Source organism: Erythrobacter sp. SG61-1L, from assembly GCF_001305965.1.
Taxonomy (GTDB): domain Bacteria; phylum Pseudomonadota; class Alphaproteobacteria; order Sphingomonadales; family Sphingomonadaceae; genus Andeanibacterium.
The window spans coordinates 1918915-2256663 of record NZ_JXQC01000003.1; the positions used below are offsets into that span (position 1 = coordinate 1918915).

At 62.8% G+C, this 337749-nt stretch carries 288 protein-coding genes, 2 tRNA genes, 7 pseudogenes, 1 riboswitch and 1 other annotated feature (1 of these 299 only partly in view); of the genes and pseudogenes, 132 read left to right on the forward strand and 165 right to left on the reverse strand.

Features of this window, described 5'->3' with window-relative positions:
- The 6 genes from SZ64_RS09665 to SZ64_RS09690 form a co-directional block, all read right to left on the reverse strand.
- Positions 1–247 carry the 5' end (the start) of an alginate export family protein gene (locus tag SZ64_RS09665; RefSeq protein ID WP_054530633.1) on the reverse strand. Its footprint begins 971 nt before the window's first position, so the window shows 247 of its 1218 coding nt (coding positions 1–247); it begins with the start codon at positions 245–247; its stop codon lies beyond the left edge, outside the window.
- A 148-nt stretch (positions 248–395) separates the two neighbouring features.
- A complete protein-coding gene (locus tag SZ64_RS09670) occupies positions 396–2081 on the reverse strand; it encodes a nitrate ABC transporter ATP-binding protein (protein ID WP_054530634.1) in 1686 nt (561 codons plus the stop codon).
- 14 nt (positions 2082–2095) lie between these two features.
- Positions 2096–3163 (reverse strand): ABC transporter permease, encoded by a 1068-nt coding sequence (locus tag SZ64_RS09675; protein ID WP_082384512.1) that lies wholly within the window; start codon positions 3161–3163, stop codon positions 2096–2098.
- Positions 3164–3203: 40 nt separating this feature from the next.
- The gene (locus tag SZ64_RS09680) at positions 3204–4631 is read right to left on the reverse strand and encodes a CmpA/NrtA family ABC transporter substrate-binding protein (RefSeq protein ID WP_054530635.1); all 1428 of its coding nucleotides are present in this window, start codon (positions 4629–4631) and stop codon (positions 3204–3206) included.
- Between the two features lie 218 nt (positions 4632–4849).
- On the reverse strand, positions 4850–6058 hold the full coding sequence (locus SZ64_RS09685; protein ID WP_054530636.1) for an ABC transporter substrate-binding protein: 1209 nt from the start codon (positions 6056–6058) through the stop codon (positions 4850–4852).
- A 19-nt stretch (positions 6059–6077) separates the two neighbouring features.
- The gene (locus SZ64_RS09690; protein ID WP_054530637.1) at positions 6078–6653 is read right to left on the reverse strand and encodes an ANTAR domain-containing protein; all 576 of its coding nucleotides are present in this window, start codon (positions 6651–6653) and stop codon (positions 6078–6080) included.
- Between the two features lie 138 nt (positions 6654–6791).
- Here SZ64_RS09690 and SZ64_RS09695 point away from each other — a divergent pair, with 138 nt between their 5' ends.
- From SZ64_RS09695 to SZ64_RS09720, 6 genes are all read left to right on the forward strand, one after another.
- On the forward strand, positions 6792–8537 hold the full coding sequence (locus SZ64_RS09695) for an SLC13 family permease (RefSeq protein WP_054530638.1): 1746 nt from the start codon (positions 6792–6794) through the stop codon (positions 8535–8537).
- Between the two features lie 72 nt (positions 8538–8609).
- A complete protein-coding gene (locus SZ64_RS09700) occupies positions 8610–9068 on the forward strand; it encodes an Rrf2 family transcriptional regulator (RefSeq protein WP_054530639.1) in 459 nt (152 codons plus the stop codon).
- Between the two features lie 109 nt (positions 9069–9177).
- On the forward strand, positions 9178–9369 hold the full coding sequence (locus SZ64_RS09705; RefSeq protein ID WP_054530640.1) for a YezD family protein: 192 nt from the start codon (positions 9178–9180) through the stop codon (positions 9367–9369).
- Positions 9370–9478: 109 nt separating this feature from the next.
- Positions 9479–11944 carry a TonB-dependent receptor gene (locus SZ64_RS09710; protein ID WP_054530641.1) on the forward strand — a complete coding sequence of 822 codons (2466 nt, stop codon included), beginning with the start codon at positions 9479–9481 and terminating at the stop codon, positions 11942–11944.
- A gap of 32 nt (positions 11945–11976) precedes the next feature.
- On the forward strand, positions 11977–12756 hold the full coding sequence (locus SZ64_RS09715) for a sulfite exporter TauE/SafE family protein (protein WP_054530642.1): 780 nt from the start codon (positions 11977–11979) through the stop codon (positions 12754–12756).
- A gap of 42 nt (positions 12757–12798) precedes the next feature.
- Positions 12799–13602 carry a lipid II flippase Amj family protein gene (locus tag SZ64_RS09720; protein WP_054530643.1) on the forward strand — a complete coding sequence of 268 codons (804 nt, stop codon included), beginning with the start codon at positions 12799–12801 and terminating at the stop codon, positions 13600–13602.
- Positions 13603–13614: 12 nt separating this feature from the next.
- On the opposite strand, the gene SZ64_RS09725 is transcribed toward SZ64_RS09720, so the two are convergent.
- Positions 13615–14193, reverse strand: coding sequence for a cytochrome c (locus SZ64_RS09725; RefSeq protein WP_054530644.1), 579 nt, complete (start codon positions 14191–14193; stop codon positions 13615–13617).
- Positions 14194–14530: 337 nt separating this feature from the next.
- On the opposite strand from SZ64_RS09725, the gene SZ64_RS09730 reads away from it, so the two are divergent.
- Both SZ64_RS09730 and SZ64_RS09735 read left to right on the forward strand, forming a co-directional pair.
- Positions 14531–16477 carry a TonB-dependent receptor gene (locus SZ64_RS09730; protein ID WP_162225101.1) on the forward strand — a complete coding sequence of 649 codons (1947 nt, stop codon included), beginning with the start codon at positions 14531–14533 and terminating at the stop codon, positions 16475–16477.
- 16 nt (positions 16478–16493) lie between these two features.
- Positions 16494–17705: a PepSY-associated TM helix domain-containing protein gene (locus SZ64_RS09735; RefSeq protein WP_054530646.1), complete on the forward strand. Its 1212-nt coding sequence runs from the start codon at positions 16494–16496 to the stop codon at positions 17703–17705.
- Between the two features lie 268 nt (positions 17706–17973).
- Here the strand turns inward: SZ64_RS09735 and SZ64_RS09740 are convergent, their stop codons facing one another.
- Positions 17974–18423, reverse strand: coding sequence for an Lrp/AsnC family transcriptional regulator (locus SZ64_RS09740; RefSeq protein WP_054530647.1), 450 nt, complete (start codon positions 18421–18423; stop codon positions 17974–17976).
- Positions 18420–20333, reverse strand: a complete 1914-nt coding sequence (locus tag SZ64_RS09745; RefSeq protein ID WP_241773017.1) for an isoaspartyl peptidase/L-asparaginase — start codon at positions 20331–20333, stop codon at positions 18420–18422. The genes SZ64_RS09740 and SZ64_RS09745 overlap by 4 nt, the downstream gene beginning before the upstream one ends.
- 215 nt (positions 20334–20548) lie before the next feature.
- Between SZ64_RS09745 and SZ64_RS09750 the strand changes: the two genes are divergently transcribed.
- A complete protein-coding gene (locus tag SZ64_RS09750) occupies positions 20549–23344 on the forward strand; it encodes a TonB-dependent receptor (RefSeq protein WP_054532183.1) in 2796 nt (931 codons plus the stop codon).
- Here the strand turns inward: SZ64_RS09750 and SZ64_RS09755 are convergent.
- Entirely contained in the window at positions 23341–24333 is a 993-nt protein-coding gene (locus SZ64_RS09755) for a lysylphosphatidylglycerol synthase transmembrane domain-containing protein (protein WP_054530649.1), read from the reverse strand. The two genes, SZ64_RS09750 and SZ64_RS09755, sit on opposite strands and share 4 nt — an antisense overlap.
- A gap of 2 nt (positions 24334–24335) precedes the next feature.
- Entirely contained in the window at positions 24336–26825 is a 2490-nt protein-coding gene (mgtA, locus tag SZ64_RS09760; protein ID WP_054530650.1) for a magnesium-translocating P-type ATPase, read from the reverse strand.
- Between the two features lie 172 nt (positions 26826–26997).
- Between mgtA and SZ64_RS09765 the strand changes: the two genes are divergently transcribed.
- From SZ64_RS09765 to SZ64_RS09785, 5 genes are all read left to right on the forward strand, one after another.
- Positions 26998–28128 carry an FAD-dependent oxidoreductase gene (locus tag SZ64_RS09765; RefSeq protein ID WP_162225102.1) on the forward strand — a complete coding sequence of 377 codons (1131 nt, stop codon included), beginning with the start codon at positions 26998–27000 and terminating at the stop codon, positions 28126–28128.
- A gap of 102 nt (positions 28129–28230) precedes the next feature.
- Positions 28231–28701, forward strand: a complete 471-nt coding sequence (locus tag SZ64_RS09770; RefSeq protein WP_199797072.1) for a heme-binding protein — start codon at positions 28231–28233, stop codon at positions 28699–28701.
- The gene (locus SZ64_RS09775) at positions 28698–30143 is read left to right on the forward strand and encodes an aldehyde dehydrogenase family protein (protein ID WP_054530652.1); all 1446 of its coding nucleotides are present in this window, start codon (positions 28698–28700) and stop codon (positions 30141–30143) included. Before SZ64_RS09770 ends, SZ64_RS09775 begins: the two co-directional genes overlap by 4 nt.
- 67 nt (positions 30144–30210) lie before the next feature.
- Entirely contained in the window at positions 30211–30969 is a 759-nt protein-coding gene (locus tag SZ64_RS09780; RefSeq protein ID WP_054530653.1) for a sulfite exporter TauE/SafE family protein, read from the forward strand.
- A gap of 15 nt (positions 30970–30984) precedes the next feature.
- Positions 30985–31752: an SDR family oxidoreductase gene (locus SZ64_RS09785; protein ID WP_054530654.1), complete on the forward strand. Its 768-nt coding sequence runs from the start codon at positions 30985–30987 to the stop codon at positions 31750–31752.
- A gap of 184 nt (positions 31753–31936) precedes the next feature.
- Here SZ64_RS09785 and SZ64_RS09790 read toward each other — a convergent pair whose 3' ends face one another.
- From SZ64_RS09790 to SZ64_RS09815, 6 genes are all read right to left on the reverse strand, one after another.
- Positions 31937–33448 (reverse strand): gamma-glutamyltransferase, encoded by a 1512-nt coding sequence (locus tag SZ64_RS09790; protein ID WP_054530655.1) that lies wholly within the window; start codon positions 33446–33448, stop codon positions 31937–31939.
- A 22-nt stretch (positions 33449–33470) separates the two neighbouring features.
- Positions 33471–34883 carry a hypothetical protein gene (locus SZ64_RS09795; protein ID WP_054530656.1) on the reverse strand — a complete coding sequence of 471 codons (1413 nt, stop codon included), beginning with the start codon at positions 34881–34883 and terminating at the stop codon, positions 33471–33473.
- Positions 34884–35050: 167 nt separating this feature from the next.
- Positions 35051–36628 carry an FAD-dependent oxidoreductase gene (locus SZ64_RS09800; RefSeq protein ID WP_082384515.1) on the reverse strand — a complete coding sequence of 526 codons (1578 nt, stop codon included), beginning with the start codon at positions 36626–36628 and terminating at the stop codon, positions 35051–35053.
- A 38-nt stretch (positions 36629–36666) separates the two neighbouring features.
- On the reverse strand, positions 36667–37020 hold the full coding sequence (locus SZ64_RS09805; RefSeq protein ID WP_054530657.1) for a Rieske 2Fe-2S domain-containing protein: 354 nt from the start codon (positions 37018–37020) through the stop codon (positions 36667–36669).
- 71 nt (positions 37021–37091) lie between these two features.
- Complete coding sequence (locus tag SZ64_RS09810) at positions 37092–37832, reverse strand: iron-containing redox enzyme family protein (protein WP_054530658.1); 741 nt, start codon at positions 37830–37832, stop codon at positions 37092–37094.
- A gap of 65 nt (positions 37833–37897) precedes the next feature.
- Positions 37898–38719, reverse strand: a complete 822-nt coding sequence (locus tag SZ64_RS09815) for an aspartate dehydrogenase domain-containing protein (RefSeq protein WP_054530659.1) — start codon at positions 38717–38719, stop codon at positions 37898–37900.
- 125 nt (positions 38720–38844) lie between these two features.
- Between SZ64_RS09815 and SZ64_RS09820 the strand changes: the two genes are divergently transcribed.
- On the forward strand, positions 38845–39660 hold the full coding sequence (locus SZ64_RS09820; protein ID WP_054530660.1) for an alpha/beta hydrolase: 816 nt from the start codon (positions 38845–38847) through the stop codon (positions 39658–39660).
- Between the two features lie 9 nt (positions 39661–39669).
- Here SZ64_RS09820 and SZ64_RS09825 read toward each other — a convergent pair whose 3' ends face one another.
- Together SZ64_RS09825 and SZ64_RS09830 are read right to left on the reverse strand one after the other, a co-directional pair.
- Positions 39670–40665 carry a bile acid:sodium symporter family protein gene (locus SZ64_RS09825; RefSeq protein WP_054530661.1) on the reverse strand — a complete coding sequence of 332 codons (996 nt, stop codon included), beginning with the start codon at positions 40663–40665 and terminating at the stop codon, positions 39670–39672.
- A gap of 105 nt (positions 40666–40770) precedes the next feature.
- Entirely contained in the window at positions 40771–43338 is a 2568-nt protein-coding gene (locus SZ64_RS09830) for a TonB-dependent receptor (RefSeq protein ID WP_162225103.1), read from the reverse strand.
- 454 nt (positions 43339–43792) lie between these two features.
- Between SZ64_RS09830 and SZ64_RS09835 the strand changes: the two genes are divergently transcribed.
- Positions 43793–44563, forward strand: coding sequence for a GntR family transcriptional regulator (locus SZ64_RS09835; RefSeq protein WP_082384518.1), 771 nt, complete (start codon positions 43793–43795; stop codon positions 44561–44563).
- A 60-nt stretch (positions 44564–44623) separates the two neighbouring features.
- Here the strand turns inward: SZ64_RS09835 and SZ64_RS09840 are convergent, their stop codons facing one another.
- From SZ64_RS09840 to SZ64_RS09850, 3 genes are all read right to left on the reverse strand, one after another.
- Positions 44624–46069 carry a hypothetical protein gene (locus tag SZ64_RS09840; protein WP_054530664.1) on the reverse strand — a complete coding sequence of 482 codons (1446 nt, stop codon included), beginning with the start codon at positions 46067–46069 and terminating at the stop codon, positions 44624–44626.
- 123 nt (positions 46070–46192) lie between these two features.
- Positions 46193–46747, reverse strand: a complete 555-nt coding sequence (locus tag SZ64_RS09845) for a MarR family transcriptional regulator (RefSeq protein ID WP_054530665.1) — start codon at positions 46745–46747, stop codon at positions 46193–46195.
- 2 nt (positions 46748–46749) lie between these two features.
- Positions 46750–47982 (reverse strand): flavin-dependent oxidoreductase, encoded by a 1233-nt coding sequence (locus tag SZ64_RS09850; RefSeq protein ID WP_082384519.1) that lies wholly within the window; start codon positions 47980–47982, stop codon positions 46750–46752.
- A gap of 184 nt (positions 47983–48166) precedes the next feature.
- Here SZ64_RS09850 and SZ64_RS09855 point away from each other — a divergent pair, with 184 nt between their 5' ends.
- A complete protein-coding gene (locus SZ64_RS09855) occupies positions 48167–48775 on the forward strand; it encodes a nuclear transport factor 2 family protein (RefSeq protein WP_241773099.1) in 609 nt (202 codons plus the stop codon).
- A 10-nt stretch (positions 48776–48785) separates the two neighbouring features.
- On the opposite strand, the gene SZ64_RS09860 is transcribed toward SZ64_RS09855, so the two are convergent.
- From SZ64_RS09860 to SZ64_RS09875, 4 genes are all read right to left on the reverse strand, one after another.
- Positions 48786–49580 (reverse strand): hypothetical protein, encoded by a 795-nt coding sequence (locus tag SZ64_RS09860; RefSeq protein ID WP_054530668.1) that lies wholly within the window; start codon positions 49578–49580, stop codon positions 48786–48788.
- Positions 49581–49669: 89 nt separating this feature from the next.
- Positions 49670–51733, reverse strand: a complete 2064-nt coding sequence (locus SZ64_RS09865; RefSeq protein WP_054530669.1) for a PQQ-dependent dehydrogenase, methanol/ethanol family — start codon at positions 51731–51733, stop codon at positions 49670–49672.
- A complete protein-coding gene (locus SZ64_RS18925; protein WP_054530670.1) occupies positions 51730–53052 on the reverse strand; it encodes an MFS transporter in 1323 nt (440 codons plus the stop codon). Before SZ64_RS18925 ends, SZ64_RS09865 begins: the two co-directional genes overlap by 4 nt.
- Positions 53053–53164: 112 nt before the next feature.
- Entirely contained in the window at positions 53165–54091 is a 927-nt protein-coding gene (locus SZ64_RS09875) for a helix-turn-helix domain-containing protein (protein WP_054530671.1), read from the reverse strand.
- A gap of 132 nt (positions 54092–54223) precedes the next feature.
- On the opposite strand from SZ64_RS09875, the gene SZ64_RS09880 reads away from it, so the two are divergent.
- From SZ64_RS09880 to SZ64_RS09905, 6 genes are all read left to right on the forward strand, one after another.
- The gene (locus SZ64_RS09880) at positions 54224–54682 is read left to right on the forward strand and encodes a nuclear transport factor 2 family protein (protein WP_054530672.1); all 459 of its coding nucleotides are present in this window, start codon (positions 54224–54226) and stop codon (positions 54680–54682) included.
- 97 nt (positions 54683–54779) lie between these two features.
- A complete protein-coding gene (locus tag SZ64_RS09885) occupies positions 54780–56246 on the forward strand; it encodes an aldehyde dehydrogenase family protein (RefSeq protein WP_054530673.1) in 1467 nt (488 codons plus the stop codon).
- A 12-nt stretch (positions 56247–56258) separates the two neighbouring features.
- A complete protein-coding gene (locus SZ64_RS09890; protein ID WP_054530674.1) occupies positions 56259–56687 on the forward strand; it encodes a DUF3237 family protein in 429 nt (142 codons plus the stop codon).
- Positions 56687–57136: a DUF3237 domain-containing protein gene (locus tag SZ64_RS09895; protein ID WP_054530675.1), complete on the forward strand. Its 450-nt coding sequence runs from the start codon at positions 56687–56689 to the stop codon at positions 57134–57136. Before SZ64_RS09890 ends, SZ64_RS09895 begins: the two co-directional genes overlap by 1 nt.
- A 4-nt stretch (positions 57137–57140) precedes the next feature.
- Positions 57141–58742 carry a GMC family oxidoreductase N-terminal domain-containing protein gene (locus SZ64_RS09900; RefSeq protein WP_054530676.1) on the forward strand — a complete coding sequence of 534 codons (1602 nt, stop codon included), beginning with the start codon at positions 57141–57143 and terminating at the stop codon, positions 58740–58742.
- A 24-nt stretch (positions 58743–58766) separates the two neighbouring features.
- Complete coding sequence (locus SZ64_RS09905) at positions 58767–59765, forward strand: SDR family NAD(P)-dependent oxidoreductase (RefSeq protein ID WP_054530677.1); 999 nt, start codon at positions 58767–58769, stop codon at positions 59763–59765.
- Here SZ64_RS09905 and SZ64_RS09910 read toward each other — a convergent pair.
- A complete protein-coding gene (locus SZ64_RS09910) occupies positions 59762–60652 on the reverse strand; it encodes a LysR substrate-binding domain-containing protein (protein WP_054530678.1) in 891 nt (296 codons plus the stop codon). The genes SZ64_RS09905 and SZ64_RS09910 overlap by 4 nt on opposite strands.
- A 125-nt stretch (positions 60653–60777) precedes the next feature.
- Between SZ64_RS09910 and phnX the strand changes: the two genes are divergently transcribed.
- From phnX to SZ64_RS09935, 5 genes are all read left to right on the forward strand, one after another.
- A complete protein-coding gene (phnX, locus tag SZ64_RS09915) occupies positions 60778–61605 on the forward strand; it encodes a phosphonoacetaldehyde hydrolase (RefSeq protein WP_054530679.1) in 828 nt (275 codons plus the stop codon).
- Positions 61602–62783: an iron-containing alcohol dehydrogenase gene (locus tag SZ64_RS09920; RefSeq protein WP_082384520.1), complete on the forward strand. Its 1182-nt coding sequence runs from the start codon at positions 61602–61604 to the stop codon at positions 62781–62783. The genes phnX and SZ64_RS09920 overlap by 4 nt, the downstream gene beginning before the upstream one ends.
- Entirely contained in the window at positions 62774–64402 is a 1629-nt protein-coding gene (locus SZ64_RS09925; RefSeq protein WP_054530680.1) for an alkaline phosphatase D family protein, read from the forward strand. The genes SZ64_RS09920 and SZ64_RS09925 overlap by 10 nt, the downstream gene beginning before the upstream one ends.
- Before the next feature lie 47 nt (positions 64403–64449).
- Positions 64450–67224 (forward strand): TonB-dependent receptor, encoded by a 2775-nt coding sequence (locus SZ64_RS09930; protein ID WP_054530681.1) that lies wholly within the window; start codon positions 64450–64452, stop codon positions 67222–67224.
- Positions 67225–67326: 102 nt separating this feature from the next.
- Positions 67327–68487: an alkaline phosphatase family protein gene (locus SZ64_RS09935; protein WP_054530682.1), complete on the forward strand. Its 1161-nt coding sequence runs from the start codon at positions 67327–67329 to the stop codon at positions 68485–68487.
- A gap of 13 nt (positions 68488–68500) precedes the next feature.
- On the opposite strand, the gene SZ64_RS09940 is transcribed toward SZ64_RS09935, so the two are convergent.
- Together SZ64_RS09940 and SZ64_RS09945 are read right to left on the reverse strand one after the other, a co-directional pair.
- Positions 68501–70603, reverse strand: a complete 2103-nt coding sequence (locus SZ64_RS09940) for a hypothetical protein (RefSeq protein ID WP_054530683.1) — start codon at positions 70601–70603, stop codon at positions 68501–68503.
- 34 nt (positions 70604–70637) lie between these two features.
- The gene (locus SZ64_RS09945) at positions 70638–71054 is read right to left on the reverse strand and encodes a hypothetical protein (protein WP_054530684.1); all 417 of its coding nucleotides are present in this window, start codon (positions 71052–71054) and stop codon (positions 70638–70640) included.
- A gap of 160 nt (positions 71055–71214) precedes the next feature.
- Here SZ64_RS09945 and SZ64_RS09950 point away from each other — a divergent pair, with 160 nt between their 5' ends.
- From SZ64_RS09950 to SZ64_RS09960, 3 genes are all read left to right on the forward strand, one after another.
- Positions 71215–72078, forward strand: a complete 864-nt coding sequence (locus SZ64_RS09950; RefSeq protein ID WP_054530685.1) for a PAN domain-containing protein — start codon at positions 71215–71217, stop codon at positions 72076–72078.
- 42 nt (positions 72079–72120) lie between these two features.
- Entirely contained in the window at positions 72121–72549 is a 429-nt protein-coding gene (locus SZ64_RS09955) for a hypothetical protein (RefSeq protein ID WP_054530686.1), read from the forward strand.
- A gap of 191 nt (positions 72550–72740) precedes the next feature.
- On the forward strand, positions 72741–74453 hold the full coding sequence (locus tag SZ64_RS09960; protein WP_054530687.1) for an alpha/beta hydrolase: 1713 nt from the start codon (positions 72741–72743) through the stop codon (positions 74451–74453).
- Between the two features lie 13 nt (positions 74454–74466).
- On the opposite strand, the gene SZ64_RS09965 is transcribed toward SZ64_RS09960, so the two are convergent.
- The 6 genes from SZ64_RS09965 to SZ64_RS18270 all read right to left on the reverse strand — a co-directional run bounded on the left by SZ64_RS09965 (position 74467) and on the right by SZ64_RS18270 (position 82078).
- Positions 74467–74664: a hypothetical protein gene (locus tag SZ64_RS09965; protein ID WP_156313601.1), complete on the reverse strand. Its 198-nt coding sequence runs from the start codon at positions 74662–74664 to the stop codon at positions 74467–74469.
- Between the two features lie 69 nt (positions 74665–74733).
- Positions 74734–75828: a glycosyltransferase family 2 protein gene (locus SZ64_RS09970; protein WP_054530689.1), complete on the reverse strand. Its 1095-nt coding sequence runs from the start codon at positions 75826–75828 to the stop codon at positions 74734–74736.
- Between the two features lie 22 nt (positions 75829–75850).
- Complete coding sequence (locus SZ64_RS09975) at positions 75851–76918, reverse strand: glycosyltransferase (RefSeq protein WP_054530690.1); 1068 nt, start codon at positions 76916–76918, stop codon at positions 75851–75853.
- A gap of 178 nt (positions 76919–77096) precedes the next feature.
- The gene (locus SZ64_RS18805) at positions 77097–79232 is read right to left on the reverse strand and encodes a hypothetical protein (RefSeq protein ID WP_193391518.1); all 2136 of its coding nucleotides are present in this window, start codon (positions 79230–79232) and stop codon (positions 77097–77099) included.
- A gap of 435 nt (positions 79233–79667) precedes the next feature.
- Positions 79668–81095, reverse strand: a complete 1428-nt coding sequence (locus SZ64_RS09985) for a sigma-54 dependent transcriptional regulator (RefSeq protein WP_054530691.1) — start codon at positions 81093–81095, stop codon at positions 79668–79670.
- Positions 81092–82078 (reverse strand): heme NO-binding domain-containing protein, encoded by a 987-nt coding sequence (locus SZ64_RS18270; RefSeq protein ID WP_241773018.1) that lies wholly within the window; start codon positions 82076–82078, stop codon positions 81092–81094. The genes SZ64_RS09985 and SZ64_RS18270 overlap by 4 nt, the downstream gene beginning before the upstream one ends.
- Here SZ64_RS18270 and SZ64_RS09995 point away from each other — a divergent pair.
- Genes SZ64_RS09995 through SZ64_RS10005 form a run of 3 tightly spaced genes read left to right on the forward strand, consistent with a single transcriptional unit; the run spans position 82077 to position 85776 of the window.
- A complete protein-coding gene (locus SZ64_RS09995; RefSeq protein WP_241773019.1) occupies positions 82077–83129 on the forward strand; it encodes a polysaccharide biosynthesis/export family protein in 1053 nt (350 codons plus the stop codon). The two genes, SZ64_RS18270 and SZ64_RS09995, sit on opposite strands and share 2 nt — an antisense overlap.
- Entirely contained in the window at positions 83129–84547 is a 1419-nt protein-coding gene (locus SZ64_RS10000; protein WP_054530693.1) for a hypothetical protein, read from the forward strand. Before SZ64_RS09995 ends, SZ64_RS10000 begins: the two co-directional genes overlap by 1 nt.
- The gene (locus SZ64_RS10005) at positions 84502–85776 is read left to right on the forward strand and encodes a capsular biosynthesis protein (RefSeq protein ID WP_054530694.1); all 1275 of its coding nucleotides are present in this window, start codon (positions 84502–84504) and stop codon (positions 85774–85776) included. Before SZ64_RS10000 ends, SZ64_RS10005 begins: the two co-directional genes overlap by 46 nt.
- A gap of 419 nt (positions 85777–86195) precedes the next feature.
- On the opposite strand, the gene SZ64_RS10010 is transcribed toward SZ64_RS10005, so the two are convergent.
- Genes SZ64_RS10010 through SZ64_RS10025 form a run of 4 tightly spaced genes read right to left on the reverse strand, consistent with a single transcriptional unit; the run spans position 86196 to position 90416 of the window.
- Entirely contained in the window at positions 86196–87203 is a 1008-nt protein-coding gene (locus SZ64_RS10010; protein ID WP_054530695.1) for a glycosyltransferase family 4 protein, read from the reverse strand.
- On the reverse strand, positions 87203–88189 hold the full coding sequence (locus tag SZ64_RS10015; protein ID WP_054530696.1) for a glycosyltransferase: 987 nt from the start codon (positions 88187–88189) through the stop codon (positions 87203–87205). Before SZ64_RS10015 ends, SZ64_RS10010 begins: the two co-directional genes overlap by 1 nt.
- 26 nt (positions 88190–88215) lie before the next feature.
- The gene (locus tag SZ64_RS10020) at positions 88216–89145 is read right to left on the reverse strand and encodes a glycosyltransferase (RefSeq protein WP_054530697.1); all 930 of its coding nucleotides are present in this window, start codon (positions 89143–89145) and stop codon (positions 88216–88218) included.
- On the reverse strand, positions 89142–90416 hold the full coding sequence (locus SZ64_RS10025) for an oligosaccharide flippase family protein (protein ID WP_054530698.1): 1275 nt from the start codon (positions 90414–90416) through the stop codon (positions 89142–89144). The genes SZ64_RS10020 and SZ64_RS10025 overlap by 4 nt, the downstream gene beginning before the upstream one ends.
- Positions 90417–90713: 297 nt before the next feature.
- Here SZ64_RS10025 and SZ64_RS10030 point away from each other — a divergent pair, with 297 nt between their 5' ends.
- Positions 90714–92090 carry a WecB/TagA/CpsF family glycosyltransferase gene (locus tag SZ64_RS10030; RefSeq protein ID WP_054530699.1) on the forward strand — a complete coding sequence of 459 codons (1377 nt, stop codon included), beginning with the start codon at positions 90714–90716 and terminating at the stop codon, positions 92088–92090.
- On the opposite strand, the gene SZ64_RS10035 is transcribed toward SZ64_RS10030, so the two are convergent.
- The 6 genes from SZ64_RS10035 to SZ64_RS10060 all read right to left on the reverse strand — a co-directional run bounded on the left by SZ64_RS10035 (position 92084) and on the right by SZ64_RS10060 (position 102426).
- Positions 92084–94177, reverse strand: a complete 2094-nt coding sequence (locus SZ64_RS10035; protein ID WP_054530700.1) for a response regulator — start codon at positions 94175–94177, stop codon at positions 92084–92086. The two genes, SZ64_RS10030 and SZ64_RS10035, sit on opposite strands and share 7 nt — an antisense overlap.
- Positions 94174–97302: a HAMP domain-containing histidine kinase gene (locus SZ64_RS10040; protein WP_054530701.1), complete on the reverse strand. Its 3129-nt coding sequence runs from the start codon at positions 97300–97302 to the stop codon at positions 94174–94176. The genes SZ64_RS10035 and SZ64_RS10040 overlap by 4 nt, the downstream gene beginning before the upstream one ends.
- A gap of 250 nt (positions 97303–97552) precedes the next feature.
- Complete coding sequence (locus SZ64_RS10045) at positions 97553–98026, reverse strand: hypothetical protein (RefSeq protein WP_054530702.1); 474 nt, start codon at positions 98024–98026, stop codon at positions 97553–97555.
- A 52-nt stretch (positions 98027–98078) separates the two neighbouring features.
- Positions 98079–98858: a hypothetical protein gene (locus tag SZ64_RS10050; protein ID WP_054530703.1), complete on the reverse strand. Its 780-nt coding sequence runs from the start codon at positions 98856–98858 to the stop codon at positions 98079–98081.
- Between the two features lie 471 nt (positions 98859–99329).
- Complete coding sequence (locus tag SZ64_RS10055) at positions 99330–99977, reverse strand: response regulator transcription factor (protein WP_054530704.1); 648 nt, start codon at positions 99975–99977, stop codon at positions 99330–99332.
- Complete coding sequence (locus SZ64_RS10060; RefSeq protein WP_162225105.1) at positions 99967–102426, reverse strand: histidine kinase; 2460 nt, start codon at positions 102424–102426, stop codon at positions 99967–99969. The genes SZ64_RS10055 and SZ64_RS10060 overlap by 11 nt, the downstream gene beginning before the upstream one ends.
- Before the next feature lie 208 nt (positions 102427–102634).
- On the opposite strand from SZ64_RS10060, the gene SZ64_RS10065 reads away from it, so the two are divergent.
- The 5 genes from SZ64_RS10065 to SZ64_RS10085 all read left to right on the forward strand — a co-directional run bounded on the left by SZ64_RS10065 (position 102635) and on the right by SZ64_RS10085 (position 108856).
- Positions 102635–104884 carry a TonB-dependent hemoglobin/transferrin/lactoferrin family receptor gene (locus SZ64_RS10065; protein ID WP_241773020.1) on the forward strand — a complete coding sequence of 750 codons (2250 nt, stop codon included), beginning with the start codon at positions 102635–102637 and terminating at the stop codon, positions 104882–104884.
- A 22-nt stretch (positions 104885–104906) separates the two neighbouring features.
- Positions 104907–105893: a DUF6607 family protein gene (locus SZ64_RS10070; protein WP_054530706.1), complete on the forward strand. Its 987-nt coding sequence runs from the start codon at positions 104907–104909 to the stop codon at positions 105891–105893.
- Positions 105894–106139: 246 nt separating this feature from the next.
- Positions 106140–106592, forward strand: coding sequence for a hypothetical protein (locus tag SZ64_RS10075; protein ID WP_241773021.1), 453 nt, complete (start codon positions 106140–106142; stop codon positions 106590–106592).
- A 129-nt stretch (positions 106593–106721) separates the two neighbouring features.
- The gene (locus SZ64_RS10080; protein ID WP_193391519.1) at positions 106722–107048 is read left to right on the forward strand and encodes a UrcA family protein; all 327 of its coding nucleotides are present in this window, start codon (positions 106722–106724) and stop codon (positions 107046–107048) included.
- A gap of 242 nt (positions 107049–107290) precedes the next feature.
- The gene (locus SZ64_RS10085; protein ID WP_054530709.1) at positions 107291–108856 is read left to right on the forward strand and encodes a tetratricopeptide repeat-containing sulfotransferase family protein; all 1566 of its coding nucleotides are present in this window, start codon (positions 107291–107293) and stop codon (positions 108854–108856) included.
- A 64-nt stretch (positions 108857–108920) separates the two neighbouring features.
- On the opposite strand, the gene SZ64_RS10090 is transcribed toward SZ64_RS10085, so the two are convergent.
- From SZ64_RS10090 to SZ64_RS10110, 5 genes are all read right to left on the reverse strand, one after another.
- Positions 108921–111341, reverse strand: coding sequence for a TonB-dependent receptor (locus tag SZ64_RS10090; protein ID WP_054530710.1), 2421 nt, complete (start codon positions 111339–111341; stop codon positions 108921–108923).
- Between the two features lie 198 nt (positions 111342–111539).
- Positions 111540–112508 carry a sterol desaturase family protein gene (locus SZ64_RS10095; RefSeq protein WP_082384526.1) on the reverse strand — a complete coding sequence of 323 codons (969 nt, stop codon included), beginning with the start codon at positions 112506–112508 and terminating at the stop codon, positions 111540–111542.
- A gap of 484 nt (positions 112509–112992) precedes the next feature.
- Positions 112993–113931 (reverse strand): YncE family protein, encoded by a 939-nt coding sequence (locus SZ64_RS10100; protein ID WP_156313603.1) that lies wholly within the window; start codon positions 113929–113931, stop codon positions 112993–112995.
- 25 nt (positions 113932–113956) lie between these two features.
- Positions 113957–114967, reverse strand: a complete 1011-nt coding sequence (locus tag SZ64_RS10105; protein WP_054530711.1) for an MBL fold metallo-hydrolase — start codon at positions 114965–114967, stop codon at positions 113957–113959.
- A 26-nt stretch (positions 114968–114993) separates the two neighbouring features.
- Positions 114994–116082, reverse strand: a complete 1089-nt coding sequence (locus tag SZ64_RS10110; protein WP_054530712.1) for an MBL fold metallo-hydrolase — start codon at positions 116080–116082, stop codon at positions 114994–114996.
- A gap of 207 nt (positions 116083–116289) precedes the next feature.
- Here SZ64_RS10110 and SZ64_RS10115 point away from each other — a divergent pair, with 207 nt between their 5' ends.
- The 7 genes from SZ64_RS10115 to uca are packed head-to-tail and all read left to right on the forward strand — an operon-like array spanning position 116290 to position 124574.
- Positions 116290–117375: a putative urea ABC transporter substrate-binding protein gene (locus SZ64_RS10115; protein WP_054530713.1), complete on the forward strand. Its 1086-nt coding sequence runs from the start codon at positions 116290–116292 to the stop codon at positions 117373–117375.
- 28 nt (positions 117376–117403) lie between these two features.
- Positions 117404–118219, forward strand: a complete 816-nt coding sequence (locus tag SZ64_RS10120; RefSeq protein ID WP_054530714.1) for an ABC transporter permease subunit — start codon at positions 117404–117406, stop codon at positions 118217–118219.
- Positions 118216–119004: an ABC transporter ATP-binding protein gene (locus tag SZ64_RS10125; protein ID WP_054530715.1), complete on the forward strand. Its 789-nt coding sequence runs from the start codon at positions 118216–118218 to the stop codon at positions 119002–119004. Before SZ64_RS10120 ends, SZ64_RS10125 begins: the two co-directional genes overlap by 4 nt.
- A gap of 12 nt (positions 119005–119016) precedes the next feature.
- Complete coding sequence (locus SZ64_RS10130; RefSeq protein WP_054530716.1) at positions 119017–119514, forward strand: CopG family ribbon-helix-helix protein; 498 nt, start codon at positions 119017–119019, stop codon at positions 119512–119514.
- A complete protein-coding gene (locus SZ64_RS10135) occupies positions 119511–120335 on the forward strand; it encodes an urea amidolyase associated protein UAAP1 (RefSeq protein ID WP_054530717.1) in 825 nt (274 codons plus the stop codon). Before SZ64_RS10130 ends, SZ64_RS10135 begins: the two co-directional genes overlap by 4 nt.
- A gap of 19 nt (positions 120336–120354) precedes the next feature.
- A complete protein-coding gene (locus SZ64_RS10140) occupies positions 120355–120990 on the forward strand; it encodes an urea amidolyase associated protein UAAP2 (protein ID WP_054530718.1) in 636 nt (211 codons plus the stop codon).
- On the forward strand, positions 120987–124574 hold the full coding sequence (uca, locus tag SZ64_RS10145; RefSeq protein ID WP_054530719.1) for an urea carboxylase: 3588 nt from the start codon (positions 120987–120989) through the stop codon (positions 124572–124574). The genes SZ64_RS10140 and uca overlap by 4 nt, the downstream gene beginning before the upstream one ends.
- Positions 124575–124592: 18 nt before the next feature.
- On the opposite strand, the gene fabI is transcribed toward uca, so the two are convergent.
- The 7 genes from fabI to SZ64_RS10180 all read right to left on the reverse strand — a co-directional run bounded on the left by fabI (position 124593) and on the right by SZ64_RS10180 (position 137982).
- Positions 124593–125366: an enoyl-ACP reductase FabI gene (gene fabI, locus SZ64_RS10150; RefSeq protein ID WP_054530720.1), complete on the reverse strand. Its 774-nt coding sequence runs from the start codon at positions 125364–125366 to the stop codon at positions 124593–124595.
- Positions 125363–126565, reverse strand: a complete 1203-nt coding sequence (locus SZ64_RS10155) for an acetate/propionate family kinase (RefSeq protein ID WP_054530721.1) — start codon at positions 126563–126565, stop codon at positions 125363–125365. The genes fabI and SZ64_RS10155 overlap by 4 nt, the downstream gene beginning before the upstream one ends.
- Positions 126562–127971, reverse strand: a complete 1410-nt coding sequence (locus SZ64_RS10160) for a bifunctional enoyl-CoA hydratase/phosphate acetyltransferase (protein ID WP_054530722.1) — start codon at positions 127969–127971, stop codon at positions 126562–126564. Before SZ64_RS10160 ends, SZ64_RS10155 begins: the two co-directional genes overlap by 4 nt.
- Before the next feature lie 3 nt (positions 127972–127974).
- Entirely contained in the window at positions 127975–129738 is a 1764-nt protein-coding gene (locus SZ64_RS10165; RefSeq protein ID WP_193391520.1) for an alpha/beta fold hydrolase, read from the reverse strand.
- Positions 129739–129869: 131 nt separating this feature from the next.
- Positions 129870–131045 carry a Ca2+-dependent phosphoinositide-specific phospholipase C gene (locus SZ64_RS10170; protein WP_082384527.1) on the reverse strand — a complete coding sequence of 392 codons (1176 nt, stop codon included), beginning with the start codon at positions 131043–131045 and terminating at the stop codon, positions 129870–129872.
- A gap of 58 nt (positions 131046–131103) precedes the next feature.
- The gene (locus SZ64_RS10175; RefSeq protein WP_054530724.1) at positions 131104–135363 is read right to left on the reverse strand and encodes an autotransporter domain-containing protein; all 4260 of its coding nucleotides are present in this window, start codon (positions 135361–135363) and stop codon (positions 131104–131106) included.
- Between the two features lie 72 nt (positions 135364–135435).
- Entirely contained in the window at positions 135436–137982 is a 2547-nt protein-coding gene (locus tag SZ64_RS10180) for a TonB-dependent receptor (RefSeq protein ID WP_054530725.1), read from the reverse strand.
- Between the two features lie 339 nt (positions 137983–138321).
- Between SZ64_RS10180 and SZ64_RS10185 the strand changes: the two genes are divergently transcribed.
- Entirely contained in the window at positions 138322–139491 is a 1170-nt protein-coding gene (locus SZ64_RS10185) for an ROK family transcriptional regulator (protein ID WP_054530726.1), read from the forward strand.
- Between the two features lie 142 nt (positions 139492–139633).
- Here SZ64_RS10185 and SZ64_RS10190 read toward each other — a convergent pair whose 3' ends face one another.
- The 6 genes from SZ64_RS10190 to SZ64_RS10215 all read right to left on the reverse strand — a co-directional run bounded on the left by SZ64_RS10190 (position 139634) and on the right by SZ64_RS10215 (position 149006).
- Positions 139634–142645, reverse strand: a complete 3012-nt coding sequence (locus SZ64_RS10190) for a TonB-dependent receptor (RefSeq protein ID WP_054530727.1) — start codon at positions 142643–142645, stop codon at positions 139634–139636.
- 94 nt (positions 142646–142739) lie between these two features.
- The gene (locus SZ64_RS10195) at positions 142740–143717 is read right to left on the reverse strand and encodes a FecR domain-containing protein (RefSeq protein ID WP_054530728.1); all 978 of its coding nucleotides are present in this window, start codon (positions 143715–143717) and stop codon (positions 142740–142742) included.
- Entirely contained in the window at positions 143714–144220 is a 507-nt protein-coding gene (locus tag SZ64_RS10200) for a sigma-70 family RNA polymerase sigma factor (RefSeq protein WP_054530729.1), read from the reverse strand. Before SZ64_RS10200 ends, SZ64_RS10195 begins: the two co-directional genes overlap by 4 nt.
- A 103-nt stretch (positions 144221–144323) precedes the next feature.
- Positions 144324–145202 (reverse strand): glycerophosphodiester phosphodiesterase family protein, encoded by an 879-nt coding sequence (locus tag SZ64_RS10205; RefSeq protein ID WP_054530730.1) that lies wholly within the window; start codon positions 145200–145202, stop codon positions 144324–144326.
- A gap of 106 nt (positions 145203–145308) precedes the next feature.
- The gene (locus tag SZ64_RS10210) at positions 145309–148026 is read right to left on the reverse strand and encodes a TonB-dependent receptor (protein ID WP_082384529.1); all 2718 of its coding nucleotides are present in this window, start codon (positions 148024–148026) and stop codon (positions 145309–145311) included.
- A gap of 50 nt (positions 148027–148076) precedes the next feature.
- Positions 148077–149006 (reverse strand): glycerophosphodiester phosphodiesterase family protein, encoded by a 930-nt coding sequence (locus tag SZ64_RS10215; RefSeq protein WP_054530732.1) that lies wholly within the window; start codon positions 149004–149006, stop codon positions 148077–148079.
- 366 nt (positions 149007–149372) lie between these two features.
- On the opposite strand from SZ64_RS10215, the gene SZ64_RS10220 reads away from it, so the two are divergent.
- The 4 genes from SZ64_RS10220 (at position 149373) to SZ64_RS10235 (ending at position 156052) form a co-directional block, all read left to right on the forward strand.
- Entirely contained in the window at positions 149373–149951 is a 579-nt protein-coding gene (locus tag SZ64_RS10220) for an RNA polymerase sigma factor (protein WP_162225107.1), read from the forward strand.
- Positions 149952–149965: 14 nt separating this feature from the next.
- Positions 149966–150964, forward strand: coding sequence for a FecR domain-containing protein (locus SZ64_RS10225; RefSeq protein ID WP_054530734.1), 999 nt, complete (start codon positions 149966–149968; stop codon positions 150962–150964).
- 166 nt (positions 150965–151130) lie between these two features.
- On the forward strand, positions 151131–154424 hold the full coding sequence (locus SZ64_RS10230; RefSeq protein ID WP_206742905.1) for a TonB-dependent receptor: 3294 nt from the start codon (positions 151131–151133) through the stop codon (positions 154422–154424).
- A gap of 50 nt (positions 154425–154474) precedes the next feature.
- A complete protein-coding gene (locus SZ64_RS10235) occupies positions 154475–156052 on the forward strand; it encodes an alkaline phosphatase D family protein (RefSeq protein WP_054530736.1) in 1578 nt (525 codons plus the stop codon).
- 57 nt (positions 156053–156109) lie between these two features.
- Here the strand turns inward: SZ64_RS10235 and SZ64_RS10240 are convergent, their stop codons facing one another.
- The 8 genes from SZ64_RS10240 to SZ64_RS10275 form a co-directional block, all read right to left on the reverse strand.
- A complete protein-coding gene (locus tag SZ64_RS10240) occupies positions 156110–158689 on the reverse strand; it encodes a G8 domain-containing protein (RefSeq protein ID WP_206742906.1) in 2580 nt (859 codons plus the stop codon).
- Positions 158690–158887: 198 nt separating this feature from the next.
- The gene (locus SZ64_RS18930; protein ID WP_054530738.1) at positions 158888–159844 is read right to left on the reverse strand and encodes a FecR domain-containing protein; all 957 of its coding nucleotides are present in this window, start codon (positions 159842–159844) and stop codon (positions 158888–158890) included.
- Entirely contained in the window at positions 159841–160458 is a 618-nt protein-coding gene (locus SZ64_RS10250; protein ID WP_054530739.1) for a sigma-70 family RNA polymerase sigma factor, read from the reverse strand. Before SZ64_RS10250 ends, SZ64_RS18930 begins: the two co-directional genes overlap by 4 nt.
- Positions 160459–160481: 23 nt before the next feature.
- The gene (locus SZ64_RS10255; protein WP_241773022.1) at positions 160482–161096 is read right to left on the reverse strand and encodes a class I SAM-dependent methyltransferase; all 615 of its coding nucleotides are present in this window, start codon (positions 161094–161096) and stop codon (positions 160482–160484) included.
- Between the two features lie 10 nt (positions 161097–161106).
- Positions 161107–161754, reverse strand: coding sequence for a tetratricopeptide repeat protein (locus SZ64_RS10260; RefSeq protein WP_156313606.1), 648 nt, complete (start codon positions 161752–161754; stop codon positions 161107–161109).
- A 22-nt stretch (positions 161755–161776) separates the two neighbouring features.
- A complete protein-coding gene (locus tag SZ64_RS10265; RefSeq protein WP_054530740.1) occupies positions 161777–162532 on the reverse strand; it encodes an SDR family NAD(P)-dependent oxidoreductase in 756 nt (251 codons plus the stop codon).
- Positions 162519–164579, reverse strand: coding sequence for an AMP-binding protein (locus SZ64_RS10270; protein ID WP_054530741.1), 2061 nt, complete (start codon positions 164577–164579; stop codon positions 162519–162521). Before SZ64_RS10270 ends, SZ64_RS10265 begins: the two co-directional genes overlap by 14 nt.
- Complete coding sequence (locus SZ64_RS10275) at positions 164576–165124, reverse strand: thermostable hemolysin (RefSeq protein ID WP_054530742.1); 549 nt, start codon at positions 165122–165124, stop codon at positions 164576–164578. The genes SZ64_RS10270 and SZ64_RS10275 overlap by 4 nt, the downstream gene beginning before the upstream one ends.
- A gap of 150 nt (positions 165125–165274) precedes the next feature.
- Positions 165275–165330, forward strand: a sequence feature (sul1 is cis-regulatory element that is thought to sense ions involved in sulfur or methionine metabolism; They are found in Alphaproteobacteria).
- A gap of 61 nt (positions 165331–165391) precedes the next feature.
- Here SZ64_RS10275 and SZ64_RS10280 point away from each other — a divergent pair.
- The 3 genes from SZ64_RS10280 (at position 165392) to SZ64_RS10295 (ending at position 170125) form a co-directional block, all read left to right on the forward strand.
- Positions 165392–166888 carry a SulP family inorganic anion transporter gene (locus tag SZ64_RS10280; protein ID WP_054530743.1) on the forward strand — a complete coding sequence of 499 codons (1497 nt, stop codon included), beginning with the start codon at positions 165392–165394 and terminating at the stop codon, positions 166886–166888.
- A gap of 254 nt (positions 166889–167142) precedes the next feature.
- Positions 167143–168549 (forward strand): carboxylesterase family protein, encoded by a 1407-nt coding sequence (locus SZ64_RS10285; RefSeq protein WP_241773100.1) that lies wholly within the window; start codon positions 167143–167145, stop codon positions 168547–168549.
- Between the two features lie 214 nt (positions 168550–168763).
- The gene (locus SZ64_RS10295) at positions 168764–170125 is read left to right on the forward strand and encodes a sugar MFS transporter (RefSeq protein WP_082384534.1); all 1362 of its coding nucleotides are present in this window, start codon (positions 168764–168766) and stop codon (positions 170123–170125) included.
- A gap of 54 nt (positions 170126–170179) precedes the next feature.
- Here SZ64_RS10295 and SZ64_RS10300 read toward each other — a convergent pair whose 3' ends face one another.
- The 4 genes from SZ64_RS10300 to SZ64_RS10315 all read right to left on the reverse strand — a co-directional run bounded on the left by SZ64_RS10300 (position 170180) and on the right by SZ64_RS10315 (position 172644).
- The gene (locus tag SZ64_RS10300; protein WP_206742907.1) at positions 170180–170458 is read right to left on the reverse strand and encodes a hypothetical protein; all 279 of its coding nucleotides are present in this window, start codon (positions 170456–170458) and stop codon (positions 170180–170182) included.
- 56 nt (positions 170459–170514) lie between these two features.
- Entirely contained in the window at positions 170515–171216 is a 702-nt protein-coding gene (locus SZ64_RS10305) for an IS6 family transposase (RefSeq protein ID WP_054530747.1), read from the reverse strand.
- 213 nt (positions 171217–171429) lie between these two features.
- The gene (locus tag SZ64_RS10310; RefSeq protein WP_054530748.1) at positions 171430–171849 is read right to left on the reverse strand and encodes an Imm39 family immunity protein; all 420 of its coding nucleotides are present in this window, start codon (positions 171847–171849) and stop codon (positions 171430–171432) included.
- Positions 171850–171936: 87 nt separating this feature from the next.
- Positions 171937–172644, reverse strand: a complete 708-nt coding sequence (locus tag SZ64_RS10315; protein ID WP_054529076.1) for an IS6 family transposase — start codon at positions 172642–172644, stop codon at positions 171937–171939.
- A 338-nt stretch (positions 172645–172982) separates the two neighbouring features.
- Between SZ64_RS10315 and SZ64_RS10320 the strand changes: the two genes are divergently transcribed.
- Positions 172983–173315: a type II toxin-antitoxin system PrlF family antitoxin gene (locus tag SZ64_RS10320; protein WP_054530749.1), complete on the forward strand. Its 333-nt coding sequence runs from the start codon at positions 172983–172985 to the stop codon at positions 173313–173315.
- 5 nt (positions 173316–173320) lie between these two features.
- On the forward strand, positions 173321–173809 hold the full coding sequence (locus SZ64_RS10325) for a type II toxin-antitoxin system YhaV family toxin (RefSeq protein WP_199797089.1): 489 nt from the start codon (positions 173321–173323) through the stop codon (positions 173807–173809).
- A 114-nt stretch (positions 173810–173923) separates the two neighbouring features.
- Here SZ64_RS10325 and SZ64_RS18275 read toward each other — a convergent pair whose 3' ends face one another.
- The gene (locus tag SZ64_RS18275; protein ID WP_082384535.1) at positions 173924–174190 is read right to left on the reverse strand and encodes a type II toxin-antitoxin system prevent-host-death family antitoxin; all 267 of its coding nucleotides are present in this window, start codon (positions 174188–174190) and stop codon (positions 173924–173926) included.
- 57 nt (positions 174191–174247) lie between these two features.
- The gene (locus SZ64_RS18810; protein WP_054530751.1) at positions 174248–174454 is read right to left on the reverse strand and encodes a hypothetical protein; all 207 of its coding nucleotides are present in this window, start codon (positions 174452–174454) and stop codon (positions 174248–174250) included.
- Between the two features lie 337 nt (positions 174455–174791).
- Here SZ64_RS18810 and SZ64_RS18815 point away from each other — a divergent pair, with 337 nt between their 5' ends.
- From SZ64_RS18815 to SZ64_RS10345, 4 genes are all read left to right on the forward strand, one after another.
- Positions 174792–174935 carry a hypothetical protein gene (locus SZ64_RS18815; RefSeq protein ID WP_156313608.1) on the forward strand — a complete coding sequence of 48 codons (144 nt, stop codon included), beginning with the start codon at positions 174792–174794 and terminating at the stop codon, positions 174933–174935.
- Positions 174932–176479, forward strand: a complete 1548-nt coding sequence (locus SZ64_RS10335; protein WP_054530752.1) for a recombinase family protein — start codon at positions 174932–174934, stop codon at positions 176477–176479. Before SZ64_RS18815 ends, SZ64_RS10335 begins: the two co-directional genes overlap by 4 nt.
- A 248-nt stretch (positions 176480–176727) precedes the next feature.
- The gene (locus SZ64_RS10340; RefSeq protein WP_054530753.1) at positions 176728–177636 is read left to right on the forward strand and encodes a site-specific integrase; all 909 of its coding nucleotides are present in this window, start codon (positions 176728–176730) and stop codon (positions 177634–177636) included.
- A 4-nt stretch (positions 177637–177640) separates the two neighbouring features.
- The gene (locus SZ64_RS10345) at positions 177641–178834 is read left to right on the forward strand and encodes an IS91 family transposase (protein WP_054530754.1); all 1194 of its coding nucleotides are present in this window, start codon (positions 177641–177643) and stop codon (positions 178832–178834) included.
- Positions 178835–179199: 365 nt separating this feature from the next.
- Here SZ64_RS10345 and SZ64_RS10350 read toward each other — a convergent pair whose 3' ends face one another.
- The 6 genes from SZ64_RS10350 to SZ64_RS10380 form a co-directional block, all read right to left on the reverse strand.
- Positions 179200–180150: a hypothetical protein gene (locus tag SZ64_RS10350; RefSeq protein WP_054530755.1), complete on the reverse strand. Its 951-nt coding sequence runs from the start codon at positions 180148–180150 to the stop codon at positions 179200–179202.
- A 1-nt stretch (position 180151) separates the two neighbouring features.
- The gene (locus SZ64_RS10355) at positions 180152–181807 is read right to left on the reverse strand and encodes a hypothetical protein (protein WP_054530756.1); all 1656 of its coding nucleotides are present in this window, start codon (positions 181805–181807) and stop codon (positions 180152–180154) included.
- A gap of 71 nt (positions 181808–181878) precedes the next feature.
- The gene (locus SZ64_RS10360) at positions 181879–182595 is read right to left on the reverse strand and encodes an IS6 family transposase (RefSeq protein WP_054530757.1); all 717 of its coding nucleotides are present in this window, start codon (positions 182593–182595) and stop codon (positions 181879–181881) included.
- Positions 182596–182702: 107 nt separating this feature from the next.
- Positions 182703–187544 carry an autotransporter domain-containing protein gene (locus tag SZ64_RS10365; protein WP_054530758.1) on the reverse strand — a complete coding sequence of 1614 codons (4842 nt, stop codon included), beginning with the start codon at positions 187542–187544 and terminating at the stop codon, positions 182703–182705.
- Between the two features lie 286 nt (positions 187545–187830).
- Entirely contained in the window at positions 187831–188937 is a 1107-nt protein-coding gene (locus SZ64_RS18600; protein ID WP_156313609.1) for a LuxR C-terminal-related transcriptional regulator, read from the reverse strand.
- Between the two features lie 98 nt (positions 188938–189035).
- Complete coding sequence (locus SZ64_RS10380; RefSeq protein ID WP_054530761.1) at positions 189036–189374, reverse strand: hypothetical protein; 339 nt, start codon at positions 189372–189374, stop codon at positions 189036–189038.
- 351 nt (positions 189375–189725) lie between these two features.
- Between SZ64_RS10380 and SZ64_RS10385 the strand changes: the two genes are divergently transcribed.
- From SZ64_RS10385 to SZ64_RS10395, 3 genes and pseudogenes are all read left to right on the forward strand, one after another.
- Entirely contained in the window at positions 189726–190433 is a 708-nt protein-coding gene (locus SZ64_RS10385; RefSeq protein WP_054530762.1) for a hypothetical protein, read from the forward strand.
- Positions 190434–190729: 296 nt separating this feature from the next.
- Positions 190730–190990, forward strand: a pseudogene (locus tag SZ64_RS10390) (transposase); the annotation flags it as partial.
- Positions 190991–191446: 456 nt separating this feature from the next.
- The gene (locus tag SZ64_RS10395) at positions 191447–194218 is read left to right on the forward strand and encodes a G8 domain-containing protein (RefSeq protein WP_082384536.1); all 2772 of its coding nucleotides are present in this window, start codon (positions 191447–191449) and stop codon (positions 194216–194218) included.
- A gap of 276 nt (positions 194219–194494) precedes the next feature.
- On the opposite strand, the gene SZ64_RS10400 is transcribed toward SZ64_RS10395, so the two are convergent.
- Both SZ64_RS10400 and SZ64_RS19075 read right to left on the reverse strand, forming a co-directional pair.
- On the reverse strand, positions 194495–194821 hold the full coding sequence (locus tag SZ64_RS10400) for a type II toxin-antitoxin system RelE/ParE family toxin (RefSeq protein ID WP_054530764.1): 327 nt from the start codon (positions 194819–194821) through the stop codon (positions 194495–194497).
- Entirely contained in the window at positions 194818–195243 is a 426-nt protein-coding gene (locus tag SZ64_RS19075; protein WP_347230275.1) for a type II toxin-antitoxin system ParD family antitoxin, read from the reverse strand. Before SZ64_RS19075 ends, SZ64_RS10400 begins: the two co-directional genes overlap by 4 nt.
- Here SZ64_RS19075 and SZ64_RS18935 point away from each other — a divergent pair.
- Positions 195187–195324, forward strand: a pseudogene (locus tag SZ64_RS18935) (integrase); the annotation flags it as partial. The gene SZ64_RS19075 and the pseudogene SZ64_RS18935 overlap by 57 nt on opposite strands.
- 135 nt (positions 195325–195459) lie before the next feature.
- On the opposite strand, the gene SZ64_RS10410 reads toward SZ64_RS18935, so the two are convergent.
- The 5 genes from SZ64_RS10410 to SZ64_RS10430 form a co-directional block, all read right to left on the reverse strand.
- Positions 195460–195948, reverse strand: a complete 489-nt coding sequence (locus SZ64_RS10410) for a hypothetical protein (RefSeq protein WP_206742908.1) — start codon at positions 195946–195948, stop codon at positions 195460–195462.
- 369 nt (positions 195949–196317) lie between these two features.
- Entirely contained in the window at positions 196318–197232 is a 915-nt protein-coding gene (locus SZ64_RS10415; RefSeq protein ID WP_156313610.1) for a hypothetical protein, read from the reverse strand.
- Positions 197229–198194: a hypothetical protein gene (locus tag SZ64_RS10420; RefSeq protein WP_156313611.1), complete on the reverse strand. Its 966-nt coding sequence runs from the start codon at positions 198192–198194 to the stop codon at positions 197229–197231. Before SZ64_RS10420 ends, SZ64_RS10415 begins: the two co-directional genes overlap by 4 nt.
- 38 nt (positions 198195–198232) lie before the next feature.
- Positions 198233–199207 carry a hypothetical protein gene (locus SZ64_RS10425; RefSeq protein WP_156313612.1) on the reverse strand — a complete coding sequence of 325 codons (975 nt, stop codon included), beginning with the start codon at positions 199205–199207 and terminating at the stop codon, positions 198233–198235.
- A gap of 20 nt (positions 199208–199227) precedes the next feature.
- Positions 199228–202272: a TonB-dependent receptor gene (locus SZ64_RS10430; RefSeq protein WP_054530770.1), complete on the reverse strand. Its 3045-nt coding sequence runs from the start codon at positions 202270–202272 to the stop codon at positions 199228–199230.
- Between the two features lie 329 nt (positions 202273–202601).
- Here SZ64_RS10430 and SZ64_RS10435 point away from each other — a divergent pair, with 329 nt between their 5' ends.
- Complete coding sequence (locus SZ64_RS10435; RefSeq protein WP_054530771.1) at positions 202602–204110, forward strand: HAMP domain-containing sensor histidine kinase; 1509 nt, start codon at positions 202602–202604, stop codon at positions 204108–204110.
- Positions 204088–204780, forward strand: a complete 693-nt coding sequence (locus SZ64_RS10440) for a response regulator transcription factor (protein WP_054530772.1) — start codon at positions 204088–204090, stop codon at positions 204778–204780. Before SZ64_RS10435 ends, SZ64_RS10440 begins: the two co-directional genes overlap by 23 nt.
- A 429-nt stretch (positions 204781–205209) precedes the next feature.
- On the opposite strand, the gene SZ64_RS10445 is transcribed toward SZ64_RS10440, so the two are convergent.
- The 3 genes from SZ64_RS10445 to SZ64_RS10455 all read right to left on the reverse strand — a co-directional run bounded on the left by SZ64_RS10445 (position 205210) and on the right by SZ64_RS10455 (position 206890).
- Complete coding sequence (locus tag SZ64_RS10445; RefSeq protein WP_054532193.1) at positions 205210–205470, reverse strand: hypothetical protein; 261 nt, start codon at positions 205468–205470, stop codon at positions 205210–205212.
- 131 nt (positions 205471–205601) lie between these two features.
- Positions 205602–206690 (reverse strand): FAD-dependent monooxygenase, encoded by a 1089-nt coding sequence (locus SZ64_RS10450; protein ID WP_054530773.1) that lies wholly within the window; start codon positions 206688–206690, stop codon positions 205602–205604.
- The gene (locus tag SZ64_RS10455; RefSeq protein ID WP_082384738.1) at positions 206690–206890 is read right to left on the reverse strand and encodes a hypothetical protein; all 201 of its coding nucleotides are present in this window, start codon (positions 206888–206890) and stop codon (positions 206690–206692) included. The genes SZ64_RS10450 and SZ64_RS10455 overlap by 1 nt, the downstream gene beginning before the upstream one ends.
- A gap of 287 nt (positions 206891–207177) precedes the next feature.
- On the opposite strand from SZ64_RS10455, the pseudogene SZ64_RS10460 reads away from it, so the two are divergent.
- Positions 207178–207652: pseudogene (locus SZ64_RS10460) on the forward strand (transposase); the annotation flags it as partial.
- Here SZ64_RS10460 and SZ64_RS18280 read toward each other — a convergent pair.
- From SZ64_RS18280 to SZ64_RS10485, 5 genes and pseudogenes are all read right to left on the reverse strand, one after another.
- A pseudogene (locus SZ64_RS18280) lies at positions 207641–208043 on the reverse strand (transposase); the annotation flags it as partial. The pseudogenes SZ64_RS10460 and SZ64_RS18280 sit on opposite strands and share 12 nt — an antisense overlap.
- A gap of 169 nt (positions 208044–208212) precedes the next feature.
- Positions 208213–210006, reverse strand: a complete 1794-nt coding sequence (locus SZ64_RS10470) for a ShlB/FhaC/HecB family hemolysin secretion/activation protein (RefSeq protein ID WP_162225109.1) — start codon at positions 210004–210006, stop codon at positions 208213–208215.
- A 35-nt stretch (positions 210007–210041) separates the two neighbouring features.
- Positions 210042–215165, reverse strand: coding sequence for an MBG domain-containing protein (locus tag SZ64_RS10475; RefSeq protein WP_206742909.1), 5124 nt, complete (start codon positions 215163–215165; stop codon positions 210042–210044).
- 369 nt (positions 215166–215534) lie between these two features.
- Positions 215535–216233, reverse strand: coding sequence for a LytTR family DNA-binding domain-containing protein (locus SZ64_RS10480; RefSeq protein WP_054530776.1), 699 nt, complete (start codon positions 216231–216233; stop codon positions 215535–215537).
- On the reverse strand, positions 216221–217339 hold the full coding sequence (locus tag SZ64_RS10485; protein WP_054530777.1) for a histidine kinase: 1119 nt from the start codon (positions 217337–217339) through the stop codon (positions 216221–216223). Before SZ64_RS10485 ends, SZ64_RS10480 begins: the two co-directional genes overlap by 13 nt.
- A gap of 173 nt (positions 217340–217512) precedes the next feature.
- Here SZ64_RS10485 and trxC point away from each other — a divergent pair.
- A pseudogene (trxC, locus tag SZ64_RS10490) lies at positions 217513–217956 on the forward strand (thioredoxin TrxC).
- Positions 217957–217962: 6 nt separating this feature from the next.
- Here the strand turns inward: trxC and queF are convergent.
- Both queF and SZ64_RS10500 read right to left on the reverse strand, forming a co-directional pair.
- Positions 217963–218343 (reverse strand): annotated as a pseudogene (gene queF, locus SZ64_RS10495) (preQ(1) synthase); the annotation flags it as partial.
- A 197-nt stretch (positions 218344–218540) separates the two neighbouring features.
- Positions 218541–219065 (reverse strand): hypothetical protein, encoded by a 525-nt coding sequence (locus SZ64_RS10500; protein ID WP_156313614.1) that lies wholly within the window; start codon positions 219063–219065, stop codon positions 218541–218543.
- Between the two features lie 107 nt (positions 219066–219172).
- Between SZ64_RS10500 and SZ64_RS10505 the strand changes: the two genes are divergently transcribed.
- Positions 219173–219349 carry a helix-turn-helix transcriptional regulator gene (locus tag SZ64_RS10505; protein ID WP_241773023.1) on the forward strand — a complete coding sequence of 59 codons (177 nt, stop codon included), beginning with the start codon at positions 219173–219175 and terminating at the stop codon, positions 219347–219349.
- Here the strand turns inward: SZ64_RS10505 and SZ64_RS10510 are convergent.
- The 5 genes from SZ64_RS10510 to SZ64_RS10535 form a co-directional block, all read right to left on the reverse strand.
- Positions 219346–219693: a hypothetical protein gene (locus tag SZ64_RS10510; protein ID WP_054530780.1), complete on the reverse strand. Its 348-nt coding sequence runs from the start codon at positions 219691–219693 to the stop codon at positions 219346–219348. The two genes, SZ64_RS10505 and SZ64_RS10510, sit on opposite strands and share 4 nt — an antisense overlap.
- Positions 219690–221156 carry an ADP-ribosylglycohydrolase family protein gene (locus tag SZ64_RS10515; protein ID WP_054530781.1) on the reverse strand — a complete coding sequence of 489 codons (1467 nt, stop codon included), beginning with the start codon at positions 221154–221156 and terminating at the stop codon, positions 219690–219692. Before SZ64_RS10515 ends, SZ64_RS10510 begins: the two co-directional genes overlap by 4 nt.
- Positions 221157–221510: 354 nt before the next feature.
- Positions 221511–221906 (reverse strand): hypothetical protein, encoded by a 396-nt coding sequence (locus SZ64_RS10525; protein WP_054530783.1) that lies wholly within the window; start codon positions 221904–221906, stop codon positions 221511–221513.
- A 197-nt stretch (positions 221907–222103) separates the two neighbouring features.
- The gene (locus SZ64_RS10530; protein WP_054530784.1) at positions 222104–222982 is read right to left on the reverse strand and encodes a hypothetical protein; all 879 of its coding nucleotides are present in this window, start codon (positions 222980–222982) and stop codon (positions 222104–222106) included.
- 521 nt (positions 222983–223503) lie between these two features.
- Positions 223504–224871 carry an ADP-ribosylglycohydrolase family protein gene (locus SZ64_RS10535; protein ID WP_082384542.1) on the reverse strand — a complete coding sequence of 456 codons (1368 nt, stop codon included), beginning with the start codon at positions 224869–224871 and terminating at the stop codon, positions 223504–223506.
- A gap of 237 nt (positions 224872–225108) precedes the next feature.
- On the opposite strand from SZ64_RS10535, the gene SZ64_RS10540 reads away from it, so the two are divergent.
- Positions 225109–225579 carry a DUF2924 domain-containing protein gene (locus SZ64_RS10540; protein ID WP_082384543.1) on the forward strand — a complete coding sequence of 157 codons (471 nt, stop codon included), beginning with the start codon at positions 225109–225111 and terminating at the stop codon, positions 225577–225579.
- Complete coding sequence (locus SZ64_RS10545; RefSeq protein WP_199797073.1) at positions 225576–227177, forward strand: recombinase family protein; 1602 nt, start codon at positions 225576–225578, stop codon at positions 227175–227177. Before SZ64_RS10540 ends, SZ64_RS10545 begins: the two co-directional genes overlap by 4 nt.
- Positions 227178–227605: 428 nt before the next feature.
- Here the strand turns inward: SZ64_RS10545 and SZ64_RS10550 are convergent.
- Positions 227606–227696: transfer RNA gene (locus SZ64_RS10550), tRNA-Ser, on the reverse strand.
- Positions 227697–227784: 88 nt separating this feature from the next.
- On the opposite strand from SZ64_RS10550, the gene SZ64_RS10555 reads away from it, so the two are divergent.
- The 3 genes from SZ64_RS10555 (at position 227785) to SZ64_RS18610 (ending at position 229755) form a co-directional block, all read left to right on the forward strand.
- Positions 227785–228186 carry a metallopeptidase family protein gene (locus SZ64_RS10555; RefSeq protein ID WP_054530788.1) on the forward strand — a complete coding sequence of 134 codons (402 nt, stop codon included), beginning with the start codon at positions 227785–227787 and terminating at the stop codon, positions 228184–228186.
- 125 nt (positions 228187–228311) lie between these two features.
- The gene (locus tag SZ64_RS10560) at positions 228312–229331 is read left to right on the forward strand and encodes a peptidylprolyl isomerase (RefSeq protein WP_054530789.1); all 1020 of its coding nucleotides are present in this window, start codon (positions 228312–228314) and stop codon (positions 229329–229331) included.
- 106 nt (positions 229332–229437) lie between these two features.
- On the forward strand, positions 229438–229755 hold the full coding sequence (locus tag SZ64_RS18610; RefSeq protein ID WP_156313616.1) for a DUF1905 domain-containing protein: 318 nt from the start codon (positions 229438–229440) through the stop codon (positions 229753–229755).
- 321 nt (positions 229756–230076) lie between these two features.
- On the opposite strand, the gene SZ64_RS10570 is transcribed toward SZ64_RS18610, so the two are convergent.
- On the reverse strand, positions 230077–232161 hold the full coding sequence (locus SZ64_RS10570) for a bifunctional (p)ppGpp synthetase/guanosine-3',5'-bis(diphosphate) 3'-pyrophosphohydrolase (protein WP_054530791.1): 2085 nt from the start codon (positions 232159–232161) through the stop codon (positions 230077–230079).
- A gap of 83 nt (positions 232162–232244) precedes the next feature.
- Entirely contained in the window at positions 232245–234164 is a 1920-nt protein-coding gene (locus tag SZ64_RS10575; RefSeq protein WP_054530792.1) for a M1 family metallopeptidase, read from the reverse strand.
- A 130-nt stretch (positions 234165–234294) separates the two neighbouring features.
- On the opposite strand from SZ64_RS10575, the gene SZ64_RS10580 reads away from it, so the two are divergent.
- A complete protein-coding gene (locus SZ64_RS10580) occupies positions 234295–235434 on the forward strand; it encodes an aminotransferase (RefSeq protein WP_054530793.1) in 1140 nt (379 codons plus the stop codon).
- A 135-nt stretch (positions 235435–235569) separates the two neighbouring features.
- Positions 235570–236577 carry a hypothetical protein gene (locus SZ64_RS10585; protein ID WP_156313617.1) on the forward strand — a complete coding sequence of 336 codons (1008 nt, stop codon included), beginning with the start codon at positions 235570–235572 and terminating at the stop codon, positions 236575–236577.
- 99 nt (positions 236578–236676) lie between these two features.
- Here the strand turns inward: SZ64_RS10585 and SZ64_RS10590 are convergent, their stop codons facing one another.
- Positions 236677–237105 carry a heme-binding protein gene (locus tag SZ64_RS10590; RefSeq protein WP_054532196.1) on the reverse strand — a complete coding sequence of 143 codons (429 nt, stop codon included), beginning with the start codon at positions 237103–237105 and terminating at the stop codon, positions 236677–236679.
- Positions 237106–237110: 5 nt separating this feature from the next.
- Positions 237111–237968, reverse strand: coding sequence for an oxygen-dependent coproporphyrinogen oxidase (hemF, locus tag SZ64_RS10595; protein ID WP_054530795.1), 858 nt, complete (start codon positions 237966–237968; stop codon positions 237111–237113).
- Positions 237969–238116: 148 nt separating this feature from the next.
- Between hemF and pdeM the strand changes: the two genes are divergently transcribed.
- The 3 genes from pdeM to SZ64_RS10610 all read left to right on the forward strand — a co-directional run bounded on the left by pdeM (position 238117) and on the right by SZ64_RS10610 (position 241064).
- Positions 238117–238821 carry a ligase-associated DNA damage response endonuclease PdeM gene (pdeM, locus tag SZ64_RS10600; RefSeq protein ID WP_054530796.1) on the forward strand — a complete coding sequence of 235 codons (705 nt, stop codon included), beginning with the start codon at positions 238117–238119 and terminating at the stop codon, positions 238819–238821.
- Positions 238822–238939: 118 nt separating this feature from the next.
- The gene (gene infC, locus SZ64_RS10605; RefSeq protein WP_054530797.1) at positions 238940–239461 is read left to right on the forward strand and encodes a translation initiation factor IF-3; all 522 of its coding nucleotides are present in this window, start codon (positions 238940–238942) and stop codon (positions 239459–239461) included.
- A gap of 190 nt (positions 239462–239651) precedes the next feature.
- Positions 239652–241064: a DASS family sodium-coupled anion symporter gene (locus SZ64_RS10610; RefSeq protein ID WP_241773024.1), complete on the forward strand. Its 1413-nt coding sequence runs from the start codon at positions 239652–239654 to the stop codon at positions 241062–241064.
- Between the two features lie 21 nt (positions 241065–241085).
- On the opposite strand, the gene SZ64_RS10615 is transcribed toward SZ64_RS10610, so the two are convergent.
- Positions 241086–241619 (reverse strand): J domain-containing protein, encoded by a 534-nt coding sequence (locus SZ64_RS10615; protein WP_054530799.1) that lies wholly within the window; start codon positions 241617–241619, stop codon positions 241086–241088.
- A gap of 145 nt (positions 241620–241764) precedes the next feature.
- On the opposite strand from SZ64_RS10615, the gene SZ64_RS10620 reads away from it, so the two are divergent.
- Positions 241765–241980: a hypothetical protein gene (locus SZ64_RS10620; RefSeq protein ID WP_054530800.1), complete on the forward strand. Its 216-nt coding sequence runs from the start codon at positions 241765–241767 to the stop codon at positions 241978–241980.
- Here SZ64_RS10620 and pal read toward each other — a convergent pair.
- The 13 genes from pal to hisB form a co-directional block, all read right to left on the reverse strand.
- On the reverse strand, positions 241977–242498 hold the full coding sequence (gene pal / locus SZ64_RS10625; protein ID WP_054530801.1) for a peptidoglycan-associated lipoprotein Pal: 522 nt from the start codon (positions 242496–242498) through the stop codon (positions 241977–241979). The genes SZ64_RS10620 and pal overlap by 4 nt on opposite strands.
- A gap of 63 nt (positions 242499–242561) precedes the next feature.
- Positions 242562–243950 (reverse strand): Tol-Pal system beta propeller repeat protein TolB, encoded by a 1389-nt coding sequence (gene tolB, locus SZ64_RS10630; protein ID WP_054530802.1) that lies wholly within the window; start codon positions 243948–243950, stop codon positions 242562–242564.
- The gene (locus tag SZ64_RS18615; RefSeq protein WP_054530803.1) at positions 243950–244825 is read right to left on the reverse strand and encodes a hypothetical protein; all 876 of its coding nucleotides are present in this window, start codon (positions 244823–244825) and stop codon (positions 243950–243952) included. Before SZ64_RS18615 ends, tolB begins: the two co-directional genes overlap by 1 nt.
- Before the next feature lie 9 nt (positions 244826–244834).
- Positions 244835–245290: a biopolymer transporter ExbD gene (locus SZ64_RS10640; protein ID WP_054530804.1), complete on the reverse strand. Its 456-nt coding sequence runs from the start codon at positions 245288–245290 to the stop codon at positions 244835–244837.
- Complete coding sequence (gene tolQ, locus SZ64_RS10645; protein WP_054530805.1) at positions 245290–245991, reverse strand: protein TolQ; 702 nt, start codon at positions 245989–245991, stop codon at positions 245290–245292. The genes SZ64_RS10640 and tolQ overlap by 1 nt, the downstream gene beginning before the upstream one ends.
- Positions 245988–246458, reverse strand: a complete 471-nt coding sequence (locus SZ64_RS10650; RefSeq protein WP_054530806.1) for a YbgC/FadM family acyl-CoA thioesterase — start codon at positions 246456–246458, stop codon at positions 245988–245990. The genes tolQ and SZ64_RS10650 overlap by 4 nt, the downstream gene beginning before the upstream one ends.
- Before the next feature lie 88 nt (positions 246459–246546).
- Positions 246547–246924: a histidine triad nucleotide-binding protein gene (locus tag SZ64_RS10655; RefSeq protein ID WP_054532197.1), complete on the reverse strand. Its 378-nt coding sequence runs from the start codon at positions 246922–246924 to the stop codon at positions 246547–246549.
- Positions 246924–247238 (reverse strand): phosphoribosyl-ATP diphosphatase, encoded by a 315-nt coding sequence (locus SZ64_RS10660; RefSeq protein ID WP_054530807.1) that lies wholly within the window; start codon positions 247236–247238, stop codon positions 246924–246926. The genes SZ64_RS10655 and SZ64_RS10660 overlap by 1 nt, the downstream gene beginning before the upstream one ends.
- Before the next feature lie 63 nt (positions 247239–247301).
- Positions 247302–247499 carry a hypothetical protein gene (locus SZ64_RS10665; RefSeq protein ID WP_054530808.1) on the reverse strand — a complete coding sequence of 66 codons (198 nt, stop codon included), beginning with the start codon at positions 247497–247499 and terminating at the stop codon, positions 247302–247304.
- Between the two features lie 258 nt (positions 247500–247757).
- A complete protein-coding gene (gene hisF / locus SZ64_RS10670; protein ID WP_054530809.1) occupies positions 247758–248516 on the reverse strand; it encodes an imidazole glycerol phosphate synthase subunit HisF in 759 nt (252 codons plus the stop codon).
- Between the two features lie 115 nt (positions 248517–248631).
- On the reverse strand, positions 248632–249357 hold the full coding sequence (gene hisA, locus SZ64_RS10675; RefSeq protein WP_054532198.1) for a 1-(5-phosphoribosyl)-5-[(5-phosphoribosylamino)methylideneamino]imidazole-4-carboxamide isomerase: 726 nt from the start codon (positions 249355–249357) through the stop codon (positions 248632–248634).
- The gene (gene hisH / locus SZ64_RS10680; protein ID WP_054532199.1) at positions 249354–249983 is read right to left on the reverse strand and encodes an imidazole glycerol phosphate synthase subunit HisH; all 630 of its coding nucleotides are present in this window, start codon (positions 249981–249983) and stop codon (positions 249354–249356) included. The genes hisA and hisH overlap by 4 nt, the downstream gene beginning before the upstream one ends.
- On the reverse strand, positions 249976–250569 hold the full coding sequence (hisB, locus tag SZ64_RS10685; RefSeq protein ID WP_054530810.1) for an imidazoleglycerol-phosphate dehydratase HisB: 594 nt from the start codon (positions 250567–250569) through the stop codon (positions 249976–249978). The genes hisH and hisB overlap by 8 nt, the downstream gene beginning before the upstream one ends.
- Before the next feature lie 95 nt (positions 250570–250664).
- On the opposite strand from hisB, the gene SZ64_RS10690 reads away from it, so the two are divergent.
- From SZ64_RS10690 to gmk, 3 genes are read left to right on the forward strand one after another with little or no spacing between them, the layout of a single operon-like run.
- On the forward strand, positions 250665–251165 hold the full coding sequence (locus tag SZ64_RS10690) for a ClpXP protease specificity-enhancing factor SspB (RefSeq protein ID WP_054530811.1): 501 nt from the start codon (positions 250665–250667) through the stop codon (positions 251163–251165).
- 34 nt (positions 251166–251199) lie between these two features.
- Complete coding sequence (locus SZ64_RS10695; RefSeq protein WP_054530812.1) at positions 251200–251547, forward strand: hypothetical protein; 348 nt, start codon at positions 251200–251202, stop codon at positions 251545–251547.
- 60 nt (positions 251548–251607) lie between these two features.
- Positions 251608–252249, forward strand: coding sequence for a guanylate kinase (gene gmk, locus SZ64_RS10700; RefSeq protein WP_054530813.1), 642 nt, complete (start codon positions 251608–251610; stop codon positions 252247–252249).
- 1049 nt (positions 252250–253298) lie between these two features.
- Here gmk and SZ64_RS10705 read toward each other — a convergent pair.
- Positions 253299–255740: a S8 family peptidase gene (locus SZ64_RS10705; RefSeq protein WP_054530814.1), complete on the reverse strand. Its 2442-nt coding sequence runs from the start codon at positions 255738–255740 to the stop codon at positions 253299–253301.
- 264 nt (positions 255741–256004) lie between these two features.
- Here SZ64_RS10705 and dapD point away from each other — a divergent pair, with 264 nt between their 5' ends.
- The 3 genes from dapD to SZ64_RS10715 all read left to right on the forward strand — a co-directional run bounded on the left by dapD (position 256005) and on the right by SZ64_RS10715 (position 257632).
- Positions 256005–256844 (forward strand): 2,3,4,5-tetrahydropyridine-2,6-dicarboxylate N-succinyltransferase, encoded by an 840-nt coding sequence (dapD, locus tag SZ64_RS10710; protein ID WP_054530815.1) that lies wholly within the window; start codon positions 256005–256007, stop codon positions 256842–256844.
- Positions 256845–256948: 104 nt separating this feature from the next.
- A complete protein-coding gene (locus tag SZ64_RS18820; RefSeq protein ID WP_193391521.1) occupies positions 256949–257104 on the forward strand; it encodes a hypothetical protein in 156 nt (51 codons plus the stop codon).
- A gap of 90 nt (positions 257105–257194) precedes the next feature.
- Positions 257195–257632 (forward strand): ion channel, encoded by a 438-nt coding sequence (locus SZ64_RS10715; RefSeq protein ID WP_054530816.1) that lies wholly within the window; start codon positions 257195–257197, stop codon positions 257630–257632.
- Positions 257633–257642: 10 nt separating this feature from the next.
- Here the strand turns inward: SZ64_RS10715 and SZ64_RS10720 are convergent, their stop codons facing one another.
- Positions 257643–258911: a dipeptidase gene (locus tag SZ64_RS10720; RefSeq protein ID WP_054530817.1), complete on the reverse strand. Its 1269-nt coding sequence runs from the start codon at positions 258909–258911 to the stop codon at positions 257643–257645.
- Between the two features lie 103 nt (positions 258912–259014).
- Here SZ64_RS10720 and SZ64_RS10725 point away from each other — a divergent pair, with 103 nt between their 5' ends.
- Positions 259015–259455, forward strand: coding sequence for a cupin domain-containing protein (locus SZ64_RS10725; RefSeq protein ID WP_054530818.1), 441 nt, complete (start codon positions 259015–259017; stop codon positions 259453–259455).
- A 19-nt stretch (positions 259456–259474) separates the two neighbouring features.
- On the opposite strand, the gene SZ64_RS10730 is transcribed toward SZ64_RS10725, so the two are convergent.
- The 6 genes from SZ64_RS10730 to SZ64_RS10755 all read right to left on the reverse strand — a co-directional run bounded on the left by SZ64_RS10730 (position 259475) and on the right by SZ64_RS10755 (position 266069).
- Entirely contained in the window at positions 259475–259690 is a 216-nt protein-coding gene (locus SZ64_RS10730; protein ID WP_054530819.1) for a helix-turn-helix transcriptional regulator, read from the reverse strand.
- A gap of 3 nt (positions 259691–259693) precedes the next feature.
- The gene (locus tag SZ64_RS10735; protein ID WP_156313619.1) at positions 259694–260110 is read right to left on the reverse strand and encodes a hypothetical protein; all 417 of its coding nucleotides are present in this window, start codon (positions 260108–260110) and stop codon (positions 259694–259696) included.
- A 337-nt stretch (positions 260111–260447) separates the two neighbouring features.
- Positions 260448–261713 carry a gallate dioxygenase gene (locus tag SZ64_RS10740; protein ID WP_054530821.1) on the reverse strand — a complete coding sequence of 422 codons (1266 nt, stop codon included), beginning with the start codon at positions 261711–261713 and terminating at the stop codon, positions 260448–260450.
- A 171-nt stretch (positions 261714–261884) separates the two neighbouring features.
- A complete protein-coding gene (locus SZ64_RS10745) occupies positions 261885–263171 on the reverse strand; it encodes a sulfotransferase (protein ID WP_054530822.1) in 1287 nt (428 codons plus the stop codon).
- A 908-nt stretch (positions 263172–264079) separates the two neighbouring features.
- Positions 264080–265342, reverse strand: coding sequence for a gallate dioxygenase (locus SZ64_RS10750; RefSeq protein WP_054530823.1), 1263 nt, complete (start codon positions 265340–265342; stop codon positions 264080–264082).
- A gap of 145 nt (positions 265343–265487) precedes the next feature.
- Positions 265488–266069 carry a YbhB/YbcL family Raf kinase inhibitor-like protein gene (locus SZ64_RS10755; protein ID WP_054530824.1) on the reverse strand — a complete coding sequence of 194 codons (582 nt, stop codon included), beginning with the start codon at positions 266067–266069 and terminating at the stop codon, positions 265488–265490.
- A gap of 140 nt (positions 266070–266209) precedes the next feature.
- Here SZ64_RS10755 and SZ64_RS10760 point away from each other — a divergent pair, with 140 nt between their 5' ends.
- The gene (locus SZ64_RS10760; RefSeq protein ID WP_054530825.1) at positions 266210–266602 is read left to right on the forward strand and encodes a hypothetical protein; all 393 of its coding nucleotides are present in this window, start codon (positions 266210–266212) and stop codon (positions 266600–266602) included.
- Between the two features lie 69 nt (positions 266603–266671).
- Positions 266672–267190: a cupin domain-containing protein gene (locus tag SZ64_RS10765; protein ID WP_162225111.1), complete on the forward strand. Its 519-nt coding sequence runs from the start codon at positions 266672–266674 to the stop codon at positions 267188–267190.
- Between the two features lie 31 nt (positions 267191–267221).
- Here SZ64_RS10765 and SZ64_RS10770 read toward each other — a convergent pair whose 3' ends face one another.
- Positions 267222–268010, reverse strand: a complete 789-nt coding sequence (locus SZ64_RS10770; protein ID WP_054530827.1) for a class III extradiol ring-cleavage dioxygenase — start codon at positions 268008–268010, stop codon at positions 267222–267224.
- 100 nt (positions 268011–268110) lie between these two features.
- A complete protein-coding gene (locus SZ64_RS10775; protein WP_054530828.1) occupies positions 268111–268512 on the reverse strand; it encodes a hypothetical protein in 402 nt (133 codons plus the stop codon).
- Between the two features lie 149 nt (positions 268513–268661).
- On the opposite strand from SZ64_RS10775, the gene SZ64_RS10780 reads away from it, so the two are divergent.
- A complete protein-coding gene (locus tag SZ64_RS10780) occupies positions 268662–268970 on the forward strand; it encodes an alkylphosphonate utilization protein (protein ID WP_054530829.1) in 309 nt (102 codons plus the stop codon).
- A gap of 118 nt (positions 268971–269088) precedes the next feature.
- Positions 269089–269328 carry a DUF2061 domain-containing protein gene (locus SZ64_RS10785; RefSeq protein WP_054530830.1) on the forward strand — a complete coding sequence of 80 codons (240 nt, stop codon included), beginning with the start codon at positions 269089–269091 and terminating at the stop codon, positions 269326–269328.
- A 2-nt stretch (positions 269329–269330) separates the two neighbouring features.
- Here SZ64_RS10785 and SZ64_RS10790 read toward each other — a convergent pair whose 3' ends face one another.
- From SZ64_RS10790 to thiC, 11 genes are all read right to left on the reverse strand, one after another.
- Positions 269331–269762 (reverse strand): hypothetical protein, encoded by a 432-nt coding sequence (locus tag SZ64_RS10790; protein ID WP_082384548.1) that lies wholly within the window; start codon positions 269760–269762, stop codon positions 269331–269333.
- Positions 269759–270403, reverse strand: coding sequence for a DUF3365 domain-containing protein (locus SZ64_RS10795; protein WP_082384549.1), 645 nt, complete (start codon positions 270401–270403; stop codon positions 269759–269761). The genes SZ64_RS10790 and SZ64_RS10795 overlap by 4 nt, the downstream gene beginning before the upstream one ends.
- Positions 270404–270454: 51 nt before the next feature.
- The gene (locus SZ64_RS10800) at positions 270455–270994 is read right to left on the reverse strand and encodes a hypothetical protein (RefSeq protein WP_054530833.1); all 540 of its coding nucleotides are present in this window, start codon (positions 270992–270994) and stop codon (positions 270455–270457) included.
- A gap of 184 nt (positions 270995–271178) precedes the next feature.
- Positions 271179–272081 carry a hypothetical protein gene (locus SZ64_RS18295; RefSeq protein ID WP_162225112.1) on the reverse strand — a complete coding sequence of 301 codons (903 nt, stop codon included), beginning with the start codon at positions 272079–272081 and terminating at the stop codon, positions 271179–271181.
- Positions 272023–272430 carry a hypothetical protein gene (locus SZ64_RS18755; RefSeq protein ID WP_162225113.1) on the reverse strand — a complete coding sequence of 136 codons (408 nt, stop codon included), beginning with the start codon at positions 272428–272430 and terminating at the stop codon, positions 272023–272025. The genes SZ64_RS18295 and SZ64_RS18755 overlap by 59 nt, the downstream gene beginning before the upstream one ends.
- 250 nt (positions 272431–272680) lie before the next feature.
- The gene (locus tag SZ64_RS10805; RefSeq protein WP_054530834.1) at positions 272681–273055 is read right to left on the reverse strand and encodes a hypothetical protein; all 375 of its coding nucleotides are present in this window, start codon (positions 273053–273055) and stop codon (positions 272681–272683) included.
- Positions 273056–273136: 81 nt separating this feature from the next.
- Positions 273137–273547 (reverse strand): hypothetical protein, encoded by a 411-nt coding sequence (locus tag SZ64_RS10810; RefSeq protein WP_156313620.1) that lies wholly within the window; start codon positions 273545–273547, stop codon positions 273137–273139.
- A 46-nt stretch (positions 273548–273593) separates the two neighbouring features.
- On the reverse strand, positions 273594–273974 hold the full coding sequence (locus tag SZ64_RS10815; protein WP_054530836.1) for a hypothetical protein: 381 nt from the start codon (positions 273972–273974) through the stop codon (positions 273594–273596).
- Positions 273975–273987: 13 nt separating this feature from the next.
- Complete coding sequence (locus SZ64_RS10820; RefSeq protein WP_054530837.1) at positions 273988–274368, reverse strand: hypothetical protein; 381 nt, start codon at positions 274366–274368, stop codon at positions 273988–273990.
- Positions 274369–274512: 144 nt separating this feature from the next.
- On the reverse strand, positions 274513–274890 hold the full coding sequence (locus tag SZ64_RS10825; protein WP_054530838.1) for a hypothetical protein: 378 nt from the start codon (positions 274888–274890) through the stop codon (positions 274513–274515).
- A gap of 84 nt (positions 274891–274974) precedes the next feature.
- Positions 274975–276834 carry a phosphomethylpyrimidine synthase ThiC gene (gene thiC / locus SZ64_RS10830; RefSeq protein WP_054530839.1) on the reverse strand — a complete coding sequence of 620 codons (1860 nt, stop codon included), beginning with the start codon at positions 276832–276834 and terminating at the stop codon, positions 274975–274977.
- A 48-nt stretch (positions 276835–276882) separates the two neighbouring features.
- Positions 276883–277009, reverse strand: a riboswitch (TPP riboswitch).
- Between the two features lie 157 nt (positions 277010–277166).
- Between thiC and SZ64_RS10835 the strand changes: the two genes are divergently transcribed.
- The 3 genes from SZ64_RS10835 (at position 277167) to SZ64_RS10845 (ending at position 279785) form a co-directional block, all read left to right on the forward strand.
- The gene (locus tag SZ64_RS10835) at positions 277167–278216 is read left to right on the forward strand and encodes a sterol desaturase family protein (protein WP_054530840.1); all 1050 of its coding nucleotides are present in this window, start codon (positions 277167–277169) and stop codon (positions 278214–278216) included.
- Positions 278213–279319, forward strand: coding sequence for an acyltransferase (locus SZ64_RS10840; RefSeq protein ID WP_054530841.1), 1107 nt, complete (start codon positions 278213–278215; stop codon positions 279317–279319). The genes SZ64_RS10835 and SZ64_RS10840 overlap by 4 nt, the downstream gene beginning before the upstream one ends.
- Before the next feature lie 82 nt (positions 279320–279401).
- Entirely contained in the window at positions 279402–279785 is a 384-nt protein-coding gene (locus SZ64_RS10845; RefSeq protein ID WP_054530842.1) for a DUF6152 family protein, read from the forward strand.
- Between the two features lie 176 nt (positions 279786–279961).
- On the opposite strand, the gene SZ64_RS18625 is transcribed toward SZ64_RS10845, so the two are convergent.
- The 3 genes from SZ64_RS18625 to SZ64_RS10855 all read right to left on the reverse strand — a co-directional run bounded on the left by SZ64_RS18625 (position 279962) and on the right by SZ64_RS10855 (position 281788).
- Positions 279962–280525 carry a hypothetical protein gene (locus tag SZ64_RS18625; protein WP_156313621.1) on the reverse strand — a complete coding sequence of 188 codons (564 nt, stop codon included), beginning with the start codon at positions 280523–280525 and terminating at the stop codon, positions 279962–279964.
- A 174-nt stretch (positions 280526–280699) separates the two neighbouring features.
- Positions 280700–281101: a hypothetical protein gene (locus SZ64_RS10850; RefSeq protein ID WP_054530843.1), complete on the reverse strand. Its 402-nt coding sequence runs from the start codon at positions 281099–281101 to the stop codon at positions 280700–280702.
- A 99-nt stretch (positions 281102–281200) separates the two neighbouring features.
- Positions 281201–281788, reverse strand: a complete 588-nt coding sequence (locus SZ64_RS10855; RefSeq protein WP_054532200.1) for a DUF2585 domain-containing protein — start codon at positions 281786–281788, stop codon at positions 281201–281203.
- A gap of 80 nt (positions 281789–281868) precedes the next feature.
- On the opposite strand from SZ64_RS10855, the gene SZ64_RS10860 reads away from it, so the two are divergent.
- The 7 genes from SZ64_RS10860 to SZ64_RS10890 all read left to right on the forward strand — a co-directional run bounded on the left by SZ64_RS10860 (position 281869) and on the right by SZ64_RS10890 (position 289132).
- Entirely contained in the window at positions 281869–282639 is a 771-nt protein-coding gene (locus SZ64_RS10860; protein WP_054530844.1) for a hypothetical protein, read from the forward strand.
- A gap of 56 nt (positions 282640–282695) precedes the next feature.
- Positions 282696–283898 (forward strand): lycopene beta-cyclase CrtY, encoded by a 1203-nt coding sequence (gene crtY / locus SZ64_RS10865; RefSeq protein ID WP_054530845.1) that lies wholly within the window; start codon positions 282696–282698, stop codon positions 283896–283898.
- Positions 283895–285403, forward strand: a complete 1509-nt coding sequence (locus SZ64_RS10870; protein WP_054530846.1) for a phytoene desaturase — start codon at positions 283895–283897, stop codon at positions 285401–285403. Before crtY ends, SZ64_RS10870 begins: the two co-directional genes overlap by 4 nt.
- Complete coding sequence (locus SZ64_RS10875) at positions 285400–285816, forward strand: hypothetical protein (RefSeq protein WP_054530847.1); 417 nt, start codon at positions 285400–285402, stop codon at positions 285814–285816. Before SZ64_RS10870 ends, SZ64_RS10875 begins: the two co-directional genes overlap by 4 nt.
- Positions 285816–286397, forward strand: coding sequence for a TIGR00730 family Rossman fold protein (locus tag SZ64_RS10880; protein WP_054532201.1), 582 nt, complete (start codon positions 285816–285818; stop codon positions 286395–286397). The genes SZ64_RS10875 and SZ64_RS10880 overlap by 1 nt, the downstream gene beginning before the upstream one ends.
- Before the next feature lie 93 nt (positions 286398–286490).
- Positions 286491–287444: a phytoene/squalene synthase family protein gene (locus tag SZ64_RS10885; protein ID WP_054530848.1), complete on the forward strand. Its 954-nt coding sequence runs from the start codon at positions 286491–286493 to the stop codon at positions 287442–287444.
- 68 nt (positions 287445–287512) lie between these two features.
- A complete protein-coding gene (locus tag SZ64_RS10890) occupies positions 287513–289132 on the forward strand; it encodes an MFS transporter (protein ID WP_054530849.1) in 1620 nt (539 codons plus the stop codon).
- A gap of 120 nt (positions 289133–289252) precedes the next feature.
- Here the strand turns inward: SZ64_RS10890 and SZ64_RS10895 are convergent, their stop codons facing one another.
- Both SZ64_RS10895 and SZ64_RS10900 read right to left on the reverse strand, forming a co-directional pair.
- Positions 289253–290740 (reverse strand): glycerol-3-phosphate dehydrogenase, encoded by a 1488-nt coding sequence (locus tag SZ64_RS10895; RefSeq protein WP_054530850.1) that lies wholly within the window; start codon positions 290738–290740, stop codon positions 289253–289255.
- A 13-nt stretch (positions 290741–290753) separates the two neighbouring features.
- Positions 290754–292013 (reverse strand): multidrug effflux MFS transporter, encoded by a 1260-nt coding sequence (locus SZ64_RS10900; protein WP_054530851.1) that lies wholly within the window; start codon positions 292011–292013, stop codon positions 290754–290756.
- A gap of 141 nt (positions 292014–292154) precedes the next feature.
- On the opposite strand from SZ64_RS10900, the gene dinB reads away from it, so the two are divergent.
- Entirely contained in the window at positions 292155–293270 is a 1116-nt protein-coding gene (dinB, locus tag SZ64_RS10905; protein WP_054530852.1) for a DNA polymerase IV, read from the forward strand.
- A 144-nt stretch (positions 293271–293414) separates the two neighbouring features.
- Here the strand turns inward: dinB and SZ64_RS10910 are convergent, their stop codons facing one another.
- From SZ64_RS10910 to SZ64_RS10920, 3 genes are all read right to left on the reverse strand, one after another.
- The gene (locus SZ64_RS10910) at positions 293415–293882 is read right to left on the reverse strand and encodes an NUDIX domain-containing protein (protein ID WP_054530853.1); all 468 of its coding nucleotides are present in this window, start codon (positions 293880–293882) and stop codon (positions 293415–293417) included.
- Complete coding sequence (locus SZ64_RS10915; RefSeq protein ID WP_054530854.1) at positions 293870–294490, reverse strand: 6-phosphogluconolactonase; 621 nt, start codon at positions 294488–294490, stop codon at positions 293870–293872. The genes SZ64_RS10910 and SZ64_RS10915 overlap by 13 nt, the downstream gene beginning before the upstream one ends.
- A gap of 211 nt (positions 294491–294701) precedes the next feature.
- Positions 294702–295262: a hypothetical protein gene (locus SZ64_RS10920; RefSeq protein WP_054530855.1), complete on the reverse strand. Its 561-nt coding sequence runs from the start codon at positions 295260–295262 to the stop codon at positions 294702–294704.
- A 73-nt stretch (positions 295263–295335) separates the two neighbouring features.
- Between SZ64_RS10920 and SZ64_RS10925 the strand changes: the two genes are divergently transcribed.
- The 5 genes from SZ64_RS10925 (at position 295336) to SZ64_RS10945 (ending at position 300252) form a co-directional block, all read left to right on the forward strand.
- Positions 295336–295692 carry a hypothetical protein gene (locus SZ64_RS10925; RefSeq protein WP_054530856.1) on the forward strand — a complete coding sequence of 119 codons (357 nt, stop codon included), beginning with the start codon at positions 295336–295338 and terminating at the stop codon, positions 295690–295692.
- 59 nt (positions 295693–295751) lie between these two features.
- Positions 295752–296054 carry a hypothetical protein gene (locus SZ64_RS10930; protein WP_054530857.1) on the forward strand — a complete coding sequence of 101 codons (303 nt, stop codon included), beginning with the start codon at positions 295752–295754 and terminating at the stop codon, positions 296052–296054.
- 172 nt (positions 296055–296226) lie between these two features.
- Positions 296227–298131 (forward strand): potassium transporter Kup, encoded by a 1905-nt coding sequence (locus tag SZ64_RS10935; protein ID WP_054530858.1) that lies wholly within the window; start codon positions 296227–296229, stop codon positions 298129–298131.
- A 7-nt stretch (positions 298132–298138) separates the two neighbouring features.
- The gene (locus SZ64_RS10940; protein WP_054530859.1) at positions 298139–299572 is read left to right on the forward strand and encodes an ATP-binding protein; all 1434 of its coding nucleotides are present in this window, start codon (positions 298139–298141) and stop codon (positions 299570–299572) included.
- A complete protein-coding gene (locus SZ64_RS10945) occupies positions 299569–300252 on the forward strand; it encodes a response regulator transcription factor (RefSeq protein ID WP_054530860.1) in 684 nt (227 codons plus the stop codon). The genes SZ64_RS10940 and SZ64_RS10945 overlap by 4 nt, the downstream gene beginning before the upstream one ends.
- Before the next feature lie 2 nt (positions 300253–300254).
- Here SZ64_RS10945 and SZ64_RS10950 read toward each other — a convergent pair whose 3' ends face one another.
- Positions 300255–300902, reverse strand: coding sequence for a TetR/AcrR family transcriptional regulator (locus SZ64_RS10950; RefSeq protein WP_054530861.1), 648 nt, complete (start codon positions 300900–300902; stop codon positions 300255–300257).
- Between the two features lie 99 nt (positions 300903–301001).
- Between SZ64_RS10950 and SZ64_RS10955 the strand changes: the two genes are divergently transcribed.
- Positions 301002–303998: a DUF2339 domain-containing protein gene (locus tag SZ64_RS10955; protein WP_054530862.1), complete on the forward strand. Its 2997-nt coding sequence runs from the start codon at positions 301002–301004 to the stop codon at positions 303996–303998.
- A gap of 55 nt (positions 303999–304053) precedes the next feature.
- Here SZ64_RS10955 and SZ64_RS10960 read toward each other — a convergent pair.
- From SZ64_RS10960 to SZ64_RS10990, 7 genes are all read right to left on the reverse strand, one after another.
- Positions 304054–304127, reverse strand: a tRNA-Gly gene (locus SZ64_RS10960).
- Between the two features lie 145 nt (positions 304128–304272).
- The gene (locus SZ64_RS10965; RefSeq protein WP_054530863.1) at positions 304273–305958 is read right to left on the reverse strand and encodes an alkaline phosphatase D family protein; all 1686 of its coding nucleotides are present in this window, start codon (positions 305956–305958) and stop codon (positions 304273–304275) included.
- Positions 305959–306114: 156 nt separating this feature from the next.
- Positions 306115–308442 carry a TonB-dependent receptor gene (locus tag SZ64_RS10970; protein WP_054530864.1) on the reverse strand — a complete coding sequence of 776 codons (2328 nt, stop codon included), beginning with the start codon at positions 308440–308442 and terminating at the stop codon, positions 306115–306117.
- Between the two features lie 181 nt (positions 308443–308623).
- Positions 308624–309256 (reverse strand): SCO family protein, encoded by a 633-nt coding sequence (locus SZ64_RS10975; protein WP_054530865.1) that lies wholly within the window; start codon positions 309254–309256, stop codon positions 308624–308626.
- Entirely contained in the window at positions 309246–309806 is a 561-nt protein-coding gene (locus SZ64_RS10980) for a copper chaperone PCu(A)C (protein WP_156313623.1), read from the reverse strand. Before SZ64_RS10980 ends, SZ64_RS10975 begins: the two co-directional genes overlap by 11 nt.
- Positions 309807–309938: 132 nt before the next feature.
- A complete protein-coding gene (locus tag SZ64_RS10985; protein ID WP_054530866.1) occupies positions 309939–310355 on the reverse strand; it encodes a hypothetical protein in 417 nt (138 codons plus the stop codon).
- 58 nt (positions 310356–310413) lie between these two features.
- On the reverse strand, positions 310414–310656 hold the full coding sequence (locus tag SZ64_RS10990) for a twin-arginine translocase TatA/TatE family subunit (RefSeq protein WP_054532203.1): 243 nt from the start codon (positions 310654–310656) through the stop codon (positions 310414–310416).
- 123 nt (positions 310657–310779) lie between these two features.
- On the opposite strand from SZ64_RS10990, the gene mce reads away from it, so the two are divergent.
- The 6 genes from mce to SZ64_RS11020 all read left to right on the forward strand — a co-directional run bounded on the left by mce (position 310780) and on the right by SZ64_RS11020 (position 317039).
- Positions 310780–311193 (forward strand): methylmalonyl-CoA epimerase, encoded by a 414-nt coding sequence (gene mce, locus SZ64_RS10995; protein WP_054530867.1) that lies wholly within the window; start codon positions 310780–310782, stop codon positions 311191–311193.
- A gap of 111 nt (positions 311194–311304) precedes the next feature.
- Entirely contained in the window at positions 311305–313608 is a 2304-nt protein-coding gene (gene scpA / locus SZ64_RS11000) for a methylmalonyl-CoA mutase (protein ID WP_054530868.1), read from the forward strand.
- 8 nt (positions 313609–313616) lie between these two features.
- Complete coding sequence (locus SZ64_RS11005) at positions 313617–314015, forward strand: hypothetical protein (RefSeq protein ID WP_156313624.1); 399 nt, start codon at positions 313617–313619, stop codon at positions 314013–314015.
- Between the two features lie 2 nt (positions 314016–314017).
- Positions 314018–314206: a hypothetical protein gene (locus SZ64_RS11010; RefSeq protein ID WP_054530870.1), complete on the forward strand. Its 189-nt coding sequence runs from the start codon at positions 314018–314020 to the stop codon at positions 314204–314206.
- Positions 314203–315060, forward strand: a complete 858-nt coding sequence (locus SZ64_RS11015) for an alpha/beta hydrolase-fold protein (RefSeq protein ID WP_054530871.1) — start codon at positions 314203–314205, stop codon at positions 315058–315060. The genes SZ64_RS11010 and SZ64_RS11015 overlap by 4 nt, the downstream gene beginning before the upstream one ends.
- On the forward strand, positions 315042–317039 hold the full coding sequence (locus tag SZ64_RS11020) for an acetyl/propionyl/methylcrotonyl-CoA carboxylase subunit alpha (RefSeq protein ID WP_054530872.1): 1998 nt from the start codon (positions 315042–315044) through the stop codon (positions 317037–317039). Before SZ64_RS11015 ends, SZ64_RS11020 begins: the two co-directional genes overlap by 19 nt.
- Before the next feature lie 30 nt (positions 317040–317069).
- On the opposite strand, the gene SZ64_RS11025 is transcribed toward SZ64_RS11020, so the two are convergent.
- Both SZ64_RS11025 and SZ64_RS11030 read right to left on the reverse strand, forming a co-directional pair.
- A complete protein-coding gene (locus SZ64_RS11025) occupies positions 317070–318830 on the reverse strand; it encodes a transferrin-binding protein-like solute binding protein (RefSeq protein ID WP_054530873.1) in 1761 nt (586 codons plus the stop codon).
- Positions 318831–318980: 150 nt separating this feature from the next.
- Positions 318981–319931 carry a TauD/TfdA family dioxygenase gene (locus SZ64_RS11030; protein WP_054530874.1) on the reverse strand — a complete coding sequence of 317 codons (951 nt, stop codon included), beginning with the start codon at positions 319929–319931 and terminating at the stop codon, positions 318981–318983.
- Between the two features lie 185 nt (positions 319932–320116).
- On the opposite strand from SZ64_RS11030, the gene SZ64_RS11035 reads away from it, so the two are divergent.
- From SZ64_RS11035 to SZ64_RS11115, 17 genes are all read left to right on the forward strand, one after another.
- The gene (locus SZ64_RS11035; RefSeq protein ID WP_054532204.1) at positions 320117–320500 is read left to right on the forward strand and encodes a Rid family hydrolase; all 384 of its coding nucleotides are present in this window, start codon (positions 320117–320119) and stop codon (positions 320498–320500) included.
- Positions 320501–320585: 85 nt separating this feature from the next.
- Positions 320586–321062 (forward strand): hypothetical protein, encoded by a 477-nt coding sequence (locus SZ64_RS18300; RefSeq protein ID WP_082384552.1) that lies wholly within the window; start codon positions 320586–320588, stop codon positions 321060–321062.
- Positions 321063–321075: 13 nt separating this feature from the next.
- Complete coding sequence (locus SZ64_RS11045; protein WP_054530875.1) at positions 321076–321384, forward strand: I78 family peptidase inhibitor; 309 nt, start codon at positions 321076–321078, stop codon at positions 321382–321384.
- A 22-nt stretch (positions 321385–321406) separates the two neighbouring features.
- On the forward strand, positions 321407–322456 hold the full coding sequence (locus tag SZ64_RS11050; protein ID WP_054530876.1) for an enoyl-CoA hydratase/isomerase family protein: 1050 nt from the start codon (positions 321407–321409) through the stop codon (positions 322454–322456).
- Positions 322457–322469: 13 nt separating this feature from the next.
- A complete protein-coding gene (locus SZ64_RS11055) occupies positions 322470–323246 on the forward strand; it encodes an enoyl-CoA hydratase (protein WP_054530877.1) in 777 nt (258 codons plus the stop codon).
- Between the two features lie 66 nt (positions 323247–323312).
- Positions 323313–324275 (forward strand): sulfate adenylyltransferase subunit CysD, encoded by a 963-nt coding sequence (gene cysD / locus SZ64_RS11060; RefSeq protein ID WP_277813752.1) that lies wholly within the window; start codon positions 323313–323315, stop codon positions 324273–324275.
- The gene (gene cysN / locus SZ64_RS11065) at positions 324275–326212 is read left to right on the forward strand and encodes a sulfate adenylyltransferase subunit CysN (RefSeq protein ID WP_054530879.1); all 1938 of its coding nucleotides are present in this window, start codon (positions 324275–324277) and stop codon (positions 326210–326212) included. Before cysD ends, cysN begins: the two co-directional genes overlap by 1 nt.
- 27 nt (positions 326213–326239) lie before the next feature.
- The gene (locus tag SZ64_RS11070) at positions 326240–326488 is read left to right on the forward strand and encodes a DUF2061 domain-containing protein (RefSeq protein ID WP_054530880.1); all 249 of its coding nucleotides are present in this window, start codon (positions 326240–326242) and stop codon (positions 326486–326488) included.
- Between the two features lie 10 nt (positions 326489–326498).
- Complete coding sequence (locus SZ64_RS11075; RefSeq protein ID WP_054530881.1) at positions 326499–327245, forward strand: 3'(2'),5'-bisphosphate nucleotidase CysQ; 747 nt, start codon at positions 326499–326501, stop codon at positions 327243–327245.
- A gap of 84 nt (positions 327246–327329) precedes the next feature.
- Positions 327330–328172, forward strand: coding sequence for a beta-etherase (locus SZ64_RS11080; RefSeq protein WP_054530882.1), 843 nt, complete (start codon positions 327330–327332; stop codon positions 328170–328172).
- A gap of 28 nt (positions 328173–328200) precedes the next feature.
- Positions 328201–329178 (forward strand): AraC family transcriptional regulator, encoded by a 978-nt coding sequence (locus SZ64_RS11085; RefSeq protein ID WP_054530883.1) that lies wholly within the window; start codon positions 328201–328203, stop codon positions 329176–329178.
- Between the two features lie 302 nt (positions 329179–329480).
- Positions 329481–330506, forward strand: coding sequence for a helix-turn-helix domain-containing protein (locus SZ64_RS11090; protein ID WP_162225114.1), 1026 nt, complete (start codon positions 329481–329483; stop codon positions 330504–330506).
- Positions 330507–330682: 176 nt separating this feature from the next.
- Positions 330683–332524, forward strand: a complete 1842-nt coding sequence (locus tag SZ64_RS11095) for a PEP-utilizing enzyme (RefSeq protein WP_054532206.1) — start codon at positions 330683–330685, stop codon at positions 332522–332524.
- Positions 332525–332528: 4 nt separating this feature from the next.
- On the forward strand, positions 332529–333578 hold the full coding sequence (locus SZ64_RS11100) for a PEP/pyruvate-binding domain-containing protein (RefSeq protein WP_054530885.1): 1050 nt from the start codon (positions 332529–332531) through the stop codon (positions 333576–333578).
- On the forward strand, positions 333575–334057 hold the full coding sequence (gene accB, locus SZ64_RS11105) for an acetyl-CoA carboxylase biotin carboxyl carrier protein (protein WP_054530886.1): 483 nt from the start codon (positions 333575–333577) through the stop codon (positions 334055–334057). Before SZ64_RS11100 ends, accB begins: the two co-directional genes overlap by 4 nt.
- 4 nt (positions 334058–334061) lie before the next feature.
- Positions 334062–335522, forward strand: a complete 1461-nt coding sequence (locus SZ64_RS11110) for a biotin carboxyl carrier protein (protein ID WP_054530887.1) — start codon at positions 334062–334064, stop codon at positions 335520–335522.
- A 14-nt stretch (positions 335523–335536) separates the two neighbouring features.
- Complete coding sequence (locus SZ64_RS11115; RefSeq protein WP_054530888.1) at positions 335537–336385, forward strand: HAD hydrolase-like protein; 849 nt, start codon at positions 335537–335539, stop codon at positions 336383–336385.
- Between the two features lie 431 nt (positions 336386–336816).
- On the opposite strand, the gene SZ64_RS11120 is transcribed toward SZ64_RS11115, so the two are convergent.
- On the reverse strand, positions 336817–337464 hold the full coding sequence (locus SZ64_RS11120; protein WP_054530889.1) for a class I SAM-dependent methyltransferase: 648 nt from the start codon (positions 337462–337464) through the stop codon (positions 336817–336819).
- A 122-nt stretch (positions 337465–337586) separates the two neighbouring features.
- Positions 337587–337749: pseudogene (locus SZ64_RS18940) on the reverse strand (flagellar motor protein MotB); the annotation flags it as partial.

The following is a 337749-nucleotide window of genomic DNA, read 5'->3' on the forward strand; positions in this document are numbered from 1 at the left end:
CACCTTCCGCCAGAAGGGAAAAGCCTGCCGCCTTGAGTTCCGCGCCGAGCCGCAGGCGGATTGTCACTGCATCCGCATCATTTGCGACCCCATCCTGTGCGACATGTTCGTAACGCAGATTGGCATCGAGGATCGGATCGAGCGTGACGCCGTCGCCCAGCGCGATCGGATCGCCTGGTGCCGCCCAGGCGGGCGTGGCAATTGCTGCGGTGGAAATTGCGGCGAGCAAAAGGAACTTGAAGCGCATCTATACCTCCCTGTGCGGCCCGTAAGGCCTGCTTGAGAGGCGAGCGCCGTTGCCCGCCGGTGTTCGGGCGGCCCACCCATGGCCGCCCCGATTTCCCTACGCCGGGAAGCAAGCGCCCTTGCCGCCTCCCCTCTCTCCCGATGGCGCGTCAGGCCGCCTTTGCGGCAGGCCCGTGATCATATTCGGACAGGAAATGAAGCACTTCCTGCCGGTATTGATAGAACTTCGGATCTTCCAGCAGCGCCTTGCGGTCGCGCGGGCGCGGCAGATCGACCTTCAGCACCTTGCCGATGGTGGCATTGGGGCCATTGGTCATCATCACTACGCGGTCGGCCAGCAGGATCGCCTCGTCCACATCGTGGGTCACCATGATCGCGGTCACCTTGGTGCGGTTCCACACTTCCACCAGCACGTCCTGCAAATCCCACCGGGTCAGGCTGTCGAGCATGCCGAAAGGCTCGTCGAGCAGCAGCAGGCGCGGGCTGAGGGCAAAGGCACGTGCAATGCCCACGCGCTGGCGCATGCCATTGGACATTTCGGCGGCGAGTTTCTCCTTCGCATCGCCCAGCCCCACGCGGTCGAGATAGTAATCGACGATGTCCCGCCGCTCACCCTTGGACGCGTGGGGATAGACCCGTTCCACCCCCAGCGCGACATTCTGCCGCGCGGTGAGCCAGGGCATCAGGCTGGGCGCCTGAAACACCACAGCCTTGTCCGGCCCGGCAATGTCGATCTCGCGATTGTCGAGCACGATGCCCCCGCCGCTGATCGCATTGAGGCCCGCCGCCATGGTCAGCACGGTGGACTTGCCGCAGCCCGAATGGCCGATCAGCGAAACGAACTCGCCCTTGTCCATCAGCAGGTCGAAATCCTCCACCACGGTCAGCGGGCCAGTGGGCGTGGGATAGACCTTCCGTAGCTTGAAGAATTCGAGATAGCGGTTCTCCACCGCGCTCTGCGCCGCCTCGCGATAGGCTTGTGGCGGCGGAGCAAGGTCCAGCGGAGTGACGTTGGGCAGCGGGACGCTGCTATCCCCACCGCTTGCCGGACCGGAATTCAACACTCCGAGATAATCGACGATCTGCTTGCGCAAGTGCTGGAAGGCGGCATCCTCGTTCATCGCCTCCCGGTCGCGCGGGCGCGGGATGCTGACGGTAAAGGTCTGGCCGATCCGCGCCGCAGGTGCGGGGGTGAGCACCGCGACGCGGTCGGCCAGTAGCAGGGCCTCGTCGACATCGTTGGTCACGAGGATGATGGTGCGCTTTTCTTCCTTGCGGATGCGTTCGATCTCATCCTGCAATTTAGCGCGTGTGAGCGCGTCCAGAGCGGAGAGCGGCTCGTCCAGCAGGAGGATTTCCGGCTCCATCGCCAGCGCTCGCGCCACGGCCACGCGCTGGCGCATCCCGCCGGAAAGCTGGGCTGGCTTGCGCTGCACGGCGTGGGCGAGGCCGACCAGTTCGACCTTCTGCTTCACCAGAGCGGCGCGCTCGGCTTTGCTTCTATCTTTATGGACCGCGTCCACCGCCAGCGCGACATTGGCCTCCACAGTCAGCCAAGGGAACAGGGAATAGGACTGGAACACAAGGCCCCTGTCCTTATCCGGCCCCTTAATCGGCTTCCCGCGCAGCAGGATTTCGCCCGCATCCGGCTCTACCAGCCCGGCAATGGCGGAGATCAGCGTGGTCTTGCCTGCCCCGGAAAAGCCCAGGATCGCGACGAATTCCCCTTCGGCGACATCGAGATCGACACCCGCCAGAACTTCGGTGACTGCGCCGGACTTGCCGGTGTAGCTCTTGGCAAGGCCCCGGAGGGACAGGATCGGCTGGTCGGTCATGCTTACCCTCCCTGTCAGGCTGCGTGGCTGCGATTGGCGAGCGACTGGAGACCCATCATCGCCCGGTCGAGCGCGAAGCCGATGAAGCCGATTACGATCACCGCAAACATGATCCGGGCAAGGCTCTGCGAACTGCCGTTCTGGAACTCGTCCCATACGAACTTGCCGAGGCCGGGGTTCTGCGCGAGCATTTCCGCCGCGATCAGCACCATCCAGCCCACACCCAGCGAAAGGCGCATGCCGGTGAAGATATAGGGCAGCGCGCTGGGCAAAACGAGGCGGGTCAGCTTGGCGAACCAGCCCAGCCGCAGCACGCGCCCCACATTCAGCAAATCCTTGTCGATGCTGGCCGTGCCGATGGCAGTGTTGATCAACGTCGGCCAGAGCGAGCACAACATCACCACCAATGCCGAGATCACGAAGGCCTTGGGCAGCGCCGGATCGGGGCTGGTGATCATGGCCGAAATCACCATGGTGACGATCGGCAGCCAGGCCAGCGGGCTGACCGGCTTCATGATCTGCACCAGCGGATTGATCGCCGCATTGACTCGCTTCGACAGGCCGCAGACGAGGCCGATGGGCACCGCCGCCAATGTCGCAAGGACAAAGCCCAGCGCCACCGTCTCAAGCGAGGTCAGCACCTGATCGGGGAAGGTCGGCGGCCCGGCGTAATCGAAATCCTGCACTGCGCCCGGATTGCCCGCCGCTACGGCTGCTGCATTGGCCGCATCCTGCCGGGCGTAGAAATCAGCCTCGGCAGTGCGCGCCGCGCTCCATTCCTCATAGAGGGCAACGCCCTGCCCGGCCACTTCCACCGGCCCCGGCAATGATCCGAGCGAAGTCTGGACCTGCGGCGCCAGCCCGGCCCACAGGCCAAGGAACGCAGCAATACCGATCAGCGGCCAGATCAGATCCCGTGACCAGCTTCCCAGCTTGCCCAGAACCGGCCCGGCACGGCTGGCTGCTTCGTGCCTTGTGGCAGGCGGCGTTGGCGCAGTTGCGGCTGAGGCCACTGGCTGCGTGGCGGGGCTTGTCGGTTCCATCGGTTCAGCCTCATCCGGTTCGGCATAAAGGGTAGCCATATCGTACTCCTTCAATCCTGTGTCGCCAGCGTGCCCAGTGTCAGCGGACACCGGCGGCGGTCACCTTCTGGCCCTGCTTCAGGCCGATGCTGAACTTGGCGAGGTAAGCATTGGGCTGGCGGCCATCGTAAGTGATGCCATCGATGAAGCCGCTCTGCGGATCGCGGAACCCATCCGTCTTCGGCACGCTGCCCGCCGGAATAGTGCCCTTTTCAACCAGCGAGTTGGCCGCCGCGAGATAGAGGTCCGGGCGATAGACGGCCTTGGCAGTGTCGAAATACCACTGATCGGCCCTGTCCTGATCGATCTGGCCCCAGCGGCGCATCTGGGTGAGATACCAGATGGCATCGGAATAGAACGGGTAGCCCGCGAACTTGTCGAAGAAGATATTGAAGCCCGGCGCCGGGCGAGTATCGCCTGGTTCGAAAGTGAACTGGCCGGTCATGCTGGCCGCAATCACCTTGGCATCGGCGCCGACATAATTGGGCTGGGACAGGATCTTGACCGCTTCTGCCCGGTTCGCCCCACCATCGGCATCCAGCCATTGCTGGGCCTTGATGATCGCGCGCAGCAGGGCGGCGGTAGTGGCGGGATATTTATCCGCGAAATCCTTGCGCAGACCGAAGACCTTTTCGGGATTGTCGTGCCAGATCTGATCGTCCGTGATCACCGGCACGCCGATCTTCTTCTGCACGGCAGCCTGGTTCCACGGCTCACCCACGCAATAGCCTTCGATGGTCCCGGCCTCCAGCGTGGCGGGCATCTGCGGCGGGGGCGTGACGGAAAGCTTCACATCCGCTCCCACCGTGCCGCCAACATCGCCCGGCGTGTAGAAACCGGGATTGAGCCCGCCTGCCGCCAGCCAATAGCGCAATTCGTAATTGTGAGTGCTGACCGGAAAGACCATGCCCATGGTGAAGGGCTTGCCCTGCTTCTTGAAGCCATCAACCACCGGCTTGAGCGCAGCCGCGGAAATCGGATGGGCCACCTTGCCGTCCGGCCACTTGGGCAGGCCGGGCTTGATCTGGTTCCACACCTTGTTGGACAGGGTGATGGCATTGCCGTTGAGATCAAGGCTGAGCGGAGCGATCAGATCAGCTTTGGTGCCATAGCCGATGGTTGCGGCAATCGGCTGGCCCGCCAGCATATGGGCGCCGTCCAGTTGCCCGCCAATCACGCCGTCCAGCAAAACCTTCCAGTTGGCCTGCGGCTCCAGCGAGACGTTCAGCCCCTCTTCGGTGAAGAAGCCCTTTTCCTTGGCAATGGCCAGCGGGGCCATATCGGTCAGCTTGATGAAGCCCAGTTTCAGGCTGGGCTTTTCAACCGCGCCGTTCGCCGCAGGTGCGGCACCCACATCTGCGCCGCTCTTGCTGCCGCCACTGGACCCGCACCCGGCCAGTGCCGCGCTGGCCAGCAGGGCCACGATCACGCTGCGGCGATTGAACTTGCTTCCTTCGAACCCGGCCATTCGCACCACCCGTCGCTATGCGAACAACGCAAAAAAGCCGCCACGATTCAGCTCCGGAACGGGAGCGGATCGGGCGGCGACGTTGCCACGCAATGTTGAATTTCGTCCGGCCTTGAGTGGACCATCCCCCATCGGATGACCGTCCGGACAAGCGAATGACTAACCGATTCGCCCGAGCGGCGTAAAGCGATTTTTGCGATGCAGCATGAAATTGCCGATCAGGGCAGCCGGGCCAGGTAGCCGGGGATGTCGTCGGGATCGAAGATGCCGCCATCGAAAAAACTGTTCTGTGTCAGCACCATGGCGCCCTGCTGAGCGGTCACGGAAGTGGGGCCGCGCAGGCTGCCTTCTACCTTGGAACTGGCCCCCGGAAGAACGTCGCCCGTGCCCATCAGTGCACTGCGATAGACGTCCGGACGGAACACCCGCGCCGCCGCTTCGGCATCCTTCGGCGAATAATCGAGTCCATCCCAGCGGACCATTTGCGAATAGAGCCAGCCCGCCTGGCTGACCCAGGGGAAGTTCGCCGCCTCGCGATACTGGAACATGAAATCGGAATAATGGACGGGCGCCCCGCCCTTCTTCAGCACCAGCCGATCCGAGATGGAACGCATGATCAGCCCGGCATCGCCGTCCAGATATTCGGGCCGGGCCAGAATTGCCGCATTGGCTTCCAGATTTTCCGGCTCCACGAAGTGCTGGCCCGCCTTGCGCATGGCGCGGATCAGCGCCTCGATGGCCGGACGCCGATCTTCCAGCACCGGCTGCCGAAGGGCCAGCACCTTTTCCACGCCGCGCCGCCAGATCTGGGCAGTGGCCAGCACAATCGTGCCCACGCCGCGTTCCACGCAGACGCTGTTCCATGGCTCGCCCACACAGGCGCCGTGCACTTCTCCGCTGGCCAGTGCATCGGCCATGAAGGGCGGCGGGATGGTGACGATCTCCACATCCCGGTCTGGCCGGATTCCGCAGGCGGCAAGCCAGTAACGCAGCATGTAACTGTGGCTGGAATAACGGTGGACCACGCCGAAGCGCAGCTTCTCCCCCTCTTCCGCGAACTGGCGCACTTCCTGCGCCAGCAAGGCGCCCATAACGCGCGGATCGCCGAGGGCGCTGCCCGGGGAAAGCCGCGTGGCCAGCTCGTTGGACAGGGTCACGGCATTGCCGTTGAGGCCCAGCACAAAGGGGGCAGAAAGCGGCTGAGGCGGGCGATTACGGCCCAGAGTGGTGGCAATCGCCAGCGGTGCCAGCATATGGGCGGCATCGCTGTGGCCATAGAGCAGCCGGTCCAGCACAGTGGCCCAAGACACATCGCGCACGAAGTCGAGCGCCAGCCCTTCCTCTTCGGCAAAGCCATGCTCACGCGCCAGGATCGGCAGGCACGCATCGACGAGCGGCAGGAAGCCGATGGTCAGCTTTTCGCTCATTGCTCGTCCTCCATCCCGGTCATTTCCCCATCAGCTCATGCGCGGTGACCACCGCTTCGGCGATATCCACGATGCGGCGGCTCGATTGCATCGCCTTACGGCGCAGTTCGGCATAGGCCTCCGGCTCGCTGATGCCCTTGCCGTCCATCAGGATGCGCTTGGCCCGGTCGACCGTCTCGCGTTCGGCCAGCTTGCCCTTGGCCTCGGCAAGGTCTGCCTGCAGCCGGGCAAAGGCGGCAAAGCGCTTGACCGCCAGATCGACCACGGACCGGATACGGTTGGCATGCAGCCCATCCACGACATAGGCGGAAACGCCCGCATCGATGGAGGCGCCGATAGCCTGGTCGTCCGCCTCGTCCACGAACATCGCGATAGGCCGGGCCAGCGCACGGCTGACTGCGAAATATTCCTCCAGCACGTCGCGCGAAGGGTTGCCGAGGTCGATCAGCACGATGTCGGGCGCGATTTCCTCGATCCGGGCAAGAAGGCCCTTGCGCTCGCCAAGCACGTAGATTTCGCAGCCGTCGAGCTGGGACAGCCCTTCCTCGATGACCGAGGCGCGCGCAGTGCGCTCGTCGACGATGGCAATCCTCATTGCCCCCGATATTGCAGCGCACAATTGCGCTGGCAAGACGGGTCGCCGAAAAAGGCATTCCCCCACCCCGCCAACACTTGCCCATGACGCGATGCGATTTCGCCGCTAGACAGGCGGCATATTTCATCGGGGAACAGCATGAATCTCGCGCAGTTGGCGATTGTCGGCATTCTGCTGCTGATGCTGGCTGCCTATGCCACGGAGCGCATCCGGATAGAGCTGGTGGCGATGGCCGGCCTCGCTGCAGGCTTCGCTTTCGGCGTGGTGCCCGCACGCGAGATATTCAGCGGTTTCGCGACGCCTGCCGTCATCACCGTGATCGAAGTGCTGCTGATCGTCTCTGCCCTGTCGTCCAGCCGGGCGGTGGACGATTTCGCGCGCAAGATCCTCGCCCGCACGGTCAACCCCGTGGCGGTGCTGGCGATCCTGTGCGGCACGGGGGCCTTCGTTTCGATCTTCATGAACAATATCGGCGCATTGGCGCTGATGTTCCCGGTGACGCTTTCCGTCTGCGCGCGGCTGAACATCGCGCCGGGGCGGATGCTCATGCCGCTGTCTTTCGCCACTCTCCTGGGCGGCACCTGTTCGCTCACCGGCACACCAGCCAATCTGATCGTCAATCAATGGGTAGTGCAGGAAACCGGGCACGGCATGGGCTATTTCGGGCTGGCACTGCTGGGCGGCCCGGTGGCATTGGCCGGGCTTGTGTGGCTGCTGATCGCCGCGCCGCGTTATTTCCGTAACCTCGAACCGGCCGCCGCGCCGTTCGATTCCGGGCCGACCGATTTTCTGGGTGAATTCGCGGTTCCCGCAGGATCGGCCCTTTCCGGAATGGCACTGCCCGATGCGGAGGTCAGCCATGATCTGACGATCCATGGTGTGGTCCGCAACGGCGCCCATGTCTTTGCCCGGCGCGCGGACATCGTCCTTGCCGCGGGTGACATACTGTTGGCCGAAGGCAGCATGGCGACGTTCGACTGGCTGACAGGAGAAGGTACACTCACCCCGGCGGGTGGCGATGCAACCGTCGGGCAGGAAGACCGGGTGGAAGCCCTCGTCATGCCCGAAAGCCTCACAGTGGGATCGCGGCTGGGCGAAGTGCTGGCCTTTGCCGAACACGGCGTGCGGGTGACTGCCCTCGCCAGCCGCCGCCACCGGGTGGAAGGGCGCTTTGCCGAGCTGCAGATCGGCATGGGCGACGTAGTGGTGCTCAACGGTCGGCGCGATGCGATCCGCGAGGCGCTGGCCGATTGTGCCCTGCTGCCGCTTTCAGGGCGCCGTCCCGTCTCGCCACGGAGCAACGCGGCCACCAGCGTGGCAATCTTCGCTGCGGGGATATTGGCGACGGCCTTCAATCTTGTCCCGGCGGAGATCGCCTTCGGTGCAGTGGTGCTGGCGCTCGCCGCGCTCGGCAGCCTGAACCTGCGATCCGCCCTGCAGGACATCAACTGGTCCAGTGTCATCCTGCTGGCCTGCATGATCCCACTGGGGCTGGCGGTTGAGGATACAGGCGCCGCGGCCGTGATCGCCAATGCCATTGCCGAGCATCTGCCGGCGTTTTCCCCCCTGGTGGTGGCAGCAACGATCCTGCTGCTTTCCGTCGTCATCACGCCCTTCATCGACAACGTCTCCACCGCCATCGTCCTCAGCCCCATCGCGGCGGGGCTGGCGGCGCGCACGGGCGTTCCGGTGGAGCCGCTGCTGATGGCCGTGGCAGTGGGCGCCTCGCTGGACTTCCTCACCCCCTTCGGCCACCACAATAACACGGTGGTAATGGGCGCGGCCGGATACCGCTTCCGGGACTTCGTTCGATTCGGTGCGCCACTGCTGGCAGTCTGCCTGCTCGCCGCGATTCCCGTCCTGGGCTGGCTGCTGCAAGGCTGAAGGGTTGATAGAATTCGTATTGCGGCCTAAATACCGACTAATCCGCTAGGGAAAGCAGCAAGGGCAGTTTCGATGATTTCCAACAAGGCCAAATATGCCTTCCGCGCCCTGCTCGCCATTGCGGCGGAACCTGAAGGGTCTGCCCTCACCAGTGCGGAGATCGCGCGGACCCATTCCATCCCCCACAAGTTCCTGGAACAGATCCTGCTGGACTTGAAGAAGGCCGGCATTCTGGACAGCCGCCGCGGCAAAAGTGGCGGATATGTGATGCTTCGGCCGGCAGATACTATCAGTTTCGGGGAAGTCCTGCGCCTGTTCGAAGGGCCGCTGGCGCCCCTGCCCTGCCTGTCGCGCAATGCCTATCGCCGCTGTGAGGATTGCGTGAGCGAGGCCGCCTGCGAGATCAGGCGAGAGTTCGGCCGGGCCTATGACGCAAGCCGCCAGGTGCTGGACGCACGCACGATTGCCGATGCCCTGCGCAACAGCCCCTATGGCTTCGAACCGGGCCACGAAGTGCGGCAAGCAGGATGAGGCGATAAAATCGGCCTTGCTAATCCCTACTAATTAGATAGACATTATGGGGCAACGCGGGATGGCGAGTGCGCAAGGCACTCGCCCCCCAACTGAACGGAGCCCTGACATGACTTCGAATGCCAGCATCCAGCCTGATGCCGATCCGGCATCCGACGCCCAGTCTCTGCTGGAAGAAAGCCTTGCCGGCGTCCGCGAGGCACTGGCCCGCCTGCGCTTCGGCAGTGTGGCGATCACTGTCCATGAAGGCCGCGTCGTGCAGATCGACGTGACGGAAAAACGCAGGCTCGTGCGGAGCTGAAGCCCGCAAGCCTGCGCCTTTCCGGCTGAAACCCGACACCCAAAATCAAACCAATAAGCACGGCCAACCGGACCGCCGGAGGCATCGTGGATCCAACAGGAGGAAACACATGATCTCTCGCGCAATTTCCCGTGCCGGCCTGCTCGCTGGCGCCGCCGCCGGTGCGCTGATCGCCCTTCCCGCCCATGCGGAAACGGCCGATCTCCCCGCCGCGGCCTCCACTGCTGCTGACAGTGTCGAGCAGGATGGCGGCTATCCCGAAAACGTGATCATCATCACGGCCCGCCGCCGCGCGGAGGCCGCACAGGATGTGCCGATCGCAATCGCCACTCTGGACGGGCGCACAATCAACGAAACCGGCGCCTTCAACATTCAGAAGCTGCAGCAGCTTGCCCCCACGCTGCAGGTCTATTCCTCCAACCCGCGCAACACTTCGGTGAACATCCGCGGCATCGGCGTGCCCTTTGGCCTGACCAATGACGGGTTCGAGCAGGGCGTGGGCATCTATGTGGACGACGTCTATTATTCCCGCCCCGCATCCGCCGTGTTCGACTTCCTCGACGTGTCTCAGGTGGAAGTGCTGCGCGGCCCGCAGGGCACGCTTTACGGCAAGAACACCACGGCAGGCGCAATCAACATCCGCACCAACCAGCCGACCTTCGATTTCGAAGGCAATGCAGAAGTCACTCTGGGCGATCTCAATCTGAAGCAGGCCAAGGTGGCCGTTTCCGGCCCACTGTCGGACAATATCGCGGCTCGCATCGCCGTGTCTTCCACCAGCCGCCGGGGCACGATCTACAACGTAACCTCGGGCGACTGGATCAATTCGCAGGACAATCTGGGCGTGCGCGGCCAATTGCTGTTCCGCCCGACCGATACACTCGACATCACCCTGTCAGGCGATTTCAGTTCGCAGGACCCGGATTGCTGCGGCACCGTCTATGTCGGCTATGGCCCCACCCAACGGGCAACGAACCGCCAGTTTCCGGCTCTGGCCGCTGGCGTCGGTTACGTCCCGGCCAGCACGAACCCGTTCGATCGCCTGACCGACCTCGATGCCAGCCTGAATGCGGGCAACAAGACCGGCGGTGCCTCACTGCGCCTGTCCTGGGACATTGACGACCACAACAGCTTCAGCTCGATCACCTCGTGGCGTTTCTGGGACTGGAAGCCCGAGAATGACCGCGACTACACCGGCCTGGCAATCGTCAGCAAATCGCAGAATCCCTCGCAGCAGGATCAATATTCGCAGGAATTCCGCTTCAACCACTCTAGCGACGATGTGAACATCGTGCTCGGCGCCTTCGCCTTCCACCAGCGGATCGACACACAGGGCACCGAACAGCAAGGCGCCGATGCGAGCTACTGGAACCTGACCGGCGGGCAATACGATGCGCTGGCCAGCGACCCCAGCGTGCTGGAAGGACTGACGGCCTACAACACACAATGGCTCAAGGCGACCAGCCTCGCCCTGTTCGGCCAGCTTGACTGGAAGGTAACCGACCGCCTGACCATCCAGCCCGGCCTGCGCCTGAATTACGACAAGAAGGAAGGCCATTACGAACGCGAGGTGTATGACGGCCAGGGCAATCTGCTGCCCGCCACGGGCGGCACAACCAAGCAGCGGGCCCAGCGAAGCATCTATGCCCCGCTGTTCTACGAGCCGAGCTTCAGCGACTGGAACTTCAGCTACGATCTGACGCTGAGCTACGAACTGGCGAATGACGTGCTGGCCTATGCCACCTACGCCAAGACCTTCAAGACGGGCGGCATCAACCAGAACGGCGTGCCCGTGGATGCCAGCAACAACCCGATCGAGGCGGCCTATACGATCAAGCCGGAATCGGTGAACCACTGGGAAGCGGGCATCAAATCGCAGTTCTGGGATCGCAAGATCACGCTGAACCTCGCCGCGTTCCGTACTTCGATCGACGATTTCCAGGCCAATGTCAGCAATGGCCAGTTCGGCGTGCTGCGCGGCTATCTGGCCAATGCTGAAAAGGTCCGGACGCAGGGTGTCGAACTGGATTTCAACGTCCGGCCCAGCGCCCGCTTCAACGCCTATGTCAACGGCGCCTATACCGATGCGACCTATGTGAAATTCACCGATGCGCCGTGCCCGCCCGAACTGGCCGGTGCCGGCAGCGGCGGTGCGCCTTACAACACTACCCCGGGTGTGCCGGGCGGGAACAGCCAGCCCAATTGCGACGTTTCCGGGCAAGTGCTGCCGGGCGTTTCCAAATGGGCGTTCTCCTATGGTGCGGATGCCAATCTGCCGGCCAGGCTGTTGGGCAAGGAAGGCGAGGTCTATCTTGGCGTTGACGGAAGCTACCGTTCGGAATTCTCGTCCAACCCGTCTCCCTCCATCTACACCTGGATCGATGGCTACGCGCTCACCAATTTCCGCCTCGGCTTCCGCACGGACAGCGGGCTGAACATCTACGGCTGGGTGCGCAACGCCTTTGACGTGAACTATTTCGAACAGCTCAATTTCGGGCCGAGCAATACCGGCCTGATCGCCGGCAGCCTCGGCGATCCGCGCACTTGGGGCGGCACGATCAGGATCGAATTCTGATCGTGCCCGCCTGAAACAGAGAGGACGACCTCATGTTTGATTTCTCGGCGATCGGCCTGACCGACATCCTGCCCTTCATTGCGGTAGGCTTCGTCGCCCAGCTTGTGGACGGAGCGCTGGGCATGGCCTTCGGCGTGCTGACCCAAACGATGCTGGTGGCCGTGCTGGGCGTTCCGCCCGCCACGGCATCGGCCAGCGTCCATCTGGTGGAAGTCTTCACAACCGGGGCATCGGGCGCCAGCCATATCTTGCATCGCAATGTCGACTGGAAGCTGTTCTGGCGGCTGGTGCCCGCAGGGATCGTGGGCGGCGTATCGGGGGCCTATCTGCTCTCCAGCATCGATGCCAGCGCGGCCAAGCCCTTCGTCATGGCCTATCTCACGATTGTCGGCTTCTACCTGCTGTACAAGGCCGTGCGCCACGATCCCGATCCGCATTTCAAGGACCCGAAGGCTACGGCGCCCCTCGCGCTGACCGGCGGGTTCCTCGATGCGGCGGGCGGCGGCGGCTGGGGGCCGGTGGTCACGTCCAACCTGCTGGTGCAGGGCAGCGATCCGCGCAAGACGGTGGGCACGGTCAATTCGGCGGAGTTCCTGCTTACGCTGACCATCTCGATCACTTTCCTCGGCACGCTGGGATTTTCGGCCTTTACCCATGCGGTGATCGGCCTGATCATCGGCGGCGTGGCAGCAGCACCCTTCGGGGCGATCTTCGCCAAAAGGCTCAATCCCCGGTTCCTGCTTGCTGCCGTATCGGTCGTGCTGATCGCCACAAGTCTGTTCAGCATCATCAAGGCCTGGCCGATCTTTTAAGGCTGGCTTCAAGGATCGGACAAAGGCGTGGGGGAAGCGGGAATGGACGTTCAGCTCATCGCGATCTGCGTGCTGACCGGGGTAATCAACCTCATCGGTGCGCTGGCCTATGCAGCCCGCATTGCCGGCGTGCGCACGCGGCGGATCGCGATGAGCTTCGCGCTGTTCAACATCCTGATCCTTGTCTCGCGCCTGTCCAATGGCCTGCTCGGCCCGCTGGTCGCCAAGCGGATCGAAACCGCCATCGCGGGCGGCGGCGACAAGGGGCTTGCGGGCGACTTCCACCTGATGCTCGCCTCTGCCAGCGTGGCAGTGTTGCTGGGCATATTGCTGGTGCCCAGCGCGCAGCGGGCCTTTTCCGCTGCCATAGTCCATCTGCAGAAATCCCGTTCAGTCGGCCGCCTGCTACTCAACAGCGCCTCGCCATCGGGCCTCAGGGTCATGTGGCATTCGCTCGCCCTGCCCCGCACGGCCAATATCCGCCTGTTTTCCAAGCCTCAGGAACTGGGCTGGGGCATCGTGATTGCCAATTGCCTGGCGCAGGCCATTCTGGCGGTGGGTGTCTTCGCCTCGATCTATGCGGGCTATCTGAATCCGGAATATCGGGTCACTGCATCGCAGCTTTCATCCGTGATCAATGGCTTCGCCACGATCCTGCTCTTCGCATTCATTGACCCGCACCTGTCCGTCATCACCGACGATGCGGCGGAAGGCCGGGTGAGCGATGCCGTGTTCCGCCGCGTGATCGTTTGGATTTCCGCCAGCCGCCTGGCCGGGACAGTGCTGGCACAAGCGCTGTTCCTGCCCGCTGCCCATGCGGTGGCGTGGATTTCCAACTACGTCTGACAGGGCCGGAGTTTATTTCGGCAGCAGGCCCATCTGCTCGATGATGGCCTTCTGCTCCGGATACCAGAACTCCAGATGGCAGGCCTCGCACACGCCATCCATTTCGTTGATCAGCTTGCCAGCGGCAACGGCATCATGCGCCTTGGCCGCCGCTGCCAGATCGGTCGAATGACTGGCCAGCGATTCCGCCAGTGCCCGGAACACATCGGCGTCCCGGTCCATATGGGCCTGGATCTGGTCAGGCGTCGGCGCGCCTTCTGTGCCTTCATCCGCGATCTTCACGCCCGGACGAGTGACCTTAAGCGGGTCGAGTTTGGAAAGGTCCGTTGCATGGCCCGCCATCCGGGCGGAAGCTTCCGCCAGCGCAGTCCAGGTCTTGTCATCCATCAGCGCTGGATCGATCGAGGCCTGATCGTCGATCGCGGCATTGCCGATCTCCCAGATGGCGTCCGCATCGGGGTCGATCCGCTCGATCATCATTTCGTGGACGGTCTTGTCGAGAGCCCCCGATTCTTCAGCGGCCGGCTCCTGGCTGGAACAGCCGGCAGCGAAAGTGACCAGCACAAGCAGGCTGGCAAGGCGCAATTTCATGGGCATTCCTCATCTCTCCGGGCGTCTGTTGGCCCAAGGGCCAAGCTGCTGGACGAATGACAGGCCCGGCGGAAGTAATTTACCGTTACGGCGACGTAACATCGCCCTGACGAGGCAGTCTTTGCCCCCGAATATTCCAGACAAAGTCAATCTTAAGGTGAGGCCCCAAAAGTCCAACATGACGCGTATCCGAGATACAAATGGCGCAATTCCTTATGTAACGGGCAATGCGCAGTTACATTACCGTAATTAACTTGTTGCCCCTCCCCCGCGGCCTAACTGCGTCAATGTCAATCCGGCCGGGAACAGGCCGGACCATCCGAACATGGGGGAAATCATGAGAAATACCATACGCGGCCGCACGGCCATGCTGGCTCCGCTTGGCCTGATCGCGCTGCTGTTCCCCGCAACGGCCCACAGCCAGACGGCAGGTGTCGCCGGTGAGGAAGGCGAGACGGAAGAAGCCACAATCGTCGTCACCGCCAACCGGGCGCCCATGCGGCTGGATCAGGTGGGCCAGAGCATGACCGTGCTGGACATCAAGGCCATCGAGGCCAGTCAGGCCGTGGGCGTCACCGAACTGCTGTCACAGACGCCCGGCGTCCAGTTCAGCCGTAATGGCGGGCCGGGCAAATCCACCAGCCTCTATGTACGCGGCGCCGAAACCGGCCAGACCGTGGTGCTGTTCGACGGCGTTCGCCTGCACGATCCGTCCACCACCGATGGCGGCGCCACTCTGGCAGACGTGATGGTGGGCGACATCGGCCGTATCGAAGTGCTGCGCGGCGCGCAGTCCACCCTGTGGGGCAGCCAGGCAATCGGCGGGGTAATCAACATCATCAGCCGCGAACCGAAAAAGCCGTTCGAGGCCGACTTTCAGGCAGAAGCGGGAGAACTGGACACCTACCTCGCCCGCGCGGGGCTGGGCGGCAAGGATGGCGGCCTGACATGGCGCGTGGGCGGCAGCTTCGTGTCATCAGGCGGCGTTTCGGCCTATGCCAAGGGCGCCGAGCCTGACGGTTATGAAAACACCACGCTGCACGGGCGGATCAAATACGCCATCGCCGATGCTGTGGAGGTGGACCTGCGCAGCGTCTACACATTCGGTCGCAATGAATATGACAATTTCAACGCCGATGCCCCAGTCCATGGCGAGAACGGCACCTGGCTGAATTACGGCGCCTTCAGCTTCGACCTGCTGGGCCGCCTGCACAACCGCTTCGCCTTTGCGCGCACGGACATCACCCGCACCAATTATGACCGTTCGGAAGCGCGCAAGCCTCAGCCCATCACCTTCGACGCTGCGGGCAAGACCGACCGTTTCGAATATCAGGGTACGCTGGACATCACGAAGGGCTGGTCCGCCGTCTTCGGGATCGAACATGCGGAAAACGATATGCGGACCGCATCGCCCACTGTCGCAAAGCCCAACCCGGTACCGATCAGCGCGCAGGACAGCACCACGGGCATTTACGGCCAGGTTCAGGGCGAAGTAGCCAAGGGGCTGACCCTGACCGGCGGAATCCGGCAGGAAGACCATAGCACGTTCGGCGGCAGCACCGTGGGCAGCGCATCGGTCGCATGGTCTCTCAATGGCGGCGACACAGTTCTGCGCGCCAGTTGGGCACAGGGGTTCAAGGCGCCAAGTCTCTATCAGCTCTACAGTCAGTACGGGAATACCGGCCTGGCGCCTGAAAAGGCCGAAAGCTGGGACATCGGCGCGGAACAGCGCATTGGGAAGTTCTCTCTTTCCGCCGTCTATTTCCATCGCGATACGGAAAATCTGGTCCAGTATTCCTATTGCTCGGCCAACCCGGCGGAACCGCTGTGCGGCGATGGCCGGTCCGGCTATTACGCCAATGTCGGCAATGTCCGGGCAAAGGGCGTGGAACTGGGCGCCAGCGTCAATTTCGGCCCGCTGACAGCCTCGGCCAATTTCACTTATCTCGATGCGGTCAACACCACGCCGGGCGATGCCAATCTGGGCAAGAAGCTGGCGCGCCGCCCGCGCGAGAACTTCAACGCCACTGTCAGCTATACATGGCCGTTCAGGCTGGTCACTTCCGCATCCGTCCGCATAGCGGGCGATAGCTTCAACGATGCGGCGAACAGCCAGTTGCTGAAGAGCTACACACTGGTGGACCTGCGCCTGTCCTACCCAATCGACGACCGGATCGAACTCTATGCCCGCACGGAGAACGCCTTCGACGAGAAATACGAGACGATTACCGATTACAGCACCATGCCGCGCGCTGCCTATGGCGGCGTAAGGCTGAAGTTCTGAGCGGCGGGCAGCCAGGATGCGTGCGATCCTCCTGATCGTCCATCGCTGGGCAGGTCTCACTATCGCGCTGGCGCTGGTGCTGACCGGCCTGACCGGTGCGATCCTGCCGTTCCAGCGCGAACTGGGATACCGGATCGCGGCCGATGTCTGGCAAGTGGCCCCGCCGCATCCCGGCGCGCAGCCGCTTTCCGGCATCGAACTGATGCACAGGGTGGAACAACAGACCGGCGGCACGGTCAGCTACATCAAGCTGGAGCCGACACCCGGCCTTGCCCTGGCAGTATTCGTCAGCGCACCGCAGGGCCACCCTCCGCTTCCCTATGATGAAGTGTTCGTCGATCCCTACACCGGCGCCATCCGGGCAAGCGTGCATCTGGCAGATCTGGATGACGGCGCCGTCAACATCATGCCGTTTCTGGTCCGCTTCCATTACACGCTGGCTGCAGGGCCATGGGGCCGGTTCATTCTTGGCATTGCAGCGCTGATCTGGGTGCCAGTGTGCCTTGCCGGGCTGGTTCTGAGCCTGCCCCGCGGACGGTTGGCGGGCGGCGTTGCGGGGCGGCTGCACGCCTGGGCGCCAGCCTGGAAGATACGGCGCGGGCAAGGCGCACGCATCCTGACCTATGACCTCCACCGTGCTTCCGGCCTGTGGATCTGGCCCGTCATGCTGGTCTTCGCCTGGTCCGCCGTCGCCTTCAATCTCGACGATGTCCATGAACCCGTGCAGCGTTTCTTCGGCGCACGCGGCCTCTACAATCCGCCAGAGAACTCTGCCCCTGCTCAGGGGGAGAGGCTAAGCCCGCAGGAAGCGGCGGAGGTTGGCGCGCGACTGATGGCGCAGGAAGCTGTCCGGCAGGGTTTTGCCATTCGCGGGCCGGAAGCGATCAGCTTCAACAGCCATGCCCATGCGGTCGGCTATTATGCGCGCACCAGCCTCGATGGGCCGACAGAGCGCGGATCGACCGCGGTGTGGTTTGACGAAGTATCCGGCAGACAGATCGGCTTTCGCCATCCCTTCGGCACGACTCCCGCCGATGCATTCGACAAGGCGACCCGGCTGCTCCACACGGCGGACCTGTTCGGCTGGCCTTACCGAATCTTCGTAAGCCTGATCGGCCTGCTGACTGCCGCTTCGTCTATCGCCGGGCTGCTTGTCTGGCTCAGGCGTTCGCGCCGTGGTTCCGGGGGGCGCAGCGCAGCGCCGGAATCCAGGCAAACCACCGTGTAACGCGGTGTTACGCGGCGCAATTACGGTAATTAACTTGGATTAGTGGCGGCAGCCGTCAATCTGGCCAAGTGACGCCAAGGGCTTGGGCCTGCCGCCATTTAGCAGCAACCCCGGTTCTTTGCGTCACCTTTTACTCTCCCGGCCCTACACCCAGCGGGGCCGCACTTAAGGGGGACGCGGCTATGGTCACTCTTGTTGCGTCCCCTATTTTTCCCTTTTTGTCCAGTGCAACAAGGCTGACGCCAAAGGTTCGCCCGCACCTGTTGCACTAACGCTCCAGCTTGGTCGCCAGAATCACCGATGTGGTGGTGCGTTCCACGCCTTCGAACAGTCCGATCTCGTCGATCAGATCGTTGAGCTGAGCCGTATCGTCTGCTTCCAGCATGGCGATGACATCATATTCTCCGCTGATCGCGAACACGGCCTGCACCAGCGGGATTTCCGCCAGCGCCTGCTCCACCTCGCGGTGGCAGCGCGGCAATGTCTTGATCATCATATGAGCGCGCACACGGCTGCCCGAAAAGGCCGGGCCGAGCCGGACGGTGTAGCCGTCCACAACCCCCTCTTCCTCGAGCCGGGCGAGGCGCGAGTAGAGCAGCCCGCGCGATATATCGAGATCCTTGGCAAGCTGGGCAATCGGCCGCCGCGCATCGACCCGAAGCAGGGCGAGCAAGCGCTCGTCCGTTTCGTCGAGGCGCGGCGGCGATGCGCCGTTCATTTGGCCCAGCCTTCATCGGCGTAGATGGCAGTCTGCGCGGCTTCGGCCGAAGAAACCTTGCCGCGATACATGCCCAGATCGTTGATCGCGAAAGCGGCGGTGCCATCCGCCCCCATGGCGATCAGGCCGCCGTCGCCGCCAATTGCGCCGACTGCCATGATCGTGGCCTGCGCAGCCTGAGTGACACTTTCGCTATGCCATGCCACCCGGTCGCACACCTGCCTCGCCGCGCTTTCACGGATGAAATACTCGCCCGTGCCTGTGGCGGAGACGGCGCATTCCCCATTCTTGGCATAGGTGCCCGCCCCGATAATCGGGGAATCGCCCACCCGGCCCCAGCGTTTGCCCGTGGTTCCACCGGTAGAGGTCGCTGCAGCCAGATTGCCATTGAGGTCCAACGCCACTGCGCCAACCGTTCCATACATATGGGTCGGGTCGATTCCGGCCTGCTCGCGCTTGCGCCAGGCCTCGATCTGCTGCCAGCGCTCTTCCGTGCGGAACCATGAGGGATCGACCTGTTCCAGACCCTGTTCCTGCGAGAACTTGTCCGCACCTGCCCCGGTCAGCATCACATGGCGGCTCTTGTCCATCACTGCCCGGGCGAGCGCAATGGGGTGACGCGTGCGGGTAATCCCGGCCACGGCGCCCGCCTTCTGCGTCTTGCCGTCCATAATCGCGGCATCCAGTTCGTTCTTGCCTTCGGCCGTGAACACCGCGCCGCGACCGGCATTGAACAGGGGATCGTCTTCCAGCACCTGCACGGCGGCCTGCACGGCATCAAGCGAACTGCCGCCCTTTTCCAGCACTCCGCTGCCTGCCGCCAGCGCAGCGTTGAGCGCGGCGCGATAGGCCGCGTCTTTTTCAGGCGTCAGGTCGCCGCGCTCCAGCACGCCTGCCCCGCCATGGATTGCCAGAGACCACATCGGCACAATCCCGAACTCGCCCTTGCTGGCGAAATAATCGCGCACGAAAAGCGGATTGTCGACCGTGCGCTCAGGCAAATGCAGCACCGAATTAGGCCCGATGCCCAGAACGCGGATACGCGGCGCTTCCAGCGGCCCGCCGGGCGTCAGTCCCTTGAGCGAGGAGCCAACGACCAGCCAGGCAATGCCCTGCGGGTCCGTGGCGTAAATCCGCGCGGAACCGTCCGCGTCCAGCGCCAGAGCCGCGCTCTCATCCACACCAAGGCCATACATCGGAGCCACATCGGCACCCTCACCCGCCTGCGCCTTGGCGAGGAAGGCGAACAGGCGGCCCAGACGGTTGCGCTCCTTGAAATGCGTGTCGGTCACGACCCGGTCGAGCAGCTTCAGATGGAGGAAGTCGCTCTCCATCGTCACGGCAGGCCCGAAAGGATCGGCCAGTGCTTCCGGGCTGGCAATGCTGCCCCCATCCATCGCGCCGTAAAGCTTCTCGCCCAGCATGGCTAGGCCGGCGCTGGTGCCGGCGATCGGCTTGCCCGCCGCGACATGCGCGTCAAGCAACCGGGCCACTTCCGTGCCCTTCCAGAACCGAACGTAATTCGACTGATCACCGCCCGCGATGAAGATGCCGTCAGCCTTGCGCAGCGCTGCCAGCACCTTCGGGTCCGACGACGCATCGCGGCTGGAGAACACGAAGGTTTCGGCCGAGGTCACCCCGCCGACATCCTCGTAAAATTCATCGCCAATTTCACCCGCATAGGATGCGCGCAGGATCACGATATGCCCGCCGCCAGCCTTGGCGACAAACCAGCGCATGGCATCATTGTTGCGGTCGCCCCCGCCCATCAGCAGCAGGCCGCCGGATACCTTGCCGGGGGTTGGCGCAGCCAGATCGCCGACCGCATAGCGTTCGTACCCCTTGCCCTTCGCCAGCGCGGGCGAACCGCCCGTCAAAGCAAGGGCAAGCGCCGAGACAATCAGCGCCATCAACTTGTGCAACCGCATACAGCCTCCAAACCGGACGCCCGAAATCCCGCAGGATGTGGGCAATATGTTACAGTCTGACGCGCATTATGCGCAATTTGTCGGAAAAGATCGACATATTGATTGAAATTTCATCGTCCCTCTGTTGAATCCGTAGCGTCAGGGGCGGAATGGAGGGGCCGAACCAGACACCCAAGGGGAACTTAATGGGGTATCCAATGTCCGACCTTCGCAAAATCTCCCTCAAATCCGCGCTTTTTCTCGGCAGTTGCCTGGCCTTCGCCGCAACTCCCGCGATGGCGCAGGATGAAGAATCAACCGACAGCGCCGAAATCCTGGTGATTGGCTCGCGCATTCCGCGCGCCGTGCAGGAAGGTCCGGCTCCTGTCACCACGATCGACGCCGACGCTATCCGCGACAATGGCTATACCAGCGTGCCGGACATTCTGCGCGCCGTGACCCAGAACGGCGGCGAGACGCAGAGCCAGCAGAGCTTCAGCGGCGCCAGCTTCACGCCCGGTGCCCAACAGGTGGACTTGCGTGGCCTTGGCCCCAATCACACGCTGGTGCTGGTGAACGGCCGCCGTATCGCGGACTTCCCGCTACCCTATCAGGGCCGCAGCAACTTCACCGATATTTCCAACCTTCCCGTAGGCCTGATCGATCAGGTCGAAGTGCTGAGCGGCAGCGCGTCGGCCATCTACGGTTCCGACGCGATCGCGGGCGTCATCAACTTCAAGCTGAAGAAGGAAGTGGACGGCACCACGCTGGATTACCGCGTGGGCATGACCGAACATGGCGGCGGCGAATCCCACCGGGCGACCATCACCACCGGCTGGTCGAACGACCGGTTCCACATCATCGCGGGCGGCGAATATCTGCTGCAGCTTCCGCTGTGGGCCTATGACCGTTCGATCCAGGACAGCACGGCAGACAACCCCACTCTGTCCTACGACCTCTCTCGCCGGACCTTCCTCCGCTACGACCCGGACTATGATGAATATGTCGATCCGGGCAAGGCGACCTGCGACTCCCTGTCCTATCTGAACGGCGGCTCTACCTATTACGCCCAGCGCGCCCGTTACGGTGCCTACGATCCGGATCTGGACGATTACGGCCCCGGCTATTTCTGCGGCAGTTCCGCCTCCATCGGCTATGGCACGATCATCTCGCGGCGCGAGGGCTTCAATGGCTTCGCTTCGATGGGCGTCGAGTTTTCGGACAATGAGGAACTGTTCCTCGACCTCCAATATGGCGTCAGCAATGTTGCCCTGATGCCCGACGTGCTCAACTGGTCCTACCAGGCGGCCTCAGGCAGCAGCGACACAACCTTCTACAACAGCTTCGACGACCGGCTGGACGACTGGTCGCGCCAGTTCACGCCCGAAGAATCCGGCGGGTTCGGCAATGTGATGACCCGCAACCGGCAGGAGACCTTCTCCTTCACGCCGGGCATTCGCGGCCAGTTCGGCAAGAGCTGGAATTACGAGCTGTCGTTCAATCACAGCCAGTATCGTTCGCGCGTGAAGTTCCCGCAGATCATCGCCGCCAAGGCGAACGAACTGTTCCTGGGCGAACAGCAGGGCGTCGATCCGGATTACGGCTACCCGGTGTTCAACGCCGATCCCGCGCGACTCTACACCCCGCTGACCGAGGCGGAATATAATTCCATCGCGGTCTACAGTGTCTACAATCCGCGTAGCTGGACGGACAATCTGCAGGCCACGATCAGCAATGGCGAGCTGTTCGAACTGCCCGCTGGCCCGGTGGGCTTTGCCGCTGTGGCCGAATATGGCGGCCAGGGTTACGAACTGAACCCCGATCCGCTGGCCCTGACCGATTACTATTACGGCCTGAAGGACAGCGATGGCCACGGCACTCGCACTCACTGGGCCGTTGGCGGCGAATTGCGCGTTCCCGTGACCAGCTTCATCGAGTTGTCTGGCGCGGGCCGTTACGATTCCTTCGGCTTTGCCGACAGCACGATCGACAAGTTCACCTATAATGCCGGGCTGGAAGTGCGCCCGCACTCCTCGCTGCTTCTGCGTGCTGCCTATGGCACAGGCTTCCGCGCGCCCGATCTGCATTATGTCTTCACGGGTCCGGGCAACACGCACCCTTCGGCGACCGATTACTACCTGTGCCGCACGGAGGAGCCGGACGAGGATCTGGGCGATTGCAGCTATTCGGATGAAGGCATCGTTGCGCAGCGCAACGGCAACAAGGATCTGAAGCCGGAAAAGAGCCGTTCGTTCAACGCCGGCTTCGTCTTCGCCCCGTCCCGCAACTTCGACGTGTCAGTCGATTATTTCTGGGTCTCGCTGGCCGATCAGGTTCAGGATCTCAGCATCGACACCCTGCTGCGCGACGAGGCAGATTGCCGTATCGGTGAAACCATGGGCGGCAGCGCGGTGGATATCAATTCGCCCACATGCCAGGACGCCATCGCCCGCGTGCAGCGCTTTGGCGGCGGGGTGAACCAGGGACGGCTCGATGCCGTAGCCGTCAATCCGGTCAACATCGCGCGCGAGAAGACCGACGGCTTCGACGTCACCGTGCGCGGCAGCCTGCCGACCAGCTTCGGCACGTTCAGCCTCACCCTGTCGCACACCCACGTGCTGAACCACACCTTCCAGCAATATCCGGGCGATACGCCCATCGACAAGCTGGCCTATGACAGCGGCTATTACATGCCGCGCGACAAGAGCACCGCCAGCCTGAGCTGGGCGCTGGAAGGCTTCAAGGCCACGGTGGAAGGCAAGCGGCTGGGCAAGCTGCCCAATTATGACGAGGACGCCTATATCCCGGCGAGCTACCTCTACAATGCCACCATCCAGTATGACGTCACTGACCATCTGCGGGCATCGTTCACGGTCAAGAACCTGCTCGACAGCAATCCGGTGAAAGACCCGACCTATGCCAGCTATCCCTATTACGACATCAGCTGGTTCGACGGCGTGGGCCGCAGCGCCTTCCTGCAGTTGACCTACAAGATCGGCGGGGAAGCGCTCTAAGCCCCGCCTGCCTTATCCCCGCCCGCCCGCTTCACGCGGTGCGGGCGGGTGATGCGGTGCATCTGGATGAAGCCGGGCACCAGTGGAAACCACAAGGTCAGGAAGCGTAGCAGCAGCGTGGCAGAAAGTGCGGCCTCAATCGGCACGCCAAGCAGGTGCAGCGTGCTGGTGGAAGTCGCCTCGAAAGTGCCCAGCCCCAGCGGGATCGGCCCCAGCGTCACCACGATGGAAGCCAGCGTGAAGGCGATGAAGGCAGTGGAGATGCCCACATCTTGCCCCAAGCCGCGCAGGCAGGCGAAAAGTGTCGCGATGTCAGCGGCGAAGACCAGCGCGTTGAACGCCGTCACCCGCAGCAGCAATGCCCTGTCCGCCACCAGTGAGGCAGGTGCCTCGGCCATGGTTTGCAACAGTTGGGCAATCGGATGGATACGCTCAATAGCAGGCGGTAGAGGCTTACTGCCCCGGCGCCGCAGCCACAGTGCCAGTGCCGGAATGGCCAGCGCCACCAGAATGAAGGTCGTCACCACCCCTGCCATCAGGGCCGTGGCCTGGCCATGCAGCCACAGCAGGAACAGGCATGCCAGCGCCAACAGCAGATAGGCCGCGTAATAGGCCCGGATGGAGATCAGCAGCACCGCCATTGCCGTGCCACGCGTCGCCCCGGCTGCCGTCAGTTGATCGACCAGCAGCACATTGCCGCCCATCCCCGCCGTAGGCAGGGCCTGATCCGCAAACAGCTTGGAAAAGGCGATGCGGATGAGCGGCTTCAGCGCAAACTGCCTGCCATCGCCCGCCCGAAGCACTTCGCGCCAGCCAAGGGCGAGGCTGACATAGGTCGATAGCTGCAACAGCACCGCGGCCAGCAGCCAGCTGGGCTGGGATTGGCGCAGAAGGGTGAGGTAGTTCTCAAGCTCTCCCATATGCAGGACAATGCCCAGCAGTGCGGCCACAACGATTGCACCGATCACCCAGCGTCGCCAACCCTGCACTATCAGTTGCCCTGCAAGTGGTGGTGCCGCTTGGCCAGTTCAGTCACCAGCGCATAGAGCAGCACCAGCGCCAGCATTGTCGCGAGCAGGGCGGGCGGCAGCGGCACGAAGGCGAACAGCGCTGCAATTGGCCCGCTGTAGGGCAAGGCCACTGCCAGTGCCGCGACGAACACGCTGCTCCACAGCAGCAGCCGCGCCGGGGTGCTTTGCCAGAAGGGCCGTTTGGTGCGCAGGACGAACAGGGCCATCAACTCAGTCAGCAGCGAGACGACGAACCAGCTGGTGCGGAAATGGGCTTCGTCGGCATGGAAGACCAGCCGCAGCAGCGCGAACGTCGCCAGATCGAAGGCAGTGCTGATCAGGCCGAACAGGATCATGAAATTGCGGATGCGGGCGATGTCCCAGCGCTGGGCCGAGGCAAGCCGTTCCTTGTCGACTGCATCCCCGGCAATGGCAATGGCTGGCAGGTCCGACAGGAAATTGTTGAGCAGTATCTGCACCGGAAGCAGCGGCAGGAACGGCAGCAGCACGGTGGCGAGGGCCATGCTGACCATGTTTCCGAAATTGGCGCTTGTGGTGATCGCGATATATTTCAGCGTGTTGGCAAAGGTCCGCCGGCCATCCTCCACGCCGCGCCGGATAGCGTTGAGATCCGGGCGCAGCAGCACGATGTCGGCGCTTTCCCGCGCGACATCCACTGCGCTGTCGACCGAGATGCCGACATCTGCCGCGCGCAGGGCGGGCGCGTCATTGATCCCATCCCCCATATAGCCCACGGCATGGCCCGCGCGCTGGAAGGCACGGACAATGCGTTCCTTCTGCTGCGGCTCCACTTCGGCGAAGACGGAAACCCCGGCGATATGCGCCGCCAGTTCCTCGTCATCCAGCCGGGCGATCTCGTCCCCTGTCAGCACCGCGCCGTCCGGCAGGCCGATAATCCGGGCCATGTGGCCGCTGACATAGCGATTATCGCCGCTGACGATCCGCACCGCGATCCCGCGCCGCTGCAGGCTGGCAACCGTGCGTTCGATGCCGCGCTTGGGCGGATCGTAGAACAGCAGGAAGCCTTCGAGACAGGCTGAGCCTTCCGCCCCGGTCGACAGGGCCAGCGTGCGAAAGCCGTCCTCCCCCTTGGCCCGCAGGAAGGCTTCCACCTGATCCCGCGCGGCAGTGTCGAGCGGCACAGTCGCACCGCCCGCACGCAGAGTAGTGCAGCCTTCCAGCACTTCCTTCACTGCGCCCTTGCTGATCCACAAAGGGTCCAGCCCGGTGTCGGGCCGGGCCAGCACGCTGAAGCGCCTGCGGGCGAAGTCATAGGGCCGTTCGTCCAGCTTCTCGAACCCCGAAAGGTCGAGGCTGGCGGCAGAGGCCGCGCCAAGGATCGCATCGTCCAGCGCACTGGCCATGGCCGTCTGCAGCCGCGCGTTGACGCCCGCGAGGCGCAGCACTTCGCCCGAAGGATCGCCCTGCGGATCGACCGCCGCGCTCAGCGCGATGGCGCCCTTGGTCAGAGTGCCAGTCTTGTCCGTGCACAGCACGTCCATGCCGCCCAGATTTTCGATCGCCTCCAGCCGCCGCACCAGCACGCCATGGCGCGTCATCCGCTTCGCACCCGCCGAAAGGGTCACGCTGACGATGGCCGGCAGCAATTGAGGCGAGATCGCTACGGCAAGCGCCACGGCAAACAGCAGCGACGTGACGATGTCCCGCCCGAGCAGCAGGCTGGCCACGAGAACGAGGCTGACCACCACCACCATCACCCGCATCAGCATGGCCCCGAACCCGGCGAGCCCGCGCGCGAATTCGGTCTTCTCCTCAGCCTTTTCCAGCGTGTGTTCGATGGCGCCGAACTGCGTTTCGCGCCCGGCCTTCACCACCAGCATCCGGGCGGTGCCGCTGCGCACCGAAGTGCCCTGAAACAATGCGCCCAGCCGCTGGGATGCCGGCGCATCGGCAGCAGAGGCACCCGGTGCCTTTTCCACCGGAAAAGCCTCCCCGGTCAGCACCGCCTCGTCCACCAGCAGCCCGTCGCTGGCCAGGATCGCGCCGTCGCCCGGAACCAGATCGCCCGCTTTCAGCAACACGACATCGCCGGGCACGATCTCGTCCAGCGGCACAGACAGTTCCGTTCCCCCGCGCAGCACGCGCACCTGCCGCACCAGGCGGGATCGCAACTCGGCAATCGCGCGCGATGCGCCATATTCCTGCGTGAAGCCCAGCACCCCGCTACCCGCGACGATCACGAGAATGATCACTGCATCCACCCATTCACGCAGCACCAGCGAAAGCAGGGCGCCGACGATCAGGATCAGGCCGAGCGGCGTGGTGAACTGGCTGACGAACAGGCGCAGGGCCGGATGGCGCGGCCCCGGCAAGGCCCGATGCTCTGCCCGGCGAAGCGCTTCTTCGGGTGGAAGCCCGCCCTGCCCGCTGCCCAGCCGCGCCGCCAGCACGGCGGCATCGTCCGCCCACCAGGTTTCCGCATTCGGCATAGTGAAACACCTCCGCCGCGAGCACGGACATACCGCGCAGGCAGGAATAGCCCGCTTTGTGCCTGGAGAACAGCGGAGCTGCTAAACACCTGCCAGAATGGACAATTCAGGCTGGACGGCCGGGCATTTTGAATTGCATACAGAATGCAATCAAATTGCAGATGGACCGCCGATGACGCCTGACAGCTTCGATTTCCTTGTCATCGGCGCGGGCATCGGCGGGCTTTCGGCGGCTGCCGAACTCAGCAGGCATGGCCGCGTGATGCTGATCGAGAAGGAAAGCGCGCCCTGCTATCACAGCAGTGGCCGTTCCGCGGCGATGTTCGCGCGCCATTATGGCAGCGCTGCGATCAGGGCACTGACCGACGCGAGTGAGGCCTTGCTGAATAAGGCGGCGCGGCACGGGTTCTACGAAGCCCTCGCGCCGGAAGCGCGCGGCATTTTGTTCGTGGCCCCGGCTGGATACGATGGTCCGGCCGATGCCAATGAAGGGCAGGTGCGCATCACTGCCGCACAGGTGGCAGAACTGGTGCCGCTGCTGCCTGCCGAAAAGGTGGATCACGGCCTATGGGATGCCGCATCCTGCGACATGGATGTCCACGCGATGCATTTGGGCCTTGCCCGCATCCTGCGCAGCCATGGAGGAGAAATCCGTACCGGGGCGGAACTGACGCAGGCCAGCCGGGGCGCCGATGGCTGGCACGTAGTGGCCGGAGGGAAGAGCCTGCGCGCCGCCGCCATCGTCAATGCCGCAGGCGGCTGGGCAGACGAGGTCGCCACACTGTGCGGCGCGGCCCCACTGGGCATCGAACCGCGCCGCCGCAGCGCCGTGCTGATCGATCCGCCTGAAAGTGCCGCCGCGATCAGACCGGTCCAAGCCTGGCCGATGGTGTTCGACATGGACCAGACGGTCTATTTCAAGCCGGAAGGCGGCAAACTGATGCTGTCGCCCATGGATGCGACGCCGGTTACGCCACATGATTGCTGGGCCGAAGAACTGGACATCGCCATTGCGGTCGACCGGTTCGAGAGGCTGACCGGCCTTGCCGTCCAGCGAGTAAGCCACAGCTGGGCGGGACTGCGCAGCTTCCTGCCGGACAATGAACCCGCCATCGGTCCCGATCCGGTCATACCCGCCTTCTACTGGCTGGCAGGTCAGGGCGGCTCCGGCATCAAGATCGCCGCGGCCGCCGCCGCGCTGCTGGCGGCCCACGCCACGGAAAGCCCCCTGCCCGACGGGCTTGGCGCGGAACTGGCGCGCTTCCTTTCGCCCGCGCGGCTTACCGCAAAAGCAGCGGACTGAACGGGCAAAGCACATACAATCCGCCTTGCGGCCTTGACACGGCATAATGATGTATACAGTATGCTGATGTTTCGTTCAGTGCCCTTTCAACAGGATATTCCAGTGATCACAAAGAACGTGTTGAGCTTGGCGGAAGCCGAGTTGCTGCTCGATGCCGCGCAGAAGAAATCCGAGGAATTCGGCGGCATTCACGTCATCTGCATTGCCGACGATGCCGGCTATCCCATTGCCCTGCGCCGGCTTGATCGCGGCAAGGTGACCAGCGTGCAGATCGCGGAGAACAAGGCCTTCACAGCCGCCGCGCATCGCCGCGTGACGCATACTTTCACCAACACGTTCCCCGGCGAGGAAGCCTGGGGCATCTTCACTCAGCATGGCGGCCGGATCACTGTGTTCGTGGGCGGCTATCCCATCTTCGTCGACGGCAAGGTCGTGGGCGGCATTGGCGTTTCGGGCGGTAATGGCGAACAGGACATCGCCGTGTGCGAAGCGGCTATCGAATCCTTCAAGCTGCATATGGAACAGACTGGCGGCGGCGTGGTGACCATCCCCGAGGCGGCCAAGAAAGCATGAGCGTCTACAAGAACTTCATCGGCGGCGCATGGCGCGATGCCGCCAGCGGCCAGACCTTCGAACGGCGCAATCCCGCCGATGGCAGCCTTGTCGGCACTTTCCCGCTATCCGGCGCGGCCGATGCGGCCGATGCGCTGAGCGGGCTGGAAGTCGGCTGGAAAAGCTGGGCCAAGACGCCCATGGAACGGCGCGTGGAAGTGCTGATCAAGGCGGCCGAGATCATCAGTGCCAAGGCAGACGTGCTGGGCGCGGACCTCACGCGCGAAGAGGGCAAGACCCTCTCCGCATCGGTGATGGAATGGAAGCGTGCGGCGGCCAATCTGCGGCTCTATGCGGGCGAGGCCCTGCGGCAGAGCGGCCAGACCTTCCCCGCCGACGGCGCGCTGGTCTATTCGGTGCGCGAGCCGGTGGGCATCGTGCTGGCGATCACGCCGTGGAACTTCCCCATCTCCCTGCCGTCCCGCAAGATCGGCCCGGCGCTGGCCGTGGGCAATGGCGTGTTGTTCAAGCCTTCCGAAGTCACTCCGCTGACCGGGCAGAATTTTGTGGAAGTGCTGCTGGAAGCAGGCGTGCCGGAAGGGGCCATCGCGCTCGTGCAGGGGCGCGGGCCTGATCTCGGCTCGGCGCTGGTGGAGGCGGAGGCCGTCAAGGCGATCACCTTTACCGGCTCTTACGCCACCGGCAGCGCAATCCATCGCATGGCTGGCCCCGGCAAGCGGCTGCAGCTCGAAATGGGGGGCAAGAACCCCACAATCGTGATGCCCGATGCCGATCCGGCCAAGGCCGCCTCCATCCTGATGCAGGGTGCATTCAACCTTACTGGGCAAGCCTGCACTGCCACCAGCCGCGCGATTATCGTGGGCGAGATCTACGAAGCCGTGGTCGAAAAACTGCTGGAACTGGTGGCCAAGGCCGTGCCCGGCAATGGCATGGACCCGGCGACCACCATGGGGCCTTCGGGCTGCAAGGCGCAGTATGACCGGGTGCGCGAGATGATCGGCGTGGGCGTGGCGGAAGGCCTGCAACTGCTGGCCGGCACGGCGGACCTGCCCGAGCTGGACGAGCAGACCGGCGGCTTCTTCGTGGCGCCGACCATTTTCGGCGACGTTCCGGCCACTTCGCGCCTAGCTAAAGAGGAAATCTTCGGCCCCGTCCTCGCCCTGCATCGCGCGGCGAGTTACGAGGAAGCGATCGAACTGGCCAATGCGGTGGAATACGGCCTTGCCGCCGCCATCGTCACCAAAGACACCGGCACGATCCTGTCCTTCGCGAAGGACATCGAAGCCGGGATCGTCAAGGTGAACAGCGCCACCGGCGGTGTCGCCAGCACGGCGCCCTTCGGCGGCATCAAGCATTCGAGCAACCAGACCTACAAGGAACAGGCCGGCCACGGCGTCATGGATTTCTACACCATGACCCGCACCATCTATCTCAGCAGCTGAGCCGAACCATCGCGCGATCCGCCATTCCGGCGGGTCGCGTTTCCTTCCAGGGGGCAAAGGAGACGGCATGGCCGCCACGATCATTCAATGGGCTGACCTTTCGCTGCCGATGTTCGTGCTGGCCGGCCTCGCCATTCTGGCCGGTTCCTTCATTCAGGGATTGAGCGGCCTCGGGCTGGGGCTGGTGGCCGCGCCTGTGCTGATCATCATCGACCCCCGGATCGGGCCGGGTCCGCTGCTGGCCATTGCCGTGCTGCTTTCCGCCGTGATGATGAAGCGCGAATTCGGCGCCATCGACCGGGAAGGGCTGGCCATCTCGCTGGTCGGCCGCGTGGCGGGATCGATCCTGGCAGGCTTCATCTTCGCGTGGCTGACCGTGGAAGCCTACGAACTGTTGTTCGGCGTATTCATCCTGACCGCCGTGGTCCTCTCCATCCTCGGCCTGCGGGTGGAACGCACGCCCTGGCACCTGCTTTCGGCCGGGTTCACATCCGGCATCATGGGCACGCTCACCGGATCGGGATCGCCCACCATCGCCCTGATCTACCAGCGCGCCGACGGGCCGACCGTCCGGGCGACGCTTTCCGCCTTCTTCCTCGCCAGTTCGATCATTTCGCTCGCCGTGCTGATGTTCGCAGGCAAGATGGGCACCCAGCAATGGACGCTGACCGTGCTGTTCCTGCCGGTGATGTTCGTGGGCTTCGCCCTGTCGAACCTGATGGTGAAGCGGCTTTCCAACGACAAGGTGCGCTGGTTCGTACTGGGGCTGGCGGGATCGTCCTCCGTCCTGCTGATCGCGCGCGGCGTGCTCGGCATCATCGACTGAGCGGGAGCTAAAGGCATGACCGAACAACGCACCCTGCTCGTTACTGGCGCATCCAGCGGCATCGGGGCGGCCTGCGCAAGGCGGCTGGCCGCTCCGGGCGTCCGGCTGATGCTCCACGCCAGCGGCAGGGACGAACACAAGCGAGCCGCGCTCGAAGCACTCGCCGCCGAACTGGCCGAAGGCGGCGCTCAGACCGCCACCTGCTTCCTCGACCTTGCCGAGCCCGGCGCGGGGACCGCCCTTGCCTCCGCCACTCTCGCACATTTCGGCGAGTTGGACGGCATCGTCAGCAATGCAGGCTTTGCCGACCGGACACCCTTCCTCAACGTTCCGCGTGAGCGACTGGACAGTTCCTTCTCGGTGATGACCGGCCTGTTCTTCGATCTGGCCCGCGCAGCCGCCCCGGCCCTTGCCGCATCGGGCAGCGGGCGCATCGTGGCGATCAGTTCCTTCGTCGCCCACCGCTTCGCGCCCGACGGGCTGTTCGCCGTGACTGCCGCCGCCAAGGCGGGGCTGGAGGCGCTGGCGCGCTCGCTCGCCGTGGAACTCGGCCCGCAAGGCGTCACCGTGAACTGCGTCGCGCCCGGATATACGCGCAAGGAGGCCAGCGGCCACCGCGCAATCCCGGAAGCAATGCTGGCCGAAATGGCCTCCCGCGCGCCCACTGGCCGGATCGCGGAGCCGGACGACATCGCGGCTGCGGTTGCCTTCCTGATGGGGCCGGATGCCCGGCAGATCACGGGACAGACCCTGTTCGTCGACGGCGGGCTTTGCCTGACCTGAACACCGGACCTACGCTCCCACCCCGCTCGTCCTGAGCCTGTGGAAGGACACGCTCCAACATCCGATCTGGGTGGCTTCCCCAGGAACAAACCTTTCACGCGTCCTTCGACAGGCTCAGGACGAGCGGGTGTGGTGATTGGGTGCAGAGGGTGGGAAGAAGAGGGATTACCTCCCCCACCCAAAGCTACAACGCCAGCGCCATCCCCACCGTGCGCGGGTCTGCCGCAAGCAGGCCTGCACCGTCAGCCGCCACGCAGGCGATCTGCATCGCCGGTCGGGTGGCCCAGCGCGGGACTTCGTAGACTGAAGGAGCCGCCTCGCGGAAGGCGAACACGGTTTCCGCATCGAAGCCTTCCTCGATCACTACGCCATCGTCGGACGGGCGCCATTCCCAGCGCGGGGCGACGATCAGCTTGCCCGGATCGGTTTCGCCGGCAGCGATCCGCGCCAGCGTCTGCGCGTTCCACGGCATCTGGTTCGCCCCGCCCGGTGTTGCGCCCATCAGGCGCATGCCGTCGCCGGTCTCCACTGCCCAGGCGTGCAGGGTGGTGACCGGGCGCTTCCCCGCTTCAGGGAAGTTCGCATGGCCGACCGTGCTGCTGAAGCCGCGCCCGGCGCGATTTGCCAGGATCATATCAAATTCCGGCACGATCAATCCGCTGCCGAAACGGGGATAGCTGTTGGAATGGATCAGGGTTACGATCGTGCCCGCATCGTCCACCGCCGTGACCATGGACGTACCGGAAATGCCCGAAAGGTCTCGCCTGCGGCGATTGATCGCCTCCACTACCTCGCGATAGACGCGCGGCTGGCTCGCGGCGGCCACCGGGTCCAGCCCCGCAACGGCATCGGCCAGCGAACCGCCGTGGGTTGGCAAAGGCGTGACGTGCAGCGCCATGCCCGCCAGAGACGCTGCGGTGGCCGGAAGCCATTCCGCCTGTGCCGTCAGCAGATCTTCCTTGGTCAGCACCCCACCGGCACGCGCAACGCGAGCGGCCACGGCATCCCCAACCGGCCCGGCATAGAAATCGGGGCCGCGCGCTACCAATTCTTCCAACATGGCCGCCATGCCGGGCAGGCGCACCGGCGTGCCAGGAGTGAGGACATCGCCATCGTAGCCATAAGGATAATAGACGGTGCCTTCCGGGTTCATCGCCGCGACCAAGGCGCGGGATTCATCGCACAGCACCGAACAGATGCGTGACCAGGCAAAGCCCCGCGCAGCCAGCCCGATTGCCGGTTCCGCGAGCCGCGCAAGCGGCAATCTGCCCTTGGCCACCAGCGCCAGATAACCCATCGGCGCGGCCGGAACGCCGATGGAGGTCGGCCCCGTTTCCGTCATGCCACCCGCAGCCGCCACCTCGCCCAGCCCCGCAGGTGCGCCGCCAATGGCCAACAGAGCCTCAGGCGCAGGCGCGCCCTTGTCCCATGCCAGGGCGATCAGATCCCCGCCCAGTCCGCATTTGGGGGGCAGCAGCACGGTTTCGGCAAGGCCCATCGCCGCCGCCGCGTCATAGGCATTTCCGCCCGCGCGCAGGATTTCCGCCCCGATCAGCGCAGCGGTGGGTGCAGCAGCAGCAACCATGCCCCAGCGTCCACGGGCGGTCATCTGTTCGGCCATCACCGGCTCGGCCCCGATGGCCCGCCACCGCGCCGCACCGGACAAGGCGCTCGATCCGTCCCCTCCCTGGCTCATCGCAATCTTTCCTTTCCGCCGCTCAGGCGCCGTGGCGCAGCAGGAGCACCATCGCCGCCACCGCACCTGCTGCCAGTCCGGCGATCACCGGCCAGCGATTGGCGCTCGCCAGTTCCTCGCGGTCCAGCCAGACCTCGCTCGCCACGGTGCGCACGCCCGACCATGAAAGCAGCACACCCGCGCCCACCCAGATTGTGGCGACCTGCGCCAGGCTGGCCAGAACCGCGCCCTGATAGACATTCCCATCCGACAGCATGACCGCGATGGTCCCTGCCAGCGGCAGCCCCTGAAACGCGATCCCGTCCCGCCCGGAAATCGCACCGACGATCACCATCGCCACTGGCAGCAGCACGCACCACAGCGGCCCAGACAAGGCGAAATGCTCGCCCAGAGCGTAAACGAAGCCCGGCGTGCCCGGACCAAGGATCGCCTCTGCCGAAGTCCCCTCACCAATCATGAAGAAACCCAGCACCGGCACCACCGGCGCGAAGATGCGGATCACCAGGAAGAAGCCCTCGGACATCATGTCAACGATGCTGTCCAGCGCATGGGTGCCGTGCTGCACCACGCAGGTGATGATCAGCAGCACCACCGCCATGCCGCCCATCAGGGCAACTGCCATGCCGTTATCCGCCGTCTGCGATGGCCGCAGGATCGAAAGAACCGCCGTGGCACCCAGCAGCGCCGGAACCACGATGGCCAGGCCTATCTGGCGGCGCGTGGGCGGGGCCACATCAGCCGCCTGCCCTGCCCCTTCCGGCACCGCCGCAAGATCCACTTCACGCGGGCGCAGTTTTGCCCATGCGAGGCTGACCCCAAGCGCGACGAGGCCGATGACGATGGAAATCAGCAGCGACATAGGCAGGATGGCGCTGGGTGCCAGCCCGCCCGGCGCGCCGGTGATGCGCGCGGCGGCCTGAATCAACGGATCGGCGGAGAGCGCCATGCCGTGCCCGGCCATGCTCATCGCCATGCCGGTCGCCAGTGGAGAAAGCCCGGCGCGCACCGCCAGCGGGGCAAGCAGTGCGCCGATCATCAGCACAGTGGGCGTGGGCCAGAAGAACAACGAGAAGAGGTAAGTCGCAAGCGCGATCATGATGAAGGCGGTGCGCGGCCCGCGCATGAATTTGGCGAAGGGCATCAGCATCACCCGGTCGATGCCTTCCTCGCGCAGGACGTGCAGCAGCGCGCCCATGAAGCCGACCAGCAGGATCGTGTCGAACAGCCGGGTGCCGCCCACAATGGCCGCACGGAACATGGCCTGTGCGGCGAAGATCGCCTGATCCACCGGTTCCTGCCCGGCGTTGGGCGAAAGCAGGGCCAGTGCGATAATGCCCAGCATCGCAAGGATGATGACCCCGCGCCGCACCGCCATGGCGAACAGCATCGATAAGGTGACTGCGAAAAATACCCAGTGTGCCGCCGTAAGGCCCATGCCCGATCTTCCCATTTGCGAACGGCACACCTGGCTTCTTTACCCGAGCCATTGGCGAGCCGCCGCTCCTCCCGTTGAAAATCCCTGCCTGCCGGTCTCTCCTTGACGGTCCTGGCCTCACTTCCACGGACTGCCCGCTGTGAAGCGGCGCGGCCCGGCGGTGAGGCTCAATCCATCTTGATATATATCTGCCCGCCTTCTTCCTTGACCGGAAAAGTGCGCACGGGCCGCGTTGCGGGCGGATTGATCGGCACGCCGGTTTCCAGATCGAAGATCGAGCCGTGGCAGAGGCAGGTGATGCCCTTGCCCTCCACCTTGCCGGAAGCGAGGTGGCAGGCCAGATGCGTGCACAGATTGTGGATCGCATAAATCTGCCCGCCCGACCGGGCGATGGCCACTTCGATACCGTCCAGCGCGAAACGCCGGGCCATGCCCTCGGTCACCTGACCGCTGCGGGCGACGCGCTTGAAGGACTCGTCTTCGGAAGAAGCCTCAGCGACATCGCCGCTCTCTTCTTCGTCTTCTTCCTCCGGCGCGCCCATGACGAGTTCGGCCAGATCGAGATCGTCATCCGCCAGCAGGGCCGGATCGACCACGCGCTTTTCCGCGATCAGGGTCTTGGAGTGCATGACATCGCCGCCGCGATCGAAGCCGAACACGCCCACGACCACGCCATCCTTCAGATAGAAGGCGCTGAAATCATTGTCCTCCACATCGCCGCGTAGAACGATAGTGTCGTAATCGGCGGAAGAACCGGCGAATTGCAGGTTGAAATCATACTGGTCCGACCAGAACCACGGCACATCGTTAAACTCGGCCCGGCCGCCCAGCATGTTGGTGGCGATCACCAGAGCCTGCCGCGTGGCATTGTCGAAATGTTCGATCCGCATGCGGCGGCCGAACAGCATGTGCTGGTGATTTGCGACGTCACCCGCGGCAAAGACATTATGTGCCGAAGTGCGGCCATATTCGTCCACGCGGATGCCGTTGCCGACTGTGATTTCGGAAGCGCGGGCGATCTGGTCGTTCGGCGTCGTGCCGATGCCGACCACCACCAGCGATCCTTCGATTTCCTCGCCTCCCTGCGTGCGCACGACAACGCCTTCGCCGCGATCCTCGATGCCTTCCACGGCCACGCCGCAGCGGATCGTCACGCCTTCGCTTTCATGCAGGGCTGAGACATAGCCGCCGACCTCGTCGCCCAGCACGCGGGCGAGCGGCATGGAACCGGCCTCCAGCACAGTCACCTCCGCACCGGCCTTGCGGGCAGTCGCCGCGATCTCCAGACCGATGAAGCCCCCGCCGACTACGATCAGGTGAGCGCCGGGCTTCAATGCGGCCTTGATCGCCTGCGCATCGGCCGCAGTCTTCAGATAGAACACGCGATCCGACGTGACGCCTTCCAGCTTGCGCGGAGAAACGCCCGTGGCGATCAGCACGGCCTCTGCATCCAGCTTCGTCCCGTCCGACAGGGTGACCTGCCGTGTTTCCACATCGATATGGGTCGCAGCCGTGCCAAGCTTCAGCTCGACGCCGTTCTCACCATACCAGTCCGGCTCGACGGACCAGATATCCTCGATGTCCGCCTCTCCGGCGAGAAAATCCTTGGAAAGCGGCGGGCGCTGATAGGGGGCGAGTTCCTCGTCCCCAACGATCACGATATTGCCGTCGAAGCCCTGGCGCCGCAGCGCCCGTGCGACCGATGCCGAGGCATGACCGCCACCGATAAGTACAAATTGCCGCATTGGGCCTGTTCACCCCTTACCTTGCGCCAGTGGCGCAATTACCCGACCTGAACGGCACAGCCTTCAGGGTTACTGTCGATGATGCGGGGGACCGGGAATATCTCCACCGTCCCATCGACCACGCGTGTATCGTAAACCGGCTGGCAGCGGCTCCATTGCTGCTCCCACCCGGTCTTGAGATCGAAGGCCCATTGATGGCCCGGGCAGATCATCTTGCCCTGGAAGATCAGGCCCTTGGACAGCCGCTTGTGCTTGTGAACGCACAGATCAGCCATGGCGTAGACTTCGCCTTCGAACAGGCAGACGAGCACATCCTCGCCATTCACCTGCACGACCAGCTTCTTCTTGCGCTGCAATTGATCCAGCGGCGCGGCGGCCACCCAGTCAGACATGGAATTTCCGCTTCCTGTGGGGAGGCCGGATGGAGGGGCAAGCCCCTCCATCGCGACCTTCCGGGCCTCGATCAGGCGGCAATCGCCTCGGGCGCCGCATTGGCGGCTTCGAGGTCGGGCTTCACGTAATAGTCGTAGAGCGACTTGGTGTAGGACACGCGCATATCGGCAGCGTCGCGGATTGCTTCGAGGCATTCCTGCTGCAGTTCAGGCGTGTTGGCGTATTTCAGCACGATTTCATAACCGCGCGCGCCGTGCACCTCGTCAGAGGAGATGTGCAGTTCGAAGAACTCGGCCTCGTCTTCGGTGAAGCCATACTTCTCAATCAGCACCGGATATTGGCGGCGGTAGATTTCAGGAACCTGCGATTCCAGGCCCACGATCAGCGCAGCCGAAGCGACCACCCAGTTCTTGCGCATGGCAACGGCATAGCACCAGCCCTGGAAGCCGCGCGTCACCGGGTTCATGTTGGCCGGATCGGTCATGCGTTCTTCAGTGGTGCCGCAGGCGAGCGCAAAGCGCAGCAGCAGGTCGGTGTGGCGGATATCGGCCAGTTCTTCCTCATACATGTTCTGCAGCAGGAAGTCCTTGGCATCCATCGCCGTTTCCGGGGCGTTGGCATAGATGTAGCCCAGATAGTCCGCGAAGGGGCCGACATACTGATAGTGGTTTTCGGCCCAGCGGCAGAAATGCTCGCGCTTCAGCTCGCCATTGGTCCAGGCAAGACTGAAGGATGCGTCCTTCGCTGCGCGGCCTTCCATTGCCTTCTTGATCGCAACCTTGAACTCTTCCGGGGACATCAATTCGGCCATTTCTCAATCCTCCAATTTCGCTTGAGATAAGTTGTATACAGTATGCATATGAGAGTCAATGCCGCCTAGCTGCCAATCCGGTTTCTGCTGGCAAGCGAGGCCAGCATGGAAATGGCGCTAAGCGGAGTAAGCGAGCCGGTGCGCGGATTGTCTGGCATCTTCTGGCTTTCGACCTTGATCTGCAGCTTCGCGGCGGGGGAGTTCACGTGGATCTCCTGATAGAGGCTGGTCACATGCGGATCGGCCCACATCTGAACCTGCGTTCCTTCCGGCCCGAGAGTCGCGAGGCTAAGCGTGGCCGCGACATTGGCATTGGCGGGGAAGGCACGCGCGGCCTCTGCCGCATTGCCCTCGAAGATCAGCATGGCTTCGCTCAGGCTCGACAGATCATAGCCCTGCGCCACCACATGCGGCGCGTCGGCCAGGCTTTCAGGCGGCTTGCGCGAGATCAGCGTCACGGAATCGAACCCGGCGCGCGCCAGTGCCCGCAACCCGTCGAAGCCGACGATCCCGCCGGAAGGAACCATGATCCGCGCGCCCGTTTCTTCCGCACGGCGGAACAGTTCGGGCCGGGCGAGCAGCGCACCGGAATTCATCGTGATGAAGATCTTGCCCGCCTCGATCGCGGGCGGTGCAATCTCGTCCATGGCGGCGGCCACGGCGGCATCGAACACAACGTCCACTGAAGCCACCAATTCGTTGACCGGAAGGATCGGCGCAGGACGAGTGAGGCGCGCCAGCGCAGGCGCGGCCTTGGCAGGATCGCGAACGGTCAGGCCGGCAAGTTCCAGCCCCTCCAGCGCATCCGGACCATCCAGTGCCGCGACGACCATCTGGCCGATCACGCCAAAGCCCACGATACCCACTTTCAGGGGGCCTACCTGCATTACCACTTCACCCTGTATACAATCGACATTACACATGCTCGCATAGTGCGATTTGTGTGGAATGCAAATGGCCAGATTGCTCCGAGTGACGTTACGTCGCAGCGGATCGGCAAGAAGGGGTAGGAATGGAGTTTCTCGACACGGGAACGGCCCGGCTGGCCTATCGGACAGATGGCCCGAAGGACGCCCCCGCCTTGCTCTGCATCCATGGTTCGTGGGACGATCACCATAGCTGGAACGGCGTGGCCGAGCGACTGCCCGAACTGCGTACCATCCGCTATGACCGGCGCGGCCACAGCCTCAGTTCGGCCCCGCCAGGGCAAGGCCGGTTGAGCGAGGATGTGGACGATGCACTTGCCCTGCTCGACGCGCTGGGGATCGGCAGTGCCCATGTGATCGGCCATTCCTATGGCGCCAATGTCGCCATCGTTCTGGCCGCCCGCGCACCGGAGCGGATTGGCACGCTGTTCCTGCACGAGCCGCCAGTCTTCGGACTGCTTGGAGGCGGCAACGAGGCCGACCTTGCACTGCGCGCCGAGGCAATGGCCACGATGAAGCGCGCGGCGGAACTGCTGGAAGCGGGCAAGACTTTCGCCGGTGCCCATCTGTTCATCGAACACGTCGCATTCGGTCCGGGAAGCTGGGAGCATCTGTTCGATGCGGAAGCCCGCGCCACGATCCTTGCCAATGCGCATACATGGCTGGACCAGTCGCGCGACCCGGAACGGCTGGCCGTGGACGTGACAGCCCTCGCCCATTTCACCGGCCCTGTCGTGATGACGACCGGCCGCGACAGCCTGCCCGCCTATCCGGCGACCGTGCTCCATATCGCCGCCGCCCTTCCCGCCATGGCCGTGCATGAAGTGGGCGGCGGGCATGGGGCGCATATTTCTCATCCTGCCGATATTGCTGCGGTAATCCGGGCATCGCTGGGCGAATGAGGCCATGTGTCAGGCCGCCCCTTCGGCGGCACTCGCCCGCAGGGCAGCGCCTTCCTGCGCATAGGATCGCGCGATGAAGGCGCACAGGATCAGCTGGATCTGGTGGAAGATCATCAGCGGCAGGATCAGGAAGCCCACCTGAGCGGCGGGGAACAGGGCCGCCGCCATCGGAACCCCGCTGGCGAGGCTCTTCTTCGAGCCGCAGAAGACCAGCACGATCTCGTCCTCGCGCGCGAACCACAGCCGCCCGGCCCAGCGCGTGACACCCAGGACGACAAGCAGCAGCAGCGATCCGGTGATGAAGATCGCGACAAGGTCCGCAATCGAAATACGTGACCACAGCCCTTCGACCACGGCCGCGCTGAAGGCGGTGTAGACCACCAGCAGGATCGAACCGCGATCGAGACGGCCCAGCAGGCTCTTGTGCCGGTCAACAAAAGTGCCGGTCAACGGACGGGAGAAATGGCCCACTGCGAAAGGCAACAGCAGGGTAGTCGCCACCGAGCCTATTGCATCCAGTGTGCCGCCATGCGCCTCCCCCGCACCAGGGATCATCAGGCCTGCCAACAGCGGCGTAAGGAACACGCCGGCGATATTGGACAGCGAGGCGCTGCACACAGCCGCAGCGATATTGCCGCCCGCGATGCTGGTGAAGGCGATGGAAGACTGGACAGTCGAAGGCAGGACAGACAGGAACAGGAACCCGCCCTTCAGATCATTGTCCAGCAGACTGTCGGGCAAGGCCGCTATGCCAAGGCCCAGCAGGGGAAACAGGATGAAGGTGCTCGCCCCGACGGCGAGATGGAGGCGCCATGCGCCGAGGCCGCCCAGCACAGCCTCGCGCGTCAGCTTGGCACCGTGCATGAAGAACAGCAGCGTGATCGCCGCCTTGGTCGCCCAGGAAAAGCCGGTGGCGACCGTGCCCTGACAGGGCAGGAAAGTGGCCAGCCCCACACAAGCGAGGAGGAGCAGGGTGAATGTGTCTGGCCGGATCTTCTTGAGCATTACGCAGCTTCCGTTCGCATCCGGGGCCATCCGATCTTCGGCGTGCCCAGCTGCGAAAAAGAGGCTGGCCCGCACCGAGGTGCAGGCCAGCCACAGTTGGGTGGATCAGAAGCTCTGCTTGAGCTGGATGTAGTAGGTTCCGCCATTCACGCCCATCGGCGAGGTGGTGGGATACTTGGAACCCAGGATGTAGCGCCAGGGATTGAGGTCCGGACGGTTGTCCAGAATATCCGTCGCGCCGATTGCCAGCTCGGTATTCTCGAAGATCTTGTAGGCGAACTCGGCATCGAAAGTGATTTCCGATCCGGCGTCGATCCGAAGACCGCCCGAGTTCACGTGCATTTCGGTATATTCACCATAGTAATTGGCCCGCACGAATGCACGCCAGTCGCCAGCATCGTGGCTGAAGGTGGCATTGCCGCGCCAGCGGGGCAGGTTCTTTTCGAGCTGGATCACGCGCGTGGCGCTCAGCAGTTCGCCCGGATCGGTCGGATCGTAGGAGGTCACGTCCGTCTGGGTGTAGTTGGCGGCAAGGCTGAAGCTGGTATTCGCCCCGTCGTAGAGGTCGATCGGCATCGTCGCCACGACATCCACACCCTGAGTGGTGGAGGAGAAGTCGTTGGTGAAGAAGCGGAACGTGCCCAGATTCTGCGCGAAGGCATAGCCTTCGGCTGCCAGAATATCGCGCTGATCGTCGGTCAGGCTGTAGCTGGCCGAAGTGGTCAGACGGTTCTTCATCTTGATGTTGAAATAGTCGATCGTGAGGTTCAGCCAGGGCTGTTCGAACACGATGCCCGCGCTGAAGCTCTTCGACGTTTCCGGCTTCAGGGCCACACCGCCCACGGCCGCCGCAACCGGACTGCCCGCAGGAATGATCCCGGTCAGCAGCAGATCGCCATCGGTCGTCAGTTCGGTGGTGAGGCCGCTATAGTTTTGCTGACCCGGGCTGGGCGCATGGAAGCCCGTCGCATAGGTCGAGCGGACGCCCAGCGACGGGGTCAGGTGATACAGGCCTGAAACCTTGTAGGTCACCTTGTCCCCGAAGTCGGAGAAATGCTCGAACCGGCCCGCAGCGCCCAGAACCAGTTCGTCGGTGACGTTGGTTTCAAGGTCGAGATAGGCCGAGATATTGCTGCGCGAGAAGGTGCCGGCAATGTCGGGCGTATAGCCCGGATAGGCGTCTTCACCGATCAGGAAGCCTTGCGTCGCCAGAATGCCCGCTTCGTAGCTTTCCGGGTCGCCCGCAACCACAGTGAAGGACTCACGGTGGAACTGGCCACCGAAGGCCACGTTCAACGGCGAGGCCAGGCCGATTTCCCACGGATAGGCGAAGTCGGCATTGACGATGAATTCTTCCTGGATGCGCTTGCCGTTATTCTCGAACGAAGTCGGCGAATAGGAACCCAGGCTGGGGTTGATCGAGTTCTGCACGAAGATGTGCATCTGGTGACGGCCAGCACCCACGCTCAGGTCATAGCTCAGATCATCCACGATCTCGCCGCGCATGCCCAGCGTGCCGTAGAGATCCTTCACCTTGTTGCCGAAATAGGGCGAATAGCCACCGGGGTAATATTCCAGAGCGGAGAAGCAGTTCGGATCGGCGAAGACTTCGGCCAGACGGTCAGCCGCATCGGTATCGCCCACGCCGATGGGATCGGGGATCAGGCCGGTATCGAAATCTATACCGCCGGGGCAGGTAATGCCGTCATCCGGCGTCATATCGCCGATCAGGTAATTGCTGCCACTGGTGAACACCGCTTCGCGGTCGGTCGGGTTGCGATAGAAGAAGTCGACGAACACGGTCTTCTCGGCATAGCCGCCGAAGCCGTAAAACTCGCCTCCCAGCCCATTCTCGACCCCGAAATTGACGAAGGTCTTGATGTTGTCCTGCACCTTGGGCGTGCCGAAGCGTGTGGCCGGATCGGGCACGCCGAGGAAGCCCGCTTCCTGCAGAGCCGCCGCATCGCTGCGCTGCACGGCGCGGGTAGTCATCGCCGCGTCGCTATATTCACCGCTGAAGCGAACAAAGCCGTTTTCACCGAGCTTGGTGCCATAGGTCGCAGCGGCAACATAGGTATCGCCATCGCCTTCATAGGTGCTGGAGAAACGCAGATCGACGCGGCCGCCTTCATCGGAATCGTCCATGATGAAGTTGATCACGCCCGCCACGGCATCGGCGCCATACTGGGCCGCTGCACCATCGCGCAGGACCTGCACCTGCTTGAGCGCGATCGAGGGGATGGAAGACATGTCCGGCCCCTGAGAACCGTCGGAGATACCGCCGGAGAAGGTCGGAATATCCGAAGCGCGGTGATGGCGCTTGCCGTTGACCAGCACCAGCGTGTGGTCCGGCGCAAGGCCCCGCAGCGAGACCGGGCGGATACCCGCCGAGGTGCCGCTGATCGCGTTGTCGTTCACATTGAGCGACGGGACTGCGACGCGCAGCATATTGCTCATGTCCGGGCTGCTTTCGCGCTGCAGATCCTCGGAGGAAACGATATCGACCGGAGCCGGCACGTCCAATGCCGAACGCGCTTCGCGGCGCGAGCCGGTAACGACGATGGCGGCACCCTCATCCGCTTCGGCGGCTGGGGCAGATACCTCTTCTGCATGGGCGATTTCCGCCTGCGCAGAGGCAAGCAGCATGCTGAGCATCAGGGCGCGAGTGGACACAGCCTGGAGTTTCACACGGCGACCCGAAAGGAAACCGCAATTATTGAAGGACCTCATTATTCCCCCCATCGCGAGAGCACGCGCCGGTACGGCGCGTCAGTTGACACACTTTGCTTCGACGAACCGTTTTGAACGGCTTTACGACTGCCGTTCCTCCCTGCACTGCTACGGGTGTTTTGTATGTCGTATACAGTGTGCAAAGCACAGTATACCTTGCAATCGGGGTGTCAATAGCGATTTCGCAAGCGCGAAATGAGGTAGCTTCCCAGACCTCAAAGGCGCATTTTAACATATATTTTTCATATGTTTGCTGCACACAGCGGCATACGATCCCGCTCACGCCAGGAGCCGGCACAAGCGCCGAACGAAGGCACCATATCGGAGGAGAGAATCGCCTACCTTGTCGATTGTGCGCAGAAGACAGTGGAGTTTCGGGCGATCTTGATCTAACGCAATGAAACCATTGGCTGGGGCCTTCACCCAGCATCAGACCGAAGAACTGCAGATGGACGATCAAGCGGTGGGACAGGAACAGCACAGCGAGTGGGGCCAGATCGGCCGTAGCCGTCAGTCGCTCAACAATGTGGTTGCCGATGCGCTTCGCGAAGCGATCCTGACCGGACAGTTCAAGCCGGGCGACCGCCTGCCAGAACCGCAGCTTGCCGAAATGTTCGGCGTATCGCGCAATCCCATCCGGGAGGCACTGCAGGTTCTGTCCAATGAAGGGCTGGTGGATATTAGTCCGCGCAAGGGCGCGCGCGTTCCGCTGATGTCCTTTAACGAGTTGGCCGAAACCATCGATCTGCGCGCGGAACTGGAAGGCATCAGTGCCCGCTATGCCGCTCGTCACTGCCACGACAAGGCCCGCGAAGCGCTGACCAAGCTGCTTGAAGATGGCAATGCCGCCGCCGCGCGCGACGATTTGGAAGAACTGCAGATCGTGAACGATCGCTTCCATGCCGAACTCGGCCAAGCTGCCGGTAATCGCTATCTGGCGGACTTCATGCGTTCCCTGCGTGACCGGACCTACTGGCTTTTCTCCACCCAGTCCGCCGTGCGCGCCAAGCATTCCTGGCAGGAACACGCCAGCATCCTTTCGGCAGTGATCGACGGGGATCAGAACAAGGCATCGCGCCTCGCCATGGGCCATGTGCGCGAAGTGGGCGCGGCGCTGATGGCCAACCTTCCCGAAGGCACTTATCGCGAGGAAGACAAGGCAGCCTGACCCGGCTGCCCTGCCCTCGCGGGGGCACTGCCTGAACAAGCGCGTTTCTCTGTTCGCCTCCTAAAAGGCCACTAGCAGGGCTATACCCACCAGCGCGGATGCGATCAGCCCGGCGATGACCGGAACGAAATTGCGCCGCGCCAGCTCGTCCGGCCTCACATTGGCCAGCGCCGCCACGATGCACACGCCCGACCATGGGGCGAGCGTGCCGCCACCTACCCAGATGCTGCCGATCTGCCCGAGGCTGGCGAGCAATGCCGTGCTGTCGGTCGAGGTAGCGCCTGTAAGCGCTGCAGCCACGCTGCCGGTCAGCGGCAGGCCGGAGAAGCCGAAACCGTCAATCCCCGACAGGATGCCCACGATCATTACGCCCACTGGCAGCAGCGGATTGTCAGGGCCGAGATAGCGGCCGACCGACTGCCCGAAATCGAGCATATAGCCCGGCGTGCCCGGCCCAAGGACGCGTTCCGCATGGGCAGGATCGCCCAGCAGGAAAAACGCCACGATCGGCAGGACCGGCCCGAATACCTTGATCGCGAAAGTGAAGCCCTCGGTGATGTGGTGGATCACGCTTTCCATCGCGCGATGCCCGTCATGCGCGATGCAGGCCATGATCAGCACACAAATCGCCGCCCCGCCGAGCAGGGCAGTTGCCTCCCCACCATAGATCGCCTTTTCCGGCAGGGCGATTGCCCGGTAGATAATCAGTACGCCCACGCCGAACAGCAGAAGCGGGGTAAGAATGGCCAACGGCAGGCCGAAGCGCCCGTGCGGCGGCAGTTCGGCGGCAATCTCCTCTCCGCCTTCACCCGGCTCGCCGGAGATAGAACCCCCTGCCGCAGCCATACCGCCACCTGCCAGTGCCTGAGGCTTCAGGCGCATGTCACGACGCAGGAAGATCACTGTCAGTATCATCGCGACCACGCCCGTCACGGTCGAGAAGATCACGGTGTAATAGAGGATTGGCGCAGCATCGATCCCTGCCGAGCGTGCGGAGATGCGCGTAGCGGCCTGGATCACCGGGTCAGAGGAAAGCGCGATCCCATGGGCCGCGATATTGATGGCTGCCGCCGCGCCCAGCGCAGGCAGGCCCGCGCGCAAAGCCACGGGGATCAGCACCGTTCCCACCAGCGCGGTGGCTGGCGAAGGCCAGAAGAAGATCGAACAGACGTAGGCCGTGATCGCCAGCACGAAGAAGGCGGACCATGGCCCCACGATCAGCTTGCGCATCGGCGCGATCATGAGTTCGTCCGCGCCTTCGGCCGCCATGGATTTGAGCATGGCCAGCATGATCGCCACCAGCAGCATGATGTCGAACAGGTCGCTGCCCGCCAGCAGCATCGCCCGGAACAGGCTCTGCAATGCAAAGACACCGTGAGCGATCACCCCGCTGCCTGCATTGGGCGACATGGCGGCGAGCACCAGAATGCCCAGCATCGCCGCGATGACTACGCTGCGGCGGAAAACAATGGTGAGCAGGATCGTGACCAGGATTGCAAGGAACATCCAGTGCGACGGGGTAAACAGCACACGCAATCTCCAGTTCCGGCCAAAGGCCGTCCATGTTGGTTCTTGGCATATCGTCCACCCGGCGGCGTCTCTTGCGGACACACGCTCGTTTCGCTCGGATCAAGGTCTGCGGGAGATTTTCAGGCTCGCGCGACCGAATTTGTTATTGGCTTCAAGAAGTTTGACGAGCGTCGCCACGAAGGCATCCCGCTCATCGGGTTCGAGACACTCCAGCAGGCGTTCCTGCGCACGGAGCATCCCGGGATAAAGTTGACGCAGGACGGCCTCACCCTGCGCTGTCAGACAAGAAATCACCGCACGGCGATCTTTCTCGCTGCGGCGCCGTTCCACCAGTCCGGCATCGCTGAGCCGCCGCAGCACGTCCGCCACATTGGTACGGTCGATCCCGAGGCTGTTTGCGATGGCAATCTGATCGGCATCGGGCGTGGTCGAAAGGATCGTCATCAGCCCATATTGCACCGGCGTGATGTCGGACCCGACCAGTTCTTCGAAGAACAGGGCGTAGTGCAACTGGTGCAGACGCCGGATCAGATAGCCCGGCCTTTGCCAGAGCGGCAGCTGCTGCATCAGTTCACGCAATTCGAGACTTTCCTTGCTGGCCTTGCGCTCGCCTGTGGCAGGCTTGCAGGCCGATTTTCCGCGTGGGCCAGCCATGCTCAGACGCCCTGCCCGCGTTCATGGCCGGAAATGGCGCGATAGCTGCTGCTGATGGCGGCCAGTTCTTCCGGCGAAACGATGTCCTCGATCCGCTCAAAGGGTCGGTCGCCGCTGCGTTCATAGACCAGCTTCAGGATGGCGTCGGGTGGCCTTGTGCGATTGGTGCGTACGACATTGGCCGTCGCTTCCAGCCGGGAGTTCTCATAGGCAGCAAAGGCATCCGCCACCCCTCCATGGGCAGCCATGGCATCGGCCAGCGCCCGCGCATCGAGGATCGCCTGCCCCGCGCCGTTCGATCCGCGCGGATACATCGGATGGGCAGCATCGCCCAGCAGAGTGACGGGGCCGAAACTCCAGCGGGGCAGCGGCTCTCTGTCGACCATCGGATATTCGAGAATCCGGTCGCTCGCCCGGATCAGCGCCGGCACGTCGAGGAAATCGAAATGCCAATCCTCAAAGGCACCAATAAAATCCTCAAGCCTTCCGCGCCGGTTCCAATCCTGCCTTGCGTGGTCGGGGGTCTCGATTTCGGCCACCCAGTTGATCAACTGGTTCCCGTCCGCGTCAATGGCGTCGCGGATGGGATAGATCACCATCTTGCCATGGCTGAGCCAGCCCGCGCGAATATAGGAGCGGCCATCGAGAAAGGGCTTCCAGCGCGCCACGCCGCGCCACATGTTCACGCCGGAATAGATTGGACCGCCTTCGCCCGGATAGAGCTGCGCGCGCACGGCGGAATGGATGCCATCCGCGCCGATCACTGCATCGGCCCTGACCGGCGGCAAGGCACGCCCGGCCGGGTCGGTAAAGTGGACCAGCGCGGCATCGCCTTTCTGTTCCACCTTCACGCAGCGATGGCCTGTCATCACCGTGCGAGTGCCGGTGCGGGCGACCAGCGCGGAAAGCAGGAGCGTCTGCAAATCGCCGCGATGTATCTGAATCTGCGGCGCATCGAAGCCTGCCGCCGTACCCAGTGCCTCGCAATAGGCGACATTGCCGAAGCGGTTGAAGAACCAGGAATGGGTTGCGCTGATCCCGCTCCGCTCCAGCGCCGGGCCAAGCCCCAGTGCGCAAAGTTCGCGGCTGGCATGGGGCAGGATGCTGACCCCCACGCCAAGCGGCCTCAATTCGGCAGCCGCTTCATAGACCTGTGCGTGAATGCCCTTTTCGGCCAGCATCAGGGCAAGCGTCAGACCGCCAATGCCTCCCCCGATGATGACAAAATTTCGCATACTGTATACCTCTTGTGCCGGCAACATAAGTGCGAAAGCGGGCGCGTCAAACGAAAAGATGTATGCTGACGGAAGTGCCTCGCGCGGCCTTCGGTGAGCTGCGCACCAAGGCAAGCGGGGGCGCTGCGGGGCACGTAGAATGCGTGCCGACAGACGGATGGCGGGAGGATGTTCAGTGGACGAAATGCAGGCTTTGCGGGAAGAACTCCGCCTCCTGAGGAACGATCTCGACGCGCTGGCCGCAAAGTCCCGCAAGGCGGACGACTATGTCGAGATATGCAATCTGCAGGCTGCCTATGGCTATTATGTAGACAAGGGCCGGTGGGACGATGCGGCGGACCTGTTTGCGCAAGACGCGACGCTCGAACTGGCAGGGCGCGGAGTTTATGTCGGGCGCGAAAGGGTGCGGGCCTATCTTCATCATCTGCCACCCTACGGCCGGGGCGTGCTCTACAATCACATGCAGTTGCAGCCGGTAATCCATATCGACAGCGAGGCAGGAACGGCCAAAGGCCGCTGGCGCAGCTTCATGATGGTGGGCGCACTGGGTGCCGAAGCCCGCTGGGGCGAGGCGACTTATGAAAACCAATACCGGCGCGTGGACGGCCAGTGGCGCATCGCCCTGCTGCATGGCTACATGAACATCTACACCGAATATGAGCAAGGCTGGCACAAGGGCGGCGTGAAACTGCTGCGCTCCATCGACGGCCTTCGGCCTGACCGGGCACCGACCATGGAATATGAAGCCTATCCCGAACCGGTGATCGCGCCCTATCATTACGACAAGGTCTGAGCGAAGCCCGTTACCCTAATCGCCGCGCTTCCGCCTTTTGCGGCACCAGCACGATCAGCAATACGATGGCGGCGATCAGCACTGCCGATGCCAAGGGGCGGCTGAACTCCAGACCGCCCTTGGCAATCGGCTTGTCCAGGAAATCGCCAACGGTTGCCCCAAGCGGGCGGGTCAGGATGAAGGCCGCCCAGAACAGTGCCACGTGGCTGACCGTGCTACGCCAATAAAGCAGCGCCACGATTGCAAGCGCAGAACCGAATATTGCGGAAGCGCCGAGATAGCCCAATGGGCCATCGGCCAGCCAGTCGCCCAGCGCGGTCCCCAATGTCTGTGAAAAGGTGATTGTCAGCCAGTAATAGATTTCGGCCTTCGGTTCATGAACGCTCTGGACCGAAATGGTCCCCAGTGCCCTGTGCCAGACGAACAGACATGCCAGCACCAGCGCGAGCAGCAGCAACGAACCGCCGGGATACCCGATCCCCAGCGATCGGGTGGCAAAATCCGCCATGGTCGTGCCCGCCGTGGTCGATGCGATGATCGTGGACCAGTAGAGGAAAGGATGAAACCGGCGCGCCCGGATCTGGATGGCAACCAGAATGGCGAGCGAGGTCAGGAAAATCGCTGAGCCAACCAGATATCCGTTAATGCCGCCCTGCCCGGCCTGCGCGGTCGTTTCGCCCAGCCAACTCATGCTGACGGCATCGCCGGCGGTCTCGCCAAGGGTGGTCGCCAATATCTTGATGACCCAGAAGCCCAGCGTGATCGCCGGGACTTTGCTCAGGCCGTAACGCTCAAACGAATCCATGATGGACCTCGCACACGGTTGGTGGCCCGCAGAAACGCCTCAACCCGTTAATGAGCGTTGAATGCCTGGGTCGCGCCGGAAACCGCCCGCTACTTCCCTACGCCCACTGGCCCGAAATCCTCGTAGCTCCGCTTTGCGAGATAGGTCCGGATCGCTTCTGCGTCAGCGCGGGTCAGCTTGCCCTTGAAGCCGGGCATGCCGTTCTGCGCCAGCGCGCCGTCCAGCAGGATGGAATAGAAGGCATCGTCCATCACCAAGGGCGCAAGGCGCAGGTCCGGATAGGCCCCCGCGCTCACCGCACCGCTGCCATGACAGCGCAGGCAGAAGCGGCCGAACAGCCCATCCCCTTTCGCAACGGCCACCAGGTCCTTCGGCATGGCCTGCACGATTGGATCGCGCGAAACCTGCGGCGGCAGGAAGGGCGGCAGCTTGGCCTTGCCGTCCAGAGCGAACACCAGCAGCCGGTTCGGCCCGATGGACTTGCCCGCTTGCAGCGCCATCACGCCGCCCGTCAGCGGCCATCCGCCGCCCCACCCGGCCATCACGGCGACATATTGGGTGCCGCCCAGTGTGTAGGTTATCGGCGGCGCGAGAATGCCGGTCTGCGCATCGAAGCTCCACAGCTTGCGGCCGGTCTCGTCGTCATAGGCGGCCATCTGTCGTGCTGTATTGCCAGCAAAGACCAGCCCGCCGCCCGTGGCCAGCACACCGCCATTGAACGGCGCCGCCTGATCCACCTTCCAGCGCGCCTGTTGCTTCACCGGGTCCCACGCGATCAGATAGCCCTTCATCCCGGCATAGAGTGCCTCGCGGTCCGCCTCGCTCATCGTGCCGCCGCCGCTCATCGCTACGCCGGAAGTATAGACACCCGGAATCTGTCGTTCGGCATCGTTGGGCGCGAAAGGCATGCCCACGTCCTGCGCGGGAATATAGACCAGCCCGGTTCGCGGGCTGAATGCCGTGGGCGGCCAGTTATGCCCGCCGCCGGAGCTGGGAAACTGGAAGTGTGCCTTGCCTGTGCGGTAATAGCGCGCATCGGGCAGTTCGACCGGGCGCCCGGTCTTCGGGTCCAGCGCACTGGCCCAGTTCACCTTCACGAATGGCTTGCCGGACAGGAACTCCCCCGTTTGCCGGTCCAGCACATAGAAGAACCCGTTCTTCGGTGCCTGCATCAGCACTTTGCGCGGTTTCCCGTCGATCTCCAGATCGGCCAGCACGATGTTCTGCGTGGCAGTGTAATCCCATGTGTCGGCGGGAGTTTCCTGAAAATGCCAGGCATATTCGCCCGTATCGGCATGCAGGGCCACGATGGAGGAGAGGAAGAGATTGTCCCCCTTCCCGTCGGAACGCATGCCGTGGTTCCACGGCGAGCCATTGCCCGTGCCGATATAGACGAGGTTCAGTTCAGGATCGTATTCGATGGCGTCCCACACCGTGCCGCCACCGCCATATTTCCACCACTCGCCATTCCATGTCGGCCGGGCGATTTCCATCGCACTGTCGGATGCAGCATTGTCGGCCACGCCGGGCTTGCCCGGCACGGTGAAGAACCGCCACCGCAACTTGCCGCTGGCCATGTCATATGCCCCGACCGATCCACGCGCGCCAAATTCCGCGCCGCCATTGCCGATCAGCACCATATCCTTCACCACCCGTGGCGCTCCGGTGATGGTATAGTTTTTCGCCAGCGGATCAGCTGGGTCGATCGTCTGGGTTTCCCACACAGGCCTCCCGCTCTGCGCATCGAGCGCGATCAGCCTGCCATCCAGTGCGCCGAGAAACACCTTCCCGCCCGCCACCGCGACTCCGCGCGAAACAGGCCCGCAGCAGGAGCGGGCGGAAGCCTCCCGCACTTGCGGATCGTAACTCCACAACAAGGAGCCATCGCGCGCGTCGAGCGCCTGCACGACGTCATAGGCACTGACGAGAAATATCTTCCCATCTACCACGATGGGAGTCGCCTCCTGCCCACGATCCGTTTCAAGGTCGTGGAACCAAGCAAGGCCCAGGCGGGAGACGCTCTCCCGATTGATCTGCTCCAACGGAGAAAAACGCTGCGCTTCATCCGTGCGGCCATGCATTGGCCAGTCCGCATCGCTGCTGCCGCAGGCTGTCAGCAGGCACGCGACCGCAAGGGCAACGATCCCCCTCACGCCGCCGCTTCGGCCCGATGGCGTGCCCGCGCCGCGAAAAAAAGCGCAATGCCGCCCAGCGCGAAGAACATTGCGAATATGCCGATGGCCATCTGCAACCCGCCTGCAGAAGCCGCCGCGCAGGCCGATCCCGGAACCTGCCCTGCCGCACCCGCACATTGGGCGGCAAAGTCCCCGCCGTAGATCATGGAAGATGCCGTATCGCTGACCGTGCCGACCAGCGGCGGCCCGGCACCCTGCCCCACCAGATGGACGATCAGCAGGAACAGGGCCGAGCCCGTGGCGCGGCTCCATGAATCGAGATTGCCATGCAGGGTTGCGATGGCCGGGCCCATGGCGGTGTAGAAGAAGAACGAACCTGCCAGCATCACCGGGATGGCAATAGCAAGCTGCCCGCTGACCAGCCCGATCACGAACAGCGGCGCACCGATTACCGATCCTAGCGCCGGAAATCCCAGCAACCAGCGCTGATCGCGCCGGGCGAAATGCTCGCTGGCGAAACCACCTAGCAGCGTGCCGACCAGAGAGGCGAAGCCCGAAATGATGCCGAACACCAGCCCGGCCTGTGCCGCATCCAGCCCATAGCTGCGCGAGAAGAAGGCGGGCAGGAAAGTGTTCACCCCGAAACTGCCCAGGCTGATGCAGGTCACACCCATCAACAGGAAGCGGATTGTGGAACTGCCCATCATGGCAGTGAGCACCTGCCACGCACTTGGCTTGCCGCCCGCCTCAATCGCGGGAGCCACCGTTACGCGCGCCGGTTCCTTCAGGAACAGTATGCACAGCAGCGAGATCGCGCCGCCCGCCACGCCGAAGAACAGGAAGGTGGAACGCCAACTGTAATTCTCGGCAATCGCGCCGCCCAGGAACGAACCCAGCAGCGAGGCGACCGGAACACCGAGCATAAAGATGGAAATCGCCGAAGCCCGCTTTTCCGGTGGGTACATGTCGGAAATCATCGAATGGGGCGGGGCTTCCGTGGCGGCACTGCCCACTGCCATGCCCAGCCGCGCGCCCAGCAATTGCGTGAAGCTGGCGCTGGCCGCCATCAACGCGGTAAAAACGGAGCCGAGCAACAGAAAGCCCGCCGTCACCGAAGACCGCCGCGCATATTCCGCCAGCCGAGCGATTGGCACGCTGGCCAGAGTATTGACCAGAGCAAAGGCTGTACCGCCCAGCAGGCCGATCTCCAGATCGCTGACAAGGAACTCCGCCTTGATCTTCTCCGCCACAAGCGCGACCACGACGCGGTCGATGAAGCCAAAGGCGTTGAGCGAGGCAAGCAGCAACAGGGCCACTGCACGGTCACGTTGCGTCACTGCATTCCCCCAAGGAACAGGCCGGCTCTGGCGGCGGGCGTTTTCCGGTCCTTAGCGGGGCAATGTCACGCGAACGTGCCTGCAAGCGCAGGAGTGCGCGTGACAGCGAAAATCAGTGAAGCACCGCCAGCGCCCGGCACTCGCGGGGAGTGCGTCCGAAACGGGCCTTGAACGCGCGACTGAAATGCTGGGAATCGCTGAAGCCCCAATAATGGGCGATTTCGGTGATCGAGCGGGTGGCGAAGGCCGGATCGGTCAATTCGCTGCGACAGCGGTCCAGCCGGCGGTTCCAGATAATCCGCGCGACGGTATTCGCCTCGCCCTCGAACAATTTGTGCAGGGTCCGGCTGGAACAGCCCAATGCATGCGCAATCAGCGGCACTCCCAATGCAGGATCGGCCAGATTGCGCTCGATAAAATCCAGCGCCGCAGCCCGGCGCCGCTCCTTCATGTCGGGCGGCAAGGCGCTGTCGCCAGCCCTCAGAGCCAGTTCCAGCAATTGCACCACCTGCCCGCCAATCGCCTCGCTCTCATACCGGGTGAGGTCCGCCCCGGTCATCACTGCCGCCGAGGCCGTAGCGTGCAGCACCTGCACCGCGCCCGAGCGATAGGAACGGGGCGTGCCCCACCACTGGAAGCCCGGACGCGGGGCCGCCAACGTCTCGCAAGGCAGGGTAATTGTCAGCTGGCGTGAATGGCCGGGCGCTTCGAATTCGTAAGGCAAATCCTTGCGCAGGGCGCACCACTGGCCCGGGCTTATCTCGATTTCCCGCCCGTGCTGGCGCAACCGGGCAGAGCCTTCTTCCTGAAAGAAGAATTTCAGCGCCGCCTCTTCCGCTTCCCGGTCGATCCGGGGAGACTGGCCGATGCGATGACGGCCCAGAGAGGCCTGGCACAGGCGCACCGCTCCGAAATCGCTGCCCCGGATGGAAGCCTCTCGATCGTCGTCGATCTCCACCCGGTCCGCACCGGTGAAGGCCAGCCATTGCCGGCTACGTTCGAGGCGGCTGCCCGCCCTGGTGGAAAAGACCTTAAGCATTGAACGCTCTCCGCCCGGTCCGGCGGGTCTTGCCTGCCCGCTTGTGTTTATGACCGTTTCGGCAGAACTAAATGGCGGGGGCAAAGCTGTCCAGAAGCGGCAGCGGGTCCGAAGCGAGAGGAGACACAGATAATGGCACCCATCCAGGTGGAAGATGAACTGGCGATCAGGCACCTCTACGCCCGCTATAGCTGGGCGCTGGATACCGGCGACACGGACGGATATTGCGATCTCTTCACCGAAGATGCGGAGGCCACCGAGGAAACCTCCTCCGGCGAGTTGGAAATGCGCAAGGGGCGCGACGAGATTCGCAAGCTGGTGCTGAAGTTCCATGACCGGCCGGACTTTCCCGGACATCAGCACCAGATGGGCCAGTTCCTGTTCGAACCCGATCCGCAGGGGCGGCCGGATCGCTGGGTGGTGCGCAGCTATGCCTGGGCAACGATCAATCGTCCGCCCGAACACCCCATCCTGCATTGGTGCGGCCATGTGCGGGACGAAGTGGTGAAAGTGGATGGCCAATGGAAAATCGCCGCCAAGGACATCATGGGCTGGGCTGGCAAGGTGCTGGAACGCTTCGAGACCCGCTGAGACCCTGAAGCAGGATTGCGCTTTCAGTCCCGAACCAACGCAGACAGGCAAGTCGGTGCGGTGCGGTGCTGCTAGCCGGATCGTGAAAGGATTCACGATGAGCCAACCCGGCCTGCCCGTTCTGCCGCCTGCCCGCCACCACATAGGGGGCATCTGGGCGCAGCCCTCGGGTGGTGAAACAATCGCGGTGGAGGACCCTTCCACCGGGCAGATTGTGGGCGATGTGGCGGCGGGCAGCGCGGCGGATATTGATGCCGCCGTTTCAGCCGCTCATCACGCAATGTACGGGGCCGGCCGGGCCCGCTGGGCACCCGCCCAGCGACAGGCTGCGCTGCTTGCTCTGGCCGATGCCGTGGAGGCCCGGGCAGAGGAATTCGCCCGGCTGGAATCGCTCGATGCGGGCAAGCCGATCTTCAACGCCCGGATCGTCGATGTTCCCGGCGCGATTGCGGCCCTGCGCTATTTCGCTGGCTGGGCCACCAAGCTGACCGGCGAGACGATGGAGCTTTCCACGCCCGGCAACTGGCACGGCCATGCCCGGCGGGAACCGGTGGGCGTGGTGGGGCAGATCGTGCCCTGGAACTATCCGCTGATGGGTGCTGCCTGCAAGATCGGCCCAGCCCTCGCCGCCGGATGCGCTGTAGTGCTGAAACCTGCTGAGCAGACTTCCCTGTCCACCTTGCGTCTGGCCGAGTTGGCCAGCGAATGCGGCATTCCTGCCGGCTATTTCAACGTGGTGACCGGGCTTGGAGCAGAGGCTGGTGCGGCGCTGGTCGAACATCCCGATGTCGCCAAGATTTCCTTCACCGGCTCCACCCTCACTGGCCGCCGGATCGCGGAAAGCTGCGGGCGGCAGATCAAGCGCTGCACGGTGGAACTGGGCGGCAAATCGCCTGTGATCGTTCTGCCCGATGCCGATCTTGAGAGTGCCGCGCGCGGGATCGCCACCAGCATCTTCTTCAATACCGGCCAGACCTGCTCCGCGGGATCGCGCCTGCTCGTCCACGCCAGTGTGGTTGCCGATCTGGTGGAGAGGATCGCGGCAATCGGCGCCAGCATGACAATCGGCGCGTCCGGCGATGCCGATACCCGCCTCGGCCCGCTGATTTCAGCCGCTCAGCACAGCCGCGTATCCGGCTTTGTGGAAAGCGCGCAGGCGCAAGGCGCCCATCTGGCGGCGGGCGGCGCTCTGAGTGGCAAGGGCCATTTCTTCCGCCCCACCATCCTGACCGACGTCACCGCCCAAATGGCCGCAGTGGAGGAGGAAATCTTCGGCCCGGTTCTGTGCGTCGCGCCGTTCGAGACGAGTGACCTCGACGAGATCGCTGCTCTCGCCAATGACAGTGCCTATGGCCTTGCCGCCTATGTCTGGACCCGCGACATTACCGATGCGCTCGGCCTGATCGACCGGCTGCGGGCAGGCACGGTGCGGATCAACTCCGGCGGCGGGAATGACTTTTCCATGCCCGTAGGCGGCGTGAAGCAATCGGGCTTCGGGCGCGAGAACGGCCGCGCCGGGGTGGAAGCCTATACGGAGCTGAAATCCGTGACGATGGCTTACTGAGGAGGCTTGCCGATGCCGCAGGAAACAGCAGCCCCCACGCCCGCACTTGTCCCGGCATTCACGCTCGATGTCGAATTCGGTCCCGTGCTGAATGTCGGGCAATTGCCCATCGGCGGTGCACGAAGCCATTGGCCGGTCAGCGGCGGAAGGCTGCATGGCGAAGGGCTGGATGCTCGCTTGGCCGGTGGCAGCGAGACCCGCTTCGCCCGCGCTGACGGTATCACCGTGGTGGAGGCGAGCTATTACATTGAGGCAGAGGGTGCCTGTGCCCGTGCATTCGGCACCGGATACCTCACAACGCATGGCGACTTCACAGGCACCCGCCTGACACTGCTGTTCGAGGCCGAGGCCGACAGCCCCCTAGCCCGCCTTGCCGGGGCGGCCTATGTCGCCGAACGCGCTTCCGGCGGCACCACCCTCGCCATTCACAGGATCGCCTAATGCGGCTGGAACTTGCCCTGGAAATGCAGCTCACGCTTGGCCCGCGCATGCATATCCATATGGACGGCTATACGCGCGGTGCGGTGCTGATCGAAGCAGGCACCTTCCATGGCCCCGGCATCTCCGGGCGGATCGTGCCGGGCAGCGGCGGCGATTTCCCGCTGGTGCAGGAAGACGGGAACGGCCGCTTCGAATCCCAATATCTGCTTGAAACCGATGACGGCGCCTTCATCCTCAAGCGCAGCACCGGAATCCGCCATGCCCCGCCAGAGGTGGTCGCAAAGCTTCTGGCGCGCGAGGATGTCGATCCTGCAAGCTATTACATGCGGATGACCCCGCGCTTCGAGGCGCCCGCCGGGCCGTATGAATGGCTCAATCGCACGATCTTCGTCGGCGTGGGCCAGCGCAACCCCAACGGTTCCCTGTTCCACTTCTGGAAGGTGGTCTGAACCGATGGAGCAGTTCGACTATATCGTCGTCGGGGCAGGCTCTGCCGGATGCGTGATCGCCAATCGCCTGAGTGAAGACCCGTCCTGCCGGGTGCTGCTGCTGGAGGCGGGCGGCAGCGACCGTCGGATGGATGTGCAAATCCCTCTGGCCGTCTCGAAGCTCTGGCCCAATCCAGACCTGACCTGGGGCTTCTTCTCCGAGGAGGAACCCGAACTGGGTGGACGACGTCTGCCCGTGGCACGCGGGCGGATGCTGGGCGGCACTTCCTCGCTCAACGGGATGATGGCCATTCGCGGCCACCGGCGCGACTACGATGGCTGGCGCGATGCGGGCCTGCCCGGCTGGGGCTGGGACGATGTGCTGCCTTACTTCCGCAAGCTGGAAAGCCACTGGCGCGGCGACACGCCGTTTCACGGCGGTAGCGGCCCACTATGCGTGCAGCCTCACCCGGCGCCCAGCCCGCTGATGGCCAATGCGGTGGAAGCCGCACGTGCGATGGGTTTTCCCATCACAATGGATTTCAACGGCGAGCGAACCGATGGTTTCGGCATGCCCGATTTCACCATCCGCGACGGGCGCCGCCACAGTGCCGCCGATGCCTATCTGCGCCCCGCCCTGTCCCGCCCCAATCTGGAAGTGCGTACCCATGCGCTGGCGACGCGGGTACTGTTCGACGGGAGGCGGGCAACCGGGCTGGCGTGGCTTCAGGATGGCGAGGAAAAGCAGGCCCATGCCGCCCGCGAAGTGATCCTGTGCGGCGGGGCGATCAATTCGCCGCAATTGCTGCTGCTTTCCGGCATCGGCCCGGCAGGCGATCTTGCCGCAATGGGCATTCCCGCTCTGTGCGACAGCCCAGATGTCGGCGCCAATCTGATGGACCATCCCGGCGCGGGAATGGAGTTCGACCTTGCCCCGTCCCTTGCCTTCGAGAAGCAGTTGCGGCTGGATCGGCTGATGCTGTCCGGCCTGCGCTGGCTGTTGCGCAAGGACAGCCCGTTCGGCGCGCCGCCGCTGGCAATCTCCGCCAATGTCGCGACCGGGACAGACCCGAATCACGTAGACCTGCATATCCTGCTGATCCCGCTGGCGATGGAATCGCGCGTATGGTTCCCCGGTGTCGCCCGGCCGTTCGGCCCGCGCATGGGGGCAATGTGGTCGCTCAACTATCCTGCCAGCCGGGGCTGGCTGAAACTGGCCACGCCCGATCCGCGCGCCCATCCGCGCATCCGATTCAATCTGCTCTCGGCCGAAGAAGACCGGACTGAGATGGTGCGCGGATATCGCACCTTGCGCAGCCTGCTGGCCCAGCCCGCATTGGCAAACGTGACCGGCGACATCAGGCGGCCCGAAAACTCTCCGGAAAGCGACGCGGAAATACTCGAATATGTTCGCGCAACTGCTGCCACTGCCTACCATCCGTCAGGCACCTGCCGCATGGGCGGTGATGAGCGTGCCGTTCTGGACGACCAGCTACGCGTGAAGGGCGTGGACGGCCTGCGCGTGGTGGATGCATCCATCTTCCCGCGCCTGCCCGGTGGGAACACCAACCTGCCAGTCATCATGGTAGCTGAGCGCGCCGCCGACTTCATCAAGGCGAGCCGATAGAGCAACGAGAGAGGAAGCGGCGTCATGACTATGCTCGAAGGCAAAGTCGCCATTGTGACCGGTGCCGGGCGCGGGATAGGCCGCTGCCACGCGCTCGCCCTTGCCCGTGAAGGCGCGGCAATACTCGTGAACGATGCCGGGACGGCAATCACCGGCGGCGGAAGCGATCAGGCACCCGCCACTCAGGTCGCGGCGGAGATCGTTAATATGGGCGGGCAGGCCTCCGCCGATACGAGCGACGTCGGCAGTTGGGAAGGCCCAAAGGATCTGGTCGAACGCGCCGTGACGGAGTTCGGGCGACTGGACATTGTCGTCAATAATGCCGGGATCACCTGTTATGATTCCATCGCCAGCGAAACAGGGGAGAACTGGCAGCGGGTGATGGACGTCAACCTCACTGGCACTGCGGCTCTGCTCCACTGGACGGCTCGTCATTGGGAAAGCCGGGGGCCAGAACTGGGCCGCGCCGTGATCAACACCTCTTCCCCTGCGGGCACCAACCCACCGCCGGGTGCGATTTCCTATGTCGTGTCCAAGGCCGGGGTCGCAGCCCTAACAATGGCTGCCGCTACTGAGCTGTGCCATTTGGGCGTGCGGGTCAACGCGCTGGCGCCCATGGCCCGATCCCGGATGAGCGAGGCAATCCCGATCCTCGACGAGATCATGAAAGTGCCGGAAACCGGGCTGGACCGGATGGCTCCGGACAATGTCTCGCGCCTGATGCTCTACCTTTCTTCGCCCGATTGCCGTTTCACCGGGCGCGTCTTCGGTGTGGATGGAGACCGGATTTATCTGTTTCAAGGCATGAGTGCTGAAACCGTCATCGACAATGGCGGTCTGGCCTGGACAAAGCAGGCATTGGCCGCAGCGCTGGAAACAGTGCCGCAACGCGATGCCTCATGGATGATCGCGCCCGACCTTCACACACAGGCAGGTGCGCCACCGCAGAATGTCCTCGATGCCTTTGGCCGCGTCGCGCGCGGGGAGCCAGTGGAAGTGTGGAAGCCGATCGACCGGCGTTAGGCAATTGCCCTGCCGCTCGGCTGGTCAGCAAGTTCCGCCACCGCCCCAAGGAACGACTGGACCAACCTGCTGCTCTCCCGCTCCTTTAGCCAGAAGATGTGAGTGCTGGTCATCACCGGATCGCCCGTTATCCGGATGGGGTGCAAATTCGGACCGGGCACGAATTCCGCCTCTGACACGGCACCGATACCCAAGCCCAGCCCCACCGCCTCGCGGATCGCTTCGCGGCTGCCGATCTCCATCGCGATACGCGGCTGGATATTTGCCGCCGCAATCGCCGTCTCGAGCGCCTTGCGCGTGGTGGAGCCTGCCTCTCGCATGATCAGCGGCCTGCCGTGCAACTCGCCCAAGTCGATCTGATCGCGCCCGGCAAGCGGATGGTCGGCGCTAACGAACAGGATCACCGGGTGGGAGTTGAACGGCATGCTCGCATAGCGCTCGTCCTCGGCAAAGCTGGCGAGGATGCCGACATCGCATTGATAATCGCCCAGGCTCTTCAGCACGGTTTCGGAATTGCCGACTGTCAGCGATATCCTGATCCCCGGAAACGCGCGGTTATAGGCCGCGATCATTTCAGTAACGTGGAACGGGCCGACCGCACCGATCCGCAGAGTGCCGCTGCGCAGGGCGCCATTGTCCTGCAGCAGCAGTTCCGCCTCGGTCTCCAGCGCCCTGATCTGGCGTGCAAGCGGCAACAACGCTTCCCCGATGGAAGAGACCATGATGCGATGCCCACGCCGGTGAAACAGTTCCACGCCGAACTCGCGCTCCAGCGCCTGAACCTGCGAAGTCACTGTCGCCTGACTGAGCGAGAGGGCCCGTGCCGCCGCCGTGAAGCCGCCATGGCGGGCAACGGCGATGAAGCTGCGAAGCTGCGAGAGGTTCATTGCTCCATCAATCCATAGATCATTTCATGTATTTAAGTTTATAAACTCGATTTTTTCGATAGCAAGGGAGTCACATAAGCCGCGTAGCGGGCACGGGATCGAAACCGTGACTCGAAGGCCGTCCTTTGTCCCTGCCCGTTTCCCTATCTTCCTCCCGGCTGCAGGCCGTGCTGTTCGATCTGGCAGGCACGCTGATCGACTTTGGCAGCATGGCACCCGTGCGTGCCTTCGGCCGGGCATTCGATGCATTTGGCATCAGTCTGAGCGATGCCCAGATCCGCCGCCCGATGGGCAGTGCCAAGCGCGACCATATCGAACTGATCCTGGCCGAACCTGATGTGCGGTCCTGCTGGTCCAGCCGCTTCGGTGCGGAACCCGGCCCCACCGAAATCGACAGGCTCTACGCCGAATTTCTGGAGGCGGATGCCCGGCTGGCCACAGAACATTGCGATCCTGTTCCGGGCGCGGGCGATCTGATCGCCAGCCTGCGCGCACGCGGCATAGCAACGGGCGCAACCACAGGATACCCGCGCGAAATCCTTGACCGGATTGCCCCCCTCATCGCGGAGCGAGGCATTGCCCTTGGCGCGATGGTCTCGGCCAGCGACGTTTCCAATGGGCGCCCCGCCCCTGACATGTGCCTGCGCGGAATGGGCGTGCTCGGGATCGGCGACCCTGCCGTTTGCCTCGTCGTGGACGACACGCTGGCAGGGATAGAGGCAGGACGCGCGGCCGGTATGTGGACCGTCGGTGTTGCTGCCAGCGGCAATGAGATGGGTCTCACGCTGGCCGGCTGGGAAGCGCTGCCAGCAGCGGAGCGCCGGACGCGCCTGAGCGCGATCCAGGAACGGATGCACGGCGCTGGCGCGCATTACGTGATCGCCTCTGTCGCCGATCTGGAAGAACCCATCGCGGCCATCGAAGCTGCCCTCGCGATGGGGGAACGGCCATGACCACGGACCCGAGCAATCCCGTCCGTGTCCTGTTCGGCAGCGCCGCGGTCGACCGGATCGGCGAGCTTGCCGCCGGACGGCCCTATGCACTCTTGACCTATGCCGAGCCACCCTTTGCGGAACTCGCCGCGCGTGTTGCCCGGCTGGCAGGCCCGCCGGCCCTGCTGCTGGACCGGATCGCCCCCAATCCCACCCCAGATACGATGCGCGAACTGTGCGACCGGGCAAAGCAGAGAGGGGGCCGGATTGACCTGTGCATCGCCCTTGGCGGCGGCTCTGTGATCGACGCCGCCAAGGTCTTCGCGTTGGGCCATGGCGACGCGGACGCCATTCTGGAAGCCGTTGAAGGCAGATCGCTGCCGGAACGGCGTGCCTTGCCGATCATCGCCATTCCGACCACGGCCGGGACCGGCAGCGAACTGACCTGCTGGGCAACCCTGTGGGACATGGCAGGCGGGCGCAAGCTGTCGCTCGAACGGCCGGACCTCTATCCGGAAGCCGCGATCCTCGATCCGCAACTGATGACGGGGCTGGGCCGTGAACAGACCCGCGCCAGCGCCCTCGACGCCCTGTCACATGCACTGGAAAGCCTGTGGAACCGCAATGCGGACGACGTCTCGCGCGGCTTCGCCGTAGAAGGTGCACGCCTCATTCTCGCGGGCCTGCCCGGCGCGCTGGCCGAACCCGCCGACTTGGACCTGCGCAGCAAGCTGGCCGAAGGGGCGTTGAAAGCCGGCTTCGCCTTTGCCCGCACCAAGACGGCGCTGGCCCACAGCCTTTCCTACGCCGTTACGATCAAACAGGGCGTGACCCACGGCATTGCCTGTTCCTTCAGCCTTCCTGCCGTGATGCGGTCTGCACTGGGTGTATCACGGACATGCGACGAGGCGCTGGAGGCGATTTTCGATTGTCCGGCAGGTGACGCACCCGAAGCGCTCGAACACTTCCTGCATCAGGTCGGCATCGGCACCCATCCCGCCGATTACAGCATTGCCCCGGCCGATTGGGATCGCATCGTTGCCGATGCTTTCGACGGCCCGCGCGGGCGCAATTTCATCGGCAGCCCCGAGCACTTTCCAGATCTATTCGCTCCCGCCCTCACGCCCCCAGCCCACCCTGCAGNCGCCCTCACGCCCCCAGCCCACCCTGCAGCCCCCGAGGTGAGATCATGTCCCTGAGGATCAATCGCCGTCTCTTCATCGAAGCCGCCCTGATCGGGGCAGGCATCGCAGCACTGCCGGGCTTTGCCCGCGCCTGGCCCATGGCAGGTTTCACCCATAGCGTGGCAAGCGGCGAACCTGCCGCCGACAGCGTGACCTTGTGGACCCGCTATGTCGCGCCGGACGCGGGCATTGCGCGCCTGAAGCTGGAGCTGGCCGAAGACGAGGCATTCCGCTCGATCGTGGCGACGGGCGAGACGCTGGCCGGTCCTGAGACCGACTATTGCGCTCATATCCGCCCAACCGGGCTGAAGGCTGGCCGATATTATTATTACCGTTTCACCGCACCGGGTGGACAGGCATCGCCCGTGGGACGCACGAAGACCCTGCCGGAAGGCCCGCTCGACCGCTGCCGGATCGCGGTGATGAGCTGCTCCAACATCACCTCCGGCTGGTTCACGGCCTATGCCCACGCCGCCGCGCGCGACGATATCGATCTGGTCGTCCATCTGGGTGACTACATTTATGAATCGCCCACTACCCGGTCCGACGCGCTGGCCGAACTGGCCATCAAGCGCGATGTCCGCCCGCTGGGCGAGTTGGAAACGCTGGTCGATTATCGCCTGCGCTATGCCAGCTATCGCAACGATCCCGACCTGCAGGAACTGCACCGCCGCCATCCAATGGTGGTGATGTGGGATGATCACGAAACTGCCAATAACAGCTGGACCGGCGGAGCAGAAAACCACGCCGATAACGAAGGCATCTGGGCCTTGCGTGCGGCGGCAGGCGTGCGCGCCTTCCGGGAATGGATTCCGGCCAGCGGCGATTATGCTGCCTACCAACTGGGCGATCTGGCCACCATGTATCGGCTGGAAACCCGGCTGCTAGCCCGCACGCAGCAACTCGATCCCGAGCCGCTTCTGCGCGCTACCACCAATGTCGAACAGGCAGTGGCCGATTTCGTTCGTGGACCGTTGACAGACCCGGCGCGGCAATTGCTTGGCCCCACGCAGCTGCAATGGCTGGCTGACGGGATGAAGGCTTCGGCTTCGGCCGGAACGAAATGGCAGGTGCTGGCCCAGCAAGTCATCATGGCGCCGCACGTCATGCCCCAGATCAATTCCGGCTGGCTGGCGCCCGACCTCACTCTCGACGCCAAGACGAACGCGGAAATCGAGCTGTCGAACCGCGCAAGCCGCGCGGGGATGCCAATGGGAATGGATCGCTGGAGCGGCTATCCGGCGGAGCGCACCCGCGTGCTGCAGGCCGCTATTGCCGCAGGCGCCAACCTGGTGACCCTGGCCGGCGACAGCCACAATGCCTGGGCCAGCGACCTGTTGCTGGACGGGCAGCACGCCAGTGTGGAGCTCTGCGTCCAGTCGGTTTCCTCCAACGGCCTCGAACGACGCTTCGGCGGGAATGCGGATGCAATCGCGGGCGATTTTCTGGCCACCAATCCCGACCTGAAATGGTGCGACACCAGCCGCCGCGGCTACATGGTGACAGAATTCACACCCACTGCCGTCACCTGCGACTGGCTGTTCCTCCCTTCCCGCACTGAAAATTCCACCCGCCTGCTCGGTACGCACCGGCTCGCGTCGGAGCTGCACAGCCACCGTCTGTCGGCTGCCTGAACCCACTCCCACCACCCCTTCTGCAAGACCTCTCCCGGAGACCACTCATGTCCTCTCACAAGACCTCGCATCGCCTGTTGCTTGCCAAGGCGGCCATTCTGGCCACCGCTGCTTCCATCCCCGGAATCGCCCTCGCCGGTGACCTTCAGGGTACCGTCACCAATCCCGGCCTGTCGCGCCCCGTCAGCGGCGCCCGTGTGAGCGTTGATGGAATCGCCCAGCCCGTCTGGACCACCGAGGATGGCCGCTATCGCCTGGCAGACATCCCTGCGGGCGAGCATGTGCTGCATGTCGAGCTGCCGGGCTACACGCCCTTCACGGCCACCGTCTCGGTGCCGGAAACCGGCGCAGTGACACGCGATGTCGAAATCGGCCTCGCGGATGAAAGCGGGCAGGACATCGTCGTGCGCGGCGCCCGCGCCTCGCGCCTGTTGGCGACGGAGCGCAAGCGCTCGATGGATACGATCGCAGATGTCGTCTCGGCCGACACGATCGGCCAACTGCCCGATTACAATACGGCGCAGGCCCTGCAGCGCCTGCCCGGCGTTTCGGTCCAGACCGACCAGGGTGAACCCCGCTATGTCGTGGTGCGCGGCGTCGATCCCAACCTCAATCAGGTGACCGTCGACGGCAATCTGGTGGGCATTCCGGAAGCCGAAGGCCGCCGCGTTGCGCTGGACACCATCCCCTCGGACCTTGTCGCCGCCATCGAAGTGGTGAAGGCCGTGACACCCGATTATGACGGCAATGCCGTGGGCGGCAGCATCAACATCGTGACCCCCACTGCCTTTGACCGGACCGAGGACTTCCTGTTCGTTTCCGCCAAGACCACCTATGCCGAGCAAGCCGACAAGTTCGGCTATGGTGGCAGCGCCACTTATGGCGCGAAGTTCGGCGCGGATGATCAGTTCGGCATCGTGCTGGGTGGCAGCTATTTCAAGCGCTTCATTCACAGCCAGCTGGCCGGGCCGCGCGGTTGGACCGACTTCGGCACCGAAACCGCGCCGACGTCCTTCGTGATGTATGACTATCGCATCATGCGCGAACGGATCGGCGCGATCGCCAATCTGGACTGGCGCCCGAATGAAGATACCCGCTTCTACCTGCGCACGATCTACAACGAATATACCGACGAGGAAGAACGCGATCAGTTCAACTGGGATCTGGCCCGCGGCACCCGCACCTTCCCGGCCGAAGATCAGGTCAGCTGGTCCAAGGGCCGCGCCACCCGCGAGTTCCGCCAGAACAACCAGACGCAGAAGCTCTACAACATCTCGCCGGGCACCGAACTGACCTTCGGCAACGTTCAACTGGACCTGAACTACACCTATGCCCGCGCTCAGGAACACACACCGGTGCGTGACGATATTGAATTCCGTTCCACCGACACACTGTCCAGCACGCTGGACCTGACCACGCCCAGCCCGACATTCGTCAGCTACAATCCCGCCGCGCTGGACCCGGCGGCCTATCCGTTGCGCCGCATCCGCATGCGCAGCGAGGAAATCGACGAGGATCTGCACGCCTTCCGCGCCGATCTGCGCTTCGACATTCCGGACATGGACGGCAGCTTCATCAAGTTCGGCGGCAAGTTCACCGACCGCAAGAAGCACCGCGACAACCGCCAGACGCTCCAGACGCCGACCACCCCGGTGACCTTCGCCGATACCGGCACCTTCACCGACACGATCCCGTTCTTCGACGGCGTCTACGAATTCGGGCCGGGCATGGATTATCAAGGCGTGCTGGATTACTTCGCCTCACGTCCCGGCTCGCTCACGCTCGATGAAGGCGCGACCTACATCAACGATCACAGCCTGGATTACGACATCCACGAGAAGATCTATTCCGGTTACGGCATGGCCAACCTCCAGTTCGGCGATCTGACCGTGATCGGCGGCGTGCGCGTGGAAAAGACCGAGGGCGATTACAGCGCCTTCGCGATCCGCGACAGCGACGGCGACGGCACGCTGGAGCCTTCGGACATTCTGCCTATCGATCTGGGCACCGATTATACCGATGTCCTGCCCAGCCTGCACCTGAAGTATCGCATCCGCCCGGATCTGATCGCGCGCGCCGCATGGACCAACACGATCGGGCGCCCGAATTACGACGCGCAGGTGCCGACTTTCGAGGAAGAGGACGGCTCCGGTGCTGCCGGCAATCCGGACCTGCAGCCCTATCGCGCGATGGGCCTGGACTTCTCGCTCGAATATTATCCGGATGCGGACACGCTGTTCTCCTTCGCGGCCTTCTACAAGAAGATCGAGAACCCGATCTTCACCCGCACGATCCACGACACCAGCTTTGCCGGTATTCCGCTGATCTCGCTCTCCCAGCCGCAGAATGCCGCTTCGGGCGAGCTGTTCGGGCTGGAAGCCGCAGTGCAGAAGCGCTTCACCTTCCTGCCCCAGCCACTGGACGGCTTCGGCATTTCCGCCAACGCCACCTATGTAGATTCGAGCGTGGAAGTGCCGGGTCGCGAGAGCGAAGACCTGCCGTTCTTCCGCCAGTCCAAATGGCTGTTCAACGCCGCCCTGTTCTATGAAAAGGGCCCGTTCGAAGCTCGCGTGGCCGTCACCTATCGTGACCATTACCTTGAAGGGATCGGCGCGACGGCGGCGGGCGACACCTATGTGGACGGCCGCACCGTGCTGGATGCCCGCGTGGCCTATCGCGTGTCGGACAGCATCGAGATCTTCGCCTCCGGCGCCAATCTGAACAACGCCTCGGCGATCATCTATCAGGCAACGCCCAGCCAGTTGGTGACCAACGAAGCCTACTCCTTCACGGCTGACTTCGGGATCAACGTGAAGTTCTGACCTGCGTCAGCAGGCGGAGCGAGCCGCCCGGTCATGGCCGCGTCACATGTCCCTCACATGTGCGGCCATGGCCGGGCGACCGTTTCAGACACAGGATTTGCCATGACTTCACTCTTCCGTCCGGGCAGCCTTGCCCGTGGCTTTGCCCTGAGCACCGCCGCACTGCTTGCCGCCCCCGCTTCAGCAGGGACCATGAGCGAGCATGAGGACAAGGGCGAACGCCTGATCCTCGTCACAGTGGACGGCGTCCGTTGGCAAGACCTGTTCCGCGGGGCCGATCCCGAACTGGCCGGGGACAAGGCATTCACGAAGAAGCAGGACGAAATCCGCCAGCGCTTCATCGATCCGGCGGACCGCCCGCGCGCGCTTGCGCCGTTCCTGCACAGCTTTGCCGAACGCGGCGGGGTTTTGATCGGCGACCGCGATCACGGATCATGCATGAAGGTGGCCAACAAATATTGGTTCTCCTACCCCGGCTATAGCGAGATGCTGACCGGCAAGGCCGGATGGGCGAACAGCAACTCCCCGGTCGACAATCCCGACGTTACCGCGCTGGAATGGCTCAACCACCAGCCCGGCTTTGCGGGCAAGGTCCGCGCCTTTGCGACGTGGAACGTGTTTCCCGCCATCCTCAACGCGAAGCGCAGCGGTATCCCGATCAATGCGGGTTTCATGCCTTTGCAGGGCAGCGGTGCGGACATTGCAGCGCTCAACAGGGTTCAGGACGAACTGCCTCGTCCGTGGAGGGACGATGAACGCTATGACGCGCTGACGCACGCCTTTGCGCTTCATTCCTTCAAGGCCGATAGGCCGCGCATCCTCTATGTCGCTTATGGCGAACCCGATGCCCACGCCCATGGCGGCACATACGACGAATATCTGATTTCGACCGAGCGAGTGGACCGCTTCGCTCGCGAATTGTGGGATGCGGCACAGGCCGATCCGAAATGGGCCGGCAAGACCACGCTGATCGTGACGACCGATCACGGGCGGGCAGAACCCGGCCCGGCAGGCGACGGCTGGCGCCACCACGGCAGCGGGCTGGACGAGGCTGGCGTCGAACACCCCGAAAGCCGCAGGCTCGGATCGGATCAGACCTGGGCCGCGATCCTCGGCCCGGCCCCGGTCGCCGCAACGAAGCCCGCCGATGGCTGCGCCACCGCAGGCCAGATCGCCGCCACCATCGTGCGATCCCTCGGCTTCGACTGGCACAGCTTCGATCCGGAAGCCGCCCCACCGCTGGTTGGTCTGCCCACCGAATAGCCGACCGACAGCGTCAGATAGGAACCCGCACGACGTCATCCGTATATTCGATGGTCACCAGGCCGTCGTCTGTGTCCATGGCAACGGGATCGCCATCCTTGTTGTAGTAATAGCGATTTCCGCCTGCTTCGCCTTCGAAGGTCAGGATGATGCACTTCGCCGCGGAAACCCGGCCCGGACATGCGCCGGTAGTCTCCGTTCCCAGGCCCTTCACCTTCTTTGCCGTGCTGCGCATCTGCTTCATCATCTCGATGATGGCCAGCGGCGCGCGGTGATGATCGGTGGCGGTCTGCTGCTGGTTCGGCACCCACTGGAACAGCAAGGGCGATACAACGCCGGTCTGCAGCACCGCACCGATCGGAACACGCACCCAGCGCCCCTCTTCCTCGTCAAAGCCGACATAGCCGTTCCGGTCAGAATAGCTGGGATGTTCATTATTGCCCGGCTCGTTGCGGGTGGCGTCGGCTTGCGCATCGTAAACCAGCCGCTGGCCATCCGAATAGGAAATGACGATGCTGCAAGCCTTGGGCCGCACATCGAACTTCGCGAAGGGCACCCAGACGTCCTGCTGGGCGCGTGCGCCCTTCCAGGCCCTGACAGACAGCGTTTCCGGACCGGCAGAGCCAGGCGCCGTATAGACACCATCCGCGATGGAGCCGCGCTGCGCCTTTAATTCCAATTGTGGCATCGTGCCCAGCGCGTTGGTCGCGATTTCCATCCCGACGGGAGCCGACCGGCCAATGCTGATGCAACCCGGCCCGACCAACAGCAGTTTGCGACTGATCAGGTTGACTCTCGCCCGGGCCGGCTCAGTCCCTTCAGGGGCAGTCCCATCGACGTTGGTCATACGGGCAAAGAACTTCACTTCCCTGCCCTCGGGCACGATCAGCCGCGTGAAAGGCTTGCGGTCCACCCACTCGGCTTCTGCCACCAAACCGACGCGTTCCGGCGAGGACTGAGCATCTGCCAGCATCTCGAACCAGACCAGTTCCTTGCCCGGCAGGGCCGCGTCCTCACCGGGTTTCAGAATGTCAGGCTTCAGGCGCACACGAAACGGAACCGCCGCCAGCCCCTGCATCCCGAGCGGGCCGGACTTCACTTCACTGGCCACATCCGCGCTGTTTGCATCGAAAGTCGGAGGATTGAAGGAAGGCGACCCGGTCGGCCAGTATCGATCTTCCGCCACCACCTGCGCGATGACGCGGCCGTAATCTTCCCGCAGACTGGAACCCTGGGCGCGAAGCTGCCCCTCCAGCCATGCGATCGATTCCTCATAGCCTTCCTTGGGCAGCACTTCGGTGGATTTGTGAAGGTCGAACAGGAAGCGGATCGGGTCCCTGCTGTCATGGAGCTGCGCCAGCAGCATCCAGAACTCGCCGCGGTCATATCCGCCATCTTCCGTCCGGTTCAACGGCCGCGCATAGCTGGTCGCGCGCTGCTTCCCCGCACTGCCGAAGCGATGGCGCTGATAGAGGTATCCCGCCGCGTCGGCGGTTCCCTCGCTGATCCATGCAACGGATTTGTCGTTCTGGCTGCGGCTGTGAAAATAATAGCTGCGCGAAAAGGGTGATCCTGCCTGATAGGCATGGAACATCTCATGCGCGCTGAACTGCAACAAGGCGCCCCAATCCGTGTGGAGCGGTGCAACCGCGCCTTCCCCGGCATTGAGGCCGTAAGCGGCTGCCACCTCGCGCTGGGTAAAGGTTATCCGCCCCTGATCGCGCGAATATCCACCCACGGTGTCCTGCATTTCGGCCTTGGTCGACTTCTCGTAATCGACATAGACGACCTCGAGCTTGCCTGTGACCTTATCGGGTTTGAACAGGGGCGGGTTCGGCCAGGAACGATAGGTTTCCATCCACTGCCGGATGCGTTCCATCTCTTCGAGCTGCGGCGGAACAACCCGCGCGATTTCGGCGCACTTCGCAGCCGGGGTGGATGTTCCGATATCGACGCAGCGGCCGACCCAATGTTCGGACAGTATATCCCCCGGCAAGGATGTAGGAGCCTTGGCCTGATCTGCCCCGCTGTTCTGGGCGAAGATGGCAGGCCCTGCCAGTCCAGTGGCCACGATTACGGCCAGGGCTGAGCACAGTCGCGCGGACGCGGCTCTCATAGCGGTCTCCCTCAAATCCGGATTTGCGCGATTGTTACGCGCTGGGCGCCCGGGCGTAGCAATCCTCGCCAAAGGTTTTGCTCTCTTCGGTATCGCCTGCCAGCGTTCGATCCTTGATCACCTGCGCGCGCAAGTCCTTCAGTTCCGCCTCGCCAATGCCGGCGGCCTTGGCCCGCTCGTCAATCAGACCGTGCCAGTAGCTCACCGAGGGACTGAAACGGCGCGGCGGCGCGGACGACGAAGAGGTGATCTGCGTCGCCATCATACCGGACAGAGCGAGGTGGCAGTTGATCGCCTCCACTACATCGTCACGGGTCGCGGAGGCGACAGTCGGCGTTGCCTCTTCAGTGTTCTGGGCAGAATTTTCCGATGGGGCATCACCCCCTTGCGAGCCTGCTTCGCCGCAAGCCGCAAGCAGTGTCAGCGCCCCAAGTGTAAGCCAGTGTTTCATGTCCGATGCTCCCTTCGGTTTCCGCCCTGCCCCACCCGCTTCGCGCCGTCATACGCCAGATGGGGTATGACGGGGCCGCGTCACTCCCATAGGCAGCGCTCATATGTGCGATCTTGTGCCGCCGCGCCGACCGGCGTGGCGAACTGAAGTCGGGGAACCCATGAACACTATCAAACCGCGCCTTGTTGCAGCCTTCGCTTCGCTGGCAATAGTCGCCGGTGCCGGCCTCGCCGTGAGCGGACAGGCCAAGTCGCCGGAAGAAACGATCACCCTCTATAATGGCGAAGGTCTGACGGGTGTGCCGGTCACCATCAGCAAGGATGAGGCCAACCTGCAGGGCGTGGAAGCCAGTGAAGGGTTCGACGGGACCGCGAACGATTATGCCTATTCCCTGAAGGCAGTCGGCCGGTGGCAGGTCTGTATGGATGCGGGCTACACGACGGATTGCATGGAAGTTGACGGAGACGTCTCCAATCTTGGCGAACGTGGCGGCTCGATCAGCTCGGTCCGCTATGTCGGCCCGTCAAATGCCGTGGCCACCGCCAGCGATGAACCGAAGACCAAGGGCAAGAACAAGCAGACCAAACCTGCCAAGCCCGCAAAGACTGAAACGAGCGTTGCAGCCGCGCCCGCCGCGCCGGAATGGCAGCCGATGTTCAATACCGACCTCTACGGATCGGACTATCACTCGATCAATTACAGCCGTCCCGGCAGCAATTGGCAGATGTGTAAAGCTTCTTGCGATGGCGACCGCCAGTGCCGCGCATGGACCTATGTCCAGCCGGGCCGCACGGAGTTCGGGGAATGCTTCCTGAAGAATGAAGTGCCTGAAATGTCTGAATCCGACTGCTGCGTTTCCGGTGTGAAGGGCGCCCCTTCCTCCACCGCAATGCGCGGCGGCGAATTCGGCAACGGAGCCGTGCGGCGCATCGGCGAACGTTCAGCCAATGCTCTTGAGGACGAAGTGGGCCGCGCAGCCGAAAACGCGGTTCGCCGCGGCGTCGGCGGGCTGTTCGACAATTAGGCCTGCATTCCCATTCACCCACCCGGTTCGAGGATAGTACCCATGAAGAAGATCGCCCTCCTGTGTTCCCCCCTGCTGCTTGCTGCCTGCGGTGGAGGATCGGAAGAAAGCTCAACCGGCGCGCCCGACGCGACTTCCTCCGTTGCAGTGGCTGCAGAAAGCGTGCAGCCCACGATCACCACCCGCGAAGGCGCGGAACAGGCGTACAAATGCCGTGGGCTGACTTCCGCTGCGGCCGCAGCCAAGATCGCGCTTCCAGCCGACCAGGTACCCGCCGAACTCTCCGCGCTTTCCACCGGCGTTTCCAGCTATTGGAACAAGCAACTCGGAGCCATTGCCCCGGGCGTGCTGTCCGTCGACGAGGAAGCCAGCCTCATGGCATCCTCAACCCGCGTCCTGGCCACCCGTCAGGCTCTGGAAGAGGAAAAGGACGCCATCCTCGAGTGCATCGCGGCCATGCCAAAGGCCTGATCCAGCCATCGCGCCACCTGCTCTGAAGGAGCCTGCCACAGCTTAATTCCCTTGGCCGGAGCTAATCCGGCAGCCCCTGCCAGCACCGAACCTGCCCATAAGGCCACCGGGTCTTGCGTGGGCGCGGTCTTATGCGCACAATCGGCGCAGAGCGGAACGTGCTGTAGACGCTGGGCTTTCTTGGGGAATCGATGTCCGATCTGGGGCAAAAGCCGGCTGAGAACGTGGATTTCGACCTTATCGCGACATCCTACCGTTCGTTGACGGAGCCGGCTGCATTCGACGAAATGATTGCGGCGTGGAACCGCAAGCTGGCGGCTGTGGAAGACGAGGCCGACTGGAATGAGCAGCGATTGGGGCAAGACCTGTTCGGCCACCTCTCCCGCCTCGGATCGCTGGCCGAGAATACCGCCGCCGTCGCGGAAGACCCCATCCGCCAGACCGTGGAAGCCACGGAAGTCGCCACCATGGTGCAAACTCCAGAGGGGCGCGTGGTGGCGATCAACGATGCGGGCATGGCTCTGTTCGGGCCTCTGGCAGGATCGATCGACCCGCTCGACTGGCTCGATGCCACATCTACCGCCGATCTTGCGGCCCTGCGCCGCTCTGCCGCGGAGAACGGCAACCGCCAGCGTGCCATCCTGCGCCATGCCGAGATGGACGGATCGACTGACCAGCTGGTCGAGGCGCAGGTGCTGAAAGTGCCCGGTTCCGATACCGGCTTCGTCACCATCCGTTCACTCGCCCTGCCATGGTCGCCCGGCGTCGGCGAAGCCCTGGCAGAAGCCTTTGCCCTGACCGAGGCTGAGCTGGATGTGCTGCGCCTGTTCTATCTCTCGCGCGATCTCGACGATGTTTCGCTGGCCCGCGGCGTCTCCATCAAGACCGTTCGGACCCAGTTCAAGACCATCCTGATGAAGACGCAGGCGCGCAGCCAGACCAATCTGCTCCACTTGGTTGCCATGCTCTGTGCGCGTGTCGCAGCCGATCGGAGCGGGACGGAAATGGGCTGGAGCGATCCTTTCGGTTCGGAACAGATATTCACCCGTCCGGGCGGCAAGAAGCTGGCCTACAGCACCATCGGCCCGGCCCATGCCCGGCCGGTGCTGTGGGTGCATGGCCCCGGCTTCAACGGCATCCCACCGCAAAGCCTGATCGACAGGATCATCACCGCCGGTGGCCGCCTGATCCTGCCCTGCCGCCCTGCCTATGGAAACAGCGAGCGCGATCATGCGCAGGGCATAGAAGAGGATCAGGCATCCGCTCTGGCAGAACTGGCCGAGGAACTGGGTCTGCAAGCCTGCCTGGCCGTGGGCACTACCTGCAGCGCGCAGGCCCTCCATCTCGCGCGGGACAAAGTCCCCCACCGGATAGGCACTGTTGTGGCCATCAGCTTCAGCTGGAAAGCCAGCAGCGAGGAAGTCCGACGTCTGCCAGCAGTCCACCGCACGGTCTACAGCCTTGCCCAACGTGCCCCGTCTATCCTGCGATCGATCTGTTCGGTTGCCCTGCGGATCATCCGCCGTGTCGGGCCTGACTGGTACGTGCAGCGCGCCCACAGCTATTCGCAGGCCAACCGTGCCTGCCTGCGCAATCCGGAAACCCAGGCCCTGCTGCGCAGCGATTGCCGCATGATGCTGGCACAGGGGACAGAAGGCTTCATTTCCGACCTGCTGCTGGCCTATGCTGATACGTCCGGTGCCTTGACGCGCTCAACCTCGCCCACTGTCTGGCTGATGGGAGAGTTGGACCAGCACCTGCACCTTGAGGAGGCCCGGCTGTTCTGCACGCGTTATCCGGGGATTTCACTGAAAGTCCTGCCCGGATGCAGCGAACTGATGGTCTATCAACGTCCCGAACTGGTTGCGGACGCTATCGTCGAGGCTTTGTGCATGCGGGCCTGAACGCCTGGCGCTTTTATTCGGGATCTGCCCCGACAGGCTCTTCCGGCCGTTCGGATCGCTTTCCCCTCCTGGCGGAAAGCACCAGCGCCAGAATGAGCGCCGCGATAACCGCCAGTGCAACGGCTGCGTAATGCCAATCGCTCCACACCCCCAGCCCCGCTAGCTGCTCGATGAACACGCGCTGGCCAAGCACGAAGATCATAATCTGCAAGATTATGAAATACTTGGCGAATTTCCTGAACTTTTCCAACGCAGGCCTTTCATCATGCGATTGGGGCAGTCAATGCGGCTCGAATTGCGGTTCCTTCCGGTCTTCGAGAAAATCTTCCATGAATTTGAGGTTGTTGCGCAGCCGCTCGTCCTCCGGGGCATAAGCCAGCGCGGCGCGTGCATGCCTGGTCGCCACCTCGTGCAGGCCGATGTTCCATGCCCCCAGGGCCGCCAGATCGTCAGGCGTAGCGCCATAGCAGCGCGGATCGCGCACATGGCGATCCGGCGGGGGCGAGAGTGAAAGGCCTTTCACGGCCGCAGCGTAACAGTTGGGCCAGTCCTCCAGCTTGTAATAGGCTTCGGCCAGCGCGATCCACGGTTCGCGGACAGTGGGCAGTTCGGCAACCGCCTTGTGATACCAGGGCAGCGGATCGCGCCCCAGCCCATCCAGACACTTGCCGATGAAGATCATGCTGGCCACGCGTTCCGAGGTGAAATGGCCATTCATGTCCAGATAGCGCTGGAACTCGGCAATCGCCTCTTCATAGCGGCGATTGTAGAAATATTCGCGCGCCAGATAATGGGCCATGCGCGGCTCGTGCGGCTCGGCCTTCACGGCGCGCTCCAGCATGCCGAGATAGGCACCCCGGCTCTTTTCCAGATCCGGATAGTGGTCCACCTGCAGCCCTTCGACCACGACGAACTTGTCCTCCACCCCGTCGGGATAGAGCGCCTCGTGGCAAATATGGCGCCAGAAATAACCGTTGCGGGAATGGATACGGGCATTGAGGAACTGCACACCCGGCGAACCGTCCGCCTGATGGCTGTAAACCAGCAAATACTGCCCGCGCGTAGTGCCTTCCACCCAGGCCGCTTCCAGCTTCTCTCGCCAGCCTCCCGACAGCACTTCGTCAATATCGAGCGCGAAGCAGACGTCGGCATCTTCGGGCACCAGTGCCAGCGCTGCGTTGCGCGCATGATCGAACCGCCAGGGCTGCACCTTGATCTGGTGAACCTGCGCACCGCGCGCGCGGAACATATCCTGCGTCCCGTCGGTAGAGCCGGTATCGGCGATGACGACATAGTCCGCCCCTGCACAGGCATCCATGAACCGGTCCACGAATTTGGCTTCGTTCAGGCAGATACCGTAGATCGCTATCTTCATGGTCTTCCGTTCGCCGCTATCTCTACGCAGAGAGTGAGGGGGACTTTTCCCTGTAGAAGGCAAGGTTGCTCGCCAGCCGGTCATCGTCGGGCGACATTTCGCAGGCCTGCATGCCCAGGCTCACCGCCTCATCATAAAGGCCAATGTGATAGGCGCCCAGTGCCGCCGTATCGTAAAGCCGATGGCCCCAGACTTCGGGGCGGTCGATATAGGTGTTGGTGCGCCGGGCTACCGCCAGGCCAGACTTGGCCGCGAAATAGCAGGTATTCCAATCCTTCAGATCATAGGCGAAAGCCGCGAGATCGGCCCATGGCTCACGTGACCATGCCGCTTCGCCCACCGCGCGGATATACCATTGCCGCGCATCCTCGTCCTTACCCTGCACGTGATACGCCTTGCCCAGCAGACGCATGGCCCAGCAGCGTTCGAGAACCCAGGTTTCCGGCATGGCCAGATATTCCTGCAGCGCTTCGACTGCTTCGTCCCACTGTGCGTGATACGTGAATTCGCGCGCCAGATAGAAGGCCGTGCGCGTACAGGCAGGGTCTTCCGCCCGGGCGAGGCGCAGCAGATCGAGATACTGCCCGCGCGGCTTTGTCGGATCGGGCAGATGAGTAATCAGCGTCATGTCGGAGACGCAGAATACCTCCTGCATGCGCCGGTCCGGCTCCAGCACTTCGTGGCATGGGTGCCGCCAGTGATAGCCTTGCCGTTTGTGAACCTTGTTCGCCTGATAGCGAACGCCCAGGCTCCAATCGAATTGATAGCGCATGCGCGTGGCATCGGCGGTCCAGGTCTTCTCGATTTCGTCCCGCCAGCCCGGCATCATGACCTCATCGAGATCGAGCGCGATGCAGATGTCCGCATCCGCCGGAACCAATGCCAGCGCCGCGTTGCGCGCATGGTCGAACCGCCAGGGGGCGATGCATATTCGATAGACGCTGGCGCCCTGTTCCTCCGCGAGCCTGACGGTATCGTCATCGCTGCCCGTGTCGGCGATCACGATATAATCGGCATCTGCCGCAGATTGGCAGAAGCGCTCTACGAAGCCCTCTTCATTCTTCGAAATTGCGTAGACGGCAATCTTCATCGGACCACGCTGCTACTGATGTTTTCGCCGGTCAGGTTCATGCGCGATGCAGGCAAATGTCAAATCGCCCTCCAGCACCGTCCCCGGAATTCGCGATTGTCCCCGACCCAAAGCGATAAACGTTACTGGCGGCCGATCCGAGAACCAGCCGCCAGCAACTAACACACTATGTCCGACGTCACGGGCCTACCGGACCAGTGGGACCAGTCGGGCCGGTATCACCAGTCGGACCTGTCGGGCCGGTATCACCGGTCGGACCAGTCGGCCCGGTCTCGCCCGTCGGGCCGGTGGGACCAGTGTCACCCGTCGGGCCCGTCACCCCGGTATCACCAGTCGGGCCAGTCGGGCCCGTCACGCCGGTGTCGCCAGTCGGGCCGGTCGGACCCGTCACCCCGGTGTCACCAGTCGGACCGGTCGGACCTGTCACGCCGGTGTCGCCAGTCGGACCGGTCGGACCCGTCACCCCGGTGTCACCAGTCGGACCGGTCGGACCTGTCACGCCGGTGTCGCCAGTCGGACCGGTCGGGCCCGTCATGCCGGTGTCGCCAGTCGGACCGGTCGGGCCCGTCATGCCGGTATCACCAGTCGAGCCGGTCGGACCCGTCATGCCGGTATCGCCAGTCGGGCCAGTCGGACCCGTCATGCCAGTATCGCCAGTCGGACCGGTCGGACCCGTCACCCCGGTGTCGCCAGTCGGGCCGGTCGGACCCGTCACGCCGGTGTCACCAGTCGGGCCAGTCGGACCTGTCATGCCAGTATCGCCAGTCGGGCCAGTCGGGCCAGTCGGACCTGTCATGCCAGTATCGCCAGTCGGGCCGGTCGGGCCGGTCGGGCCGGTCGGACCTGTCACGCCGGTATCACCAGTCGGGCCGGTCGGACCTGTGTCGCCAGTTGCACCCGTGGGTCCGGTCGCGCCAGTCGGGCCTGTTGCGCCCGTATCACCAGTCGCGCCCGTCGGGCCCGTTGCGCCCGTATCACCGGTTGCGCCGGTCGGGCCAGTGTCACCCGTAGGACCGACCGGGCCAGTCGCGCCCGTATCGCCGGTTGCACCAGTCGGACCCGTGTCGCCGGTCGGGCCGGTGGGACCGGTCGCGCCCGTCGGGCCAGTTGCGCCGGTGTCGCCGGTTGCACCGGTCGGACCCGTATCGCCCGTGGCACCAGTGGGGCCAGTATCGCCAGTGGGTCCGGTCGGTCCGGTATCTCCGGTCGGGCCGGTATCCCCCGTAGGACCGGTATCGCCCGTGGGACCAGTATCCCCCGTAGGACCGGTATCGCCCGTGGGACCAGTATCCCCCGTAGGACCGGTATCGCCCGTGGGACCGGTATCGCCGGTCGCGCCAGTTTCCCCGGTCGGGCCAGTCGGGCCGACGATGCCGGTAAGGTCGTGCTTGGCCTTCTCGACTGCCAGAACCGCCTGGTCGAACGCCAGATAGGTCGGGCGCCCATCTTGCCGGTTGCGGTCGATCAGCGACTTGTTGCCACCGCCGAAGTTCACGCGGATACCGGCCATTGCCGACTGCGCCCAATCGGCATTGTAAAGGCCATCGACGAACAGGGTGACGGCCGCGCTGTTCGAGCTGCTGACCTGATATTCCAGCCCGCCGGCCAGATAATGATCGCCGCCGGAATAGCGGTGACCGGCCGAGATGCGGAAATTGTCAGAGGGATAGAACGCCAGGTCGACAATGTCGAAGGGACGCGTATCGATCGTGCCGGTTTCGACACCGGCAAGCGCTTCAAGGCTGAAGCGGTTCAGATAGACTTCGCCGCCCACGCCGATACGTGCGAGCGAATAGCTGGCCGAGGCGCCACCCTCATCAAGGCCGTTGAATGCGTTGGCCACCGAATAGCTGCCATAAAGGCCGATCGCGCCGACCTTGGGATCGCGCACATAGAACTGGCTGCCGATGCCGCCGAACAGAGCATCGTCGGTAACGGCCGTGCCCGCATCGATCTGCACGCGCATCGTATCGCCGACCGGCACCGCGATGGAGCCGACGAGCGAGCCTGCGCCCGAACCCTTGCCGAAAACGCCGCCGCTTACGCTCAACTGGCCGGTAATGCCGGGCTTGGCCGGCAGCACATCGACCGGCACTGGCGTTGCCGCCGCCTGGCCCGCCGGAACGGACGAAGCGGAAGCGCCGCTGCTTGCCAGCGTGGTGCCAGAAGGCGGCGCACCGGGAACCGAAGCGGTGCTGGGAGGAACCTGGCCGGCCTTTACCGACGCGATCTCCGCACGCATTTCCTGATTTTCGGCTTCAAGCTCTTCGATCTTGGCCTTCAACTCGCGAAGGACCGCCGCCACATCGTCCATGCTCTGAACATCCTGAGCAGACGCCTGTGCGGCATATGTGAAGAGCGACCCGCTGCAGAACAATGCAGCGACAAACCGTGATCGTTTCAAACCAAAAGCCCCCGTTTGAATTTGGTGTCTGAATATATGATAATTATGCGATATTTTGTAATATAATTACAGAAACTTCTTGTTTATGTTTTCTTTGGAACACAAAGTGCCATGATCTGCGCAGCAAAACCTAAATTTGCGTTTAGCCTGAACCAGATTTCCCCCACACCGCGGCCAGCATACTGACAGCGGTATAAGCAGCAGAAGTATAGAAACTCTTGTCGCGCGCAAGGGGAAAAATCATTTCAGGATAAGGCACTAGGGACGACTCTTGCCATCCGCAGCCTTTGCGTCCTCCTGACATGGAGCACGGTCTGCCCGGGTCTGACGTTCAAAGACAGGCGGTCAGGCCATGCCGGCCTGCCAGCGCTCCAGCTTGCGATAGATCGTGGATGGGCTGATCTGGAGATCGCGCGCCGCTTCGGTGACGTTGCCGCCACGGGCTGCAATGCTCGCTTCGATCACGATCCGCTCCACCTGTGACAGGCTCATCCCCTTGGCCGCAGAAGCAAGATCGACCGGGGGCGCTTCGTCGGGGTTCGCCTGTTCAACAACAGTCCCCAACGGCCGCAGCGCCTCGGCTTCCACTGCCACCTTCGGGGTTTCGCGCACCATCGGCGTTGCCTGGGTCTGGATGTCCAGCAGCGGGCCATCGCCCACTACCACGGCGCGGCGCACGCAATTCTGCAATTCGCGCACATTGCCGGGCCAGTTGTGGCGGCGCAAAGTCGCCAGGCCTTCCGGGGAAATGCCCTCAAGGTTGCGCCCTTCATCGGCGCCGAAACGCTCCATGAAGGCCTCTGCGATCAGCACCACATCCTCGCCGCGCTCGCGCAGGGGCGGCATTTCCAGGGGAATGACGTTGAGGCGATAGAACAGGTCTTCACGGAACCGGCCTTCGGCCACTTCGCGCATCGGATTGCGATTGGTCGCGCAGACGATCCGCACATCCACTGGCTCCGGCTTGCTGGAACCCACCTTCTGGATCATGCCTGACTGGAGAAAGCGCAGCAGCTTCACCTGCAGCTTCAGTTCCATCTCGCAGATTTCATCGAGGAACAATGTACCGCCATGGGCCTCGCGCGCAGCGCCGGCGCGATGCTCGATGGCGCCGGTGAACGCGCCCTTCACATGGCCGAACAGTTCCGATTCCAGCAGGTTCTCCGGGATCGCCCCGCAATTGATCGCCACAAACGGCCCGCGAGCGCGCCGCCCTGCGCGGTGGATCGCCTCTGCCGCAACTTCCTTGCCGGTTCCGCTTTCCCCGGTGATGAACACGGTGGCGTTGGAATCCGCGATATTCTCGATTTCGCGATAGACAGCCTGCATCACCGGCGAACGGCCAATGAAGCCCTGAAACCGGTCTCGCCTCGTCGCGCTTCGGGCGACTTTCACCTCGCGGGCAAGCTTGCCGCGCTCGGCCGCGTTGCGCACGGTGGTGACCAGCCTCTCGCCGGAAACGGGCTTTACCAGAAAGTCATAGGCACCCAGCCGCATGGCCGAAACTGCGCGAGAGAGCGAACCGTCGGCCGTGATCACGATCACGCTGGTCTCGCCAAGGCTGGCGCTATGGGCCTCGAGCAGATCCAGCCCGTTTCCGTCCGGAAGCTGCAAGTCCAACAGGATCGCATCAAAGCCAGCGCGAAACTGGATATCCGCCTCCGCCAGAGTGGAGGCCACCTGCACTTCGAAGCCAGCCTCGCTCAGCTGAGCGGCATAGCTCAACGCCAGCGAGGCCACATCCTCGACAATAAGAACGCGGGCGCCGCTCATCCTTCAAGCCTGAAGCGGACGCGGAACGTATCGTTGGTATCCTCGCGCAGGATCTGCCGCTTGTCGCCGAAATATTCGAGGCATCCTGCCAACAGGCCATGCGCGATATCGCCGAATGGCCGGTGCGATGCATATTCTACGGACATGGCCCCGCGATCCCACTTCGCACGTATGGTGGGCGGCTTTGCCCCGGGATGCATTACCTGCACATCGCGATGAATATGGTCGTCCACGTCAGTCAGCAAATCGTCCGCATTGTCATAGAGGACCATGATGGCACGGTGCTTGGCAATGAAATTGTGAAACAGGAACCTGCCAAAATCGCGTGACAGCGTGATCGGATCGAAACCCGAAATCGCAGCCGCAACTGCCAGCAGTTCGATTGCTTCGTCGGATGGATACTGCCCTTCCGCAGTATAGGCACCGCCGCTAGCAAGTTCCGCTTCGTCAATTACCGTCTCGACAAACACTGGACCGCCCGTCTCCTCAAGAAAAGACAGAAGGCTTCTAATAATTGCACCCTTCATTTTCGGTGTGTTCCGTTCTGCAAATTTGTTCTGCAGGACGAACAGCAAAAACCGTGCCGATCTGAATCGGCGGAATCCGGGTGCAAAAACCTTCGCAATCCTCGCATAACGCGAAATTCTTTGCATTTTGCGAATGGAGTTCTCGCGAAATGCGAGAAATGGCCATCCATCTCCTCGCAAAATGCAGAATCCGCTTATTTTGCGAATTGGCACGCCTCTTGAAACGATCCCGGCGAACTGCGGCGCGGATGCGCCTGATGGAGGCAGGATCGTGAAGTATCGCAAACAGATTGCCGCGCTCGCCATGATGACCCTGGCCAGCGCCTGCGCTGCCGGGCCAGCCCCGGCGAACCTTTCAGGCGCGAACTGGGCGCCCGGGCAATTTGCCGGGAAGGACCATCCCCAGGGCGACTGGGTTGCCCGGACGCCTGCGCCCGCTCTTTCTGCAAACTGCATGGTCCAGCAGCCGGGCGAGATCGCCGGGCTGCGCCCTGCCGTCTGGTCCGAAATGGAAGACAGCGCCGCGCCGCTCGCTCCGGGCGACCGGCTGAGGATCGACCTGCTGGGCGATGCGGACGGCCTGTCGGGCATCTATGTAATCGGCAGCGACGGCCGCCTTTCCGTAGCGGGCATCCCGCCGGTCGACGCCTCGGGCCAGTCCGAAACCGGACTGGCCGCCCTGCTGCGCGAACGGCTGGTGGCGGCTCAGATCGTACGCCCGCTGCGCAATGCGGTGACGGTGTCACTGGTGGAATCCGGCGGGATCGCAGCCGCAGTATCCGGCGCGGTGTTCCAGCCCGGCGCGGTGCGCGTGGGCGAAAGGTCCGCCGAAACCCGTGTCGGCCTCAAGGAAGGCATGGTGCGCGGCGATGACAATGCTTCGCGCACGGTGGGCGCGGCCATCCGCAATGCCGGCGGCGTGCGGCCGGATGCGGATGTGGCCCATGTCTATCTGTTGCGCGGCGGGGCCTATCTGGCGCTGGATCTGTCCGGCCTGGCTTCCGGCGCTGGCACATCCGACGTCATGCTGACTTCCGGCGACCGGATCGTAGTGCCCAGCCGCAATTGCTTTGACGAAACGCTGGTTCGCCCCGGCCCGCTGACCGCGCCCGGCATCCGCGTCTACATGTCGAACCTGACGCGCGGTGCCAACAACAATGCCGGTGCAGCCATTGGCAAGGAAAGCACGTCCCTGCCCTATGGCACGCGCTTGCTGCAGGCGCTGGTTTCCATGAATTGCGTGGGCGGCAGCTACATGACGTCCGACCGGCGCGCGGTCCTGATCTCCCGCAATCCGCTGAACGGCCAGAGCATCGTGGTGGAACGCGATGTCGAAAAGCTGATCCGCATGGCCAGCCGTGACGATGCGAACCCCTATCTCATGCCTGGCGACGCAATTGCCTGTTACGACAGCCGCTGGACCAATCTCAGCGAGGCGCTGGGCATGGTCTCCAATCTGGTGAACACGGCAACGCCGGCGATCATCGTCTCGCAGGTCGGCAAGTGATGAACGCGCACGCCGAAGTCCTTCCACCCCCGCGGAGGCTGGTGCGCCTGTGGCACGTGGCGCGCGACGGGCTGCCCTCCGTGGGCCGCTATCGCCGCTACATCACGGCCATGTCGATCCCCCTCGGGGCGATCTGGCTGGTGACCATTGCCTATCTCGCTTTGGCGCCCAACCGCTACGACAGCCGGATGTCGCTGATCCTGCCGGGCTCTGGACAGGGCAGCACGCTGAACCTTGAATCCATCGGGCAGGCCAGCGGCAATGCCAGCTCGCCCTTTTCAAGTTCCACTCTCAGCCCAACGGAGAATTACAAGCGGCTGCTGCTTTCCGATCCGGTCCTGCGCGCGGCAGCCCAGCGGGCGGGCGAGGACGAAGCGGCATTCCCCCAGCCTTCGATCAAGCTGATCGACCAGACCAACCTGATCGAAGTCACCATGCCCGCCGGAACGCCTCAACTCGCCCAGAAGCGCATGGGCGCGCTGCGCGCTGCCTTTCTGGAAGCTCTGGACAATCTGCGTCAGGACGAAGCCCGTGCGCGGGAGGAAAGCGATGCCGAACATATCGCAGATCTCCAGCGCAAAGTGGAAGGGGCGCAGCGGGCCTTGCTCGACTTTCAGGGCAAGACGGGCCTTGTCTCGCTCGATCAGTTTGCCAGCCGCATTTCGGCGCTGGACGATCTGCGTTCCAAGGAACGGGATCGGCGGGTGCAGCTTTCCGAAAATAGCGCGAGTGAAGCATCTCTGGCCCGCTCGCTTGGCGTCTCGCTGCCGCAGGCGCGGCAGGCGATGGTGCTGAAGGCCGATCCGGTGTTTCAGGAATTGCTGACCCGCTATGCCCGTTCCACAGGGGACGAAACGCAGCAGGGCGCCACTCTGGGCACCGCCCATGGAAAGATGGAGCAATTGACCGCCGAAGGTGACGATCTGCGCGAGGCCATGGCCAGGCGCGGATCGACCCTGACCGGCCTGCCCACCGCCAAGGTGATCGCCTTTGCCGACCTGTCTGTTTCCGAAGGCCGCGCCCGGCTGATGGAATCCTATGTCCTGCGCGACAGCGACCGGAACGGCAGCGCTGCCGCGCTGGCCGAAATCCGCCGCCAGATCGGGCAGGAACAGGGCACTTCGCGCACGCTGGTGAAAGACGCATCGAAGCTGGCCGATCTGGTGCGCGACGTGCGCGTGACAGAGGCTGTGTTCAGCTCCGCCCTCGCCCGGCTGGACACCAACAAGGCCGATCCCTTCGCGTCCTATCCGCTGGTCCAGACGCTTGAGGCGCCTTCCCTGCCGCGAGCCAAGGCCGCTCCGTCGCCGCTGATCGCCCTTGCCGGGGCCATGGCGGCATCCATCCTCATCATCTTCGGGTTCCTGCTGCTGTGGCTGCGCCAACCGATCATCCGCAAACTGCTGCCGAACGCCTGATCGCCACCACCATCCAGTGGACCTGGGTGCTGTGGCTGATCGGCGGGCTATATCCGGCAGGCCCGGCGCTGGGCTGGATACTGGCGCTGATGGCCTGCGGCCGGATCTACATTGCGCCCGGCCTGCCGGAGGACCGGCGCCCCGGCCCGCTGCCCGCCACGATCTGGCTGTGGCTGGCGGGCATGGGCGCCATGTTGCTGGTGCTGTGGATCGGCCATTCCAATTTCAGCCTGGGCACCGGCCAGACGATCAAGTCCTCAGTCGGCTGGGCCAAGGGCTGGGCCTTGCTGGCGCTGTTTCCCTTCGCCGGGGCAGTGCTGCGCCCTCGGCCGCAGGTAATCTATCGCGCAATCAGCAAGCTGGGGCTGCAATCGCTGATCCTGCTGCCGCTGTTCCTTGTCGCGCCCTATGTCGGCCTGCCGGGCACGCTGTGGGTATCCCCACTGAAGATCGTCGGCGGCTCCGGCCCGGAATATTTCGCCGCCATCCTCTATACGCTGGAGCCAGGCGTGGGCACGCCGCGCTGGCAGTTCTTTGCCCCATGGTCCCCCGCCGCCGGGATGGTAGCCGTGATCTATGTGCTGCTGGCCGCGCGCGATTCCAGCCTGACCTGGCGCATGACAGGCATTGCTGCCGGGCTTGCGCTGGCCATCTTTTCCCAATCCCGCCTTGCCCTTGTGGCCGTGCTGGCGATCCCGCCCTTCGTGATCTTTGCCGCGCGCATCAACCGGCCTTCCAGCTGGATGGCGGCGGCCCCCATCGCCCTGTTCGCCGGCTTCTTCGGCCCGGCGATCAATGCCTTCATCGGCCAGATGGTCAGCGATTTTGCCGCAGCCCGCGCCGATTCCAGCCGGGTGCGCGCCACCCTTGGCCGCATCGCCCTGGATCGCTGGCAGACAGAGGCGCCGATCTTCGGCCATGGCGTGGTGGAGAACGGCCCGCATCTGGTGGAATATATGCCCATCGGCAGCCACCACACCTGGTACGGCCTGCTGTTCGTGAAGGGGCTTGCTGGCGCCGCCGCACTGGCCGCGCCGCTGTTCGCCAGCTTTGCCGTGCTGTTCTGGCGTGCCCGCCAGAGCCAGCTGCAACGCACCGGCCTGGGCATGGTCTGCGTGCTGATCCTCTATAGCTTCGGCGAGAATCTGGAGGCGCTGGCCTATCTCATCTGGCCAGCGCTGGTGATCCTGGGCTGTGCATTGGGCGAGAAGCTGTCCAAGGCCGATTGAGCCTTCCGCCGGTTCGCCCGCTTCAGCGTCGCCTGCGTCCCCTCAACATCCCTGAAACATGGCATCCTGATCAGCCCCATTGGCGCGCTTACCCCATGGCGCGCACCCTTCCTCAGGGCGGTTCGCTCGCCTGGCATGGCAAGATCATGCCTTCGGATCGGCACAGGTCGCATTACGGACCGGGAGACGAGGGATCGAGGATGGAAGTTGGTGGGCAAGGCCGGACTGTCCGAAGCGCCAAGGCCTCCGCAACCTATCCCTGACCAATGCCCTTCAGCGCAGTGACATGCCGCCTTTCAGGCGGAAACTGCGGGCGCCACACTGACGGTGGCCGGCATTCCCCGTCCAGAGAAAAGACAAAAAAAGACCGGCCGGGCAAAGGGGGCTGCCCGGCCGGTCCCTCGGTTCGCTGGTGGCGGTCAGGCCCGGCTGAGGGAGACCCGGGTGAAGAGATCCCGCCAGGCGAACCGTACCTGGTTACCGATCATGCGTGCTGCCGCACGGCCGCTCAGGGCCATTTGCGTCAGCGGCATCATGCGGAAGCGGCGAATGGCCGCTTCGATTGCGTCTGCGGTGTCCAGCCTGACGCACAGGCCCGCACCGCCCACCTGTTCGGGCAGGCCATCAATATCCGCGACCAGAATCGGGCGGGCGGCAAGCCGCGCCTCTGTCGCCACCTGGCCATAGGCTTCCCACAGGGAAGGCATGACGATGGCGTCGCACTGGGCCATGAAGCCGGCCAGATCCTTCACTTCACCATGGAAGCGGATATTGGCCGCATCGCCGGCAATGACGCGCAATTCGTCTTCCTGCGTGCCGTAACCGCCCACCAGCAATTCGATCTCGCCCGGGCAGAAGCGCTTGCACGCCTCGATCAGCGGGCCGAAATTCTTCACCGTGGCCAGCCGCCCATAACAGCCCAGCCGCAAGGGCTGGCCGCGGCGGGGGGCGACAGGGTCGATCTTCAGCAATTCATCCTTGCAGGACCATGGATAGATCGTGCGGCAGCGTGTTGTATCCAGCCCGGCCGCCTGACGCAGCCAGCGCGCCTGCGCCCGCGACACACACACGATTTCATCCACCGCGCGCGCGGAAAGCGCCAGCCGCAACATGGCCCGGAACCGCGCCTTGCGAGGCACACGGCGCCGTTCATAGGCCGCCGTATAGGTATGTTCGACATGCACCAGATGCGCATGGGGATTGCGCAGGCGCAGCGTGCGGAAGAACGGCAGATTGTTCCATGCAGGCGGGAAATGGGTGACGATCACATCCGCATCCGGCAGGTGCGGCGCAAGGCGCCAGCGCGGATCGATGGGCAGCACCATGCTGTTCACCAGTTCCGCGATAACCGGATCGTCGAACACGCGCAGGCCGTTGGTCACCCCGCCCATTCCGAAATCGTCGAGCAGATGGAAAACGCGCAGCATCACGCAGCCTCCTTCAGATAGACCCGCGCCAGTTCGCGGAAGCGTTCCGCGCCCAGGAGATTGCCCGCCACCACCGCGCCAAGCGTGGTCATGGTCTTGATCGGTTCGGCCACAACGATGTGGGGGCCGGTGCGCAGCGCCTTGGCCATCAGCGAGCTGGCGAATTGGGTATCGCCAAGCTGGATCGCGCGGCGCGCAAGATAACGCAGCTGATAGGCGCGGGCCGATGTGCCATATTGCGCGGCAAATTCCGGCGCATAGGCAGTGACTTTGCGCAGCATCGCTTCCCAGCTGAGATATTGCTGCACGATATTGGCCGAAAGCGCGCCGGACACGATCCGGTAATCGGTCAGCAGGCCTTCGATCCCTTCGAATGCCACCCGATGGCGCACGGCAAGGCGGGTCCAGAATTCGATGTCTTCCGACTGGCGGAAGCTTTCATCGAACCAGCAGATGCGATCCGGTTCGCCCGGTTCTGAAAAGGCCGCGCGATCGATGTCGCGCCGGCGCAGAACCGCTGCACTGCCATTGCCAACCGGATTGCGCTGCAGGATCAGGCCAGGCGTGATGCCGGTCAGTTGCGGGCGCATCGCCACGGACAGGGCATTGCCGAACCGGTCGATCAGGCGCGACCCGGCATAGCTGACGCCGATGGCCCGGTTCGCTTCCAGATGGATGAAGTGCAGGCGCAGCTTGTCCGGGTGGAAACAGTCGTCGGAATCCAGCAGGGCAATATAATCCCCGCGCGCTGCGGCGATGCCGGTATTGCGCGCGCCTGCAAGGCCCCGATTGGGCTGGGACAACACGCGGATGCGGGGATCGTGGAAGCTGCGGACGATTTCCATCGAACCGTCGCTGCCGCCATCGTCCACCACGATCAGTTCGAAATCGGTGAAGCTCTGACGCAAGACCGAGCGGATCGCATCGGCCACGTAAAGCTCGACATTATAGACCGGCATGACGACCGAGATGCGGGGATTGGCCATGATGATACTCCTCTGGGTTCTGGCCGTCAGGCAAACAGGCGCTGGCGCACGGTGCGCGGGATGAAGGGGCTGAAAGCAGCACCGGCCAGCGTCAGGGCGCCGCGCCGGAAATCTTCGAGGAAGGCATGGGCATCGGCCCGCAGGCCGCGCAGCGCAAAGCCAAGTGCGTCGCCCGCAGGGCCGCCGATGCGCAGGGCGCGCCGGGCGAGATAACGGCAATAGAGCGCCTCTGCCCCGGAAAGATCTGCAATCTGGCGATAGCGGTCCGCCAGCTTGCCCCAGCCGGCCAGCATGGCGCCCAGATCGGAAGAAAGGCCGCCCTCGCTCATGCGATAATCCACCAGCGTCTCTTCAATGCCGGCAATCCGGTGTCCGTCGGCAATCAGCCGGGCGAGCAGTTCCTGATCTTCGGCATGGTTGATGCTCTCGTCGAACCCGCCCGAAGCCAGAAAAACCGCTCGCGACACGACAAGATTGGACGTGGTGCAGGACGGGTTCTCGCCCAGCACCTGTTCCAGTGCCAGAATGCCGGAAGGAACCGTGGAATAGGTGCGCGCCGGGCCCATGCCGCGTCCAGCCGATGGGCGGAACGCGATGCGGGCGAAACTGCCTGCAAGGTCACGCTGGAGATCGTGCAGCCAGCGGTGGCACAGCAGCTTGTTGGCCCGCCACTGATCATCGGCGTCCATGAACGCGATGTAGCGCCCATGGGCCAGCGCGACGCCCAGATTGCGTGCGCTCGACACGCCGCCGTTATCGCGGCTGACCACGCGAATGCGATCGTCACGATCTGCATAATAGAGCATGCAGTGCAGCGTTTCGTCGCTTGAACCGTCATCGATCAGCAGCAGCTCGAAATCATCGCAATGCTGCTCGAGGACACTTTTGATCGCCTCGCCAACGGTGGTTGCCGCGTTGAAGGCGGGCAGGACGACACTGAAATAGGGCACGTTCATGACAGCTCTCCCTTGAGCGTAGTGGTGTTGGGCGTGGAAAAGGCGAAGCGCAGCGCGGGCAGGCACAGGGCCAGCGCAAGGCCCGCCGCATATCCGATGCAGGCCAGCGCGATGGAGTGGCCGGCCCCCAGTGCCAGGCCGCCGAGGCCCAGCACGGTGGCCATCGCGGCCATGCGGGTTTCACGCAGCGGTTCTCCGTCGGCGCGGTATTTCGCGCCCAGGATCGCGCCGCACATCAGCGGGACGGCGGCCAGGCACAGCAGCGAAAGGAACGGGGCTGCCGACACCCATTTCGGACCGAACAGGATCGGAACGTAGATGGGCGCCAGCAGCCCCTGACAGGCGACGAGCAGGACCAAGGGGGGCAGTCCCAGCAGGAACGCCTGACGCAGTTGCGCCGCACGTTCCTGTTCGCCACCTGCCCGGCACAGGCTGGGAAACAGCACAGTGCCGAAGGCGGTGATCAGCGATTGCGAAATGCCGAGCCCGGCATTGAACGCGAAATAATAGAGACCCAGCGCATCGAGGCCGAGCATGGCACCGACGATCAGCTTGTCAGCCTGCAGCCGCGCGGCGGCCAGCAGTTCGGACGCAAGGACGGCAGGGCCATAGACCGCGAAGACGCGCCAATGGGCATAGCCAGCTGCCGGGCGCGGCGCCCAGGGGCGGGCACGGCGGGCAAGGATCGTCCAGACGGGCGCGGTCAGCAGCTTGGGAAGAACAATGGCCCATGCGCTCGGCCAGATCAGCACGAGGGCGACGGTCAGCACATGATCGGTCATCGTCTGGGTCGCGCCGATGCGGGCAGTGGCCCCCATCCGACCTTCGCGCATCAGCAGGAAGATCTGCACCAGCCCCGGGGGCATCATCAGATATACGCCGGACAGCACGGCCAGCATGGCGGCCGCTTCCCGCTCGCCGGTGATCAGGGCCAGGGCGGCGGCGGCAGCGATCTGGATCAGCGCAACCGATCCGCAGACCAGCCAGAAGACGCGGCGGGCAGTGTTGCACACCCGGTCCAGCTCGTCCGCACGTGCGGCGACGATGCGCTGGCCGATCCCGGCATTGGCGAGGACACGGATCAGTTCGAACAGGCTGAGCGCCGCTGCAGCAGTCCCCAGCATGGCCGGATCGGTGCGGCGGGCGATCACCAGAATGGCGACGATACGCACCACGCGCGTCACCGCCTCGGCCGATGCATAGGCAGCAAAGCCGCCGATCATCGGCCTCAGGGCGGGCGGTATCCGCAATGTGAATGGCGCAAGGCGCATGGTGGACTCCTCAGTTGCGATCCACCCTTCTCAAGAGCCGTGCCATTTTCCGTAATTTATTGAATTTACGTGATATTCTAAAATCCGTCCCGCTAGGCGCGCGGCCCATTTCGCTCTTTGCAACAGCCGGCCTTGCAGAATGCGAGCGGATTCCTTGCATTTTGCGAATTTTGCAGGACGCCAAAATCTCATTTAGCGAATGGAAATCGTCAACCTTCTGAATTAATTATATAATTCTAAAAACGGCACGATCGTTGCTGCTGCTCCGCTGTCCCGCACAGCAGAGGAGAGCCACTAATGAACCCGTTTGCTATCAGCCGCGCCCATCGGATCGATCCGCTGTTCGGCCTGCCGCTGGTCAATGGCAGCCGCGCCGCCATGGCTGCCGAGATCGCCGCATGTGCACAGATCGGCGCTAACTGCGTCATCAATTTCGTGAACGCGCATTGCGTGAACACCCTGCGCTCGGATCGGTCCTATTCTGCCGCGCTGGAAGCAAGCGACCTGCTGCTGCCCGATGGCAGCGGCATGCGCATCGCCGCGAAGATGGCCGGTGTGCCGATGGGCGAGAACCTGAACGGAACGGACCTGTTTCCCGAGATCTGCGCCCAGCTGGCGCGCACAGGCGATACGATCTTCCTGCTGGGCGGCCTTCCGGGCGTTGCCCGCGATGCCGCCGATGCCATGTGCCGCCGCTTCCCCGGCCTGCGCTTTGCCGGGACGATGGACGGCTATTTCACCCCGCAAGAGGAAGACGCCGTGATCGCCCGCATCAACGCATCGGGCGCGCGCATTCTGATGGTGGGCTTCGGCGTGCCGCTGCAGGAAAAGTGGATCGAACGCAATCGTTCGCGCCTGACCGTTCCGGTGCTGATGGGCGTGGGCGGTTTGTTCGATTACTATTCCGGCCGCATTGCCCGCGCCCCCGCCCCGATCCGCGCGATCGGCTGCGAATGGGCATGGCGCCTGGCGATGGAACCGCGCCGCCTTGCCAATCGCTACCTGCTGGGCAATGCGGCCTTTCTGGCCCACGCCGCCCTGAATGCGGCAAGGCAGCGTGGCTTCAACGAGGTGGCATCGCTTGCCGCCAAGCGCGCACTCGATCTGGCGGTGACCGCCATCGCCATGATCGTGCTGGCGCCGATTTTCCTGGCCACCGCATTGGCCATCAAGCTCGACGATGGCGGGCCGGTGTTCTTCCGTCAGGTCCGTATCGGCAAGGGCGGGCGCAATTTCTCCATGCTCAAGTTCCGTTCGATGCGGGTCGATGCTGAAGCGAGGCGGGCCGCCCTGCTCGCGCAGTCGGAGCGCGACACAACCTGCTTCAAGATGAAGCACGACCCGCGCATCACCCGCATCGGACGGTTCCTGCGTCGCTTCTCGCTGGACGAGTTGCCGCAGCTCATCAACGTCCTGACCGGCGAGATGTCGCTTGTCGGCCCGCGCCCCGCCCTGCCTTCGGAAGTCGAAACCTATGGCGCAGCTGCCTGGCCGCGCCTGCGGGGCAAGCCAGGCATCACCTGCATCTGGCAAGTCAGTGGGCGTGCCGACATTGCCTTTGCCCGGCAGGTGGCGATGGACCGCGCCTATTTCGCCCGGCGCACGCTGGCGACGGATATTGCCCTTCTGGCCCGCACTGTGCCGGCCGTGGTCAGCGGGCGCGGCGCCTATTGATCCTCGATCAGCCTGGCAAACAGATCGCCGCTGCCCTCAAGGGTGGCGGCAATCGCTTCTTCTAACGCGGGCAATGTCTTGGATGCAGAGGAAAGCGGCCTTTCCCGCAAATCGCCCAGCCGCTCCAGAATGGCCACTGCACCGATATTGACGGCCACCCCCTTCAGGCTGTGCGCAGCCCGCCTCACGCCCTCCTCGTCCCCCGCCTTCACGGCCTGACTGATGGCCGTGCCGTAAGTGGCGATATCAGAATAGACAGCGTTGAGCAGCGGCCTGCGATAGGCCTCCGGCAGGGCAAGGAACGCCTTACGGAACGCCACCACGTCTATCAGCGCCGAAGCCGCCGTGCCGGAATTCCCGGCCGCGAACGACGTCAGCAAGGCCGCGCGCAGGGCCTCGCGCCGCACCGGCTTGGTCAGGCAGGCAGACATGCCGGCGGCCAGCATCCGTTCCCGCTCTTCCTGCAGGCCATGCGCGGTAATCCCGATGATCGGCGTGCGTGAGACCGGCCCTTCCAGGCTGCGGATCGCCCGCGTCGCTTCCTCGCCGCCCATGACCGGCATCATCACATCCATCAGGATGGCATCGAAACCACCATGGCGCGCGGCATCCAGCGCCTGCGCCCCATTTTCCGCCGTTTCGGTGATACAGCCCATCGCTTCGAGCTGCTGGAGCATGACGTAGCGATTGGTGGCCGTATCCTCCACCACCAGGATCGAAGGCGCCTCGCCTGCAGCGGTACGCAAAACGGTTCTGCGTTCCCGGCTTTCAGGTGGCAGATCGCATTCGCGCAACGGGATTTCGACAACCAGTTCGTCCGGATGTTCCGACGGCACGAAGCAGCGGCCACCCATGGCCAGCACCAGCCTGCCCGCCACGCGAATACCCGGCTGGCGTATCCTGGCGGGATCGCCTGCAGCAAGCTCGTCCGCCCAGCCATCCGCGCCCGTCGCGGTGATGGACAGCGCAAGCCCGTCCGCCCAGTCCGCCCGCAAGACCACGCCGCCTGCCCCGACAGAAAACGCCTCGTCCACCAGCATCTGGAGGATTTCGCGCAGGCCATGCGCATCGCCCAGCACCGCTGCGGGCATGTTCGGGGCGATCTCCACCGACAGGCCCTTGGCGGCGGATGGATGGTTCACCTTCCAGAAATCGTGCAACCGGCCCAGCTGCGCGGCAAGGTCCAGCGGCATGGAGGCAATCACGCGCGGGGGCGATGTGCCTTCCGCTTCCTCCGTCAACGCCTCGATCAGGGCCACCAGTTGCCCGCTGGCATAGGATGCCATTCGCACCTGCTGTGCGGCCTCCTCTGGCAAATCCTGTTCCTCCAGCAGGCCCACTATCCCGCTGAGCGCATCCAGCGGCGTGCGCAACTGGTGGCTGATTGCCGAAAGAAAGCGGGTGCGGGCGGAAAGGGCACGCTCTGCCTCCAGCTTTGCCGCTTCCAATTGCCGCGTCAGACTGTCGAGTTCCCGCACGCGCCGTTCAGCGCGCAGGCGCAGCGCCTTCATTTCACGGGCCGTCCGCCGGGCCTCGGTAACGTCCCTGACGCTGCCGTAGAGGGTGAAGGACATGCCGTCCGGCTCGATCTCTCGCCGGACGGACCAGTGGAGCCAGCGCAGCTGTCCATCCGGCCGCACCAGGCGATGTTCCATCTCATGATCGGTGTTCGACGGATCGGAGGCGAGATAGGCCTCCCATGTGTCGAACACACGCTGCAGGTCGAGCGGATGGATCAGATGCGCGGCGTCTTCAGGGGAAACCTTGCCCCGTCCTTCCAACCCGAGAATGGCAGCCAGTTCTTCCGATGAACTGAAATTGGCGCCGTTTTCCGAATGGAACGTGGCAATGCGCGCGGTGCGCTGCGCGGTGAGCAGCTTGCGGCTTTCCACGTCCAGCCGCCGGGCAAGGTTCTTTTCCTTGCTGCGCAGATCGCGGTTGGACTGATCGAGCTCGATCATCCGCGCCAGCAATTGCGCCTCTGCATCGTGCAGGGCCTTTTCAGTCCGCTCCAACCGGCGGGTCAGTATCTCCGCCCTTTGATCCAGCGGCAAATCGTTGAGCGCGGTGGAAGGGAGTTCCTTCATTGCTGGACTGCCTGCCGCAAAGCGTCGAGTTCGATGGGTTTGAAGATCATGCGAATCCCCGCTTCGGCAAGGCGCTGGCGCAGCGCCGTTTTTTCCTGCGAGACAAGCGCCAGAAGCTGGCCGGGGGCAATGCCTTCCCAATCCTGCGGGTCGGTCTCGTCCGCATCGAACACCACCAACGCCTCATCCCCCGCACTGTTGCACAGATTGCCGCTGCCCTTGGTGGAATAGCCAAGTTCCGCCACCAGCGCTTCAGCCATGACGCGGGCACTGGCGCTGGAAGATACGACCAGCGCATCCTTGCCCTTGCCCGGCCGGCGCAGATCGGCGCCCTGCGCCATGCCCTGCGGCAGGCGCAGGGTGAAGCGGCTGCCCTTGCCTTCTGTACTCTCCACTTCGACCGTGCCGCCCATCGCTTGTGCCAGGCGGCGGGAAATCGCCAGCCCCAGCCCGGTCCCGCCAAAGCGGCGTTCAGTCGATGCCTCTGCCTGCTCGAAGGACTGGAATATCTGCGATAATCTGTCCTGCGGAATACCAATGCCCGTATCTTCCACTTCCACGATCAGCTCCAGCATATCCGGCACGTTCAGCGGCCGACAACTGCAGTGCAGGCTCACACCGCCGTTGCTGGTGAACTTGATGGAATTGGAAAGGAAATTGGCGACGATCTGCTGAATACGCGCCGGATCGCCCACCAGCCGACGGCCGCAATCGTCCGACATGGTCAGCCCGATCCCCTTGCGGCGGGCCAGCGGGCGGAACAGTTCCGTAACCCGCAGCATCAGATCCTGCGTATCGAACTCGATCTTCTCGACCACGAAAGACCCGCTCTCGATCTTCGCGTCCTGCAGCACATCGTCCAGCACGCGCATCAGGGCATCGGCCGAATCCTCGATCAACTTGAGCGCCAGCGCCCGTTTGGAAGCGGATTGTTCGCGCTTCATCTGGTCCAGCAGGCCCAGAATGCCGGTCATCGGGGTTCGGATTTCGTGGCTGACAGTGGCCAGAAGATCGCGCCGCATATCGGCTGCTGCCTGCGCCGCATCGCGTGCAGCGACCAGCCGGGCCTCCGCTACGGTCCTTTCGGTAATGTCGCGCGCAATGCCGAACAGCCCGCGCGGCACGCCGCCCATGCCTGCCGACAGCGGGCTGGCCTTGACGAAAGCTGTACGGCGGCGGCCTTGCTTGTCGATCAGATCGAAAGTGGTTTCGAAAGGTTCCAGCTGCATGCGCGCCCGCTGAAGCACTTCCAGCACCCGGCGGCGGTCTTCCGGCGCAATCAGCTTGCCGACATCGCGGAAGCCGATCTCCGTGCCATGGGGATAGCCGTATAGGTCGCAGACCCATTTCGACAGACGCACGGTCAGCCGCTGCGTGTCCACCAGGAAGTGACCCAACTGCGCCGTGCTCTCCGCCAGTTCAAGGAAGCTGACACTTTCCTCGATCTGCATCATCCGCTCGCGTTCCCCGGTAACGTCGCGAATAATGTAGGCAAAGCCGAGCGCTTCGCCGTCAATGCCGATCAGGGCATCCGCACTGTCATTTGCCCAGAACTCACTGCCATCGCTGCGATAACGCACCGCATCTTCAGAAATCCGTCCGTCGCGCGCGGCGCGCACGAGGAATTCCATATATCGCCATTCGCCCTTGCCGCCCGGCCCGAACACCCCGGCCAGGCCTTCGGGCCGGGCATCCGGATTCCAGCCCAAAAGGCGATGCGCGCCCTGATTGGCACGGATGATCCGCCCGTCCTTGTCCAGCAGAACGATGCCGTAATCGGATACAGCATCCACCAGCGTGTCGAAGGACCGCGACAGATTAGCCCGTTCCCAGTCGATGCGCTGTTCCATCTCGTGAAAGGCAAGGCCCAGCCGCTCGATTTCGTCCACCGGAGGTTCGGGCGGCACCTCCCCTTCCTTGCGATTGGCCAACGCGGCGATCGCGTCGGCCCGCACGGCCATGGCGGCAACGGGACGGGCAATCTGGCGATTGATGAACCACAGCGCCACCGCGATGAATACGAGCGCCCCGATAGTCCCCGCCAGCAGCAATGGCAGGGCCAGCCCGAATGCGGCCGAACGGACCCGCTCGCCGGGGATCAGCGAGATCACGACCCAGTTCGGCTGCCCCAGTCTGGCCATGGAAACATAGGCATCCAGTTCGGGCGAATAGGCCTCGAAATCGTTCCGCCTCTCCTTCTGCACGAAGTGCCAGAGCGCCTGCAGGCGGGGTTCCTTTGTAGAGTCCAGATCAAGAAAGCGCTCGGTCTCCCGGCTCGACTGGACAGTATAGTCCGGGTGCCGGATCAGCTTGCCGTCATCTGCAATGATGATGTTCTGCACGCCGGGAACATCGGTCTGCAAATCCTTCAGCAGGCTGTCGAGCGGTATGCTGCTGCCCCAGGCCCCGAGGTGGCGGCCCCCGGTGCGCATGGCCGTCATACAGCCAGTGGTCCACATATAGCCGCCCTGATCGTACAGGATCTGGGTCAGGCTGGTACAGCGCATCCGGCCGGAAGGATTAACTTTGGGTGAGGTGATGGTGGCGAATTCGCGATCCTGAAAGTTCAGGTTTGCCGGGGCACTGGTGCGATAGAATTTCAGCTGATCCTCGCGCCGAGGCGCATACATCACCAGATCGTTGGTGGTGGTATAGAAATACAGGCTCTCGATCGTCGGCCCGAGTCCCTCTGTCATGCTGCGCAAGGTGTCATAGGCGGCAAGGATCGTCTTTCGGCGATCCTCCGGGACATTCTCGCCTGAAACGAACGCGCCGATACCGCGGGCCGGAATGCCCTGCTGTGCTTTGCCGGTCCACAGGAACTCCGCCCCGCGCCTGCTGCCATCGCCCTTCTTCGGGAACAGCCGATCAAATCTGGCGGGGGAACCGATTTCATCCTCAAGCGCCAGCCGCATCAACTCGCGGGCGCGCGCCTCTGTCTTGCGGATTTCGGTGATGCGGCGTTCCACCTCGGTCTCGGCCTCGACGCGCGCCGTGCGCAGCAGGTCCACCGAACGGATGACTTCCCGGTCGCGCGCCGCATCATAGGCCATCCACGTCAGCAGCCCGAACGCCAGCAGCGCGAGCGGCACGATGAGCAGAATGGCTTTCTGCGAAAGGCGCATCCATTTCCCCTGCCAACCGATTGTCCGGCCCGCCGGAAAGAACGGAGCCGTCATGATGGGCCAGCTTAATGAATAAACTTAAATCCGGCTTCTTTCCATATTGTCCAATTCAAATTGGAACGGCCCAATGCCTACCGGCCAATTGTTAATAAAGCCCGGCTCTGACCGGCCGTTTCAGCAGCGGCAAACCCTTAGGCAGCGCCACCGCGCGCTCGTGCCGAAAGGTATCATTCACTCGAAGAATGGTAGATTATTGCGGCTGGGGGAATGCCCCCACCCTGAAATCGCGGCCTACCCAGCAGCCGCAGTCGTCGCGGAACGAGAGCGCGCCGGCCGGCACAAGATCGCCTTCCGTCCCACGGCGATAAGATCCAGTGGCCTTTTCTCCCGGACGGCCAACTTCCACCACCACTTCGCTGATTCCGTCGAGGAAAGGCCGGGCACCCGCGCGCCGGATAGAAAAGCTCGGCCCGCCCCATTCGACTCGCTCGCACGGCCCGTCGAATTGACCTTTGGGAGTCGCCAGCACGCAATGCCTTACCTGATGCACTGTCTCGCCGCCTTCATCCGCGACAAATGCGCTGCCACCTTCAGCGCTGATGGGTGTGGTCGGCAGCGCAGTGCCGCTTTGGGATGCGTCATCCCCGCCCGCCTCGCCGCAGGCGGCAAGCGAGAGGGCGGCGGCAAGGACCGTCGCGGCAGCATTGGATCTCCTGTTTCCCAAGCCTGGCTCCCCAACTGCACCTTGGCGCCCTTACCCTCGGGCGCCATGCCGATTACCGAACCTGACCCCAGCCGCCGCCATCCTCGCCCCATGCGACAAGAGTGAACGAGCCGGGATCGATGTCCTGCCTGCCGGGGCTGAGGCGGAAGAACCACGAATGATGTTGGAATTCCCGCCAAAAAGCGGGCGTCTTCCTGTCAAAACCATATTGGCCGCATGCCCCGCCGGACGGGGTGCCGGGCCAGACATCGACCAATTGCGCATCTGCTGGCCAGCCAGCAACATCCGCCCTGCGTGTAACGCAGCGCGTAGCCTGTAGCGGATCGCGAATCTCCGACCGTACGAGCGCGAGCATCCCGGCGCCGGGCGCACTGTCCTGGGAGGCAGCGATTTCCACGGCAACGCGGCCTTTGGAATTGCCTAGCGCCGATGTTTCGTAAGTCAATCTTGCCGGCTCTGTATCGCCATGCTGGGCCGCCCAGACGAGCTTCGTGGCATCGCCCTTGCATTGCAACGCCCGGTAAAGCAGCACAGCGCCGCCCGCCATGGCCGTTTCCTGCATCACCCAGTCGCAGCCCTTTGGCTTGGCTGGCTCGCCGCCGGCAGTATATTTCAAATAGCCAGAAGCCCGCGAAGTGCACATGCCCGTTATCGGCAGTCGCTCACCGTTGTCGGGGCAAGGCTTGCCGGAGACCGCTTCTGCCAATGCGGCGGGCGTTTCGTCACGCGCCTCGCCCTTCGTGCAGGCGGAAAGAAACAGAAGGCCAGCAAGCGCTGGAGCGCAGGCGGCAAATCGCAGCAGGTTGCCGCGCTCTCCGCGAGACAGGCCCATCAGGGAATTGAGAGGGTGCCGTGCAGGCTTCTGCCCAGAGGCAGCTAGCGACCCCTCTGGCCCGTCGACATCGCAATGCCCGAACCGGAGGGGACCGTTAAAGGCATTGCCGTTCGACAATGCATTGGGTTGCCCGCCGCAAGTCACCCTATTGGCCAAGGCCACGGAATTGTCCGCCACCTCCAACGGCTGCCCCTGCACCGTTGAAGGTGGCGTCACCGGCCGGCGCGTGCCCCTCTCGCGCCAATCGGATCACGCAAATCGCTTCCATCGTCGCACGGAGGCGTTACGCGCCGCCGTTGCGGCGAGCCGGAATGTCGTCAAGGAATTCCCATTGAGTTTCATGCGCTTGTCCTCATGAAACGAAGGGCGACCACAGTCCCGCTCGTGGCAAAGAAGATAGGCTCGCAGCCACCGGACGGAACTGGCCACCCGGCCAGTCACCCCTATACAGATGTACAGGTCAGTCGTTCAGAAGTCGGTGTCGTCCACCAGCCGGTTACGGGCGGCCAAAGCCGCCGCCTCAGCGCGATTGGATACACCCAGCTTCAACAGGATCGCACTGACGTGATAGCGGGCCGTGGGCAGCGATATGCCCAGATAGGTGGCGATCTCGCCATTGGTGCAGCCTTTGGTCAGCAAGGCCAGCACGCGGCGCTGTTGGCCGCTCAGCGTCACTTCGTCCGGCGCGGGGGAAGCCGGCGCGGGCATTGCCGCATCATTGCCGGGTTCGAAAACGCTCTCCCCTGCATGGACTCTGCGGATCGCATCGGCCAGTTCCTCGGCCGAAACCGTCTTGGGCAAGAAACCGCTGACACCGGCGGACTTCATCTGGGCCACCGTCTCGCCATCTGCAAAGGTGCTTAGGCCGATCACGCGCACATCAGGGTGATAACGGCGGATGGATTCCGTGGCCCCTGCCCCGCCCATGCCCTGCATCCGCACATCCATCAGCACGATATGCGGCCGGTGGAGCTGGCAGAGGAACAGCGCTTCCTCCCCGCTCTCCGCCTGCCCCACCACGGCAAAGCCGTCCATCGCGCCAATCACCTGGGACAGGCCAGCGCGCACCACCATGTGATCGTCAACCAGAAGGATGCGGATCGGGTCAGCCGTCATTGTGTTCCATCCACACCAAAGTCACGGTCGTTCCCCTGCCCGGCGCGCTGTCCACCTCAAGCGAGGCCTCGATGCGCTCCGCGCGTTCCCGCATAATCTTCAGGCCGAGATGGTCCCCAACTACGCCATCCGGGTCGAAACCGCATCCATCGTCACCAATGACGAGCAGGGCCTGCCCCGGCAAGCATTCAAACGTCACCCGTACTTCCTGAGCCCCGGAATGGCGGGCAATATTGTTCAACCCCTCTTGCGCAACGCGATGGAATGTCGTGCTCACTTCCGGCGGAAGCGCTCCTCCGCCATTCACCTCCACATGCATTGCGATGCCGTGGGCTACCGCGAATTCGCGAGCCAGCGCCTCTATCCGCTCTCCCGGTGGTAACTGCTGCTCTACTGACCCGCTGCGCAATTCGGCCAGCAATTCCCGCATTTCCGCCAAGGCATTGCGGTTGAGCTGGGCCAGGCGCGCCACGGCCTGAGCGCCCTGTTCCGGATCGCGGCGCCACTGTTCGGGCACCGTATCGGCCAGCAGGGCGGCGGAGAACAGAGTTTGACTGACGGAATCGTGCAGGTCTGCGGAAAGGCGGGCGCGTTCTTCCAACTGGGCATTGCGCGCGGCAATATCCGTTACCTCTTCCACCCGCTCGGCCACCATCGCCTCCAGTCCATTGACCATGTCGTGCTGCGAACGAGCCATGGCGTTGAAGGATTCGGTGAGATAGCCAATCTCGTCATTGAAGCTGACCCGCACCTGCGTGCCCAACTCGCCATCCCGGAAGCGCCTGATCCCGCGCAGCAGCCGGTCGAGCGGGCGGACAAGAAAGCCGCGATAGAGCATCGGCATTCCCACCATGGCCAAAAGCACTGCCCCAATCAGGAATGGCACGATCGGCCTGTAGAGCCGGTCGAGATGAGTCAGAAAATCGTGGTAATAGTCGCGGATTATCGGCGCGGAGGGTGCCGTGCCCAGCGATGTGCCATAACCAGGCGAGATACCCATCAGCCAAGGCGCGGCAAGCGGTTCGAACGGCATGAAGCGCGGCTGGGCCGGCATGGTCAGATAGGCGAAGTCCACCCGGCCATTGGCGTGCAGCACCGCCTGAAAGCCATAGCAGCGATCTTGCAACGGCGCGCAATGGTCTCGCCGCGTCACCACGACGCGCCGGGGATGAACGCGTACCTGCACCGTGGTTCCGCTTTCCGGGATGGCTACCAGCAGCGGATAGATTGCGGGCTGCGCACCATATCTGAAGACTAAGTCCGTCGGGCGCGGCGGGTGTTCGAAGCCGATGGTGCCGTCGCCCGCCACGTGGATCTTACGGTGGGTGCGGCCAAAAAAGCTGAAATCGAATGGCAGCGGAACCTCCGCGCCGTTCCGGTCGATGATCCTGCCCGCGACGGGTTCCGGAGCCAGCGGCACTTCGCCCACGGCATAAGTGCCATCCGCCATGGGCGAAAAGCGCACTTCCTGGCCGGCAACCACCATTCCCGGCGCCCTGAATTGCGAGAAATAGCCCGGCCCCACGATCCACGAGGCACCGTTCACCGTGGCCAGCAGCAGAACGACGCTGATCGTGGTCAGCTTGAACAGGAAAGACGAGCGCTCAGGCAGATAACCGAGATAGACCAGCGTGAAGCCGGTAAGCTGGGCCAGCACCGACCAGCAGATCAGAATGTCGGTGGAATAGGGGCCTAGCAGCCCTTCGTTCTGCAGGACCAATCCCGTCGTATGGACGATCGGAAGCAGGGCGAACACCACGAAACCGCGCGCTGCCTTTGCTTCGCGATTGGCTGGCGGGCTGGCAACCATCTGCCACAATGCCTTGAGATTGCCCACAAGGCCGGATGGGGGCTGCGGCAAAAGCGCACTCTGTGCGTGCAGAAACTGCCGCACGAACAGCAGCCCCAGCCACAGCGTGCTGGCATTGAGCCAGTTGGCTGCCCAATCCGGCCGCATCCAAGGATCGCCAGCAATCAACCCTATATCCGTACGCACCGCCACTGCCGCTTCGGCGATTAGCGCCACGCCCATGAGCGCACCGATCACCATGCTCTCGCGCTCGGTGCCCGGCAGGCGGCGGGGGAAACGATAGGCGAACTGGATAAAGGCCGCCGCCGCGCTGCCCCCCATGAAGGATATCCACGGAGAAGCCTGCAAGGCGAAGGACGATGGCGAAAGCCAGGGCATCGCATAGGCCAGCCAACCTCCGCCCGCCATGGCGTGGTACAGGGCGGTCAGCAGACCGGGAACCAGAAAGCCGATGGTGAGGCAGAACAACAGGGTGGGCACAAAGTCCCGCCCTTGCCGGCGTTCCGTATAGGCCCGTTTGCCCAGATATGCGGACAGCATGAGCGCAAGCAGAAGCAGCGACAAATAGCTGATCGCGCCGGGATTCCAGAGCAGGCCCGCGCCAACGGCCGTGTCTTCTGGCGCCAAGGGTTGAATCATCGCATGCCCCCGCGCCTCCATGCGCAGGCTTAGTGCTTGTGATCAAGGCGTTCCTCTTGCCCTCTCTACCATGACACCCAGTCGCCCCGAGGCTTCGGACTGCGTCAGGCAAGCAATCGTGCCAGCCCGTGGCCGATCCTTGACGGATTGCCTCACTCGCCTTAATCGCTACTGCGACTCATTCGCATTTGCAATTCAGGAGGAAATTTTGGCAACAGGGACCAGCGCAACCGGGGCAATCGGGGCTGCCCGGAACAGCGCGCTCAGGGCGGAACGACTTGGCGCAACCGCCGTTGCTTTGCTCTGCACCACGGCAATTGCCGCACCAGCATTCGCGCAGGACAACGACGGGCTCTATTGGGCAGAACGCCGCAAGGCGATCACCGTCACTGCCACGCGCCTGCCCACCGATGCGGTGAATGTACCCGCCACGGTTTCCGTCATCACCGCGGAAGACATTGCCGACCAGTTGGCGACCGACATCAAGGATCTGGTCCGCTTTGAGCCGGGCGTATCGGTCCAGCGCCAGCCCGCCCGCTTCGGTGCCGCGCTCGGCTCCACCGGTCGCGCGGGCAATGCTGGCTTCACCATTCGCGGAATCGGCGGCAACCGCACGTTGATCATGGTCGATGGAGTGCGCGTGCCCGATGGCTTCAGCTTCGGCGCGCAGGATGTAGGCCGGGGCGACTATGTCGATCTGGGGCTGGTCAAACAGGTGGAAATCCTGCGCGGCCCGGCCTCCGCCCTCTATGGATCGGATGGGCTCTCCGGCGCCGTCGCCTTCACTCTCAGCGAGCCGCAGGATTTCCTCGACAAGGGCGCCAAGATCGGCGGCCTTGCGCGCGCTTCTTACAGCTCCGCGGACAATGAGTTCACTGAAACCGCCATTGTCGCGGGCGGCAGCGAGCGGCTTTCCGCCATGGTCGCCTATACCCGCCGGGACTTCGAAGAACTGGACAACAAGGGCACGAATGACGTGACCGGCTCTGCCCGGACCACGCCCAACCCACAGGAAGGCCATGCCAATTCCGTGCTCGGCCGGATCGTGTTCAAGCCCGGTGGCGGCCACAAGCTGCGGCTGACCGGCGAATATACCGGCACCTACCTGTTCACAGACGTCCAGTCGGGCCTCAGCGGCACCGTACTGGACCTCAAGGGCACCGACACGGGCAACCGCGCCCGCATAGCCGCCGACTGGACCTGGGAAGGCGAAGGCGCGATCGATTATGCTCAGCTCGGCCTCTACTGGCAGGATGCGGAAGACCGGCAATTCACGGCGGAGGACCGCAACCCTGCTGTCGATCGCACGCGCCTCAACACCTTCGAAAACCGCGTCTATGGTGCATCGGCTGAATTGCGCAGCAGCTTTGCAACGGGCGGGCTGGATCACCGGATCGTGTTCGGCGGCGATGTTAGCTTCACGCGGCAGGAAGGATTGCGTGACGGCACCGTGCCGCCCGCTGGCGAAACCTTCCCCACCCGTGCCTTCCCGGCCAGTGATTTCATGCTGGGTGGGCTGTTCGTGGGGGACGAGATTTCCATCGCTGACGGCGTGCTGACGCTGTTCCCCGCGCTGCGCTTCGATGCCTACAAGCTGGACGCAACCGACGATCCGCTGCTGCCGGGCTTCGTGGGCGCGGACCAGTCCGATTCCCACCTTTCCCCTCGCATCGGCGCGGTGGTGAAGCTGTCCGACAATATCCGCCTGTTCGGCAATTACGCCACCGGCTTCAAGGCCCCCGAGCCGGGCCAGATGAACCAGTTCTTCGAGAATCTGGCCTATGGCTACACATCGGAACCCAATCCCGATCTCGGCCCGGAAAAGTCGAAGAGCTTCGAAGGCGGCATCCGCGTGACGGCAGGCGAACTCAGCCTGTCCGCCACGGCCTTCCATGCCGATTACACGGACTTCATCGCGCAGGAAGTGGTCGGCGGTTCCTTCACCCCGCAGGACCCGGCGATCTACCAGTTCATCAATATCGGCAAGGTCAAGGTCGAAGGGCTTGAGGGCAAGGCTGAATATCGCGCGCAGAACGGCATCACCGCCCGCTTCGCCATCGCCTATGCCAAGGGTGACGAGATTCTGGACGGCGGCGGCAAGGCGCCGCTGGCCTCGATCGATCCGCTCAATCTCGTGCTCGGCCTGGGCTATCGCGATCCCGGCGGAGCCTTCGGCGGCGAAGTGGTGCTGACCCACAATTCCCGCAAGGAACTGGATCGCACCACCGGCACCTGTTCCGGCGACTGCTTCCGCCCCGACGCCTCGACCATCATCGACGCCACGGCCTTCGTGAGGCTGGTCGAAAGGCTGACGCTGCGCGCGGGCATCTTCAACATCACTGACGAGAAATACGCGCTGTGGAGCGACGTGCGCGGCCTGGCCGCCACCTCCACCGTGACCGATGCCTATACCCGCCCCGGCCGCAACGCCAGCGCCTCGCTCAGCTTCCGCTTCTGAACTTCGACAGGGACATTCATCCATGAAACCGATCAAGAAACTGCTGGGCGCCGGGCTTGCCGCGCTTGCCCTTGCCGCCGGCACACCGGCACTTGCCCATGGCCCTCTGCCCGAAGGCACCCCGGCCGAGGAACGCGCCGCCTATGAAGCCGACCGGGCCGACATCCTGGCCATGGCGGGCGATTTCCGCGTGCGTTTCGACATGCAGGAATCCACCCGCTGGCGCAGCGATTACGAGCCGATCCCGGCCAAGGTTTCGGGCGGGTATGAAAGCGTGCGGGTGATCGAGGATAGCGGCACCAGGATCGTGCTGCAGCACCTGCTGGTGGTGGACATCGAAGGCAAGAGCCATGTGATCAAGCACTGGCGGCAGGATTGGGAATATGCGCCCGAAAAGATCCTCGCCTATTCCGGCCCGGATAGCTGGAGCTGGGAGGAAGTGCCCGAAAAGATGCGCCATGGCCGCTGGTCGCAAACCGTCTGGCAGGTGGATGACAGCCCGCGCTATTCCGGCTGGGGCCAGTTCGAAACGCAGGGCGGCGTGCGCCGCTGGCGCTCCAGCTGGACCTGGCGTCCCCTCGCCCGGCGCGATGCTGTGCGCCACCCGGTCTATGACCGCTATCTGGCGATCAACCGCCACCAGCTGACGCCCGACGGGTGGATTCACTGGCAGGACAACACCAAGATGGGCCTGATCGGCGGCAAGCTGGAGCCGGTGGTGCAGGAATATGTCCTCAACACCTATACCCGCTTCAACGGCTATGACGTGAAAGCCGCCGACGATTACTGGGCTGCCACCAAAGGCTATTGGACAGCCGTGCGCGGCATCTGGGACGAGATCGCAGAGAAGAAGGGCGGCATCCACGTGAAGGAGGAAGCCGAAACCGGCACCGTCATTTCCGGCCGCCTGCTGGAACTGGCCGACGAGGTTCTCAACGGCCAGACGAAGGAATCCGCCGCAATTGCAGAAGCCCGCAAGCTGATCGACGGGAATACCGGGGGCAAATGATCCCCGTCGTTCGGCAAGGGCAGGTGCCCGCCCCCGTCATGCAAGGGAATGGGGGCGGGCACTGTTGCCTTGGCCGAAGCAACGCCGTTTCCGACGTGTCGCCCGGTACGTGCAACTGCCGTCCGATATTACGCTTGACGCGCTAGGTAACATCAATAGTCTCTGCTCAGGTCTTTCAGAACCAGATCACTGGGAGAGTGTCAGCAGTCATCGGACGGTTATCCGCCCGATGGAAGGAGACTCTCTATGGTCCGGTCGTCCGGCTTCGACGCATTCTCCCAACAAACCAAACGATTGGCTCCGATTGGGGGCCGAGGCAGCTTCAGGCATTCCATTGCCCTTGCCGGGGCAATGTTCGCCGCAAATCTGGCGACGCCGGCAATGGCGGCTTCTGAAACATCAACAAGGCTGGTCAATTGTGGCGAGCAAAGCTGCCTGATGGTTTCCGGACATCGTGACGATCCGAGCGCAATCATCACCATCAACGGCCAGCCAGTATCAGTCGAGGGTGAGCGTGGCTGGCGGGTACGCGTCCCGGTCGACACAGTGCGCGCATGGTCTGCGCCGAATGCACGGACGATCGAAGTCACGCTGCTTGATCCAGGTACCCTGCAGGAGACTTCAGCCAGTGTCGATCTGCCGATTGGCCTGCTGGGCAACCTGACCGATCTTGCGGTTCTGGAGGTCAGGGCCCGCTAAACCCAATCTTGTGCGCACATGTGCAAAAAATGGCGAAATTCCGCCAATCCTTGCCTGCGCACGCCTATAGGCCTATGGCGATTCTCAGCCGTCAAAGAGCGGCGATGACCAGAATCGCAGGAGATGACGATGAAGAAAGGCCTTTTGGCCCTGGCCGTGTTCGCCATGGCCGGCTCGGCTTCGGCCGCCACCAATGACCCGTTTGTTCAGGACAAGGCGACGCTTCGCCTTGACGGGCTTGATCTGTCGACCGTCGATGGGCAGCAGCGCCTTGCTATCCGTATGGATCAGGCCGCCCGTGCAGTTTGCGGCGACGACAATCTGGCAACCGTGCACCTGACGCTCGGCGCATCCGCACGCGAATGCCGCAACACCGTGATTGCGGACATCCGCAGTCAGATCGAAGCCCGCATGGCTGCAAAAGCCTCGCAGACCCGCTTCGCTTCCAGCCGCTGAGCGCCATTGTCCAATGTTCCCTGGCCCGTTTTTCGGGCTGGGGGCGGACATCCCGATACTCCTGCAATGTCGCGCTGCGGAACAGGCGATAATACCTTTGCCAAGGCAGGTAACACTTCATAAGCTGCGCTGATGGACCTTATCGCCAGCCGGTTTCCCACTGAAACTCCTGCGCCTTCCCGGTTTTCCGCCAAAGCGCCGCTGCTCGCGGCAAGGCCCTGGGCTAGTCTGGCGGACATGCCGTGACGTTGGAGGCGCAAGCAAGGGCGGCGCTCAGACGTGGCGACCTGCCTGCTGCGGCCTCTGCTGCCAAGGCCCTCGCCCAGTCCGAACCCGGCAACCCTTCAGGCTTCTTCCTGATGGGAATCGTTGCTGCAAATGCAGGACAGATCGCCAAGGCAGTTCCGCTGATCGAAGCTGCCGTTGCACGCGGGCCGACTGCCGAGCATCTGGCCCAGCTCGCGCGGATGCTCATCCTCCTGCGGCGCGATGGCGAGGCAGGGAATGCTGCGCGCAAAGCGCTGGCACTGGGACCCGCCGACGCTTTGACATTCGACACCATCGGCTGCGTGCTGGCCCGGCTCGGCGAGCATGAGGCCTCGCTGGTGCCCTTTGCCGCTGCCGTGAAGGCGGAGCCGGAGAATCTCGAATTTCGCTACAACCTTGCTGCCGCCAGCGGCTTCACCGGCAGGGTCGAAGATGCGCGCGATCATTACGAGACAATCCTGGCCGCCGATCCGGTCAACGCGCGCGCGCATTACGCGCTGGCTATCCTTTCCCGCCAGACCAGTCGGGCAAACCATGTCCCCCGGCTCGAAGCCGCATTGAAGGCAGCACAGCGCCCCGATGACGCGCTGCGTATCCGCTATGCGCTGGCCAAGGAAATGGAGGACATCGGCGATCCCGCTGCCTTCCGCCACCTTTCCGCCGCCAATGCCGAGCACAAGCGCACGATCCGGTACGAATTTGCGCAAGATGCGGCGATCTTCGATGCCATCGAGGCTTTGTTTGCCGGCGGGACAAGCGCCCTCGCTTCCGGCACAGGCGATCCCGATCCGGCGCCCATCTTCGTCGTGGGGATGCCTCGCACCGGCACGACGCTGGTAGACCGTATCCTGTCCTCCCATCCGGATGTCGTTTCGGCCGGAGAACTTCAGGACATGCCGCTGGCCGTGAAGCAGTTAGCGGGAACGCCTTCGCGCGTGGTGATCGACCCCGAGACCGTCGCGGCGAGCGCCAATGTTAATCCCGCGGCCATTGGCGAAGCCTATCTGGCGCGGGCTGCGCATCACCGCCCCGCCGGACCGCCGCGCTTCACAGACAAGCTGCCCGCCAATTTCCTCTATATCGGCCACATAGCCCATGCCCTGCCGAATGCCCGGATCGTGTGCCTGCGCCGCAATCCGATGGATACGGTGTGGAGCAACTACAAGAACCTCTTCGCCAGCCAGTCGGCCTATTACGCCTATTCCTATGACCTGATGGACACAGCCCGCTATTTCGCGCGCTTCGATCGACTGATGGCGCTGTGGGATCGGCTTTTCCCCGGCAGGGTACTGCAGCTGTCCTATGAAGGGCTGGTGGCCGATCAGGAAGGGCAGACCCGCCGCCTGCTCGACCATTGCGGGCTTGAATGGAACGAAGCCTGCCTGTCATTCCACGAAAACAGCGCCGCCGTGGCCACACCCAGTGCGGCGCAGGTCCGCCGGCCGCTCAATGCCGACGCAGTCGGCAAATGGCGTGTCCATGAGCAGGCTTTGCAGCCAGTGGCCAAGTGGCTCGAAGCGCAGGGCATCGCTTTGGCGTGATGCCCGGACAAGCAAACGGGGCGCCAGCCGTTTCCGGCAAGCGCCCCGCCCGCTGTTCGTCACATCAGAACTTGTAACGTGCTTCGAGGCCGAAGGTCCGCGGGCTGATCACCGTCTGACGGTAATAGCGCACGGCCACACCATCGTTGACGCCAATCCGGGACCTGTCGTTGTCGACCGACGTTACGGCATATTTGTCGAAGATATTGTTCGCAAACAGGCCGATGGAGTATGTGTCGGTTTCATAGGTCAGCGATGCGCGATGCAGCACATAGCTGGGGATTTTGTCGCCATAGGCGCGATCCCAGCCAAGGCGGGAAATAACGTCCCCGCGATAGGTCGCGGTCCAGTTGGCAATCAGATCGCCGTTCGCGAGGGGCTTGGTGTAAGTTGCCCCAAGGCTGCCCGAATTCTTGGCCGAGCCGGGCAGTCGATCCCCAGAGAGAGCATCGAGCTGATCAAACCGGTTTGAATAATCGCCCGGGGTTTCTCGAATGGTGAGAATGCCCGGTACGTCCTCGGTCAGCTTGGCATCGGTGTAGGAATAGGTGCCCTGGATCGACAATTCGGGAACCGGCCGCAGCTGGAACGAAGTTTCGAAGCCCTTCGACCTTGCCGTACCACCATTCACGGTAATGCCGGTGGCGCCGTTCAGAGTAGCCGATGCAACCTGCAGGCCGCTCCAATCGATGTGGAACACGTCGAAGTTGAAGGTCAGTTTGCGGTCGAACAATTGCGTGCGGAACCCGATTTCGACGTTCTTCGTAGTGTCCGGCCCGTATTGCAGTTCGTTCGGCAGGGCGCAGATGTTCTGGCCCGGGGGCAGCGGATCGTCACACGGTGCAACAGTGTTCGGGCCGCCGATACGATAGCCTTTGCTGTAAGTGGCGTAGAGCATCAGGTCCGGAGTGAAATTGTAGGAAGTGTTGAATTTCCACACCCAGCCATCCTGCGATGCACTGCCGCCACGCACTGTCTTGTCATAGGGACTGAGCGGCTGGCCGAGCAAAGGCAGCGTCTGCGCACCGGCAATGTCCGACGTATATTTGAAATAGCGGGCGCCAGCCGTGACCTGCCATTCGGGCGTGATCTTGAACGAGCCTTCACCGAAGATCGCCTTCTCGGTCACTTTCGACGTGGTGTAGGATACGTATTCAAGCGCGTTGGGGTTACTATCGGTGTCTACCCAAGGGTGGCCCGGCACATGCTCCGCATAATCGCGCTGCGACTTCTGCTCGTTGTAGAAACCACCGATCACCCAGTTGAACGGGCCGCCATGGCGCGAGACGAGGCGGACTTCCTGATTGACCTGCTTGTAGTGGTTCTCGCTCTCGTTCCAGCCGGAGAAGGCGGGGAACAGTTCGTAATCATAGTCCAGATCGAGCAGCAGGTCGGTAACGTCGCCCTGCGTCTTGGTGCGGACATCGGTGTAGGCCGTGGTCGAAACAATATCGAAGATATCGGCGATGTTGGCATTGATTTCCATGCTGGCCAGATGCGCATTGCGCTCCACCGGCTCGATATAGCGGGCGGCATTCTCATATTTGCCGGTGCCAAGCACGCCAGCGCTGTTGGACTGCGAACCGTCGGTCTTGGTCTGCTGATAAGCGTAAGTGAAGATCACCTTCAGGTCTTCACTGGTCTGGAACAGCAGCTGATTGCGCGTGCTGAAGGTCTTCTCGAAATTGAGATCCTTGAGCGTGTACAAATTCGCGGCATAGCCTGCGTCCGAAACGCTGTCCGGGCCATCGGGCTGCGGCAGCGAAACGCCCGGCTCCTGAATCAGCATCGAATAGTCGATGAAGCCCGGATCGTAATAATATCCGGTGGACGACCGGAAAGCGATGTGATCGGTCACGATGGGCAGGTTGATCACGCCATCGATCTGGTAGCCCAGATGGCCACTGTGATCCTTGCCATAGAAACGACCGTGGACCTCGCCTTCGACGTCGGTCACGTTCGGGCGGTTGGGGATATAGCGGATGGCGCCGGCCAGCGTGCCCAGGCCATACAGCGTGCCTTGCGGGCCAAGCAGGGTTTCGACCCGCTCCAGATCCAGCAGCTTGAAATCGTAATAGAGCGGAACTTCGCCGAGATAGACGCCCAGCGCATTGTCGGTGTTTGAACCGTATGCATCCGTATCCGAAGCGCGCAGGCCGCGCAGCACGATGGTGCCGGTGGAACGCGGCCCGGTGTCGGTGATGGTCATGCCCGGCGTGAAATCGGCCAGATCGCGCACGTCGTCGATCCGCTGGCGTTCGATTTCCTCGGAACTCACGGCCGAAATATTGATCGGCGTTTCCATGATCGTCGTGCTGCGGCGGGTGCCGGTCACGATGATCGCATCTTCATAAGTGGTGGCGGTCGAATCCGCTTCCGTCGCGGTCTCCACCATTTCCTCAGCCGATGCCTGGCTGGCGAATGCCACACCGGTGAACATCGTGGCGGAGAGAAGTCCCAATCGCAATTTTGCGCAATACGTCATGTCAGTCCCCCTGATTGGGTTAAAACTTCCCCGTGCCCTGGCGCGCACCAGAACCGGATTAGTCTTTTGATTTGAGGATCTTGCGCTGTCCCGGTCGCCACTTTCTGGCCTATTGACCGGCTTGCTGGCTGCTCGGCTTATTTATGAAACCTGCCGAGTCCCGCGATCCGAATGTTACCCCTGCGATCCGCCTAAACCTCAGCCTGGCGTGGTGGCCGACTTGCTCCGTCTCGTCTTGTAGCCGTCAATCATCGGCTGAAACGGAAACATGAACTGTTCGTAGATCGAAAGCCGCTTGCGATCGTCCTGGCCGACGATGGCGGATTCACCTTCGCGATAGGTGCCGAACATGCGGTCGAAGACGATGATCGAATTGCCGTAATTGCAGCGCGTATCTTCATAGCTGAGCGCCGTGTGATGCAGGCTGTGGTTCCGGATAGTCGTGAAGAAGAAGGAATAGGCAAGCGGAGGATCGGCGCGGACATTTGCGTGCGCGAAGCCGGAAATCACCCCGCCCATATTGATGGCGCAGAAGATGGCCGCCTCGTTGAAATCGAGCAGTGCGATCACGCTGAGGCTGATCAGGAACAGCTCGATCGGATTGCCCACGAAACCTTTCATCGCATTGAGTTGGGTAACGTGATGATGCGGCGCATGAGTAAGCCAGAGCGGATACCAATTATGCATCCAGCGATGCATCCAGTATTGGCCGAACTCGATCAGCGAGATCACGATCAGGGCCTGCACCAGAAAGGGCAGTTCCTTCATCCACGGGGTGGAAATGCCGAGCGCTTCCTTGATCGAGAGCAGCGGCTCTTCTGCCAGATTGCTGGAAACCCAGGAAATCGCAGTATAGCCCAGCACAACGTAGAATACGTCGGTCAGAAATTCGCGCTTGTTCAGGCGCCAGCCTTCATGCCGTTCGAAGAACCATTCAAGGCCCTGAATCCATGCGATAATCGCCACGCCGGTGATGACGAGAGTCCACGGATATTCGACGACCGATTTCGGTGCGAGCCCCCAGAACAGAATGACAGCAGCGAGCGTGAGCGGCGGTATCAGGTTGACAAGGGTGGCCGAAATCCCGCCGCGACCCGGATCGCCCGCGCCTTCAGGGGCGAACTGATCTGCTGGCTGAGGAGCACTGGTGACCGGCGGCTGGCCCATAGAAAATCTCCATATCAAGCCGGTACCCGGCTCAATCTTGCAGATCCTCTCCCCCATGTCCCTGATGCCGCTCTTTAGGCGACAAGGGACACGGTACAGATATTACCTAATGCGTCAAGAGTATTAATCTGACGGGAATTTTCGCGCCTGCCAAACGAAAAAAATCCCTGAAAACCGCTATTTTTCCGAAATTTGGTAACAATGGAAATTATGAAGTAATACCACAACTGTTATGCGGATATGCCGCGGAACGGCACCTCGTGCGCGGCTGGTAAAACCCGATTGTCATCGCCGATTCGTGCAATTGGAGCCAGCACGGCTGTTCCTTGGCCCGAGGTTGAGTCGAGGTCAGGTCATCAGCGAAACTGGCCCGGCCGAACCCACCATGAGCAATAGGCAAACGCCAACGATCCCGGATCTCGCCGGGATGAGGGATCAGCTCATACTGAAATGGGCGGACGACCTGAATTGCCGCCCGCGAGAGTCAGTCTTCGGATTTCGGCGTGTCGGCTTCGGCCCACCAGGACAGCGTGTGCTCGTCATGGGCCGTGGTCCAGATACCCTGCGGTGTGTAGCGCAACGCACCGCTGCCCGCAGGCTTCCCGACCCGGGCGGCCACTTCCATCGTCAGTGGGTCGATCACGGCGAACACCTGATCGTCGGTCGTGCGCAGCCACACCTTGCCGCCGCCAGTGTCAATATCGCCCCACTTGAGATTGTCGCCAACCTTGATCCGCCCGGCGACTTCCACCGTATCGGGATCGACCCGCACAAGCGTGCCGTCGGCCTGTTCCTGTACCCACACACCGCCTTCACCAGCGGCAAGGAAGCCGGGCATCTTGCCCAGCGTGATCGTGTGGGTGACGGAGTTGGTGGCAGGATCGATGCGCTGCAGGGTCTGGCCCATGCCGCTCACCACCCACAATGCGTCAAAGCCGAAGGCGAGATAAGACGCGCCGACCGTTACCGGAATCGTGGCCACCACGGCATTGGTTTCCGGGTCGATCCGCGAAACCTTCCCTGCCTTCTGGTCAGGCGCCCAGATCGAACCGGCGCCTGCCACTACGTTCAACTCGCCGCTCGGGCCGATGCCCGCCGGGATCGTCGCCACAACCGTGGCGGCCACAGGGTCTATGCGGTAGACTTCGCCGCCATCGCAATTGCCCAGCCACAGCGATCCGAAAGCGATGCTCATCGCGCCGCAGGGCTTGGGCACATCCACGGAAGCGCGCTTGCCCTCGGTCGACCATTGCTCGACCCGCCCGGCGTTGGTCGCCCACACCGTGTCCCCGTCCACCGCCAGAAAGTCGGCAAAGCCGGGCACACTGATCTGCTTTTCGGACAGTTCCGACGCATGGGCGGGCAAAGCGGCTGAGAACGCAACCGACGCCAGTGCCAGACCGATGGATTTCTTCATGCGCATGCTGCTCTCCTGGTCCGCTTGCGGCTCAGCTGTACCGATAGGGGTTCTTGTCGATCGTGGTCGTTCCCCGCGTCTGGTTGCAGAGGAAGACCGTGCCGGTGAAATAAATGCCCGGCTCCGTGATCGTCTTGGCGTATTCGAAAGCCTCCCGCAGCTGCGCCACGGTCATTTCCACCGGCGCCTCGTCGGGCTGCCAGGTCATGCCATAGGCATAATCTTCGTTCGCATTGCTGATCTCCACGTGGCAGCCCATCACGTGAGTGACCGGATGGGTGTCGCAGAAATCGATCAACCGCTTCATGCTGTCGAACCATGGCTCCCAGAAGCTGATGTAGCAGCGGCCGCGGTAGAACATGTCGCCGGTGAACAGGATCTGGGTGTAAGTGTCGTAATAGCAGAATTCCGACACCACATGGCCCGGCGATCCCCAGATCAGGATGTCTCGCCCACCCAGATCCAGCGTCACCTTTTCTTCCGGGAAATTGGTCATGCCCCAGAAGCCGACCATCTCGTCATGGGTCAGGCCCATATAGCGGGTGTTGGGCCGGTCAGCGAACTGGTTGACCGCAGCATAGTGATCCGCATGCAGATGGCTGAAAGCCACAAGCAATTCCAGGCTGGCCGGGTCGCGATCGTTGCGGCGGCACCATTCCTCGATGCACTGGTCCACGATCCCGCGCAAATCCCAGTCGTTGCGCAACTGCACGAAGCCTTCGTCCAGCAGCAGCACGCGATCATTGCCGAAATAGAGCGGAGCGAAGGGTGCTTCGTAACTATACGCCTTATTCTGGCGCAGGATCGCCGTGTGCGGGTTGTACCAGTGGACCTGAACCGGCGGATCGGTGTTGTCCATGCAGGAGGACGAACCGCAGATCCACTTCTTCGGGAAGTCGCCCGGCGCGGGAAGGTTGCTCTTGAAGTCGACCGGCGCCCCCCTCGTAGCCGCAGATGCGACATCGGCCAGTGCGGTAAGGCCCGCGCCGGAAAGCGGCACAGCGGCCAGAGCATTGTAGGTAAGGAAAGTGCGGCGATCCATGGCAGCTCTCGTCGTTCGAAGGGGCGTCAGAAGGGGCGCGGCGCGTTGATATTGGGCACGCCCTCGGGCCAGACCTGTGTGCGCTGATCGGGGCTGACCCCGTTGAACAGCACGAAGTCCGGCCGGATCAACATCATGTCCTTGCCCTTGACCTCGCGGGCGTAAGTCACAGCCTCGTCAATCAGTGACGGCTCCATTTCCAGCAGACGCTCGTAAGGCTTGTAAGTGGCGAACCGCGCGTAATACTTGCCAGGCACGAACATCATCTCGATGTGGCCACCGAGGATCCATTTGACCGGCTTTGAAGCGGCATAGGCCTGCAGCCGTTCGAGCGAAGCGACGAAATCCCCATCATTGCTGATGTTGATCTTGCCCGGAAACAGCAGATCGCCAGTGAACAGGAAATCGCAATAGGGATCGTAGAAGGTCACCCCATCCTTATGCGCACCGGGCGTGGGGATCACTTCGATCACCCTGTCACCCAGATCGATCGCCCCAATGCCCGAAGGCCAGCTGCCGGCCAGCCCGTAGAAGCCCTTCATCGCGGCGAGCGGCCGGGGAACGATGGTGGTGTCCGGCCTTCCGGCAAACTGCACCAACCCCTGATTTTGCGCAATGTCCTCGCCCGATGTCAGTGCGACAGTGAGCGGCACATGCTTCCGCCCGCGTGCCTGGCTCCAGCGGGTAACGATCGCGTCCACCGTCTGGCGCAGCGGATAGTGATCGGCATTCGCGGTCGCTCCGCTGTCGATCAGCAGCGCGCCCTTGTTGCCGAACAGAAGATATGTGAACGGGGCCTCCCAGTGCACGCAGACATTCTGCCGCAGCACGTAGGTGTCCTCATTATATTGCACCACCTGCACGCGAGGATCGCGGTTCTTGGCGGCAATGTTGGAACCGTAGGTCCAGCGGAAAGCCAGATTGCCGGGGGCCGGCCCATCGCATGTGTAATCGTGCACCACCGCTTCCGTGGGGTGCAGCGGCACCGCGCTGTCGGTATTACGGGCACCGGCCGGATTGTAGCCGAGTGCCGGATTTCCGTTGGGATAAGCACGAGCAGTGGCCGATTGCGGATTGCCGGACAGTGCTGGGTTATATGTCGGGCTCTGAGGCATCGAAATCTCTCGAAACGGCCGCGAATGCAGCCTTGAACGATTGCCTTCGATGCACGCCCTCCCAGACGCCGCGGCTGTCCGGTCAGACTGGTTCCGGCCCGCGAGGCAGTCATCATATGGATATTACAAACTATATCAATGGTAATAATTGCCGATGGACAACGCCTCGCTTTGGCGCAATGCTGCACGTGCGAAAGGAGTCGAATCATGCTCAATGGAATCCGCGCCGCGGGAAGAACTGCTCTAATAGCTTGCGCCCTGCTGGTTGCGTCGTGTTCGCCTTCGGCGACCGAAGCGCCTGAGCCGAAGACTGACTTCAATATTGGCTGGTCGATCTATGCCGGCTGGATGCCCTGGCCCTACGCCCAGCAGGCCGGCATCGTGAAGAAATGGGCCGACAAATACGGCCTCAAGATCAATTTCGTGCAGGTGAACGACTACGTCGAGTCCGTGAACCAGTACACCGCCGGCAAGCTTGACGGTGTGACCGTTGCCAACATGGACGCACTGACCATCCCCGCTGCAGGCGGCAAGGATACCAGCGCGATCATCGTCGGCGACTATTCCAACGGCAATGACGGGATCCTGCTCAAGGGCGCAGACAGCCTGGCCGCGATCAAGGACCGCAAGGTTAACCTCGTGGAGCTTTCGGTTTCCCACTACCTGCTGGCGCGCGGGCTTGAATCGATCAACCTGCCGCTGACCGCAGTGAAGACCGTGAACACCTCCGATGCCGACATCGCGGGCGCCTTCACTTCGCCGGACGTCACCGCCGCAGTCGCCTGGAACCCGCAGCTTTCGGCAATGAAGGCTACTCCGGGGGCCAAGCTGGTGTTCAGCTCGGCAGACATTCCGGGCGAAATCTTGGACCTGCTGGTGGTCGACACCGCGACGCTGAAGGCCAACCCCGATCTCGGCAAGGCCCTTGCCGGCATCTGGTACGAAACGATGGCGCTGATGGAGAAGCAGGATGCCGAAGGCAAGGCAGCCCGCGCGGCCATGGCGAAGCTTGCCGGGGCCACCCCGGAAGAGTTCGACAGCCAGCTGTCCACCACCTATCTCTATGCCGATCCAAAGGCGGCCGTTGCGGCCACTTCCTCTCCCGCTCTCATCACCACGATGACCCGCGTGCGCGACTTCAGCTTCAATAACGGCCTGTTCGGCCAAGGTGCGAAGTCCGCCGATGCCATCGGCATGTCGTTCCCCGGTGACAAGACTCTCGGCGACAAGAACAACATCACCCTGCGCTTCGATGCGACCTTCATGCAGATGGCCGCGGATGGTAAGCTGTAAGGGGCAGGCTTAGAAGAAAAACAGACCTATGCGTTGGGTGAACCGCCGGATCCGGCGCGGTAACAGTATCATTCTGGGTGCGATCCCGATCGCGCTTCTGGTATTGCTCTATCTCGTGATCGCGGCGGGCCGCCATGCGGCCAACCCGAGTGACAAGATCCTGCCCCTGCCCGGGGCGATGGCCGAGGCGATGGCAGCCCTGCTGTTCCAGCCCGACCAGCTCTCCGGGCGGTTGCTGTTCTGGGCCGATACACTCGCCAGCCTCGAACGGCTGGGCCTCGGCCTGGGCATATCAACGCTCTCGGCCTTGCTGGTGGGGCTGGTTCTGGGAGTTCTCCCGCCGGTCCGCGCCACCTTCGGGCCACTGGTGACGGGGATCGCCGTCGTCCCGCCGATCGCCCTGCTGCCGATCCTGTTTATCGCCTTCGGCCTTGGGGAGACCTCCAAAGTGGCCCTGATCGTCATCGGTATCGCACCGTTCATGATCCGCGACGTCGCAGCCCATGTCGCCTCGCTGCCAAGGGAACAGATCGCCAAGGCGCAGACCTTGGGTGCAAGCAGCTGGCAGCTGATGCTGCGCGTTGCCCTCCCGCAAGCCATGCCGCGCCTGATTCAGGCGGTGCGCCTGTCGCTCGGGCCGGCCTGGGTGTTCCTGATCTCCGCCGAAGCGATCGCATCCGACATCGGGCTGGGCTATCGTATCTTCCTCGTGCGCCGCTACCTCTCGATGGACATCATCCTGCCCTACGTCGCATGGATCGCGTTGCTGGCGGTGCTCATGGACTTCCTGCTGGCGTGGACCAGCCGCAAGCTCTACCCTTGGGCACATGGAGCAGGCCATTGAGCGCGCTCCTCAGCCTCCGCAACGTCTGGGTCGAATATGGCGACAAGGTCGTCCTCGAAGACGTGTCGCTCGACATCGCGGCAGGCTCCTTCGTCTCGATCATCGGCCCATCGGGTGCGGGCAAGAGCAGCCTGTTACGGGTAATCCTGGGACAGGAAGTTCCGACGCGCGGCTCAATCATGCTCGACGGCGTGCCCCTGCCCCCGGAATGCGGGCCGGATCGCGGCGTCGTGTTCCAACGCTATTCCGTGTTCCCGCACCTCTCCGTGCTGGAAAACACGCTGTTCGGCCTCGAATGCGCGCAGGCGCCCTTCACAGGCCGACTGTTCGGCGCAAGGCGCCGTGCCGCCATTGGCGAGGCGGAAGAGATGCTTAAGGCCGTTGGCCTTGGCGACAGCCTGCACCTCTATCCGGCCGAGATGTCGGGCGGGATGCAGCAACGCCTCGCCATCGCGCAGGCCTTGGTGAAGCGCCCCAGAATTCTGCTGCTGGACGAACCCTTCGGCGCGCTGGACCCTGGCATCAGGGCCGACATGCACGCGCTGATCACCCGGTTGTGGAGCGATTATTCGCTGACCGTCATCATGGTGACGCACGACATCAAGGAAGCCTTCTCCCTCGGCACCCGCGTGCTGACGCTGGATAAGCGCCGCCATGATCCCCATGCCCCGCATCGCTTCGGGGCAACGGCGGTCTATGACCTGCCGCTGACGAAACCGGCGCCGTTGTGCCCGGTGGAGGACGAAGTGATTAGTATTACGATTGACATAATTGATAATAATTGAGAGGATTGCAGGATGAGCTCCGACCCAACCAGTCTCGCCCGACTCAGCATGAGTCTCCCGGCAGAACTGTCTCGCCAACTGGACATGATGGTTGAGGAGCGCGGCCTCCCTTCCCGCTCCCAGATGATCGCCGAACTGATCCGCCACGCCCTGGCAGAGCATGAGGCACTGACCCGGCCGGAGAACATGCTCGCGGGCACGGTCACGCTGGTCTATCGCGGCAATCGCGGGCGTGTGCGGCAGCAGTTGGCGGAGACGCAGGTCGACTATCTGAAGGAAGTGATTTCCTCCCAGCATGTCTTCCTTGAAGACGACCAGTCGCTGGAAGTGTTGCTGGTGCAAGGCCCGGCCATCCGGCTCAAGGCGCTGTGCGATGCGCTGCGCAGCATTCGCGGCGTACATCAGCTGCAACTCGTCACCACTACTGCCCTGCTTCCGCCGCTGCATGAGCTGGACGAGCTGGAAGACGATTCCGCCGAAAGCCTGCCCGAAAAGGAAGCCGCCGCATGACAGCAATCCTCGCCGATCCCATGGCCGCGCGCGATCATGCCCGCGCGATGGCCGGTACCGTGGTGGAAGCGATGCCGGTCTTGCCGCCGGTCGCCGCCGACCTTCCCGCGCATGTTTCGGCCGAAGACCTTCTGTGGGAAGAAACGATTGCTGCGGGCGGTTATGCCACCCGCAAGCTGGCGCGCGGATCGCGCCTGCGCCTGATCGACCTTGAGGGCGATGCCTGCGCATCCCTGCTGATCTACAATGCCGAAATGCCCAGCGAACGGCTCAACGTGGCCGATACGGTGAAGGTGCAATGGAACGCCTATCTCGGCGCCGGCAAGCTGCTGCTGTCCGACATGGGGCGCGTGCTGATGAGTATTCTGGAGGATGAAGCGGGCACGCATGATGCCTTCTGCGGAACCTCCAACGCGGCGACCAACGAAGCGAAATATGGCGAAGGCCGCAATAGCGGCGCCTTCCCCAACGGGCGCGACCGCCTGCTGCTGGGCTCGGCCAAGCACGGGCTGCAGCGGCGCGACGTCCACCCCTGCGTGAACCTGTTCAAGGGCACGAAGATCGAGCAGGACGGAACCATCACTCCGCTGGTCGGCCCCTTTGAGGCCGGGCGCAGCATGGTCCTGCGCGCGGAAATGGACGTGATCGTAGTCATCGCCAATTGCCCGCATGTGCTCGATCCGCGCGACCAGTGGGTCGTCACACCCCTGCGGGCTACCGCCTGGCGCGGCGCTGTGACGCCCGAGACCGACCCTATTCGCAATTCAACGCCGGAAGGGCTGCGGGCCTTCCAGAACGTCGAAGACTATTTCCGCCGCTAAGAAGGACGCCAAGGCCGCAATGACCACCGATCCGGACCACTCAGGCCTATCCGGCACTGTCGTTCACGATGAAATCGTTCCAGCGCGGGCGCCGTGGCTGCACCATGTCGCCGCCGGGCAGACATTGCGGATCGTCGATCTGGAAGGCAATCAGGCGGTCGATTTCCTGCTTTATTCCGCTGCCGACGATGCCGAACGCTACAGCGCGCAGGATACTGTGGCGGCGCAGGGCAATCTGTTCCTGAAGTCAGGCACCGTGCTGCGTTCCAACGAAGGGCGCGCGATGATGACCATCGTGGGCACATCGGTCGAATATCACGACACGATCGGCGGCGCCTGTTCCTGTGAATCCAATACGCTGCGCTATGGCCATCACACCAAGGCCCAGCATGCCTGCGTCGAGAACTTTCTCGAAGCCAACCTGCTGGAAGGCCGGGGCAAGCGCGACATGGTTTCGAACATCAATTTCTTCATGAACGTGCCGGTGGAGGAAGACGGCGCGTTGGGTATCGTCGACGGGATTTCCGCGCCCGGCCTCACGGTCGATCTGCGCGCGGACATGAATGTGATCGTCGTCGTGTCCAACTGTCCGCAGATCAACAACCCTTGCAACGCCTTCAACCCCACGCCGGTTCGGATGATCGTCACCGCATGAGCTTCGATACAGTACTGGTTGCGAACCGGGGGGCAATCGCCACCCGGATCATCCGCACGCTGCGCCGCATGGGCCTGCGCTCTGTCGCGGTCTATTCCGAGGCGGACGCTGGCTCGCTGCACGTCTCGCAGGCGGACGTCGCTGTCTGCATCGGTCCCGCCCCGGCTGCGGAAAGCTATCTGGACATCGCCGCCATCCTCAAGGCCGCGAAGGATACCGGGGCAGGCGCGATCCATCCCGGCTATGGCTTCCTGGCCGAGAACACTGAATTTGCAGAGGCCTGCACGGCCGCCGGCATCGCCTTCATTGGCCCAACGCCGGAAAATATCCGCACCTTTGGACTGAAACACAGCGCTCGGGCGCTGGCGGCCGAGCATGGCGTGCCGCTGGCGCCCGGAACCGGTCTCCTCACTGACGAGGAAGAGGCGGCGGCAGCCGCGCGGGAGATCGGTTTCCCCGTCATCCTGAAGGCCACGGCGGGTGGCGGCGGCATCGGTATGCGCATCTGCGAGGATGAAGCCGCGGTACGTCAGGGTTTTGCCGCCGTTGCCCGGCTCGGCGAAGGCAATTTCGGCGATGCGGGCGTATTCCTCGAACGCTATATCGGCCGCGCCCGTCACATCGAGGTCCAGATCTTCGGTGATGGCACCGGCCGGATCATGCCATTGGGCGAGCGGGATTGTTCATTGCAGCGCCGCAACCAGAAGGTGGTGGAAGAAGCACCCGCGCCCCTGCTCTCCGCCGCCAAGCGCGCCGAACTGATCGATGCCGCCGTCCGCCTCGGCGAAGCCGCACGCTACCGCTCCGCCGGGACAGTCGAATTCCTGTTCGACGCAGACCGCCAGGAGTTCTTCTTCCTCGAAATGAACACCCGCCTTCAGGTCGAACATGGCGTGACGGAAGAGGTGATGGGTATCGATCTGGTCGAATGGATGATCCGCGGCGCAGCCGGGGATTACGCCTTCCTTGATGCGGAACCACCGGTGCCGCAGGGCCATTCCGTGCAGGTGCGCCTCTATGCGGAAGACCCCGCGCTGGATTACCGCCCCACTATCGGCACTCTGACGGCCGTCAGCTTCCCGGAGGGCATTCGCGCCGAAACCTGGTGCATGGCCGGCGGCACGGTCAGCGCATGGTACGATCCGATGCTGGCCAAGCTGATCGTCCACGCACCCACGCGTGAAGGCGCGATCTCCGCAATGCAGGCCGCATTGGACGAAAGCCGGATCGACGGCATCGAAACCAATCTGCGCTGGCTGCGCGATGTGGTCCGCAGCGAGAAATTCGCCAGTGGCGAAGTATCGACCCGGCTGCTGGAGATGGTCAGCTACAACCCGCGCAGCATCCGCGTGGTCAGCGGTGGCACGGCCACCACCGTGCAGGACTGGCCGGGCCGACAGGGCCTATGGGCCATCGGCGTGCCGCCGTCAGGCCCGATGGACGATCGCTCGTTCCGGATCGGGAACAGAGTACTCGGCAACCCCGAAGGCACTGCAGGGCTTGAGGTAACCGCCAGCGGCCCCACGCTGGTCTTCAACTCGCCCGCGCAGATCTGCGTCACCGGTGCCGATTTCGGTGCCACACTGGACGACCAGCCGATCGAGCGAGGCACCGCCATTGATGTTGCGGCAGGCCAGACCCTGGCTCTGGGCCGGGCGGCAGGTGGCGGCATGCGCGGCTATATCCTGTTTGCCGGGGGGCTGGACATCCCACCTTACCTCGACAGCCGCAGCACCTTTGCGCTGGGCCAGTTCGGCGGCCACGCGGCACGCAGGCTGCTGGCCGGCGATACACTGCACCTGGGCACCTCCGATACCGGCGCACCCGTCGCCCCCAGCCCCACGCCCAATTTCGGCGAAACCTGGACCCTGCGCGTCCTTTACGGGCCGCATGGCGCGCCTGATTTCTTCACCGAAGACGATATTAGCGCGATCCTGGCGGCCGAATGGCAGGTGCATTACAACAGCAACCGCACCGGCGTTCGCCTGGTCGGCCCCAAGCCCGAATGGGCGCGCAAGGATGGTGGCGAAGCGGGCCTGCATCCCTCCAACATCCATGACAATCCCTACGCCATCGGCGCGGTGGATTTCACCGGCGACATGCCGATCATCCTCGGGCCGGACGGTCCCTCGCTCGGCGGGTTCGTGTGCCCGTTCACGGTAATCGCCGCGGATCGCTGGAAGATCGGGCAGCTCTCCCCGGATGACCGGCTTCGCTTCGTACCAGTGACTGCCGCCGATGCTGCCATGGCCGATCAGGCTCCGCTGGAACTCCCTTCAGCGCCGGAACCTGCGCGCGACATTGCGGATCTTTCGCCGATCCTTGCAGACATTCCGGCACAGGGCGCTCGTCCCCGCACGGTCTATCGCCAGCAGGGCGACCGGAACATTCTGGTCGAATACGGCCCCATCGTGCTGGACATAGAACTGCGCATCCGCGTCCACGCGTTGATGACCGAGCTGGAGGAACTGGCGCTGCCGGGCGTGATCGATATCGTGCCGGGCATCCGTTCCCTCCAGCTTCATTTCGACGGGGACGTGCTTGATCAGCGCGGTGCCCTTGCCGTGCTGATGGCGGCCGAGGAATCGCTGGGCGATCTGGAGGATTTCTCCGCACCTTCCCGCATCGTCCACCTGCCGCTCAGCTGGCGCGACCCGGCGACGCTGGAAACCATCGAAAAATACATGGGCGCGGTGCGCGACGATGCACCGTGGTGCCCGGACAATATCGAGTTCATCCGCCGCATCAACGGTCTGCCCGATGCAGATGCGGTTGAGAACCTGATCTTCGATGCCAGCTATCTCGTCCTCGGTCTGGGCGATGTCTATCTCGGCGCGCCGGTGGCCACCCCGGTCGACCCGCGCCACCGGCTGGTGACGACCAAATACAACCCCGCCCGCACCTGGACGCCGCCCAACGTAGTGGGCATCGGCGGGGCCTATATGTGCATCTACGGCATGGAAGGGCCCGGCGGTTATCAGCTGTTCGGCCGCACCATTCAGGTGTGGAACACGCACCGCCAGACCGATGCTTTCGTTGACGGCAAGCCCTGGCTGCTACGCTTCTTCGACCAGATCCGCTTCTTCAAGGTAAGCGCGGAAGAACTGGCCGAATGGAGGCAGGATTTTCCCAATGGCCGCCGTTCGATCACGGTCGAGGAATCCGAATTCCGCCTTGCCGATTACCGCGCCTTCCTTGCGGAGAATGCCGAGGCCATCGCAACCTTTGAAGCACAGCGTCAGGCCGCCTTCGACGAGGAGCGCGCCGAATGGCAGCGTTCCGGCGAGTTCGACCGGGTGACCGATCTGGAAGAAGGCGGCGATGCCGGTTCGGCCGAAGCAGTGGCCATCGAAGTCCCGGAAGGCGCCGATCTGATCGAGGCCCCCTTCGGCGGCAGCGTGTGGAAACTGATGGTGGCCCCAGGCGACACTGTGGAAGCGGGCGAGATTATTGCCGTGATCGAGGCAATGAAGATGGAATGCCCCTTCGAAAGCCCGGCCAGCGGCACCGTTGCGGCACTCTACATGCAGGAACGGCAGTCATTGCAGCCCGGCACGCCCATGCTGGCGCTCAAACGCCATTAAGCCTGTTCGCCTGCCCTGTCAGGCGAACAGATGCTGTCCGCTATCCACCGGGATGATTGTCCCGGTGATATGGCGGGCCGCATCGCTGGCGAGGAACGCCGCGAGGGCGCCGACATCGGCCACATCGACCAGTTCCGGCTCTGCCGCCTGTTCCCGCGCGCGTTCGAGCAGTTCGTCAAACCGGTCGATCCCGCTGGCCGCCCGCGTGCGGATCGGCCCGGGTGAAATGGCATGGGCGCGGATGCCCTTGGGGCCAAGCTCGGCGGCGATATAGCGCGTTGCGCTTTCCAGCGCGGCCTTGACCGGGCCCATCAGGTTGTAGTGCTCCACGACCCGTTCAGAGCCATAGAAGGTCACGCAAAGCAGGCAGCCGCCATCCGACATAAGCGGTTCGGCCAGCCGCGCCATCCGCAGGAAGCTGTGGCACGATACATCCATCGCCACTGCGAACCCCTCAGGGGAGCTATCCACCACCCGGCCATGCAGATCGTCACGCGGGGCGAAAGCAATCGAATGGAGCACGAAGTCCAGCCCGCCCCACTCCTGCGCCGCCCGCTCGAACAGGGCCTCCAACTCGCCATCCTCGCGCACGTCGCAGGGCTGGAGCCATTCGGCACCTATCGCGTCGGCCGTCGGCTGAACGAATGGCAGCGCCTTCTCGTTAAGATAGGTCGCTGCAAGCCGGGCGCCGCATTGGCGGAACGCTGCCGCGCAACCCGCCGCGATGCTGTGTTCATTGGCGATGCCGACGACAAGCCCACGCTTTCCGGTGAGGTCTACGAGTGGCTTCATGCTGTTCCCTCCGTGCCAATGCCGAGCGTGGACAATGCCTGCATGGCAATCATCCGCTCCTCATCGGTTGGTATGACGAAGACTTTCACCGCGCTTGCGGCACTGCTGATGATTGGCGCATTGGCCTCGTTGGCAGCCTGATCGAGAGCAACCCCGGCCCAGGCAAGGCCCGCACAGATGCGCGCCCGCATATCTGCATCGTTTTCACCGATGCCGGCTGTGAAGACCAACCCGTCAAGCCCACCGAGGCTGGACATCAGCCCGCCAGCTTCGCGCACGGCGCGCCAGGCGAACAGGGCGATTGCTTCTTCCGCTTCGGGCCTGCCGCTCTGCCTGAGTACCCGCATGTCGCTGGAGATGCCCGAAACGCCGAGCAGGCCCGACTGCTGATAGAGCATGGCCTCCGTTTCCGCCGCGCTCATGCCCTTGCGCTCGATCAGATGGAGCACAGCCCCCGGATCGAGCGAGCCGGAACGCGTACCCATCACCAGCCCGTCCAGCGCAGTGAATCCCATGGTCGTATCCACGCTGGCACCGCCGGCCATCGCGCACATCGAAGCCCCATTGCCCAGATGCGCCGCGATCACCCGGCCGTCAGCCAGCGCTGGATCGATCTGGCGTAGGCGCCGGGAGACGTAATCGTATGACAGGCCGTGGAAGCCATAACGCCTGATCCCCTCATCATGCAGCGCGCGCGGCAGGGCTAGGCGCGTCGCGAGTGGCGGCATGGCATGATGGAAGGCCGTGTCGAAACAGGCGATCTGGGGCACCTGCGGCAGCAGATCGGTCATGGCCCGGATCGCTGCAAGGTTGTGCGGCTGATGCAGCGGCGCAAGCGGGCAAAGCGCGTCGAGCCGTGCCAGCACGCCATCGTCCACCCGGACCGGCCCGACGAATTCTGTGCCCCCATGGACGACCCGGTGCCCGACGGCGAGCAATTCGCGCCCATCCAGATGGTTGCCCAGCCAGCCGATCAGTTCACCCAGCAAATCCTCATGCGTCAGCCCTTCGCCATCGGGCCAGCGGCGCTCCACGACATGTTCGCCATTGTCGTCCTTCGCGGCGAGATGGGGCGCCGTGCCGATGCCTTCGATCTTGCCGCCAGCCACATGCAGCGGCTCACCCCCGCCATCCACCACGAACAGCGCGAACTTGATGCTGGAAGAGCCTGCATTGAGGCTGAGCAGTGCCCGGGTCATGGCAGGCCGGGTGCCGCCTTGGTTGCCGCGCGGGCCAGCAGGACGGCCACCGCACAGGAAGCAAGCCGCGTCCGCAAAGTATCTGCCCTACTGGTGAGGATGATCGGCACCCTTGCGCCCAGCACCACCCCGGCAGCGTCGGCCCCGCCGAGGAAGGTAAGCTGCTTTGCCAGCATATTGCCCGCCTCAAGGTTGGGCACGACGAGGATTTCCGCCTTGCCTGCCACGTCGGAGACGATGCCCTTCTCCACTGCAGCGGCCGTGTCGATCGCATTGTCCAGTGCCAGCGGCCCGTCAAGCAGACCGCCCACGATCTGGCCGCGATCCGCCATCTTGCACAGCGCCGCAGCATCGAGAGTGGAGGGGATGTCGGCATTGACCGTTTCCACGGCGGATAGGATCGCAACCTTGGGCTGAGGCATTCCCAAAACATGGGCAAGGTCTATCGCATTGCGCACGATGTCGGCCTTTTCCGCGAGGCTGGGCGCGATATTGATCGCCGCGTCGGTGATGATCAGCAGATCCTGCCTGCCCGGCACGCTCATGATATAGGCGTGGCTGATGCGTCGTTCGGTGCGCAGGCCCGTGTCGCGGCGTACCACCGCACCCATCAGTTCATCCGTGTGGAGGGAGCCTTTCATCAGCAGCTTGGCACTGCCGCAGCGGATCAGTTCGACCGCGCGATCCGCTGCCGCATGACTGTGCGGAGCATCCTCTATGCGGAAAGCCGAAATATCCCGCCCGGCTTCGCTGGCCGCCTGCGTGATCCGCGCGGCGGGGCCGACCAGGATCGGCTCGATCAGCCCTTCCCCCGCAGCCTCGACCGCCGCGTCGATTGCTGCCGGCGAACAGGGATGGACAATTGCGGTCGCGACCGGCCCCTGCCCGCTCGCCGTTTCAAGCAGGCGGCGATAATGATCGTGACTGGCCAGCCTGACATCGGGCAGTTCCACTCGCCGCCGCCGGACCTTCTCGGTGGGCGCGATGATCTCGGCCGCACCGGAAATCACTTCCTCGCCATCCTGGTTGGTGCAGCTGCAATCGAACAGGATGATCTTCTTGTCCGGGCGCTTTTCCGAAACCGTGACGCTGGCTGTGATCGTGTCGCCCAGCCCGACCGGGCGGCGAAAGCGCAGCGACTGGCTGAGATAGATCGCCCCCGGCCCCGGCAGTTCCGTGCCCAGAACCGCAGAAATCAAGCCGCCGCCCCACAGGCCGTGGGCGATGACCCGGTGGAACATGTCGGTCGCGGCATAGTCCGGATCGAGATGGGCCGGGTTCACATCGCCCGAAACCAGCGCGAAAAGCTGGATATCGTGTTCGGTCAGAACACGCGAAATGCTCGCGCTGTCGCCAACCGCGATCTCGTCGAATGTCCGGTTTTCGACATAGTCCTTATCCGTCATGGTTCAGCGTTCCAGCACATAGGTTCCCGGCGCGGGGCACAGGGGCGCAAAGCCCTTGTCCGGCGCGCCCATCGGCGGCGGCGGCACGGGGTCGCCCGAATGTTCGCGCAGCCAGCTTTCCCACGCCGCCCACCATGAACCGTCATGCGCCGTTGCGCCCAGCAGCCAGTCATCGGGGTCGATGGCGGGATTGCCCGCCGGGCGGGTCGCCTGCCGGAAATGGCGGTTATTATGGCCCGGTTCGGAAACGATACCGGCATTGTGGCCGCCGCTGGCCAGGATGAAGGTGACTTCGCCTTCCGTCAGCATGTGAATCTTGTGAACCGACTTCCACGGCGCAACGTGATCGCGTTCCGTCCCCACGGCAAAGATCGGCTGGCGCAGGGCTGAAAGGGTGATGGTGTGCCCATCCACCCGGAAATGGCCGCGCGCCAGTTCATTTTCCAGATACATGCGGCGCAGATATTCGCTGTGCATCGCATAGGGCATGCGCGTACCGTCCGCATTCCAGGCCATCAGATCGTTGATCGGCTCGCGCTCCCCCATCAAATAGGTGCCGAGCAGGCGCGACCAGATGAGATCGTTGGAGCGAAGCATCTGGAACGCGCCGCCCATACGGCTGCTATCGAGATAGCCCGCGCTCCACATTGCGCCTTCCAGCAGGTTGAGCTGGCTGTCGTCGATGAACAGGCCCAGCTCGCCCGGCTCGCTGAAATCGGTCTGCGCGGCAAACAAGGTGATGGTCTTCAGCCGGTTGTCGCCATTATGCGCCAGTTCCGCCGCGGCGACCGACAGCAGCGTGCCGCCAAGGCAATAGCCCGCCGCATGGACCTGTTCGGCCCCGGTAATCGCGGTTACGGCATCCAACGCGGCCAGCGGCCCCATGCGCAGGTAATCCTCAAAATCGCGATCGCGATCCTCCACGCCGGGATTGTGCCAGCTGAGCATGAATACGGTGTAGCCCTGCCCGGTCAGCCAGCGGACCAGCGAATTATGGGCCGACAGGTCCAGAATGTAATATTTCATGATCCAGGCCGGCACGATCAGTACGGGTTCCGGCCGGACGAGATCGGTGGTGGGCTCGTACTGGATCAGTTCCACCAGATCGTTGCGATACACCACCTTGCCCGGCGTGGCGGCCACGCGTTCGCCCACGGGGAAATCCTCGGTGCCTGCCGGTGGCTCGCCGCGAATGTAGCGTTCCACATCCTCGGCAAAGTGACTGAACCCGTCACGCAGGCATTGCCCGCCCGTTTCCATCACCCGGCGTTGCAGCACCGGATTGGTGGCGATGAAATTGGTCGGCGCGGCCATGTCCAACAGCTGGCGGGAGACGAAGGAAACCACTTCCTCATGGTGAGGCGACACGCCGGGCACATCCGTGGTTGCCGCGTGCCACCATTGCTGGCCCAGCAGGAACGCCTGCGAGATCAGATCGAAAGGCGGCTGTTTCCACGCAGGATCGTCAAACCTGCGATCCTGCGGCAGGGGATGGATCGCCGGCTCCACATCGCCGTCACCTGCCTTGCGCATGGCATAATCGGCCAGCCGCATCACCTTGCGCCCGGCCTTGGCGGAAATCTGCAATTGCTTGCCCGGTGAAACGGACAGGTGAAGCATCCAGTCAAAATAGGACTGGATGAGCGTGGAAGGGGACAACGCATTGGTAGCGAAAGCCACCGTGCTCATCGCCAGATGGTCGAGCGTATGGGCAATCCCGTCAATCGGATCGGGTGCCTCTGTGTCCTGCTTCAGCTGGATCGCCATCGTTCCTCGGCTTTGCTGCAACTGCAATGCTACGCTGCAACATGCAAAGCAATTATGAAAACGGTATTGCCGGGGCAGTAAGGGATGGCCGGTTCGGAAACTGGCGATGAAATGTCCAGATCGACAATGGCCTACCGGCCGCCAGCACATTCGCGCGGCGCATATTGCCGGTTGCAACCGACATAGCGGCCATCGATCGAGACGGAATAGCTGCCATAACGCGGATCGGGCACCGGGAAGTCAGTAGAAACCAGTTGGGCACCGCTCAGCAGCGCCCGGTCCCTCTGCGTATAGTCCCCGGCCCGCGCGGCATCGGTGTGCTTGTCGGCGCGGGTATAGACCAGAAAGCCTTCGCGCACGCGGCGACCTATATCGCTCGCCTTCGGATTGTCGCGGCGCAGCCAGCCGGTGAATGGATCACGCGGATCAAGGCTGGGGAAGAGGACCATCTCGTGCCCGGCCGATGTCGCGAATGCGATATAGTCCCGCTGCTTGGCATCCTCGTCCAGCAGCAGGAACACGATCTTCCCCCTCATCCGGGAAAGGGCAGGCCATCCGCCCTTGCGCACCGCTTCGTTGAGCGATGCATATGTGCCCTGAACATCTCGCGGCGTCACGATCCTGCCAGCCGGAATGGCGGCAGAAATCTCGGCATGGAGCCTTTCCCAGCTTCCGGCTGTGAACGGCGCATCGGGCGCCGGTTCATAGGCATTCGCGATAGGCGGTTTGCTCGATTCCTTGGTTTCGAACTGGATGAAGATCGGGAAGTGGCCCGGATGCGCGTCTGACCAGGCGTTGACGATCCCAAGGCAGGCCGCCAGCGTCAGGCAATGGCTGCGCACATCCGTATCCGCGGCATGGAACACCTTCATGCCGGGGCGTTCCAGCACATGGCCGGGATCGAAATCCATCCGGACGCCCTGACTGCGCAGATATTCATAGGCGCCCGGCCGGGCGAAGCGCCCTCCCTCCGGGTCATCATGCAGGTCCAGCTCGAACAGCCGGATGCCGAGATCGAGCTGCCTTTCAAGCGGCAGATGCGTGAAGGACAGGGCCGGAATGAGCTTGCGCGCAGGCCATTCCTCGCTCTCGCGATAGTCCGTCTCAAGCATCAGGTCGAACACTTCGGATGGCGGTTCGATATGATAGGAATTATGCGTCCCCACCATCTGGAAGGCCGAAAGGCTCAGGCTTTCCCGCGGATCGCCGGCGGGGCCTTCCTCGGCCGAAGCCGGGCAGGCAAGCATCGCGGCGAGGCAGGCAATGGCCAGCATCCGCCGGAGGGGAGTGCCGTTGATCCTCTGCATCGCCTGCCTCACGCGAATAGCCTGCCCGTTCGATCCATCTTACCCGGCGCCTCCCCGCTCAGAAACGATAGTCGAACGTCAGCCGCCCGCCCACGCTATCGAAGTCCGCCCCGGAACCGTAAGTGGCATCGCCGCGCAGGGACCATGCCTTGCCGCTCAGGCCAAGGCCCAGCGTGGCTTCCACAAGATCGTCCGGCAAGGTCACGGAACCAAGCGCAAGGCGCTGGCTGTCGCCCCCGGCAAAATGCGCGCTGGCCTGATAGCGGGTATCGCTGAAATTATGGACGAAGCGGATGCCGGCGCTGGGAAGCAGGGTCAGGTCGCCCAGATCCACCGGCTTGCCCAGTTCGAGGCCCACTTCGGCAAGCGGCACGTCCAGCTTCTGCACATCGACCACCAGCGCAAGCGGGTTGCCACCGCTTTCGGCAAAGGCATCGCGCTTCATCGCAAGGTAATCGAAAGAGGTGGTCGCGGTGAGTTGTACTACCTCCAGCGGTGCGCGCCAGATTCCGCCGAGGTGGAAAGCGAAGGTCGAACTGTCGAAGTCAAAGCTGACTGCGTCGTCCAGCACACCCCCAGCCAGAGGGCGTGATCCGTCGTAGGACGCTGCCGAATAGGATGCCGCGCCCGTCAGGGCGAAATCCCCGGCACGCAGGATGGCATAAGCGCCCAGCGTGTATTGGGTGCCGTCCATGGCGCCCGAATTCGCATCGAACCGGGTTTCCGTATCGCCGATCGCGCCAAACAGGCCCAGGCGGAGATTTGCGGAAACGGCAGTATCGATCCCGGAAACGCTGTTGAGCGAGTTGGTGTCAAAGGCGGACACTGAACCGTCTGAACCGTAATCCGCATCCGAACCGGCAATGCTGGTCCACAGGCGGACGCCCTCGACGTCGAAGTTCGTCAGCGTACCGGTCAGGGCGCCCATGGTGGCGCGATATTGCCCGATATTCGCCACGACTGGCGCGCTGGCGTAGATTTCCGGCGACAGGCCGCGAAGAACGGCGTCGAGATTGGACCGGTCGGTCGCATCCGAAACCTCGGTCAGCACGGCCAACAGGGTCTCGTCAGCCCCTGCCAACTGGCCGAAGATATATTCGCCGACAGCCGCAGCAGGCGCATGCAGGGTGGGATCGCGCAGCAGTTGATCCACTCGCACCGACACGCTGTCACCGCTCACGATCACGTCGGAAACCCGAGTGAAAGGCACGCTCGCATCGAACAGCAGGTCCAGCCCCGCCTCGTCCGAAATTCCGCCTGTCGAATGCAGGATAGTGATCGTCCGGCTGTCGCTGACGATCCCGTCGATCTGGACGGTACCGCCATCGAGCGTGGTGACGCCGCCGACTTCAAGCGACACGATGTCGGCATCAGTCAGGTCGATGGCCAGGAGCGAGCCTGCATTCAGCGACAGATCGCCCGCGATTGACATGGTGTGACCGGCATCGACCGCGATCAGGCCGTCATTGACGACCGAGCCGACCACTTCGCCTGCACCCGCCAGTTCACCCGCCGCGCCGACCGTCACGACGGAACGAGCAGCCGGATTATTGAAATCATTGGGAAGAACCCGCGTACCGGTCGACAGGTAGAGAGTGCCGCCTTCGATAGTGATCGTGCCGAAAGTGAGATCGTCGGTCGTCGTCAGGACGCCCGAACGCTGCTCCAGCTCTTCGAAGGCGTAGACCTGCGCAGCTTCGATAGTGCTCGCGCCGGATTGGTAGACAAATGTGTCATGGCCGCTGCCGCCATAGATCAATCCGTCGATGTCATTCAGCGAACCACCCGACATGGTGAAGGTGTCGTTCCCCGCACCCAGATCGATCATCTCTCCGGTGAAGGAACCACCCGCCATATGGGTAAAGCTGTCATCGCCCGCATAAAGCTCGACATTGCCGATTAGCGCCCCGGCATTCGTCACCCGTTCGACTGTCGGATTATCGGTGCTGTAGGCTATGATCGAGCCTTCGGCGCCCGCGATCTCGCCGCCCGCCAGATTGGCGATGTAGGAGGGGCTGGAGCCATTTCCGTCGGAGATGAAAATTGCGGCGTCGCTGGCGGATACGATCCGGCCTTCATTGGTGAGCGAGGACACGCCTTCACCCAGGAAGATCGCCGCCGCATTGCCAGAACCGGTGGCGGAAATGAGGCCTTTGTTTACGACCGAACCGCCCTGCCCCAGGGTCAGCGCAAAAGTTCCTTCGGCCGTAGACTGGACGATGCCCGTCCCGCCGACTGTTATCGTCGCGCCCTGCCCGGCGCTGACCGCATCGGAATAGACGCCGTTGGTCTGCACGTGGCCATCGATTGTGATCGTGGCACTATCCAGTGCCTGAATACCTTCCGATCCCTGCCCCATGGTCGAGATCGAGCCGCCCTGTGCAATGGTGACCCTGGCAATTTCATTGAGCTGCACGCCCTCTGAATCATTGCCCCGTGTCACCACTGTACCGCCAATTGTGACCGTAGAGCCATCGGCTGCCTGCACGCCTTCGGAGCCTGCTCCCTTGGTTTCGACATTGCTCCCTACCGCCACTGTGATCCGGGCGTTGTCGCTTGCCTGAATGCCTTCGGAATCTTCTCCGTCAGTCAGGATCGCGCCTTCATGGCGGATGGTAGCATCATCGCCCGCCATCAGTGCTTCCGCCCCCGCACCAGTGGTTGAGAGCGTACCCCGGTTCACCAAATGGCCACCCGCATCGACCAGAGTGATTGCCTCGTCATCCACGGCGGTCACGTCCGCATTATTGGTGATTGTGCCGACACTATAGAGCGCTAGCGGGGCGTTCAGGCTCCCGTCGAGGATCGTCACGTCCGTTTCAGCGCCGTTTGCCTCGACAGTGTAGAATTCGAAATTGGTCGTCTGCGACAGGTCCAGCGAACCGTCGGCATAGAAGCGCGCATCGACACGGTCGAAGCCTTCGCCGCCGTCGATTGTGCCCATGATCAGCCCGGTGTTCGCATCCTCGACATAGAACTGGTCATTGCCCAGGCCGAGAGAGACGCTCCCCGTTACCGAGCCGGCACCGTAAAGCGCGAACTTGTCCTTGCCTGCGCCCAGGCTGACGTCGCCGGTCAGCGAGCCATAGTTCAGCACGGTCTCTTCCGTGGCGTCGATTTCGGCCGTGCCAGCAACCGCAATGGAGCCGCTCACCCCGGTAATACTGCCGCCCGCCAGATTGGTGATGACCGACGAAGTGCCCGGCTCATCATCGTCGATCAGCACGCCGTATGCCTGTGCCGAAGTGATCGAGCCGGAGTTCGTCAGCGTGGCCTGCCCTTCATCGAACAGCACGCCGTCGGCGCCCAAGCCCGTCGCTTCGATGGAACCGGCATTCTCAAGCGTCGAGCGGCGTCCGAGGACCAGCGCACGCGCGCCATCGCCACTGGTCACAATCGAGCCGGTTGCGCCGACGGTGACAGTGGAATCGTCGTCAATGTCGATAGCATGGGCATTGGCGCCCGACGTCTGGAGAAGGCCGTCCACCGTAATCTGGGCATCGTCGGCATCGATGATGGCCGAGGAACCCGCACCGGTAGTGACAATCGAGGCCCCGTCCTCCACTACCGTGACCGACACGCCGTCATCGAGATTATACACCCCGATGGCGCCTGCGCCCGAGGTCGTGATGGCTGCGCCGTCTTTCAGCGTGACCGTGGACCCCGCGCCGACATTGATCGCGTGGGAACTGGCCCCGACCGTGTCGATGGAACCGCTGTAAGTGACGATCGCGTTGGTGCCGAGTTCGATCCCTTCCGCCGTATTGCCCTGGGTCGAGATCGAGCCGGAACCGGTGACGATCGAAGCATCACCAAGCAACTGGATCGCCTCGCGGGAATTTCCGGTCGTGGAGATCGAGCCATTATTCTCGACCGAGTTGTTCTGCTCGGCCGAATAGATCGCCTCACTATTGGCAACCGCGATCTCGCCAGTGTTATGGATCGTGTTGGTGTTACCGATATAGACGAGCTTGGTGATCTTGCCGTTATTGGTGACATCGTTCCCGTTATCGACGACGATGTCGGCAATCGTTCCGTTATTGACGATGAAGTTGTTGTCATCGAGCGCGATCTGGCCGTTGACCGTGCCCGCTTGCTCGACTGTCACCGTTATGGCGTCGTTGAAATTGGAATATCCATCCGCGTCGGTGCCGGAGCAGACGACTTGCGAGGGCGTTCCAACGTCGGCCGCGCATTGTGCATGCGCCGGATCGCTTGCCCCGAGGCCCAACAGCACAAGCGCGGAGGAAGAGAGCAATACCGGACGCAAGGCACGGCCAGCATTTCCAAACGTAACGTCAACCTTCGATGCAAACATCGCCGAAATTCCCTCATGTAGGATGTGTGGTCCGGCAGGCGGCGCGGCATCGGGCCGCGCCGCCACGCCCGGTCAGAATTTGAACTTGAGTCCGAGCCAGTAGGACGGGCCGGAAACCACCGCCCGGCGCAGCAGATCGCTGCTCAGGCCGGTCCGGACTTCCTGGTTTTCGCCAGTGATGTTCTGGGCACCCAGATTGAGCTGGAAATTATCCAGCACATCGAGCCAGACGGAGGCATCGAGCCTGTCGATGCTGTCGAGGAAGACGTCGTTCAGCCCTGGATTACCCGCGTCGGACGGGTTCGTCTGGAACTCGCCGGTAAAGGCCCTGCCCTGCCAGTTATAGGCAATGCTGGCGCCAACCGGCCCTGCCTGATAGCTCGCCATCGCATTGAACAACTGCTCAGGCTGATTGCGCAGGCCCTGGATCGTCCGGGGCGTGCCGTCGTCCAGCACTGCGTTCAATTCGGCATCGATATAGGTGTAATTCGCGCTCAGCCGCAGGCCTTCCAGCACGGGGTGAATGAAGCTGAAATCCTCTTTGAAGGCCGAGATTTCCACCCCGAACAGCTTTGCCGAACCATTGTCGGAGAAAGTGGTCGTGCGGATCTGTGACTGACCCAACGGGTCGAGCGGATTGGGCGCGCTGGCAGTCTGCGAAAACTGCTCGTTGTCGATTTCCTTATAGAAGGCGCCAACTGCGATCAGCCCTTCCCCTCCATCGAAGTAATATTCCGCACTGGCATCGAGATTGGTGGCCAGGCGGGGTTTCAGCCTGGGATTGCCGCTGACGATTGTCTGCGAGAGGCCGTCATTGATGATCCGTGTGCCGAAAGCGAATGCCTCGAAGTCAGGGCGGCCGATCGTCTGCGTCAGCGACAGGCGCAGCTTCCAGTCCTGCGCAAGATCGAAGGCCGCATGCACGCTGGGCAGGAAGCTGGTGTAGGAAGTGTGGAATGTGTTGGGAGCGGCGACGCCATCCACGATAGTGTAATTGTCGACATCGACATCCGTCTTCACCGCCCTGACACCGCCGACAATCTGATAGCCTGCGCCATTGTAGACCGCCATGGCGAAGCCGGCATAGGCATCTTCAGTCAGGCTGTAATCGGCCCCGAGGTTCAGTGCCTCGTCCCGAACCACGACGGCATTCGTGTCAAAAAAGGCCTTGTAGGCAGTGCGGTCGATCCCAAGCGCGGGATCGGCAAAGTCGACTGTTGCAACGTCGGGCCGGTTATCGGCGAAAGTATACGTCACCCCGTCAAGCGAGCGTTCCGTTGTTACCGTGTCCAGCGTGCGGTCGAGGCGATTAAACGATCCGCCCATGCGAAAGCCGAAGCCTTCGGCACCGGCATAGGCGTTGCTCTCGAACTCGGCGCGCAACGCGTAAACATCGTCATCCATGTCGACCAGTTCTTCATAGGTCGAGTCGCCATTGACGTAGAGCGCAGGGTCATTCGAAACGGCCGGATCGACCGTGAAGACCGGGTAGTCGCCGCGAATGTCGATTGAGCGCGGACGGCGCAAATCCGTCATCTGCTCGAACTTGTTGGAGATGAAGAACTCTTCGCGCAGGGCCACATCGGTCCACGATGCGCGCAGCCTGATCACGTCATTACCGCCGCCCAGCCGATAATCGAGGCCGCCGGAAAGCATCAGCGTATCGATGTCGCGGTTGTTGTCGGAAAACTGGAACGCCTCGCTCCCGCGCGAACCGACGGCATAGCCGTCTTCCGCTTCGACCACGCGGTCCGGCCGGGTATCCACGAAGTAGCGCTTACGGTCCGACTGCTGCTTGTCCTCAACCCCGAAATAATTCAGCCCGACAAAGGCATAAAGATCGTCCACAGCCCGCGTTTCGAGCTTGCCGAAGGCGGCATTGCGACGGTTGGTGGTATAGATACGCTCAAGCCGGGCCGTGCCGCGTGCGGGGATTTCAAAGCGGTTGCCTTCCCCGTCCTCGTAGGTCTGCAGGCCATCGGCCAGATTGAAATAATCTTCGTTCGAAGCCCGCTGCTGGACGTCGAGGCCAAGCACGGCACCAAAGTTGCGCCCCGGGCCGAAAGTGAACTTCCCGACAGCGTCGGCGCGGCCGGAAAAGGTGCTGTCATCGGCGCCCTGATCTCGGTCGAACACTCCGTATTGCACCTTGCCCTTCAAGAAAGTGCCCTTGCCGCCATCGAAGGCGCGCAGGGTGCGCACCGCGATGTGGCCGCCGATGGAGTTTTCATCGATGTCCGGTGTGGTCGCCTTGATGACGTCCACCTGGTTGATCAGAGAGGCGGGGATGATGTCGAGTTGGCTGCCGCGATTGTTCTCGCTGGAATTGAACAGCTTGTTTCCGTCGATCGAAACGGAATTGTACCGCGCATCGAGGCCGCGCAGCGACAGGAAGCGCGGCTGGCCCTGAAAGGAGGTGCCGAACACGCCCGGGATACGGGCGGCAGCTTCGGCCAGAGTGAAATCGGGCGTAAGGTCGATCTGCGCCGCCGTGAGCGAATCCACCACGCCGGTGCTTTCCTGCTTCACATCCGTGGTCGCCGCAGTGAGCGACTTGTTGCCGGTCACGACGATGGCCTCGTGGGTGCCATCCTCGCCCTGCGGCGCTTCCTGAGCCATAGCTGCCGATGCCCAGCCCGACGATGCGGTAGCGATAGCGACGATGGCACAAGCCGCACGGCCCCATTTCGCCCTGCTCCGACGCGACCGAGTTTTCGAGTTCCAGCCCATGTTGGCTCCTTCAGCAAAGTGTTTACCGGCCGGATGGCCGCTCTCGCTGGAGGCGCCCCGTGGATGTGCAGCGCGCGATTCGCCCGCGAAATCCCTCGTCGCCTCCCTGGCGTTGACCGGGCTTTACGGGCCTCGTGCGTCATTTAAATTACATTGAGAAATATATTATCCCTGCATTCGGGGAGACGCACCGCTTGAGAAGCACGCGGCCGCCCGATAGACAGGGCCATGATGGAGCTTTCCGCAAACGAACGACGCGTGCTGGATATGGTCTGGCGACGCGGGCCGATCGCCCGTAGCCGGCTGGCCGTGCTGACCGACCTGACGCCCGCTTCGGTGACCCGTATCGTGCAGGCCCTGTTCGACCGTCGGCTGATCGTGGAAACCGTGGACAGGAGCGGCGCCCGCGGCCAGCCGAGCCGCCCGATCACCGTGCGCCCGGAAGGCGCCCATGCGGTCGGCGTCTATTTCTCGCATCGCAGCGTCGAAATCGGCCTGTGCAATCTGGCCGGTGCGCAATTGCAGGCCGCCACGCTAGCCGCGGATCAGGCCACGCCGGAAAACGTGGCACGGCTCATCCGGGACTTCATTGCAGGCCTTGAAGCGACGGAGTTCGACCGGGCTTCGCTATGCGGCGTCGGAATTGCCCTGCCCGGCGATTTCATTCGCGGGGCAGATCAGATCAACCCGCATGCCTTCTTCCCCGACCTGCGCTCGCCCGGCTCGGTCCGCCGCCTTGCCGAAGGCATCGGCCTGCCGGTCTTCGTTGAAAACGACGCTGCCAGCGCGGCATTGGGCGAGCGCCTTCTCGGGGCAGGACAGGGCATCGATGATTTCCTGTTCGTCCATCTGGGCCACGGTATCGGCGGCGCTCTGGTGCTGGGTGGCAGCCTCTATCGCGGAGTCTATGGCAATGCCGGAATGATCGGTATCCAGTTCCCGAACGATCGCCCCCGCCCCTCCGGCCAGGATCTGTTCGCGAACCTGGCGCAGGCCGGGATCGAAATTGCGGACTTCCCCGAACTTGAGAAGCTGACAGTGAATGACTGTCCACCGCTCAAAGCCTGGATACGCCGAGCTGGCGCGCAGTTGCGTCAGGAACTGGCGCTTACCGCCCGCGTGCTCGATCCGGCTGCGATCGTCATCGGTGGGCGGCTGCCGCTGGCGATGCTCAACGCGCTTGTGTCCGAGATCGACACACCGGAATTCTGCAATGAAGGGGTAGGCCTGCCCCGCCCGCGCGTGCTTGCTTCTCAACTGGGCATCCGGGCGGGCATGATCGGCGCCGCATCGCTGCCATTCGTGCGCCTGCTCATGGGGCGCGGCTCACCTCATGACGACCGCGATCTGCCCGGCCTGGCCCTCGATTACCCGACGCCGGCTTCGCCAGAAACCTGAGCGAGCAAGGCGCCGATGGGGCGCCCTGCCTGCAATACCGCGCCTCAATCGCGACACCAATTTAATTTCAATTACGTAACATATTTTGACGGAAATCGCGCAGCGGGCGTCGCCTTCACGAACCATGCCTTTGAACGCCGCCTCAGTCCTTCACCGGCTCACCGCCGGAACCACCAAGGCTGAAATTCACGCTCAAGCGCACAGTGCGCGGCACGGAATAGCTGTCTTTCAGCCATGTACGATGTTCCCCGGTCACACTCACCAGCCGCTCTTCGGTGATATTGGCGATGTCCAGCACCACGCTGATGCCCGAGCGGAAGCGATAGCGCGCCTGAAGATCGAACTGGCGGCGCGGCGCCCAGTAAATATCCTGCCATGCATCGTCGGGCGTGACGCTGCGCAACGCCTGCCCCGTCCAGTTCAGCGCACCGCGCAGTTCGAACCCGTCCTGATTGTAGAAGATCGACAGATTACGGATTTCCGATGGCTGCCCCACCAGTCTGTTCATGTCGCGGGTGTCCCCACTGGACAGAGGCACGGTCATCCCGCCGCGCAACACGGTCCAGTTCCCGTTGAAGCCGACACCGGCAAGAAAGGGAGTAATCGACCCCAGCGAGCCGATTGTAGCGCTGAGTTCCAGCCCTGAAATATGGGCGCCGCTGGCATTGACGGGCTGCGTCACCTGAGCGTTGCGATAATATATTCCGTCCAGCAGGTAACCGCTGGTCACAGAATCGAAGATCTCGCTTCCGATCTGCTTGTGAAACAAGGCTGCCGAGAGCAGACCATCAAATTCGGCTGGCGGGGTCCATTCCAGCGACAGGTCGATATTATCCGAAATGCGGGGGCGAATGGCCGGATTTCCCAGGCTGACGTTCACGCCCAGACTGTCCGGGTTTCCCTCATCCGCACCGGTCGAGAATTCCACTGACTGGTTCGGCGCATAGGCTTCGAAACCCGGGCGGCCGAACGTGCGGCTGTAGGCGGCACGCAGACGCAAATCCCCTGTCGCCAGATAATTGGCCAGCACAGATGGCAGGACGCGCAGATAGTTGGATTGCGTTCGGACAGGCGCCCAGATGTCTGCCGTCTTCATATTGGCCCGAGTAACCGTGGCCGTCTGTTCCGCCCGGGCGCCAACCAGCACTTCCCATGGCCCATCGGCATAACGCAGCATGCCGTATCCGGCCAGAATGCTCTCAGTATGGGCAAAATTGTCCTGCAACCGGGCATCCGTCTCATCTTCTGCAAAGATGCTGCCTCGATTTGCGTCGAACATGCGCCATGCTGCCACCGGGTCGATCACGATCAGGTTCAGACCCGACTGATTGTAGCGCAGCGGCGCTTCGCTGATGGAGGCGATATCGGCCAGCGTCAGCCCCTGGTCGAGCGAGCGATATTCCTCACTGTAATAGGTATAGGCATAGCGCGTGCGCTTCCACGCCAACCCGGCAGCAAAGCCTGCGCCCCAATCGCCTTTTTCAGCATTGTGGCGCCAGTCACCCTTCATCGTGCCGACACTGGAAGTAGCTCTGCGCCAGCGGTGCCGCCAATAGGAGGGGCGGTAAAGCGAAAGATCCCGGTAATTGTCGGCATTCAGGTTGAAGCTGTGGTGGAAGCCGGAAGTATCATAGGAGAAGCCGAATTCCGGGGTGCCCGGCGCCTTGCCATTTTCATCCTGCCCGGCTGTAAACTTGACCATGTCATAGGCTTCATTCAAGCCGGATGTGGATAGTCCGGCGCGGATGCTCACCCGGTCGCGCAGGGATGGATTGAAGTCCGCCGCCAATTGCATGACAGCCACATCGCTGCGAGTTGCCCCCTCGCGATAACCCGCCTGTACCGTGCCGGTTTCATAGCGACCCGAAACCGGCGTCTGGTCTAGAACATCGGCATCTCCTGCACCGATGATGATCTCGTTGCGCGCATATCCGTCGTCAAAGCGGAACAGGCCGGCCAATGCGGACAGACGTGTATTGCTGTCCGGTTCAGCCTCCAGCGCAGCCATCACACTCCACCGCTGGCGCGAACTTTCGTTGTACCAGAACTTGTCCTGACGCGGCACGGCAATGCCATTGGACATGTCGCGGCTGTCCACCTTGTGCCCGTCATCGTCATAATAGGCGAAGAAATTGCCGTCACTTGTCCCGTGAACATAGCTGTTATTGTCCAGCCGCCCGAAGCTGGCGGACAGGACGACGCCCAGATTCCGATCCGGCCCGAATGTCAGGCCTGCCGTTACGGAACCGTGGCCGCCTAGTGGCAGTTGCGAGCGTATTTCTCCGTTCTGGCTGACCCCGGCCAGCCCGGCCTCACCCTGTAGAAACGCCTCGCGATTGCCGGACAGTGAACTGCGCGTCTGCATGTCGATCGCGCTGCCGATAGCGTTTGGGTCCAGATCCGGGGTGAAAGTCTTCACCACGGCCAGCCCGGCTACGGCCGAAGCAGGCAGCACGTCCATGCGGCCGCCTCGGCTCGCGCTGTTCGATACAGCGTCGGGCACACCGGTGGTGGCCATAGGCATGCCATTCATGGTGACGTTGTTGTAAGCCTGTGTCAGCCCGCGCACGACCGGTGCAATGGGCACGTCCCGCGGGTGTTCGTTATCCGCGATCGCCACCAGCGAAACGCCCGGCACGCGGCGCAACGCATCCACAATCGTTGTATCCGGCAGGCGGCGAATGTCGTCGCTCGAGACGGCATCGACGATGTTTACGGCATTTTTCTTGGCCGCGATGGCCAACCGGTCGGCAATACGTTGCCCGGTCACCACGATCGGCTGCACAGGCGGCGGGGCGCGACCTACTGGCGCAGGTTCGGGCCTTGGTGCTGGTGCCTTGGCGGCGCCCCGAGACTGGGCGCGCGGGACCTCCATAATCAAGATTACACCGCCCCTCTGCCGCGCGATCAGGTCCGTGCCACGCAGAAGCTGCTCCAGCGCCTTCGGCAGCGGCATCTTGCCATGCAATCCAGCGGTGCGCTTGCCCCTCAGCAGCCGTGGGTCCGCGATGACTTGCAGGCCGCTGGCCTTGGAGAACTTGTTGATCGCCGCAGGCAATGGCCCCGCGGGAATGGAATAGGACACTTCGCGGGCGCTGACCGGAACCGCAGCCATCAGCACCGCCAGGGCAAGGGTTGGGCGAAGGGGGTTCATGCTGGCTCAGCAGTGCAGGCCTGCGGGCGGGCACTTCCGGGGGCGGAAGTGGCAATGCGGATACGGGGACTCACGCATTGCCGGGGCCTGTCTGTCACTGTGTCTCGATCAGATAGGATTGCGGCGTTTCGCGCACTGAGAAGCCATAGATCACGCCGAGGCTTTCCAGAACCACGCCCGGTTCCGACAGGCGGAAACGCCCGGCCACGCGCTTTGCCAGCAATGAACGATCCTGCACGACGATGGTCTTGCCGGTCCAGCGTTCCAACCGGGGGACGAGACGTTCCAGCGGCATGTCCGCCACTTCCAGCCAGCCACCACGCCAAGCCGGATCGCCCTGCACATCGAACCGTTCCGGCTCGGTCGGCCTGCCTTTGACCAGTGCGGAACGATGCGCAGCCGGCACAAGCACACCGGATGCATCGCCGCCTTGCCCCGCGAAGCGCACTAGGCCGCGAGTGACCTCCAGATCCACCTGTTCGCCGTTCAGCGCCAGATCGAAGCGGGTGCCCAGCACGGTAACGCGGCCATCCCCGGCAGCTACCGTGAATGGCCTTTCCTTGTCATGGCGAACCTCGAACAGGGCCTCGCCTTCTTGCAGCTTCACATAACGCCGCTCGCCCGCGATGGTGACCTGGATCGAACTGGCGCCGTTCAACACGACAATGGAACCGTCCGCCAGAGTTACTTCGCGCACCTGCCCCGGACCGGTTTCATAGGTTTGCGCCGGAGCAAGCGCGAAGCGCAACGGCTGCCAGGAAAAGGCGAGCACGGCCGCCAGCGATGCTGCCACGGCGCCAAAGGCCACTGCGCGCCGGCCGAGATGGCTCCGCTGCTCTGCCCGGTCCGCCTGAAACAGAGGTTCATTATCCTGATCCGTGCCGCGCGACTGCAACGCGGCAGTCACAGCATCGTCCATGCAGCTTGCCCACATGGCGTCGAATAATTCGCGCCGTCCCTGCCCGCCTGCAAGCCATTCGGAAAAGGCAGTCGCATCCACCGGGCCGCCCATGTGACGGGCGACCCAGAGGGCGGCTTCCTCTTCCTCGTATTCGTCGATGCTGGCGTTCATTCCGAAACCACACGATCTTCCAGCGCGGACATGCCCCGGTGCAGGACCAGAACCGCCCTCGCCACGTGGGCGTCCACTGCCGCCGGACTGATCGACAAGGCTGCCCCCACTTCCTTTGCCGACATGCCATGCAGGCGCCGCATGATAAATACTTCGCGGCGCATGGGCGGCATCTGGTCCAGTATTTCAGAAACCTGTTCCATGCGCTCCTTGTCGATCAGAACCGCTTCCTGCGAAGGTTCCTCTCCGGGAAAATCCCGGCCTTCCGGCAAGGCCTCTTCCGGCTTGCGCTTCTGTAAGCGCGCCCGGTCGACAATCAGGTTGCTGGCGATACGGCGCAGCAGCCCGCCGACGTTGCCGACGCCCCCCTGCCGGTACTGGGCAAGGCGCAGGAAGCTGTCCTGAACAATATCCTCGCTCGCCGAATGGTCGCCCAGTTTCTGGTAGGCCAGGCGATAGATGTCACCGCGAAACAGGCGATATGCCGATTCATCGAATTTCACGGTGCGGCCTCCCTACGCGAGCAGGGCGCGGATATTTTTCCTTAGTGACAGCTTCATTGCGCAAAGGCCAAAAAACGCAGGATTTCCGGCAGCGAGCATGATTTTAGCGTTTTTCGTCACCCCCTTCGCCGCATGCGGACAGGCGGGCACGCAACAGGCGGGGCTGATCGGTCTGGATTACTGATGCGCCCTGACCAAGCAGCGACTTCAGGCGCGGACAAGCCGTCGCGCCGGAGCCCAGATCCTTGTCCAGATCACCCAGGCTGTTGGCCCATATCCGGGCAGGCATGTCGGCAATCGCGGCCTTCATGGCGGGTGTCAGCGTCTCTTCATCGCCATGCACGATCGCAACCGGGGCCAGCGCGCGGTTCTTTTCCGCCATCGGCACATCCTTCTGCAGACGCGTCATGACCGGAAGCGCCGGTGACAGGGCACGCGCATTGCGCAGCACGTCACTGTCACTGTCGAACATCATCACCTGGTCGGCCATTCCCAGCCCGTCCACTACGGCCAGCACCGGGGCAAAGCGATCCGTCTTCATGTCCAGATCCACCAGCACCCGCCCGCATGTATGCATCAGCATTTCCAGCAGGGTCGGCGGCGGCGTGTCGCCCCCTTTCAGGCGCAGGGCGCGCAGCTGGGCGAAAGTCATGTCCTCACCCTTGCCGCTGCCATCGGTGGTGCGGTCCACCGTGCCGTCATGCATGATGAAGGGCACGCCATCGCGCGAGACGCGCACGTCGATCTCCACGAAATCGGCGCCTGCCGCCACTGCCTCGTCGACTGCGGCCAGCGAGTTTTCGGGAGAACGCAGATGCCCGCCGCGATGCGAGGCAATCATCACCCTGCCAGTGGGATCGTGCCAGGCTTCCTGCAAGGCAGCGATTTGCGGCGTCTCACCGCAGAAGGGCGCGGCCAGAGACGGCGACGCGACCGAGAACAGCGCCAGCAGAACGGCGGATTTCAAAAGGTTCCTGAACATGATCTTCTCTTGTCGGCTTGGCTGAGGCGTCAGCCGGTTGGTGCAAGAAAGGGCGGACGAGTGATCGCCCGCCCTTCCCCGGTTCAGCGGGATTCCCGGATGCGGCTCAGAACTGCCCGCTGACGCCCAGCCAGAGGACGCGGCCCTTCTCGCTGCGTTCGGCCACCAGACGTCCGGTGGGCATTTCGCGGAAATATTCGATTTCCGACTTGGTCAGGTTCTGGCCTTCCGCGATCAGGGTGAAGTTGTCCGCCACCTTGTAACGGATCTGCGCCGAGAACTCGCCGCGATGCTTGCTGAAGATGTCGAACACTTCGGCATTCTCGTTGATCGACTTCAGGTAGTCGCCCACATAATTGTAGGCCACAGAGGCGCCGAAACGGCTGGTTTCGTAAGACAGCGTCGCATTGGCCAGGAATTCCGGCTGGCCTTCCAGCCCGTTCACGTTGCGCAGCGATTCATCGGCTTGCACAACCGTCTGACTACCGTCGATAAAGGTCGCGTTTGCCGAGAGGACGAAATTGCTCAGGAAGCCCGAAGCAATATCCTTGAAGTCCTGACGGGCAGAAAGCTCCACGCCTTTCAGCTTCGCATTCTGGGAATTCATCGGCGTAGTCACGCGGGCATTATAAACTTCGCCATCATATTCATACCCTTCAAGCAGGACGTTCTGCATGAAGATCAGATCCTTGATGTCCTTGTAGAAGGCCGCGACCGAAAGCAGGCTGCCGCGCCCGGCATACCATTCCAGCGAGACGTCGAAATTGTTCGACGTGCGCGGCTTCAGGTCCGGGTTGCCGCGAGTGATGCTGATGACATTGTCTTCGCTGTCCTCGGGCAGGCCGATGCTCTCGCCGATGGCGTAATAGTTGAAGTTGGGGCGGCCGATCGTCTTGCTGTAACCGGCGCGCAGGATCACGCCATTGTCGAAGTCATAGCTGGCGATGACCGAAGGCAGCAGATAGTCATAGGTCGCGCGGCGGCGGGTCTGCACATATTGGGCCGCATCGTTGGGTTCGGCCGGCAGGTTCTCGTCCTGAACCCAGAGGTCGATATTGTTGACCGTGGAGTCAAAGCGCAGGCCAGCGCGCAGGTTGAAATTGTCAGTGCGGAAATTCGCTTCGGCATAGGCGGCGAAGATCTGCTCGTTCAGCTGATAGTCGCTGCTGATCTCCGTATCGCTGTCATCGGTATTGCTGGGCATGCCCTGCTCGGCCCACGCGGCGCGATAGGCCTCATCGTCGATGAACAGGAAATCGACATCCGGGTCCGTCGTGCCAAGCCGCGTGGAGCGCACGAAATTGGCCATGTTCACCGTCTCGTCGCTCACCAGAACACCGGCGATGCGGCCTTCGTCGTAGTTCTGATCGGTGTTGGAATAGCTGACGCCGACATTGAAGCCGAAGCCGTGCGCATCCCCGTCAACATTGTAGGCCAGATTGGCGGAACCGTAGCTCAGGTTCTGCGCGGCACGCTGGGTGATGTGCTGGATATAGCTCTGCACATAGTTGGACGCATCGTTCACGAAAGTGGGGTCGTAGAAATCCAGCGTCGGGAAGCCGGCGCTCAGATCGTAGGTGAAGCCGCTTTGCACCAGATTGTTCAGCGTATTGAACTTGGATCGGTCACGAATGGTGTTGAGCCGTGCGCGCGAATGGCTGCCGCGCAGTTGAAGCGCCAGCTTGTCACTCAGTTCCTGATCCAGCAGCGCGGAAACAACGAAGGTCTCTCGCTTCTGCGGCTGATGGGAATATCCCAGCGAAGTGCGGCCCTTGGCCCATTCGCCATAGGTTTCCGTCTGGTTGGCCGGAGCCGTGCTGGTCGTGGCCGTCGCCAGATACTCGTTCCGGATCTCGTCCTCTTCCTGGTAGAAATAGCCGGAATAGACGGCAGCATACGTCGCCGGAGACGGATTATATTCCAGCTTCATCACGCCCGAGGCGCGCGTTACCGTGTCGTCATAGACGAAGATCTGGTTGCGCGATGCGGCGGAATAGCCGTTGGTGTCCTTGATGTCGTTATAATCGACCTGCGAGTTCGAACCGTTTTTGTAGATGAGATAGCTGGTGTCGACAGCGCCGGGTTTCTGGTCGTAATTGCTGGAATAATAGCGAGCGAAGGAACCGGACATGACCATGCCCCAATCCTTGTTCGCGCCGAACACCGTGCTGAACGTCGCGTCCGCGCGCACGTTCTGCCCCTGATCGAGGTCGGCCGCGCCAGCCGTGGAATTATCGCCCAGCGATGCACGCACCGCCAGCGAGGTCTTGTTCGTGTCGAATGCGCTGGCAGTGATCAGGTCGAGCTGGCCGCTGAGCGCATGGGGGTCCAGATTGGCGGTGATCGTCTTGATCGCATCCACGCGGCTGACGAAGGACGGCGGCAGCAGCTCAATGCGCGCACCGCGGCTGTCGGACGAAGTGGTGGCCAGCGGCAGGCCGTCAATAGTCACCTGATTGTAGCTCGAGCCAATGCCGCGGATCATGACGCTTTCGGCCAGATCGGGCGAGCGGTCATCGGCGGTGGCAAAATCGGGCACCAGTGCGAGGCCCGGAATGCGCTGTGCGACCTGGGCGATGGTCAGATCGGGCAGCAGGCCGGCCTGATCCTGCGCGATGGAGTCTGTGATGCCGATGGCATCACGCTTGGCTTCGATCGCCGCAGCGTTGGACGTACGATAGCCCGACACGATGATGGCCTCGCCATGATCGGCCGCAGCCTCTTCTGTTTCCGTTTCGGCCTGGGCCATGGCTGTGCCGTGTCCAAGGCAAGTCACCATCGCGGTGGTGGCAATCGCGCAATACAGACGGGAGATGCGTTTCATGGGTACAGTAATCCTGTTGCTTGGAGGTCAGTAGGGGGAAAAGCGGGGGTTCAGGGCGCTGCGGGTGTGCAGCGGAAACTCGTCGCCCCGGTATGGGCGAGGTAGGATTTGAGCTGAATCGGATAATCCGTCTGGATGGCGTCCACGCCGTGGGCGATCAGTTCGCCCCACACGCCATCCGGGTCGGCCTGCGCGTCTTCGTCGTCATAGGCGCGCCCGGCCAGGCTGTTCACCCAATAGCGAGCGCAGCGAGCCTGAATGATCGGCGTCAAGGTGGGCGTAAAGGCCCGGCCCTTCACGTCGATTTCATAGCTGACCGGGTGGATTGGATCGTAGGTCGCCACAATGCCAGCGGCGTCGCCTGCAAGTGTCGGCTCGCGCAGAATGGGCTGGAAACGAACCTGCGAAACCCACGGTGCCAGACGCCTGATGTCTTCCAGCGGCGCTTCCGCCTTGAACAGCACTTGATCGCGATCACCCGCACGGTCGATCAGGCCAAGCACTTCTTCGGTCACGGCAATCTTCGCATCGACATTGATCAGGATGCGCCCCTTGGCCACGCGCAGCGCATCCTCGAACCGGGGAATCCTGCGGTCGGTGAGCGCCGAGCCGCGCCCTTGCCCTTCACGCAGGCGCAGCTTGGCAAGATCGGCCCAGTCCATGTCCTCGACCCGGCCGGTACCGTCGGTCATCCGGTCGACCGTGGCATCGTGCATCAACACCAGCTGGCCATCGCGGGTTGCCCGAACGTCGATTTCGACCATGTCGATCCCGGCGGCGATACAGGCCTCGATCGCGTCCAGACTGTTTTCGGAAGCCTCACGCCAGCAGGTACGGTGCGCAACGACCATGACAGCCCCGTCAGGCCCGGCAAGGCGGCGCTCCAGCTCCGCCTCCCGCCCGCCATCAGCATCAAGTTCTCTGGCAATACCCGATGCAGGAAGGAAACCGATCGCGAGAGCAAAAATCGCGCCCATCATTATCGACATGAATTTCGAGTTACATTCAAAAGACTTTATGTCTTTTTTATTACAGCCTCGATCCTGAGACGAAAACGGCCTGAACATTCTCGAATATTTCACGACGTTTCCCTCAATCTCGAGCCGCTATCCTTGCGGCCTCGACGCAATGACGCAGTGCAACAGGAAATCTGACAGGGCGCGTCGAAAAAGATTTTCCGGAGTGCCGGCCGGGCCTCACTCAACGCTTCCTGGCCATCCGCGCACTGTCACAAAGCGGCATAAATTCGCCCCTAGGGCGCAGCCACTGAGTTTAATGGACAGCTTCCGCGCAGCCTGATCGCCGGATGTTTTCCGCACTGGCGAAGCGTGATGGCGATAGTTGGAGTGCCTTGGAAAAGCGGTGTTTTGGGGGCATCAAGCACCAGACCCGCAAATTCCGACAGCGCTGGAGACAGCGGTGAGCTCGATGCTCTCTATCGCGAACTTGCGCCGAATTTGATCCGCTACATCGCCCGCCGCTTCGGTTCCGGACCGCCGGAGCCAGAAGAAGTCTGCCAGACGGCATTCGCAAAGCTGGCTGCGGTCAGTTCTGGCACCGGCGTGGAAGACCCGCGCCGTTATCTCTACACAATCGCATGCAACGTCGTGATCGACCACCGGCGAAGCCAGATTCGACGCGATGAAGCGATGCGCGAGCTTGTGCAATCGCCGGAATATCAGCCTGTCAGCCCCTGCCCCGAACAGATGCTCTATGAGCGGCAGCGTTTCGCCATATTCGAACAGGCGCTTCTGGCCATGCCTGCCACGCGGCGGCGTATCTTCCTGCTGGTGCGCGTAGAAGGCCTTTCCCCTCGAGAAGTCGCCGCGCAGTTTTGTATGACCGAGAGCGCCGTGTATAAGCACGTCCAACGCGCATTAGAGGATTGCGCGAAGGCTTTCGCGAAAGCGGAGCGCAAAGGGTGACTGGCGACCGGCACATGCACAGGCAGGCTGAGGACGGAACCGCAACGGATGTTGCCGGTGCGCACCGGCATGCCGCCGTGCATCCAGCCGATATGCTGCTGAGCGGCACTGGCGACAGCCAGGAATTGCTCAATCGCGTCTGGCAGGATGCCGCAAGCCTCGGGCGCCATCCCCGCTACCGGGAATTGCTGGGCCAGCCGACCCTGCGCGAACGATTGGTCGCCCTCGCCGCCCGGCTGGGCAATCTCAGCGATGGAACCCGCCTGCCGCGCGGCGTGCCTCAGTTTGCCATGGCCTGCATGATGGCGATTGCGGTGTTCGGCGGCGCATGGATGCTACGCCCCGCCACGCCGGATTTTGAAACCCGCGTGGCGGAAATCCGCGACATTCCGTTGAAGGACGGCAGCCTTGTCACGCTGGGCGGCCATTCCGCCCTGGATGTGGACTTCTCCCACGGCGAACGCACGGTTCAGCTCACCCGTGGCGAGGCGTTCTTCTCCGTTTCCCCCGACAAGAACCGCCCTTTCGTGGTTCTGGTTGGCGGCCAGCGCATCCGCGTCGTCGGCACCAAGTTCAACGTCAATTTCGATGGTGACCATGTGGCAGTGTCGGTGAAGGAAGGGGTTGTGCAGGTCGCGCCCGATCCTGTTGGGAGCAAGCCATCTGCCGGGAGTGTCGTTACGCTGGTCGCCGGTCAGAAGCTGCGCGCGGGCGGCACCGCTCGCTCTCTGCCTGAACAGCTTGGCGGTAGCGAACCCGGCGCATGGCGCAGCGGCCATCTCGACTATCACGACACTTCGCTGGGCGAGATTATCGCCGATGCGCGGCGATATTACCCGCACCCCATCACGATTACCTCAGCCTCCCTTGCCGGCGAGCGTCTGACCACGTCCTTCAGCACATCTCAGGTCGATCAGATGCTGGACACCCTGCCCGGCATCCTGCCCGTTTCCGTCGAGCGGATGCCTGATGGCTCGGTCACCCTGCGGCAGAAAAGCGCACTCCCAAACTAGCCGCACAGGCCGCCGGGAAGCGCATTTCCAACATTTTACGCGGCCCCTGAAATTTCTTTGTCCAATTTCGCGTGTCCGGACGTCCTTGAGCCGGAAACACGACGGGGTCTGCGCAATGTGCGCCTGCCCCGCTCGTGCACGGTTCAAGGGACTTGGGGTAATGTTCGTGAAAAAGTTCGCAATCGCTCTGCTCAGCATGACATCTGTGCCGGCCCTGATGCTGGCCGGCAGTCCGGCCAATGCAAAGGAACAACCCGCCACGCGGGATTTCAACATTCCCGCCCAGCCGCTGGCATCGGCACTGCTGGACTTCTCGCGCGTGGCCGGTGTGGCCGTGTCCGCCCGATCGGAACTGACGCAAAACCGCAATTCGCCCGGAGTGTCCGGCAAGCACACGGCGGAAAAGGCGTTGCAGCTGCTGCTTACGGGAACGGGCCTGACCTATCGCACGACGCCCGGCGGCGGATACAGCATCGTTACCAATCCGGGGCCACGCAGCCAGGCCGAGACCGGTACGCTCTCCGGCAAGGTGCTTGACCCGGTGACCGGGGAATACAAGCGCAACGCCATCATTCGTGTCACCACCTCCACGGGCGAAAAGCGGAGCACCAGCACGGGTGAAGGCGGCCAGTACCGCCTGCTCGACGTTCCGGCGGGCGAGACGGAAATCACCGTCGCCTTCACCGGCTATCCCGACAAATTCGTCACGGTCGACACCCCTGCCGGCAAGGCGCTGGAAGTCGACTTCGTCCTTGCCGCGGGCGGGGAAGAACTGGCTGCCAACGAAATCGTCGTTACCGGCGTTCGCGAAGGCGATGCCAAGGCGATCATGAGCCAGCGCAATTCGATGGACATCACCAACAGCCTCTCATCCGAATCCTTCGGTGAGGTTTCAGAAGGCAATATCGGCGAATTCCTGAAGTTCATGCCGGGCGTCATCACCCAGAACCAGGGTGCGGCGGATGACAGCGTGCGCTATGTCGGCCTTCGCGGCCTGCCGCCAGAATATACGTCGGTGACGGTCAACGGCATCGCCATTGCCGGGGCGGACGCCAATTCAGGGTCGAGCACTTCGCGCTCCTTCAGTTTCGAACAGGCATCGCTGAGCAGCATCGATTCAATCGAAATTTCCAAGACCGTCAGCGCCGATGTCGATGCGAATGCACCCGCGGGGACCATCAACCTACGCACCAAGCGCGCGTTTGACCGCAAGGGGCGCCGCATCGTCGTCTCGCTGAACGCGACAACCCAGTCGGATCTGTGGGACAGCAAACAGGCAGGTCCGGGCGAGGACCGCGGCAATGGCCGGTTCCGCCCCGGCGGGTCCATCGAATATTCCGACGTCATGCTAGACGGGCGGCTGGGCATTGTTGCCAGCGCCAGCCTGTCGCGCGTTCACACGGAGCTGGAAACGATCCAGCATGGCTGGAACTACACAGCCACGGCCAAAAGCCCCGATCCGATCGCGTCCGCCACGATGACCAACCGCGTGACCGCTCAGGAAGTTTCCCGCATCTCGAGCAACCTGACGCTGGACTTCAAGGCTACCGATGAGCTGACCCTGTCGCTGATGGGCATCTACAATCGGTCCTATAACCTGTCCGAACAGCGGGCCTATGTCCTGACCAGCGGCGCCCGCAGCCGGGGTCTGGAGGGAGAGCCGGCCTTCGATTACACCACCTTGCTGGCGGCGGGCACTGCTTCCCTGCGTGCAGACGCCAACACCATCGCCAAGGTCGGCACCGGGGTTACCGTTACGCCCAGCTTCGAATATCGCGGCAATTACGTCACGCTGGACGGCAACTTCTTTTACACCAATTCGAACAGCAGCTATGACCCGATGGGCAAGGAACACGCCGTGTTCACCACTACGTCCCCCACGGCTTCCGGCAATTATTCCGCACAGCGCAGCGAGGATTATCTGGCCACGGACTGGACCATCCAGCAGGTGAGCGGCGCGGACTGGAGCGATCCTGCAAGCTATTCCGCATCCTCCATCGTCATCAACGCGGAAGATGGCCGCTCCTCGAAGGTCGAACGGACCGGTGGCGCGCTCAATCTGGCCTATGACGTGCCGGGCAGTTCCTTCCCCATCATGCTCAAGGCGGGCGGCAAGGTTCAGATGGCGACCTATCTCTATGAGAACCGCCGCGAAGCGAGCCGCTATACCTATACCGGCCCGCTCAGCACGACAGAGTTCCTGATTGCCAATCAGAGCTACATCCCGCTGAACTTCAACGAATCTGGCCTAAGCCTCCTCTCCAGCTCCGGTTCCTCGGCATTCTACATGCCGAGCAACTATCTGATCGGGCAATATTTCCTGGATCACCCGGATGAGTTTACCCCGGTGATGACGGCCACCAATTATTACAACGCCAATATCGGCAACAGCCGCCATTTCGACGAAGACACTTACGCCGCCTATGCGATGGCAACAGCGCAACCGCTCGAATGGCTGGCAGTCCGCGCAGGCCTGCGCTGGGAACAGACGCGCACGGCCGCACTGGAACCCGATCCGCTTTCTGCGGCAGAGGTGATCGAAGCCGGCTACGCCGTATCTTCCACGACCGGCCAGGCGACCACCATCGAAGGCCTGCAATACCAGTATGAATCGCGCCCCCGCGTCCCGCGCAAGGGCAATTACGATTACTTCTTCCCCAGCGCCTCGGCCAAGATTTCCTTCACTGACAGTCTGGACCTGCAGCTGGGCTACAGCCGCACGATCCGCCGGCCTGAAGTGGACGTTCTGGCGGGCGTCTGGTCAGTCAACGAGACAACCCAGACCGTCACCGTGCCCAACCCCGGTCTGACACCGGAACTCTCGGACAATTACTCGGTACGGCTGGTGAAGTATTTCGAACCGGTGGGCCTGATCGGGATCAACTATTTCCGCAATGAGCTGAAGGGTGCGTTCCAAACGCAGGAATTCACCGCGCAGGAATTCGGCTATACCGGCACCGAATATGCCGATTACACCTTCCGCACCACGGCCACTGTGGGCGAAGGCACGATCAGCATTCAGGGCGTGGAACTGGAGCTGAACTATTCGCTGGAGCGCCTGCTGCCCAAGCCCTTCAAGGGGCTGACGCTGCGCGGCTCCTACACTTACACGCACCCTAACCAACCGATTTCGCTGACCCCGGAAAACATGTTCACCATGGCGCTGGCCTACAAGAGCGGACCGGTGCGGCTCTATCTCAACACCGTGTGGACGGATGACCGGCCCGCGACCATCTCCACCGGCACTTATGACAAGGCGCGCTGGGACGTGAACCTTTCCGGCAATTACCGCTTCCGCCGCGGGCTGGAAGGCTTCTTCTCGGTAAGGAATCTGCTCAACCGGGCAACCTACCGCCTTGCGCCGGGGGTCACCAACGATGCCGGTTCGGTTCCCGATCACGTCGCGAACTACAACAATGCGGGGGTCAGCGGGACGATTGGCGTTCGCGCCACCTTCTGACCGGCAGCACGCCTTCCACACTTCCCTACATTCCTGGCAGGCAATCCAGAATGGTGTTCAACCGGCGTAATTTCCTTGTCTCGGCAAGCGGGCTGATGCTGCTTTCCGGCCTTGGCACTCACACCCGGCTATGGGCCGCGCCCAGTTTCGATGCCTATCCCTTCAGCCTTGGCGTCGCTTCGGGCGACCCTTGGCCAGACGGCTTCGTGATCTGGACGCGGCTGGCGCCCCATCCCCTGCAACCGGATGGCGGGATGCCTCCGCTGGCGGTGGCGGTGCGCTGGGAAGTGGCGGAAGACGAAGCCTTCCTGACCATCGTGCGGAACGGAGAGGAGATCGCGCATCCCGAACTGGCTCACAGCGTCCATGTCGAGGTGGGCGGCCTCCAGCCCGCCCGCCACTACTGGTATCGCTTCCACATTGCGGGCGCCGAAGCCAGCCCCGTCGGGCGGGTACGCACTGCCCCGGCGGCTGGGTCTTCCCCCGAACGCTTGCGACTGGGGCTGGCCGGATGCCAGGCCTATCCTCAAGGCTGGTACGATGCCTGGCGGCACCTGAGCGAGGAACCCGATCTCGACGCCATCTTCCACTATGGCGACTATATCTACGAATATGGGCCTGAAAGCAGCTTCACGATCCGGGACCGCGAAGGGCGCAAGGTCAACCGGCGGCATGCCGACAACGAGATATATTCGCTGACGGATTATCGCCGGCGCTACGCCCAGTACAAAAGCGATCCGGACCTGCAGGCTGCCCATCACGCCACTGCCTTCATCATGTCCTTCGACGATCACGAGGTGGACAATAACTGGGTATCCACCTTCGACCAGGATGGCAGCCCCGAACAGGCGGTAATGGCCCGGCGGATCGTTGCCATGCAGGCATGGTACGAACATATGCCGGTGCGGCTCGCACAGGCGCCCCGGATTGGCGGGCTGACCATGTTCCGCAGGCTGGATTTCGGGCGCCTGGTCAGGATGCATGTCCTGGACACGCGCAGCTATCGCAGCCAGCAATTGTGCGAAAAACCAGGCGCACGCGCCTGCCGCAAGCAGGACGATCCCACATCGACGGTATTGGGCGATGCGCAAGAGGCATGGTTGGGCGCTGGCCTGCGTAACGATGCCGTCTGGAACCTGATCGCACAGCAGGTGCGGATGATGCCGATCATCCGGCGCGACACCGATGGCATCCGCATGACCGATCCGCCTGACAGCTGGAGCGGCTATCCGGCGGCCCGTGCGCGACTGGTTCAAGCCATTCGCGACAATGGGCTTACCAATGTTGTCGTGGCCAGCGGGGATTCCCACGTCCACAATGTCGGCTATCTGCCCCTGCGCCCCGGCGAACTGGACGGGCCGGCGGCCGCAACCGAGTTTCTGGGGACTTCGATCAGTTCCGGTGGGGATGGCGCCGCCGACAGCGAGACGCGGCGCTTCATCCTGCAGGATAATCCGCATTTCGCGCTCTACAACCAGCAGCGCGGTTATCAGTTGTTCGACATCACGGCCCGGGAATGGCGCACCGACCTCAAGGTGCTGGACAAGGTCCAGCAGCCGGGCGGAACGCTGACCAAGCTGGCCAGCTTTTGTGTCCTCCCAGACCAGGCCAGGCTCCACCCCGCCTAGATGATCGCACTGCGCGAATGAGAAAACCCCCAGCTCTCGCCGGGGGTTCTCGTTACATCAGCCGCCGTGGCCTTCCTTACCAACCTCGATAGTTGCCTGTGCGGTGATATTGCCGATCTTCTCGATGACCGGGCCTTTGCCGCTGGCATCTTCGACCACAAGTTTCACCCACAGCGTGTCGCCGTCCTGAAAATAGGCCGTGCTGTTCGCTGCGCGCAGTGCGGCAAGGCTGGTTTCCTGCGTGCCGCCTGCCGACGAGGCGAAGCCGGGCAGTTCGAAGATCACGAAGGAACCCTTATCCATTTCCCGGAGGGAGAGGGAAAGCGTATCTCTTGCCGTTTCGACCCTCAGTTCAGCACCGCTGCCGACAGTAGTTTCGCCATTATATTCGAACCGCCGACCTTTGCGTTGGAGGATGATCGGATCGGCAATTGGGCCGGTTTCGAATCCGTTGAAATTGCCGGCGATGCTGAAGCGGCCGATGTCTCCGCGGCAAATTGCCGCATTCCAGATCGCCTTGATTTGGCAGCTGTCTTCGTCGGCTGCGATACCGTTATCGATGACGATATAGGCACCGGGCGTTCCGCTGATCGAACCGTCAAGGTCACGGAAAGCGGCACTGCGGTATGCAGCGCTGCGGCCGTAATCGGATGCCCAGCGGCGCTGAATCTGCGGGAAACTGACCGGGTTGGCATTGACGAACTTCAAGCCCTTCACCCAGTTTTCAGTGCTCATGCCGAAGCTGGTGAACAGCAGGTAGGAAAGCGCACCGGCCTGACGCTGGGCGTTGGGCACGAAGTTTACGAAAGTGGTGTTCTCCACCTCATGGTAGAAATCGTAATATTCATAGCCACGGATCGGGAAATCCGCCGCGGCTGCCGGTAGGCTGCGGCCATAGGCCAGCTCCTCGGGCGTTGTAGGATTGCCGATATTGTCGCTCTCACCCACGAACAGCGAGTCCACCACGCGTGAGGTATAAGGCGCGATGCCGGGGGCGCCAGATGCATGAGTGAAGCCGATGGCGTTATCGGCCAGCTTCAAATTGGTGTAGAGGTGGTACTCACCGCGGCCCCAGATCGCGCCATTGCGGTTCTTGTAGCCGGTGAAATTGTCGAATTGCGACACGACCAGCCCGCTATTCGTATCGGCGGGGTTGGCGTAGCTGATGAGATTGGGACCGGCGATCCCGAAGGTGCCATCGGGGCCGGGGCCGCGATCCAGCATCAGACCGTCGAAATTGGAATGAGCGGTGTTTCCGCTGAATTCCCGAAACTTTGTCCGTCCGGGCCAGGTGTTCTTGCTGATCTCCGTGCCTTCGAACTGACCGGTTGGATGCTGCGGGAAGGCCATCCAGAAACCGATCTGGTCTGACCCTGCCGCCACATTGTCGCGGTAGATATTGTCTGGGTTGGTGATCCAGAAAGTGGAAACGGTATTGTCCGAAGGGATCAGGATATTCTTGGATTTCTGGCCTGCCGTCGTCTGATGAGCCAGAGTAAGGTTGGTCGGCTCGCAGGGCAGGGTCGGATGGCACTTGGTCTGGATACCCAGATTGTGCACGAACTGGTTACCGGTTTCGATCCCGTCTTCCATGAAGAAGCAGTGACCCACCGTGTTGAAGGTCACGTTGTTTTCCACCTTCAAATTGTTCGTGCCGTGAACCGTGACGCAACGGCTGAACGTGTCGTGGATGGCGGAGTTGCGGATATACTGCCCCTCGCCTTCGCCGATAAGGTGCCAGTGGATCGGATAACGGGCCAGATGGAGGTGCTGCCCCATGTGATTCAGTTCGATGCCGGAAACAAACATCTTGGACCCGGCCATCGCCATGATGTGGCCGCCGAAATAGGATTTTTCCGAGTCATCCGAAGCCTGAATGCGGATGTTGCGCGTCAGTAGGCCGACTTCGCCCCGTTCATCCACGCCGAACGTGATTTCACCGAAATGCATATATTCGAGCGGCTTATCGAGCGTCAGCGAATTGCCCGCGATGGCCTTGATGTGGCGCCGTTCGGCCTGCCGGGGATTGAAGTCGGTCGATGCGAGGACAATCTCGTCCCCGATGCGCCAGCCGCTGGCGTCGAGCACGTCAATCTTGCTGGCGCCGGCCTTTGCCGTCCTGGACAGCTTGGTCCAGCTGTTTTCCCGGTCGCCATGAAGGTTCAGCGTGCCGCCCAGAAGCATGATCCCGCGATCGCCCATCGTGTTGATGTCTTCGTTGGGAACATTGTCGGTCAGCGTGATCGTGGCCTTGTGGGTGTGCGGGCGGGCTTCCGTGCCGATCTCCAGTTCGCCTCGCGGCATGTAGATCCACTCGGTCTGAAGCTCGAGGTCGCGGTCGTCGGAGAAGCGAAGCTTGCCGTTCACGGTCAGGCTGCGCAGGGCGGGCGGACTGACATCCATCAGAACGTCCATATCGCGCGCAATCGTGACGGCATCGCCCTTGCCCGGCACCTTTCCATCGGGCCAGGTCGCAGGATCGGACCAGCGCAGCGACCGGACGGTCACGGGCGATGTGTCCACCTCCATCGCATCGTGGGAATGCATACCCTGAGCGGAAGCGCCGGAACCAGTGCCGAGCAGGAGTGACGCAGGAAGTAGCAAGGAAAGCAGGAGCAGACGAGACTGCTTGAACATGATGATCATCCCCTCAGCCGGGGCCTGGGCCCCTCTTTTTGTATTTGACAAAAAGTGTGCAACGGATGGGCTGATTTGCCAAGGTTTTTCTCGGCAGCGGGTGAGATTATCCGCGAACCTCTAACCCATGCATCTGATTATAAAGGATTTATCTTCATGACAAACCGGCGTTGATGCCCAGAACAGCAACGTCTCTTATCAGCGATTGCGAACCTCCAGCCGATAGCCTTTGCCGCTGCGACCGAGTTCGAGATCCATTAGCTGAGAAAGGTCGCGCAGGGCCGTTTCTCCGTCCTGAATCACCAGGGTGCCCGTGAAGCGCCGGTTGCGGGCATTGTCTGCCACCGACACCCTGACCCCCGCATAACGACTGAGATCGGCCGCGACGAGCGGCAGCGGTGCGGCGTCGAAGGACAATCTGCCCTCGCGCCACTCGCCCGCCTTTCCTGCCTGCACCGAGGCGACTTCCGCAGTGCCACCAGCCGGGTCAAACGTCACACCATGGCCTGCAGCCAGACTCAGCGGCTTGCCCAGCGCATCTGAGGAAACCCGAACCCGGCCTTCAGCAACCTGCACCCGCACTTGTCCTGCAGCTGACTGCACATCGAACTGCGTGCCGATATCGCTGATTTCCAGCTGCCCGGCCGTAATTGCCAACTGGCGCGAGGGATCGTGACGGATGTCAAACCATGCGCCGCCATCCAGCGCGATGCGTTGCTGATCACGGCCCTCAATCTTCAGACTGCTATGCGGCGCCAATTCGATCTGCGATCCGTCATCCAGGGCGATCCGGCGCGCCTCCATACCGGTGGCGTAAGTCTGGACATTGCCGGGCCCAATCTGCCAGACCGCCATGGCTGCCACGAGCGTGGCTGCAATGGCACCCCCAGCCCAACGCATCGCGAAAGAGCGCCTGCCCACGTAAGGCTGCGGCTGTTCACCCACCCAATCGTCATTCGCTACGCCGATGGGCTCCAAGGCTTCTGGATGATCTGCAATCAGCGTATCGGCCAGCGCCATTTCATCGAAAGCAGCGCGATGGCGCGAGTCTGCCTCCAGCCATCGCGTGAAGGCATCCCAGTCCATTTCATCGCCAAGACTGGCCAAATGCCAGGCCGCCGCCTGTTCGATGATTTCCTGTTCAGTGTCGTTCATGTCACTTGCCCCGCTGGCGGAACCTGTCCGCCGGGCGTCCCCGCATTTCCAGACGCCGCCGCGCCATACAATCCACAGTCCGCCAGCGAATTTCGCAGATGTTTCATCGCCAGCGCCAGGTGCTTTTCCACTCCGCTGCGGCTGATGCCGAGAATTTGCGCGATTTCCCCCTGCGACTTGCCCTCGAAACGGTAGAGCCGCAATGCCTCGCGCGCAGCGGGCGGCAAGCTGGCGACGGCCTTGCGCACAAGCTCAACCTCCTGCCGGCGAGACGCAGCCTCCTCCGCATTCGGGGCCGGATCGGGGCGGTCTTCCGGCACTGTGTCAGCCCCGGCTTCTTCCGCGATCCACTTGCGGTCGCGCACCATCGCCCGGCGGCGCATCTTGAGCGCATCGAGCACGATATTGTTCGCCATGCGGAAAAGATAGGCGCGCCCGTCGCCTATCGGGCCACTGGGCTGGCGCGACGCCTTGATCCACAATTCCTGCAGGTAATCTTCCGCCTCGGCGTGATCCCCGCAGCGCGCGGCCAGAAAACGCAGCAATTCGCCGCGATGCTGAACCAGCACCTGCGCAAGGCCGTCTTCCTGCGCCGCACCGTCATCGGGAAACATAGAGTGCCCCGGCCCGAATGGCTTCATCGCACCGCCCTAACCAGCAGGCCTCTGATCGAACGGGTTACGGGTACTTCCTGCACCCAAATTCGCTCCGGTACAAATCCGCCCGCGACAAGGGCCGAAGCGAGTTCCTGCCTGTCGAAAAGACGGTGTTTTCCGGCCTGTGCAAACCGCCAGCCGGACATGGTTTGCCGATGGGTGACATAGGCCACCAGCCGCCCGCCCGGCCTGAGCGCGCGATAGATCGCAGCAGCCATGCGGCCCTGCCAGTCCGTGAAATAGAGAACGTTGAGAAGCAAGGCACCGTCGAAAGAGGCCGGGGCAAGCGCGGCCCGCTCGACGGTGCCGGGAATCAGCAGCGCCCTGCCCCGGAGACGGCGCGTGGCCGCTTCCAGCATGGTCACGGATGGGTCGATCCCCACAGCGCGAACATCGGCACGGCGCAGCAGCCCGACCAGCGCCGCCCCCGTGCCGCACCCCGCATCGAGAATTCGCTCCCCATCCTGCGGCGCGAGCAGATCAAGAGCTAGCCGTGTGGGCACGCGGTTGGCGATGTCCATCGCTCCGCCCAGCAGAAGTCCGACCATTCCCTGCGGCAGCGAAAGCTGGGCCGCCAACCCTTCCGAAAATCCCACCAGCGGCGGCTCACTTCGCCTTTGCGAGCAAGGCCTGTACTTCGCGGCGGCGGCCCGCGTCCCATGCCGGTCGCGCGGCATCGTGCGACGCCTTCAAGGCCTTCTGCAGGTAAGAACGGGCACCGGCCTTGTCGCCCTGATCGAGCAGGTAATCGCCGTAGAAATAATTGGCATCGAGCCCGTTCGGATCGAGCGCCAGCGCTTCCTTGAGCAATTGCCGCGCACGGTCCTTGTCTCCGAACCCGATGGGCGATCCGGGCACCTTGTAATAGAGCACGCCAAGGCTCATTGCCGCGCCACCATGGGCGGCCTTGGGATCGATGGCATAGGCCTTGGCCAGAATGTCCTGCGCCTTCTTCGCCAGCCTCAGCTTGTGGAAGATATTGGCGCGATTGGCCTGCTCGCTGGTAACTATGCCCTGCCACAGCAGCGGCTCCGCCTTGCCAGGATAGCGCGCGACGAGCGAGGCAGCATCCTTCGCCAATTTGTCCAATGCCTTGGTCTGCGTGCTGGAACCGCGCATTTCATAGGTGATATGCGCCCAATTATCGTTCACGGCCTTCACATCTTCCGTCATGCCGGCAAAGGCCGCGCCGGGCATGGCAAGGGCCAGCGTGGCAGCCAGTACGGCCACCATTGTGGAGCGAGTGATCTTCATGCGGAAATTCCTTCTGCAATGGTCATGAAAATTCGGCGCGGGCGCGCCTGATCTGCGAATTGAGGCCGCTGTCCACCAGCCCCGGTGCAATGGCGTTCAGCGTGGCATAGAGCCGCTCCATCGCCCCGATGTTAAGAGTGGCACGGCGGGAGAGGATCGCCGTAGCGATCCTCTGCGCGACCCATCCGGGCTCATCGGCCTTCATGCCGGTGATCTGGAGAAAGCGGGTAACATCGCCATTGTTGAACGGCGTGCGCACCGCGCGCGGATTGATATGGGTTACGGCAATTCCGCTATCCTGCAATTCGCGGCGTAAGCTCTGGCTCAGCGCGGCAAGGCCCGCCTTGCTGGCGGAATAGGCGGCGAACCATGGATAGGGGATCGAACCGAGGACGGACCCGACATTCACGATCTGCCCACTGCCACGGCGGCGCATCGGCCCTGCAACTGCCCCGCACAGGACGGAGGGAACCAGCAGGTTCACACGGTAACACAGTGCCAGCGCATCGGCGGGCTGGCTCTCATGCAGGCCGAAGCGCATCACGCCCGCAATGTTCACCAGTATGTCGGGCGTGTGCTCCGACAGGCGCAGCGCGAGGGAATGGACCGCATCGTCCTGCGCCAGATCGGCAACGATGATCTCATCGCAGGCCGGGCAATCCGCCCGGTCTACCCCGACGACATATGCACCAGCATCTCGCAGCAGGCGCGCCACCGGCGCACCGATCCCGCCCGCTGCCCCGGTAACAAACGCCACGCGGCCTTCAAGCGGCTTCACGCGCCGGCTCCAGCTCGATCGAGGCGAAAACGCCGCCGAACAGGGCGAACATGTCCTTGGCCATCCGCACCACCGCATCCCTGTCAGCAGGATCGGTGAAGGAATTCACCAAGCGGGCGAAGAAGGCCATGTGCTGCTGATCAAGCGCGCCGTGCGATGTCAGGTAAGTAAATGCCTTTGGCGGCAGGCCGAGTGTATCTGCAACCGCGCTCGCTCCACGTTGGGCCAGTGCCACGCTAACGCTTTCCAGCACATAGACCATGCCGAACAACGCGACCGGGTTGCCGTACCTTATCTGGTGGTAGGCATGGTCCACCATGGCCGCCGTGGCGGGATCGGGCGCGCTGTGACGGACGGCCTCGGCATCGCCGCCTGCATGCGCGATGTCCGAAAGGATCCATTCCTCATGGCCTTCTTCCTCAGCGATATATTCATTGAGCGCGGTGATCAGTTCAGGGCGATGGCACAGCCGATCATGCGCGGCCCACATCAGTGGAACAGTGTGCTTCACATGGTGATAGGCCTGCGCAAGATAATCGAGGTAGGCCTGAAGGGGGATCGTGCCGTTGAGTCCTGCCTGCAATTGCGGAATGGAGAGGAATGCCAGCCTCTCTCGCACTGTGGCAGCCTCCAGTTCGACGAAGAAATCCGGCTGGCTGCTGCAATAGGTCGCGCTGATCGCCGCACGACGCAGGCGGCCATTGCCCGTCAACTGGCCATTGCCCGGCGTGAAATGCGCGGCCTCGCGCCATTTCGCGATCCGCGCATAGTCGGGAAGCGTGTTGTTCACTGCGTCGACCGCTGCAGCAAGGTCCACATGGGGAGCTGCAGGCACCAGCAAAGCTTCGGGCGCCGGAAGCCCGTCACCATAAACCATCGCCTGCGCGATCTCCGGGCGGGCGACCAAACTTGCCTCGATCCATTCGGGTGAGATGTTCCGGCCGAAACCGGTCACGATGAGGCTGGACTTGCGGCCTTCGATCCACAGGCGGCCCTGCGCGTCGATCCTGCCCAGATCGCCAGTGGCCAGTGGCCTAGGCTCGCGCGGCTCACCTAACGTGCCAAGGCATAGCGGCCCGTCCAGCAGGACTTCTCCATCATCCGCTATATGCACCTGCATATGGCCCAATGGCCTGCCCACGGAACCCTCTGCACCCTCGCCGTGACCTTCCAGCGCCACAACCGACGCGCACTCGGTCAGGCCATAGCCCTGCCGCACTGGCAGGCCGAGGGCACGCGCGCGGCGTAAAAGATCGAGCGACGTATGCGCCCCGCCAACGGCGACCAGCGTCAGCCTTTCAAGCTTCCGACCGCTGCTCTCCATCGCCGTGACCAATCCGGCAAGATATTCGGGAACCAGAATTAGGGAGGTGATTTCATGGCGGTCGATCGCATCGAGCATTGCCACGAAGTCGGGTCGGAAGGGTTTGCCGAGGCCGATCTCGGCCTGAGGCGGGCAAACATAGGTTCCGCCTGCCAGCAGCGTGGCGAAGAAGCCCGCCACGGTTTCCAGCAAGATACCGGGCGGTAATAGCGCCAGGTGCCGTCCGGCATGGCCAGTGCCGACTGCGTCCACCACTGCCGATGCGACAGAGAGAAGGTGCTCCGCCGATAGGCACACGCCTTTGGGATTACCTGTGGACCCTGAGGTGAATGTTATCCGCGCCGTCCCAAGGGGCGACAATGGGAACGACGCGGACTCGCCGTGCGCGGAATTCTCGTTGGGAACTCGATCGGAGATCATCCGCGCACCGCAAGTTGTAATGGCATGTCTGGCCTGTTCAGCGGTGAAGAACAGGGGAAGCGAAAGGACGGGAATGCCGGCTTCAAGCAGCGCCAGTTCAGTGATTGCCTGTTGTGTGCCGTAATCCAGTTGCAGGGCAACTGGCGTGTCGGTGCCGTGCATTTCCCGCAATATCGCAGCTGTCTCCCCAACCAGATCGGTGAGCGCGGCGTAAGTGACGGGCGAACCGTTACCCGGGTCCAGCGCGATGCGCCCCGGATCGGCGGCCCCATGGGCGGCGATAGCGCGATAAAGGCTGGTCATGCTGCCTCCCTGCGGTTGCGGCGGTCAAGGAAGGCGGAAATTGCATCCTGTCCGTCGCGGATCATCCCGGCGCAAACCCAGGGATCGGTTTCGTAATAACGGCCCCATTCGGCGGCAGCCGGGCCAAGGGCACCAGGCCTTGCAGATGCGAGTTCGACAATGGGAACCCCGATGCGGGCGAATATCTGGCGCAAAGGGGCTGTCAGCGTGGCGACCGCGATTTCCCCACCGCTCGCCAGATCGTTGGCGGCGACACCCCACAACTCGATCATCGCAATGGCATTGGACGCAGCGAAATTACCGATCTCAACGATTTCGGCGCGGGTCACTTTTACACCCATGGCAACCGCCAGACAGGCTTCCACCGGCCGGTCGAGATAGGCTTCCAGGAACAGCCTTCCTTCATCCGCCCTGCGATATCCGAGGACGGCGGTGGGGCTTTGCTGTCCGTGGGACAGATACTGGCGAAAGGACGGAGCCGGGCAGGCTCCAAAGGCGTCCTGAAATTTGCGGCTGATGAAAGACGTGTCGGCAGTGGGAGGCATCTGCTGTTTCCTCGCGTTCGGGGCAAGGACGACACCACCTGTGGCCCTCCACAGTTGGCAGGCGCAAAATTCCGGGTGGGCCGGGTAGATGCTCCCCTTCTGGGACCGGGTTGAACGGATCGGCTGATGCCGCTATCGGCCCGGCAACCACATGGACCCGGTGCAATCCCGGGTGGCTATTCCGGCCGCCTATCCGCCGGACAACATCATGCACGATCATCCGTTCAAAGCGCGCCCGGGCGTGCTCCGTGCTTTTGTGGAATTGCAATGACAGACCGTTTCGAACGCTATCGCCGCGAGTGGTTCTCCGGTGGGACAGGCCTGCGGGCCGACATTCTTGCCGGCATCGTGGTGGCACTGGCCCTGATCCCCGAAGCAATCGGATTTTCCATCATCGCCGGCGTCGATCCGCGCGTCGGCCTTTACGCCTCCGTGGCCATCGCCATCGTCATTTCGCTGATCGGCGGCCGCCCGGGCATGATCTCCGCTGCCACGGCATCCGTTGCCGTCGTGGTGATACCGCTGGTGCGCGATCACGGCGTTGAATATCTCTTCGGCGCCACAATCCTGATGGGCATAATCCAGGCTGTCGCCGGGCTGCTGCGGCTGGACCTTCTTATGCAGTTCGTGTCGCGATCGGTCATTACCGGCTTCGTCAACGCGCTGGCGATCCTCATCTTCATGGCCCAGTTGCCGCAACTTACCGGCGTAGGTTGGGAAACCTATGCGATGATCGCGGCCGGTCTGGCCATCATCTATCTGTTCCCCAGGCTGACCGCTGCCGTGCCGTCCCCGCTGGTGGCCATTCTCGTACTGACGGCGGTCAGCATCGGGTTTGGCTTGCCGGTCAACACCGTTAGCGACATGGGCAAGCTGCCCGAGGGCCTGCCCAGCCTAGCCCTGCCCGACATTCCCCTGACGTGGGAAACCTTGCGCATCATCGCACCCTATTCGCTGACCATGGCGGCAGTCGGCTTGCTGGAATCGCTGCTCACGGCACAGATTGTCGATGACATGACGCATACCGACAGCGACAAGCGCAGCGAATGCGTGGGCCAGGGCGGCGCCAACATCGTTGCGGCACTGTTCGGAGGCATGGGTGGCTGCGCGATGATTGGCCAATCGGTCATCAATGTAACCTCGGGCGGGCGCAGCCGACTTTCCACCTTCGTGGCGGGGGCATTCCTGCTGTTTCTCCTCGCCGTGCTCGGACCATGGGTCGGCCGCGTGCCGATGCCTGCTTTGGTGGCGGTGATGATCATGGTCTCCATCGGCACCTTCTCGTGGAACTCGATCCCGAACCTGCGGCGCCATCCGCCAACGTCCTCGATTGTCATGCTGGTTACAGTCGCGGTCGTCGTGACCACGCATGACCTTTCGCTCGGCGTGCTGGCAGGCGTGCTGCTTTCCGGCATCTTCTTTGCGGCGAAGGTTCAGCAGATGTTCGCGGTGGAGCGGGAAATTTCCGCCGATGGGCGGCAGGCCACCTATCGCGTGCGCGGCGAGATATTCTTCGCCTCGGTAGGCCGGTTCTCGAAGGCCTTCCATGCAGAAGACACCGCGGAAGCCGTCACCATCGACGTATCCCGCGCGCATTTCTGGGACATTTCGGCAGTCGGGGCGCTCGACAAGATCGTTGCCCGCCTGCGCCGCGATTCACGCACTGTCGAAGTAATCGGATATAACGAGGCAAGCGCCGACATCGTCGACCGCTTCGCCCTGCACGACAAGACAGGGTTCGAGCTGGGCGCGGTGCCGCATTGACCTTCCGGGCAGCGGCATCTCGCTGCTGCCCGGAAGGTCAAAGGCCTCCACACCGTCCCATTCGGCAAATTTGCCGGCAAGGATTGCGCAAGCGACGCGTTTGGGACTAACTCGCCGTAAGACAACGCTGTCCCAGCGGGTCATATATACGAACAGAGCAAGAGAAGAGAGGCACCGCGATGCAGACCTCTCTCCGAACGGAACCGAGAGAGGCTGCCATGAAGAGAATTCTCCCCTTTCTGATCGTGACAGCAATGGCTTGCGCGGCGGCGCCCGCGCAGGCAGGCGACGTGACTACCGTTGCAATCGAAACAGGTAGCCTGAAGGGCACATCCGAGGATGGCGTGCTGAGTTGGAAGGGCATTCCTTTCGCCGCGCCCCCCATAGGCGATCTGCGCTGGCGCGCGCCGCAACCGGCTGCCCAATGGGAGGGAACGCGCGATGCGAATGCCTATGGCAATGACTGCATGCAGGTACCCTTCCCCAGCGATGCCGCGCCGCTCGGCACACCGCCCGCGGAAGATTGCCTCTATGCCAACGTCTGGCGCCCTTCGGAAGTTAAGGGCAAGCTGCCGGTTATCTTCTGGATTTATGGCGGCGGCTTCGTGAATGGCGGCGCCTCTCCGCCGACCTATTCGGGTGCCGAACTGGCCAAGCAGGGCGTGCTGTTCATCAGCGCCAATTACCGCGTGGGTCGTTTCGGCACCTTCGCCCATCCAGCCCTCACTTCCGCGAATGAGGATGGCGGGTTGCTGGGCAATTATGGTTACATGGATCAACTGACCGCGCTGAAATGGGTCCAGCGCAATATTGCGGCTTTTGGCGGCGATCCTGACAATATCACGATCGTTGGCGAAAGCGCGGGCGGCATGTCGGTACACACTCTGCTGACTTCGCCCATGGCCAAAGGCCTGTTCGAGCGGGCGGTAGTGATGTCCGGCGGCGATGGCGGCGGGATGGGCGGCGCCACGCTGGCATCGACAGAGGAAGTCGGCGTCAACTTCGCGCAGAAGAACGGCATCGCCGCTGACGATCCCCAGACCCTCGCCAAACTGCGGGCATTGAGCGCAGAGCAGGTGACCGACGGGTTGAGCATGATGGCGCTGATCGCGGCGACCGGACCGCGCACCTTCGCCAGCCCGTTTCCCGACGGCAAGCTGGCCGTAAATGCGAGTGCTGCCTATCGCTCCGGCGATTTCGCGCATGTACCGGTGATGATCGGAGCGACCAGCGCAGACATTGGCGGGAAGACCGGCTCCATGGTAGCAGGCGCGCGCGATCTGAGCGCGACAATCGCTGCCAATGGCGTGCCGGTCTACTCCTATCGCTTCTCTTACGTCGCGGAAAATCCGCCGCCAGCCCCGGCCGGTTTCCCGCCGCAGGAAGGCGCCGGCCACGCTACTGACATTCCGTTCTTCTTCGATACGCAGGCGATCAAATACGAGGATCGGGCCACCGCCCGCGACAACGCCATGGGCAAGGCGATCAGCGCCTATCTGGTGAACTTCGCCAAGACCGGCGACCCGAACGGACCGGGCCTTCCCGCTTGGCCGAAATATGACCGGGCGAAAGACGAGATCATGGACTTCGCGACCAACGGCAGGCCTGTACCGGGCAGAGACCCGTGGGGCGCCGAACTGAACGCGGCAGCGAAACAATAATCGCGATCCCGCAACGTCGTGATGAAAAGCCAGACGCTGGCCGGTCCTGCGCCGCTTGTCTCGCCTGATCGGACGGCTGCCCGATTGCCGGGCCAGCTCTGGATGGATGCCGCCTGCGCTCCCGCCACCTTTGGAATATCAATCGGCGCGGATGCAGGCACAATGATGTTCGACGGCAGCGCGCGACTCGCCGCACAATCCTTGAGGCCCTGACATGGTACAGACCGGTTCTCCAAACACTCGTGTTTCCACCCCGTACACAGGCAGCCAAACCGGCGCAGCTGCGGCCTTCGCGGTCATCACCTGCCTGTTCTTCGCCTGGGGCTTCATCACCGCTCTCAACGATCCGCTCGTCGCCGCGGTGAAAGGCATCTTCACGCTGTCGCGCGTGGAGGCCCAGCTTGTCGCCTTCGCCTTCTTCATTGCCTACGGGCTAATGTCCTTCCCGGCAGCAGGGCTGATCGCGCGCCTGCGCCCGATGGCGGCCATCCTCTGCGCCCTAGGGATGATGGTGGTGGGCTGCGCGACCATGCTGGTGGCAGCCAATCTGGCCATCTTCCCGCTGGTTCTGCTCGGCCTATTCGTACTCGCCAGCGGGATCACCGTGCTGCAGGTGGCGGCCAATCCGCTGGTCGCAGCGCTGGGCGACCCCAGCCGCAGCCATTTCCGCCTTACTCTTAGCCAGACCTTCAATTCCTTCGGCACGTTCCTTGCGCCGATCCTTGGTGCGCATCTGTTCCTCAAGGGGCTGGAAGTGCAGGAAGGCGCTGCCGTAACCGAAGAGGTGCGCGCAAGGGCACTGGGGGGGATCGACACTGCCTATGTCTGGCTACTTGGCATGATCCTGGCGCTGGGCCTGTTCCTGTGGCTCAACCGCAAAGTCGTGAACGGCGCGCTGCCCCCCTATGAGGCTGCACCGCGCAAGAGCGTGATCGCACTGGCAAAGGAAGCACTCTCCTCGCCCTGGGCGCTGGGCGGTGCACTTGCCATCTTCCTCTATGTTGGCGCGGAAGTGTCCATCGGCACGCAGATGACAGCGTTCCTCAACGATCCGGGCATCTGGGGCCGCTCAGATGCGGCCTTTTCCGTGCCGTTTCTGGGGTGGGTGATGGGCAGCGACGGTGTGCCTGGTGTTTCCGTGGAGGAAGCGGGCAAGGCCGTGGCATTCTATTGGGGCGGAGCAATGGTCGGCCGCGCCATCGGCTCCGTCCTGCTGGCGAGATTTTCCGCACCGAAGCTACTCGCCGGATTTGCCGCGATTGCCGCGCTGCTGTGCCTCTACATCGCTGGCGTCGGCGGGGTTGGTGCGGGCTTCGTTGCCCTTGCAATCGGCCTGTTCAACTCGATCATGTTCCCGGTGATATTCACGATCACTCTCGAACGATCCGGCGCGAGCGAGGAGGCCACATCCGGCCTGCTCTGCACGGCCATCATCGGTGGAGCGTTCGTGCCGCTGCTGGTGGGCAAGATCTCCGAACTCACATCCTACCATGCGGCGCTGGTCGTGCCTGCGGCCTGCTATGTGCTGATTTGCCTGTTCGCCTTGCGCGCCCGCAAGGCAATGGTCGGAAAGTGACGAGGATCGGCAGCCCCGGCAAACTGGCGAACGTCATCTGGCAATCGAATGAAGTCACAACTCATATTTGCGCAGCAGGGGCATGCCAATCCGATTGGCTACGGCCTGGAGCAATTCAAACGGCGCCCGGCGGGACAGGGATAGATGACGCAGATAATAGGCCGTGAATTCCATCTCGGCCGTTGCCCCCCGGTTGCGCTTGAACCCCGTAGCACCAGATGACATGTTGAACAGCAATCGGCGATCCAGCGCGTAGCGCGTTCCGGCATGGAAGGAGAGCCGATAGAGCCCGCGTTCCTGCGGAAGGTCAGTGTTGTAACCCAGCAAGGGCATCGTGGGGACTGTCAACTTAACTTCCATCGGCCGTGTTGATGCGCGAGCCCGATTTTTCATGCGGTTGCAGTGGACGCCGCATCCCACTCGGCGAAGGCGGCAGCCCGGAAGGTTCGCATTGTCTTTCGCGAGATGAGATGGCGCTGGATGGCGAAGATGTTGTAGATTGCCGAGTGGGTTGAAACGAAGCGCTGGGCCTGACCTTGGGACTTGAAGCGCTGCATCTTTCGTTCCCGTCGCCGAACGGGCAGGTGACTGTTCTCGGCCCGATTGTTCTCCTGCAATCGACCTCGGAAGTGTCGATCGAGACAGCCGAGTTCACGCATGGCGGCGCGATATGATCGCAACCCGTCGGTCACGATCTTCTCGGGTTTGAAGCCCTGCTTCTTTAGCAGTTTTCTCAGCAATTTCAGCGCTGCGACTTTGTTCCGGCGCTTTTGAACGAGAACGTCGAGGACCTCGCCCTCCTTATCAACGGCCCGCCACATGAACATGCGTTTACCGCCGATCCGCACGACCATCTCATTGAGATGCCACACGCAGTCCGCCCGTCCTCGGCATCTGCGAATGTTCGCTGCGATTGCCGGCCCGAACTTGTTGGCCCAGCAGCGCACGGTCTCATAGGTAACGTCGATCCCACGCTCGGCGAGAAGGTCTTCGACGTCGCGCAAGCTCATGGTGAACCGGAAATAGAGCCACACGGCGTGGCAGATAATCTCGGGCGGAAAGCGATGACGCTTGAAAGAGAGGGGCTTCATAGCCCTCTGTTTAGACTGGAAAATCCGCGAAGTGGAGACGAGTTGCCGTTAGACTGACAGCACCCCTCCGTGAGCTTCTCGCTAACGCCGCAAAGATCTTTCACCGCATTCTGAACCATGCATCCTTCGTTGCTCAGAAGGATGGGGTATCAGCGTTCTGACCTCAATCCATTTATGAGTTCATGGCCTAACAGAGACCAAGACTTGGTACCATTATCTTGCTTCCGTTAATTGAGCCTCCATCTCGGCAAACAGCACTCTTATACGTTCAGCACTAAGTCCATATTTTTCGGCTACATGGAGCAGCGCCAGAAGCGTTGCCTTACGATATATCTTGGTAGCTTTGTCGAGCGACGCATCCACGAACTGAATGGTGTCGACCTCAATTGCCAATGGTAATTCACCATCTTTCTGATCGATTTTTTGATAGTGCGGCGTGATCTCGTTTACCAAACCTTGCCGTATAATTAACCCAATCCACTTGAACGGTGCGCCCTCCAGATAGGACGATTGGATAATTTCGCGCTCAAGATCATCCCGAGCTTTTCCTAATGCCAACGCGGTTAGCCGTGCAGGTAGCTTCACCTGGGTTAAGGCTACACCTCCCAATACGAGTTTACGATTGTGGGCCATATTTAATCTCTATCTATCCAAGGGGTGCTGTCAGTCGGATGGCAACTTGTCTCCGAACGGCGCAGCTACGGCGAGACCATCGTTACGTCAGGCCAAAAGCGACTGCCACTCGGCCAGGGCGGCCGAGCGACGGATCTTGTAGGTTTGACGATCGACGAGGTGGCGTTCCGAGTTGAAATGGTTGTGCAATGAGGCTTGGACCGAAGCGAATTTCTGTAGCGATTTCATTCGTCGAAACCTCAGCATTGCCCGCTCTCGTCTTCGGAACGGCAAATGTGAATTCTCAGCCCGATTGTTCAACCACCTCCCAATCTCGCGACGATCGAGATTGCCCAGGTCGCGCATCGCAGCAGGGTAGGATCGAAGCCCGTCAGTCACAATCTTCTTGGGCTTGCCGTGGCGCTTCAGCGCCTTCTTCATGAACGCCGAAGCCGCGGATTTGTCCCGTTTCTTCGTCACAAAGGATTCCAGGACCTCACCTTCATGATCAACGGCGCGCCAGAGGTAAACCATCTCGCCATTCAACTTGACGTACATTTCATCAAGATGCCACCGCCAGTGCCGGAAGCCACGCATGTGGCTCACGCGCTGCCTGCGGATCTCGGCAGCGAACATCGGCCCGAACCGGTTCCACCAAAGCCGCACCGTCTCATGACAAAGATCATATCCATGCGAGAAGAGCAGATCCTCGACGTTCCGCAATGACAGCGGATATCGCTCGTAGAGCATCACCACCATCCGGATGATCTCGGGCGATGAATGAAAATATCTGAACGGATTGGCGGCTTTGCTCATCTGCCGCGGCTAGCACTCAGTCGCCGCTCGAGCCATCCCTTTGACAGCACCCAATTGCGCCGTTCATGCGCCACATGGCGCAGGGTCAAGAATGTGATGAAAGATCAGTGGCGGGCTATGCGAGACCCGGATGAGAACTATGTCTACTCCATAGCCCTCTATAGCCCTCCTAAATAGGGCTGTCTGCTTCCCCCTTAAGATCGGATGTTCAAATGCCGATGGCCACTTGCCAAAAACAGACATCGCGTGAGCCTATCCCGATAGCCGTCAGGCATACCTCTCTTGACAAAGTAAGGAAATTTCCTTACATATGCCGAGGATCAGAATTGGAGTCAATCATGGGCGCGCTGCTGAAAGAAGAAAGCACGATCACCGCCAAGGGCCAGACGACCGTTCCCAAGAGCGTCCGGCAGGCTTTGGGCGTGGACTACGGCGGGCGCATCGCCTTCTTTGTGGACGATCAGCGCCGGGTCTATGTCGAGAAGGCGACGGAAGAGGCAAGCGATCCGGTCGTGGAGCGCTTCCTCGAATTTCTGGCGCAGGACATGAGCAGGAACCCCGGCACATCCGTCGCTGCGCTGCCCGCCAGCCTGCGCGATCGTGCGGCCGCGCTTGTCGGGAACATGGACGTTGACCTCGATGCTGAGATTGACGGGGATGTCGCGCTCTAGCCATGATGACGATCAATGGCTGGACCATTCTCGCGCATCCCCTTTTTCTCGATCAGTTGGAAAAGCTGACTGACGCCGTTGAGGCGTTGAAGGCCAAGAAGCCCGACGAATACCAGAGGAACGCGAGCACGAAGCTCTTGGCCGCGTTGCACAAGCTGGTGTTCCAGACAATCCCCGCCGACCCGACCGCAACCATCTATCGGCAAGGCTCGACGCTCGGCGAGGCGCACAAGCACTGGTTCCGGGCGAAGTTCGGCAATGGCCGCTTCCGTCTGTTCTTCCGCTATGACTCGACCGCGAAAGTCATCATCTTCGCCTGGGTGAATGATGAAACGACTTTGCGGACCTATGGCGCCAAGTCCGACGCCTACAAGGTTTTCAAAGGGATGCTGGAGGACGGCAATCCGCCTGACGATTGGGCCGCGCTTTGTAAGGCGGCGTCCGATCAGGCCGCAGTTGACCGGCTGGAAAAAGCCTCTCCCTCGAATCCGTGACGAATGCTGTTGAACGTTACAGGATAGGGCGTTGCCCTCCGGGCCGGGCTTTCGGCTGCGTCGGAAGCGCGCCAAGGCGCGATTCTGCCATTCGGCTTCGCGGCAGCAGCAGGATCATATCCTACATGGCAAGCCGGTCTCGTCCTCATAGAGAAAATCCTGGCTGCGGGCGGCAGATACACCCGCCGTCGCCTTCGCTGCACCGGATGTTCGAAGCGCTTCGAGAAGAACCCGACGATCTTTGACGGATGGAACAGTCTGAACCGGCGCAAGCCGCACGGCGGCATGACCATGGCGGGTCAGCACCACGTCCTCGCCAGCTTCGGCACGGCGCACCAGTTCTGCCAGTTGGGCTCTTGCTTTCGTAATAGATACCCTCATGGAGCTTCCTTTCGGATGATCCAATAGACCATCTTCATGCGGCACGCAGCGTCCGTATCAATCGCGAATGTGTCGCCGCTTCGCTTCGGCAAGGATACCTGCATCCATCCGCGCGATCGACTTCGGCTTTCCCCTGTAGGGCAGCGCACCGAAGACATCTTCCGGCCGCGTTGCCGCAAAGGTCGGCGCGAATTTCTCCACGGCGTCGTCTGCCGCATCACCGACCGTCAATATCACGCCGGGCCTCTGTTCTGATTTGCTCATCAGCTATCCTTCGCGATCCGAGCCGAGCATAGATAGCCCAACGCGGGCGATGCTCAAAGGCTGCTGCGGGAGAGCCGGTGAGCATCGGCTAAAGTCCATGCATCCGCCGGGAGAAAGCGGGTTCGGTACATACTTGCCTTCGGGCAGGGACCGGCAGCTTGCGAAAACCCGTCAATAACACGGTAAATCAGTATATTAGTCGAATCCTGGTATTTCCATTGCCGGCTGCTCCGGCGATACGCTGCGGATGTCAAAACCTCCGCGTAAGTCCCGATCCACCCCATCCACAACCCCCAACCCCGCAGTCGCCGGTTCCAGGCGCCGTCCGAAGCACGACGTGTCCACCTGGATCGTCACGGACAACTGGCCTGATGAGGTGCCGATCACCGAAGCAGAGATCGAGGTGTTCGAGCGCTACTTCGGCGATGTCTTCGATGAGATGTTCGGTCCCATCGATCCGATCGCCCGGCCAAAGCCATGACCGCCGCAGGCACCGGTGCGGTGATGCGGGTCGCGCTTTACTTGCGCGTCTCCACGACGCGTCAGGCACAACATGACGTCTCCATCCCCGATCAGCGTCAGCAAGGCGAAGCCTGGTGCGCCGCGCATGGGTATGAGCTTGTCGATACCTTCGTCGACGCCGGCGTTTCCGCCACCAGCGATCGCCGACCCGAGTTCCAGCGCCTCATCGAGGCAGCCAGCGGACGGCCTGCGCCGTTCGACATCATCCTCGTCCATTCCTTCAGTCGCTTCTTCCGCGACCATCTCGAGCTGGAGTTCCATATCCGCAGGCTGGCCCGAAATGGCGTGAAGCTGGTATCGATCACCCAGGCTGTGGGCGACGATCCAATGCATGTCATGATGCGCCGGGTGATGACCCTGTTCGACGAGTATCAATCGCGGGAGAACGGCAAGCATACGCTACGGGCCATGAAGGAGAACGCCCGTCAAGGCTTCTGGAACGGAGCGCTGCCGCCAATCGGCTACCGCATCGTCGAAGCCGAAAAGCGCGGCGCCAAGGTCAAGAAGACATTGGCCATCGACCCCATGCATGCCGACACGGTGCGCTTGATCTATCGGCTGGCACTTTCGGGCGATGGAACCACCGGGCCGATGGGCGTCAAGGCGATCGTCGGCTATCTCAACGACCGGCGGATATTCACCCGCGACGGAGGACGCTGGGGCGTCGGCCCGATCCACGCGATACTGACCCGAACGACCTATGTGGGCCAGCACCGGTTCAACAGACGCGGCAAGGACAACACGCGCAAAGCGGATGATGAGGTCATCACCGTCGCCGTGCCGCCGCTGATCGACCAGGCGACGTTCGATGCCGTTCAGGCACTGTTGCGCGACCGCAACTCGAAGACACTCGTGCCGCATCTCATCAGCAGCCCGAATATGCTGACCGGCCTGCTGCACTGCGCGCAATGCGGCGGCCTCATGACAATGCGCACCGGCAAGGCGGGGCGTTATCGCTATTATGCCTGCCAGAAGACGGCGCGCACGGACACCGCCCGATGCACCGGCATCGCGATCCCGATCGATGCGCTCGACACGCTGGTCGCGAGGCACATGATGGGACGGATGCTGGATCGGAGGCGCGTCGAGGGCATTCTGACGATGATCTTCGAACGCCGACAGGCGCTGATGGCGCGGGACGGAGCTGACCGACTCGACGAACTGAACCGACGTGCCGAGGAAGCGAAGCTTCGCCTACAACGGTTGCACAAAGCGATTGAAATCGGCGCGCTCGACCTCGAAGACGCATCGTTGCAAGAGCGCTTGGTCTATCTTCGGGCATTACGAGCTCGAGCGGCGGAGGAAATCGCGAGCATTCAGGCCGAACTCTACCGAGCGGGCGCTGTGACGATCTCAGCATCGATGCTGAGCGCGGTCATCAAGAAGGCAGGCCAGCGCCTGCTGGAGCGAGGAGACGGCTTTCGCCGCGGATATGCATCTGCCTTCTCCGCAAGGATCGTTGCCGAGGCAGGCAAGGTCCGGATTACGTGCACGCAGTCATGACGGTCTCGCGCTTCATCGCAGCAACGGAGGTTCTACGCTGAAATCCAGTTTCCGGCTGGCAGTGCCATCTGAAAAAAGAGGCCCGCTTGAACGATCAGAGGGTCCGCAATGTCGGACGAGTACGAACCCGCTGGCGCGGGATTGGTGCGGGACCTGATGTTGTAAGAGCCGGGCTTACAACGCGCTTCGGTTGAGACTCGTGATGGAGAGGCAGACGCTTTCGGCTCCTTCAACCGAGGAGTCGATCGATGACCTGCACTACCATACCCACCCCTTCAACGCCGCTGCGTGACCGGATGATCGAGGACATGAAGCTGCATCGCCTGTGCCGGACGACGCAGCGTAACTATCTGCGCGATGTCTCGCGGTTTGCGACCTGGCTGGGCCGGCCACCGGATACGGCAAGCGATGAGGATTTGCGCCGCTACCAGATCGAGCAGTCGGAGATGGGGTTCGGCGCCCCGGCCATGAACACCGCGGTATCGGCGCTGCGGTTCTTCTACATCCGAACGCTTGATCGTCCTGACCTGACCCGCAAGCTCCACCGGGTGAAGCATCCTCGCGGGTTGCCGACCGTTCTCAGCCGGGACGAAGTGAGCAGGATGCTGAATGCCACGACGAGCATCAAGCACCAGGCGATCCTGTCCGTCGCGTATGGAGCCGGCCTGCGTGCAGGAGAAGTGTCCCGCCTCAGGGTCCGGGATATCGACAGCGAACGCATGTTACTCCGCGTCGAGTGCGGCAAAGGTGGCCGGCATCGCAATGCCATGCTCGCCCATGACTTGCTCGTGCTTCTGCGGGAATGGTGGAAGATCGGGCGCAAGGAGGGCGTCATGCATCCCGACGGGTGGCTGTTCCCCGGCCAGCATTACCTCAAACCCATCAGCACCCGGCAGGTGCACCGCATTGCTGCCGAAGCTGCCCATGCTGCTGGGATCACCAAGCGGGTTGGCCCGCATACATTGCGCCACAGCTTCGCCACCCACCTGCTCGAAGACGGTGTTGATGTTCGCATCATCCAGGTGCTGCTGGGGCATTCGCAGCTGCAGACCACGACCCTGTACACCCGGGTGGCAACGCGCACGGTGAAGGCCGTGGTCAGTCCGCTCGACCGCCTGGGCATGTTCCCGGACTCGCCAGAGACGCCGCCCGGCTGAGCCGGTGCGCACCTCGCTCGAGGTCGCCGACATCTTCCGCAGTTCCGGGCCAGCGTATCGCGCAGCCCATGCTGGGCATCTGAGCCTCGGCCAGCTCAAGGTCATGACGGCGATCGAGAACTGCCGCACCGCTGCACTGGGCGGCCACGTCGAGGCCTGCGACGACTGCGGGCACTGGCGGATCGCCTATAACTCGTGCCGCAACCGGCATTGTCCCAAGTGCCAGGGCGCCGCCGCGCGCACCTGGCTGGCGGCGCGCGAGGCGGACCTCTTGCCGGTGGGGTACTTCCACGTGGTGTTCACGCTGCCCGCCCAGATTGCGGACATCGCGTGGCAGAACAAGGCGGTGGTCTACGACCTGCTGTTCCGCACGGCTTCGGAGACGATGCTGACCATCGCCGCCGATCCCAAACACCTCGGGGCCCGGATCGGCATCACCGCTGTGCTGCACACCTGGGGATCGGCGCTCACTCACCATCCGCATGTGCACATGATCGTGCCCGGGGGCGGCGTCGCGCCCGGCTGCATGCGGTGGATATCCTCAAGCCCAGCCTTCCTGCTGCCGGTGCGTGTGCTGGGCGCCTTGTTCCGGCGCTTGTTCCTGAGCCGACTGCTGGCGCTGTTCGACGCTGGAAAGCTCGGGTTCTTCGGCTCCATGGCTCACCTTGCGACACGCAAGGCCTTCCTCCGCTACCTGTCCCCAGTGCGCAAGATGCGCTGGGTGGTCTATGCCAAGCCGCCCTTTGCCGGACCGCAGGCGGTGCTGGCATATCTCTCGCGTTACACCCACCGCGTCGCCATCTCGAACCGGCGCCTCCTGGCCTTCAACGAGGCAGGCGTCACCTTCCGCTACAAGGACTATCGTCGCGGCGGGGCCGAGCGCCAGCAGGTCATGACACTGGCCACGGACGAGTTCATCCGCCGCTTCCTGATCCACGTCCTGCCGCGCGGCTTCCACCGCATCCGGCACTATGGCCTGCTCTCCAGTTCGGCCCGCAAGGATCGCCTGGAACTCGCCCGCAGGCTGCTGGGTGTTGCCGCGCCCGTGGTTGAGCCGGACCCCGAGGACTCACCCGATCACAGACCGCCGTGTCCGTGTTGCGGCGGTCACATGACCATCATCGAGACCTTCGTCCGCTGGTGCCAGCCCCGCGCCCCACCGATATCCGACGCGCTCATCCGGGAGAATGTGCCATGATCCGGCATGGCCTGCCCAGCTCAACGGCCGCGCCTACCGCGTCCTGGCCAGCAAGCGGACTTGCGCCCTGGTTACGATCCGGGCTGTCAGCGGCCTACCGGTCGGCGAAACCAGGGCTCGTGAGTGACGTTATCGTGCTTGAGACCTGTGTGCTGACGACCACATCGAGCATGCCGGCACACTTGCCCCAGTCCATCCCAAAGCCCTTTTACCCATAGCGCAACGCATGGGTTCCGCGGGTCGTACCTGTCCGGGTTTAGTACGCCTGACGGCGCCCGAAACCCTTCGACTATCCGAACAGTCCGCTTTCAGACGACCAAAGCTGGTAAGCTGCCATTCGATCAGCTGATATCGGAGACGTATGGTCAAAGATGGATCGGATAAATCCAAGATCGTCCGACCCCTGTAGAGGTCTCTTTGTCGTAGCTAGGGCGCAGCGGATAGATGATTGAAGTCGCCGTCCCACGCATCCTCTTGAGGTAGTGAAGTCCGAAACCCACGGCTTGCGGCTTCGTAGCGAGCGGCGAAAAATAGATGTTGGTGACGCGCCGACGTGTCTCGGCAACCCGCACGGCGGATGCCAGCGAGGCCGCCACGACGAACGGATCGTTGGCGCTGCAATACTGGACTTCGTCGCCGACCCGAGACCGCTCGCTGCTCACCCGGTCGAGCCTCAATATACTTTCATGGTACATATCGGCGCTCAAGGACGGGAAGCTGTGGAGTTCGACGACTCGAGCGTTTTCTTTCGCTTGGATTGCGTGCGAAATCAGATGGTGATCATATCCGATGCCGATCACCAGCAGATCGCCGCTGGTGTCTGGATCGTGCGCGCCAACGAAGCCTTCCACTGACACGACTCGGACATCCTCCCCAATGGAAAAACGCGTCTCTGCCCGACGCGAATATTGCGCGGGCTCGGTGTAAAGGAGGTCAAACTGCGTGACGCCGATGTCCTGAAGATGGGCCATCAGGAAGAGGATGTGGGGCCGCATCAAACCAGTGATGTCGATACAGAGCCGTTGGTCGGTGGTTGGGTCGAAACGACTTCCGGCGAGGCCAGCCTTCATCACCTGTGCTTCCGAGCCGCGCGGCAGCACGACCGGGCTTTCGAGTTTCGCGAGATCGGCGGGACCGTACCCATATTCCGGTATAACCCACCAGCTTCGACGCGCGGCAGGAACCTCTGGGAAGACGGTCTGAACGCGCTTACTGTCATTAAAGGCCGAAATGAACAGGTCCCAGCTGTGACCAAGCGCGGCGAACTCCGACAACTCGATTTTTGCGTCGAGCAGCGCTTCGATGTCGTGCTGCACGTCAGATCAGCCGTGGATTCGCTGGCAAGTCCGAGCCCGACGGAGAGATAAGGCGGGTCAACCGCTTCTTCATCAGGGTCGGGAGTTCGGCGCGGTGATCAGGATCGAGCATCGCATTGGCAAGGTCATGTTGCAGTTCGATGGTTCCGCGACGGTGTTCGGAAACCTCCCATCGCGGCGCCAGCATCGGCCCGAGTTGATACAACGCATCAATCCGTTTGTTATTCTTGTTCCTACGCCCTTCCTGCAACTTGACCAGATATGACCAGTTTTCTGCGACACTAAGGGTCCGCCGGCTATTCTCGCTGAGCGCTTCGAGGGGAACGCTGAAAGCGCACAGCGCGCATTCGGATGGCGAATGGCTGAGGCGGATGGTTCGGAAGAGCACCGCGATACTCTCGACGGCGTCCCGCACTTGGAGGCCGCCGCTCGGCGGCTGAGCATCCTCCCAAAACCATGACGCACCATCGCGCACGCCATCGGACTGAGATTTGATTGAGATCACGCCGCTTATGAAAGGTTCCTCGCCCGCGAAACGGCTGCGTCTGAAGATATGCTTTAAGTTTACAAGCAGGTTGCGCGTGATGCCCTGTGAAAGCTCGACCATCGTATCAAAGCCCGCATAAGGCAGGCGGCGCGCATAATCGTGGAACAGCTGAGCAAGGATGTCCGACGAGAAATAAGAAATGAGGTTTGCAAGATTGCTGCCGGCCTCCCGGTCACCTTGATCTAAAGCGCGCGCCTGGCTTCCGACCTCAAATGCGAGCGACACGGCATCGTCGGAATTGGCGGGCCATAGTTTGCGATATTGGAAGGTGGCCGCCTTCTCCAAGAAGCGGTGTTTTGGCACTTGGAGCGCATCAATGATAGCGGTGACCGTAGGCTCGTCCAATTCAAGATTGGACTTGAGATCTGTCGCCAGCTTCCGGTGATAGGGTGCGAGCTGATTCTCTTTAGGCTTGGGAAGGTGGCGATCGACTGATCGCCAATAATCGCGGTTATCCAGCTCTTCGAAATAAGGATCGATCGTAGTCTGCGCAGCTGCGGCGTAACCCACCCGCTCGAGTCGCTTCGCGACTAGGCTGCGGACAAGCCCGTCATACTGCTCGGGCTGCTCGCGAAGGAGCTCGTCCAAAACAACTCGCTCATACTCCGCACCGCGACGGATCGGCTCACCCGAGCCAGTCGTCTCGAAGGTCTTCATTCCGTATAATCGGCCTCCAACGCGGATTGTCGCGCTGCCACGCCGATACCGGATCAAAGAATTCAGGAACCGCTGTTGATCAGCGGTGAGGTTTTCAACTTCATCGATCAAGTAAACGAACAGTACGTCGTGTAAGTCATGGGCATGGCGAGATACGAGATCGGGTATCCCAAACGCCAGCCGTCCGGCGGAGAAGGTAATATCAAAAAGCGGACGTTCGCCGCGAAGGCGGCTGTTATTGACGACGCTGTCGATATTCTTCCTAGTACGCGTAAAATGCTCGAGAAGTTCATCCAGATTTGATGGGGCCACAGTCGGCTCTACATCGAACAATTCGACAACCGCGCTGACGAATTTTGGTTCCTCGAAGACCAGCGATTGCGATCGAGCGCAATCGCGAATTGTAGCCAGCAGCGCTGTCGCGAGCCAAAGCTCGAAATAGTGCGCGAACACGAGGCTCGGTGCTGTCAGTCTAACCGCAACTCGTCTCCGATCGGCGCAGCTCGATCTTTGAGCGCGTATGCCTAGCCCATGAGGTTCTGCCACTCAGCCAGTGCGGCTGAGCGGCGGATCTTGTAGGACTGTCGATCGAGGAGGTGACGTTCTGAATTAAAATGATTGTGAACCGAGGCATGGACCGAGGCGAACTTCTGAAGAGATTTCATCCGCCGGAATCTCAGCATCGCCCGCTCCCGTCTTCGAAGGGGAAGGTGACTATTTTCAACCCGATTGTTCAACCAGCGCCCCATTTCTCGCCGATCCAGGTTACCCAGTTCGCGCATGGCCACCGGATATGAGCGGAGCCCGTCGGTGACGATTGTTTCGGCCCGGCCATGCCGCTTCAGTGCCTTCTTCATGAACGCCAAAGCCGCAGTTTTGTCCCGTTTCTTGGTGACGAAGGACTCCAGTATCTCACCTTCATGATTGACTGCACGCCACAGGTAATGCTGCTCACCGTTGATCTTCACGTACATCTCGTCAAGGTGCCAGCGCCAGTGGGTAAAGCTGCGCATCCGGCTTGCCCGCTGCCGACGAATATCTGCCGCAAACAGGGGGCCGAACCTGTTCCACCAAAACCGCACCGTCTCGTGGCAAACGTCGATCCCGCGCTCGAAGAGCAGATCCTCGACATTCCTGAGCGAGAGCGGAAACCGGACGTACATCAGCACTACGAGACGGATCACTTCGGGCGAGGAGTTGAAATATCGGAACGGGCTGGCTGGCTTTCTAGCTCTGGGCATGACCGTGCCCTACCCCAATCGTCCTACTTTTCAATCAGGTGCGTTTGGTCTGACAGTGCCCCTTCGGGGTTTGGTGCGACTTGCAAAAGTTCACCTGACAATCCCAATTAGAAGGCCACCCTACCGGTGATCCGTAAGCCATGAGTGGTACGATCCAATGCCAGCGTACCGCTATAAGCAACCCCTATCCACAGATTGCCGGACGTGTAACCGAAACCAGCTTCGATCTCCGCAGAATCTTCTGGGACCGAGGCGCCCAGCAGGGCGAAATTGCCTCCACCGGTTGCGAAGGCGGCCGCGAAGGGCTTTTCACTTCCGTCAGAGGCATGGTTCCATGCCGCCGAGGCAAAGGGCTGGAAGCCCGGCTTGTTCGCGTTCAACCGTGCCTTCGCGCCAAGGCTGAAGAAGGTGATCTCCTGATCGGTCTTCGCCAAAGACAGGGCGGCATTGCCGCCGGTTTCCGCAAAGGCATCGCTGCTGGTGCGGACATGGGCCAACCTGCCGAAGGGGGTGAGCGCGACATTGCCTACCATTACATCGTAGGCCACTTCGCCGAAGACCTGCACCGTATTGGCATTGCGGCTAGAAGCCAGCGTCTGTGCCAGCGGGGCAAATTCAATCTCGCGCACAGTGTCGATATCATGCCAAGCATAGGAGAGGCCGAGCATGCCGTGGAAGCCGGAGCCGGTGCCATAGGCGATCTGCCCGGCAAGGTAGGTGCTGTCGGCTTCCGCTTCATCGGCATGACCGTCCAGCCGGAACTGGCTGTTGCCGAGACCGACCGAGACGGCTGCGGCAAAGCCGTTATTCGCATAGCCGATACCGGTCACCACCCCTGAATGGTCATTATCCATGGCCAGACGCCCGGCGCTCTCGCCGAAATCTCCCCAGCCACCGAAAGCCGCGCCCCAGGCGAACATTCCGGTCTTCTCCGGCGACGTCAGGCTGAGCAAGGCATTGCGCAGATGCCTGCTGTCATCGTTCAGCCCGCTGACAGTGCTGGCCAGAATTTCGCCGGACATGTCGCCGAAGGCGGTTTGAGCGCCCGCTGCGTTCTGCACAAGGACCGCTTCAAACAGGGGATCGTCAATTCCGCGGGACTGGATCGCCGCCGCGACGCTGGCCTGATTGCCGCCAATCGCCACATCCGCAAAATCGATGTCACTGCGATAGAGCGACAGGGTCACCGTATCGCTTGTGTAGCGCAGCAGGGGGTCGAGGAAGGCGAGATCGGTGGTTACCGTGCCGAAGGTCCCTTCCACGCCTTCGCCGCCGGTCAGGATCACATAATCGGTGCGGGGGCTGTAGCGGCCTTCGGCCGCCATCACAGCCACGGCAGCCTCGCCGTCAATCGTGACGTGGCCTGTCGCATCGACGCGGTCAGCCTGCCCTGCGGCATTGACTTCAACTTCATAGAGCGAACCGGCCGCGAAGCTCAGACCGCCATTGACGGTCAGGTGGCCGATCGAATTGCCGGGGGCCAGCGCCCCGCCGGAATTGATGGAAGCGGAACCAACTGATCCGTTGCCGCCCAGCGCGCCGCCGTCATTGACCGTGACGTCGGAGACAATTGAGCCATTCACGGCAAGCTTGCCGCCATCGACCGTGGTCGGGCCGGTATAGTCGCTATCGCCCGACAGGTTCAGTGTGCCGTCGCCCGTCTTGGCGAAACCGCCGCTGCCGGAAATCGAACCGGCGAACTCGCTGTTGTCGTCCTGATCGACGGTGAGCTGGTTCGATCCGAGCGCCACCTGCGCACCGGCTTCGCCGGACAGGCCGCCAATGGTCTGATCCTTCCCGGTAATGTCGAGCGAGCCGCCATCACCCAGGTTGAAGCTGGTTTCGGGATCGATCGTTCCGCCGATCCGCACCGCGCCGCTGAAGATGTTGGTGATGCCTTCGAAGGCATAATCGCCCATGAAGGTGAGGGTGCCATCCCCCAGCTTGTCGAGCGTGCCAGTGCCCGAAAAGGCGCCGAGAAAGTCATAATCGTCGGAACGGTCGAACACGAAGCGCCCGTCATTCACGATATCGCCCGAGAAGCTGCCTTCCGTGCCGCCGGTGCCGAGCTGGAAGTAACCGTCGCCCGCCGTCACCACATCGCTGGACAGGCTACCGCTCAGGATCAGGCCTCCATTGGAGATGATCGTTTCGCCGGTATGGGCAATGGTGTCGGTATCTACCGTGAAGACAGCCTCGCCGATCAGTTGCAAATTGCCTGTGCCGCTGATCGACAGTTCGTCGAGTTCGGAAAGGACATCGTCAGCGCTGAAATTCAACACCAGCAGGCCATTGGTGACGACAGTGGTAGTCAGGATCGGGGAGGTCGTTTCATTGGCTTCAGGCACTTCATTGACCTGCAGGGCCGCGCCTTGGCCAATGGTGACGGCACCAAATTCGCCGACCGAGTTGAGCGTGGACCAATAACCAGCGGTAACCTGCAGTTCTTCGAAACCTGCCGCTGCCGTAAGCTGCTGTGTGCTGGTCTGCGTTGCGGAGCTGCCCTCCAGGATCAGGCTGTCTTCACCGCCGCCAGCGTCCACCAGGCCTGTGATCGCGCTGCCGGTCTTGAGCGTGACCACATCGTCGGCCGCGCCAAGCTGGATGGCCACGCCGTCCCCGCCGGCAAGGATGCCCGAATTGGTGATGGAGCTTTGAATGTCGCTGACGATGGCAGCGCCCCCGCTGCTTTCGATCATGCCGCTATTGACGAAGATCGCCGCCAGACCCGGCGTTTGCGCCGCATCGCTCTCAATTACAGCGCCCGCTGCCTCACCGCTGATCCGGCCCGCATTTTCGATGCTGCCGCCACCGGACAGAATAATGCCGTAGCGATTGCCTTCAATCGTGCCTGCCTGATTGTTGACAACGCTCGCGGAGAAATCCGCGCTATCCTGGCCTTCATAAGCGAACATGGAAATGCCGTCCGCCAATGCGCTGGTCTGGCCTTCGATCCGGCCACTATTGGTCACGATGCCGCCGCCGATCAGGCGGACGCCGTCATCATTGTCGCCAATGATCGTGCCGGAATTGCCAACATTCGTACCGATAGCCAACCCGCTGTAATCACCGCTGTAAGGGTCCATATAGGGCGCGGTGGTGATACCGAACCGTTGGCCCGTGATGGTGCCGCTGTTGGTGACTGTCGCGGCCCCGCCTGTGATCGTGATGCCCGCATCGGGGTAGAAGAAATCGTCCGTATTGCTGCCATCGCCGCGGATCGTTCCGGCGTTTACGATGGCGGCCGTCCCGTCGTCGATGCGGATGCCGGATGCTGCGCCGGTAATCGTTCCGCCTGTCTGATTTTCGACCGAGGTGTGCCCGTCAGCCATGTAGCTGGAGTTTACACCGTCACCGCTTTCGCTGGTGATCGTGCCGCCATTGGTCAGCACCGCATTGGCAAGGCCGTCAAAGGCGACACCATAATAGCCGGTGCTTTCAATCGTCCCGCTGTTGCTTACGGAACCTTCGACATCGTCAAGCTCGAGCGAGTTCTGAACCACGACACCAACCGTCCCACCAGTAATCTCGCCGGCATTCTCCACGGAACCGCCGGCAATCAGATTGATGCCGAACCGGTTACCGGAAATGGTGCCCGCTGCGGAATTGGTGACGCTTGCGGAGAATGCCTCCGTATCCTGTTGCGGCAGCATCGCGACGTAGACGCCATCGACCGTCCCCCTGATCGAACCGCTGTTGGACACCGAACCCCCGCCTTGCAGGCGCACGCCGGTGCCGTTCAGTGCCTCGATGGTTCCGCTATTGGTCACCGCCACATTCATGGCGCTGTTGACGTATTCGTTGGGCGAAACCTGCAGGGCCGCCGTCGTGATCGCATTGGTTCCACCGCGGATTGTTCCGCTGTTGTCGATCACCGCATTGGCGCTGGAGATGTTGATGCCGACCTGGGTCTGGCTCTGGATAAGGCCGGAATTGTTGACAGTCAGCGTGCTGGTATTGGCCACGATGGCATTCCCGCTGGCGAGAATTTCCCCTTCTTCGCCATTGTTGATCGTAAGCGTGCCATTGGTTTGACTGCCCACGATGCCCATCACCGATCCGCTGATCGTTCCGTCATTCTGGATGGTGACCGTTTCGAGCGCACCGCCGACGACAACGCCGAGCATTCCCTGAACGGTTCCGTCATTGGTCAAGGTCGCATTGCGGCCTTCCTGCTCTGGGGTTGCGCCCAGCTGGACTGCGGTGGGAACCAGCGCACCGGGCACCATGGGGTTGTATTGTCCATAGGCGCTGATCGTGCCGTGATTCTCGACAGTGCCGCCACCGGTCAGGATTGCGCCGAAAGTCTCCCCAGTGATCAAGCCGCCGTTGTTATTGACGATCGATCCCACACCCTCCGCGTCTTCGGCAATCGCGTCGGAGAATTCCGAAATGGAAACACCGACGCCGTTGACGCCGCTCCCAAACTGGCCGTTGGCCCCTCGGATCGTACCGCTGTTGGTGACGCTGCCCCCACCCACCAGTGATACGCCCGAACCTGCCTCGCCGCTGACCGCGCCGCTGTTGACGACAACAGTATTTGCCGCGCGGGCTTCAGGCGGCAACTCATCGTCATTTTCGTCTTCGCTGTAGAAGTGCGAAGTGATGATGCCGTTGGCCGCGCCGCTGATCTCTCCGCTATTGGTGATGCTGGATCCGGCCTGAGCAATGACTATACCGCCGCTGGGGCGGCTGCCCATTTCGAGTGAGCCAGTGCCTTCGCCCCGGACCGTCCCGGCATTGTCGACGACAACCGCGCCATTGTCAGCATAGATGCCGATATCGGTGCCGGAGATTTCTTCGTCCTCGGCAACGGTCACTTCCAGAATGTCGGGCTGATCGTTGTGAATGCCGAAGGATTCCGCCTGCGCGGGTGACGCCAGTTGCAGGGCGGCAAGCCCGGCAATTGCGCTGGTGGTGAGCAGAAGCGACTTGGAAATGGAAGACATGATCTCAAAGGCCCCGTTTAATTGTCGATGCGCAGGTCGAACATGCCAGGGTACGTACAGTCCCGGTCCGGCTCCATTCGCAGCGCTGATCGCGATCCAAGGAGGTGGGGGAGCCTCCAGCCATTCGGGGTCGCATCGAAAGACTGGAGGCAGGATTTACCGCCTTCCGGCCATGCGCGTTGCCATCAGGCAGCTGTGCACGTCAGGAAGCCGGGCGTTCCTTGCACCCTCGGCCACAGAACTAATTGGGCTGTCGTAATCCCGTCATCCCCCGCATGGGGGATGATCAGGCAAATATCGGGGCTAGCAGGCGGATCAGCGCGGCCTCGTTATCGATGCCGCATTTCTGATAGATCTGCTTGATCTGGCCACGCAGCGTTTCCGCCGTAACTTGCCGTTCTTCGGCGATTTGCGCTCGGCCCTTGCCTTCGAACAGGCGCAGGGCGATGTCCGCTTCTGCCGGGCTCAGGCGATAGATTACCGACAGGAATTGCGTTACCCCCGCGCGATCGCGCCGGGGGGAATTGGCAATCAGAATGATATGGGGCAGTTGGCCCAGCGACCATTCCCTCTCCGGCAAGCGGAACCCTTCGATCATTAACGGCGGCTGCCCGGCGCCGGAGGCAAGCTGGGTGCGCATATGCGCACGGCCGCCATCCATGATGAGCTCGTCAATCAGACGGCGAAGCGAGCAAGGCTTCCCAGCGGCATCGATGGTCTTGCCAATTTTCCTGACGCTGCCCGACAACAGCAGCGCCTCGGCGGCAGAGGTGTAGGCCAGCAGCTGGCCGCGCGCGTCAAGGATGAACGCGTTGATGGCGATGGCGTCAAACGCGCCGGCCAACAATTGCGCCTGCTGGCCTTCCAGCTTTTCCTGCAGCCGCGCCGCGCGCTGTGCCGCTGCTGCAGCCTGTTTGAACACAAGCCGCTGGTCAGGGGTGGTTCTGCCATCGCGACGGCTGCGCAGAGTTGCCAGACCTATTACACCAAAATCATCGATTACTAAGTTTGCTTGGCATCCGAATGGAATATCCACTTCCTCACACCATTGGACATAATCGTGCGATGCAAGAGAACATATTGCCTCATCATAGTGCTTCTCATGTAGGAGCTCATCATAGCAGCCACGAGAAATGTAATAGTTCGATGCAGAAACGCGGAAATTGAATTCCTCTTTATACCAACCTTGCTTGGCAAAAAAATCAGCCAATCCATCATCAAAATTGGTGAAGATGTTGAACAGAACCCCCCTCGCTCTGCCGACACCAATTAGTTGGCCTGACCTCGAACCTGTATAGCTCGCCATTGCGTCCAGTCCTGCATACCACTTTTCTGGCTGCAACGCGGCCTGCATGAACAGGTCATTCCAATCAGGTTGGTCTTTGCGCCCCATTAGGTCTTCATCCGATCGAACGCCAATGTGGCTGACGATCCCAGAGCCCGTCAATCGCTAACCGCTTGAAGGGTGGCACAAAAGTAAACTGAGTCCGGTCAGCGTTTTTTCTTTGCCGTAGTTGCGGTGAAATCCGGATCCTTGTTCGCCACCCAATCGACAAATTTGCGCACGGCGGGATTTGCCAGCAAAGCCTCTACATCCAGCCCATGGCGCTGCAGTTCGGAATTGGTGAAATTGGCGATCAGCGTTTGCTGGCAAATCGGATGCATAGGCACGACATCGCGCCCACCCCGGCTCTTGGGGACGGGATGATGCCAGACAATGGTCTTGCCCGTGGGCCGGCCACAGAGCCAGCAAGGCACAACCGCCTCCGGAGCCTCTTCCTCACGGTGCGATTCTCCATAGGGATCATGCTTGGAATATTTGCGGGCCATGCGTCTGCCTGAATTGCCTGAACTTGCGCTCTCAACCCTATAGTGGCTGCGGCCGGCATTTCCGCACTATTATCTTAAACCCGGATGTCCGGGAGATCGCCAGATGCCCTCGCATATGCGCCTGCACCAGCGTCTCGCGTCTCTCTCCATGGCACAGCTTGGCCGGTGCAGTGGCCACTTCACCTCACCGGTCACTGCTCGCGCTATGAGGCATCGGATGCTCTCTCAGCGAGGCCCTTCCAGCTTTGCTCTGGACAGGTCGTGACAAAATAATGGGTATCGGCCGAATCACAGTGATCGGCTGATCGCCAGCCCAGTGCGGTGATCTTCTCCGTTTGAAGGCATCCGATTATGGACCTTGATAGCCCCACCAACTCCGCCCCTACCACTGCATGCAATATCACTGCCAGGCCGGGTTATGAGCTCTGCGACATTGCAGAGGGCAACGCTTACCTGGTCAGCGACCACTGCGCCTTCGCGCAACTGGCAATTACCGAGATTGGCAATGCCGAGTTCCCGCTCGACCAGCGCCAGCAGGCTCTCGATACGCTGTGCACCTCGACCCATTGCGCGCTCGTACTGAGCGGGGCCCTCGCAAGCGATCCTGATTATGCTGGAGACGCCTTCGCCGGGATCGCGGAGATCTTCACCAAAATCGATAGCCTTGTGACCAATATGCTGGAAAGCAGCGTGCTGAACGCCTTCGGGTCTGACGAAGAGCTCGAGGAGCATATCGGCCCGGCTCGCGAACTCACCGACAATCTCGATCTTTCGGCACAGGCAATCGAGCTGGCGTGCGAGATCGCATTCGCCTGTCAGCGTCAGGGGCGCGATGTCGTGCCCATGGTGCTTGCCATGCGGTGGCTTGCCATTCTCCTTGCAGGAATTGGTGGCAATTCCGTGGTCAGGTTGAAGTGTGAGAGGTTTACTCCGGGCGAACAGCGCGCCGAGATGATGATCTCGCTCAAGTCGGCCCAGGTCGGGGCGCAGATCTATCAGGCCCTTCAGCGTATCAACGCCTCGTGGGAGAATGGTACCGAAGCGCCCTGCCGCACCTGATTGCACCGGCAGATCCCGGCAAGCAGGATCACAAGATTGAAAAGACGGGCCCCTTCACATCTGAAGGGGTCCGTTTTTCTATATGAGAAGCCAAGACACATGATCGCGTGTCGGTACAGATAAAACGATGGCTTCGCGGTCTGCGAGAGTCGTCTTGAAGCAGCGTGAATGAATGCAAAGGACGCCGTCCAATCGCATGACCTCCATCCTCGCGGTGACCCTGTCCCGTAAAATGCCTCCAGTGAGAATAAGAGAAATCTGGCCAAATCGAAGCTGACAAGAGCCGGAAGTTTTGCATGAAGAAGTCGACGTTCACGGGCGAACAGATCGCACTTGTGCTGCGGCAGGCCGAGGTGGGAACGCCGGTTGCCGAGGTTTGCCGGAAGATGGGCGTATCGGAGGCGACCTACTACCACTGGAAGCAGGTTTATGGTGGGCTTGGTCCATCGGAGCTGCCCAAGATGCGCCAGCTTGAGGAAGAAAATCAGAAGCTCAAGCGGCTCGTGGCGGATCTGTCGCTGGATAAGGCCATGCTCCAGGAAGTTCTGGCAAAAAAGTGTAGCGCCTGGTCGGCTCCGCGAGATCGTCCATTGGGTGCAGGATTGTTATCGGGTGGCCTAATGAACAAAGAGCAGGTTTCAGGGATCCGATCTGAGTTGCTGAACAGCCGCTATGTCGGCGCAGTTGGACTAACGAAGTGTGACGTCGCCCCCGCAACAATGTCCCCAAATTCTCTTCAAAAAGTCCCGGTCAATCCTTAGAACAACTGTCGGATTTTCACCTCCGCACGGTAGATTCCAATACACCTCAGCGTTCGCCATCGCGGCTCGCCAGCTTTGCCAGGCTGGATTCCTCTCCGGCGGAAGCCTGACCGTCAGGTGCACCATCTCGACCATAGAGAACTCCGTTTTCACTCATTATTCCCTATCTCCAAGCCCACGATTGCGTACCCAGCCTAAGAGAGGTCTTGGCAAAGCGAGCCATCCAAGGCACGCTTATTGCCAAAATCAAAAATGGCGGACATGAGGTTCCGCTTGGGAGGGAAGTATTTCATGATTACGCACTCTCGCCTGCACATAGTCTCGTGGCTTTTGTCGGTATCAGCCCTGCTTGGCGCGGGTTCGACCGCCGCCGCGCAGGATCATGCCCATGCCGACATTCCGGCAGAGGCGCCTGCTTCGATGCGGTCGCTCAGCTGGTCCGATCCCTCCGCCTGGCCGGATGGCAAGGTTCCGGGCGAAGGCGATGTGGTGACCATTACCCGCGACATGGACGTGCTGCTCGACGTCAGCCCGCCAGCGCTGCGCAGCATCACGGTGCAAGGCAAGCTAACCTTCGCCGACGAGCGCGATCTCGACCTGGTCACCGACTGGATCTTCGTCTCTGGCGGGGAGGTGCAGATCGGCACAGAGGACCGCCCGTTCCAACACAACGCCAAGATCACGCTGACCGACGCCGTACCGGGTGAGGACGTCAACACGATGGGCGACCGCGGTATCATCTTGCTGCGCGGTACGCTCAACATGCACGGCAACCGCGATCACACCTGGACCAAGCTGTCGAGCACGGCAGAGGCCGGCGCCACCAGCATCGAGGTACTCGACGCCTCCGAATGGCGCACGGGCGACGAGATCGTGCTCGCCTCGACCGACTTCAATCCGCGTCAGGCGGAGCGCCGGACGATCACTCGCGTGAGTGGCAACAAGATCAGCTTCGCCGAGCCGCTGGTATATATGCACTACGGCGAGATCACTTTCGGCGTCGATGAGCGCGGCGAAGTCGCTTTGCTGACGCGCAACATCAAGGTGCAGGCCTCCGAGGATGCAGCAGAAAGCTACATCGGCGGCCACATAATGGCGATGGCCGGCTCGAAGCTCTATGTCGACGGCGTGGAACTCAACCGGATGGGCCAGCACCTCACGCTCGCCCGATACCCGATCCACTTCCACATCCTGGGCGAAGGCGCAGGCATGTATGTCCGCAACACGGCGATCCACGACACCTACAACCGCTGCGTCACGGTGCACGGGACGGACAATCTGAAGATCGAGAACAATGTGACCTACAACACAGTGGGCCACTGCTTCTTCATGGAAGACGGGATCGAGAAGGGAAACCAGTTCGTCAGGAACCTGGCCATCCAGACCAAGTGTCATCCGACATTGGACTGCGTGCCCATGAATCTCGCCGCCAACGGAGAGAAGGTCTCCCATTACGAGAGTTTTGCGGCCGAAAGGCAAGCCAGCTTCCACAGTGGAAACACTCTTCTGCCTTCGGACAATACGGTGGCATCCTATTGGATCACCAACCCGGACAACAGCTATATAAACAATGTGGCGGCCGGTTCCGATCAGATCGGCTTCTGGCTGTCAATCCCGGAACACCCCAATGGTGCCTTCCAGGGTACGGAAGTCAGCCTCAATACCTGGCCGCGCCGTACGCCGCTGCGCGAATTCAGGGGCAACACAGCCCATTCCAACTTCGACGGGTTTCTGATCGACCGGCACATCGACCAAGACAACACCTTTGGGCTGGCCTCCATTCCGTTGCTACCTTTGACCGATCCCACCGATCTGGAGAGCGACGTGATGGAGACGCACTTCGAGAACCTGACCGCCTACAAGAACCGCAATGGCGGTCTGTGGGGCCGGGGAGACCTTTACGCGTACAGCAACATGAAACTTGCTGACAATGCCATCGGCATGACGCAGGCCGCCGGCGATATCGGGAGCCTGCCTTTCAGTTCACGTCTGGTTAACTCGCTGGTCGTGGGCGAGACCGACAATATCGGCAATCCCGCGACGCCGGAGGAGATCGCCTATGGCCGCAGTCTGCCCAAGCCCTCCATCCCGGACTTCCCCATCCGCGGCTACGAATATTACGATTACCGCGACGATGTGGTGAACACGACCTTCGTGAACTTCCAGGACAACGACCAGCGAAAGACAGGAGCGCTGTCCTTCCTGCTGTTCACCAGTGCGGGGCTTAGTACCGGAAGCACCATCAGCGGTGCTGAGTTCGTCAATGCCAAGCCGGTCTATTTTCCGAAGTACGATTCCCGGTTTGATAACGACAACCGCGGCGGCGACGCTTATCGGACCCTGTCCTTCCGCGACCTGGACGGTTCGGTGACCGGCATCCCCAATTCCCAGATCCTGCTGCACGACGGCGAAAATGACAGCGTCGCCACCGACGACAGCTGCGAGATTCATCCCAGCTGGAACGCTTCCGTGTGCACAGGCGATATCGGACGCTTGAATCTCTCGGACAGCAGGGGCGAGCTTCCAGGCGCAGTCGATCTAGAATCCCGCACCGCCCGGTTCGCCCTGCTCGCTTCGCTGGGCCCTAATGCCCCGGACACGCCCCTTGTCCGGGCCCAGCGTGCAGCCCTGTTCTCCCCCCGTCCTCCGCAGGCGCCCATCGCGCTCGTTCGCAACGGCAAGGAATTCAAGATCGCGGGCGACCAGAGCACCGTGCGTGCCGGCTCCGAGATCCAGGTAAAAACCGAAAGGCCGGAAGTCACTCTCAGTCTGGCCGAAATGGACGAGGGTTCATGGGTCGTGTTTGAATTGCCGGGTTTCACCAGTGCAAATTCAGGAACGGAACAGGGCAGCATGGACGCATTGCGCAATGCCAACGAGACTTCCTATTTCAGGGGTGGAGACTCCCTCTGGGTCAAGCTGGTGGCCAGTGCTCCGATCCTGCCAGTCATTCGTCCAACGGATCTGCAAGCTAGAATAGCGGTCAGCAGGGAAGGCCGCGGCGGCTCACGCCCACACAAATAATGCGACGGCGGACTGCTGGAACTGGTACTGCTCTCGCGAGGAAATTGCTTCACCGCGAGCGCAGCATACCGCGCATCATCCTTCAATGCGCAAGCCCCTCTCAGGAGGGCTCCATCGCGATCGCAAGCGAGGACGATCTCTGCCTAGCTCTTGATCGGCTCACGCAGGGCGTAACATAGGAAGGGCCTAACAGTTGGTCTGACAATGCAAAGCAACTCTGATGACCAGTTTCAACGGAGCAATCTGAGCCAGCGAAAGGCCGACTTGTTGGCGGCTTCAATCATCTACATCGGTCAACCAAGCTGGCATGTCCAGCCTGGCATGAAGCACGCGCCAGACATCCACATGGGTCTCGAATTCAAGGTAGAAAACGAGCCAAGGGAACCTTTTCAACCCTATGGTCCTCAACCCTGGCAGGTTCAGATCATGCGCCCACCGCGTGGATCCTGCCGCGGGCATTTCACCGATAAAGGTATAGGCTTGCTCAAGTGCATCAATGAAGTCGGCTGCCACATCCGCGCCGGCTTCGTCCGCGTAATACTCGACCGCGAGATCGACGTCCGCATGCGCTCTGGCGCGCGGTATAACCGGTTTTGCAGTCACGCTCTCGTGCGTTGCGTCACTCGGTCACGGAGGCCTTGGAAATATCCAGCATCGACCGGCGCGGTGGCTACAGAACTGGCGCCTTCCAGGAGCATTTCGCGAAGGCGCTGCATGTCCTGATCCTTGCGGATCAGCTCCCGCACATACTCGCTGCTTGTGCCATAACCACGCATATTGATCTGCTGGTCCACAAACGCCTTGAGGGCATCCGGAAGCGAGATGTTCATCGTGGCCATGGGCCGTGATATAGTGAGTTTGGCAAAATTTGGCAAGCTGTCGCCCTGCTTAATAGCGGGATATGGTGCCATTCCGATATCTTCTGACAGCCAATTCTGGCCATCGGAGTACAACCATGGGAAATTCAGACCTCGATCTACAAAGCCACAGGTAATATTCGCGCTGTGCAAATCCTGCTCGGTCATACCAACATCGAAAACACCATCAGATATCTCAGCGTAGATGTCGATGATGCTTTGACGCTGTCCGAACGGACTGAAATTTGAGAATTCCGGCTTCCTGAGATCTCCGGGTAGCCGGTTCACCATATGGACGACAGGCAAGGATCAACGAGTGCTTCCAGGCCCGAGAACGGTAACAATGTCGGCGGAATCTGCCTCCGCGACCCGACACCAAAATTCTCAAGGCCTGCGAGCCGCTTGGGCAAAGTCCAGACTGATCCGCTGCCCTGACAGCCCTAGCCTGCGCACATCTGGCAGTCTGGACGCTTCATAAGATCGCAATGCCGCAACCGGGTCGGTCCGTAATGCCGCACCATCAAGAAACCGGGCCAGGGCCATTGCGTCTTCAGCGGCGGTCAGGGGGAAGCCGAGCAGCAGGTAGGGACCTGCCTCCAGAAACTCGAGGTGCGGCGGAAAGCGAACGGAGAGCGCTGATTCTTCCGCAAAGCCCACCCAGGCGAGATAATGTGCGAAAGCGGCATCGGGGCGTTCGGGGCACATTTGCCGCCGAACGACGCTCTGATAGCCATCCGCGCCGACCATCACTGACCCTTCGAACCGCCGATTGTCGGAAGTCAGCGCCCAGACATGCCCCTCATCCTGACCAACCAGTTCAACACGGGCATTCTGCAGAATCTGGATTCCAGCTTCTTCAGCCGCGATCCGCAATCCGCCAATTTACGCCGCGAGATGTGCCGAATGTTCTGACGACGGACAAGTGAAGGTAAGTGGCGGTGCTGCCAGGCTAACCGAGACTCGTCTCCACTGGCGAGATTTTTCAAGCAGAGGGCTGTGACCGAGGAAGAGCACGCCGTGCCCACCGCCGCGGCATGAATTTTCAGGTCAGCACTTCTATGCGATCTGAAAAATTTGGCAGACAACACCGCTATTTCACACTCATCCTGCGTGCGGAGGCCGCAACGGTGAGCCCAGGTAAATCCTCCAACAAAAAGAAGTCCCCCGGAGCAGGGTAAGCTCCGGGGGAGGGAGGGTGAGAAGGTGCCGTAAAGCGACCTCCTCTGGTGAGTTCGTGGCCGGCTACCAGCCGGAAGCCATGCCGTAAGGAACGGTGTTCAGAACCGCCTCAACCTCGCGGATCTTCCCCCCCGTCACCTTGAACAATTCGAAGATCTGGAATGTATAGGGCCGGTCGAACGGTGCAGGGACCTGCATGGTGGTGCCGTCGCTCAGGGGCACCGACTTGACCGTGCCATTATGGTCAAAGAACAGCATGGCCATGACGACGCCGGTCTGCTCGTCGACTAGATAGCGGCGGTCACGCAGGCCCGTGATGAACTTGGAAAAGCCCGTGGCGAACTGTTCCTTGCAGTTCATCTGGGGAATGCCCTCGGCAATGCCGTCCGTGGAGGTCGTCTGCATGCCGTTCTCAATCCGCAGGCAGGCATCGTCAAAGGGCGTCAATGTGTCGGTCATCCGCTCGAGGCCCACGAAATAGCTATCCGCCACTTCGAGCATCCGCGCACGCGGGATCTTCTCGCTTTCCTTGAGCTTTTCGAGGAAGCCGGGGCGGACCTTCACTGCCTCCTGCTTACCCATACCGTTCGGATCCTTGCGCGAGACGACTGCCTCGATCTCGGAAATGACCTGTCCGTCGAGCCTGATGCGGGCAGCGAGCAGAGCCGGCTGGCCGCTCTCGATAACCTGCGCGAACAGGCCCACTTCCTGGCGTCTCACATCCGGCACCACGATCCGGTATTCACCCAGCCTGTCGGCAGTCTGCCACAGGCCGTCATGCAGAGTGAGTGCCTGGCCATTTTCAGTGTAGCGAACATCCGCCGCGACGGTGAGCGATGCAGGCGCGCGGCTGGCCACTGCCTGGAGATATTCCGCAGCCACGCCGTTCAGGCATTCCCGGTCGCACATGCTCTGGGCAGCGGCGGGCATCGCAACAAAGGCGAGCATCCCGCCCGCAAAGGCAAGGAGTGCTCTCATGGCCGGTTGTCTCCCGGAAAGGCATCGGACGTGCGATAGGGAAGCTCCACCATCACCGCTTCGATCTGCTTGATCTGGCCGTCCTCGATCTTGAACAATTCGGAGACCTGAACGTCGAAAGGCCGCTTGGCAGCAGCGATCATGGGGCGAACGCTGCCATCCGCGCCGCGCACTTCGGTCAGCGTGCCGTCATGGCGGAAGCGGAAGACGCCGAAGACGAGCCCCCGCTCCGGATCGACGATGTGATAGCGGCGCGGCGAAATATCGGTGATGTAGTTGAAGACGCCTGCCTCGATCTGGTCGTGGCACCCCATCGGCTGCGTCGGGCCATTGGCACCGGGAACGGCCAGCTGAGGATTGTTGGTCGTCTGCACGCCATTCTCCACGCGATTGCATTTCGCGTGGAAGGGCGCGACATCGCCATCACCCTGCTCGATTGCTTCGAAATAGGTGTCGGTGATCGCAATCAGCTGTTCGCGCGTCATCCGCTTTGCAGGCGGCACCACAGAGAGGAAGTCCGGGTTCACCTGCGTCTGACCGGCATTGAGGAAACCGTCATTGCGGACCACCAGAATTTCGCTGTCCGCGATCTGCGAGCCCGCGATCTTCAGTCGGGCCATGGCGAGGACAGGTTCGCCCTGCTCTTCCAGATTGAAGAACGCAGCCACTTCGCCGGTCTGCGGATCGGCAAGGACATGGCGATAACCCTTCAGGCCGGAAATCGTCGCCCACAGCCCGTCGCCGGGTTTGACCAGCATCTCGTTCTGGGTGTTGCGGGCATCGACAGCGAAGGAAATCCTGCCCGGCTGCCTTGCCGCCAATGCGTCGAGAAAGCGGTTCATCTGGCCGGAAAGGCAAGACCGATCGCAGCCCGGCTGCGGCTGGGCGGGTTGGGTTTGAGCCGCAGCCGGGCTGGCCATCGCAGCAGCGACGGCAATGCCGGCCATCAAAAATCGTTTCATTTCAAATCTCCCGGAATTTCATGAAGGCCTGACCAAGCTCATTCGGCTGGCCAGTTGGGAGGCATGCCGTAGGGAACCGAGGTCATCAGCGCCTCGATCCGCCGGATCTTTCCATTCTCAATCTTGAACGCCTCGCCCATGCCCCAGCTATAGGGCCGGTCCACATTGGTCTTGATCGTCCGCCCGTCTGTCAGCGTCACTTCCGGTATCGTGCCTGAGTGATCGAAGAACACGAAAGTGAAGACAGTGCCGGTCTCGGTATCGATCAGCGGAAAGCGCCGGTCGCGAATGCGGTCCACGAATTGGTAATAGCCGAGTTCGAACTGCGCCTTGCAGCCCAGTTGCATATATTCATAGGCAAAGGGCGGGTCCTTGGCATTGGGGTCCAGCCCTGGCAGCGCGATCCGCTCGGTCTGGTTAGTGGTGCGAAAGCCGTTCTCCACCCGCTCGCAATCGTCGGCGAAGGGATAGAAGCCCCTGCCGTCATTGCGTTCCAGCCCCGTGAAATAGGCATTGGCCGTATCGCGCAGCGCCTTGCGGTCCATACGCTCCGCTTCGGGCACGCTGGCCGCCCAGACCGGCTCCGCGCGGCCCATCGCATCCAGTCGATCGGGCGCATCGCTCGCCGCGCCCAATTCGGACCGGGCGACGATAGTCTCGATCTCCGACACTTTGCCGTTTTCCACCTTAAGGCGCGCAGTGAGCACGGCCTTGCCCCGCCCTTCCCGGATCGTGACGAAGGAGGCGACCTGGCCGGTCTGCGGGTCGACAAAATCGTGCCGATAAGTGCCCAGCCCGCCGATCGTCCCCCATAACCCGTCGCCCACGGACAGGACCTGCCCGTTTTCCGTGAACCGCACGTCGGCGGCCAGACGGGCCTTTGCCGGATCGCGGGCCACCATCGCGTCGAGATAGCCGGTCATGAAGCCCTTGAGGCAAGCGTGGTCACAGGCCGCACCTCCCTCGTCCGCCATGGCCGGGACCGAGGCTCCGGCCATGAGCAGGGCCCCCATTGCGATTGTCCCGAGCCTCATCAGAACTTCACTTTGGCGGCAACGAAGTAACGACGGCCCAGCGGGTCGTAAGTCCCCGAGTCCGTATTGCCCGGCAGACCGCCGAACGTCGCTTCCGGCTCTACGTTGAACAAATTGTTCACGCCGGCGTTCAGCGACAAATTGTCGGTCACATCGACGCTGCCGAACAGGTCGAAGCGGCTATATGCATTCACGCCGGGCCCGCCGAACACATCAGCCATGCCGTCCACATAGTACCAGCGCAGGCCCAGCGACTTGCCTTCCTGCGACCAGGTCAGCGTGGTGTTGGCCTTGATGTCCGGGTGGGCACCGTTATTGCCCGTCGCGCCATAGCCGATCGTACCGTCATAGGGCACGAAGGCGCTGCCCGGCGCACTCTGCACCTTGAAATCGATCAGGTAGGACAGCACGGTGTTGAGGCTGAGATCGCCCGCATTGCCGAGGCCGAACTTCATGTTCAACGCAAAGTCGATACCGCTGGTGCGGATGCCCCCCAGGTTGAAATACGGCGTGCGCACCTGATCCGGCGCGCCCGAGGACGAGTTGCGCAGGATTTGCCGGCAGTTCTCGTTGGCAGGATCGAACGCGGGATTGTCGCCCGTCACATTGAAGCAGCGCGCGAACACGATATCGCCCGAAGTGGTGCTGATCGCATCGTTGAGCGAGATGTTGTAATAGTCGATCGAGGCCGAGAAATTGTCGACGACATTGCCGATGGAGCCCGGAGTGAACACAAGACCTGCCGTATAGGTGTCAGCCTTTTCGGGCACCAGATTGACGTTGCCGCCTTGGATCGCCTGCACACCGGCAAAGGTCGATTTATAAGTGTCGATGATGGAATTCGGCACGCCTTGGGCAAGACACAGGCTGCGGATTGCGGCACCGTTGGAGCCACCACGCAGCGCGCTGTCGAAATTGCAGGGGTCTTCCGCACCCAGCAGAGCGGGTGCCGGAACGTCGGGATTGAACAGTTCCGTCACGTTCGGCGCGCGGATCGCTCGCTGGTAGCCGCCGCGCAGTCGGAAGGAGTCCGACAACGCCATGTCGAGATCCGCCTTGTAGGTGTGGACCCCGCCCGAATAGGCATAATCCGAATAGCGCCATGCCAGCGAGAGATCGAGCGACTGGATCAGGCCTGCATCCTTCAGCAGCGGTATCGCAGCCTCGGCGAAGACTTCGGTCGCTTCGGTGTTGCCCGAGACCGGCAGGCTCAGGAAGCTGCCCACCTGGTCGGTCGCGGCGGGATCGGGCTTGTAATCATAGGTGTTGCGCCGCCAGGCGCCACCCACCAGCAGGGAAACCGGCCCCGCAGGCAGATCGAACAATTCACCCTGCAAGGTACCTTCGACCACGTCCTGCTTGAGGACGGTCAGATTGCTGGGATGAATCTGGAGGAAATCCAGACAGCTCTGGTCGATCGCCCCATTGCCGAAGATGTTCAGCCCGTTGGGACAGGGAGTGGAACCGTCCCCGGCCTTGTAGGAACGTCCGCCATCATTGACCGCGCTGGCATAAGCAGGGTTGGGGAGCAGTGCATTGCTGCCATTGCCGCTGGGAATGTAGGGCGCGACATAATTGCCTTCACCATCCGAGCGCGACGTCAGTAGCGCCTGAATCCGCGAGAAGCTGGCCCCGCCCGATTCCTGCGTGGTACGAATTTCGGTCTTGCCGTGCGATCCGTAGATGTCCCAGTGCCAGCGGGAATCCCCGAACTCCCCGCGCAGACCGGCGACGATCTGGTAGACGGAGTTGTTGTAGGTGGTCACCGAAGTGCCGGTGGCCAGCCACAGCTTGCGCATTGAGAACGGTGCGTCCGGATCGGGCCGCGACGCCAGGATCGTCGCCAGATCGTCCGGTATGAACGCATTGTCCACCGGCACCACCGCCGTAGTTCCCTGTGTCTGCAGGCCGGCGCCGTAATTGGTGGTCGACTTGTAGTCGGTATACATCGCCTGGACATAGGCGGTCACATTGTCCGTAATGTCGTACTCGGCCTTGCCGAACGCCGAATAACGGTCGGTCGGAGAAGTCAGCAGCTGGAGCGTGCCGAGATTATAGGCAATCGCGTTGCTAAAGGGCGACAGGACATAGGCATCGTTCAGCGGCCCGCCGTAATTGGCTGCGCCGAACTGGGAATAGAGGCTGCCATCCGCGTTAAAGCTCAGGACATTGCTCGCGGCCACGGTTCCCGCCGCGACACCGTAATTCGAGAACACCGAGTTAAGTACCGACTGATCCGGCAGATTACCTGCATCGGGGACGAAATTGCCTTCCGGCAGCAGGTCCGATCCCCAGGGCGGCGCGCCCAGCGCAAAGGCGCGGCGATAGAAATCGCGATTGTTGAAATAGGCTGCCCCTCGATGGAGATATCCTACTCCGAAGACCACGTTGCCGCGGCCATCGGCAAAGTTGGAGCCGAACAGCGCATCGGCGACATATTCCTCGCCATCGCCCTTTTCCGTGACGTTGTATTGGCCACTTACTTCCAGACCTTCGAAATCGTCGCGCAGCTTGAGGTTCACCACGCCTGCGATCGCGTCCGAGCCATAAACAGCCGAGGCACCACCAGTGATGATCTCCACCGATTCCACCAGCGCGGCGGGAATCGTGTTGAGATCGACAACCAGCTGCGACGTGGAGGGCTGGAGGCGCCGACCGTCGGCAAGCACCAGTGTGCGGTTCGCACCCAGGCCGCGCAGATCCACCGTGGCACGGCCTGTGGGCTGGCCGCTACCGGTCAACTCGTTCGCGCCCGGAGTAAGCTGCGGCAATTGCTGCAGCTTGACGCCCACCGTCCCACCGGCCTGCGCATCGAGGAATTCGTCGCCGACCGTCACGATCGGACTGGTGGCGCTCAGGTCCCGGCGAAGCAGACGCGAGCCGGTGACGATGATGTCGCTGGTTTCGCCGGCTTCGCCCGAGGCTTGCGGATCGGCATCTTGCGCCGCCGCACTGCCTGCCCATCCGCCGACACCCGTCAGCACCAGCACCAGGATGCTGGCCCTCGCCGCGAGGCGGCCACGCGCACCTTTCCAGTCACGCATTCCATATCTCCCTGTTTCAGCCCGTTGTTTGTCAGGCTTTGTTGATCCAAGCTTATGCGCAGGAGACGATGAAAGGCGCCAAACGGACGAATTAACCAGCGATGAGAGGCAGATTAAGTTTTCATTACAGCTCTCGCGAACGTGAGGGAGATGGGAGAACGGGATTCGGGAAATCCGGCCTCAGCGAGGCACAACCAGCCCCATGGAGAGCTCGAATTCACTGGACCAGAACCCTCCGAAACCGCCTGACTGCCACGGTCGCCGGGACGCTTCTTGTCATCCTCGCACTGCTCGCTGTCGCGTGGGAGGCCGCCAACAGTGCCGGCCAGGTGGTAGAAGAGGCCGCCCGCATCCACCAGCGCACCCAAGCCTACTCCAGACTGCAGGTCGCCGCCGACGAACTCCAGCGGGCTGCCTATGCGGCAGTGCGCGTTCAGGGCCCGACCCAGGAAAAAATCCTGAGTTCCGCCCGCAGCGAATATGACGCCGCACTGGCGGGGGTGCTCAGGCTGCCGGTCCAGAACGAGCGCGAGAATGCCCTGCGCGACAAGGTGGGCCACCAGGGCAATGCGGTCAGGGCGCTCTTCTCCTCCGCCGGACAGGTCGTGAGCGCGGTTGACCGGTCGTGGCAGGATGCCGGCTCCAACGCTGCCTTGCAGGAAGTGGATCGGCTGTCCGCACCCTATTTTGTGCTGGTGAACACGATCACTGAGGAAATCCGCCTGGGCGATCGCGAATTGCGCGCAGCGACCGACCGGGCCGGAGCCTTGCGAACGAGCCTCGCCCTGGTTGGCGTGATCGGCTTCTTCCTCAGCGCGATGTTCGCCGGGCTTTCTCTCATGCTCGTGCTCACGCGCCTTTCCCCCGGCCTCAAGGCATTGGAGGATGGGGTGCGCAGCGTCGGGCAGGAAGGTGCACAGCCTGAGAAGATCGCGATGCACGGCCATGACGAGCTGGCCAGGCTTGCCGGAGCGTTCAACGTCATGACCGACCGCCTGCAAGCCCAGCAGGCGGAATTGAGGAACATCTCCAGCGGGTTGGAAAGGGCCGTAAGCGAGCGAACCGCCGAACTCGCCCGCGTCCACCACGAACTGGAAGATCAGGACCGCAAACGGCGCGAATTCATCGCCGAGATCAGCCATGAACTACGCACGCCGATCGCGATCATCAGGGGCGAGACACAGGTGGCGCAGCGGGCCCTGTGCAATAGCGGCCATGTCCCGCCCGCCGCACTCGAACGGATACTTGCCCAGACCCGTCATCTGGGCCGACTGGTCAACGATCTGTTCCTGCTGGCCAAGGCAGAAGCCGGGGGGCTGGAACTGCATCGGGAAAGGCTGGACCTCGGGCAGCTTGCCGCCGAAGTCGCCACCGATTTCGACCCGATCATTGCCGCCAAGAACGGCACTTGCCGGCAATCGCTGGCTCCGGGCGTGGTGGTCGATGCGGATCGCGACAGGTTGCGCCAGATTGTCGCCGCCCTGCTCGACAACGCCTTGCGCCATACGCAACCAGGCGTGAGCATCGAATTGACCCTCGACCTCGATAATGAAGGCAAGGCGATCCTCGCCGTGCGGGACGATGGCCCCGGAGTGGACGAGGAAACGCTCGCCCGCCTGTTCTCCCGCTTCCAGCGCGGGCGCGGCAATAGCGACGGATCGGGTCTGGGCCTGTCCATCGTGAAGGCACTGGCGGAAGCTCATGGAGGAAAGGCCGTGCTGCGTTCACAATTTGGCCAAGGGTTCGAGGCCACGATTACTCTTCAATCAGTGCGCGACCTGCCCGCGCGCCTGCCCGGTTCGGAAAGTGTCGAGAATGTACAATCTGCTGGTCGTTGACGATGCCGAACGCGTGCGGGACTTCATCCGCGAAGGCCTGATTGCGGAGAATTATTTGGTCGAGACTGCCGCCAATGGCGAACAGGCGCTCGCCCTGGCACAGGAAACCGATTTCGATCTCATCATCCTCGATCTGATGATGCCAGTCATGGATGGCCAGACTGCCTGCCGCTTGCTGCGCGAACGGGGCGACCAGACGCCGATCATGATGCTTACCGCCCGCGACGGGATAGGTGACAAGGTGCAAAGCCTGCGCGGTGGTGCGGACGATTATCTGGTCAAGCCTTTCGACTTCGACGAGCTTCTCGCACGGGTGGAAGCTCTCGTCCGGCGCTATCGCGGTCTGAATGAGGAAGCCGATGCACGGCTTTCGCTGGGCGACCTGCTGATCGACCGGGAATCCCATACCGTCCATCTGGCCGGCAAGGAGATCGAGCTTACCGCCAAGGAGTTCCAGATCGTGCAACTCTTCGCGGAAAATGCCGGCAAGCTGCTCAGCCGCTCACGCATACTCAACAAGATCTGGGGTTATGACGCAGACCCCATGACCAACGTCGTGGACGTCTATATCAGCCGCATCCGCGACAAATTCGGCTGGGACGCTGAAAACGGACCCATCAGAACGCTGCGAGGCGTCGGCTACCGCTTCACGCTTAGCCACAGCCAGTGAAACCTTAGCCCTGAAACGGCGCTGTCATCCTGAAATTTGACCAAGTTCAGCCAATCCCGGAATTGAACCGGCGCCAACAGCAAGACGGACAGTGCCTTTCTGCTGGCCCAAGGAGATTAAGGCGCCGTACCCCTGAGAACACCGTCGAGCCGCTTCCTCGATGTCCGGCTCGCCTCAAACATCGGCCTGGCGATGGTGACCTTCCTCTCGCTGCTCCCGCAGGGCATCCGGCAAAACTATGCCAGCATCAAGCATAGCTACGCCTATGCACGTTCGGCGGAGTTCATCCATCGGGGAACATGAAGACTTCGAGCCAATCGCCGCAGAGCTAAAGAACGGCGGCGGCGCTATGCCGCCCGCGGACGACCCTAGGACAGGTTCCGACGACCTGATCAGGCACCGTCAACGACGGTTTTGTTGGCGAGCGCGTCAGTCGAGGGTTTCGACAAGCTCCGCGATTTCGAAGGCGAAGCTCTTCCATCCACGCGTCCGAGCAGCTTCTTCGGCTGGCACACGTTTGCGGCGAGCCTCGGCAAGCGAACGAGTATGTCCCCAAAACACTTCTGTCTTACCGTTTTCGAGCTCGGCCACAATTCGCCAGTAGTGGGTGAAGCGGTCAGACGTCGGCCCGATGGTCTTCACATAGCCGTCAGGCATAGTCGCAGTGAGATACCGGCGCCTTTTCTTCATTGGCGTCCCATTCTCCGAACTCTCTTTCAACGCAAGACGGGTGATTACCTCTCCAACCTGGATGTACCGCAGCAAGCGGACAGACGAAAAGCGGCGGGAAACGACAACATCGCGGCCGAATTTCAAGGCATTCAAGGCCTGCGAGCCGCTTGGACAAAGTCCTGACTGATCCGCTGCCCTGACAGCCCCAGCCTGCGCACATCTGGCAGTCTGGAAACTTCATAAGATCGCAATGCCGCAACCGGGTCGGTCCGTAATGCCGCACCATCAAGAAACCGGGCCAGGGCCATTGCGTCTTCAGCGGCGGTCGCAAAGCCATTCCCTGTCATGGGGGTGCAGACATGGGCCGCATCGCCGACCAGACACATCCGTCCGGAAGCAAGGCGATCAGGCACATATTCCACGACCGGCGTCCCCAGCACGGCCTTGCGCGCGATGCATTCCAGGATCGCCTCGCGCCAGGGAGAGGGCCAGTGACACAGGGCCAGGAGCGCCAGTTCCTCGAACAAGGCATCCGGCATATTGGCCGGGCGAAGCGAATGCCGCACAAGTGTGCCTTCGACAGCGCCGGTCTCCCGCAGAATGTCGTTGTGACCGGCGTCATACCAGCCCCAGCCAATTCGCCGGCGCCCACGCTCGACACCGCCGTCAGCGGCGGTCAGGGGGAAGCCGAGCAGCAGGTAGGGACCTGCCTCCAGAAACTCGAGGTGCGGCGGAAAGCGAACGGAGAGCGCTGATTCTTCCGCAAAGCCCACCCAGGCGAGATAATGTGCGAAAACGGCATCGGGGCGTTCGGGGCACATTTGCCGCCGAACGACGCTCTGATAGCCATCCGCGCCGACCATCACTGACCCTTCGAACCGCCGATTGTCGGAAGTCAGCGCCCAGACATGCCCGTCATCCTGACCGACCAGTTCAACCCGGGCATTCTGCAGAATCTGGATTCCAGCTTCTTCAGCCGCGATCCGCAATCCGCGATAGACGGACTGCCATGCCTGAATGCCGGTAGCTAGAGTGGCTGCCGCGTGACGCCGCCCGGTCAATTGCTCGAGCAGTCCATGACCGACCTGCAAAGCTGCTCCCGTCCGGTCGGTATCGTTCGAGCGCTCGAGCAGCGTGACTGACAGTCCGTGCCGGGACAGCGCGAGCCCAGCCATGAGGCCGGCCAGCGAACCGCCTACGATGAGTATGTCACTGGCCTGGCCGTGAACGGAGAACATCAGCTTTTAAGCGTGACCCAGACTTCAACAGGCGCGATGAACTTCCCGGGTGCAGGCTTGCCGACGTGTACGCGATCAGCTGTTACCAGCTCACCTGTGGCGAGATTGAAACTGATCCATGGCTTCGGCATCCGGCCGAAGGTCATTTTCTGGATCGGCTGGCCAGTGGCCGAATTCATGATCGTTGCGATAACACTCATGCGCGAGCCGATAGCCATCGGAAGAGGGATCGGTCCAGTACGATCATAATCGTTCACACGGAACGAGTGGGCAACCAGTCGCCCTTCGCCGCCTGGTCGACTGCTCGATTGCGGCGGCGTCAATTCACCCGATAGACCGACAGCCGCACCGTTGGCCCGACCTTTCCACCGGTCGCAAGAAATAGCGCGCGGTTGACCCAGTTGTCCGCCGTCAGCGCCAATGGCACAGATTTGAGGTTGTGGTTTAAGGAGGATCTGGGCTTCGTCGCAGTGACGAAGGAACGAAGATGAAGCCCAGATCCTCCAATGCAAAATCGCCGACGAAGGCCCCTGCAGAGCAGGTGGTGAAGGACATACTGCGCCAGACCCGTCGCCACTTCTCGGCCGAGGACAAGATCCGCATCGTGTTGGAAGGCCTGCGAGGCGAGGACAGCATTGCCGAGCTGTGCCGCAAGGAAGGCATCGCACAGAGCCTGTATTACACCTGGTCGAAAGAGTTCATGGAAGCGGGCAAGCGGCGCCTGGCGGGCGACACCGCCCGCGCTGCGACCACAGGCGAAGTGCAGGACCTGCGCCGCTAAGCCCGTGCCCTCAAGGAATGTGTGGCCGATCTGACGCTGGAAAACCGCCTGCTGAAAAAAGCATGATCGCGGATGGGGGCGACGAAGAATGAGGTATCCCGCATCCGAGAAGCTCGAGATCATCCGGATCGTTGAGCAGTCGCACCTGCCCGCCAAGCGCACGCTGGACCAGCTCGGTATCGTCATCCCGCTGCGACCGGTAGCGCATGCTCTTCCGGTCAGCGCCTATGACACGACACGCCCGCCGCTCGCTCATCCCCAGGAAGGCCCGGAGACGCGCGACCGCCTCTCGCTTGGCAGCGGGCGTCACCAATTTTTGCGAGAAGATCCTTCAGGCCGGCGTTGTCCGGCATAGCTTCCGCCAGCAGCCGCTTGAGCTTGGCGTTCTCGTCCTCGAGCGCCCGCAACCGCTTTGCGTCCGAAACCTCGAGCCCGCCATACTTGGCCTTCCAGTTGTAGATCGTCGCTTCCGACACACCATGCCGCCGAGGCAGGTCAGCGGTCTTCACACCCGCCTCGGCTTCCTTCAACACGCCAATGATCTGCTCTTCCGAAAACCTCGTTCGCTTCATCTGTCCGTCCTTCCAATGGGCCGGACTCTAATCAGGCTTGGAGGAAAATCAGGGGGGCACGTCACAATCAGCCACCGGGAACGAACGGACATGAGAGTGCCGGCCGATATCCGGGAACAGTACCGCCTTAGCTTGAGGAGCTACGGTCATCCGAGAATGGCGATTGAGCTCAATAAGAAAGGAACAGCCGGGCCTGTACGGTCCAGTCTCCCGCCCGGGTTTCGCGCGCGGAAGACAGGGCGTGCCCGGCAGCGAGGCTGGCCTGGACATGGCTGCCATGCCGATAGTCCAGCCCGGCGCCTATCCCGGCGAGACTGCTCTTCTCGGCCTCGACATGGCCAAGCAGGCCATCATAGCCGTAATTGTAACCAAACCCGAGATCGAGAAAACCGTAGGGAGACAGATCATCCTTGAAGCCACCCGCCATATTCCTGCCGAACAGAGAGAAACTGGGCAGGCATACCTCGTTGCGCCAGTAAAAACCCCGATCCACACTGGCATCTTCCAACACATAGCCGCGCGTGGCGGACATGCCCCCAATTGCCAGTTGACTGGTATCGGGCAAGGTGCGGGTGCCCAGCAATCCGCTGAACTGCGTCACATAGGCAAGGCCGCCCGGCAGGCGCGTCAACCGCCCAAGGTCAAGCGTGGCATAGGCGTAATTGGCTCGATCCACACGCCCCGAGCTATAGGCATTCCAGTTCGCCGCGCTATTGCCGCCCAGAACGCCGCCGGGATTTCCCACCACCCGCGCCAGCACCGTAGTGCGCCCATGCGCATCGGCACGGTTCATCGCCCAGCCGAACACAAGCTCGAACTGGTCGGCATTGGCCCCGCCGATATCGGTGCCGTCAAAATAGCTCCTGCGCGAAACGTGGCGGCCGACTGCACCGATCATCAGATCGCCCAGATAAGTGCCCGGTAGAATATTTGAGAGCGCAGTCCGATAGATTACCGGAATTTCCAGAACCTCATTCGTGAAGGCAAAAGTCGCCGGATCGCCATTCTGCCGCGTTGCCACATAGTTGGGCGCAATCTCAAGGCTCTGGCGCGCAGCCAGCGGCATCACTAGGCGTGCAGCCTGGCTGAAATAGCGGGGTGAAGACGCTCCGCTAGCGATGCTTCCGGGAGCCGACCAGAAATCGTCGCTGCCGGTTGCCTGATAAGAAAGAAAGCTGTTGCCAAGGCTCGGCATCCCCGCCCCAAAGCCCGCGAAATAACGCTGGCGGCCGGTTGCGCCCGTGCCGGTATTAGACCAACCGGCGAAGATTTCCCAAGGTTTGCGCGGCGCCACTTCCAGCGTCAGCGCCGTCTCCCCGGCCTGATCGCCGGGCGAGAACACACCCTGCACGGAACGGTAGGGATAGCGGTTGAGCCAATCGAGATCTTCCTCCAGTAGATCGGCCCTAATCCGCCCGCCATCCGCGGTGCGAACCTGGGAGAGCACACCGTCCTCGCTGCCGGCTTTCGCGCCATTGGTGGTTACCTTGCCATAGCGGAATTCACTGACCTGCAATTGCACCACGCCGCTCGTCACTTCCTGCACCGGCAACGTGATGGCCACGAAAGGATAGCCCGCCTCGCGATAGACCCGGGCAATTGCCGCCTGCATGTCACCGATCAACTTCGCGCTGAGAGGCTGGCCGATATAATTGGAAAGCGGGCCGGCCACGCGTTCTGCCGACATGGCACCGATGGCACTAATGGTCACACCGGTGGGAGGGCTTGCCTCCACCTGTTCCTTGGGCCCGATCAGGCGAATGCCGCTGACAGTGACGCCCAGCGGCGTTGCATCCCTGCTCGCACCAAGCTGTTCCGGCGCCAGCACTACACCGCCATCACCCTGGGCTGGCGGCGGCAGATTGCGTTCGATCACCTGCGCCTGTGCGGAGGAAGCCAGAAACGCAGCACTGGTACTGGCGCAGAGCAAGAGCGCAACCGTCAGCCGAGGAACCCGCGTCAAAGACAGCACAGCGGATTTAGGGAAAACAGGCATGGTCATGGCTCAACTGAAACCCTGATCGATCCGCCGCGAGGCAGGTTGTCTGGATGGGGACGGAATGCGCAGGCACTCCAAAATTGGGCGGTGCAGCCGCCGCGAAACACAATGTTCCCCGGCGTGGCCAAGTCATCGGGAAGCAGGAGTTTCAACGTGCGCGAAGCATGGCGGGCGATCACCCACTCATCCCGCAACCTGCTCTCCAGAAATGGCCCCGCCACCGGATCGGGAACTTCTGGAGTGGCGCGCGGCAGAACGGCAAAGGCGCCGTCGACATAGGAGAAGACGTAGTTCCCGCTAGCCGCACCGGAGAGCACACCTCCTGAGGCGCTGGTGGTATAGCCCGTGCCGACATCCGAAGCGGAGGTGGCATCCGTCGATGTCAGGACGCCAGAGAGCAGCGCATCGGTCTGGCCGTTCTTCCACCCCGAAACCGAATAGCCAATGCCCGGTACCGCATCGCCATAGACCATGCTCGCATCGCCAGCCGTCACAATCAGCGTCGCAGGCGTGACGCTCAAGGCGCCGTCGACATAGGAGAAGACGTAGTTCCCGCTAGCCGCACCGGAGAGCACACCTCCTGAGGCGCTGGTGGTATAGCCCGTGCCGACATCCGAAGCGGAGGTGGCATCCGTCGATGTCAGGACGCCAGAGAGCAGCGTATCGGTCTGGCCGTTCTTCCACCCCGAAACCGAATAGCCAATGCCCGGTACCGCATCGCCATAGACCATGCTCGCATCGCCAGCCGTCACAATCAGCGTCGCAGGCGTGACCTTCACATTCGCGCCAGCATAAGTGATCGCATAATTGGAGGAGGCCGCCAGTGTGCCTTTAGTGATGGCATAATCGCCGACATCGGAAGACGAGTTCACGCTGCTGGCGAGCGTGCCAGAGAGTGTGTCGTTGCCGTAAAGCTGGCCGCTGGTCAGCGTGTATGTCAGGTCAGGAGTGGCGTCGCCATAGGTCATCGACTTGGCATCCGCAGTTATCGTCAAGGATGCGGGATCGATGGTGAGCGTCCCGGCGTTCAAGCTGATGTCATAGCCGAGCTGACCGGAATAGAGGCCCGACAGGACGAGGTCAGCGCCTGAATAGCTGCCGGCATTCGCGCCAGAAGCAATGTAGGTCGCCGTACCCAGGATCAGCGTCGGATCGTGGCCTGCCGGATCGTAGACCAACGTGCCGACATCGCTGGAGGTCGTGGTTGCGTCATAGGATTTCGTGCCGTCGCCGCCGGTAATGGTGAGGCCGGTCATGAAGCCGCGCAGCAATGGGGCGGTGTTGCCTTCATATATGCGCCAGAGCGACGATGTTCCCCCTTCGTCGTCTATGCTCCAGCCGGCCTCGGTGAAGGGATCGAGATTCATCATCTCGGATGTTGTCAGCCCGGTGGCGTTGCCGGCCGTGCCGGCGCCGATCCCGGAGGTTTTTCCGCTGGTGGTCTTGTTCCAGAAATTGGCCTTTACCGCACCGCCGACGAGGTCGGAATTGCTGCCGATCAGACCGCCTGCCGAGGAAGTGCCGTTGACCTTGCCGGAGGCGTAATTGTTTGCCACCCCGCCGGTCGCGCCGGAATTGATGTAATTCGTGCCGATCAGACCGCCGAGACTGGACGAGCCCGTTACCGATCCGGTCGCGTAATTGTTGGTGACGGAAGTGGCATAGGTCGAATTCAGAGAATTCGTGCCGATCAGTCCGCCCACACTGGACGAGCCGTTAACAGCTCCGGTAGCAAAGGATTGGGAGACATCGCCATAGCTATTGTTGCCGACGAGCCCCCCTACGCTGGCAGAACCGGTGACGGCCCCAGTGGCATAGCTGAGCGTGATCGTACCTCCATTGGCATTGGTGCCGACAAGGCCGCCAATACCGCCGATCACGGCGCCGCCGCCGGTCACCCTACCCGTGGCATGGGAACCGCTGATCGTCCCGGCATTGATCCCGGCGAGACCGCCCACGGCGAAGCTGGCGCTGGTGGATACGGCACCCGTGGCGTAGCTGTCCGTGATGCTGGCGGCTGTCGCATTGCTGCCCACCAGACCGCCCACATCGGCACCGCTCGCAGTGATCATCCCGGTGGCGTAGGATGATTTGATCGCGCTCGATTGGTTGGAACCGATCAGCCCGCCGGCAAAGGCGTAGACCAGCCCGGCACCGGTGATGGCCGCAGTCACATCTCCAGTATTATAGACGTTGCTGATCGTCCCGCCCATGGTACTGCCCGCAAGCCCACCGACATAGGAAAGCCCCCGGATCTCACCACCGACCAGCCCCAGATCGCGGATATTGGCGCCGTTGGTAAAGCCAAACAGGCCGACATAGCTGGTGGAGGCACGATTGATGGTAAGGCCGGTGATCGTATGCCCCTGCCCATCCAGCGTTCCGGTGAAGCGAGTGGTGGTGTTACCCAGCGGGACAAAGCCGGAAGCGCCCCAGATGCCGCTATACGAGCCGTTGCCATTTGCGGTGAAGGCGCCAGTCAGGTCCAAATCGGTGCCCAACCGATAAGTTCCGCCAAGATCCATCGAAATCAGTTGCAAGGCCGCATCGGTGGCGATCACACTGGAATGTTCGTTCCGCAGCATCGGGCGCGTGTCGCCATCGATCATCACCCAGGTCCCGGTGAAGTCGAAGCCGGTATAGCTCGCCTGCGAACGGGAAACTCCGCTGATATCGACTGCCGATCCGTCTATCCCGCTATTCGCATCGGCGCTGCCGATTGCGGCGGCTATGCCGGAACTGGCCGCATCCCAATAAGCGTTGGTCAGACTGATAGCGGCAGAAATGGGGCTGGAACTGGCCACTATGCCGATCAGCCCGCCCGTGGCCGATGTGCCGGTCACGCTCCCGCTGGCATAGACATTGGTCAGGCTGATCGGGCTCGCATCGTCAATACTCCCGATCAACCCGCCCGCTTGTGCTGAACTGGATACCGAACCGGTGGCGTAGGAATTGGAAATGGCGCCTTCGTAATAGGCCCGCCCCACCAGCCCGCCTGCCTCCTCATGCGTAGCCGTTACGCTGGCAGAGGAGGAGGAACCGGTTATCGTGCTGTAGCCCAGCCAGCCTGAAATGCCGCCGACTTCCCCATATGCGTTGATGCTGCCAGTTACATGAATATTGCTGAGGGTGGATTCCCACGCGCTGCCCACCAATGCCCCGACGCGCTGCGCATCGGGTACGTGGATAGCGACATTGGCCAGCGTAAGGTCACGCACCTGCGCGGATTCGAGGGAGCCGAACAGGCCGATAAAGCCGGTTGTATCGGACTGGTCGATGGTCAGCCGATCAATGAAATGCCCCAGCCCTGCAAAAGTGCCGCTGAAAGTTTCGATGGGCACGAAGCCAGTGCCGTCGTTCCAGCCTGCGGTAGCCGATGCATCGATGTCTCCTGCCAGCGCATAATAGCCGGAGCTGCCGATGTTCTGAAGCTGGGTGGCATCGTGTATCAATGTATAAGCCTGTCCGTCGATCGACAGGTTGGCCGAGGCGCCGGACAGGCTGATGCGGGCGCCGTCCGTCAGGCTGTAACCCTTGCCGGAACCATGAGTGATAACCAGCCCGGCTCCTGCCCCTGTGGCGGTAATGTCGCGCGCGATGATCACATCGCCGGCTGCCGCCAGAGTAAGAGTGCTGTTCGCACTCCAGGAAATCGGCGTAGCTACGGTGATGTTTCCAGCCTGGCTGCCGGCGCTGCCAGTCGTGACAATCACATTGGCGGTGGCCAGCGCGTTGGTCAGCGTGTTGACGTTCAACACGCTGTTATTGCCGGTCGCAGCAAAACCGGAGACATTGCTGCTGGAACCACTGGAAATCGTGAGATTGTAAGGATCTAGCAGCAGCGTGCCGAAGCTGCCACCGTCGCTGCGCAGATCGGCACTGCCCGTATAATCGAGTACCTGCTTGCCAGAAACTTCCGCAAAGCCTCCCCTCGCCCCCGCGCCCGAACCGGTGGCGGAGATCGAGCCTGCGAAGCGGGTTCCCTCGTCCGACCAGACCACCGCCGTGCCGCCCGACCCGCTGGAGCCATCGGCCAAAAGCCGCGCCCCGGCAGCGACATTGACGGTGGTGGCGGCGCGGACCGCATTGTCGAGGAAATTCGCCGATGCGTCCTGACCACCCTGATAGTCGCCACCGACGAGAATGAGGCCGCCCATAGCGCCGGATGCGTTAAGAGTGGCGCCCGCCTCGAGAGCTATGGCATCGCCTTCAATCACGATCGTGCCGCCCGTATCGCTGGTGCGCGAGGCGTCCAGCAGGCCCGCCACTTTCGCTTCGCCGCCGCTTGCCGTCAGGAAAATGCGCCCGCCACGGCTGGCTATACCGGTGGCCTTGATCAAACCCTGCGTATTGCCGGCCAGCGCATAGATATTGCCGCCATTGGCTCGCAATTCGACATCGGCGGCAAGGATCGCGCCACTGGCCTTTGCCTCGGTATCCGCGCCGCCGGCCTTCACCACAAATTTGCCGTCGGAAAGCGCGGCATCGCGGACCAGTACTTCATAGCCTGCCGCCAGAGCAGCGGTCCCGGCCCGCGCCTCGATAGTGCCGGAATTCTCCACCTTACGGGCGATCAGGGCGACATCGCCACCCAACGCGCCAATCCGGCCCCGATTGATCACCGCAGCCTCGCTCCGGCCGGTAAAGAGCAAATCGCCGCCAGCCATGAAACCCGAATCCGCAAGGTCTTGCGTGGAAGCAATGAAGCTGCCGCCTGTCACCACCCGCCCGGTAGAACCGATGGTGACGCCGTTCGGATTGACCAGATAGATGCTGCCCGTCGCGCTGAGCGAGCCGTCGATCGAAGAGGGGGAAAAACCGGTTACGCGGTTGAGCGTCGCGCCTGTGCCATTCTCGAAACTGACCGAACCGCCTTGTCCGATGGAGAAGGAGTTCCAGTTGATGATTGCATTGGCCGAACTCTGGTGAATGCTCAGTGCGTTATGGCCGGAAGAGATGGTCGCTGCCCCCGCAATAACGCTGCCTGCCTGCGGCAAGGTCACTTGCGATTGGGCAAGCGCCGGGGTGCAAGGCAGGGCGACCAGCGCCGTGCAAGTGAGCAATATTCGGGCGCGGCGAGAGAATGTACTACCTGGGCGCTGGGCAAGCGGGTTCGCTCTCATAATGGCGAGCATGTTCGACACCTTCAAGGACGCTTGGAAAGGGAGGTTCGGAATAAACACGAGCGATAGAGCGGGCAGTCGGGCGCACCACCACAGCCTCGCATCAGGAATAGGTGTCCAGACGATGCCCTCCGCCACGCGCAGAGGCGGACATTTACGGAAATCCGAGCAAATCTATGAAGGGTTCACTCATCTGGTTTCATTGAAACATTGCCAATCGGTCCAGAAAACCGCCGAAAACTGGAGATTTCCTATTGCCCACAGGGGTTAGGGAATTGGTTACATTTCCGTCAACGCGCAGTCGATGAAGCTGCCAAAGGGCTCGATGAATCCGCGCGCGCACCTAATAATATTCAAGCGATCGAACAATCAGGCCTGTTGGTCCCTGAAACGCCGCAAAGCCGTGCGGCCGAGCATGACGGCGTGGCCTTGCTCCCCGAGAATCAGGCGGGCGCGGCCACCTTGCAAGGTCTCAACCCGCCTCACCTGATCCATGTTGACGATCAGCGAGCGGCTGAGGCGGCGGAAGGAAGGGGCCGAAAGTTCTGCCTCGAACTGGCCAAGCAGACGGCAGACCAGAAGGTCCTTGCCATCCAACAGGGCGATACGAGTGAAATCTCCCTCCGCCGTCAGGGCAAGCAAGCGATCATGGGGGATGTGGAAGTGCTGGCCGGGCAAATGGATGCGAAGACGCGGCTCAGGAGCAGCCTGCAGGCTCCGCCTTTCGCGCAGACGCTGCAGCGCCAATGAAAGGCGCTGGGGTTCGACCGGCTTCACTAGAAAATCCGCCGCCGCCACATCGAAAGCATCCACGGCATAGCGACTATAGGCCGTGACGAAGATGACTTCTGGCTGGGAAGCTTCTGCTCCGAGCATCTCCAGCCCCTTTCCGTCGCCCAATTCGACATCCAGAAAAATCAGATCGGGCTTCAATTCCGGAAGGCGCAACCGGGCTTCGGCCAAACTGCCCGCCTCCCCGGCGATATCCATGTCCTCATGGGCGCCAAGCAGACGGCGCAGGCTACGCCGTGCCGGGGGCTCGTCATCCACCAACATCACGCGAAACATGGCGCACCCTGCAAAATCATGCGTGCGACCACGCGATCTTCTTCTTGAGTAATCGAAAAATGGTGGCGGCCCGGATAATGCAGCTCCAGCCGGCGCCTGATATTGATCAGCCCCAGCCCGCCCAACATTTCCTGTCCGGGCGCGTATTTCCCCGGATTGCTAACCAAGACTTCCAGAACCCCGTTGCGCAGTTGCGCGCCAACATGGATACGCAGCGGCGCGCCAGTCGTCGGACGCAGGCCATGTTTAACGGCATTTTCGAGCAGCCCTTGCAGGATGAGATGCGGCACCGGAAAATCCGCGGCCTCGGGGTCAAGGTCCACTCCACAGGTCAGCGCGGCATCGAAGCGTAGTTCCTGGATGCGCAGATAGGCCCTTGTAGCCTCGATTTCGCTGGCAAGTGCGCAGGCCGACCTGTCGCGGTGATCAAGGCAATAGCGCATATAGGCGGAAATACCGTGCACCATTTCCAGCGCCACATCGGGGCGTTCGGGAATTTCGGCGGTCAGCGTATTGAGTGCGTTGAAGAGGAAATGCGGATCGAGTTGCACTTTCAATTGCTGCAATTCCGCGCGGGTCGCCGCTGACTGCGCTTCGCTGCGATGCAATTGCTCGGTGCGCGCGGCAACATCAGCCGTCAGCCAGAAATAGCCCAGCGCCCAGCCCATGAAGATAGCCATGTAGTAAAGCAGCGGCACGATCCTGCCGCCATAGGCTTGCTGGAATTCCCCCGTTGAGAAAGAAAGCCCCCGCAGCCCCTCCGCCGCCAGCATCTCCACTGCGCCGCCACCGATCGAGGCAAGCACCACCAGCAGCACAACGCCCATGGCGGGGAAATGAGGTCGCGGCCTGCGCCGGAGGACTTCATGCGCCAGAGTTGTCAGCGCAAACCCGATGGCGTCGAGCGCCAGCGTCACCACCAGCGCATCGGTGAAATTTCCGAAAAACAACGTGCGGGTTGAAACGCCCAGAAGGGAAATGAACACCCATACCGCAAGGTTAGCCAACCAGAACGGAACAGCATGAGCCGGCCGCATGGCAGGCAGATCACCGCCCAGCGGCTCTGCAGGAAGAAAGTCGTGCGCTTCTGCAATCGCGTGATTCATGGCGGCGTGCCCCTCCAGACGCAATCCTCTTACGACATGGTGGGGATTATCGGCCAGTCTTTGCGGCATTCTCGCGCTTCCGACGCGGCGCCAAGGATGAAACTACGCGCTCTGCCATTCCTTCTCTTTCCATCCGGAACGCGCTTCCTCTCTTCGGACAAAGAGGTGATCCCATGTCCGATGCGATGATTATTGCCTGTCCCAATTGCAGCGCGCTCAACCGGGTTCCGTGTGAGAAACTGGGTGCGGGCGGCAAATGCGGGAAGTGCCCCGGCGCGCTGTTCACGAGCACGCTGGTAACGCTGACCGCCGCGAATTTCGATGCCCATGCTGCGCGCAGCGATATTCCCCTGCTGGTGGATTTCTGGGCGAGCTGGTGCGGCCCGTGCCGCCAGATGGTGCCTGCCTTCCATACGGCGGCGGACCAGCTGGAACCGGCAATGTGACTGGGCAAGCTGGATACGGAGGCGGAGCAGGCATTGGCGGCCGGTTATGGCATTCAGTCCATCCCGACGATGGTCCTGATCCGCAAGGGGCGCGAAATCGTCCGACAATCGGGGGCCATGCCCGCCAGCGCCATCGTCAACTGGGCGCGGCAGGCGGCGGCTTCAGCCTAGGTTGGCCTAGCCCCGCCCGCGATAGGATGCCACACCCTGATCGGGCACCCACAGCCCTTCAGGTGCCGCGCCGGTCTGCCAGAAGACGTCGATGAGAATGCCGCCGCGCGGATACCAATAGCCGCCGATGCGCAGCGACACCGGCTTCATCTCTTCCACCAGCCGCTGGCCTATGCCCACGGTCACATCTTCGTGAAAACCGGCATGGTTGCGGAAGGAGCCGAGGAACAGCTTGAGGCTCTTCGATTCGACGATGGTTTCCCCCGGTGCATAATCGATCACCAGATGCGCGAAATCGGGCCGGCCGGTCACAGGACAGAGGGACGTGAATTCCGGCGCGGCGAAACGGATCATGTAGAGCGATCCCACGCGCGGGTTGGGCACATGTCGGCGCAATCACTCACCTGTCTGCTCGCCACAACATTCAAGCCCTCCACGTCGAGAATTCTAGCATCTGAAGCCGGTCGATCAGTCAGGCTGAACCGATGGCAGCTTTCAGGGATCCCAGGCATGGCTTCGAACGACCGCTATGTCGGCGGCTGCAGTCAGGTTGCGGGCCTCCTCAACGGTTCTGGCATTTCAGCTCACTGCGAAACGCCAGAACCGCGATCAAACGGATCGTATTGGGGATCCTTGCAGTCAATTCCCCGCATCCAGACCGCAATCCTTGCACCACCTTGAAAATTGACAATCATTCCATCCGGGAATGCTTCGTGGCTTTCCACGCGACGACCCAAGTCGTCTTCGATAGCACGCAAGAGTTGGCCTGTACTTTTCGCGAACAAGACATAGCAGCGACCTTCCGGTGCGTAATACGCCTCGTGTGCAAGGTTCGCGGAGGTATCAAAGATCGTGCTGCCTGACACTACGTCTGGAACGTTAGGGACTGCCTCGTCTATTATCGGCTCTTCTATGATAGGCAGTTCCGCTTCGACTGGCTCGGATTGGTCTGTGTAGACGTCATCTGAGGCGCCTGCGTCGCTGATGTTCCGCAATTGTGCGATCATCACGAGCAACACCAGGATAAGAACCCCACATAATCCGAGTGCGAAGCACAGCAGCGTTTTTACTCGACGCAACTGCGTTGCGTTGTCCGGTTCGTCCATCATCACCCCCAACAAGTCCACGTTCAAATGTAGAGTATACTCCGTGGATGTAAAGTCGCTGCCCCTGCCACATGATCGCCATGCGGCTCCGGGAGATCTTTGCTCAGAATTTGCGCCGGTTAAGGACCGAGCGAGGGCTTTCGCAGGAGGCACTGGCTGACCTCGCCGGGATCGACCGCACCTATGTCAGTTCTCTCGAGCGCAAACGTTACTCCCCCTCGCTCGACATGGTCGAGAAGCTGGCACAGGTGCTCAAGGTCGATCCGCATGAGCTGCTGCTGACCTAGCTCAAGAGCCGTTCGAGATCGGCCAGGATAGCGCCTGCCATGCCATGGGAATCCTCATGGCGCAGCGCCTCTTGGTAGACGTGCCGCAACTTGACCAGCAAGGCAGGAAGATCGGGCGCGGGAGCAGCGGCCAGTACGTGCAGGGCATCGTAGCGGGAACCACACAGCTCGTTGCCCTCATCTTCGAGGGCGCTGAGCTGCGGCGTTAGCCCAAGGCCCTGCGCCTGTGCCGCGCGCACGGCAGGATCGAGGATAGCGGCAAGGAACTGCTCATGGCGCAGGCGAGCCGCTTCAAACGCCGCCAGCGCCTGCTCCCATGCAGTAACAGGGGTAGCAGTACTCATTCGATACTCGCCTCGAACAGACGGGTCGCTGCAGCCTCGAGCCTGTCGCGCCATGCAAGCCGGTCGAGCCAGTCGGGCGGAATGGCTCCCACTCCATGGAGCGCACCTGCCAGCTGGCCGGTGATGGCAGCGGTGGTATCTGCATCCTCGCCCAGATTGGCGGCCGTGAGCACGGCTTCCGCATAAGTGCCCGAACGGGAGATGCTCCAGAGCGAGGCTTCGAGGGAATGGGCGACATAGCCGCTCGCACGGATTGTATCGCGATGCTTGCCCCGCCACGATCCGGCAAGGATAGACGCAATATTGCCGGCAAGATCGTCACTTCTGGCCTGCAGCACCTCGCTGGCAGGCTTTCCTGCAATGGCATCGGCGAGAAGCTCAGCATAGGCGACACAGGCATCGACGGCTTCGACCGCGCCATGAGTAGTGCGGCTCTGGCGTGCTGCTGCATCGCGCAGGGCTGCCCGGTCATTCCAGTAGCGGATCGCGACAGGGGCAAGGCGCATCAGGCTGCCATTGCCTGCACTGAGCGGATCGGTTGAACCCGATTGGGGATTACCACTCGCCTTGAAGCGCGCGAGGGCCTGCCGCACGGTGATCCCGATATCGAAGCAGCTGCCGGTCGGGGAATACTCGCCCAGCTCATGCCAGCGGACCAAGCGCTGCATCAGATCGGCCTCATCGAGGCCGCCGCAATCAGCAAGGCTCTCTGCCAGAGCAAGGGCCATGGAGGTATCATCGGTCCAGACCCCGGGCTCCAGCCCGAAAGGACCGCCACCTACCATGTCCATCAGCCGGGGATAGCTGTCCCGGGGATGGAACTCGAGCGTGGTTCCCAGTGCGTCGCCGACAGCAAGACCGAGCATTGCGCCCATGGCACGGGTCCGGATGGCATCCAGCGAAGTGTCCGGAGCAGCCAGAGGAACATCCTCAAGGGAAAGCACGTAATCCGTCTGACCCTGCGTCTCGATGGCCCCGGGGCGGACCTGACGGACTTGGCCTACTGCCTCGGCCGGGTTCCAGCCCAGTTCGACCAGCAGCCGCGAGGCAATGGTCCCGGCCCGGCCGAGCCCGCCCATGCAGTGGACCAGCACATTGGCGCCTGATCGCAGGCGCTGACGCAGAGCGGGCCCGGCGCTCTTCCATGCATCCTCAAAGGCTGCATCGGGGATGGAGCGGTCTGCAATCGGCAGGTGATACCAGTCCATATGGCGGGCCAGCACTTCTGAACCCAGCTGCGGCACCTGGAGCTGAGCCAGCTCATGCTCTTCGACCAGCGTGACCACCACGCTGGCATTCCATGCGCAGATGGCATCGAGATCCATGCCAAGATCGCGGTTCCATGAACCGGTCATGGCGCCTTGCTGGACCTTGCCCGGGCAGAAGGTCAGGCCGACAAGGCCATGCTCTTCTGCAGGCTCGATGGCGGCGATCTGGAGCGGATGGCTTGTGCTGGTTCTCATCGTCCAGTCTGTCCGCATACTAATCGCAGGCAGTCAACGACTGTCTGGAAAGGCTGAAGATTATTCCGGTCTTATGCCCTGCATCTCCTCTTCCAGTGCTTCAAGCACCTCCCGGATCTGCCTGAGCAGCGCTCGCGCCCTGCGGTCCCGCTCGCGTGCCGCGCCTGTGTAGAGCCCATGCTTGAGCGCGTTGCGGTTGCCTTTGGGGGCGCCGGCCTTGCCCCCATGGCTGCGACATAGCCCGCGGCCCGTGATCGCAGGCGCGCGACAGCGTTCGCCGTTGCGCTTGATCCGCTGGCATCGCCGCGCTCGCTGCATCGGACCTACATTGCGGACATGATCGCTAGCCATGGCTCAGCCTTCGCGCAGACGGCAGGAAGTGCCGACGAGCTGGTTGGTCGAGCCAACCAGCTTGCAACCGGTATTGATCACCCGCTCTCGCCCCGGAGCATCAGCCGACACTTCCAGCGCGGTCCTCAGGTACTCGCAGGCAAGCGGGTGCGTCAGGGCAATAAGCTTCTCGAGCAGTCGCAGATGGCGGAACTTGATCTCATCAAAGTTGGGCGCCCCCTCCTCTTCATCGGCATCTTCCTCTTGCCTGTCCGACTTGCGCCGGGGCGGGTCCTCTTCCCATTCCTCGTCGCGGGTATCGCACTGCATCTCGGCAAGGGGCGGCAGGCCGCCGGGGGCATCATGCATTTGCGATCTGATTGCACTCTCGTCGGTCAGATCCACTTCATTCTGGGTCATCGGGACTCTCCTCTTTTTGGAACCCGACCCTTTCAGTGTTGTCACGACCTGTTTTGCGCCAAAGAAATCTGCTCGCTGCAGGCCAAAAATCAGCCGTCAGACTAAAATCAAAAATCAATCCATGAACCGTAGCCCGCCCGTTGCACGGTTTGCGACGCATCGCCTTCCGCGTTTGCTCGCCGGAGCGCCGGCGCAAATCACCTGGAATCTTTAGCAGCTTCGGCGAGGTTCCGCTGAATCCGTTCTTGCCAAGAATTCGCGGTTTCTCCCTGCATCGGCGGATAGGTGCTTGCCCAGCGAGTGAAGGTCGGAATCAGATCGTCGAGGCTCACCCCAGGCTCAATCATAGTAAGCAAGAGTATGACACGCTCGATCCATTGTGAGGGCGTCTCGTCCGCGCGGATGGCTGATGAGGAAGCCGTGGCTTCCAGCGAGGCCTGAAGCTGTGCGATGCGCGCCTTTGAACGAGCTTCGAAGGCATCATAGGTCTCGCCAACCTTCGGCTTGGCGTAAAACGCCATTGAGAGGAGGGCATCTTGCAGAAACTCGAAGTCTTTCCCGGTAGCTCTACTGAAGCTCCTGGCGATGCGCTCCGCCCACGACGTCAGGGTATCGCCTTCGTTGAAGCGCTCACCTGCTACTTCTTTGATCGGATCCCAATCAGGATTCCAGTCAGGCCAGTTCTTGATCCAGTCAGCCATGGATTGGCCAACCCTGGGCGGACAGTGCTTCGCATAGGCATCCCACAGGCGGCGCCCGCCAGGGTCCATGTTCGGCCGGCACCGTTCAGTCCAGGCCTCCACAGTCTCGCCGGGACGACGTGCGCTCTCGTCTGGCCCTGATCGCGCTTGCGGGTCTGCAAATACCTCATCCTCAATGAGCTTCCTGCGCTGGTACTCAAGCAACCCGCCGAACAAGAAGACAGGAAGGCCTAGGAGAAAGGCGAGGCCGATAATCAAACCTGCGCCGTCAGCACTGCTCGTGAGGATCTGCCAACCAATGAATGCTGAGAGGAGCCAACCCAGGAAGAAAAGCAAGAGGCGTTTGCCCGCTCCCGAACTGGTCCGGTCGAGCAATTCGGCACATTTTGCGCAAACGGTGCGTGTTCCCGAATAGACCCCGAATGAAGCTCCGCCATGCCGAGTGGCGTAAATACGGGTAGAACTTCCGGTCTGGACCGATCGCCTGAAGCCCTGGCCGGAAGTAATATAGGCACCGCATAGATAGCACTCGGGCATTCCATATCCCCTTGAAGTCGAACGGCACGCCTTCGTGTAGAGTATACTCCGTATATGTAAAGTCGGCGCCGCTTCCACTAGCTGGCGGTGTGGCTACGTGCGATTTTCGCACAAAACCTGAAGCTCCTGAGGGCAGGGAAAGGCCTGCCACAGGAGGCGCGAAGCTACCTTACCGAGATAGCTCCAACCTATGTTTCTGCTCACGAGCACGAGCGATATTCGCCCTCGCTCGACACGATCTAGAAGCTCGTCAGGGTGCCCGTAGTTACTCCGCCGCGCTACTCTGTTGCTTTAGCCGATCGGCCTTTCGAACAGCGATGATAGCGCCGACATAACCATCACGGTCTTGGCAGCAGGATTCACTGGCTCGTGGTCATTGACGTCAGACTCTGCTCGATCAGCCGGGCGGCCATCTCAGCGATGCGCTCGCGCCATGCGAGACAGGCGAGCCAGTCGCCCGGAATGGCCGACGCGCCGTAAATGGCACCGGCCAATTGGCCGGCAACCGCAGCAGTTGCACTCGCCTGCTCGCCCAGATTGGCGGCACAAAGCACGGCCTCTTCAAAACTCGACGACCGCTCCACACACCACAGCGCTGCTTCAAGCGTGTGGAGGAAGTGGTTGGTGCCTAATAGCTGGCCCCGGGATCTGTCCTTCCACGAGCCCTCCATGACAAATTCGACCGACGGCAGATTGTGCAGATAGCGCCTGCGCAAGACCTTATGGCGCTCCATGCCGCCGATGGCATCGGCCAGGATATGCGCAAACGCTTCGCATGCTTCAGCCGCCTCTGGCGCACCGTGAGTCGTTCGGCTCTGCCGCGCCGCGACGTCGCTCAGAGCTACAGGGTCGTTCCAGTAGCGGATCGCCACCGGCGCAAGGCGGACCAGGCTGCCATTATCCACGAACTCGGAATGGGTCAGCCCTGCAAGTGGATCTTCTGTCTGGCGATACCTCGCGAGTGCTTCCTGCATAGTCTCGCCGATACCAATCGCACTTCCAGTGCAGGAGTAGACCCCTTCCTCCTGCCACTCGACAAAACGCTCCATGAGATCGATCTCATCGAGACAGCGCCTGAAGGTCAGGCTGTCCATGAGCGCCAGGGCCATGGCGGTATTGCCGGTCCATTCGCCGGGACTGAGGCCAAGAGGGCCACCGCCCAGCATACCGGTAAGCACGCGATAGCTGTCACGGGCGCGGCCAGTGAGCGTAGTTCCCAGTGCATCTCCGACCGCAAGACCGAGCATTGCCCCTCGTGCGCGAGTGTGGATTATCTCATGCGTGCGATACCGCGCAGGCGAACGGCGAACGGCATGGCCAAGCTTCGCGGCATCGTCGCTTTCGGCGGCGCGATCTTCAGACGAGGAGCTGTGCGATGCGGTGAGCTCGACCTGCGTCTGCTGCGGGATCTTCAGCAGTCCCCGCCTCACTCCCATCAACTCATCGACATAACAGACTGCGGCATCGTCCCGCTCCATCTTTCTGATGACCTTGTCGAGCTTCTTGATCTGGGCGTTGATCTGCTTCTCGCGCGCAAGCGCAGCCTTCGCATAATCACCGAACTGGCGGCCAAAGGACTTGTCCTTCGAGCCGAGACCACCGTGAACATGACAACGCTTCTTGCCTTTCACTGCAGGCGAGCGGCAAGCGTCTCCACCTAGCGTTATTGCCTCGCAGCGGAGCGCACCATGCATGCCGTGGACATTGCGTTTGTGGTTTGAAGCCATGCCGCTAAGAGTCCTGTCACGACCTGTTCGCCGCAAGTGCCTTTTGGAGCCCTGCGACTGGTCGCAAGCCGCCTGTGCGCTGCCATCTCGGTCGGACCAACCACTATCGCCTGCCGTGATTTTTCCGCTGTCGACGCAGAATATACTGGATATTGGTCTGTTGTGACGCTTGTGTCGCCTCAAGCCCGCCTCGCGCGGGCCTCCTTGGTAGGGCCATCCAACCGGGGAGACTTCTTGATGCAATACACACCAGCATCCCGCGAGCTGCAGCGGTCTGCGTCATCGCCAATCCAAAACCGCGGCGCCCGACTTGTCGAGACGCTCGCTGCCATCGAGATTATGGACCTCGATCAGCTGCGGGCATTGTGGGCACAGCATTTCGGAACGCCCCCATCGCTGCGCTCGGTTGACCTGATGCGGCTTGTCCTGGGCTGGCGACTACAGGCACGGACCTATGGTGGGATCGATGCCTCAATGAGACGCAAGTTGAAGCGCAAGACAATGATCGAAGCAGGCAACATCGACCTTGCTGTGGGAACAACACTTACCCGCGAATGGCAGGGCAAGACCTACGAGATCGAAGTCCTCGAAGGAGGGTTCGACTGGGAAGGCGAGACCTATCCCAGCCTCAGCGCCGTTGCATCTGCAATCACAGGAACGCGCTGGAACGGACCGAGGTTCTTCGGCCTGCGCGGCGGCAAGCCATGAATATGAAGCGCAAGGTGTTCCGCTGCGCGCTCTATACTCGCAAATCGAGCGATGAAGGCCTCGATCAGGAATTCAACAGCCTCGATGCGCAACGCGAAGCAAGCGAAGCTTATGTAGCAAGCCAGACACATGAAGGCTGGCGCATGATTCCCACGCGCTACGACGACGGCGGCTATTCAGGCGGGAGTATGGATCGCCCCGCTCTCCAACACCTCCTCTCCGACATTGCGGCGGGCAAGGTCGATGTCGTGGTGGTCTACAAGATAGACCGCCTCACCCGCTCGCTCGCCGACTTCGCGCGCATGGTCGAGCTGTTTGACAAGCACGAGGTCAGCTTTGTCAGCGTGACCCAGAGCTTCAACACCACGAGCAGCATGGGCCGCCTCACCTTGAACGTCCTGCTGTCTTTCGCCCAGTTCGAGCGCGAAGTGACCGGCGAGCGCATTCGCGACAAGATCGCCGCCTCCAAGGCCAAGGGCATGTGGATGGGCGGCATTCTTCCGCTGGGCTATGACCTGCCTAAAGACAAGTCACGTATCTTGGCCCTGAACGAGGAAGAGGCCGAAACGGTACGCCTGATCTTTCGTCAATATCTCAAGCTCGGCTCGGTGCACGCGCTCGAAGGCTGGCTCGATGCAAGGGGCATCCGCTCAAAACGCTGGATCTCTGCCTCTGGCAGCATCGTAGGGGGAATCCCGTTCAGCCGCGGCGCGCTCTATCACCTCCTGAGGAACGAGACCTATCTTGGCCTCATTCGCCACAAGGGCAAACTGCACTCGGCAGAACACCCCCCGATCCTCGACAAGGCGCTGTTCAACAAAGTCCAGCGCGCGCTCGATACGGGACGCAGGCGTCATGCCGAGCGACGGACGCCCGAAGAGCGTGCTCCGCTGGCTGGGCGGATATTCGATTGCCTGGGTGAGCCCATGTCGCCCACCATCTCGCGCGGCAAGCAGGGCAGGTATTACCGCTACTATGTCTCAAGCTCGCTGCAGAAGGGCAGGAGTGCACCTGCGGCACACGATCATGGCGAGCGCGTGATCCGGCGCATCTCCGCCGACGCGCTCGAAAGCCAGCTGGCGCTCCTCTTCGCCAGGCTGCTACCGAAGCACGCCAGTGATGCGCTCGACCTGCCCAGCCGGATCGAGGTGCATGGGGACGCGATCCATCTCACTCTCCTCAAATCCAGATGCACCGGGATCCAGGGTCGGCTTACCGCCGACGAGCGGATCGAGGCGGACCTTACCGATCCATCTTCGGTGCGGCTCATAGCCGCGATCCGCATCCGCAATCGCCGCGGGCGCACCGAGATCCGTTCCAGTACCATCCGGACAACCAGGCGCGATCCAGTCCTTATCGGGGCTCTCCAGCGCGCCCACTCGATGATCGATCTTGATACCCGCCATCTTCCGGTCTGCCGCAACTCGCCCGGCACCCAATATGGCCGCCGCCTCATCCGCCTCGCGTTCCTCGCGCCCGACCTCCAGCAGGCAATCCTCGAAGGGACGCAGCCTGCCGACCTCACGCTCGATCACCTCATCGCCACGCCGGTCCCAATCGACTGGGCCGCGCAGCGCCTGCTCTTCGAGCATGTGTGAGAGCAGCGTCGGGAGACAATCTCCCAGTGCTGAGGCCCACAAATTATCCGGACATAGGTGATTTATCCATATAATACACCTCTGGTTGACACTCAAATTGAGAGGGGTTTTTTGTCAACCTGCTGGATGCGAAGGGCACTGAAGAAATGGCCCAATCATGCGGCATTGCGAGTGGGGCACTGTAGACCCTGTCAACCTCGTGACAACCACGCGTCAACCTCAAGCCGCAGGCTCGCTGTCCCTCCGCAAACTGGCCAAACCGTAGTTCTCCGCTGACACCGAAATGCGCGCGCATCACGTGGAGGGGGTGCCTCTCAGCTTTGGGAAGAGCCGGCCGATCTCCACCACGGATTGATCAACGCTCTCCCGCAGGTTTGCGCGCCTGGCGCAAAACCGTGGGAGTATGGGGGATTCCGGGGTCGGGTATTTGGCGGAGCGGGAGGGATTCGAACCCTCGATACGCTTTTGACGTATACTCACTTTCCAGGCGAGCGCCTTCGACCACTCGGCCACCGCTCCGCATGCCTGACGGAAGGCGGGCCGATAGCGCGGGTCGCGCGGTTGGGCAAGCTTGCAGATGGGCACCTTGGCGTTAAATCGACATTCCATGGAAAGACGCTTCGGATTTGCCCCCTCCGCCGAGGAGATGGAGGCCCTTGCCCGCGCCGCGCTGGAACGGCTTCCGGCGCAGTTTCGCGTGCATCTGGGCGATATCGTGCTGCGGGTGGAGGACTTTGCCGATGCCGAGACGCTGGCTGCGCTGGGCATCGAAGACCCGTTCGAACTGACCGGAATTTACGAGGGCCTGCCCCTTGGCGAGAAGAGCATCGGCCATTCCGGCACCATGCCAGACCGGATTCGCCTGTTCCGCAGCCCGATCCTGGACGAATGGATCGCGCGCGGGGACGAGACGCTGGAACATCTGGTGGCCCATGTGGTGATTCACGAGGTGGGGCACCATTTCGGCCTGTCGGACGAGGCAATGCATGCGCTGGAGGAAATGGTTTAGCCCTCCGCTTGTGCTGAGCCTGTCAAAGCACAGTCTTTGCCTCAGGGGTAAGCTGCCCTTGCACAAGCTCAGGGCGGACGGATATTGGCTTTCGGATATCGCGTGACAATGGCACTCTGTGCCCCATGAAACGCCTTGCCCCGCTCGCACTGCTTGCCCTCGCCCTGCCCGCGTCGGCCGAGGAGGCCGTGACGCCCACTTCCATCGTGGCGGCGGCGCCAGCGGCGGACTGGATTGCGATCGATCCTGCTGACCTGATGGTGATGGAGCTTGCATCCGATCGCGACGGGAATGCCCGGCGGGTGGTGATCCAGCTGATGCCCGCGCCGTTCAGCCAGGGCTGGGTCGGCAATATCCGCAAGCTGGCGGCGGCGCATTGGTGGGACGGGACGAGCGTCTACCGGGTGCAGGACAATTACGTCGTCCAGTGGGGCGATGTGACGGAGGAGAAAGCCCTGCCGGATGGGCTGAAGGTAGTGCCAGAGAGTGAGTATGTGCAGCCCTTTGGCTCGGTGGAAACCACTTATCGTATAGAGGATGAGGAACCCGTCAGCTCCGAGCATTACCTGCGGCTCAAGCCGGGCACCGATGCGGAACGGGTTGTAGTGACCTCGATCGGGACCGATGTCTACGCCACCGGGACGCTCTTCCTTGACGGCTGGCCGCTGGGACTTGAACCTCACCAGCAGGCCGAGGATATTAGCTGGCCGGATTTGGGGCTCTCGGTCTGGCCCGTCCATTGCTACGGCATGGTCGGCGTCGCGCGCGATCTCGAAAGCACCGGAACCGGCAGCGATCTCTATGTCGTGATCGGCCATGCCCCGCGCCAGCTGGACCGGAACATCGCGCTGGTGGGCAGGGTGATCGAGGGGATCGAGCATCTTTCCAGCCTGCCGCGCGGGCATGGCGAGTTGGGCTTCTATGCTGACGATGAGGCGGACAAGCGGGTGCCGATCCTGTCGGTGCGGATCGGGGCGGAAGTGCGCGATCTGCCGCGGTTCGAATATCTCTCGACCGACAGCGGAAGCTTCGCCGACTATGCCAATTCCCGCGCCAACCGGCAGGACGATTTCTACAAGGTCCCAGCGGGCGGCGCCGATATCTGCAATGTGCCGGTGCCCATCCGGCGGGTGGTGGCGCAATGATCTCCTGTTCGTCATTGCGAGCGAAGCGAAGCAATCCAGTGCAGTTGCGCGCTGGGCCGTGGATTGCTTCGCGGCATTGCCGCTCGCAATGACGAAGGGACGAACCATGAGCGAGATCGTCCGCTTCGCAGCGCCGCTGCTCCACTGGGAATTGGGCGACTTTGCCGGGCTGGGCTATGTCAGCATCACTGGCGAGGCCGAGGAGGCAATCCGGGGGCATGAACTGATGCGGCGGCTGGAGCTGGGCAAGAGGCGCGGCTTCGGGTCGGTGAAAGTGAATGTCAGCCTTGGTGACAGCCGCTGGTCCACCTCTGTCTTCCCGCAGAAGGAAGGCGGCTGGTTCCTGCCGGTCAAGAAGGCGATTCAGCGCGCCGAAGGGCTGGAGGAAGGGGACCTGCTCGAGATCGAGCTGGAGCTGCTTTAGCGCAGCCTGTTCGTGATGAGCGGCCATCGTTCGTCATTGCGAGCAACAAAGCCGCGCGGCAATCCATGGCGGCTGCACGTCGGGTCTGGATTGCGTCGCCGCTGCGCTCCTCGCAATGACGAGATGAAGTGCATAGCGGCGGGGTGGACAACCCGCCTGTCCCACTCACCCACACCCGCTCATCCTGAGCTTGTCGAAGGACATGCGCGGGCCTTCGATCCAGGCGCAGTCAAGGTGGCCTCAAGAGGCAGCCGTTCCGCGTGTCCTTCGACAGGCTCAGGATGGGCGGAGGAAAGTGGTTTGGGGGAGGTGTTGCTCCCCCTAGATACGGCTGGCTTCCGCCAGCGCGTCGCTGGCGCGCAAGGCACTGAGGATGCGGGTCAGGTGGGCCAGATCTTGCACTTCGAGGTCCACTTCGTAAGTGTGGAACGGATCGTCGCGCTGGGAGAGGACGAGGTTCATCACATTGGCGTGGTTCTTGGCGAAGATGCCCGCCACTTCGGCCAGAGTACCGGGGCGGTTGTAGAGCACCACGCGCACGCGGCCGGTGGCGCCTTGGGAGCGTTCGCCCCATGAGAGGTCCACCCAGTCCGCATCCACGCCGCTGGCCAGTTCGAGGCAGTCGATCGTGTGGACTTCCACCACTTCGCCCGGATGGCGCAGGCCCACGATGCGGTCGCCCGGCACGGGGTGGCAGCATTCGGCCATCTTGAAGCCCACGCCCGGTGTCAGGCCGCGGATGGAGATCGCGCGTTCCTGCTTTTCCGGCTCGGGCATGTCGGCGGTGCTGCCGGGCACCAGCGCTTCCATCACTTCGCGATCTTTGATCTTGGCCGCGCCGATGGCGTACATCAGCTCGTCCTCGTCCTCCAGGCCCAGCCGGTCCACCGCGGCGCGGATCGCCTTCTTGCCGATCTTGGCGGGCAGACGGTCGGCAATATGGTCGAACAATTTGTGGCCGATGGAGGCGATTTCCGCGCGTTCCTTGGCGCGCACGGCGCGGCGGATGGAAGCGCGGGCCTTGCCGGTGACGACGAAGCCCAGCCAGGAAAGCTGCGGTTCGGAATGGCTGCCCTTGATGATCTCCACCACGTCGCCATTATGCAGTTCCGTCCGTAGCGGCATGTGGCGGCCGTTGATCTTGGCACCCACTGCCTGCGCGCCCAGATCGGTATGGACGGCAAAGGCGAAGTCCACCGGCGTTGCCCCCTTGGGCAGCTGGAACAGCGCGCCCTTGGGCGTGAAGGCGAAGATGCGGTCCTGATAGATCGCCAGCTTCGTGTTTTCGAGCAATTCGTCGGCATCGTGGCTGGCATCCACGATCTCGATCAGGTCGCGCAGCCAGCCCACCTGCCCGTCAGGCCGGGCGCCGCCCTGCTTGTAGGCCCAGTGGGCGGCCAGGCCGAATTCGTTGAGCCGGTGCATCTCGCGCGTGCGGACCTGCACTTCCATGCGCATGGAATTTTCGTAGATCAGCGAGGTATGCAGCGAACGATAGCCGTTCGACTTCGGCGTGGAGATGTAATCCTTGTAGCGGCCGGGGATGAACTGCCAGGTGGTGTGCAGCACGCCCAATGCGCGATAGCAGTCTTCCACGCTTTCGGTCAGCACGCGGAAGGCCATGATGTCGGTGATCTGTTCAAAGCTCACATGGCGTTCGGCCATCTTCTTCCAGATCGAATAAGGGTGCTTCTCGCGCCCCCATACTTCCACTTTCAGTCCGGCTTCGGCCAGTGCCTGCTTGATGGCCAGCGCGATGTCATCGACCTGCCCGCCTTCCTGGCTGCGGATCTGCGCCAGCCGCCCGGTGATGGTGGCATAGGCTTCCGGCTCCAGCTGTTCGAAGGCGAGCAACTGCATCTCGCGCATATATTCATACATGCCCACCCGCTCTGCCAGCGGGGCATAGATATCCATCGTCTCGCGCGCGATGCGCATGCGCTTTTCGGGCGATTTGATGAAATGCAGCGTGCGCATATTGTGCAGCCGGTCCGCCAGCTTCACCAGCAGCACGCGCAGATCCTCGCTCATCGCGAGGAGGAATTTGCGCAGGTTTTCCGCCGCCCGCTCGTCCTCGGGCATCTGCTCGATCTTGGAGAGCTTGGTGACGCCGTCCACCAGCCGGGCGACGTCGGGGCCGAAATTCTTCTCGATATCCTCGATCGTGGCGAGCGTATCTTCCACCGTATCGTGGAGCAGCGCGGTGATGATCGTTTCCTGATCGAGCTTCAGGTCGGTCATCAAACCGGCGACTTCTACCGGATGGGAGAAATAGGGGTCCCCACTGGCGCGCTTCTGCGAGCCGTGTTTCTGCACGGTATAGACATAGGCGCGGTTAAGCAGCGCCTCATCGGCATCCGGGGCGTAATCCTTAACCCGCTCAACAAGTTCGTACTGACGCAGCATTGTGCTTCCCAAATGGGGGCAAGACCCCCCACATTGCAACGGGAAAGCGCTCGAGTGGGAAAGCTATTCCAATGCGGCGGGCGTCAGGCGGGCTTCCCGACCACTGCGTCCACCGCGCCCTGCGTCACCGCGTGATAGCCCGAACGGGTCTTGGCATAGATGCGCTTGGCAATCGGCTGGCCCCAGCTGCCCTGCTTCATCAGCGCGGCAAAGAGCGGTTTGACGAACTTGGTCCGGCCCACGCTGGAGAGGAATTTCTCCGCCGCCGGCACTGCCGGATCGTAACGGTTGTTCAGTGCCAGTTCGAGCCAGGCGAACAGGATTTCCTTATTGCCGGACTTCGAAAGCCCCAGCGAGGAATCCAGCGCGGCCAGCTTTGCCGCGTCCAGCTTGGCCGGAACCTTGGACAGGAAACGCAGCCGTTCCGCCGTGGTCCAGCTGCCCCATGCCTTGGCATCGGGCGTGCCGCTGGTGCGATAGGCTTCGGCGGCCTTGTCCACATCGGCAAAGGCGGATGCCGGCGGGCGCAGGACGTTGGAGGGCAGGCCGGGCTTGTAGACCCAGTCATCCAGCATCAGCTTCTTTTCCATCTCGGCATCGCCGTTCACCAGATGGGCGCGCATATCGTCCAGCAGCATGGCGGAAGTGGCGGGCTGGAAGGCGTGCTTGTCAAACCAGTTGCGCAACCAGGCGTCGAACTTCTCGCGCCCCACGATGCCCTCCACCGTGCGCATGAAAGTGGCGCCCTTGTCATAGATGATGCCGGAATTGCCGCCATCGGGCACGCCCAGTTCCGGCGAGAGGTGCAGCGCGGTGATCGGCGCATTCATGCCTTCTTCGGCCAGCGCCTTTTCCATTTCGGCATAGCTCAGCGCGGCTTCCTGCTGAGCGCGCTTCGTGCCGTAGAGTTCCTCCACGATGCGGTTTTCGAAATAGGAAGTGATCCCCTCGTTCAGCCAGCTGTCGGACCAGTTGGCATTGGTGACCAGATTGCCCGACCAGCTATGCGCCAGTTCATGCGCCACCAGCCCCGTCAGGCTGCGGTCGCCCGCGATGAAAGTGGGCGTCAGGAAGGTCATGGTGGGGTTTTCCATGCCGCCATAGGGGAAGCTGGGCGGCAGCACGATCATCTCGTAGCGGCCCCAGCGATAGGGGCCGTATAGCTTCTCCGCCGCTTCCACCATCTTCTCCGTATCGGAAAGCTCCGCCGCGGCGGCATCCAGCATGGACGGTTCGGTCCATACGCCGGTGCGGGGGCCGAGTTCGCGATAGGCCAGATCGCCCGCCGCGATGGCAATCAGGTAAGGCGCCACCGGCTTGTCCATGCGGAAGCGGAAGGCGCGGCGATTATCGCCCACATCCTCCGGCTCACCCACGCGCAGGGCGGACATCACCACGGTCAGCGGCTTGGGCGCAGTGATCCGCGCTTCCCAGCTCTGGCGGATGCCCGGGCTGTCCTGCGTGGGAATCCAGCTGCGGTTGAGCGTGGCCTGCCCCTGGCTGAGGAGATAGGGCTGCTTGCCGCCCGCCGTCTGTTCCGGCGCCAGCCATTGCAGCGCCTCCGCATCGGGCGCGGCGGAATAGCCGATGGTGATCTTGCGCGCCTTGCCGATCGTGACGGTGACCGGCTCGCCCTTGCCTTCCACCTTCTCGCCCACGGTGAAGGGCAGGTCCGCCCCGCTCTCATCGGTGATCTTTGCGATCTTCAGCCCGTTGCTGTCGAGTACGATGGTATCGGCATCGGGCTTGGCCAGAATGTCCAGCGTGGCGGTGCCGCTCACTGTCTTCGCCGCGAAGTCCAGCGCAAGGTCCAGCGCCACATGCGTCACCCGCGCCACTTCGGGCTGGGCGAAAGTTGCCGGGTCCACTGCATCCTCGCTGGTGAGGATGGGGGAAACGATCGCTTCCTCTGCCGGCTTGTCCGCCCCGCCCGAACAGGCGGCGGCAAACAGCGAAAGGGGCAGCGAGAGAGACAGCAGGAACGGCTTGAGCGCGGCGCGCATCGGATTCTCCGGGCAGGGATCGGGGGAACTGGTTTCGTTTAACACCAATTCCACGATTAAGGGTCACTCGTCAAATCCGCTCCGCTCTGGCCGCTTGCGGGCTGCCGCAACGCGCTCCACAAGGCAGGCGATGAGCAACGCGGCTTCCACCACCATCTTCGAACGCATGTCGGCCCTCGCGCGGGAAACCGGCGCGATCAATCTCGGCCAGGGCTTCCCGGACAAGGAACATGCGCCCGAACTGCTGGAAGCCGCCCGGCGCGCGCTGGTGGAGAAATCGAACCAGTACCCGCCCATGCGCGGGCTGGCCGAACTGCGCCGCGCGGTTTGCGATTATTATTTGCGCGAACAGGGGCTGGAAGTCGCGGAAGAGGAAGTGGTGGTCACTTCCGGCGCGACCGAGGCGCTGGCCGCCAGCATCCTCGCCCTGATCCAGCCGGGGGACGAGGCGATCCTGCTGCAGCCCTGTTATGACGCCTATCTGCCGCTGATCGAGCGGGCGGGCGGCACGGCAAGGCTGCTCAATCTGGTGCCGCCGCACTGGACGATCCCGATGGAGGAACTGGAAGAGGCCATCACGGATCGCACGAAGCTGATCATCCTTAACACGCCCAACAACCCCACCGGCACGATCACGCCGCGCGCGGAGCTGGAGCGGCTCGGCACGATCTGCGAAACGCACGATCTGGCGCTGCTGTGCGACGAAGTGTGGGAAGGCATGATCTTCGACCGTACGCCGCATGTCTCCCCCCTCGCCATCCCGGCGCTGCGTAACCGGGCGATCAAGATCGGATCGGCAGGCAAGATCTTCTCCCTCACCGGCTGGAAGATCGGCTGGGCCGTGGCCGCGCCGGCGCTGGCCAATGCCATTGCCGCGCAGCACCAGTTCCTCACCTTCACCACCGCCACGCCGCTGCAATGGGCCGTGGCCGAAGGGCTGGCCCTGCCCCACCAATGGCACGAAGCCCATCGCGCCCAATATGGCGCCAGCCGCCGCCGTCTGGTGGAAGGGCTGGAGGCGGCGGGCTATGCGGTGCTGCCTTCCAGCGGCACATGGTTCGTCACCATAGACCTCGCCGCATCGGGCCTGCCCGCCGATGACGAGCAGATGGCCGAACGCCTGATCCGCGAGGCAGGCGTGGTGACCATCCCCGTCTCCGCCTTCTACCACGACACCAAGGAAAAAGGCTTCCTGCGCTTCTGCTTCGCCAAACAGGACGCGACATTGGACGAGGCGCTGGAACGGCTCACCCGGTTCCGCGCAGGCTGAGCGAAATGGCCAGCATCCATCGCAAGGCCGTCGTCCTGATCCGTCTGAAAACGGACCAACGCGTAAGTACCATCACGTGCTCTCAGACGGTGGAGTTTAGCCTGGCCTAAAGGTTTGGAACTTAGGTTCAGGGGCATGGATAAACCGGCACCTCAGCTCCGCTTCGCATGGAAGCCCATGCTCGTTCAGAGCCAGATCGTGGGCATTCTCGTCCTGGCGCAGTTCCAGTTGCATATGTGGTCAGATATGAAGCCGGCGCCCACTACGCCTGACAAGGCGATCCTGTACTTCCTGCTGTTCGCCGGGCTGAATTTCACAGTGATGTTCGCGGGTGACCGGCTTGCTCGTAAGGTCGGCTGGTGGACACGCGGCGTATATATGGGGCTTGGCGCGACAGCCGCCAGCGTGGCCCATGCCGTGGCGCTCGCACCGGCGGCTTACGTCCTGGCGTTCCGCGAGGGGACATTGTTTGCCCTTTTGCTCGTGCCGATCCTCATCGGGGCAGCAACGGCTTTCCTGATGCATAAGAGCCTGGGATATGCCGCAGAAGGAGATGACCCCCACGCCCTGTTTCAGAAAGTGAACGGAGCCACTGATTCAGGCGCAGTTTATGACATCGGTTCGGCCGAATATTATGACGGCCCCTTGCAGATACGCACTTCCGCGACTGCCGCCCTCATCGCCGCCTTTACCGGTTCCGCGCTATACGTGTTCATCACGCTGATAAGCCTGACAGACGGCGTGCTCCCGGCAGGCGCCCTTCCCCCTCTGTTCACGCAGAGCCCGATCCTCGCCGCGCTGTTCGGCATCTGCGGCACTGCGGCGCCGTTCTATGTCTTTATCCGCCGTTCACATGCCTTTCTGCAGAAGCGCGGAAAGGACAGCCTCAAGTCCTATGCCCTTGCCGGAATCTTTGTCCCGCTCGGTTTCGCACTCGCTCTGCTAGCTCTGATGGGCCCCTTCGGCATAATCCTCGTGCTGCCGTGGATATTGCCCTCGGTCGCGGCGATGGCCACGTACCATCGCCTCGCCGGCTTCGAGCCGCTCGACCTGCCGGGAGACATCGAGGTTCGCGATCCCCGCGCCATGCTGCCCGCCGACCACATACGACGCCGCGTCAGACGGGTTGTCCGGGCAGATTGATCGGGAACTGTGGCAGCAGGGGCTGCGCAATGCGCAGAAGACCATTGGGCAGAGACTTTAACGTCTCCACCCATTAAGGCCGCCAGCTCCGCAATTCGCTCAGTTCTTCGCCTTCAGCCCTACCGCCGCAAGGCCCGCCAGCGCGCAGGCCTCGTCATTGTCGGACGTATCGCCGGTAATGCCGATGGCGCCCACGACCACGCCGTCCGCATCGCAGGCGATCACGCCGCCCGCTGCCGGGACCATGCCGCCTTCGCCCATCGTATCGACCGAGGCGATGAAGTGCGGGCGTTCCAGCGCCATATCGCCGATGGTGCGGCTCGATACGCCCAACGCCAGCGCGCCTGCCGCCTTGCCGGTTGCCAGCTTCACCCGCATGTTCGATGCCCCGTCCTGACGCTGGCAGGCGATCATGTGCCCGCCCGCATCCAGCACCACCACGGTCAGCGGCTTGAGCGCCAGTTCGGTGCCCTTGGTAAGAGCGGCTTCGATCATGGCATTGGCCTGGGCCAGGTCGATACGGTGCATGCAGGTCAGCTCCACTTCACTTCGGGGGGAAGGCTCATCAGAATGGCGTCGATATTGCCGCCGGTCCGCAGGCCGAACAATGTGCCCCGGTCATAGACCAGGTTGAATTCCACATAGCGGCCCCGCCATTCGAGCTGGGCCTGCTTTTCCGCCTCGCTGAATTCCATGCCCATGCGCTTGCGCACGATTCTGGGGAACACATCGAGGAACGCCTCGCCCACGTCGCGGGTGAAGGCGAAATTGCGTTCCCATTCGGCCAGATCCGCGCATTCGAGGTGATCGTAGAAAATCCCGCCCACGCCGCGCGCCACATTGCGATGGGGAATGAAGAAATAGTCATCCGCCCACTTCTTGAACTTCTCGTAATAGGTCGGGTTATGGCCCGCGCAGGCCGCGCGGAAGGCGGCGTGGAAGGCTTCGGTATCTTCCTCGTAGGGGATCGGCGGGTTGAGGTCCGCCCCTCCGCCGAACCACGCCTTGCTGGTGGTGAGGAAGCGGGTGTTCATGTGCACGGCCGGGACATGCGGATTGGCCATATGGGCCACAAGGCTGATGCCCGTGGCGGTGAAGCCGGGATCGTCCTCGCTCGCGCCATTGATCGTCTGGGCGAAGCCGGGGGCGAAATTGCCGGAGACGGTGGAGACGTTGACGCCCACCTTCTCGAACACCTTGCCCTTCATCTGACCGCGCACGCCGCCGCCGCCTTCGGTGCCGTCAGAGGTCTCGCGGTCCCACGGCGTATATTCGAAACTGGCATCGCTGCCCGCCTCGCGCTCGATCGCCTCGAAGGCGGCGCAAATGCGGTCGCGCAGGCTTTCGAACCATTCGCGGGATTGGGCGGTCTGAGGGGTCCAGTCGGTCATAACAAAATCCGTTCGTCCTGAGCCTGTCGAAGGACCGCTTTTCTCTCCGGCCAAAGAAAGACCACCCTTCGACAAGCTCAGGGCCGGCGGTTCACTTGCAGGCAAACGCCCCCTTGCCAAACCCGCCGCCCCACGGCAAGGCACTGCCATGGTTCCTCTTTCGTTCCAGCCCAGTGCATTCTCTGGCGAGGAATTCGTGCTGGTCGATGGGCGCGCGCTTTACTGGCCGCGCGAACAGGCTCTGCTGGTGGCCGATCTGCATCTGGAAAAGGCCAGCTTCTATGCAAGCCACGGCCAGATGCTGCCCCCCTATGACAGCCGCGAAACGCTCGGTCGCCTCGCACAGGCGATCCGCGCCACCGGCGCCCGCCGGGTCTTCACCCTGGGGGACAATTTCCATGACGATGGCGGCGCCCTTCGGCTGGAACCCCATGCGGCGGGCATGCTGGATGCACTGACCCGCGCGGTGGACTGGGTGTGGATCACCGGGAATCACGATTCGCAGCTTCAGGGCAAGGATGGCGGCACTCTGGCGGAGGAACTGGAAGTGTCCGGCATCATCTTGCGCCATCAGGCCCTGCCCGGAGAGGTGCGGGCGGAACTTTCCGGCCATTTCCACCCCAAGTTCAAACTCACCGCGCGCGGCCGTTCGATCAGCCGCCCTTGCGCCGTGGTGGGATCGTCCCCATCTGGGGCTGGACGGATGATACTGCCCGCTTTCGGCGCGTTGACGGGGGGTATGGACGCCGCCGATCCTGCGATCCTTGAGGCCATGCAGCCCGCGAGCAGAGTGGATGCACTGGTGCCCACGAAGGAGCGCTTGCTGCAATTCCCGCTCTGGCGCGCAGGATAGCTCCGAATTCCGCACCAGCCCCCTTTCGCTGGCGGAAGAATCCCATTAAGACGCGCGCTTCGAAAACCTAGACGAAACGATTACAGGAGACCGCACAATAGCACGTCCTCCCCGGCGAATGCTGACGCCCCCCGTGAAAAGCGGGCCGCGCTTCGACAATTTCATCCAGTCCGACAAAGTTCGCGTCATTGACGAGAACGGTGAGAATCTGGGTGTGATGTATACGAGCGAGGCAATCGAACAGGCAGCCGATGTCGGCCTGAACCTGGTCGAGGTGTCGCCCAATGCGGATCCGCCAGTCTGCAAGTTCCTCGATGTGGGCAAGTACCGCTACGAGGCGCAGAAGAAGGCGAATGCTGCGCGCAAGACGCAGAAGACGCAGGAAATCAAAGAAATCAAGATGCGCCCCAACATCGACACGCATGATTATGACGTGAAGATGCGCAACGTGAACAAGTTCCTGCTGGAAGGCGACAAGGTGAAGATCACCCTGCGCTTCCGTGGCCGTGAAATGAGCCACCAGGAACTGGGCATGAACCTGCTCAAGCGGGTGCAGGAAGATGTGGTGGAGATCGCCAAGATCGAAGCCTATCCCCGGCTTGAAGGCCGCCAGATGCTGATGGTGCTGGCGCCGAAATAAGCGCCCGCCATTCCGGCAAACACGCAAGGGCGTGCCGCAAGGCGCGCCTTTTTGCGTTTCGGGGATAGTGCGGGCCGAACGAGGCAACGCCGCCCTGCCCGAACGCCAGACTTCTTGCCATGGCCCGTGCCGAAGCTAGTGTCGGTGCACGGAGAGGCGGAGGGGGCAGAAATTGGCGGAAAACCGTATCTTGTCGGCGAAACATATCGGTCTTCTGGCCGGGATCGCCGGTTTCCTGCTTACCCTGATTCTGCCTGCCCCCGCCGGCATGTCCGCGCAGGCGTGGACCGTTGCCGGCCTTACCGTGTGGATGGCGGCATGGTGGATGACGGAGGCGGTGCCGCTTACCGCCACTGCGCTGCTGCCCTTCGTCGTCCTGCCCTTTGCCGGCGTGATGAACGCCAACCAGACCGCGTCAGCCTATTATTCGCCGATCCTGTTCCTGATTCTGGGCGGGGCATTCCTTGCGCTGGCGATCGAGCGCACGCGGCTACACCGGCGGCTGGCGCTGGCCATCCTTGCGCGGGTCAGTTCACGCGGCGGCAGTACGCAATTGCTGCTGGCCTTCATGATTTCCGCCGCCGTTCTGTCCATGGTGATTTCCAACACCTCCACCGCGCTCATCATGATGCCTATGGCGCTGGCCGTGCTGGATGGCGGCGGCGCGGAAGCTGACGACCGCGAGGGGCTCTCGGGCGCCCTGCCCATGGGCATTGCCTTTGCCGCCTCCATCGGCGGGCTGGGCACCATCGTGGGCAGCCCCACCAATGCGATTGCCGTGGGCCTGCTGGAAAAATCCATCGGGCTGGACATCAGCTTTGCCGCGTGGAGCCTTTACGGCATGCCCATCGTGCTGCTGGGCATCCCGCTGGCTGCCTTCATCATCGCCCGCGTGCAGAAAACGGCGCAGCATCCGTTCGACATTGCCGCCGCCCGCGCCGCGATAGCCTGCCCGCCAGAATGGTCGCAGCCGGAAAAGCGGCTCGTGCCGGTCATTGCCCTCGCCTTCCTCGCATGGATGGCCCAGCCTTGGCTGGAAACCCTGCTGCCCAAGGGATCGCTGACCGATGGGACCATCGGCGTGATCGCGGGCCTCAGCCTGTTCCTCATCCCCGACGGCACCGGCCGCCCGCTGCTGGTGTGGAGCGAGGCGGATCGCGCGCCCTGGGGCGTCATCATGATGTTCGGCGGCGGGCTGGCGCTGGCCGCCGGAATGACCGAATCCGGCCTTGCCGACTGGCTGGGCCAGTCCCTGCTGCCGCTTTCCAGCGTGCCGCTGCTGGTAGTGGCATTGGCGGTGGTGGCCATGGTGATCGTCATCACCGAATTTGCCAGCAATGTCGCCACGGCCAGCGGGATCATCCCCGTGGTGGCCAGCCTGATCGTCGCGCTGGGCGCAGATCCGGTGCTGCTGGCCGTTCCCGCCGCCATGGCCGCCAGTTGGGGCTTCATGCTGCCTGCGGGAACAGGCCCCAATGCCATCGCCTGGGCGACAGGCCGCATCCGCCTGCCCCGCATGGTGGGCGCGGGCATTGCGCTCGACGTGGCGGGCGCCGCCATGATCGTGCTGGTAGTGTGGGGCGTGGCCGCGCTGGCAGGCTGACGCGCGGGCCGGAAAGGCCGTTCAGCCCTTCCAGGTCCGCCGTTCTTCCGCCTGGCGCAGCACTTCGTAGGCCACCTGGAACGACTGGAAGGCTTTCGCGGCCTCCTCGTCGCCCGGGCGGACATCGGGATGCACTTCCTTGGCCCTTGCGCGCCATGCCTTCTTCACGGCCTCGAAATCGGCATCCGCTTCAAGGCCCAGCACTTCCAGCGCGCGCATCTCGTCGCTGCTGCGGCTGCCGTCGCCGGAGCCGGCCCAGCCATAGTGCGATGCCTCGGCATAGCCCGAATTGGCGCGCTGCTCGCTCTTGGCGCGGGCCTGTGCCTCTTCCTCGTCCAGCCCTTCGAAATAATTCCACTTGGAATTGTATTCGGCGGCATGCTGCTGGCAGAAATACCAGCGATCCGGGCTGTTGGGCGATTTGGGCGCCGGGCAATTGCCTGGCTCGTTGCAGCCGTGCCGGTCGCACAGGCGCACAGTCGTCGCCTCGCGCGAGCTGCCATAGCCGCGCCAGCGGGGAAAGCCCCAGTCGAGCGTTCGTTTCGCGCGGCTCATAAAGAGAAATCCTTGACCATCCGCCAGACATAGGCGCTCGCCCCCGCCCCTGCAAAGGGATCAAGCGCGACACTTTGAGACAATTGCTGCGTTGCAAAAAGAATTCGGGGAACTAACCGGGGATCGGAGGAGTTACCCCAGCACCGTGAGCAAGCAACTCGCCCTTTCCGCAGCCTTCTCCATCTTCGCGATGGCGGCTTTTGCGCTTTGCACCACCCCTTCCGCATTCGATGCGGATGCCGGGGCACTTGGTGCAATCGCCGTGCGGGAAAGCATTGCGGGCGCTCCGATCGAAATCGAAGCGCCCGCCAATCTGCTGCAGCTGCCGGAAATTCCGGCGCTGCAATTTGTCGCCGATTAGTCGATCGTGATCGTGGCGGCGCGGCGGTTCTGCGCCCATGCCGCTTCGTTGGAGCCGAGCGCGACCGGGCGTTCCTTGCCATAGCTGACGACGGACAGGCGCGAAGCGTCGACACCGATGCTGACAAGATAGTTCTTGGCCGCATTGGCCCGGCGCTCGCCCAGTGCGATGTTGTAATCGCGCGTGCCGCGTTCGTCGCAATGGCCTTCGATCGTGGCGCGCTTGGCCGGGTAACGCTTCAGCCATTCAGCCTGAGCGCGCAGGGCGGCCATGTCGGTTGCGTCGATGTCGAACTTGTCCGTGTCGAAATAGACGACGTTGCGGCCCTGCATCTGCGCCATGAAATCCGCATTGCTGCCGGGGATCGGGCCAGTCGGCGTCGGGGCCGGGGTAGGAGCCGGGGCGGCAGTTTCAACAGTGGCGGGCTGCGGGGGAAGCTGTTCGGGTGCAGCGGTCTTGCTGCAGCCGGCGAGCGCGATTGCGCCGGCGAGGGCTGCGACGGAAACGAGACGTTGCATATTCGCTCTCCTTCGAAAGGGCCAACGGGGGGAGTTAGCCGGTAAAATCCTAATGTATCACTTTTACGGCAATACCGGACCCCATGCCGGGTCGGAAGCCCCAACAGGCGTCGGCAGGCGGCGTTCGTTGCGGCCGGTCAGGTCCACCTGCCAGAGCGACGCATCGCCGGAGTTACGCGCATTGCGGAAGAACTGCACGATGCGGCCATTGGGCGCCCAGGTGGGAGCCTCGTCCTGCCAGCTATCGGTCAGGTGGCGCAGGTTGCGGCCATCGGGCGACATCACCGCGATGCGGAAATTGCCGACGATATGCGTGAAGGCGATCTGATCGCCGCGCGGGCTCCATTCCGGCGTGGCCGCACGACCGCCGAAGAAAGTGATGCGCTTCTGGTTCGAGCCATCGGCATTCATCACATAGACCTGCTGGGTGCCCGAACGGTCGCTCTCGAACACGATCCGGCTGCCGTCGGGCGAATAGGAACCGCCCACATCGATGCCGGGGCTGTCGGTCAGCCGCTCGCTCTGCCCGCCTTCGGCGCGGATGCGATAGATGTCGGTATTGCCGCCCACCGCCATGGAATAGAGAATCCACTTGCCATCCGGCGACCAGCGCGGGGCAAAAGTGGGGTTGGTGCTGCGGGTGACAAGGTGCTGCTTACCCGTGCCGATGTCATAGATGTAGATGCTGGGATTGCCGTTCAGATAGCTGAGATAGACGATCTGCTTGTAATCCGGCGAATAACGCGGGGTAAGCGCAGTTGCCTGCCCATTGGTGATGAAGCGGTGGTTCGCGCCATCGGAATCCATGATAGCCAGCCGCTTGATGCGGTGATCCTTGGGGCCGGTTTCGGCGATATAGGCGATCTTGCTGTCGAAGAAGGGGCTTTCGCCCGACAGGCGCGAATAGACGAGGTCGGCGCATTTATGCGCGGCGCGGCGCCAGTCACTGGGCGGAACCACCCAGCCTTCACGCACTAGTTCGTCCTTCAGGGTGATGTCATAGAGATAGCAGCCCACGGTAAGCCGCCCGTCGCCGCCCGCACGGACATAGCCATGCACCAGCATTTCCGCGCTGCGCGACTGCCAGACGGACCATTTCGGCGATGTGATATCCGGATATTCCGGGCGCGGCAGGGCATCGGGGCCAACCGGGCGGAACAGGCCGTTGTTCTTCAGGTCCGCCGTGATCACCCGCGCCAGTTCCCGGCCCAGCGCGGCAGTGCCTTCCGTATTGGCCGCCGTGGGCACATTGGCGTTGGTGGCGAAGGACGGGATGGCGATCCCAAGATCCTGCCACGCGCCCTCATAGGTGGTCGAACCGGTGAGACCGCCGCCGTCCTCGTCACGTACGTCGCTAGATTCAAGAGCGCCTTGTGGCTGCGCCAATGACGTATCTTGCGCCATCACCGGCACACTGAATGCGAAGAAAAGAGCGACAAGCCCGTTTTTCATTACTGAGGTGTCCACTTAAACTCCCAGTCCTTAATGCGCTTCCAAGCGTTGTAATATTCTCTTGGCAGCTTGAATGGGGCCGCCAATTGCACAGCTCGAATTGCCAACTCCGCATGACGTGCTGCCTGCGCACGGTTGGTGTCGTTTATGCCTGTCTGCCTGAATGTCGGACGACCTTTGAGGCTTCCATCTGGGTTAAGCTCAAAAGTCAGATAGGTCTTGAGCTGCTCTGCGTCCGCTCCTGAAGGAGGCTTCCAGTAAGGTCGCAACTGACGGTCAATCGCCTGCTCCAGCGATGCCTTGGCACTCGCGCCGATCTGCGATGCGGGGATAAGCGCCTCCGCCTCGCCGGCGCCTGCACCAGCCAGGAAATTGTCGCCCAGACGGCTGCCACCGCCGGTCTTGACGGCCTGCGGCTGCGGCGGCTTGGGCGGCTGCTTGGCCGGGGCCGGAGTGGCCGGGCGCTGCTGTGCCGCGGGTGAAGGCTTCGGAGAGGGCTTTGGCGAAGGCTTTGGCTGGGCGCTCGGCTTAGGCGAAGGCTTGGGTGAAGGCTTCGCCTCCGGCTTCGGCTTGGGGCTGGGCTTCGGCTCGGGCCTGGGTTCCGGCACCGGGGCGGGCGGCGGAGCCAGTTCCTCTGCAATGGTCGATGCAACGGAGGCCTGCGCTTCCTGAGCGACTTGCGGCCCTTCGTTCACCAGCCCCACATCCTCGGTGAGGTTTACCGTCACGCGCGGTGGCGGGGGAATGATCACGGGCGCGCGCAAGGCATGGATCGTCAGGGCGACGATCAGCGCAAGATGCGCCGCGACCGCAATGATCAGGCCGATCAGTTCATCGCTGCGCAGGCGGAAACGGGGGCGGGAACGCGCGATCATGGCAAAACGCTATGGCGCCTCGACTGAACTGTTGGTGACCAGCGAAATCGAACCGAAGCCTGCATGGCTCAGTTCGCCCATCACTTCCATCACCCGGCCGTAATCCAGCGCCTTGTCGGCGCGCAGGGTCACCAGCGGCGGCTTGCCTTCCGCGTCGCGCGGAATATTCGCCAGCGCTGCTTCCAGCCCGCCCCGTTCGATCGGGCTTTCGTCCAGATAGACAGTGCCGTCATCGGCAATGGAAATGGTGATCTGGTCCTTCTCCTGCGACAGGGCATCGGCCCTGCTGTCAGGCAGATCCAGCGGCACGCCCGCCGTCAGCAGCGGGGCGGTGACCATGAAGATGATCAGCAGCACAAGCATCACGTCCACCAGCGGCGTGACGTTGATTTCCGCCATGGGCGCGCGGCGGCCGCGGCCGCGCCTGCGCCGCCCGGATGAAGAGGAGGCAACCCCCATCGACATCAGATGCGCTCCAGATCGCGGCTCAGCTTCGCGCCGAAGCGGTCGGCAAAGCGCTGCAGGCTCGCCTCGAACAGGCCAACCCGATTGCTGAAGCGGTTATAGGCAATCACGGCGGGAATGGCGGCGAACAGGCCGATGGCCGTGGCGAACAGGGCTTCCGAAATGCCGGGAGCAACCACGGCGAGCGAGGAATTCTGCTGCTGCCCGATCTGGAAGAAGCTGTTCATGATGCCCCAGACAGTGCCGAACAGGCCGACGAACGGCCCCACGGAACCGGTGGTGGCAAGGAAGTTCAGCCGGGCTGCCAGATTATCGGATTCCTCGGCCACCTGGCCTTCCATGGCCGTGGCCACGCGCTGGCGCACGCCTTCACGGTCAAAACCCGGACGCGCGGTGGACTTGCGGAACTCGCCCAGACCGGCAGCGGCGATGGCGGCGGACGGCACCTGCTGGCGGCGGCGTTCGCCCAGCAATGCCTCCGGATTGTCGAGCGTGAGGAATTCCGCCTCGAAATCCTCGCAGCGGCGCTTGAGCGATCCCATGCGCAGGCTGAACGAGACGATGATGGTCCACACCCACATGCTGGCAAGCAGCAGGCCGCCCATCACCACCTGCACCACGATGTCGGCATCGAGGAAAAGCTGGATCGGATCGAGGCGGCTGGGCGCGGTGGAAGCGGCCAGGAAAGCAAGCTGGGTCATGCGGTTCCTTCTGGAGCAAGCAGGGGGGCAAAGGCATCGCGCCAGGCGGCCGGCTGGCGGCGCGGGCGGCCTTCGGGGGAAACGAAACCGACGCGGACATCCGCCTCGGCAAGCAGAACATCGTGGCGGAAGGCCTTCTGGCGCAGGGTGACGCTGGCCGCGCCGAGATCGAGTGCGTGGCTTTCGATCCGCACTGCATCGTCCAGCCGGGCCGGCGCTGCATAGCGGATATTCAGCCCCGCCACGGCATAGACGCCCTCGCCCGATTCCTGCGCGGCGCGCTGGTCGATCCCCAGCAGGCGCAGCATGTCGGACCGGGCGCGTTCGAACCAGCGCAGGTAATTGGCGTGATAGACGATGCCGGACAGGTCGGTATCCTCATAATACACGCGCACGGCAAACAGGTGGCGCCACCTGCCGTCCGGGCCTTCGAAACGGCCAGTGTGGGGTTCGATCTCAGTTACCATGCTCTCCCGCACCGGTTTAACCTCTTGCCGACTCGCTCGGCAAGAACGGCTTTTTTACATTGCGGGATGAACCGTTGATGGCCCGCGATCAGCGGACGAGCATCGGCCCCAATGGCTGCCCACCGAACAGGTGGACATGCAGATGCGGCACTTCCTGTCCGCCATGGGCGCCCAGATTGGCCAGCAGGCGATAGCCCGGCTGCACCAGATCCAGCTCGCGCGCGACATGGCCCACGGCACGCACGAAGCCGGCGATTTCCTCTGCCCCGGCGCGGGCGGAAAAATCGTCCCAGCTGACATAGGCGCCCTTGGGGATCACCAGCACGTGAACCGGCGCCTGCGGCGCGATGTCGTGGAAAGCGAGTGCCCATTCATCTTCGAAGACGGTGCGGTTGGGGATTTCCCCGCGCAGAATCTTCGCGAAAATGTTCTGGTCGTCATACGGCAGGGTGGCGTCGATGGGCATCATTCGCTCCGCGAGGCTTTTTCAACGAGGCCGGACGTGCCTTCCCGCCGGTCAAGCTCGGCCATGATGGCAGAAAGCGGCACCTGCTTTTCGGCCAGCAGCACCATCAGGTGGAACAGCACGTCGGCCGCTTCGCCCACCAGTTCTTCCTCGCTGCCGGAAAGGGCGGCGATCACCGTCTCCACCGCTTCCTCGCCCAGCTTGCGCGCGATCACGGGCAGGCCGCGTGCGTGGAGCTTGGCGACATAGCTGGAATCGGGCGAGGCGCCCATGCGCTGGGCGATGGTCTGTTCGAGGCGAATGAGCGTGTCCATGGCCACGCGACATGGACAGGGCGCGCGGCCCGGTCAAGCGTTTGGGGCAGGTGGCAGGCGGACTTACCGCTCCTCGGGCCCCTTTTCGCGATCCTTGGGCCGCATTGCGCCCTTGCGCCCGATTATCACGCCCAGAATGCCCAGCGCGAACAGGGTCAGCGCAGAGCCCTCCGGCACGGCTGCCCCGTCACTGGCCAGCACAGGCGCAGCAACACAGAGCGCGGGCAGCATCGAAAACAGGCGGGCAGCAAGTCGTTTCATCGGAAATATTAACGCAAGCCACGTGCCATCGCCCGGCATTCGGCCTGCAAGGCGCGATTTCTTGGTTAATGGAGAAGGGCGCCCGCTGCATTCTGTAAGCGCGCCCGACAGTTTCGAGCCGGTCTGCCGACACATGCCCTGGTCATTGCGAGCACAGCGAAGCAATCCAGCGCGTATCGCGTAGGTCCATGAAATGCTTCGCGGCGCTCATAATGACGAAGGCTGGCTGGTAGCCTCGCCTGAGCTTGCCGCCCGAGTTCAGCCCCGTGCAGGCAGGCCCGCGGCGCGCAGGGCCGCATGGGCATCGGCAATGGAATAGGTGCCGAAATGGAAGATCGAGGCGGCCAGAACCGCGCTTGCCCCGCCCTTGGTCACGCCTTCCACCAGATGGTCGAGCGTACCCACGCCGCCACTGGCAATTACCGGCACGGAGACTGCATCGGCAATAGCTCTAGTTAACTTGAGGTCGTACCCTTTCTGGGTTCCATCCCCGTCCATGGAAGTGACGAGCAGCTCGCCCGCGCCCATTTCCGCCAGCTTTACCGCATGTTCCAGCGCGTCGATCCCGGTCGCGCGGCGGCCGCCATGGGTGAAGATTTCCCAATGGTCATGGCTCCAGCGCGCATCGACCGAGGCAACGATGCACTGGCTGCCCATGCGCTCTGCAATTTCGCTCACCACTTCGGGGCGGGATACGGCGGCGGAATTGACCGCCACCTTGTCGGCCCCGGCCAGCAGCAGCGCGCGCGCATCTTCCACGCTGCGCACCCCGCCGCCCACGGTCAGCGGCATGAAGCAGACTTCCGCCGTGCGGCGCACGATGTCGATCAGCGTGCCGCGCCCTTCATGGCTGGCGGAAATATCGAGGAAGCACAATTCGTCCGCGCCCGCCGCATCATAGGCGCGGGCCTGCTCCACCGGATCGCCTGCATCCTTCAGATCGACGAAATTGACACCCTTCACCACACGGCCATCGGCCACGTCGAGACAGGGAATGACGCGAATGCGGACGGTCATGCTCGCTTACCTTTGCGCGTGGCCTTCGACAGGCTCAGGCTGAGCGGGTGCAGGAAGGCCGGACACAAGGTCCGCTCATGCTGAGCCTGTCGAAGCACACGCGCCAACATCGCCATCAGCGCCCCGCCATCTGGATCGCCGCAGCCAGATCAAGCCGCCCTTCATAGAGGGCACGCCCCGTAATCACGCCTTCGATCCCGTCCTGCGCATGGAGAGAGAGGATATGGATGTCATCCAGCCCCTTCACCCCGCCGCTGGCGATCACGGGAATGTCCACGCGCCGGGCGAGGTCCACCGTCGCTTCGATATTCACGCCCTTGAGCAGGCCGTCGCGGCCGATGTCGGTGAACAGCAGGCTGGCAACGCCCGCATCCTCGAACCGGCGGGCCAGATCGACCACCGGCACGTCCGACACATCGGCCCAGCCTTCGGTCGCGACCATGCCGTCGCGCGCGTCCACGGCCACCACGATCCCGCCGGGGAATTCGCGCGCCATGTCCTTCACGAATTCCGGGTCTTTCAGCGCGGCGGAACCCATCACCACACGGGCAATGCCCAGATCGAACCAGCCTTCAACTGCCTCGCGGTTGCGGATGCCGCCGCCCAGCTGGACATAGCCGGGGAACGCCTCGACAATGGCTTCCACGGCCTCGCGGTTTTCCGCCCGGCCTGCAAAGCTGCCGTCCAGATCCACCACATGCAGGTGCTGCGCGCCCGCTTCGGCGAAGATCAGCGACTGCGCCGCCGGATTGTCGCCATAGATAGTGGCGCGGTTCATATCGCCTTCGGCAAGGCGCACCACCTGTCCGCCCTTGAGGTCGATGGCGGGAAATACGATCACGGCTGCCACTCCAGAAAACGCTTGAGCAGGCCAAGGCCATAGGCCTGGCTCTTTTCGGGGTGGAACTGCACACCCAGCAGATTGTCGCGCGCCACGGCGGCCACCAGCCCGCCGCCATGATCGGTCATCGCGGCGACATGCTGGCCGTCATCCGGCACGAAATGATAGGAATGGAGGAAATAGGCCTCGCCCGGCTCGATCAGTTCGGCCCCGTCATGGTGGGAACTGCGGATCACGTCGTTCCAGCCCATATGCGGGATCTTGATTGCCGGATCGGTCCGCTCGATCGGGCGGACTTCGCCCTTGATCCAGCCAAGGCCGGGGCATTCGCCGAATTCCAGCCCGCGGCTGGCCAGCAGTTGCATGCCCACGCAAATGCCCAGAAACGGTACCCCATCGCCCAGTACGCGATCCTCGATCGCGTCAACCAGCCCTTCGATGGCGGTCAGCCCTTCGAAGCAGGCGCGGAACGAGCCGACGCCGGGCAGCACGATACGCTTGGCCATGCGGACCAGTTCCGGGTCCGCCGTGACCATCACCGATTCCGCCCCGGCGGCGACCAGCGCGTTCTTCACCGAGTGGAGATTGCCGGCGCCGTAATCGATCAGCGCGAGAGGCTCAGCCACCAAGCTGCCCCTTCGTGGAAGGAATCGCCCCGCCCTTGCGCGGATCGATCTCCACTGCGGTGCGCATCGCGCGGGCGAAACCCTTGTAGGTCGCCTCGCAGATGTGGTGGTTGTTCTGGCCGTAGAGCAGTTCGATATGCAGGGTGATGCCCAGCGTCTGGGCAATGGAATGGAACCAGTGTTCCACCAGTTCCGTATCCAGTTCGCCCAGCTTTTCCTGCGTGAACCCGGCATGCCACACGAAATAGGGGCGGCCGGAAATATCCAGCGCCACGCGCACCAGCGTTTCGTCCATCGGGGAATAGGCGCTGCCGTAACGGCCGATCCCGCCCTTGTCGCCCAGGGCCTGGCCGATGGCCTGACCGAGCGCGAGGGCCGAATCTTCGGTGGTGTGGTGCTGGTCGACATGCAAGTCGCCCTTCACCTTCAACGTGACGTCGATCAGCGAGTGACGGCTGAATTGTTCGATCATGTGATCGAGAAAGCCGATCCCCGTAGAGACGTCATAAGCCCCCGTCCCGTCGAGATTTACCTCGACGAAGATTTCGGTTTCCTTGGTGTTCCGTTCGATCCGGGCTGTGCGCATGGCCCGCCTATAAGCCTGTGGGCAGGGGAATCAATCTCCCGCGAGGGTTTCAAAACGGCTTGACCGGGCCGATTGCCCCCGCCACTTGTGCGCCCATGAGCGACGATACGCCCGACAGCCTGATCCCCTACGACGAAATCGTGCAGGAAGCGCTGCGCGCGGTGGTCGGCCGCGTGCTTGGCGAAGTGCAAGCCACTGGCGGCACCCTGCCCGGCGCGCACCACTTCTACATCACCTTCAAGACCGGGGCGCCCGGCGTCTCGATCCCGGCCCATCTGCGCGAACGCTTCCCTGACGAGATGACGATCGTGCTGCAGAACAAGTTCTGGGATCTCAAGGTGGACGACGATGGCTTCACCGTGGGGCTGAGCTTCAATCAGGTGCCTGCCAAGCTGGACATCCCCTTTTCCGCGATCACGGCCTTCGTCGATCCGGCAGTGGATTTCGGCCTGCAGTTCCAGGCAGCCGTTACCGATCTCGAACCCGAACCGCATGACGATGCCGAAAACGATTCGCGCGATGGCGAAGGCAAGCCCGCCGCCACCAGCGAAGACGGTTCCAACGTCGTGACCGTAGATTTCGGCCGCAAGAAGTAATCCGTAAACAGGGCCGGGGGCGAAAGGCAGCACCATGGCGAATCTGAACGGCGGCAAATCGACAGGGGCGAAACTCGCGGGCCTTGCCATGCGGCAGGGCGCCCGGATCGCCCGTCATTCGCTGGACAAGCGCCTGAATGTCGCGGGCTACAAGCCCAGCGAGCTTGAAGATGCCGTGGTCGGCCGCGGCATTGTCAGCACCATCGCGATTGCCGCGGTTACCCGCCTTGCCACGCGATCCGTCCCCGGCGCGATTGTGGTGGGCGGCGGGCTGGTGGCCAAGGCCCTGTATGAACGGCGCAAGCGCGTGCGCGAGGCGGAAGAGCAGGCCGCAACCGAAATGGCGGCAGCCCCCGAAAAGGCAGAGGAAAAGGGCCGTTGATTGCCCTGCCCGGTTTCGTCCGGGCTTGATTCACCCCGCCTGCATGCGGCAACAGCGCGCATGGCCAATCAAGACTCCCTGCATCGGCGCGGCCTGATGTTCATCCTCTCCTCGCCCTCGGGCGCGGGGAAGACCACCATTGCGCGCAAGATCCTGCAGCAGGTTCCCGGCATCGCCATGTCGGTTTCCGTCACCACCCGCCCGATGCGCCCCGGCGAAGTGGACGGGAAGGACTACATCTTCGTGGATCGCCCCACATTCGACCGGATGGTGGAAGAGGAAGAATTCCTCGAATGGGCGGAAGTCTTCGGCAATTGCTACGGAACGCCCAAGGCGCAGATCAAGGCGGGCCTGCGCGCCGGGCAGGATTTCCTGTTCGACATCGACTGGCAGGGCACCCAGCAGCTTTATCAGCGCATGGAAGTGGACGTGGTCCGCGTGTTCCTGCTGCCGCCCAGCATCGAGGAACTGGAACAGCGCCTGCGTTCGCGCGCGACCGACGCCGAAGACGTGATCCAGGGCCGCATGTCCCGCGCCCGCAGCGAGATCAGCCACTGGGACGGTTACGATTATGTCGTGATCAACGAAAACGTCGAACCCTGCTTCGAAAAGGTGCGCGGCATTCTGGAGGCCGAACGCCTGAAGCGCATGCGCCAGACCGGCCTGATCGACTTCGTACGCGGATTGATGCGCGAATCCTGAGCCGACGGCACGCGGGCCTGCTTGCCCACTTCCTGTTTCGTCATCCCCGCGCAGGCGGGGATCCAGTTCAACGGTTGCTGCTGGATCCCCGCCTGCGCGGGGATGACGAAGATCGGGTTCAGCCCCCTTGGTCATCCCGGACTTGTTCCGGGATCCAGCTTCTTCGTCGCAAACAGCTGGACCCCGGAACAAGTCCGGGGTGACATGTGAGGTGCAATGGGTGCATTCGGTGTTTTCAATTGACATTATGAACCATTTCGGTTATAGGCCCCGCACCTTGCAGCAATAGCACGCTGCAAGCCTCCAATCCGGAGGGCGGCATGTCGACTGCCTTTCCTCCCTTGTTCGCTTTGAACAACGCGGCCGGTGCGGGTGTGTGTCTGCGGGGGCGTTACCCCTTGGCAAAGCCGCCTGCGCCAGATGCGGTTACCGGATGCGCGGATTTCACCGGCCGCCCCCGATCCTGCCCCCTCTTGCGGGCAGGCCATCCGGGGCGTGCACGCAGAACCGCCAGTGGCGCGGGATCATCACCCGCGAGAAGGGGATGCCCGGCTGCGAGCCCGCGGGCGCCTTTTCCGGCCGGTCACCGATCGGGTTGAGCCAGGTGCATGGTGGATGCCCCGGCCCTTCGCTATCCTTCCGCCCGCCCCCTGCACGCGCCATTCCTGACGCCGTGCCGGCCGCGCGATTGGTTTGTTTGCTCTACACTGGCGGTAAGGTCCGGGTTTGCCGCCGGATGGGGCTTTGTGCCTGCGCCCCAACTACAACCCCAACCGTCGTCATCCCCGCGAAGGCGGGGATCCAGCAGCAACCGTCGAACTGGATTCCCGCCTTCGCGGGAATGACGAATTAAGGGAAGCGCCCAATCACACCACACCCGCCCATCCTGAGCTTGTCGGAAGCGAAGCTGGCCGAAGGCCAACGACACGCGGAACATTTGCCCAACCGAACCCGTCCAGGGACCAAGTCCAAACCTCAGCGCATGTCCTTCGACAAGCTCAGGATGGGCGGAGGTCAGTGCCCGGGGGATCACGAAAGTGGAAACCCGCTTAGAAACCCTTGCTCCAGCGCAAAGCCACGCCCTGATCGTCGGGCATGGATTCATAATGCCCCGGATCGCGCCGGTAATAGACGCTGGCGGAAGCGCCGCCGCCCCACAGGGGGCCATGCCAGGCCAGTTCGCCCAGAATCTCGCGCCCGTCCGGCGCCAGCGACAGGGGCACGGTGCCGAAGGTCGCGCTTTCCGTGTCATAGTCGTAGGAAACCGGAAGGCTGAGCTTCAGCCCGCCGCTTTCCACCCGCATCGGCTGGGCCACGCGCAGGCCCAGGCTGTCGGACTGGCTGAACACGCCGCGGCGCTGAATGTCGATGGACCAGGCGCGGCTCTGGATCACCGATCCGTTTTCGATCACGCTGCTGCTGTTGGCATAGGTCCAGCCGTTGCGCACCGAACCGAAGAGCTTCCAGCGGGGTGCGAATTCCCAGCCTGCGCTGGCATCGAGGAACAGGGTGTTCGCCCCGCCACCGCCGAAGGCATCGTGGAAGCGGCCGCCCAGCACGGTGCGGCTTTCCTGCATCCATTCCAGCCCGAGCGCCGCCTGCAGTCCGCCCCATTGGCGGTCGGCCGTGATCGAGAAGCTGTGCATCGCGTCGCGGGTGCGGCTGCCGGTGACATCTTCGGTGAGCCACAGCGAATTGCCGCTCATCACCGCGCCGGATTCGCCGGCCAGCGTCAGGCCCCAGCCGCCGAACTGCTTGCGCAGCGCCAGCGACATATCGGCGCGGTGGAACGTGCCGTCATCGCTGCCCGCGGCGCCCGCGATCAGGAAGGCCGGGCGATCCTGCCCCTGCATCTGCATCACCAGCCCATCGGGCCGTTCCGCATAGGCAAAGCCCAGCTGCGTATCGGGCGCCAGCTTCAGCGCGACCCGCGCCGCGAGCACGCGCGAGGTTTCCGCTTCCTGCTTGGTCAGCATCAACTGGCTGGGAATGCCGCGCACCGCATTGGGGTTGGACGCGTCGATCGTATAGGCAATCGCGGCCTTGTCGCTGGTCGAGGAAACCGAGCGCGTCTGGATGCCGATCGCATCGTACAGCCGCGTGGGCAGCGTGGCCGAACGCATCGACAGGCCGAGATTGTAACTGAAAGCGCGCCGGTATTTATCGAGTATCAGCGTATTGAGCGAGGCACTGGTGAGCGCATCGCCCATGGCGGGCGAACCCACGGCCGTGGTGTCGGTCAACGGCAGCGCTGCGGTGCCCTTGCTGGCAAGGGTCGTCGTGCCCTGCGGCTGGAACGCCTCGTGAATATCCAGAATGCCCCGGCCATAGGTGTTGTCCACGCCCGGCGTGCCGACATCCTGCGCCGTGGTCAGCAGTAGTTCCACAATCTCCGTCGCGGTCAGGTTCGGGAAGGCCTGCGCGATCAATGCGACCGCGCCCGCCACTTGCGGGGCCGCAAAGCTGGTGCCGCTGATGGCGCAAAGGGTGGGGCTTGGGCAATATTGATCGCCGGCCCATTGCGGCCCGTCGAGATAGACGGTCACGTCCTCTCCCAGAGCAGCAAGGTAGAAATTGGTATAGCCGCGCGCCTTGTTGCTGAAATCGGAAATGACGCCTGCGGAATTGACCGATCCCACGATGATGACATTGCCGCCCCCGGCATCGACCAGATCCCTGGCAAAACCGTCGGGCGCGGTCCTGCCGTCGTTGCCCGCAGCAACCACGACCACGATCCCGGCATCGGCCGCGCGCTTGATCGCGGCCACTTCAGCTCCGGACGCGCCGGAGCCGCCCAGCGACATGTTGATGACGGTGGCATTGTGCGCGATCGCATAGTCGATCGCGGAACTCAGTTCGCCGAAAGTGCATTCGCCGGTCGCGCAGGTTCCCGGCGTATCCGCACGGATGGACAGGATCGTGGCATCATAGGCAATGCCGACCGTTCCGTTCCCGCCATTATTGTCGGCCGCTGCGATCATCGCCACCAGTGTGCCGTGATCGCCCTCGCCCTCAACCTGATTGCGCGAGTCATAAATATCGGTGGAGTCCGCGCTGATGCGCCCGGTAAACTCCGAATTGCCCTGATAGATGCCCGTGTCGATGATCCCGATGATCGAGCCCTGGCCGGTCTTGCCCGCGACCCAGGCAGTGGCCGCACCGTGGAAGGCGGGACCGTCAGACCGGCGATATTCCGCCGTGTTGTAATTGATGGTGTCAGTCGGCTTGGGCGGCGGAACGTAGCTGATCGGCGTCGGAGTAGGAGTCGGCGTAGGCGTCGGAGTGGGCGTAGGTGTGGGTGTCGGCGTGGGGGTCGGCACCGGAGTAGGCGTCGGCGTGGGAACAGGCGTCGGAGTGGGCGTCGGCGCGGGCGTGGGGCTGGGCGTCGGCGTGCTGTTCACGCCGCCCCCGCCACATGCCGTCAGCAGCACGAAGGAGAACAGGATTGCGCCGTTCCCTACGGAAGCGCGAAGCGAATGAATTACCCTCATGATTGCCCCCAGTCCTGGCAATGCCGAATTAACACGCCAAATTCCCCCTCCAGGGTTAAAACGGGGTAAATCCCCTTCCCTGTTGGAGCTGCCCTGCCCCCTTATTGCGGGCGGTGCGGGCGTTTGTTCAGCGAAACCCCAAGCCTGTGTCTGCAATGCGCCTTGCCCCAAGGCAAGCGAGGGGTTAGGCGCTCGCCCGGTCCATTGAACAGTTCATCGCCTGCCCGGCGGATGACGGTTGAAAACAGATACAGGAGTTCTCCCATGTCCGCCCAGCTCGAAACCGCGATCGAAGCCGCCTGGGAAGCCCGTGACACCGTCACCCCCGCCAGCGCCGATGTGCGCGAAGTGGTGGAAGCCGCGCTCGAACTGCTCGACGGCGGCAAGGCCCGCGTGGCCGAACCCGATGGCAATGGCGGCTGGACGGTCAACCAGTGGCTGAAGAAGGCCGTGCTGCTCTCTTTCCGCCTGAACGACAATGTATTGGTGGATGGCGGCGCTGCCGGCGCCCCCGCTTTCGACAAGGTCCCCAGCAAGTTCGCCGGTTGGGACGATGCCCGCTTCCGCGAAGGCGGCTTCCGCGTGATTCCCGGCGCCGTGGCCCGCCGTGGCAGCTTCATCGGCAAGGGCGTGATCCTGATGCCCAGCTTCGTGAATATCGGTGCCTATGTGGGCGAAGGCACCATGGTGGACACCTGGGCCACTGTCGGCAGCTGTGCCCAGATCGGCAAGAATGTGCACCTTTCCGGCGGCGTCGGCATCGGCGGCGTACTGGAACCGCTGCAGGCCGGGCCTGTGGTGATCGAGGATAATTGCTTCATCGGCGCCCGCAGCGAAGTGGTGGAAGGCGTGACCATCGGCGAAGGCGCCGTGCTGTCCATGGGCGTCTATATCGGCGCTTCCACCAAGATCGTGGATCGCGCCACGGGCGAAGTCCATTACGGCAAGGTGCCGCCCTACAGCGTGGTCGTGCCCGGCTCCATGCCCGGCAAGCCCCTGCCCGACGGTACGCCCGGCCCCAGCCTCTATTGCGCCGTCATCGTGAAGACGGTGGACGCGCAGACCCGCTCCAAGACCGCGATCAACGACCTGCTGCGCGACTGATCGCACGGGGCGCCCGCCCCGCCCGGCCAGATGGAACGCCTTCCTCTTCCCGCCCGTTGATCGGGTGATGCCCCACCAGAGGGGCGCGGAAGAGGAGATGTTCCATGCAACGCAATGGCAGCCATATCCGGATGGAAACGGACGAAGCGCGCGCCGGCTCCACCCCGCATATCGTGCGCTATGTGCTGGGCTTCAGCCTTGCATTGGCGGCAATCGCGATGACCATCGTCTGGGTCAGCGCAGCGCTGTCCGCCGGATAAGACGGCCGCCTCCCGGCGTGGGCCGCTGGCTGCCTTGCCCCACAAGAAGGGCTGACTGACAGCGCCCGAACAATCGGCTATGCCGCGATCATGGGAGCCACCATGATCGACGAATTCGCCGTGTCCACGCTGATGGTGGTGGTCTGCGTCACAATCCACGGGCTGGGCCTGTTCGGGCTGAGCCGTGCCCTGCGGACCGAAGCGGCGACCGAGCGCCTGCGGGACATCAACCCCCTGTCACTGCGCGGCAGCATGTTCACGCTGAGCATCGTGGTATCCATGGTGGCGCTGCACGGGCTGGAAATCTGGCTCTACGCGTTGGTCTACATGTTCACGCACGCAGTGAACGGGTTTGAGGAAGCGCTGTATTTCTCCACCATTTCCTATTCCACGGTCGGCTACAGCGACACGCACATCGTCAGGGAATGGCGGCTGGTCGGCGCGTTCGAGAGCATTCTGGGCGTGATCCTGCTGGGCTGGTCCACGGCCTTCTTCTTCCGAATGCTCTCCCGCATCGACCCGCACTGAAACCCGCTCGTCAGTCCTTTTCGGGATATTCGATCGGCGGATCGGCCCGGTGCGCGGCAGCATAGGCTTCCGCTGCCTTGAGCACCCGCATCATGTTGCGGCTGGCGATCTTCTCCAGATCGGCCTGGCTATATCCGCGCCGGGCGAGTTCGGTAAACAGCGCCGGATAACCCGCCACGTCCTCCATGCCCACGGGGCCGGTTTCCATCCCGTCATAATCTCCGCCAAGGCCAATGGCATCGATGCCCGCAACCTTGCGAATCTGGTCGATATGGTCGGCCATGTCGGCCACGGTGGTCTTGGGTTCGGGATGGGCCTTGCCCCAGGCTTCCAGCCCTTCCTTCACCCTGTCCGGCTGGCCCTGCCACAGGCCCTTGAGCCGTGCCTCCTCGCCCGCGCGGTCGGCTCCCCACTGGCGGCGCTTCTCGCCCAGATAGGCAGGCAGGCCCACCACCATCACGATCCCGCCATTGTCCTTCAGGCGGGCCAGCACGGCATCGGGCACATTGCGCGGATGGCCGTTCACCGCCCGCGCGCCGGAATGGCTGAAGATCACCGGGGCCTTGGCCACATCCAGCGCATCGAACATCGTATCCTCGCTCACATGGCTGAGGTCCACCAGCATGCCGATGCGCTGCATTTCGCGCACTACGTCCTTGCCAAAATCGGTCAGCCCGCCATGCTGCGGTGCATCCGTGGCGCTGTCCGCCCATTCGAGCGTCCTGGAATGCGTCAGGGTGAGATAGCGCGCGCCAAGATCGTACATCTGCCGCAACACGCCTAGGCTGCCATCGATGGAACTGCCGCCTTCCATGCCCATCAGCGAGGCGATCTTGCCCTGCTTCATCGCCGCTTCGACATCGGCCGAGCTGGTCGCCAGCATCAGATCGTTCGGATAGCGCGCAACCAGCCGCTTCACGACATCGATCTGTTCCAGCGTTGTGACCACCGCCTGCGGCTGAGGCAGGTCCGCATCGACATAGACTGACCAGAACTGCGCCCCGACCTTGCCCTTGCGCAGGCGCGGAAGGTCAGTGTGCATGCCCACCCCGCTCCAGTCGGTCGGCGGGGCCTTGCTGGTATCGTTGAAGTCGAAATTGGCGATCACATTGCTATAGCGGCCGCGCAATTGCTCCGGCACGTCATTATGGCCATCCCACACCGGCGCGGCGGCAAGTGCGGCGGCAGCGGTTTCCTCCGGGCTCTTGGCAGAAAGCGGTGCGGCAATGAAAGCGGCGGAAAGCGCGGTGACGAGCAAAGCAGTGCGGAAGCGCGGCATGGAAACTCCTGTTGCAGAGCAGCATAACAGCGCGCCGAGTGCGAATGCGCAAGCCCTGCCGGTGCGATTGCCGCCCCTGTCTCGCGCATGATAGGCCAGAGGCATGAGCAACGCCCGCCAGATCATAGAGCGCCTGTCCCTAACCCCACACCCCGAAGGGGGCTGGTATCGTGAGACATGGCGCGCTCCCGCCAATGACGGCATCCGCGCAGGCGGCACGGCAATCCACTTCCTGCTGGAAGCCGGCCAGCGCTCCCACTGGCACAAAGTGGACGCAGCGGAGATATGGCTCTTCCACGCGGGCGATCCACTGCGTCTGTCGCTCAGCCCCGGCGATAGCGGCCCGGTTTCCAGCGTAATCCTGGGGCATGACGTGGCGGCAGGCCACTCCGTCCAGCACGTGATCGCCCCGGGCGAATGGCAGGCCGCCGAAGCCCCGCCGGTCGGCCCGGCAGGCTATTCGCTGGTCAGCTGCGTGGTGGTGCCGGGGTTCGAATTCGCGGGCTTCACGCTCGCACCGGAAGGCTGGGCGCCGGGGCAGTAAGCACCGGCATGCCCTGCCCTTACCCTTCCCAGCCGAACACATCTTCCAGACCCACGCCGAACACACGGCTGATACGGAACGCGCTTTCAAGGCTGGGGGAATATTTCCCCTGTTCGATGGCAATCACCGTCTGGCGGGTAACGCCAATGGCATCGGCCAGCGCCTGCTGGCTCAGGCCGCCGTGAGCCTCCCGCAAGGCCCTCACCCGGTTGGTAATGGGTGGACGCTTCGCCATGGCTCAGTAACCCCTGCGGAAGAACCATATCTGCAAGGCATAGTCGGCAAATTGGGCCAGGATCAGCGCCATGATCACGGAATAGAACAGCAGATTGCCATTACCATGTGCCAGATAGAGCAAGGCACCGGAAACCGCCGCCACGCTCATCACAACGCCGGACCACCGGCCCGCGCGGGCGATGGCCAGCTGTTCGCGCTCGTCGGCAGGCTGCTGCGCCGCCTTCCTCTCGGCCATGGCCAGCGGCACATGCACCAGAATCGAAAGCCCGATCACCAGCAGCACCCACAACATAAGCGGCAGAATCTGTTCCCTTACCGGCGCATCAGCCTGCAGCGCCAGCATCACCCGCAGATAGACGCCGCCGGTAACCAGCATGACAGCGCCCATCGCCCAGGCGGACTTTTCCCGAAAACTCATTCTGCACTCCCGATTCCATGTCTGATTTCTTTAACATAGTACAAGATTTTTAACAGTCAAATTATTTTGACATTGCCTTGTCGGGACGCAGGCAGGCACACGCAGCCATTGCGGCCGCAGGGCCGATGCGAAGGGCAAAGATGCTCCAAACCAGGAAGCGGATCGGAATGCAGCCCAGCGTGTCGTACCGGAGATGTTTGGGGGTCCGTATGGAACATAGGTGAGGGCTGCCAGTCATCCAGACACGGCAACATTGCGGACATTCGCCAAGCCGCCCCGCAGACACGGGTAGCCCCTCCTCCCGAAGGAAGAGGGGCCGGGGAGAGCCGGTTGGAAATCAGTTCGGGTTGGCTTCGACCGAATAATTGATCGCGGCGTTGCGGGTCTTCTGGAAGTCCGGCACGCTCATGCCCTTCATCGCGGCATAGACGTCGATATTGCCGAGGCCGACCACCGGAGCCAGCTTCTCCAGATTGAAGAAGATCACGCCGTAATGGATCATGCCGATCCAATCCAACTCGCGGATCATCCGCTTCTCTTCCTCGGTCAGCTTGTATTCTGCAGCCAGCCCTTCGAAATCGGTCCTGAAGCGTTCGCGGAAGCCTGGTTCGACGATGGTGTGGAGGAAATTGTTGATCCGCCACGCCCTGGCGCTGACGCCCACGGTGAAGGGATAAGTGCCTTCAAGGCCCAGCGCGGGGGCCACATCGGCCATCATGCGCGCGGCATATTCTTCCTTCGTCATCGGCAGCGGATCAGGCTCCGCATCTTCGAAGATCATGCTAGCGATGGAGGTCATCGAAGGCAGGAAGAAGCTCTGGTGCAGCTTGTTGACCTTGGGGGCCAGCGCGCCGCGCATCAGCATCCACATCACGATTTCGGCGCCTTCCATGCCGCCCAGCTTCACCAGTTCGCCCACCGGAATGTCGATCAGGCTTTCCGGATCCTTATGCAGGCGGTCCATGAATTCCATGTCCCATTCGACATTATTGAACCCGCAGCGTTCGCCATGCACCTGATGGGACAGGCCGCCGGTTCCCGCGATGGCCACCTTGATGTCCTTGGGATAGGACTGGATCGCCCGGCGCAGGGAACGGCCGAAGTTCCAGAAGCGCTTCGCACGCGGGATCGGCAGTTCCAGCACCCCGCATTGCAGAGGCACGATCTTTACCGGCCAGCCATTCTCGTCGTCATAGGGCAGCAGCACCGAAAGAGGCGAAAAAGCGCCGTGATCCAACCCCATGCCCTGCCAGTAAGACAGGTCGAAATCATCGGCCACCATGCCGAAGGCGATGTGCTGGGCAAGCTCGGGATCGCCCTTGATCGGCGGGATATTGCGCGGGCCGCCGCCTTCGTCGGCCGCGGCATATTCCTCGCCGATGCCCAGCGCGAAGTGGGAATAGTGCCGCATCCAGAAAGAGGTCATGTGATCGTTGTAGATATACAGGATCACGTCCGGCTTCTTTTCGGCAAGCCATTGCTTCACCGGCTCGAAGCCTTCGAAGATCGGCTTCCACACGGGATCGTCATATTTGCCCGCGTCATGGGCGAAGGCGATGGTGGGGGTATGCGAAACGGCGAAACCGCCGACAATCTCTGCCATGGCAATGCTCTCCCTCTCCACGGGACAGCCGACATTGTGCCATGCGATTCCCGGATCAGACAATGATGCCGGATTAGGAGGATAGGGCCCTACGCACTTTGAGCGAGGTCAAAGCGTGAAAACTTCATATTTGTGAATTGAGACGCGCCGGGTGGAGCTGCTCAACCTGGCTCAGCCCTCATAGGCCTGGATGAAGGGCGCCAGATATTCGCGATAGGGCTGCGCCACACCAATGCCTGCACGATTGATCGGCTTGCGCACCTGCATGACGCTGGAGGTAGTGACGGTACGCCGATTTTCATGCGGGGCGAAGACCTGCGGTTCTTCCGTAAGCTCGCAATGCTGCAAAATCCGCCTGATCCAGATGTCCGGCTGAGTCACCAGGCTTTCATAGGATACCACCAGCAGGCGATCCCCCAGGATTTCCTGCCACCGTGCCATCAGCGCATCCTCCAGCTGGAAGTGGAAGGCAATGTCTTCCAGATCGTAGCTCCAGGGGATGCGGTGCATGAAGCAGGTGCGGAAGCACGACCATGCACAGTCCAGCGGATCGCGCCTGAGCCAGATGAGCGGCGCCTGTGGCAGGAATGCTGCTGCGAAGCCCAGCAGGCGGCTGCTATTGTTGGTCTTGTCCACGATGCGGCCCGAACCGGGGAACCGTTCGTCCAGCCAGTGGTGCCACAGGCGCGCGATCTCGCTGACGCCTTCCGCCGCCGCATAGCGTGCCAGCGCATCGCAGGATACGCCTTCCACATCTTTCACGAACAGGCCAAGGCGATTGATCTCGCCCCCGTCGCTCACCGCGCTGTGGCTCGTCAGGATCTGTTCGACCAGAGTAGTGCCGGATCGCGGCAGCCCCATCACGAAGATCGTCCGGTCGGTCGCTTCCCGCTGACCGACGCCCAGTTCGGCGATGCGCCCGGCGGTGAAGCCGTTCACTGCCTCCTGCGCACCAATGCGGTCCCGCTCGCGACTATAGGGCGCGATGGCCTTCATCCGGCGCGCACCTTCCGCAAAGGCGGCAAAGGCCGGTGCATGATCGCCGCGATCCGCATGCACCTTACCCACGGCATAAAGATAGCTCGCCTGATCGATCGGCGATCCGCTCCGCAGCGCCTGCCCGGCCGCCAGCAAGCGCCCGGCCAGTTCCGGCTCGGCAGCGAAGTCGATCAGTGTCGCAAGGGAATGCCACGCCGTGCCGGAATGGGGGCGAAGATCGGTCGCCAATTCCAGCAAATCCCGCGCCTGCTCCGTCTCGCCGACATAGAGGGCGGAGGTGCCCCGACTATAGGCATTCGATGCCCGGTCGGGCACTGCCTCCGGCAGGGCGCTCATCAGTTCGTAGGCATCCTGCCAGATGCCGATTTCCGCGAGCAGCCCGGCCTTCTGGAACGTGGCCATGGAATTGTCGTTCGCGCCCTGCGTGAACATGTCGAGCGCCCGCCGCGCCAGCGTCACTTCACCATTGTCGGCCGCTATCTGGGCAATGAGATGCCACTGCGGCCCAATCGGCGCATTTAACCGGAGAAGTTCACGGATTAGATCATTTGTTCTGCGACGATCATCCTGCTCGACAGCAGCCTTCAGCTTACCGCCCAGAGCCTGAACACTCGCGAGGTTGTTAACTAACATACATCATGTCAAATTTTGTACGAATCGCCTGATTAGCGGGCATATTCCCCGCATACAGATGTCCTAAGAGACAGAAATCAGACAAGCATCAACGGCAAAAAAAGTAACGAAGTGTAACGATTGGGGACATTGCCCATGCTGCAGCGCAGCACGGATTTTTTCGCGGGCGTTTAGAACGCCCTTTGAAACAGGAGGTTCCCGAAAAATCTCTGCAGGGCGGTATTTTTCGACCAACGTATGACTTGGGGCCCCTGTGCCATCCGGGCGTGGCATTGCGCAGGCGCGGGCGAACGAGTGCCGAAGGCAGTCGCGATGAACATAACAACGATGGAGATGGTCACTCAGGCCAGATGGGCAGCCACAAAAGTGGCCCCGTGACGCAGCGTGTAGGGCTAAATCCGGATGCCCTACACGCAGCGGGCAATACGCGCAGCCGCATTGCCTGTTTCACGACCCGGCGCGCAGCATTGATTTTGGCACGGGGTGGCTTCCCACAGAGAAGCGACGGCGGATAGAACACCGGCTATCCATTTTTTACCGGTGCCCCGGCTAGCCCAAATCAGTCCCGACTCCCAGCTGCATCGCCGGGCGACCCTAGTTGTAAAGAATTCCGACACAACTCAATTGCGCTACGCAATCATACTTCAGTATTATCACGCAATAACAGATGATTATGCCCAGAAATAGGGCACCGCGTCAGCACCGGCTTGCCCGATGCCGACGCAGTGAAAAGGTCAGTCTTCCTTGCCGGCCACGCCGTAATTGATCTGGGCGTTGCGGGTTTTCTGGAAATCGGGAACCGACATGCCCTTCATCGCGGCATAGATGTCGATATTGCCGATGCCGGTGACGGCGCCGAGCTTTTCGAGCATGAAGAAGATCACGCCGTAATGGATCATGCCGATCCAGTCGCGCTCGCGCACAAGGCGGCGCTCTTCTTCGGTCAGGCCAGCCTGTTCATAGGCGGCTTCCTCGTCCTCGCGGAACAGCTTGCGCACCTTCGGATCGGTCAGCGAATGGAGGAAGTGGTTGAGGCGGAAGCCCTTCACCGCACGTTCGATAGTGAAGGGATAAGTGCCTTCCATCGCTTCGGCGCCTTCATAATCCCAGTTCGCACGGGCGATGGTTTCTTCCGGCGCTTCGGCCGGCTTGTCGCTGCTACGCTCTTCCAGGATCATCGTGGCGATGGGGCACATGGATGGCAGGAAGTAGGTCTTGTGGGTCACTTCCACTTCCGCCGCCAACGCGCCGCGCATCATCAGCCACATGACGACTTCCGCGCCTTCCCAGCCGCCACGGCGGGCCAGCTCGGCAATCGGCAGGTCCAGCAAGCTTTCCGGATCCTTTTCCAGCAGTTCCATGAATTCATGGTCCCACTTGGGATCGTTGAAGCCGCAGCCTTCGCCATGAACCTGATGCGACAGGCCGCCGGTACCGGCAATCGCCACCTTGATGTCTTCGGGGTAGGAGAGGATCGCCTGACGCAGGCTCTTGCCGAACTTGTAGAACCGACGCGCGCTGGGCAGCGGCACAGTCAGCACGCCGCATACGATCGGCAGCAGCTTCACAGCCCAGCCATTTTCCTTGTCATGATCGACCATCACCGACAGCGGGCTGAAGGCGCCGTGATCCAGCCCCTTGCCCTGGAAATAGGACAGGTCGAATTCATTGGCCACCATCACGCGGGCGACATGTTCGGCAAACTTCGGATCGCCGCTGATCGCGGGGATATCGCGCGGGCCGCCACCTTCATCCGCCGCCGAATAGCTCTCGCCCACACCCAGCGCGAAATGGCTGTAATGGTCGAAGAACGAGGTCATGTGGTCGTTATAGATATAGACCAGCACGTCCGGCTTCTTCTCGCGGAACCACGCCTGCACCGGCTCATAACCTTCGAAGATCGGCTGCCAGACGGGATCGTTCTGCTTGCCGCCGTCCTTGGCGAAGGCGATGGTGGGGGTGTGCGACGTGGCAACGCCGCCGACGATGGTAGCCATTTTGCGCTTCTCCTCTCGCGCGGCCCCCGCCGGTCAATAGCGGCGAATCCGCGAGTTGTTATTCAGATGGGCACAGCCGATAGCACGCGCAAGCGGGCCGCGCTTCATCATTTTGAACAATTCGCGGATGCGAAGGAATGCCGGATCAGTTCCCGTCGAAATCGATGGAGTCGATTTCCACATCGTCCCAATCGCCTTCATCCTCGTCATCCTGACCTTCATAAAAGGCAGTGAGGATTGTGGCGGCGATGACCTTGCCTTCCATCGCCTCAAGCAGGGCCTTGCGGCTGCTGCCAGGGCTAAGGTCGAGCGTAGAGTCCAGCGCGAAGAGCTGGAACACATATTGATGCCGGTCGCCCTCTTCCAGCCGGGGCAGCATCCATTCGCTGTTGCCCTGCGCATTCTTGCCAGCGCGCGGCGGGGTTTCGCCTTCGAGCAACTGGCCCTTCTGCGGAGCGAGGCCCCAGACGAGCCAATGGCATGCCGGTTCCTTGCCCGCCGGATCGGGATCTTCCACGATCAGCACCAGTTCCGCCGCGCCCTCGGGCGGGGCAGTCCATTCAAGCGGCGGAGCGACGGCATCGTCCTCGTCAGCAGTGAAACTGGGATCGAGTTCCTCGCCATCGTCGAAGGCGGCGGATTTCAGGCGGAAGCCGCCCTTGCCCATCAGGCCGGGCGCACCGAGGCGAGCGATTGCGAGTGCCGCATGTCCTGCGCTGGCTGCCATGGGAGTGTCCTTTCCTGTCCTTCGGGCAATGCGATCCCCTTAGGTGCCAGTCCGGGCAAAGGACAAGGGCAAGCAGGGCACAGGGCGGGAATTTCCCCCGCCCTCTTGCCCCGGACCGGCGCAATCGGCATTCCCGACTCATGGCCGAAAAGCGGATAATCCACGGCTGGCTGCTCGATCCCGAGGCGCGGGAAAAGCTGCTGGCCCTCTGCCCGCCGCGCTACGGGCAGGTGATTGCCGAGCATGTGACCTACAAGCCCGGCCCGGAGGGGGCGCCCCTGCCGGATGCGACCGATTGCCTCGTCGTCGGCCGGACCGATGACGGGGAAGGCGTGGAAGCGCTGGTGGTTTCGATCTCCGGATCGACCGACCGGCCGCACGGCTCCACCTGGCACATCACCTGGTCGCTGGCTGAAGGGCGCCGGGCGAAGGAAAGCAATGCCGTGATCGCCGCACTCGGCTGGGAGGCCTTTGCCCAGCCCCATGCCATCACGCTGATCCCCGGCTGGTGGAAATGGATCGAGGGGCACTGACTTCCGAGGAACCGGTTGGCGCGGCCCGCGTTCCCAACTCGCCATAATATGGGCCGACACAGGGAGAGCATGATGGAACTCAGGGGCAGGCGCGTGGTCACGGGCCACGATGCGCAGGGCAATTCGGTAGTGATTTCAGACGGGCCGCCGCCCCAGAACCATCCCATGCAGGGCGAAGCGGTCGGCGCAGATTTCGTCGAGATCTGGAGCACGCCGCAAACCGTCCCCACACTTACCTCCCTGCCCGAGAGCGAGCCGAACGAACGGGTCTTCACCATCATGCCGCCCAGTGGCCATCTGATCCGGCAGATCGAGCTTTATCCCGCCAGCCAGGGCGGCAAGAAGACCGTGATGCACCGCACGCGCACGCTGGATTACGCGATGGTGATCGAGGGTGAAGTGGTGCTGCACCTGACCGATAGCGAAGTGGTGCTCGGCCCCGGTGAAATCGTGGTCCAGCGCGGGACCGACCATGCGTGGGAGAACCGCAGCGACAAAGTGACGCGCATGGTCTTCTTCCACATCGACGCGGCATTTTCGGACGAATTGCTGGCGAAGCTGCCCCAACCGCTCGAATTGATGGAGTGAGGCTGCGGCCTCTCTCTCACCCCTCCACCGCTCAGGGAAAACGGAAGGCGCTGACGGCGCTGTTCAGCACTACTTCGCCATAGTCGCGCGTGCCCGGTTCCCCGGATGCGCCGGCCGCCACCATCATCGGGATCAGATGTTCCTCGCGCGGATGGCAAAAGCGGGCAAAGGGCGCTGCCTGCCAGCCGGTGAGCAGTTCCGCCCGCTCGCCCGCATCGGCTTCCGCTGCCTGTTCCAGCCATGTGTCGAATTCGCGCGATGGGGCTTCGGCCCGCGGATCGCCATAGGCGCGCATGTTGTGGAAGCTCATGCCCGACCCGATGATCAGCACGCCTTCCTCGCGCAGAGGCGCCAGTGCCTCGCCCGCGGCAAGGTGCAGGGCCGGGTCCAGACCCGCCGTCAGCGACATCTGCACGCAGGGAATATCCGCATCCGGGAATGCCACCTTCATGGGCACGAACACCCCGTGGTCATAGCCGCGCGAGGGATGGATGCCTGCGGGCATGCCTGCCGCGCGGATCAGTTCCGCGCCTTTTTCCGCCAGCCAGGGCGCGCCCGGCGCGGGCCAGGTGAGCTTGTAGGTTTCCGGCGGGAAGCCGTAATAGTCATAGACCAGATCCGGTGCGGTCGCCCCGGTGAAGGCGAAGCCGCGTTCTTCCCAATGGCCCGAGATGATCAGGATCGCCTTGGGCCGTTCGGGCAGGCTGGCGGCCAGCCCTTTCAGATAGGCTTCCATCCCGCGCCAGGTGCCCTGCGGATCGGGCATGAAGAAGCACGGGCCGCCGCCATGCGGAATGTAGATGCTGGGCTGCACGGCCATTTGCGGAAATCCTTCGGGCTTCAGGAAAGCCGGAAGTGGCCCGCCGGCCGGGCGGCGTCAACCGGCATTCGCCCGATCCGCCCGGCCGGACGCTGCCCGTTCAGCCAGCGCGCAAGGCGGAACAGAGCCGATCGTCGTCACCCTTGGTGATCTCGATGCTCTGCCTCACGGATTTCTGCTGCTTTTCGGCGGATTCGGTTTCCTTGCGGCGCTTGAGTTCCTTGGCCGCGTAGATCATCCGGTCCAGCAGAGCGTCGGCCTTGCCCAGATGATCGAGCTTTTCGGCCAGCAGGCCGCAGCCTTCCTTCAGATCGGTCGTAGTGGCGATCTTCTTGTCGATTTCGGCGACGGCATCGGTTTCCTTCTTCGCTTCGGAGACCGAGAAATTGAATTCCTGCGCCATGGCCACGTCTTTCTGGCCGCTGACTTCCTTCTGCGCCGAAAGCGACGAGGCAAGGGCCAGAAAAGCGACCGGAACGAGTAATAGAGGCTTGCGGCTCATCTGACATTTTCTCCCATGTTTGATTTTGTCCGTATGATGCCGAAGGATAACCGGCCCGGCAAGGCGGCATAATTACGTGCTTGCATAAGAAGGCTGGCCAAGGCCCCGCTCGCCTGCCATGGCACCGGCACCCCCAGCAGGAGCAGAGCATGTCCGGCAACGACGAAGACTATGTCTATGACGAGGAAAGCGGCGAATGGATGCCCGCTTCCGAACTGGCCGCGAAACAGGCCGCGGCGGACACGGTGGAAGTGCGCGATGCAGTGGGCAATCTGCTGGCCGATGGCGATCAGGTGACCCTTATCAAGGACCTTGAGGTCAAGGGCGCCGGGCAGACGCTGAAGCAGGGCACGCTGATCAAGTCCATCCGCCTGACCGGCGATCCGCAGGAAATCGACTGCAAATATCCCGGCATCAAGGGCCTGGTGCTGCGCGCTGAGTTCGTGAAGAAGCGCTGATCTTCACCGCGTCACGCGCCCATCTTCAGCGTTTTCGATCAGTGTAAGCGGAGCAATGCGCTGGCTGTTGCGATCCATTCGCAATAATCTCGGACCATCGAGAATGAAGAGACAGCCCATGCCCCGCGACCTGATCAAAACGCTGACCTATCTGTCCGTCCACCTGACCGTGGGCTTCACGGTCGCCTATGCCCTCACCGGCTCCATCGCCCTGGCGGGCGGCATTGCCCTGATCGAACCCTGCATCAACGCCGTGGCCTTCTATTTCCACGAACAGGCGTGGAAGAAGGCCGATGCCCGCAAGGCAGCCACGCCGGATGCAGCCCGCTTCGCTTCAGGCAACCTCCAGCCCGCTTGAGGTTATTCAGACCCGGTGAAGGGATGAGCATCCGACCATGCGCAGCCATGGCGGGTTTCGCCGCCAAGGCTCAGCAGGGCGGAAAAGGGATAGACCCGGTCGCTCATACTATCGCCGCAGGGTGTGGCCGAGATCGACAGATCGAACGGCGCGCCATTCAATGTGCCGCTGAAGGAAATGCCGCCCCGCCCGGCAAAGCGCTTCACTTCCACTGCCTGCCCTTTCGGGTCTTCCGGCGTAGTATAGGTCAGCGCGCTGCCCTGCACCTGTCCGCCCCAGAATGGCTCGTTCCCGCCGAACTGCAGCACTTCGGTTTCACCGATTTCGTGGAAGGGCTGATGATCCTCGGAATTTCCGGGCAAGCCATTGCCGGGGCCGGAGTGGCACGCGGCCAGAGCCAGCAGGCCGGAAATCGCAAACAGGGAACGCATCATTTCACCTCAAAGGCACTCGCGGGCCAGCTCACCAGCATGGCCCCGCGCATGTCGCCCGGCGCGAAGCCGGTCGCCCGGTCCGCCGGATAGAGCGCGTGGAGCAGCTCGGCAATGTCCGGGCTGACATTGGTGCCGTGGCAAGTGGAACAGGGCTTGTCCTGCATCGGGATGGCGCGCAGCACATTGATCCGCTGCCCCTCCCCCGTGCCGCTGCGCCACAGGGTGGCGGCGGGCTTGCCGTCCACCATCGGCGCGGCGGCCAGCTTTGCGTAATGCGGGCGCAGTTCCTCGCTCAGCCCGCCTGCGGGATTGCGGTTACGTTCGGCCACGCGGCTGACCTGCGCGCCGCTGGCGGCGGATTCCTCGGCGGCGATCTTCGGCGCGGCTTGCTTGCACACGCCGATGGCCTGCACTGGCCCGCCCGCCTGCAAGGCTGCGGCAAGCTGTGCCTGCAACTTGCCCTGAAAGCTTTGCGCCACCTGTGCGGACCGTTCCATCACCGCCGCCTCGTCAATAACGGTATCGGGGGCAGCATCGGATACCGCCTGCGCAGCACCGCCCTGCGGCCCACTGGCGCATGCGGCCAGCATCAGCAAAAGCGCGGGCGCAATGGCCCCCGGCTTCATCGCATCAAGTCCCATTTCAAGGCCTCCTTCGTGCGAACATCCCGCCAGCCATGACGCCGAATGCTGTCACTGGCCAGCCCCCATCGCAGCCATCCGGCAACCAGGGCCGGAACGGGAAGGAAAGGTGACACGATCCAGCCCGCGAAACGCGCTGTCCCTGCCCTGCCCCGGGCCAGCGCCAGCCAGCCCCAGCCAGGGCCGCGCGACCAGCCGCAGCAGCGCAGTAGCGCCCGGTTTCCGGGCGATTGCGGTAAAGCGCCCGCGATAGAGCACCGGCTTGAGCGCGCCATGGAAAGCGCGATATTCCAGCTCATAGCCTGTGACTTTCCGCGAACGGTGCGTATCGCCCCTGGCCCTGCCCATGGCGACATCCCACGCCACCGCAAAACTCTCCGCCCCGCGCCGCCCACGCAGGCGATAGGCCGTTTCCCGAGCCATCCCCACCAGCCGCGCCGCTTCGGAGACGGAACGCGTCTGCGCCAGATAGCCCAGAAACGCCGCCTGCCTGCCCGGCGTCCACCCATCGGCACGGGCGCGCAGCGGAACAGGAACGAAAGCCGGCACATAGCGGCGCGGGCGGCGAGTGGATTTGGCGAGGTGAGTCATCCGGCAGGATAAGCCACAGGATGGGGTGTGTAGGAAAGGTGTTTGAAGGCAGGCGTTAAGCCTTTTGACGCGCGAACACGCACCCAGCGCGCCCTCAAAAAGTACGTAACCAAAAATACAAAATTCAACTTATGATTTAAAATTTATATGAATATGTTTTTCGATACAATATAAATATATATGCCTAAAATTCTTTTGAACCTACATTTTTAAGGTCGGCTGTTTTGAGAAATTCCAAGGCAGAACGAGCCGCATTTTGAACCGCAACCTTACGCCAGTCATGCGTAGCCGCTCCAGACGGAGCCTTGAAAGCCGCATAGTCAGAAATGCCTCTAAAAACGATCGCATCTGTGATAAAACGACCCACCGACGCGCACTCCTCTACGACCGAATAAAAGCCCAGACTCTCCATATCCAGAGCATAGGCTTTCCCCTCAGATTTCAATATTCCATCCCTATAGCTAACGCTATCCAACACTAAATCCCATGAAAATATTTGCTCGCAATGAACTTTACACGACCTATTGGAAGACCCCTTTGATCCCGGAACATTATTTAATATAATATCTTCTATTTCTGGAGAAGAAAGGTCGCACTTCAGCGATTTCGCGGATTTCTGAACCAACTGCCGCGTCCGCGGAGAAATGCTCGGTAAATCAGGCGATTGAACGCGAAGCGCGAACTTTTTATCATACTCAGCGTACGATGGATCATCTTGCGCATCCGCGAGGTCACAAATTTTCTGAAATGCCCTGCTGCGCAACCCGTCCGCAATAACCACGTCACCCAACCTGACATGCTTTGGCTGTAACGAAGCCGCTATGCCGATAAAAATCAATACATCAGGCTCATATTCCGCAAGAATTGCAGCAGTCGCCGCGGCAGACCATGTGTTAGCCATAGCCTTGCAATGCCTGATAGAGAATTTTCCTTCTATTTCGGCATCAGATCTATCTATTATCCCAAATCTTTCCGAAGATCCTTTTGGCCCAGGTGTCAAATATTCACTGAACACCTCGATAACTGAATTAAATTCTTCTGGAAGAGCTACGAGAATAGAGAAGCTCTTCTTTGCTAGTTGCTCCATCCCCGTCCACACCCCTGAAAGAAATAGAGAAAATACCAATTTCCGAAAGATACTCTCGAGAATAATCCTGATCAACCAAGCCAAGAATGCTCTTCGCATTGAAAATAGGCTCATCAGAACCCAATTCAAACGTCAAGCAGCCATATCCACCACCGCAAATGTAGCAGGACACGTTCAAATTTGACTCAATCAACCTCTTAGACCCAAGTATAATATTAACAGAAAATCTATTAATAGTTTTATCACTTAGGAAAATAGCGGTACTTTTCTTTCTAAAGAATTTCTCACGCCTGCTTTGCTTCGCAGCGAGAACGACACGAAAAGCTCGGTCTAAATCATTGAGAGGCATCAGTCTGACCTCATCAAAAGTTTCGTTAGCCTTGAATCAATTTTTCACTCAAACGTCAAGAATGGAGGAAAATTTTCCACCGCCATAAAATATCTTATAAATTCATGGACTTAAATAGTGGTGACATTGACGCCCAAGTTTTAGCCATGTCGAATAAGTCCAGGTTACATATTTTCACGATAATTAAGTGCTAACGGAAAAAATTTACGGGAAACTCGTTGTCGAGCATTCATGACGGCTATTCGACACCTCACCCCGCCCCGGCAGCGTCCCAATATAACGCCAGCGCCGCCACGCTCACCACCACCCAGTTGAAGCCCAGAGCCAGCACAGTGAATATCCTCCAGCCATTTCCTGCGCCGGCCATGCCTCGCCGGAAGGTCCAGCGGCCAATGGCGTAGGTCAGCAGTCCGCAGGCGATGATGTTGATCGCCGGGTGAGTGGTCAGCAGACTGAAGAACATCACCGGCAACGCAAAGATCTGGAGCAACCACGCAGCGGCAAACCACACGATGGGCAACGGACGATAGGTGCCTTCAGGCAGGAAGCTGCCGATGTCGCTGGAACGCACGCCATATTCGGGCGGGCCGTAATCCTCTTCACCTTCGTAAACCTTGCGCGCCATCACCGCCCCCCCCTGCTGCCCCAGACGATGCCAGAGCGCGCGCGGGGTGCAATTACGCAGACCTACTGGGTCGTGGATTCCCTACCGATCAGCGCACAACCTCGCGTAATCGTCGCGCGAGGTGTTCAAATCCTCGATCAGATTGTTGTAATCCGTGACGGAGGAATTGTAGGCATCCACATCGCCCAGCTGGTCCAGATATCCGAGCATGTTCTTGAGGATGCGCTGCATTTCCTCGAGCCGGTAGATCACGCTGCTGAGCAGGCCGCAGCCCACGGTGAAATCCTGCTCCACCCGCATCCGGCTGCGCAGGCTTTCAAGCTCGCTGAAGTTCCGGGCGAGTTCCCTGGACGCGGAATTATACTGCTGGACGTAGAAGCTCTCCCCCTGCGCGGCGGCTGGCTGGGCCCCGGCCATGAGGAACAGCGGCGAGAGCGGCAGGAAAATTGCGGCCAGTCGGCGCATAGGGGGCTTTCGCGAAGTATCTCGCATGCTTGTGCCGGGCACGATGGCGCGGGGCAAGCGGGACCTTGTGCCGTCACTCCCAGCTCGGCTCGCCGCCGCAAACGTCTCGGTGCATCTTGGTGTACCGCTCATCCGCCGAAACGAACTGGGCGAGATCGCGGGTGGCTTCGTCGCCGGTCAACCAGTCGCCATTCTCTTCGGCCAGCTTCTTTGCTTCCGTCACCGTGACCTTGGCGAAACGCGTATAGCCGATGGTGTCGCGCAGATGCGCGCATGCCGTCTCCACATTGGGAGATTCGCGCATCAGCGCCTCTGACTGCTTGAGAAGGGTGAGGTAGCGATCCCGCCGGGCGACCAGTTCGTTATATTCCTCATGCCAGTCCCGCGCATGGGCCACGGCAGGCATGGCTGCGCACAGGATGGTGGCAAGCGTTGCGAGGCGGGAGGCTTTCATCGGAACGCTCCGTTCAGCGGCAGGTCTTGTTCCGCAGCTCGATGATGCGGTCCATCTGGTCTTCCATCTCTTCATTGGCGTTCCACGCCTGATCGTAGGCCTGCTGATCGTCATAGGCGGTGGCGCTCTGCATCATCAGGGAAAGGGAGGCGAGCGCATCCCAGCCGTAGTCGAGCATAGTCTCGATATGCTGGCAGACTTCCTCCTTGGTGGGCGCGGCGCGCATCAGCTCCACCTCGCGCAACATCCCCGCCCTATCGGCCTTCACATCCTCCAGCCGGCGATTGTAGCCGTCGATCGCGGCATCGCTCATTTCCCCCGCCTGGGCGGTGCCTCCCAGTGCGGTGAGCGCAAGGGCAGTGGCCGCGCCGAACAGGGCCGGGAATTTCGTCATGCAGATGCTCCGAAAAGCAAAGGTGGAAAGCGAATCCCGGCAGGACGCCGGATGCCACGGGATGCGGCATCCGGCCGGTCAGCGTCAATCGTGTTCGCCAGGCCCGTCACCGAATGCCCTCCACCTGCCGATGTCCGCAGGCGTTCAGGAGCAGCGCTGATCCCTGAGTGCGCGGACCTTGGCGAGTTGGCTTTCCAGCTCTTCGAAAGCCTGCTGCGCGCTGTCATAGCTGGACTGATCGTCGGAGCTGGAGGCGAGCTGCTTCATCATATTGAGCGAGGCCAACGCGTCGAAGCCCAGCTCGCGGATGTTCTCGATATGCTGGCATTGCTCCGCCGTGGTCGGCGCAGCACGCATCAGTTCCAGTTCGCGCTGCATCTGCTGCTTGTCGGCATTCGCCGTGTCCGCAAGGCGATTATAAGCCTCGATCGAGGCGTCGCTCATTTCAGCCTGGGCCGTGCCTCCCAGTGCGGTGAGCGCAAGGGCAGTGGCCGCGCCGAACAGGGCCGGGAATTTCGCCATGCAGATGCTCCGAAAAGCAAAGGTGGAAAGCGAATCCCGGCAGGACGCCGGATGCCACGGGATGCGGCATCCGGCCGGTCAGCGTCAATCGTGTTCGCGGCCGCCCGCGCCGATGTAGAGTTCGCTGCCGATTTCGCGATATTTCTCGCTCATCTGCTGCATCCCTGCCTCGGCTTCTTCAGCGGCCGTGAAGGTCTCGATGGGGGCATTCTGCTTCGCCGCGAAATCGCGCACTTCCTGCGTGATCTTCATCGAACAGAACTTCGGCCCGCACATGGAACAGAAATGCGCCGTCTTGGCGCCTTCGGCAGGCAGCGTCTGGTCGTGATATTGCTCGGCCGTATCCGGGTCGAGCGAGAGGTTGAACTGGTCGCGCCAGCGGAATTCGAAGCGCGCGCGGCTCAGCGCGTCGTCGCGCACCTTGGCTGCCGGATGGCCCTTGGCAAGGTCTGCCGCATGGGCGGCCAGCTTGTAGGTGACCACGCCCACCTTCACATCGTCCCGGTCAGGCAGGCCGAGGTGTTCCTTGGGCGTGACGTAGCAGAGCATGGCCGTGCCATACCAGCCGATCATCGCCGCGCCGATGCCGCTGGTGATGTGGTCGTAACCCGGCGCGATATCCGTCACGAGCGGCCCGAGCGTGTAGAACGGGGCTTCGCCGCAGGCGGCCAGCTGCTTGTCCATATTCTCCTTGATCTTGTGCATCGGCACATGGCCGGGGCCTTCGATCATCACCTGCACATCCTGTTCCCAGGCGCGCTTGGTCAGCTCGCCCAGCGTGTAGAGTTCGGCGAACTGCGCCTCGTCATTCGCATCCGCGATGGAGCCGGGGCGCAAGCCGTCGCCCAGCGAATAGGCGATGTCATAGGCCTTCATGATCTCGGTGATTTCGTCGAAATGTTCGTAGAGGAACGATTCCTTGTGATGCGCCAGGCACCACTTGGCCATGATCGAGCCGCCACGGCTGACGATGCCGGTCACGCGCTTGGCGGTGAGCGGGATATAGGGCAGGCGCACGCCGGCATGGATGGTGAAGTAATCCACGCCCTGTTCGGCCTGTTCGATCAGCGTGTCGCGGAAGATTTCCCAGGTCAGGTCTTCGGCAATGCCGCCCACCTTTTCCAGCGCCTGATAGATCGGCACGGTGCCGATGGGCACGGGGCTGTTGCGGATGATCCATTCGCGCGTGTCATGGATGTTGCGGCCGGTGGAAAGGTCCATCACCGTGTCCGCGCCCCAGCGGATGGACCAGACCATCTTGTCCACTTCGCTGGCCACATCGCTGGCAACGGCGGAATTGCCGATATTCGCGTTGATCTTCACCAGGAAGTTGCGGCCGATGGCCATCGGTTCGCATTCCGGGTGGTTGACGTTGCTGGGGATGATCGCCCGGCCCCGCGCCACTTCCTCGCGCACGAATTCAGGGGTGACGTAATCGGGGATGGCAGCGCCCCAATCCTGCCCGTCGCGGATATATTCGCGCAGCATTTCGCGGCCGAGATTTTCGCGCGTGGCGACATATTCCATCTCGGGCGTGATGATGCCCCGGCGGGCATAATGCATCTGGCTAAGGTTCGCGCCGGGCTTCGCGCGCAGCACCGTCTTGTGGACGTTGGGATAGGCGGGCACGCCGCCCGAACGATCCGGGCCGAGCTGGCCATTGTCTTCCGGCTTCACTTCGCGCGCGGCATATTCTTCCACGTCGCCGCGTTCCAGCTGCCACTGGCGGCGCAGCTGGGGCAGGCCCTTCGCAATGTCGATCTGCGCCTTGGGATCGGTATAGGGGCCGGAGGTGTCATAGACGCGCACCGGCGGTTCGCCGCTGGAAGGCTCCAGATCGATCTCGCGCATGGCCACGCCCAGCGGCCCCACATGGATCTTGCGGCTGCCACGGATCGGGCCGGTGGTAACGCCGATTTCGATGGGGGAATTGATGTCGGCCATGCATGCTCTCCATTCAGGCGGATGAGCGGATGGCGGGCCTTCAATCGCAGGGCGGGCGCCGTCCACTCCCTCCGCCCGTGTTAACGGGTTCAGGTTCGACGGGTCGTGGGGCGCAACGCCCACCTCTCAGCCCATGGTCCGCAAGCGGACCGGCATGGCTCCCCGGGGATGAGTCGCAACCTAGGCGTTCGTACGCGCGGCGGCAAGCGGCCCTGCGCCGCAATGCCTCTTAACCCGGTGCTAACGCTGTTCGGGCATGGAGGAATGCTCTAGGGCGCAGACACGCGAGGGCGTGGGGAAACGGCCCCACGGAACGGCCACGGGAAGCGGCAATGTTGGAAAAGCTGGCTGATTATCTTGCCGACACAAGCCAGGCGCTGGCGCTGGACCTTGTTTCGCCATGGGCGCGCACAGGCCTGCTGGCGCTGATCGTGGGCTGGCTGATCGGCATGCTGGCCTATCGCCATTATTTCGGGCGCGAGAATTTTTCGCTGCTGGCCTATCTGCGCCATGCCTTTCCGCGCCGCGTCTACTGGTCGCGCACTTTCGCGGTGGATTTGCAGGTATTCCTGTTCGGCCGCCTGCTGGAACCGGCGCGCTGGGCCGGGCTGTTGCTGTCCGTCACGGCTGTTGCCACCGCCATTTCCGGCGGGCTGACTGCCGCCTTCGGCCCGGTGCGCGAAAGCACGTCCGGCGCGCTGGAAACCGGCCTGCTTGCCCTGCTGCTGCTGCTGGCCTTCGATTTCGGCACTTATGTGACGCACCGCCTGTCGCACGAAGTGCCGTTCCTCTGGGCGTTCCACCGGGTGCATCATTCGGCCGAGGAACTGAACCCGCTGACGCTGGAGCGCAAGCATCCGGTCTATTCCCTGCTCGGCGCCGCGATCGACTGCGCGCTTGTGGCCCCGGTGCAGGGGGTGATCCTCTATTTCTTCGGCGGCAAGACGGAACTGGCCGTACTGGCAGGCACCAACCTGGCCTTCATCCTGTTCGCCTATTGCGCGGCCAGCCTGCGCCACACCCATATCTGGCTATCCTATGGCCCGGTGCTGGACCGGATCGTGGTCAGCCCTGCCCTGCACCAGATCCATCACAGCAAGGCCCCCCGCCATTTTGACCGCAATTACGGCGAGGTGCTGGCCATCTGGGACTGGTTGCTGGGCACGATCTATCTGCCGAAGGAACGCGAGGAGCTGGAATTCGGCATTGGTGACGAGGCTGTGCAGCCCCACCCCAATCTGGGCGCGGCGCTGCTGGAACCCTTTGCCTATGCTTGGGGCACCCTGCGCCGCCGCGCGCCAACCGCCGCGCCGGAAGAAAGCGCGCCGCAGCCCCTGCCTGAAGCGCAGGCCGAAGCGGCATCTTCCCTGCCGGGCCAATGAACCGGGGGCTTTCCCTTTATCTGGACCTGCTGCGCTTCGCTGCGGCGCTGGTAGTGGTGGTGACGCACCTTGCCTATGCCGAGTTGAGCGGCGGGATGCTGCAATATTGGCGCCTGCTGGGCAACGATGCGGTGATGGTGTTCTTCGTCCTCTCCGGCTTCGTCATCGCCCATGTCGCGCATGAGAAGGAAACCACGCTGGGCGCCTATGCCGCCAGCCGTCTTGCGCGGCTGTGGTCGGTTGCAGTGCCCGCGCTGGCGATCACTATCCTGATCGACCAATGGGGCCGCTCGCTCGATCCGGCAGCCTATGCGCAATGGTGGTATCAGGGCAGCGATCCCGTGTGGCGGGCGCTGCGCGCGCTGACCTTCACGAACGAACTGTGGTTTTCCTCCATCCGCCCCTTCAGCAACGGGCCGTGGTGGTCGCTGGGATATGAAGCCGTCTATTACGCCATCTTCGCGGCGGCCTTTTACCTCACCGGCTGGAAACGCATTGCGGTTACCGGGGCGCTGGTGCTGCTGGCCGGGCCGAAGATCCTGTTGCTGGCGCCGATCTGGTGGCTGGGCGTGTGGACGTGGAAACGCACACGCTGTGCCGCGCTGACGGCGGACAAGGCGGCGCTGGCCTTCTTCGGCTCCATCGCGCTCTATGGCTGGTTCCGCTGGAGCGGCGCGCCCGACATGCTCAAGCTGATCACTGCCTGGCTGATCGGGCCGGACAATGTGGTCAATTACCTCGGCTTTTCGGACGAGTTCATGGCCAGCTGGTTCATCGGGCCGTTCGTGGCGCTCAATTTCCTGGGCGCGCATGGGCTGGCATCCTCGCTGGAGAAATGGCTGGAACCGCTGCGCAGGCCGATCAGCTTCGCCGCGCAATCGACCTTCGCGCTCTACCTGTTGCATTATCCCATGCTGCGCTTTGCCCATGCCGCCACCGGCTATGACGTGAAGAACCCGCTGCACGTGCTGGCCGCGTTCCTTGGCGTGGTGGGCATTTGCCTGGCCATCGGCCCCCTGATCGAACGGAGCAAGCGCGGCTGGAAAGCTGTGCTGACGGCAGGCATTCCGGGGCTGGCCCAGCCGCCGCGCCAACGCGCCTGACCGCTCCACCCGCCGCCCCTCGCGGCACGCCGAAATGCGTGTTATCTTTCGTTTCACGGGAGAAGTGAAAGGGAGACACGCCATGAGCGTTTCCGCAAGCCGCCTGCTGGCCGCAGCCGCCGCACTGGCCCTGCCCGCCACTGCCATGGCCCATCACGGCTGGGGCTGGACGGAAGAGAAGGAAAGCCGCCTGTCCGGCACGATCCATTCGATCAGCTTCGGCAATCCGCACATGCACCTGCAACTGCGCACCGATGAAGGGCTGTGGGAAGTGGACCTTTCCCCGCCCATAGTGGCGCAGGGTTCCGGCTTCGGTCCGGAAGCGGCCAAGGCGGGTGATACGGCCACAATCACCGGCCACCGCGCCCGCGACGCCAATCTACGCGCCTTCAAGGGAGAAACGATCACGGTGCGCGGCAAGACCTATGACGTCTATCCGCAGCGGGAGAAGACGTTGAAGCCGTAGGTCGCGCGGCAGATTTCGGCCTGACCGATCGTCCGCTTTCGGGAATGCCTATCGCGAGGGGAATGGCTGAATTGGGGTTGGAAACGGACTTTCTTGAATATCAACCCAGTCTTGCGTGCGTTTACGCAGCTCGAGCTAATCGGGAATGAGACGACGGTCAGCCATCCCTCAATTCTTCATTGCCCAGAGCGAGGGATTGAAAGCGGAGGAGGTGGAATTAAAGTCGGTGTATTCTCTGCATTGAGACCAGTTACAATGAAACGCGGCACATCAGTTGCTGGGTCAATCATTTGGTAAAATTGACCGTCCTCGCAATCCCAATCCACACGGTAGAGATGATTACTTTCTGACAGTGGCCTAACCTTGGAGAGCGAACAATCTGCGACGCGATCTACATATGATGCCGCGTCAGTAAAATCGGGGTCTTCAAGCCACGGCATGATCCGACCAAGCAAGGCCCCGACAGTATCCAATTCGCCAGCATCAACTGCGGCCAAAAATCTCTCCAATCTAACTGCTTCGGCCTCAGCAGGGGTATCGCCGGCAACCAGTGCTTGAGCAAATGCAACCGCGGCAAATCCCACCAAAGGCGTGAAGATCATCGCATTATCTCCAATGGCGGCAAAAATAGAGTGCAACTTGAACGTCCACAGAGGATCGTGGCTGGAACGGAGACATTCGGCAAGCTGGGGCGGGAAGCGCAAATCACTATACTCGTCATGCTGAACTTGTTTCAGCATCCATCCATCCTCACGGGCGACGCTCGATCCGGAGAAATAGATCCTGAAACAAGTTCAGGATGACGATGGTGCAAACCTCTGAAACGCTGCCGCGAGCGGACAGACCGCCTCTGGGAAACCTCTACGAATTGCAGAAGCCGGCATAAGCCTACGCGGCCCTGCCCCGGCTCTCACTCAGGTAAACCGCATGAAGCCCGACACCGCCAGGGTCAGCCCGGCCAGCAGGGTCACCACCGCCCATGCGCGGTGCATGGCGGCGAGGTTCTTGAGCCAGAGGTGGAAATAGAGGTCCGAGAAACCGGCCACGGCCAGTGCCTCGATCATCATCAACCCGCCGATGCCCTTCATCACGCAAGTAACGATGTCGCCCGAATCCCACGGGTTCACCAGATAGATCGCCGCCCCGAAGGTCAGTTCCACGGCCGCGCTCAGCAATTGCAGCGCGGGGGACTTGTCGATCTCTTCGATCATGGTGCGCCAGATGCCCGGCTGGCGCAGGGCGCCCACGGCGGCAAAAGCGGCAAACAGGCCCAGCAACGCGGCGCTCCACGCAGTGGGGTCGAAACTATTCAGCATCCTCGGTCACCTCCGCTTGGGGGGAGTGTTTGAGCATGTGAGTAAGGCCCAGCCGGGACACTGTCCAGCGCCGGTTTCGGTGCTTTTCGCCCGGCCCTGTCAGGCGCCTGCCTGCCATTGGACAATGGCGTCAACCGGCCAGACCAGCATCAGCACATTCAGCGTCAGATTGTCGCGGATCATCGCCAGCGTGAACAGTTCCAGCCCCACGCCCAGTGCCACACTGGCCCATGCCGGCAAGCGGCTGGCGAGCAGGAAGCCCAGGGTCATCCAGCCGATGTCCGACATGGAATTGACGATACTGTCCCCCGCATAGCCCCAGCTTACCGTCACCTCGCGATAGCGGTTGATGATGAAGGGGGTGTTTTCCAGCACTTCCCAGAAGCCTTCGAACCCGATGGCGATGGGCAGTGCCCAGCGCGTGGGCACACCGCCGAACAGGCGCAGGCGGCGCCACAATATATGGGCGAAGAAGTAGAACAGCAGGCCGTGGATCAGGTGGCTGGGAGAATACCAGTCCGTAATGTGCTGGCTGTTTTCGGAAGACTGGACCACCCCGTGCCACAGCTTGATCGTGCCGCATTCGCACATCACCGGGCGGTGCATCGCCAGCAGGATCGCCAGCACCAGCGCCGCCACTGCCAGTGCGGCGAACAAGGCGCGGCGATGGGGGAGCAGGGATGTCATGCGTGCTGACTGCACCGGATGGGGGCCATCCGCAAGCACACGCAATTGCCTTTTCATTTTCGCCCCCTAATCCTCCCCGCATGCTCATCCGCTATCCGGTTCGCCCCCTCACCCGCTTCTTCGCCCCGCTGGCGATTGCGCTGCTTGCCCCCCTTGCTCCGCTTGCCGCTGAGGAGCCTGCCGCGCAGCCTCCGGCTGCCGAGAAGAGCCCCTATGAGGAACTCTATGCCGCGATGCAGGGCAGCATGGACGAGACCGCGATGACGGAGAACCTGCTCGACGGGGTCGTTGGCGAGATCAGGCGGCAGGTTCCGGAAATTACCCTTCTGGAAGAAATGGACCCGCAATTGATGGACAATTTGCGGACCAGTTTCCGTCCGATCCTGGTGGATTATTCCGAACGGGTGCGGGTGGCCTATTACCCCAAAATGATCGCCGTTCTGGAAGAGGGCCTGACCGTGGAGGAAGCCGACCAGCTTTCGGCGCTCTACAATTCGGAACTTGGCCACAAGCTGATGGGCCACGCCAGCAAGAGCTATACTGGCGAATCAACCTTGCGCGCCATCGGTGACGCCCCCGATCAGGACGTTCCCGCCGATGCCGTTTCCAGAGATTTGCGGACAGCAGGCGTCAAAGGCTATCTGGCGCTCACCCCCGAAGAACGGGCGCAACTGAATGCGATGGCCAGAAAAAGCCCCGCCTTCGCCAAGCTGGGCACGCTGCAGCCAAAGATCGTCGCTGCGCGCGCAGCGATGGAGAACGAGCCACTGACGCCGGAAGAAGACGCCCGGATCAACGCCGCGCTGGAAGATACGTTCAGGCAGTTCGAGGAAAGCCTTCTTGCCGAATAGCGACAGGTCACCCACCGGGCATTGCACGAGCCGCCCCATCGGCTAAAGCCTTTGCCATGGGCGGGCGCCATTTCGATATTGCCATTGTGGGCGGCGGGCTGGCGGGCGGGCTGATTGCAGCCGCGCTGGCACGCACCCGGCCGGAAATATCCGTAGTGCTGGTGGAAGCGCAGCAGGTGCTGGGCGGCAATCATCGCTGGAGCTGGTTCGAAAGCGATCTTTCACCCGAAGGCGCCGCCCTGCTCCACCCCTTCCGCAAGGTGGAGTGGGACAATGGCTATGACGTGGCCTTTCCCGGCCGCGTGCGTACGCTTTCCTCCCCCTACCGCTCGCTCGCCTCGGCGGAATTCGACGCCGGGCTACGCCGCATACTGCCCGAAGGCGCGATCCGCACCGGGCGCGAGGCTGTGACGGTGGACCGCGAAGGCATGATCCTGGACAATGGCGAGCGGATCGGCGCGCGCGTGGTGATCGATTGCCGGGGCCAGCCGAAATCGGCCCATCTCACCGGCGGCTGGCAGGTCTTCCTTGGCCGCCACATGCGCACCGACGATCCGCATGGTGTGGATCGGCCGATAATCATGGACAGCACCATTGAACAGGTGGGCATTGCCGATCCGGGCGCATACCGCTTCGTCTATGTCCTGCCCCTGTCCAGCCACGACCTTTTCATCGAAGATACCTATTACGCGGACAGCCCGCTGCTTGACCGCAGCCTGCTGTCCGGCCGGATCGACGCCTATTGCGCGCGCCACGGCTGGGAGGGAGCGCTGCTGGGTTCCGAAACGGGCGTGCTGCCAGTGATTACCGGCGGAGACTTTGCCGCCTATCAGGCCGAACGCCGGGTGGAAGGCGTGGGCCGCGCGGGCACGCTGGCGGGCTTCACTCACCCGCTGACATCCTACACCCTGCCTTTCGCGGTAGAGACGGCGCTGGCCATCGCCCGCGATGCGGACCTTCCGGCAGACCAGATGGCCGCCATGCTGGAAGGCCGCGCACGCCATCACTGGCGCGACACCGGCTTCTATCGCCTGCTGGGCAAGATGCTGTTCGGCGCCGCCGACCCGGCCCAGCGCTGGCGCATTTTCGAGCGGTTCTATGGCCTCCAGCAGGGCCTGATCGAGAGATTTTATGCCGGGCGCTCGACACAGCTCGACAAGGCGCGCATCCTCATGGGCAAGCCGCCGGTTCCCCTCACCCGCGCGCTTGGCGCATTGCTGCAGAAAGGCCCACCAATGAACGGGCAGGAGGCCGCATGACCCCCGACCTGGTTCCCTATCCCGGCAAGAAGGCCTGCGTCATCGGCGCGGGCTTTGGCGGGCTGGCGCTGGCGATCCGCCTGCAATCGGCTGGCGTCGATACCACTGTGGTGGAAGCACGCGACAAGCCGGGCGGGCGTGCCTATTTCTGGGAGCGGGATGGCTTCACTTTCGATGCCGGACCCACCGTCATCACCGATCCGATGTGCCTGCGCGAGCTGTGGGCGCTGACCGGGCATGAGATGGACGACGATATCGAGCTGATGCCGGTCATGCCGTTCTATCGGCTCAACTGGCCCGACGGCACGAATTTCGATTATTCGAATGACGAAACGGCGCTGCAGGCGGAAATTGCCCGCATCTCCCCCGGTGATCTCACCGGCTACGAGGACTTCCTGCGCTATTCCGAAGGCGTATGGCACGAAGGCTATGTGAAGCTGGGCCATGTGCCCTTCATGGACTTCGCCTCCATGCTCAAGGCCGCCCCGGCGCTAGCCAAATACCAGGCATGGCGGTCGGTCTATTCGATCGTTTCGAAATACATGCAGTCGGAGAAACTGCGCGAGGCGTTCAGCTTCCACACCTTGCTGGTGGGCGGCAACCCTATGACCACCAGCAGCATCTACGCCCTGATCCACAAGCTGGAAAAGGATGGCGGCGTGTGGTGGGCGCGCGGGGGCACCAACCGGCTTATCGCAGCCATGGTCCGCCATTTCGAGCGGCTGGGCGGCACGATCCGGCTGCACGATCCGGTAAAGGCGATCCACACCGTGGGCACGGTGGCCAGCGAGGTAGAAACCGTCAGCGGCTGGAAGGAACGCTTCAACGCCGTCGCCAGCAATGCCGACATCATGCACACCTATCGCGATCTGCTGGGCGGTACCAAGCGCGGGGTGGACGAAGCCAAATCGCTGGCAAAGAAGCGCTTTTCGCCCAGCCTCTTCGTGGTCCATTTCGGGATCGAAGGCACATGGCCGGGCATCCCCCACCACATGATCCTGTTCGGCCCGCGCTATAAGGGCCTGCTGGACGATATTTACGAACATGGCGTGCTGCCGGCCGATTTCTCGATCTATCTCCACCACCCGACCGTGACCGATCCGTCCATGGCACCGGAGGGCAAGAGCACATTCTATGCGCTGGTGCCGGTGGCCAATATGGGCAAGCTGCCGATCGACTGGGAACAGGTCGGCCCGGTGCTGGAAAAGCGCATTCTGGACGAAGTGGCCCGGCGGCTGATCCCCGATCTGCATGACCGGATCGTCACCAAGTTCCATTACGCCCCGCGCGATTTCGCGCTGGACCTCAATGCCCATGTCGGCAGCGCCTTCAGCCTTGAACCGATCCTGACGCAGAGCGCGTGGTTCCGCGGCCACAACCGCGACGATGTAATCCACAACATGTATCTGGTAGGGGCAGGAACCCATCCCGGCGCCGGCATTCCCGGCGTAGTGGGCAGCGCCAAGGCCACGGCCAAGCTGATGCTGGAGGATATGAAGGAATGAAACGGCTTCCCGCCCTTTGTGCGATTGCCCTGCTGGCCGCACCCACCGCGCTTTCCGCCGCGAAATGGGAAGAGGTGGAGCGGCTGAGCGGCGACATCGCCGTGGAACTCGACACGGACAGCATTGCCAAGGCGCTGGACGGCGCCAGCGAAGTGACGCTGGCCACTTTCCGCAAGGAATTGCCCAACGGCACGATGCAGACCGACGTGGCTGTGAACTGCGCGGGCGAGACGGCGAAGATCCGCGGCATCCGGCTGCTGCAGGGCGATGTTGTCGCCACCGCCAGTTCCACCCCCGGCGCGGAATTTCATCCGGTGAATTACGGCAGTTCCGAAGCGATCTATTTCAAGGCGCTGTGCGGTCGGGAAATCCCCGCGCCCGAAGGCGCGCTGACGGAAGAAGCCCCTGAATGATCCGCCGTATTGCCGTATATTGCGGGTCTGCCTCGCCCGCCGATCCGCGCTATCTCCAGCTTGCCCGCGAAGTGGGCGCCACCCTTGCCGCGCGCGGTATCGGCGTGGTCTATGGCGGCGGCAGGCTGGGTCTGATGGGCGCCGTGGCCAGCGGCGCGTTGGAGGCTGGCGGCGAAGTGATCGGCGTGATCCCCGATGCCCTGTCCAGCAGCGAAATCGCCAATACGGACTGCACCGAATTGCACGTCGTTTCAGGCATGCATGAACGCAAGAAAGCCTTCACCGATTTGTCGGACGGCTTCGTCACCATTCCCGGCGGCGTGGGCACGATGGATGAATTGTGGGAAGCGGTCAGCTGGGCACAGCTGGGTTATCACACCAAGCCGGTGGGGCTGCTCAATTCCTTCGGCTATTACGATCACCTGATCGCCTTCAATCGCCACATGGCCGAAACCGGCTTCGTCCGCCCGGCCCATCAGGGCATCCTGATCGCGCGCGAAACCATGTCCGATCTGCTGGATGCCATGGCCGCCTATGAACCGCATCGCCCGATCTTCGCGATGAAGGCTGACGATTTGTGAGTTCTTTTCGTCATTGCGAGGGGCCCAAGGCCCCGCGGCAATTCAGGGCAGTGACAGGCGGCCCTGGATTGCTTCGTCGCTCCGCTCCTCGCAATGGCGTTTGATCGCCCGGCCCTCGTCGCCCATGCGCGCGATACGATCCGCGAGGGATCGAAAAGCTTCGCCGCCGCCAGCCGCCTGTTCGGCCGCACCACGCGCGAACGTGTGTGGCTGCTCTACGCCTGGTGCCGCCGGTGTGACGATCTGGCCGATGCGCAGGAACTGGGCGGCACTCTGGGCGATCAGGCCGGCGCGCAGGACAGGCTGGCCGAAATCCGCGACCTGACCGCAAAGGCCTTTGCCGGGCAGCCCACGGGAGATCCCTGCTTCGATGCCTTCGGCCTTGTCGCCCATGAATGCGGGATCACACCCGCCATGGCGGAAGACGTGATCGCAGGATTTGCGCTGGATGCCGATGGCTGGCGCCCGCAGAGCGAAGGCGACATGATGCGCTATTGCTTCCATGTGGCAGGCGCGGTGGGTGTGATGATGGCCGTGGTGATGGGCGTGCCCGCCCGGCGCGAAGACATTCTCGACCGGGCCTGCGACCTTGGCCTGGCCTTCCAGCTGGCCAATATCGCGCGCGACGTGGCCGAAGATGCCGAGGCCGGGCGCTGCTATCTGCCTGCCGAATGGCTGGCCGAAAAGGGCATTCCTGAAAGCGAAATCATGGCGCCCCGGCAGCGCCCTGCCCTTGCCGAACTGGCCGCGCGGCTGGTGGCCCTGTCGCAACAGCACGAACAGGCATCGCGCATCGGCGCCGCGCAACTGGGCTTCCGCCAGCGCTGGGCGATCCTGTCCGCCGCGGGAATCTATGGCGCGATAGCTACCGAGGTTGGCCGCCGGGGCGAGGCCGCGTGGGACGAGCGGGTCCACACATCCGGCCGCGCCAAGCTGGGCTTCGTCGCCAAGGGGCTGGCCGCCGCGCTGCTGCGCCCACCCCGGATGGACGCCCTGCCCAAATGGAACCGCCGCCAGCTTGCCGCGATGGCCCGCGAGCCGGGCTGACTCAAGCCCGCTTGCCTCCCCGCGCAGGTGCAGGCAGTCTCCCCGCAAAATATACAGGGGAGAGGAACATGGGCGAACCGGCCACCGCCGAGGGGCAGGTCCACAAGACCGAATGGAAAGTGATCGCGGCATCGTCGCTGGGGACGGTGTTCGAATGGTACGATTTCTATCTCTACGGCCTGCTGGCCACGATCATTTCCGCCCAGTTCTTTTCCGGCGTCAACGAGACGACCGCCTTCATCCTCGCCCTTGCCGCCTTTGCCGCGGGCTTTGCCGTGCGGCCCTTCGGCGCGCTGGTATTCGGGCGGGTGGGCGATCTTGTGGGGCGCAAGAACACCTTCCTCGTCACCATGGGCATCATGGGCGCATCCACTTTCGCCGTGGGCCTGCTGCCTTCCTATGCCAGCGTGGGCGTGGCGGCACCGCTGATGCTGGTCGGCCTGCGTCTGCTGCAGGGCCTCGCGCTGGGCGGGCAATATGGCGGAGCCGCAACCTATGTTGCGGAACATGCGCCGGAAGGGAAACGCGGCTTTTACACCAGCTTCATCCAGACCACTGCGACGCTGGGCCTGTTCGCCAGCCTGCTGGTGGTGATCGGCACGCGCGAGACGCTGGGAGAGGAAGCCTTTGCCCAATGGGGCTGGCGCCTGCCCTTCTATGCCTCGGCCCTGCTCCTGGTCGTCTCGCTGTGGATCAGGCTGCAACTGAACGAGAGCCCGGTCTACCAGAAGATGAAGGCCGAAGGGACGACCTCCAAGGCACCGCTGACGGAAGCCTTCGGCAATTGGAAGAACCTGCGCATCGTGCTGATCGCGCTGCTGGGCGCCGTCGCCGGGCAGGCGGTGGTCTGGTATACCGGCCAGTTCTACGCGCTGTTCTATCTGGAGAAGATCCTGAAGGTGGACGGGGCGACCGCCAATGTGCTGATCGCCGCCGCGCTGGCCATCGGCACACCCTTCTTCGTGTTCTTCGGCTGGCTGAGCGATCGCATCGGGCGCAAGCCGATCATCATGGCGGGCTGCGCGCTGGCGGCGCTGACCTATTTCCCGCTCTTTTCCGCCCTCACTGCCGCGGCCAATCCGGCGCTGGCGGAAGCGCAGGTGAAAGCGCCGGTAGTGGTCCATGCAGACCCGGCGAGTTGCTCGGTCCAGTTCGACCCCATCGGCAAGACCAACTTCAACACCACCGCCTGCGACATTGCCAAGTCCACTCTCGCCAAGGCGGGCATTCCCTATGAGAACGCCGCAACGGGCAATGGCGAGACGACTATCGGCGCGATTACCGTCCCGGCCGACGACATGGAAAGCTATGGCGAGCGGCTGACCATTGCCGTGGCGCAGGCGGGTTATCCGGCACAGGCGGACCCGGCGCGCACCAACACCCCGCTGGTGATCGCCATCCTCACCGCGCTCGTCCTGCTGGTGACCATGGTCTATGGCCCCATCGCCGCGCTGCTGGTGGAACTGTTCCCCAGCCGCATCCGCTATACGGCGATGAGCCTGCCCTATCACATCGGCAATGGCTGGTTCGGCGGCTTCCTGCCCACCATCGCCTTTGCCTGCGTGGCCGCGACGGGGAACATCTATGCAGGCCTGTGGTATCCGGTGGGCGTAGCGGTGCTGACGCTGCTGGTCGGGCTTCTATGGCTGCCCGAGACGTTCAGGCGGAAGATCGATCACGAGGGGTGACCTGTGGCTCCCCCCCCTCCGGGGGAGGTGGCATCGCGCATCGATGACGGAGGGGGTTCGCCTTTGGGCAAGCCCCCACCACCGTGCTGCGCACGGTCCCCCTCCCCCAAGGGGGAGGATCTACCCGCCCATATACTCCGCCACGCTCGCCCGCTCGGCCTCGCTCATATGCAGGCCCAGCTTGCTTCGCCGCCACAGCACGTCCTCTGCTGTGCGCGCCCATTCGACATCGCGCAGATAGGCCACTTCCGCCTCGGTCAGCCCGGCGCCGAAATGGCGCCCGAGATCGCCCCACGCCTTTGCCTTGCCCAGCCAGCGTTCCGCCCGCGTGCCATAGGCACGCGCGATGCGGGTCGCTTCCCCTGCCGAGAGGAAGGGGTGACGCTGCTTCAGTTCCGCCGCCAGTGCCACCTGTCCATCCACCGGAAAGTCCCCGCCCGGTAGTGGAGCATGGGCCGTCCATGCCGGGCCTGACAGGGCCGGCAGGCGCTGCGCCAGCGCGTCCACTGCTGCCTCCGACAAATGGCGATAGGACGTGATCTTTCCGCCGAACACATCGAGCAGCGGCGCCCCTTCCTCCGGCGGGGAAAGCGGCAGGCGATAACCACGCGTCGCCGCCTCCGGCCTGCCCGATCCATCGTCCACCAAAGCGCGCACGCCGGAATAGGTCCACACGACATCGGCGGGAGTCACCGGCTTCGCGAAATAGCGGCTCGCCGCCTCGCACAGATAGGCGATCTCGTCTTCAGAGGCTTCGATCCGGTCCAGCGGGCCAGTGTGATCCCGGTCGGTCGTGCCGATCAGGGTGAAGTCCTGCTCATAGGGAATGGCAAAGCAGATGCGCGTATCGGGAAGCTGGAAGATATAGGCGTAGTCATGGTCGAACAGGCGGCGGGTGACGATATGCGATCCACGCACCCGCCGCAGCGAGAAGCGCGGCGCCTGCCCTGTCAGCCGCGCCACATCGTCCGCCCCCGGCCCCGCCGCATTCACCAGCGCACGCCCGTGGAAGGTTCCGGCAGGCGTTTCCACCGCCCACAGTTCGCTCTCTCGCCGGATTGCCGTAGCGGGCGTGCGAGTGAGTATCTGCGCCCCGCGTTCCGCCGCATCCAGCGCGTTCAGCACCACCAGCCTTGCATCGTCCACCCAGCCATCCGAATATTCGAAGCCCCAGCGCAATGCCGGGTCCAGCGCAGAGCCCGCCGGATGATGATGCAGCCGGATCGTGTCGGCGGCTGGCAGGCGTTTACGCCCGCCGATATGATCGTAGAGGAACAGGCCCAGCCGCAGCATCCAGCGCGGGCGCAGATGGGGCATCCACGGCAGCACGAAACGCATGGGGCGGATAATGTGCGGGGCAACGCCCCACAGCACTTCCCGCTCCCTCAGCGCCTCGCGCACCAGTGCGAATTCGTAATATTCGAGATAGCGCAGCCCGCCGTGGACCAGCTTGGTGCTGGCGCTGGACGTTCCGCTGGCGAGGTCTTTGGCCTCCAGCAGGAGAACGCGGGCACCCCGGCCTTGAGCCCCCCGTCCCTGGGCATCGCGCGCGATCCCCGCGCCGTTGACCCCGCCGCCTATGACGATGAGGTCGAACGGCCCGGTCATCCCGCGTGGCTCATCAGTGGACGTGAACCGGCGGGCCGGGCCGCGGATGCAGGCGGCGGAACAGGCGGCCCTTCTCGCTATAGAGCACAAGCAGCAGCGCGAAGACGCCTGCCAGCAACAGCGCCCATGCCAGCGGACGGGCCGTGCCATCGTAATTCTGGCCGATGACAAGGCCGATCAGCGCGGCAAGCACCATGCGCAGGAAGGACTGGATGGCGCTGGCGGCCCCGGCGATCTCGGCAAAGGGCTGCATCGCGATGGAGCCGAAATTGGCCCCCAGGAAACCCAGCAGCGCAAGGTTGCAGGCCATCAGCGGCAGGAACCACAGCAACGAAGAGCTGTGCGCCGAGTGGGAGACCCAGACCTGCAGCGCGCTGATCACGATGAACACCAGCAGGCCGGCATGGCTCACGCGGCGGGCGCCGAAGCGTTCCACGATACGCGAATTGACGATGCTGGAAATGGCCATGGTCGCCGCCGTTCCGCCGAAGATGTAGGGGAACATTTCGCCCGCGCCGAAATGTTCGCCCACAAGTTGCTGGGCGGAATTGACGTAGCCGAACACAGTGCCGATCACCAGCGAAGTGCCCAGCACATAGCCGATGGCCTGACGCGAAGTGGCCGCGATATAGAGGTTGCGGGCAAGGATCTTCGGCTGGATTTCCTGCCGGAATTCCGGGTGCAGCGTTTCAGGCAGGCGGATACCGGCCCAGATTGCCATCACCACGCCCATCACGCTGAGGCCCACGAAAATCCAGCGCCAGCCCGCCACTTCCAGCACCAGCTGGCCCAGCGAGGGCGCCACCACCGGCACAGTGATGAACACAGCCGAAATCATGGAGAAGACGCGCGCCATCTTGTCGCCTTCGAACTGGTCACGGATGATCGCGCCGGGCAGCACCATGAGACCCGCCGAGCCGAGCCCCTGGATGATGCGCATGATCAGCATCTGGTCGAAGCTCTTCACGAAGGCGCATGCAAAGCCGAAAACGACATAGCACAGCAGCGAGATCATCAGCAGCTTCTTGCGGCCGAAACGGTCTGCCAGCAGGCCGGGAACCAGCGTGCCTGCGCCCGTGGAAAGCAGGAACAGGCCGACGATATACTGCCGCTTGTTTGCGTCGAGCATGCCGAATTCGCCCGCGATCTCGTCGATTGCGGGCAACATGCCGTCGATTGCCAGCGCGTGCAGCGCCATCAGCATGGCGGTGAGAACCACCAGCTCCGTATTGCCCAGCATCCGCGGCGGGGAAGGGTTGGAAACCGTTGCCATGCGCGCCCCTTGCCCGCTCTTACAAGGCATGGCCAGCGAGAATTGTTGCAAGTGCTAACAATTTTCCTGTCGCCCGATGCACTGTTGCTTTCACCACCGGGGTGACGCGCGGCCCGTTAGGCACTAACCTCCGGCAAGGCCATGGACCGCGACGAAACCGACGATGGAGAGGCCACTCTGGGCCTCAGGAAGATCATCCATGTCGACATGGATGCCTTCTTCGCCAGCGTGGAACAGCGCGACGATCCCGATCTGCGCGGCAAGCCCGTGGCGGTGGGCGGTGCCACCGGGCGCGGCGTGGTTGCCGCCGCCAGCTATGAAGCGCGCAAGTTCGGCGTGCGTTCCGCCATGCCCTCACTTCGGGCGCAGCAGCTGTGCCCCGGCCTGATCTTCCGCAAGCCGCGCTTCGACATCTATCGCGAAGTCTCGCAGCAGATCCGCGCGATCTTCCGCGACTATACGCCCCATGTCGAACCGCTGAGCCTCGACGAAGCCTATCTGGACGTGACCGAAGACCTCAAGGGCATCGGTTCAGCCACCCGCATTGCCGAACTGATCCGCCAGCGCATCCGCAAGGAAACCGCCCTCACCGCCAGTGCGGGGGTGAGCTACAACAAGTTCCTCGCCAAGCTCGCCAGCGACCAGAACAAGCCGGACGGGCTTTGTGTCATCAGGCCGGGGCAAGGTGCAGCCTTCGTCGCCGGGCTGCCGGTGCGCCGTTTCCACGGCGTGGGGCCGCGCGGGGCGGAAAAGATGGCGAAGCTGGGGATCGAAACGGGTGCTGACCTGAGGGAGAAAGACCTGCCCTTCCTCAAGCAACAATTCGGCAGCTTTGCCGATTACCTCTATCGCGCGGCGCGGGGGATCGACCTCAGGCCCGTGCGCGCCAACCGCCCGCGCAAGTCGCTGGGCGGGGAACGCACTTTCATGGACGATATTTCGTCCGGCCACGCACTGCACGAGACGCTGGACACCATTGCCGACATCGTCTGGGGCCGGATCGAGGAAGCACAGGCGCGCGGGCGCACCGTCACGCTGAAACTGCGCTACACCGATTTCCGCATCGTCACCCGCGCCCGCTCGCTCACCCATTTCGTCAGCGGGAAGGAGGAATTCACGAAGCTGGGCCATGGCCTGCTGGACGAAATGCTGCCCCTTCCCCTGCCGATCCGGCTGATGGGCCTCACCCTGTCGGCGCTGGAGGGGGAAGAGGGCGAGAAGCCACTGAAGGACACGGCGCAGCTTTCGCTGCTTTAGCATCGTCATCCTGAACTTGTTTCAGAACCCATTTTCCCGCTTCGGGCGGCAGCAAGTGGGGCGCAGTGGATGCTGAAGCGAGTTCAGCATGACTAAGTTGAGAAGGTGCCTTTCTGCCCCCTTTCCCTTCGGGCTGAGACGGCCTCAAGCGACCTGTGGCATCATCCCGAGCGCCGCATCCACCAGCGCAACCCGGTCAGACGGCAAGGCATCGCTCGCAAAGAACCGCGCTTCCGCGATTTCGCGCCGGTCCGGCCGCGGATCGCCATTCAGCCGCGCGGAATAGATGTGGCTTGCGCAGGGCGCACCATGCAGGATGCGGCGGTTCACGCCCAGCGCCAGCAGGTCCAGCGCCTCGCGCCCCAGTTCCTCCGCAATCTCCCGCCGGGCGCCCGGTTCCGGCAATTCGCCCCGCCCCAGCCCGCCGCCAGGCAGGGTCCATTTGCCCGAGCCATAGGCATGGCGCACCAGCAGCACTTCGCCCGCATCGTTCAGCACCACCACATTCACCCCGGTCAGTTGCGGCCTCGCCAGCCGCCACCACGCCTTGCGCATTTCATGCGCCAGCCGCAGCCCGGCCCGGTGAAGCGGGGCGGGGATCAGGTGAAGCATGTGACAGGCTGGCTCGCCGCGCCCAGCAGCCGGGCCACGGGCAGATCGTTCTTCCCATCCGCCGCCGCCTGAAACAGCGCGCGCTTGTCATCGCCCCGGATCACGAACAGGATCGCATCGCTGGCAAGCAGTGCCGGAATGGTCAGGCTCACCCGGTCGAACGGGGCCTCCGGCGGCAGGGGATCGGGCGTGAGGCGGCGCACCTTGCGGGGGTCGTCCACTTTCGGATCGGTATTGGGGAACAGCGAGGCAATGTGTCCGTCCGCCCCCATACCCAGCCAGGCCAGCGCGAAATGCGGCGGGGCGCTTTCCGGCGCCAGCGTCAGCACGATCGCGCCTGCCGGTTCCATCAGGGTACGAATGCGGCCGACATTGCTGGCGGGGTGATCTTCCTCCACGATCCGGTCATCCCCCGGCCAGATGGCAATCCGCCCCCAGTCGAGCGGCATGGCGGCCAGCTGTTCCAGAATCGGAAAGGGGGTGGAGCCGCCCGGCACGGTAATGGCGATGCCGCCCGTCGCCTCTGCCAGTGCGGCGGAAAGCCTCTGGTGGAGCCATTGGGCAATCGCGCGATCATCCGCGCCGTGGATCATGTCAGGCCGAGTCATGAGGCACACCTATCATAGGCTGGCTCTACTGAAAGGCCGCCGCAGCATTGCCACGGCGGCCCCGCTGTCCAGGATCCAAAGGGCCAGGCGGAGCAGAATCCCACGCGCCGGGGGTTCGGTGGCTGCGGGCGGGCTTCGGACGGTCACCTTTCGATATTGGCCCAACGCATGAGCTTTCGCTAAAGTTCCGGCAAAATCGCGCGCGTGTTTCCTAAAGGATACCGCGCGCGGAAAGGCCGGTCCAGAAGGCCGCCAGCAGCATGGCAGCGGCAATCGAAAGCCGGATCGCGCGCCAGTTCACCCGCCTTTCCATCTGCCCGCCCAGTGCCCATGCCAGGGTGAGCGCCGCACCGCCGCCCAATGCCCCGCCCACGCCTGCCAGCATGGGCGATCCGGCCGAAGCGGCAAAGGCCACGATCAGGAAACGCGCCGCATCCATCACCTGCCGCGCGGCGATCACCAGCGTGATGGCCACGAAGGATCGCGTCGGCTCCACCGGATCGCGTTGGCGCACCGGCCACGCCAGTTCCCCTGCGCCGAGCAGCAGTGCCAGCGCCACGAACATGGCCTTGCCTTCCGGCGGCATGAGCTGGGCCAGCCCCGCCCCGACAAAGGCTGCGGCAGTCGAAGTCGCGATAGAGGATAGCCATGCGGCAAGCAGCAGTGGCCCGCCGGAACCCAGCCTGCCCGCCAGCACGGCGACCAACCGTTGGTCCCGCCCACCGGTTGCGGCAAGAAAAGTGGCAAGCAGGGCGAAGAAAAAGGCGGGCATGGCCCATGCCTAGCATGCCGCCTTTCGCCCGGCACTGGCAAATCCGGCGTACAGTCCCTAGCTAGGCCCGGATATGAGCGTGGCCATGGACATGAAGCGCGGAGCGTGGCGCTGGATCTGCACCCTGCTGGTGCTGGTTGCAGCCATGCATGCCGTGCTGCCATCCGGCCAGCCCTTGCAACGCGTCAGCGGTTCGGCATTCAGTGCCTCCACTTCCGATGTCGCAGTGGGCTTCGGCACAAGGGCGGAAGAGCGCAGGCAGGCCCAGCCTCAGCCCGCTCCGCTGCCAGTTGCCCGTCTGGCGGTGTTCCGCCCGCTCGCCCTGCAATTGCCGGGCCGCCCCTTTGCCCCCCGGCCCGAAACGCGCGGCCCGCCGCTTTTCGAGACGACGCTCTCCCCCCTCAGTCCACGGGCTCCGCCCTTCGCCTGACCGGCCACCGGCCGCGCATGAGCCGCGGCCAGATTTCCCGTCCGGACAGGATATGACACATGAGTTCCGACAATCCCGCCGCCGCCGAAAGGCGCGCGGCTGCCGAGCGCCTGCTCGAACGCTACCCCGACCTTGATGGCGGGGAACTGCAGGCGCTGATCCACTACTTCCGCAAGGAAGCCTCCTCGCTCGACTGCGCGCTGGTTTCCTCCAATTACGAAGTGCTGGGCAAATACCGGCAATTCTGCCGCGATCACTATCTCAGCCGGCTGCGCCCGCGCGAAGTGGCCCTGTTCGGGGCCGGAATAGCGGCGCTGGCGGGGCTGATTACCTTCTATCTGGCATTCGGCCAGCCTGCCTGACCTGCCGCCGGGGCGGCCTCCTCAAGGATGGCCGCCCCGGTACGCCATCGCCCTGCCTGAACGCGGAAAGCGGCAAATCTTATGCGGATTTAATGCCCGCCCCTTCGATCCCGCATGGCGCCTTAATGCGCGGCCGCGGCAGTGGAACGATCCTGCAAATCAGGATTCACCCATGCAAGCGCACAAGCCCCCAAAGGTCAGCACTCTTTCCGCACTCACTCTGGGCGCCATCGGCGTTGTCTATGGCGACATCGGCACCAGCCCGCTTTACGCCTTCCGCGAAGCGCTCGCCCATACGGCAGGCGGGGCGATTGGGCGCGCGGACATCATCGGCGTGCTGTCACTGATGATCTGGGCGCTGATCGTGGTCGTCACGCTCAAATACGTCCTCTTCCTCACCCGGATGGACAATAATGGCGAAGGCGGTGTGCTGTCGCTGATGGCGCTCGCCACGAAGGCGACCGGCGGACGCTGGACGATCGTGCTTCTGCTCGGCGCGGCTGGCGCGGCGCTGTTCTACGGCGATGCGATCATTACCCCGGCCCTGTCGGTGCTTGCCGCCGTGGAGGGGCTGAAGACCGTGCCCGGTCTCGACGATGTAATGCAGCTTCCGGTGATTCTGGGCATGACGGTTGCGATCCTCATTGCCCTCTTCGCCCTGCAATCGCGCGGCACGGCCAGCGTGGCGGGCCTGTTCGGCCCCGTCTGCGCCTTCTGGTTCCTGACGCTTGCCGCGCTGGGCCTGTGGCATATCGCGCAGGCGCCGGCGATCCTTGCCGCCTTCAACCCGATTGCCGCCGTGCGCTTCCTTGCCACGCATGGCGTGCCGGGCCTGTTCGTGCTCGGCGCAGTTTTCCTTACAGTAACCGGCGCCGAAGCGCTGATCGCCGATCTCGGCCATTTCGGACGCCAGCCGATCCAGCTCGGCTGGTTGGGCTTCGTCTGGCCGGCACTGACAATCAACTATCTGGGACAAGGGGCGCTCGCCCTTGCCACGCTCGAAGCGGCGGAGGCTGCAGGCAGGCCATTCGCCAATGCCGACTGGTTCTTCCTGATGGCGCCCGGAGCGCTGCGCGCGCCGCTGGTGGTGCTGGCCACCTTTGCCACGATCATCGCCAGCCAGGCGGTCATCACCGGGGCCTATTCGCTTACCCGGCAGGCAATCGCGCTGGGCCTGTTGCCGCGCATGGCCGTGCGCCAGACTTCCGCCCAGCAGGCCGGCCAGATCTACATGCCCGCAGTCAACTGGCTGCTGCTGGCGGGCGTCCTGGCATTGGTCTTCAGCTTCAGGAGCAGTTCCGCCATGGCAACCGCCTATGGCATTGCAGTGACCGGCACGATGGTGGTCACGACCTGTCTGGCCTTCATCATCGTGTGGCGCGGCTGGGGCTGGGAACCGTTCTGGACGGCCGCCCTGTTCTTGCCCTTCCTTGCCATCGACCTTGTCTTCTTCGGCGCCAATGCACTGCGCATCGCGGAAGGCGGTTGGGTTCCGCTGCTCGTCGCCGGGGTAATGGGCACGGTGATCGCCACCTGGCTGCGGGGGCGCAAGGCCGCCCAGGCACGCACGGCGCAGCAGGGCATGGCCATCGCCGAACTGGCGGATGCCCTTGTCAGGCGCCCGCCGATGCGGGTTGAAGGCCAGGCCGTGTTCCTGACGCAGGATCTGGACGTGGCGCCTTCCGCCCTGCTTCACAATCTCAAGCACAACAAGGCACTTCACCGGGCAAACATCATGCTGAAGGTCGAGCCGCAGCAGACCCCGCACGTACCCGCAGGCGAGCGGCTTTCCCTGGAGCGGATCGACGACAACTTTGCCCGCGCGACTTTGCGCACCGGCTATATGGACCCGGTGGACGTGCCGAGCGACCTTGCTCGCGCCGGGCTGCTTTCAGGCCCCGGCGGCACGTCCTTCTTCGTGGGGCGTAGCGCGATCCGCCGGGCACTGAAGCCCACCATGCCGCGCTGGATGGCGATGTTCTATGGCTTCCTCCACCGCAACGCCGCCGACCCGACCGCCTATTTCGCCATCCCTCCCAACAGGGTTGTCGAACTTGGCAGCCAGTTCGAGCTATAAGCCCGCCATGGACCGCCGGCTCTCCGCCTATCTGCTCGCCACGCTGGGAGTGGGCGCGATTGCGTGGATCACGGCATCGGCGCTGCCGGTGCTGGGCCTCGCCTCCTCGGCGCTGCTGTTCCTGCTGCCGGTGCTGTTCGCATCGGCGCGGGGCGGCATCGGGCCGGGCCTGTTCGCCGCGATCATCGGCGCCACTGCCTATAATTTCCTGCTGCTGCCGCCGCGCTTCACCTTCCGCATCCATGGGCTGGACAATATCGTCAGCGTGGTGGCGCTGGTGGCAGTGGCACTGGTGACCAGCCGCCTCGCCACCCGGCTCAAGGCGCGCGAGAGGGAAGCGCTGGCACAAGCAGCCGCCAGCGCGGAAATCGCCGCCCTTTCCGCCCTGCTGACCGAAGGTGAAGTCACCACTGCACCAGCGCGCGGGACAGCGTGGCTGGCCGAACATCTGGGCCATGTGCGGCTGATTGCCGGAATGACGGACCTAGAAGGCGATGCGGGCTTTTCCGCGCTCGATCTGTCAGCGGCGGCCTGGGCAGTCCACAATGGCGACATCACCGGCCATGGCAGCGCGGTCATGCCCGTTGCCGAATGGAGCTTCTTCCCGCTTTCGCCACGGGGGCGCTTGGGCGGCGGGCTGCTCGCCGTGGCCCGCCCTGCGGAAGGAGTGCCCCGCAGCGAGGGCGACCTGGCGCAATTGCAGGCGCTCGCCTTCCTGCTGGGCCAGGCCTGCGACCGCTCTGCACTCGAAGCCGAGCGGCGCGAACGCGCGCGGATCGAAGAGAGCGACCGGCTGCGCCGCGCTCTGCTCGCCTCGCTGGCGCATGACTTCCGCACACCGCTGACAGTGATTGCCGGGCAGCTCGAAGCGCTGGCCGCCACTTCGCCGGAAGCAGGGGAAGCATTGGCGGCAGCGCGGCGGCTGGACCGTACGATCGAAGATCTGTTCGGCGCTGCGCGGCTGGAAGACGGCTCGCTCTCGCCCGCTTCGGAAAGCCTCGACCTCGTCGATGTGGCAACACCCGCATGCGACGCGGTGCCCTTGCCCGATCACATCGCGCTTGCCCGCGCCATCCCTCCTGACCTGCCCTTCGTGAAAGCCGATCCGGTGCTGCTGCATCACATCCTGATAAACCTGATCGACAATGCCGCACGCCATGCGCACCGGCAGGTCACGATTGAGGCGAAGGCCGATGCAGGCCGCGTCCTGCTATCGGTTTGCGATGACGGGCCGGGCATTCCCGAAGCCGCGCGCGAGCGGATGTTCGAACGCTTTGCCCGGCTGGAGGGCAGCGACCGCAGGCAAGGCAGCGGGCTTGGCCTAGCCATTGTGAAGGGCTTTGCGGACGCAATGGGAATCGCCGTCGAAATATCCGATGCTCCGGGCGGCGGCGCGTGCTTCACTCTGGCAATGCCCCCTGCGGAAGGGACAGCCCAATGAGCAGGATTCTGGTGGTCGATGACGAGCCTGCGATCCAGCGCCTGCTGCAGGCGGTTCTGGAGCGTGGCGGCCACGCGGTGCTGCCTGCCACCAATGCACGCGACGCTGCGGCGCTTCTCGGTCGGGGCGGGATCGACGCGGTCCTGCTCGATCTCGGCCTGCCGGACCGCGACGGGATCGAACTGGTCGGCGCGATCCGCGCCGGATCGGCAATTCCAATCATCGTCCTCACCGCACGCTCGGAAACGTCGGAGAAGATCGCCGCGCTCGATCTGGGGGCCGACGATTACGTCACCAAACCATTCGACGGCGATGAACTGCTGGCGCGCCTGCGGGCAGCGCTACGCCGCGCAGACAGGTCCGCGCCGGTCGGCGACACAATCGCCTTCGGCCCGTTGAAGATCGACCGCGCGCGTCGGGAAGTCACCGTAGAAGGCACGCCGGTTACGCTGACGCCGAAGGAGTTCGCGGTTCTCGAAACGCTGACCGAAGCCGGGGGCCGCGTGCTGACCCATGCCGCGATCTTGGAGCGCGTATGGGGCAAGGCCCATGCGGAAGATGTCGATTATCTGCGGGTGGTGATCCGTGCCTTGCGGCTCAAGGTAGAAAGCGATCCATCCTCGCCCAGGCTTATCAGGAATGAACCAGCCATCGGCTATCGCCTTGCGGAAATTCCCTAACACTATGCAATCCCGGACGACCCGCCCCCAGCCCAATGGCTACCGGGCGAGCGTCCGCCGCTGGCCACCTGCGTGAGGCATTCGCAAACACGGTCATAGGCAGCGCCAATCGGGTCCGGCTCTTCCATCAGCGCAAAACTGCCGCTCACGGCAAAGGCGCAATGGCCATGTACGACAGCCACAAGCGACGCAGCAAGCCGCGGAAGGCCCACTCGCTCCGGCGCGGGAAGGATCGCCGCAATTTCCTCGATCACGATGGCAGTCAGTTCGCCGCGCTGGAGGCGGTCCGCTTCCGACAGCTCGAAGTCCGCCGGCAAGTGATGATCGAAGATCGCATTCCACAAGTTGGAATTCTCGAAGGCGAAAGTGAAATAGCCTTCCACCAGCAGACGGATTCGATCCGGCTCTCCGCTGGCCAGCCGGCTGCGCAGATGGTCTGCCCACAGTCCGAACGTGCGGGTGTTGATGGCCGCGATCAGCGTGTCGAGCGATCCGAACACGTTATAGATGGTTCCCACCGAATATCCGGCACGCTTGGCCACTTCGCGGCCGGAAAACCTGGCAAGCCCTGCCTCGGCCATATGCGCGTGGCCCAATGCCACCAGCATTTCCCGCAACTCCTCGCGGGTATGATCGGATCTTCTGCCCATGACGCCGCCCTAAAGACAAAATTGAACAATGTCCAATTTCTATATTGAACACCGCTCATTTATCGGGTAGGCCCAGCCGGCAATATGGGGAGATTAGGCGTGGAACTGATCCTGCTTGGGGTTGCCGGATGGGTGATCTATCTTCTGTGGCAACGTGTCGAAGCGTTGCAGGCCCGCCTGGAGAAGGTCGAGGACGATAGCTGGCTGGTTCGCCGGATAGAGGCGCTGGAAGCTGCTGACACCACCACAACACAGCCCCCGGCACCCGCTCCTGCTCCTGCTCCTGCTTTCGAACGGCCGCCGGTCCCAACCGTAGCCCCAGTGGAGGAAATTGTCCCCGCAAGGCCGGCACGGCCGATCCCCGCAGCTCCGCTCGAAAAGGCGCCAGAACCTGCGGCGATTGCATATGATACGGTGCGCGAAGCCTTTGTGGCGGGACCGGCCGAAGATGCGCCGCGCCCCGAGCCTAAGCCTGCATGGCGTCCGAGCTTCGATTTCGAAGACCTGTTCGGCCGCCTGCTGCCGATCTGGGCAGGCGGGATCACGCTGGCCGTCGCCGGCCTGTTCATCGTGAAATATTCCATCGAGGCAGGCCTGCTGACCCCGCCCGTGCGGGTTCTGCTGGCCATGATGTTCGGCGCGGGCCTGCTGTGCGGCGCGGAACTGGCCTTTCGTTTCGAAAACCGCATCGCCGATCCGCGCGTGAGGCAGGCGCTCGCGGGCGCTGGCCTCGCCACGCTCTATGCCGGGTTTTACCTCGCGGGCACGACCTATGGCCTGATTGGCCCCCTGCCCGCCTTTGCCGGCCTTGCGGCCGTGACCGCAGGCGCCATCGCCCTTTCCTTCCGGTTCGGCATGCCAAGCGCGGTTCTCGGCCTGATCGGCGGCTTCGCTGCACCCCTGCTGGTCGGCGGAGAACAGGCCAATATCCCGCTGCTGACTGCCTATCTCGCATTGGTCACCAGTGGGCTGACCGTCACTTCCCGCCAGCGGCGCTGGGCATGGCTCGGCCTTGCCGCGCTGGGCGGCGGGCTGGGCTGGGGCATCCTCCTGCTGTTGAGCCTTGGCGGCGGAATGGCCGGAACCTTTGCGGTCGGGCTGTTCCTCATTCTGCTCGGCGTCGTCATCCCGGCATGGGCCATGCCCGACACCGGCAATCTGCGGCGGCTGGTGGAAGCCGCCGCTGCAGGCGTGGCCGCACTGCAGATGGCTGTCCTGATCGGCAGGACGGACCACAGCATGCTTGCCTGGGGCCTGTTCGCGCTGCTGGCCGGGGCGCTGGCTGTTCTGGGCTGGAAGGCCCCGCAATTGCGGCGCGCCAGCGGCTTTGCCAGCCTGCTGGTGCCGCTGCTGCTGGTCGACTGGAGCAATGCCGCGGCCATGCCATTCGGCATCGTCGCTGCAGCCTTTACCGCAATCCTCGCGGGGGCGCCGGTTGCGTTGACGTTCTACCGCCGGCAAAACCGGATCGACCTGCTGCAGCTCTGCCTGTTTACGCTCGCCCTATTCGGCGTCGTCGCCCTGCTGTTTGGCACTTTCAACGATGCGATCCAATGGAACATCGGCGCTGTGGCACTGGCCCTTGCCGCCTTCCCGGCGCTGGCCGCCTGGCGCCTCTGGCCGGCGAGCGAACAGCGATCCGCTGAGCACATGGCGCTCGTCGCCACCGCCTTCGCCCTGCTCATGGCCGGCGGCCTTTATGTCTCGCCCGGCTGGGCGGCGCCTGTGGTGGGTGCACTGTTGAGCGTAGCCCTGCTGCTGCTTGACCTGAAGCGCCGCAATGCAGGCCTCATTGCCCTGTCGTGGGCAGCTGCGGCGACTGTGGCGGTGCTGCTTGTCCTGTCCGGCGATTTCACGAACGAAGCCGCGCGGCTTTCCGGCCTCGGCGACGGTACGCCTGACTTCCTCGCCGCACTGCGCTGGGCCATGCCTGCCATGGTGCTTGCCTTGCTTGCCTGGCGCGATCGGGAAAGTTCTGGAAAGACACTGGCCGAAGTGCTCGCGGCGATCGTCGCCTATGGCCTCAGCGCCCAGATCCTTCCGTCCGACATTCTCGCATGGTTCGCCAGCGCAGCAGCACTGGCAGCGCTGTTCGCCCTGCCCCAGCGCCATGCCGGTGCAACGGCCATGACGGCAATCGGCGGCCTTTGGGCCATCCCGACCCTGCATGGCTGGGGCATAGCTGGCATCATGGCCCTTGCCGGGGAACCCATGCTGGTGGGTACCCTTCCCTTGCTGCAGGAGACGGGGCTGCACCTGCTGCCGCTGGCAGTATCGCTTGGCGTCACGCTTCTGGTTCGCGAGCGGCAGGGTAGCCGGCTCGCCAAGGCGCAAACGGTCCTGTTCGGCATGGCTGCACTGGTCTGCGCCCACATCGCATTCAAACACCTGCTGGCCATCGACAGCGCGGCGGACTTCGCCCGTGCCGGCCTGGTGGAACGCACCCTTTGGGAGGCACTGCTGCTGGCTGCCGCCTATGGTGCATACGCCCTGCGCGGTCGGCTTGCCCAAGGCAGCCGGATCGCCTGGATGCTGGCCGGGATTGCGGGCGCGCATTGGTTCTGGTTCACGCTGGCACTGCACAACCCGCTGCTGGTGGGCCAGCATGTCGGCCCCGTACCCATCGCCAACCTGCTGCTTCCGGCCTATGGCCTGCCGGTTGCCGCCCTGCTCTGGCTGCTCGCTGGACCTGCCGGCGGCGAGCCGCGCATAAGGGCGCTGGCAGACAGCATGCTGATGGCGCTCCTCTCCGTGTTCGCCATCAGCGCGCTACGCCAGATCTTCTCCGGCACCGATCTTACAGCATTGCCCCTCGGCCAGACGGAAGACCTGCTGCGTTCGCTCACCGGGATTGTCCTTGCCATCCTGTTCCTGCTCTGGGGCGCACGGCATAATCTGCGCAGTTGGCGGATCGGTTCGCTGGCCGTCATGTTGCTGGCGGTGCTGAAAGTGTTCCTGGTGGACGCGGCCGGGCTGGAAGGCCTCGCCCGCATCGCCAGCTTCGTCGCACTTGGCTTCAGCCTAATCGGGATCGGCTGGTTCTACGCCCGGCAGCTCCGCCGTGTGCCGGGGTCGAGGGAGGTGCAGCTTGGCTGACGGACGGAGAACCGGCCGACTAAGCAGCTATCCAGCAGTGGCAAGGCAAAGGGGCTGGAGCGGGTGAAGGGAATCGAACCCTCGTATTCAGCTTGGGAAGCTGCTGCTCTACCATTGAGCTACACCCGCGATACGGCATGAATGCTGGCATTCCGGCCGCCTGGGCGAAGATCGGGTTGGCGCGTTTCGCGCATCCCGCTTCGTCTGGGCGGCCAGTGCCACAACATGGTCGGGCCGGTCAATCGGCACTTGCGCAAATGCGCGCCAGCACCTGTCAGCCCTGCAGTACCACTGCCCCATCCTTGCGCGCCAGCGCGAAGCGATTGAGCACCAGCGTGCGATAATCGGGCCGCAGGATCGTATCGACCGCCACGAAGCTCGCCTCGCCCCCACCGCGCGTCAGTTCGAGGCGAACGTAGCCCTGATGCATATTGTCGGTCCACACCACTTCAGGATTGTGATCCGTGAAGGCCTGATCGAGCTTCACCGACAATTCCGGCCCGAAGCCGCTGGAAATGAAATCGCCGGGCGAGGTAATGCCTGCCGTGCCCAGTTCCACCCCTGCCGGGCGGCCCGCGCCATCGGCCAGCTGGTTCGCCCAGAAGCTGTGGCTATCGCCGGTAAGGAACACGAGATCCCCGGCCCCGGCCTTGCGGCTGAGATCGTAGAGCCTCTCGCGCGCCCATTCGTAACCATCCCAGGTGTCGGGATAGAAGGGCAGGTTCCACTTGCCTTTCCACGCCAGCGCCTGCGCCTCCAGCGAGGCATCGGCCGCAGGCTGCGCCAGCAGGCCGAGTGACACCACGTCCGGCACATTGGTGCGCGCGATGGGCATGGGATTGCCGATCAGGCGCCATGGCTGGCCACCCGCCACGGACTGTTCCAGCGCGGCGGAAAGGTCTGCCTCCAGTTCTGGCGCCAGCATGGTGCGGCCGGGCGCGCCGATTACATCCTCCACCAGATGGCGGGCATCGTCGGAGCTGGCGAGCGTGGTGGCGTAATCGAGATAATCGATCTGCTCCGCACGCGCGGTGTGGCGGGTTTCCAGCGTGAACAACGTGGCCAGATCGCCGAAGCTGTAGCTGCGCCAGAACTGCATCCGGCTGCGCCCCTTCTGCGCCAGCCATTCCGGCTCGCGCACCGGCATCCATTCGAAATAGGCCTGGATCGAAGCCGCGCGGCGGGCCTTCCAGTCCCCTTCCGTTTCCGGCTGGTGGTTCTGCGCCCCGCCGGTCCACGGATTATTGGCACTTTCGTGATCGTCCCAGCAGGCCAGCAGCGTATGCGCGGCCAGCATCGCCAGCGATCCGGCGTCGGTCTTGTACTGGGCGTGGCGGGTCCGGTAATCGGACAGGCTCACGATCTCATGCGCGGGTTCGTGGCGGCGGCCGATGGCGCGGCCGACATCGTCGCCCCAGCCGTCCTGACCATATTCGTAAATGTAGTCGCCCGTGTGCAGCACGAAATCGACATCGGCATCGCGCGCGATCGCATCATAGGCGTTGAAGAAGCCGAAGGGGTAATTGGAGCAGGAGGCAAGCGCGATGCCCAGCCGGTCAAGCGGCCCCTCGGGCAAAGTGCGCGCACGGCCCACGGGGGAGATCGCATCGCCCAGCTGGAAGCGGTAATAATAGGTTCGGCCCGGCTTCAACCCGCCGGCCAGCAGCTTCACCGTATAGTCCCGATCCGCCCCGGTTGTTGCCGTGCCCTGCTGCACAATCTTCTCGAAGGCGAGGTCTTCGGCCAGCTGCCAGCGCACTTCGGGCGTGCCCTCTGCCGTTACGCGGGTCCACAGCACCACGCTGGTCCCATCCGGATCGCCGCTGGCCACGCCGTGGCGGAATACGGGATTGGCGGACAGATCATGCGCGGCCGCGCGCCACGGCAGCGTTGCCAGGAAGGTGGTGCCGGCAAGGCCCGCAAGAGTGGTGCGACGAGTGACGGGGGCGGCGAAGGCCATGGTGCGAACTCCGAATTCTGGGTTTGTCTGGTAAGTCGCCGGGCCGGTCATGGGCGGTGAAACGGAAAGGGCGCCCCCGCAAGGGAAGCGCCCCGATTCCATGCCGAAACCGGCCGGGCAGGCACGGCGGAGAATGCCCCGCCGCGCCCGGCCGGATCAGAAGCCGGCCTTGACGGTCACGAAGACCTGACGGGGAGCGCCGACCAGCAGGGTCTGGCGGTCGCCCGAATTGCCGTAGCCGCCCGAACCGACAGTCGCGATATACTGCTTATCGAACAGATTGGTGGCGTTCAGCTGCAGCTCGATCTTGTCGGTGAAGCGATAACCCAGGCTGGCATCGGCCAGCAGGCGGGCATCGACCGACTGGTCGTTCAGATAAGTGAAGTAGCGTTCCGACATCCAGTTGAGGCCGACGCGGCCGAAGATCGTACCGTCGTCATAGGCCAGTTCGCCGCGCAGCATGTGCTCGGGGCTGTCGGTCAGCGTCTTGCCCTTGATCGCCGCCAGCACGTTGCCGTCGCCATCGACAACATCATCACGATAAGTCGCATCGGTGTAGCTGTAGGAAGCGAAGAGCGAGACATTGCTGCCCAGCTTGAGGTCACCAGCCGCTTCGAAGCCGATCGAACGGACCGAACCGACATTCTGCAGCGCGCTGGGGTTGCCCTGGATCGAAGAACCTACGGCAACCGACAGCAGGCGGTTCTGGAAGTTCACCAGATAGACGCCGACCACGCCGTTGAAGCTGGAGGTGTTGTAGCGCAGACCCGCTTCATAGGTGTCCGAGCTTTCCGGCTTCAGCGTGTTCTTGATGGCATCGAAACCGGCCTGATTGGTCGAGAACGGGCCAGTGGTGGTGGCCGACGCATAGGCGCGGGTCGACTGGGTGAAGCCGGCGAAGACTTCGGCATTGTCGGTCAGTTCATAGACCAGGCCGACATGCGGCTGGAACCAGTCTTCTGCCGTGATCTTGCCTTCCGGATAGCTCGCCTGGACCACTGCGTCAGCCTTGTTGGTGACCTTGAAGCCCTTCCAGCCCAGATTCACCTTCAGCGATCCGAGGTCGATCTTGTCGGCCACGAAATACTGCAGCGTGTCGGTAGTGAAATCGAATTCCCACTGGGTGTAGAATGGATTTTCCGGATAATCGCGGAACGAGAAGCCCGGATCGGTGCGGCTTGCCAGCGCATAGAAACGGCGGGCCTGATTGAACTTGTTCTGTTCGTACCAGCCGCCGACGCTGACCTGATTGCTGCCCAGATCGATGTCGAGCGCGCCGAAGATGCCGCCACGGTCGATTTCATATTCAGTCGTGCGGACCGAGATCGGCGTGCCGTTCGGGCTGGGCACGTAAGGCGTGGCCCACAGGCCCATGCCGCGGTTGTTGTGGTAATAACCCTTGACCGAAAGGTTCACCTTATCGCCCAGCGGCGCCTTCACGCCCAGCGAGGCCACGAAGTCCTTACGCAGGCCGGCAGCGTCGTAATAGGCATCGTCGACGCTGGCGTAATTGCCGGGATAGACATTGCCGGCAGCCGGATTGCTCGGCGGCAGGCCGGTGATGTCCGAAAGCCCGTCAGCCCCCAGCTGCTGGGTGGTGTTGTTGTAGAAGTCGATATTGTTGGCGACGTCGGCCAGCTGGATCGCCAGCGCATAATCGCCGAACAGGTTGTCCGAACTGTAACCGAGCCGCTCAAGCATATCGAGCGACATGTCCTGATAATCCTGCTCGCGGCGGTCCGAATAGCTCAGCCAGCCATCGACTTCGGCCTGACCCACCGGGATCACGACCTTGGCGTTGACCATGTGCTGGTCCTGCGTGCCCTTGCCCTTGTACTTGTCGGTCGAGCCATAGGCATAGCTGACATAGCCGCGCGGGCCTTCGGGGCTGCCGGCATTCACGCGCACGAAGCCGCGCATCGTGTCATTGCTGCCGTAAGTGGCGGCGGCATCGACGGCGAAGTGGTCTTCCGGATCGCGCGAAAAGGTCTGCACGGTGCCGCCCAGATTGTTGGTCGACTGGGTGCCCAGCGTGCCGGCGCCCTGCGAGACTTCCACGCGGCCCACGTTTTCGGGGCTGATCACGCGGCTGATATGCACGCCGTTGTGGTTGCCGTAGCTCATGTCACCCAGCGGAATGCCGTCGAAGGTGAAGCCCAGCTGGTTCTGGTTGAAGCTGCGGATGGTGACGCGGGTCGACCATTCGTAATTGCCGAAGGGATCGGCAGACTGGAAGTTGACGCTGGGCAGCTTCTCGATCGCCTTGAGCGGGCTGGTGCCCGGCACGAGGGTGACGATGTCGTCCGACGAGATTTCCTGCACCTGGCGGGTTTCGCCCTTACCGTAGACGACGATTTCGTTCTCGACCGTCTCGGTGGTTTCGGCGGCTGCGGCAGCTTCTTCGGCGTGGGCGGCATTGGCCAGCGCAAGGCAAGTCAGGCTGGCGCCGATGAGCACGCCCGCACGGAGCTGATTGAATCGCATTTTTGGTCCCTCATGCTTATGTTGCAGCGCGCCATTGGCGAGGGATTTTGAAACGCAGAGGTCAGTTCAGCGTCGGAATTGTGACTATTTTGACGAATTGGTTTCAAACGTGAACTTATGCTGCGGTGCGACGATTTTCCTTCCGCACCGCAGCTTTTTTGCATCACTTCCAAACCTGCCTTCAGCTCACCAATCGCTGCAACTTGGCGAGCGAGGCGGCTTCGGTTTCGTGGTGGTCGATGATCGACTGGAGCTTGCCGTCCCGGTCCATCAGGAAGACCGAAGCCGTATGGTCGATCGTGTAATCGCCGCCCGGCTGGGGCACCTTGTCGTAGAAGACATGCCAGGCCTTCACGATTGCCGCGATCTGCTCGTCAGAGCCGGTCAGGCCGACAATCGACGTGCCGAACAGATCGACATAGGCGCCGATGTCCGCAGGCTTGTCGCGCTCGGGGTCCACCGAGACGAATACAATGCGGAACTTGTCTCCATCCGCGCCCAGTTGCTGGCGCAGGCGGGCCATGCGGGCGAGCGTGGTGGGGCAGACATCCGGGCAACGGGTGAAGCCGAAGAAGATCGCATAGGGCTTGCCCGCGAAATCCTTCTGCGTGACGGTGGAGCCATCCGGGGCGACCAGCGTGAACGGGCCGCCGACGCTGTCGCCATAGGCAGCCGGTTCCGGTGCCTTGTGGCCGGAACCGAACCACGCGGCCAGTGCAAGGCACCCAGCCAGCGCCACCGCCAGCCAAAGCACCATGCGCAAGGTCCGCGCGCCTTCGGCCGGATTGCCTTCGAGCGGTTCGTCAGCCTTCATGGCCGGCCATCCCGGAATGATCCATCTCGCCCATCGGCTGGTCCGTTCCGGCAGGACCGGTGGCAGTGACCGGCTGGACCTCCAGCGAGACCTCGACATCGCCCGCCTTTTCGAAATGGAGCACCAGCGGCACGGTGCCGCCCGCAGTCAGCGGCTGCTTCAGGCCGATCAGCATCAGGTGGAAGCTGCCGGGTTTCAGCTCCACCGTGCCGCCCGCCGGGATCTCCAGCCCATCTTCAAGCTGGCGCATGCGCATCACCCCATTGTCCATGGACACGGTGTGGACCTGCACTTCCCCGGCGGCGGGGCTGGTGGCCGAAACCAGCCGGTCGGCCTCGCTGCCCGGATTGGCGATGGTCATGAACCCGCCCCCGGTCGACTGGCCCGGCGCAGTCTCGCGCGTCCACGCGCCGGAAATCGCGATTGCGGCCGCCTCGGTGGAGGAAGCCGCTGCCTGAGTGGCTTCGCTTTGGGGTTCGGAATTACAGCCCTGCAGCAGGGCGGCGGCAAGGGCGAAGGCGCCCGCGGCGCCTTTCATGCGGAAGGTCATGGCATATGCTCCAGATGGAATGTGGGGCGCTTGCCGCCCGTCGGGGCAGGCAAACAGCTTGTTCGGTGGATTGTTCCGGCGGGCCACGAAGGGGCGCGCGCCGGTTACGGCTGACGTTTCAGTGCGAAAATGTCAGGCGGTAGCCGGTGGGCCGCGCAGGGGCGGCTGGAGATAATCGGCGCGCCGGAAGGGCAGGCGCGCAGCCGGGCGCAGGCCCAGCAGCAGGATGAAAGCCAGCGCAAGCGCCAGCAACGGTGCATCTGCCCCGCCCATTGCCGCCATGGACAGCGAGGAGAAGGAACACTGGCCCCCTTCCTTGCCCTTGCCGTGATCGCTCTTGCCATCGAAGGGAGAGGGTCTGACCGGGACTTCGATAGTGGCGAGCGAAAGCGCGCCATCGACGCCATTACAGATGGTAACCGCGATGCTCTTCGATCCGCCCGCCACCATATAGCCGGCAGGGATCAGCGCCTTCATGCACAGGGCCAGCAGCAGCACCACAATGGCGGTGCGTCTGTTGCCCAGGATCAGGGTGCGCAGGGCGTGCATCGCCGCTGCCAATAAGCTCGCCGGAGAGCCTTGTCAGCCCCTTCCCGGCGAGATCGGCTCAATTGGCCGCCGAGTTACGCTCTGCCGTTTCGCTGCCGGTCTTGGCGGCATCCGCCTGTTCGGCCGTGATCTGCGCAACAGGCGCGCTGGCGGGCTTGTCGTCATCCTCGGCCATGCCCTTGCGGAAGCTGCGCAGGCCCTTGCCGAAATCGCCCATCGTTTCCGAAATCCTGCCCCGGCCGAACAGAATCAGCACCACCACGGCCACGATCAGCCAGTGCATCATGGAAAAGGAACCCATTTCGAATCGCTCCACCGTAAGGTCGGTATTTCTGGCGCGCCTATAACCGAACCATGCAAGGAAAGTGACAGAATTCGAGTTCGCCATTCCCCGCCCGCCCGCATCGCGCTAGTGCTCGGGGCCATGGATCTAGGCCCGCTCAATCACGTCGGCGTCGCTACGCCATCCATTGCCCGCTCCGTCGCCTTCTGGCGCGGCACGATGGGCGCCACTCGCATTCACGATCCCTTCCCCATGGTCGAACAGGGTGTGACCGTGTGCTTCGTGGATACGCCCAACACTCAGATCGAACTGCTGGAGCCGCTGGGCGAGAATTCCCCCATCGCGAAATTCCTTGAGCGCAACCCGGAAGGCGGCCAGCACCACCTTGCCTTCGAAGTGCCCGACATCGCCGCCGCCCGCGCGGAATTCGAGGCACAGGGCAAGCGCATCCTCGGCCCCACCCGCATCGGCGCGCATGGCACCCCGGTGTTCTTCCTCCATCCCAGGGACATGGGCGGCGTGCTGACCGAAATCATGGAATGGCCCAAGCGGTGATCGGCATTTTTCCCATTCCGTCCACCCTGAGCCTGTCCACGGGCTGCTTTGCCCTTCGAAGAGAAGGGCTGTGCTTCGACAAGCTCGGCACGAACGGGTCTGGAATATCGAATGAGCAATAAGTCCGACTGGCAGGCCCGCGCCGAAAAGGAAGCGAAGGGGGCAGACCTCACCTGGCACACGCCGGAAGGGATCGCCGTCCAGCCGCTCTACACCGCCGATGACGCGCCTGCGGACCCCGGAGTGCCCGGCTTCGCCCCCTTCACCCGCGGCCCCTATGCCAGCATGTATACGGTGCGGCCCTGGACGATCCGGCAATATGCGGGCTTCTCCACGGCGGAGGAATCGAACGCCTTTTATCGCCGCAACCTCGCCGCCGGGCAGAAAGGCCTGTCGGTCGCCTTCGATCTCGCCACCCATCGCGGCTACGATTCCGATCACCCCCGCGTTGTGGGCGATGTCGGCAAGGCAGGCGTGGCCATCGACACGGTCGAGGACATGAAGCTGCTGTTCGATGGCATCCCGCTGGCCGAAATGTCCGTTTCCATGACGATGAATGGCGCCGTGATCCCGATCATGGCCTTCTTCATCGTCGCGGGCGAGGAACAGGGCGTGCCGCGCGCCCAGCTTTCCGGGACCATCCAGAACGACATCCTCAAGGAGTTCATGGTCCGCAACACCTATATCTATCCGCCCGAACCATCGATGCGGATCGTGAGCGACATCATCGCCTTCTGCTCGGCCGAGATGCCGAAATTCAATTCAATCTCGATCAGCGGCTATCACATGCATGAGGCCGGGGCGACGGCAGTGCAGGAACTGGGCTTCACCATTGCCGACGGCAAGGAATATGCGAAGCGCGCCATGGAAGCCGGGCTGGACATAGACGCCTTCGCCCCGCGCCTGTCCTTCTTCTTCGGCATCGGCATGAATTTGTTCATGGAAGTGGCGAAACTGCGCGCCGCCCGCGTGCTGTGGTGCCGCGTGATGGAAGAACTGGGCGCAAAGAGCGAAAAGTCCAAGGCGCTGCGCACCCATTGCCAGACCAGCGGCGTCAGCTTGCAGGAGCAAGACCCCTATAACAACGTCATCCGCACCACGGTGGAGGCACTGGCCGCCACTCTGGGCGGGACGCAAAGCCTGCACACCAATGCGCTGGACGAGGCATTGGCCCTGCCGACCGACTTTTCCGCCCGTATCGCCCGCAACACCCAGCTTATCCTGCAGGAAGAAAGTGGCATCACCCGCGTGGCCGATCCTTTGGGCGGGAGCTACTATGTCGAGGCGCTGACTGCCGCTCTGGTGGAGGACGCGGGCAAGCTGATCGCCGAAGTGGACGCCATGGGCGGCATGACCCGGGCCGTCGCCAGCGGCATGCCCAAGCGCAGCATCGAACAGGCCGCCGCCGCGCGTCAGGCCCGCGTGGACCGGGGCGAGGATGTGATCGTAGGCGTCAACAAATATCGCCTCGCCGAGGAACAGCGGATCGAAACGCTGGAAGTGGACAATCACGCCGTGCGCGAAAGCCAGATTGCGCGAATTGCGGCAGTAAAGGCCGGGCGGGACGAGGCGAAGGTGCGGGCAGCACTGGCGGCGCTGACCTATGCGGCCAAAAATCCTCCCCCCTCGGGGGAGGGGGACCACCCGCAGGGTGGTGGAGGGGGTGTGCCCGAAGGCAATCCCCCACCGTCATCGCTGCGCGATGCCACCTCCCCCGGCGGGGGAGGATCGAAACAGGGCGATACCCTACCTCCTACTCCCGCTCAGCCTGAGCCTGTCGAAGGCCACGCGCCAACCTCGCCCCACGAAACCAACCTCCTCACTCTCGCCATAGAAGCCGCCCGCGCCCGCGCCACTCTCGGCGAAATCTCCGCCGCGCTGGAAGAAGCATTCGGCCGCTATGGCACCCAGCCCGAACCCGTCGGCGGCATCTACGGCCCGGCCCATGGCGATGATCCGCGCTACCAGCAGGTGCTGGACGGCGTGGCCGCGGTAACCCGGCGCCTCGGCCGCAAGCCGCGTCTGCTGGTCGCGAAGATGGGGCAGGACGGGCATGATCGCGGGGCCAATGTCATCGCCAGTGCCTTCACCGACATGGGCTTCGACGTGATCAGCGGGCCCCTGTTCCAGACCCCGGCCGAAACCGCCGCCCTCGCCCTTGCCGAAGGCGTGGACGCCGTGGGCGCCAGCAGCCTTGCCGCCGGGCACAAGACCCTCATCCCCGAACTGATCCGCCATCTGCGCGAGGCAGGCCGCGCCGACATCAAGGTAGTGGCCGGCGGCGTGATCCCGCCGCAGGACTACGACTTTCTGCGCGAGGCAGGCGTGCAGGGGATTTACGGGCCGGGCAGCAATGTGGTCGAATGCGCGGCGGATATGCTGCGGCTGTTGGGGCACAATATGGGGCCAGAATGAGAAGGTCGATGAAACCCTTTGTGATGCTCATGACCGCCAGCGTGCTGCTCGGGGCGTCACCCGCGCAGGCTTGTGGCTACTATGGTCCCGAACATGAAAAGCGGGAGCGTAAGGAGCAAAAGCGTTATCTCGAATATACGGATCGCGTCGTCGATGGCGTCTGGAGAGAAGCGGAAAGAGATAAAGAGAGCAATATCGTGAGCGGCGCGATCTTGATCGAAGGGAAGGGAAAAACAGAAAAAATATCGCTGACCTTTTTTCCTGAGATCAATTGCGGCTTTCCTAGCTTCCCCCAGAACGGAGACAAAGGGACGTTCTACCTGCGTGCTGAGATAAGCACGAACGACTACTTCAACGAGGAATTAGAATACGACCTCCTCCACTTCCAGCGCCGCGAAAGACGATAAAGATGTTCACCAAAATCCTCATCGCAAATCGCGGCGTGATCCCGCCGCAGGATTGCGATTTCCTGCACGAGACATGCGTTAAGAGGATTTACGGGCCGGGCAGCAATGTGGTCGAATGCGCTGCGGATATGCTGCGGCTGTTGGGGCACAATATGCCGCCTGTGGGCGAAGAAGCGGACTTGGCGGAATGAGGCGCCTGCCCATCGCGATCCTGCTTGCGGTTGCCTCCACAGCCTGCGCGGCGCAGGAGCCGCCGGCAACGTCCGCGGCAACTCCCATCGTCATCGGCGAGAGCCGCGTCCTCGATTCCGCGGTGATGGGCACGAAGCGGACAATCAACGTCTCGCTGCCCCCGGATTACGCGGAGGAAGGAAAGACCTATCCGGTCCTCTATCTGCTCGATGGCGGAGTGGATCAGGATTTCCTGACCGTGACCGGGGCGATGCGCCTCGACGCCATGTGGGGCCGTTCGCGCGATGCGATCGTCGTCGGGATCCAATCCGTCGATCGCCGGGCCGAACTGACCGGGCCGACCAGCGACCCCGACTTGCTCGCCACCTATCCGACCGCCGGCCAGTCGGAGCAATTCCGCCGCTTCCTCGGCGACGAGGTCGTTCCCTTCGTCGAGAGCCATTATCGCACCAACGGCGAGAGCGGGGTGATCGGGGAATCGCTGGCCGGTCTGTTCGTTCTGGAGACCTGGCTGCGCCAGCCGCGCCTGTTCACCCGCTATGTAGCGATCTCTCCCAGCCTGTGGTGGGACCATGAAAAGCTCACCCGGCTGGCGCCGCAATTGCTGCGCGGAAGCGATATTCGTCCCCCGCTCGCCCTGGTGACCGAAAACGAGGGCGGGGAAATGGCAGCGGTCGCCGATCGCTTTGCGGCGCTGCTGCCCGGCTCTGCCTGTCATGCCCCGCAAACGGCCTATGGCCATGCGACGATCTATCATGCGATGACGCCCGCTGCGCTGCAGTTCCTGTTCCCGCCTGAACAAGCGCCGCCTCCCGAATACGGATTCGAGGTTCCATGTTCTCCAAGATCCTGATCGCCAATCGCGGCGAGATCGCCTGCCGGATCATCCGCACCGCGCGGCGCATGGGGATCGCCACGGTGGCGGTCTATTCCGATGCCGATGCGCGCAGCCCGCATGTGAAGCTGGCGGATGAGGCGGTGCATATCGGCCCCTCCCCCGCCGCGCAGAGCTATCTCCTGCCCGACAGGATCATCGCCGCCTGCAAGGCCACCGGGGCCGAGGCGGTCCATCCGGGCTATGGCTTTCTGTCCGAGAGAGCGAGCTTCGTGGAGGCGCTGGAGGCGGAAGGGATCGCCTTTATCGGCCCGCCCCCCAATGCCATCGCGGCCATGGGCGACAAGATCGAGAGCAAGAAGCTGGCGCTCAAGGCAGGCGTGAATGTCGTCCCCGGCTTCGTCGGCGAGATCGAGGATACGGAACACGCCGTCCGCATTGCGGGCGAGATTACCTATCCGGTGATGATGAAGGCCAGCGCGGGCGGGGGCGGCAAGGGGATGCGCCTTGCATGGTCCGAACAGGACGTGCGCGAAGGCTTCGAAAGCGTGAAGCGCGAGGGCCTCAACTCCTTCGGGGATGACCGCGTCTTCATCGAGAAATTCATCGAAAGCCCGCGCCATATCGAAATCCAGGTTCTGGGCGACCGTCATGGCAATATCGTCCACCTGAACGAGCGTGAATGCTCCATCCAGCGCCGCCACCAGAAGGTGGTGGAGGAAGCCCCTTCGCCCTTCGTGACGCCGGAAATGCGCGCCCGCATGGGGGCGCAGGCCGTCGCGCTGGCGCGGGCGGTAGGCTATCATTCGGCAGGCACGGTGGAACTGATCGTCAGCGGCGCGGACCCGACTGGCGAGAGCTTCTATTTCCTCGAAATGAACACTCGTCTGCAGGTGGAACACCCCGTTACCGAGGCGATCACCGGGATCGATCTGGTGGAACAGATGATCCGCGTTGCGGCGGGCGAGGCCCTGCCCTTCACGCAGCAAGACATCGGGATCGACGGCTGGGCCATCGAGAACCGCGTCTATGCCGAAGATCCCTATCGCGCCTTCCTGCCCAGCACCGGGCGGCTGGTGCACTACGTTCCTCCCCCTCCCCGTGCCGGGGAGGAACAGGGTTATGTGCGGATCGACGATGGCGTTGCCGAAGGCGGCGAAGTCTCGATCTTCTACGATCCCATGATCGCCAAGCTGATTACCTGGGCTCCCACGCGGGACGAGGCGGCGGACCTGCAGGTGCAGGCGCTGGACGCCTTCCGCATCGAAGGGCCGGGCAACAATCTCCACTTCCTCTCTGCCCTGATGCAGCACCCCCGCTTCCGTGCGGGCGAACTGACCACGGGCTTCATCGCCGAGGAATATCCCGAAGGTTTCACCGGCGCCCCGGCCTCGCCCGAATTGCTGCGCGCCCTTGCCGCTATTGCGGGCACGATCGCCACGATCAATGCGGACCGGGCGCGCCGGATCGCCGGGCAACTCAACGGCCCACCCGCCCCTCCGGGTGACTGGCAGGTGAGCATCGACGGGCAGGATCATGCGGTCAGCATCGAGGAAGATGCGATCACCGTGGATGGCCAGCCGGTGGACGTGGCCTTCGAATATACGCCGGGGGACCGGATCATCCTTGCCGAACTGGATGGCGAGCCGCTGACCGTTCAGGTCGCCCCCCAAAGGCTCGGTTATGTGCTGTCTACGCGCGGGTTCAGTCGCTTTGTGCGCACGCTGAACGCCCGTTATGCCGCCTTGAGCGCACATATGATCGAGAAGGAAGCGCCCGACCTTTCGCGCCTGCTGATTTGCCCGATGCCCGGACTTCTCGTGGCTTTACATGTGGTTGAAGGGCAGGCCGTCGAACCCGGCCAGCCCCTCGCCACGGTGGAGGCAATGAAGATGGAAAACATCCTCCGCGCCGAAAAATCAGGTACAATCAAGCAGATAAACGCCGCCATCGGCGCCAGTCTGGCAGTCGATGCCGTGATCCTGGAACTGGATTAGGCCGCCGAAAAGCTTCGGCCCTGCCCAAACTCACTTCCCGACGAATACTCCATTGACCGAATAATAGGGGAAGTCCCAGGTGTTGGTGGCATCCGGTGCCTGCCAAGTGATACCGAACGCACCCACCATCTCGGTCGCGCCCGGCCCGAAAAGCCCGCCTCTCATCGACCCTGCCAATGGCCGAACGATGTCGTGGTTATAATCCATCGAAAGCGTGAATATCGAGCGGTTCGCCGAGTCCAGCGATCCGTAACCAGTGAAATTGCCGAAGTTTTTGGTTGCATTCGTGTCCGCATCCCGGCCCACCACGGAAGAAAGACCGCCCGAGATAGAACCGCTGGAAAAGTCGACCGTGAATGTACCCTGCCCGCTCAATGCATAAAGATTGGCATCCTTGCCGTTCGTGTCGCTTGCATTGCCGTAGATCGAACCCCTGTAAGTCGCCGAACCGGTGTGGGGCAGGAGATTGGGCTGCGTAAAAAGCCCATAGACGATATAGTCGGACTGGCGCGTTGACGGGACATCCGGCGTATCATGCTCGTAAATGGCAAAGCTGCTGTAAGTCAGCTTCACCTCCGGGTTGGCATCCCCCCATTTGAACATCCGCAGCACATCGTCATTCGATGAACTGAAACTGTCGAAAGCGGCAAAATCAGGATCGGAAAAACGATCGGCCGCGCGGAAGGTCTGGACCACGTTGCCGGCAGGCCCGATTATGCCATAGGTCTTGGCATCGAGATCGAACCTCATTCCCTTCGGCCCATAATAGCCCGAGTTGGCGAAGGTCGACGGAAGATCGAAGCGACCGGTCAGATCGGCCAACTTCGCGAAGGCGGCAGAGCTGTTCCCACTCTTTACGCCGGTAATCGCACCCACGCCCACTGCGGTCGAATTCGATTGAGGGCGGACTTCCCAGGTCGCACCGACTTCATCCGCATTCGGGCCATAGAAGCGCCCGGCAATCGTCCCGCGCATGGCTTCGAAATAATTATAACCGAATTCACCGCTGAAACTGTTGCCGCTGCCGGAAAGCGTTGCAGTGAGGAAGAAGTCATAATCTCCGGACTTCGTCCCGCCGACCGGATCGAACTCATACATCTTGCCGTCCCCGGCCAACTTGCCAGTCGCGAAATCGACCGTGAGGTTGCCCGATCCACCATAGGCCCAGGGCTGGCCATAAAGCAGAACCCCGTTGACCAGGATCGCATAGTCGGCCGCACCCGTCCGGGGCAGGGAGGCATTGGGGGTTTCAACGCCGTAAGTGGCGACAGAAACGCTGTAATCGACTGAGCTGCTGTTCTCGACCACATATTGCCACAGGGCAGATGTGACGTAGCGCGTCGACGCGACCGGGGCGGAATTATCCACCCGTGACAGGGTCTGTATCGTGTCGCCATTTTCCTTCACCATCAGGACGACACCACCGCCACTGTTCGCCTGATCGATATCCGACTGAAGGAAAGTGGTGGTCTTGCCGCCACCGGAAAGGCGGTAACTCTTTGCAGACGCATCGTAATCGATCGTCAGGCCGCTCCGCGAAGTTGAAGACGAAGTCAGCCCGTCAAGCGTGAAGCGCCCCTTCGCCTGGACGGAATCGTTGGTGAAGCTCTCATTCTTCGAAAGGGTGACGAGGTCCGCATTGGCGCTGCTTGGGAAGCTCGATCCGCCTCCGCCGCCCGAACTGCCGCCGCCACCGGGCGGATTAGGCGTGGAATTCGTTCCGCCACCGCCTCCGCATGCCGATACAAGCAGTGCCGAACCAAAAATCGCAATCGCGCCGCGACGCCCCATACGCCCCCCATGAGCTGGTGACAGAATTAAGCCGCCCCGCAGTGGCGACCAAATTCTGCTAATTCATGCGGGGAGATAGAATGGCAATCAGGGTTGGAACCAGTCTCGTCCGAAACGGAGACATTGCCTCGAACGGCAGGTTCGCCCCGCTCAGCGCCCGCCTTCGCGAGCGCCGACGATGTCCACCGTCTTGGGCGTGCTGGAAAACAGTTCGGCAAAGGGATCGTCGCCCGTTTCCATCGTGTGCGGCTCGGTCCCTTCGCGCACGGTGGTGCGGCGCATGTCGCGCTTTTCGTGTTCGTAATCGAACTCGCCGCCGCGATGCATGGTGCACAGATTGTCCCAGATCACCAGATCGCCCGCATTCCACTTCACGCTGAAGATATATTGCGGCTGGGTGCAGTGCTCGATCAATTGCTTGATGAGCGAGCGCCCCTCATCCTTGTCCATGCCTTCAATGTCCATCGTGTGGGCGGCGATGAACAGTGCCTTGCGGCCGGAACCCTTATGGGTGTGGACCAGCGGGTGGCGTGCCTTGGGGCGGGCGTCGATCTCTTCCTCGGCGATTTCGGCACCGGCCTTCATGCGGCTCCACCACAGGGAATTCACACCCACCTTGTCCTCGAGGAATTCCTTCATGTCCTCGGGCAGGTCGTCATAGGCGGTGCGGGTATCGGCAAACCACGTCTCGCCGCCTTCACCCGGCACCTGATGGGCCAGCAGCAGCGAATAGGACGTGCGCTTTTCCATGAACGCGCTGTCCGTGTGCCACAGGCGATCGCCCTTGCGATACTGGATAGCGGCCGGATCCTGCGTGATCTCGCCTTCCAGATTGAGATTCGACGCATCGAACAGCTCGCGGAAGGGCAGGCGCATCTTCATGCCTTCGCGGGCAGGAACGCGTTCCAGATAGCCGAAATTGCGGCTGAACTCGACATGCTGCTCGTCGGTCAGGCCGGTGTCGCGATAGACGCACACACCGAATTTATCCATGGCATCGGTCACTTCCTTCAGCTCTTCGGGCGAGAGCGGACGGGTGATGTCGAGGCCGGAACATTCGGCGCCGAACTTCGGCAGAATCGGATTTACCTGGAGGCCCATCTGGCCTTCTCCTGTACTTGCACGCCCCTTGCGGGAAAACGAGCGAGCGCGATTCCCCAATCCGTGGACGGAGTCAACTTTCGCAGGCCCCGCCTCTCACTCCGGCCCCACCCGCCGCGCCTCTGGCGCAGCCCGCCCCGTTCGGCGATAGGGAAGCGAAACATCAAATGGAGAGGAACCAGACCATGACCACCCGCCAGCGAATCGCGCCCCGTTCGAAATTCGAGGAACAGACGGGCTTCACCCGCGCGCTGCGCGTGGGGGACCGGATCATCATCGCCGGCACGATCGACGACCGGATGCCCCCTGCCGCAGAAGCCGGGGATCAGGCGGATCGCATCTTCGGACTGTTCGCGGAATATATCGCAGAACTGGGCGGAACCATGGCCGATGTGGTGCGCGTGCGCATGTTCGTGACCGACATTGCCGACGCCGATGCCGTAAGCGCGGCCTTTTCCAAACACCTCAAGGCCACTTGCCCCACCGGCACGTTGGTGGCGATCAATGCGCTCTATCGGCCGGAATATAAGGTGGAGATTGAAGCCGAAGCGGTAGTTCTGGAGGGCTGAGCTGAGCCCGGCAGCGGAAAGGTTGGGTACATCGGGCGTTGATATTGCAGAATATATGCACCCCGGGAACAGATGGGAGAATGCCATGACACCCCGCCTTACCGCTGCCTTTACCGCCAGCCTTGCCGCCCTTGCGCTTTCCGCATGCGGCAGTTCCGACGAGACGAACGACACGGCAGCACCGCAGAGCGAAGCCCCGGCCACCACCCCGGCGCCGTCGGCCAGCATCGAAACCCCTGCCCTGCCGGATGCGATTCCCGCAGCGATGCAGGGCCGCTGGGGGCTGGTCCCGGCCGACTGCACTTCCACCCGCGGCGACGCCAAGGGGCTGCTGGTGATCGGGCCTGAAAAGCTCACCTTCTACGAATCGGTCGGCACGCTCGACACGGTGAAGGAAGGAGACAACAACCGGCTTCTGGCCAGTTTCGCCTATACGGGCGAAGGCATGAGCTGGGCGCGCGAGGAAGAACTCACGCTGGATGCGAGCGGCAAGCAGCTGGTCCGCGTCGAACATGGCGAAGGTGCCATGCCCCAGCCGCTCACCTATAACCGCTGCGCCTAGGAGGAGTTTCCCGATGAAGCGACATTCCGCAATTCTCGCCCCTCTCGCAGGGGCGCTCGCCCTGTCCGCTTGCGCAACCACCGGTGCGGAGGAACCATCCCCGCCCAGCCGTGCGGAAGGCGAATGCAAGGCAGAGGCCGGGCAGGCCTTTGTCGGGCAGAAGGCCACGGCCGAAACCGGCGCGGCACTGATCGCGGCCACCGGAGCGCGCACCCTGCGCTGGGTTCCGCCTCGCACCGCCGTCACCATGGACTTCCGGCCGGATCGGCTGACCGTCAGCTATGATGACGACATGGTGATCGAGCGGGTTTCCTGCACCTGACAGGCCCGCTATCGCTCGGACGATGAGCGAGAATATCCACCACCACATCCATGGCGGCGTGGGGCACCTGTCCCTCGCCCGCCCGCGTGCCATCAATGCGCTGACGCTCGACATGGTCGAGGCGATGCAGCGCGTGCTGCTGGAATGGCGCAACGATCCCGCCGTGCAGGCAGTGCTGATCGATCACGCGGAAGGCCGGGGCTTCTGCGCCGGGGGCGATGTGGCCGCCGTGCGCCGCTCGGTGCTGGAGGATGGCGGAGCGGAAGGGCGTGCCTTCTTCCATGAGGAGTACCGGCTCAACCATTTGCTGTTCACTTACCGGAAGCCCGTGGTCGCCTTCATGGACGGGATCACCATGGGTGGCGGAGTGGGCATCGCCATGCCCGCGCAATTCCGAGTGGCGACCGAGAATACCCTGTTTGCCATGCCGGAAGGGGCCATCGGCCTGTTCCCCGATGTCGGGGCGGGCTGGTATCTCTCCCGCCTGCCGGGAAGGATCGGGCCGTTTCTGGCGCTGACCGGTGCGCGGCTGGATGGGGCGGAATGCCTCTGGGCGGGGCTTGCCACGCATTACCTGCCCTCCGAAGCACTGGCAGAGGCCAAGGCCCGGATCATCGCCGCCCCGGATTCCATCGCCGCAATCCTCGATGAGCTTTCGACCGAACCGCCCGAGGCGCGCCTCACCCGCAATGCGGCGAATATCGACCGTTTCTTCGCGTCTGACCGGCTGGAAGACATCTTCGCCGCGCTGGAGGCGGACGATTCGAAATGGGCGGGCAAGGAACTGGCCACACTGCGCTCCAGAAGCCCGCTGACCATGAAGGTCGCCCTGCGGCAAATCGCGCAGGCGAAGGCCCTTTCGGATTTCACCGAGGAAATGCGCATCGAATATCGCCTCGCCGCGCGCATGATCGCCGAGCCGGACTTTGCCGAAGGCGTCCGCGCCGTGCTGGTGGACAAGGACAATGCGCCGCGCTGGAATCCCGCCACGCCCGAAGGCATAAGCGAAGCGAAACTGGACGCGATCTTCGCCCCTCTCCCAGAAGGGGAAGAGTGGGCGCCGCTGACCTGAACGGAGAACAGCCTTGGCCGAATATGAGACCATCCTTGTCGAACAACGGGACGCGGTCACGCTGGTGACGCTGAACCGGCCGCAGGCGCTCAATGCCCTCAACAGCCAGGTGCTGGCCGATCTGGTTGCGGCCTTTGCTGCCTATGAGGCTGACGCTGGCCAGCGCTGCCTCGTCCTGACGGGCAGCGAGAAAGCCTTTGCTGCCGGGGCGGACATCAAGGAAATGTCGTCCAAGGGTTTTGCCGACATGTTCGGGGCGGACCTTTTCGCGGGCTATGACCGCGTGGTCGCCACCCGCAAGCCATGGATTGCCGCTGTGGCGGGCTATGCGCTGGGCGGTGGCTGCGAGCTGGCGATGATGGCGGATTTCATTCTCGCGGCCGACAGCGCGAAATTCGGCCAGCCGGAAATCACGCTCGGCATTACGCCCGGCATGGGCGGATCGCAGCGCCTGACCCGCGCTGTCGGCAAGGCCAAGGCGATGGAGATGTGCCTGACCGGGCGGATGATGGATGCGACCGAGGCGGAAAGCGCGGGCCTCGTCGCTCGGGTGGTCCCCGCTGACGAACTACTGACCGAGGCCATGAAGGTCGCGGCAAGGATCGCGGCCATGCCGCCGCTCGCTGCCATGGCCTGCAAGGAAATGGTCGATGCCGCTTTCGAGACGCCGCTCAGCCAGGGCCTCTCCTTCGAACGGCGGCTGTTCGCCGGGCTGTTCGGCACGGAAGACCAGAAGGAAGGCATGGCCGCCTTTGCCGAAAAGCGCCCTGCCAAGTTCACCGGCCGGTGATCTGGCCGGCGGCACGGGGTTGCTCGCGGGGCCAGCCGCCTAGCCACAGTTTGCCCCCCGCAAAGAATTTCTGCCCCGCCGCGCTCTTGCTCCCGCGCGCAGCACAAGCCATGTGCCGATGCGATTATGCAGCAACTGACGCATCTTGATCGGCTGGAAGCCGAAAGCATTCACATCCTGCGCGAGGTCGTGGCCGAAGCGCAGAACCCGGTGATGCTCTATTCGATTGGCAAGGACAGCGCCGTCATGCTGCACCTTGCCCGGAAGGCCTTCTATCCGTCGCCTCCGCCCTTCCCCCTGCTCCATGTCGATACGACCTGGAAGTTCCGGGACATGTACGCCCTGCGCGACAAGATGGCCGAGCAGTCCGGCATGGATCTGATCGTCTATCAGAACCCCGAAGCGAAAGAGCGCGGGATCAACCCGTTCGACCATGGCCCGCTGCACACGGATATGTGGAAGACGGAAGGGCTCAAGCAGGCGCTCGACAAATACGGCTTCGACGCGGCCTTTGGCGGCGCTCGCCGCGACGAGGAAAAGAGCCGCGCCAAGGAGCGCATCTTCTCCTTCCGCACGGCCACGCATGCGTGGGACCCGAAGAACCAGCGCCCGGAACTGTGGAACCTCTACAATGCCCGCAAGAACAAGGGCGAGAGCATTCGCGTCTTCCCGATCAGCAACTGGACCGAGCTGGATATCTGGCAGTACATCATGAAGGAGCAGATCGAGATCGTGCCCCTTTACATGGCCGCCCCCCGCCCCACCGTGGTGCGTGACGGACTGCTGCTGATGGTGGACGATCACCGCTTCCCGCTGCTGCCGGGTGAAGAGCCGATGATGCGCTCCATCCGGTTCCGCACCCTTGGCTGCTATCCGCTGACTGGCGCGGTGGAGAGCACGGCCAGCACCCTGCCCGAAGTGGTGCAGGAAATGCTGCTGACCACCACCAGCGAACGTCAGGGCCGCGTGATCGACAAGGACGGGGGCGATGCCTCCATGGAGAAGAAGAAGCAGGAGGGGTATTTCTGATGACCGATCCTGCCGCTCTCGAACCGGTCTACAAGACCGACGCCCTGATCGCCGAGAATATCGAGGCCTATCTCGATCTGCATCAGAACAAGACGCTGCTGCGCTTCATCACCTGCGGGTCGGTGGACGATGGCAAGTCCACCCTGATCGGGCGCCTACTCTACGATTCGAAGATGATCTTCGAAGATCAGCTCGCCGCGCTGGAGGCAGACTCCAAGCGCGTGGGCACGCAGGGGCAGGAGATCGACTTCGCCCTCCTGGTGGACGGCCTCGCCGCCGAACGCGAACAGGGCATCACCATCGACGTCGCCTATCGCTTCTTCGCAACGGAAAAGCGCAAGTTCATCGTGGCCGATACGCCGGGCCACGAACAATATACCCGCAACATGGTGACGGGTGCCTCCACTGCCGACCTCGCCGTGATCCTGATCGACGCGCGCAAGGGCGTGCTGACGCAGACCAAGCGCCACTCCTATCTCGCCCATTTGATCGGCATCCGCCATCTGGTGCTTGCCGTGAACAAGATGGATCTGGTCGGCTACGATCAGGAAGTGTTCGATTCCATCGTCGAGGAATATGGCGATTTCGCGCGCGAGATCGGGATCGAGGAATTCACGCCGATCCCCATTTCCGGCTTCAAGGGTGACAACATCACCACTGCGCCTTCCGCCAATACTCCGTGGTATGACGGCCCCAGCCTGATCCACCATCTGGAGACGGTGGAAATCGCCGATACGGCAGCGCAAGCGCAAAGCTTCCGCATGCCGGTGCAATGGGTCAACCGCCCCAATCTGGACTTCCGGGGCTTTTCCGGCCTGATTTCCTCGGGCGAGATCACGCCCGGCAAGGAAGTGCGCATCGTGCCTTCGGGCAAGACCAGCCGGGTGAAATCCATCGTCACCCTGAATGGCGAGCTGGACGTGGCCGTTTCCGGCCAGTCCGTCACGCTCACGCTGGAAGACGAGGTCGATTGCAGCCGAGGCGACGTGATCGCGATTGCCGACGATCCGCCGCAAGTGGCCGACCAGTTCGAAGCCACCATCGTGTGGATGAATGACGAGGCGATGATCCCCGGCCGCGGCTATTGGCTGAAGCTGGCGACGCAGACCGTCAGCGCTACGGTGGCCGAACCCAAGTTCGAGATCAACGTCAACACGATGGAGCATCTGGCGGCCAAGACGCTGCAGCTCAATTCCATCGGCGTGGCGGAAGTGACGACCGATCGCCCGATCGTGTTCGAACGCTACAGCGATTCCCGCACGCTGGGCGGCTTCATCCTGATCGACAAGATCACCAATGCCACCGTTGCCGCCGGCATGATCCACTTCAGCCTGCGCCGGGCACAGAACGTGCACTGGCAGGCACTGGAAGTGGGCCGAGAGCAGCATGCCACGCTGAAGGGCCAGCGCCCTGCGGTGCTGTGGTTCACGGGCCTTTCCGGTTCGGGCAAGTCGACCATCGCCAATCTGGTGGAGAAGAAGCTCCACGCGCTGGGCAAGCACAGCTTCCTGCTGGACGGTGACAACATCCGTCACGGCCTGAACAAGGATCTGGGCTTCACCGAAGCGGACCGGATCGAGAATATCCGCCGCGTGGGTGAAGTGGCGAAGTTGATGGCGGATGCCGGCCTGATCGTGCTGACCGCCTTCATCAGCCCCTTCCGCGCCGAACGTGAGATGGTGCGGTCCATGCTGCCGGAAGGCGAATTCGTGGAGATCTTCGTCGACACGCCGCTGAGCGTGGCGGAAGAGCGCGACGTGAAGGGCCTTTACAGAAAGGCCCGCAGCGGCGAACTCAAGAACTTCACGGGCATCGACAGCCCGTATGAAGCGCCGGAGAACCCTGAAATCCGCATCGACACGACCGGAACCAGCCCCGAAGATGCCGCCGACGAAATCGTCGAGCGCATTCTCGGTGTATGGACGCCCGATCTGTGACGGCGCGCTGAGAGGAGGAACGGGGGCATGTTCCTTTTCCATGGACGCGAGGCACACAGCCGGTCGGTGGTGAAAGCCATCAGCTGGCGCGTGCTTGGCAGCATCGACACATTCCTGCTTTCCTGGCTGTTCACCGGCAGCCCCAAGGCGGCAGGCGCGATCGCTTCGACCGAAGTGATCACCAAGATGATCCTCTATTACTTCCATGAACGGGCGTGGAGCTCGGTCAAATGGGGCTTCGTGGAAGCCCCTGAAGACCCGGCCACCAAGATCTGAGACTTTCGCGATGACCGACGCTGACCTTGCCGCCCATCTGGCCGAGATTGCCGGACGCATTCTGATCGAAGTGCGCACCAGCGGAATGTTCGAAGGCAAGGCCCTTGGCAAGGCGGGCGATCAGGTGGCCAACCAGTTCCTGGTCCACGCCCTGTGTGCGCAGCGCCCGAATGATGGGCTGCTTTCCGAAGAAGAGAAGGACAATCCGGAACGCCAAGGCAAGTCCCGCGTATGGATCGTCGATCCGGTGGACGGCACCCGCGAATATGGCGAGGAACGCAGCGACTGGGCCGTCCATGTCGGCATGGCGGTGGACGGCGTCGCCACGCTTGGCGCGGTTGCCTTGCCGGGGCTTGGCCAAGGCACTGTGTTCCGCAGCGATGCGCCGGTGGAACTGCCAGCACATCACGGCGCGCCCCGCCTGCTGGTCAGCCGCACCCGCCCCGCCGCCGAAGCACTGGCCGTGGCCGAAATGCTGGATGGCGTGCTGGTGCCGATGGGTTCCGCCGGGGCCAAGGCCATGGCCGTGATCCGCGGAGAGGCCGACATCTATCTCCATTCCGGCGGCCAGTATGAGTGGGACAGCTGTGCGCCCGTGGCCGTGGCCAAGGCACATGGCCTGCATTGTTCGCGCATCGACGGCAGCCCGTTGGTCTACAATCAGGCCGACACCTATATGCCGGACCTGCTGATCTGCCGCCCCGAATGGGCGGAGCGTGTTCTGGATGCGGTTGGTCAGGTGGCAGCCCAGGCCTGAATTTGCGATAAGTCAGTGTTCAAACGCCCCCTTCGGGCGTAGCACTGCGCGTCGACAAGCTCCGAGTCCAATGGGAGAGCCACTTTGGCCAAGAACAACACGATCACCTTCTACGATCTTGCCCTGTCCACCGGGGCAACTATCAGCCCCTTCGTCTGGGCGACGAAGTATGCGCTCAAGCACAAGGGCTTCGATCTCGACGTCGTGCCCGGCGGCTTCACCAAGATTCTGGAACGTACCGGCGGCAAGACCGAACGCCTGCCCGCCATCGTGGATGACGGCACCTGGGTGCTCGATAGCTGGGGCATCGTGGAATATCTCGATGCCGAATATCCCACCCGCCCCACTCTGATCCCGCATGAAAGCGTCGCCACGGTCACCCGCGCGCTGGACGCATGGTTCTGGAAGGTCGCCACCGGCCCGTGGATGCGCTGCTTCTGCGCGAATTACCGCAATCTGGCGAACCAGGAAGACCATGAATACATCACGCATTCGCGTGAAATCATGCTGGGCATGAAGCTGGAAGACATGCAGGCCGGTTATGAAGACCGCCTGCCTCAGATTTCCGCCGATCTTGAGCCGCTGCGTATCGCGCTGCGCGAAAGTAAGTGGCTGGGTGGATCGCAGCCCAATTACGCGGACTTCCGCATCATGGGTTCCATCCTGTTCACTGCGTCCGTCTGCCAGACCAGCCCGGTCTTTGCCGACGACGACCCACTGCGCGACTGGATCGAACGCTGTCTGGACCTTTACGGCGGCCTTGGCCGTCATCCCGGCCTGTTCCCGCTGTTCGGTCTGAAACAGCGCGACGGCGATCCCGAACTGTTCGCTCCTCAGGGCGCAGGCGGCATTCACAAGCGCAATACCGGCCCGGCCTCGACCAGCACGGAAACACAGCGCATCACCGAAGGAATGAAGGCGGGCTGATCCCCGCCGGATTTCCCGGAAAGGCCCAGTGACGCGGCCTCTGACCCAGCCGGGAGCCCTGCTGCCGCAGGGCAAGGAATGGTCCTCGGAAGGATTGTCTCCCGAGGAGGCCGAAGCACGGTGGCGTCAACATTTTGCCGAGCGGACCGAGTCCCCGGTAGACATCACGCTCCACGGGACGGAGCGTTTTGCCGCACGATTGATCAGTCGCGGCGTGGGGCAGCTTCGCCTGCTCCACCTCGTGGCGCCCGCGCAAAAGGTCGTCCATCGCGAGATCGTTCAGGAACTCGCGGCCGCCGATCATCTCATCCATCTGATCTATTCGATCCGCGGCCCCTTCCACGCCCGCGCCGAAGGGCATGACTTCCATGTGGAGCCCGGCCAGTTCGCGCTGATCGACAACAGCAACCGCTTCGAACTGGATATGTATACCGAGCATGAAGCGCTCGATCTGATCATGCCCCTGCCCTGGCTGGAACAGTTCCTGCCCAACCCCTTGTCACATATCGGCAAGCCACTGCAGATGGACATGGGCTGGGCGCCGCCGCTGGCTGCTATGCTCCTCACCATCGCGCGCGAGGGCGACAATTGCCCTATGCCTCGCACCATGGTGGCCGAACAGCTCGGCAATCTGGTGGCGCTGGCGCTGGGCGTAAAGGAGCCGGTTTCCGTCCGCCCCAGCACAAGGCTGGCCCAGCAGATCATGCGCCGGATCGAGAGCGATTACGCAGACCCGGAACTGACGCCCGAGCGGGTGGCGGCAGATCTGCGAATCTCCAAGCGCTATTTGCAGGCGCTGCTCACCAATTCGGGCACAAGCTTCGTGCGAGAGCTGAATGCCGTGCGGCTCGACAAGGCAAGCGCCTTGCTGACCGACCCGCCTTCTCGCTCGCTTTCCGTTGCCGAAGTGGCGTTTCGCTGCGGGTTTCTAGACCCCGGCTATTTCGCCCGCCAGTTCCGCAAACGCTTCAACGCGACACCGCGCGCTTGGCGCGAAATGGGCTAATCATTCGATTAAATGGACAAATACGCATGCGCAAATATCCACATTCCGGTGCGCGTGAGTCCTTCCGAATACGAATGTAGTTGCACTATCCTCCGTGTCGAAAGTTGCCCCAGGGCCTTTCGGGATCGCAGATCAGCCGTTCGATGAGAACATCGCCGCGCACCACGGACTTGCAGCATGACATGCAGGCCGGGCGCCATAAGGGCGGGAGGGGACGAACGGTATGGACCGGGAGACGGCCCCCTTCGTCTCCCGGTCCCACCTTCCTGAATGTCCGATCCCGAAACCACTTGCAGACTCCCGTGACCGGCCGCCGGCACCTGTGCCATAAGGCCTGTGTGACCGAGCGTGACCGCCAAGCCGACGACGACAGGGAGTGGAGCTCTTCCGGCCTCGCCAAGCGCGACGCCATCGACCAGTGGCGAAACTGGGCCGCCAGCACCATCGCGCCGATCGAAGTCACCGTTTTCGATCCAGACAGTTTCGCTGCCCGTTGGGTGAGCCACGGCATCGGGCAGTTGCGCCTGCTTCAGCTCCACGCCCCTGCCCAGCGCGTGACCCACACCGGCGCGGAAGGTGCCGCCATGCGCGCCACGCCCTCCATCCAGCTGGTCTATTCGCTGCAGGGCGACATGAAGACATCCATGGGCGGCAGGCGCTTCACCCTGGCGGCCGGGCAGTTCGTGCTGCTGGACAATACCCGTTTCTACCAGATGGAGATGGATACGGAGCATCGAGCGCTGGACCTGATGATGCCGCAGAACTGGCTGGAGCGATATCTACCCGACGTGGGCACACATCTAGCCCGGCCGATGGACGGCCACGAAGGCTGGGGCGCGCCGCTGGGCGCGCTGCTGGAATGCCTTGTGACACGGCTCAAGACCACCACCCTGCCCCGGCCCCTGATCGCGGAGCAGATCGGCAATCTGCTGGCGCTGGCGACCGGCGTTAACGAGGCGGGCGAGAGCAGCAGCCCCAAGCATCGCCATCGCGGCCAGCTTGCCCGGTTGATCCTGCGTCGGATCGAAAACGACTATGCCTCGCCTGATCTCTCGCCTGACCGGGTGGCGGCCGATTGCGGCATTTCGAAAAGCTATCTCCAGACCCTGCTGGCCGGAAGCGGCACCAGTTTCGTACAGGAACTCAACGCCACCCGTCTGGAACGGGCAGGCGACATGCTGTCGGACCCCCGCACCCACAGCCTCTCCATCGCGGAGATCGCCTATCGCAACGGCTTCCTCGATCCCGGTTATTTCTCCCGCCAGTTCCGCAAGCGTTTCGGCATTACCCCGCGCGAATGGCGCGCGGGCCACGCACCGCAATCCTGAAACTCGCCCAGCCCTTTTGCATCGCACAACTTAGACAATAGCCTTGTGCTTTTGTCCTATTCATCATGTGCGTGAATCCTACCGAAGTCGGGCCTCAGGCAGTATCCTGACCTCAACAAGAAATTCCTGCGGGCACGAACCACGCGGGAACGGGATTTGAATGGAGGATGTTGGAAATGGCTGATGAAGCCAAGGGCTTTCCCTTGCCTAGTTCCCTGAAGGTCGTGCCGGGCACCGAAGCTGCCCAGGCCGCCTACCCCTATTACACCCAGTTCACTCCGGAAGACGATGAGCGCTTCTGGTTCTACAACTCGATGCACTTCCCTGAACCGATGCATCATTTCGACATGATCACGGCGGAAGCCGCCTATGTCGCACTGGGGGCCTTCAACACGCGCGTCCACGTGCTGCCCACGGCCAAGGGGATCGACCACCGCGTGATCAACGGGCGGGTCTATATCGGCGGCGTAGCCGTTACCGACCCGGCAGAGATCGAGGAACGCGTGGGCGAATTCCAGCAGCGCGCCTTCTATTATTACGAACACTGGGAGACTTTGTACGATCAGTGGAAGGACAAGATGAAGGCCCTGATCGCGGATGCGCAGGCGCTGCCCAAGCCCTCCCTGCCCGATTACGAGCCGTTGGAGACGACCCACACCGGCAAGGGCGTGGCCGCCAATCACGCACTGCTCGATATCTATCAGAAGCAGATCGAAGGGTACCACCGCATGTGGCACCACCACTTCGAATTCCTGCTGCTGGGCTATGGCGCCTACATGACCTTCTTCGATTTCTGCAAGAAGGCCTTCCCCGAGATTTCGGACCAGACCATCAGCCGCATGGTCGCCGGCATGGAGGCGGAAATCTTCCGTCCCGACGAGGAAGTGAAGCGCCTCGCCCGCCGCGCGGTGGAACTGGGCGTGGACGACAAGTTCCATGACGGCATGTATATCGACGACGTGCTGGAAGCGCTCGACCAGCTGGGTGAGAGCGGCAAGGCCTGGCTCGACGAGCTGGAGGCGAGCCGCAATCCCTGGTTCAACGTCAGCTCCGGCGATGGCTTCTACCATTATCACCGCAGCTGGAACGACGACCTCTCGCTGCCCTTCGCGGCCCTGCCGGGCTATATCGAGAAGGTGAAAGCCGGCACCAATATCGAACGCCCCACCGGCCAGCTGGTGGCCGAACGCGAGCAACTGGTGGCCGACTATCGCGACCTGCTCGACACCAACGAGGACAAGGCGACCTACGATCAGCTGATCCACCTCGCCCACCGCGTCTTCCCCTATGTGGAAGGCCACAAGTTCTATTGCGAGCATTGGTACACCAACCTGTTCTTCAACAAGATCCGCGAATTCGGCGCCCTGCTGCGTGATCACGGCTTCTTCGAGAAGGAAGAGGACGTGTTTCACCTCACCCAATATGAGCTGGAAAGCGCGATCATCGACCTGATGCTGTCCTGGGGCATCGGTTCCGAGCCGCGCGGGCCGAAATACTGGCCCGCCATCGTCAAGCAGCGTGCCGCCGCAATCGCGGAATGGGCCAAGCATCCCACCCCGCCTGCTCTGGGCAATGTGCCGGATTCGATCGACGACCCGGCCATCGTCATGCTGTGGGGCATCACCCGCGACAATCTCGACACCTGGCTCAATGCCGATGCGGATGAAGATACGCGGGAGCTGAAGGGCTTCGCCGCCTGCCATGGCGTGGTTGAAGGCCCCGCCCGCGTGGTGAAGTCGGTCGAGGAAATCGGCCGTCTGCAACAGGGCGACATTCTGGTCTGTCAGGTGACCAACCCCACCTGGGCGCCGATCTTCCAGAAGATCAGCGCCGCCGTTTCCGACATCGGCGGTTCGATGAGCCATATGGCGATCGTTGCCCGTGAGTACGGCTTGCCCGCCGTGGTCGGCACCGGCACCGCAACCCAGAAGATCAAGGACGGCCAGCGCATCCGGGTGGATGGCGGCCGCGGCACCGTGACCATCCTCGACGAGGAAACGGTGCTTGAGGACGCATGACGCAATGAGCAGTGAAGTGAAATCGGTCGCCTGGTTTTCCGAAGTCGGCATTCACGATCGCCCTACCGTAGGCGGCAAGGGCGGGAGCTTGGGCGAATTGACCGGCGCCGGGATTGCCGTCCCTCCCGGCTTCGTCGTCACCACTCACGCCTTCGAGCTGTTCCTTGAGGCACTCGAAGCGCGTGACAGTGTGCGTAGCAAGGTGGAACGGCTCGAACCTGCCAATCTGGAAGCGGTAACAGCCCTCTCGCAGGAACTGCGCCGCCGGGTCGTTGAAGAACCCCTGCCCGCCGAAGTGGAACAGGCGATCCTTGCTGCCCATGCCGAATTGTGCGGCGGCGGCAACATGCCTGTGGCCGTGCGTTCTTCGGCCACCACCGAAGATGCGGAAGATGCCAGCTTCGCCGGATTGCAGGACACTTTCCTGTGGGTGCTGAGCGCGGAAGATACCGTCCACCGCGTGCGCGAATGCTGGGGCAGCCTCTATTCGCTGGAGAGCATGACCTACCGGCTCAAGCACAAGCTGCCCGAAGAAGGCGTGGCGATGGCCGTGGTGGTCCAGCAGATGGTGGATGCGCGCACGGCAGGCGTGATGTTCACCCGCTCCCCCACCAGCGGCGACAAGTCCGTCATCACTATCGAAGGCGCCTGGGGTCTCGGCAGCGCGGTCGTTTCCGGCGAAGTCACGCCGGATCGTTGGGTGATGGGCAAGATCACCGGCGAGATCAGCGTGCGCGACATTTCGCACAAACACGCCAAGCAGGTGCCCGCGCCCGAAGGCGGGATCGTGGAAGTAGAACTGGACAAGGTGGACGCGGAAGCCCCCTGCCTTTCCGACGACGAATTGCAGGCCCTGCGCGAAGTCGGGCGGAGGATCGAGCGCCACTATGGCCGCCCGCAGGACATCGAATGGGCCGTCGACAAGCAGGGCGACATCCTGCTGCTCCAGAGCCGCCCGGAAACCGTCTGGTCCGCAAAGGACGTCGCCCCCGTGGCAGAGAAGAAAGACAATCCCCTGAACCACGTGATGAACATCTTCGGAGGCCGCCGATGATCCTGACGGCGAAGGACATCGCGGAGATCACCCGCCTGCTGGATGAATCGCAGTTTTCCGAACTCAAGCTGGAGATCGGCGATTTCAAACTGCGCGTCAGCCGTGGTGGTTCGGGCCGGCGGCTTTACGATGACGATGTGGAGGCCGCCCCGGCTCCGCGCACTGCCGCACCCTCCACGCCTGCTCCTGCCGCTGCTCCCGCGCCTGCGACACCCGCCACCGGCCCAGCGGCGGGCGAAGTGGACGTGCCCGCACCGCTGCTCGGCAATTTCTATTCCGCCCCGCGCCCTGGCGATCCCCCCTTCGTGAAGGTGGGCGATCTGGTGAATGAGGACAGCATCATCGGCATCATCGAAGTGATGAAGCTGATGAACTCGGTCCGCGCTGGCGTTGCCGGCACGGTCGTCGCCATCCTCGCGGATAACGGCACCTCAGTGGAAGAGGGGCAGGCCCTCATCCGCGTGAAGACGGGCGAGTAAGGCCATGGCAAAGGTCCAGCTCGTCGAAACCTCGCTGCGCGATGGGAATCAGTGCCTGTGGGGCGCCCTTGGCGTCGATACGGCCCGCACGCTCACTATCGCCCCGGTAATGGAACGGTGCGGCTTCAAGGCGATCGACTTCACCACGTCCACTCATATGGGCGTTGCGGTGCGCTACAAGCAGGAAGATCCGTGGGAGCGGATACGCGGCATGGCGGAGGCCTGCCCCACCACGCCGCTGCAATTCCTCTCCACCGGCTTCCGCTTCATCGCCTGGGAGACCGCGAGCCCCGAATTCATGGAACTGGCCTTCCGCACACTGGCCCGCAACGGTATCCGCCGCTTCGCTTTGGCGGACCCCATGAACGATGCGGCTTCCAACGTGGAAGTCGCCCGTCTGGTCAAGCGCGCAGGCGGCGAACAGGTGGTGGGCGCGCTCGTCTATACGATCAGCCCGATCCACGATGACGCCCATTATGCCGAGGCAGCGCGGATCATGGCCGCCAGCCCGGACATCGATGCGCTCTACATCAAGGACCCCGGCGGGCTGCTCACCAGCAAGCGCGCCCAGACCCTGATCCCCGCGATCATGGCCGAAATCGGCGAGAAGCCGCTGGAACTGCACGCCCATTGCACTATCGGCTTGGCCGAACAGGCCTATCTCGAAGGCGTGGAACTGGGAGCGACTGCCCTGCAATGCGCCAGCGGTGGCGCGGCCGACGGCACCTCCAATCCACCGATCCAGCGCATGATCGCCAATCTGCGCGCCATGGGCCACACGGTCGAGATCGATGACGAGGCCGTGGCGGAAGTCTGCAATTACTTCACAGCACTGGCAGAGGCCGAAGGCCTGCCCACCGGGCACCCGATGCCCTTCGATGCCGCCTATTTCCATCACAATCTGCCCGGCGGCATGGTCGGCACCATGCGCCGCCATCTTTCGGACCAGCGCGTGCCCCATCTGGAAGGCGCGGTGATCGAAGAACTGGGCCGTATCCGGCGGGAACTGGGCTGGCCCATCGTGATGACGCCCTTTGCCCAGATGCTGCAAACACAGGCCGTGATGAACGTGACGGGCAAGGAACGCTATGCCGTGATCCCGGACGAGATCATCCGCTTCGCCATCGGCAAGTTCGGCCGCCCGATGCAGCCAGTCGATCCCAATCTGATGGACCGCATCATGTCAGATCCGCGCACCAAGGAACTGGCAGCAGAACCGGGCATGGCCGAATTGTCGGACCTCAGGAAGCGCATCGGCCCGAACCTGTCGGACGAGGAATTCCTGTTGCGCGCCACCATGCCGGCCAATCTGGTCGATGCCATGCAGGCGGCAGGCCCGGCGAACCGGGTCTATAATCCCGAGACGCGGGCAGTCATGGAGCTGGTCCGCGGCGTACTCAGCCGCCGCGACCTCACCGAAATCACAGTTGAAAAGGAAGGCTTCCGGCTCGCAGTCGAAGCCTGATCACGGATCCCGATATGTCCCATTCCCAATTCGCAGAACCCATCGGCACCGCGCGCGGCGTGATGTTCGATCTCGACGGTACGCTTATCCTCTCCAACCGCGAACTCGGCCAGTACAAGGTGCTGCCGGGCGCCGTGGAGACCCTGGAAGCCCTCAAGCAGCGCGGCATCCCCTATCTCGCCCTCACAAATGGCAGCGCCTATCCCGCGAGCCGCCAGGGCCCGCGCCTTCGCGAAATCGGCCTGCCCATTCCTGACGAGAACCTGTTCACGCCCAACAGCGTTGCCGGGCAGGTGCTGAAGAACCGAGGCGTCGAGCGCGTCCTCGTTCTGGGTACGGAAGGTGTGGGCGAAGCCTTGCGGCTTGAAGGCCTCAATACGATCATGCCCGGCGATGCAGATGCCGCCCGCGCGGATGCTGTTTATGTCGCCTGGCATCCCGACTGCGGCATGGATCATATCCACGCCGCTTGCGAGGCTGTGCTGCGCGGGGCAGCCTTCTTCACCGCATCCGACGTACCGTTCTTTGCCACGCAGAGCGGCCGCTCTTTCGGTTACAGCTGCGCAATCAGCGGCGCCATCGCCCGTGTGACCGGAGTGGAACCGGAAGTGACCGGCAAACCCTCGCTCCACGCAATGCAGTTCGTCGCCGCCCGGCTTGGTTTGCCGATGAAGGACGTTGCGGTAGTCGGCGATGATCCGAAAGTTGAGACCGAGATGGCCCGGCTCGGAGGAGCAATCGGCATTGGCGTCACCACCGGCACGACCTCGCTTAAGGAATGGGCAGCCCAGCCTGCTGATCGCGCACCCCATCGCGTAATCGACAGGATTGACGCTATCCTTGAGATGGGCCTGCTCCGCTGAACCTTACGTCGGGCACAGGTTTGGCCCTTATACGAGGGCGGATTGTACAATACGCCCTCGCCTCGCTCCGGTGACAGATCTCGAACAGCTTGCGCCCACAGGCTAGGCGACCCGCCCTTGTAAACCTCTCCTCCAGCAGGATCGGTGCTCACAGCTCTCACCGGCGGCTTGAGCGCCAGTGTCTGCAGGAGCTGGCGCTATTCTCTCCTCCCGGTCAGCCTATGATATAGTAGCGACTGCGGAATTCAGCACCAGCTGCCTGGTCGGTAATGAGTTACGGGCGATCAGTTCTGTACCGCGCAACTCGAACCTGTGCACCTCAAGCGCTGCTTCTTCGACTTACTCGGCCTTTCTGCTGCCTGATCGTCGGTATTCGTGCGCATTTCCCGGCGGACCCAAGCCTGTTTGCAGTTGCCAGCACCTAAGGGCGATCAGAGCGACGAATTCCCGGCGTTCCATCTCACCGTCAGCTCTATTCCCTGCCCGATTGGCAATAGCGCAGTCTGTAGGTCCGGTTTGGCGCGAATGACCTTACGCAGTGCACGTGCGCTGTCTCGGGCGCCCTCCGGATGAATCATGTTGTCCGTCACGACTACCGCTTCATCGGCCAGTTTCGGATAGACGGCTTCGAAGCAGGATACGTAGAGGTCCTTCCAGATGTCCAGGAAGACGAATTCGAACGGCCCTGGTTCTCTTGCCACTACGTCTAGCGCGTCCCCATTTCGGAAGTCCACGAAAGCTTCCAGACCAGCCCGCGCGAGCATGGCGCGGGCATAGTCCTGCTTGGCAGGGTCAAGGTCTATCGTGATTACTTTCGCCCCGCACGCCCGCGCGGCATCCGCAAGGAAGAGCGTGGAATAGCCATAGCTGGTTCCGAGTTCGAGTATGGTGCCGGGACTGCGCGCAAGTACAAGTGCGTGAAGAACGCCCGCCGCCTCCTGCCCGACAGGCAGAAGAAATTCATCTCGGTGCGCGCCCATCTCTCCCGGCTCCATGCTGGCCATTCGGGCAATCTCCGCGCGGTGGCGTTCACTATACTCGGCAAGCACCGTGGCCACGCGGGCATCTTCGAACTGCATCCATTCTCTCCCATTTGCGTGGAGCAATGTGCATCCGAAGAGGCTGGAACGCCAGACAGCAAAAGGCCCGGAGGTTTCCCCCCGGGCCTTTCGTTTGTCGGACCTTGCGGTTCGGATCGGGCTTAGTTGCCCGAACCCGGACCGTAGGTGATTTCGACGCGGCGGTTCTGCAGTTCGCGGACACCGTCGGCAGTCGGAACCCGCGGGTTCGCTTCACCGAAGCCTTCGCTGCTGATCGCCGAGGACGGGATGCCCTTGCCGACCAGGTAGGTCTGGACCGAAGCG

What these genes read in the sequence shown, in the direction of transcription:
- SZ64_RS09670 (WP_054530634.1), bottom strand. Translation starts at nt 2,081, where the DNA reads ATGACCGACCAGCCGATCCTGTCCCTCCGGGGCCTTGCCAAGAGCTAC.
- SZ64_RS09675 (WP_082384512.1), bottom strand. Translation starts at nt 3,163, where the DNA reads ATGGCTACCCTTTATGCCGAACCGGATGAGGCTGAACCGATGGAACCG.
- SZ64_RS09680 (WP_054530635.1), bottom strand. Translation starts at nt 4,631, where the DNA reads ATGGCCGGGTTCGAAGGAAGCAAGTTCAATCGCCGCAGCGTGATCGTG.
- SZ64_RS09685 (WP_054530636.1), bottom strand. Translation starts at nt 6,058, where the DNA reads ATGAGCGAAAAGCTGACCATCGGCTTCCTGCCGCTCGTCGATGCGTGC.
- SZ64_RS09690 (WP_054530637.1), bottom strand. Translation starts at nt 6,653, where the DNA reads ATGAGGATTGCCATCGTCGACGAGCGCACTGCGCGCGCCTCGGTCATC.
- SZ64_RS09695 (WP_054530638.1), top strand. Translation starts at nt 6,792, where the DNA reads ATGAATCTCGCGCAGTTGGCGATTGTCGGCATTCTGCTGCTGATGCTG.
- SZ64_RS09700 (WP_054530639.1), top strand. Translation starts at nt 8,610, where the DNA reads ATGATTTCCAACAAGGCCAAATATGCCTTCCGCGCCCTGCTCGCCATT.
- SZ64_RS09705 (WP_054530640.1), top strand. Translation starts at nt 9,178, where the DNA reads ATGACTTCGAATGCCAGCATCCAGCCTGATGCCGATCCGGCATCCGAC.
- SZ64_RS09710 (WP_054530641.1), top strand. Translation starts at nt 9,479, where the DNA reads ATGATCTCTCGCGCAATTTCCCGTGCCGGCCTGCTCGCTGGCGCCGCC.
- SZ64_RS09715 (WP_054530642.1), top strand. Translation starts at nt 11,977, where the DNA reads ATGTTTGATTTCTCGGCGATCGGCCTGACCGACATCCTGCCCTTCATT.
- SZ64_RS09720 (WP_054530643.1), top strand. Translation starts at nt 12,799, where the DNA reads ATGGACGTTCAGCTCATCGCGATCTGCGTGCTGACCGGGGTAATCAAC.
- SZ64_RS09725 (WP_054530644.1), bottom strand. Translation starts at nt 14,193, where the DNA reads ATGAAATTGCGCCTTGCCAGCCTGCTTGTGCTGGTCACTTTCGCTGCC.
- SZ64_RS09730 (WP_162225101.1), top strand. Translation starts at nt 14,531, where the DNA reads ATGAGAAATACCATACGCGGCCGCACGGCCATGCTGGCTCCGCTTGGC.
- SZ64_RS09735 (WP_054530646.1), top strand. Translation starts at nt 16,494, where the DNA reads ATGCGTGCGATCCTCCTGATCGTCCATCGCTGGGCAGGTCTCACTATC.
- SZ64_RS09740 (WP_054530647.1), bottom strand. Translation starts at nt 18,423, where the DNA reads ATGAACGGCGCATCGCCGCCGCGCCTCGACGAAACGGACGAGCGCTTG.
- SZ64_RS09745 (WP_241773017.1), bottom strand. Translation starts at nt 20,333, where the DNA reads ATGGCGCTGATTGTCTCGGCGCTTGCCCTTGCTTTGACGGGCGGTTCG.
- SZ64_RS09750 (WP_054532183.1), top strand. Translation starts at nt 20,549, where the DNA reads ATGTCCGACCTTCGCAAAATCTCCCTCAAATCCGCGCTTTTTCTCGGC.
- mgtA (WP_054530650.1), bottom strand. Translation starts at nt 26,825, where the DNA reads ATGCCGAATGCGGAAACCTGGTGGGCGGACGATGCCGCCGTGCTGGCG.
- SZ64_RS09765 (WP_162225102.1), top strand. Translation starts at nt 26,998, where the DNA reads ATGACGCCTGACAGCTTCGATTTCCTTGTCATCGGCGCGGGCATCGGC.
- SZ64_RS09775 (WP_054530652.1), top strand. Translation starts at nt 28,698, where the DNA reads ATGAGCGTCTACAAGAACTTCATCGGCGGCGCATGGCGCGATGCCGCC.
- SZ64_RS09780 (WP_054530653.1), top strand. Translation starts at nt 30,211, where the DNA reads ATGGCCGCCACGATCATTCAATGGGCTGACCTTTCGCTGCCGATGTTC.
- SZ64_RS09785 (WP_054530654.1), top strand. Translation starts at nt 30,985, where the DNA reads ATGACCGAACAACGCACCCTGCTCGTTACTGGCGCATCCAGCGGCATC.
- SZ64_RS09790 (WP_054530655.1), bottom strand. Translation starts at nt 33,448, where the DNA reads ATGAGCCAGGGAGGGGACGGATCGAGCGCCTTGTCCGGTGCGGCGCGG.
- SZ64_RS09795 (WP_054530656.1), bottom strand. Translation starts at nt 34,883, where the DNA reads ATGGGCCTTACGGCGGCACACTGGGTATTTTTCGCAGTCACCTTATCG.
- SZ64_RS09800 (WP_082384515.1), bottom strand. Translation starts at nt 36,628, where the DNA reads ATGCGGCAATTTGTACTTATCGGTGGCGGTCATGCCTCGGCATCGGTC.
- SZ64_RS09805 (WP_054530657.1), bottom strand. Translation starts at nt 37,020, where the DNA reads ATGTCTGACTGGGTGGCCGCCGCGCCGCTGGATCAATTGCAGCGCAAG.
- SZ64_RS09810 (WP_054530658.1), bottom strand. Translation starts at nt 37,832, where the DNA reads ATGGCCGAATTGATGTCCCCGGAAGAGTTCAAGGTTGCGATCAAGAAG.
- SZ64_RS09815 (WP_054530659.1), bottom strand. Translation starts at nt 38,719, where the DNA reads ATGCAGGTAGGCCCCCTGAAAGTGGGTATCGTGGGCTTTGGCGTGATC.
- SZ64_RS09820 (WP_054530660.1), top strand. Translation starts at nt 38,845, where the DNA reads ATGGAGTTTCTCGACACGGGAACGGCCCGGCTGGCCTATCGGACAGAT.
- SZ64_RS09825 (WP_054530661.1), bottom strand. Translation starts at nt 40,665, where the DNA reads ATGCTCAAGAAGATCCGGCCAGACACATTCACCCTGCTCCTCCTCGCT.
- SZ64_RS09835 (WP_082384518.1), top strand. Translation starts at nt 43,793, where the DNA reads ATGAAACCATTGGCTGGGGCCTTCACCCAGCATCAGACCGAAGAACTG.
- SZ64_RS09840 (WP_054530664.1), bottom strand. Translation starts at nt 46,069, where the DNA reads ATGTTCCTTGCAATCCTGGTCACGATCCTGCTCACCATTGTTTTCCGC.
- SZ64_RS09845 (WP_054530665.1), bottom strand. Translation starts at nt 46,747, where the DNA reads ATGGCTGGCCCACGCGGAAAATCGGCCTGCAAGCCTGCCACAGGCGAG.
- SZ64_RS09850 (WP_082384519.1), bottom strand. Translation starts at nt 47,982, where the DNA reads ATGCGAAATTTTGTCATCATCGGGGGAGGCATTGGCGGTCTGACGCTT.
- SZ64_RS09855 (WP_241773099.1), top strand. Translation starts at nt 48,167, where the DNA reads ATGCAGGCTTTGCGGGAAGAACTCCGCCTCCTGAGGAACGATCTCGAC.
- SZ64_RS09860 (WP_054530668.1), bottom strand. Translation starts at nt 49,580, where the DNA reads ATGGATTCGTTTGAGCGTTACGGCCTGAGCAAAGTCCCGGCGATCACG.
- SZ64_RS09875 (WP_054530671.1), bottom strand. Translation starts at nt 54,091, where the DNA reads ATGCTTAAGGTCTTTTCCACCAGGGCGGGCAGCCGCCTCGAACGTAGC.
- SZ64_RS09880 (WP_054530672.1), top strand. Translation starts at nt 54,224, where the DNA reads ATGGCACCCATCCAGGTGGAAGATGAACTGGCGATCAGGCACCTCTAC.
- SZ64_RS09885 (WP_054530673.1), top strand. Translation starts at nt 54,780, where the DNA reads ATGAGCCAACCCGGCCTGCCCGTTCTGCCGCCTGCCCGCCACCACATA.
- SZ64_RS09890 (WP_054530674.1), top strand. Translation starts at nt 56,259, where the DNA reads ATGCCGCAGGAAACAGCAGCCCCCACGCCCGCACTTGTCCCGGCATTC.
- SZ64_RS09895 (WP_054530675.1), top strand. Translation starts at nt 56,687, where the DNA reads ATGCGGCTGGAACTTGCCCTGGAAATGCAGCTCACGCTTGGCCCGCGC.
- SZ64_RS09900 (WP_054530676.1), top strand. Translation starts at nt 57,141, where the DNA reads ATGGAGCAGTTCGACTATATCGTCGTCGGGGCAGGCTCTGCCGGATGC.
- SZ64_RS09905 (WP_054530677.1), top strand. Translation starts at nt 58,767, where the DNA reads ATGACTATGCTCGAAGGCAAAGTCGCCATTGTGACCGGTGCCGGGCGC.
- SZ64_RS09910 (WP_054530678.1), bottom strand. Translation starts at nt 60,652, where the DNA reads ATGAACCTCTCGCAGCTTCGCAGCTTCATCGCCGTTGCCCGCCATGGC.
- SZ64_RS09925 (WP_054530680.1), top strand. Translation starts at nt 62,774, where the DNA reads ATGTCCCTGAGGATCAATCGCCGTCTCTTCATCGAAGCCGCCCTGATC.
- SZ64_RS09930 (WP_054530681.1), top strand. Translation starts at nt 64,450, where the DNA reads ATGTCCTCTCACAAGACCTCGCATCGCCTGTTGCTTGCCAAGGCGGCC.
- SZ64_RS09935 (WP_054530682.1), top strand. Translation starts at nt 67,327, where the DNA reads ATGACTTCACTCTTCCGTCCGGGCAGCCTTGCCCGTGGCTTTGCCCTG.
- SZ64_RS09940 (WP_054530683.1), bottom strand. Translation starts at nt 70,603, where the DNA reads ATGAGAGCCGCGTCCGCGCGACTGTGCTCAGCCCTGGCCGTAATCGTG.
- SZ64_RS09945 (WP_054530684.1), bottom strand. Translation starts at nt 71,054, where the DNA reads ATGAAACACTGGCTTACACTTGGGGCGCTGACACTGCTTGCGGCTTGC.
- SZ64_RS09950 (WP_054530685.1), top strand. Translation starts at nt 71,215, where the DNA reads ATGAACACTATCAAACCGCGCCTTGTTGCAGCCTTCGCTTCGCTGGCA.
- SZ64_RS09955 (WP_054530686.1), top strand. Translation starts at nt 72,121, where the DNA reads ATGAAGAAGATCGCCCTCCTGTGTTCCCCCCTGCTGCTTGCTGCCTGC.
- SZ64_RS09960 (WP_054530687.1), top strand. Translation starts at nt 72,741, where the DNA reads ATGTCCGATCTGGGGCAAAAGCCGGCTGAGAACGTGGATTTCGACCTT.
- SZ64_RS09970 (WP_054530689.1), bottom strand. Translation starts at nt 75,828, where the DNA reads ATGAAGATAGCGATCTACGGTATCTGCCTGAACGAAGCCAAATTCGTG.
- SZ64_RS09975 (WP_054530690.1), bottom strand. Translation starts at nt 76,918, where the DNA reads ATGAAGATTGCCGTCTACGCAATTTCGAAGAATGAAGAGGGCTTCGTA.
- SZ64_RS18805 (WP_193391518.1), bottom strand. Translation starts at nt 79,232, where the DNA reads ATGGACGATGTGGCGGCGGTCCTTCGCGAGTTGAAGGCCAAGATCGAA.
- SZ64_RS09985 (WP_054530691.1), bottom strand. Translation starts at nt 81,095, where the DNA reads ATGAGCGGCGCCCGCGTTCTTATTGTCGAGGATGTGGCCTCGCTGGCG.
- SZ64_RS09995 (WP_241773019.1), top strand. Translation starts at nt 82,077, where the DNA reads ATGGTCCAGCAGCCGGGCGAGATCGCCGGGCTGCGCCCTGCCGTCTGG.
- SZ64_RS18270 (WP_241773018.1), bottom strand. Translation starts at nt 82,078, where the DNA reads ATGCAGTTTGCAGAAAGAGCGGGCGCAGGCGTCCGGGCAACCCAGTCG.
- SZ64_RS10000 (WP_054530693.1), top strand. Translation starts at nt 83,129, where the DNA reads ATGAACGCGCACGCCGAAGTCCTTCCACCCCCGCGGAGGCTGGTGCGC.
- SZ64_RS10010 (WP_054530695.1), bottom strand. Translation starts at nt 87,203, where the DNA reads ATGCTGCGCGTTTTCCATCTGCTCGACGATTTCGGAATGGGCGGGGTG.
- SZ64_RS10015 (WP_054530696.1), bottom strand. Translation starts at nt 88,189, where the DNA reads ATGGCCAATCCCCGCATCTCGGTCGTCATGCCGGTCTATAATGTCGAG.
- SZ64_RS10020 (WP_054530697.1), bottom strand. Translation starts at nt 89,145, where the DNA reads ATGAACGTGCCCTATTTCAGTGTCGTCCTGCCCGCCTTCAACGCGGCA.
- SZ64_RS10025 (WP_054530698.1), bottom strand. Translation starts at nt 90,416, where the DNA reads ATGCGCCTTGCGCCATTCACATTGCGGATACCGCCCGCCCTGAGGCCG.
- SZ64_RS10030 (WP_054530699.1), top strand. Translation starts at nt 90,714, where the DNA reads ATGAACCCGTTTGCTATCAGCCGCGCCCATCGGATCGATCCGCTGTTC.
- SZ64_RS10035 (WP_054530700.1), bottom strand. Translation starts at nt 94,177, where the DNA reads ATGAAGGAACTCCCTTCCACCGCGCTCAACGATTTGCCGCTGGATCAA.
- SZ64_RS10040 (WP_054530701.1), bottom strand. Translation starts at nt 97,302, where the DNA reads ATGCGCCTTTCGCAGAAAGCCATTCTGCTCATCGTGCCGCTCGCGCTG.
- SZ64_RS10050 (WP_054530703.1), bottom strand. Translation starts at nt 98,858, where the DNA reads ATGGGCCTGTCTCGCGGAGAGCGCGGCAACCTGCTGCGATTTGCCGCC.
- SZ64_RS10055 (WP_054530704.1), bottom strand. Translation starts at nt 99,977, where the DNA reads ATGACGGCTGACCCGATCCGCATCCTTCTGGTTGACGATCACATGGTG.
- SZ64_RS10060 (WP_162225105.1), bottom strand. Translation starts at nt 102,426, where the DNA reads ATGATTCAACCCTTGGCGCCAGAAGACACGGCCGTTGGCGCGGGCCTG.
- SZ64_RS10070 (WP_054530706.1), top strand. Translation starts at nt 104,907, where the DNA reads ATGAAACCGATCAAGAAACTGCTGGGCGCCGGGCTTGCCGCGCTTGCC.
- SZ64_RS10075 (WP_241773021.1), top strand. Translation starts at nt 106,140, where the DNA reads ATGGTCCGGTCGTCCGGCTTCGACGCATTCTCCCAACAAACCAAACGA.
- SZ64_RS10080 (WP_193391519.1), top strand. Translation starts at nt 106,722, where the DNA reads ATGAAGAAAGGCCTTTTGGCCCTGGCCGTGTTCGCCATGGCCGGCTCG.
- SZ64_RS10090 (WP_054530710.1), bottom strand. Translation starts at nt 111,341, where the DNA reads ATGACGTATTGCGCAAAATTGCGATTGGGACTTCTCTCCGCCACGATG.
- SZ64_RS10095 (WP_082384526.1), bottom strand. Translation starts at nt 112,508, where the DNA reads ATGGGCCAGCCGCCGGTCACCAGTGCTCCTCAGCCAGCAGATCAGTTC.
- SZ64_RS10100 (WP_156313603.1), bottom strand. Translation starts at nt 113,931, where the DNA reads ATGCGCATGAAGAAATCCATCGGTCTGGCACTGGCGTCGGTTGCGTTC.
- SZ64_RS10105 (WP_054530711.1), bottom strand. Translation starts at nt 114,967, where the DNA reads ATGGATCGCCGCACTTTCCTTACCTACAATGCTCTGGCCGCTGTGCCG.
- SZ64_RS10110 (WP_054530712.1), bottom strand. Translation starts at nt 116,082, where the DNA reads ATGCCTCAGAGCCCGACATATAACCCAGCACTGTCCGGCAATCCGCAA.
- SZ64_RS10115 (WP_054530713.1), top strand. Translation starts at nt 116,290, where the DNA reads ATGCTCAATGGAATCCGCGCCGCGGGAAGAACTGCTCTAATAGCTTGC.
- SZ64_RS10120 (WP_054530714.1), top strand. Translation starts at nt 117,404, where the DNA reads ATGCGTTGGGTGAACCGCCGGATCCGGCGCGGTAACAGTATCATTCTG.
- SZ64_RS10130 (WP_054530716.1), top strand. Translation starts at nt 119,017, where the DNA reads ATGAGCTCCGACCCAACCAGTCTCGCCCGACTCAGCATGAGTCTCCCG.
- SZ64_RS10135 (WP_054530717.1), top strand. Translation starts at nt 119,511, where the DNA reads ATGACAGCAATCCTCGCCGATCCCATGGCCGCGCGCGATCATGCCCGC.
- SZ64_RS10140 (WP_054530718.1), top strand. Translation starts at nt 120,355, where the DNA reads ATGACCACCGATCCGGACCACTCAGGCCTATCCGGCACTGTCGTTCAC.
- uca (WP_054530719.1), top strand. Translation starts at nt 120,987, where the DNA reads ATGAGCTTCGATACAGTACTGGTTGCGAACCGGGGGGCAATCGCCACC.
- fabI (WP_054530720.1), bottom strand. Translation starts at nt 125,366, where the DNA reads ATGAAGCCACTCGTAGACCTCACCGGAAAGCGTGGGCTTGTCGTCGGC.
- SZ64_RS10155 (WP_054530721.1), bottom strand. Translation starts at nt 126,565, where the DNA reads ATGACCCGGGCACTGCTCAGCCTCAATGCAGGCTCTTCCAGCATCAAG.
- SZ64_RS10160 (WP_054530722.1), bottom strand. Translation starts at nt 127,971, where the DNA reads ATGACGGATAAGGACTATGTCGAAAACCGGACATTCGACGAGATCGCG.
- SZ64_RS10165 (WP_193391520.1), bottom strand. Translation starts at nt 129,738, where the DNA reads ATGGCGATCCAGCTGAAGCAGGACACAGAGGCACCCGATCCGATTGAC.
- SZ64_RS10170 (WP_082384527.1), bottom strand. Translation starts at nt 131,045, where the DNA reads ATGCAGAGGATCAACGGCACTCCCCTCCGGCGGATGCTGGCCATTGCC.
- SZ64_RS10175 (WP_054530724.1), bottom strand. Translation starts at nt 135,363, where the DNA reads ATGTTTGCATCGAAGGTTGACGTTACGTTTGGAAATGCTGGCCGTGCC.
- SZ64_RS10180 (WP_054530725.1), bottom strand. Translation starts at nt 137,982, where the DNA reads ATGGCTCAGGAAGCGCCGCAGGGCGAGGATGGCACCCACGAGGCCATC.
- SZ64_RS10185 (WP_054530726.1), top strand. Translation starts at nt 138,322, where the DNA reads ATGATGGAGCTTTCCGCAAACGAACGACGCGTGCTGGATATGGTCTGG.
- SZ64_RS10190 (WP_054530727.1), bottom strand. Translation starts at nt 142,645, where the DNA reads ATGAACCCCCTTCGCCCAACCCTTGCCCTGGCGGTGCTGATGGCTGCG.
- SZ64_RS10195 (WP_054530728.1), bottom strand. Translation starts at nt 143,717, where the DNA reads ATGAACGCCAGCATCGACGAATACGAGGAAGAGGAAGCCGCCCTCTGG.
- SZ64_RS10205 (WP_054530730.1), bottom strand. Translation starts at nt 145,202, where the DNA reads ATGTTCAGGAACCTTTTGAAATCCGCCGTTCTGCTGGCGCTGTTCTCG.
- SZ64_RS10210 (WP_082384529.1), bottom strand. Translation starts at nt 148,026, where the DNA reads ATGAAACGCATCTCCCGTCTGTATTGCGCGATTGCCACCACCGCGATG.
- SZ64_RS10215 (WP_054530732.1), bottom strand. Translation starts at nt 149,006, where the DNA reads ATGATGGGCGCGATTTTTGCTCTCGCGATCGGTTTCCTTCCTGCATCG.
- SZ64_RS10225 (WP_054530734.1), top strand. Translation starts at nt 149,966, where the DNA reads ATGCACAGGCAGGCTGAGGACGGAACCGCAACGGATGTTGCCGGTGCG.
- SZ64_RS10235 (WP_054530736.1), top strand. Translation starts at nt 154,475, where the DNA reads ATGGTGTTCAACCGGCGTAATTTCCTTGTCTCGGCAAGCGGGCTGATG.
- SZ64_RS10240 (WP_206742906.1), bottom strand. Translation starts at nt 158,689, where the DNA reads ATGTTCAAGCAGTCTCGTCTGCTCCTGCTTTCCTTGCTACTTCCTGCG.
- SZ64_RS18930 (WP_054530738.1), bottom strand. Translation starts at nt 159,844, where the DNA reads ATGAACGACACTGAACAGGAAATCATCGAACAGGCGGCGGCCTGGCAT.
- SZ64_RS10250 (WP_054530739.1), bottom strand. Translation starts at nt 160,458, where the DNA reads ATGTTTCCCGATGACGGTGCGGCGCAGGAAGACGGCCTTGCGCAGGTG.
- SZ64_RS10260 (WP_156313606.1), bottom strand. Translation starts at nt 161,754, where the DNA reads ATGAAGATCACTCGCTCCACAATGGTGGCCGTACTGGCTGCCACGCTG.
- SZ64_RS10270 (WP_054530741.1), bottom strand. Translation starts at nt 164,579, where the DNA reads ATGACCAGCCTTTATCGCGCTATCGCCGCCCATGGGGCCGCCGATCCG.
- SZ64_RS10275 (WP_054530742.1), bottom strand. Translation starts at nt 165,124, where the DNA reads ATGCCTCCCACTGCCGACACGTCTTTCATCAGCCGCAAATTTCAGGAC.
- SZ64_RS10280 (WP_054530743.1), top strand. Translation starts at nt 165,392, where the DNA reads ATGACAGACCGTTTCGAACGCTATCGCCGCGAGTGGTTCTCCGGTGGG.
- SZ64_RS10285 (WP_241773100.1), top strand. Translation starts at nt 167,143, where the DNA reads ATGGCTTGCGCGGCGGCGCCCGCGCAGGCAGGCGACGTGACTACCGTT.
- SZ64_RS10295 (WP_082384534.1), top strand. Translation starts at nt 168,764, where the DNA reads ATGGTACAGACCGGTTCTCCAAACACTCGTGTTTCCACCCCGTACACA.
- SZ64_RS10300 (WP_206742907.1), bottom strand. Translation starts at nt 170,458, where the DNA reads ATGCCCTTGCTGGGTTACAACACTGACCTTCCGCAGGAACGCGGGCTC.
- SZ64_RS10305 (WP_054530747.1), bottom strand. Translation starts at nt 171,216, where the DNA reads ATGAAGCCCCTCTCTTTCAAGCGTCATCGCTTTCCGCCCGAGATTATC.
- SZ64_RS10310 (WP_054530748.1), bottom strand. Translation starts at nt 171,849, where the DNA reads ATGGCCCACAATCGTAAACTCGTATTGGGAGGTGTAGCCTTAACCCAG.
- SZ64_RS10315 (WP_054529076.1), bottom strand. Translation starts at nt 172,644, where the DNA reads ATGAGCAAAGCCGCCAATCCGTTCAGATATTTTCATTCATCGCCCGAG.
- SZ64_RS10320 (WP_054530749.1), top strand. Translation starts at nt 172,983, where the DNA reads ATGGGCGCGCTGCTGAAAGAAGAAAGCACGATCACCGCCAAGGGCCAG.
- SZ64_RS10325 (WP_199797089.1), top strand. Translation starts at nt 173,321, where the DNA reads ATGACGATCAATGGCTGGACCATTCTCGCGCATCCCCTTTTTCTCGAT.
- SZ64_RS18275 (WP_082384535.1), bottom strand. Translation starts at nt 174,190, where the DNA reads ATGAGGGTATCTATTACGAAAGCAAGAGCCCAACTGGCAGAACTGGTG.
- SZ64_RS18810 (WP_054530751.1), bottom strand. Translation starts at nt 174,454, where the DNA reads ATGAGCAAATCAGAACAGAGGCCCGGCGTGATATTGACGGTCGGTGAT.
- SZ64_RS10335 (WP_054530752.1), top strand. Translation starts at nt 174,932, where the DNA reads ATGACCGCCGCAGGCACCGGTGCGGTGATGCGGGTCGCGCTTTACTTG.
- SZ64_RS10340 (WP_054530753.1), top strand. Translation starts at nt 176,728, where the DNA reads ATGACCTGCACTACCATACCCACCCCTTCAACGCCGCTGCGTGACCGG.
- SZ64_RS10360 (WP_054530757.1), bottom strand. Translation starts at nt 182,595, where the DNA reads ATGCCCAGAGCTAGAAAGCCAGCCAGCCCGTTCCGATATTTCAACTCC.
- SZ64_RS10365 (WP_054530758.1), bottom strand. Translation starts at nt 187,544, where the DNA reads ATGTCTTCCATTTCCAAGTCGCTTCTGCTCACCACCAGCGCAATTGCC.
- SZ64_RS18600 (WP_156313609.1), bottom strand. Translation starts at nt 188,937, where the DNA reads ATGGGGCGCAAAGACCAACCTGATTGGAATGACCTGTTCATGCAGGCC.
- SZ64_RS10380 (WP_054530761.1), bottom strand. Translation starts at nt 189,374, where the DNA reads ATGGCCCGCAAATATTCCAAGCATGATCCCTATGGAGAATCGCACCGT.
- SZ64_RS10385 (WP_054530762.1), top strand. Translation starts at nt 189,726, where the DNA reads ATGGACCTTGATAGCCCCACCAACTCCGCCCCTACCACTGCATGCAAT.
- SZ64_RS10395 (WP_082384536.1), top strand. Translation starts at nt 191,447, where the DNA reads ATGGCGGACATGAGGTTCCGCTTGGGAGGGAAGTATTTCATGATTACG.
- SZ64_RS19075 (WP_347230275.1), bottom strand. Translation starts at nt 195,243, where the DNA reads ATGACCGAGCAGGATTTGCACAGCGCGAATATTACCTGTGGCTTTGTA.
- SZ64_RS10415 (WP_156313610.1), bottom strand. Translation starts at nt 197,232, where the DNA reads ATGAGAGCACTCCTTGCCTTTGCGGGCGGGATGCTCGCCTTTGTTGCG.
- SZ64_RS10420 (WP_156313611.1), bottom strand. Translation starts at nt 198,194, where the DNA reads ATGAAACGATTTTTGATGGCCGGCATTGCCGTCGCTGCTGCGATGGCC.
- SZ64_RS10425 (WP_156313612.1), bottom strand. Translation starts at nt 199,207, where the DNA reads ATGGGGGCCCTGCTCATGGCCGGAGCCTCGGTCCCGGCCATGGCGGAC.
- SZ64_RS10430 (WP_054530770.1), bottom strand. Translation starts at nt 202,272, where the DNA reads ATGCGTGACTGGAAAGGTGCGCGTGGCCGCCTCGCGGCGAGGGCCAGC.
- SZ64_RS10440 (WP_054530772.1), top strand. Translation starts at nt 204,088, where the DNA reads ATGTACAATCTGCTGGTCGTTGACGATGCCGAACGCGTGCGGGACTTC.
- SZ64_RS10445 (WP_054532193.1), bottom strand. Translation starts at nt 205,470, where the DNA reads ATGAAGAAAAGGCGCCGGTATCTCACTGCGACTATGCCTGACGGCTAT.
- SZ64_RS10450 (WP_054530773.1), bottom strand. Translation starts at nt 206,690, where the DNA reads ATGTTCTCCGTTCACGGCCAGGCCAGTGACATACTCATCGTAGGCGGT.
- SZ64_RS10455 (WP_082384738.1), bottom strand. Translation starts at nt 206,890, where the DNA reads ATGAGTGTTATCGCAACGATCATGAATTCGGCCACTGGCCAGCCGATC.
- SZ64_RS10475 (WP_206742909.1), bottom strand. Translation starts at nt 215,165, where the DNA reads ATGAGAGCGAACCCGCTTGCCCAGCGCCCAGGTAGTACATTCTCTCGC.
- SZ64_RS10480 (WP_054530776.1), bottom strand. Translation starts at nt 216,233, where the DNA reads ATGTTTCGCGTGATGTTGGTGGATGACGAGCCCCCGGCACGGCGTAGC.
- SZ64_RS10485 (WP_054530777.1), bottom strand. Translation starts at nt 217,339, where the DNA reads ATGAATCACGCGATTGCAGAAGCGCACGACTTTCTTCCTGCAGAGCCG.
- SZ64_RS10500 (WP_156313614.1), bottom strand. Translation starts at nt 219,065, where the DNA reads ATGATGGACGAACCGGACAACGCAACGCAGTTGCGTCGAGTAAAAACG.
- SZ64_RS10510 (WP_054530780.1), bottom strand. Translation starts at nt 219,693, where the DNA reads ATGAGTACTGCTACCCCTGTTACTGCATGGGAGCAGGCGCTGGCGGCG.
- SZ64_RS10515 (WP_054530781.1), bottom strand. Translation starts at nt 221,156, where the DNA reads ATGAGAACCAGCACAAGCCATCCGCTCCAGATCGCCGCCATCGAGCCT.
- SZ64_RS10525 (WP_054530783.1), bottom strand. Translation starts at nt 221,906, where the DNA reads ATGACCCAGAATGAAGTGGATCTGACCGACGAGAGTGCAATCAGATCG.
- SZ64_RS10535 (WP_082384542.1), bottom strand. Translation starts at nt 224,871, where the DNA reads ATGGCTTCAAACCACAAACGCAATGTCCACGGCATGCATGGTGCGCTC.
- SZ64_RS10540 (WP_082384543.1), top strand. Translation starts at nt 225,109, where the DNA reads ATGCAATACACACCAGCATCCCGCGAGCTGCAGCGGTCTGCGTCATCG.
- SZ64_RS10545 (WP_199797073.1), top strand. Translation starts at nt 225,576, where the DNA reads ATGAATATGAAGCGCAAGGTGTTCCGCTGCGCGCTCTATACTCGCAAA.
- SZ64_RS10555 (WP_054530788.1), top strand. Translation starts at nt 227,785, where the DNA reads ATGGAAAGACGCTTCGGATTTGCCCCCTCCGCCGAGGAGATGGAGGCC.
- SZ64_RS10560 (WP_054530789.1), top strand. Translation starts at nt 228,312, where the DNA reads ATGAAACGCCTTGCCCCGCTCGCACTGCTTGCCCTCGCCCTGCCCGCG.
- SZ64_RS18610 (WP_156313616.1), top strand. Translation starts at nt 229,438, where the DNA reads ATGAGCGAGATCGTCCGCTTCGCAGCGCCGCTGCTCCACTGGGAATTG.
- SZ64_RS10570 (WP_054530791.1), bottom strand. Translation starts at nt 232,161, where the DNA reads ATGCTGCGTCAGTACGAACTTGTTGAGCGGGTTAAGGATTACGCCCCG.
- SZ64_RS10575 (WP_054530792.1), bottom strand. Translation starts at nt 234,164, where the DNA reads ATGCGCGCCGCGCTCAAGCCGTTCCTGCTGTCTCTCTCGCTGCCCCTT.
- SZ64_RS10580 (WP_054530793.1), top strand. Translation starts at nt 234,295, where the DNA reads ATGAGCAACGCGGCTTCCACCACCATCTTCGAACGCATGTCGGCCCTC.
- SZ64_RS10585 (WP_156313617.1), top strand. Translation starts at nt 235,570, where the DNA reads ATGGATAAACCGGCACCTCAGCTCCGCTTCGCATGGAAGCCCATGCTC.
- SZ64_RS10590 (WP_054532196.1), bottom strand. Translation starts at nt 237,105, where the DNA reads ATGCACCGTATCGACCTGGCCCAGGCCAATGCCATGATCGAAGCCGCT.
- hemF (WP_054530795.1), bottom strand. Translation starts at nt 237,968, where the DNA reads ATGACCGACTGGACCCCTCAGACCGCCCAATCCCGCGAATGGTTCGAA.
- pdeM (WP_054530796.1), top strand. Translation starts at nt 238,117, where the DNA reads ATGGTTCCTCTTTCGTTCCAGCCCAGTGCATTCTCTGGCGAGGAATTC.
- infC (WP_054530797.1), top strand. Translation starts at nt 238,940, where the DNA reads ATGCTGACGCCCCCCGTGAAAAGCGGGCCGCGCTTCGACAATTTCATC.
- SZ64_RS10615 (WP_054530799.1), bottom strand. Translation starts at nt 241,619, where the DNA reads ATGAGCCGCGCGAAACGAACGCTCGACTGGGGCTTTCCCCGCTGGCGC.
- pal (WP_054530801.1), bottom strand. Translation starts at nt 242,498, where the DNA reads ATGCAACGTCTCGTTTCCGTCGCAGCCCTCGCCGGCGCAATCGCGCTC.
- tolB (WP_054530802.1), bottom strand. Translation starts at nt 243,950, where the DNA reads ATGAAAAACGGGCTTGTCGCTCTTTTCTTCGCATTCAGTGTGCCGGTG.
- SZ64_RS18615 (WP_054530803.1), bottom strand. Translation starts at nt 244,825, where the DNA reads ATGATCGCGCGTTCCCGCCCCCGTTTCCGCCTGCGCAGCGATGAACTG.
- SZ64_RS10640 (WP_054530804.1), bottom strand. Translation starts at nt 245,290, where the DNA reads ATGTCGATGGGGGTTGCCTCCTCTTCATCCGGGCGGCGCAGGCGCGGC.
- tolQ (WP_054530805.1), bottom strand. Translation starts at nt 245,991, where the DNA reads ATGACCCAGCTTGCTTTCCTGGCCGCTTCCACCGCGCCCAGCCGCCTC.
- SZ64_RS10650 (WP_054530806.1), bottom strand. Translation starts at nt 246,458, where the DNA reads ATGGTAACTGAGATCGAACCCCACACTGGCCGTTTCGAAGGCCCGGAC.
- SZ64_RS10655 (WP_054532197.1), bottom strand. Translation starts at nt 246,924, where the DNA reads ATGCCCATCGACGCCACCCTGCCGTATGACGACCAGAACATTTTCGCG.
- SZ64_RS10660 (WP_054530807.1), bottom strand. Translation starts at nt 247,238, where the DNA reads ATGGACACGCTCATTCGCCTCGAACAGACCATCGCCCAGCGCATGGGC.
- SZ64_RS10665 (WP_054530808.1), bottom strand. Translation starts at nt 247,499, where the DNA reads ATGAAACGACTTGCTGCCCGCCTGTTTTCGATGCTGCCCGCGCTCTGT.
- hisF (WP_054530809.1), bottom strand. Translation starts at nt 248,516, where the DNA reads ATGACCGTCCGCATTCGCGTCATTCCCTGTCTCGACGTGGCCGATGGC.
- hisB (WP_054530810.1), bottom strand. Translation starts at nt 250,569, where the DNA reads ATGCGCACAGCCCGGATCGAACGGAACACCAAGGAAACCGAAATCTTC.
- SZ64_RS10690 (WP_054530811.1), top strand. Translation starts at nt 250,665, where the DNA reads ATGAGCGACGATACGCCCGACAGCCTGATCCCCTACGACGAAATCGTG.
- SZ64_RS10695 (WP_054530812.1), top strand. Translation starts at nt 251,200, where the DNA reads ATGGCGAATCTGAACGGCGGCAAATCGACAGGGGCGAAACTCGCGGGC.
- gmk (WP_054530813.1), top strand. Translation starts at nt 251,608, where the DNA reads ATGGCCAATCAAGACTCCCTGCATCGGCGCGGCCTGATGTTCATCCTC.
- SZ64_RS10705 (WP_054530814.1), bottom strand. Translation starts at nt 255,740, where the DNA reads ATGAGGGTAATTCATTCGCTTCGCGCTTCCGTAGGGAACGGCGCAATC.
- dapD (WP_054530815.1), top strand. Translation starts at nt 256,005, where the DNA reads ATGTCCGCCCAGCTCGAAACCGCGATCGAAGCCGCCTGGGAAGCCCGT.
- SZ64_RS18820 (WP_193391521.1), top strand. Translation starts at nt 256,949, where the DNA reads ATGCAACGCAATGGCAGCCATATCCGGATGGAAACGGACGAAGCGCGC.
- SZ64_RS10715 (WP_054530816.1), top strand. Translation starts at nt 257,195, where the DNA reads ATGGGAGCCACCATGATCGACGAATTCGCCGTGTCCACGCTGATGGTG.
- SZ64_RS10720 (WP_054530817.1), bottom strand. Translation starts at nt 258,911, where the DNA reads ATGCCGCGCTTCCGCACTGCTTTGCTCGTCACCGCGCTTTCCGCCGCT.
- SZ64_RS10725 (WP_054530818.1), top strand. Translation starts at nt 259,015, where the DNA reads ATGAGCAACGCCCGCCAGATCATAGAGCGCCTGTCCCTAACCCCACAC.
- SZ64_RS10730 (WP_054530819.1), bottom strand. Translation starts at nt 259,690, where the DNA reads ATGGCGAAGCGTCCACCCATTACCAACCGGGTGAGGGCCTTGCGGGAG.
- SZ64_RS10735 (WP_156313619.1), bottom strand. Translation starts at nt 260,110, where the DNA reads ATGAGTTTTCGGGAAAAGTCCGCCTGGGCGATGGGCGCTGTCATGCTG.
- SZ64_RS10740 (WP_054530821.1), bottom strand. Translation starts at nt 261,713, where the DNA reads ATGGCAGAGATTGTCGGCGGTTTCGCCGTTTCGCATACCCCCACCATC.
- SZ64_RS10750 (WP_054530823.1), bottom strand. Translation starts at nt 265,342, where the DNA reads ATGGCTACCATCGTCGGCGGCGTTGCCACGTCGCACACCCCCACCATC.
- SZ64_RS10755 (WP_054530824.1), bottom strand. Translation starts at nt 266,069, where the DNA reads ATGGCAGCCAGCGCAGGACATGCGGCACTCGCAATCGCTCGCCTCGGT.
- SZ64_RS10760 (WP_054530825.1), top strand. Translation starts at nt 266,210, where the DNA reads ATGGCCGAAAAGCGGATAATCCACGGCTGGCTGCTCGATCCCGAGGCG.
- SZ64_RS10765 (WP_162225111.1), top strand. Translation starts at nt 266,672, where the DNA reads ATGATGGAACTCAGGGGCAGGCGCGTGGTCACGGGCCACGATGCGCAG.
- SZ64_RS10770 (WP_054530827.1), bottom strand. Translation starts at nt 268,010, where the DNA reads ATGGCCGTGCAGCCCAGCATCTACATTCCGCATGGCGGCGGCCCGTGC.
- SZ64_RS10775 (WP_054530828.1), bottom strand. Translation starts at nt 268,512, where the DNA reads ATGAGCCGCAAGCCTCTATTACTCGTTCCGGTCGCTTTTCTGGCCCTT.
- SZ64_RS10780 (WP_054530829.1), top strand. Translation starts at nt 268,662, where the DNA reads ATGTCCGGCAACGACGAAGACTATGTCTATGACGAGGAAAGCGGCGAA.
- SZ64_RS10785 (WP_054530830.1), top strand. Translation starts at nt 269,089, where the DNA reads ATGCCCCGCGACCTGATCAAAACGCTGACCTATCTGTCCGTCCACCTG.
- SZ64_RS10790 (WP_082384548.1), bottom strand. Translation starts at nt 269,762, where the DNA reads ATGATGCGTTCCCTGTTTGCGATTTCCGGCCTGCTGGCTCTGGCCGCG.
- SZ64_RS10795 (WP_082384549.1), bottom strand. Translation starts at nt 270,403, where the DNA reads ATGGGACTTGATGCGATGAAGCCGGGGGCCATTGCGCCCGCGCTTTTG.
- SZ64_RS10800 (WP_054530833.1), bottom strand. Translation starts at nt 270,994, where the DNA reads ATGACTCACCTCGCCAAATCCACTCGCCGCCCGCGCCGCTATGTGCCG.
- SZ64_RS18295 (WP_162225112.1), bottom strand. Translation starts at nt 272,081, where the DNA reads ATGGAGCAACTAGCAAAGAAGAGCTTCTCTATTCTCGTAGCTCTTCCA.
- SZ64_RS18755 (WP_162225113.1), bottom strand. Translation starts at nt 272,430, where the DNA reads ATGCCTCTCAATGATTTAGACCGAGCTTTTCGTGTCGTTCTCGCTGCG.
- SZ64_RS10805 (WP_054530834.1), bottom strand. Translation starts at nt 273,055, where the DNA reads ATGGCGCGCAAGGTTTACGAAGGTGAAGAGGATTACGGCCCGCCCGAA.
- SZ64_RS10810 (WP_156313620.1), bottom strand. Translation starts at nt 273,547, where the DNA reads ATGCGAGATACTTCGCGAAAGCCCCCTATGCGCCGACTGGCCGCAATT.
- SZ64_RS10815 (WP_054530836.1), bottom strand. Translation starts at nt 273,974, where the DNA reads ATGAAAGCCTCCCGCCTCGCAACGCTTGCCACCATCCTGTGCGCAGCC.
- SZ64_RS10820 (WP_054530837.1), bottom strand. Translation starts at nt 274,368, where the DNA reads ATGACGAAATTCCCGGCCCTGTTCGGCGCGGCCACTGCCCTTGCGCTC.
- SZ64_RS10825 (WP_054530838.1), bottom strand. Translation starts at nt 274,890, where the DNA reads ATGGCGAAATTCCCGGCCCTGTTCGGCGCGGCCACTGCCCTTGCGCTC.
- thiC (WP_054530839.1), bottom strand. Translation starts at nt 276,834, where the DNA reads ATGGCCGACATCAATTCCCCCATCGAAATCGGCGTTACCACCGGCCCG.
- SZ64_RS10835 (WP_054530840.1), top strand. Translation starts at nt 277,167, where the DNA reads ATGTTGGAAAAGCTGGCTGATTATCTTGCCGACACAAGCCAGGCGCTG.
- SZ64_RS10840 (WP_054530841.1), top strand. Translation starts at nt 278,213, where the DNA reads ATGAACCGGGGGCTTTCCCTTTATCTGGACCTGCTGCGCTTCGCTGCG.
- SZ64_RS10845 (WP_054530842.1), top strand. Translation starts at nt 279,402, where the DNA reads ATGAGCGTTTCCGCAAGCCGCCTGCTGGCCGCAGCCGCCGCACTGGCC.
- SZ64_RS18625 (WP_156313621.1), bottom strand. Translation starts at nt 280,525, where the DNA reads ATGCTGAAACAAGTTCAGCATGACGAGTATAGTGATTTGCGCTTCCCG.
- SZ64_RS10850 (WP_054530843.1), bottom strand. Translation starts at nt 281,101, where the DNA reads ATGCTGAATAGTTTCGACCCCACTGCGTGGAGCGCCGCGTTGCTGGGC.
- SZ64_RS10855 (WP_054532200.1), bottom strand. Translation starts at nt 281,788, where the DNA reads ATGACATCCCTGCTCCCCCATCGCCGCGCCTTGTTCGCCGCACTGGCA.
- SZ64_RS10860 (WP_054530844.1), top strand. Translation starts at nt 281,869, where the DNA reads ATGCTCATCCGCTATCCGGTTCGCCCCCTCACCCGCTTCTTCGCCCCG.
- crtY (WP_054530845.1), top strand. Translation starts at nt 282,696, where the DNA reads ATGGGCGGGCGCCATTTCGATATTGCCATTGTGGGCGGCGGGCTGGCG.
- SZ64_RS10870 (WP_054530846.1), top strand. Translation starts at nt 283,895, where the DNA reads ATGACCCCCGACCTGGTTCCCTATCCCGGCAAGAAGGCCTGCGTCATC.
- SZ64_RS10875 (WP_054530847.1), top strand. Translation starts at nt 285,400, where the DNA reads ATGAAACGGCTTCCCGCCCTTTGTGCGATTGCCCTGCTGGCCGCACCC.
- SZ64_RS10885 (WP_054530848.1), top strand. Translation starts at nt 286,491, where the DNA reads ATGGCGTTTGATCGCCCGGCCCTCGTCGCCCATGCGCGCGATACGATC.
- SZ64_RS10890 (WP_054530849.1), top strand. Translation starts at nt 287,513, where the DNA reads ATGGGCGAACCGGCCACCGCCGAGGGGCAGGTCCACAAGACCGAATGG.
- SZ64_RS10895 (WP_054530850.1), bottom strand. Translation starts at nt 290,740, where the DNA reads ATGACCGGGCCGTTCGACCTCATCGTCATAGGCGGCGGGGTCAACGGC.
- SZ64_RS10900 (WP_054530851.1), bottom strand. Translation starts at nt 292,013, where the DNA reads ATGGCAACGGTTTCCAACCCTTCCCCGCCGCGGATGCTGGGCAATACG.
- dinB (WP_054530852.1), top strand. Translation starts at nt 292,155, where the DNA reads ATGGACCGCGACGAAACCGACGATGGAGAGGCCACTCTGGGCCTCAGG.
- SZ64_RS10910 (WP_054530853.1), bottom strand. Translation starts at nt 293,882, where the DNA reads ATGCTTCACCTGATCCCCGCCCCGCTTCACCGGGCCGGGCTGCGGCTG.
- SZ64_RS10915 (WP_054530854.1), bottom strand. Translation starts at nt 294,490, where the DNA reads ATGACTCGGCCTGACATGATCCACGGCGCGGATGATCGCGCGATTGCC.
- SZ64_RS10920 (WP_054530855.1), bottom strand. Translation starts at nt 295,262, where the DNA reads ATGCCCGCCTTTTTCTTCGCCCTGCTTGCCACTTTTCTTGCCGCAACC.
- SZ64_RS10925 (WP_054530856.1), top strand. Translation starts at nt 295,336, where the DNA reads ATGAGCGTGGCCATGGACATGAAGCGCGGAGCGTGGCGCTGGATCTGC.
- SZ64_RS10930 (WP_054530857.1), top strand. Translation starts at nt 295,752, where the DNA reads ATGAGTTCCGACAATCCCGCCGCCGCCGAAAGGCGCGCGGCTGCCGAG.
- SZ64_RS10935 (WP_054530858.1), top strand. Translation starts at nt 296,227, where the DNA reads ATGCAAGCGCACAAGCCCCCAAAGGTCAGCACTCTTTCCGCACTCACT.
- SZ64_RS10940 (WP_054530859.1), top strand. Translation starts at nt 298,139, where the DNA reads ATGGACCGCCGGCTCTCCGCCTATCTGCTCGCCACGCTGGGAGTGGGC.
- SZ64_RS10945 (WP_054530860.1), top strand. Translation starts at nt 299,569, where the DNA reads ATGAGCAGGATTCTGGTGGTCGATGACGAGCCTGCGATCCAGCGCCTG.
- SZ64_RS10950 (WP_054530861.1), bottom strand. Translation starts at nt 300,902, where the DNA reads ATGGGCAGAAGATCCGATCATACCCGCGAGGAGTTGCGGGAAATGCTG.
- SZ64_RS10965 (WP_054530863.1), bottom strand. Translation starts at nt 305,958, where the DNA reads ATGGCCTTCGCCGCCCCCGTCACTCGTCGCACCACTCTTGCGGGCCTT.
- SZ64_RS10970 (WP_054530864.1), bottom strand. Translation starts at nt 308,442, where the DNA reads ATGCGATTCAATCAGCTCCGTGCGGGCGTGCTCATCGGCGCCAGCCTG.
- SZ64_RS10975 (WP_054530865.1), bottom strand. Translation starts at nt 309,256, where the DNA reads ATGAAGGCTGACGAACCGCTCGAAGGCAATCCGGCCGAAGGCGCGCGG.
- SZ64_RS10980 (WP_156313623.1), bottom strand. Translation starts at nt 309,806, where the DNA reads ATGACCTTCCGCATGAAAGGCGCCGCGGGCGCCTTCGCCCTTGCCGCC.
- SZ64_RS10985 (WP_054530866.1), bottom strand. Translation starts at nt 310,355, where the DNA reads ATGCACGCCCTGCGCACCCTGATCCTGGGCAACAGACGCACCGCCATT.
- SZ64_RS10990 (WP_054532203.1), bottom strand. Translation starts at nt 310,656, where the DNA reads ATGGGTTCCTTTTCCATGATGCACTGGCTGATCGTGGCCGTGGTGGTG.
- mce (WP_054530867.1), top strand. Translation starts at nt 310,780, where the DNA reads ATGGATCTAGGCCCGCTCAATCACGTCGGCGTCGCTACGCCATCCATT.
- scpA (WP_054530868.1), top strand. Translation starts at nt 311,305, where the DNA reads ATGAGCAATAAGTCCGACTGGCAGGCCCGCGCCGAAAAGGAAGCGAAG.
- SZ64_RS11005 (WP_156313624.1), top strand. Translation starts at nt 313,617, where the DNA reads ATGAAACCCTTTGTGATGCTCATGACCGCCAGCGTGCTGCTCGGGGCG.
- SZ64_RS11010 (WP_054530870.1), top strand. Translation starts at nt 314,018, where the DNA reads ATGTTCACCAAAATCCTCATCGCAAATCGCGGCGTGATCCCGCCGCAG.
- SZ64_RS11015 (WP_054530871.1), top strand. Translation starts at nt 314,203, where the DNA reads ATGAGGCGCCTGCCCATCGCGATCCTGCTTGCGGTTGCCTCCACAGCC.
- SZ64_RS11020 (WP_054530872.1), top strand. Translation starts at nt 315,042, where the DNA reads ATGTTCTCCAAGATCCTGATCGCCAATCGCGGCGAGATCGCCTGCCGG.
- SZ64_RS11025 (WP_054530873.1), bottom strand. Translation starts at nt 318,830, where the DNA reads ATGGGGCGTCGCGGCGCGATTGCGATTTTTGGTTCGGCACTGCTTGTA.
- SZ64_RS11030 (WP_054530874.1), bottom strand. Translation starts at nt 319,931, where the DNA reads ATGGGCCTCCAGGTAAATCCGATTCTGCCGAAGTTCGGCGCCGAATGT.
- SZ64_RS11035 (WP_054532204.1), top strand. Translation starts at nt 320,117, where the DNA reads ATGACCACCCGCCAGCGAATCGCGCCCCGTTCGAAATTCGAGGAACAG.
- SZ64_RS18300 (WP_082384552.1), top strand. Translation starts at nt 320,586, where the DNA reads ATGACACCCCGCCTTACCGCTGCCTTTACCGCCAGCCTTGCCGCCCTT.
- SZ64_RS11045 (WP_054530875.1), top strand. Translation starts at nt 321,076, where the DNA reads ATGAAGCGACATTCCGCAATTCTCGCCCCTCTCGCAGGGGCGCTCGCC.
- SZ64_RS11050 (WP_054530876.1), top strand. Translation starts at nt 321,407, where the DNA reads ATGAGCGAGAATATCCACCACCACATCCATGGCGGCGTGGGGCACCTG.
- cysN (WP_054530879.1), top strand. Translation starts at nt 324,275, where the DNA reads ATGACCGATCCTGCCGCTCTCGAACCGGTCTACAAGACCGACGCCCTG.
- SZ64_RS11070 (WP_054530880.1), top strand. Translation starts at nt 326,240, where the DNA reads ATGTTCCTTTTCCATGGACGCGAGGCACACAGCCGGTCGGTGGTGAAA.
- SZ64_RS11075 (WP_054530881.1), top strand. Translation starts at nt 326,499, where the DNA reads ATGACCGACGCTGACCTTGCCGCCCATCTGGCCGAGATTGCCGGACGC.
- SZ64_RS11095 (WP_054532206.1), top strand. Translation starts at nt 330,683, where the DNA reads ATGGCTGATGAAGCCAAGGGCTTTCCCTTGCCTAGTTCCCTGAAGGTC.
- SZ64_RS11100 (WP_054530885.1), top strand. Translation starts at nt 332,529, where the DNA reads ATGAGCAGTGAAGTGAAATCGGTCGCCTGGTTTTCCGAAGTCGGCATT.
- accB (WP_054530886.1), top strand. Translation starts at nt 333,575, where the DNA reads ATGATCCTGACGGCGAAGGACATCGCGGAGATCACCCGCCTGCTGGAT.
- SZ64_RS11110 (WP_054530887.1), top strand. Translation starts at nt 334,062, where the DNA reads ATGGCAAAGGTCCAGCTCGTCGAAACCTCGCTGCGCGATGGGAATCAG.
- SZ64_RS11115 (WP_054530888.1), top strand. Translation starts at nt 335,537, where the DNA reads ATGTCCCATTCCCAATTCGCAGAACCCATCGGCACCGCGCGCGGCGTG.
- SZ64_RS11120 (WP_054530889.1), bottom strand. Translation starts at nt 337,464, where the DNA reads ATGCAGTTCGAAGATGCCCGCGTGGCCACGGTGCTTGCCGAGTATAGT.